The sequence below is a fragment of the Streptomyces sp. DS1-CR2 genome, from assembly GCF_055760475.1.
Map to the genome: position 1 here is coordinate 7731620 of NZ_CM147085.1, position 458105 is coordinate 8189724.

Sequence of the window (458105 nt, forward strand, 5' to 3'; positions counted from 1 at the left end):
GATCCTGCGGAAGGTGTGGACGGCCGAGGGGCCCGTCTCGCACGAGGGAAAGTACTTCAAGTTCGAGGGCTACTACTCCGATGTGAAACCGTTCAACGGGCTCATCCCCGTCTCCGTGGGCGGATCCTCACAGGACGCCTACCGGGTCGGCGGCCAGCAGGGCGACATCTTCGGCCTGTGGGGCGAGCCGCTGAAGGAGACCGCCGAGCAGATCGCCGCCGTCAACGCGGTCGCGGACACCGCCGGACGCCCCCACCCCCGCATCTGGGTGTCGTTCCGCCCGATCATCGCGCCCACCGACGAACTGGCCTGGGAGAAGGCGCACCGGACGCTGGGTGTGCTGAAGGACCAGGCGAAGAACACGGAGCTGCTGCGCCACTACCGGACCACCGGGCGCCCGGCAAACGTCGGATCGCAGCGGTTGCTCGACATCGCGGAGCGCGGCGAGGTCCAGGACCGCTGCCTGTGGACCGCCCCGGCGGTCGCCACCAATGCCGCGGGTGCCTCGACCGCTCTGGTCGGCTCCCCCGAGACGGTCGCCAAGGCGCTGCTCGACTATGTCGACATCGGCTGCGACCTGCTGTCGATCCGCGGCTACGACCCGCTCAACGACGCGATCGACTACGCCCGTTACGTCGTCCCGCTGGTCCGGCAGGAACTCACCCACCGAGCCGCCGCCTCCCAGGCCGCCTGACCCGAGCTCCCTGGATCCCCGTCCACTGCGCCTGTTCACCAAGACCCGTTATGGAGATTCCGTGTTGTTCCGCCGTTCCCTGCGCGCGTCCGCCGCCGCCCTCGCCCTCCTCCTGCCGTTCGCGGCGGCCTGCGGGGGCAACGCGACGGCCACGTCCTCGTCCGGCCCGTCCCCGGTGACCCTGCGTGTCGGCGCCACCGGCTGGAAGGCCGAGGAGGCGATCCTCAAGTTCGCGCACCTCGACGACACCCCGTACAAGGTCAAGTGGAGCCTGTTCCAGGGCGGTGACCAGCAGCTCCAGGCCATCCGCGCCGGAGCCCTCGACGTGGCCTCGTCCAGCGAGATCCCGCCGATCTTCGCGGCTGCCGACGGCAAGCCCAACTTCAAGGTCGTCGCCGTGCAGCGCGGCTCGACCCTGAACCAGGAGGTCGTGGTCCCCAAGGGCTCCGAAGTGACCGACATCGCGGGCCTGAAGGGCAAGAAGGTCGGCTACGTCCAGAACACGACCGCCCACTACTTCCTGTACGAGTTGCTGAAGCAGGCGGGCCTGAAGTGGTCCGACATCGACGCCAGGCCGCTGCTGCCCAACGACGGTCTCGCCGCCCTCAACGGCGGGAGCATCGACGCCTTCGCCTCGTACGGTACGTCGATCATCACCGCCCACCAGCAGGGCGCCACGACGGTCGGCTCGGGCAAGGACATCCTGTCCGGGAACTTCCTCTGGTCGGCGCGGGACAGTGTCCTCAAGAGCGCGGGGCAGCGGGCCGCCACCGCCGATCTGATCGCGCGGATCACCAAGGCGTACGCGTACGTCGGTGACGGCCGGCAGAACGCGTTCGCCAAGGTGATCGCCACCACCACCCATCAGCCCCTGGCCCAGGCGGAGAAGGAGTTCCGCGCCCAGCAGGCGCAGCGGCCGACGCAGGCCCGGACGGTCGGCGACGACACAATCGCCTCGCAGCAGAAGGTCGCCGATGTATTCGCCGAACTCGGCGCGCTGAAGTCGCCCCTGGACGTCAAGTCCTTCTGGAGCCGCGAGCTGAACACCGACCTGAGGAAGGCGCTGTGACCACGGACCTGATAGCCCGCCTTGCGGAACTGGCCCCCGGCTACGACCGGTCCGGCGCCTTTCCCGCCGCGTCCCTGCGAGCCGTGCACGAGGCCGGGCTTCTCACCGCCACGGTCGGCGAGCGGTACGGCGGCCGGGGCGCCGGCGTCGAGGAGACCGCGCGCATCCTGCACGCGCTGGGGCAGGGTGACCCCTCGGTCGCCCTGATCGCCGCGATGACCCTCACCACGCACAGCAGGCAGGCGGCTCAGCCGCACTGGCCGGACGAGCTGTACGCGCGCCTGCTGAAGGAGTCCGAGGAGCGGCCGACGCTCGTCAACCACGCGCGTGTGGAGCCCGAGTTGGGTTCCCCCGCGCGAGGCGGCCTACCGGCCACGCGCGCCCGGCGCACCACCGACGGCTGGTCGGTCAGCGGCACCAAGCGGTTCGTGACGGGCGCGGAGGGGCTCGCCTGGTTCCTGGTGTGGGCCAGCACCGACGAGCCGGAGCCACGGGTGGGCACGTTCCTGGTGCCGGGCGGCTCTCCCGGCATCGAGACCACCGACCGCTGGGACCAGTTGGGGCTGCGGGCCAGCGGCAGTCACGAGGTGACGTTCCGGGACGTGGAAGTCCCGTACGAGCAGGTCATCGGGCTCACCCCGTACGGTCCGGCGGCCGAGCAGGACAATAGGGCGGGCGCTTCCCTCCATCTCCCGCTCGCCGCGCTCTACTTGGGTGTCGCACGAGCCGCGCAGTCCTTCTTCCACACCTTCGCCCACGAGCGGGTGCCCGCCAACCTCGGTCATCCGGTGGCCCGTACGGAACGCTTCCGGCGGACCGCCGGGGAGATCGAGGTGCTGCTCGCCGCCGCCGAACAGCTGGTGTTCGGCGGAGCCGCCCGGGTCGACGCCGACGACACCGCGTACGCGCCCGAACAGGCCCTGGGCGCCCGTGTGCTGGCTGACCGGCACGGGGTACGGGCCGTGGAGCTGGCGGTCCGGCTGCTCGGCAATCCGGGCCTGGCGCGCGGCAACCCCCTGGAGCGGCACTTCCGCGACATCCAGTGCGGACCCGTGCACGCGCCCCAGGAGGACATCTCCCTGCTGGCGATCGGAACGAAGGCACTGAACCTGTGACCGCACGTGCGACGAAGGAACGGAACCTGTGACTGCACCCGCAACAACCGCGCCCGCGCAGCTCCTGGGCCTCCTGGCCCGTGACCTCGCCCCCGACCGGCTGACCACGGACCGGGCAGCGTTCGCCCCGTACGCCACCGACCGCTCCGGCACCCGGCCCGTCGGCAGTCCGCTGGCCGTCGTGCACGCCCGGCGCACCGAGGACGTGACCGTCACGCTCCGGCACGCGCACGCCCTGCGGGTGCCGGTGGTGCCGCGCGGTGCGGGCACCGGTCTGTCAGGCGGAGCCTCGGCGGGCGAGGGCTCGCTCGTCCTGGACCTGTCCGGGATGAACAGGGTGCTCGAACTGTCGGCGGACGACCAGCTCGCCGTCGTCGAGCCCGGCGTGATCACCGCCGAGCTGGACCGCGCCGCCGCCGCCCACGGGCTGCGGTACACGCCCGATCCGGCGAGTGCCGCCCTGTCCACGATCGGCGGGAACATCGCCACGAACGCGGGCGGTCTGCGCTGCGCGAAGTACGGGGTGACCCGGGACAGCGTGCTCGGCCTGGAGGCGGTGCTGGCCGACGGCACCGTGCTACGGACCGGCCGACGGACAGTCAAGGGAGTCACCGGCTACGACCTGACCGCCCTGCTCACCGGCTCGGAGGGCACCCTGGCGGTGATCACGTCGGCCACCCTGCGGCTGCGCCCGATCCCGGTGGCGACGGCCACGCTCGCCGCGTACTTCTCCTCGTTCGAGCGGGCCGCCGAGGCGTCGTACGCCGTCGCCCGCGCCGGTGTCGAGCCCGCTCTCGCGGAACTCGTCGACGGGCCGGTACTCCAGGCGATCGACCCGGCGCTGCGGGAGCGGGGCGCGGCCCTGCTGCTCCTCCAGTGCGACGGCGCGGGCGCGGCGGCCGAGGCGGCGTCCGTCGCACGGCTGCTCAAGCCGCTGGCGGCAACCTTGGAAACGACCACGGATCCCGCCGAGGCCGAGGCGCTCCTCGCCGCCCGCCGACTGGCCCTGCCCGCGCTGGAACGCCTCGGCCGGCCGCTGATCGAGGACATCGTGGTGCCCCGCTCCCGGCTCGCGGAGGCGGCCTCGGAGATCCGGGCCATTTCCGTACGCCATGACGTGCCGGTCTTCACCATCGCGCACGCGGCGGACGGGAACCTCCACCCGATCATCGTCGTGGACCCGGCACTGCCAGGTCTGCCGGACGCGGCCTGGGAAGCGGCGGGCGAGATCTTCGCGCTGGCCCTGCGGCTCGGCGGCACGCTCACCGGTGAACACGGTGTGGGGGTGCTCAAGCGGCAATGGGTGGCGGACGAACTGGGGCCCGCGGCACACGCGTTGCAGCGCAGACTCAGGGAGGCGTTCGACCCGCGGGGCATTCTCAACCCCGGCAAGTCGCTCTGAAACGTCCTACCACGCCTGACGCCTGGCTCCACACCTACAGTCACCACCGCGGACACACCGCGCTCAAGGGCCGGCCACCCGCCGGCCGCGCCGCCGTCAACGGGACGCGGCTGCGCTACCGGACAGCCGGCTGCGGTCCCGCGGTGGAGTCGACGAGGTGGCCGAGGTCGTGCTGCCCTTCCTGGCCCAGCGGTTGTCAGCACGGGGCGAAAGCCCGTGTGCCCGCACCGGACTCATCTGAACGCTGCCACCGCGTACGCACGGCATGGGCCACGGCCACCGGTGAGTCCGGTCCCGGGGCTCCCGGGCGTAGGTGACCGAGCGGAGGGTGCCGTGCAGCGGAGGACACTCGGTGCATCCGGTGCGCCGGTGACGCCGAGGGCCCTCGCGATATCGGAGGTGACTCCGCCGATCCGCCAAGAGCGTTTCCGCTCCTGGCGGGTGGAAACGTGTCGCAGGTGTCGACGGACCGTCAGGTTTCCCTCATCCGGGTGAGGGAACAGGACTTACGGCATGTGACCGATGCCTACTCGGTCCGGACGCGGCGGGGGAGCGGGCGAGGGGATGAGTCGCAGGCGCAGCGAAGCGGTCGAGAGCCGGCCAGTCACGTACGACGCCTTCATCTCCTACAGCCATGCCTGGGACAAGGGTGTTGCCGAAGCCTTCCAGCGCGCGTTGCAGGGGTTCGACCGCCCTTGGTACAGGCCGAGAAGTCTGAAGCTGTTCCGCGACGAGACCAACCTCGCGGCAAGTCCCCATCTGTGGCGGGAGATCGAGCAGGGTCTGACCCGGTCCCGATGGCTGGTGGTGATGGCGTGCCCTTCGGCGGCGGTGTCCGAGTGGGTCAGGCAGGAGATCCGCTGGTGGCTGACGCACCGGTCGGTGGACACCCTGCTCATCGGGTGGACCGACGGCACCCTGGTCTGGGACGCCGAGCGGGCGTCGTTCGACTGGTCGCTGACCGACGCCCTGCCGCAGGAGGACCTGGCCCAGGCCTTCGCCGCGGAACCGCGCTGGGTCGACCTGCGCTGGTTACGCAGCCCGGAGCAGGCCGGATCGGACCCGCGCCTCATCGAGTGCGTGGCGGAGTTCGTCGCGCCTCTGACCGGCAAGTCCAAGGACGAGCTGATCGGCGATCACGTGCGCCAGCAGCGTCGGACCCGGCGCTGGGTGCAGGCCACGGTCTCCGTGCTCACGACACTGCTCCTGCTCGCCGCGGCCGGCGGCGTCATCGCCTACAACCAGCGCAACAGCGCCCGCGCCCAGACCCTGGTCGCGCAGTCACGCCAACTCGTCGCCGAAGCAACCTCATTGAGGGACAGCCAGCCCGATCTGGCGCGCCAGCTCATGGCGCAGGCCTATCGTCTCGCGCCGACGGCCGAGGCGACAGGGGCGCTCGTCGAAAGTTCCTCCATGCCCCGGGCCATTCACGGGCGGGGCAACGACCAGGCCGTGGCGTACAGCAGCCGGGGACTGCTCGCCGTGGCCGACGACGGGGTCCGCCTGTTCGACCCGGACCGAGGTGCGCAGTCGGTCGCCCGATACGCCACGACGCACCGGGTGACGGCTCTCGCCTTCAGCGCGGACGGCAGGCTCCTCGCGCTGGGCGGCGCCGACGGCGAGGTGCGGCTCCTCGACGTGACGGACGGCGACCGCCTGGAGCCGCGAGGCTCAGCCGCACCGGTCGGCCGCAGGCCGGTCGTCTCCGTCTTCTTCCGGCCGGGCGAAGAGCTGCTCGCCCTGAGGGACAGGGGCGGCGCCGTCCTCGACGTACGGGACCCCGCGCATCCGAGACATGCCGGGTCCCTGCCCGCTGACACCGTCGCCGTGAGCCCGAAAGGCGACCTGATCGCCACGCAGGATGGGACGTCACAAGGAGCACGCGGCGCACCGGACGAACGCGGTGAACAGGCGACACGTGTGCGGCTGTGGGCCGGGTCCGACGCGGCGCACCTGCGCCGCGTCGCCACGCTCGACTCACCGCCTTGGTCCATCGACACGACGTCGCAGGGCGTGGCGTTCAGCCCGAACGGCCTGGCCCTCGCTGTCGCGGGCAGCGACAGCCGGGTGTGTCTGTGGGACCTGGCGGATCCCGCGCATCCCGTCGCCAGACCGGATCTGAACGCGCAGATCCGCGGGGGACTCCTCTCGGTCGCGTTCTCGCCGGACGCGACGACTCTGGCCGCCGGGGACGGCGAGGGAACGATCACGCTGTGGGACGTGTCCGACCCCGTGCGCCCTGTTCCAGGCGCCCGGTTGAGCGGCCATGCGCGGGCGGTCGGCAGCTTGTCCTTCAGCCCGGACGGGCACACCCTGGCCTCCGCCGACACCGAAGCGACCCTGAACACCGTCGACGCGGACGACGGCACCGTGCTGCTCTGGGCCATCTCGGGAAGCGAGCGGTCCTCCGCGGCCGCCGTGCTGCCGACCTCGGGAACCTTCCCACCCTCCTTCAGCGCCGACAGCCGCCTGCTGGCCGCGGGAGGAGACCCCACCACGGTGTGGCGGGTGGACGGCACCGGGCCGCCGCGCCGCCTGACCACGGTCGAGACCTTCAGCACCAGCGGGCAGGCCGTGGTCTTCGGCGCTGACGGGCACACCCTGTTCTCCGGCCTGCCCGTACGGGCTTGGGACATGGCCGATCCCGCGCACCCACGCGACCTGGCACCGGGGACGATCCGGACCGACGGCGCCAAGAATTTCGTCATCGACCCCGCCCTCCCGCTGGCGGCCATGAGCGGGAGCCTCAGCGAGACGGTCCAGCTGTGGGACATCGGCGAGAGGACGCGGCCCGCCCCGCTGGGCACACTCGACGACTCGAGCACCCACGGCCAGGACATCGCTTTCAGCCCGGACGGCGCTCTCCTGGCGGCACGGACGCGCAATGGCGGCGTGCGGGTCTGGCGTGTCGCACCGCACGCCCGGCCCACGCCGGCCGGAGACCTCCCGGCGACGGACGGGCAGGCCACTGCCCTGGCCTTCTTACCGCACGATCGCACCCTGATCGTCGCGCACGACAGCGGAACGATCACCACCTGGGACGTCTCGCGCCCCGACCGGCCACGACGCGAGGGTTTCGCGCCCCAACACGCCGGTCCCATCAGGGGACTTGCTGTCCACCCGAGCGGCGAGTTGGCGGCCACCGCCGGCATGGACGGCCGGGTCCGCCTGTGGGACGTCGACGACCCGACCCGCCCCTTGGAGGTGGTCTCGCTGAGCGGCGGCGGCTTCACCCCCTTCGCTTCCGTGGGGTTCAGCCCGGACGGACGGCTCCTCGCGGTCAGTGGTGACCGAGGCCAGCGGTTGTGGACCGTTGACCGGTCCGTCATCCTGCGGCGGCTGTGCGCGGAGTCCCGACGCATCACCCGAGACCAGTGGAAGCAGTACCTCCCGGACAGGTCCTACGATCCACCCTGCGCCTGACACAGAGACGGAGTCGCACCGTGGCAACCGCCATACCGCGCACCACGCCCCTCACCCTGCTCGTCGCGTTCCTGGCGCTGCTGCTGACGACCAGCGCGTGCGGCTCGCCGAGCCCCGCACCCCGCGTCGAGCCGACGCCCCGGGGGAGCGCCACCGCCGACTCCACACCCTCGGGCGGCACCGCCTCCGCGGCGGCGGGCGGCCTTCAGGTGGTCGGTCCGGCGCCGGCCGACCTGCACGACGTGGACTGGCCGCACACTCCGGTGCCCGGCGCGTTCTGCGGTGTGCCGGGGCTCGTACGACTCGACGCCCAGGGCGAGGCGATGGCCACGTCCACTGTGTGGGGAGCGGTTCGCGTCAGGCAGGGCAAGCAGGTGTCTTACGGCGACATGGACGGCGACCACCGCAACGAGGCCGTCGTCAGTGTCGGCTGCGACGACAACGGCCGTACCCAGAACGCCGACATCGCCGCCGGCTATGTGCTGTACGGGCACGCGGGGAACGACCTCGCCGTCATCGGTTCGCTCACGCCGCGGCAGAAGAGCGCGCAATACTCCACAGCACTCGCGGGCGTGGAGTTCGCGCCGGGCAGGATCGTCGTGCACGAGAAGTGGTACCGCGCCGGCGACCCGCACTGCTGCCCTACCGGTGACGCCACCACCGTCTGGACCCGCAACAGAGACCGGTTGAGCCCAGGCCAGCCCCATATCACCTCATGAGGGCCGGACGGGACGGGGCGGCCGCCGGGTACGACGTCTTCATCTCGTACAGCCAGAACCTGGACCGCGACGTCGCGACCGTTTTCCAGCGGCGCATGGAGAACTTCGGGCGCCCTTGGTACCGGCCCGCGCGATTGCGGGTGTTCCGTGACACGACCCACCTCAGCGCGAGCCGCGATCTGCAGGAGGAGATCGAGAACGCGCTGGCGCGGACGAGGTGGCTCGTCGTCATGGCCTCTCCGCTGGCCGCGGCGTCCCCCTGGGTCCGTGCCGAGATCGACTGGTGGGTGACGCAGGGCGGCGGCGCTGCGCAAACGTGCAGGTCAATGCAGCGATCGTGCGGGCGCACCTGCAGCTCGGCGGCCCCGTCGTAGTCGTCTGGGACAATCTGAACGTTCACCGCAATAGGCAATTACAGCAGTACGCGGTCGAGCACGACTGGCTCACCATCGTGCAACTTCCTACCTACGCATCCGATCTCAAGCCCGTCGAGGATATCTGGTCGATACTCCGACGTGCTGCGACGGCCAACGTCGTCTGCACCGACCGCGATCACCTCGTCCAAGCCGTCCGCAGTGGCATGCGCCACATCCAACGACGCACCCACCTCATCGACGGATGCCTCGCCGAAACCGGCCTCTCGTTAGACACGACAACTCAACGGAAAGGTCAGTCGGAGGGCTTCGGAACGGCCAGTTGGCGGCCGGCTTCGACGGCCTGGCCTGCCATGCGGTCGACGTCCGCCGGGAGGCCGGTGAACAGTTCGAAGGCGAGTGCCGCCTGGTGTACGCACATGTGGATGCCGGAGAACGTGCGCAACCCCCGTGCCCTGGACGCCACGAGAAGCTCGGTGTCGACGGGCATGTAGACGACATCGCTGACCCACAGCGGTGGCCGGAGCCGTTCGACGCTCACCGGAGTGCCCGGGAGATGGGCCATACCGACCGGGCTGGCGTTGACCAGGCCGTCGGCCTCGGCGACCGCGGTGTCCACGTCGGTGAGGACGCGCGCACGTCCGGCTCCGTGGGCGTCGCACAGGTCCGCGACCAGAGCCTTGGCACGGGCCCGATCGACGTCGTACACGCCGAGGCACTCCACCCCCGCCCCCAGCTGCGCGTGCGCGACCGCTGCTCCCGCTCCGCCGGCGCCTGTCTGTACGACCGAGCGGAGCGGAACTCCGGCGAGGTGGCGGCGGAAGGCGGCGGCGTAACCGGGGGCATCGGTGTTGTGTCCGACGACTCCCCGGTCGGTGAAGAGCACGGTGTTCACGGCGCCCAACCGCTGAGCCGCCGGGGTCACCTCGTCGAGGAGGCCGAGGACCTCTTGCTTGTGCGGATGGGTGATGTTCGCCCCCGCGTAGTGGCGTTCGCGCAGTTCGTCGAGTCGGCTCTGCAGTGGGCGGTCGTCGTCGTGGGTGTCCATCAGGTCGTAACGCAGCGTCAGGCCCTGGGCGTACGCCTCGGACTCATGCAGGCGGGGAGAGAGCGAGTGGCTGATCCCGTGGCCGAGGAGGGCGACGCGGATCGGGGTGGAACGGTCGCCTGTTCTCATGCGCTCTCAACCACCCTGCGCAGGGCATCAAAACCGTGGACGTATCCGTGTATTCCGGCGCCGATGAAGACGGCCTCCGCGATGTCGGAGAAGTAGGAGTGGTGCCGGAAGGGCTCCCGTCTGTGCACATTGCTGACATGGACCTCGGCGAGTGGGGTCCGCGTTGCGAGGAAGGCGTCGCGCAGTGCGACGGACACATGGGTGAGGCCGCCGGGGTTGATGACGACTCCGTCGTTCCGCCCGCGTTCGTCATGGAGCCGGTCGATCAGGGCGCCCTCGTGGTTGCTCTGGAAGAAGTCGACTTGGTAGCCGACCTCGTCGGCCCGCGCTCGTACCAGTTTCTCCACGTCGGCGAGGGTCTCTGCGCCGTACAGGTCGGGTTCGCGGGTGCCGAGGAGGTTCAAGTTGGGGCCGTTGAGGACCACAATGCGCCGATGAGGGTCTGTCATGTCGATGTCTCCTGTCGCAGGGTCGGTGGTGATGCCTGCCTGTACGAGGCCTAGCCGGGAAGCGGCGCGGCCTGGGGGTCGGGGATCCGTGTGCGCTCGGGGTTGCCGAGCTGTGCCATCGGGGTGTGTGCGGTCTCGTGGCCCGCGAAGGCGGCCACCGCCGAGAGCACGCACAGGCAGGCGATAAGGGCGGCGACCGGCACCCAGCCGGTGGTTCCGGTACCCATCAGGGCTGTGGCGATGGTGGGCGTGAACCCAAGGGCAAGGTTGGCGAACTGGGTCGACACGGCCATACCGGTGTAGCGGACTCGGGCGTCGAACATCTCTGCGTACAGCGACGGGGCGATGCCGTTGGGAGCGGAGTACACGACACCGGACATGAGGACGGTGGCCGCGCCGATGAGCCAGATGTTCTGCGTCACAATGGCGGCGAAGAAGCCGGATACGGAGACGGCACATCCGACGGCGCCCAGGGCGAACACCGGGCGACGGCCGACGCGGTCGGCGAGCCGGGCCCACAGCGGGATGGCCGCCACTGCCACCACGTTGGCGACCGCGATCACGATCAGCATCCGGGACTCCGGTACCGACCAGGTCTCGGTCGCGTAGGAGAGGCCGAAGACAGTGACGGCCGTCGAGACGACGGCGAACAAGTGGCATACGACGATGCGCAGGAACGCGCGCCAGTAGTAGCGCACGAACGGCACCAGGGGGACCTTCACCACTTCCTCGTCGCGCTGCAGCTTCGCGAACTCCGGCGGCTCCGTCAGTCGGCTGCGCACCCAGTAGGCGAAGGCCACCACGACCGCGCTGGCCCAGAACGGCACCCGCCAGCCCCACGTGTACATGGCCTGCTTGTCGAGCGCGGCGACGGGAAGGAAGGTCAGCGTGGCCACGACCAGGCCGGCCTGGGTACCGGAGAGCGTGAAGCTGGTCCAGAAGGCCCGGTGCCCCTCCGGGGAGTGTTCGAGGGACATCGAGCTGGCGCCGCTCTGCTCCCCCGCGGCGGACAGACCCTGGGCGATCCTGCAGACGACGAGGAGTACGGGGGCGGCGACGCCCGCGGTGTCGTAGCTGGGCAGGCAGCCGATGGCGAAGGTGGACACGCCCATCAGTACGAGGCAGAAGACCAGGACGCGTTTGCGGCCGATGCGGTCGCCGAAATGGCCGACGAAGAAGGCGCCGACCGGGCGGGCGACGTAGGCGACGGCAAACGTCGACAGCGACGCGAGGGTGGCAGTGGCAGGGTCGATGTCGGGGAAGAACACGTGGCTGAAGACCAGTGCTGATGCGGAGCCATAGATGAAGAAGTCGTAGTACTCGACCATGCTCCCGAGGAACGCCGCCAGCGCGGCGCGGCGCGGGGTGCGCTCGTCGGGCACGGACCGGTCCGGGGCTCTGGACATGTGGATCTCCTTGTGGCTCGGATCCGAGCGGACTCGGATCGGGTCAGGCACTGCATCGGGCGAGACCCCGGAATCTTGTGACGCCCCTCACGGCCGGACCAAAGGATGTGACCCGGTCACCGGATCAGGGCTGTGGTCCTGCCAGGATCGATCCGGTGAGTGGGTCATCGCCGTTGGCCGACCCCAAAGCGGCGACGAGGATGGGCCGGACAAGACGAGAGGGGGCCGCATGGCCAGGAACAGCCCGGTGTCACCGATGGAGGACGGGGCGGTGACGGTCGCGAGCCATGTGACGCTGACCGGGGCGGGGTTCGGACACCGCCCCCGACATGACTTCGCGGCTCGCTGCGCTGCGGCGGGGGCGGCCGGGTTCGACGGAGTGGGTTTGCATGCGGCCGACCCGGTCTTCGACGACGGCGACGCCGTCGGCCTGAGCCGCGTACAGGAGGCGCTCGAAAGCTCCGGGGTCCGGCTGATGGAGATCGAGTTCCTGACCGGGTGGACGGCCGGGACCGCCGGGACGGACCAGGCGTCGGTGCGCCGTCTGCTCGCGTTGGCCGAGGCGTTCTCACCTCATCATGTGACGGCCGGAACGCTGGATCCGGGCCCTGTCGACGCCGGCCGGGCGTCCCGTTCCCTGGCCGAACTCGGGGACAGGTTCGGCGAGTTCGGCACCCGCGTCGCAGTGGAGGGGTTCGCCTGGTCAGGGCTCGGCGATCCGCGGCGCTGGCGCGAGGTGGTGCACGGCTGCCCTTCGCCGTGGGTGGGCTTCATGGTCGACACCTGGCACTTCCGCAACGGCGACGGCGGTCATGACGAGGCACTCGATCTGCTGGCCGACCGCATCGCCGCGGTGCAGCTCAACGACGGCCGGATCGTGGCCCGCGACCACATGCGCCGTGCACGTGAGGAGCGGCACCTGCCGGGTGAGGGCGCGCTCCGGCCACGAGCCCTGGCCCACGCGATCCGTGGGCGCGGTTACGACGGGCCGTGGGCCGTGGAGAGTTGCGACGCGTGGTTGCAGAACGCCCCGGCCGAGGAGGCGGCCGCGGCGGCGTACGGCGCGCTTCGAGCCTGTCTTTGAACCCCCGTCGTCCGCGCGAAGCGCGGGCGCAGCGACGGTCGGTGCGTGGCCTGGGGGTCCCCGGCCGGAGGCTGGGGGAGTACGGCGTCACAGGTCATGTGGCGGAGCCACCTGTCCTGGGGCGCCGCACTCCGAGGGTGCGTGCCGGGCGTCGGGGCGCAGGCGGGGGTTCAAAGACAGGCCCTTACAGGAGCGGTCGGGTAGTCACCGGGTAGGCCGCCGGTCCCATGTGTCGGCGTCAGCTCCGGCCTCGGCTTCAGCCTCTGCGTCGAGTGGGTGGTGCTCCGGTTCCGCCGGCCGGCTGAGCCGCCGCGTGAGCGCGTCGGCGGTGCTGGCCACGACGGGGCCTATCCGACCCATGCGCTGGGTGATCCTCGCATGCGGCCCCCAGACCGACACCGCCGCGACCGGTCTCTTGTCGGGACCGAACACGACGGCGGCGCAGGACCCGAGCGACTGGCTCAGCTCGCCGTCGTCCACCGCCCAGCCCCGGTGGCGGGTCACCGCGAGCTCGCGTTCGAGCGCCGACACCGTGGTGATCGTGCTCGGCGTGTAAGCGCGCAGCCGCAAGCGCTTGAGGACCTCGGCGGCCTGGGGGCCTGGCAGCCCGGACAGCCACGCCTTTCCGACAGCGGTGCTGTGTAGGGGCCGGACGGTGCCCACCTGGGTGGTGGCAGGACTGGGCATCGGCCCGAGCTCGCGGTGGACGAAGACCATCGTGTCGTGCAGCGGGATGGCCACGCCGCTGGTCTCTCGGGTGAGTTCCATGAGGTGCCGGACCAGTTCGGGTGCCGCCTGGGCCACGTGCGAGCGGCTGAGCACGGCAAGGCCGAGCCGGAGCGCCTCCGGTCCGAGCACCCACCGGCCCGACTCGTCGGCGAGTGCGAGAAACCCCCAGGAGGTGAGCCGCTCGGCCAGGCGGTAGGCGGTGCTGCGACTGGTCCCGGCGGCCTCCGCGATCTCGGCCGCTGTCGCCTCGTGTGCACCGGCCATGTGCTGGAGCACTGCAAGGGCGCGGTCCAGTGGCCCGGTGACGGTGGCAGGTCGAGTGTCGGCATCGCTCATAGAGCTCAGCCTGCCATGTTCCCGGAACGGGACATCGCTGGTGGGCGCGGAGCGGCTCGGTCGTCCGTTCGCCCGAGCCGCGAGGACGTTGCAGTCACCGGGACACCCGAGGCCGGGTCGTCGCAGCGAGCGCGAAGATTCCGCCGTGCCCTGGGACCTGCCGCACGGTGTGGCTAGCGTCATGGCCGGACATCGCGGTCCGCGCTCGACGAATGCGAGGTTCTCCATGTCAGCAGCGGTCTTTCCCGGAGCCGACCGGCGTACGACCGGCTCCGTGGTACCCGACAATGCCGTGGCCCGGGTCTCGGCGGTCCTCGACTGCTTCGCGGGCCGCACCGACCACCTCAGCGTCTCGGAGCTCTCCCGCCGGTCCGGCCTGCCGAAGTCGACCACCTCACGCCTGGTCGCGGACATGGTCGGGCACGGGCTGCTCGAGCGGGACGGTCCGGCGCTGCGCCTCGGCTGCCGGATCTTCGAGCTGGGTCAGCGGGTACCGCCGCGCCGCGCGCTCCGGGACGTCGCCCTTCCGCTGATGTCCGATCTGCGGGCGGCGACCCGCCTGAGTGTCCATCTGGCGGTCCTTGACGGCAGCGACGTCGTCTACGTCGAGATCCTGCGCGGTGACCAGGTGCCGCACATGCCGTCCCGGACCGGAGGCCGCATGCCGGCCCACGCGACGGCAGTCGGCAAGGCGATGCTGGCATTCGCGCCGCGTCGTGCGTTCGACGAGGTCGTGGCGTCGGGCCTGCGCCGCGTCGCTGCGCGGACCCTCACCTCGCCCCGGTCGCTGGCCCGGGAGTTGGAGCGGATACGGCGGGACGGGATCGCCTTCGAGCAGGAGGAGTCCGGACCCGGAATCGCGTGCGTCGCCGGTCCGGTCCTCGACGAGGACCACCGGCCCGTTGCCGCGCTCTCGGTCTCAGGGTGGAGCGGACGGCTCCACCCGCACCGGATGGCATCGGCCGTACGCACTGCCGCGCTCACGGCGAGCCGGACGCTGAGCTCCACCGTTTGACCACGTGTCCCGCTGACCCGAACAGCTTGATGGACCCCAGTAGACGGGGTTCAGGACCGTGGACCCCCGCTTGCGAAGATCTTCCGAAGAAAGGCACCACCATGTGGGACATCGACCGGGTCGCGGACGAACTCACCCGCCGCGCCGCCGAGCGCAGCGCCGGGGGCCGTATCACGGCCGAATGGCCCGGCCTCGACCTCGCGCACGCCTACACCGCGCAGGACCGCCTGGTCCAACGCCGGGTCGAGGAGCGGGCGGAGCTCGTCGTCGGCGTGAAGCTGGGCCTCACCTCCGAGGCGAAGCAACGCCGCATGGGCATCTCGGCTCCCCTCACCGCATGGATCACCAACGGCATGCGCATCGAGCCCGGAGCACCGCTGGACGTCGCTTCCCTCATCCACCCGCGGGTCGAGCCGGAGATCGTCTTCGAGATGGGAGAGGACCTGGCAGGGCCCGGCGTCACGCGCGAGACGGCGATGAGCGCGGTCAAGTCCGTCCGGGCAGGCCTCGAGGTGATCGACTCCCGCTTCAGCGACTTCAGCTTCGCCCTGCCGGACGTCGTCGCCGACAACGCGTCCGCCGCGGCCTACGTGCTGGGCGACGTGGTCGTCCCGCCGGATGCCGTCGACCTCGCTGCCGAGCCGTGCACGCTCACGGTCGACGAGGAGACCGTGGCGAAGGCCACCGGATCCGATGTCCAGGGGCATCCCGGAGAGGCGCTCGCCCTCGCCGCGAACGCGCTGGGCGAGCGCGGCCACCGCATCGAGAAGGGCAGCCTGGTGCTCACCGGCGGGCTGACGGACGCGGTGTTCCTCGCCCAGGGGTCCACGGTGACCGCATCCTTCCGTCATCTCGGCTCGGTGTCCCTGACCGGAATCTGACCGCACTGAGCCGCGCTTCCACGCACCGTACAGAGAACACGCACCGTACAGAAAGAGAGAAAAGGGGACACCACACCATGTCTGACCGGCCGAGCACACCAGAGGAATTCCTCGCGTCCTACGAGGAGCTGGTCGGCTTCGTACCGCCGCGGGTCAAGGCCAGGTTCGCCCGTGCGCAGGCCGAGGGCCCCGTCCGCGAGGACGTTCTGCTGGCCCAGGAGCGGCTGCGCAACCTCGTCATGTACCCCGACTGCCTCGACCAGCGCACGGTCCAGCTCGTCCTGACGGGGATTCTGCACAGCAAGCTCAGCGATGCCGCCGCACTGCACGGCCTGGCGGCCCGCCGCGCCGGCGCCACCGACGAGCAGCTTCAGTCGGTCATCGACCTCGCCTACCTGTTCACGGGCATGTCCGCGGCCAACCGCGGACCCGCTCTCCTGGAGGCCATCGATGAGCTGGAGGCGAAGGCCCGATGAGCGCTGCCCTGCCGGAAGAGCCCGTCTACGACCTTGCCCAACTCGGTCACGCCGAACTGCTCACCCCTGTGTACGAGGACAGCCTGCGCTTCTTCGTGGACGTCTACGGCCTCGACCTGGTGGCCGAGGAAGGCGGCAGCGCATACCTGCGCGGCTGGGGCGACACCGAACTGACCACCCTCAAACTCACCCCCGCCCCCCAGGCCGGCCTCGGGCACGTCGGCTGGCGTGCCGTCAGTCCGCAGGCCCTCGACCGCCGCGTCGCGGCGCTGCGTGCGGCAGGGGTCGAAGGCGAGTGGATCGACGGCGACGTCGGACACGGCAAGGCTTTCCGTTTCCGCGTGCCGAGCGGCCAGTTGATGGAGATCTATTACGAGAGCGAGAAGTACCGGCCGGCGGATGACCGGAAGCCGTACCTTCCCAACCAGCCGCAGGCGGAGATCCACCGGGGCGTCGGCGCTCAGCGCATCGATCACCTCAACATCCTGGCCCCGGACGTGCCGGGCACCCGGGAGGTCATGGCCCGCGCACTCGGGTTCAAGCTGCGCGAGTACCTGGTCCCTCCGGGGCAGGGCGAGGTGGGCGCGTGGATGAGCCTGATGAACAAGGCCCACGACCTCGCGATCACCCGTGAGACCGGAGCGACCTCGGGCCGGCTGCACCACCTGGCGTACGCAGTGGAGAACCGCGAGGACGTGCTGCGGGCCGCTGACACCTTCAGTCAGCTCGGCCAGCCGATCGAGTTCGGCCCGGCCAAGCACTCGCGCACCCAGGGGTTCTTCCTCTACGTCATCGAGCCGGGCGGCAACCGGATCGAGGTGTTCTCGGGCGGCATCCACATCTACGCCCCCGACTGGGAGCCGGTCCACTGGACCACCGAGGCGGGCGGCCGTTCCACGGCATGGGGCCTGGACGTTCCGCCCAGCTTCCACACTCACGCCACGCCCGTGCTCGGCTGAACAGCGGAGCGGGTCCGCGCCCTATGACCAGGGCCGGTGCGCCTGGGCGAGTACGACGAAGGGCCGGGAGTTCCTCCCGGCCCTTCGTCGTACGGGGTGTCAGCTCGCCTGTGCCAGCCCCAGCGCCACGTCGACGATCATGTCCTCTTGGCCGCCGACCAGTCCGCGATTGCCGACCTCGACGAGGATCGTGCGGACGTCGACGCCGTAGCGTTCGGCCGCCGCCTCGGCGTGCCGCAGGAACGAGCCGTAGACCCCGGCGTAGCCGAGGGTGAGGGTCTCGCGGTCCACGCGGACCGGGCGGTCCTGCAGCGGGCGCACCAGGTCCTCGGCCGCATCCTGGAGGGCGAAGAGGTCGCAGCCGTGGTCCCAGCCGTTGAGGTCGGCGACGGCGACGAAGGGTTCGATGGGGCAGTTGCCGGCGCCCGCGCCCTGGCCGGCTAGGGAGGCGTCCACGCGGGTCACGCCCTCCTCCACCGCGACCATGGAGTTGGCGACGGCGAGGGAGAGGTTCTCGTGGGCGTGGATGCCGAGTTCGGTGGCGGGGTCGAGTACGTCCCGGTAGGCGCGCATGCGCTCGCGGACGCCGTCCATCATCAGGCGGCCGCCGGAGTCGGTGACGTAGACGCAGTGGGCGCCGTAGGACTCCATGAGCCCCGCCTGCGCGGCCAGTGTCTTGGCGTCGGCCATGTGGCTCATCATCAGGAAGCCCGACACGTCCATGCCCAACTCTCGGGCGGTGGCGATGTGTTGGGCCGACACGTCGGCCTCGGTGCAGTGCGTGGCGACCCGCACCGAGCGCACCCCGAGCGCGTATGCCCGCTTGAGTTCCTCGATGGTGCCGATGCCCGGCAGCAGGAGGGTGGTGAGGCGGGCGTTGGTGATGTGGGCGGCCGCCGTCTCGATCCACTCCCAGTCGGTGTGGCTGCCGGGGCCGTAGTTGAGGGAGCCGCCGGCGAGTCCGTCGCCGTGGGACACCTCGATCCCGCCGACGCCGGCCGCGTCGAGGGCGGCCACGATCCGGCCGACCTGCTCCGGCTCGATGCGGTGCCGGATGGCGTGCATGCCATCGCGCAGGGTGACGTCCTGGATGAACAGCTTGGTGTCGCTCATGCGTCGGCTCCCTGGAGTTCGGTGGCGCGGGCGGCCATGGCCTCGGCCATCCGCAGGGCCGCGCTGGTCATGATGTCGAGGTTCCCGGCGTACGCCGGAAGGTAGTGGGCGGCCCCCTCGACCTCGAGGAATACGGACACCTGGTGGGTGGCCGGGGCCATGGTGAGGGTGTGCACCGGCTGGTCGGCGGGGATCGGCGCGATCTGCACCTGCTGCTTGAGGCGGTAGCCCGGCACGTACGCCGACACCTCGTCGACGCGCTGGGCGATGGCCGCGCGGATCGCGTCGTGCGTGGCCTCGTCGGGCGCGTTCACCAGCGCGAGTACGGTGTCCCGCATGATGAGCGGCGGCTCCGCCGGGTTCAGGACGATGACGGCCTTGCCGCGCTCCGCGCCTCCCACCGTTTCGATGGCGTGGCTGGTCGTCTCGGTGAACTCGTCGATGTTCGCACGGGTGCCGGGACCGGCGCTCTTCGACGCGATCGAGGCGACGATCTCCGCGTACGGGACCGGCGCCACCGAGGAGATCGCCGCGACGATCGGGATGGTGGCCTGGCCGCCGCACGTCACCATGTTCACGTCGTCCGCGCCGACATGGTCGACGAGATTGACCGCCGGGATCACCATCGGGCCGAGGGCGGCGGGGGTGAGGTCGACGAGCTGCTTGCCGTACGGGGCGAGCACCGCGGCGTTGGCGACGTGCGCCTTCGCTGATGTCGCGTCGAAGACGATGCGGATGTCCTCGAAGCCGTCCATCGCGATCAGCCCCTGGACGCCCTCGGCGGTGACGGGCACCCCGAGCCGCTGCGCGCGGGCGAGCCCGTCGGAGGAGGAGTCGATGCCGACCATCGCGCCCATTTCGAGGGTGTCCGACAGGCGGAGCACCTTGATCATCAGGTCGGTGCCGATATTGCCCGAGCCGATGACGGCGACCTTGGTCTTCATGCGGAGGCTCCTTCATGACTGGGGGCGTGGAAGCGGACGGAGACGGAGCCGAGTCCGGTGATGTCGGCGGTGAACGCGTCGCCGGCCGCGGCGGGCACCATCGGGCCGAGCGCGCCGGACAGCACGACCTGGCCGGCGCGCAGCGGGTCACCGACGTCGCGGGCGGTGCGGGCGAGCCAGGCCAGTGCGGAGAGCGGGTCGCCCAGGCAGGCCGCGCCGTCGCCGCTGGAGACGGTCTCGTCGTGCCGCGTCAGGGTCATGGTGGCCTCGACCGGCTCGAATTCGGTGAGCGGCTTGGCCGGGGTGCCGAGTACGTAGAGTCCGGAGGAGCCGTTGTCGGCGACGGTGTCACCGAAGGTGATGTCCCAGTCGGCGATCCGGCTGTCCACGATCTCCAGCGCGGGGACCGCGTGCGCCACGGCGGCTCGGACCTGCGCGTCGTCGAGCGGCCCCCCGGCGAGGTCCGCGCCCAGGACGAACGCGATCTCCGCCTCGACCTTGGGCTGGAGCAGCTCGCCGACCGGCACGGACGCCCCGTCCGCGACGCTCATGTCCGCGAACAGCACCCCGAAGTCCGGCTGGTCCACGCCCAGTTGCTTCTGTACGGCGGGGGAGGTGAGGCCGATCTTGCGGCCGGTGACGCGGCCGCCCGCTTCGAGGCGGCGCGCGGTGAGCAGTGCCTGGACGGCATAGGCCGCCTTGACGTCGTCGCAGCCGATCAGGTCGCGCACCGGGGGGCAGGGCACGTGGTCGGCGGCGGCGCGCAGCAGTCGCCGCGCCGCCCGCGCCACGGCGTCGTTCCCGGGAGAGGTGTGGCCGGGGGAGATCTCGTTCATGCCCTCAGCTTGGAGAAGGGGGATGGCTCACGCCCAGCATTGAGTTCCGCCAGACGGAACTCGCCCGCAGATCAGTGGTTGCGCAGCTCCGCGCGGCGGCCGAGTGTCGCCGAGATGCCCGCCGCGGCCGCGCGCACGCTGGTGGCGTGCCGGGCGGGCTGGAACCGGTGCACCGGGCCCGTGACACTGACCGCCGCCACGATCTCGTCCGACGGGCCGAAGATCCCGGCCGCGACGCAGATGATGCCGACCGCCGACTCCTCGTACTCGTAGGCCACCCCCTTGGTGACGACGTCGGACAGCTGCCGCCTCAGGACGTCGACGTTGGTGATGGTCCGAGGGGCCTTGCGCTCCAGTGGCCCGCGCAGTGCGGCCTCGCGCACCTCGGCGGGAGCGTGCGCCAGCAGCACCTTGCCGATCGCCGTCGCGTGCAGCGGCATGCGGCCGCCGAGCCGGGACGGTGAGTCGGCCTGCTGGTGGCCGCCCATCTTGGCGACGTAGACGACCTCGGTGCCCTCGCGGGTGCCCAGATGGACGAGTTCGTGGGTGCGCACGAAGAGGTCCTCCAGGAAGGGCGTGGCCACTTCGAGCAGTCCGCGCTCGACGGACGCCCGCATCCCCAGCTCGAAGACGAGCCCCGACAGCCGGTAGCGTCCCTGGACACGGTCGAGGAGTCGGGCGGCCACCAGATCCCCGAGGACCCGGTGCAGCGTGCTCTTGGCGAAATCCGTACGCCGCTGCAGTTCGGCGAAGCCCAGGGTGGTGTCCTCGACGGTGAAGGCCTGCAGCACGGTGAGGGCCTTGGCCAGGACGCCGCTGGGCGCGTCGTCGCTCAAGGCGTGGCTTCTTTCCGAGGAGTCGCAATACCCCGACTGTACGGGACGGTGTGCACACCTCCGGACCTGGGGGTTGTCGACGTTGCGCAGTGATGCTCGGCGGGAAGTTCCTGGCTCCGAGAGGTGGCCGTAACCGAGGCGCACCCCGGCGCGAATCCGGACCGTGGAGGACCGGGCGGAGGGGGCGACGGGGCGGGTTTCATGGTCGCGTACGGTGCGTTCACGTGATGTCCTCACGGGTGAGTCGTGACTGACCGGGCGATGCATGGGGAGACGTGGCGCCGGGGATGGGGACGGTGCTCACGCCGGTGCGAGGCCGGCGGGGTAGGCCGCCGCGGAGAGCATGTGGAGGCGGGCCCGGATGCTTCCTACGCGACGGGTGCGCAGGCGGCTACGTCACTTGTCCCGGTGCCCGCACGACGGGTGGCAGCCGCAGGTCCGGTCATCCGCGTGATCCAGGGGTGGGGCCGGTGCTCTTAGCGTCGCAGTGGATCCCGAGCGAGGATTCGGTGGTCCCGCGTTGCCGGATCGCCGCCAGTGGCCTGCGATGCCGCACCCGCCTGAGGAAAGGTTCTGAAGCGATCATGACTTCCGAGAGTCCGGTGTCTGCGCCCTGCGTCCCGGTCGCCCGCGACACTCACCGGAGCACGTGATGGCCGTCCTGAACTCAAAGGATGCCGAGCCCCGGTCCGCGAGCCGTGCCCGCTCGCCTCGGGATGCCGTGGCGCGTGCGCTGCGCACTGTCACCTACGAGGTGCTGCCGTTCAAGAGCGCCGAGGACAAGGTCCTGGCGCACGTCCCCAACGATGTGGCGCTCACGGTGACCACCACCGAGGCCAAGGGGCTCGGCCCGACGATCGACCTGGCGACCCGCCTCACCAGGCAGGGGTACCGCGTCGCCCCGCACATCGCCGCCCGCCTGGTGCGCGACGAGGCGCATCTCGCCGACGTCGCCGCGCAGTTGCAGGACTCCGGTGTCGACCGGCTGTTCGTCATCGGAGGGGACGCCGCCGAGCCTGCGGGGCCCTATCCCGACGCGCACAGTCTGATGGAGGGCCTGCGACATGTCGGACACCGTTTCACATCCCTCGGGATCGGCGGCTACCCCGAGGGGCACGGAAGGATTCGCGACGAGCTGATCGAGCGTGCCCTCGAGGTCAAGGCTCCGCACGCGACCGAGATCATCACGCAGCTGTGCTTCGACGCCCGCACCACGGTGCGCTGGGCGCGCGCGGCAAAGGTGCGCGACACCGGCCTCCCGATCAGGATCGGCATCCCGGGCGCGGTCAGCCGGCAGAAGCTGGTGCGGGTCTGTGGCGGGCTCGGTCTCGGACAGTCGGCGAGGTTCCTGACGAAGCAGCAGAACATGCTGTGGCGCTTCTTCCTGCCGGGCGGATACAGCCCCGGGACCCTGATCGAGCGACTCGCTCCCGCCTTCGGTGAGGCCGACAACAACCTGTCCGGCTTCCACGTGTTCACCTTCAACGACCTGGAGAGCACCGAAGCGTGGCGGCAGCACCGCCTTGCCCGACTCGCCGGGGAGGCGTCATGAACCCTGGCGGCACGGAGAACCCTGGGCCCACGGAGAACCCCGGGCGCACGGAGAACCCTGGGCGCACGGGCCCGATCGCCGGCGCCGCGCGCGGAGTCCTGCTGCTGTCCTGCCCGGACCGGCCCGGCATCGTGCACGCCGTGACCGCACTGCTCGCGAACGAGAAGTGCACGATCGTGCAGAGCCAGCAGTTCGGCAGCACCACGAGCGGAACCTTCTACATGCGCGTGGAGTTCGCACGCGCCGACGGCTCGCCCGTCGACCTGGGCGCACTGCGTCCGCGGTGTGCCCAGGTCGCCGAAGCCTTCGGCATGGACTGGCAGTTGACGGACGCCGAGCGGCGGCTGCGTGGGGTCATCATGGTGAGCAGGTTCGCGCACTGCCTGAACGACCTGCTGTTCCGCTGCTCCATCGGCGAGCTGAACCTCGACGTCGTCGCCGTGGTGTCCAACCACCCCGATCCCGGCCGTATCGCGGACACTTTCGGCGTGCCGTTCCGGCACATCCCCGTCACCCGTGACACCAAGCCGCAGGCCGAGAACGAACTGCTCCAGCTCGTCCGTGAGGAGCGGGTCGACCTGGTCGTCCTCGCCCGCTACATGCAGATCCTGTCCCACGACCTGTGCAAGGAGCTGGAGGGGCGTGCCATCAACATCCATCACTCCATGCTGCCGAGCTTCAAGGGGGCCAAGCCCTATCACCAGGCGCACTCCCGCGGCGTGAAGTACATCGGCGCGACCGCGCACTACGTGACGCCGGACCTGGACGAGGGCCCCATCATCGAGCAGGAGCTCATCCGCGTCGACCACTCCCTGAGCCCCGGCCAACTCGCCGCGCGCGGCCGCGAGGCCGAGACCCGCGCGCTGGCCCGTGCCGTGCGCTGGCACAGCGAGAACCGCGTCGTCGTCAGCGGCAACCGGACCGTCGTCTTCCAGTGAGTCACGGTTGAGGCCGCTGGTGCGGCCACCGGCCACCGGCCGCCGGCACCGGACATCGGTCCCGACCCGGTACAGGACATTCGACGTAGTTCGGCCCGACCGGCCAACGGTCCGCCTCTGCAGGGGTGACGTGGACGTTTCCGATGTGCATCCTGGTGATCACTGATGTGCCGGGGACCGGGAGGCGGGGCCGTATGCCAGGGCGGAGCCGAGCAGCCGTCGACACTCCGGGGACCACGGCAAGGGCCCGAACCACGCCGAGCGGCCCCGCCCCGGACCGCGTCGACTGGGCCGATGTCGCCCGGCAGGTACCCGACGGGCTCGCCGTGGTCGACGGCCTCGGGCGCTTTGTCCAGCTCAACGACGCCGGGGTGGCCCTGTGCGCCTGCCCGGCCGACGAACTGATCGGCCGTGCGGCGCCGTTCGACCTCGCCCACTTCGCCGCCATCGCCATCGCCGACGCACCGGCCCTGCTCGACGACGACGCCGCGGCGCAGGAGCAGGTGTGCACCTGGGCGCCGAGGCCCGGAATCCACCGGGAGTTCGCCTACCGCACCCAGCCGTTGCCGGGGCGCGGGGGCCGGACCGTGGTGGCGTTCCGCGACGTGAGCGTGGAGCATCACCGCCGGCGGCGCGTAGTCGCCATCGCCCGTACCGCGGCGAAGCTGGCATCCGAAGCGTCGATCACGACGATCCTCGACGCGCTGGCCCGCGAGGTGCTGCGCGCCGACATGCTGGCGGCGGTACAGATCCTCACCCTCGACGAGTCCGGGAGCAGCCTGCAGATCATGGGCTCGGCCGGGTTCAGCCACCGGACGGAGTTCTTCGACAACCTCATGGAGTGCCGCAAACGCGGGGCCACCCTGCGCATGCTCGAGGCCTTCCGACGCAGGGAGCCCGTGGTCGTACCGGACCGTGGCGCGGCCATTCAGGCGGACCCCGCGTGGGCGCCGCTGCACGATCACATGGGGGAGTTGGACTGGGACTGGTTCGCCAGCGTTCCGCTGATGATCCGCGGCCGGGCCACCGGCATCATGAACGCCTACTTCGCTCCCGGGCAGGTGGTCGGCCCGCGCACCGTGGAGTTCCTCGAAGCCATGGCCGACCAGGCGGCCGTCGCGGTGGACTATGTGACGCTGCTGCGCAAGGAGCGCGAGCTGGCGCGGCGCGACGAACGCCAGCGGCTCGCCCGCGACCTGCACGACTCGATCGTGCAGCAGGTGTTCGCCATCGGGATGCAGGCCAAGTCCATGGGTGTGCTCGGCACGCGGACCGGCACCGTCCCCGTCGAGAGCGTGCGGCGGATCGCCGACGAGGTCGGGGGCCTGTCGCGGACGGTGCTGACGGATCTGCGCGCCATGGTGCACGAGCTGCGGCCCGCCTCGTCCGTCGAACTCGGCCTGGAGGAAGCCGTCCGCGCGCTCGCCGACAGCACGGCCCACCGCACGGGCCTGCGCTTCGACCTCGTCACCGGTACGGGGCTTCAGGACATCGGGGCCGAGCTGGCCGAGGACGTCTACCGGATCGTCGCCGAGGCCATCCACAACGTGGTCAAGCACGCCGAGGCCACCCGCGTCACGCTGCGCATGGGCGTTCGGGACCGGACCCTTGCCGTCACGGTCGCCGACGACGGCCGGGGCATGGACGCGCCGTCCGACACGGATCTGCTGCCGCCCGGCGGTTACGGACTGACCAGCATGCGCGAGCGTGCGGAGCGCTGGGGTGGCGCGGTGCGCATCGGCCCCTGCCCCGAGGGCGGTACGTCGGTTCGCGCGGCGGTCCCACTGTCGGATTCGGGGCCAGGGTCCGTGTCCGGCCGCCCCGAAGGTCCGGCACACCACCGGACAGAGCGAGCGGAGGACGGACAGCCGTGAACACCGCAGGAATCGAGGACCACGTGGCCCCGACACCGATCCGCGTGATGATCGTCGACGACCACGCGGTGGTACGCCGCGGCATCCGCGCCTACTTGGAGGCCCTGGACGATCTCCAGGTGGCGGCCGAGGCCGCCAACGGTCAGGAAGCCGTCGACCGCCTGAAGGAGATGTCCGCACACGGCGAACTGCCCGGCGTGGTCCTCCTCGACCTGCTGATGCCCAAGATGGACGGCGTCGCGGCGACCAAGCACATCACCCGGACCCATCCGGGCGTGAAGGTCGTCGTCCTGACCAGCTTCGGCGAGATGGAACGCGTGCATGCCGCGCTCACGGGCGGTGCGTCGGGGTACCTGCTCAAGGACAGCGAGCCGGAGGAGGTCGTCGCCGCGATCCGCGCGGCGGCGCGCGGCAACGTCTTCCTCCACCCCGCGGTGGCCCGCCGGCTGACCCAGGAGATCGTCTCCCCGCCCACGGGCCTGAGCGCCCTGACCCACCGCGAGCGGGACGTCCTCGTCCTCGTCGCCCAGGGCTGCTCCAACCAGGAGATCGCGGACGAGCTCGTGATCAGCGAACGCACTGCCCGCACCCACGTCAGCAACGTCCTGCGCAAGCTCCAGCTGACCTCCCGCACCCAGGCGGCCCTCGTCGCGGTCCGCCAGGGCCTCGTGCCTCAACAGCCGTGATCCGACGGGCTGTTACGCCTGCGTCGCCGCCCTGCGCCAGCCGGGCCGGTAGGTGTCGCGGGCCATCGCGGTGTACGGGGCCGGGCTCACCACGGCCCGGACGGCGAACTGCTCGTGCGGCTGCACGGTGGTCTTGCGCGAACCACCGTCCGGTTCACCCCAGATGACCTTCACCTCGGCGCCCAGCGGGACATCCGGGTTGACCGTCGCAAGCGACAGCGCCTTGCGCTCGTTGGCGCTGTAGCCGGTGAACATGGACAGGCCGACGGTGTGGCCGTCCGCGTCCTGCACGTCGTCGAAGTTGGACGAGCCGTAGTTGGCGTTCGGCAGGTCGAAGAACTGGTAGCCGGGGCCGTCCTTGACCGGGGAGGCGAGCAACTCGGCCACGTCGTCCGCGTTCCACGCGAGGGTGACCTTGCGGCGCTGGGCAGCCGGGTCGATCGCATCCAGAGCGCTGCGGCCGACGAAGTCGTGGTCGAACTTCACGAAGTTGCCATAGCCCAGCTCCCACGGGTTGAGGTAGTAGTCCTCGATGCTCTCCGAGACGAAGCTGCCGGCGAGGGCGTTGGCCGCCTCGTAGCTGTCGGCGCCGAGCCACTCCCGGTACGGGCGCAGCGCCTCGCCGGTGTAGACGGCGGGCAGCGGGGACGGAATCCACCCGGATTCCAGGGTGTTGCAGGAGTAGGCGCGCGCGCCGGCCGGCTCCAGGCCGAACTCGTGGCCGGCCTCCAGGACGGCGTCGCGGATCTTGTCGTAGCTCCCGTACGGGCCCCATATCTCCAGACCCGGCGCGCCCGCCATGCCGTGGCGCAGCGTGCGGACCTGCTCCCCGGCGATGTTCATGTGGCCCATCCGGAAGAACTTCACCTTGTCGACCGGGCCGCCGTTGACCTTCTCGATGACCTCCCAGGCGCGCGGGCCCTGGATCTGGAAGCGCCACACGTCGCGGGTGACGGGCCTGCCGTACGGGCGGGAGGGGGAGCGGTCGTCCTGGCGGATGTCGACGTTGTAGCCCTTGGAGGCGTTGTACGTCAGCCAGTTGGCGACCGGCGCGCGGCCGACGAAGACGAACTCCTCGGCGGCCAGGCGGAAGAGGATGCCGTCACCGATGACCCCGCCGTCCGGCGCCACGGGCACGAACTGCTTGGCGGAGTCCACCGGGAAGTTGGCGGTGCTGTTGATCCCGGTGTCCGTGAACAGTTTCAGGGCGTCCGGGCCCGAGACCCACAGGTTGGTCATGTGGTGGGACTGGTCGAAGAGGACCGCCGTGTTCTGCCAGGCGGTCACCTCGCGGCGGAAGTTGGTGAACTCGCCCGGGACGACCGGGTAGATGTACGCCCCGAGCTGGGAGTTGCGGAGCAGCTCCACCGTGCTGTCCGCCTGGTCCAGTACGTCCTGCAGGTTCTTGGCGCTCATCTGTTCACCCGTCCTCGCTCGCGGCTGTCGGCCTCACGCTAGGGATCACTCCCTCCGCACGGCACAGTGGAATGGCGGGACCGCGGCGGCCGGGTCCGGCCAGGGGCGGCGGGTCAAATGACGTAGCCATGACGCGGCCGGCGGCCGATGGTGGGGCGCCCCGCCCGCTCTACGGTTCGGAGACGATCGCCGTCGTCCGCGCCTTCGCGCACGGGGACATGAGCCAGGGAGCACGCCATGACGGGCAGCAGTAACGGCAACAGCAGCCTGGAACCGCCGGGGACATACGTCTTCGACGGGCCCACCAGCCGCCGCGGACACCGCATGAACAAGCTGTTCATGTCCCTGCGCCGGGAGCAGGCGCGCACGGACTTCCTCGACGACGAGACGGCCTACTGCCGCCGCTTCGAGCTGTCCGACGCGCAGGCCGATGCCGTACTGCGGCGCGACTGGCAGGCGATGCTCGACCTGGGCGGCAACATCTTCTCCATCTACAAGCTCGCCATGATGGACGGACTGTCGATGCAGTACCTCGGTGGTGTCTTCACCGGCATGTCCGAGGCGGAGTTCAAGGCGGCGATGCTGGCGGGAGGACGTGGCGATGGCTGAGGTGATCTGGGGTCTCGGCACCTCGCACGTGCCCTCCATCGGGGCCGCGATGGACCGCGACATGACGACCGATCCGGTCTGGGCGCCGCTGTTCGAGGGCTACGCACCCGCCCGGACCTGGCTCGCCGAGCACACCCCCGACGTGGCGATCCTGATCTACAACGACCACGCCAACGGCGTCGACATGGACGTCGTCCCCACCTTCGCCCTCGGCACCGCCGAGCGCTACCGCGTGGCCGACGAGGGCTTCGGCCGCCGCCCCGTGCCCGACGTCCAAGGTCACCCGGCCCTCTCCTTCCACCTCCTTGAGCACCTGATGGACGAGGGCTTCGACCTCACCGTCTTCCAGGAGCTGGACGTCGACCACGGCTTCACCGTCCCCCTGTCGGTCTGGACCCCCGAGCCGGGCGACGCGTGGCCCTGCCCGGTCATCCCGCTCCTGGTCAACGTGATCCAGTACCCGCAGCCGACGGCCGCCCGCTGCTATGCCCTGGGCCGGGCCCTCGGCCGCGCCATCGCGGGATTCGACGGGGCCGGCACCGTCGGCATCCTCGGGACGGGCGGTATGTCACACCAACTGGCGGGCGCGCGGGCCGGGTTCATCAACTCCGGCTTCGACCACATGTTCCTCGACGCCATCGAGAAGGACCCGCACAAGCTGGCCGCGCTGAGCCGTGAGGACTACATCCGGGCGGCCGGCGCCGAAGGCATCGAGCTGATCATGTGGCTCATCATGCGCGGCGCTCTGAACGAGCAGGTGCGCAGGGTGCACACGGCGTACCACATTCCCGCGTCGAACACGGCCGCGGGCCTCGCGCTCTTCGACAACCGCACCTGAACGAGGGGAGGGGGGCGGCAGCCGCGGTAGGCACGGCTGCCGCTCCCTTTCCGAGCGGGCGCGGCAGCGGTCGTGTCGGAGCACGTACGCACCGGTTCGGCTGCCGTTTGTGCCGCTGCCGGAGCCGTCAGCGGGAGCAGCGACCCGGCGATGAGCGCGGTCGCCGGCGTGAGGGCCCTTCGCCGGGCCGGTCGTGCGGGGCGTTGTCTTACGTACGGTTGATCCGCCTCTCGTCAGTCGTGCCAGTGGATCGCTGCGGGGTGGGGGCAGGTTCGGCCGCGGCGCCCGCCTGGAGCGTGCGTCGACCGGCCGACAGGATCGCTACCAGGCTGACCAGACAGACGGCCGCCAGCAGCGCGGAGACCGCCGCGGACGAGCCGAACTCCGCGTACAGGGCGGTCGCCAGGAGCGGGGTGACGCCGCCGCCGACGACCGAGGCGGCCATGTAGCTGATCGACGCGCCGCTGTAGCGCAGGTGCACCGGGAACATGTCCGTGATCAGCGCCGGCTGGACGCCACCCATGACGGCGTTGCCCACGGTGATGACACCCAGCGACAGCACGATCAGCGGCACCGAGCCCGTGTCGACCAGCCAGAACAGCGGGAAGGCCCAGACCACCCCGAGCGCGGCGCCGAACACGAAGATGGGCTTACGGGCCATGCGGTCGCCCGCGATGCCCCCGGCGAGCACCGCGAGACACCACAAGGCGCTCACACCGACCAGGATCCACAGCATCGTCGTGTTCGGCAGCTTCAGCGTGCCCGTGCCGTAGGTGACCATGTACACGGACACCAGGTAGCCGATGGCCGGGGCGGCGATCGACATGACGCTGCCGACGAGCAGTTGGAGCGGGCTGCGCCGGAACACCTCGAGCACGGGCAGCTTCGCGACCTCACCGGCGGTACGGACCCGCGCGAAGTCCGCGGACTCCTCGATGCGCAGCCGGACGACGAGCCCGACGACGATCAACAGGGCGCTGGTGAGGAACGCGATGCGCCAGCCCCAGGCGGCGAACGCCCCCTGCGGCAGCACGGAGGTGAGCAGCAGGAACACCAGCTGCGACAGCATGATGCCCGAGGGCAGCCCGAGCTGCGGGAAACAGCCGTACAGCGAACGGCGGCCCGGTGGCGCGTGCTCGACCGCCATGAGCACGGCGCCGCCCCACTCGCCGCCGACCCCCACGCCCTGGACCAGCCGCAGGAGGACGAGCAGGACCGGTGCCCAGACGCCGATGGTCGCGTACGTCGGCACGAAGGCGATCGCGGTCGTCGCGACGCCCATCAGGAGCAGCGAGACGACCAGCATGGACTTGCGGCCGACGCGGTCGCCGAAGTGCCCCATGACGATGCCGCCGAGCGGGCGGGCGGCGAAGCCGACGGCGAAGGTGCCCAACGAGGCGAGGGTTCCGCCGAGTTCGGAGAAGGCGGGGAAGAACTGCTCGCGGAAGACGAGGGTCGCCGCGATGCCGTAGATGAAGAAGTCGTACCACTCGATGGTGGTGCCGATGTAGCTGGCGACGGCCACCGTGCGGGCCTTGCGGGCGTCGGTGCGGCGCGCAGGTCGGGAGGTGGACATCGCTTCACCTCTCCTGTGGGTGGGTGGCGAGCGTCTCGACGGTGACGTCCATCCACTTCCACATGGGCAGCGACGTCAGCGCGTCGTGCAGGGCGGCCGGGTCCTCGGCCTCGTACAGCCCGATGGTGGCGTTGCGTCCCGGCACCCGCCACAGGGGTTGGAGGACGCCGGCCTCGCGCAGTTCGAGCGCGCGCTCACGTTCGCCCCGGCGCAGTTCGTCACGGACTTCGTCCGGGGTGTCGTTGGGCAGCAGGTTCTCGGTACGGACCAGGAATTCCACGGTGACCTCTTCGAATGGGGTACTCAGGTGGCGGCGATCTTGAGGAGCAGCGCGGTGAGTTCGCCGGGTGCGGTGACCATCGCCTCGTGTCCGGTGGCGAGTTCGTGGACGGGCCAGCCGCGGTCCGCCGCGCGCCGGGCGTGTGCGGTGAATACGCGCATCCAGTCGACGCATTCGACGAAGACGGCGGGAACCTGGTCGAACTGGCCGGTCAGGCGCAGTGGTTCGGTGTACGTCAGCCACGGGTGCGGGGTGAGACGCGGCGTGAGCCAGTCGACGTCGGCCTTGTCGCTCACGCCCAGCTTCTCCAGCGACCGGACCGGGATCAGCCAGCCGAAGCCGGGCCCCGCGACGGACTCGCGGTAGTGCCCGGCCACCGTCTGCGGCAGCAGGTCGATCGCGGCGTCACCTTCATCGCCCACAAAGGCGTCCAGGTGGACGCGTCGGGCGATACGTGACGGCACGCGGTCGGCGACTCCCGTGACGACCTGGCCCGCGTAGCTGTGCCCGACCAGGATCACGTCCCGCGCGTCGTACGCCTCGAGGAGGGACACGACGTCCTCGATGTGCGTGGACAGGCCGACCTGTCGCGTGAGGAGATGGGCGCGGTCGCTCAGGCCGGTGAGCGTGGGGGTGTGCACCTCGTGCCCGACGGCGCGCAGCGCGGGGGCGACGCGCTGCCAGGCCCAGCCGCCGTGCCAGGCGCCGTGGAGGAGGACGAATGTGCTCATGGGTTGTGGTACGCACCTTTCGGCGAGCGGTGGTTGTCAGTCGTCGGCGTCGACGTAGCGCACGCCGAGGCGTTCCAGGGTGGGCCGCATGTCGTACAGGTCGAGGCCGAGCACGCCCTCGCGGAACTTGCGGCGCTTGTCCTCTTCGTTGGCCTCGCGCCGGGCGCACGCCTCGACGACGTCCTCGCCCTCGTCGAGCGGGACGCACAGGACCCCGTCGTCGTCGGCGACGATGATGTCGCCGGGGTTCACCAGCTGACCGGCCACCACGACGGGCACGTTGACCGAGCCGGGCACGGCCTTCGCGGTGCCCTGCGCGTGCACGGCCCGGGACCAGACGGGGAAGCGCATCGCCGTGAGGTCGGCGACGTCGCGTACCCCGGCGTCGGTGACGAGGCCGAGGACGCCGCGATGTTGCAGCTGCGTGGCGAAGAGTTCGCCGAACATGCCGTCCGTGCAGCGGGACGTGGTGGCGGCGACGAGTACGTCGCCGGCCCGGCACTGCTCGATGCAGGCGTGCAGCATCAGGTTGTCGCCGGGGTGCGAGAGCACGGTGACGGCACGCCCCGCGATCCGGGCACCGGCATAGATGGGCCGCAGCTCGGGTCCGAGCAGACCGCGCTGACCGTGGGCCTCGTGCGCCGTGGCCACCCCGCTCTTGGCGAGCGCGTCGACGGTCTCGGTGGCCGGTCCGCGGTTCGTACGGACGATCACATGCCGGCTCATCGCAGCTCGTCCCCCACGGTCGGGAACACCCGCTGGTACGCCTCGGCCTGCACGATCCCCTTGTCGCCGCCGTTGCGGACGGCCTGCACACCGCGCCGGAGCCCCAAGTCCGTGTAGTAGCCCACCAGATGGGACTGGGCGCCCATGCACTCCATCGCCTTGCGCTTGCGGTCGATGACCGGAGTGATGTCGAGCAGCAGGTTCGGGGTGAAGCCGCACTGCTCGGGCTGGTGCGGCTCGAACTGCAGGACCTGCGGCGCCCCGATCGGACGACTGGACCGGTCGTGCCCCGCCGCCTGCGCGACCTGCCGCGCGAGCAGCGTCGCCTCGTGCGCGGAGTTGTGGTCGCGGTTGTACGGGTCGGACGCCACATGCGTGAGCACGAACTCCGGCTGCGCGGACCGCAGTTCGGCGACGATGCGGTGCAGGCCGGTGTCGTCGACGCGCAGCGGATAGTCGCCGAGGTCGAGGAAGGTGATGCTCGCGCCGAGCGCCTCCGCGGCGGCCGTGGCCTCCGCCCGGCGCCCCTCCTTGGCCCGCTCGAGCGTCATGCCCTCCTGCTTCCACAGGCCTTGCGACTCCCCGCGCTCGCCGTAGCTCAGGCAGACGACGCGGACGTCGTAGCCGCGCTCGGCGTACAGGGCCAGCGCGCCGCCGGCCCGCCACACGAAGTCGCCGGAGTGGGCGCTGATCGCCAGGGCGCAGGGACGCTGCTCGTTGGTATCGGTCACGGGCATGGCCTTTCTCGCTGCTGGTGCCGCGTGTCATGGAGGGGTGGGCACGGGTGATGGAGGGCGCGACGGCACCGACGTTAGGGACCGGCAGGAGGCTGGGTAACGCGCGAATGACCGGACCCGCGCGGAGACTTGTCGCCGACTCGGCTACGTCATCCGTCGCGCCGGCCGCGAGCGCCCGAGCGCCCGGCTTCCCTGTCGACACACGCCGCGCCGTGCGCCTCGTGCTCCTCGACGGTCCGCCTCGCCCAGGCCACCTCCAGCTTTCCCGTCGGGGTTCGGGGCAGCCGGGGGAGGACGACAACGGTGCGCGGCACCTTGTACCCCGCCAAGGTCGCGCGGACCCAGTCCCGTACCTCCTGTTCGCGCAGCGGCCCGGCGTCGTCGGTCGCGACCACGGCGGCGACGCGCTCGCCCCAGGTCTCGTCGGGGATGCCGACGATCGCCGCGTCCGTGATGGCAGGGTGCGCGAGGAGCACCTCCTCCACCTCCTGCGGATGCACCTTCTCGCCACCGGTGTTGACGACCCCCGAGCCGCGGCCGAGGAGACGCAGCGAGCCGTCCGCCTCAACCCGGGCGAGATCACCGGGGATCGCGTGGCGGACGCCGCCGACGGTGCGGAAGACGGCGGCGCTCTGCTCGGGGCGGGCCTTGTGGTAGCCGAGCGGCATCGGCCCGCTGTACGCCAGAAAACCGGTCTCTCCGCTGCCGGGTACGACTTCCCTGCCCTCCTCGTGGAGCACCTTGGCAGCCGGGACGGGGAAGAAGCGGGCGGGAAGGTCGGTGGTGGACGTGGTGCGGGCGAAGGCGACCGGGCCGCCCTCGCTCGCGGCGATCGCGTCGGTGATGGTGACATCGGTGCGCTCGTGCAGGGCGCGCTTCAGGTCGTCGCTCAGGGCCGTACCCGAGCTGAGGATCTGGCGCAGTGCGGTCAAGTCGTGGGGAGAGCGGGCGCGTTCGGCCGCGAGCAGCTCGTCCACCAGGGGGCGGCACACCGCGTTGCCCGCGACGATGAGCAGGCCCACGCGACGGTCGGCCACGGTCCGCCAGATGTGCCCGGCGTCGAGCCGGCCGGGGCGGGCGGTGACGACGCGGCCGCCGACGAGCAGCGCGCCCATCGAGTTGAACAGGCCGGTGGCGTGCATGAGGGGGACGGCCGGCATCGTCGTGGGGGCGACGCCACGGGTGTGCGCGGACCGCGCGATCCGTACGGCCTCGTCCACGTCTTCCGGCGGAGTGTCCGCGCCCACCGGCTGGAAGATCGGCACGGTCAGGCAGTGCAGCAGGTCGGACAGTTGCCAGATGACGCCCTTTGGTCTGCCGGTGGTGCCGCCGGTGTACATGAACAGCCGGTCCGTACCGGGGCGCGGCTCGGCGGGGTGTGGCGCCGTCGCGGCGAGGAGTTCCTCGTAGTCGGGTGCGTCCGGGCCCGTGACGGTGGCCGGACCCGCCCGGACGAGCAGGCGCAGGCTCGGTACGTGTCGCGCGGCGTGCGTGACATGACCGGCCAGGGCCCCGCCGAAAACCAGGGCGGAGGCGTCCGCGTCCACGAGAAGCTCCGTCAACTCACCTTCTTTATAACGATAGTTGACGTTGACGGGAGTCGCGCCGAGCTTGAAGGCGGCGAACACGGTCTCCAGGTAGGCGGCCTCGTTGTAGAGGTAGCAGGCGACCTTGTCGCCCGGGCCGACGCCCGATTGCGCGAGCGCGGCGGCGAGGCGCGCGGCGCGATCCTCGAACTGCGCGTAGGTGAAGTCCCGGTCCGGTTCGCTGAGGGCAATGGCCTGGGGGAGGGTGCGGGCGACGCCCTCCCAGACGGTGCCGAAGGAGACATCCATGGTCGGCACGGTAGGGAGCGGGGGCCGGGCCGCGCACTCTCCCTTTCATGAGGCGAAAGCCCCGTGGCCGCCGCGACGTTGCGGGCCGCACAGTGAGCGGGACGAAGGCCGGGGGTGGAGCGGACCGAATCCCCCACGAGCAGGTGTGCATCGACCAGGCGCAGGACTGAGGAGCATGAGGAGCAGCCCATGAAGACCCCCGACGCCACCCACCTCATCGGCGGCGAGTGGATCTCCGCGGCGGACGGCAGGACCCTCGCCGTCCTCGACCCCGCCACCGGCCAGGAGTTCGCCCGGGTGCCGCGCGGCCGCGCCGCGGACATCGACGCCGCGGTGCGCGCGGCCGAGGCGGCCTTCCCGGCCTGGCGCGACACCAGCCCGACCGAACGAGCCGAACTGCTGCTCCGCTGGGCCCAGTTGATACGCGAGAACGAGACGGAGATCGACCGCCTCGAGTCGCGCGAGGTCGGCCGCCCGCACTGGGGACCGCTGCCGCTGCCCGGCATGCTCACCTTCATCGCGGGACAGGCCGACAAGGTACAGGGCCACACTCTGCCCACCCGCAGCCCCGACGTACTCGGCCTCACCCTGCGCGAACCGTACGGAGTGGTCGGCAGCGTCATCCCGTGGAACGCGCCGGGCCCGATGTTCGTCAACGACGTCGGCCCGGCGATCGCCGCCGGCAACACCATCGTCGTCAAGCCCGCCGAGGACGCGCCCCTCACCCCGCTCGCCCTCGCCCGGCTCGCGCAGCAGGCGGGCATCCCGGCGGGTGTCGTGAACGTCGTGACCGGATACGGCTCCGAGGCGGGCGCGGCGCTGCCCGCGCATCGTGGAGTGCGGCGGATGAGCTTCACCGGCTCGCCGGCCACCGGCTCCGCCGTCATGGCGGCCTGCGCGCAACGCCTCGTCCCGCTCCACCTCGAACTCGGCGGAAAATCCCCGCAGGTGATCCTCCCGGACGCCGACCTGGACGCCGCGATCCCCGCCATCGCGGCCGGGATCACCCTCAACACCGGGCAGATCTGCGCCGCGGGCTCCCGGGTGGTCGTCGACCGGTCCGTCCACGCCGAGGTGGTGGAACGGCTCGCGGTACACATGCGGCAGGTGAAGATCGGCCCCGGACACGAGCAGGTGCAGATGGGGCCGCTCATCAACGCCCGGCAGCACGCCCGCGTCCTCGACTACATCGAGGTGGGCAGCAAGGAGGGCGCCCGGCTCGTCACGGGTGGCGGGGTGCCGCAGGGGGACGGATACGCCGACGGGTACTTCGTCGAGCCCACCCTCTTCGACCGGGTCGAGACCGGGATGCGGATCGCCCGGGAGGAGATCTTCGGCCCGGTCCTTTCGGTGATCCCCGTCGACGGCGAGGACGCGGCCCTGGCCGCCGCCAACGACACCGACTACGGGCTCGTCGCGTCCGTATGGACCCGCGACCTCGCCAGTGCCGTGCGCTTCTCGCGCGGACTGCAGGCCGGCCAGGTCGCGGTGAACGCCGCCCTCGGCGGCGGCGTCATCGGCGCCCCCTTCGGCGGCTACAAGGGCAGCGGCTTCGGCCGCACGATGGGCGCCGACGCCGTGCGCTCGTACACGCAGGAGAAGGCGGTGTCGCTGCGTGGCGCGGTCTGAGCGGGCGGAGTCGGGGCGCGCGCTGCCGGGGACGCAGGACACCGCGTCCGGGCCCGCGCGGGGCGCCGGCCACGCGTCGGGCACCGCTTCGGCGCCGGGCGCCGGAGTTGTGTCAGCCACCGGTCCTGCGTCGGGCGCGGGCCTCGCACCGGGTGGGGGCCCCGCGCGGCTCGCCGGCCACCCGTCGGCCACCGCCCCCGCACCGGCCCTCGGCCTCCGCATGCGCGTTCTCATGGAGCCCCGCCACGGTGCGACGTACGACGACATCCGTGCGTTGGCCCAGGCCGTCGAGGATGCCGGCTTCGACGCCTTCTTCCGGGGCGACCACCTCCTGGGCGTCGACCCCGAGGATCGGCGCTATCAGCCCACCGACGCGTGGACCACGCTCGCGGGCCTCGCCCGCGACACGCGGCGCGTACGGCTCGGTGCCCTCATGGGCGCGGCCACCTTCCGCGCCCCCGGACTACTCGCGGCGATCGCCGCCACCGTCGACCAGATGAGCGGCGGCCGCGTCGAACTCGGCCTCGGCACCGACTGGTACGAGCGCGAGCACGCCGCCTTCGGGCTGCCGTTCCCACCCGTCGGCGAACGCTTCGACCGCCTCGAGGAGCAGCTCGCGATCATCACGGGGCTGTGGTCCACCCCGACCGGCGACGAGTCGGGCTTCTCCTTCGACGGCGCCCACTACCGGATCGACTCCAACCGTACCCCGCCCCGTACCGCTCAGACCCCGCGCCCGCCCCTGCTCATCGGCGGCACCGGATCCAGGCGAACCCCGGCCCTCGCCGCCCGTTACGCCGACGAGTTCAACACCGCGCTCGGCGGCGACCTGCGCCGGCGGTTCGCCGTCTTCGAGCAGGCCTGCGAGGCGATCGGCCGCGACCCCGCCACCGTACGCCGCTCCTCGGTCCTCCCCGTCGCCTGCGGCACCACCCGCGCCGACGTCGAACGCCGGGCCGCCGTCATGGGCTCGGACCTCATCCGGCGTGAGGCCGCCATCGGCTCCCCGGACCGGATCACCGAACGACTCGGCGAATTGGCCGAGTTCGGGGCCGACACCGTCTACCTGCACATCTATGACGTTCACGATCTCGACCACATCGCCCTTCTCGGCGCCGAGGTCCTCCCGCACCTCGCGACGCGACCGGCAGGAGCAGAACGGGCACCCCGATGAGCGTCGTCGTCCACCAGCGCTGAATCCACCAGCACTGAATCCACCAGCACTGAGCCGGTGCCTTCCGAGAACCAGCACTGAGCCGGTGCCTTCCGAGAAAGGGACCTCCGTGGCCCCACCCAGCTTCGTCGTCCCCGCCGACCGGGACGCCGTCACCGCCGCGCTGCGCGCCCAGCTCACCGCGCTGCCCGAACGCTCCCCGTTCTACGCCGACCTGTTCGCCGAGCACGGCATCGCGCCCTCCGCCTTCCAGACCCCGGACGACCTGCGCAAATTCCCCTTCACTCAGAAGCAGATGCTGCGCGATTCGCAGGCTGCCGCACCCCCGCTCGGCCGGCACGCGGGCGTCACGATGCGCGACGTCGTCCGGGTGCACGCCTCCACCGGCACCACCGGCACGCCCAGCTGGGTCGGCGTCACCCGGCGCGACGCCGACGCCTGGACCGACATGGTCGCCCGCGCCTTCACCACCATGGGCGCGACCCGCGAGGACGTCGTCCTGCACGGCTCCGGACTCACCCTCTTCGTCGGTGGGCTGCCCGTCCGCGACGCGCTGGAACACATCGGCGCGACGATGGTTCCGATCGGCACCGGCGCCTCACAGAAGGCGCTGCTCGCCCTGGAGACGCTCGGCGTCACGGCGCTGCACTCGACGCCGTCGTACGCCCGCTACCTCGCCGAGTACCTGCGTCAACAGGGGAGTAACCCACGGGAGTTCGGGCTGAAGAAGATCTTCGTGGGGGGTGAGCCGGGTGGCGGGGAGCCCGCCTTCCGGGCCCGCATGGAGGAGGAGTGGGGCGCGCCCGTCACCGAAGGGCTCGGCAACGCCGACATGGCGCCCGTCCTGTTCGGCGAGGCGCCGGGCAGCGGCGGGATGCGGTTCACCGGCGGCCGGCATGTCCTGGTCGAACTCATCGACCCGGACAGCGGGGAGAGCGTCGTCCCCGAACCGGGCGCGAGCGGCGAGCTCGTCTACACCTCCGTCGATCGCGAGTGCAGCCCCCTGGTGCGCTTCCGCACCCGCGACCGTGTCACCGTCACCGGTCTGGCCGCCGACGGCGCCCCGCTCATCCGCTGCGTGGGACGCACCGACGACATGCTCATCGTCCTCGGCGTGAATGTCTTCCCTTCCGCCGTACGGGACGTGGTGCAAACCCTGCACCCGCGCACCGGGGGCGCCGTCCAGATCGCACTCCCGCATGCGGGGCCGCGCGTCGAGCCGCCGCTGCGGGTGGAGGCCGAGTGGGGGGAGGCCGCCGCCGATCCGGCGGCGCGCGAGGCGCTGCGCGGCGAGATCGAGGACCTGATCCGCTCCCGTCTCTCGGTGCGGGCCGCGGTCACCCTCGTACCGCCCGGGACGCTGGCCCGCTCGGAGATGAAGTCGCAGCTCACCCGCATCGACAACGGACACTGAGAGAGGCACGGACGATGACCGACACCGTACGCGCGGCAGTCCAGGTGGCCCCGCACAAGCTGGAGATACGGGAGTTCCCGCGGCCCAAGACCGGGCCCGACGACGGATTGCTGCGCGTGGAGGCCAACGGCATCTGCGGCAGCGACCTGGAGATGTACAAGGGGCATCTGCCCATGGGGTCCTTCCCGTTGGTGCCGGGGCACGAGCCGCTCGGCATCATCGAGGAGGTCGGCGAGCGGGCGGCCGAACGCTGGGGTGTGCGGCCCGGCGACCGCGTGGCCCTGGAAGTGATCGTGCCCTGCCGGGCCTGCCACGACTGCCTCACCGGCCGCTACCAGGCGTGCCGCAACAAATCCGGCGCACATGGTGTCACCGGACTCGACAATCCGCCGAGCCTGTACGGCGGGCTCGCCGAGTACCTGTACCTGCGGCCTAACGCCGTCCTGCACAAGGTGGACCCGACCATCCCGGCCTCGACCGCCGCCCTCTTCAACCCCCTGGGCGCCGGGGTGCGCTGGGCCGCCCACCTCGGCGGAGTCGGCTTCGGGGACACGGTGCTGATCCTCGGCGCGGGCCAGCGCGGACTCGCCTGCGTGATCGCCGCGCGTGCCGCTGGGGCCGGCACGATCGTCGTCACCGGCCTGGAGGCCGACGCCCACAAGCTGGCCCTGGCCCGCGAGTTCGGCGCCGACCACACCCTCGTCGTCGACGGCGACGCGGCCGAGGACCCGGTCGAGAAGATCCGCGAGATCACGGACGGCGCGATGGCCGATGTCGTACTGGAGCTGACCCCCATGGCCGCGGGCCCGGTCGGCGAGGCGCTGCGCGCCGCACGCCACGGCGGCCGCGTCGTCCTGGCCGGGCTCAAGGGAAACCGCGAAGTCCCCGTCCCCACCGACCTGGTGATCAACCGCGCGCTGACGCTCGTTGGCGCGTACGGCGTCGACGCCCGCGCCTACGCCGAGGCCATCGCCCTCATCGAGTCCGGCCGCTTCCCACTGGAGAAGCTCCACACCCACAGCTTCGGCCTGGACGACACCGACCTCGCCCTGCGCACCCTCGCGGGCGAGGTTCCCGGCGAGGCGGCGGTGCATGTGTCCGTCCATCCGAACGACTGAGCCGAACGACCGAGCCCAATCGCTGAGCCGAGCGACGGAGTCACCATGCTGATCGACGCCCACGCCCACCTGCTGCCCCGCGACTATCCGGCCGATGCCCCCGCCTGCTTCCCGCGCATGGAAGCGATCGACGGGGACACCGCGCGCACCCTCCTCTTCGGCGCGATGCGCTACCGCGCCCGCGACGTCTTCTTCGACGCCGAGCGTCGCATCGCCGCGCAGGACGCCTCCGGTGTGCATGCCGAGGTCCTCAGCCCGATGCCTCCACTGCTGCGGTACGACCTGCCCGCGGCGGACGGCCTCAGTCTCGCCCGACACGTCAACGAGTTCACCGCCACCTTTTGTTCGGCCGCTCCCGACCGCCTGCTCGGCTTCGGGACGGTGCCGATGCAGGACGTCGACGCCGCCACCGCCGAGCTGAAGACCCTGCGCGAACAGGGCCTGTACGGCGTCGAGATCACCTCCAACATCCTGGGGCGCTCGATCGGCGACGCGAGGTTCCTGCCCTTCTTCCAGGAGGCCGAACGCCTCGGCCTGCCGGTCTTCGTCCACGCCATGCCCGCACCCGACGAGCGGCTCCCGAAGTCGGCGATGGGCACGTACACGGTCGGCGTCGAGGGTGCCTACGCCGCCGCCTCGCTCGTCACGGGCGGCACCGCCGCGGCCTGCCCCGACCTGCGGATCTCCTTCAGTCACGCGGCCGGCGGCTTCCCGCTCATGATCCCGCGGCACCAGTACTTCTGGGGCGGCTCCTGGAACGAGGAGGAGCCCGTGCCCGAACGCGCCGTCGCCCCGGACGACGGTCCCTCGCCCCTGGAGTACGCGCGCCGCTTCTACTACGACTCCCTCGTCTTCGACCGGCGCGCCCTGCGCTTCCTCCTCGAACTCCTCGGTCACGAACGGCTGTTGATCGGCTCCGACTTCCCGGCCATGCCACGGGAGGAACCGGCGGGCCGCACCCTGCGCTCCATGGACCTGCCCGACGCCGTCCTGGAGGACCTCACCTGGCACAACGCCTTCCGCTGGCTGGGGATCGAGCCGCTGTGCTAGGGCGTGTCTCCTCGATCTCCGTGGGCCTGCGGCGTCTGGCACCGCACCTCGCGGCGTTGTCGCATCACCCACGGACACCCAGTCCGAGGGCGATGCTCCGCCTTGCGATGCACGGCACCAGACGCCGCAGGCTTATCCACGGAGATCGGGGAGACACGCCCTAGTCGGCAGGGCCCATCGACCGGGTGATCGACCGCGCGGTGCGGGTGAGCAGGGCCGTCAGTTCCCGCGGCCGGGCGGTCGCCGCGTCGACCACCACGCTGATCGCCGCCGCGGCGTGGCCGTCCCGATCGGCCACCGGCACCGCCACCACCAGATCCGGCAGGGTGATCCGGCCGCGGGCCACCGCGACCCCGGACCGCCGGATCTCGGCGAGTTCGCCGCGCAGCGCGACGGGATCGGTCAGGGTCATCGTGGTGAGGCGCTCCAACGGAGAGCTCAGCACCTCGTCCTGGACGGCCTGGGGGGCGTAGGCGAGCAGGACGAGCCCCGTGCCGGTGACATGCAGCGGACGGCGGTCGCCGACCCGGCTGCTGAGCGGATTGCCCACCCGCGCCCGCAACGTCTCGACGTACACGACCTCTTGGCCGTCGCGCACCCCGAGATGAACGTTGCCACGCGTGCGTTCGTGCAGGTCGTCGAGGTAGGGGTACGCGGCCTCGCGCAGTCGGAGGCCGCGCGGCGCGAGAGCGGAGAGTTCGAGCAGGCGCAGGCCCACCGTGAAGCGCCGGTCCGATCCGCGTTCCAGGACACCCTGTGCCACGAGCTCCCGGGTGAGCCGGTGCGCGGTCGGCAGGGACACGTCGGCGCGCCGGGCGATCTCGCTGAGCGTGAGGCTGCGGTGGCGGGGCCCGAAGGCGTTCAGGACGGACAGCATCCGGCCCGCCGCGGTGAGGGGCGGCCCGGCGGACGGCTGTCCTTCGGGAAGTGCAGGTGTCGCGGCTCGTGCGGACATGACGTGTTCGCACCTCCAGAGGCGTCGGCTCGTATGCGGGCACAGTGTCACCAGGCGTTGGGCGCCGCACAAGGCCCCGGGGACGGCCTCCCGCGTTTTTCCCGAACCGCCCATGGGCGTCGCGACATATGACGTAGCGCCGCACGGCCCGACCGGGCCATGGACGAGAGCGCGCCCTGCCGTCTTCCGCCGGCCGCGGCCAACTTCCCTTTCGTACGACGAAAGCCGCCTGTGCCCGGGCGGGTCCGCGGGTCAGCCTGAAAGGGAACCGTGACCGTCGGCACGCCACACCATCGGCGGGTGCGGGAGGCAGGGCCGCCGCGACCATGCGGTCACCGGGGTGGATCGCCTGCCGCGCGTCCGCTGCCGCGCGAGCCGCCGCCCGCCCACGACATGGCGCTGCCCCTGGTCCGCCGGCACTCACGAACCCGCACAACCTGAGGAGCCCCCTTGACGACCTCTCACTTCGACGCCCCCCACGATCCCATCGCCGGAACCGACCAAGCCGCCGAGGGCCAATGGCTGCGCGGCCGCGGCGCCCTGGTCACCGGTGCCGGCCTCAGCGGCCCGGTGGGCGGCGTCGGCTACGCCATCGCCCGGGTCTGCGCGAGCCACGGCGCGGCCGTCGCCGTCGTGGACCGCGATCCGGCGGCCGCCGACCGTACCGTCGAGGCGATCACGAAGGACGGCGGCGCGGCCTTCCGCGTCGACGCGGACGTGACGCGCGACGTGGACTGCGAACGCGCCGTCGCCGAGACCGCCGAACGCTTTGTCGGCATGGGCCGCCGTCTGGACACCCTGGTCAACAACGTCGCTTCCGGAGAACGTTCGGGCGTCTTCGACGTCGGCCCCGACGACTGGGACCGCCTCATGGACATCAACCTCAAGACCGCCTGGCTGATGACCCGCCACGCGGAACAGCGCATGACCGAGGGCGCGTCCGTCATCAACATCTCCTCCGTCGGCGCCCGCGGCACAGGACCCGCCATGGTCTACACCGTCGCCAAGGCGGGCCTGGAGAACCTGACCAAGGGCGCCGCCACCACCCTCGGCCCGCGCGGCATCCGCGTCAACGCCGTCCAGGTCGGCGGCATCTGGTCCTCCTTCGCCGCCGCCAACATGACCGAGGACATGCGCGAAGTACGCCGCCGAGCCATCACCCTCGGCATCGAGGGCACCCCCTGGGACATCGCCTACGCCGCCCTGTACCTGGCCAGCGACAAGGCCCGCTGGGTCTCCGGACACGTCCTCGCTGTCGAGGGCGGCGGGATGGGCCGGCCGCAGCGCTGAGACGGCTTCCGGCTGGTGGAACAGGACTGTTGCGCCGGAGGGCCGTACGGCAGAATCCGGCCGACATGACCTCTGCGCAGCCGGGCCCCGCCCACCTCGCCAATCTTGACCTCAACCTGCTCGTGACGCTCCGCGCACTCCTGCGTGAGCGGAACGTCACGCGGGCGGCCCGGCACCTCGGCGTCACCCAGCCCGCCGTCAGCGCCGCACTGTCCCGGCTGCGCCGGCACTTCGGAGACGAGCTGCTCGTACGCGCCCAGGGCGGATACGTCCTGTCGCCGCTCGCCGGGCAGTTGGCCGGCCAGACCGAGGCGGTGTGCGCGGCGGCGGAACGACTCTTCGCCACCGGCAGCGCCTTCGACCCGGCGGCCACGGAACGGGAGTTCACGCTCTTGATGGCCGACTACCCGGCGGGAGTCCTGGGGCCCGCGCTCTCCCGGCTCTTCGAGCGTGAGGCGCCCCACGCGGCACTCCACCTCCAACTGGTCCGGGAGACTCTGGGCAGCGGCGCCGGCGACACGATCCGACTCGTCGACGGCATGGTCTCCCCGCCGCTCGGCCACTTCCGCACACCGGGCGTCGCCACGGCACCGCTCTTCCGAGACCGATGGATCTTCCTGGTGTCCGCGGACCACCCGCTGTGCACGGCCGAGTCGTTCGACGTCGAGGACCTGACCCGGCTGCCCTGGGTGGTGCCGTACCATCGGGACGACGGCTACCCGTCGGCCGCTCCCGTGACCCGGCAGCTGACCGCGCTGGGGATCCGGCCGCGGATCGCCGTCCGGGTGGAGAGTTACCGGGCCGTGCCCGACTTCCTGGCGGGCACCCGGCGGGTCGCACTCGTACCCGAACGCCTCGCCACCCCCCTCCCGTCCGCGCTGGGTCTGCGCGTCCTCGACAGCCCGGTCCCGCTGGACCCGCTGGAGGAACACCTGTGGTGGGACGCGAGCCACGACGAGGACCCGGCCCACAGCTGGCTCCGCGACGCGGTGCTCCGCGCGGCATCGAGCCTCGGACCGTTAGGGCGCTTCTGACGCCGTGCGCCCCGGACCATAAACGCCATTGATGGTGCCCAGTCGGATGCTCTATCGACCGGGGCGTTCCCACCGGCCACGGGCTTTCCTAGGTTGCGGGAGAGCCGAAAGAGCCAACCCCCTGTACAGGAGACCTCCATGCCCCATGCCCTGACAGAGCTGAAGGTCCGCACCGTCACCAAGCCCGCGGGCACGGTGCACCACGAACTCGCCGCCGATGTCTGCGTGGTGGGGGCGGGCGTGGCCGGTCTCTCGGCCGCGATCGAGAGCGCCCGGCTCGGCCGGGACGTCGTCCTCGTCGACAGCCTGCCCGTGCTCGGCGGCCAGATGGTGAACTCGCTGATCGGCCTCTTCTGCGGGGTGTACGGCAATGGCCCCGACTACCGGCAGCTCACCCACGGCATCTTCGACGGCATCTTCGCCGACCTGGGAGCCTCCGGCGACCTGCACCACAACCGCGGCCACACCGTCACCGTCACCTACGACGAGGTGGCCCTCGGCCGGTGGGTGGAACGGCGGGTCCGGGAGTTGGGCATCCGCGTCGTCCTCGGCGCCTCCCTCACCGCCGTCGAACGCGACGGCCGGCGCCTGGCCGCCGCCACCTTCGCCACCCGCTACGGGACCGTCCGCGTCGCTGCCCCCGGCTTCGTCGACGCCACCGGTGATGCGGCCCTCGCGTGGGAGGCCGGACTGCCCTGCCGGATCCCGGAGCGCGCCATCTACGGCTCCCAGCAGATCGTCCTCGAGCACCTGGACGAGACGCATCAGCCCGGCCGCGAGGAACTCGCCGAACGCGTCCACGGGCAGGCCTCCGAGTGGGGGCTGATCCGCCGCGACGGGCTCGCCTTCTTCTTCCCCGGCCGGAACACCGCTGTGCTCAACATGACCCACGTCCCCGCCCCCCTCGACCCGGTCGAGGCGTCCGCCGCCCAGCTCGACGGCCGCGAACAGGCCGACCGGGTGGTGGAGTTCCTGCGGGCGGAGTTCCCCAAGGCCTTCGGCTCGGCGAAGGTCCGCTCCTACGGCTTCCCGGGCCGACGGCAGACCCGCTGGATCCAGGGCACCCATCAGCTGACGCTCGCCGAGGTGCGGGCCGGAACCCGCTTCGACGACGCGGTCGCCCGTACCGCCTGGCCCGTCGAACTCCACGACCGCGCCGACGGATACGTATGGGAGACCTTCGAGGCCGACCACGTCCACTACGTGCCACTGCGTTCCCTGCTCCCGCCCGACTGCGACAACCTCGTCGCGGCGGGACGCTGCGCCGACGGCGACGCCGCCGCCCTGTCCAGCGTCCGTGTCATGGGCCCCTGCGCGGCGATGGGCGCGGGCGCTGCCCACGCCCTGGACCTGGCAGGACCCGACGGCAGCGTGCACGCGATCGACCTCGCGCAACTGCGCACCCGCCTCGCCGCCAACGTCGATGACTGAGGAGCCGTCCATGACCGCACTCCGCAGCAACTACACGCCGGGCACCTCCCCATGGGCCGTCCGCAGGGCCCAGTGGCGGGCCCTCGGCCTCACCGACGAGGACATGGCCAAACCGAAGATCGCCATCGTCAACTCCTCGTCCCAGCTGGCCACTTGCTACAGCCATCTCGACGACATCGCGAAGGTCGCCAAGGAGGCGATAGCGGCGGCGGGCGGCATCGGTTTCGAGATCCGCACCGTCGCCCCCAGCGACTTCATCCACAGCGCGGGCGGCCGCGGCGGCTACATCCTCTCCGCCCGGGACCTGATCTCCCACGACATCGAGGCGGCCGTCGAGGGCGCCCAGCTCGACGGCATGCTCACCCTCGCCTCCTGCGACAAGACCGCCCCCGGCCAGCTGATGGCGGCGGCCCGGCTCGACCTTCCCACCGTCGTCGTCGGCTGCGGCTACCAGCCCTGCGGCACCTTCTCCGGCCGCCACTGCGACATCGAGGACGTATTCCTCGGCGCCGGTCACCACGCCCAGGGCCGCATCGGCCTGGACGAACTCACCGGCATGAGCGAGAACGCCGTGGCAGGACCCGGTGTGTGCGCCGGCATGGGCACCGCCAACTCGATGCACATGGCCTGCGAAGCGCTCGGCATGGCACTGCCCGGCTCCACCCCGGTCCTCGCCAACAGCCCGAAGATGTGGGCCGACGTGCGGACGGCCGGACACCGGATCGTCGAACTCGTCCGCGGCGACATCAGGCCACGCGCCCTGCTCACCCGCGAGGCGTTCGAGAACGCGGTCACCGTCATGCTCGCCGTCAGCGCCTCCATCAATTCCGTCAAACACCTCCAGGCTGTCGCCGAGGAGGCACGGAGCGGCGTCGACGTGTACGGCCTTTACGAACGCCTCGCCGACCAGGTGCCGCTGCTGACCGCCGTACGGCCGAACGGCCCTGTCTCCATCGAGGAGTTCGAGGCGGCGGGCGGCGCGGCCGGCGTTCTGTGGCAGCTGCGCGAGCTGCTGCACACCGACGCCCCGACCGTCACCGGTCGCACGCTCGGTGACGAGCTGGAGGGACGACGCCCCGCCGATGAAGACGTGATCCGCCCGCTGGACCGTCCACTCGGCCACCGGCCCACGATCGTCCTGGTCCGCGGTTCGCTCGCACCGGCAACCGGCATCGTCAAACTCGCCGTCGACGAGGAGCGCCCGCCGTCCTTCACCGGCCCGGCCAAGGTGTACGACACCCCGCAGGACGCGCTCGACGGACTGAAGGCCGGCGATGTGCACCCCGGACAGGTCCTCGTCCTGCGCGGCCTCGGCCCCACCGGAACCCCCGGCATGGGCATGGCGTCGCGCCCCGTCTTCGCGCTCGACGGCGCCGGCCTGACCGGCAAGGTAGCCGTCGTCACCGACGGACAGCTCTCCGGCCTCGTCAACAAGGGCATCGTGGTCGGCGAGGTCTCCCCGGAGGCCGCGGCCGGCGGCCCACTGGCCCGGGTCCGCGACGGCGACACCATCTCCATCGACCTCACCACCCGTCGCGCCGACCTCCTCGTACCCGAGGACGAGCTGGCCGCCCGTACCCCGTTGACCTCGTACGAGGACGGCGGTCGCGGCTGGCTGTCGGTGTACCGGCGCACGGTCCGCCCCCTGCAGCAGGGCGCGGTCACGCTCGAGGAAGGACCCGCAGACGCATGAAACTCACCGACACCGACAAAGCCATGCTCGACGGCGCCGAAGGCCCCGCCGTCCAGGCCGCCATGGACCTCCTCGTCCGTTACGGCCGCGCCCTGGACGCCGAGGAACTGTGTGACGTGCGCAATGTCGCCGGAACCATGACCCAGCCCTCGCCGGCCAAGGCCCGCCTTGTCGAGGAGGGCGGCTGGAACAAGGCGTACGCCGTCCTCAACCTCGACAGCGACGGCGATTTCGCGATCCCCGACATGAAGGTGCCCACCTGCCAGCTCCAGCAGAGCTTCGGCCCCGACGCCCAAGGTGTCGCCCCCTACCCGCCCGAACTCGTCGAGCTGCAGTCCGACGCCGAGGCCTTCTACAGCCGCAAGGGCGTCAACATCCTCGCCACCTGCACGCCCTACCAGGTCGGCAACATCCCCGTGCGCGGCGAGCACGTGGCCTGGATGGAGTCCTCCGCGGTCGTCTACGCCAACTCCGTCCTGGGCGCCCGCACCAACTGCGAGGGCACCTCCTCCACCGGCGCCGCCTCGCTGACCGGCCGCATCCCCTGCTGGGGCAACCACCGCGCGGAGAACCGGTACGGCACCCACCACATCGACGTCCGCACCCCGGTGGCAGGCCCCCTCGACTGGGGCATGCTCGGCTACTTCGCCGGCGGGCTCGTCCAGGAGGAACGCCCGGTCGTCACCGGCGAGCTGGACCTCCCGGACCTGCTCGACCTGAAGCACTTCGGGGCGGCCGCCGCCTCCTCCGGCGGCGTCGAGATCTATCACATCCCCGGCATCACCCCGGAAGCCCCCGACCTGGCGGCCGCCTTCGCGGGACGCCCCGCCCCGGAGGCCGTGCCGTACGGGAAGCGGGAGCGCCGCGCCGTCTACGAGGACCTCAACTCCCAGGGTGACAGCACGGATGTGGACTTCGTCCTGCTCGGCTGCCCGCACGCCTCACTCGACCAAGTACGGGACACGGCCCGGCTGTTGGAGGGCCGCCGGCTGCACTCCGGCACCCAGCTGTGGCTGATGGTGCCGCGTGCTCTGCGGACCACCGCCGACCGCAACGGCTGGACACGGACCATCGAGCGGGCCGGCGGCCGCGTCCTCACCGACTCCTGCCCCGCGATGTCCCGCTCCGCGCCGCCCGGCACCAAGGTCTTCGCCACCGACTCGGCGAAACAGGCCCACTACCTGCCCGCGATCCTCGGCATCGAGGCCTGGTTCGGCACCCTGGCCGACTGCGTCGACGCCGCCGTCACCGGCACCTGGAAGGGAGAGCTGCGATGAGCACGGCTGCCCTCGTCCTGCACGGCAGGACGGTCGTCCCCGGTGTCGTGGAGGGGGAGGCGCTGGTCTCGCCCGAGACGATCTCCGGGTGGGGCGGCATCGACCCGGCCCGCGGCATCGTCATCGAACGCCGCCACGCCCTGTACGGACAGTCCTTCGCCGGGAAGGTCCTGGTGTTCCCGGGAGCCAAGGGCTCCTCCGGCTGGTCGGGCTTCTTCCAGGCGACCCGCCTTGCCGGGACCGCCCCCCTCGGCATGCTCTTCACGACCGTGACGAGCAAGGCCGCACTCGGCGCCGTCGTCACCCGCATCCCCACCGTGACCGGCCTCGACCGGGACCCGCTGACCGTGATCCGCACCGGCGACCGGGTCCGCATCGACGCCGACCACGGCACCGTCACGATCCACCCCGCCGCACCGTCGCCCGAGGAGGCACCGTGAGCGCCACACCGCCCGTCGTGGAACTGGCTCCGCTCATCGAGCGCCAGCGCGCGAGCCGCCCCTGGCTGCTGATGTACGCCGTCTGCTTCGTGATCACGTTCCTCGACGGCTTCGACTTCCAGATCCTGTCCTTCGCCGCCACCTACATCAAGGGCGACTTCGGCCTCACCGAAACCCAGCTCGGCACCCTGGGCACGGTCGGCCTCTTCGGCACCATGATCGGCGCGCTGGTCATGGGCTACCTGGCGGACCGCGTGGGACGCCGTCCCACCATCACGGTGTCCGTCGCGGGCTTCGGCATCTTCATGATCGCCTTCGCTTACGCGGACACCTACGGGCATCTGTTCCTGCTGCGGTTCCTCTCCGGGCTCTTCCTCGGCGGTGTACTCCCGTTGACCTGGGCCCTGGCCGCCGAGTACGCACCGAAGCGGTTCCGGGTCACCTCCGTCGCCATCATCATGGTCGGCTACACCCTGGGTGGCGCGGCCGGCGGCCCCGTCTCCAACTGGCTGGTGCCGGAGCACGGTTGGCGCTCCGTGTTCGTCGTCGGTGGTGTCTGCTCCCTGCTCACCCTCGCCGCGAGCCTGCCACTGGTGCCCGAGTCCGTGAAGTTCCTGGCGCTGAAGGCCCGGCCCGGCAGCGATGAGCGCATCGCCCGCATCCTGAAGCGCCTCCAGCCGAACATCGACCTCGCCCCCGGCACCCGCTTCACCGCCGACACCCCGGAACATGCCTACTCCGGCAAGAGGTTCACCCCCGCCCAGCTCTTCCGCGGTCATCTCGCGGCCGTCACGCCCCTGCTGTGGCTCGTCTACCTGCTCTCCTCGGCGCTGATCTACTTCATGGTCTTCTGGACCCCGACGATCAACGAGCAGATGGGTTTCAGCGTCAGCGCGGCCGCCACCATCGCGGCCTCGGCGAGCGTGGCGGGAGCCGTCGGCCAGTTGTTCATCAGCCGATTCGTGGACCGCAAGGGCGCGGGCACCATCCTGTGGATGCCCCTGGCCGCCGTCGTCTGCATGCTGGTGCTCGGAAGCGGGACGCTCGCCCCCGCCGTCTACGTCACCTTCGTCATCGGCGCCAAGATGTTCATCAACGGCGGCCACGGCGGCATCACCAGCATCGCGAGTACCTTCTACCCGACCGCGATCCGCGCCAACGGCGGAAGCTGGGCGTCCTCGGTCGCCAAGATCGGTGCCATGCTCGGCCCCTGGCTCGGCGGCGTCATCCTCGACGCCGGACTCGGAGCGCGCGGCGCGTTCATGGCCTTCGCCGTCTGCCCGGCCGTGATGGTGCTCGTCCTGTTCGCCCTCGGCCGGGTCCAGCGCAGGCTGCCGGACGGGGCGGAGGGCGCACTCTCGACACAGTCGCAGCCGGCCGAGGCGCCCGCACCAGTACGGCCGACGGCGCCGCCTTCACAGGCCGGCCCGTCCGTCGGCTGAGGACGCGCCTGCTCAGTGCCCCGCCCCGCGCAGGCGCCGCTCGATCCGTGCCGCGGCCGCGACCACCTTCGGGGCCAGTGGCCTCGCCTCCTGACCCGTGGACAGCCGGGGGCGGGGGACCGCCAGGCCCACCGCGGCGCGGGGCTCGCCCGTGCCGGTGCGGACACAGGCACCGAGCGCCGACACGGAGCGGTCGCTGTCGCCGAACGCGGCCGCCCAGCCGCGCCGACGGATCCGCTCGAGGTCACGCAGGAGCCCAGCCAGGTCGCCGCCGTCCTCCTCGAGAAGGAGCCGGGGGATCCGGCGCCGGAGCTCGTCCTCGTCGTAGCAGGCGAGCATGGCCCGGCCCACCGCCGTGCGGTGGGCCGGCAGGACCCTGCCCACGCGGGAGGCCACCCGGTCGGGGCCGCTGCCCTCCAGACAGGACACGAAGCGGACGCGGGGCCCCTCGAGGATGGCGAGCGCGGCCGTCTCGCCGGCCCCGGCACAGAGGTCTCGCAGTACGGCGTCGGCGGCATCGCGCAGGCCGATCGCCGCCGTGGTGGCGAGAGAGAGCTCGAGGACCGCGGGGCCTGCGAGGTAGGGCGTGCCGGGACGGTCCTGCCGTACGAACCCGGCCTGCTTGCAGGTGCTCAACAACCGGTGCGCGGTGGACGCGCCCACACCGAGCTCCGCGGCCGCCTCGCTCAGGGTGACCGAGCCGCGCCGGGCGACCAGCAGGACCAGACGCAGCGCATGGTCGGCCGACTGCAGTACCACGCCGGACGGCCGTACGGTCGGTGATTTCCGCATACAGGAATGCTAGGCGGGTTCGTTGCGGCCGCAAGAAACCTGCTGTTTATCTTGCTGTGACGGAGGTCACCCAAAGGTGCCGCGAGATCCAGGCCCCACCGAACCGCTGCGCCCCTGAACTCACCGCTCCTGCATGCCCTTTGGAGGTTGCGTATGCCTGCGCCCCGTTTCCCGGACACTCCGACGTTCTCCGGCGCCAACGCCCCGATGCGAGTGGAGGCAGACATCACGGATGTCGAGTGTGTGCAGGGCGAGGTGCCCACGCAGCTCGACGGCACGTACTTCAGGGTCGTCGCGGACCACCAGTGGCCACCGCTGCTCGGCGACGACATCAAGTTCAACGGCGACGGCATGGTCATGTCGATGCGGTTCAGGGGCGGGCACGTCGACTTCAAGAGCCGTTACGTCCGCACACCTCGCTTCGTCGCCCAACAGGAGGCCAGGCGGGCGCTGTTCGGCGCCTACCGCAACGCCTTCACCGACGACGACTCCGTGCGCGGCATGCGTCGGGGCCTGGCCAACACCAACGTCTTCTGGCACGCCGGCAAGCTGTTCGCCGCGAAGGAGGACAGCCCGCCCATCCGTATCGACCCCGACACCCTGGAGACCCTCGGCGAGGACACCTTCCAGGGCGCACTCACCTCCGAAACCTGCACCGCACACCCCAAGTTCGATCCGCACACCGGCGAGATGGTGTTCTTCGGGTACGCGGCGAAGGGCGAGACCACGCTCGACATCGCGTACTACGAGGCCGACGCCAAGGGCCGCATCGTCCACGAGGTCTGGCTGAAAGCCCCGTACGCGAGCATGGTCCACGACTTCGCCGTCACCCAGAACTTCGTGATCTTCCCGATCATCCCGCTGGTCAGCGACATGGACCGGTTGCAGGCCGGCGGGCCGATCTTCGCCTGGGACCCGTCGAAGGACGTGTATCTGGGGGTGCTGCCGCGCAAGGGCCGCGCGCGGGATGTGCGCTGGTACCGGTCCGCCAACCGGTTCTCCAGCCACATCATGGGCGCCTGGGACGACGGCCGGCACATCCACATCGACACGCCTGTTTCCGAGTCCAGTTACTTCCCCTTCTTCCCCGACCTGTCCGGCGCCCCGTACGACCCCGAGCGCACCAAGGGCTTCCTGTCCCGCTGGACCGTCGACACGCAGGCCGCGCCCGAGGACGGCTTCACCGAGCAGCGGCTGACGGGCACGGCCGGCGAATTCCCGCGCATGGACGACCGTTACGAGACCCTCCCGTACCACTGGGGCGTGATGGCCGCGTATGAGGTGCCGGGGGAGGAGCGGCCGGGCGGCGGGTTCCGCTGGGTGGCGGGCGTCGACCACCGCACCGGTGCCACCACCACCCACTACGCGGGCGACCACACCTCCGTCGCCGAACCGCTCTTCGTCCCCGCGCACGACGGTGCCGCCGAGGGCGAGGGCTATGTGCTCGCCGTCGTCGGCCGCCTCGCCGAGAACCGCAGCGACCTGCTCGTCCTCGACGCCCGGGACATGTCCGCCCCGCCCGTCGCCACCCTGCGCTTCCCGCTCCGTATCCCCTACGGCCTGCACGGCAACTGGATCACGGCCGCCGAACTCGCCCACCGCGCACCCACGGAGGAGTCATGACGCCCACCCTCGAAGAACTCGCCCGCCGCCTCGACCGCGTCGAATCCCTGCTCGCCGTCCGCAACCTCCAGCACGCCTACGGCTACTACCTCGACAAGACCCTGTACTCCGAGGTCGTCGAGCTCTTCAGCGAGGACTGCGAGATCGTCTTCATGGGCGGTATCTACCGCGGCCGTGCCGGCGCCGAACGGCTCTACATCCAGCGCTTCCGCACCACGTTCACCGACGGGCGCAACGGCCCGATGCACGGCTTCCTGCTCGATCACCCGCAACTGCAGGATGTCATCACCATCTCCGAGGACGGTGACAGCGCCAAGGTGCGGATGCGCACCCTCATGCAGGCCGGCACCCACTACACCGTCAAGGCCGCGGGCGAGCAGCGCAGCCGCCGCGACCAGTGGTGGGAGGGCGGCATTTACGAAAACGAGTACGTGCGCGAGGGCGGCGTCTGGAAGATCCGGCGCCTGAACTACCAGCCGCTGTGGCACGCCGACTTCGAGACCGGCTGGGCCCGCAGCGAGCAGCACTTCGTGTCGGAGAGCGTCGCCTACCCGGAGAACCCGGTCGGCCCCGACGAACTGGTCGAGAAGCCGCACGAGTTGTGGCCCTCGACGGCCGTGGTCCCCTTCCACTATCCGCACCCGGTCACCGCAGAGGAGTGGAAGCAGTAATGAGCCACCACCCCACACTCGCCACCGGCGGCGACGGCGGCTACCTGCGCATCGCCACCGAGGAGGCCTTCGCCACCCCCGAACTCCTCACCGCCTACCGTGAGTTGCTCGCATCCGGCGAGGCCGACGACCCCGGCTTCACCAGCCTGTGGGGCTTCTACGCGGGCAACAGTCCGCGCGCCCGCCTGCTGCAGGAGCGCCTCGTCGACCTCGGCGAGCGGCGCATCGCCGACATGGACGCCACCGGCATCGACCGCGCGATCCTCTCCCTCACCTCGCCCGGCGTGCAGGTCTTCGACGCCGGCCGCGCCACCGCGCTCGCCGAGCACGCCAACGACGTGCTCGCCGAGGCCTGCCGCCGGCACCCCTACCGCTTCACCGGCCTCACCGCGATCGCCCCGCAGGACCCCGGCAAGGCCGCCGCGGAGATCGTCCGCGGCCACCGCGACCTCGGTTTCCGCGGCGTCATCGTCAACTCCCACACCCAGGGCGCGTACCTGGACGACCCGCGCTTCGACCCGATCCTGGCGACGGCCGAGGACCTCGACACCCCGATCTACCTCCACCCCAACACGCCCTCCAAGGGCCTGATCGGCCCCCTCCTGGAGGCCGGGCTCGACGGGGCGATCTACGGCTTCGCCGTCGAGACCGGAATGCACCTGCTGCGCCTGATCACCTCCGGCGTCTTCGACCGCCACCCGCGGTTGCGCGTGGTCGTCGGTCACCTCGGGGAGGCGCTGCCGTTCTGGCTGCCGCGTATCGATTTCATGCACGCCGCCAGCGTCAAGGCCGGGCGCTACGAGGCGATGCCGCCGCTGGAACTCACGCCCAGCGACTACCTGCGCCGCAATGTGTGGGTCACCACCTCCGGCATGGCCTGGCAGCCCGCCATCCGCTTCGTCCACGAGGTGCTCGGCGCGGACCGCGTGATGTACGCGATGGACTATCCGTACCAGTACGTCGCCGACGAGGTCCGAACCCAGGACGAACTCCCCTTCCCCCGCGACGAGTTGCGCGCCTTCTTCCAGACAAACGCCGAGCGTGTCTTCGTCCTGCCGGTCTGAGACCGGCCCGCTTCGCAAAGGAGCGACCGTGAACGCACCGTACTCGGCACGTCGCATGCACGCCGTCCTCGTGGTGTTCGTGTACGTCACACTCGGCTATGCCGTCAGCACCAACATGCTCGTCCCGCTGCTGCCGCAGGTGCAGCGGGAGTACGGACTCGACGAGGTGCAGGCCGTGTGGGTCACCATCTCCACGCTCCTCACCGGCGCCCTGTTCATCCCCTCGCTGTGCCGGCTCGCCGACGTGCGCGGCTGGCGGAAGCAGATCCTGCTCACCGCCGTGGCCTGCGTCGTCGTCGGCGGCGCGATCGCCGCGCTCAGCGACAGCCTGCCGACGCTGCTGCTCGGCCGCGGCCTGCAGGGCGTCGGCGCCGCGGCCACCCCGATGACCTCGGCCATCGTCAACGAACACTTCACCCCGGCGCTGCGTCGCATCGGGCTGCCGGTGAAGGCGGCGTCACTGTTCGCGGGTGCGGGTGGCGGCGGCATCCTGGCGGCCCTGCTCGTGGACGAGCCGAACGGCTTCAGGACCCTGTTCTGGATCTCGGCGGCCGTCCCCGCCCTTGGCTTCCTGCTGGTCGCCGTCCTGGTACCGGCGACTCCCACCCTTGCGGACAGCCGGATACGGTCCGTCGACCTGCCCGGCGCCATCGGGTTCATCGTGCCGGTCGCCGCGCTGGTCGTCGCCTTCTCGTACGCCTCCCGTTGGGGCTGGAGCTCGGGCAGGTTCCTGGGCCTGTGCGCGGTCGGCGTCCTCGCCTTCCCGGTGTGGGTGGCGGTCGAACGCCGCACCCGCGAACCCCTGGTGGACCTGAAGGTGTTCTTCTCCCGGCCGATCACCATCGCCAACATTTCGTCGGTCTTCGTCGGCTTCGCCATCTTCGGCTCGATGGCGTCCACGGCCACCTTCATCCAGATGCCGCCCGTGCCGGGGCTCGGCGGCCTGGGCCGATCCGGGCTCGCCGCCGCGCTTCTCATCCTCCCCGCCGAGCTGATGATGCTGGGCTTCGGCCCGTTCGTCGGCCGGCTCACCGCCCGCTGGGGCAAAGGCGTCTTCCTGGTCGCGGGCCCGGCCGTGCAGGCCCTCGGCTACCTGCTCCTCATCGCCTCGCACGGCAGCCTCGCCGCCGTCGTCACCGGCATCGTGGTCATCGGCGCGGGCACCGCACTGATCGGACCGGTGTGGGCCCTGATGTACGTCGAGGACATCCCGCCGCAGCACGTCGGCCGCGTCTACGGCATCGCCCCGATCCTGTCCCAGGGCGTCGGCGGCTCCCTCTCGGGCGCCCTGTTCGGCGCGCTGCTCGTTGCCAACCGACTGCCCGGAGGCGAGCTGCCGTCCGAGGCGGGCTTCGTCGCGTACTGGTGGATCGCGGCCGCAGCGGCGGTCTGTGCCGGGATCTGCGGCGCCGTCTACCTGAGGAGTTACGGACGAGGTGGCCCACGCACGGGCGCGGCCGGTCCCGATGCGGCTCCGCGGGAAGCCGCCGCACCGGCCGCGTGACGTCTCGGTTCAGGCGCCCGTGTCAAGCGGCACCACGTCCAGGCCGTCGCCGGCGATCACCCGGCCCGGCCGCCACCGAAGCCGAGGAACCGGCGCCGGGGCATGGGCGGCGGTGTCACGTCGTTCCTCCGGTGATCCGGGCGGCCGCGTGCTCCGCGCACATGACGACGGTCAGATGCGGGTTGGCGCGCGGTGTGTCCGGGAAGATGGACGCGTCCACGACGCGCAGGCCGTTCACTCCGCGTACCTGCAGGTCGGGGTCGACGACCGCGTCCGCCGCGTCCGGGGCGCCCATGCGGCAGGTGCCGGACATGTGCCGGTTGTCGGTGGCGTCCGGCAGGATGCGCTCGGGGCCGGGGATGTCGGCGGGCCCTTCGAGCAGGCTGCGCACGGCCTTGTGGTCGGCGAAGCGGGCGATCAGCTCCAGGCCCTGCTCGATGCGCGCGAAGTCCCGCCGGTCGGTGAACACCCGCTGCTCGATGTGCGGTGGGGTGAGCGGGTCGGCGGTGCGCAGCCGCAACTCGCCGCGGGAGAAGACCTGTTCCTGCTGCGAGACGAGCATCCCCTGGCCCTTCGTGCGGCGCCCGCTGTCGTACATGCCGCTGTTGGGGACCAGGAACATGTCGTTCTCGCCGGCGCCGCCGAGCCCGGACGAGTAGCGCAGGATGGCGTTGGTGACCGGCACGTCGGGGTCGCAGGGCAGGTCGGCGCGGGTCGGGATCGGCACGATGAGCATTCCGTGGTCCTGCAGGTGGCGGCCGACGGGCAGGTCGGCGACGACGTCGATGCCGAGTGCGGACAGGTGCGCGGCGGGTCCGATGCCGGAGCGCATGAGCAGGGCCGGGGAGTGCTCGGCGCCGGCGCACAGCAGTACTTCGCCGCCGGGCGCGAGCCGGATCTCCTCCCCGCCGACGAGGACCACGCCGCGGGCCGTGCGGGTGGCCGGGTCCAGGGTGACGGTGGCGACCTGGGCGTGACCGCGGACGGTGAGGCCCGCGTGGTCCCGGCGCGGTTCCAGGTAGCCGTCGGCGGGGGTGACCCGGCGGCCGTCGCGTATGTTGAGGGCGAACGGGCCGATGCCGGTGGTGCCGGGCGCGTTGTGGTCCTCGCACCACGCGTATCCGAAGTCGGACGCGGCCTCGGCGAAGGCCAGGTCGAGCGGGCTCCACCGGTCCTGCGGGGTGCGGCCGACGGGGATGGGGCCGCCGCTGCCGTGGTAGGGGCGGTCCGGGTGGTCGAGTTCGTCCTCGAGCCGGACGAAGTGCGGCAGCACGTCGTCGTACGACCAGCCTTCGGCGCCGTGCCGGGCCCAGCCGTCGTAGTCGTCGGGCACCCCGCGGATCGCGTACATGGCGTTGACGTTGGAGGTGCCGCCGACTCCGCGCCCGCGGGCGTAACGGCCCTCCTCCTGGGCCGGATTGCGGATGCTGGTGATGTTCTGCCACCAGAAATCGGGGTGGGCCAGAGGGTCGAGGTTCAGGCGTGGGGTGCGGAAGGCCTCGGGTAGCGTGGCGGTGCGCCAGTCGGGTCCGGCCTCGAGGAGCAGCACGCGCGCGTCGGTGGCGGCGACGAGTCGGCCGGCGAGCGTGGCGCCCGCCGCTCCGGCTCCGACGACGATGTAGTCGTAGTCCTGGGGTGTGGATGCGTGGGGCATGGAGCCTCCAAGGATCGGCACGGCGAGGGGGAAACGGGCTCAGGGGGTCCCGGCGACCGGCGGATGTTCCCGGTCGCGATCGGAGGAGGACACGGGGCCGGCCTTGCGCCGGGAGCCGGAGGCGGGGCTGATCGCGCTGAGCGCCCGCCCGGTGGTCGGGATGGCGAGCAGGAAGACGACGAGCGCGGCGAAGGCGTAGCCGGATCCGATGAGCAGCTGGGACGTGGCCGCTCCGGCGCCGGCGACCACCGGCACCAGGACCAACGACTGTACGATGCCGCCCACTTGGCCGATGCCTCCGGCCAGCGAGGCGCCGGTGGTGCGGGCGTGGGTCGGGAAGATCTCGGCGGCGTAGTTGTACCCGGGCACGAAGATGAGGGCCGCGAAGCCGTGCAGCATCACGGCGGCGATCAGGTACGCGGCCACGCTGCCGCCGCCCGCGGTGATGACCACGGTGCTGGCGGTGGCGATCAGCAGGCCGGTCACGATCAGCGTGCGGCGCTCGAGCCGGTCGACGACCAGCGGCGTGAGCACGTAGCCGACGATGCCTGCCACCTGGCCGACACTGGTGACGGCGGCGACCGTGGACAGGTCCATCCCGTACTGGCCGAGGATGGTGGGCTGGAACGTGGTGGTGGCCCGCACCGACCACTGCACCCCGAACCAGAACGCGGCGGCTACGAGGAGCCGTTGCAGGTACGGAGGGCGCAGCAGAGCGCCGACGGGGAAGCGCGCGGGGGCCTGTTCGCTCGCCTCGACCACCGGCTCGGGCAGGGTGTGCCCGGCCCGCCGCAGCCGGGACTCCATGCCGTCGACGATCGTGTTCGCCTGCTCCGTACGGCCCTTGAGCGCGAGCCAGCGCGCGGATTCCGGAAGGATGCTGCGCTGCGCGCCGAGCATCAGCACGAAGACGAGCGCGCCGAAGCCGTACACCCAGCGCCAGCCCTGTGCGCTCATGGGCACCAGCCAGCCGGAGAGCAAGGCGGCGGCCAGGCCGCCGACGCTGGAGGCGAGGACGGTGAGGGATACGTAGCGGCCGCGCCGCTCGGCGGGCGACGACTCCTGCACGTACGACGTGCACACGGCCAGGCCGCCGCCGGTGGCGAAGCCCGTGACGACGCGGAACACGACGAGGGACTCCGCGTTCCAGGCGAGCGCGCAGAGCACGGCCGTGGTGCCGAGGGCGGCCATGCCGAGCAGGTAGGTGCGGCGGCGGCCGAGGAGGTCGCCGAGCGAGCCGAAGAGGAAGGCACCGAGCGCCGTGGTGACGGCGTTGCCGGTGAGCATGACGGTGACTTCGGCGGTGCTCAGGCCGAAGTGCTTGGTCATGGCCGTGAGCGTGTAGCCGATGAGGGTGATGTCGTAGATGTCGATGAAGTAGGCGAGCCCGAGGATCACGAAGGCGGCGCGACTCAGGCCCCAGCGGGGCATGCGGTCGATGCGGGCGTTGACGAGGTCGGCGGCTTCGGAGCCGCCGCCGGAGCGGGCGGAGCTGTGGGGCACGGGGATGGTCCCTTCTCGTGCAGGTCCGGTCGTGCTGCGGAGGGGACGACGTCTCGCTCATGGAAGACGTAGGCTGTGACGTATGTCAATCAGTACGTCTAGTTTTTCTGGCCGACGGCTGTCGCGGGTTCGCGGGGGCCGGCCGGAGCCGGCTGGGAGGCGGATACGTTGAGCACCATGACCGACACAGCCGCAGCCGACGCTCTCGACGCCCCTTCCGCCGAGGCCGCAGGACGGGCCCGTGGGCCGCAGCACCTGCTGATGATGCTGCTCGGCGACTACTGGTTCGGCCGCGCCGAGGCGCTGCCGTCCGCCGTACTCGTCGCCCTGCTCGGTGAGTTCGGGGTGAGCCAGGTGGCCGCGCGCGCCGCACTCAGCCGCCAGTACCGCCGCGGCCTCCTCGATGTCGACAAGCGTGGCCGCCGCACCTACTACCGGCTCAGCGCCCGCTCGGCCGAGCACTTCGCCGACACCGGCCGGCGCATCGCGGCCTTCGGGGCCGGCGATGCGGGGGTGGAGTGGGACGGACGCTGGTCCCTGGTGGCGTTCTCGGTCCCCGAGCAGCACCGCGCCACCCGCCATGCGCTGCGCGAACAGCTCCGCGGGCTCGGCTACGCGCCGCTGTACGACGGGGTATGGGTCTCGCCGCACGGCCGCGAGGAGGAGGTGCGCGACGTCCTCGCCGACCTGGGGGTGGGCACCGCGACCCTCTTCGCGGGTGCCGCCTCTGAGCTCACCCCGGCCGGCGGCGACCCGCTGACGGCCTGGGACCTGGACGCCCAGGCCGCCGCCTTCGAGCGGTTCGCCGAGCGGTGGGGCGTGTGGCGCAGGCGGGCCGAGGGCGGCGACGTCAGCCCGTCCCAGGCGCTGCTCGCACGCACCGAACTCATCACGGACTGGCGGCTTTTGATGGCGCACGACCCGGCGCTGCCGCCGCAACTGCTGCCGCGGCACTGGCCGTTGGCGGCGGCTCGTGACGTCTTCGTCGCCGTGTACGACGGGCTCGGGCCGCTCGCCCGGTTCCGGGTGCGTCAGCTGATCGGGGGGCACGACGCGGAGCTCGCGGCCCTGGCGAACCACCACAACGTCGCGGATCTTGCGCGCCCGACCTCTTGACGGCGCCCGAGTATTGTCTGTGAATAGATGAACGTGCGTCGAGGCAAGCGTCTTTCATTGAGGACGCTCGGCAACGGCGACGGCCCCACCTGACCGCGCCCCGACCAGGGAGGTATCGGTGCCGAGCACCATCCTGGACCCCACCGGAGGCAGTTCCCCCGCCGACTCCGCCACGCACGACGAGCCCGCCCCGCGTCTCGCGGGCGTGCCTTTGCGTGGAGCGCGCGTGGGACTGCTCGAGAACACCAAGCACAACGCGGCCCTACTGCTGCGGGAGTTGGGTGCGCTACTCACCGCCGAGCACGGCGCCGCGTGCCTCGTGCCGTACACCAAGCACGACTTCGCCCGCCCCGTCTCCGGCGAACTCCTGCGTGAACTCGCCGACCGCTGCGACGTGGTGGTCACCGGCGTGGGGGACTGCGGCTCGTGCAGCGGCTCCGCGATCGCCGACGGCATCCTCCTCGAACGCCACGGCATCCCCACGGCGGTCATCTGCTCGGACGCGTTCGCCGTAAGCGCCGACGCGATGGCGGAGCTGAACGGCGACGCCGACTTCCCGTACCTGACGACCTCCCACCCGGTCGCCGTCCTCGACCCGGGACAGGTGGCCGAGCGGGCGCGGGTGTTGCTGCCGAAGGTCGCGGACCGACTGAGCGGAGGTGCCGGCCGATGAGCGTGACGCCCGCGATCGACGTCGCTTTCGACGCCGAAGAGGCCCGGCGGGCGGTCGAGTACGCCTACGAGCACGGGTGGTCCGACGGGTTGCCGCTGGTGCCGCCCACACCGGCGCTCGTCGACCGCTTCCTGGCGACCACCCCCCGCCAACCGTCCGAAATCATCGGCGAGATGGAGCACCTGGGCCGCACCTGCACCGTCGAACTCGCAGCCGTCAACGCCGCGTCGGCCGGCTGCGCACCGGAGCACTTCCCCGTGGTCCTCGCGGCCTGGGAGGCGCTGATGCTCGAGCGGGCCGCGCGCGGCGGCGCCTGGCAGTCCACGTCGGGCCCGTCCCCGCTGATCGTCGTCAACGGGCCCGTACGCACCGAGCTCGGCTTCAACTCCTCGGGCGGCGCCCTGGGCCCGGGCTTCCGCGCCAACGCCACCGTCGCCCGCGCCATCGGGCTGATCATCCGCAACGTCTTCGGCCTCAGGCCGCACGGCCTCGAACAGTCCACCCAGGGGGTGCCCGGACGCTGGAGCCTGTGCGTCGGCGAGAACGAGGAGGACAGCCCCTGGGAACCGCTCGCGGCGAGCACCGGACTCGACGCCCCCGACGCCGTGACCGTGACCCTCCTTCGTACGAGCGCCTATGTCGACAACCGCCACACCGGCGACGCCGAACAGGTCCTCTGGGACCTGGCCGACGCCATGTCCGCCACCGGCTCGATCATCTTCCGTACCACGTCCTGCGCCGTCCTCCTCGGCCCGGACCACGCCCGCCTGTTGGCGGGCGCCGGCTACGGCCGCGCGGACGTGCAGCGTTGGCTGTACGAGCACGCCGGGCGCACCGTGGCCGACCTGCGGCGGGCGGGCAAGGACGGCGTCGGCGAGGACAACGGGGTCCGGTACGCCACCGGCACCGCCCCGGACGCGCCCGGCGGCACGGAGTTCGTCCGCTTCCTGCCCTCCCCGGAGTCGATCCCGGTCCTCGTCACCGGCGCCCACGGCGCCGCGATGTCGATGGTCGCGCGGGTCTTCGGCGCCTGGTCCGGCACGTCCGTCCCCGTCGTACGCAAGACATAGGCAAGGAGTACCGACATGCTCGACACCCACGCGCTGGCGCAGGCCGCTGCGCCCCTGGAGGCCGACGGCTTCCACCTCGAGGCCCGGGAGGACGGCGACCGGTTGCGGATCACAGTGACCGCCGACGCAGGCACCTGCGAGGACTGCCTCGTACCCAAGGACGTACTGCGCCGCATCCTGCACAACGCCCTCGGCATCCCCGCCGAAATGATCGACGTCACCTACCCGGCCGACGCTCTCTGAGCGGCCCTCGACCCACCGTTCACGCCGTGGCGGCCTCCTCGCCGAGCCGGAATCCCGGGTCACCGAGGGGATAGTCGCCCGAAAACCTTCACAGCGGGGGCATGTCACCCGCCAAGGGATTTGGCGTGTTCATTACCGGGGCCTGCTAGCTTGATTGGTTGGCGGTTGTCCGGTGATGTACAGCGTTGAGGACTTGGGCAGTCCGCGGTCGCCGCGGGCGCGTAGGTGGACGAGTACGTACGGGGGACGGGGACGCTCATGGCGTGGGACGAGTGGGAACAGCTGAAAGCCGAGGTGGCGGAGCGGCACCGGAACGCGGCCGGCGCATCCGATCGGCCGTCGGCGCAGATGCGGCTCAATCAGCTGGCCGCCCCTGACAGCGGTGGCGGGGGCCGTCCGGACATCGACATCAAGCACAAGGGCGTGCACGGCGCCGCCGACGACACCGAGACTCTGTCGCGCGATGCCATGAAGCGCCTGAGCCACGCACTCGACACCAGTGACGAGGTGTACACCGCTCACTACGGCAACGGCTGGCTGAGCCCGGTCCAGCTTCAGGTGTGTGCCCTGAACTGGGAGGAACACATGGTGTCCCTCGCCAGGCAAATGGGCGATCTGAGCGCGAAGTTGAGAGATTCGGCCAACGGCTACCGTGGCGCGGACCTCGAGGCCGAGGCCCGGCTGCGTGCCGCCGTCGAGGATCTGCGGAAGGCGTGAGCGTGGTTTCGTACGAAGGCATCAACAACGCCCGCCCGAGCAAGTGGAAGACGGCTTCGGACGAATGGCACTCCCTGGCCGGGTACGCGCTGTCCGCCGCGAAGGACCTGCGCGACTACGGGGTCAAGCCGCTCGCCGAGAACTGGACCGACGAGGTCGGCAAGGCCGCCGCGGGCAAGTTCGAAAATCTGGCCAACCAGTTCGAGGTGGCCTACGACATCCTGCTCGCCGTCAACATGGTCGCCGACGGCATGACCACTGCCATCGAGACCGCCCACAGCACCATGCGCGAGGCGCAGCAACTCGCCGACCAGTACGGCCTGACCATCGGGGCCGACGGCACGATCACCGGCCCACCGGTGCACAACCGGACCGAGGCCGAGGAGTTGGGCCCGTACCGCTCGCAGGTGCAGGACCTCATCGACCAGGCCGTCGAGCAGGTGACCACTGCCGACAAGCTGGCTGCCGCCGAGTTCACCAAGCTCACGAACCAGACGGGTCTGACCGACCCCGACAAGGCGCTCAACGAACTGCAGACCCATGCCTCACACGTGCAGATGGAGATGCTGGCCGCCGACATCCCCGTCGACCAGGATCCGACGACGGTCCGTCAGTGGTGGGGCGGTCTGACTGCCCAGCAGCGCAAGGACATGATGCTGGCCGAGCCGGTCCTCATCGCCAATCTCGACGGCATCCCGGAGGACGTGCGCACAGACCTGCGTGGCAACGGCAAGTACGACCGCGTGAAGCTGGTCCAGTACGCCCTGGACAACTGGGACAAGGGCGACCCCACCGATTTCGGCAACAACTGCACCAACTTCGTCTCCAACGCGCTGCACGCCGCGGGGATGCAGGAGAAGACGTCGTTCTGGGAGGGCACGACCGACGACGACAGCTGGATGATCGGCAACCCGACAGGCATCGACTGGGTCGACAAGAAACTGGCCTACTCGGACAACTGGACTGCTGCCGAGAACAACCAGAACTTCATGCTGCGCCACGGCGGCCAGGAGGTCTCGCGCGCCGATGTGAAGCCGGGTGACATCCTCTACTACGAGCAGGCCGGCCCCAACGACTCCATCGAGAAGGGCACCACGCACCACGCGGCGATCGTCACGGCGGTCATGCCGGACGGTGAGATCAAGTACACCCAGCACACCGACTCGTATCAGAATGTCAGTCTCGAAGGCCGGATCAACGCCACAGAGAAGCACGAAGGTGCGCAGAACATCCGCATTGTCCGACCCAACCCTGACTGGTACTGATGCCAACGATGAACCCCACCACCACCCCGTCCCGCAGCCGCAACGGCCTCCTCGTCGCCGCCGTTGTGCTGGCCGTCATATCGGCCGGGCTGCTCGCCGCTCACATCTCCTTCGACGGGGACACGTTCCAGAACTGCAAGTATCTCGGACCTTCGACGAGGATGTACGTCACCGCGTGGGCAGGGCCCCTGTGCAGCGGCGCCGCGCTGGTGCTCACCTGCCGCCGTACTCGTCGCTTCACCGGCGCCCAGGTGACCCTCGTCTGCACGGTCGCACTGCTGCTGTTCGTCCAGCTTTTCGCGCTGTACTGGGTGTATGCGCCGGACCCGAGCGGTGGCACGGGCTGCTCGGGCCTCAGTCTCCTCATGCCTTGACATGCTCCTCGGGCTGAAGGACCCCGTTGCTGATCTCTCAAATCTCCCGTCGCGCCGGGTGCGTGTGCGGGAGGGTGGAGAGAAGTCTCAGGTTCATTGGCGGTGGTGTCCCGGTGTGGTTGGAGTCGTGGTCGGGCGGGAAGTGCCGGAGTTGACGCGGCGGGTGGCTCGCGCGGCCTTGCCAAAGGGGTCGTTGGCCATCCGGCTGCGCGACAGCCTGGGGCAGGTCTTCGACGACGCTTTGTTCGCGGAGGCGTTCCCGTCCGATGGGCGGCCTGCTGCCTCGCCGGCCGTGCTGGCGATGGTGTCGGTGATGCAGTTCTCCGAGAGGCTGTCCGACCGGCAGGCGGCTGAGGCCGTGCGGGCGCGGATCGACTGGAAGTACTTGCTGGGCCTGAACCTCGACGACAGCGGTTTCGATCACTCGCTGCTGGCCCGGTTCCGGGCCAGGCTGGTCGCGCATGGCTTGGAAGAGCGTGTCCTGGAGGCGGTGTTGGAGGCCGCCGCGGGCCAGGGTCTGCTGCACCGGGGGCGGGCGCCAGCGCACCGACTCTACCCGGGTGGTCGCCGACGTGCGCCTGCTGAACCGGATGGAGTTCGTCGCCGAGACCCTGCGCGCTGCGCTGGAGGCGCTCGCCGCTGCCGCACCGGACTGGCTGGAACAGGCTCTGGCGGAACGGGAGACGGACTGGCTGAGCCGGTACGGGGAACGCGTGGACTCCTGGCACGGACTGCCCGACGACCAGGACCGCGAAAGTTGGCTTCGCCAGGTCAGCGAGGACGGATTCCACCTGCTTTCGGCAGCCTGGCGGCCCGATGCCCCCGACTGGCTGCGCCGCATCCCCGCGTACCGCAGCTGCATACGGGTGATCGTACGAACACCGCTCACCCGTTCACCAGAGAGAACACCCGTACTAGCCATCACCGTACGGGGACCCCCGCCACGTCCAGCTCCGCAGGAACAACACCGCAACGCTCCGCGTCGCTACGACCTGATTGGCTGGCGGATCATGGCGTCTCATGGGCGGATGCCATCACCTCGCCGTCACGCCACGCGTCTCGCCATCGCTGAGCAGCAGCGCCCCGTTTTGGCGGCGTCGGCGTCCGGGTGGCGCCGTACCCACGGCTACTTGTGGGGCGGCTCCTCGGCTGCCGCGTCGAGCAGTTCAAGGTAGCCGTCAACCGCCCCCCACAGCGAGTCCTCCGGAAACCGTGCTGAGCCTCGGTGGGCGCGCCGCCACGGCTCGTCGTCCCAGTAGCGGTCGCGTACCCGGCGCAGGTGGACGAGGGAGGCGACGGTTTCGACACGCCGCTGCTCGGGCTCCTCTGTCGGCTGAAGGGCGGCCAGCCGCAGCGGGCCGGCCTGGCCCGCGGCAAGCGCGTCCAGCGCACGGGTACCGGGGCCGGCGCGGGACCAGATGCGCAGCGGACGACGAATCGCGTGGTTCCACACCGGCCAGGCCGCGGGCCGCCAGCGCCGCACGACCGGCGCCTTGCCAAGGCCGAGGAAGTTCGCCAGCGCGGTGCACTCGGGAGGCTCGACGCCCCAGGCCAGTTCCTCGGCGGGCAGGTCGACAACGAGGGCGATGTGCACCACCGGGATGTCTCCCGTCCCGTCCAGGATGGGGCCGAAGGCATGCGCGGCGAGAAGAGCACCGCCGCCGGGCAGTCGCCGGGCACGGTCGCAGGCGTCGGTGATCGTACGGAGACGGCGAACGGCCGTGGTATGACGCATGACCTCATCCTGCCCGGCCCGCGGGCGAGGGGCCGAGCCGTGTCCGGTCGGCCACCTAGGTGTCGCTGGTGGGCCTGGGCTGCGGCGCGGGCGTGTTCCTCTACGGCCTTGCGGTGGGTCTCCTACTCGCGCCGGGTGCGTTCGGTGCGGCAGTGGTAGGCCGCGTCGAGGAGTTCGGCGGCGCTGCGGCGCGATGTGGGCGGGGCGGTGGTGGCGGGGATGGCAGTGGAGCGGTAGCGGGCCTGTAGCTCTGGTCCCGGCTGAGGGCTGCTGCCCAGGACGGCTTGCAGGAGCAGGTCGTCCTTCTCCTTCGCGGGCAGAGATGCGATGAACGTCGCGAGTTCGCTCCGGTCCGGGCCCGGTGCGGGGCCGGGCTCGCTCGCCTGTGCTGCGGCGGTCAGCAGATCGGGGTCCACTTCCAGGAAGTCGGCCAGGGCGCGCTGCGGGCCGGTGAGTTCGGACAGACCTGTGGGGACCGGCGGTTCCATCTCGCGGGCATACTCCTCCTCGTCGTCCTCGGCCAGTTCCCAGACGGTGAGGGCGGCCAGCCAGGCGAGGTAGAGGGCGCGCAGGTCACCAGCTGCGAGTTCGGCGCGCAGGCCGATCAGGGAGGACAGCTCGTAGGAGGCCTCGAATTCCCATTCCTCGCCGTCCTCACTGTTGCGGGCCGTGAGCGAGTATCAGTACTACGAGTTCCTGGCCGTCGACCGGCCTCTGGATCCTGCACCCCCTGACCGCCTGGCCACAGCCCTCACCGAAAGCCTGCGGGAAATATCCCGCCACCTACTGCCCGCCCGCCGCAGTCGCTTCAACCCCCCCGTCATCAAAGGCAAGATGTCCGGCTTCGGCGTCAAGCGCGATGAACACCGCAACCCTCCGCAACCCGACCGGAACCCCGAGCCGTTCAGGCGGTCGACGCCGCGTGCGGACGCGACGCGTAATGAATTCTTGGGCATATGCATTCAGGGTGATCCGGTGAAGAAGCGGATACCCGATGCGTTTGAAGTCACGCTTTCTTCAAACTCCTCACAGATTGTAATGCGTGCATTAAGGCGACGAGACCCGTTCTCACAGTGAGGCAGTCACGAGAAGTGAGGTAACGAAACAACGGATTAACTGATGCGTAGTCGACGGGAATCCTCGCCCCGGTCCACTCCTGGCACTGGCCTTCACGCCCAGCCGTCAGGAGAGTCCATGTCCTTATTCGCCAGGGCGACCTGGCCCGCAGACCATCGCGACGAGATCGTCGCCGGTGCGCTCGTCGCGGCGGTGATCGTCGTGCTCGGGTACGCCTCGGGCATCGGCGCACCCGCGCCCACGGACCTCGACAGTGCCGCACCTCCATCGGCCGGTGCTCCTTCCGCCGTACGCACTCCCACCTCGGGTTCGTCCGTCGGGCCGGGCGGCACTGCCGGGGACACGGGGGCCGGTTCAGCGGGCGACTCGTGGGGCGGAGGCAGTGGTGCAGGAATTCCCGTCACCGGAGACGCGTCATCCGGGAGCGGGCACGGCAGCCACGGAACTGGGGGCGGAGACAGCGAGCACGGGCCGATGCCCGAGCCCTCTGAATCGGCGCCGGGCATCCCGACGCCGTCACCTTCTCCCACATCGACGGGCAGTTGTGACGAGGGTGAAGTGAGTCTGGTTCAGCCGCTGTTGAACGGCGTACTCACACCGGCGACCGGTCTGCTGGACAACCTGCTCAAGGGCAGTTCCGGCGCCACGGCCTCCCCGATGCCGTCCTCGTCGGCGTCGTCCTCCGATGTCTCGCCCTTGTGCGTGGGCGTGGCGACTTCCCCGTCGGTGATACCGGAGGTGCTGCCGTGAGACGCCGCGCAGTCTCATTGTTCGCCGCCGTCCTGGCCGCCGTCGCGGCCCTGCTCTTCGCCGCGCCCGCCGCGTCGGCCCACACCGAACTGGACTCCTCCGCACCGAAGAACGGCACCCGGCTCACGCACACCCCCGCCACCGTGCGGCTCACCTTCAGCGAAACCGTCGACCTGGCCGACGTCCACATCTCCGCCGGCGGCAAGCGCCTCACCCTGTCACGGCCGGAGCGCGGAGGCGGCAAGGACACCGTCGTCGAGGTCGCCGTCCCCAAGACCACCGGCCGAAGCCGACTCGGCTTGGTTTGGCATGTGCGCGACATGGAGGACGGTCATCCGTCGTCGGGGACGCTCTCCTTCCCCCTCACGGCCAAGGCGGCCGGCGGCTCCGCCTCCGATATCTCTCAGCAGGCGGAGCCCGCCCCGTCCGAGACGGTACGCAAGGTGTGGGCGGCTACCCGCTGGGCCGGGTATCTCGCCCTCGCCCTCTACGTCGGGGGACTCGCGTTCGTCGCGCTGCTGTGGCCGGTGGGCGCCCAGGACGGCCGAACCCGCCGGACACTCGCGCTCTGCTGGCTGTCCGGACTGGCGGCGAGTCTGGTCGCCCCGGGACTGCAAGGTGCGTACGGAGCGATGGGCACTCTCGACGACGTGTTCCGTCCGAGTACCTACCAGGACCTGTTGAGCACCGAGGTCGGCATCGTCGCCGCTTGCCGGGTCCTGATGTGGGTGCTGGCGGCCATCGTCCTGGCCGCCCTGCTCCAGGGCGGCGAGCGGGCCGCACGGTCTCCCGGCTGGCGGACCGGTGCACTCGTCGTTGCTCTCGGTCTGCTGCGCACCACCGGCATGACCGGCCACAACGCCGAGGGGTCACACCCCGGTTGGGGCGCAGTGGCCGACCTGGTCCACCTCATCGGCATCTCGCTCTGGCTGGGCGGTCTGACTCTTCTCCTACTGGGCGTGCTGCCCCGGCGCCGGCCCGAGGAACTGTCGGCCGCCGTGTCCGGCTACTCGACCCTGGCCGGAGTGTCCGTCGCCGCGATCGCACTCGCGGGTGCCGTGCTGACCTGGCAGGTGGTCGGCTCGTTCGGTGCGCTGTTCCACACGGACTACGGACGGCTCCTGCTGCTCAAACTCGCCGTACTTGTCGCCGTGTTGCTCGTCGCCCAGCGCAGCCGCGGCTGGGTGCGCACGCGGCTCGACATCGCCGTACTACTGCGTGGCGACCGCGCCACCGTACGGCCTTTCGTCTACTCGGTCGCGGCCGAGACGGGGCTCGTCCTCGTCGTTCTGGCCGCGACGAGTCTGCTGGTCACATCCGCTCCCGGCCGGTGACCAGCCCTCTGTCCCACTCCTCTCACCTGACTAGGGAGACGCATCACCATGCACACTGACGACACCACCGCATCCCCGCCGCGTCGACGGCACTCACGGGCGGGCAACCGGGTGCTGCTGGCGACCGGTCTGGGCGCCGGTCTCGCGGCCGTCGCTTCTCTCGGCCTGCTCCAGTCGGCGAGCGGGGCCGGGGCCCCGGCGACGGCGGCACCGGCGGCCGACGCCCACTCCGCGGCCATGGCCCATCCGGCCGCCGGCCAGGCCAAGGCGGCCGACCACACCATCGAGATCAAGAACATGGCCTTCGCGCAGCCGAAGCTGACGGTGAAGGTCGGCGAGACCGTGAAGTGGGTCAATGAGGACACCGCTCCGCACACCGTCACCACCACGAGCGGCCCGGCCAAGCTGGACTCGGGCAATCTGCAGAAGGGCGACAGCTGGTCGTACACCTTCACCAAGGCCGGCACGTACAAGTACTACTGCGCTGTGCACCCCGACATGACGGCCTCCATCACCGTGGTCGCGGACGACGGCGGGAGCACGGGGGGCGGAACCGGCGGTTCCACGGGCGGCTCCGCTGGGGGTTCCACGGGCGGATCCAGCGGAGGGTCCACGGGAGGGTCCACGGGTGGGTCCACCGGGGGGTCGAGTTCCGGTGGTTCCACCGGCGGCCACAGTGGCGGCTCCACCGGAGGGAGCAGCTCCGGCGGTACGAGCGGCGGCGGTGACGACGGCGACGGGCAGTGCCACAGCGTGCAGCAGGTCCTGCTGCCGATCCTTCAGCACATCAACTCCGCGCATCTGGAGGAGTCGCCGGGCCAGCAGGTCCAGGACGCGCTCAAGCTCGACAGCTATCTGAAGATGCACACCGTCTGGCTGGAGTCGGTCCTCACCCCGGCCGTGAACGGGGGCGGCAGCATCGCCGACAACACGCTCGGCGTGATCCTCCAGCACGTCAACTCGGCTCACTTGGAGGAGCCCTTGAGCCAGCAGGTCGCGGACATTCTGAACCCCGACCAGTACGTCAAGACGCACACGGTGTGGGCCGAGCACCTGCTCGCCCCCACCACGGACTACCTCACCAACTCCTGCTGAGCTGTTCCAACAGGACGTGGCGGACCGGCCGAGTAGCAGTCGGCCGGCCCGCCACCCCGCCATTGTCCTACCCCGTCGCTCCGTTCGCCCACCGAGGTGCCGAGATGACCGCCGAAACACTGAAGACCGCTACCCTGCCCCCGTCCAGGCCCGGCCTTTCCTGGCTGCCCCGACCCGGCACCTACACCAGCGCACCGGGACGCTGCATCGTCGAACTGAGCGCCCGGATGGGACCGTTGACTACGCTCCGTCGCCGCCTCACCGCGGACGACGCCACCCTTACCGTCGCATCGGAACCAGAAGACTGCGTCCTGAGCCTGAAGCTGACCGGCCCCGCACTCGGCGGCGAGGAACTTTCCTTCGTCAGTACAACGATCAAGTCCGAGGCGGAGGGCTCCCGCCTGCGTACCGCGGGCGAACTCGCCACCGGCGACACAACTGTGCCGTCCGTGCCGGCGACACTGACCTGGCGCATCGTCGAGCGCACCGACGACAGCCTTCTCGCCCTTGGCACGACAGTGGTGCCCTACGGCCCGCTGCGCCGCACAACTGGCTTCACCCTGTCCCGCACCCGCCCCGCAGACCGCCTGCGTCTGCTCGTCGCCGCGGAGTTCACATGCCCCGCCTGAACGCCCTCCGCACCGGGCGTATCCTGCTCGCCGCGCTGCTCACCACGGGAACCGTCACCTTCCTCGGCACTCCCACCGCCCTCGCCGCCGGTCACCAAGTCGTCATGTCCGGCTACGCGTTCGGTCCGCGCTCCGTCACCATCACGGCCGGAGGCACTGTGACCTGGGTCAACCAGGACCAGGCACCCCACGACGTGAAGACCACCTCCGGACCCGAGACCATCCATTCCCCCATGCTGGACAAGGGCGGCACCTGGAGCCACACCTTCACAACGGCGGGCAGCTACGGCTACGTCTGCACCGTGCACCCCGGCATGACCGCCCAGCTCGTCGTCAAACCCGCAGCCGCTCCCGCCCCCACCTCACACCCGGCCACCCACCAGCACCCCAGCTCAGCGCCTGCCGCCGTACCCGGCAGAGGACCCACCCGTTCAGCCAACGCGGCCGCACCGCCCGATCACACCGACCACAGCTCCAAGGCCACCCCGCCTGCGTCGGACAGTCCCTCTCCGTCCGCCACGCCCGCTGCTGCCGCACAGGAGCCCCCCGCGGTCCAGGGCGCCGCCTCAGACTCCCGCCCCCTCGATCCGCTGCTCCTTCTCGCGGGCGTCGTCGCGGGCGTCGCCGTGCTGTGCCTGCTCCTGGTCGGATCCCGCTCGGCGGCTGCCACGAGCGGGAACGGCGGTGCGAGCCAGCGCTGATGTCATGGAGGGGCGGCGTCCCCACCTGACGCCGCACCCGGCGACGACAAGGCCGGCGAACGTGTGGCGAGCTCACAGGCGAGGAAGCGCACAGCCGAGGTGGACGATCGACGTCGGCTGGGCAGACAAGCACGCGGAAGCTCCTGGTGGACAGGCGATCTTGGTCGTGACCTTGTCCACCAACAGCATCTTCACGTCCGGACACCACACACCCCAACTACCCGCCAGATCAGCCTGGTTGGAACTGACGGGCACTGTTCGGACCGAGAATGCCTATTCCCGGACCTGCCTCGGATCGATCGGAATCTCTCGTGCCGTCTTCTCGGCGCGCTCCTCGGCGCTCGACTCCCGCGCCACGGTCCCGCAGCAGCGGTCGTACTGGTTCTGCCAGTCCGCCATGAACGTGTCGTAGTTGGACTGGCCGATCAGCTTCAGGTCCGACTCGTCGTTGTGCCAGACGCCGTTGCTGGTCCAGTTCGAGGAGCCGACGAACACGAGCCTGGAGCCGGTCGCACCCGCGTAACCGCCGCTGACCATCATGTACTTGTCGTGCGTGTAGTGCAGGGCGTTGCCGTTCGCGTCGGTGCCGGTGCTGGTGTCGTGCATGTCGATATTCGTCCGGTTCTTCAGGTAGCTCTGCACGCTGTCATCGACCTGGCCGGCGGTGATGAGAATGTGGATCTTGACGCCGGTTTGTGCCAGGCTTACCAGCTTCTTCGGCAGCTCCAGATAGTTCCGGTCGCCCGGCTGCCCGTGAGAGGTCCACTGGAACATGGCGATGTTGATCGTGGCCGGCGCCTTGATGTTGTTCAGGAAGTCGACCCAGGTGTCGCTTTTGGTGCGCGCCTTGGGCCACTGGTAGGAGGGCGGGGACAGTTGCCTGGCGGCCGTGGCGCTGGTGGAGTTGTAGTAGTCGGGTGCCAGCGGGCCCGGGCCATAGATCGCCCCCTTGGCCATGGCGGTGAAGTAGCGGACGTAGGAGTTGTACAGGTCGACGTTGCCCTTGACGGTGGCGCTGCTGTTCCACGCGGTGCCGGCCTGGGCGGAGGTGGGGTTGGCGCTGCTGACGGTCACCGTTCTGTTCGCATCGAGCCCGCCGCTGAGCATGTAGTACTTCGCGTGCAGGGCGGAGCCGTCGAAGTGGGACAGGCAGCCGCCCGGGCACAGCGCGGCGAAGCTGGAGGCTCGCGGGTCGTTGCCCAACTCGGTGACCATCGACTGCCAGATCGCATTGTCGCTGTGAGCGTCCATCAGCGCTTTGACGATGACGCCGCGCTGGTGCGCGGCGATCAGGGCGTTGGCGAAGTCCGGGCCCGGCTGTGCGTTGCTGATCGAGTACATGGCGACGCGTATGGTCTGCCCACAGCTGGCGCTGTTGATCGATTCGATGATCGGGCCCATGATCTTCATCTGGGCGGCGGGGTCCTCCGGGTCGTTGAAGCGCGGGCCCGGGCTGGAGGTGAACGTCCGAGACTCGCAACTGAGCGGGGGCTTGGCCTTCTTGACCGCGGCGTGCGCCGTTGTCATCGACAGCACGGTGACGACCAGCGCGGTGATCAGCGTGAACGTTCGCTTCATGAGCGGCCTTTCGCTGGGCTGTTGATGATGAAGAGTCGGGTTGCCGCAAGAGGACCGCAGGAGCGATGCCGCCGGCAGCGGAATCTACTACTGTTCCATCGATTGTTCCGATAATCACTAGAAGCCCCCGCACTGCGCATCGCAAGATTCCTTGAGCAGGGGAGCAACCGCGGGGTGTTGCTCTGCAGGCTGACTGCCCAGAGGTGGGACTACAGCAAGCGCCGAAGCATGCCTGGTCGACCGCCGACCGCGAGTGCGGTGAAGGCTCTGGTGCTGCAGCTCGCCAAGGAGAATCCGCGCCGGGGCTGCCGACGGATCCAGGGGAACTCGTCCGGCTCGGGCATCCGGTCGGCTCGACGCGATCTGGGAGATCCTCAGCGCAGCGGGATTTGATCCGGCCTCACGCCGCAGCGGTCCGACGCCGGCCGCGCAACGACCGTGCCACCTCGTCGGGGGCGGTAGCCCAGCGGGTCCGCAGCTTCCTTGATGCGCCGCTGAGTTCGGGCCGACCGGTTCCCCTGAGCCCGCCCGCTGAAGACGAACGACACGGCCGCACGCGAGACCCCGGCACGCTCGGCGACGCCACGGGCGGTGGGGGGCTTCACCGGTGGGGCTCCTTCGGGACGGAATCAGGCGGGCACGCGCGGGGGTGTACGCGCACACCCAGGCCAGGTGGGAGACAACCAGCGTGCCCCCTGCCGCGCTGCGTACCCCGTGTGCGGCGGCCTTCCTGGCCGGCCCGCCTCGCGATGCATGGCTGGTCCTGGATGGTGAACACTTCGTTCCGGGAATGTTAAAGACCTCCGCTCAAACGCTTGACCACCCCGAAACCCCCGCCCTACGCTCCTGCTCAAACGTTTGACCGGGAGGGCAATGTGCAAGGCAGCGTGTTCTTTCAGCCACCTGACGGTTGGGTGGGAGACGTCATCCCCTTCGAGCGGGACGGCGAGTTGAACCTGTTCTACCTGCACGAACATCGTGGGCATCCCAAGCCCGGTACGTCCTGGTCCCTGGCTGGTACCCGCGACCTCGTGCACATCGAGGACCGGGGGACCGCCCTGGCCCACGGCGCCGACGACGAGGCCGACTTCAACGCGTACACCGGAAGCGTGGTCCGCGACTCGGACGGCACGTACCACCTCTTCTACACCGGGCAGAATCCGCGGATCGTCGGCGACGACGGTGAACCGCTCCAGGTCGTCATGCACGCCACCGGCTCCGGCGACCTCACCGCGTGGACCAGGCACCCCGAGCACACCTTCGGCGCCCCCGAGGGTTACGAAACCGCTGACTGGCGCGACCCGTTCGTCTACTTCGACGAGGGGCGGGGCCGGTGGCGGATGCTGGTCGCCGCCCGCCACAAGGAGGGCCCCGAGCGTCGCCGTGGCGTGATCGCCGCCTGTGAGTCCGACGACCTGGTGACGTGGAAGCCGACCGAACCGTTCTGGGACCCGCGCCGCTACATCACGCACGAATGCCCCGAGGTGTTCGCGCTGGGGGACTGGTGGTACCTGGTCTATTCGGAGTTCTCGGAGTCCTTCGTCACCCGGTACCGAATGGCGCGCAGCCCGGACGGGCCGTGGCAGGTGCCGGAGCGGGACACCCTCGACGGGCGGGCGTTCTACGCCGCGAAGTCGGCCGAGGTCGGCGGCCGGCGCATCTTCGCCGGATGGATCGCCAGCCGGGAGGGCGACACCGACGACGGCGCGTGGCAGTGGGCCGGCACCCTCTCGCTCCTCGAAGCGACCCAGAACGCGGACGGCACCCTCGCCTTCGCCCCGCCCGCAGAGATCTTCGCGAGTTTCGGACAGGCAGTCGCCATGGGGCTTGCCCCCACCGCGCTCTCGGCCCCCGACGGATTCGCGTGCGCGGTGTCGGACGTGCCGCTGCCCGAACAGTGCGTCGTGCGGGCGGAGTTCGCCGTCGAACCCGGCACTACCGAGTGCGGTCTGCTGCTGCGCACCGGCCGGGACGGCGACCAGGGCTACGTGGTGCGCCTCGAGCCCCGGCGCGGCCGGATGGTCCTCGACCGCTGGCCCCGGCGACGTACGGGGGACGCCCAATGGCAGATCTCCGGGGACGTCCCGCACGTCATCGAACTGGAACGCCCCGCCGACCTCTCCGGCCGCACCCACACCCTGGAGGTGATCGTCGAACGGGACCTCGCCGTCGTCGTCCTGGACCGGCAGGTCTGCCTGAGCACACGGCTGTACGACACCGCTCACGACCGGCTCGGCGTGTTCGTTGGGGAGGGCGGGGCCGAACTGCTCGATCTGACCGTCCGCGTACGGGGGGCCGCCGAGTGAGCGCTCACAGGAGGAAGCCCATGAGGAGAGCGCTCACCACGGCCGTCGCGGCTCTGGCCCTCTGCCTGACCGTCTCGCTCTCCGGCTGCGCCGCCGACGGTCGGGGCGTGGACGCCTCGGACGTCGACCCGGCCGGCTCCGTCGCGCCGCGCGAGATCTCCTGGCTCCTGTCGCGCCCGGCCGACGGTGCGGTCATCAGGACCATGCGGGAACTCGCCGCCGAATACGCCACGTCGCACCCCGGGTTCAGGCTCCGCTTCATCACCACCCCGGACCGGCCGTCGTACATCCAGAAGTACGAGACGCTGGCCGCGGCGGACAAACTGCCGGAGCTGTTCGACACCGACGCGACCCCGTTCGCGCGCAGACTCGCGCAGCACGGACGGATGATGGACGCCGAAAAGCTCCTGCGCGGTCTGGGCCTTTACGACCGCTACCGCCCGGCGGCCCTGGACTACCAGCGGTTCGACGACGGCTCGCTGTACATGATCCCGTTCGAGTACCAGGCGGAGTACTTCTGGTACAACAAGGCGCTCTTCCGCAAGGCAGGCGTCCGTGTACCGAAGTCGCTCGACGACTTCCCCGCGATGTGCCGGGCCCTGCGAGGCTCCGGCGTCACGCCGATCGCGCTCGACGGACAGGACCAGTGGCCCCTGGAGCGGTACGCCGCCTACCAGCCGTTCCGCACCGCCGGACCCGGCTACGTACTCCAACTGAAGCAGAATCAGGCGAAGTTCAGTGATGCGGCCGGGCGCAGGTCGGCGAACTGGCTGAGCGATCTCGGCAAGGCGGGGTGCTTCCAGAAGGGCTTCTCGTCGGTGGGGTACGCCGACGCGCAGAACCTCTTCACCTCCGGCAGGGCGGCCGTCTACAACATCGGCACGTGGGAACTGCCGAGCCTCGCGACGACCGCGCTCGACCCGGAGGTCCGTGACGACGTCGACTTCTTCCGGCTCCCGGTGACCACGGGCTCGGTCACCTCGGCCGACGAGTTCGTGACGCCCTCCGGCATCGGCATGGCGGTCAACTCCCGTACATACGACCCGTTGGTGCGCGACTTCCTGAAGTTCGCCCTCACCCGGTATCCGGCCCGGTACGCCGCCGCGGGGGAGCTGTCCCCGACGTCCGACGCCAAGACGGTCCTGCCCAAGAACGCGACACCCCTGTATGCGCGCGCGGTCGCCGCGGCCGGCGACGTCGGGAAGGACACAGCCGTCCCCTGGGACACCCAGCTCGATCCCACCTCCAACACCAAGTTCCAGCAGGAGCTCGTCCTCCTCGTCCAGGGCGACATCTCGCCGTCCGACTTCGTGTCGACGATGGACTCCGTCATCGGCCGCAACGCGCCGAGGTATGCCAAGTGACCGCCGCAACCGCCGCGCGCGGATCCCGTCCCCTGGCCTCCAGAAGGGCCGCCATGCTTCCCTCCCGATCCAAGCTCTCGGTCGTGGTGTTCCTCCTGCCGTCACTGCTGCTGTACGGGGCCGCGGTACTCCTGCCGATCGGCCAGTCCCTGGTGCTGAGCTTCTTCACCTGGGACGGCATCAGCGAGCTGCGCTTCGCGGGGCTCTCCAACTACACGTTCATGCTCACCGAAGGCGACTTCTGGACAGCCGTCACCAACCAACTCGGCTACCTGGTCGTGTGCTTGGTGCTGCAGCTGGGCGGAGGGCTGCTCGTCGCCAGCCTGCTCCTGTCGATCACCCGCGGGCGCGAGATCATCAAGGTGCTGTACCTGTTGCCGGCCGTGATCTCGACGGTGGCGATCGCCCTGCTCTTCCAGCGCATCTACTCGATGGACCCGGCCGGACCGCTCAACCAGCTCCTCGGCCTCGTCGGGCTCGACAGTCTCGAACGGCCGTGGCTGTCCGACGTGAACACCGTGCTCGCCGCGGTCTCCGCGCCGGAAGGATGGAGGTTCGTCGGTCTCTACACGGTGATCATCTACGCGGCGCTGCTCACGGTCCCCAGGGAACTCGAAGAGGCGGCACGGCTCGACGGCGCGAATCAGTGGCAGATCTTCGCCCGCATCCGGTTCCCCTACATCCGGCCGGTGTGGATGACCACCTCGATCATGGCGGTCACGTACGCCATGCGGGGCTTCGACGTCCCGTACCTCTTGACGAACGGCGGCCCGGGCCAGTCGTCCGAGCTGGTCACGACCTACATGTACAAGACCGCGTTCCTCAGCACGGACTACGGCTACGCGAGTGCGATGTCGGTCTTCATCGTGGTGGAGAGCCTCGTCGCCGTCGGTCTCCTCTTCCTTGTCCTCCGGCGGAAGGCCGTCTGATGTCCACGCTCCTGCCCACGCGCCCGCTCTCCGGCCCCGCTCGTGACCGGCACGCCGCCCCGAACCCGCCGCGCGTGGGGCGGCGTCGGCCCGAGGTGTACCGCGTCCTGTCGCGGGTGATCATCGCCGTCCTGGTGGTCGTCCAGGTCTACCCCCTGGTGTGGCTGTTCCTCAGCAGTGTCCGTACGGAGAAGGACTTCGCCTCGGCCAACCCCTTCGGCCTGCCGACCTCGTTCACGCTGGACAACTTCGCGCGGGCCTTCGACCACGCCGACCTCGGGCGGTACATCCTCAACAGCCTCGTCGTCACCCTGGGCGCCGACGCGCTGATCGTGGTGTGCGGGCTGATGGGTGCCTACGCGATCCAGGTGCTCGGCTTCCGTCTCAGCAATGTGGTGCGCGGCCTGTTCCTCCTGGGCATCGTCGTGCCGGTGCAGATCGCCCTCGTACCGTTGTTCATCGACTACGCGCAGGTCGGGCTGCTCGACACGTACCCGGCGATGATGATCCCGCTCGCGGGGTTCGGCCTGCCGATGTCGATCTACCTGTTCTCCGCGTTCTTCAGCTACATCCCGCGCGAGATGTACGAGGCGGCGTCCCTGGACGGGGCGGGCCCGTATCGCATCTTCGCCCGCATGACGCTTCCGCTGTCCGTCAACACCATCGTCACGGTGGTCATGGTCAACAGCATCTTCATCTGGAACGACTTCGTCTTCGCCAACACCTTCGTGCTGTCGGAAGGGCTCAAGACGATCCCCGTCGGCCTGCAGAATTACATCGGAGCGATGGGCAAGACCGACTGGACCGCGACCTTCGCCGGTGTGTGTGTCACCGTGACGCCGCTGCTGCTGGTCTTCCTCGTCCTCAACAAGGCGATGATCTACGGGCTGGAGAGCGGCGCCACCAAGGGCTGACAGCCGCCACCCCCACGAAGGAGCACCGATGAAGAGCGAAGGCGGTACGCACAGGGCCGTCACCATGCGGGATGTGGCCCAGGCGGCGGGTGTCTCGGTGTCCACCGTCTCGCACGTCGTGAACAACACCGGCGCGAGGATCGGCGCGGAGGCCCGCGAGCGGGTGCGCCGGGCGATCGAGGACCTGGGATACCGGCCGAACGCCATGGCGAAGAATCTCGTCAAGGGCGGCTCGCGGTTCGTCGGTCTGGTCGCCGACGCCATCGCCTCGACCCCGTTCGCCGGACAGATCATCCACGGCGCCCAGGACGAGGCGTGGCAGCACGGTTACGTACTCCTCGTGGCGAACACCGAGGGCAACGAGGCGGCCGAGGCCAGCGCCATCTCGATGATGCTCGAGCACAAGGTGCGCGGCGTCCTCTACTCGACCTGGTACCACCGCGCGGTGGACCTCCCCGCCGGGCTCACCGAGGCCGACACCGTCCTGGTCAACTGCTTCAGCGCGGACGGGTCCACGCCCGCCGTGGTCCCGGACGAGCGCTCCGGCGGGCGCGAGGCGGCGCGGCTGCTCCTGGAGCAGGGGCACCGGCGCATCGCCTTCCTCAACACGCGCACGCCGTCCCCCGCCCGCGACGGGCGGCTCGAGGGCTACCGGGAGGCGCTGGGCGCCGCCGGCCTTCCCTTCGACCTCGACCTGGTCGCCGATGTGCGACCGGACCAGGAAGGCGGCTACGCGGCCGTGGACAAGGTCCTCGCGATGCGGGCGACCGGCGTCTTCTGCCACAACGACCGTGTCGCCATGGGCCTTTACGACGGGCTGCGTGAGCACGGTCTGCGGGTGCCCGACGATCTCTCGGTCGTCGGGTTCGACAACCAGGAGGTCATCGCGGCGCATCTGCGCCCCACCCTGTCCACGGTCGCGCTGCCGCACTACGAACTCGGCCGGCGCGGTGTGCGGGTCCTGCTCGGACTCGAAGCGCCCGAGGGCGCCGCCCCGCTGGCGGTCAACTGCCCGCCTGTGCCCCGCAGTTCGATCACGCGACCGTCCGAGAGCTGAACCGCCTCGACGCCGTTCGTTCCCTTTCGTGCGCCCTGGCGGATCCCTTTTGACCTGTTCGTCAGGAATCATCCCTCAAGGAGTCGTCACATGACCCGTCTCTCCCGACGCACCGTGCTCCGCTCCATGGGGGTGGCCGCGCTGGCTGCGGCCACCACCCGCATACCGGCCGCCTCCGCCGCGGCATCACTGCGCGCCGTCTACCATCTGACGCCGCCCGCGGGCTGGCTCAGCGACCCGCAGCGTCCGATCCGCGCCGGTGGCGAGACCCACCTGTACTACCTGCACAGCGACCAGAACAACGCGCCCGGCTGGTGGCAGCACGCGACCACGACCGACCACGTCACCTTCACCGACCGCGGCACCGCCATCCCGCTGCAGCCGGACTTCCCCGTGTGGACCGGGTCCGGCGTCGTCGACTCCGCCAACACGGCTGGATTCGGGGCGAACGCCGTGGTCGTGCTCGCCACCCAGCCCACCGGCGGTGACCGTTACGACCAGGAGCAGTACCTCTACTACTCGACCGACAACGGCTACACGTTCACCGCGTACGGCCCTCCGGTGATCGACAACCCCGACCACAACGACTGGTTCCGGGACCCGAAGATCCACTGGGACTCCACGCGCGGTGAGTGGATCGCGGTGATCGGCCGGCAGCAGGCCGCATGGTTCTACACCTCGCCCGACCTCATCCACTGGACGCACACCACGTCGTTCGGCTACTCCAGCCCCAACATCGGCGGCTTCGAATGCACCGACCTCTTCGAGATGACGGCGGACGACGGCACCCGTCACTGGATCCTCGGCGCCAGCATGCAGGGCGACTACAGCGGCCTGCCCGACACCTACGCCTACTGGACCGGCACCTGGGACGGCTCGGCCTGGACCTCCGACAACACCGCCCCCCAGTGGCTCGACTGGGGCTGGGACTGGTACGCCGCCGTCACCTGGCCCAACCCGGCCGCCCCCGACACCAGCCGCTACGCCCTCGCCTGGATGAACAACTGGCAGTACGCCGCGCGCACCGTGCCCACTGATGTCAGCGACGGCTACAACGGCCAGATGTCCGTCGTCCGTGAACTGCGCCTGGCCAAGCAGCCGGAGGGTTGGTACACGCTCCTCTCCCAGCCGGTGACGGCCCTGCACGACCACGTGACCCGCACGGTCCCCCTCGCCGACGTCACCACGGCCGCGGCCGCCGTCCTCCCGTACCAGGGCACCTCCTACGAGCTCGAACTCGACATCTCCTGGAGCCAGTTGAACAACGTCGGCGTCTCGGTCGGCAGGTCGCAGGACGGAGCGCGGCACACGAACATCGGGGTCTACCAAGGCTCCGTCTACGTGGACCGCGGCCCGTCCGACCGCGCCGACTACTCCTTTGGCAGTCACACGCAGAGCAACGCTCCCATCGACGCAGCCGCGCGCACGGTGCACCTGCGGATCCTCGTCGACAGACAGAGCGTCGAAGTGTTCGTGAACGCGGGCCACACCGTCCTGTCGCACCAGGTGTACTTCGATTCCGGCGACACCGGCATCTCGGTCTACGCGGACGGGGGGAGCGCCACGTTCTCGAACATCGTTGTGCGTGAGATCGGCTGAGTTCGACCCTGTAGGGGACCTGGTGGCCGTCGCGGTCAACCGGCGACGGTCGCCAGGACTTCGGCCGACGTATCCCGTGCTGGACAGGGGCGGGACGGCGGATAGTGACCGTCGTGCGTCAAGACCTCGCACAGAGCGCCCGCATGGCCCGTGACGCACACTCAAGGTGCTCGGATTTCGCCGCGCGAGCCGCTGAGGCTGTCGAGGAGACCGTCGTCCAGCACCGTGCCCTGCTCCGCGAACCGGACGACTCCGCAGTGGTCAGCACCGCCGCGACCACGGTGTCGGTCTCTACGCGGGCCCTCACGACCTGCCCGCGGCCCAGGCGGACCAGGCCTGACTGGCGTCGGATGCGCAGGGGCCGTAAGTAACGGGCCTGCTTCTTGACATGCCCCTGATCGAAGAGCACTCTCGCGGAAGCCTCCCCCCGCCCCGCACAAGTCGGCTCGACCGCAGAAGACAGGGGATTCGCCGTGGGCACGAGCACCGGACAGACGGCTGCCACGCGCAGCCACCGCAACCGCGCTGTCGTCGCCAGCACGGTGGGCACCGCCATCGAGTGGTACGACTTCTTTCTCTACGGGACGGCCGCGGCACTCGTCTTCCCGCACTTGTTCTTCCCGGGCCAGTCCGACTACACAGGCGTCCTCGCCTCCTTCGCCACGCAGTTCGTCGGCTTCGCCGCCCGCCCCGTCGGCGCCGCGATCTTCGGACACTTCGGCGACCGGGTCGGCCGCAAGTCCACTCTCGTCATCACCCTCCTGCTGATGGGCGTGAGCACCGTTCTCATCGGCTGCCTGCCCACGTACGACTCGATCGGCCTCGCCGCGCCGATCCTGCTCGTCGTCCTGCGCGTCGTGCAGGGCATCGGCGTCGGCGGTGAGTGGGGCGGCTCGGTGTTGCTCGCCATGGAGTGGGGTCCGAGGAAACGCCGTGGCCTGATGGCCAGTTGGCCCCAGATGGGCGTGCCGCTCGGGCTGCTCGCCTCGACCGGCATGGTCCGCTGGATGACCTCGGCGACCGGCGGCGACTTCGAGAGCTGGGGCTGGCGGATCCCCTTCCTGGCCAGCGCCGTCCTCATCGCGATCGGCCTGTACGTACGGTTGCGGGTCGTGGAGAGCCCCGACTTCAGCGCGGTCAAGAACGCGCGGGCCGTGGTCCGGCTGCCGGGCTGGGAGGTGCTGCGCCACCAGTGGCGTGAGGTCCTCACCGCGGCGTTCGTACGCCTCTCCGAGCAGGCCCCGTTCTACCTCTTCATCACCTTCGTGCTCGCCTACGGGACCGAACACCTCGGCCTCGCCCGCAGCGACCTGCTCGACGACACGCTCGTCGCGGCCGCCGTCGGGCTCGTCTCCATCCCGCTCTTCGGCCATCTCTCCGACCGGATCGGGCGCCGCCTCGTGTACGGGATCGGGATCGCCTGCGTCGCCGCGTTCGCGTTCCCGTACTTCGCGCTGCTGAACACCGGGTCCTCGGGGCTGGTGCTGTTGGCGATCGTGCTGTCTCTCGTCTTCCACGATGTGCAGTACGGTCCTCAGGCCGCGCTCATCGCGGAGGGCTTCGGCACACAGGTCCGCTACAGCGGCGCCGGCCTCGGCTACCAGCTCGCCTCGGTCATCGCGGGCGGACCGGCACCGCTGATCGCCGCGGCGATCCTGGAGGACACCGGGTCGAGCGTCGGCATCAGCGTCTACATGGTGGGCTGCTGCGTGCTCTCCTTCGTGGCGCTGCTGCTCATACCGCGGCGCGCGGACTCCGACCTGACGGTGGGGGAGCCGGTGCGGCAGGAGGTGTGACCCGCGGGCCCGGCGCACCGCGCCGTGGAGCCGGCGGCCAACGCCGAAAGGTAGGGCTCGGAGTCGATGTGCACGAGTCGGGCGAGGCTTGGCACTCGAGATGGCGCCATCCGGGTGTGCTGCGGCTGTGTCGGTCTGCGATCGCCAGAAGGATTGATCATGCTGAGCCCGGACCAGCACCATGCCCGGCGAAGGGGTGTTTAGCATGCCGAACGACTCAGTCGCACGCTTCCTGGCGGCTCTGACGCCTGAGCAGAGAGAGACCGTCGTGGCCAGGTCCGGGGAGGAGCAGGAGCGGCTCGCAGCAGCCTGGGAACGGGAGTTGGAAGGGGACGACGAGCTTGATGTGCTCGACGAGGTGTCCCCGCCGGCAGCCGAGGCTGAGGCGGCTCGCCGCGTCCTTCGACAGGAGTCAGCCTGACCCTGCCCCCGCCGAAATCCTCATCCGCCCTGGTGGGAGGCGGTTCGAGGGGGGTGCTCTCGCGTAGCTGGTGGTTGTCCCGACACGATGGTCGGCCGTGCTGCTGCGACTGGCTTACCTGACGGTGGCCCAAGTGTTTGCCTCGGCATACGGAGACGTGACCGGCTCGACGGCATTCTCCACGCGTACCAACATGCCGCATGACCTGCGCGGATGAGGTTTTCGGCAGGCGCAAGGACGGTGAGGACGGCTGTCTGGCGCTCGCGCGAGTTGCCTGCTCATTCGTCCCATTGGCCAAGGAGGATGTCGGCCAGGTCGGTGCCGGGTTCTGCGGCTCCGTCGGGCAGGGCTTGTTCTGCCCAGATGATCTTGCCGTGGGCGGTGTACCGGGTGCCCCAGCGCCCGGCGAACTGGGCGATCAGGAACAGTCCCCGGCCGCCCTCGTCGGTGGCCGCCGCCCGGCGCAGATGCGGCGAGGTGCTGGAGTCGTCGGCGACCTCGCAGATCAGATTGCTGCTGTCGTACAGCAGGCGCAGCCGTATGGGCTGCGCGCCGTACCGGATGGCGTTCGTGACCAGCTCGCTGACGATCAGTTCGGAGGTGAAGGCCAGCTGGTCCAGGCCCCAGGTCTCCAGCTGACGGGTGACACCGGCGCGGACGCGGGAGACGGCCTCTGGATCGGAGGGTATGTCCCAGTCAGCGACGTGGTCGGGGTTCAGCAGCCGAGTGCGGGCGATGAGCAGGACGACGTCGTCGCGGGGGCGTTCGGGCAGCAGGGCGTCGATGACTGCCTGGCAGGTCTGTTCCGGGGTGCGGTCGTGAGGGGACAGGGCGCCTCGCAGGAGGTCCAGGCTGGTGTCGAGATCACGGTCGCCGTCCTCGAGTAGACCGTCGGTGAACAGGGCCAGTCGGCTGCCCTCGGGCAGCCGCAGTGCGGCGGTTTCGAACGGGAGAGCGCCACCGAGGCCGAGGGGTGGTGAGACGGGAGTGTCGGGGAAGGCGACCGTGCCATCGGGCTGGACCAGCGCGGGACCGAAGTGGCCGGCGCGCGCGATGGTGCACATACCCGAGACCGGGTCGTAGATCGCGTACAGGCAGGTGGCGCCGGTGATCTGCCCCTCCTCCTCGGCGGCCTCGTCGGCGTCGGTTCGGGCGACCAGCTCATCCAGGTGGGCCAGCAGTTCATCAGGGGCCATGTCCAGGGCGGAGAAGTTGTGCACGGCGGTGCGCAGGCGGCCCATGGTGGCCACCGCGTGCACTCCGTGACCGACGACGTCGCCGACGACCAGGGCCACCCGGGCGCCGGGCAGCGGGATGACGTCGAACCAATCCCCGCCCACTCCCGCCTGCGCGGGCAGATAGCGATGGGAGACCTCCAGGGCGCTCAGTTCCGGCAGCCTCCGCGGCAGCAGGCTGCGCTGCAGGGCGACGGCCATGGTGCGCTCGCGGGTGTAGCGGCGGGCGTTGTCGATGGCCACCGCCGCCCGGGCGGCCAGCTCCTCGGCAAAGCACCGATCCTCCTCCCCGAAGGCCTCGAGGGTCTCGGCGCGCCAGAAGTCGGCCAGTCCAAGCACCACGCCGCGGGCCCGCAGCGGCACGCTGATCAGCGAGTGGACGCCATAGTCCAGGATCTGCCGGGCCGGCTCGGGATGCTGGGCCTGCCAACGGTCCGCCGTGCGCAAGTCGACCTCGAGGACCGCCTGGCCGCTCGTCACGTCCGGCGCCGTCGGATCGATGAGCGCGAGTGTGATGAGTTCACCCACCGGGTGGAACGGCGAATTCTGCCGCACGCCACTGACGGCTGCGCGCCGCATGGCGGTGCTCCCCTCGGGGGGCTCGTCGCCCCGCAGAACCGGCTCCAGCAGCTCGACGGTGACGACGTCAGCGAAGCGCGGGACCGCCACCTCGGCGAGCTCCTGGGCGGTGCGCGCCACATCCAGTGTGGTGCCTATCCGCACCCCCGCGTCGTAGAGCAGTTTCAAACGCTCCCGGGCCGCCTCCGCCCTGCCCGCAAGCGCCCGCAGCTCGGTGGTGTCCCGCAGTGTTACCGCGCTCCCGGCAATCCCTCCGTAGGGGCCGGTCGGCCGCACATTCACCGCCAGCAGACGGTCGCCCGCCAGATGGACTTCATCGGTTGCCCCTCGACCGGAGACCAGCAATTCGGCCAGGGGCGGCTCCAGGCCGAGGGCCGTGACATGGCGACGCTCCGCGTCCGCGGGCAGGTCGAGCAGCCGCTGTGCCTCGTCGTTGGCCAGCAGCAGCTGCCCGTCGCCACCGATGATCAGCACGCCCTCCCGCACCGAGTGCAGTACCGCGTCGTTGTGCTCGTACATGCGCGTGATCTCGGCCGGGCCGAGGCCGCGGGTCTGACGCAGCAGCCGTCGACTGAGAAGCGCCGCTCCGCCCGTGGTGACGGCCACCGCGCCGGCCGCAGCGCCCACCACGGCCGGCAACTGCTCTGCGACCCTGTCGCCGACATGCTCGAGCGTGATCCCGGCGCCGACCGCGCCGACCACCGACCCAGACGGTTCCTTGACGGGGATGAAGACCCGAACCTGAGGGCCGAGAGAGCCAACACCTTCCTCCCGTACGGTTCGGCCTGCCAACAAAGGAGCCATGTCGGTAGCGGTGTGGCTGCCGGCGCGACCATTACGGGAGGAAAGGGCGTAGTAGATTCCGTGCCGGTTCAGAATGCCCAGGAAGTCCACGCCGGAGCCCTTCCCGGCCTCGTTGACCCGCGGCTTCAGCACTGCGGTCGGGTCGGGAGACTTCAGGGCCCCCAGGAGCCCCGGAGAGCTGGCAAAGCCCTGCGCGACAGCGAGTGATTGATTGCTGGCCGCGTGGGTGCTCTCGCGCTGGGCGGTCAGTGCGAGCATCACGACGGCTCCGACGGCGAGTAGGAGCACGACCGCCACTTGCAGAACGAACATCTGGCCGACGACGCTACGGACACTCAGCACCGAAGGCGGCCCCTTCCGCCGGCTGCTGGTGCCACTGCCCATGAATCGAGCGTCCGGGGAAGAACTGGGGCGGATGCGGAATCCGCGCATACGTCAATTGTGCGCTTGCCCTTCAATTCCTGGAGTGATCGGATGCGCACGGTCACAGACCGATGCCAGGAAGTGAGATACGGCAGCGGGGCAGTGGAAGGCAGGCAAGGCACACACTGCCGTACCGCCCTGCCCTTGCCGATAACCGCATCCGACCAGGTCACGTAACGTTTCGAAGTAGAACGTTTCGAACTCGTAGAGCCTGTGGAGCAGGTGGTGCTGGTTCCAGATGAGCGTGCAGCAGTCGGCCCGCCGGTCAGGTCTCCATCACGGCATCGCAGTCGGGGCACACCGCGGATGAGTACTCCTCGGGATACCACGGCCCCTCAGGGTGCTCGGAGTGCTTCCAGCGGGGCGTCTCCATGGCGAAGGTGTCCTTGCCGCAAAGGGTTCGCGGTCCCGCCGCGGTGGGCGTCCCCGGGGCGGCAGGCGCCGCGTGCACCCGACGGACGGCACGGTCGGTACCACGCGGTTCGCGCGGGGAGGCGCGCGCGGCCAGTGCCTTGTCGAGCTCGTACACGATGAGGACTTCGCCCATACCTCTACGATAGGCGGCCGCGCCAAGGCCCGACCCGCCCGCAGCCGGCCGGTCGGCCGCACGGCCGTCTCCAGGGGGCGCACCGGAGGCGGATCTGATCGGCCGCGACAACGAGCCGGCCACGATGCTGTCGGCGCTCACCACCGCGGTCGGGGGTACGTCGCAGGTCGTGCTGGTCTCCGGCCCCAGCGGGGTCGGCAAGACCCAGCTCTCCGTGAGGCTGTCCGAACATGCCCGGCTCAACGGTGTACAGGTGTACTGGGGCAAGTGTTCGGAGCAGCAGGGCGCTCCCGCCTACTGGCCGTGGCTGCAGGTCTGACGCGACATGGTCGCGTGTGCACTGTCCGGCCCGCTTCGAAAAGAGTTCGGTTTCTCGCGACGGACGCCGCCTGCCTCCTCGTAGAGCAGATGAAGGCACTACCCGTACCGCTACGCACCACCACCCTTGGTCCGACTCGCGAACCTACGAGGTACCTGTGGCTTTCCTCTCGACACTCCGTCTTCACCGCCACTCGCGGTCGCGGGGGCGTCTCGCCGTCGGGTTGCTGGCACTCATCGCCGGGACCCTGCCGAGTGTGTCGGCCGACGCCGCCACCCCGCCCTCCGGATCGGTCAGCGACACTGCGCCCACGACCACGTGGAGCGCCGGTCCCTTCGCCGTCCCGAACGTCTCCGGCACTGCCGGGACGGTGAGCTGCGGGAATGCGCAACTCTGCGACGACTACACCCTGAAGGTGTCGGTGCCCGTGGGCTACGACGCCGGTCACAGCCTGCGCGTCGATGTCAAGTGGCCCGACTCCGCCGCCGACTTCGACCTGTACGTCCTCGACGCGGACGGCCGCGAGGTTGCCGCCTCCGCCTCTTCCAGCGACCCGGAGACCGTGCTGCTTCCGGCGGTGACGGCCTCGTACACCGTGCGCGTGGTGCCGTACGCCCCGCTCGGCGACAGCTTCACCGGCACCGCGAGCCTGGTCGCCGATCCGGCCGATCCGCCGCCGAGTACGGCGACCCCGCCGATGTACGCGAACTCCTCGGCGCCCGACAGCATCAAGGACGCGCACAACGCCGGCGAACCCTCGATCGGCGTCGACCGCGCAACCGGTGCCGCGATGTTCCAGGCGTACACCTCGACGCTGAAGGTCACCTACGACGGCGCCGGCGCCGCCACCTGGCAGGACAAGAGCGCCAACGCGGCCAACGGCTGTCCGCAGGGCAGCACCACCAGCCTCGACCCGATCCTGTTCACCGACCCGGCGACCCACCGCACCTTCGAGTCGCAGCTCGCCGGCAAGACCGCTCTGACCTGCTACACCGACGACGACGGCGAGACGTGGACGGCCACAGGCGGCTCGGGCATCAACTCCGGTGTGGACCACCAGACCATCGGTGGCGGCCCCTTCACCACGGGCGCGCCGGGCGCCGTCACGGCGTACCCCAACGCCGTCTACTACTGCTCCCAGGACATCGCCGACGCCTCCTGCGCGGTCAGCCGGGACGGCGGTCTGACGTACGGGCCCGCCGTTCCGATGTACTCGCTGCTGGACTGCGGCGGCCTGCACGGGCATGTGAAGGTCGCCCCGGACGGCACGGTGTACGTGCCCAACAAGGGCTGCGGCGGCAACCAGGCCATGGCCGTCTCCGAGGACAACGGGCTTACGTGGACCGTCCGCAAGAACCCGTCCAGTACCCCCGGTGACTCCGACCCGAGCGTCGGAATCGGCGTCGGCGGGACTGTGTACATGGGCTACCAGAACAGCGACGGCACCGCGCGGATCGCCGCCAGCCACGACAAGGGCAGGACGTGGCTGTACGACCAGAACGTGGGCGCGTCCCTCGGCATCAAGAACATCGTCTTCCCCGCCGTGACCGCGGGCGACGACAACCGCGCCGCCTTCACCTTCCTGGGCACCACCACCGGGGGCAACTACCAGGACACAGCCAACTTCAAGGGCGTCTGGCACCTGTACGTTGCCACCACTTACGACGGCGGCCAGTCCTGGGTCACCGTCGACGCCACCCCCACCGACCCGGTACAGAAGGGGTCCATCTGCACGGGCGGCACCACCTGCGGCCAGGACCGCAACCTCCTGGACTTCATCGACGTCACCCTCGACGCCCAGGGCCGCGTGCTCGCCGCCTACGCCGACGGCTGCACCGGCACCTGCGCCACCGGCGGCGCTCAGAACTACGACGCACTGGCTTCCGTCGCCCGCCAGTCCTCCGGCAACACGCTGTACGGCGCGTACGACGCCGTGGTCGCCGGCAAGCACAAGAACTCCAAGGGAGGCCGCTAGGTGAAGCCGTTCGTCCCGGCTGCCGTGCTGGTCGGCGCCGCCCTCGGTCTGGCGGCCGTCACTGGATGCTCGCCCATGCCCCGGAACGCCGGGCCCTTGCCTGCGACGCCATACACGGCCGCGTCCGCGCCCGGCGGCTGCCCCACCGCCGCCTCACTGCCGCTTCCCAAGGACTTCCCGGCGGATCTGCCGGTGCCCGAGGGCGCAGTCGTGACCTCGGTGGAGCACCGCACCGGCGGCCGGCTGATCGTCGCCACGGTCGTACGGAGCGGCTTCGACGCCACCCTGGCCTTTCTGCACAAGCAGCTCCCCAAGGCCGGATTCACCGCGAAGGACGGTGAGGTGGAGAAGGACGACGCCGAGTCGAACTTCTCGTCCGCGACCGTCCGGGGCCGCTGGACGCTGCGGAAGATGCCCGGCTGCGAGGGAGGGGTTTACGTGACGTACCTGACGTCCGCGGTCTCCTGAACTCGGCCCGGCCGAGGCCTCTTCCCGGCCGGTGGAACCGCGAGTGGCCACCTTTCGCGGCGAGTGGCACCGCGTGCGACGCCGGCCGAAGGGTGGCCCCTCGGACTGGGAGACCGCTGGTGAACAGGTGCACCGCGAGCCTGACAGGCCGGCCTGCCAAAGGACGGCGAGACGGTAGCCCTGGACCAACGATCAGATGACCCACGTCATCCGATCTCGCTCCCAGGCCGTAGGGAAGCGGCCCTCTCGGGCTGCGGACAGGCCGGGCTCTGGCATGTATGCCTGGTAGACGATGACTGTGGAGTCGTAGCGGGCGCGGATCTGGTGCTTGAGTGCTGGCACGGTGACAGCGTGCGGACACTGCTCGATGCGCGCCATCGAATTACCTGGGCAGCGCCCGGTCGACGTCGATGCCGAGAGTGGCGCCGTTGTCGATGGCTTCGGTGCGGTAGCCCGAGTGGGCCCATGCCTTGGTCGCGCCGGGGTTGGTGGTGGCGATGTGAGACATCAGGTGCGTGCCGCCGACAATGTCGGAGACGCCCGCCGCAGTGATCCGGACGGCCAGGAGCAGGCCGAGCGTGTCCACCCTGATATGGCGCCTGCGGCCTGGGAGCGCGCCGCCGTCCCGCACGCTGCGCACGGCCGACTCGGCGGCCGTGGAGCGGGACGTCGATGATGCCGGTGGCCTGGCTCGACCGCTGCCGGGCCTGTTTCCACGTCACCGCCAGACCTGGTGGTGGGAGGCGGACCGGAAGTTCCGGGCAAGGCGGCGCCCTGTGCTGGGCAGATCTGTGGTCCGCTGGTGACGCCGCTGTGGCGTACGGCGTCATGGGGGTGCGTACGGTTTCACGGCAGCGTCGCAGAGCCGCCGCCGCGCTACGGCCGCCGGGCGTTGAAGTCCTGGGCCCCGTCGCATCTTCGACACCTGGCCCGACAAGAACGACGTATATGTGTACTTCAACAACGACCTGGGCGTTGTGTACTTCAGCAACGACCTGGGCGGCGCGGCCATCGTGGACGCCGCGAGGTTCGCGCCGGTGGCAGTCGCGTTGGGTCGGAGGGGGAGCACCCGTCGTCCCGTGACATAAGCCACACAAGCTTTTGGCTCTCAGGTCGTCGAATAGTAGATCGGGGCCTGACGGCATAGCGCGTTTTATCCGTCTTGATGCAGGAATCCCCCGAGCCAGATCGAGCGGTGTTCGATCCGCTCAACGCTTTTGCCCGTTCGGGTGGCGAACAACGGTTTCTGACGGACCAACGGACTTCTTCGCCACTCCGGGAGCCGGACCAGCACGCCTGCGCGCCCGTTTCAAGAGCTGTCCGTGGCTACGGGCCGAGGTAGTACTGCCGCCTGTTGCCGCACCCCGACAGCAGTTCTAAGAATGACGGCCGCAAGGCGTCTCCGCGGCCCCCAGGTGCAGGAACTGGGCAGAGCCGGACCCTGGGGGCGCTCCGCGATCACTGAGCGAGGTCACGCATGAGGAAGCACCGCAGGAAGTCGCACCACCGGCCGATAGCCATCGCTGTCATCGCCGTAGCAGCCGTGGGTGTGCCCTCCGCCGCCATGGCCTGCATGGACACTCAGGCTGATGCGGGCGGTCGCCCCTCCGACCACTGGAAGAACGTGAGCTCCCACCATCGGTGGACGGGCTCGTCCTGGGGTCATGGGCCGGCTGCGGGAGCGTCGAAGAGCTCCACTGCGACTCCCAGCGCACCGCAGACCACCGCGTCTCCCAGTGCACCTGCTACGACCGCACCGGCATCCGGGGACACGGCCCGCGTACTGACGCTCGTCAACAACGAGCGCAGCAAGGCGGGATGTTCCCCGCTGACCATGAACGCGAAGCTGACCAAGGCCGCTCAGGACCACAGCAAGGACATGGCATCCCACCGGAACATGTCCCACACGGGCTCCGACGGGTCGTCGCCCGGCGACCGGATCACGCGTGCCGGTTACACCTGGAGCTCCTACGGCGAGAACGTCGCCTACGGCTACTCCACGCCCGACAAGGTCATGGCGGCCTGGATGTCCAGCCCGGGCCACAAGCGCAACATTCTCGACTGCTCGTTCAAGGAGATCGGCATCGGCCTCGCGCAGCCCGGCAGCTACTGGACTCAGGACTTCGGCACGGCCCGATAGGGACGCTGCGGCGTCTCGACATGGAGAGCGCTTCGGCGGAGCGTGCCGACGCAGCCGCAGTGGCCGCCGCCGAACGAACAGCTCGAGAGGCGCGCGGGCAGCGTAAGCGCAATCGGCGCACAGCAGGTCTGAAGGTCGGCAACCAACAGCGCAATTGGGGTTGTTGACGTTAGTGACGTGCTGCGCGGAGTCGGCCGTCTTAAGGCCTCGTCGTGCGCCGCAGCTCACCGCACCGACTCGGCGGGGGGACGCTCGCGCACGGCGCCGTAGCCGATGAAGTACGCCGGCACGCGCTTGAGCCACGGTGAGGTGGTGAGTAGGTCGCTCATCCGCTCCGCCCGCCTGGCATTGCCGAAAGGCGGGCGTCCCGCGAGTACGGGCGCGATGACCCTCGCGTGAGCGAACCGCTGCAGTGCCTGCGTCGCCGCCGTGGTCGGCCACCGGCGCCGCTGGACGCCGCGTACGTCCCGCAGGCCGACCGCACCCCTGCTCAGCGGTTCGACGAGATACCGCGCGGCGGCCACTGCGTCCTCGACGGCGAGGTTGATGCCGATGCCGAAGACCGGTGACATCGCGTGCGCCGCATCGCCGATGCACAGCAGCCCCGGGCGGTGCCAGCGCCGGAGACGGTCGAGCCGTACGTCGAGCATCTTCACCTCGTCCCATGACCGCAGCGCATGCGCCCGGTCCGCGCTCCAGGGCACGGCGGCCGAGAAGTCGGCCATGAACCGCTCGAGACCTGCGGCGCGGCGTTCGGCGTCGGTCCCCTTGGGAATCAGCGCGGCGCACTGCCAGTACTCCCCACGGTCGATCATCGCGGTGAGGAACCGGTCGCCGGCGCCTCCCACAAGCCCGTGCGGGTCGCCTTCCCGCCGTGGCAGCCGGAACCACCAGGCGTCCATGGGGCAGGTGAACTGCCGCAGCCGAAGTTCGGGCCGCGAGCGGGCCAGCGAGCCCCGACCGTCGCAGGCCACCGTGAGGGTGGCCCTCAGTTCGCCGGTCCGGCCGTCGGACGTGCGGTACCGCACTCCGGTGATCCGTCCGTGCTCCAGCACGAACGACGTCGCCTCGGTGTTCATCCGCACGGAGAAGGACGGCTCTTTTCGGGCCTCGTCGGCGAGGAGGTTCAGCAGGTCCCATTGCGGCACCATCGCCACGTAGTTGTACGGGCCCGGTAGCGCGCTGATGTCCGAGACGGTGATCAGCGAACCGTCCGTGCCGAGCGGCAGCTGGACCGTGGTCACCCGGCGTTGCTGCAGACGGGCGAAGCGCTCGGCCAGACCGAGATCGTCCAGGAGCGCCAGGGTCGAGGGATGCACTGTGTCGCCGCGGAAGTCGCGCAGAAAGTCCCCGTGTTTCTCCAGGACCGTGACGTCCACCCCGGCGCGGGCCAGTAGCAGGCCGAGGACCATTCCCGCGGGGCCGCCGCCCACCACGCAGCACGTTGTCCGCTCCATCGCAGCCCTTCCCTTCGGTGACATCCACGGCCTGAGTCAATAGGGCATATACCCTCAAAACTGACAACTTTGCCGTGTGGGTGCGTGACGCCCCCTGGAGGCCTGATGAGCCAGCAGCCGGTCCTTTTGCCTTATGCCGATCCGGCCTTCATGGCGGATCCCTTCCCGCTCTACCGGCAGCTGCGCGAGGACGGCCCGGTACGGCGCGCCGTCCTCGCCGGTGGCCTCGAGGCATGGCTGGTCACACGCTATGAAGACTGTCTCGCAGCCCTCTCCGACCCACGGCTGAGCAGCGACGTCCGCGATGCCTCGGACCCCCGGCTCCTCGAGCGGCTGCCCGCCACGGAGCGCGAGTCGATGCTGCGCACCATGCTCCGCTCCGACCCGCCCGACCACACCCGCCTGCGCCGCCTGGTCTCCAAGGCGTTCACCGCCCGCAGGGTGGCCGAGCTGCGGCCACGCGTCCAGGAGATCACCGACGGGTTGCTCGACACGATCGTGCCCGCAGGCAAGGCCGAACTCGTCGAGGACTTCGCGTTGCCGCTTCCCGCCACCGTGATCAGCGAACTGCTCGGAGTGCCCGTCGCCGACCGGGACGACTTCCACCGGTGGACCGAAGACATGATCCTTCGAGGAGCCGAGCCGCCGGACCCGGCCCGGATGGACCGAGCGTGGCGGCAGATGCGGTCGTACCTGACCGGACTCCTCCAGGACAAGCGAGCCCGGCCCGGTGACGACCTGCTCAGCGCCCTGATCGCCACCCGGGACGAGGAACACCAGCTGGACGAGGACGAGCTGATCGCCATGGCTTTCCTGCTGCTGGTGGCCGGATACATCACCACGGTCAACCTGATCAGCAGCGGTATCACCGCGCTGCTCGCCCACCCCGACCAGCTGCAGATGCTGCGGGACGATCCGGAACTGCTGCCCGGTGCCATCGAGGAGTTCCTGCGCTACGACGGACCGGTGAACCCCGGCATCGCCCGGTTCGCGCGCGAGGACGTCGCCATCGCGGGAGTGGCGGTCCCGCGGGGCGCGACCGTGCTGGTCGCCTCCGCCATCGCCGACCGCGACCCGGCGCAGTTCCCGGACGCCGACCGCCTGGACATCACCCGGCAGGACAACGCGCACCTCGCCTTCGGGCACGGCATCCACTACTGCCTGGGGGCGCCACTGGCCCGGCTAGAGGGCCAGATCGCCATCGGAACCGCCCTGCGCCGCCTGCCTCACCTGAGCCTGGCCGAGCCGCTCAGCGAACTGCGATGGCGCTCGGGCGGTCTGCGCGGCCCCGAACAGCTGCCCGTCACGTTCGCCTCAGACCCCTCCAGCTGACTGCACCACACGGAGGTCTTCGTCTCCCACCGATCACGGCAGATGGCTGCTCGTTACACGTGTGTTCCGCACCCGCCCATTCGCTTATGTGGCCACCGAGACGGGCATCTCGCGGGTCGCCGCGCACATGCGGGTGCGCCGGCGGCGGGCGGGACGCCACCCTGCCGACCGCAGACTGCCATCGCTGCCACACGGCACTCGGCGGCAAGCCCTCCATCAGCCGTGTGAATAACCCTGCGGGACTATGCACCTCACTTAGGGGCCCCTAGGAGTCCGGCGAAGAGCGAAAGAACGAGCGCCGCAGCCGAGGCCGCCGGGGCAGGCGACGCCTTCGGGGCGGGCGGCCGTCCGGGCCGTGCTGCAGTGAGCCGGGCCCGGCAACGCCCAGCCCGAGTCGCTGCGGTCATGTGGTCTTGATGTCGTCCACGCGCTCGCCCTCCGCCTGGGACGGCTCGGTCCTGGGGACGTCCGGGTGCTGGGCTGCACGCTCAGCCAGCTCGTCGCGCTCGCCCTCAGCTTGGGAGGGTGTGTGAGAGTACAGCCAGGTGTCGTAATCCGAGGCTTCGGACTTCATGGCGGGCCTCCCTTGCTCGCTCATCTCCCATGCTCCTCCGTCGACCCCAGCAGGGCGAGACCAGCCGGCACTGCATCTCGCGTCCCAAGCCAGTCCCAAGCCGATGAAGCTGCCGGATGCGCAGCCCAGCCGATCCCCGGTGGTACTGAAATTCGCCGACATCTCTGCAGCCCACCGAATCTCTGCAGCCGACCACCACGCTCAGAGGTTCCCAGGACTCACCGTCGGGCGTCGGCGCTTGTCGCGGCGCCCTCCATGGCTCTGTTCACGGATCCAGGTCGGAGACACCCTCACCGTGAAGATCGTAAAGATCGTGAAGATGGTGGACGTCGGCCCTCCGCGACGTCGGATCACGCGCACCTCCGTGTCTCAGGGTTTGCCCAGGCGTACGGCGAGGGCGGCGATGTCGTCGTCGAGGCGTCCTCTGCTGTGGCGGAGGAGGTCGCGGTGAAGGGCCGTGAGTAGTTCGCGGGGTGGTGTCGGGGGCTGTCGACGTATCCAGGCTGCCAGCGGGAAGAACTCGCCGTCGTGGGCGCGGGCCTCGGCGATCCCGTCCGTGTAGAGGAGGAGCAGGTCGCCGGGGGTGAAGTCGAAGGTGTCGATGGTGTAGTGATCACCGATCAGCTCGGCGAGGTTGAGCAGTGGCGAGGGGGCGGCGGATTCGAGAACGCGGAGATTCCTGCGATTCAGGAGCAGTGGCGGGGGGTGTCCGCAGTTGAGGATGTCGATACGTCTGCCCTCGTGCGGGATCTCGGCGAGAAGGGCGGTGGCGAAGCGCTCCATCGGCCCGTCGGGAGGAAAGGCGGCGCTGTAACGGGTGCAGCTGGCGTCCAGCCTGCGGGCGACGTTGACCATGTCGGTCTCTGTGTAGGCCGCCTCCCGGAAAGAGTTGACGATCGCCGCGGCGGCCCCCACTGCCGGCAGGCCCTTGCCCCGCACGTCTCCGATGAGGAGCCTGACCCCGTGTGGCGTGTCGACCACTTCGTAGAAGTCCCCGCCGATGCGGGCCTCTGCCGCGGCCGCGAGGTACAGCGACTCGATCTCGATGTTCCGGAAGCGGCGTGGCATGGGGCTCAGTACCACTTTTTGTGCCACGTCGGCGACGAGCCGTACCTGGAGGAGGGTGCGCTCCCGCTGGAGCCGGACGTGGCTTCCGTATGCGGCGGCCACGGTGACGGCGATGATCCCTGCGGCCGTCCACCACGTTCCCAGGCCGGGGAAGACGAGGCTGAGGCCGATCATCAGAAAGAGGCAGACCGTCCCGAGCAGGACGGTGGGAAGGACCGGCCACATGGCGGCGGCCAGGGCTGGTGCCGCGGGCAGGAGGCGGCTGAAGGCCATTTCCGGCGGAGTGGCGTAAGCCAGGCTTGCGATCACGACGGTCAGAATCACCGGCGACAGCCGCACAAGCCTCCCCCGGTCGTAGCGCCGACGGAGCCGCGGGCGTCCAGAGTCGATCACACTTCCCAGAATATCCGCAGAATAAGGGCATAGTGCTCCTGTCCCTCCCGCACCACAGCCGATGAGCGCCCGCCCCTATGGCCCGCGTCACTCAAACTCTGCCGGCAACCGCGCCGTCTGCCGGTGCAGGCAGGCTGACGAGATCAGGACCTTCAGGAAGAAGTAGAAGAAGAAGCAGAAACAGTCGCGTCGCGGCGTTGAGCCCGGATTGCGGCGTCCTACCTGATCTCGGCAGCGGCACTCGCGCAGCCGGCCACTGCGGGAGCAACCACGCGCGACAGCCAACGTCGGCTGTGACCCGCTTCTTCGGTCGCGTGCGTGGTGTCCGTCCGTGGCATGTGTGGCATGCGTGTGGTCCGGCCGTGTGGCAGCGTGGAAGGCGACCAGCCATGGACGTACAGGAACGGCCCGCATGGACGGACGGAACGGACGGACCGGCGTGGCGCCGTCCGCTCGGGCTCGCGCGCTCGCGGCTGCGGGTGCGCAGCATCGCGGGGCAGGTGTTCCTGTGGCAGGTCGGTGTCGTGGTGCTCCTGATCGCCGCGGCGCTGTCGGCGCTCGTCCTGCAGGCCCGGTCCTACGGCACGACCGACGCCGAGCACCGCACCCGTACCGCGGCCATTGCGCTGGCGGGGTCTCCAGGCATGGCGAAGGCACTGGCCGACCCCCATCCGACGGCGACGCTGCAGCCCATCGCCGAACGGACCCGCAAGAGCGCGGGCTTCGACTATGTCGTGATCACCGACCCGCAGGGGATCCGTTACACCTCGCCCATCCCGGGCCTCATCGGCAAGCACATCTACGGCCCGTACCAGCAAGCCCGGAACGGCCCGTACACCAGCAGCTTCACCAGCCCTCTGGCGCACATCGTGGACACCACCGCGCCCGTCCGCAGCCCGGGCAGCCAGGTCGCCGGGTACGTTTCGGTGGGCATCACCGTCGCGCGGGTGAACCACGGGGTGATCAGCGAGCTGCCGGTCGTGTTCGGCGGCGCAGCGGCTGCGCTCTGCCTGGGCATTTGCGGAGCAGTACTGGTCCGGCGGCGGCTGCACCGCCAGACGCACGGCCTGGGCCCGGCCGAGATGACGCGCATGTACGAGGAAGCCGACCGGGCGCGGGCCCGCCTGGAGCTCCTGTACGACGCCGGCGGGCGGGTCGGTACCACGCTGGACATGAAGAGGACCGTGCAGGAGCTGGCGGACGTGGCCGTCCCCCGCTTCGCGGATTTCGTCACCGTCGAACTGGCCGACCCCGTACTGAACGGCGATGAGCCGTCGCCGGGCACGGGCACGGCCGGGGGCCCGGCGCTCCGCCGCGCCGCCGTGAGCGGCGTCCGGGACGATGCGCCGCTCTACCCGATGGGATCGGTGGTCAGCTTCCTGCCGACCACACCCGAAGGCGTGGGCCTGGAGACCGGCCATCCCGCCCTCGCCGCCGATCTGCGCCGGGCCCGCGCCTGGCGGGAGCGCGACCCGGCGAATTCCGAAAGCGTCCTCGCCTACGGCATCCACTCGCTGCTCTCCGCGCCCCTGCGTGCGCGGGGCCTGAACCTCGGCATTGTCAACTTCTGGCGCGCTGGATCCTCCGAGCCGTTCGGGGACGACGACCTCTCCTTCGCCGAGGACCTGGTCGCCCGCGCCGGGATCTCCGTGGACAACGCCCGCCGCTACACCCGCGAGCACACGATGGCCGAGGAGCTCCAGCGCAGCCTGTTGCCACGCGGCCTGCCCGAACAGAGCGCCCTGGACGCGGCCTCCCGCTACTGCCCGGTGTGGCAGGGGGTGGGCGGGGACTGGTTCGACGTCATCCCGCTCCCGGGGTTCCGGGTCGCGCTTGTCGTCGGTGACGTCGTCGGCCACGGGCTGCACGCGGCGGCCACCATGGGCCGCCTGAGGACCGCGGTCCACAACTTCTCCACCCTCGACCTGGCACCCGACGAGCTGATCGCCCGCCTCGACGACCTCGTCATCAGCCTCGACCAGCCAGGTGCCGACGACGAGCAGGCCACAGAGGTCACCGGAGCCACCTGCCTCTACGCGATCTACGATCCGGTCTCCGGGCGCTGCACCATGGCGCGGGCAGGCCACCCCGCGCCCGCTCTCGTGCGGCCTGACGGCGGCGTGGACTTCGCCGACCTGCCCGCAGGGCCGCCGCTCGGCGTGAGCGGTCTGCCGTTCGAGGCCGTGGAGCTGCAGCTGGAGGCCGGCACCGGGCTCGTCCTCTACACCGACGGGCTCATCTACAACCGCGAGCGCGACGTTCAGGAGGGGCTCGCCGCCCTGCGCGCCGCACTGCGGGACGCGACCGGCGACTCTCCGGAAGGCATGTGTGACGCGATCTTTCGTGCGCTGGTTCCACCGCGGCCGAGGGACGACGTCGCCCTTCTCATCGGGCGCACGCGCCTGTTCGCGTCCGACCAGGTCGCCGAGTGGGAGGTTCCCAGCGATCCGTCCGCCGTCTCGCGAATCCGGTCCGAGTGCGTCGGGCAGCTCTCGGACTGGGGGCTGGAGAGCCTCGCCTTCACCACCGAGCTGATCCTCAGTGAGCTGATCACCAACGCGATTCGCTACGGCAGGCCGCCGGTCCGCGTCCGCATGTTGCGCGACGGGGGCCTGGTCTGCGAAGTCTCCGATCACAGCAGCTCCTCACCGCACCTGCGGTACGCCACCACTACGGACGAGGGCGGCCGGGGGCTGTTCCTGGTCGCTCAACTGGCCAAGCGGTGGGGGACCAGGTACACGGCCCTGGACAAGGTCATCTGGGCCGAGCAGTCGCTCACCGTCACGCCCGACCAGCTGCGGGAGGCACTGATCTCGTAGCGCGGAACGCTCCGCCGCGATCAAAGTCCGATTGTGTCTGTGACATGCCCGAACCTGTTTACTTTCTGGAAATCCAGTCGTAGCCTCTGATTGAAACCACAGACTCGGGCACGACCGGGCGAGACGTCGGAGGCAGACGGATATGTACGCACCGGAGCGGCAGCAAGAGATCCTCCGTCTCGCGCGTGACGGCGGACGCGTGGACGTGCTGTCGCTCGCCGAGGAGTTCCAGGTCACCGCGGAGACCATCCGCCGCGACCTGAAGACCCTGGACAGGGCCGGTCTCGTACGGCGGGTGCACGGCGGTGCCATACCGGCCGGGCGGCTCGACTTCGAGCCCGACGTCGCCGAGCGCGAGGGCACTGCGGCCGACGAGAAGGACCGCATCGCCCGGCTCGCGCTCGCCGAACTCCCCGAGGACGGCACCGTGATCCTCGACGCCGGCACCACCGTCGCCCGCCTCGCCGCGGCGCTGCCCCTGGAATCGACGCTCACCGTCGTCACTCACGGCCTGCCCGTCGCGGCCCGCCTCGCCGACCACCCCGGCATCCAGCTGCACCTCGTCGGCGGGCGCGTCCGCCACCGCACCCGCGCCGCCGTCGACGCCTGGGCCCTGCGGGCGTACGGGGAGATCCGCGCGGACGTCGTCTTCCTCGCGGCCAACGGGTTCTCCGCCGAACACGGCCTGACCACCCCCGACCTCGCCGAGGCCGCCGTGAAGCGCGCGGCCGTCGGCGCCGCCCGCCGGGTCGTGCTGCTCGCCGACTCCGCCAAGTACGGGCAGGAGCACTTCGCCCGCTTCGGCGACCTGGGCGATGTGGACGTGCTGATCACCGACAGTGGCCTCAGCGACGGGGATGCGATCGCGATCGAGAAGGGCGGCACGGAAGTGGTCCGCGCATGAGCCCCACGACACCGGCCCCGACACCGGCCCCCGCCCCGGAACCGACACCGACCCCGGAACCGGCACCCCCCACGCAAGCCACCACGGAAGACGCAGGCGGCATGATCCTCACCGTTACCCCCAACCCCTCCCTGGACCGCACCTACGAGGTCCCGGCGCTCGACCGGGGCGAGGTCCTGCGCGCCACCGGCGAGCGCATGGACCCGGGCGGCAAGGGTGTCAACGTCTCGCGGGCCGTCGCCGCCGCCGGCGCCCCCACGCTCGCCGTGCTTCCGCTGGGCGGCGCGCCCGGCGCCCTCGTGGCCGAGCTCCTCGACGCCCAGGGGATCAGCGTCGACCCCGTCCCCGTAGCCGGACAGACCCGGTCCAACATCGCGCTCGCCGAGCCGGACGGAACGCTGACGAAAATCAACGCGCCGGGCCCCGAACTCACCCCGGAAGAAGCGGAGTCACTGCTCGCCGTCGTCGGCGAGCGCTCCGTGGGCGCCGACTGGATCGCCTGCTGCGGCAGCCTCCCGCGCGGCCTCGCCCCGTCCTGGTACGCCGAACTGGTCGCCCGCGCCCACGCGGCCGGCGCCCGGATCGCGCTCGACACCTCGGGCCCGGCGCTCCTCGCGGCCCTGCGCGAACGGCCCGACGTCGTCAAGCCGAATGCGGAGGAGCTCGCCGAGGCGGTCGGCCGTCCGCTCGCCACCGTCGGCGACGCGGTCAAGGCGGCCGAGGAGCTGCGGGACCTCGGCGCACGCGCCGTCCTCGCCTCCCTCGGCGCGGACGGGCAGCTGCTCGTGGACGGCTCGGGCGTCTGGTTCGCCACCGCCCCGGTCGATACCGTCCGCAGCAATGTCGGCGCGGGCGACTCGTCCCTGGCCGGCTTCCTCATCGCGGGTGGCACCGGCCCGCGGGCGCTGGCCTCGGCCGTCGCCCACGGCGCCGCTGCGGTCCAGCTTCCGGGCAGCGCGATGCCGACCCCGGCCGACCTGGACCCGGACGCGGTGACCCTCACGGCGGACGTCCCGCTGGACCGCGTCCTGAAGGAGCCCGCGCCATGACGGCCTGCGCCCCGCCCCTGAATACGCCCCATCAGGTAGCCACCGGCCTGATCACTCCCCACGCTCCCTGCCGGAGCCGCCGTCCCCGCGGCGAAACCCCCGTCCCCACCCCCGTCCCCACCCCCGCCGCCAAGGCGATACGAGTGCGTAGGAGCCCGCGATGAGCGAGATGATCACCGCGGACCTGGTCGATCTCGACCTGTCCGCCGACACCAAAGAGGCGGCGGCCCGCGCCCTCGCCGAAAGGATGGTCGCCCAGGGCCGGGTGACCGACCTGGACGGCTTCCTGGCCGACGTCGCAGCCCGCGAGGCGCAGATGCCGACCGGCCTCGACGGAGGCATCGGCATCCCGCACTGCCGCAGCGAGCATGTCGCCGAGCCGACCCTCGCCTTCGGCCGCAGCACCGACGGGATCGACTTCGGGGCGCCGGACGGCCCGGCCGACCTGGTCTTCCTCATCGCCGCGCCCGCCGGAGCGGACGACGCCCACCTCACCATCCTGTCTTCGCTGGCACGGCAGTTGATGGACGAGGACTTCAAGACCGCGCTGCGCACGGCGACCGACGCGGGGGCCACGGCGGCGCTGATCCGCGGGGACGAACCCGAGCCCACGCCCGTGCCGGAGTCCAGGCCCGAGCCGGAGTCCAGGCCCGAGCCCACTACTGAGCCGGAGCCCACGCCCGAGCCCACGCCCGAGCCCGCTCCCGCGGCCCCCGCCGCGAAGTTCAAGATCGTCGCCGTCACCTCCTGCCCCACCGGCATCGCCCACACCTACATGGCGGCCGAGTCCCTGGAGAAGGCGGGCCGGGACGCGGGCGACGTGGAAGTGGTGGTCGAGACACAGGGCTCGGCCGGGTTCACCCGTCTCGCCCCGGAGGTCATCGCGGGAGCGGACGGCGTGATCTTCGCGCACGACGTGCCCGTACGGGAGAAGGACCGCTTCGCCGGGAAGCCCACCGTCGACGTCGGCGTGAAGGCCGGCATCAACCGGCCCGCCGAACTCATCGGCGAGGTCCGCGAGAAGGCCGCCCGCGGCGAGGCGACGTCGGGCGCAGCGTCCGCCACCCCCGTGGACCGGGCCGGTGACGCCGGCGACGGCTACGGCACCAAGCTGCGCAAGTGGCTGATGAGCGGCGTCAGTTACATGGTCCCGTTCGTCGCGGCCGGCGGTCTCCTCATCGCCCTCGGCTTCGCGATCGGCGGCTACACCATCAACAAGGCGCCGTCCGTCGCCGAGCACTTCGTGTGGACCCAGACCGACAGCTGGGCCGCGCTGCTCTTCCAGGTCGGCTCCGTCGCCTTCGCGTTCCTCGTCCCGGTCCTCGCGGGCTTCATCGCGTACGGGATGGCCGACCGGCCGGGGCTCGTGCCCGGGTTCGTCGGCGGTTCGATCGCACTCACCATCAACGCCGGCTTCCTCGGCGGCCTCGTCGCCGGTCTCATCGCGGGCGGCGTCGTGATGGCGATCCAGAAGGTGAACGTGCCCCCCGTGCTGCGCGGGATCATGCCGGTGGTCGTCATCCCGCTGATCTCCTCGGCGGTGGTCGGCTTCCTGATGTTCCTCGTCATCGGCAAGCCCATCGCCTCCCTCCAGCGCGCCCTGACGGACTGGCTGAACTCCCTGTCCGGCGCCAACGCGATCATCCTCGGCGTCATCCTCGGCCTGATGATGTGCTTCGACCTGGGCGGCCCGCTGAACAAGGTCGCGTACGCCTTCGCGGTCGGCGGCCTCGCGAACCCCACCGAGGGCTCGCTCAAGGTCATGGCCGCGGTGATGGCCGCCGGCATGGTCCCGCCGCTGGCCATGGCCCTCGCGACGACCGTGCGCGGCCGGCTCTTCACCAGGACCGAGCGCGAGAACGGCAAGGCAGCCTGGGTGCTCGGCGCCTCGTTCATCACGGAGGGCGCGATCCCGTTCGCCGCGGCGGACCCGCTGCGCGTCATCCCCGCCTCGATGGCGGGCGGCGCGGTCACCGGCGCCCTGTCGATGGCCTTCGGCTGCACCCTGCGCGCCCCGCACGGCGGCATCTTCGTGGTCCCGCTGATCGGCAACCCGTTCCTCTACCTCATCGCGATCGCCGCCGGTGTCTGTGTGTCGACGGCCTTGGTCGTGATCCTGAAGGGGATGCGGAAGTCCGCCGAGGGCGGGGCGGACGGGGCGGGCGACGCGACGGCGCAGAAGGGGGAGGAGCCGAAGATATCGGTGGCCGCCTGACAGTTCGGAACTGTCCGCTCATGCAAGCAAGATAAGTCACGGTCCGGGACCAAAGTCCCGGACCGTGGTGTTGACTGGCGCTCGCGTACGAGGACAAAGCCCCGCGCCTGGCAGTACACGACCAGCCGGTGCTCTGAGGTGACGCGACGAACCCGGACGGCTCCCTCACGGGCGGCGTAGTCGACTGCCCACGACGCAATCCGCATGCCGAGCCGCTGCCCGGCCGAGACCGGCGACCACCGCGCCCGCCGGGATGCGGTGCACGCTCGCTGCCGCCAGCGTGGGGGAGTGGTGCAGCAGAAGGAGGAGGGATTCACCACCGCCCTGATTGCGGAGTTCCCCGCGGACCTCAGCGCCGTACGCATCGTCAACCGCGGCCATCCGCCGTCCCTGCTCCTCGACGCACAGGGCTCGGCCACCGTCATCGAACCGTCTCAGGAAGTGCCTCCGCTGGGGATGGGGGTGCTGGGCAGCTGGTCCGCACCGGTCGACACGTTTCCGTCCCCGCCCAGCGCGACACTCCTGTGCTACACGGACGGCATCACCGAGTCACGGGACGCCGAAGGCGCGTTCTACGACGCTGCGGCGCGCCTGCCCGTTCTGCTCCGGCACCGCGCCCGGTCCGGCGAGCACCCCACACCGGCGCAGGTCCTCGACATGCTGATCCGTGACGTACGGCGCCACACGGGCGGCCGGCCCCAGGACGACCAGGCGCTCCTCGCGCTGCGCCGCTCAGCGCTCTGACCGCATCCCGCATCCCGCACCCGGGAGAGGGCTTTCGGTGCCCTGCGGCCCACCCGCTCAGCGGGTACACGTTGAGGTATGGACACCAAAGCCTGGCTCATCCTCGCCGCAGCCGTCGTGCTGCTCACCATGGGCATCACCGCAGTTCTCCTGGTGCGGGTGATCCGGGCGAGGAGGCTGCTCCTCGCCGCGGGAATCCCGCTCGCCAACAAGGCGCTGGTCTGGGCCGCCGTGATCTACGCGGTGTCACCGATCGACCTGCTGCCGGACCCCGTCTACCTCGACGACATCGGATTCCTGCTGCTGGCCCTTCGCTCTGTGCACGTTGCTGCGCGAAACGGATGCCCGCTGGTGGCAGGTCAAACTGTGATGCGACACCTGGCAGGCCGCCGAGCAGTTGGCCATCAACCACCTGGGGCCGCTGCTGGTCGCGGCCGAGGAGAGCGGGGACGTCGCCGCCTGGTGGTCCATCCGAACGGGCGAATCTTGGCGGCAGCGCGTCCTGCCCGCCGACAGCCGTGACGCGACTGCTGTCCTCGGACGGCTGACCAGCACGCTCACCGAACGGGCCGCGATCCGGCACGCTCAGGGCCAACAAGCGCGAAACGGAAGCGTTCGGCGCCGGACCTCAGCGGCCCATCAACCGAGGCTCACAACTGATTGGTCGACGTCGAACCAGAGTTCGTGCCGACGCGGGGTGCCGTCCTCAGCCTAGGAACGGTGCCCCGCCGGCTTGCATCTGCCATTGAGCACGAACCTTCGCGTACCCGTTCGCTTGAAGACACCACGGAGGGATCTTCGCGACCTTGATGTGTCGATCGGCGGGCGGCCGGTCTGGTTTGGGTACGTCCACTTGTTCGTCACCAGGCGGCGGTGCCACCGCGGAATCGTGTGGGGTGTGACCAGACGGTGTTGCCGCAGCGTCACGGGCGCGTCCGGGTCAGCCGCCCTGGCCGGCGCTTCCCATCGGGCCGACCTTCACGGGGGAACCGGAGCCGTCCGTGACGGGGAGCGTGGCGTTGCCCGGCCAGTCGAGGGTGACCGACTTCGTCTCGTCGGGCGGTGTCACCACCAGGCCCGTGACACGGACACCGGAGCCACCCGAGGTGTTGAGCGGGTAGTTGATGCCGAACGCGACGGACTCGCCGTTCTTGAGGACGACGGTGTCCGCAGGTTCACCAGTGCGCTTGGCGGACACCACACCCGAGCGGGTCTTCAGGTCCACACCGGCATAGCCCGCCAGCGCACAGTCGCGGCCGCCGCCGTTCTTCAGTTCGACGGCGACCGTGCCGTCCGGATCGCCGTCGATGGTGCTGTCGATCGCCGTGATCTCCAGCTCGTCGGTGCGGCACTTACCGGCCTTGCCGCCGGCATGGGAACCGGCCCCGGATGCCGTGCCCTGCCCACCGGAGCTCTTCTGGCCGGACCCCTTCCGGTCAGAGCCCTTCCCGCCCTCCTGCGCCGAACCCGAACCTGAACCCGAACCCGAACCCGATGCCGAATCCCCGCCCGAGGACGACGCGGTGGACGCCGACGACGGGGCACTCTGGCCCGTGCCGTCGTCACCGTTCTGGCAGGCCGTGAGTGACAGACCTGCGGCAACGGCCAGGGCCGCAAGGGTGAGCTTGTGAACGCGCATCGTCATATTCCCCGCATCGGTTGAGGTCCCACCGCTCGGTACTGGTCAGGTACCGGCGATCGTTTCTGATCACCAAGAGCCGCTGAACCCACCGGCCGTTCCGCCCGGCCGCCTCCTAATACACCCCTGTTACACCCACAGCCGGGCCGTGACACACGCCGGCCGGCTCCTGATCGGCACGTTCCGGGCTGCCTCACCTCGAAGCCCTGCCGGCCTGCGCGGCAAATGAGCCGGCCGGGCGGCAGACATCCGGATGCATCGACAGGTCCTGCTCGCCGTCCCAGAACGGGCCCGGACCTCGCTGTACGCTGCGAGCATGCAGTCGTCCGCCCCTTCCTCGCCTCAAAGGGCTGCGCACGCGGGCCCGATCGCAGGCCCCGCGCACCGCGGGCTTCTGACGGAGCGCATCGCTCGTCAGTTGGAGCACGACATCCGGTCCGGCGCGATCGCGGTGGGAGCGAAGCTGCCTTCGGAGCGTGAGCTGGCCGCCCAGTTCGGCTCCAGCAGGAACGTCGTACGAGAGGTGCTGCGGCGGCTCGAGGCCCAGCATCTGATCGAGGTCGCGCCCGGGCGAGGCTCCTTCGTACGTGAGCAGACCTCCGGGCAGGCCAGGGGGTACGACGCGCTGTACCGTGCGGGTCGGCCCACGGCCCGTCAGCTCATCGAGGCCCGACTCCCGTTGGAGGTCGAGATGGTGCGACTGGCGACCCGGCACGCCACCGACGAAGACCTGGCGACGATGCGTGACGCATGCGACGCCCTCGAGTCGGCGACCGATGTGGTGGTCAAGGCGCAGGCCGACATGGACTTCCACGACGCCGTCGCGGTGGCGAGCAAGAACCCGGTGCTGCGGATCATGCTGTCGTCGATCAGTGGAATGATGTTCGAGATGATGCTGCGTTCGAACTCGGACCCGTCGATCGGCGAAGAAGGGGTGCCGCACCACTCGGAGATCTTCGCGGCGATCGAGGCACGCGACGTGGAACTCGCCGGCGCCCGCATGAGGGAGCACTTGACGCTCGGGCTGCGTACCTACGGGCCGGACCTGGACGTGCAGGTGGACACCATGGCGCGCAACCACATCGAGACTCTTCTGGAACGGGCGGCACGGGGACGCTGAGCCTTCGGCCCGGACCGGGTGTCGTCGGCACCCGGTCCAGCCGGCCGCCGCAGCGCCGAACGGCCAAGGGTGGTCGACGCGCTCGCAGTTGAGGTTTGTGGATCTTTCTCTCAGGGGTGTTGCGGACGTGAAGAGCTTGTACGGTCCGGCCCAACTGGTACTACCAGTTGGCCGGGACAAGGCAGATAGTGAGGACCTTCCAGAACGTTCCAGAGCAGACAGAGCAGACAGAGCAGACAGAGCAGACAGAGCAGAAAGACGAGGACAAGGATGTCCACGAGCAGCCGGCTCCTGCGCCGCTCCTTCGGCAGGCTGGCCGCTGGGATCGCCGGAGCCGCGGGGGCCGGTGCGCTCGGCACTGGCCCCGGAATTGGTCACGGCGACGTCCCCGGCACTCTGGTCAGACCTGGAAGAGCAACGTGCCTTGAGGTCCCCGCCGGACCTCGGTGACCCCTCGGACCCGGGAGAACAGAGGGGCCTGGCCCGGAGAAGCGAGAATCCAGCGCACTCGATACCGCGCGAGGATCTTCTGCCGTTGTGCCGATGGCGTATGCGGTGAGAACAACGCGCGCTGCGCCTGCGCTCGGGCCGCAGCCTCTTGGCTGTGGAGTGCCGGGTCGGGCCATGCCGGACTGACCAAGGACATGCCGTAGGCGGGGATCAAGTGATTGAGCGGCTTGGCAGAGGCCGCTACGACGTCACCGCGGTGCATGTACGAAGCAGCCCACCCCAAGTGAGGCCACAACGGTAGAGCCGAGGGCAGCATGCGCTCGGCCGTCGCCTTCCCAGACGCGGGCGCGAGCCAGACGACCGGCGATGACTGAGCCCAGATGCCCACCGCGCAAGCCATAACGGTCACAACTGCGAGCAGACGTTTGACGGTACCCGTCCGCCACCACGTCACCAACTCGATGGCGAGTGCCATCTGGAGGGCGAGCATGGCGAAGATGAACATGCGGCTGAGGGTGTACGACCCGCTGAACCATCCGTACGTCACCACGACCAGTGCCATGCCGGCCAGCAGAACCAGCGGATCGAGGAGGTCCCTGCGTGCGCGCGCGAGGATCGCCACGATCCCCAGGGCACCGAATCCGTATACGCCCAACAGGTCCTCGTAGGCGCGGACGTGCATGGCGTCCAGCTGGTGAGAGCCGGCCAGGGTGAGAACGTTGTAGTAGGGCCACGCCATCACCGCAGCCGTGAACACCCCTGTTGCGACCACCAGTTGGATCCGCTGCGCTGCGGTGAGTCGCAAGATGGGTCGGACCAGGAACGCAGCGCATCCCAATAGAGTCCCCACCCCGACGATCGTGTGACTGATGAGAGTCGCCGCAGTGGCCAGGCTCATCACCAACAGCGGTACAGGACGTGGCCTGCGCGCCCACTGCGCTGCCGCGGCCCACAGGTGCAGGGCCATTCCCAGAGCGAAGTAGCTAGGGAATGCAACGTTGACCGTCACCGCAAGGCCGGAGTGGTAACCGGCCCACAGGAAGCCGTGTGGACCCCACAGAAAGAGCGCGAACAGTACGGCGGTCGGCGGGGCCCACCGGTTGGCGCTGAAAATGCCGGTCACCCGGCACACCCCGCTGAAGAGCAACAGCATGTTGAACAGCGCACAGAGCTTGAGCGTGCCGAATGCCCCCGCGAAGCCGAACATTCGTCCCACGCAAGCGGCCATCACCGTGTACGGGGTGTAGTAGGGACTTGATCCGTTCGGCAGGTCCACGAGCGGATTGCCCGGGTGGGTCAGGGAGTGCTGCAGACGATCGATGACCGCCGCGTGCTGGCCGTAGTCCCAGATCCACGGCTCACGTTGAACAACCATCCAGACAAACGCGATGAGCGGTACGCACGTCGCCACGGACGGCCACCAAGCCCGCCACCACAGGGCCACCGCGGAGCCCGGCCGGACATCCACCCTCTTCGCGTCATGCGGATCGTTCAAGGTGGATGTGACCGCCATACACGCGCTCCTCGACTAGCCCTTGCGACGGACACTGGGCAGGCTATGAGAAGCGGATACGGCATTGAGGAGCCGCGCTCGCGGCATCCCCCGTTCGGGCCTTGCCGACATCCAACGACCCACCTGTGCGCCTGGAGACCGCGCGGGCGCTGGCGGGCGCGGGGGCCGAGGTGACCCTGGCGGGATGATGCGGTGATCGGACAAGTCGATGCCTGAGACCACCTCGGCGGCGAGATGGCTCTCGGGTGTCTTGTCACATCTCTTGGTCTGGTGGCCGGCGCGTTACGGTGCACTCGGCTCGGCGGTGGCCGGACTGGCGGGAGCTACGTCATCCGGATGTGGGGCTTGGGCACTTTCAGACTTCCACCGGCCAGGCGGATCCCGTAGAGAGCTGCCCCCTCGATGGTGATCGTTCGATGATGGGCGTTCCGAGCGGTCGGAGCTGGAGTGGAGAGCCACTGCGGGACGGCAGTCGGGCTGATCGCGACTCGTCCTCGGGGCGCCGCCGTCTTCCCTCCCAGCTTGAGGGATTTGCCGACCAGTCTTTCCGCGTACAACGTCGCAGGCCCCTCCGCGGTGGCGATGGTGCCGGCGCCGGCCTTCAGGTGCCATGTGGCGGATTCCCTTCGGGCCGCCAGGTCGAGGTCGGCTGCTTCCAGTGCGCGGGCGGTGAACTTGAGCAGTCGCTTCTTTCCTGCCGTGGTCTTGACGGTGACCACGCCCGCGAACTCTGCGTCACGGAGCACGAGCCGCCGCGATGCGAGGGTCCAGGTGTTCATGGCCGGAACGACTGGTGTGCGGTCGATCGTGGGCACGGGGGCGGGGGCGGGGGCGGTGTCGTCACCGTGTTGAGGGGAAGCCGAGTGTCCGGGGGAGGCGGAGACCCGCGCGTGCGGTGGTTTTGTGTGGCAGCAACGGGGATGGCAGGAGGGGGTGCCGGCTGCGGGAGCGGTCGTCTCCTGTGCACTCGGTTCCTGCGCCGGCTGTTGATCGGCGCTCGGCGAAGCCTGCGCCTGCGGAGTCGAGGCGTCGGCTCGCTGGCCGGGCAGGAGTGATGCATTCGCCTGGCGCAAGCGGTCCGTGCCGGGTTCCCGACGCCCGGTTGTCGGTACCGGTTGCTCAGCAGACCCGGCTGCGGAACGGCTCCGAGTTGTGCAGGGAACCTGGTCGGTGTCCTCTTGGGCGGCCAGGGTCTGACGCGCGCTCGGCACCGAGCGGTTCACCGTCGGCGGTCCCGTTTTCGACGGTACGGCCGCGACGGCGAGGAGGGCTGCTGGCAGTGAGCTCAGCACCAGCAGGTGCCCTACCGGTCGGGGAACTCTACGAAAGGCGGCGCGGGCTATCGGGACGTGCGGCTCGGCGGCGCATGTCGCGCCCGTCCCACCGTCGGGGGGCGAGGTGCTGGAGTCGTCACTGGGCATGATGTCCACCCTCCGCGGGTGTTGCCGAAAAGGTGCTCAGGCCCTCGTTCTCCGCCGTGGCGGGCGCGTGACCGGTGTCGGCGGTGTCCTCCGGCAGGGAGGTGTCGTCCGTCGCTGTCCAGGCGCAGGCGAGGGATCCGCCGACCAGCCCGGGCAGCGCGCCGAGCAGAAGGCCACCGAAGTTGGCGAGCGGCAGGGCGACCAGGGACAGCAGGATCGTGGCGATTCCGGCGAAGACACGCGCGTTCTGCTGGAGCCACAGGAGGAGACCGAGAACGACGAGAAGGACTCCGATGACCAGCGACGCGGCACCGGCAGTGGTGGACAGTGCCAGGGTGACACTGCCCCATGTCAGGTGCGCGTAGGGAAAGTACATGATCGGCAGCCCGGCCGACAGCGTCATCAGGCCGGCCCAGAAGGGACGTGTGTCGCGCCAGGTCCGGAACCCACGCCTCGTGCGGCAGAGACCGTCTTGCCACTCAGCCGGGATGGTCATGTTTCTCATTAAGGAGGGCTCACTCCTCTTCGGGCGTGCCGGAACAGGCCGATGGGAACGGACAGTTCGGACGCGTGGGCCTGTACCCGTGTCACCGGCACGGGGGAATTTCTGCGGTGCGTGTGTGTCGTGGCCGGTTCAGAAGCATTCGTCGGTGCCCTGTGTAAGCGACAATTTCGCTCCGGGCAGGTCGAGGGAGCCGAGGGAGGCCCCGACGCCGCTGACGTGGACGTTGTCCAGGGTGGCGGACGTACTTTGCATCGCGATGCCGTTCGGATCGAAGAACTTGGAGTGCCGGTCATCGGGGGACACTTCACCCGAGGTGAGCGATCCGGCAGCGACGCCGATGTCCAGACTGTTGAACCTCGCGTCGCTGGCCTTGAGCTGGCTGATGTCGAGGAACATGTGTTGTGCGGTGGCGGGGCGGTCGCTGTTGCCGGTCAGCCGGAGAGTGTAGGAACCCAGGCCGGGGACCGGCAGCATGACCGACAAGCACAGCCCGTCGATCTTCGCGTCTCTCACTCCTGTCACCGTGACCGGCACGAGCCGGCCCTCGCGTGTCACATCGACCATGCCGTAGATGCTCAGGCCCCTGCCTCTCAGGGAGTCCGCGGCGATCTTGAATGTGTCACCGGAGATGAAGAAGGACGCCGCGAGAGCCCCCTGGGCCACGCTCACGACCAGAACAGCGGCGCCGGCAACGCTAGGGGTCAGGATGGCGGCAAAACGCTTCCATCGCGTCCTTCGCATTTACCCACTCCTTCTTCGGTAGAGCCTCGCGCAGGGAACGAATGGCAGTGGACGCATTCGTCTCCGGCCCGCCGGTTCGCGAAAAGACGCCACTCGTATTTGGCGTCAGTGCTCGTCCTCAATTTCCTGCCGAATTACCGACATGCTCCATTGAACTGCGATGGGGCGAGCATCTGACACCCCTGGGCACTCCACAAGCCCGGCACCACCGTTCATGTGTGAAACCGCCCCAATGACCTATCGCACCGCCTCGCCCCCGGCATCGACCGCCTGGCGGACCTCGGAGATTCATCGACGAGGGTGGCTCGCCAGTAATACGAAGATTTCGCTGACGCCTACGCTTCGGCACGTGCTTCCAAAAAAGCAAATATTGATTCAACCGAGAACGCGAACTAATAAAACGTGCCCCCCAAATATGCTGTGAGTGAGGATGAAGCTCCCCCTTTGACCTGGACAGCCTGTTACTGGGACGAAAGGTCCCGCAGAAAGCAGTCACAGGCAGTGAGCGTTTTCCAACCTCAACTTGAGCAGATCAGATGCAGTATGAGGATGGCCTGGACGAGGCAGGTGATGCGGGTGATGCGGGTGGTGGAGCAGCGCAGCTTGCGCAGGAGCCGCCGGGCCTGAGGGTGGCCAGGGCCTGTTCGACGAGTGCGCGGGTCTTCGCGTGCGAGCGGTTGACGGCCTGCTGACCTGCGGGCGGGCTTTGGCTCTCCTCTTCGCCGCCGGCTTGACCGCCAGCCCGCTGATGACTGCGCCGGCCCACGCCGCCTACGGTCCCTGCAACACCACCTCGTGGCGCGACGTGCCCACTCTCGGCGGGGACAACGTATACAAGATCCCAGCCCGCTCGGACAACGGGATCTCCTGCTACTTGGGCTACCAAGTGGGTTCCGGGTCGGCGGTCGAAGCTCTTCAGCAAGCCATCATCATTTGCTACGGCGGCACCTGGGCCGCCCAGAGGATCCAAAACTCCGGTGGCGCCGACGGCCACTACGGCACTGGCACGGTCGAGGCCGTCAGGTGGCTCCAGAGCAACAAGCTCGGACTCTCCGGCAGCGCCGACGGTGTCTACGGTCCCGATACCCGGAGTCGTATGCAGTGGCCTCACTACTACCATGGTGCGCTCCTGTATAGCTGCAGCAACCCATCGACGCTCTGACCCGAATTGGCTGGGTCACATCAGATGACTTGAGCAGCTCAGGGGCAGTGAGGCGCCCCGTGCCTGCCTGACGCATGAGGTCGTCCCCGGGCGCCTCAAGCCCGGGGACGACCTCACTCTGCCCGCCGTTGACGCCGGGAAAGCGGTCGGCCTACAGCGCGATGACAGGCACCCGGTGCTGGTTGACGTCGTCAACGAGTCGATCCCTTGAGGCGTGCTGTCCCGTGGGGCAGGGCGCGCTGGCCGACGAGCCTATGAGCGCCCTTCGGTGCTTGCAAGAGCTTGAAGTGCACGGCCTTCAAGCTGATTCGAGCGGACGCCGCGTGATGTCGTCGCCGGGCCGATGTGCCAACTGGCAGGCAGCGCACGGCTGTTGACGGTGTCGGCGGCCTCAAGTGCAGTTCCGATCAAGCGAATCATCGGTCAGGTCCGGGCCGTCGGGGAGGAAGCGAAGCCTTGGACGCCAGTGCCTGGACCGTGTGGGGCTCGAATACTCGGCGCTGCTGGTCAGGCTGATATCTGTACTCGTTGATGACGCCGCCGTGGATTGAGTGCGCAGCAGTTGACGTGTTCGGGGAACACCAGCGCGTACAGGCGCTTGAGCCCGGCAGAGTCGATATGCAGGCAGTCGCTGGCGGATGACGGTGTCGGCCTGGGGGGTGAGGAAGTCGCGCCAGGTCAGGCCGTGGCGGCGCAGTACCGCGCCTCGTGCCGCCGCAGCACCAGCAGCTCTGCGTCCTTCGAAGTCTCCCGGCGCAGCGGCACCGTTGAGATCGAGAGCAGCCGACGGGTCACGTTGTCGAGGAGCGATGGGACGCGCTCGACGTTGCGCAGGTACCGCGCTGATGGCACTCGTGATGCTGTCCGCAGCAGCATGTGGCTCTGACGGGACTCAGGTAAACAGTGAAGGCGTCTGCCCTCGTGCCTTTACCTATGATGACCGGACTTACGCGAGTGTTGCGAATGTGGAGTTCCGAGTCGGCTCGAAGCTCGGTACCGCAACGCCGCCGCCCTGTAAGGACATCGGTGGCCAGAAGGGCGGAACGCCGTTGGCGGCTGAGAATGCCTATGCCGTGAAGGGCATCTCGCCAAAGGTAGCCCTCGTGGTCGGGGAGACACCCGAAGAAGCCCCTGCTCACGGCAGTGCATTTCCGGCGAGGAGCTTCCCTCTGGTGAAGAATCTGATCAACCACTCATAAAGCGGTAGCGCCGGCGGGGTATGACGCCGCGATGTTTCTGGCGCACCGCCTGCTCGTGCCGGCCACGGCAGCGCGGGTGCGCCGTGAGTTCGCCGAGCTGCTCGGCACAGGCCTGGGACGCTCCGCCTGCAGCGGGGTGGGGCCCTCGGGGTCACGGATATGCCGAGCAGCTGAAGGTGGAGAAGCGGCTGAAGGTCGTGGAACGCGAGAGCCGGCCTGCGGGGATGCGGTGGAGGCAGCAATCCGCCGTCTGCTCGTCACACTCCGCTGGTGGGCACCACGTTGGTGGCATCCACTGCGGGGCGCAGCGCTTTGGCGAGGTGGACGGCGTCGCCCACGGCCCAGAAATGGGTGAAGAACAGGCGGGGGCTCTCCGTCAAGTGGTGGTTGTGCAGCTCGACGAGCTTGATCCTTCCCCGCCGCAAGGCTCCCAGTACGTTCTGGACCTCCTCGGCGAGCATGACGCAGTCGCCGCTGAGCGCTGCCCTGCCGTTTCCCAGCGGCTGGAAAATGAACGCGCTGGTCGCGCCCAGACCGGAGGGCAGCACCAGATGGCCGTCGCTGATCGTCTCGCGGCGGGCGAAGACGGCCTTGTAGACCGTGCCGTCGCTGGAACCCTTGGCGCCCAGCGCAGCGTCGATTCCGGCAGTGTCCAGGTCGACGGGGCTCGGCGGGCCGGACGGTTTTGCCGGCGGGATGCCGGTGCGGTCGAATCCCGCGCGCAGGCCGCGCGCCAGGGCCAGTTCGTCAAGGCCGTGTCCGTGGACATGGACCCACCAAATGTCGGGGCAATGGGCGGGCAGATGCTTGTGGAGCGCGGTCTGCGCGATTCCGTTCGCCTGCCAGGCATCGATCACCCGCTGCAGTTCCCTCTCGGTGACCGCCACATCGCCCATGCACATCGTGCTGCCGTCGGCGTAGCGGACGAAGGCCACGTGCGCACCCAGTGCGAGCTCCGGTGTGATGACGACGTTGCCCTCGACGACGACGCGGAGATCGTCGCGGGGGAAGGGGGTGTGGTACGTCGTCCCTCGCAGCAGGTTGCCGCTGCGGCCCAGCACTTTCGCCACGGCCGCCCAGTCCGACTCGGTGGTGGTCACCGGCTTGACCATCGCCCCGTCGGTCATCGCACGAGCGCTGGCAGGCCCCGCTCCGGCCAGCACCGGTGCCAGTGCGGCAGCGGCCAGTACGCGTCGCCGAGACGTGGCCGCCTGTTTGTCTCCAGTCATCATGTGATCTCCTCCATGGCGAGATGAAAGCATAAGGAATGTGCCTTATTGGCGTTGACTGCGCCTATATGGGCCAGATGTGTCTTTTCGACTGTCATCGAACGGTGTCTTGAGTGGTGCCTTGCGTATCGTCAGTACCCCTGTGACGTGCGGGAGTTGGACGGGGCCTGCACCGGTCGACCGGCGAACAGCACTTCGCCCGGCCGGAACTGGCATGTGCGGATCTACGTGACCTGGCAGCAGCGGTTCATGAACCGGCGCAGCAGGGGGAGACGCCCAAGGGCGTGGAACGGGACCTGGCGCAGTTCTGGCCGGTGTGAGGTCTGGGCCCCCCGGCGACGCCGATCTGGGTCAGCGCATTCGTCCTGCGCACCGTCCCCAACCGGCCCGTGACCGCACAATGGGAAGCCCACGGCCTGACCACCACGACCGACTCCGCACGAACTACCCCCAGCGGCTGGTCACGAGCGCAGCGGAACAACGTTGCGCCGTCGAGCAGGTGCTCCGTGCCGGCGACGACCCACCGGACTGGAGGCAGAACGCCGCTATCACACCCGGCTGTACCAGTCCCGGCCCCCTCCGTACGACTGACGCCCAGGAGCAGGAGCAGCTGACCGTAGGGCTCCACTCCTGCGAAGGATGGGCCCGCCGACTGGCCGGCAGACGCGCGGAGTCGGGCGGTTCGGTCTCTTCGGAGGCCGTATCGCCCGTATCGCCCGTACCCTTCGTGGTGACCACGGCGTCACATAGCGGGCGCCAAACCACTGGAGGCAATACCTCGTGCTGATTGCTCAGCGTCCGTCCCTGACCGAAGAGGTCGTCGACGAGTTCCGCTCCCGGTTCGTCATCGAGCCGCTGGAGCCGGGCTTCGGTTACACCCTCGGCAACTCCCTGCGCCGGACCCTTCTCTCCTCGATCCCGGGTGCGGCGGTCACGTCCATCCGTATCGACGGTGTCCTGCACGAGTTCACCACCGTGCCGGGCGTCAAGGAAGACGTCACCGACCTCATCCTGAACATCAAGCAGCTGGTCGTCTCCTCGGAGCAGGACGAGCCGGTCGTGATGTACCTGCGCAAGCAGGGCCCGGGTCTGGTCACCGCCGCTGACATCGCGCCCCCGGCCGGTGTCGAGGTGCACAACCCCGACCTCGTCCTCGCCACGCTCAACGGCAAGGGCAAGCTGGAGATGGAGCTGACCGTCGAGCGCGGTCGCGGCTACGTCTCCGCCGTTCAGAACAAGCAGGTCGGTCAGGAGATCGGGCGCATCCCGGTCGACTCGATCTACTCGCCGGTCCTGAAGGTCACGTACAAGGTCGAGGCGACCCGTGTCGAGCAGCGCACCGACTTCGACAAGCTGATCGTCGACGTCGAGACGAAGCAGGCCATGCGTCCGCGTGACGCCATGGCGTCGGCCGGTAAGACCCTGGTCGAGCTGTTCGGTCTCGCCCGCGAGCTGAATATCGACGCCGAGGGCATCGACATGGGCCCGTCCCCCACGGACGCCGCCCTGGCCGCCGATCTGGTACTGCCGATCGAGGAGCTCGACCTCACCGTCCGGTCGTACAACTGCCTAAAGCGCGAGGGAGTCCACTCCGTGGGTGAGCTCGTCGCCCGCTCCGAGGCGGACCTGCTGGACATCCGTAACTTCGGTGCGAAGTCGATCGACGAGGTCAAGGCGAAGCTGGCCGGCATGGGTCTGGGCCTCAAGGACAGCCCGCCCGGATTCGACCCGACCGCTGCCGCCGACGCCTATGGGGCGGAGGACGACGGGGACGCCGGGTTCGTGGAGACCGAGCAGTACTGAACGCTGCGCTGGGCGGGTCGCGAGGGAGCCGGGAGGGCTCAGGAGCCGGGTGAGCGGTGCGGCGGTGGCCGCTGGCCCGGCACGTTGTGACATCGCGCGCTGCGCGATCCCTTGGCCACCCGGGCATTTCACTGTGGACCTCGCCGGCTCGCGCCGCTCGACGCGGCCGTGGGTCCGTTGACTCTGTGACAACGGGGACCGGCGGGGCTGTCCACGGCAGCGAGCCGGAGGGGGCTGGAACCTCAGCCCCCTCCGGATGCCGCAGCGGCACGACCCCCGCACTCCGGCCGCTGCGATCGATGGAGACGGCCCACGTGCTTGACCGTGCCCCCTTGCCAACTGCGCTGCGGACGCAGGTGCCCAGCCGGCCGGACTGTCGGGCCGGCCACGGTCAGCGTTTGATGCCTACGCCCGCCAGCAGGCTGATCTGGGCGTCCGTGGGCTCCGTCCCGTCGGCGGGAACGGCGGGCCGCCAGCGGTGGCAGCAGACGATGCCGGGTTCGATCAGATCGAGTCCGTCGAAGAAACGGCGGACGTCGTTGTGCGAACGGAACTGCACCGGAGACCCCGACTTGGTGTAGACTTCCGCGACCTTGTTCCAGGTGTCGGGGTCGAAGTCGGGCGTGCAGTGGTTCATGGCGAGGGCGCTGCCCGCCGGGAGCGGTTCGAGCAGCCGGCGGACGATGGCGTACGGATCGTGCGGGTCGGTGATGAAGTGCATGAGCGCGTTGAGGGAGAGGGCGATGGGCTGGTCGAAGTCCAGGACCTCCGAGGCTTCCACGGCGCTCATCAGCGCATCGGGGTCGGTGGCGTCGGCCTCGATGTAGGCCGTGCGTCCCTGCGTCGTGCTGCGCATGAGGCGTTCGGCGTACTTGAGGACGAGGGGGTCGTTGTCGGCGTACACGACGCGGGCATCGAGCGCGACGGACTGGGCGACCTGGTGCAGGTTGGGCTCGGTCGGGACGCCCGTGCCGATGTCCAGCCACTGGCGGATGCCGTGCTCCTGTGCCAGCACACGGGTGGCCCGGTGCATGAACGCCCGGTTCTCGCGGGCGGTCACGTAGATGCCGGGGTGGGCCTGGGCGGCGACCAGGGCCGCCTCCTTGTCGATCTCGAAGTGGTCCTTGCCGCCGAGGAAGTAGTCATACATCCGGGCCGAGTGCGCCTTGCTCGTGTCGAGATCCCGGCCGGCCTGCCTGGTGGTCATGTTCTCCCCTTCAGGTGTGTGTCTGTCGGCCCGCAGGCCAAGGACGGGACCGGTGTCGTCGTCCCTCCTCCTGCCCGCCGCCGGTTCACCCGGCGGCCAAGTGATCGGCCAGGCCCTCTTTGACCCCGCGGACGAACGCGGCGATCTCCTCCGGCGTGTAGATCAGTGCCGGCCCGGCCGGGTCGGTCGACTGCCGTACGGCCACGCGGCCGTCGGCGAGCTGCTTCGCCTCGACGCACTGACCGCCGTTCGGCCCGCTCCACGGGCGCTCCCAGCCGTGCTCCCCGAGATCGCGGGCCGGCATCCCGTTGTACACGCCCTCGTCGGTGATCGTCATGAGTACTCCTTGCGCATGCGGTTCAAGAGCGCCCTGCTGTCCTCCGACGACGTCAGCAGCGCCATTCGGGAATGCGCCTCGAGATGCGCGACGACGTCCTCACGCTGGTCCAGATAGACGGAGGCGGACAGGAGTTCGCTGTAGACGATGTCCGGCAGTTCGGGTTCCTCGAACCGGAAATAGGTGAAGGGGGCGCACGCCCCGACATGGGCACCAGCGGCGAACGGGACGATGTCGATGCTGATGTGCGCGAGCTCGCACACGTCCAGGAGCCGCTCGATCTGCTCCCGCATCACCTCAGCGCTGCCCACCGCCCGGTGCAGAACGGCTTCCTCCATGACCACCCACAAAGTGGGGGCATCCTCCCCTTCGAGCAGGCTCTGTCGGCGCAGCCGCAGCTCCACGCGGCGCGCGAGCTCCTCCTCGCTGCCGTTCGGCAACCCGCCGCGCAGCACGGCACGGGCGTAGTCGGGAGTCTGCAGAAGGCCGGTGACGTACTGGGGTTCATAGGTGCGCAGGGTCTTGGCGTCGGTCTCCAGGCTGACGTAGGCGGTGAACCAGCTGGGGACGGCGTCACGGTAGGAGTGCCACCAGCCGGGCTCGTTGGCCTGCTCGGCCAGGTCGACGAACTCGTCGATCTCCTGGCGGTCCGCGCCGAAGGTCTCCAGGAGCTTCTCCACGTAGAGAGGCTTCAGCGCGACCTCGGCCTTTTCCAGCCGGCGGATCGTCAGGGTCTTCACGCGCAGTGCCTTTGCCGCGTCCTCCAGCGAGGCACCGGCGCCGAGCCGCATGTCCTGCAGCCGACGGCCGAGGATCATGCGCAGGACTGTCGGTGCGCTGCTGCTGGAACGGGCCTCACTCACGCCCAACCTCCTGATGGTTCATCAACATCACCATTCTGACAGTGACTTGATGGCGACGCCAGGGTGATATCCGCGCTCCTGAAATTATCAGAGAGCCGGTTGCAGCGTGATAGCGATCACGCGCATAGTTGGCATGTGAGCGGTCAAGTCACAGCTCTGACGCAGCATCCGGCCCGAACGGGACACGTGATGCTGATGCCGTCGTGGGCACCCCACCGCAGGGCGCCAGCCTCGGCACACGCCTCTCACCCCTCGAGCTGCAGCCCGCATCCCCACACCGCGCCTGCCCCCCCGGAAGGCACTGGAAGGCGACATCCGTGACTCTGCCCACGCCCTCAGCCCCGGCCTTGACCCCGGCCTTAGTCGAAGCGTGGCCAGGCCCGGCCGGCTGCGCACCAGACCAGTTCCCCCGGCCAACGGCAGAGACCGCGGTCGGCACCGCACGGCCCCGCTACGTCCCCTTCACGCGGCGAGGAACCCGTTCTCCTCGATCCACCTACAGAAGGCGCCCATGATCCCCCACAGCGAAACCGCTCCTCCCGTCGTGCTGTACGTATGCGCCGATCGAGCCCGGGGCGCGCCCGGGTCAGCCACGCAGTGTGCGCAGACAGAAGGCCACGCGTTCGCCCAGGAGCGCGGACTGGCGATCGCCGAGGTCGTCACCGACACGTACGGTGAGCCCGACCCGGCCCGGCGCAGGGGGTGGCGGCGTGTGAGACAGCTGGCACAGACAGGCCACGTCACCGCGGTTCTCGTCCGCTGGCCCAGCGCCATCGCCCCGGAGTCCGCGCACGAACTCCGGCACCGCGAGACCGCCTGGCTCCACGACCAAGGCGTGCGCGTCCAGTACACCTGGGCGCCCCTGTCTTCGAGGAGCGACGAGGCCCGGTGATCCCGCTCGGCGATGTCCTCGTGAAGAAGTGCCGGGACCGCCTGAAGGGCGACGGGGTAGACCTGAGCGCCTACAACACCACCGAGAACGCCGCGGACTTCGCCGACCTGCGTACGGCACTGGGCTCCCGGTGGAACGTCTACGGGTACGAGTTGCTCTGGGAGTGATGGGAGTGAGCGGGCTCCCGGCGATTCGCCTTAACCGCCGGCTCCCACTCGCTCCCACTTTCCGGGTGGCCCCGTATTCGATTTCACGGGCATTGGGCCGGCCACGAATCTCCGTACCAGCCACTGTCCGTCGGTGATCGATGGTCCCGGGCAGCAGCGAAGGGTCGGTGGCCGCGCCGCGCAGCCGGTTCAGGATGGCCGTGGCCGCCTTGTCGTAGCTGGTGAACTCGTCGTGCAGCACGGACTCGGCGTTGGCCATCTCCAGGTACGCGACCAGTTCGAAGGCGAACTGGGGACACCGATGTCCTCCGCGATCTCCTCCGTCTGCTGCGCCTCGACGATCGTTTCTTCCAGATAGACCTTGACGGGGGAACCTCACCTCAGTGCGGTCGGGATTTCCGGAGTCCGGCAGCCGGCCTACCCCAACGGTCAAGAAGGCATCAGCTGTGCGCTAGAAAGGCGTCAGGATGTCGGCAGGAACACGGGGACAATGTATGACCGAGCGCGGGCAGGCCATACCGGAGGAGTACCTGGACGGTTTCGGCGCCATGCTTGCCGACGCCGGTGCGACCGGGCGCCGACTGAATCGCGACGAACTCGCCTCGCGGCGTGATCTGGGGGAGCGGGCAGCGGAGGCCGGCCTGGGGCCGCGTGCCCTGGTCGGCGCGCATCTGGTCTTCGCCCGTACACACGTGGGTGGCGGTGTCACGTTGGACAGCGTGCTCGGCGCGCTGGAACAGGCCGTCGACGCCTTCGCCGAAGGCTACGAGCGCGCCCAGCGCCTGGCCGTGCGCCAGGAGGAGGCGGCTCGGCGGGAGTTCATCGACGACCTGCTGTACGGGCGCAGTGATCTGGGGTTGCTCGCCCAGCGAGCGGAACGCTTCGGGCTGCGGCTCTCGTACGCGCACGCCGTGGCGGTGGCGCAGGGCGAGGTCGCGTACGACGCGGGTGATGCCGTGCCGCGGGATGTGGAGCGGGCGCTGATCTCCCGGTTCGGTGACCGGAGCATCCTTCTGACCACCAAGGACGGCCGGTTGGTCTGCATCGCGCCGGGCGACCAGGACGAGGTGCTGGCGTTCTTCGCGAAGCAGGCGTACGCGGCCACGGACGGCGGTCGTGTCGCCATCGGCCGCGCTCAGCCGGGTCCCCGCGGCGTAGTCCAGTCGTACGAGGAGGCACTGGGCGTCCTGGAGCTGGCCGAGCGGCTGGAGTTCGACGTCCCCGTCCTGCGCTCGGCCGACCTCCTCGTCTATCCGGTCCTCACCCGCGACCGGCAGGCCATGGCAGACCTGGTCACGACGACACTCGGTCCGCTCCGCGAGGCGCGTGGGGGGCGCCGGACCGCTCATCGAGACCCTTGCCGTCTACTTCGACTCGGGCTGTGTCGCTGCCGAGGCGGCCCGCCGCTTGTCGCTCAGCGTGCGCGCCATGACGTACCGCCTCGAACGCATCCACAAACTCACCGGGGCCGACCGCCGACCCCGCCGACCCCGTGCACCGATACACGCTGCAGACCGCGGTCATCGGCGCCCGGCTCCTCGACTGGCCAGCTCAGCCGCTGTGACGTGCTTCGGCGTCATGGTGCGGGCAAGGTGCCTGAGGCGCCGAGGAGTTCGTGCAGCAGGTGGGAGGCGGTGATCACGCCGAGCAGGTGCGTGCCGTCCTTCGCCTTCTCGGCCACGGCGACCAAGGGGCTTCGGACCCGGGCCATGAGGGCGGCGACTTCCAGCGCGGTGTCGTCCGGAGCGGCGACCGGCGGCGGTGTGACGTCGCGCGAGAGACAGTCGGCGACGGTGCGGCCGCGCAGTGCCTGGCAGAGCCGGTCTGCGTGCTTCTCGTCCACGACGGCGGCGAGGGACGGGTCCTCGATGACGTACGGGGGAACCAGCACCTTGATCAATTGAGAGGCGGGCAGGATCGCCCGGGGCGCGCCGTGCTCGTCGAGGACGAGGAGCCCGGGGAGTTTATGCTCGGCCATGAGACGGGCTGCTTCCGTGGCGTCGCTGTCGACGCTCACCGATTCGTAGGCGACCGCGAGGTCTCGTGCGCGCACAACCTGCTCCTCTGTTGCGTGGTGTCTACCAGGGTCGTACCGCGAAGGTGTCGCGGCCAGAGCCTTGATGGGAAACATACGCGGACGGGTGCGCGGGGCGTGCAGGTCAGCGTTCGGGTCGCTGCGGTTCAGTGCCGGGCGGGTGCGGCCCCGGGTGGTTCTTGGGCGGCTCAGAGCCGGATTCAGGTTCAGGTTCGGGGGTTCGGGTTCGGGTTCGGATTCACGCGAGTGCGAAGTAGCGCAGCCACACGTACACCGCCGAGATGGCCACAGTGACGGCGGTGACGATCAGGCCGTACTTGGTGAACTGCCAGAAGGAGATGGGCTGCCGGTTGCGTTCGGCGATGCCGAGGACGACGACGTTGGCGCTGGCGCCGATCGCGGTGGCGTTGCCACCCAGGTCCGCGCCGATGGCCAGGGCCCACCACATGATGTGGTCGCCGGTGCCCCCCATGTCGTGGACGAGGTCGGCGGTGATCGGGGCCATGGTGGCGACGTAGGGGATGTTGTCGACGATGCCGGAGAGGACGGCGGAGGCGCCCAGCAGGACCATGGAGCCGCCGAGTTCGTTGCCGCCGATGACGTCGGCCAGCGCCTTGGAGATCTCTCCGATGACGCCGGTCTCGATCAGTCCGCCGATCATGATGAACAGGCCCGCGAAAAAGGCGAGCGTGGGCCACTCGACCTCGGCGAGCACCTCTCCGGTCTCCACCGTGGAGATGGCGACGAGCAGTCCGGCGCCGAGCAGGGCGACGATGCTGGGTTCGTAGTGCAGCACGGGATGCAGGACGAATCCGGCGACGACCAGCGCGAGGACGATCAGTCCCTGGACGAGAAGGCGCGGGTTCTTGATGGCTTCGCGTTCCTCCAGGTCCATGATTTCCGCGGCGCGTTCCTCGTCGTAGACGAAGGATTTGCGGAACATCACCCGGCACAGCAGGACAAGGACCACCGTCAGTACGGCGGAGAGCGGGGCGAGATGTACCAGGAAGTCGTTGAAGGTCAGGCCGGCGCGGCTGGCGATGATGATGTTCGGCGGGTCACCGACCAGGGTCGCGGTGCCGCCGATGTTGGACGCGAAGACCTCGGCGATCAGGAAGGGGGCGGCGGGCAGCGCCAGCCGCTCGCACACCAGAAGGGTGACCGGGGCGATCAGCAGGACCGTGGTGACGTTGTCGAGCAGGGCCGAGGCCAGCGCGGTGATGACGACCAGCATCACCATGACCCGGAAGGGTTTCGCCCGGGCCTTCTTCACGGCCCAGATGGCCACGTACTCGAACATGCCGGTCTTCTTGAGCACGCCGACGATCATCATCATGCCCATGAGCAGGAAGATGACGTTCCAGTCGATGCCGGATCCGGTTGAGTAGAACGCCGACTTGTCGTCGGTCGCGCCGATCGCCAGCATGAGCGCCGCGCCGCCGAGCGCGGCGGCGACCCGGTGGATCTTCTCGCTGATGATCAGCGCGTATGCGCCGACGAAGACGACGATCGCTGCCCAGCTGTGCCAGTCGTTCACGGTCCTCCGATGCGTCGTTCCATCAGATGGGCGGCCGTGACGGCGCCCACCACAACTGTGCGGTCACTGTCGCTTTCGACGACGGCGACCAGCGGGCTGTGCGTAGGGGACGGCTGCCTTCCCCGGGCCAGCGGCACGGCGGGGCCCAGGGACCGCGATGAGCGCGTAGGCCCGCTCGCCCTGCGGGATCCCGGACTGCGGGGAGGGCCACCGGGAGGGCGAGGCCTTCGTTGACGCCGCTCTCCACGTTCAGTAACTGCCGTAGTTTCGCCGGGACTTCCTTGCGGCCCGCGCGTGATCAGTGCCGTGCCGATACAGGCCGGCGGCGTGCCGAGGCCGGGTGTGCGGGTCGGGTTCTTCCGATTGGCGCGCAGCCTGGAGTATGGGACGTGCATGCCGTCGGTGATCAGTACGGCGAGCAGAGCCAGATCGGCGGTCACGGACATGACCTCGCTGTCCGGCGTGATGTGGACGAGACCGAGGAAGCCGTCGCTGACAAGTGCCCGCCGAGCAGGAACGGGAACGATGTCGACAGGACTGTGCGGGCGGTGAGACCTGACAGCAGGATCGCGACGAGTGGTGCGACTCCGAATACCGCGACCAAAGCCATGGTCGGTGCCCCCGATCAGCGAAGAGACCTGTTGCCTATCGCCGACCAGACTTCCCGGCACACCGGGAGAAACCCTACAGGTTCTTAACGCGGCGCTGACAGCCTCCAGGCGTGCAGTGCGGGGGGGATTGTGGTTGCCGGGCCGGCAGCGGTGGCGCACCTGCGTGACGGAGGTGCGCCCTGGCCGTGGCGCTCGGCCGGGGTGGCGCACGGTCGCGGTCGCTGGGTACGTCGGGCACCGGCATCAAGGAGTCATCAAGACTGCCGGATTACGGCAATGCGCCCGGCGTCAGGGACGCGTCAAGACGGGTGTGGCAGGAACGGTGGCCGTCCCGGCTCCGCGCCGTAGGGTTGCCGGTATGGATCCAGTGGGGCTTTGCCGGGCTGTCGACGAGGAGTTCGCCGTTACTGGAGTGGACACCCCTCCCTGGCCCGATCCGCATCCGGATGGCGAAGCGCGGGACGAGGAGTACTCGCGGTGTCCGGACCCGGCGAAGTACCTCGTTCTCGCTGCCCGGGCCAAGGCCTGGACACGGGCGTTGTCCCGGCTCGGGCTGGCCGAGGTGGAGACGGTTACGGACCCGGCGGCGATCTGGCGGCGGGCTCCGGGCGTGGGGGTGAGCGACGCTGTCCGGCTGCACCCGGTGCGCGCACACGCCGTACCTCTCGTCTTCGGGTTCTCGGCCATCGACAAGGTTCCCGGGACGGTTCTCGTGGTGGGGGCGGGGGAGCCCGCGGTGAGTCTCGACCAACTTCCGGACTGCGGTTGCGACGCCTGTGACAGCGGTTCCGCCGACCTGCTCGAGGCGGTGGACGAAGTAGTGGTCGCCGTGGTCACCGGCACGTTCGTGCACGTCGACGCGGGGCAGGGGCGGGAGATTGTGTGTACGGGGGACAGCTGGTCGGCGAGCAACTGGGATGAATCCGGTCCGCCGGTCGAGGAGGCGCTTGCCGCGGCGCGGGCCGGGCGGTCGCCGTTCCGCGTTGTGCGTGGGACGGCCTGGGAGTGAGCCCGAGTCACCCCTGGGCCTGTCCTTGCACGCGTGCTGCGTCCTGGGTGCGGAGCAAGGACTTGACCACCTTGCCGCCCGCGTTACGGGGAAGTTCGGTGACCAGCACGAGGTCCTTGGGCCGCTTGAAAGAGGCGAGCTTTCCTTCGAGGAACCCCGTCAACTCACGCAGCGACAGGTCGGCTCCCGGGGTGACGGTGACGTAGGCGACCGGCACCTGGCCCCAGCGCTCGTCGGCCCTGCCGATCACTGCGACCTCCCGTACGCAAGGGTGCGTGGCGACGGTGTTCTCCAGTTCGGCGCAGTAGATGTTCTCGCCGCCGCTGATGATCATGTCCTTCTTGCGGTCGACGACCCAGACGAAGCCTTCGTCGTCCTGCTTGACCAGGTCGCCGGAGTGGAACCATCCGCCTTCGAAGGCCTCCGCGGTCTCCTGCGGCTTCTCCCAGTACCCCTTCGTCAGCGTGGGCCCGCGGTAGACGATCTCACCGACCTCGCCCACGGCGACGTCGTTCATGTCCGCGTCGACGACGCGGTACTGGATGCTCGGGATCGGCCGGCCGACCGAGCCGAGCTTGCGCAGGGAGTCCTCCCCACGGAGCACGCAGGTGATGGGCGAGGTCTCGGTCTGGCCGAACACTGCCACGTTGAGCGCGTCGGGGAACTTCTCGCCCATGGCGCGCAGGGTCGCGTCGCTCGCGGGGGCGGCCCCCCAGCTGATGATCCGCAGCTTCAGGTCACGCTTGTCGATGTCGGGCTGGGCGCAGAGCAGGTCCCACTGCTGCGGAACGTTGAACACGACGGTGGCGCCGTCGCGTTCATACGCGTCGAGTACCGCCTGTGGGTCGAAGGCGCCCAGAGGATGGATCACGACCATGCTGCCGACCAGGAAGTTCGCCACCATCGAACCCAGACCCGCGATGTGGAAGAAGGGCGCCGTCAGGAAGCCGACATCGGAGTCGTCGAAGATCTCCATCGCGCGGATGCACGTGATCGCCTGTACCTGCATGTTGCGGTGGGACAGCATCACCCCCTTCGGCCGGCCGGTGGTGCCCGAGGTGTACATGATCAGCGCGGTCGACTCCTCACTGATGTCGGGCAGTTCCATCGGCTCGTACGCCGACAGGAAGTCCTCGTACGCGATGCACGCGATGCCGTCTTCGGCCTCGGCCTCGCTCGATTCGCCGATGACCACGACGGTGCCGATCGACGCGCTGCTCGGTACGGACCGGAGCAGCGGCAGGAGCCGTGCGTCGACGACGATCGCCGACGGAGTGCAGTCGGTCAGGATGTGGTCGAGTTCCAGCGGCGCCAGCCGGAAGTTGAGCGGCACGGCCATGGCCCCCAGGCTGTTCGCCGCGAACACGCTTTCCACGAACCATGGATGGTTCAGCGTGAGCAGGGCCACGCGGTCACCCGCGGTGATGCCTCGGTCGGCGAGCGCGGCGGCCAGTTGCAGCGAGCGTCGCGACAACTGTGCCCAGGTCGTGGTCACCCCGAGATGGCGCAGCGCGGGCTTGTCGGGTCGCGTCATCGCGTGGGTGGCGGCCTGGGACATCCAGTGGTGCCGGAAGGACCAGGCGGGCGCCGTGTCGGCCGACATGAGCGACTCCTCAGGGGCGTAAGGGGGCGTATCGATCGGTGGTCGCTGCGGCATTGTGCCGTTCAATGCCGCGGTTCGAGAAGCGTCGTGACGCACTTTGTTAATAGAGAATCACGTGGGTGGCGTCTGGGACCCGCTGGTCGCGCGGTCCGCACGCGGGTGGCCCGGGGGCCTGCTCGACGTGTGGTTGACTGGGCGGTATGGCCTCGTCTCCGAATGCGTGTGTGCGTTCATGACCGCCGAGCCGACCGCGGCCACTCGCCCCCGCAACCGCAGGCAGCTCATCGTCGAGGCGGCCGGCCGGCTCTTCAGCGAGCGCGGCTACCACGCGGCGTCCATGGAGGAGATCGCCGCCGGTGTGGGCATCACCGCCACGGCCGTGTACCGGCACTTCCCGAACAAGTACGCCCTGTTCGCCGAGTGCGCGCACGTCATGGTGGACCGACTCGTCGGCGCGCTCGACGAGTTGCCGCCCGAGGCGGCCCCGGCAGAAGTACTCACCGCCCTCATCCGGGTCACCGTCGCGCATCGCGCGTCGGGCGGCGTGTACCGATGGGAGGCCAGGTACCTCGACCGTGACGATCGCAGGCTTCTCAGGGCGAAGTTCGGGCGCGTCGTCGGGCGGGTCACCGAGGCGGTGCGGCGCGAGGGTCCGCTGTCCGACGAGCAGCTGCGGGTTGTGGCGGCTCTCGGCGCGATCGGGTCCATCACCATGCATAGGACCTCCATTGCTCAACGTCGGCTCGAGGAACTGCTGTTGGCGTGCGCCCTGCGCGTGATCGCGACCGACCCCGTACCGGCCATGAGGAGCAAGCGCTCCGTCGAGCTGCCGGCCCTGCCGGTGCCCCGCTCACGGCGTGCGGAGATCCTCGCGGCCGCCGTCCCGCTGTTCGCCCGGGACGGGTTCGCCAACGTCACGAACGGCCAGATCGCCGAGGCGGTGGGGCTGGCCCCGTCCGCGCTCTACCGGCACTACCCGGGCAAGGTCGACATCCTGGCCGCGGCATGCCTGCAGGCGGCGGGGCTGCTGGCTCAGGCGGTGGACCGGAGTCTGCAGGAGGTGGCCGATCCGCATGACGCCGTCGTGGCGCTGGCGGCGACGTACGTGGCCTACAGCTTCGAGCACACCGCACTCACGAGCGTTGCCGAAGCCGAGTTCGTAGGCCTGCCGGCCGACCTGCAGCGCCCCTTGGTCCTCGCGCAGCGTGAGCACATCGCCGTCTGGGAGCAGCAGTTGCGACTGGCGCGTCCGGAGCTGGACCCGCGTCAGGCCCGGGTGCTGGTGCACGCCGGGTTCGGCGTGGTGGTCGAGGCCGGGCGGAGACTGCGATGGCAGGACAGCCCTGACCACCGGGCCGCCGTGACGAGCCTGGTCGTGGGCGCCCTGGGGCTCTGAGCAAGGCCTGGGCTTCTGAGCAGAGCCTGGGTCCTGAGCAGAGCCTGAGTCTGAGGGAGAGCGGCAGACGCCCGTCCTGCGGACAGGTGTGCCGTGGGACAGGCCTGCGCGTGGTCGGTCCGGGGTACTCAGGAGGCCGGCCTGTTCCCCGTCGGGATCACGATGGGGGTGGTCGTCCCCGAGGAGCCGTTGTTCAGGAACGCCATGGCCAAGGCGCGCACGAACTGGTCGAACACGTAGAAGGCGCCGGGCGCGACGGGTGACAGCCCCTCACGGAACAGGATGAAGGCCGGCCACCCGGTGCGGATCAGTGCCGCCGAGGCGTAGTCGCGCTTCAGCCCCAGCCAGTCGCCGATCTCGTTGCTGAGGACGTAGCGTACGAACTCGTTGAGGAATCCGCGCGTGACGCCCAGGTCGACCTGGGCGGTCAACCCGAGGAGATCCTCGGCCAGTTCGATGCCCTCGGTCGTCGGGGAGAGGATCGGTGTGAGCACCTGGCCCGACTGCGCTTCCGCGTCGGCCCACGACTTGGGGATGTACTCGTCCCGCACACCGAGCAGATGCAGGGCGACCTGCCAGCTGTGCAGGAAGGCATCCTGGTCCTCGGCCGAGAACGGGACCTTCCACTCGAGCAGCTTCCTGCGCACGAAGGTGCCCAGGCTGTGGAAGGTGACCAGGATGTCGGCGTTGCTGATCGGGATGCGCTCGTCCGTGACCGCCGTCCAATGGGGTGACTGCGGCAGCAGGTGGCGCACCGCGGCGTGCACCACACGTGTCTTGTTGGCGGTGACCACGAACTGGCCCGTCGGCTCGAAGCCCTTCAGCTGGGCCAGGTCGTAGCCGAACGTGAACGTCTTGGCCGCGCGGTCCTTCATGTTGGCGCCGCCGGCGGACCAGTAGACGCTCCTGGCCTCTCGTGGGATCACGGTGCTCATGATTCCGCTGCCGAGCCCGTAGAGCATGAAGAGGTAGGTGTCCTTGCGCCGGTTGAAGTCGGCGGCGCGGGCCAGCTTGCCGGAATCCGCCCAGGAGGGCAGCCTGTTGACCCTCTGCAGGTATGCGGTGAGGTCGGCCGGCAAGCCGCTGGGCAGCGGGTCGTTGTTGTTCACCCACGATGCCATCGCGGTGTTGACCGCCGGAACCTGGCCGTTGTCGAAGAGTGAGGCCACCAGCTGGTCCACCTCGTCGTCCCACACGTATTCCGGGTCGGTGCCCGTGCCGGTTCCGGCGACCGAGCCCGTCGGTGACCACGCCCACGCGTTGGTGGTGCTCGTCGCGCCCACGAGGCCCAGCGCGGCACCGAGGGACAGGACTCTTCTGCGGCTGAGATTGTGCATGGACGTGCTCGCCTTCCTGGTAGGACGTGCGGCTCATCTCGCCTTATGGTGCTCGGAGTTGGCGTTGCCAGCACGTTTCAACGCTTGTTCCAGGATGTGATTTCTGATTAACATAGCGAGGTGCGCTGCCGTCGACAAGGGCATCGACGTGACCGAGGAGCCGTCCGTCGGCTCAGGCCCACGGCCGCCGGATCCGCACGGGCGGGCCGGACGCAGGGCCCGGCCACGACACGGACGCGTCGGCCGCCGTCCTCTCACGGTGAGGCGGATCACTGCGGGCGCGGTGGTGGCCATGCGTCCAGCGTGCGGGCGCCCGCACGCTGAACTCCTCCGCAAGGCGGGGAGCGAGTTCTCCCCTTGTGGCCCTTTTCTGTTGCGCGGGTCTCCGCCGTATGGACGCGTGGTGTCGGCTCGCAGGTCTCTGCGTTAAGGTGGCCGACATGCAGACGCACTTGAACTTCCGTGAGGATGAGCCGCAGCACAGCGGCCCCCGCGGTGAGTGCGCGCCCCGCGGATACGGCTTTCTGCGCCGCCGCGGCCGGGTGGGTTCGCCCCCGGCGTCTTCCTGTCGCTGAATCCGCCGCAGGCCTCCGTATTCGGGCCTGAGCCTTCCCGTACCGGTTCCCGGAAACGTCGCGTCGCGCCGTCCGCCGCCGGCCCCTTCCTGAGCTTCGAAGGAGTTCGCCATGTCGCTCACCCACGACGTCGCCCCCACATCTGCCCTGCGCGACCACCGCATCCCCGCCGACGGCCTGCACGAGGGCACTCGCATCCTGAATCGCCTGCCGGACGGTGTGCGCGAGAGGCCGTACGAGCGGTTCGAACTCGTTCCGCAGGGCCGCGTTATCGGAGCGGAGATCCGCGGCCTCGACCTCTCGCGGCCCGTGTCCGTCGCGGTGCGGGAGGAACTGAACCGCGCGCTCCTCGAATGGAAGGTGCTCTTCTTCCGCGGCCAGCACCTGACCTCCGACGCGCAGCGCCAATTCGCCCGTAACTGGGGAGAGGTGGAGACCAATCCGCTGCTCGCTCCAGGTGACGGCGACGACGTGGTGCGCTTCGACAAGTCGGCCGGTGCCGTTCCCACGTACGAGAACGTCTGGCACACGGACGTCACCTTCCGTGAACGCCCGGCCCTGGGCGCCGTGTTGCAGCTGCGGGAGGTGCCCCCCGTGGGCGGCGACACGATGTGGGCGGACATGGCGGCCGCGTACGACAACCTGCCGGTCGAGGTGCGCGAGCGGATCGACGGCGCGAGTGCCGTCCACGACTTCCTGCCGGGCTTTGCACGCTTCTACTCGCCGGAGCAACTGGCCCCGTTCCAGGAGCAGTTCCCGCCCGTCCAGCATCCCGTGGTGCGTCGCCACCCGGAGACCGGACGCCGGATGCTGTTCGTCAACACCTCCTTCACCACCCGGATCATCGGCCTGGAGCGCCCGGAGAGCGACCGCCTGCTCCGGCTGCTCTTCCAGCAGGCCCACGTCCCGGAGTTCCAGGTGCGATTCCGCTGGCAGGCGGGCGACGTCGCCTTCTGGGACAACCGCGCGACCCAGCACTACGCCGTCAACGACTACGCGCCGCACCCCCGGGTCGCCGAACGCGTGGCGATCGCCGGGGACCGTCCGTTCGCCTGAGCCGGCGCGCGGCAGCGTGACCAGGGGTGTGCACCGGATGACCGTGGGCCCGTCTCCGGCGCCGTAAGCTGCCCGCCTTGCGCGGCTCAGGCCTGCTTGGACGACTGCGAGAACGCCACCACCGTGCCCACAGCGGCAGTTCGGGCCATCAGAAACGGATGTAGATGCCGGCGGCGATGACCTTGCCGCCGATCGAGATCACCTGGATCGTCCAGTACGTCCAGCGGATCACGAAGCCGGCCAGCGGGCCCAGACAGTGGCGCCCGAGGCGGTGCGGGGGCTCCTGCCGGGGCCTGTCACCTGGCGCCTACCGCTGTTTTCCGTTCGGATGTTCGCGGTCCGCGCCACGATGGTGCGCCGGTTCAGTGCCTCGGCTCGACCACCGTCTCGATGAGGTGGAAGGCTGCCGCGTCGGTGCGGGCCGCGTCATCCGTCACCAGGCGGTCCTGGCACAGGCCTCGTAGGCCGGAGACGAGGAGAGTCGCCCGTTCGCGGGCCACCTCTCTCGGGTGGCCGAGGCGGCCGACGGCGTCCGCGATCGGGCCGATCATGACCTCGACGGTCTCGCGGGCCAGGTCTCCGTACTCGTCCGGGTCGGTCGCTGCCAGACTCAGAAGCTGGAGCAGTATCCGGATGGGCCCGGCCTGCTCGCCCACCGTGATCGCCTTCCACAGTGCCCGGGCCGACCGGCGCAGGTCCGCAGCGTCCTCGACGGTGTCGAACATCGCGTGGGCATCGGGTCGGCTTGCCGCCAGGGCCCGGGCCAGCAGATTTCCCCGGCTGCCGAAGTAGTAGAGCAGCATGCGCTTCGTCGTGCCGATCTCCTCGGCGAGCGGGCTCAGCGACAGGTTCGCGAGGCCGTGGCGCTGCACGTACTCCACCACTTGACCAAGGAGTTCGGCACGCTTCTCGGTGTTCATCGGACGGGACACATTTTGAACGTACCGCACGGTACATGTATTGTCCAATCGTTATTTGTGTGCCGATCGGTACATCTATGGATGCGGGAACGGAGCACGACACGGTGGAGAACGGCACACGACCGCGCGGGGCGGTGGCGAAGGCCCTGGCCGAGGCGGCTTGGTTTCCCGCGGTCCTCTTTCTGGGGATGATCTTCTTCTTCGCGCCCGCCCTGCACGCGCCCGGGCCGCATCACGTGAAGGTGGCCGTGGCCACAGGCGCCGAGGCGGACCGGGTCGACGCGAAGCTGCGCGCGCAGACCGCCGGCGGATTCGACGTCACCCCCGTGGCGGGTCGAGAGCGGGCGCGGCAGGCCGTCCTGGACCGGGACGCCTTCGCGGGCTACGCCGTCGACGGGGGGCACCCGGTGCTCTACGTCGCGAAGGCCAACGGAGCGTCGCTGGAACAGACGTTGATCACGTCCTTCAGCAAGGTCGCCGGCACGGCAGACACGCTCACGGTCCGCGACGTCGTTCCGACCACGGCCAAGGACCCGATGGGCTCGACCGTGCTCTACTTCGGCATCGCATGGAACATCCCGGCCTACATCCTCGCCACGACGTTGCTGCGCGCGGTCACCCTCAACCGTCGCCGCAAGCTGCTGGCCCTGGCGCTCGTCGCCGCGGTGTTCAGCACCGTGGGCTACGCGGCGGGGACCGGCCTGGGCTACCTGAACCCCGAACCGTCCGTGATGGCCGTCGCCTTCCTGCTCACCACGGCGGTGGCCGCGACTGCCTCCGGACTCGCGCCCTTCACCGGCCGGTTCCTGCCCGCGGTCGGCATGACGCTCTTCATCGTCATGTCCATCCCCACGAGCGGAGGCGCGGTGCCCGCCCCACTGCTGCCGGAGTTCTATCAGGACGTGCACGCCGTCATGCCCTTGGCGAACGCCATCGACGCGCTGCGCGGCATCCTGTACTTCGGTGGCGCGGGCGTACTCAAGCCGGTCCTTGTGCTGTGCGGCTGGATCGCCGGGGGCGTAGCGCTCCTCGCACTGGACCATGGGCGCCACAAGCGTGCTGCGCTCGAGGAAGAGGTCGCCGAGCCGCCCGCGGACGACCCCGCTCTCGAGACGCCCGTACCCACCGCACTCCCGGTCCACCGGCACCACTTCGGCGAACCGGTGCCCGCGCTGGCCGGCATGGTCCGCGACGTCGACCAAGAACCGGTGCGCGGCGCGGTGGTGGTCGTTCTGGACGGTCGGGGGCGGCAATTGGTCAGCACTGTCACGGACGTGCAGGGACGCTACGCCGTCGCGGGTCTGCCCGAAGGGCACCTCGGCATCGTGGCGTCGGCGCCCGGGCGGCACCCTCTGGCCCTCCGCACGTTGTTGCGGGCGGGCGCGACGGTGGACGCGGACTTCACGCTGCGGGGACGCGGGGAACGTGCGGTCGACGCGGAATCCGGCAGACTCACCGCCTCCCGCTGACTGCGAAGACTCGGAGCCCCGTCCATGCCCACCTGGAAGGGTGGTGGGACGCGAAGGCGCGCACCGCCGGCAGCCGGCGAAGAGGGGATGGTGACTCAGAAGAGGGGATGGTGACTCACCTGACCTTGTTGCGCCCGGCCCGGTCCAGGTCACTGACAACTCCGAAGGGCCGGGCGGACCGATTCAGGTGCCTGCGTTTCTGCCGCCCCGCGCTAGCCCGTCCGATGGTGACACTGACGCGGGAACAGCGCACGGCGCGCCTCGCCCGCGAGGTCGTGCACCAGGGGGGCCAACTCCTTGAAATCCACCGCCTGGTAGTCGCCGCAGAGCGACAGCGCGGCCGTTGCCGGGCCGCCACTGCGCAAAGGGGCCGCGACGCAGCGGAAGCCCGTCAGCGTCTCTTCGTTGTCGATGGCCAGGCCGTCCCGCCTGCGAATCCTGGACAGTTCGTGGTGCAGGTCAGTGGCGGTGCGCAGGGTGCGTGGGGTGCTCATGGGCAGTTGTCCGCGATAGGCCGAGTCGACCAGGCCCGGGTCGAGCGTGGCGAGGATCGCCTTGCCCACAGCCGTTGTGTGTGCGGGCAGTCGTGCGCCGAGCCGGGTGGGCAGCTGGGCGGCGGACCGGCCGCCCGCCTTCTCCAGGAAGACCACCTCGCGTCCGTCGAGAACGGCGAGATGCCCTGCCAGGCCGGTGTGCCGGCACATCTCGTGCAGCAGAGGCGTGACGACGTCCCTGATCTCGTTGTGTCCCGCGGCGCGCCCGCCGAGCTCCAGCGGGCGCATGCCGAGCCGGTAGCCGCCCGTGGAGTGGGTGAGCCAGCGCAGCCGGATCATCTGGTCGAGGATGCGATGCAGGGTGGAGCGTGGCAGGCCGGTGCGTTCGGCGAGGTCGAGCAGGGAGAGGCTGGGCGTGTGGGGGTCGAACGCGTCGAGGATGAGCGTCATACGTTCGATCATGGAGCTCGGGGCGGGGACGTCGCTCGCGTGTCCGCCGACCTTTGCCGGTGCCGTCATGTCCGCCTCCACCGAGAGCGAGAGCGAGAGCGAGAGCGAGAGCCAGCGCGAGAGTGCGAGCCGGGGGCCGTGTCGTGATGGGTCCGGGCCGTGTACTGCGCAGGCGTCCGCGATCGAACCGACCTGGACGCCGACAGTGTGACGGTCCGCTGGCCTTAATGGGTGTCCCTTGCGAGGCCCCTGCCGTGCGCCTACAGAATCCTCACCCTTCGGGTGCGTCGCGGCTGGTGCGGGGAGCCCGCGGTGTCCGTCGGTGAGTCCCACTGAGCGGGAGTGGCAGGTCCGTTCACCGGGATGCGGCCATGCGACCCCTTCCGAGTCTCGGTACGTGCGCAGAGAGTGCGGCGGGTCAGCCAAATGTGACGGTCCGTCAAATCTAGGCGAAGGGCATCGATGTCCGTGCGAGGATCCCTCTCCCTCCCCCTGCGAGCCCGCGCGCTCTGCGGGACGGGCACGGTCGCGCTCCTGGTGTTCCTGCCGGCGGCGGCCCATGCGGCCGGGCCGGAAGACTCCGAGGGCGGCGACTGCCCGGTGGCCGCGACGGCGCAGGGCGTGCAGGTGACCGTGAGTGCGAGCAACGACACGCTGCTGCAGGCGCCCACCGGGGTGGGTGTTCCGGTGGCCCGGGCCTGTGTGAACTACGCGGTCGGCGAGTCATCGGGGTGGGCCGGCAGCCCCTACCCCGGCGAGACGGTCATCTCCGCGCCCGCGCTGATCGGCAGCCAGACCGGGCAGAAGTTCCCCGGCTATCCGGCGTACGCAGCCTCCACCTACCCCTCCGACGAGAGCGCCACCAGCGGCAAGGGTCCGCATGTCATGCGCTCGCACAGCACCAAGACGTCCACCGAGGCGGAGGCCAGTACGGTCCTCGGCCAGGACGCGGCGGCGGCGTCCACCACGGCGATGGCCCGCACGTCGGTGGACCCGGACGCCCTTACGGGCAAGGCCACGGCCACCTCGGACACCAAGCCGTGGGCCGTCAACCGCGTCCTCGAACTCGGCCGGGTGCTCAGCTCCGCGACCGCCACGGTCGACCGGGACGGCAAGGTCGTACGGGACTCCGAACTCAGCATCGGCCGCACCGAGATCGCCGGCCAGGGTGTGGAGATCACCCCGGACGGACTCAAGGTCGTGGGGCAGTCCGCACCGCTGCCCGACGCCGCCGATCCGGCCAAGGCCCTTGCGGCCGCGGGAATCAAGATCCACTACCTGGACGAGAAGCGCACCGAGCAGGGCGTCGTGTCGGCCGGTCTCGAAGTGCAGGCACGGCAACAGGACACCCAGTCCGGGGCGGTCTACACCGTGACGTACGTGTTCGGCCGCGCCTCCGCCGACGCCGGTCGTATCGAGGCGCCGCCCGGCAGCGGAGGCGCGCCGCCCGCCCCCGTGCCGCAGGCGCCGTCCGGGGCGGGCGGCGGCGGGGACGCCGCGGGCTCCCAGGCACCGGCCGACGACAGCCCGGCCGCCCCGAAAACGCCGTCCGACGACAGCTCGTCCACGCCAAAGGGCACCAGGCCGGTCCAACTGGCCACCAGTCCGGCCGACATGGGCGTCACCGGCCTCTACATCGTGCTCGCGTTCGGCGCCGTGGCCACGTTTGCCGCCGGCACCCTGCTGCGCCTGTTGGGAGTGAAGACTCGATGGACATCGTGACCCGGATACGCAGTCAGTGGGACCGGCTGACCGCTGCGGTCACCGCACTGGCGGGCGCCGCGACCCTCGTCGTCGGCTGGCGCGGAGTGAGCGGTACGCCGTATCCCGCCGAGCAGTTGCCGTACGTCGTCAGCGCCGGGCTCGGCAGCCTGTTCCTGCTCGGCATCTCGACCGCGTTGTGGCTCTCGGCGGACCTGCGCGACGAGTGGCGCAAACTCGACCGCATCGAGCAGGCGCTGCGCGCCGCCGGCGGCGTCGGCGGGGCCGCTCCCGCCCTAGCCGGGGACCGGCACGACAACGGTGCCGTCGTGGCATCACCCGCACGCGAGCGGACCGCTTCGGTCTCCCCGGGCTCGGCGGCCTCCCCGGCCGAGCCCGAGCGGTCCGCTCCGACTCCCCTCGGCGAAGGGGACGTTCGATGAGCGGCGTGGACGGTCGCACCGTGCCCTGGCGCGACCGGGACGTGGTGACCGTCTGCGGCACCACCCTGGTCGGACTCGCCTTGATCGTGACCGCCTGGTTCGGCGCAGGGGGCACCGTGTCGACGGCACGGCAGGCGGCCTGGCTGAACCTCGGGGTCGCCGGGTTCGCGGTCTGTGCCGGCGGCCTCTGCCTGTGGCTGCTGCGGGCCCGCCGCACGCTCGGCGAGCGCCGTATCTCGCTGATCGCCCTCGCTCCCGTGGACGACGAGGACGCGTTCCCCGCGACGCGCACCCACCGCAGCGGGCCGACGGACACCACGCTCGCCCTGCCGCTGGTGCGGGCCGAGGGCATGGACCGCGCGCACCACCCCGACTGCCCGCTGGTGGCGGGCAAGCACGTGGCACCCGTCGGAGCCGGCGGGGGAGACCTCTGCGGGGTGTGTGCAGCGTGAACGATCTGCTGCCGTTCCTCGTCGTCGGCATCACCACCGGATCCGTCTACGGCCTCGCCGCCATGGGCCTGGTGCTCACCTACAAGACGTCGGGCATCTTCAACTTCGCGCACGGTGCCATCGCCGCCGTGTCCGCGTTCGTCTACTACGACCTGCGCACCCTGCGCGGACTGCCCTGGCCCCTCGCGCTCGCCGTCGCCGTGATCCTCGTACCGCCGCTCATCGCGCTGCTCATGGAACGCGTCACCCGCTCGCTGGCCGCAGGCACCGCGGCCACGAAGATGGTGGCCACCATCGGGCTGCAGCTGATCATCATGAGCGCGCTGCTCGCGGGCTACGGCGGCGCTGCCCTCGACTTCCCCGGCTTCCTGCCCACCGACACCGTCACCGTGATCGGAGTCAACGTCGGTATCGACCAGTTGACCTCGGCCATCGTGGCGGCGGTCTGCGCACTCGGATTCTTCGCCTTCTTCCGGCTCTCCTCGATGGGCGTGCGGATGCGCGCCGTCGTCGACGACCCGGATCTCCTCGAGCTCTCCGGCACCAGTGCGTTCGCCGTGCGCAGCCGGGCCTGGCTCATCGGCTGCTGGTTCGCCGCCGCCTCCGGGGTGCTGCTCGCCCCTCAACTCGGCCTGGACGTACTCCTCTTGACCCTTCTGGTGGTGCAGGCGTACGGGGCCGCGGCCGTCGGACTCTTCTCCAGCCTCCCGCTGACCTACGCCGGCGGACTGCTCATCGGGGTCCTCGCCGCCCTCGCCACCAAGTGGGTGTCCCACTCCGAGACGTTCGCGGGGCTGCCGCCCGCGATGCCGTTCGTGGTGCTGTTCGTGGCGCTCCTCCTGGTCGGCCGCGGCAGACTCGCCGAGATCGGCGGACACCGCCCGGCGCCGGCGTCCCGGCCACTGGTCAGCCGTGCCACCGCGCGGATCACGGCGGTCGCCGCGGTGGTGCTCGCGGCGGGCATACCGATCGTGGCCGCGTCCAAACTTCCCGTGTATTCGGCTGCGTTGGTGTTCGTGCCGATCTTCGCCTCGCTGCAGCTCCTTGTCCGCACCTCGGGACAGGTCTCGCTCGCGCACGCCGCCCTGGTCGCCGTGGGCGCATCGACGTTCTCGCATCTCGCGGTCGGCGCCGGACTCCCGTGGCTGCTCGCCGTGCTGCTCGCCGGGGCGGTCGCCGTGCCGGTCGGCATGCTGGTGGCGATCCCCGCGATCCGGCTCTCCGGCCTGTATCTCGCCCTGGCCACCTTCGGGTTGGGGCTGCTCCTTGAGCGGGCGATCTACGGCACGTCCTGGATGTTCGGCGCCACCAACACGCTGCCCGCGCCACGCCCCGGCCTCTTCGAGAGCGACGAAGCCTTCTATTACGTCCTGCTCGCCTTCGCGGTCGCCGGATCCGTCCTCATCGCACTCGTCGGCCGCAGCCGGCTCGGGCGGCTGCTGCGCGCCATGGCCGACTCGCCGACGACGCTCTCCACCCTCGGCCTCGGGGTGAACGTCACCCGGGTCACCGTCTTCGCCATCTCGGCGTTCGTCGCAGGAGTCGCGGGAGCGCTGTACGCGGCCCAGGGCCAGTCGGCGACGGGCGCGCCCTTCCTCTCGTACACCTCACTGACCTGGCTGACCGTCCTGGTCCTCTGCTCCGGTCTGCGCTCGGCAGGCCCGCCCCTCGCAGCGGTGCTGGTCGCGGTGGTCCCGGCGTACCTCACCGACGACACCTTCGCTCAGGCTTTGCCCGTGCTCTTCGGCGTCGGGGCGCTCCTGGTCGCGCTGTACGAGGCGGGCGCGGCCCGCCGCCGCGGCACCGGGCAGCCGCCCGAGGAGCCGGCGGGTTCGCGGTCCGACGAGCGCCTCGACGCACCGGGCCCCGCGGCCCAGCGTCTGGCGGCTGTCAGGAAGGCGCGTCGCGCTCAGGCCGGGACCACAAGGATCCGGGTCGGCGCGGGACTGACGAAGGAGGTCACGCGATGAACGAGGGCCATGCCTTCATGAAGCCGACGGAGACCGAGAACGCGGCCACCACGCCGGCCACCAAGGCCGAGAGAGCGGCTGCCGGGCAGGCCACCGGGGCCGAGAGCACGGCCGACGCGCAGCCGACGGGCTTGCAGATCAAGGACCTGACCATCCGTTTCGGCGGCAACACCGCCGTGGACTCGGCCGCCTTCGACGCACCGCTCGGCCGTGTCACCGGACTGATCGGCCCCAACGGCGCGGGCAAGACCACCACCTTCAACGCCTGCTCAGGGCTGCTGCGCCCCACCCAAGGGGAGATCCACCTCTTCGGGAAGGACATCACCGCCCGCCCGCCCGCCGCCCGCGCCCAGCTCGGCCTCGGGCGGACCTTCCAGCGGATGGACCTCTTCGACTCCCTCACGGTCGAGCAGAACATCGCCCTCGGGCGCGAGGCGGGACTGGCCCGCAGCCACCCCCTCAAGCAGCTCCTGTCCACCCCCGCCGAGACGAAGGCCGTGCGTGCCGCCACCGAAGAGGTCCTCGAACTGTGCGGCCTGCGCGCCCTGCGCCACGAGATCGCGGGCTCCCTCTCCACCGGGCAGCGCCGCCTCGTCGACCTCGGCCGGGTCCTGGCCGGCGACTTCTCGATGCTGCTGCTCGACGAGCCGTCGTCCGGCCTCGACACCGCCGAGACCGAGAAGTTCGGCGCCATCGTCACCGAGGTCGTGGCCGAACGCGGCTGCGGCGTCCTGCTCGTCGAGCACGACATGGGCCTCGTCATGTCGGTCTGCGACTACCTGTACGTACTCGACTTCGGCCAGATGATCTTCGAGGGCACCCCGGCCGAGGTGCGCGCCAGCCCCGCCGTGCGCGCCGCCTACCTGGGATCGGAGGCCGCGTAGTGCTGGAACTCGACAACATCAGCGCCGGATACGGCGGCACACGCGTCCTTCGCGACGTCAGTCTGTGGCTCCCTCCGGAGTCCGTGGTGGCGCTACTCGGCACCAACGGCGCCGGAAAGACCACCCTGTTGAGGGTGGCCTCCGGCCTTCTTGCACCGACCGCCGGACGCCTGAGCGTGGACGGCAAGGACCTCACGGGCAAGCGCCCGCACACCCTGGCCCGCAACGGCGTCTGCCATGTCCCCGAAGGGCGCGGGGTGTTCCCGACCCTGACCGTGAAGGAGAACATCCTCATCCAGGCGGCGGGCGGCGACCTCGGCGAGGCCGTCGAGCGTGCCGTCTCTGCCTTCCCTGTCCTGGGCCACAAGCTCGGCCAGCTCGCCGGATCGCTGAGCGGAGGCCAGCAGCAGATGCTGGCGCTCGCCCACGCCTATGTCACCGACGCCGACTACGTGCTGCTCGACGAGGTGTCGATGGGCCTGGCCCCCGTGGTCGTCGACGAGATCTTCGAGTTTCTCGGCAGGCTGGCCGACGACGGCCGCGCCCTGCTCCTGGTTGAGCAGTACGTCGCACGCGCCCTCGAACTGGCCGACTACGTCTACCTGATGAACCGCGGACGCATCGAATTCGCCGGAGAACCGGGCGAGTTGGACAGCGACCGGCTGATCGCGCAGTACCTCGGCGCCCACACCTGAACGTCTCGGCCCCGCCACCCACCCCAGCACCCCACGACTTCGTCCCCGCTCCGTGGAGGAGACCATGATCCCAACCCGTACGCGCGCCACAGCGGCGGCCGTGGCGGCGCTGAGCCTGGCGCTCGCCGCCTGCGGCAGCCGGGTCGACCACGACACCGTCGTACGTTCCGTCGGCGGCGGGGGCCAGGTCGCCACCGGGGCCGCCGGCGCGGACACCACCGTCGGCGCAGACGGATCGGCCGATGCCACCTCGGGCGACGGTGCGTCGGACGACGCGGCGTCCGGGAGCGGGGCGGGCACCAGCGGCGCTGGCAGCGGCAGTGGCGGCTCCGCCTCGGGCAGCGGAGGCAAGACGGCCAAGAGCGGCGGCGGGCCCATCGTCATCGGCAGCGTCGGTACGACCTCCGGTCCCGGCGGCGTCGCGTTCGCGCAGGGCCCGCGCGCCCTGCAGGCCTGGGCGGCGACCGTCAACGCCCAGGGCGGGATCAACGGGCGCAAGGTCCAGGTGATCGTCATGGACGACGGCGCCGACGCGTCCAAGGGACGCAGCCAGATGCAGGAGCTGGTCGAGCAGCGCAAGGTGGTCGCGATCGTCGCCTCGTTCACCACCACGCAGACCATGAACGCCTGGAAGAGCTACGTCGAGAAGATGAAGGTCCCCGTCGTGGGAGGCGACTGCTCGACCACCGCATGGACCGCGAGCCCGATGCTGTTCAGCGAGTGCCCCGGCACCAACTCCGCACTCGACGGCCTCGCCCAGGTCGGCGCCAAATACGGCAAGGGCAAGAAGCTCGGCGCTCTCTTCTGTACCGACTCGGACGCGTGCACGCATGTGCAGGACCGGTTCTTCGGAAGCGGCAAGGCAGCCGAGCGCTACGGCCTCGATCCCGTGTACAACGCGAAGATCTCGGTGACCCAGCCGGACTTCACCGCCGAGTGCATCCAGGCACGTAACGCGGGCGTCGAGCTGATGCTCGTCACCGGTGACCCCAACACCGTGAACAGGGTCGCCTCGTCCTGCAGCCGGCAGAACTTCACCCCGCAATTCCTGCAGCCGGGCGCCACAGTGGACGGCGCCACCGCCTCCAAGCCCGGCCTCAAGAACGTACTGGCCGTGACACCCACGTTCCCCTTCACGGGCTCGACAGCGGCCGGGTTCGGCCAGTTCAACTCCGCCTGGAAGAAGTACGGCGGTGGGAAGTCGCCCGGTCCGGCGGCCGCGCAGGGCTGGGCCTCCGCGAAGGTGTTCGAGAAGGCGGCGCGCGGCGCGGGCGAGATCAGCAGGGCCGGTCTGGTCAAGGAGCTCACCACCTTCCGCGGGCAGCGTTTCGACGGGCTGACCGTCCCGCTGACCTACGTCGCGGGCAAGGGGACGACCGACACCAAGTGCGCCTTCGGGATGCGCGGTTCGGGCGGCAAATGGACGGCGATGTCCGGAGGAAAGGCGTTCTGCTGGTGAGCCGGCCCATGGACGGGGAGCGCGCCACGGATCGCCCGACGGACAGCCGTACGAGTCGGCGTACGGAACGGCATACGGAACGGCGTATGGAACGGCGTATGGAACGGCGTATGGGACGTGACGGCCGGGACACAAGCCGCGCCCGCGGCCGAGGCGGGAAGCGCAGAACACTGCTCTGGCACCAGATCCTCAGCGGGGCGGTCGCCGTCGCCGCGGCCGGCGGCATGGCGACCGTCACTCTCTTGCAGCTGGCCGACCTGTCGCCGGTGGCGGCCGAAAGCCCGTCCGCTGCGCCGCCCCAGGCCAGCGGCGGAAGCCCGCCCCTGTATCCCGATGCGCCGGCGGTGATCCCGGGGACGCGCCCGTTCCCGTTCAAGGACAAGGGCAAGAGCAAGGGCGGCACTGCCAAGGCGCTGCCGGTGCTGCCGGCGGCGTACGGGATTCCGGGCCGGGTCCTCGCGGCATACCGGAGCGCGGCAAAGGAGCTGGCGTCCGAGGCGCCGGGGTGCGGGATCGCGGTGCCGATGCTCGCGGCGATCGGCCGGGTGGAGTCCGGGCATGCCCGCGGTGGCGCCCTGGACGCGCAGGGCCGTACACGAAGTCCCATACTCGGGCCGCGACTTGACGGCAGCCCGGGCGTGGCAGCCATCCACGACACCGACCACGGTGTCTGGGACGGCGACCGCGTCTGGGACCGCGCCGTCGGCCCCGCCCAGTTCATCCCGTCCACCTGGCGGCGCTGGGGCAGCGACGGCAACGGCGACGGCACACGCGACCCGCACCAGATCGACGACGCCTGGCTGGCCGCCGGGCGGTATCTGTGCACGGCGGGCGGCGACCTGTCGAAGGGCGCCGGCATCCGCAAGGCCGTGCTCGCCTACAACCATTCCGATTCCTACCTGGAGTTGGTGCTCAGCTGGATGCGGGTCTATGCACACCAGGCCGTCGCGACCTCGGGACACCCCGGAGCGAGCGAGCCGTCGCACCAGCCGGCAAAGGACGGCCACGACCACGATGCGCAGCAGCCCGCCACCCCCTCGGGGCAGAGCAGCCCCTCGGACGACGACGGGAAAGAAGGGCACGAGTCGAAGCCGAAGCTGCCCGGGCTTCCGACCGAGCGGCCCCCGTCCGACGATCCGAAACCGAACCCGCTGCCCTCCCTGCGGCTGCCGTCACCCGGGTACAGCCCCTCCCCTTTGTTCCCGTCACCCAAGCCGTCGTAGGACGCGGGTCTCACACGGCGCCGACCCGCCGGCCTCCCTCTCGCTCAGCCCGGCGGCGGCACTGCATCGGAAGGCACTGCGTCAGAAGGCTCCGCATCGGAAGGCACTGCATCGGAAGGCAGGGCGGAGGGCAGTGTCTTCGGCACTTCGGATGCCGTGGGAACGGCGGGGAGGCCGAGCTCCGTGGCGGAAGGCTGCTCAGGAAGCGAGGGATAGGAGGGATATGAGGGATGCGAGGGCAGCGAGGGAAGGCGCAGCCCGGACGGAACGCTCACTCGGGGCATCACCGACTCCACCGGCAGCCCCAACAGCCCGGAGCCCAGGGCGGTGTGTCCCGCCGTCGGAGCACGGTTGCCGTGGCCCGGGCGCGCGCCGCGGTCGGGACCGGCGGCGGAATCGGTTACAGAAGGCACCGCCTTGACGACCCTGTCGGGCATGGACGAGACCTGTACGGGGTGCGTCTGCCGAGCGGCGGACGGAGCGGGACGTGGCGGCGCGGGCAGCCGGGAAGACGGAGCCGGCAAGGCGAGACCGAGAACGGCCACGGCCGCCGCGGTGGAGACGACCGCCGCCTGACCGGCCGCGCCGAGGCGCCGCACCGGATACACACACGACCAGACGGCCAGAGTGCCCGCCAGCGCGTGGCGCAGGGTGCGCCGCGCTCGGGCGAGGAGTGACTCCACCGTGCGATAGCTCAGCCCCATCCGCCGGGCCACCTGACCCACGTCGAGATCCTCGGCCCTCAACCGCAGTGCCTCGGCCTGCCGGGCCGGCAGCCCCCCGCTCCTGCGCGCCAGCCACCTCGCCTCCTCCCGGTCGCAGACCACCTCATCGAGCGGGGCCGCGCCCGCAGTCGCGGCCATGGCACGACGGCCCGCCTCCACCTCCCGGCGGACCTGCTGATGCCGGTCGGCACAGAGCCGCACGGTGACCGACCTGAGCCAGTCGCCGAGCCGCTCGCCGTCCAGCTCGGGCCGCTGCACGGCACGCAGCATCGCCTCGTGCACGGCGTCTTCTGCGTCCTCCGCACTCATGGATCCGCGCCGCGCCACCTCCAGGAGCTGGTCACGGTGACTCCAGATGAGCGGCCACCACTCGTGACCGCCGCGTGGCGCCCCTCGCCTCGTACTCCACGGCGCCGTGGCCATCGGATCCCTCGCACTTCACCATCGCGGACCGGCGACTCCCACCCGGGGCGCAGACCATAGCGCCCAGCCGATGCAATCGGGAGACCGAATACGAAGCCTTTCCGGGGAGCGACGGCCCCTGCTGAGCCACGTTCGGCGTCGGTCTTCCTGGGTAGCGACGTGGTGGTGATCGCCGACGCGGGGCGTCCCCGGCCCTGCGCTGTGACCGGCGGCCGATGCCCTCGTCGGGCGGCGATCCTGCGCTAAGGAAGCATCAATAGGCTTGTCGGCGGCCATACTTGAGCATGCGGGGTTTTCCCGTGGCGACACGGGGTTTTCCCGTGGCGACGTCGTGACGTGGGGGAGTCGAAGTGGCCAGCGCCGGCAGAGGGCTTGGGAAGGTCGAGATACGGCTTCGCTGGGATCCGAGCCCGCTGGGGGAGTCGCCTCGCCATCTGGATATCATCGGCGCGGTCTACTCTGCGGACGCCCCTCAGGGGCGACCGGTGTACGTCGTCCACACTGAGAGTCGTTCTCCCGACGGCACCATCAACATGAGCCGCCATAGCGAGAATGGCCAGGGCTTCGGCTTCGTCGAGGTGATGGTCCTGGAGTTCGACCGGATGCCGTCCACCTCCGGGCGGGTGGTGGTGGGGGTGGCCATCCACCAGAGCGGCGGTACGCGAACGTTCGGTGAGATATCAAACGCCGGCGTGCAAGTCGTCGAGGGGTACAGGGAGCTCCTGGCCGACGACTTCGCGCAGGTGGCGGGGGCGACGGCCGCGACCGTCGCGGAGTTCACCCCGGATGACTCCGGGGCCTGGGCACTGCACGAGGTGATCCGCGGGTTCGACAGCGACCCGGTGCGCTTCATGGCAGAGATGGGCGGCGACGGCTCGTAACGCGTGCCGGTCGGCTTGGCCGTACTTGGCCGTACCAGCGGCCCGGGGGAGTGGCCTCTGCCTGGCAGCCGTCGGTAGTAGGTACGCCTCGCGGCTTTGCGGGCTGGGGGAAGGGCGGGCGTCCTCGGTGGCGGCCCAGGCGGACAGCAGGCGCAGCGCGTCGTTATCGCGTGTGCCCGGTTCGGCGCTGTAGACGGTCATGGTCAACCCGGGCTGGGCGGGCAGGGTGATCGCCGAGGCGCGCGCCGGACGGTCGCCGTATCGCGTCGTGTGCGGCCCGGCCTGGGACTGACCAGGGGTTGCCGCAGGACGGGGTGAGTGCAGGGAGGGGCGATGGGGGCAGTCGGGCAGCAAGCCGGGGCGGAGTCGTCGGCGCCGGAGATGGTGGTGCCGCGGGTGTGCCGGTGCTCTCCGGCCGTCCGGCAAGCACTGCTTTGCCCTCCCGATCGGATGAGCGCCTGGACGAGGCCCGTGAGCCTTTCGTGTGCCAGTCGCTCTCCGCCGCCACGCTTCCGGCTGACCGCTGACACTCTGTAGACGTGCTTGGCCGAAGCTGTCAGCCGGACGGCACGCGCCGCCGACGCCGTCCTCGCACATTTGAAATAATGGCCTCATCGCTCTTTCTGTCGTGCGACGCCATGAGGCCATGACCTTGATCACCGAGGGTCCTGCCAGGAGGCCGAAAATGCACTCCTCAATCGTGTGGGCGGACCCGACAACGGTGCGGAGAGGTTGCCGCAGACGGAAGGCGACCGAGATCGGCCGTGCGGTTCCTGGGTGATTGTGATGGCGGGAATCGAGCACGGCATCCACCCGAGGCGGCCGCACACCGCCGACCTGCACGAACGTCTGCGTGCCGAGCTGGTCCGGATCGACGAGCAATTGCAGTCTCTGCTGGACGCCATGGACCGAGTTCAGGGCCTGCTGAATGCCGTGGTGTCCATCAGCCGGGAGGTGGAGCTGCCCGCGGTGCTGAACCGTATCGTCACCACCGCCATGGATCTGGTGGGCGCCCGCTACGGGGCACTGGGCGTACTCGACGAGTCCGGAGACCATTTGGAGCGGTTCATCGCCGTCGGCCTGTCCGAGCAGGAACGCGCTGACCTGGCCCACACCGGATATCCCCGCGGCCAGGGGGTCCTCGGGCACCTGATTCGTCATCCGGAGCCGCTGCGCGTGGAGAGCATCCTGTCTCATCCGTCGTCCACCGGGTTCCCGCCAGGCCACCCCTGTATGCGTAGCCTGCTCGGCGTCGCGATCAGTGTCCGCGGCGAGATCTACGGCGACCTCTACCTCTCCGAGCGGCGCGACGGACAGCCTTTCGACGCTCACGACGAGAACGTCGTCGTCGCCCTGGCCAGCGCCGCCGGGATCGCGATCGAGAACGTCCGCCTGTTCGAGCGGGTACGGGTCGGAGCCGAGCAGTTCCAGCGGCTTCTGCTGCCGACACTTCCTGACCTGCAGCCTTTCGCCGCGGCCGCCACATACAGGCCCGCTGCCGAGCCGAGTCAGCTCGGCGGAGACTGGTACGACGCCATTCTGCTGCCCGGCAAGGTCGTGGCGGTCGTCATCGGTGATGTGGTCGGCCATGATCTGCGGGCCGCGGCCTCCATGGCCTCCACCCGCAACATGCTGCGCGCTCTGTTGTTCGAACATGGCGGTGCGCCCGGTGTCGTCCTCGCCCAGCTCGACCGCACCCTGCAGGCCATGACTAGCAACCCCATCACCACCACGACGCTGGCGCGCATCGAACCGGCCGGACCGGGCTGGCGCCTCCACTGGAGTACCGCGGGCCACGTCCCGCCCCTGCTGATCGTCCCTGGGCGCCGGGCGGAATCCCTGTTCGCCGAGCCGGGGCTGCCGCTCGGGGTCGACCCTGAACAACCCCGCCCCGACCACTCCCGGCACCTGCCCCCTGACTCCACGGTCGTCTTCTTCACGGACGGGCTGATCGAACACCCTGCCCGGTCCATCGACGAGAGCCTCGACGAGCTCGCCGATCTCGCCACCGCGTACGCGGCCCTGCCGCTGCCGGATTTCGTTCTGGCACTGGCCGATCACCACCCCAGCGACGGACACGACGACATGGCCGTCCTCGCCCTGCGCACGCCGCCCGCCTGACCTCGCGTCCGCGCCGGACCCCCGGTTCAAAGGTGCCGTGGAGGATCCCGGGGAAGCGGCGGATGATGGATCACGGAGCGATGTCGAAGCGGAGGCCGTCCCCATGACAGTCGCCCGGCAGGAACGGCTCCGGCGCGGCGCCGCGGCCGCCCTGGAGATCTGTGTCGTGGCCGCGGTCTACTACGGCTCGGCCAAGCTGGGACTGCTCCAGCAGCTGGTGCGCGGACAGGTCACCCCCCTCTGGCCGCCGACCGGGATCGCCCTGGCGAGCCTGCTCCTGCGCGGCCCGCGGGTCTGGCCCGGGATCGCGCTCGGTGCGCTCCTGGTCAACGCCTCCCTCGGCCCGTCGCTGCCGGCCGTGCTCGCCATCGTCGCGGGTAACACGCTCGCGCCCGTCTGCTCGTACGAACTGCTCCGTCGTGCCGGATTCCGTATCGAACTGTCCCGTTTGCGGGATGTGCTCGCGCTGATCTTTCTCGGTGCGTTCACCGGGATGCTGGTCAGCGCGACGATCGGCAGCGGGACTCTGGCCCTCGCCGGAGTGGTGAGCGCCGACGGGTTCTGGCCGACGTGGTCGGTCTGGTGGACCGGCGACGCGATGGGCGTCCTGGTGGTGACGCCGGTCCTGCTCGTCCTCCGCTCGGCCCGCTGGCCGAAGGAGGCTCCACTGTCCCGCTGGGCGGAAGGGTTCCTGCTCCTCGCAGCCACGGCCGGCGTCGGACTACTCGGGACCGCCGGCAGCGCACCTCTCATGTTCCTGGGCTTCCCGCTGCTGATCTGGGCGGCCTTCCGCTTCCAGCTGGCCGGGGCTGCGCCCTGCGCCCTGGCGGTGTCCACCTTCACGATCGTCGCCGCCGCCCAGGGGGCCGGCCCGTTCGCGAGTCACGATCTGCTCACCAACATGATCACCCTGCAGGCTTTCAACGGTTCCTCCGCGCTGACCGCCCTGCTGGTCGCGGCCGCCGTCAGCGAACGCAATCAGTCCCAGAAGGAGATCTCGCGGGCCTGCGGGTATCTCGCCGAGATGGTGGCCAAGATCTCCGCGGGCGGCTACCAGCGGACGCTCCCCGCCAGGGGCGGCGCAATGAACAGGTTCGGCGAAGTGAACAGGTTCGGCGAGGACAAGGTCGGCGAAGAGAACAAGGTCGGTGAAGAGGGCAAGGTCAGTGAAGAGGGCAAGGTCAGTGAGGAGGAAAAACGGGAAGACCAAGGCGGACGAACCGGAAGGAGCGCGTTATCAAGCTGGCTTTCCGCCGGACGGGGGTTTGTGTCAACTTCGCAGCGTGCGCGATGCCGTCGCGCCGGCTGAGCACCTTGGAAGTGGGAAGGGCGGGCCGAGTGGCTCACCGCCGAGCCGAGCTGACCCCTCCGCGGGGAGCGGGGAGCGGGGAGCGGGGAGCGCGGAAGGGGTCGCGTGCCTCCGCCTGACCCGGTGCCGGTGCTCGCTCACCGGCACCGGTCTCCTCTGGGATGATGAGTGATCATGGCCTCCAAGTCCTCGTACGGTTCAGCCGGTACGCCGCCCACCAGTGAGGACGTAGCGCGCGCCGCGGGGGTGGCGCGGGCACTGCGCGCGGGGCGGAGCGGGGTCGTCCTGCTCACCGCCCCGGCTGTGACCGCCGGGCCGTTGTTCGCGGGGTACTTCGCCGAGCTGCAGCTGGCCCTCTCGGAACTCGGTTATACGGCCGTCCTCTACGCCCCGACGGGGCACGCCGCGCCTGCGCGCGCTGCTCGACGGCTGAGCGACTTCGGGGAGCACGGGAGGTTTCGCTCGGGGGGACCGTCTGAACGATCAGAACAGGGGCGGGTTAGCATATGAGCGCCGCCTAGCTCGAAAGATAAACCTGTGACTGTCAAAGACGACTCGTTCACCAACTGGAAGAACCGCGAGGAGATCGCGGAGTCGATGATCCCGATCATCGGGAAGATGCACAGGGAGCGGGACGTCACCGTCCTGCTCCACAGCCGCTCCCTGGTGAACAAGTCGGTGGTGAGCATCCTCAAGACCCACCGGTTCGCCCGCCAGATCGCCGGCGAGGAACTGTCGGTCACCGAGACGATGCCGTTCCTGCAGGCGCTCGCCGCGCTCGACCTCGGCCCGTCGCAGATCGACATCGGCCTGCTCGCCGAGACGCACAGGGCCGACGACCGCGGTCTCTCGGTGGAGGAGTTCACCGCCGAGGCCGTCTCCGGCGCCACGGGTGAGAACAAGATCGAGCGCCGCCAGGCGCGTGACGTCGTCCTTTACGGCTTCGGCCGCATCGGCCGCCTCGTCGCCCGCCTGCTCATCGAGAAGGCCGGCTCCGGCAACGGTCTGCGCCTGCGCGCCATCGTCGTCCGCGGTGGTGGCGATCAGGACCTCGTCAAGCGCGCCTCGCTGCTGCGCCGCGACTCCATCCACGGCCAGTTCAACGGCACGATCACGGTCGACGAGGCGAACAGCACGATCGTCGCCAACGGCAACGAGATCAAGGTCATCTACGCCAACGACCCGTCCGAGGTCGACTACACGGCGTACGGCATCAACGACGCCATCCTGATCGACAACACCGGCAAGTGGCGTGACCGCGAGGGGCTTTCGCAGCACCTCCGCCCCGGCATCGAGAAGGTCGTCCTGACCGCTCCGGGCAAGGGCGACGTCCCGAACATCGTGCACGGCGTCAACCACGACATGATCAAGCCGGACGAGCAGATCCTGTCCTGCGCGTCCTGCACCACCAACGCGATCGTCCCGCCGCTGAAGGCGATGGAGGACGAGTACGGGGTGCTGCGCGGTCACGTGGAGACCGTCCACTCGTTCACCAACGACCAGAACCTGCTGGACAACTACCACAAGGCCGACCGTCGCGGCCGCTCCGCGCCGCTCAACATGGTCATCACCGAGACCGGCGCCGCCTCCGCCGTCGCCAAGGCGCTGCCCGACCTGAAGGCGCCGATCACCGGCAGCTCGATCCGCGTCCCCGTCCCGGACGTCTCGATCGCGATCCTCAGCCTGCGCCTGGGCCGCGAGACCACCCGCGAGGAAGTCCTCGACTACCTCCGTGACGTCTCGCTGAACTCGCCGCTCAAGCGCCAGATCGACTTCACCACCGCCCCCGACGCGGTCTCCATGGACTTCGTCGGCTCGCGCCATGCCTCCATCGTGGACGCCGGGGCCACGAAGGTCGACGGCGACAACGCGATCCTCTACCTGTGGTACGACAACGAGTTCGGCTACTCGTGCCAGGTCATCCGCGTCGTCCAGCACGTCTCCGGGGTCGAGTACCCCACGTACCCGGTCCCGACTGCCTGAGCCTTGACAGCCCGAGGGGGCCCGGCCGTTCCGACGGCCGGTCCCCCTCGGGCTGTTGTCGCAAGGGCGTGACCTCTACCGGTCGCCCGCCAGCGTGCGCATCCACGCCTCGACCTCGCCCGCCGACCGCGGCAGGCCCGCCGACAGGTTGTCCGTGCCGTCGGCCGTCACCAGGATGTCGTCCTCGATCCGCACCCCGATGCCGCGGTACTCCTGCGGCACGGTCAGGTCGTCCGGCTGGAAGTACAGGCCGGGTTCGACCGTCAGCACCATGCCGGGCTCCAGCGGGCCGCCCACATACGACTCCGTGCGCGCGACGGCGCAGTCGTGGACGTCGAGGCCGAGCATGTGGCCCGTGCCCGCCATGGTGAAGCGCCGCTGGAGACCGAGCTCGAAGACCCGCTCCGGGTCGCCCTCGAGCAAGCCCCACTCGACGAGCTTGCCCGCCATGCAGCGCTGGGCCGCGTCATGGAAGTCGCGGTAGGCCGCACCCGGCTTCACGGCCGCGATGCCCGCCTCCTGGGCCTCGTACACCGCGTCGTAGATCTTGCGCTGGAGCGGCGTGAACGTGCCGCTGATCGGGAGCGTGCGCGTCACGTCCGCGGTGTACAGCGTGTGGGTCTCCACGCCCGCGTCGAGGAGCAGGAGTTCGCCGGGGCGCACCGGGCCGTCGTTCTGCTCCCAGTGCATGATCGTGGCGTGCTCGCCGGCCGCGCAGATCGAGCCGTAGCCGACGGCGTTGCCCTCCAGGCGGGCGCGCCGGAAGAAGGTGCCCTCGATCCAGCGCTCCGAGGTAGCGATCGCCGTCGCCAACTCCCGTACAACATCGGTGAATCCGTGCACCGTGGAGTCGACGGCCTTGCGCAGCTCGCCGATCTCCCACGCGTCCTTGACCAGGCGCAGCTCGGACAGCGCCTCCTCCAGCCCGGCGTCGCGCTCGGCATCCGTCGTCACGGCGGCCTCGAGTGCCGGGTCATGGCCGCGGACGATGCGGGTCGGCGCCTCGGGCGCGGCCGAAAGCTCGGCGGCGGCATCGCGGATGTCGCGGCAGGGCAGGCCGAGGACCAGTTCGGACTCGGCGAGGCTGCGGCGGCGGCCCATCCACAGCTCGGACGTCATGCCGGTCCAGAACTCGTCGGTGTCCCGGCTGTCGCGGGGGAGCAGATAGAGGTGCATGTCGTGCCCGCCCTCGGCGCGCGGCTCGAACACGACGGCGCTGTCCCGCGCCTGATCTCCCGTCAGATGCACGTACGCCGAGTACGGACGGAAGGGGTAATGGCTGTCGTTCGAGCGGATCTTGAGCTTGCCGGAGGGGATCACCAGCCGCTCGCCCGGGAACCGCGCGGACAGAGCGGCACGGCGACGGGCGGCGTGCGGCGCCTGCTCGTCCGGCCGCAGGTCGCGCTGCTCGGTGTCGGCCCAGCCCGTCCTCATCAGGGCGGAGAGCTCATCGGAGAGGCCCGGGTAGAGGCCGTTCTTGCGTCCCTTGGGCCGGGGTTGGGCCTCGGGCCGGGTCGTGGGCTGCGACGTCGCCTGAGTCGTGGGCTGTGGCCTGGGCTCGGAGGAGGACACGGTGCACCCTTCTGCTGTGTTCCGGTGTGATCGAGCTGGTTCCGGTGGGATCCGCAGTGGTTTCGGCTGAGCTGCCGGTCAGCCTAGTAGTCCTTGGCGCGCGTGGGAACATGTGACATAGTACTGACGTGACTACGCGACTGACCTGCGATGTTGTAGTGGTCGGCGCCGGAATGGTGGGCGCGGCCTGCGCCCTCTACGCGGCGCGGGCGGGGCATACCGTCGTCCTGGTGGACCGCGGCCCCGTGGCCGGAGGAACCACCGGTGCGGGCGAGGGGAACCTGCTCGTCTCCGACAAGGAACCCGGCCCCGAACTCGAACTCGCCCTGCTCTCCGCCCGGTTGTGGTCCGAACTCGCCGCCGAACCGGGCGTGGCCGGGGCCGTCGAGTTCGAGGCCAAGGGCGGCGTAGTCGTGGCGTCGTCCGCCGAAGGCCTGGCGGCACTGGAGAAGTTCGCCGCGCAACAGCAAGACGCCGGTGTCGACGCGCGCGCCGTCACGGCCGACGAGCTGTACGCACTCGAACCGAAACTCGCTCCGGGGATGCCGGGCGGCGTCCACTATCCGCAGGATGCCCAGGTGATGCCCACGCTGGCAGCCGCGCACCTCGTACGGCTTGCGCGCGCGGCAGGGGCGCGGCTGCTGACCGGCGCGCCCGTCACCGCGGTGCTCCGGGCGGCGGACGGTTCCGTGCGAGGCGTACGTACCGGACGGGGCGAGATCCACGCCCCCGCCGTGGTGAACGCGGCAGGCACGTGGGGCGGCGAACTGGCCGCACTCGCCGGGGTCCGGCTGCCGGTGCTGCCGCGGCGCGGCTTCGTCCTGGTCACCGAGCCGCTGCCGCGTGTCGTCCGGCACAAGGTGTACGCCGCCGACTACGTGGCCGACGTGGCGAGCGACTCCGCCGCGCTGCAGACCTCACCGGTCGTCGAGGGCACCGCGGCCGGTCCCGTGCTGATCGGCGCGAGCCGCGAACGCGTCGGCTTCGACCGCACGTTCTCGCTGCCCGTGGTGCGGTCCCTCGCGGCGGGGGCGGCACGGCTGTTCCCCTTCCTGGAGAACGTCCGCGTGATGCGGTCCTACCTGGGGTTCCGCCCGTACATGCCGGATCATCTGCCGGCGATCGGACCCGACGCGCGCGTGCCCGGGCTCTTCCATGCCTGCGGGCACGAGGGCGCCGGCATCGGACTCGCCACGGGCACAGGGCACTTGATCGCCGGAGCGCTCGGTGGTGGTGGAGGACCGGACCCCGCACTCGCGCCGTTCCGCCCGGACCGGTTCCCCGAGGAGGAATCGTGAGCAGCAAGCGCACACCCCTGGATCTCGTGAGGGCCGAGCCCGGGCCCGCGCACACCGCCACCTTCGACGGCGCGGAGATCGCCGTGCTGCCCGGGCAGACCGTCGCCGCGGCACTGTGGTCGGCGGGCGTCACCGCCTGGCGCACCACGCGCGGCACGGGCGAGCCACGGGGAGTCTTCTGCGGGATCGGCGTCTGCTTCGACTGCCTCGTGACCGTCAACGGCCGCCCCAACCAACGGGCTTGTCTGGTACGGGCGGAACCCGGTGACGACATCCGCACGCAGCACGGCACCGGGCACGGCGCCGCGACGGAGGGGGAGGGGCCATGAGGCGTGGCACGGATGAGAGCTCGGCACGCACGCTCGCCGTGATCGGTGCCGGGCCCGCCGGACTCGCCGCCGCGCTCGCCGCGGCCGTCCGCGGGAGCCGCGTGACACTGATCGACGCGGGCGCGCAGGCGGGAGGCCAGTTCTACCGCCAGCCCGCCGAGGAGCTCGGCGCCCGTCGCCCGCAGGCGCTGCATCATCAGTGGCGGACCTGGGAGCGGCTGCGGGACGGGCTGGCCGAACAGGTCGAGGCGGGCCGTGTCACTCACCTGACAGACCATCATGTGTGGTGTGTGGAACGGCGCGACGAGACATCCGGCTTCCTCGTCCACGCGCTGCACGGCCCGGCCCAGGAAGAGCCGTCCGTGGTGCGTGCGGACGCCGTGATCCTGGCGACCGGCGCCTACGAGAAGGTGCTGCCGTTCCCGGGCTGGACCCTGCCAGGTGTGATCACCGCGGGCGGCGCGCAGGCCATGCTCAAGGGCGGACTCGTGCTCCAGGGGCGTACGGCCGTCGTGGCGGGCACGGGGCCGCTGCTGCTGCCCGTCGCCGCCGGGCTGGCCGCGGCCGGTGCCGACGTCGCCGCACTGGTCGAGTCCGCCGGGGCGAAGGACGCCGCCCGGCACGCGAGGACGCTTTCCGCCCACCCGGACAAGCTCGTCGAAGGGGCCGGGTACGTAGCTGAACTGATGTGCCGCCGCGTGCGGTTGAAGGCCCGGCATGCCGTCGTGGAAGCGCACGGCGACGGCGCGCTCGGAGCCGTCACCGTCGCCGCGCTCGACCGTGACGGGCGAGTGGTGCCGGGCTCCGAGCAGGTTGTCCCCTGCGACACCCTCGCCGTCGGCCACGGCCTGCTGCCACACACCGACCTCGCCGAGACGCTCGGCTGCCGTCTCGAAGGGCCGGCCGTGGCCGTGGACTCAGAGCAGCGCACGAACGTCCACGGAGTGTGGGCCGCGGGCGAGGCCACCGGCGTGGGCGGCGCCGCTCTCTCGCTGGCCGAGGGGCACATCGCGGGGTGCTCCGCTGCGACACGGCTCGCGGGGCGCGAACCCGATCCGAGTATGTGGGCGGCCGCCGCCAAGTCCCGTACAAAGACACGGAAGTTCATCGCCTCCCTCGACGCCGTCTTCGCGCCGCGCGCTCACTGGGCCGAGCAGGTCACCGACGACACCGTCGTCTGCCGCTGCGAGGAGGTGCCGGCCTCCGCGATCCGCGAGGCGGTCGGTGAGCTCGGGGCCACGGACGTGCGCACCGTGAAACTGCTGACCCGGGCCGGGATGGGCTGGTGCCAGGGCCGCGTGTGCGGACCGGCCGTCGCCGGGCTCGCGGGATGCGAACTGCTCCCCTCCAGACGGCCGTTCGCCCGCCCCGTCCCCCTGGGAGTGCTCGCTCGGGCGGGGGAGGATCTGCCCGACGAGTGACCCGGACACCCCACCCCTCCAAAGGCCGTATCCATCAGATCGTTCACATCAGACCGTAGCGATAAGTGCAATGTCATACGCCACAGCCACAGAGGAGACACAGCCATGACCACGTCCGAGCGAAGCCCCTGGCACGGCGTTCTCGTAGCCACACCGCTCCCGCTGAACGACGACCTCTCCGTCAACTACGGGAAATTCGCCGAGCATTGCGTCTGGCTGTTGGAGAACGGCTGCGACGGCGTCGTTCCGAACGGCTCGCTCGGTGAGTATCAAGTGCTCACACCGGAGGAGCGCGCGAAGGTCGTCGAGACCGCCGTCGCCGCGATCGGCGGGGAGCATGTGATGCCCGGAGTCGCCGCCTACGGCTCCGCCGAGGCCCGCCGCTGGGCCGAGCAGGCCAAGGACGCCGGCTGTGCCTCCGTGATGCTGCTCCCGCCCAACGCCTACCGCGCAGACGAGCGTTCCGTCCTCGCCCACTACGAGGCGGTCGCCGCGGTGGGCCTCCCCGTCGTCGCGTACAACAACCCCATCGACACCAAGGTCGACCTCGTGCCGGAGCTCCTCGCGAAGCTGCACCGCGAGGGGTTCGTCCGCGGGGTCAAGGAGTTCTCCGGCGATGTGCGGCGGGCCTACCGCATCGCCGAACTCGCCCCGGAACTCGACCTGTTGGTAGGCGCCGACGACGTGCTGCTCGAACTGGCCATGGCCGGTGCCAAGGGCTGGATCGCCGGCTACCCGAACATGCTGCCCGCCGCGTCCGTCGAGCTGTACCGCACCGCCGTGTCCGGCGACCTCGCCACCGCGACCGCCCTCTACCGGCAGCTCCACCCGCTCCTGCGCTGGGACTCGCGGCCCGAGTTCGTCCAGGCCATCAAGCTGTCCATGGACATCATCGGCCGCCACGGAGGCCCCTGCCGCCCGCCGCGCATGCCCCTTCTGCCGGACCAGGAGAAGGCGGTGCGCGCCGCCACCGAACAGGCGGTCGCCGCCGGCCTCGTCTGACCCCGGACCCCACCCCACCCCCACCGCATCCACGCCAAGGGAGCAGCTTCCGACATGCGCAGCAAACTCGTCCTGCACGCGGTCGACTCGCACACCGAAGGCATGCCGACACGGGTGATCACCGGCGGCATCGGCACCGTCCCCGGCGCCACGATGAACGAGCGCCGTCTGTACTTCCGTGAGCACCGCGACGACATCAAGCAGCTCCTGATGAACGAGCCGCGCGGGCACGCCGCGATGAGCGGCGCGATCCTCCAGCCGCCGACCAGGCCCGACTGCGACTACGGCGTCATCTACATCGAGGTCTCCGGCTACCTCCCGATGTGCGGGCACGGCACGATCGGCGTCGCCACCGTCCTTGTGGAGACGGGCATGGTCGAGGTCGTCGAACCGGTCACCACCATCCGCCTCGACACTCCCGCCGGACTCGTCGTCGCCGAGGTCGCCGTGGAGAACGGCGCGGCGAAGTCCGTCACCCTGCAGAACGTGCCGTCCTTCTCCGTCGGCCTCGACCGCGAGATCACGCTCGCCGACGGACGCACGGTCACATACGACCTGGCCTACGGCGGCAATTTCTACGCGATCCTGCCCCTCGACCAGTTCGGCCTGCCCTTCGAGCGCGAACGCAAGGACGACATCCTCGCGGCGGGCCTCGCGCTGATGGACGCGATCAACACCAAGGACGAGCCCGTACACCCCGAGGACCCGTCCATCCGCGGCTGCCATCACGTCCACCTGTACGCGCCGGGGTCGACCGCCCGGCACTCCCGGCACGCGATGGCGATCCACCCCGGCTGGTTCGACCGCTCGCCCTGCGGCACGGGAACGAGCGCCCGCATGGCCCAGCTGCACGCACGCGGTGAACTGCCACTGCACACGGAGTTCGTGAACGAGTCATTCATCGGCACCCAGTTCACCGGCCGGCTGCTCGGCACCACCGACGTGGCCGGGACCCCGGCCGTGCTGCCCAGCTTCACCGGCCGCGCGTGGGTGACCGGCACGGCCCAGTACCTGCTGGATCCGGACGACCCCTTTCCGGCGGGATTCGTCCTCTAGCGCCAGGTCTGCAGCGCCAGGCCTGGAGCAGCACCAGGCCTTGAACACCCGTCCCGCAGCACTCCACCTGCCACGGGATACTTGTGGAACGTGACATGTCACCTAGGAGGACCACCCCATGGCCGACCGGCGCAGCGCCCCGTCCGCCGCTCCCGCCCTGCCCAGCCTCGGCGGGACGCGCAGCAGCTACCGCGAGCGGGTCGCCGACGCGCTGCGCGCCGCGCTGATCGCCGGTGAGCTGCGGGCGGGCGAGGTGTACTCGGCGCCGACCCTCGCCGTCCGCTTCGGGGTGTCCGCGACGCCGGTGCGCGAGGCCATGCTCGACCTCGCGAAGGAGGGACTCGTCGACGCGGTGCCGAACAAGGGCTTCCGGGTCACGGCCGTCTCCGAGAAGCAGCTCGACGAGTACAAGCACATCCGCGCGCTGATCGAGATCCCGACCACGGCCGAACTCGCCTCCACCGCCGACGTCGCGGCGATGGAGGCGCTGCGCCCGGTCGCGCGGGAGATCGTCGACGCGGCGGTGGCCGGCGACCTCATCGCCTACGTCGAGGCGGACATCCGGTTCCACCTGGGGCTGCTCGCCCTCTCCGGCAACGAGCACCTGGTCGAGGTGGTCGGCGACCTGCGCAAGCGCTCGCGGCTCTACGGGCTGAACGCGCTGGTCGAGGCGGGCCGTCTGGAGGCGTCGGCCGAGGAGCACCTGGAGATCCTCGACGCACTCGTGGCCCGTGACGAGGACGCGGTGCGCGCCGTCATGACCCGCCACCTCGGGCACGTACGCGGACTCTGGGCGAGGTGAGCCACCGCCGCTCCCGTGTCGGCGCGGCGGGCGGTGGCCCGTGGCGTCGTAGCGTGGCCGCACTGCGGACGGCGACGGGCGTCGGCGCGCACGACCCGGAACCGTGGTGATGTGGCATGTGCTGGAGCGCGACGGCCGACCTCGTGGCGGGCACCGCGATCGCCGCCGCGGGAGCCGTCTGCGTCGCCCGGACCGTCCGCGCGCGACGGCCCCGCGACCTGCCGCTTGCCGCGCTGCCGCTGCTGCTCGGCGCCCATCAGATCGTCGAGTCCGTCTTGTGGCGGTCCGGCGGCGGGACGGGTCCCGCCACCGTCGCCTGGGCCGTGATCGCCCTCCCGGTCCTGGCGCTGTGGGTGCCCGCCGCGGTGGTGTGCGCGGCGCCCCGGCGCGCCCGCGGGCGGCTGCTGATCCCGCTCGCGGCCGGAGCCGTGACCGCGGCGGGCCTCGCATACGCGCTTGCGACCCGCACGGTCACGGCCGAGATCCGCGGTCACACCGTGGGGTACGCCCTCGGCCTGCCGCACGCCGGACTCCTGGTCGCCGGGTACCTCCTGGCCACGGCCGGCTCGCTGCTCCTGTCCGCCGACCGCGGCCTCGTGCTGCTCGGTGTGCTGGTCGCGGCTGGCGCGGCGGTGTGTGTCGCGCTGTGGCGGTGGGAGTTCATCTCCACGTGGTGCGCGTTCGCTGCCGTCTCTTCCGTCGCCCTCCTGTGGTGGACGGGCCGCAGCACCGATCAGCCGGTCAGAAGGCGTCCTCCGGAAGGTCGACAGCCGTCCGGTCCAGGGACTCGAGCAGGCTGAACTGCGCCTCGGTCTTGGGCAGTTCGTGCCGGAAGAAGTAGCGGCACGCGCCGCGCTTGCCCTCGTGGACGGCCTCCGTGCCGGGCGCCGCCGCGAGCAGCTGCTCCAGCCACATCCAGGCGACGACGACGTGCCCGACGGCTTCGAGGTAGACGCTCGCGTTGGCCAGGGCGGTCTCCGGGTCGCCGGTCGACCACAGGCGCTGGGTCACGGAGACCGCACGGCGTACGGCGGTGTCGAGCAGGACGCCGTACTCGGCCGCCTCTCCGCCGGCTTCGGCCGCGCGGGCGGTCGTCGCCGTGACGCGCTCCACGAGCAGGCGCAGGCCGGCTCCGCCGTCCATGACGACCTTGCGGCCCAGCAGGTCGAGACCGTGGATGCCGTGCGTGCCCTCGTGGATGGGGTTGAGCCGGTTGTCGCGGTAGAACTGCTCGACGTTGTACTCGCGCGTGTAGCCGTAGCCCCCGTGCACCTGGATCGCGAGACTGTTGGCCTCCAGGCACCACTGCGAAGGCCAGCTCTTGGCGATCGGGGTGAGCACGTCGAGCAGCAGCCGGGCCTCGGCGCGCGCCTCGGGGGTGGCGCCGGTGTGCTGCTCGTCGAGGAGCCGGCCGCAGTACAGAGTGAGCGCCAACGCGCCCTCCACGTACGCCTTCTGGGCCAGGAGCATCCTGCGGACGTCGGCGTGCGCGACGATCGGGACCTGCGGGGCGGCCGGGTCCTTGCCCGCGAGGGGGCGGCCCTGCGGGCGCGTGCGGGCGTAGTCGAGGGCGTGCAGATAGCCGGTGTAGCCGAGGGCGGTGGCGCCGAGGCCGACGCCGATCCGGGCCTCGTTCATCATGTGGAACATGTAGGCGAGCCCGCGGTTCTCCTCGCCGACGAGGTACCCGACCGCGCCCGGCGCGCCGCCCGGCCGGTGGACGCCCTCACCGAAGTTGAGGAGGGTGTTCGTCGTGCCCCGGTAACCCATCTTGTGGTTGAGGCCGGCAAGAACCACGTCGTTGCGCTCGCCCAGTGAACCGTCTTCGCCTACAAGGAACTTGGGGACGATGAACAGCGACAGGCCCTTCACGCCGGGCGGCCCGTCCGGGGTCCTGGCGAGCACGAGGTGCACGATGTTCTCCGACAGTTCGTGCTCGCCGCCGGAGATCCACATCTTGTTCCCGACGAGCCGGTACGTTCCGTCGTCCTGCCGCTCGGCCCGCGTACGGACATCGGCGAGCGACGATCCGGCCTGCGGCTCCGAGAGGCACATCGTGCCCATGAAGCGGCCCTCCACCATGGGGCGTACGAAGGTGTCGATCTGCTCCTTCGAGCCGTGCGCGAGGACGAGGTTGGCGTTGCCCATCGTGAGGAACGAGTACGCGGACGTGCCGACGTTCGCGGCCTGGAACCAGGCGAAGCACGCGTCGGCGACCACCGACGGCAGCTGCCCGCCGCCCACCTCGTAGTCCATGGCGCCCGCGATGAGCCCCGACTCGCCGAGCACCCGGAGCGCCTCCTTCACCTCGGGGATGATGTGCACCCGCTCCCCGTCGAAGGTGGGCTCCTGCGCGTCGTTCTTCTTGTTGTGCGGGGCGAAGTGCCGCGTCGCGATCTGCTCGCTCAGCTCCAGTGCCGCGTCGAAGGTCTCGCGGGAGTGGTCCGCGTACCGCTCCCGGGAGGTGAGCGCGCAGACGTCGAGCCATTCGTACAGCAGGAACTCGAGATCGCGGCGGGACAGCAGCAGGGATGCCATGCGTTTACTCCAGGCGCACTGATGGTGACGGACGGTACCGAACCGCGGGGCCGACGGGCACCGCTCCATCAGCGTACTAAGCAGTTGCTTATTTCGGCCAGTGTCGGCCGGCAAGTGACGGGGGTAACGGCGCCGCGTGCCCCTGGGTAGTGTTCCGCCCGAAGGGGGAATGCCGTGACAGGGGAACCTGCGAGCCAGACCGTTCTGGACGACGGGCAGATCAGGCACCTCGAACTGATCCAGGCCGTCGTCGCGCGCATGGGCAACAACTCGTTCCTGATCAAGGGCTGGGCGCTGACCCTGATGGGTGCGTTGCTCGCCTTCGCCGCCGGGAACGGGAGCTGGACGGTGGCGGCCACCGGCTTCGTCCCCATCGTGGCGTTCTGGCTGCTCGACGGGTACTTCCTCTACAAGGAGCGGCTGTTCAGGCGGCTCTACGACAAGGTGCGGCGGCCGGGCGGCGGCATAGAGCCGTTCAGCCTCGACGCGAGCGCCGGCGCGGAGCGGGCCGGTGCGCTACGGGCCGCGGGTTCCCTGACGGTCGCGCTCTTCTGGTCGGAGGCGAGCAGCCCGAGGGTGAGGCGCGGGAACGCGGTGTGCCGGTAGCTCGGCAGATTCCGGGCCAGCTGCCGGGCGAGCAGGCCGAGTGCGTAGCGCGGCAGCAGCTCCTGGCCCGAGGTGAACTTGATGTATCCGAAGGGGTATTGGGACCCGAACTGCTCCATCAGGACGCACAGCAGCTCGCTGGTTCCACTGCCGCGCGGCCCGAGCAGCATGGTCAGCGGACGCTCCGCGGCGCGGTCGAGCGCGAGTGTCGACTCCACGAGCGAGACGATGCCACCGCGCCCTCGCACGCCGGTGACTGCCGAGTGCTCCGTCACGGCCCCTGCTCCCTCGTATCTCGGTGATCTGCAGGGCATCAGTGCAGCGAGAATGCCACAGGAGGCACTCCGTGGCGTCAAGTGTTCAGGTTTCCCGCGGAGTTGGCTGATCTTTGGCGGGAGCGGCTCGCTGCTGTTGCCGGTGCGGCTCCGATGTCAGGCGCCGCGCGGCGGTTCCACGCTGGCCAGCCACGAGGTGAGCAGGGACTCCAGGTGCTCGGCCTCGTCCCGGCCGAGGGCGGCCAAGAGGCGGCGTTCGTTGGCCATGTGCTCGCTGAACGCATCGTCGATCAGGTCCCGGCCCGCGGCCGTGAGGGCCACCACCCGGCCCCGGCCGTCCCCCGCCGCGCGGCGGCGCGTGACGAGGCCGCCGCGTTCGAGGCGGTCGATCCGCTTCGTCATCGCTCCGGTCGTGACCATGGTGTGCGCGGCCAGCTCGCCGGGGGCCCGCTCGAAGGGCTCGCCGGCGCGGCGCAGCGCGGCCAGGACGTCGAACTCGCCTTCGCTCAGGCCGTATCGCCGGTAGACGAGGCACAGCTGCTCTGTGAGCAGCGCACCCAGGCGGTGCAGGCGGCCGATGACTCCCTGGGGGGTGACGTCGACGTCCGGCCGCTCGCGGGCCCACTCGGCCTGGATGCGGGCGATGTGGTCGAGGGGTCGACCGGGGCGGTGGGGCCCGTGGGACTGTTCCGGGGGCATGACTTCACTATAGCTTCCATGGAAGCTACTCTGCGGTGGGCGATGGTCACGGCGATCGCTCCCGTGGCATGGGGAACGACCTACTTCGTCACCCACGCCTACCTGCCCGCGGGAAACCCGCTCTACGGGGCGGTGCTCAGAGCCCTCCCGGCCGGGCTGCTGCTCCTGGGGGTCCGGCGCGAGCTGCCCCGCGGATCGTGGTGGTGGAAGTCTCTCGTCCTCGGCGCCCTCAACATGGGCGCCTTCTTCGCCCTGGTCTACGTCGCGGCGCAACTCCTGCCGACGAGCACCGCCTCGACGATCATGGCGACGTCCCCGGTGGTCATCATGGCCATCGCCTGGGCGCTGCTCGCCGAAAGGCCCGGCCCGGCGCACCTCGTGGGTGCCGCCGTCGGGATCGTCGGCGTCTGTCTGATGCTGCTGACCGGGGCCGTGTCGGCAGCCCCCCTCGGAGTGCTCGCCTCGGTCGCGGCGATGGGCATGTCGTCCCTCGGCTACATCCTCGCCAAGCGCTGGAGCCACGCGTCCGACGTGCTCGCGTCGACGTCCTGGCAGCTGATCGCCGGAGGCCTCCTGCTGCTGCCGTTCGCCGTGATGGTGGAGGGGGCGCCGCCGTCGCTCGACGCGCCAGCCGTCCTGGGCTTCGGCTACGTCACCGTCGTGGCGACGGCGCTCGCGTTCGCCGCCTGGTTCGCAGGCCTGCGCCACCTGCCCGCCGCGACGGTCGGACTCGTCGGGCTGCTCAACCCGGTGACCGGGGTACTCCTGGGCACGCTCGTCGCGGGGGAGTCGCTCACCGCGCGCCAGGTCTGCGGCCTGCTCCTGGTCCTCGCCGGCATTCTCATCGGCCGGCGGGCACGCCGCGCCCCGAGGATCCGCGGCACCGCGGCAGCGGTGACGGTGCCCGCCCCCGCTCCGGAGGTCGGGCACCGTCATGAGTGAACTGCGGGCCTACACCTCCGCGATGGACCGTCCCGCCCAGTCCGGGGCCGGCTCGGTCAGCTCGGTGAGGCGCTCGCGGACCTCGTCGGGGAACGGCGCCGCGCGCCCCGCCTTCTGGTCGACATGTACGGCGAGCAGCTCCATCGTGGCGACCGGCTGGGCGTCCTCGGCCGGCTCCGCGCCCGGGGCCGTGACGACGTACAACTCGTGGGTGAAGCGGGCCTTCTTGGCCGCAGCGCCCAGGACCCGGGTCCGAACGGCGAGCGCCGCCCCCTCCGGGACGTCGCGCAGATAACGCAGGTGCGACTCGACCGTGTACAGGGAACAGCCGGTGGACTCGCGGTACCCGGAGTGCAGGCCCGTCTCGATCATCAGCGCGTCGGTGGCGTGCCCGAAGACGAGAACGTAGAACGCCTCGCTCATATGGCCGTTGTAGTCGATCCACTCGGCGCGCACGGTGCTGTGCAGCAGCGGCAGCGGCGTCACTGGCCCGCCTCCTTCCGGGCGCGGGGCAGGCGGCCTGTCGCGCGCAGTACGTCGATGACGCTCTGGTCGCGCTCGGCCACGAGGTCGGCGATGGTCCGCCCTGCCGCCGCGTCGTCGCAGCCCGCGACCACGGAGTCGTACAGCGCCTTGTCGAGCTCGGGGGCTTCGAGGCGGGTCCACGGGGACTTCAGCGAGGGGCCGAAGTGGTCCAGCATGTGCGCCATGCCGCCCTCGCCGCCCGCGAGCGCGAACGTCAGCATCGGACCCATGAACGCCCAGCGCAGGCCAGGGCCTTCGGTGATGGAGTCGTCGATCTCCTTCACCGTTGCCTCGCCGTTGGCGACCATGTGCAGGGCCTCGCGCCACAGGGCCTCCTGGAGGCGGTTGGCGATGAAGCCGGGCACCTCGCGGTCCATGGTGATGACGGACTTGCCCGCCGCCTCGTAGAAGCGGGAGGCCCACGCCACCGCCTCGGCCGAGGTCTGCTCGCCGCCGACCACCTCGACCAGGGGAATCAGGTACGGCGGGTTGAACGGGTGTCCCACGACGAGGCGGCCCGCGCCCTCGGCGTCCGTCTGCATGTCCGTCATCGGATAGCCGGACGTGGACGAGGCGATGACGACTCCGGGCGGCGTCGCGGCGTCCAGACGGGCCAGCAGATCGCGCTTGAGGTCCAGTTTCTCCGGGGCGCTCTCCTGGACGAACTCGGCGTCCGCCACGGCCTCTTCGAGGGTGGCCGTCACCGTGAGACGGTCCGTGGACGCCCCGTCCGCGAGGCCCAGCTGGGTGAGCGCGGGCCACGCGGCGTCGACGAGGCGGCGCAGCCGCTGCTCCGCGTCGGGCGCCGGGTCCCAGGCCGTGACGTCGTAGCCACGGGCCAGGAAGTGGGCGACCCAGCCGCCGCCGATCACACCGGCGCCCACACAGGCGACACGGCGTACGTTCTCGGGTTCGGTCGACGTCATGATCAGGCGGTTCCTTCCTGGGCGGCGGACGGGGTGCGGGGCTTGAGGCCGAGCTTGTTCCGGGCCTCGTCCGGGGTGGCGACGCGGGCGCCCATCGCCTCGACGATCGTCACGGCGCGCTCCACGAGCTGCGCGTTGGTGGCCTTGACGCCCTTGCCGAGATAGAGGTTGTCCTCCAGGCCGACGCGGACGTGCCCGCCGAGCACGACGGACTGCGCGACCCACGGCATCTGCATCCGGCCGAGCGCGAAGCTCGCCCACTGGGCGCCCTCCGGCAGCATGTTGACCATCGACTGGAGAACGCCCGGGTCGGCCGGCGCGCCCCACGGGATGCCCATGCAGAGCTGGAAGACGGTCGGGTCGTCGAGCAGGCCCTCGGCGAGCAGCTGCTTGGCGAACCAGAGGTGACCCGTGTCGAAGATCTCCAACTCGGGCCGTACGCCCAGCTCCTGGATGCACCGGGCACCCGCGCGGAGCATGTCCGGCGTGGAGACGTAGAGGTTGCTGCCGTCGCCGAAGTTGAGGGAGCCGCAGTCCAGGGTGCAGATGTCGGGGAGCAGGTCCTCGACGTGCGGGAGCCTTTCGAGACCGCCGACGAGGTCGGTCCCGGGCAGCTGCTTCAGCGGCTCGTCCGGGTCGATCACCAGGTCACCGCCCATCCCGGCGGTGAGGTTGATGACGACGTCGGTACCGGTCTCCCTGATCCGCTCGACGACCTCGCGGTACAGCCGAGGGTCCCGCGAGGGCGCTCCGGTCTCGGGGTCGCGTACGTGGATGTGGACCTCGGCGGCGCCCGCGTCCGCCGCCTCCACCGCGGAGCGGGCTATCTGCTCGGGGGTCACCGGCACGTGGGGGCTCTTGCGGACGGTGTCGCCGGCGCCGGTGAGGGCGCAGGTGATGATGACGTCCTGGTTCATGGGCATGCGGACATCGCTCCTTGGACCCGAAGGCCGTTGGGGGGAAGGGGGATGTGGGGATGTGGGGGTGAGTCAGTTCATGGGGGGGCGGGCGCGGTCAGGGTGCTGTCGACGTACGTGAGCAGTGCCGTGTGCATCGCTTCGGCGTCGGTGCCGGGGGCGCCGGGAGCCGTGGCGAGCACCTGGGTGGCCAGGCCGTCGATCAGGGCGGTGAGCGCGAGCGCCGCCGCCTCCGGGTCGACGGGTCTGAACGAACCCTGCGCGACACCGCGCCGCACCACGTCGGCGACGGTCTCGCGCCACTGCCGGTAGTACTCGGCGTGCAGGTCGCCGACCGCCGTGGAGCGGGCCGCCTCGGCCCACAGGTCCAGCCACACCGCCCACTGTCTGCGCTGCTGCACGGAGCGCGGCGTCTGGAGCGCTATGAGCTGGCGCAGCTCGTCGGCCGGGTCCGCCGCGTCGGCGGTGCGCGCCGCCCGGTGGGCGGTGTCCTCGTCCATGCACCACCGCACGGCCGCCTCGAGGAGTTCCGCGCGGCCGGGGAAGTGGTAGTGGATGGCGGCCGTGCTGGTCGCACAGGCCTCGGCGATGTCGGAGACCCGTACGGCGTGGAAGCCGCGCTCGGCGATCAGGCGGACCGTCTCGCGCACGATCTGCGAGGGGCGGCCGCCCTCGACCGGGACGGCGCCGCCCGCCGGGCGGGCCGGGGGCCGGTGCCGCGCGCCGAGCAGCCGGCCCGCGTCCACCTGCCCCTCGTCGGCGATCCGGGCCAGCTCGGCCGCCGTGAAGCGGCGCGTGCCGCTCAGGGACCGGGACAGCTTGGAGGGGTCCATGACGATCCGCCGGGCGAACTCGCGCTGGCTCACCCCGGCGGCGGTGATCACCTCCCGCACCCGGGCGGCGACCTCGTCTCGGTTCTCGGCTCCGTGTTCCACGGTCGACGACCCTAGCTGTGTGTTGAGCAGATCTCAACACGAGACCCAACATAGACACAGATCAGCCGGTGTATTGAGCTGCTGACCGGCGCATCAGTCAGCAGCTCAATACGCGCTCAACGGGACCAGCGGGCCTCCGCCGCCGCGGGCGCGCTCCGGGACCCGTCCGGCGCGACCGCCACGAGCCGCAGCCGCGTGACGGTCTCCGACGTGGCGGGCGCTGGAAGGCTCAGGCAGTACACGCCGACCAGCTGACCAAGCCCGGCGTGTGGTCCCACCACGAGACCGTGCAGGCCAGCGGCCCGACGGCGATCCCGGTGACGGCACACGGCCGCTATGTGCGGGTGTGGCCGGCGAGCGACAAGCCGGTGGAACTGAACATGGCGGAGGTGGAGGTGTACGGCAGGGCGCGCAGCTGACCTACCACGTGCGCAACTCGATCTCGGTCAGCAGGTCTTCCGGCAGGCGCTCGTAGTCCCGCCGCTTGGTCATGGCCAGCAGCCCCAAGACGCGTTCGGCGTAGCCGCCCGCCAGGGCCTCCATGCCGCGCAGCACCCGGCGGTACGTCAGCTCCAGCTCGGCGTCGGTCAGTTCCGCACCGCCGCTGAGCAGGAGGTGCAGCAGGTCGTGCGCGAGCGAGGTGGCCGGCTCCCCTTCCGTGGCCACGAACGTGGTCACGGAAGGGCCCAGCCACGCGAACACCGGGTCCATGACGTGCCGCACGAGAGAGTCGTTCGTCCCGCCGGACACCTCCATCTTGTGCCAGATCTCGTCCCAGTAGGGCCGGGACCAGCCGGGCCCGCCGTGACCCCGCGGGTAGCGGTAGAGCCAGTTCGCGTCGACCGGGTCCGGCGGCGCGGGCGCGCCGTAGCGCGGCGCGACGTGGAGCGTGCGACGGCCGTCGGCGTCCCAGGACCGGTGCAGGGTCATCGACAGGGCGAAGTCCGTCCACTGCTCCTCGTTGAGCGCCGAACGCCACAACAGGGCGTGCCGGTGCCAGGCACTGACCGGGTTCGCCGAGCCGGGGAACAGCTCGGCGGCCGTGGTGCCGCCCGTAAGCAGCAGGATGACCAGGACGAGATTGGCGCCGTACAGGCCGTGCCGTGACGCGACCCTCAACGTCGCGGGCCGGTAGGCGGGGTGCTGGTCACCGGTGCGGGTCTCGTGCTGGTCGAGTACGCGGATCAGGACCCGGCTGAGCCTGTCCCGCTCGGACGGCTCCATCCGCGCCGCCATCGCGCCGGCGAACCGCAGCATCTGGCGCCCGGACAGGGGCGCGTACGAGAGCAGGGCGTACGCCAGGTCGTCGTCCACGCGCTGGTCGCCGAGGGCGAGGGCGGGCCGGTTCTGCACGAGCGCGCTCAGCACGTGCAGCGCGAGCCGCACCGCCAGATACTCGCCGAACGTGGCGTGCAGGAACTCGTACGTCGCGAGGACGTGGCCGTCGCGCACCGACTGGGCGCGCTGCACGAAGTAGAACCGGCCGAGCGCGACCTCGGCGGCGCCGAGCGGCGTGCGGAACCCGGCGGCCGCGGGGGACGAGCGGCCCAGGAGCGCGGCCAGATCCTCTTCGAGCTCGGCCGCCGAGACCCACTGACGGCGCCGGTTGAGCAGGGCGAACGCGACCAGGGACAGGCGCTGCATCTCCAGCTCGGCGCGCTCGCGCAGGAGGTCGTCGGGCACGGCGTCCCCGCTCGTCTTGCCGACCTCGCGGCGCGCGAAGGAGAACAGGAGCTCCTCGTACAGATCGGCCTCGTCCAGCGGTTCGCCGCCGTCGCGCTGCAGGCCGTTGCCCGCCACGTCGTACAGGGCCAGCATCGTCAGGAGCAGCGGCTGCGCCGCGAGCGCCGCGTGCCGGGACACCACCTGCCACGACAGCGGGCGCAGGCCCCTCGCCGTGAACCCGGCCGCGTTGGCGTCGTTCCACACCGCGAGCCACTGCTGGATCTGCGTGGCGCGGAACGGCTCGAGGCGCAGCGCGACCATGCCGTCCGGGTAGCGCGCGCGGTCGGCGACGGACGTGCGGCTGGTCACCAGGGCCAGCAGGGGACGGCCCTGTTCCGACTCGCGCTCCTGGAAGCGGGCCACCCGCACCAGGAAGTCGTTGTGGTGCACCCCGGTCGTCTGCAGCAGCTCGTCGAACCCGTCGAGCAGGAGCACCGGGACCGCGCCCCCGGCCGAGCGGACCAGATCGGGCCACGTGACGCGCTCGCCGGTCGCGGCCCGCACCGCCTGCTCGATCTGCTCCTGGAGGTCGTCCTCGGCTCGTACGTCGCGCAGCGGCACCCGCACCGGCAGGAATCCGGCCGCGGGGAGCCGCGCCGCGAGCACCCGCGTCAGGACGGACTTGCCCGCGCCGGGCTGCCCGAGCACCAGCAGGGGAGTCCGCTCCTGCCCCGCCGAGGTCAGCGCCCCGGCGAGATACCGGGTCAGGTCCTCGCGCACCGGGGCCCGCTCCCACCACGCCTCGTCCGCAGGCCCGTGCTGCCCGGCCACCGGCCGCACCCGGAAGTCCGGGTCCAGATACATCTCCTCCAGGGCCGGTACGCGGATGCCGTCGGGCGCCGACGCCGCGTCCAGGACCGGACGGGAGAGCGCTGCCTCGTGGGAGCGGGCCAGGGCGGCCGCGACGTCCACGGGAGGCCGCGCGTGCGATGCCGTACCGGCCAGCAGCGCCTCGATCCCCGCGAGGGCCCGCCGGACACCGGCCCGCGTCGCGCGGTGTTCTGTCTGCGTCGCCCAGAACCCGAACTCGGGTGCCTGCTGGGCGAGTTGGGCGTACAGGCTGTCATAGTGGACACACGCCGCACCCGGCAGCGCACCCGTCAGGGCCCGCTCCGCCGCAGCCCGCCCCGCCGGTGTGAGCGTGTCCCACACCGCAAGGCCCGCCACGAACCGCACAAAGCGCCCGGACAGGGCCGTGTACCAGTCGCGGAGCTCCCGCGCCACGTCCTCCGGCGCGAGGTGCGGCGCAGGGAACGGCGCGTCCACCGCGGCGAGGGCCCGCGCGAAACCGGCGTCCGGTTCCCCCGCCCCGACCAGCGACAACTGCTCGCCACGGGTCATGCGCACCGCGTCGAGGGAGAACGGAAGGTCCTGCTCCGCGAGCGCCTCGAACCAGCCGAGGACCACGACGACCGTGTGTGCGGCCCGCAGCACCTCGCCCCGCTCGACCCGCCCGTCCGCCGCCCCGAGCCGCGCCCCGACCCCGCGCACCGCGTCACGGCCGAGCCCCAGGAGCCGGCCCCGCGCGTCCGCGATACGGAGGATTCCGTCGCTCACGCCGCCCGTCGCCACGGCCAGCACCCCGCCGAGCGACCGGTCGAGCGCCGCGAGGCGCGGCGGGTCGGCGCCGAGCAGCACCAACGCGTCCGACAACGACAGCAGCCTGCGCGAACCCACCCGAACCCCCCATGGATCATGTGCGGACGGCCGCCACTCTGCCAGGGCACGAGGCCGGGGTCCATCGAGCACGGTGCGTAAGCTGTGCGACACCGAGTGCGCACCGTTCCCCCAAATGGCTTACCGTGTGGGCCGTGGACAGTCAGGGGAAGCGGGCGGTTCGGCTGCGCCTGACCGGGGCCGCGGCACTCGCCGCCGTATCGGGAGCGGCGGGCTCGTGGGCGTACCTGCGGGCCGGTGGGTCCGCGGGCGACGTGGTGCGAGACCTCTCCGTGGGCTGGGCGTACGCGGCCGCGGGGATCGTGGCCTGGCGGCGCAGGCCCGCCAACCGGACCGGCCCCCTGATGATCGCCGAGGGCGTCACCTGGTTCTTCGGGAACCTCCAAGGCACCTCCGTACCCGCCCTGTTCGCGTTCGGCGCCTGGTGGGAGGCGCTGAACATGGCGATCCTCCTGCACCTCATCCTCTGCTTTCCCGAGGGCCGCCTCACGACGGTCCTGACCCGGCGACTGGTCCAGTTCGCGTACGGGCTCGTCGCGGTCGGCGGCCTGCTGCGCACGCTCCTGTTCGACCCGGCACAGGCCACCGGCGCGACGTATCTCGACTGCGTGGGCTGCGGTCCGAACGCCCTGTTCATTCCCGGCACCCACGACCTCTTCGGCCCCGTCGACACCGTGTACCACGCGCTCGGCTGGGTCATCTCCGCCGGCGCCGCGGTGGCCGTGGTGCAGCGCTGGCGGCACGCCTCGGCCGCCCGCAGGCAGGCGCTGCTCCCGGCCTGGATCGGCATCGCCGTCGCCGTCGTGTTCCTGATGTGGGACATGCTCTTCTACGTCGTGCCGTGGTTCGGCCACGTCGGCGACACCGGTGAGCAGGCCGTCTATCTGCTGTCCGACCTCGCGCAGGTCGCCGTGCCGTTCGCGTTCCTCGCCGGACTGCTGCGCATGCACCTCCAGCGCGCCGAGGTCAGCGGCCTCGTCATCGAGGTCGGCACCGACCCCGACCCGGCCCGGCTGCGCGAGGCGCTGGCCCGCGTCCTGGGCGACCCGACGCTGAGGCTCGGCCTGTGGCGGGAGGAGCGGGGCGCCTACGTCGACGGCTCCGGGCGTGAAGTGACGGTGGACGGCCCCGGCCGCACCCCCGTCGGCGCGGCGGACGGCCGCCCACTCGCGCTCCTGCACCACGACCCCGCGCTCATGGACGACCCGGAACTCCTCGCATCGGTGGCCGCCGCGCTGCGCCTCGCCCTGGAGAACGTGTGGCTGCGCTCCCGCGCCAGGGACGTGAGCACGCGGATCGTGGAGGCGGCCGACTCCGAACGCAAGCGCCTGGAGCGGGATCTGCACGACGGGGCGCAGGCCAGGCTGGTCTTCGCCCTGATGGCGCTGCGACGTGTCGAACGTGGCCTCGCCGACCATCACGACGCCGCCCTGCGCGCGTCCGTGACCGAGGCGGAGTCCAGCCTCAGGCTCGCCATCGAGGAACTGCGCGGCCTCGCCCACGGCCTGCACCCGGCGGTCCTCACCCGCGAGGGCCTCGGCCCCGCGCTGACCGCGCTGGCCAGGGAGGCGACCCTGCCGGTCGTCGTCGCGGCCGAACCCCGGCGCTACGACGCGGTCGTCGAGTCGACCGCCTACTTCACGGTGTGCGAGGCCCTGTCCAACGCGGCCAAGCACGCCGGTGCCCGCGCCGTCAGCGTCTCCGCGACGCACCACGACGGCCGGCTCGTCATCGAGACCGTCGACGACGGAGTCGGGGGAGCGGACAGCGCGCGCGGCAGTGGCCTGCGCGGCCTCGCGGACCGGCTCGCCGCCGTCGACGGAGTGTTGCATGTACACAGTCCCGCCGGTGGCGGGACCAGAATCAGGGCGGAGCTTCCGTGCGGGTGATCGTTGCCGAGGACTCGGCGCTGCTGCGGCAGGGGATCGTACGACTGCTGTCGGACGACGGTTTCGAGGTGTCCGCGGAGTGCTCCGACACGGGGCCCCTCCTCGCGCTCGTCGCCGAGCACCGTCCGGATGCCGTGCTCCTCGACATCCGCATGCCGCCGACGCACACCGACGAGGGTCTGGTCGCGGCGGCCGCGATCCGCGCGGCGCACCCCGGCACGGGCGTGCTGCTGCTGTCCCAGTACGTCGAGACGACCGACACCGTCAGGGCCCTGGCCGAGCAGCCCGAGGGCTTCGGCTATCTCCTCAAGGAGCGCGTCGCCGACATCGACGAACTCGGCGGAGCGCTCAAGCGCGTGGCGTCCGGCGAGACGGTCCTCGACCCGCTCGTGGTGGCCAAGCTCATGAACACCCCCCGCCCCACGAGCCCTCTCGACGACCTCACCGGCAGAGAGCGGGATGTGCTGGCCCTGATGGCCGAGGGCCACTCGAACGAAGCGATTGCCCAGCGTCTCGTCATCGGCGGAAAAACGGTGGAGACGCACGTACGGAACGTCTTCGGCAAGCTGCGCCTGGAACAGGATCTGCTCGAACACCGGCGCGTGCGCGCGGTGCTGACCTACCTGCGCGCCTGACCCCGCCCGTGCACGCGGAGTGAAGAGGTCCCGGCTGGCCGCTCCGAAGGCGACGTCGTCCCCCGATTTGCCCCCGTGGCTCCCCCGTACGTCGACTGCGGAGCGGTGCCGGTGAACTCAACTCTAGGCAGCCCGCGCGCCCGGGACATCAGGGCCAGCCCTGAGATCCGGAGTAATTGCTACCGGAACCGGGCGACGGGGCCGAAGCGCGAGCTCAGCGGGCTGCGCAGCGCCCGACCACCGCACCCGCGCGGTCGATGCAGAGTACATCGACTTGGACGGGCGCGCCCCGCAACACGCGCAGAGCCTCGTCGCGGGCGGTCGCGGCCACCAGGTCGCCGAGCGGCGGCCACAACTGGAGTGCCGCGAGGCCCGTGTTGGCGTCCGCCACCGCCGCCGCGACCTCCGCGCCCGCGCCCGCCTCGGCCGCGAGTCCGGCGAGGAACGACTTGTCGACCTGCGAGCGCGCCGAATGCAGATCCAGATGCCCGGCCGCGAGCTTCGACAGCTTGGCGAATCCGCCGCAGATCGTGAGCCGGTCGACGGGATGCCGGCGCACGTACTTGAGGACGGCGCCCGCGAAGTCACCCATGTCGAGGAGCGCGTCCTCGGGCAGTCCGTACTCGGCGACGACGGTCTTCTCGGACGTCGACCCGGTGCAGCCCGCCACATGCGTGCGCCCGGCGGCCCGCGCCACGTCCACACCCCGCCGGATCGAGTCGATCCACGCGGAGCAGGAGTAGGGCACCACGATGCCCGTCGTCCCCAGTATGGACAGCCCGCCGAGGATCCCGAGCCGCGGATTCCAGGTCGACCGGGCGATCTCCTCACCGTGATCGACGGACACGGTGATCTCGACGTCACCGCTCCCGCCGTGGCGCTCGGCCACGGCCGCGACGTGGTCCCGCATCATCTGCCGCGGCACGGGGTTGATCGCCGGTTCCCCGACGGCGAGGGGCAGCCCGGGGCGGGTGACAGTGCCGACGCCCGGGCCCGCCCGGAACGCGACGCCGGACCCGGCGGGCAGCAGCCGCACCGACGCCCGCACCAGCGCGCCGTGTGTGACGTCCGGGTCGTCGCCCGCGTCTTTCACGATGCCCGCCATGGCGTGCTCACGGGTCAGCTCCTCGGCCGCCAGCGCGAACGCGGGCGTCTGCCCCTTCGGCAGCGTGATCGTCACCGGGTCCGGGAAGTCGCCGGTGAGAATCGCGGTGTACGCGGCCGTTGCCGCACCCGTCGCACAGGCGCCGGTCGTCCAGCCGGGCCGCAGCCCGGTGTGCTTGAGTTGGGCGCCGCGTCCGCCCTTGGCCTCGCCCGGCTCACCCATGAAGGGACCCCGTACCCGTGCACGTACTGATCCTCGGCGGCACGACCGAGGCCCGCCGCCTCGCGGAGGCCCTGACCACCGGCCACCCCGGATGGCGCGTGACGAGCTCGCTGGCCGGCCGGGTCGCCCGGCCTCTGCTGCCCGCGGGCGAGGTGCGCAGCGGCGGTTTCGGGGGAGCCGATGGCCTGGCCCGCGCGCTGCGCGAGCTCCAGGTGGACGCGCTCATCGACGCCACCCATCCTTTCGCCGGGACGATCAGTTTCCACGCGGCACAGGCCGCGGCCACCGCCCATGTTCCCCTGCTGGCACTGCGCCGCCCCGGCTGGGTCCCCGCACCGGACGACGACTGGCACCACGTGAACTCCCTGGAGGAGGCGGCGACGGTACTGCCGTCCCTGGGCGCCCGAGCGTTCCTGACGGTGGGCCGGCTGGGCGTCCCGCCCTTCGCGTCCATCGACGACGTCCATTTCCTGATCCGCTCGGTGGACGCTCCCGAGCCACCGCTGCCCCCTCACTCGGAGGTCCTGCTGGACCGGGGCCCGTTCACGCGGGAAGGCGAACGAGAGCTGCTCCGGACTCGCGACATCGACGTACTGGTGACGAAGGACAGCGGGGGAGAGGCCACGGCCCCGAAGCTCGTCGCAGCGCGAGAGGCGCGCATCCCGGTCCTGGTCGTACGACGACCGGAGACGCCGGAGGGAGTGGCTGAGGTGGGATCGGTGGCGGAGGCGGTGGAGTGGGCGGGGGTTGTCCAGCGCTGAGCCCGGCACCATCCAGCCCGTCCGGCGTTTGAGGGCGAGCCCGAAGGGCGACAGTGGGGGACCGGGGGCGCCGCCCCCCGGGGCGTGCGGCCGAACCCTATTCCACCGCACAAGCAACCGCGTTGACCGCCGCCGCGGCCATCGCACTGCCGCCCCGGCGCCCCCGCACCACCAAATACTCCAGCCCCAGTTCCCCCGCATGCTCCACCAGCGCGTCCTTCGACTCGACCGCCCCCACGAACCCGACCGGAACCCCGATCACCGCGGCGGGCGGCGCCGCCCCCTCCCGCACCAGTTCCAGGAGCCGGAAGAGGGCCGTGGGCGCATTGCCCACAGCAACCACCGCCCCGCCCATCCGCTCCCGCCACAGCTCCAGCGCCGCGGCGGAGCGCGTCGTGCCGAGTCGCTCGGCGAGCGCCGGAACCGACGGGTCGGACAGCGTGCACACCACGTCGTTGTCCGCGGGCAGCCGCTTGCGGGTGATGCCGCTGGCCACCATGGACACGTCGCACAGGACGGGTGCGCCCCCGCGCAGCGCCTCACGGGCACGGACCGCGACGTCCGGCGAGTACGCGAGGTCGCCCGCCAGGTCGACCATCCCGCACGCATGGATCATCCGGACCGCGACCTGGGCCACCTCCGCGGGCAGCCCGCCGAGATCGGCCTCGGCGCGGATCGTGGCGAAGGACCGGCGGTAGATCTCCGCCCCGGACTTCTCGTACTCGAACGCAGTGCTCACGGCGGGGAGCCTATCCAGCGGTGCCCACTTCACAGGTGCGGGGCCCGGGTCTATAGTCCAAAACTAGCAGTGCTAATTAACTTCCCCCAGGAGCCGCACGTGCGTCCCGTCCACTTCGCCGCCGCCCGCCGCACCCCGATCGGAAAGCTGCGCGGGTCCCTGTCCACCGTGCGCCCGGACGACCTCGCGGCCGGTGTCATCCGCGGCCTGCTCGCCGGTGTGCCGGAGCTCGACCCGGCCCGGATCGACGACGTCTACTGGGGCGCCGCGAACCAGGCCGGCGAGGACAACCGCAACATCGCGCGCATGGCCGCCCTGCTCGCGGGCCTGCCCGAGTCCGTACCCGGCGCGACCGTGAACCGGCTGTGCGCCTCCGGACTCGAAGCCGTCACCACCGCCGCCCGGACCGTCGCCTCCGGCGAGGCCGACGTCGTCCTCGCGGGCGGCTCCGAGTCCATGAGCCGCGCCCCCTTCGTGCTCCAGCGCCCCGACGAGGCGTTCCCGCACAAGATGGAGACGTACGACACACGCCTGGGCTGGCGGCTGGTCAACCCGAAGATGAGGGAGCTGCACGGCGTCCTCGCCATGGGGGAGACCGCCGAGGAGGTCGCCGAGCGCTACGACGTCCCACGCGAGCGCCAGGACGCCTTCGCGCTGCGCAGTCACCACAACGCCGCCGAGGCCCGCAAGAACGGCCTTTTCGACGCAGAGATCCTCCCCGTCACGCGCCCGGACGGCGTCGTCGTCGACCAGGACGAGTGCATCCGCCCCGACACGTCCCTGGAGAAGCTGGGCACGCTCAAGCCGGTCTTCCGCAAGGGCGGCACCGTCACCGCGGGCAACGCCTCACCCATGAACGACGGCGCCGCCGGCCTGCTCCTGGTCAGCGAGGAAGCCCTGCACGACCTCGGCCTCGAATCCCTCGGCCGCTACGTGGCAGGAGCCTCCGCCGGAGTGCACCCCGACGTCATGGGCATCGGCCCAGTGCCCGCCACGCAGAAGGCGCTCGCCCGCGTCGGCTGGTCCGTCGCCGACATCCAGGAGGCGGAGTTCAACGAGGCCTTCGCCGCCCAGGCCCTCGCCTGCGTCGACGCCCTCGGCATCGACCCCGAGCTGGTGAACCCCACCGGCGGCGCCATCGCGCTCGGCCACCCGCTGGGCTGCTCCGGAGCCCGCATCCTCACCACCCTGCTCCACCGCATGCGCCGCACCGGCGGCTCGCGCGGCCTCGCCACCATGTGCGTCGGCGTCGGCCAGGGCTCGGCCGTCCTCGTCGAGCGCTCCTGAACTCCCGCACACCGTAAGGAACTCGAAGAAGACGAGCAGCAGGTTCACCGGCCGCGCGGCCGTCGTCGACCTCACGGCCGAGCGCGCCGAGGCCACCGTCCGACTGACCCCGGGAGTACGCGCAGGGGGGCGGCGTCCCAGCATGCGGCGCCCCCTGACGCCCACCAGATAGATGGGTTTAGCATCTGTCCCCGGTATGTACTCCATAACCCTCTGGGAATTCGCCGCGCTGGCCGCCGCGGCCGTGCTCGTCGGATTCTCGAAAACGGCCGTCAGCGGCGCCAACACGGTCAGCCTCGCCATCTTCGCGGCGGTCCTGCCGGCCCGTGAGTCCACCGGCATCCTGCTGCCCGTCCTCATCGCCGGCGACATCCTCGCCGTACTGACCTACCGAAGACACGCCCACTGGCCCACCCTGTGGCGCCTCTTTCCGGCCGTGGCCGGGGGAGTGGTCCTCGGCACGCTGTTCATGGTGTGGGCCGACGACGCCATGGTGCGTACGTCGATCGGGGCGATCCTGCTCCTGATGGCCGCCGTCACGGTGTGGCGCAGACGCCGGGAGGACGCGCCGGCCGTCGAGGAGACCGCGAGCCGCGCGGGCCGCGCGAAGGCCCGCTCCTACGGCGTGCTCGGCGGCTTCACCACCATGGTCGCCAACGCCGGCGGGCCCGTCATGTCGATGTACCTGCTCTCGGCGGGCTTCCGGAAGCTCGGCTTCCTGGGCACCTCCGCGTGGTTCTTCCTCATCGTCAACTCGGCCAAGGTGCCCTTCAGCGTGGGCCTCGGCCTGATCAACGGGCGCTCCCTGCTCCTCGACGCCGCACTCGTCCTGTTCGTCGTACCCGGCGCGTTCATCGGCAAGGCCTGCGTGCACCGCATCAACCAGCGGCTGTTCGAGCGGCTTGTGATCGCGGCGACGGTGGTCGGCGGGGTGCAGCTCCTGCTGCGCTGAGCCGCCGTCACGACTTCGGGTGTGGCCCTCTGCGGGTTGTGGGGGCCTGGGCGAGCAGTTACGGGTGGAGTCGGGGGGCGTTTGTTGCTGCGTCCAGGGTGGGGGGTTGGTTTTCCACCTTCGTGGCCAGCGTTGTCGCCCAGGTTTCCAGGGATGTCAGGTCGATTCCGTGCGGGGTGGGTCGGGCCGTCGCCTCGCGCCAGGTGGTGAGGCCCGTGGCGCCGCGGCGCAGGAGGCGGGCGCCGCCCGCCGTGTTGCCTCGGGCCGCGTGCGTCAGGCCTACCGCCAGCTGCGCCAGGGCGCGCCACAGGCCGCTCTCCTCCTCGGGGCCCGACTTCCACGCGTCCTCGAACACCTCGTGGGCGTGGAACGGCCGGCCCGCGTCGAGCAGCGCCTGCGCCTCCGCGACCGTTTCCTCGGGAGTGCGCACCACGCCTTCCGGCTGCCGCGCCACCCCCTCCGCGCCGTACGGCAGCGGACGGCCGAGGCCATCGCGGGGGCGCGCGTTCCGGGCCCGCCCCTCCTCGTCACGGTCGCGGTTCCGGCCACTGCTCACGTCACTCATGCCTCGATTGTCCCGCGCCGGCGCCCGGCCGTCCCGAGCGGTCCCGCCGTCGCCCGCGGCCCATCCCACCGGCTACGGACCACCACTGAGCTTGGGGTATTGTTCTTTCTGCGCCGCCAAGCGGAAAACCGCGGGCGGCGCGACCGGGACGTGGCGCAGCTTGGTAGCGCACTTGACTGGGGGTCAAGGGGTCGCAGGTTCAAATCCTGTCGTCCCGACGGTTAGCAGTTTGCATTGCAGGTCAACGGCTGGTTCGAGGTTCTCGAACCAGCCGTTGTCTGTTGTGACCGGCTGAGAGCACACGTGGCCCCGGCTCTTTTCCGCCTTGGTGGACAACACCACGGTCGTCCTGACCAACTCCCGTGGCTGGTCTGAGGAAGGGGATGGACCCATCGGGCACGCCATCGCGCCGGCTGCTGCGGGCGCTCGACATGGACGTGGTGGGCGCAGGCCGCGAACCGGCCACGGACGAACCGGACTTCGGACCGGTGCACGGCCGCGACGCTCCACGCCGCAGTCGCCGACGCGGACTACGTGATGCTCGCGGCCCGCTGACCCGGCAGACCCGCGGCATGGTCGACGCCGCGACATCACACCGGGCTGGGGTGACGGTCACCCCAGCCCGCGCCCGCTCATCCTGAGTGAGCCACCGGCGCCTGGGATCACTGTGCGGCCTTCAGCCTGGTGCGCAGCCGGCGCCCGGCGCTGAGGATGTGCTCGCTCAGCATCGCAACCGCCTGATCCGTGTCGCGCGAGCGGAACACGCGGACCAGGTCGGCGTGGGAGGCGACCGACGGGCGCAGGTCGCGGTCCTGGGTGTTGGTGACGTCCAGGAGGGCCGCGAACACCGGCCGGTACTGCTCCCATGCCGCCCACAGGCGCCGGTGCTGGGCGAGTTGGTAGAACGTGGTGTGGAACTCCAGGTCCGCCTCGGCGAACGCGGAGGGGTCCTTGTCGTCCGCCGCCTTCGCCATGACGGCGACCCTCGCATCGAGGTGGTCGGCCGCGGCGGGGACGTCGGCACGCTCGATGGTGCGGGTGAGGGCCAGTCGCTCCATGGACGCGCGGAGCGTGAACAGTTCGTCGATGTCGTCCTCGTCGAGCCCGGTGACGAAAACCCCGCGCCGGCGCGACTCCACCAGACCTTCGGACTCGAGGCGGCGCAGCGCGTCACGGATCGGGCCGCGGCTGACGTCGAAACTGTCGGCCAGGGCGCCCTCCACGAGATGTGTGCCCGGCTCCAGTTCGCCCTTGACGATCCGCATCCGAAGCTGGTGCGCCACGCGTTCGCCCAGCGGCAGCTGCCGTATCTGATCCACTGCCAGCCGGTCCACGCCTGGTCCTCCTCGCCCCTGGGCGGACGCACCGTGCTCGCGCGCGTCCGCCCCACTGTCAACGGTCAACGGAAAGCCACTATGCCACCGTCCCGGGGCCGGACTTGTCCAGCCTCAGCGGCTGCACCTTCGGGAGCAGGAACGCGTACGTCGCCGCGCCGATCAGCGCTACGCAGCCGGCCGTCATGAGGGGCACGGTGAAGGAGCCGTTGCTGCCCATCAGCACGCCGAGCAGCAGCGGGGAGACGATGCCCGCGATGTTACCCGCGGTGTTCTGGATGCCCGCGATCGATCCGACGTGGCCGGGGGTGGGTGCGACGTCGCCGGGAAGCGACCACACACTGGCGGCGGCGAACGTGGAGCAGAAGTACGAGGCGGACAGCGCCGTCAGCGCCATGCCGACGCTCGGCGAGACTACCGCGAGCGCGATGACCGAGGTGCCGAGCAGACCGCCCACGAGACAGATCTTGCGGGCCTTGGTGACCGGCGTTCCGCGGCGCACCAGCCAGTCGGAGACCAGCCCGCCGCACCAGCCGCCGACCATCGAGGCGAGACCCGGCACCATGCCGAGGAAGCCGAACTTGAGCGTGGAGAGGTGGTACGTCTCCACGAGGTACGAGGGGAACCAGGTGATGAAGAAGTAGGCCACGAAGTTGACGCAGAAGAAACCGAGCATCATCGCCCACACCACGCGGAAGCGGAACAGGTCGCGCCACCGGATCGCGGTCTGCTCGGGGGCGTCCCCGGTGTCCTGACCGGCCTTGATGTAGTCGAACTCCGGCTTCTTGAGCTGCTTGTGGCGCTCGGGGTCGCGGTAGTACAGCCACCAGCCGAATGCCCACAGGACGCCGAGTCCGCCGGCCACGAGGAAGGCGGCGCGCCAGCCGAGGCCGGCGACGACCAGGGCGACCAGGGGGATGGACAGCGCGCCCCCGACGGCGTTGCCGTTGTTGAACGTCGCCGAGGCGAAGCTGCGCTCTCCCTTGGGGAACCACTTCGCGACGACCTTGGCGCTGGCCGGGAACGAGGGGGCCTCACCGAGGCCCAGGACCATACGGAGCGCCACGAGCATGCCGGTGCCGCGGGCGACGCTCATCAGCGCGGTCGCCACGCCCCACCACAGGCTGGCGAAGAAGAGGGCGACGCGCGGTCCGACGCGGTCGGCCAGCCAGCCGCCGGGCATCTGCCCGAAGGCGTACGTCCAGAAGAACGCCGACATGATCAGGCCGGACATCGTCGAGGAGATGTGGAAGTCCTCGCTGATGTGGGGCAGCGCCACACTCAGGGTGGCCCGGTCGATGTAGTTGATCGTGATGCCGGCGAAGAGCAGACCGAGAACGGCGAAACGGACCCGGCCGGTGCGGGGGCGGGGGCCGGTGGTGTGCGGGGAGTCGGGGCCGGCGGCGGAGGGCCGGGTTCCAGGCTGGGTAGACGTCACTGTGTACCTTGCGTTCCTGGGGCAGGGACTGGGGCGGGGATAGGGACGGGCGGCAGGTTCAGCCGCGGGCCTGGTCCGGCGAGACGCCGTTGACGACGGCGCGCGGGGACTTGCCGGACAGCACGAGGTCGAGGCTCTCGATCACGGAGGCCCGCAGGTTGTCGTACGCCGTGTAGGTCACGCCCGCGGAGTGCGGGTTGAGCAGGACGTCCGAGCGGCCGCGCAGCGGGGAAGCGGCGGGCAGCGGCTCCTCGGCGAACACGTCGAGGGCGGCACCCGCCAGGCGGCCAGAGTCCAGGGCCCGGGCTACCGCCTCCTCTTCGAGCACACCGCCGCGGCCGGCGTTCAGGACGTACGAGCCGTGCGGCATGCGCTCCAGCAGTTCGGCGCCCGCTGCACCGCGCGTCTGCTCGTTGAGCGGCATGTGGAGGGTGAGTACATTGCTGCGCTCGGCCAGCTCCTCCAGACCGACGTACTCGCGGTCGGGGTCGCTCGGGTACGGGTCGTGGACCAGGATCTTGGCGCCGAAGGCGTCGAGGCGGCGGGCGACGGCGCGGCCGATGTTGCCGAAGCCCGCGATGCCGACGGTGAGTGAGGAGACGTCGGGGCCGCGCAGGCCGTCGGGGCTCCATTCGCCGCGCTCGACCTTCTCGTGGCCGAGGGCGTAGTGGCGCAGCAGGTACAGCAGGGCACCCACCGTCCAGTCGGCGACCGCGTCGGTGTTGAAGCCGGGCAGGTTGGCGACCGGGATGCCGCGCTCGGCGGCGGCGAGGTGGTCGACTCCGTCAAAGCCCACCGCGACCGACTGGATCAGCCGGCAGTGCGGCATCGCGTCCATCAGCTCCGCGGTGATACGCCGCTCCTTCTCCAGCGGAGCGAGGACGACCGTAGCTGTCGACAGCGTCTCAAGGCGGTGGCGCGGGTCCTCGCCGGGGCCGATCTCGGAGATGCGCAGATCCGGGTGGCCGGGGAGCAGTCGGCGCAGTTCCGCGGGGCCGAGGTCGTTCAAGTGATAGAGGCTGACGAGGTGTTCGGGCTGAACGGGCATGGTGCGCTCCGACGTGAAGCGGGGTCGGCGGCGACCCCTGCGGCTCGTGACTTCGGTCATCCTGAGTCATACGATCAAGAGCCGTCAACGGTTAACCGTTGACCAAAATCCCATGACTTGCCGTCGGCTGTGCGCGTCACCCCGAAAGGATCGCCCCTTTATGTCCCCCTCTGCCCCTCCGCAGTCCTCCGTCATCACCCCGCTCGTCACCCCGTTCACGACCACGGGAGAGGTGGACCTGGTGGCCGCACGCGAGCTGTTCCGCTTCACGGCCTCCACCACGGGCCAACTGATGATCGCGGGCACGACCGGCGAGTTTCCCGCCCTGGACCGTGCCGAGCGCCGTCGGCTCCTCGAACTGGCCCTGGAGATCGCCGGTCCCGAGGCCGTGATGGCGCACACCGGCGCCCCGGACGCCCACACTGCTGCCGCCCTGACCCGCGATGCCGTCGCCGTCGGCGCCACCCGCATCGCCGCCCTCACCCCGTACTACTTCGCCGCCACCGAGGGCGAACTGCGCGACTACTTCCGCCGGGTGCGCGAGGCCGCGGGCGAGGCCGAGCTGTATGCGTACCTGTTCCCCGAGCGCAGCGGCATCGCCGTGGGGCCCGAGCTGTTCGGGCGCCTCGCGGCCGACGGTGACTTCGCGGGTGTCAAGCTCAGTGGCTCCCCGTCCACCGAGGTCGCCGCCTACCGTGCCGCCCTCCCAGACGGCTTCGCCGTCTACTCCGGGAGCGACGCCCTGCTGACCGATGTCCTCGACGCCGGCGGCGCGGGCGTCATCTCCGGCTGCTCGGGCGCGCTCCCGGAGCCGTTCCTGGAGCTGGCGGCGGCGCACCGTGCGGGCGCCGACACCGGCGAACTCGCCCGCCTCCAGCAACGCGTGGACCGCGTGGTCGCGCTGCTCGGCCCGAGCACGGGCCGCATCAAGCACGCACTGATCGCACGTGGCCTCCCGGCCGGTACGGCCCGCATGACGGTCGGCCACCCGGACGAGCGTACGGCGGCGGAGATCGAGAAGTTGGTCGCGGACGTGGTCGGCTGAGTCCCCAGTCGCAGTCGCCCCGATCAGCCCGCCCGGAGGACGTTCGGTCCCCGGTCCGCAATGCTGTCGGTGATCTCGGCCGGCAGGCCGGTGTCTGTGACGACCGCGTCCAGTTGGTCGAGGCGCACCACCGTGAACCGCTCGACGCCGCCCCACTTCGAGCTGTCGGCGAGCAGGGCGACCGAGGCGGCCGAGGCCATGACGGCCTGCTTCAGCAGGACCTTCTCCGAGGAGTGGCTGGTCACGCCGTGGGCGAGATCCCACGCGCCCGTGCTGAGGAAGGCCAGGTCGATGTTGAGCGCCTCGATCGTCCTGGCGGCGAGCGGACCGCTGCTCGAACCGCTGTCCGCGTCGGTCTCGCCGCCGGTGTGGATCGCGTGCACGGACGGCAGGGCCATCAAGCCGAGGGCGGCGTGGAAATCGTTGGTGACGACCGTCAGGTTCGTGTGGGCGGCCAGGAGCGGAACGACCTCCTGGCAGGTCGTTCCGGCGTCCAGGTAGAGCGTCATGCCGTCGTCGACGAGTTCGAGGGCGGTCTGCGCAATCGCCTGCTTACGGGGAACCTCCAGCGCGGCGCGGGAGGCACGTTCCCGGGGCGGTGCGCTGCCCGCCCAGTCGGCGAGGCGGACGCCGCCCTGCACCGAGACGACATGGCCGCTGTTCTCGAGGGCGGCGATGTCGCGGCGGACCGTCATGTGGGAGACGCCGAGGCGAGCGGTCAGTTCCCGGATGCTCAGGACGCCGTTGATGCGCAGGAGGCGCAGGAGTTCCTGGTGGCGCTGCTCGGGGATCAGCGGTGCCTTGCCGCTCATGTGACTCCACTCTCATCCGCGTGACACAATGTGAAAGATTGTTTTACGGTGTTGCGCTATGGGAACAAAGTTTAACGCCCTTGACGCTATCACCCGTCCTGGGGCCCTCCTGATCGTCCGCCTCGACAGTGCCGAAGAAGCTCTGGCCGTCTCCGAAGCGGCGATAGAGGGAGGCATCCGTGCGCTGGAGATCACCCTTTCGGTGCCGGGCGCACTGGACGTCATCTCCAGTCTCGCCGACCGTCACGGCGCGGACGGCATCGTCATCGGCGCAGGCACGGTCCTCGACGAGCAGGCCGCGCACCGCTGCATATCGGCCGGGGCCAACCTCCTGGTCAGTCCCAACCTCAATCCGGCGATGCTGGCGGTCGCCAACCGCTACCAGGCGGTCTCCGTGAGCGGCGCCTTCACGCCGTCCGAGATCGTCGACACCATGCAGGCCGGCGCAGACATCGTGAAGCTGTTCCCGGCCGAGTTCGTCGGCCCGGCCTACGTCCGCACGGTCAAGGCTCCCCTCCCGCAGGCGCCCGTCATGCCCGCGGGCGGGGTCACACCGGAGAACGTGAAGGAATGGTTCGACGCCGGGGTGACCGCCGTAGGTGTCGGCTCCTCCGTCACCAAGGCCGCGCGCGCCGACGGCGACTACCGCAAGGTCACCCGGGCCGCGTTCACCATGCTCGGCGCCATCGCCGACGCCCGGGCCTGATCCGCACACCCCGGCCTTACGGCAACTCTCTGTCCCCGCCCCGCCGTTAATGGAGCAAAGGAGCTCTCTTCCATGGCCGAGCAGACCCTCGCCCCCTTGTCCCCGGATTCCCTGGACCAGGATGGGACCGCCCTGCGCAAGTCGATCCGTATCCGCTGGGTCCTCGTCGCCCTGCTGGTGATCGGCGGCGTCGTCAACTACCTCGACCGGGCGACGCTGAGCATCGCGAACACCACCATCGCCGACGAGTTCGGCCTCAGCTCCACGCAGATGGGTCTGCTGCTCGCCGCCTTCTCCTGGCCGTACGCGATCGCCAATCTGCCGGCCGGATACCTCGTCGACCGCTTCGGCCCCAAGAAGATGTACGCCTGGGCGGCCGGGCTCTGGTCGCTGGTGTCCATGATCGGCGCGGCGGCGACCTCCTTCGGCACCCTGTACGCGGCCCGCGTCGCCCTGGGCGTCGCCGAGTCGCCGTTCTTCACCGCGGGGCTCAAGGTCAACGAGCGCTGGTTCCACAAGGACGAGCGCGCTCTGCCCGTCTCGATCGTCAACACCGGCTCGCAGATCGCCAACGCCGTCGCCCCGCCGCTGCTCACGGGCCTGCTGATCACCTTCGGCTGGCGCGGCATGTTCCTCGCCGTCGGCGCTCTCGGCCTGGTGATCGTCCTCGTCTGGCTGCGGATCTACCGTGACCCGACGTTGCGCGAAGAGGCGCTGATCAAGGGTGCGGAGGCCGCCGAGGCGGCGGCCGCCGCCAAGGCGTCGGGCGGGCCGCAGGCCGCCTGGGGACAGATGTTCCGGCAGAAGAACACCTGGTTCATGGTGCTCGGTGCCTTCGGAATCTTCTACACCGTCTGGGTCTACCTCACCTGGCTGCCCAGCTATCTCCAGACCTCTCGCGGCTTCAGCCTCGCCGACACCGGCTGGCTGTCCTCCCTGCCGTATCTCTGCGGCATCGCGGGTGTTCTGGCAGGCGGCTGGCTGTCCGGCCGGCTGATCCGCAAGGGCCACTCCCCGGTCACTTCGCGCAAGGTGCCCATCGTCGGCGGCGCCGCACTGGCCGCCGTCGCGGTCATCCCTGTCGCCTACGTGGACAGCACGGCCCTCGCGATGGTCCTCCTCTCTGTCGGATACTTCGCTGCACAGGCCCCGATGGGCTGCCTGTGGACGCTCGCCGGCGACATCGCGGAGAAGCACCAGGTGGCCTCGCTCGGAGCGATCCAGAACTTCGGCGGGTTCCTCGGCGCCGCTGCCGCCCCTGTCGTCTCCGGTGCGATCCTCGACGCCACCGGAAACAACTACAGCCTGGTCTTCCTGATCGGCGGCGTGCTGTTGATCGTCGGCGGCCTGTCGTACCTGCTCTTCGTCAAGGACCGCCGCCCGGCCGTCGCCGCCTGACCCATCCCGGAGCCCGTACATGAGCACTCCCCGAGTCCACCTCGTGATCGGCCCCGCCGGGTCCGGCAAGTCCAGCGTGGCCAGGCTGATCGCCGAGCGGTCCGCCGCCGTCTACCTCGACAAGGACACCGTCTGCACGAGGCTGACCGAGGCGCTCCTGGACGCGGCCGGCACGGACCCGTCCGAGCGCGACCAGAACCCGTACTACCAGTCCGTCGTCATGGACTTGGAGTACGCGACCCTCCTGGACCTGGCAGGGGACAACCTCCGCCTCGGCAACTCGGTCGTCCTCGACGCCCCCTTCGGCCGCTACCTCTCCGATCCCTGCTACCTGACGTCGCTCGCCGACAGGCATGGCTGGCCCCGGGACATCCAGTACGTGGTGGTCCGGGTCCGCGTGGACAAGGAGACCGCCCACGCACGGGTGCGGGCCCGCGGCCACGCCCGCGACGTGTCCAAGCTGGCCGACTGGGACGCCTTCTGGGATAAGGCGTCTACCGCCGAATGCCGTTGGACGGGAGCCCGGATCCTGGAGTTCGACAATGGCGGTCACGGCATCGACGCGGATGCTGTGGGACGGGGGTTGGACGGGCTGGGGTGACGGCCGACGGCGGGGCTGGGGGTCGCAGGTTCACATCCTGTCGTCCTGACTTTTGAGAGTCGCAGATCAGGGTCGGTTTCGGAGAATTCCGAGGCCGGCCCTGGACCGTTTCCGGGGGCCGGCACCGGCACCGGCACCGCACAGAGGTTCCGCCAGGACCTGCCCGCATGCCCCGCGCGCAATCCACGTTCTCCTAGGCGGGCATCACCAGCACCGCCCGCCCCCGGATCAGCCCCTGGCGAAGCCGGTCGATGGCGTCCGGGGCCGAGGACAGCGGGAGCTGCTCCGTCTCCACGCGCAGGGCGCCGGAACGGGCGAGGGCGATGACCTCGGCCAGTTCCTGGCGGGTGCCCCAGAAAGGGAGCGAGAGGCGGACGCCGGGAGGCAGGAACCCGGGCTTGCGGACCGTGAGTTGACCGCCGCCGCTGCCCACGATCGCCAACTCACCACCGGGGCGCAGGACTTCGGTGGCGAGATCGAGCGTGGGCTGTGCCCCCGCGAAGTCGAGCACGGCGTCCACGCCGACCCCGCCGGTCGCCTTCCGCAGGGCGGCGGCGGTGTCGGCGTCCATCGGGATGCTCTGATGCGCGCCGGAGCGGTCCGCGAGGGCGAGGGCCTCGGGGCGCAGGTCGACGGCGAGTACGCGGCTCGAGGTGGTCGCACGCAGGATCTGGACGGCGAGGTGTCCGAGGCCGCCGATGCCGACGACCACCGCCGTGCTGCCCTCGCCGAGCGCCTGCCGCACACCGGCGACGGCGTGATACGAGGTCAGACCGGCGTCGGAGAGCGGCGCCGCCTGATCGGCCGGGAGGTCGCCGATCGGCACCAGATGGCGAGCGGCGGGGACGAGCACGTACTCGGCCATGCCGCCGTCGCGACCGAGCCCCGCCCCGTGCCAGCCGAGGGTGCCCCGCCGGTCGCAGTGGTTGTCCTGCCCGGCGGCGCAGCGCGCACAACGCCCGCATCCCCACGGGCCGTAGACCACGACACGCTCGCCCGGCGCCGATCCGCCGTCCGCACCGGGGCCGAGGGCGGCGACCCGCCCGGCGATCTCGTGGCCGAGCGTGAACGGCGGCCGGTAGGGGAGTGCGCCCGGGGCCGCGTCGAGGACATGGAGGTCGGAGTGGCACAGCCCGGCGGCCTCCACGCGCACCAGGACTTCTCCCGGCCCTGGCACCGGCCGGTCGAGGTCGGCGAGCTCCGGTTTCTGTCCCCAGTCCTTCAGTCGTAGCGCCTTCATCTTCACGGTTTCACCGTCCGGGGTCTTGTCAGTCGGGCGGCCGTGACGATAACAGATATGAAGTCAGTTCAGTATGGTCGTGATCGACGTGGCGAAGGGCTGGGACATGACTGAGACGCGGCAGGGGCAGCAGGGACGGTTCGCGGAGAAGATCGCCTTGGTGACGGGGGCCGGCTCGGGCATGGGGGCCGCGATCGCGCGGGAGTTGGCGGCCGAGGGGGCGGCGCATGTAGTGCTCACCGATCTGAACGGCGAGGCGGCCAAGGCCGTGGCCGCCGAACTGCCCGCCGGGCGGGCAGTCGCGGTCGCGCTCGACGTGGCCGACGCGGCGGCGGTCGAAGGTGCCGTCGCCGACGTGGTGCGGGAGCACGGCCGGCTCGACATGGTCGTGCACGCCGCCGGCGTCGACGACCCGAAAGCCAAGCAGCTCATCGCGGACGCGCTGGTCGAGGGACGTCCGCCCGAGGTCACCGACCGGCTGGACGACGCCTCCTGGAGGCGCGTCATGCGGGTCAATCTCGACGGCACGTTCTACGTGCTGCGCGCCGCGGTGCGGGTGATGCGCCCGGCCGGAGCCGGTGTCATCGTCGTCATCGGCTCCTCGTCGGCCTTCGACACCCCGGTCGGCTACCCCCATTACTCCGCGTCCAAGGCCGGCGCGCACGCGCTCAGTCAGGCCGTGGCCAAGGAGGTCATCGCCTCCGGGATCCGGGTCAACGTGGTCGCGCCGGGCCCGACGGAGACCGGCATGGCCGCGCGGACACCCGCGGCACTGCGCAGCGGCTTCGCCGATCCGCGGGTACGCCCCTACGCGACGCCCGGGGAGATCGCCGACATCGCCCTGTTCCTGGCGAGCGACGCCGCCGCGAACCTGGTCGGAGCGGTGCTGCTCGCCAACGGGGGCCGCTTCACGGCCTGATTCAGCCTGATCTGCGGCCTGGTTCAGCCTGATCCGCGGCCTGATCCGCGGCCTGATCCGGGGTCTGATCCGGGGTCTGAATCACCACTCGATGCGCGGCCTGATCGGCTTCGCGGCAAATCAACTCGTGCACGGGTATTGCCCGGGCCGGAGCCGAGTGTCTACGGTCCATGAATTGAGTTCAGTTCGCAATTTGATCGGTGATGCCGAGGCGCCGGACCCGGGCGTACGGCACGAGGAGACGGTCGACGTGGATCAGTTCTTTCTCGTCCTGGTGAGTGGTCTCGCCAGTGGCGCGGTGTACGGCCTGATGGGGCTCGGCCTGGTGATCATTTATCGGGCCACGGACGTGGTGAATTTCGCCCTCGCCAGCCTGGCGACGATCGGGCTGTACGCGGCGCTGACCCTGCACGACGAGGGTCTGCCGCTCATCCTGGCCGCAGGGGCCGCGGTCGTCGTCACCGCGGCGGTCGGTCTCGCCGCCCGGGAGACGGTCATCAGGCCCCTCGCCCATGGGGAGTTGCTCTCGGCCCTTGTGATGACCATGGGCGTGTCCCTCATCGTGGAAAGCGTCATCAGCACGATCTGGGACGACCAGCCACGGCTCTTCCCGAGCCTGGTGGACGGGTCGGTCTCGTTCGGCGACGCGGCCATACCGACGCAGAGCCTGCTGACCATCGGTGTGGCGGCCGTCGCGATGGCGCTGGTGGCGTACCTCTTCGGGCGCACCACCATCGGCTCCGCGATGCGCGCCGTCGCCGAGTCCGCCGACACCGCGCAGATCCTCGGCCTCGGCTCGCAGCGCATCGCCCGGGTCGCCTGGGCGCTCGGCCTCGGCCTGGGCGCGCTGGCCGCCATCCTGTACGCACCCCGCGCGGGGCTGGTGCCCACAGTGCTCAGCGCCCCGCTCTTCCGCGCCTTCGCCGGGATGTTCCTCGGCGGGCTGACGAGCATGTACGGCGCCGTCATCGGCGGGCTGACGGTCGGCGTGCTCGACAACCTGGCCGCGAGCTATGTATCGGCCGGATACCGGGACACGTTCGTGTTCACGTTCACCATCGTCGTGCTGCTGATCCGCCCGCAGGGGCTGTTCGGCATGCGCGCGTTCCAGCGGGTCTGAGGGAGCGCTCCATGTCCGTCTTCAGCCGTTCCAACCTTCTGAGGGCCGGGTGCGGACCGCTCGCCGCGGTCCTCCTCATCCTCGTCCTGCACAGCGGCGCCATCCCGCCCTACCAGGCCTACTCCGTCGGGCTCGCCGCCGTCTACACCGTGCTCGTGCTCTCCGTGAACCTGCTCGCCGGGTGGGCCGGCATCTGGTCGATCGCGCATCCCGCCTTCTTCGCCCTGGGCGCCTACTTCGCCTCGTACGGCAGCACGCACGGCTGGTCCCTGGAGGCCGTCGTGCTCGGGGCCGCCGGGTGCGCCGCGGCCTTCGGGGCGTTCCTTGGCGGAGCGGGCGCGCGGTTCTCCATGCTCTATCTGGCCCTGCTGACCCTCGCGTTCACCATGGTGTCCCTGGAGGTGATGGGCCAGTGGACCGACGTCACCGGCGGTGACCAGGGTATTCCGATGGAGGAGCTGCACAGCGCCCTGGGGCTCGGCACGCTCTCCAGCGCCGGTACGCAGGCCCAGTACATCGCCGTGGGCGTGGCCGGAGTCGCCCTCGCCGTGGGCGCGCTGGCCAGGCCGAGCGCCCTGCGCATGCGGCTGGTCGCCGCCAAGTCCCATCCGCTGGCCGCCCGTTCGGTGGGCATCGCGCCCGAGGCCCAGTCGGCCCTCGCCTTCGCCGTCAGCGCCGTGTTCGCCGCGCTTGCCGGCGTGCTCCTCGCCCTGGTCGTCGGATTCGTCAGCCCCGACCCGTTCTCGCTGGCCCTGGCGATCTCGCTGATCGCCGCGTGCGTGCTCGGGGGCGCGGGGACGCTGGTCGGTGCGGTGGTCGGCGGCGCGTACCTGACCTGGGCGCCGACCGCCGCCGAGACCGTCGGCGTCGCGCAGCCGATCCTCCAGGGAGTCGTGCTCATCGCGGCCCTGGTGTTCCTGCCGGGCGGCGTCGTGCCGTTCCTCGTGCGCGCCGTGCGCCGGCTCTTCGGACGCTCCACGGCGAAGCCGCCCACCCTCGTCGAGGCGGCCGAACAGGTGCCGCCGCCCGTGCCCGCACCCGCGCCGACCGCCCCCGAACTGCTGCGCGTCGACGACGTGGGCGTCTCCTTCGGCGGCGTGAAGGCACTCGAAGGCGCGTCGATGACCGTACGGGCCGGTGAGACCGTCGCGATCATCGGCCCCAACGGGGCGGGGAAGACAACGCTGTTGAACGTCCTGTCCGGTCTCGTCGGCGGCGGCCGGGTGACGGGAAGCGCGCAGTACGCGGGCAAGCCCCTGCTCAAGAGCCGGGCCACGACACGGCGCGGGCTCGGCATCGGCCGCACCTTCCAGCACGCCGAGACGTTCCCCGAGCTGACCGTCGCCGAGAACATCCTGTGCACCCACCGCCGCGTCACCGCTCACCACCGGGCCAGGGCCGCCGAACTCCTCGAGAGCGTCGGCCTCGCACCCTTCGCGGACCGCCGCCCCGCCGAGCTGCCCTTCGGCCTGCACAAGCGACTCGACCTGGCCAGGGCGCTCGCCGAGGAACCCCGGCTACTGGTCCTGGACGAGCCGTTCGGCGGGCTCGACGCAGGTGAGCGCACCCTGCTCGCGCGGGAGATCGTGCGCCAGCAGCAGCGCGGCACCGCCGTCGTCATCATCGATCACGTCCTCGACGACCTGTTCGCCGTTGCCCACCGCGTAGTCGCCTTCGACTTCGGCCGGCCCGTCGGCGAGGGCCTGCCCGGCACGATCCTGGACGACCCCCGGGTCCGTACGTCCTATCTCGGCGAGGGCGGCGACCGCGTCGAACTCCCGCCCCGCGACGGCCTCGCGATAACAGCCGTACACCTCACGGGAGTCGACCACTCCTACGGCGGCGTCGCCGCGCTGCGCGGCATCGACCTCGCCGTCCCCGAGGGCAGCGTGCTCGGCGTCGTCGGTGCCAACGGCGCGGGCAAGTCCACCCTGGGCCAGATCCTGCACGGCACCCTCGCTCCCACCCACGGCCGTCGCACGGCCGACGGTGACCTGCGCAGCGCGCTCGTGCCCGAGGGCCGGGCCCTGTTCAAGACGCTCTCCCTGCGGGAGAACCTGGAGGTCGCCGCGTACGCCGCGGGCATCAAGGGCACGGACCTTCGCGCCCGTCTCGCGCAGACCGGCGAATGGCTGCCGCCGCGGCTGCGCGAACGCATGGGGATGCCGGCCGCCGGCCTGTCCGGCGGCGAACAGCAGATCCTCGCCATCGCCCGCGCCCTGATGGCGCGGCCCGATCTGCTGATCGTCGACGAACCGGCCCTCGGCCTCTCCCCGGCGATGGTCACCGAGGTGTACGCCCGCCTCGGCAGGCTCGCGCGGGACGGCATGACGGTCGTCCTCCTCGAACAGTCGCTGACCCGCGCCGCGTCCGCCTGTCACGAGGTCGTCGTCCTGCACGACGGCCGCGTCGCCGCCCAGGGCGAGCCTGCCGATCCCGAGTTCCTCGCCCGCGCCGAACGGGCCTACTTCGACGGCGAGGAAGACGCGCCCGTGGCCGCCGTACAGGGCTGAGACCGAACGAGCTCAACAGATTCTGGTGATGTGGTGAGGAGAACCACCGTGCAACCTCAAGGTGCCGACCTGCGCGTGATCGCAGCGGAAGGTGTCGACCTGCTCGTCATCGGCGCGGGCATGGCCGGGCTGACCGCCGCCGCCCGGGCCGTCAGGGACGGTCTGTCCGTCGCCGTCGTGGAGAGCGCCCCGGACGTGGGAGGCTCCGCGCGCTTCGCGGGCTACGCCTGGACCGCCCCCGACCACGCGACGATGGACGCGCACAACCCGCGCGGCGACCGGGCGCTCAAGCGGGCCCTCGTGGACCGGTTCGCCGACGGCATCGACTGGATCCGGTCCATCGGCGTCGAGGCCAAGGACGCCCAGCCCATCCTCAGCTTCGGCCGCGGCCACCGGTTCGACACGAACCACTACGTCGACACCTGCCGCCGGCTGATTGCCGAGGGCGCGGGCGAGCTGCTCCTGAACACCGGGACGGAGCAACTCCTCCTCGAGGACGGCGTAGTGGCCGGCGCCGAGGTGCGCGGCGCCGACGGCGGACGCCGCCGGATCCGCGCCACGGCCACCCTCCTCGCCACCGGCGGCTTCCAAGGCCACCCCGAACTTCGCACCGCCCATGTGCACCCCCATGCGGACCGGATGCAGCTGCGCTCCAACCCCCACAGCGCCGGCGGCGGCTACCGGCTCGCGACTGCGATCGGCGCGGCCACCGGCAACGAGAACGCGGGGTTCTACGGACACCTCATCCCCAGCGGCATCCCGTTCGCCGACCCGGCCGACTTCGTCGACATGTCGCTCTACTACAGCGAGCACGCTCTTCTGCTCAACTTGCGCGGCGAGCGGTTCGTCGACGAGACGCTCGGGGACCACCTCACCACCATGGCCCTGCTCGACCAGCCCGAGAGCCGCGGACTCATCATCGCCGACGCCCGGGTGTTCCGTGACTGGATCGGCGGCTCGTACGTCGAAGGGGCGGTCGCCGTCGACAAGTTCGCCCTCGCGAGCAAGCGCGGCGGCCGCGTCGGACTCGCCGAGGACCTCGACGAACTCGCCTACCTGCCCGAGGAGTGGGGTTACGACGCCGCGGTCGTCCGGGATGCCGTACGGCGCTTCAACGAACAGGTCACCGCGGAACCGGGTCCGGCACCCGGCCGGGCACTCGATCGTCTCCCGCTGGACCAGGCGCCGTACTACGTCATCGAGACCGTGCCCGCCATCACCTTCCCCTTCCACGGCCTGCGCATCGACGACCAGGCCCGCGTCCTGGGCGAGAACGGACGGCCGCTGCCGGGACTGCTCGCCGCCGGATCGGACACCGGCGGCTTGTGGGACCGCGCGTACGCGGGCGGCATCGCCTCGGCCCTCGTCTTCGGCCTGACGGCGGCGTGGACCGCTGCCGCGGCGGCCCACCACTGAGAACCCCCGGATGCGGAAGGGCACGATGAACACCACCAGCACCCACGGCAGCACCATCGACCACAAGGCCTTCTTCATCAACGGGTCGTGGCAGGCCGCCGACGGCACCGGCCACTTCGACGTGATCTCCCCGAGGTCCGAGCAGCGCATCGGACGGGTCCCGGCAGCCTCCAGGAACGACATCGACGCGGCGGTGGCCGCGGCCCGGCAGGCGTTCGACGAAGGGGAGTGGCCACGGCTGAGCCCGGTCGAGCGCGCCGGCCATCTGACCCGGCTCGCCGACGGCATCGAGCGACGCGGTGCCGAACTCGCCGACCTGATCACCGAAGAGCTCGGCTGCACCCTGGTCCTGTCGCAGGTCTACCAGACGGTGTCGCCCGTCATGAGCCTCAACTACAGCGCCGAGATCGGCCGTGGCCTGCGCACGGCAGAAGTGCGCGTCAGCGATCTGTCCCCGCTCGCGGGCCGCTCGGCGGGCGGCGGCATCATCCCCATGGCCGGGGCCAGCCTCGTCGTCAAGGAACCCGTAGGCGTCGTCGCGAGCTTCCCGGCGTACAACTTCGCGCTGCCCGCGATCGGCCAGAAGGTCGGCCCCGCCCTGGTCGCGGGCTGCACGGTCGTCGTCAAGGTGACCGAGCCCAACCCCCTCGCCATCTTCGTCATCGGGGAGATCTGCGAGGAGATCGGACTGCCGCCCGGCGTCCTGAACATCGTCGCCGCGCGCGCCCCCGAGTCCGACTACCTGGTCCGCCACCCGGGCGTCGACATGGTCAGCTTCACCGGCTCCGTCGAGGTGGGGTCCCGGATCGGGGCGGCCTGCGGCGAGCTGATCCGGCCGTGCGTGCTCGAACTAGGCGGGAAGTCCGCGGCCATCGTCCTGGAGGACGCCCGCATGGAGGACGTACTCCCCGTCCTCATCGGCGCGAGCGTCGGCACCAACTCCGGCCAGAGCTGCGTCGCCCAGACTCGGCTGCTCGTCCCCGAGTCCCAGTACCGCGCCTACGCGGAGGCACTGGCCGACGGTTTCGCCTCGCTCAAGGTCGGCGACCCCAGGGACGCCGACACGGCGGTCGGCCCGCTGATCACCGCGCGCCAGCGCGACCGCGTCGAGCACTACGTGGACACGGCCCGCAAGGAAGGCGCGACCATCGCGTACGGCGGCCGCAGGCCCGCAGGACTGACGCGCGGCTGGTACTTCGAGCCGACCCTCGTCACCGACGCGCACAACGGCATGACGGTGGCCCGGGAAGAGATCTTCGGGCCCGTCGCCGCGCTCATCCCGCACCGGGGCGAGGACGACGCCGTGCGCATCGCCAACGACAGCGAACTCGGCCTCGCCGGTTCCGTGTTCACGGCCGACCCGGTCCACGGTTTCGACATCGCCCGGCGCGTGCGCACCGGCACGTTCTCGGTCGATACCTTCGCCGCCGACCTGGGCTCGCCCTTCGGCGGCTTCAAGAAGTCGGGCCTCGGCAGGGAACACGGGCCCGGCGCCGTCGAGGAGTTCCTGGTCACGAAGACGATCTCGACCGACCCGGCCGCGGGCCTGCCCGCCGAGGTGACCGAGGGCGTCCCGCACGGCACCGGCCCCGGCACCACCCACTGAGCCCCCGCCCGAATTTGACAGCAAGTTGGAGAACCCATGCACGACCGGCACCCCGACATCGACCCCCGGCTGCTCTCCGAGACCGATGAACAACGTGAACTCCGCTCCGTCCTGAGGGACTTCTTCGCCGAATTCAGCGGACCCGACGCCGTCCGCGCGCACATGGCGGGCCCGCGCGGACACGATGAGCGGCTGTGGGCGCGGCTCGCCGACGAGATCGGCGTCCAGGGCCTCGCGATCCCCGAGGAGTACGGCGGATCCGGCTACACCTTCGCCGAACTCGCCGTCGCCCTGGAGGAGTCGGGCCGCGCCCTGTGCAGCGCCCCGCTGCTGCCCACCGTGGGCCTCGCCGCCCCTGCGCTGCTCGGCAGCGGCGACCGGCAGGCGTGCGAGCGGTATCTGCCGCGGATCGCGAGCGGCACGCTGACCGCGACCGTGGCGGGCCTTCAGGACGGTGAGCCCGGCATCAGCGCCGAGAGCGCGGGCGGGGGGATCGTGCTGCGCGGCGCGGCGGACTTCGTGCTCGACGGAGCGGGCGCCGACCTCATCCTCGTACGGGCCCATACCCCGGACGGACCACGGCTGTTCGCCGTCGAACCGGACCCGGACACCTGCCTTCGGACTCCGCACCGCGTCCTGGACGAGACCCGGCGTCAGGCGCGGCTGGAGTTCCGGGGCGCGCCCGCCACGCCCGTGGGGGAGTCGGACAGGATGGCCGACATCCTCGATAAGGCGCGGGCCGCGCTCGCCGCCGAGCAGGTCGGCGGCAGCGGCCACGCCCTGGACGCCACCGTCGAATTCGTCACGCAGCGCGAGCAGTTCGGGCGTCCCATCGGCTCGTTCCAAGCCGTCAAGCACCGTCTTGCCGACGTGCTGGTCGCGCTGGAGGCGGCCCGATCGGCATCCGCGTACGCGACCGCCTGCGTCGCCCTCGGCTCGCCCCAGCTGCCGGTGGCGGCCGCTGCCGCCGCCACGGTCTGCTCCGAGACCTTCCGCCTGGCCACAGCCGAGTACGTCCAGCTGCACGGCGGGATCGGCTTCACCTGGGAGCACCCCGCGCACCTGTACGTGCGCCGCGCGCGCAGCGGAGCGGTGCTCTTCGGCACGCCGGTGGGCCATCGAGCCCGGCTCGCCGAGCTCATCGGTCTCGCGGCGAACACCGCCACCGCCATCGTCACTGCCGCTTGAGCCGAGGGGAGACATACATGAACGCACCGAGCACCCCTGCCCTCGCCGCACCCTTCACGCTCGGCGGGCACACCCTCCGCAACCGTCTCGTCGCCACCGCGCACGCCACCGCGGCCGTCGCCGACGGCGCCCCCACCGAAGCCGACCACGCCTACTGGCGCCGCCTGGCGCAGGGCGGCGCCGGCATGGTCATCACCGGCGGTACCGCCGTCGCCCCGGAGTCGACCCTGCCGCAGCGCTATCTGACCGAGGCGTGGCGCCCCGAGATCAAGGACGCCGTGCGCCGCCGCGCCGAGGCCATCACCCAAGGCGGCGCCGCAGCGATCGCGCAACTCGTGCACCTCGGCCGCGAGACCCTCGGCGCGGGTACGTACTACCCGCCGGTCTCCGCGGCCGCCGTCCGTTCGCCCCGCGAGGCGACCGCGCCCCACCCGCTGAGCGCGGAGGAGGTATGCCGCGTCGTCGACGCCTTCCGCATCTCGGCGGCCAACAGTGTGCAGGCCGGCTTCGACGGCGTCGAACTGCACGCCGGGCACGGCTACTTGCTCGCCCAGTTCCTCTCCCGCGCCACCAACACCCGCGACGACGAGTACGGCGACCGGATCGCCCTGCTCGCCCAGGTCATCGACGCCATCCGTACCGAGATCGGCCAACACTCCATCGGAGTACGGGTGTCGGTGGAACCCGGCGAGAACTCCGGGCTCGGCCTCGACGACCTTGTCGAACTCGTGCCGCGACTGCACGCCGCCGCCCCGTTCACGTACGTCAATGTCACCACCGGCGTCCGCAACACCTACGTCCCCGGCATGGCCACCACCCGCCCGCCGCTCCTCGCGTCCGTGGCCCGGCTGCGCGCCGCGACCGGGCTGCCGCTGCTGGTCAGCCAGGGCTTCCGGTCCGCCGCCGACATCGAGCGGGCCCTGGGGGCGGGCGCCGATCTGGTCGGCATGGCGCGGCCGTTCATCGCCGACCCCGACTTCGCGCGCAAGGTCGTCGCCGGGGACGAACGCTCCATCCGCCCCTGCACGGGCTGCAACGAGGGCTGCCGCACCTTCGAACCCACCGGCTCGTGCTCGGTCAACCCTGAGCTCGGACCGCCCGGCGCGGCCGCCCGTCCGGCCGTGCCGCTGCTGCTCGGCCGCCCCGGGACCGGTGGCAAGGACGGCCCGGTCGCCGTCGTCGGTGCAGGTCCCGCCGGGATGGAGTGCGCGGCGGCACTGGCCCGCACCGGCCACGAGGTCGTCGTCTTCGACAGCGCCCCGCACGTCGGCGGGCAGACCCGGCTCGCCGGCCGCGCCGCGCGCCGCTCCGGGTGGCTGAAGCTCATCGACTACCAGCGCAATCAACTCGCCGACCTGGGCGTCGAGGTGCGCCTCGGGACCGTACCGGCGTCGGCCGAACTGTCGGAGTACGCCCAGGTCGTGCTCGCCACCGGCGCGCAGGAGGCGGCGGTGCCCGTGCCGGGCTCGCTGCCCACCTTCCGGAGCACGGACTTCCTCGACCGCTGCGCCGACTTGGTGCCGAGCGCGCCCCGGGTGGTCGTCCTCGACGACGGGTTCGGCTGGTGGCAGGGCATCAGCGCCGTGGAGAGCGCCTTTGCGGCCGGTGCCCGCGAGGTCACCCTCGTCACCCCGGGCAACGGCTTCGCGACCGGCATCTCCGCGGAGAACCGCACCCAGCTGACGAACCGACTGGGAGGCGCGCCGCTCCGCGTCGTCGCGCTGACCGCCGTGACCGCCACAACGGAAGGCGGATTGCGGCTGCGGGGCGTTCTCGACGGGCGGGAGAGCGACCTCGCAGCCGACGTCCTGGTGACTGTCGGCGAACGGCGCCCGCGCCGCCCGGACTTCACACGCGTGGACGGCCGGACCGTCCGCGCGATCGGCGACTGCGTCGTACCCCGCCTGGTGGCCCACGCCGTCGCCGAGGGGCGCGCGGCCGCCGAGTCGGTCGAGGTCCGCGCGCCGTGACCGGCGTACCGGCTCCTCTGTTCCCCCCACTGCACCGCAAACCCATTCCCAAGGAGTGAGGCAGCAATGACACGTCGCATCATCGTCTGTGGTGGCGGCTCCGCCGGTGGCGTCCTGGCCGCCCGGCTGAGTGAGGACCCGACGAACACCGTCACTCTGATCGAGGCGGGCCCCGACTACCCGACGCCGGAGGAGACCGCGAAGCACGCCCCGGAGCTGCTCGACGCCAACCGGATCGGAGTGCCCACCCACGACTGGGGCTACGCGTCGAGCGACGAGGTCGCCGAGGCCGACGCCAGCCCGACGTTCGGGGTCGTGGACCCGGGCGTCGTGCCCGTCCTGCGCGGCAAGGTCATGGGCGGCTCCTCATCCGTGAACGGTGCCAACGCCCTGCGCCCCCACCCCGAGGACTTCGCCCGCTGGACCGGCCTGGGCAACGACCGCTGGTCCTGGGACCAGGTCCTGCCGTACCTGAAGAAGCTGGAGGACGACCCGGTCGGGGGCGAACTGCACGGCACCGGCGGGCCCGTGCACATCCAGCGGTTCACGGAAGGCAACGGCCTGCGCCCGGTCATGTCCGCGTTCCTCGACGCCTGCGCCGGGGCCGGCCACCCGATCCACGAGGACATGAACGGCGCCGAGCGCCTGGGCGCGGGACCGCTGCCGCTGAACCGCCTGGACGGCGTCCGTCAGAGCACGGCCATCGCCTACGTCGGCCCGGCCCGCGACCGCGCGAACCTCACTGTCCTCGGCGAACGCACCGTGGATCGCGTCGAGTTCGCGGAGGACGGCACCACGGCCCGCGCCGTGATCCTGACCGACGGCACCCGCATGGAGGCCGACCTCATCGTGCTCGCCGCCGGATCCATCGGCAGCCCGTCGATCCTCATGCGCTCCGGGATCGGCCCCCGCCGCATACTCGACGAACTGTCCATCCCGGTCGTCAAGGAACTCGAAGGCGTCGGCCGGAACCTGCGCGACCACCCGATGGTGTACCTCACCTACGCCGTCGACGAGGCCGCCGTCGGCGAACTCACCCCGCCGTTGCAGGCCGTCCTCACCCTCGGCGCGGGCGGACCCGACGGCGCCGGCGAGGTCGACCTGCACGCGGTGCTCCTCACGATGGAGCCCGGCGAACTGCTCGTGCCGTTCGTGCTGTACCGCCCGTACTCGCTCGGCAGCCTGGAGATCGTCTCCCGCGACCCGGACGTCGCTCCGCGCATCCGGCTCGGTCTGTTCGACCACCCCGACGACCGGCGGCGCATGGTGTCCGGCATCCGCCACATGCGGGAGATCATGGAGTCGGCGCCGCTGGCCAAGTACATCAAGGCCGAGACCTGGCCGGGCCCTGAGCTGACTTCCGAGGCCGATCTGCTCCGCGCCATGGACGAGGGCAAGAACACGTGCTGCCACGCCGTCGGCACCTGCGCGATGGGCGCGGAGGACACGCCCACCGCCGTCGTCGACCAGTACGGGAAGGTGCATGGCGTGGACGGCCTGTACGTCATCGACGCCTCGATCATGCCGGACATCCCGGCCCTGCCGACCAACACGACGACGATGATGCTGGCGGAGCGCTGCGCCGACGACCTGCGCGGGACGCAGCTGTCGTAGCCGGCGCGCACGGTTGTGGCGGTCGGCGCACTCTGCACAGGCGTCGGCAGCCAGTCCCCGTGGGTGACGGCGTCGCCGGGGAGCAGATGCGCAGGGCCAGGTAGAAGCCGCCGTCCGGACACGGCCGCCAGTTGGGAACACCCCGGGGCCGGCCGCTGGACTCCAGCGGCGTGCCCTCACCCGTGGCCTCAGCCCTCGTACACGTAGAACCCGCGCCCGCTCTTGCGCCCCAGGTGCCCCGCCGCCACCATCCGCTGCAGCAGCGGGGGAGCGGCGTACAGCGGCTCCTTGAACTCCTCGTACAGCGACTCGGCGACGGCCTGCGCCGTGTCCAGACCGATCAGGTCGAGCAGCCGCAGCGGGCCCATCGGGTGCGCGCAGCCCAGTTCCATGCCCCGGTCGATGTCGTCGGCGCGGGCCGTGCCCGACTCCATCATGCGGATCGCGGCGAGCAGATAGGGCACCAGGAGCGCGTTGACCACGAAGCCCGAACGGTCGGGCGCCTGGATGGTCTCCTTGTCGAGCCCTTCGACGGCGAACTCGCGGGCGCGCGCCAGGGTTTCGGCGTCGGTGGTGAGCGCGGGCACGACCTCGACGAGCCTCTGTACGGGCACGGGGTTGAAGAAGTGCAGACCCACGACGTGGGAGGCGCGGCCGGTCGTCACGGCGAGGTCGACGACGGGGATCGAGGAGGTGTTGGTGGCGAGCACGGCGTCCGGGTCGACGAGCACCTTGTCGAGCTGCCGGAACACCTCGGTCTTCACCTCCCTGTTCTCGGCGACGGCCTCGATGACGAACTGCCGGTCGGCCAGTTCGCCCAGGTCGTGGGTGAACGACAGCCGGGCCAGGGCCTGTTCGCGCTCGGCCTCCGTGAGCTTGCCGCGTCGCAGCCCGCGGTCCAGGGACGCGACGACACGGGCGCGGCCCGCGGTGGCGAGTTCGGGGCTCGACTCGGCGACGGTGACGTCGAGGCCGCGCAGTGCGGCGACCTCGGCGATGCCGGAGCCCATGAGGCCGCAGCCGACGACGCCGAGACGGGTGATGACAGACATGAGGGTCCTTTCCAAAGGGAGCGGGGAGAGGCGGGCGTCACCGCTCGTGGACGGCGCGAACGGCCATGCCCGCGACCGCCCCGGAGGCTCCGGCGCGGTCCCGCAGCCACTCCCGCAGGGCGAATTTCTTGACCTTGCCGCTGGTCGTGTGCGGCAGGGCGTCGACGAGGAAGAGGCTCTCGGGGATCTTCTGCGCGGCCACTTCGCGGCCGGTCAGATGCTCGCCGATCTCCTTGAGGGTGAGCTCCTGTCCCGGGCCGGTCACGACGAACGCGCACGCCCGCTCGCCCGTGCGTGTGTCGGGCCCGGCGACGACGGCGACCTCGGCGACGGCGGGATGTTCACCGAGGAGGTTCTCCACCTCACGGACGCTGATCTTCTCGCCGGCGCGGTTCACGACATCCTTGATGCGCCCCTCGATGTGCAGGGCGCCGTGCTCGTCGACCCGCGCCAGGTCGCCGCTGCGGAACCAGCCGTCCGGGGCGAAGGCGTCTTCGTTGAGCGCCGCGTCCAGGTAGCCGAGACAGGTGTCGGGGCCGCGCCACAGCACCTCCCCGAACGTGTCCTGCCCCGAGACCATGACCTCGGTCGGGGCGAGCGGCAGGCCGTCAGTGCGGGTGCGGATCCCGGCCGGGTCCCAGCGGTTGGCCGCCGTCACCGACGGTCCCTCGGTCGCCCCGTACATACGGGTCACCACGCCGAGCCGGTCCGCGGCCCGGCGGGCGAGCTCGTCGGGGATGTCCGCGCCGCCGCACACGAGGTAACGGATTGTCGGCGCAGTGACATCCGCGGCTTCGGCGGCGGCGAGCAGATCGGTGAGGAACGGCGTCGAGAAGATCGCGAAGCTCGCCCCCTCGTCGATGACCCGGCGCAGGGCGAGCGTCGGCTCCCAGAGGTCCTGGAGGACCACGGGTGCGCCCAGCAGGAATGGCAGGACGAGGGCGCAGTTGACGCCGGTGACATGGGTGACCGGCGACGGATTGAAGATCACGTCGCGCTCGTTCAGCGCGAACCGGTCGACCAGCGAGGAGTTCTCGTACATCAGGGTGTTGTGGCTGTGCAGAACTCCCTTGGGGGCGGCGGTTGTTCCGGAGGTGTAGAGCAGCAGGCAGACCTGGTCGGGATCCGGCTCGGGCAGTGCGTGCACTGTCGCGGCGGGATCGGGACCGGCCGAGGCCAGGAACGTGTCCCAGGCGACGGTGCCCGGCTCCTCGCTGACGTGCCCGTCGACGACCACCACATCCCGCAGCTCGGGGAGGTCGTCGCGCAGCCCCCTGTAGAGCGCTGGATAGTCGAAGCCCCGGTAGCGGCCCGGCACGAACACGATCTTCGTCCGGGCCTGGCCGAGGATGAAGCGGAGCTCGCTGCCCCGGTAGATCGGTACGATCGGATTGGCGACGGCGCCCACCTTCATGACGGCCTGGAAGACCACCAAGGCCTCGGCCCGGTTGGGCAGCTGGAACGAGACGACATCATCCTGGCCGATGCCGCGCGCGTGCAGAGCGGCAGCCAGGGCCGTCGACCGCCGGTCGACCTCGGCGAACGTCATGCGGCGCGCCCCGTCGACCACGGCGAGCGCGTCCGGCCACAAGGCGGCGGCCCGGCTCAGATACCGGCCGACTGGGCGGTCCTGCCAGGCGCCGATGGCTCGGTAGTGGGCGGCGCGTTCGGGCGTGGGGGGATGGGTGGGCCACATCGAGATGTCTCCTCGGCTTCAGCTGTCTCAGTTCGCTCGGCGTCGGCACACGTGCGTCAGACGTTGCGCCGATAGGCGCCGCCGACCTCGAAGAACGCCTCGGTGATCTGCTGCAATGAGCAGACCCGTGCCGCGTCCATCAGTACGGCGAAGACGTTCCCGCCGCTCGTGGCCGCGTGCCGGAGCGAGGCCAGCGCCACGCCGGCGGCGTCCTCGTGGCGGGCCCGGAAGCTGTGGACCCGGTCGAGCTGGGACTGCTTCTCCTGCTCGGTGGCGCGGGCGAGTTCGACGACCGGCGCGGGCTGCCTCTCCTGGTCGGCGTGCGGCGAACGGAAGGTGTTGACGCCGATGAGCGGCAGCGAACCGTCGTGCTTGCGCTCCTCGTACAGCATCGACTCGTCCTGGATACGGCCGCGTTGATAACCCGTCTCCATCGCGCCGAGCACCCCGCCGCGCTCACTGATCCGCTCGAACTCGATCAGCACTGCCTCCTCCAGGAGGTCGGTCAGCTCGTCGATGATGTACGAGCCCTGCAGCGGGTTCTCGTTCATCGCGAGACCCCACTCACGGTTGATGATCAGCTGGATGGCGAGGGCGCGGCGCACCGACTCCTCCGTGGGCGTGGTCACCGCCTCGTCGTAAGCGTTGGTGTGCAGACTGTTGCAGTTGTCGTAGAGCGCGATGAGTGCCTGCAGTGTGGTGCGGATGTCGTTGAAGTCCATCTCCTGGGCGTGCAGCGAACGGCCCGACGTCTGCACGTGGTACTTCAGCTTCTGGCTGCGCTCGTTCGCCCCGTACCGGTCGCGCATCGCCACCGCCCAGACGCGGCGGGCCACCCGTCCGAGCACGGAGTACTCGGGGTCCATGCCGTTGGAGAAGAAGAACGACAGGTTCGGCGCGAAGTCGTCGACCTTCATACCGCGTGCCAGGTACGACTCCACGTAGGTGAAGCCGTTGGCCAGCGTGAACGCGAGCTGGCTGATGGGGTTCGCGCCCGCCTCGGCGATGTGGTAGCCGGATATGGAGACCGAGTAGAAGTTCCGTACGTCCTGCTCGATGAACCACTCCTGGATGTCGCCCATCATGCGCAGGCTGAACTCCGTGGAGAACAGGCATGTGTTCTGCCCCTGGTCCTCCTTGAGGATGTCGGCCTGCACGGTGCCGCGCACACTGCGCAGCACCTCGGCCCGGATCTCCCGCGCCTGCCCGTCGTCGGGCGCGTGGCCGTGCTCGGCGGTGTACGCGTCGAGCTGCTGGTCGATCGCGGTGTTGAGGAAGAACGCGAGGATCGTCGGCGCGGGACCGTTGATCGTCATCGATACGGAGGTGGTGGGCGCGGTCAGGTCGAAGCCGTCGTACAGCGCCTTCATGTCCTCCAGGGTCGCCACCGAGACGCCGGAGGTGCCGACCTTGCCGTAGATGTCGGGGCGCAGGTCGGGATCGCGGCCGTACAGCGTGACCGAGTCGAAGGCAGTGGAGAGCCGGGTCGCCGCGCCGCCCTGGGACAGCAGCTTGAAGCGGCGGTTGGTACGGAACGGGTCGCCCTCACCCGCGAACATCCGCGCCGGGTCCTCGCCGTCCCGCTTGAAGGGGAACACGCCGGCCGTGAACGGGAAGGAGCCCGGCAGATTCTCCGCACGCAGAAAGCGGATCAGGTCCCCGTGATCCGTCGTCCGCGGCAGCGCCACGCGGGGAATGCGGCTGCCCGACAGGGACTCGCGGACCAGCGGGGTGCGGATCTCGCGACCGCGCACGGTGAACGCCAACTCGTCACCGGAATAAGCCTCTACGGTTTTCGGCCACTGCTCCAACGCCTGCCGCGCGTCGTCGTCGAGTGTCCCGCGCGCCTCGTCCAGCAGCCGCTCCACCGCGGCGGTGGGTTCAGCAGCGCCCCTCAACTCGTCACGTACTGCGTTCAGTTGCTGCACCTGGCGGGCAGTCCGGGCCTGGGCGTCGGTGCGCGCATGGTACATACGCACCGTCTCGGCGATGTCGGCCAGATAGCGTGCTCGCGAAGTCGGAACGATCTGCGCGGCCCCACTGGAATGACGTACCGAAACCTCGGGCAGTGCTCCAGGCCGCAGCGCGAGACCGCGCTCGCCGAGCAGCCCGCGCAGATGCTGGTAGAGCGCGGTGACACCGTCGTCGTGGAACGTCGCGGCGCTGGTGCCGAACACCGGCATCTCCTCGTGCCGCGTGCCGAACGCCTGGCGGTTGCGCACGAGTTGGCGCCCGACGTCGCGCAGGGCGTCCGCCGCGCCCCGCCGCTCGAACTTGTTGACGGCGACGGCGTCCGCGAAGTCGAGCATGTCGATCTTCTCCAGTTGCGACGCCGCCCCGAACTCGGGCGTCATGACGTACAGCGACACATCCGCGAACGGCACGATCGCGGCGTCGCCCTGCCCGATGCCGGGCGTCTCGACGACGACCAGGTCGTAGCCGGCCGCCTGGCAGGCGGTGATGGACTCGCCGAGACCCTCGGGCAGCTCGCTGGTGCCTCGGGTGGCGAGTGAGCGGAAGAAGATCCGGTCGCCGTCGAGCGAGTTCATGCGGATGCGGTCGCCGAGCAGGGCGCCGCCGCCGCGCCGCCGCGTCGGGTCCACGGCCAGCACGGCCACCCGCAGCGAGTCCTCCTGGTCGGTGCGGATCCGGCGGACCAGCTCGTCGGTCAGCGAGGACTTGCCCGAGCCGCCGGTGCCGGTGATGCCGAGCACCGGCACCTGGCGAGCCCCCGCCGCCTTCTCCAGACGGCGCAGCTCCGCGGCCGGTACCGTCCCGGCCGCGGCGGCCGACAGCAGCCGGGCCAGTGCCGGGCGCTCACCCGCAAGGACCTGCTCGATGTCGGCGGGCTCGTCCGCCCACGGCGCGCAGTCGCACTCCTCGATCATCGTGGCGATCATTCCGGCCAGGCCAAGGCGCTGCCCGTCCTGCGGCGAGAAGATCCGCACCCCGGCCGCCGAGAGCCGCTCGATCTCCTGCGGCACGATCACGCCCCCGCCGCCGCCGAACACCCGTACATGCCCGGCGCCCCGCTCCCGCAACAGCTCCGCCAGGTATTCGAAGTACTCGATGTGGCCGCCCTGGTAGGAGCTGACCGCGACACCCTGGACGTCTTCCTCCAAGGCGGCATCGACCACCTCGCTCACGGAGCGGTTGTGCCCGAGGTGGATCACCTCCGCGCCCTGGGCCTGAAGGATGCGCCGCATGATGTTGATCGAGGCGTCATGCCCGTCGAAGAGGCCGGAAGCGGTGACAAAACGGACGGGATGCTGAGCGCGCGGCATGTGCTGCACTCCTGACTGCCCCCGGGCCGCGACGGCGTGGGGGCGGATGCTCACAGAGACCTCTCCATACTGAACCGAAGTAGGTGCAGGTCTCAAGAGAATCATTGAAGTCAGTTCAGTTCGGTGACAGTCTCGGGTGGTCGCAACGATGCGATTCCAGCGCGATCCCCGGGAGGAACGATGCTCGCCGCCAGGCTGTACGGAACCAAGGATCTGCGGATCGAGGAGATGCCCGAACCCGAGCCGGGACCCGGCGAGGTGAAGATCCGCGTGGCGCACGCGGGCATCTGCGGCACCGATGTGCACGAGTACTTCGAGGTGCCGCGCGCCACGCACGAACCCAACCCGCTGACCGGCGCCACCCTGCCCCAGACACTGGGGCACGAGTTCGCCGGGACCGTGGTCGCGTGCGGTCCGGGAGTGGAGCGCGTCGCGGCCGGCGACCGGGTCTGCGTCCGGCCGATCCGCACCTGCGGAGTGTGCGCCCGCTGCACGTCAGGCCTCTCCCATCTGTGCGCGTCCCTCGCCGCGATCGGCGTCACCTCGCCCGGCGGCGGACTCGCCGAGTATGTGGTCGTACGGGCCGAGGCCGCGCACCGGCTGCCCGACGAGGTGCCCATGGAACAAGGCGCGTTGGTGGAACCCATGGCGGTCGGCCTGAACGCGGTCGAGCGGGCCGGAGTGGGCGCGGGCGACACCGCCTTGGTCATGGGGGCCGGCGCTGTCGGCATGGGTGTGCTCTTCGCGCTCAAGGCGCAGGGCGCGCGCGAGGTGATCGTCGTCGAGCCCTCGCCTGCCCGCCGCGCGGCCGCGGCACGGCACGGCGCCCAGGTCATCGATCCGGCTGCGGGCGACGTGGTCGCCGATGTCCTGCGGCGCAGCGGGGGCCGGGGCGTGGACGCGGCGATCGAGTGTGCGGGCCGGCCCGAGGTGCTTGACGCCGCCATTCGCTCCGTCGCAGCCCGCGCGCCCGTGGTCCTCGTCGCCCTGTACTCGGGGCCCGTCACCGTGGACGCCTCCGTCGTGCGCCTGGCCGAACTCGCGCTGCTGGGCTGCGAGGCGTACCCCGACGGGGTCTTCGAGCGGGTCATCGCGCACATGGCGGCCGGGCGCTACCCGACCGACGGCTGGCTCGATCACATCCCGCTCGCCGAGACCGTCGCCGGGCTGCACGACGTGCGCGACGCGCGGCGGCTCAAGGTCCTGGTCGACCTGCCGGACCGCGACGCCTGATCCGTCCCGAACCAATCTCGGAGTTGGCCTTGACAGTGGATCACCAGCTCCCCAAACTCGTAATGAATTCAGTTCAGTTTGAAGCGGAGGAACCTGAGATGGCAGTGGAAGACGAGATCCAGTTCGAGCGTGACGGCCACGTTGCCCGCGTCTGGCTCAACCGGCCCTGGAAGAAGAACTGCGTCACGGTGCCGATCCTCGACCGGCTCGACGAGATCATCACCGAGGTCGACGAGGACCCCGAACTGCGCGTCCTGGTCTTCCGGGGGCGCGGCGGCACCTTCTGCTCGGGCTTCGACCTCGACAGCCTCAAGGCCGACTTCGTCGGCAAGTCGAACGCCATCGACGTCGCGGTCAAGTCCGCGAAGGTCTGCGACCGTCTCTACTCGATGAAGACCCCGTCGGTGGCCGTCCTGGAGGGCCACGTCACCGCGGGCGGCTTCGAGATCATGATCTCCTGCGACTTCGCGATCGCCGCCGACGACGCCAAGATCGGCGATTTCCACATCCGCCGCGCGCTGTTCGGCGGAGCGGGCCCGATCTACCGCGTGCCGCGCATGATCGGCATCCGCAAGACCAAGGAGCTCATGCTCACCGGAAAGCTCCTCTCCGGTATCGAGGCCACCGAGTTCGGCCTGATCAACGACCACGCGCCGACCGAGAAGCTCGACGAGACGGTCGAGGAATTCATCTCCCACCTCACCGACAAGAGCCCCTTCACCATGTGGCTCACCAAGATGACGATCGACCGCAGTCTCGACGCCGACACCCAGTCGCTGATGGTCATGGAGCACCTCGCCGTCGGCGTCGCCCTCAACTCCGAGGACGCCAACGAAGGGGTATCGGCGTTCCTGGAGAAGCGCGAGCCCAAGTGGCAGGGGCGCTGAGCCGGATGACCACGCATCCGCGGAGTCCGGCCGCCGGGCTCCAAGGCGCACGCTGCCGCGGCTGCTCGGTCGCGGTCTACCCCGCGGACGCGGCGTGCCCGCGCTGCGGGGGACCGGCCGAGCCGGCCGTTCTCAACAGTGCGGGCACGCTGTGGACCTGGACCGTTCAGCGGTACGCGCCCAAGTCCCCGCCCTATCAGCCCCCGCCCGGCGGCTTCGAGCCGTTCGCGGTCGGCTACGTCGAGCTGGACGACGGCGTCCGCGTCGCCGCCGTGATCGAGGCCGACGACCTCGACACGATCAGGATCGGCATGCCGCTCACGGTCGGCGCCGGTGACGGCGTGCCACGGGCCCGGCCCACCACGACAGCGGAGGAGAGCTCATGACCGCGGACGTGCTGATCTGCGGCGCCGCACGGACCGCGTTCGGCCGCCCGGAGGCGAGCGGCAGGCAGCTCGCCGTCGACGCGGTGAACGCCGCGCTGAAGGACGCCGGGGTCGACTGGCCGCGGGTGGGCGCCGCGTTCGGCGGCAGCGACAGCGCCGGGCTCGCCGACACTCTCGTGGCCCAACTCGGCCTGACCGGCGTGCCGTTCGTGAACGTCAAGAACGGCTGCGCCACCGGCGGCAGCGCACTGATCTCCGCCGTGAACGCGATCCGCTCGGGCATGGCCGACGTGGTCCTCGCCGTCGGCTTCGACAAGCACCCGCGCGGCGCCTTCGACCCAAAGCCCGAGGACTGGGGACTGGGCGAGGAGTACGGCAGCGACGGACTGATGGTCACCACCCAGTTCTTCGGCATGAAGATCCGGCGCTATATGCACGACCACGGGATCACCCCGCAGACGCTGGCCCGTGTCGCCGAAAAGGCCTACAGAAATGGCGAGTTGACGCCGGACGCGTGGCGCCGCAAGCGCGTGTCCGCCGCCGAGATCCTGGACTCCGGCATGGTCAGCGACCCGCTGACCCGGTTCATGTTCTGCTCCCCCGGGGCCGGCGCCGCGGCCCTCGTGCTGTGCTCGCCCGGGGTGGCGCGGACCCTGGAAGGCCCCTCCGTCACACTGCGGTCGGCGGCTCTGCGCACGCGGCAGTTCGGCTCGTTCGAAGTGTTCAGCCCGTGGGTCGCCGGTGGTGAGCTGACCAGCGTCAGCCGCGCCGCCTCCGCCGCCGCGTTCGAGGAGGCGGGGATCGGCCCCGGCGACATCGACGTCTGCCAGCTGCAGGACACCGAGAGCGGTGCCGAGGTCATGCACATGGCCGAGTGCGGGCTGTGCGAGGACGGCGAGCAGGAGCAGCTGATCGCCGCCGGGGCCACCGAGATCGGCGGGGCGCTGCCGGTCAACACCGACGGCGGCTGCATCGCCAACGGCGAACCCATCGGCGCCTCCGGGCTTCGCCAGGTCTACGAGATCGTCCAGCAGCTGCGCGGCCGTGCCGGCGACCGCCAGGTTCCCGGCGCGCCCCGGACCGGCTTCACCCATGTGTACGGAGCGCCGGGCGTCAGCGCCTGCACGGTCCTGACCCGCTGAACGGAGGTGCACGACCCGATGAACGCCATCCCGGAAGACATCCCCGGACGTACTCCGGATCCAGAGGAATTCCGCGCCGAGGCCCGGCGCTGGCTCGCCGGCGTCGCCAAGCCGCGCGCCGCCGCCGGGGGGTGGGGCAGCGGCTCCGACTCCGTCGCCGTGTTCGAGAACTGGACCGAGGAGCAGGAGCGGGCCCACACTCGCCGCACCCAGGAATGGGAACGCACCCGCCACGACCAGGGCTGGGGCGCCCTCAACTGGCCGGCCCAGTACGGCGGACGGAACCTGCCCGCGTACTACGAACAGCTCTACCGCGCCGAGGAAGCCGCCTTCGACGTACCGCACCGTACCGAAATCTTCCCCGTCACCCGCCAGCTCGTCGCCCCCGCGATCGGCATCTGGGGTACCGAGGAGCAGAAGGCGCGCTGGCTGCCGCCCATGCTGCGCACCGACGAACTCGCCTGCCAGCTGTTCTCCGAGACCGAGGCGGGATCCGACCTCGCCGGAGTGCGCACGAAGGCGGTGCGTGACGGCGACAACTGGCTGCTGACCGGGCACAAGGTGTGGACCTCGGGCGCCACCGTCGCCACATGGGGCGTCGCCGTGTGCCGCACCGACCCCGACGTGCCCAAACACGCGGGCATCACCGTCTTCCTGGTCCGCATGGACGCGCCCGGTGTCACTGTGCGGCCCATCCGGCAGATGACCGGTGGCGCCAGCTTCAACGAGGTATACCTCGACGGCGTCAGCGTCCCCGACACCGACCGGCTCGGACCGGTCGGCGAGGGCTGGCGCGTCACCCTCAGCGTGCTCGCCGCCGAACGTCTCGACTCCGGCAACCTCGGTCTCGACAACGCCGACCGCGCGGTGGACCTGGCCGTGCATCTGCTTCGCCCGCTCACCGGCGCCGAACAGGACCGGGCTGCCGACCTCTACGTACGGGGCCTCGTGCAGCGCCTCATCGGACTGCGCGTCACCGGCGCCCTCGTCGCCGGACGCGAACCCGGCGCGGAGGCCTCCGTCGGCAAGCTGTACGCCACCGAGACCATGCGCCGCACCGGCGACCTCGTCTCCGAACTCCTCGGCCCGGCGCTCGTCGCCGACACCGGCGAGTGGGGTACGTACGCCTGGACCGAGCACCTCTTGGGCGCGCCCGGCTACAGCATCGCGGGCGGCACCGACGAGATCCAGCACAACATCCTCGCCGAGCGCATGCTCGGCCTGCCCAAGGAGCCCGTCCGATGAGTACGGCCATCCAGGAGAAGGAACTTGCCCTGCGGGTGTCCGCCCATCTCGGCCAGGACTCCGGGGAGTTGAAGGTCCTGCCCGGCGGTCACTCGGGGCTGACCTACTCCGTCACGGCGGGGGAGGAGAGGTACGTCGTCAAGGCGGTGCCCCCGGGGCAGAAGCCCGTCGGGCGCAATGAAGTGCTGCGCCAGGCCCGGGTTCTCGCCGCGCTCGCCGGATCCCCGGTGCCCGTGCCGGGTGTCGCCGCCATGGACGAGGCTCAACCCGCCTGGTTTGCCATGGAGTTCGCCGCTGGGGAGGCGCTGGAGCCCGTACTCGACGAACCCGAGGTGCCCGCGGCCACCGCGCGGGCCCGCATGCTGGAGATCGCTCACGTACTGCGGCGGCTGCACGCCACCGACATCCACGCCCCCGGCCTGGACGCCCCGCAGCCGCTCGGGGCGGCCGGGGAGCTCGACCGGTGGAGCCGCACCATGCACGCCGTGCCCGCAGAGATCCGGCCGGGTGCAGAGGCGTTGTTGAACCGCCTCGCCGAGGATGTACCGGCCGATCTGCCGCCCGTGCTGCTGCACGGCGACTTCCGGCTAGGCAACGTGCTCTGCGTCGACGAGCGGGCGGTCGCCGTCGTCGACTGGGAGATCTGGAGCGTCGGCGATCCCCGGATTGATCTGGGCTGGTTCCTGCTCTTCGCCGACCACCGCAACTTCCCCGGCATCGGCCGCGCCGTGCCCGGACTGCCCACCGAGGGCGAGGTGCTCGCCGCCTATCGCGACGGCGCCCCCGCGCTCCCCGCCATGGACTGGTTCCGGGCGCTCGGCCGCATGAAGATGGCCGCGATCATGGGCCACAACCTGCGCCGGCACCGCGAGGGCAAGCACCACGACCCGGACCAGGAGCGGTTGCCGCCCACCATCGCCGCGATGATCAGCACCGCGCGCGCCCTTCTCGGCTGACAGGAGCCCTCGTGGATTTCGGATTCTCGCCCCGCGCGAGTGAACTCCAGGACCGCATGCGGTCGTTCATGAACGAACACGTCCTCCCGGCCGAAGCCGTCCACGACCGGCAGCTCGCCGAAGCCGGCGACCCGCACGCGCTGCCGCCGGTGATGACCGAGCTGAAGGAGAAGGCCCGCGCCGAAGGCCTGTGGAACCTCTTCATGGCGCACGGCCACTGGGGCGCCGGACTCACCAACCTCGAATACGCCCCCCTCATGGAGCTGGCCGGCCGCTCCATCATGGGCCCCGAGGTGTTCAACTGCTCGGCGCCCGACACCGGCAACATGGAACTCCTCGCGCTCTACGGCACGCCCGAGCAGCAGGAGCGCTGGCTCAAGCCGTTGCTGGAGGCGGAGATCCGCTCCTGCTTCGCCATGACCGAGCCCGAGGTGGCCAGCTCCGACGCGCGCAACATCCGAACGCGCATCACCCGTGACGGCGACCACTACGTCGTCAACGGCCGCAAGTGGTACACCTCCGGGATCCTCGACCCCGACTGCGAGCTCATCATCCTGATGGGCAAGACCGACCCCGACGCGCCCACTTACCGGCAGCAGAGCATGGTGCTCATCCCGCGTCACACCCCGGGCGTCACCGTCGTACGCGACCTGCCGATGTTCGGGTACACGGACCGGTGCGGACACGGCGAGGTGCTCTTCGAGGACGTCCGTGTACCGGTGGACCACATCCTCGGCGGGGAGGGGGAAGGGTTCGCGCTCGCGCAGGGGCGGCTCGGGCCGGGTCGTATGCACTACGCGATGCGGGCGGTCGGTTTCGCCGAGCGGGCGCTCCAGCTGATGTGTGAGCGGACCAGCGAACGCGTCGCCTTCGGCGGGCCGCTCGCCGAGCGGGGTGTCGTGCGGGAGTGGATCGCCCGCAGCCGTATCGAGATCGAGCAACTGCGGCTCCTCGTCCTCAAGTCTGCCTGGCTGATGGACACCGTCGGCAACGCCGCAGCCCGCATGGAAGTCGCCGCGATCAAGGTGGCGGCCCTTGAGGTCGCCCACAAGGTCGTCGACCGCGCCGTCCAGGCGCACGGCGCCGCCGGCGTCAGCGACGACACCGTGCTCGCCCGGCTGTACGCCATCACCCGGGCGCTGCGCATCGCCGACGGCCCCGACGAAGTACATCTGCGGACCGTCGCACGGCAGGAACTCGCCAAGTACCAGAAGCCCGGCAAGAACACCGACACGAAGGCAGGAGCGGCGTGAGCACCGACATCCTCGACGGTAAGGTCGCCGTCATCACCGGCGGATCGCGCGGCATCGGCCTCGGCATCGCCACCGCCTACCGCACGGCCGGCGCGCACGTCGTGATCGCCGCCCGCAAGGCCGCCGGACTCGCCGAGGCCCGCGAGGAGCTGCTGCGCGTCAAGGGCGACGGTGACGTCCACACCGTCGTCGCCAACGCGGGCGAGCCCGACCAGGCCGAGGCCTGCGTCGACGAGACCATGACCCGCTTCGGCCGGCTCGACATCCTCGTCAACAACGCCGCGACCAACCCGTACAACGGAGACCTGCTCGACCTGGACCTGCCGCGCGCGGAGAAGACCGTACGCGTCAACCAGTACGGCATGATCGCCTGGACCCGGGCCGCGTGGCGCGCCTGGATCGCCGAGCACGGGGGAGCGGTGATCAACATCGCCTCCGTCGGCGGGCTCGTCGTCGACCCTCACATCGGCTACTACAACGCCACCAAGGCCGCCATGCTCCACATGACGCGGCAGCTCGCCTACGAACTCGGGCCGCGGGCACGGGTGAACGCCATCGCCCCCGGGTTGATCAAGACCGAACTGGCGCGGGCCGTGTGGGAGGTGCGCGAGCCCGTCCTCACCGCCAGGCTGCCCATGCGCCGCCTCGGCACGGTCGAGGACGTGGCGAACGCGGCGCTGTTCCTCGCCTCCGACGCGTCGTCCTGGATGACCGGGCAGACTCTTGTTCTGGACGGTGGCGCAACCGCTCTTCCGATCGGGGTGGACGAGTGAGCGTCCCGTCGTCCGCCGTGGAACTCTTCTCGCTCGCAGGCCGGACGGCGATCGTCACCGGCGCCTCCGCCGGGCTCGGCGCACGCTTCGCCACCGTCCTCGCGCAGGCCGGCGCCACGGTGTTCGCCGCCGCCCGCCGGATCGACCGGCTCAAGGAACTCGCGGACAGCGACGCACGTATCCATCCCGTCGCCTGCGACGTGTCCATGGAGGCCGACCGTACGCGGCTGGCCGAGACGGCGCTGAACGCCACCGGGCATCTCGACATCCTGGTCAACAACGCGGCCACGTCGGGGGAGACGCGCGCCGAGGACGAGTCGGCGGACGCCTTCGCGGATGTTCTGGGGGTGAACCTCACGGCGCCCTTCCATCTGGCCCGGCTCACAGCCGAGGCACCCGGTGCCGCGGGCAAGAGCATCATCAACGTCTCGTCCGTCCTCGGACTCGTCTCCGGCGCCCCGCTCGGCGGCGCGAGCTACTCCGCGTCCAAGGCCGGACTGATCGGCCTGACCCGCGAGCTGGCCGGCCAGTGGGGGCGGTCCGGGACGCGTGTCAACGCCCTTGCGCCCGGCTGGTTCCGTACCGAGATGACCGCCGAGCTCTTCGGCGACGAGCGCTCGCGGCGGTGGGTCGAGCGGGGGACGATGCTGCGGCGCGGCGGGGAGGCGCAGGAACTCGACGGGGCGCTGCTCTTCCTCGCCTCGGACGCCTCCACGTACTGCACCGGGCAGGTCCTGACCGTCGACGGCGGATGGACGGCACGATGAGCAGCGTCGGCATCGACATCCGGGACGACGGGCTGGCCCGCGTCACTCTCCGGCGCGGCGACGCGGGCAACGCCATCGGCCTGGCGACGGCCCGGGGACTGCTCGACGCGGCCACGGCTTGTGAACGGGCCGACGTACGGGCCGTGTTGCTCACGGGGGAGGGCAGGTCCTTCTGCGTCGGCGGCGATCTCCGGGAGTTCGCGCGGCTCGACGGCGCGGCGCTGGAGGAGCACCTCATCGCGGTGACGGACGCGCTGCACGAGGCGCTGCGGATCTTCGCCCGGCTCGACGCGCCCATGGTGGCCGCCGTACAGGGCGCCGTCGCGGGCGCGGGCATCGGGCTTGCCGCCGCCGCGGATGTGACGCTCGCCGCGGACAACGCATCGTTCACCGCCGCGTACACAGGCATCGGGTACTCGCCGGACGCCGGGGTCAGCTGGTTCCTGCCGCGCCTCGTCGGGCCCAAGCAGGCGCTCGACCTGCTGCTGACGAACCGCCGGATACCGGCAGGCGAAGCCGAGGAGATCGGGCTCGTCAGCCGCACCGTGGCCGCCGATCTGCTGGCCGAGGAGGCGGCGCGCACCGCCGAGGCCCTGCGCCGCGGACCCACCGCCGCGTTCGGTGCCACTCGCCGGCTCGTCGCCGCCGGGCTGACCTCGGACCTCGGCCCTCATCTGGACCGCGAGGCCGGTGCGCTCGCCGCCGCGGCCGCCTCGGACGAGGGCCGTGAGGGAGTCGCCGCCTTCCTCGGCAAGCGGGCGCCGGACTTCGCCCGCGCCCCGTCCCTGACCTCCGGAACCTGATCCCGTCCCCCCAATCCATGGAGCCCACCATGTCGCAAGCCTTCATCGTCGGAGCTGTCCGTACCCCCGTCGGCCGCCGCAAGGGCGCGCTCAGCGGCGTCCACCCCGCCGACCTCGGCGCCCATGTGCTGCGCGCCCTCCTGGAGAGGACCGGCGTCGACCCGGGCGCGGTCGACGACGTGTACTTCGGCTGCGTCGGCCAGATCGGCGCCCAGACCGGAAACGTCGCACGAACCGCTTGGCTGTCGGCGGGGCTGCCGCAGCACGTCCCCGGCACCACCATCGACCGCCAGTGCGGTTCCTCCCAGCAGGCTGTGCACTTCGCCGCCCAGGCGGTCGGCTCCGGCGCCGCCGACCTGGTGGTCGCGGGCGGGGTGGAAGTCATGAGCCTCGTGCCCATCGCCAGTCCGATGTTCGTCGGTGAACAGGCCGGGATGGGCAGCCCGTACGCGGGCAACGGCTGGCGCGAGCACTTCGGCGAGCAGGAGGTGTCGCAGTTCCGTGGGGCCGAGCTCATAGCCGAGAAGTGGGGGATCTCCCGCGACGACATGGAGCAGTTCGCGCTCCACAGCCATCAGCGGGCACTGGCCTCGCAGGCGGCCGGGGACTTCGACGACGAGATCACCCCGGCCTTCGGGCTCACCGCGGACGAGGGCCCGCGCGCCGACACCACGCTGGAAAAGATGGCGGGCCTGAAGACCCTGACCGAGGACGGCCGGCTCACCGCGGCCGTCTCCAGCCAGATCTCCGACGGTGCCGCCGCCCTGCTGATCGCCTCCGAGGAGGCCGTACGGCGCCACGGCCTGACGCCGCTCGCACGGGTACACAGCATGGCCGTGGTCGGATCCGACCCGATCCACATGCTGACCGGCCCGATCCCCGCCACCGAGAAGGTCCTGGACAAGGCGGGCCTTGCGATGGACCGGATCGACCTGGTCGAGATCAACGAGGCCTTCGCCTCCGTGGTCCTCGCCTGGCAGAAGGAACTCGGCGCGGCCCACGAGCGGATCAACGCCTTCGGCGGGGCGATCGCCCTCGGCCATCCGCTCGGGGCCACCGGCGCCCGGCTCATGACCACACTCGTCCATCAGCTGCGCAGGACTGGCGGCCGCTATGGTCTGCAGACGATGTGCGAGGGCGGCGGCATGGCCAACGCGACCGTCATCGAACGCATCTAGGCATTCGGTTGGCAACTGAGTTCAACTTGGGTTTACTCTCGGTACGGACACGCTGAGTGACGGCCAGGAGAGAGAGTCATGACCAGGATCCTTGAACCGGAGGCGGGACCGCGGTCCAAGCGCGCGGCCATCCTCGCGGCGGCCGTGGACTGTTTCGGCGAGACGGGCTTCGAGGCCACGAAGTGGTCGACCGTGGCGGAGCGGGTCGGCATCGGCCAGACCGCGCTCTACCACTACTTCGAGTCGAAGACTCACTGCCTGCTCACCATCATGCGGCTCGAGCTGCAGCGCTCCCACGACCGGTTCGTCGAGGCGACCGAGAGCGCGGACGACCCCGTGGAGGCGCTGCGCGCCGGCGTCCGTGCCGCGTACGACGTCTCGGAGCACGAGATTCTGCAGATGCGCATCCTGCAGAACCACATGGATCTGCTGTCCGGGGCCCGCAAGTCCAAGCGGGAGGAGGCCGAGCGGATCGCAGCCCGCCAGCTCGTCCAGGTCGTCGAGCGGGACTGGACCAGCCTGCTGGTGCGGGGGATGTCCCAGGGTGCCTTCCCGCTGCGGGACGCCCAGTTGCTCGGGGCGAGCGTGCTCGGCCTGATCGTCAGCGTGTGGCGGTGGTACCGGCCGTCCGGGCCGACGCCGCTGTCGGAGATCGGCGAGTTGATCGAGGGTGCCTGCGTGCGGATGATCGCCTCCTGACGGATCGATCCGCCGCGCACACATCCAGTGACCGATCCCCTGACGGGTCTCCCGTCAGGGGATCTTTTCGTGCCCGGCCCCGTGACAGCGGTGACAGACCATTGCCAGGGGTGTTTCCCCAGCATTAAAATCAATTTGAACTGAACTCAGGTTGAGTTTTTTTGAGGAGGGGTCATGCGACGACGCGCGACACGCACGTTCATCGCCGCACTCGCCGCCATGCTCGCCCTTGCGGCGAACGCCTGCGGCACCAAGAGCCCCTCGGCAGGGGACGACAAGGTCATCAAAATAGGCGCCTGGTACCCGCTCACGGGCGCCCTGGCCTCGTTCGGAATCCCCGAACGGGCGGGCGCCGACGCATACTTCAAGTCGGTCAACGCACGCGGCGGGATCAACGGGCGCACCATCGACTGGGTCGTCAAGGACAACGCCAACGATCCGCAGCAGACCGTCCAGATCGCCCGCCGGCTCGTGGACCAGGACGGGGTCGTGGCGATCGTCGCGACCAACGGCACCTCCCAGACCCAGGCCACCTTCCCCTTCGTGCTCGAGCAGAAGAAGGTGCCGGTCCTCAACACACTGGGCGGCGATGCCTCCTGGTACGAGCCGGCCCGTGACGGGCTGTTCGGTCTGCAGACGCTGTACGAGGACCAGGCGGCCGCGCTCGGGGACTGGGTGACGCGGGACGGGGCGAAAAAGGTACTCGTCGTGCACAGTGACCCGGCGGCGTTCGTGAACGTGGCCAAGGTGATAGGCCCTGCCGCCCGTAAGACCGATCCGTCGGTCCGGGTGAAGCGGCTCTCGGTGAAGTACCAGACCACCGACTACAGCCCGGTGATCAGCAAGGTCAAGGCCGCGAAGCCCGACGCCGTCGTGCTGATCCTGACCGCCGCGGAGACCGCCTCCTACCTCAAGGAGGCGAGGCTGCAGGGGGTCACCGCCCCCGTGTACGGCTACGCACCCGTCGCGGCACAGGCCACGCTGACGCTGGGGGGCAGGGCGACCGAAGGCCTCAAGGCGCTCCAGCTGGTCAAGTCGCCGAACGACGACGACCCGGCCATCAAGGAGTTCCGTACGGCGATGCAGAAGTATGAGCGGGGGCAGCCCGCCGACTTCATCACCCTGTGGGGCTGGGAAGCGGCCAAGGCCTTCGTCGAGATCGCCAAGACCATCGACGGGCCCGTGACGAGCGAGTCACTGACACGGGCCTACCGCACCGCACGCCACGTCGACACGGGCGTGGGCCCGGTCCTCAACTACGGCGCCGATCGGCACCTCGGCACACGCGACCTGCAGAAGGTCGTCGTCAGGAACGGCCGCTGGGAGTCGCAGGGCGACTTCTTCACCCCGCCCACCCGGGACTGACCGCCGCCCGCGCGGAGCGAGTTGCCCACACCTCTCATCCCTGTGAAAGGACACCATGACCAGCGTCTTGCCCACCTACATGGCACGTATGGACAGTGACGACCCCGCGCGGGCGCTCGAACTCCTCGTACCGGAATTCCGCTTTCTCATCGCCTTGCCGGGCCGCGAGGAGACGGGACGGTCCAAGGACGACTTCGCCGCCTACATCGCGGGCCGCAACGCCGTCGAACGGGTGCACAAGATTCTCCGGCACAGCTGTGACGGCGATCTGGAGACCGTGTACGGGATGGTGATCGAGTCCGGGAAGGCAGTGGGTTCCTTCCTGTCGGCTGCCGTGGTCACGCCCGACGGGCACATGGCCCGCTACCAGTCGTACTTCACCACCACGTACGACCTCATCGACCTGCCGGAATAGACAGCAAGGCAAAGGGAAGCGCACATGACCGAGACCTTCACGGCCGCCGGGACCACCGCGGCCCCCGCCCCCTTCCTCACCGCCTGGTTCGAGATCCTCGACAGCGACGAGCCCAACCGGATTCTCGATCTGATCAGCGACGACTTCTCCCTGTCCATCCTGTTCTCCACCGGCGACGGCAACGCCACGGACTTCGCGGGCGACCGCGCCGCCCTGGTCGGCTATCTGCAGCAGCGGGAGCGGGGTACGCGCACCCACCACCGGCTCTCCGCGACCACCCTCGGCCAGGACGAGCTGTTCCTCGGAGAGGTGCGGCGCGGGGAGGTTCCCGAGGCGAGCTTCGTCGCCGCCGGTCGGGTGAACGCGGACGGCCGGCTGGAGCGGCTGCTGATCGGCCGGTCCTCGCAGATCCGTTTCGCGTAGGCACAACCCGTTTCCGATTTCACCGGCCTTGTACGAAGGAGCGTCATGTACAACCTCGTCCTGCTGGCAGCGAAGCCCCCGGAGTGGACGCACGAGCAGTTCATCGATTGGTGGCGCGGCGACCACGCGGAGCTGACGTACAAGTTGCCCGGTCTGCGCTCCTGGCGGCACACCGACATCGACCAGGCGCTGGAGAAGCGCTCCGAGGGCTGGGACGGGATGTCCGTCCTCGGATTCGACTCCCCGGAGGACGTGAAGAAGGCCCTCGCCAGCCCCGAGTGGGCGGACGCCGTCGCGCAGGTCGGGGACATGAAGGGCCGGCGCATCGCGGTGATGGGTTTCGAGAAGGAGTTGTTCACCGGCTGAGGCCCCACCGGCCTTGCGCACAGCAACGTTCGACACCGGGTTCGGCACAGCGTAGCGAGGAAGCGGGATGCGACAGGTAGTGCGGGAGTTCCGACAGAGGGCCGAGCAGGCCGACTTCTTGGCCGTCGTCGATGACGAAGGCAGCCACACGGCACGTGAGTTGCTCGCCGAGGCGGACCGGCTCAGCGACGCGATGTCCGCCGACGGGGCGGGAGGCACGGTCATGCTCCAGGCCGACAACTCTTGGCGCACCGTGGCCGGCGCTCTCGCGGTGGGCCTGAGCGGCGGCGTCCTCGCGCTGGTCAACCGGCACACGACGCCGGCCGAGTTCGCGGCGGCCTTCGAGGACATCCGGCCGGACGCCGTCGTCGCCGAGCCCTCGGCGAGGGCCGACTGGGCGGTGGCCGAACTGATGCCGGGCGCCGGCGACACGGTGCTCGACGGCTGGAGAGTGCAGCGCTCCGGTGGACGGCCCGACGCGTCACGCTGGTCGGGCGGTGTCCTGATCGGGCTCACCTCCGGTTCGACCGGGCGGCCCAAGGGCGTCGTGCAGTCCGAGGAGGCACTGACCTACGCGGCCGAGAGCACCGTCAGGATCAACGGGCTGCGGCCTGGCGACGCGGTGGCCGCGATCGTGCCGCTGTCGTCGACGGCCGCGTACTGCTTCGGTGTTCATCTCTCCCTGGTCCTGGGCGGCCCGCTCGTTCTCACCGCCAAGTGGGACCGGGCTCTCGCGCTGCGGCGGATGGCCGAGAACGACGTCCGCTGGACCATGTGCGTACCGACGATGGCGCTGCAGATGGGAGCCGAGGCCGCGGGCTCCGGCATCCTCTCCGGAGTGCGCGCCATCACCGTCGGCGGCGGGCCGATGGACCGCGGCGCGCTGGCACGGGCCGAGCAGTCCCTCGGCACGAAGATCCTGAGGGTCTTCGGGATGTCCGAGTGCCTCGGGCACACCTCGCCCCGGCCCGACGAGCCCGGGGAGATCCGGCTCGGCCGGGACGGCCGCCCCTTCCCCGGCACGGACCTGCGCGCCCTCACCCCCGACGGGGCCGTGGCCGGGCCGGAGGTGACCGGCCGGGCGCAGGTGCGCGGCCCGTCCCTCTTCCTCGGGTACGCCCGTGCGGGCAGGGTCGAACCGCCGGCGCTGACCGAGGACGGCTACTTCCCCACCGGCGACCTCCTGATGCCCCACGAGGACGGCACCGTCACCATCATGGGCCGCGAGAAGGACATCATCATCCGCGGCGGCCGCAACATCGACATCACCGAGATCGAACGGGCCGTCGCCGGATATCCGCGTGTGTCCAGGGCCTGTGTGGCGGCGGTGCCCGACGAGGTGCTCGGCGAACGCGTCGCGCTGCTCGTCGTCACCGAGGACGGCGCCGGCATGGACCTCGGGGAGGTCACCGGACACCTGGAGAGCCTCGGACTCGCCAAGACCAAGTGGCCCGAATTCATCTACGCCGTCGAGGAGTTGCCCCAGACCAAGGTCGGCAAGCTCGACCGGTCGGCGGCCGGGCGGCTTGCGCAGCGCCTTCGCGGCGCCGACGCCTGAACAGTGGCGGGCGCTCGTCCCCATGCCCGCCTGATCCACAGCGGTACACCAGCCAGAGCGAGGGAGAGCACCATGACAGCGCGGTTCGACCAGGGTCCATGGGCCGCGGCCGGAGTCCAGACGGTACGGCCCGGCGTGCACCGCGTTCCCCTGCCGCTGCCCAACGACGGACTCCACGCCGTCAACGTCTATCTGCTGGAGAACCTGGCCGAGGACGACGGCATCGTCATGATCGACGGCGGCTGGGCGATCCCCGAGGCCCGCAAGGCACTTGAGGAGGCCACGGCCGCCATCGGCCGCGATCTCTCCGACATCAGCCACATCCTCGTCACCCACATCCACCGCGACCACTACACGAACGCCGTGGAACTGCGCCGCCTCCTCGGCTCGCGCGTCTATCTGGGGGCGGGGGAGCGGCCCGGCCTTGAGATGCTCGACCGGCTGCGCAGCGACTCGCCCGCCGGTTCGCTGCGGACATTGCGCGAAGCGGGGGCCGCCGAACTCGCTGACCGGATCGAGCAGTTGGACCACGGCGGCTACGACCCCGCCGTCTGGGAAGCCCCCGACCGGTGGCTGGGCGCCGAGACCATCAGCTTCGGCGCGGGGGAGCTGCGGGTCGTGCCGACCCCCGGACACACCCAGGGACACGTGGTCTTCCTGGACGAACATCGCGGCCTCCTGTTCTCCGGCGACCATGTTCTGCCCCACATCACGCCGTCCATCGGCTTCGAACTCACCGAGCCGGGCGGCAAACCCCTCGCCGACTACCTGGACTCGCTGCACCTGATGACCCGGTACGCCGACACGCAGCTGCTGCCCGCGCACGGACCCGTTGCCGACAGCGCGCACACCCGCGTCGCCGAACTGCTCACCCACCACGACAACCGCCTCGCGCAGAGCCTGAAGGCGCTCGGCGACGCGACGCTAGACGCGCACGAGGTCGCCCACAAGCTCGGCTGGACGCGCAGGGAGGTGCCGTTCGGCGAACTCAATGACTTCAACCAGATGCTCGCGATCAACGAGACCGCGGCCCATCTGGACGTCCTGGTGCTGCGGGGACGGATCTCCGTGGCGCGCGTCGGCGATGTCAATCAGTACACGCGCGTGAACTGACACAGCAGTTCTTCCAACCTCTGGGGGGCGCGGCAACTGCCTCGCCCCCCAGAGGTGTTGGTGCTAGCGGGCCGTCCAGCCGCCGTCCACGTACAGCTCGGAACCGGTGACGAAACTCGCGTCGTCCGAGGCCAGGAACGCCACCGCCCCGCAGACCTCCTCGGGACTGCCGAGCCGGCCCATCGGCGTACCCTCCACCATCGCCGTGTGCCTGGGCGTGCCCCGCCACAGCTCGCGGGAGCGCGGCGTCTCGATGAACCCGGGGTGGATCGAGTTCACGCGCACCCCGCGCGTCGCCCAGTGCAGCGCGGCGTTCTTCGTCATCAACCGGACCGCACCCTTCGCCGCGTGGTACGAGAACTGGCTGCCGAAGCCGCCGACCGTCCCGAAGATCGACGCGATGTTCACGACTGAGCCGCCGCCGGTCCGCTCGATGGCGGGCCCGCCGTGCTTCATGCCGAGCCAGACACCGGTCTGGGTGACCGCGATGACCTGCTCCCAGGACTCCTGGGTCTCCGTCTCCACGGTTCGCATCTCGGCGATCCCTGCGTTGTTGACGAGCACGGACAGGCCGCCCAGCTCGTCGGTCACCCGCTCGACGGCGCCGCGCCACGCCTCTTCGTCAGTGACGTCGAGGGCGAGACCGAGCGCCCGCGCTCCGCCCGCCGTCAACTCCTTGGCCAGCTCCTCGCAGCGGCCCGCGTCCACGTCCGTCACCGCCACCGCGGCGCCCTCGACGGCGAGGCGGTGCGCCACTGCGGTACCGATGCCACCCGTGGCGCCGGTGATCAGACAGACCTCTCCGGACAGGCGGTTCGACACTCGTGCTCCCTTGGTGTGCTGGACATCTGCGCGCTGGTCAGTGGTGTGCTGGACATCGCTGTGCTGGTCAGTGGTGCGCTGGACCGCGGTCAAGGCAGCAGTTCCCTTCCTGAGCGCAGCAGCGCGGGCACCGCCGCGCCGACGTGCTCGAAACCCGTGCCGACGGTCTGTCCCGCGAGATAGCGGGCGTGGATGCCCTCCGCGATCACGGCGAGCTTGAAGCAGCCGAGCGCCTGGTACCAGGCGACGGAGGTGATGTCCCGGCCGGACGACTCGGCGTACCGTTCGGCCAGTTCGCGGCCGGTGGGGAAGCCGGGGTTGGCGGTGGGAACGTGGTGTGCGCCGAGGACCGGTTCGCAGTCCGGGTCCCAGTACATGAGGAGCATCCCGAGGTCGGCGAGCGGGTCGCCGAGTGTGGCCATCTCCCAGTCGACGATCGCCGCGATCCGTCCGGGGTCGCCGGGCGTGAGGATCGTGTTGTCCAGGCGGTAGTCGCCGTGTACGACCGTGGGGGCGCCGCTCGCCGGGAGTGAGCGCGCGAGTCGGTCGTGCAGGGCGTCGAGGTCGGGCAGTTCCCGCGTGGCGACCTTGTCCCACTGGCCGTGCCACCGGCGCACCTGGCGTTCCAGATAGCCCTCGGGCCGGCCGAAGTCGCCGAGCCCGGCCGCGGTGGCGTCCACCGCGTGCAGCTCCACCAGAGCGTCGACGAGCGCGTCCGCCGCGCGGCGGGCCTCGGCGGGCGGCAGGGCGACGGCCTCGGTGCCGTCGCGCAGCACCGTGCCGTCGACGAAGTCCACGACGCAGAAGGGCGCGCCGATGACCTCAGGGTCCGTGCACGACAGCACCGCGCGGGCTACCGGCACCGCGGTTCCGCCCAGTGCGGCGACGACCCGGTACTCGCGGTCCATGTCGTGCGCTGTCGGCGTCAGGACTCCCAAGGGCGGACGGCGTAGCACCCATCGGTGCGTCCTGTCGGTCACCTCGTACGTGAGATTGGAGCGCCCTCCGTGCAGCAGCTTCAGGCTCAACTCGCCTGTGCACTCCGGGACATGGCGTTCGAAGTAGGGCTGCAGGGCGGCCACGTCCACGCCGACGACCGCGGCCTGTGCCGGGCTCATCGGGCGTCCCTCCGCTCCGTCGCCGCCCGTACCGCCCGCTTGGCGATCGCCCAGCGGTGGGTCTCGGACGGGCCGTCGTAGATGCGGAACGGACGCACTTCCCGGTACAGGCGCGACAGCGGGGCGTCGCCCGAGATGCCGAGCGCTCCGCACACCTGGACGGCGCGGTCGACGACGCGGTTGACCGCCTCGGAGGCGTAGGTCTTGGCGATCGACGTGTGCTGGGCGGCCGTGCGGCCCTGGTCCAGCTCCCAGCAGGTCCGCCACAGGACCGCCCGGCTCGTCTCGATGTCGATCTCGGAGTCGGCCAGCATCTGCTGCACCATGCCCAGTTCGGCAAGGCGCCCGCCGAAGGCCGAGCGCTCCGCCGCCCGCTCCAGGGCGATGTCCTGAGCCCGGCGCGCCACCCCGAGCCAGCGCATGCAGTGCGTCATGCGGGCGGGACCGAGGCGCACCTGCGCGTACCGGAAGCCCTCGTCCACCGCGCCGAGCACGGCGCTGTCCGGCACCTCGACGCCGTCGAAGACGACCTCGCTGTGCCCGCCGAAGAGGCCGTGGTCCAGCGTGTCGATGTTCCGGACGACTTTCAGACCCGGGGTGTCGGCGTCGACGAGGAACATCGTCGCGCCGCCCGCGTCGCCCGGAGCGCCGCTGGTACGGGCCATGCAGATGGCGAACGCGGCGCCGTCGGCACCGCTGATGAACCACTTGCGGCCGTCGATCCGCCAGCCGCCGTCCGTCCGTGCAGCGGTGGTGGCCAGCGCGCGCGGATCGGACCCGGCCCCGGGCGCCGGCTCGGTCATCGCGAAGCAGGACCGCACCTCCCCGGAGGCGAGGGGCCGCAGATACCGGTCCTTCTGCTCCTCGGTGGCCACCACTTCGAGGAGATGCATGTTGCCCTCGTCGGGGGCGGCGCAGTTCAGCGCGAGCGGACCGAGCAGCGACTGCCCGGCCGCCTCGAACACGACGGCCTGCCCGCGCAGATCGAGCCCGAGCCCGCCGAACTCCTCGCTGACGTGCGGGGCGAACACCCCCGCCGCCCGCGCCGCCTCCTGCAGCCGCCGCCGCAGTGGCTCGGGACCCGCGTGCACATCACCGCCGCCGCACGCCTGCTCCTCGGGTATCACCACGTCGCGGACGAAGTCCGTGGTGCGCCGCGCGATGCCGGCGACCCGCTCGTCGATCTCGAAGCTGATGGACACTTCTCACCCCTGATCTTGGCTACTGACCATTAGCCATGAGATGACTGAACTGAATTCAATGTCAAGGGGTCGGGCTATAGTTGCCTCCGATGGGCGCCGAGTGGGCGCCGCTCTCAGCTAATCTCCGATAGCTTTACCGTCGACTGCAAGGGAGTTCAGGTGAGTGGATCGCCACGCGAGGCCTACGAGCGTCCACACCGGCCACAGCACCCGGAAGGCGCCCTCGCGGCCGACCGCCGGGCGGGAATCCGCGAGGCCGCGCTGACGCTATTCGCCGCGCAGGGCTACCGGTCCACGACCATGACCGACATCGGCGCCGCCATCGGCATCCGCGGGCCGAGCCTCTACAAACACGTCGTGTCCAAGCAGGAACTGCTCGCCGAGATCATGACCGGCACGATGGAGCAGCTCATCGCCGACAACGCGGCGGCCGTCGCGGGCGCCGACGACGTACGGGAACAACTGCGCCGCTCCGTCGAGGCGCACATCCGCTACCACGCGCGCCACCGCCTGGAGGCCTTCGTCGGCAACCGCGAGATCGGCAGCCTCGAACAGCCCGACCAGGACCGCGTCCTTGCCGGCCGCAGCGACTACGAACGCCGCTTCCGCGAACTGATCGAGCGAGGTGTGGCCGAGGGCGCCTTCCGCGTGCAGTCGGCCAGGATCGCCTCGTACTCGATCCTCGACATGGGCATCGGCGTCGCGAGCTGGTTCCGCGAAGGAGGCGAGTTCACTGTCGACCAACTCGCGTACCAGTATGGAGACATCGCGCTGCGCATCGTGGGTGTGGGCGGGCCGAGGGCGCCGGACGGCGGCAACTAGCGCGCACGCCCGGAACCTCGGCGCGCGACAGGGACCCGTCCCGCGCCCCCAGGGGTCACCGGAGTCCGGTGACCCCTGGCGCGTGTTCAGGAGCCGGTGGCGGGGGCATCCTCGTGGTGGTGTGCTGTCGACGGGGTGCCGTACGAGCCGCGTGCCGCGTACCACCACACCGTCGCCAGGATCAGCACGACGGCCAGGGCCGCCGACGCGTAGTTCATCGAGTCGACCGTCACCGGTGACGCCTGCGGCAGGCAGAACAGGATCGTCACGAAGGCCACCCACGTCACCGCGGTCCAGCCGACCGGTCTGCTCCAGCGGCCCAGGTTCCAGGGTCCTGGGGCGAAACGGTCGCCCGCTCGCAGGCGCAGCAGGATCGGGATCGCGTACGCGGGCGTGATTCCGATGACGTTGATGGCCGTGACCGCTCCGTACGCCGTCGAGGAGTACAGGGACGGCAGCGCGATCACGGCGGCCAGGCCCGCCGACAGCCATACCGCGGGAACGGGCGTGCGGGTGCGGGAGCTCACCTTGCGCCACAGCGCCGAGCCCGGCAGCGCGTTGTCCCGGCTGAACGCGAACACCATGCGGCTGGTCGCCGCCACCTCGGCGTTGCCGCAGAACAGCTGGGCCACGATCACGATCAGGAGCAGCGCCGTGGCGCCGGACGTGCCGAGGGCGTCGATCATGATCTGCGCCGGCGGCACCCCGGTGGCGCTGTCCTGCGCGCCTGAAGGGTGCGGGCCCGGCGCCGGGCGGACCCGCGATCGAGGTCGCGGCGCCCCTGCGCTGGGTGGCGCCCAACCGGGTGGCTCCGCAGGTGCCGGTGGACCGCTTCGTCCTGCGGACGGCGGAGGTGCTGGTGCGGCCCGTCCTCGTGGTCACGCAGGACGGCCGCAGACTTCACCGTCAGTACGTGCCGCGCGGCGCGCTCCCCAATCGAACCCTGCATGTGGCGGGCTACTGGGCGGCCAAGGTCGACGCCATGGGCGAGCCGGTCCGGATCGCGGTGGGCGGCGGGCCCGGGACCGGAGTCTTCGGAGCGTCCACGGAGTGATGCGCGCCCTTTGCTGACGCGCGCCCTCTCCGCCGTACACCGGCCCGCCCCGTCTGCCCAGTGGTGTGCCGTCGAAAAATGGCGCGGACACGCCCATTGTCAGGGTTGCGGCGAGGGAGTTACATGGTGCCCGCACGTGACGAAAGCGCTTTCTGCCGGTCGGGGGAATTCCGGTCGGCAGCCCCTTCGTTGCCGTTCGGAGGCCGTATGAGACTGCCCCGCACCAGACGTACCGCGATCGCCCGGACCGCCGTCCGCGACGGGCTCGAACCACGCGCCCGGCGCACCCGGTCCGCCAGAGGCACACGACGCACCGCACTCGCCGCGGTGGCCCTCGCCTCGGTCGCCGTCCTCGCCGCCGCAGCGCTTCCCGCGCAGGCGAGCGGCCCCGCCACCGGGGTCCCCGCGCAGGCCAACGGCCCTGCGGGGCATGGCTCGTTGCGCTCCCGCGCAGTGGCCGCCTACGACTTCGGGCACCCCGATCCCGCCGATCCCGCGAAGGAGCGGGACATCGGACGCTCCCGCACCCCGCTCACGCTCATCAACGGCGGCTCCGCGATGCGCGTCGCCGACGAGGCCTACCCGGGCAGCTCGCCCGCCCTCCAGGTGCGCCAGCAGAACCCGGCCACTGCCGGCAACGACGACTGGAAAGCGGGTACTTGGGACGAGAGCGGGGTCGGCTCCCTCGGCGCCTTCAACAGCGCCAAGGCCGCCACCGTCATGGGCTGGTTCAAGATGACGGGCGACAACCCCACCCTCAACTCCAACACCGCCAACCCCACCGACCGCTACGGAGCGATCGGACTCGCCGGGGTGCTCTCCGGCACCAGCGACGGGCACGCCGTACGCGCGCTGCTCGAACTCATCCAGGTCAACGGCGAGTTGAAGCTCGTCGCGCTCGGCCGCCGCCTCGACAGCGGCGCCTCCCAGACCTTCGCCGCCTCCGCCGACTGGCAGCAGCTCCTGCCCCGCGGCGAGTGGGTCCATCTGGCCGCCACCTTCGACTTCCGCGACGGCACGATGGCCCTGTACCGCGACGGCAAGCCCCTCGACGGCTTCTACGTCACGCCGGGCGACCCCTGGGAGCTCACCACCACACCGGCGCCGCACCGCGCCTCACCGACCGACCCGCGCGGCATCAAGATCGGCGGCAGCTTCCCGCAGAACACCCGCGAGAACAACGCCTGCGACTGCCGCATGGACGATCTCCTTTTCCTGGACCGTGAAGTGACGGCAGGTCAGGTAGGCGCCGAGTACCGCCGCATGACGCGGGGCCACTGACACCGGTATTCGCCCACTTCCACCCAGCCGTACTCGCCATCCGAAGGGACCCGCATGGCAGCACGACGCAAGAACCCAAGACTCTGGGCGGCCTTCGCCGTCACCGCCACCCTGGCGCTCGGCGGGCTCGCCGCGCCCTCGCACGCCGACGAGCCCGCTCCCACCGCCGCGACCGCGGGCCTCAGCGACCCGATCCCGGAGAAGCCCGCCCAGTCCAGGACCGGCCTGGTCCTCACCGAGTACGCCCAGTTCCCGAAGTCGGAGCCGGTCCCGGCCCCCACGGACCCGCGTCTGATGCGCCACGCCAGGATCAACACCATCAATGAACTCCCGGACGGTTCGGGCCGGATGGCGACCCCGGACCTCAACGGGACGCTCTACCTCACCGACCCCGGAACCGCCGGCAAGGACACGGGCGGCACCCCGCACCCGTATCTCGACGTCAAGGGCGCCTTCCCGAACTTCTTCTCGGGCCGCGGCCTCGGCCAGGGCTTCGGATACGCCGCGTTCCACCCGCAGTTCGCGAAGAACGGCCGCTTCTACACCATCCACACCGAGCTCGCCTCGCAGGTCACGCAGGCCCCCGACTTCAAGCAGGCGGGCACCACCACCTACCACGGTGTCATCACCGAGTGGACTGCCGACGACCCGAAGGCCGCCGTCTTCCAAGGCACCCACCGCGAGGTCCTGCGCATCGGCTTCACCGGCCAGGTGCACGGCATCCAGCAGATCGACTTCAACCCGACCGCCAAGCCCCACGACCAGGACTACGGGCTGCTCTACCTCGCCGTCGGCGACGGCGGCCAGGGCGTCGGCAACAGCGAACCGCAGAACATGGGGCTCCCGCACGGCAAGCTCCTGCGCATCGACCCGGCGGGCCGCAACAGCGCCAACGGCAAGTACGGCATCCCGGCCGGCAATCCGTTCGTCTCGACGCCCGGCGCCCTCGGCGAGATCTACGCCGTCGGCATGCGCGACCCGCACCGCTTCAGCTGGGACACCGGCGGCAGCCACCGCATGTACCTCGGCCACATCGGCGAGCACGCCATCGAGTCGGTCTACGAGGTGAAGGCCGGAGACAACTTCGGCTGGAGCGAACGCGAGGGCCCGTTCCTCTTCGACAAGCAGACCACCGACCCGTGCACCCGCATCCAGCCCTTGCCCGTCGACGACGCCAAGTACGGCTACACGTACCCCGTCGCCGCGTACGACCACGACCCCGGAGCCGACTGGAACTGCCGCTCCGACGTGGGCCGCGCGATCGCCGGAGGCTTCGTGTACCGCGGCAAGGACGCGCCCGAGCTGCGCGGCACGTACATCTTCGGGGACCTCGTCGACGGACGGATCCTGGCCGCCGACACGCACGACATGCGCCGCGGCGCCGGTCTCGCGCCCCTCAAGTCGCTGATGCTGTTCGACCAGGCCACCGGCAAGAAGGTCACCATGCGCGACCTCGCCGGGGACCAGCGCGTCGACCTGCGCTTCGGCACCGACCTCGCAGGTGACCTGTACATCGTCTCCAAGGCGAACGGCAAGGTCTGGAAGGTCACCGGCACCCGCACCTTCGCCGACTGCGAGGTGGGCAACACCCCGACCACGCACACCACCGGCGCGGACAACTGGGCCCCGGTCACCCCCGCCAAGTGGGAGTTCACCCAGCGTGAGACGGTCCTCACCGAGCCGGGCGTCTCCCGCCCCGGCCCGCGCCGCCCCTTCGAGTACGCCGTCCTCACCGCGGGCCCGCGCTACTCGAACGTGACGATCGAGGCCGAGGTACGCATCGACACCCCGGTCGACATCACCAACCGGGACGTCATCGTCGTCTGGGACCACAACTCCGACACCCAGTTCCAGTACGCGCACCTGTCCAGCGACAACAGCATCTACCCGCACAACGGCCTGTTCACCGTCAACAACGCGGACCGGCTCCGCATCGACGACCAGTGGAACGGTACCTACGGCGCGCCCCCGGCCATCAAGGACGCCGCCTGGCACAAGGTCCGCCTCACGCACTGCGCGGACACCGGCGAGACGGCCGTCTACATGGACGGCAGCCGCACGCCGCTGATCACGGGCACGGACCCGGTGTTCTCCTCGGGCCGTGTGGGCTTCGGCTCGTTCGACAACAACGGCCGGATCCGGAACCTGAAGGTCACGGGGACGGTCGCGCGCGACTGACCCCGGGAGGCCGGAAGCACGTGTGGGGGAGCCGGTCCGCTGTCCGGACGGACCGACTCCCCCTGGCTGTTCCGTCGTTACGGAATCGGCGGTGCGGCCTCGCGCTGGTACGGGATGGCCACCGCGCCCTGCTGGAGTGCCACCGTCCGCGTGGGCGCCGGTATCCGGATGCCCTCGTCTCGGTACCGGGCGTGCAGGCGCTTGATGAACTCGTGCTTGATCCGGTACTGATCGCTGAACTCGCCGACGCCCAGGATGACCGTGAAACTGATCCTGGAGTCGCCGAACGTGTGGAAGCGGATGGCCGGTTCATGGTCGGGGACGGCGCCGGTGATGTCGACCATGACGCTCTCGACGACCTCGGCCGTGACCCGCTCGACATGCTCCAGGTCGCTGTCGTAGCCGACGCCGACCTGGACGAGCAGGGTCATCTGCTGTTCCGGGCGGCTGTAGTTGGTCATGTTGGTGGAGGCGAGCTTGGCGTTCGGGATGATGACCAGGTTGTTGGACAGCTGGCGCACCACGGTGTTCCGCCAGTTGATGTCGACCACGTATCCCTCCTCGCCGCTGCTCAGCCGGATGTAGTCGCCGGGCTGCACGGTCTTGGAGGCCAGGATGTGCACGCCCGCGAAGAGGTTCGCGAGGGTGTCCTGAAGCGCGAGCGCCACCGCGAGACCGCCGACGCCGAGGGCGGTCAGGAGCGGGGCGATGGAGATGCCCAGGGTCTGCAGGACCACGAGGAAGCCCACCGCGAGCACCACGACCCGCGTGATGTTCACGAAGATGGTGGCCGACCCGGCGACCGCCGACCGCGACTGCGCCACCGACCGTACGAGCCCGGAGATCACCCGGCCCGCTGTGAACGTGGCGACGAGGATCAGCAGCGCCGTCAGCGTCACGGTGACGTTGTGCCGGGTCCGGGTAGTGAGCGGCAGCGCGGAGGCGGCCACAGCGACACCGGCGGCGACCGCCGCCCACGGCACGAGGGAGCGCAGCGCGTCCACGATGACGTCGTCGCCGCCCCAGCGCGTCCGGTCGGCCCGCACGCCCAGCCAGCGCAGCATCATGCGCAGGAGCAGCCCGGCCGTGAGCCCCGCGGCGACCGCGATCCCGGCCACGATCAGATCGTCGGGCGTCATCGCGCGGTTCACCGGCGGCCTCCGGCGCCGTGACCGAGGTCGTCGTACGCCGCCGGGAGCGGCCGTATGTGATGAGTCGTCACCTTGCTACCTGCTTGTCCGTAAGTGGTGCTGCCGCGCCTGCACCGACGCGCCGGGACATCCTGCCGCACGCGTCGAGGTGCACGCGCGCGGGGGATGACGCTCACCTGCGTCAACGGGGCAGACGCCCGGCGAAAGACCCTAGGGGGCCACGCGCCGCCACCCGTCAGCGCGCCGTCCCCGGCCCGTTCTCGCGGCCCAGCGCGACGTACCGCGCGTGCGCCTCAAGGGAGTCCGACACGAACGGGTACTGACGCATCGCGTTCGTCAGGCCGGCCTCGGTGAGCCAGTCGTGCCAGACGATCTCGGAGGGGAGCGGCGCGACCGGCCCGTCGACGGTGACCTCGTGCACCCCGAGCCAGTACGGGCTGATCTCCCCGCGGCACAGGTACTTGAAGACGAAGCGGACCGGCGCCGTGACCCCGAGTTCCTCCGACAGCTCGCGGGCCGCCGCGGCCTCGTACGACTCGCCCGCGTCGACACCCCCGCCGATCAGCCAGTTGTACCGCCCAGGGAACCGCGAGACGTGCGGCGCCCGGCGATGCACGAGGATCCGCCCCGCCGGGTCGCGGCACACGACCGTCGCCACGCGGTGCAGCCACCCCTCGCGGATGGCCGCGCCCCGGTCCACCGTGCCGAGTACGCGGTCCTGTTCGTCCACGCGGTCCACCAGTTCGCTCATACGACCACGATGGCAGACGCGGCCGGACGTCACCGCACCAGCACTGCCCTCCCCTCGGCCGCGGACCGGTACGCCGCGGTGACGATCCGCAGGCAACGCAGCCCGGATTCGCCGTCCGTCACGCTCGTCCCGCCGTCGCTCCCGTACAGGAACGAGTGCAGCATCAGGGCGTCCAGGTCGACGCCGTAGGGCAGTTCGAAGGGCGCACGGGACGACTCGCCACCCGGGTGACCCGTGGCACCCATGGGGCGGATCGGCACAGATGGCCCATTGACGTCCTTTCGGCTCAGCGTCGAGGGTGGAGGCATGACGCGACTGTCCGAGCATCTGCGCCAGGCCACCCCCGTCGTCGCCGAACGTGGGGAAGGCGTCCATCTCTACGGCACCGACGGCCGCCGCTATCTGGACTTCACCGCCGGGATCGGCGTCACCAGTACCGGCCACTGCCACCCGCGCGTGGTCGCCGCCGCCCAGGAGCAGGTGGCCACTCTCATCCACGGCCAGTACACGACCGTCCTGCACCGGCCCCTTCAGCGCCTCGTCGAGAAGCTGGGATCCGTGCTGCCCGAAGGACTCGACAGCCTCTTCTTCGCCAACTCCGGCAGCGAGGCCGTCGAAGCGGCCATGCGGCTCGCCCGGCAGGCCACCGGCCGGCCCAACATCGTCGTCGCGCACGGCGGCTTCCACGGCCGCACCGTCGCCGCCGCCTCCCTCACCACGTCCGGAACGAAGATCCGTACCGGCTTCGGACCCCTGATGGCGGGCGTCGCCATCACGCCCTTCCCGAACACCTACCACTACGGCTGGGACGAGGAGACCGCGACGCGGTTCGCGCTGCGCGAGTTCGACCACCTCCTCCAGACCGTCTCGGACCCGGACGACACCGCGGCGATCCTGGTCGAACCCGTCCTCGGCGAAGGCGGCTACGTCCCCGCCAACTCCGCCTTCCTGCAAGGGCTCAGGGAGCGCGCCGACCGCCACGGCATCCTGCTCGTCCTCGACGAGGTACAGACCGGCGTCGGCCGCACCGGACGCTTCTGGGGCCACGACCACTTCGGCGTACGCCCCGACATCCTCATCACCGCCAAGGGCCTCGCGAGCGGCTTCCCGCTCTCCGGGATCGCCGCCCCCGAGGCGCTGATGCACAAGGCGCGGCCCGGCTCGCAGGGCGGCACCTACGGCGGCAACGCCGTCGCCTGCGCCGCCGCGGTCGCCACCCTCGAGGTCGTCGAGGAGGAAGGCCTCGTCGCCAACGCGGCCGCCATGGGCGCCCGCCTGCGCTCCGGCCTGGAGGACATCGCCGCGAAGACCGAGGCGATCGGCGACGTACGGGGCCTCGGCCTGATGCTCGCCAGCGAGTTCACCACCCCCGACGGCGAACCCGACGCGGCCACGGCCGTACGCGCCCAGCAGGCCGCCGTCGACGAAGGGCTGCTGCTCCTGCTCTGCGGCCCCTGGGGCAACGTCGTGCGGATGATCCCCGCGCTCATCGTCGACGAGGGGCAGATCGACGACGGCCTGCGGGCCTGGGCCGCGGCCGTGGAGACCGCGACGGCAACCCGCTGACCAGCGACGGAGGAGCAGGCATGACCACGACCCACCCCACGCCCCAAGTCGTCGAGGACGTCCCCGAGCAGCTCCTCCTCGGCGGCCGTCTCCAGGACGCGGCCGGGGGCCGCACCTTCGGGGCAGTGACGGACCGGCGGGTCCTCAGAGGCGTTCCAGCGCGCGGAACGCCGTCAGCTCCGCCAGCAACCGCTTTGCTGCGGGCGTGAGTTCACGGAGAGTCAGCGCATCTCCGGAGTTGAGGACCCGCAGTACGGCGGACAGGTCGGCGGCCGGCAGCTCCGTGGCCGCCACATGGCCGCACGCGGAGAACAGGCGCCGGCCGGCGGCCTCGGTCCACAGCACGCGCTCCGTGGCGCGCACGACGTCGTCGTCGCCGAACCTGCCGCGCGGCGCCGGCGACGGCACGGGCCGGAAACCCCCGGCCGTCCAGTGCCGCAGGGACTGCCGGGCGACGCGCTCCTCCAGCGGCCCGCGCGCGCCCGCCGAACGGAAGTGCGCGAGGGCACGCTCCAGGGGTGCGGGCAGCTCCGACCCCGCCTCGGCGTCAGGCACGAGCAGGCCCTCCTCGCCGGGCGGCGCGGCGCCCGCGGGATCCGGGTCCGGCGTGAGCAGCGTCTCGGGCGTCACGTCATGCAGCAGGTCGTACAGCTCGGACGCCGCATCCCGCCCCTCCCGAACGACGCTCACGCGCACGCCGGTCGACGCCCACCCGGCGTAGGGCTCTGCGACGGGGGAGAGGTGCGACGGCCAGTACAGCAGGTCGCCCGGATCGGCCTCGACGGTGAACGACCCGCTCCGGTCCGCCGCACCGAACCGCATCCGCTCCCGCCCGCCCAGCACGTACAGGAACGTCGCGACGCGCTGCCCGGGAAGCGCCTCGGCGAGCGGCTGCTCGTACGTGCCGTGGACCAGCGTCGTGAACGCGCTCGGCACGGGCTGCCCCACCCGCGCCCACAGACCGGCGAAGAAGGCGCGCTCGCGTGCCCACAGCGGATGGTGGAACGCGTGAAACGCCTGAAGGGACAGGGAGTACAGCTCGCCGGAGAGCTGCCGGACGAGCCGCTGGTGGTAACCCGCGAACGAGCCGTCCCTGGGCTGCGGCAGGAAATCGCCGGGGTCGGTCTGGGGCTCGCCGCCGACCGCGAACCCCGCGTAGGGCGGCACGCCGAACGGCCCGCCTCGGTGCGCTGCGGCAACGGCGGTCTCGAACACCTCGTGGGCGTCGAAGGGGGCGGGGACGACCGACTTGAACAGCACGGGTTGCCGGTCCCAGTACCGCTCGCCGAAGACCTGCCAGTCGAGCCGGGCGAGTCGGTCGAGCTGCCCCTGCTGCCCCTGCTCGACAGGGGCGGCAGCGCGGCTTGCTGGCCCGGCAGCGCGGGGATCCTCCCTCATTCCGCCCCGTCTCCGTCCACCAGCTCGATGGCGCGAATGCGATGCAGGTCGGACAGGAGCGGGATCAGTGCCTTCGCGCGCATCCGCGAGCCGCGCCCCAACTCCCCTATGGTGAGAGCTCTTTCGGACCACAACCGTTGCCTGACCCGTTCGGCTCCGGCCCCCTCGACCGCCAGGGTGTGCCCGTTCGCGGCCCACACGGCGCGTCCGGGTCCGTCCGGTATGCGGAAGAGCTCGGCCGAGGCCCGTACGCGCAGACCGGGATCCAGGGGTACGGCCGGTCGTGGCGGAGGCACCGGTTCGAGCCCCGCCGCCGATCTGCGGGCCGCCCACGCCACGCGCAACTCCCTGGCCGGTCCCGGGCCGGCGGCCAGCCCGGCGAACAGCCGCGCGGCGGCGGCGACCGGCTCCGCCGCGCCGATCTCCCCGTCGGGGTCCGCCGGGGGAGGGAACGGCAGGACGCCGGGGGCGCCTGCGTAGACGCGGTCCTCCTGCATCCGGTCCGCGAGGAGACCCCGTACGTGGGTGAGGACGGCGGCGCGGCGCGCGGGGACGACGATCCGTAACGTTGTGCAGCGGTCGAGGTAGTGATCGAGGTGACGGCAGCCGACGGGCCAGTACACCAAGTCCCCTGCTCCAGCAGCGAGTTGGTACTCGGTGCCGGTGTGCTCGGGCCAGAGCCTGACCGTCATGGTCCCGGCGAGTACCCAAGTGAGCGCGAACGATCCGGGGCGCGGGGCGGGGGCGTCGGGGCCGGTGCAGTGCTCTCCGAGGGCGAGTTCGGCCGTCACCGGCAGAGTGGGCCAGCCCACCGCCCGCCACAGCCCGGAGACGAGTTCGCGGACACGTGCCCAGAGCCCGAAATCGCGCCACAGCGGCTGGCGCACGCTCAACAACCAGCCAAATTCGGTGAGTTGACGGGCTATTCGATTCCGGTACGCGTCCGGGTCAGGGTCGTCCGGGCCGGGCAGCAGGGCGCCCGCGTCGCGCAATCGGCCCTGCGTCGCGGTGGCGAAGCGGACGCCGGCCGCGTCCTCGGCGGGCGGTGCGCAGGAGGCGGCGACGGCCCCGTACACCTGCTCCGGCCCGAGGCCCGTGGCGAACGGCACCGCGGCGGGCTCCCTGCCCCAGTGTGCTTCGGCGAACCGTTTCCACCTGGCGGAGAGGTCGGGCTCTGTCGCATTCATGGCGTCGAGAATCTGTCAGAGCGCGATCGAGCGAGTCAACGGTTGACCCGTAATCGGCAGACATATGGCGCGGAAGTGGCGCTGCGTCCCAGTGGTTCGACCTTGTCCGTCCTGGCCCTCCCTGGCCCGTCCTGACCCGTCAGGCAACGGAATCAGAAGGGACGGGGGCGTGGTCGAGGGGTGGGTGAAAGGTGAGGGAGGTGTGGAATCTGACGCGCTCCGGCGGCGGAATGTCGGGTTCCCATGCATTCACCACGCGGTTGCCGCCGGTAACCCTTAGCGCCCTTGATCAGCGGAGATCGCAGACATGGGATCGTATGTGCGAGCCCGCTGCGGAGGTTCTGCGGCCGAGTCGGAAAGGTGATCTGCATGCCCCTCGCGCTGTTCAGGAGGAGCCGGTCCGGACGGGACCCGCGCGGGGCAGGACTGGTGCACCCCGTGCCGCACGGCGCCGGCGCCTTCCACTGCGAGGTGGCCGACCCCATGGGGCAGCCGATGTCGGGGGCGGACATCACCGTGACGCGAGTCGCCAACGGCCGCGTCGTGGCCAAGGCGACCAGCGACCCGTACGGCCTCGTCTTCCTCACGCTGCCGCCCGGCCGGTACGGCGTCATGATCGCGGCCGACGGCCTCCAGCCCCACCAGCAGACCGTCGACGTCGTCGCCGGTGAGACGCTCCCGCTGACCTCGGTGCAGCTGCACATGGGGCGCCCGCCGGAGCTGCCGCAGCCCGGCACCTGGCTCTTCGACCCGCCGCACACCGCGATCCGGTTCATCGCCAAGCACGTCGGTATGGCCCACGTCCACGGCCGGTTCACCCGCTTCGACGGCGGCATCCAGGTCGCGAACGACATGGCTGACTCGCGGGTCGAGGTGCAGATCGACGCGGCGAGCATCACGACGGGCAACAAGACCCGGGACAACCACCTGCGTTCGGCCGACTTCCTCGATGTCGAGCGTTACCCGTACATCCACTTCTCGTCCGACCGCTTCCTGTACCGCGGCGGCACCAAGTGGACGATCCAGGGCGCCCTCACCATGCACGGCGTCAGCCGCACGGTGGAGCTGGACACCGGCTATCTCGGCATGGTCAACGGCGGTTACGCGGAGGAGCTGCGCTGCGCGGCCCTCGCCACGGCCGAACTCCACCGGGAGGACTACACGCTCGACTGGCGGAGCATGCTGGCCCGGGGCATCGCGGTGGTCGGACCCACGGTGAAACTGGAGCTCGACATCCAGGCGATGTACCACAGCCACGACACGCCGACGCCGCCGGAGTAGTCGCCTGATCTGTGCTTAAGGCTCAGCTGGGAGGCCGGAGTTGGGGCGGCAGTGATCACTGCGCCTCTGCTCCTGGGGGGGGGTGCCCGACGGAGGAGGTGTGCGAAGCCGAGGTTCACGAGACGACCAAGCTCCCCCGGAACTGGTCGGCGACGAGGACTCTGCTGCGCAATTCACGAGTCAGGCCCGGGTGTGAGTGAGGCCAGCGCGGTGGGCTGCACCGCACCGGCGGCGGTCGAGCCGAGTAGGAGTTCGGCCAGGTCATGGGGCTGCGCTTGCTCACCGGTTGGGGCGGCTGCTGCGATCCGGTCCAGCCGGAAGCCACGGCCGGCCCGCCGTGTGCGGCACCAGGCGATGAGGTACCAGCGGCCGCCGGCGGTGAGCAGTCCGGCCGGTTCCACTACGCGGTCGCTTTCGTTTCCTGCTCCGTCGATGTAGGACAGCCGCAGCACCATGGTGTGAGTGAGGGCCTGTTCCACTGTGGTGCGGACCGCGGAGTCGGTCCGCGACGGCAGCGCGACGATCCGTACGGCCAGTTCCCGGGCCGCCGCCGAGGCGGGACCGGTCATCGATGCCGCGATCTTCTGGTACGCCGTGCGGGCCGCCCCGGCGTAGGGGACGGAGGCGTCGGCCGCGGCCAGCGCGGCGGCCAACGCCGAGGCTTCATCGGCGGTGAAGTGGATCGGGGGCAGCGTCATCGCCGGGTCGATCGTCCAGCCCCCGCCGCGTCCCGGTGTGGTGCGCACCGGGACACCGGACTCCATCAGCGCCTGGAGGTCGCGCTGCACCGTGCGCGTGCTGACCTCGAACCGTGCGGCGAGCGCCGCGACTGTCAGCGGCCGCGGCGCTGCCGCGCGCAACTCTTCCACCAGCGCATAGAGCCGGGCAGTGCGGTTCATCAGGCCGACGTTACCGTCCCGCCGTGGCCAGGAACTCCCGCTCACGCGACTGTTCCCGCTCGGTGATGGTCAGCGGGAACAGAGTGAAGCCGTGCATCGCGCCGGCGACGACGCCGAGCTGCACGGGCGTATCCGCCGCCGGCCATCGCTGGGCCAGAAACAGTGAGTCGTCCAGCAGCGGGTCCTCGGTGCCGACGACGATCCGGGCGGGCGGCAGGCCGGTCAGGTCGGCGAAGAGCGGCGAGACCTCCGGGGCGCGGCGCTGCTCCGCCCCCATCCCGGGTGTGAACAGCTCATAGCTGCCGCGCACTGAGTCGGTATTGCTCAGCAGCCGCCTGGCGCCGAACGACCGTTGGCTCGGTGTCATCGACAGGTCGTAGGGACCGAAGAGCAGGTTGGCCGCCCGGAAAGCGCCGGTGATGCCGTGCCGGTCGCGAAGGCGCAGCAGTGTCAGGACACTCAGGTGGGCGCCGGCCGATTCGCCACCGATCAGCAGCCGCCCAGTGCCGAACTCGGCTGCAGCGTTCTTCACCAGCCACCGGGCGGCCGCTTCGCAGTCGTCGGGTCCGGCGGGGAACGGGTGCTCCGGCGCCAGGCGGTACTCCACGCTCACTACGGCCAGCCGTGCCTGCACGGCAAGCTGCCACAACTTCGCGTCCTGCCCGTCCGCAGAGCCAAACGCCCAGCCACCCCCGTGTATGTGCAGGTATACGCCGTCGACGTGGTCGGGCACGAACGCCCGGACCTTCACCCCGCCTGCTACGACGCGGTCTTGGCCGTGCGACAGTCTCACCGGTGGCGTGTGACTACCGAGCCGGTTACGCCGCAGGAGCGCCAGCACGGTTGCGTCCGGCGCTTCCCCGCGAGCGGGACGGCTCGCGGCAGCAGCCTCGAATTGCTCGTTGAATGCCAGTGTCTCGGTGAGGCAGTCCTCATCGGTGATCGTCATGCCGTCGACAGTCGCAGCTGTCCGCGACAACACCCTGTCACCGTTTCTCCGTGAGCTGCGTCACAGTCTGTCGTACTACCCGCTCCGAGTGGACCCGCAGCCATGCCTCCTGCGCATGCGCCCGCGCCTCGCCGACCGAGCGCGCCGCCTCCGCCTCGCCGCCGGCCAGTCGCACCGCCCGCGCGGCCTCCGCCTCGGCGCGTACCGCGTCCGCCGCCGCGTTCTCCTCGGCCTCTCGCCGGGCGGCGGCGAGCGCGGGGTCGCTGATCCGGTACGTCACCGAGGCCTGCACGGCGACGTCCTGGAAGTCGGCGGTCCTGGCGTGGAACCTGACCGCCAACTCCCGGTCGTCCACGGTTACTTCGGAGAGTGCCGCGCTCAGTGCCCGGAACCAGAGGCTCAGGCCCGTGCCGTCGTGGGCGAGTGTACAGCGGCACCGGCGAACCGTTCCTGAACTCGTCCACCCCGAGCTCCGCATGCCAGTCCGGCAGCCACACGGTCCCGGGTTCCAGCAGGTCGAGCCCGTCGAGGAAGCGGCGGCGTGATCTCCCCCATGCCGCAACTCTCTTGTGGAGAGGCTCAGTTCGGTCAGGTGTCCGATCGTCGTGCCTCAGTGGTCGCGGTGGAGGGAGGTGATCGGGAAGGATGGGCCCGGCATGGATCAAGGCGGCGGGCCAGGGGTGCGCCGCGCAGGAACGGAGAGGCGACGATGACGCGACCGGAACCCCACACCTCTGGCAACCACCGGACCGCCGGCACCGCCGAGGTGCCCGAGCGGCTCGACATCACCCGGGCCACGCTCGACGACTGGGCCGTCATCAGCGGCTGGGCGGCGGAAGAGGGCTGGAACCCGGGCCTCGCCGACGCCCGCAGCTTCTTCGCCCAGGACCCCGACGGTTTCTTCATCGGCCGGGTCGACGGCGAGCCCGTCTCCGCGATCTCCGTTGTCAACTACGGCGACGACTACGCGTTCCTCGGCTTCTACCTCGTACGGCCCGACCTGCGCGGCCGCGGCTACGGCATCGCCACCTGGAAGGCGGGCCTCGCCCACGCGGGCAGCAGGACGGTCGGCCTCGACGGCGTCCCCGCCCAGCAGGACAACTACCGCAAGTCCGGCTTCGAGTTGGCGCACACGACCGTCCGTTACGCGGGTGTACCGCAGGCCCCGCGCCCGGCCGAAGGCGACCTTGCACCCGGCACCGTCATCCCCGTCGCCGAGGCGGGCGGCCTCAAGTCCATCGCCCTGTACGACAGCGCCTGCTGCCCCGCGGACCGGCCCCGCTTCCTCGCCTCCTGGCTCGCCGGCGACGGGCACCGCGCGCTCGCCCGCGTCGTCGACGGCCGCGTCACCGGCTACGGCGTCATCCGCCCGGGCCGCGAGACCTTTCGCGTCGGCCCGCTGTTCGCGGACACCCCGCAGGACGCCCGCGCGCTGTTCGACGCCCTGCTCGCCACGGTCGGCCGGGCCCCGGTCGCCGTGGACGTGCCCGAATCCAACCCCGCCGCCGTGGCACTCGCCGAGGCGTACGGCCTGACTCCCGGGTTCGCCACGGCCCGCATGTACACCGGCCCCGTCCGGCCGTTCGCCCAGGAAAGGGTCTTCGGTATCACCACCCTCGAACTCGGCTGAAGGGGCACGAAGGCAGGCACATCGGCCGCGGGGTTATCTCGAATGAGGTAACTGGGCTAGACCAGCCTCAGGGGCTCGGTCAGCTGCGGTATGTCGTCAGGCCATCGCGACCGGTAACGCTCGAGGCGACCGACCACCTGCTCACAGGGGCAGTCGCACACTCACTCGGCGGCGCCTTCAGCCAGGGCCTCCAGGTCGAGGCGAGCCCCCGCTCGGTCGTCATCAAGGCGCGTGACTTCACCACCGGCACCTGGCTGAAGCAGCCGACGGTGCCGTTGCACGCCTCCGCCTGATCAGCCGCCGGGGGTGGGTGCGGCTCCGCCGGGTCACCTGTCGGTGAACGACCCGTGCCGCCCCGCCCCCGACGCGAACCGCGCGGCCCCCTTCAGGCTCTCCTCCAGCACGGCCGTCCCGTACCGCAGTTCACCCGCCATGGCCTCCTCCTCGCCCTGTCCCGCCTGGTCCAGTACGGAGGCGCGGTCGCCGCGCATGCAGGCCTGCGGGAAGCCGGCGATCTGCTCCGCGAGCTCCTCCGCCTCGGCGCGCGCCCGGCCGGGCGGCACGATCCGGTTGGCGAGCCCCATCGCGTACGCCTCGGGGGCGGGCACGGGGCGGCCCGTGAGGATCAGGTCCATCGCGCGGCTCTCGCCGATGAGCCGGGGCAGGCGCACCGTGCCGCCGTCGATGAGGGGCACGCCCCAGCGCCGGCAGAACACCCCGAAGACGGCGTCCTCCTCGGCGACCCGCAGATCGCACCAGAGCGCCAGTTCGAGGCCGCCGGCCACCGCGTGCCCGCTCACGGCGGCGATCACCGGCTTGGAGAGCCGCAGCCGGGTCGGACCCATCGGCCCGTCGCCCTCCTCGGCGACCCGGTTGCCGCGCTCCGTACCGATGGCCTTGAGATCGGCGCCCGCGCAGAACGTGCCCCCCTCACCCCAGAGCACCGCTACGCGGGCGGATTCGTCGGCGTCGAACTCCTTGAAGGCGGCGGCCAGTTCGGCGGCCGTGGGCCCGTCGACCGCGTTGCGGACCTCGGGGCGGGACAGCACGACCGTGGTGACATGTCCTCGGCGCTCGACGCGGACCGGCATCCGAACCCTCCTGAGTGATCGTCGCTGAGTGGATGTTCAGCGTGGCACGTCGGCCGTGCCCCTCCCAGAGGCCCATCCACCTCGAATTGAGGCATCCCGTTGACCTCAAGCTTGCTTTAGGTCTTACCGTCTACTTCATGAGCATGGAGACCACGGCGTGGACGCAGCTGCACAGCGTCATGAACGCCCAGCAGGACACCCGACCCTTCGCCCCCGCCACCCTGCGCCGCATCGCCGCCTTCGCGCGTCCGCACCGGCGCCGGATCGCCCAGTTCGTCGTCCTGAGCGTGGTCACCGCGCTGACCGCCGTGGCGACCCCCGTCCTCGCGGGGCACGTCGTCAACACCATCGTCGCCGGCAAGGACGAGGGCACCGTCATCCGCCTCGCCCTCCTCATCGCCGTGATCGCCCTCGCGGAGGCGGGGTTCGGCATCCTCGCCCGCTGGCTCTCGTCCAACCTCGGCGAGGGCCTGATCCTCGACCTGCGCACTGCCGTCTTCGACCACGTGCAGCGCATGCCGGTCGCCTTCTTCACGCGTACGCGCACCGGCGCCCTCGTCAGCCGACTCAACAATGATGTGATCGGCGCGCAGAGAGCGTTCAGCAACACGCTCTCCGGCGTGGTCGGCAACGTCGTGACCCTGCTCCTCACCCTCGCCGTCATGCTCACGCTGTCCTGGCAGATCACGCTCCTCGCGCTCGTCCTCCTGCCGGTGTTCGTGGTGCCCGCGCGGCGCATGGGTGCGCGGATGGCACGGCTCCAGCGCGAGGCGGCCGCGCACAACGCGGCCATGGGAACTCGGATGACCGAGCGGTTCTCGGCGCCCGGCGCCACGCTGATCAAGCTGTTCGGCCGGCCCGGCGACGAGTCCGCCGAGTTCGCCGCCCGCGCGGCCCGCGTACGGGACATCGGCGTCCGCACGGCCATGGCACAGTCCGCGTTCATCACCGCGCTCACCCTCGTCTCGGCCCTCGCCCTCGCGCTCGTCTACGGTCTGGGCGGCTACTTCGCCATCGAGCGCACCCTCGACGCGGGCGCGGTCGTCTCCCTCGCCCTGCTCCTCACCCGTCTCTACGCGCCGCTGACCTCCCTGGCCGGCGCCCGCGTCGAGGTCATGAGCGCCCTCGTCAGCTTCGAGCGCGTCTTCGAGGTGCTCGACCTCAAGCCGCTGATCGACGAGAAGCCGGACGCCCGAGAGGTGCCCGAGGGGCCGGTCGCCGTGGAGTTCGAGGACGTCCGCTTCGGCTACCCGTCCGCCGACAAGGTCTCCCTCGCCTCCCTCGAAGAGGTCGCCTCGCTCGACACCCGCGGGGGCGCCGAGGTCCTGCACGGCATCTCGTTCCGCGCCGAACCCGGCCAGACCGTCGCCCTCGTCGGAACCTCCGGCGCGGGCAAGTCGACCGTCGCCCAGCTCATGCCCCGCCTCTACGACACAGACGAGGGCGTCGTACGCATCGGAGGGGTCGACGTCCGCGATCTGACCGCCGTATCCCTGCGCGAGACCCTCGGCATGGTCACCCAGGACGGCCACCTCTTCCACGACTCCGTCCGCGCCAACCTCCTGCTGGCCAGGCCCGAAGCGAGCGAGGACGACCTCTGGGACGTGCTGCGCCGTTCCCGCCTGGAGAACCTGGTCCACTCCCTGCCCGACGGCCTCGACACCGTCGTCGGCGAGCGCGGCTACCGCCTCTCCGGCGGCGAACGCCAGCGCATGACGATCGCCCGGCTCCTCCTCGCCCGGCAGCGCGTCGTCATCCTCGACGAGGCGACCGCCCACCTGGACAACACGTCCGAGGCGGCCGTCCAGGAAGCGCTCGCGGAGGCACTCGAAGGCCGTACCGCCGTCGTGATCGCCCACCGCCTGTCCACGATCAGGTCCGCCGACCAGATCCTGGTGGTCGAGGACGGCCACATCGTGGAGCGCGGCACCCACGAGACGCTCCTCGCCGAGGACGGCCGGTACGCGGAGCTGTACCGCACACAGTTCGCGAACCCGACGGACGTGGTGGAAGCCGCGTAGCTGTGAAAACGAGCGAGGAGGAGGGGGTGGCCGCAGCGGCCACCCCCTCCTCCTCGTCGACGTCCTGCCCGTCGGGGCTAGTCGGTGCCGGACTCCATCGCGGCGCGGTCGAGGAGCTCGTCCTCCTCGGAGACCTCACCGCGGGAGGCGATGACCTCGGCGCCGCCCTCCGGCATCGCGCCGATCAGGCCGGTCGCCGCCGCCTGCGCGGCGCCGATCAGCTCGGGGTGCGTCGTGCCGACGATGCCGAGGCCCGCGTACTGCTCGAGCCGGGCGCGCGAGTCGGCGATGTCGAGGTTGCGCATGGTGAGCTGGCCGATCCGGTCCACCGGGCCGAACGCCGAGTCCTCGGTACGCTCCATCGACAGCTTGTCCGGGTGGTAGCTGAACGCCGGGCCCGTGGTGTTGAGGATCGAGTAGTCCTCACCGCGCCGCAGCCGCAGCGTCACCTCGCCGGTGACCGCCGAGCCGACCCAGCGCTGCAGCGACTCGCGGACCATCAGCGCCTGCGGGTCCAGCCAGCGGCCCTCGTACATCAGCCGCCCGAGACGCCGGCCCTCGTTGTGGTACTGGGCGAGGGTGTCCTCGTTGTGGATCGCGTTCACGAGACGCTCGTACGCGGCGTGCAGCAGCGCCATGCCCGGGGCCTCGTAGATGCCGCGGCTCTTCGCCTCGATGATCCGGTTCTCGATCTGGTCCGACATGCCCATGCCGTGGCGGCCGCCGACCGCGTTCGCCTCCATCACCAGGTCGACCGCGGAGGCGAACGCCTTGCCGTTGATCGTCACCGGGCGGCCCTGCTCGAAGCCGATCGTCACGTCCTCGGCGGCGATCTCCACGGACGGGTCCCAGAACCGCACGCCCATGATCGGCTGGACGGTCTCCACACCGGTGTCGAGGTGCTCCAGCGTCTTCGCCTCGTGGGTGGCGCCCCAGATGTTGGCGTCGGTCGAGTAGGCCTTCTCGGTGCTGTCGCGGTACGGCAGGTCATGGGCGACCAGCCACTCCGACATCTCCTTGCGGCCGCCCAGCTCCGTCACGAAGTCGGCGTCGAGCCAGGGCTTGTAGATGCGCAGGTGCGGGTTGGCCAGCAGGCCGTAACGGTAGAACCGCTCGATGTCGTTGCCCTTGAACGTCGAGCCGTCGCCCCAGATCTGGACGTTGTCCTCGAGCATCGCCCGCACCAGCAGCGTGCCGGTGACGGCGCGGCCCAGCGGCGTCGTGTTGAAGTAGGCGCGGCCGCCCGAGCGGATGTGGAACGCGCCGCACGCGAGCGCGGCCAGGCCCTCCTCCACCAGCGCCGCACGGCAGTCGACCAGGCGCGCGATCTCGGCACCGTAGGCCTTGGCGCGGCCGGGCACCGACGCGATGTCGGGCTCGTCGTACTGGCCGATGTCGGCGGTGTAGGTGCACGGGACGGCACCCTTGTCGCGCATCCACGCGACCGCGACGGAGGTGTCGAGGCCGCCGGAGAAGGCGATGCCGACGCGCTCGCCGGCGGGAAGGGAGGTGAGAACCTTAGACATAGGAAGAGTATGCATCCCAAAGAATGATTATGCAAAGGGGGTGCCCCTTTGTGACGCCACCTTCTGTGACGGCTCCTTCATCGTGACCGCGGAGGAGGTGCGGCGCACCGCGGGCGACCCGGGTTCAGACCACGTATCCCTAGGCGTCCCGGACGATCCCGTAGGTGAGCGCCGCGAGGCCGTCGCCGACGGTGTGAGTGTCGAGGAGGCGCAGGGACAGTTCGTCGCCGGTCTCGCCGAAGAGGCGCTCGCCGGCCCCGAGCACGACCGGGTGGACGATCAGCCGCAGCTCGTCGGCCAGGCCGTGCGCCAGCAGCGTGCGCACGAGCCGGCGGCTGGCATAGACGACGATGTCCCCGTCCAGCTCCTGCTTCAGCTTCGAGACCTCGGCCACCACCTCGCCGTCGAGAACCGTCGAGTTGTTCCACTCGGGGTCGACGAGGGTTGAGGACACGACGTACTTGGGCAGGGTGTTCAGCCGCTCCGCCCACGCGCCGGTGCGGGACGTCCACCGGGCCGCGAACCACTCGTAGCTGCGCCGGCCGAGGAGCAGGGCCTCGGTGCCGAGTGCTTCATCGAACTCGACCTTGGTCCACTCCAGCCGGTCCTTGTCCGCCATCCGGTCGAACCAGCCTCCACGCCGAAAGCCCTCATCGCCGGTCGGGTCCTGGACGACCCCGTCGAGCGAGACGTTCTCGCTGATCACGATTTTTCCCATGTCGGTCTCCTTCGGTACGGGCTAGTGTCGGGGCGGCGAGCAACCCAAGAGGAGTGAGGAATGCCCGGTCGTACGCGCACGCTTTGACGCTGCAGGCCGTGATCGGCCCGTCATCGCGTGCTGCCCTTGTCGCGTGGCACAGCGAGCTCTCTCCCGCCTGAACCGCCGGTGCGCCTTCTGCGCGCCCGGTGGCGGGCCTCGTCGTCTGCACCGCAAGGGAACCCTGTGCCCTCCGCGTCCTCTGCTTCGTCTGATTCCGCGGATCCCTCCGAAACCTCTGCTTCCTCTGCTTCCTCTGCTTCCTCCGCCGGATCCGCTTCCGGCCGGCCTGCTTCCCCAAGCCTGTGGCGCGACCGCGACTTCCGCCGACTCTGGGTGGGCCAGACGGTCTCCCAACTCGGCGAACACACAACTCTGGTCGTTCTGCCGCTCTGCGCCGTCCTGACGCTCGGCGCCGATGCCGGTGAGCTGGGCGTCCTGCGCGCGGTGGGGCAGGCACCGGTCCTGTTGCTCTCGCTTCTGGCCGGCGCGTGGGTGGACAGGTGGCGGACGCGCACGGTGATGGTGCTGGCGGACGCGGGCCGGGCGCTGGCCCTGGGGGCGACCGCCGTGGCAGGGCTCTTCGGCGCGCTGGGCCTGCCCGCGCTGCTCGTGGCCGCCTTCGCCGTCGGCGCCCTCTCCGTGTTCTTCGACGTGGCCTACCAGACGTCTCTCGTACGGCTGGTGCAACGCGATCAGCTGGTGCCGGGCAACAGTGCACTGGAGGGCAGCCGCTCCGCCGCCCAGATCGCCGGCCCCGCACTCGGCGGGGCGCTGGTCTCAGTCCTGGCAGCACCGATCGCTGCCGCCTCCGGCGCGCTGTTCTTCGCACTGTCGTTCCTGTCGATCCGGCGGATCCGCCGCAGCGAGTCGTTCCCGGAGCCGACGCAACAGCCCACGCAACAGCCCACGCAGCAGCCCTCGCAGCGTCCTCCACGGGTCTGGCGGCGGATCCTGGAGGGCCTCCGCTTCGTAGTCGGCGACACCTCGCTGCGGGCCGTGTGCCTCGCCTCGGCCGCCTTCCAGTTCTCGCTGGCGGCCACGATGACCGGCTACCTGCTCTTTCTGCCACGGGAACTGCATCTGTCCGGCGCCGAGACCGGCCTTGCGCTCGCGGCCACGGGGCCGGGCGCGCTCCTCGGCTCGCTGCTGGCCGCGCGCCTGCCGGGCCGGTTCGGGCACGGCGTGGTGCTCGTGTCCGCGGCGGCCCTCGGCGACGGCGCGTTCCTGTTCGTGCCCGCGCTGCACGGCTCCTCCGCGGGAACGGTTCTCGCCCTCGTCGCGGTCAGCCTCGTGTTCGGGACCTTCGGCCAACTGGTGAACGTCACGGTGATGGGCGTCCGGCAGGCCCTCACCCCGGACGGAATGCAGGGCCGCGTGGCAGCGACCATCACGTTCGTCGGCATGGGCCTGACCCCGCTCGGCTCCCTGCTCGGCGGCTTCCTCGCGGACGAGTGGGGGCTGCGCCTCAGCCTCGCGGTGACGGCGGCAGGGATGATGGTGTCCCCGTTGCTGATGGCGCTGTCCCCGCTGGCCCGCCTGGGACGGACGCTTCCGGCCCGCCGGGTTCTGAGGGACTGATGCTGCCGCCAGGTTTCCATGGGCGGGGCGCCGGCCCGATTCCTGGTTGCGGGCGGGGCGCCACCCCGATTCCTGGATGCGGGCAGGGTTCAGGCCGTCCGTATCGTCCGGTTTTCCTTGAGCCTGCTGTAGATGCGCTCCGGCGTCAGGGGCAGTGCGCGACAGCGGACGCCGGTGGCGTCGTGGAGCGCGTTCGCCAGCGCGGGGGCCACCGGGTTGATGCAGCATTCCGCCATCCCCTTCGACCCCATGGGCCCGAAGGAGTCCGCCGACTTCACCAGAAGCAGTTCGGTGCGGGGGACATCGGCGTAGGTGGGGATGCGGTAGTTGCGCAGGTTCGGGTTGGCCATGGCTCCGCCCGCGTCGACCTGGTAGTTCTCGGTCAGTGTGAAGCCGATCCCCTGGGCGACCCCGCCTTCCACCTGACCCCGGACCTGCGCGGGGTTGATGACGACGGCCGCGTCCGTGGCGTGAACGCTGTAGAGGATGCGGATCTCGCCCGTCACCTGGTGCACCGCGATCTTGAATCCGTGCGTGTTGGACACGACGCTTCGCGGCGAGCCGTAGGCCTTGCGTGCGGCGGTGAACCGGATTCCGCGTGCCCGGGCCAGCGCGACGAGGTCGGCCAGCGGCACGTGCTGGTCCCCGCAGACGACTTCCCCGTCGCCCAGCGAACACATGACCACGTGGACCCCCGTGTGCGCGGCGGCGAATTCGAGGATGCGGTCGCGCACGGCATTCGCCGCCCGGAGTACGGCGTTGCCCGCCACGAAGAGGCCCGCGCTCGCGAAGGCGCCGGTGTCGAATCCCGTACGGTCCGTGTCCGACTGCACCAGGCGAATGCGTGAGGGCGTCGTACCCAGCTGGTTGGCCGCGATCTGGACGTGCGCGGTCGACGTGCCCTCGCCGAACTCGACGGTACCGACGGCCAGTTCGTACACGAGGTCGTCGCCGAGCGTGACCCAGGCCTCGGAGAGATGCTCGGTCGGGGGCGCGGTCTCGTGCAGGGAACTCGCTACCCCGGACCCCACGAGCCAACCGGGCCCGGGCGGCGGCTCGTTGACCGCACGGGCCATGGCGTGACCCACGAGATCGATGCACTTGCCGAGCCCGTTCTCGTTGAACATCACGTCGTCGGGGCCGTCGTGCAGGGCGACGAGCGGATCGCCCGGCCGCACGATGTTGCGGCGTCGCAGTTCGAGCGGGTCGAGGTGCAGGGCGCGGGACAGTTCGTCCATCGCGGATTCCACGGCGTACGCCGGCTGTGTCATCCCGTAGCCGCGCAGCGCCCCGCTCGGCACGGTGTTCGTGTAGACGGAGAACCCGTCGTACTTCTTGTTGCGGCAGCGGTAGATCATGACGGCCGCGCCGCCCGCGTACAGGGTCTCGCCGCCGTGATTGCCATAGGCGCCAGTGTTCGACACATTGCGGACCTGAAGTGCCGTCAGCGTGCCGTCCGCTTTCGCGCCGAGCCTGACCGTCAGCGTCATCGGGTGCCGCGGCGAGGCCGTCGTGAACTCCTCCTCGCGGGTGTACTCGAAGCAGACGGGCCGCCCGGTGTCCAGGGCCGCGAGCGCGGCCAGATCCTCCGAGATGACCTCCTGCTTGCCGCCGAAGCCGCCACCGACCCGCTTGCAGAACACGCGGAGCTGGTCCGGGCGCAGCGCGAAGAGATGCGCGAGCTTGACCTTCGCGACCGACGGCGACTGCGAACTGGTCCGCACGTTCAGCCGGCCGTTCTCGACCCACGCGATGGATCCGTGGGTCTCGAGATGCGCGTGCTGCACCCGGGGGGACGAGTACGTTCCTTCATGGATCACATCCGCCTCGGCGAACCCCGCGTCGACATCGCCTATGTGCGCATGGATCTCCAGCAGGATGTTGTGGACGGCATCGCGGGCGAACAGGTCGTCCGTACGGTGCAGTTGGGGAGCCCCTTCGGCCATCGCGGCCTCAGGATCGAACACCGCCGGCAGCTCCTCGTACTCCACCTCGACCCTTCGGCAGCCCTCCTCCGCCGCGCCGACCGTGTCGGCCACGACCGCGGCGACGCGCTGGCCGACGAAGCGGACCGTGTCGTCGAGGATGTACGTGTCGTCCGGATCGACGAGGTGATCGGTGTGGATCGCCGTGGAGAACCGCCTGCGCGGCACGTCCTCCCAGGTGTAGACGCGATGCACGCCCGGCACCGCGAGCGCGGCGGTCTTGTCGACCGACACGATCCGGGCGTGCGCGTGCGGGGAGTGGAGCACCTTGAGGTGGAGCAGGCCTTCGACGTCGGTGTCCATCGTGAACTCGGCGCGCCCGGTCACCACTTCGTCGCCCGCCGGGGCGCCGACGCTCGTCCCGACGGCTTTTCCCGGCGCGGCGGTCTCGACGCCGACGACGCCCTTCACGGCGTCCTCGATCGCCCGATAGCCGGTGCAGCGGCAGAGGTTGCCCTTCAGGGCGCGCGGCAGGTCCGCCTTCTGGGCCTCGGTGAAGGTCGCCGATGTCATGATCATCCCTGCGGTGCAGAAGCCGCACTGGAAGCCCGGCGCATCACGGAACTGCCTCTGCATCGAGTGCAGTTGACCGGGAGATCCGAGCCCTTCGATCGTGGTCACCTCACGGCCCTCCGCGCGGAACGCGGGGGTGATGCAGCTGTGCACCGGATCGCCGTCGAGCCACACCGTGCACGCTCCACAGTCGCCCGCGTCGCACCCCTTCTTGACGCCGTGGTGCCCGAGCGACCGCAGGAAAGTCCGCAGGCACTGGCCGGGCCCCGGCTCCTCGTCGACATTCGTGCCGTTCACGATGTACGTCATGGCAGGTCACCGGCCGATAGTTCGCGACGAATCTCTTCGGCGAAGTAGTTCGTCAGATGGCGGCGGTGATCGGGGGTCCCATTGGGATCCGCGAACCAGAGGCCGGCGGGGATGGCGTCGATGCTCTGCCGCAGAGTCGAGGCATCGGGCATGGCGTCAAAAGCAATGCGTACAGGGCGTGTGGTCCCGGCGGTGACGGTGAGCAACAGGTCGCTCGTGCCCGGTGTTTGAGTGCCGACGAGGAAGACCGTGGAACGGCCGAGACGGGTCAGCGAGAAGCGACGGTGCGCGGTGCGTTTCCTCAGAGCGTGGGCCGGAATGCGGATGCGCCGCAGGATTTCCCCGGGTCCGAGAATGTTCTGGTGATTTCCGGTGACGAAGTCGAGGGCGTCGACGGTGCGGGTGGACCCGTCGGGAGCCCACAGCTCGTACCGGGCCTCCAGGGCGACCGTCAAAGTGATCATGGGTCCAGCGGGCAGGGACAGACAGATATTGCCGCCGACGGTCGCCGAATTCCATACCTTGAACGAGGACAGGAAGGCGTCGCAGCTTTGCGCGAAAAGAGCGCCCGCGATCCAGTCGCCCGGAAAAGTAAGAGTACCCGGAGGGGAAAAGGACTCCGGAAGAGCAGTGGAATGCAGATCGCGAATGGTGCACGTAGCGCCGATTTCGAGCCCCGCGCTGCCCGGGACGAGAGGATCCCAGTGCAGCGCCGTCAGGTCGACCAGGCGGCGCAGGCTCGGCTGCTCCTCGGAGAACAGCCACGTACCGCCCGCGAGCCACGCGTCACCCTCGCGCCAGTCGGCGCCGGGGCGATCGAGCGGGCGCCGGACGACTTCCGTGATGGTGTTGAGGTCCATGGAGACTGATCTCTCGCGCGATCATCGTGCGCTGGATACCCCCCGAGCATCGTGTATTCCCCGAGCATCGTGAAAATTCAAATGTCGTCGGAATTCCCTGTGAACTAGACTACGCCGTATGAGTATCCGTGCAAGCGGCAGTGCGACCGTGGTGACCTCCCAGAAGGTGCGGGAAGGACTCGACGAGGAGTACGACCGCTGGCAGGGGAAGGTGAACCGGGCCGTCCGGGACTTCGACGGATTCGAGGCCACGGAGACCTACCCCCCCGGATCCGGCGAGGATCACGAATGGGTTGTCGTGTTCCGTTTCGCCGGGACGGACCAGCTCACGGCGTGGCTGGACTCCGCCACCCGCCGCGAGTTGCTCGCCGAAGGCAGCGCCTTGCTGGACGGCACCCCGACCCAGGAAGTCCTCGCCGGTGGCCATATCGAGGAGCCCGACCGGGAGGAGGGGGTCACGGCCGTCATCTCGCACGACGTACGGGCGGGCAGGGAGCAGGAATTCGAGCGCTGGCAGGAAAAGGTTCTGAGGGAGCAGGAGAAATATCCGGGCTTCATGGGAACGGAATTCTTCAAGCCCGTCGAGGGAATCCAGGACCACTGGGTGGTCGCTTTCCGTTATGACACGCGTGAACATCTCGATGCCTGGCTGGACTCCAGCAGCAGGGAGCACCTCCTCGAGGAAGGGCAGGAGTACTTCGCGTCCTACGAGGTCCGCAAGGTGGGGACCGCGTTCGGCGGCTGGTTCAGGTTCGGCTCGGGCGAGGAGGAGCAGGTCCCGCCCAACTGGAAACAGGCCATGACCGTCGTGCTGGCGCTCTATCCCACCGTCATGGTCCTGAATCTGACCGTGGGTCATGAATTCGACGTCCTGGGCGTCCCCGGATACCTCGGCCTGTTCTTCGGCAACGTGCTGAGCGTCAGCATTCTGAGCTGGCTGCTCATGCCCCTGGTGAACCGCGTCCTGGCCTTCTGGCTCCGCCCCGGCCGGACCCGCACCATACGGGTCGACGTGGCCGGCGCTGCGCTCGTGGCCCTGTGCTGGGCGTTGACCATCCTCATCTTCGCCCTGACGACGGGGTGACCCGGTAAAGACGGCCGACCGCTGACCGTGGGCGTCGCGCAGCGCATGGACGTCGCGCAGCGCAAGGACGTCGTGCAGCGCAAGGACTACGTCTGACGCCACTGCCGTTGCCCTCTTCGGACCCGGGTCGGGACGGACGTCCGGACGGCCGCCACTGCACGGTTCTCGCGTTGCGAGGCCCTCCCGCCGAGCTGATCCTGGAGACGTGGCCTACCAGCCATTCGACTGAACCGAACCCACAGGGGCTGCCGCTTCGACGAGGCGCGACGTGAGCAGGTGAAACTGGCTGCGGCCATTTGTTTCGACGTCGCCGACGACATCCATGCCGCCGGCGACGTCGCCCGCAGCCCTCATCCATCGTCCGGGTACCAGTTCCTGTCGCTGACCGTCACCCTGACCGGCCATTCGCCGATCGAGCAGCGTGTCCAGTCCGTCGCGGCGCGCGCCTGACCATCGCCCCCGACCGTCGGCCCCTCAGGAGGCGCCATGACTCTGGGCACCATGTTCGCGCAGATCACCGACTATGCGAATCGCGCCGATCCGTACCCGCTCTACGCCGCACTGCGCGAGTCGCCGGTCACCCGTCAGGACGACGGATCGTACCTGGTCAGCACCTATTACGAGGTGCGGAGCCTGGCCAACGATCCGCGGCTCAGCAACGACCCGCGCAACCGCACTCCCGGCACCGGCGGCCCCGACATGTCCGAGGAGGACCCCAATCTGCCGCCCAGCTTCCTGATGCAGGACCCGCCCGGACACGACCGGCTGCGCAGTGCGGCGATGCGGCCGTTCGGACCGCCGCACAGTCCCAGGTTCCTCCACGACATGCGCGGAGAGCTGGCCGGGGTCGTCGCCGACCTGGTCGACGGGCTCGAAGGCAAGGACGAGATCGACGTCGTCGACGACTTCGCCTACCCCCTTCCCGTCACGGCCATCTGCAAGGTTCTGGGCGTGCCGCGCGAGGACGAAACGCGCTTCCACGGCTGGGCCGACACCGTGGCGTCGGGGCTCGATCCCAGCGGTGGGGAAAGCGGCCTGGAAAAGGCACACAAGGCACGCAGCGAGCTGGGCGCCTACTTGTCCGACCTGATCGACACCAAGCGCCACCACCAGGGCAGCGGGATCCTCGGCCCCCTCGCCCGTGAAACGGGCCCCGGCGGCAGCATGTCGACCACGGAGCTGGTGGCCACCTCGATACTGCTCCTGATCGCAGGCCATGAGACAACCGTCAACCTGATCAGCAACGCGACGCTCACGCTGCTGCGCCACCCCGACGTCCTCGAACGGTTCCGGACGGAACCAGACCTGATCGTTCCGCTCATTGAGGAGGTGCTGCGATACGAGCCGCCGGTCCAGCTCATACCGTTCACCACCGCCCTGGCCGACATCGAAATCGCCGGCACCACCATCCCCAAGGGTTCGCCGGTCCGGCTGCTGCTGGCGTCGGCCAACCGCGACCCGAAGCGCTTCGAGGACCCCGACCGGTTCGATCCAGACCGCGTGGACAACCAGCACCTCGGGTTCTACACCGGCATTCACTACTGCTTCGGCGCCCCGCTGGCCCGGATGGAGGCGCAGCTCGCCCTGCCCGAGCTCTTCCGCCGGATCAGAAACCCACGGCTACTGGCGGACCCGCCGCCCTACCGCGTCAACCCCGTCCTGCGCGGCCCCCGCCACCTTCCCGTGGCGGTCGACGGCCTCACCACCTGACGCCACTGCGGCAACGCCTCGGCGCCGTAGCGGGCGGTCACCCCGTCCCTCGTACGCGCCGAACACTACGGCGAGTTGTGACCGATCGCCTGGGCCGGAATGAGCGTCCAGACAATCTTCGAGTCCGACGCGTGCCGGTGTAAAGTGCAGCAGGCCCTTGACCTGCAAAGAGCAGGCAGGGAGCGAATTTCGGGAGTGCTGAATGCTGCGCACCATGTTCAAGTCCAAGATCCACCGCGCCACCGTCACCCAGGCCGACCTGCATTACGTCGGGTCCGTCACCATCGACCGTGATCTCCTCGACGCCGCCGATCTGCTGCCCGGCGAGCTGGTCCACATCGTCGACATCGACAACGGCGCCCGCCTGGAGACGTACGTCATCGAGGGGGAGCGGGGGAGCGGCGTCATCGGGATCAACGGGGCCGCGGCCCACCTCGTGCATCCCGGGGACCTCGTGATCATCATCAGTTACGCTCAGGTCGACGACGCCGAGGCGCGTGCCCTGCGGCCCCAGGTCGTGCACGTGGACCGGGAGAACCGGATCGTGGCCCTGGGCGCCGACCCGTCCGAGCCGGTTCCCGGCGGGGACACGGAACGCAGCCCTCAGGCGGTGGCGGCCACCAGCGGCTGACCGTCCCGCCGCAGACGCGAGGAGACCCCCCCATGAGCGACATCGAGATCCGCGACGAACGGGACAAGGGCCTCCTAGTGGCCAGTGCGGCGGGAGAGCCCGAAGGTGCTGTCTTCGGGTACATCCAGTACTTCGTCCTCGACGCGCCCGAGAGGGCTCTCGTGCCCGTGCACACCATTGTGGAGCACCAGTACGAGGGCCGGGGCATCGGAGGATCGATGGCCCGCGAGCTGTACGCCATCGCCGCCCGCGAGAGCATCGCCGTCGCGCCTCTGTGCCCGTTCGTCGTGCAGTGGGCCGCGCGACACCCGGGAGAGGCCCCCGTCGCCCCGCCCGAGCTGATGGACGCCGCGCAGCGCGCTCTCGCCGACGACCCGACCAAGTGGTGACCGCGTGAACCTCGCACTCCTGCACACCTCCCCGGTCCACGTCCCCGTCTTCGACGCCCTGCGCGACACCGACCACCCCGGTCTCGCCCTGCGTCACCTCGTGGACGAGAGCCTGCTCGAACGGGCCAGGGCCGCCGGGCCCGACGCCGTCGCCGACGATGTGCGCGCGCTGCTCGACACCGCCGTGGCCGACGGGGCAAGCGCCGTGCTCTGCACCTGCTCGACCATCGGCGGCGTCGCCGAGGCCCAGTCCGCAGCCGTCGGCGTCCCCGTCCTGCGCGTGGACCGGCCGATGGCCGCCGCCGCGGTCGAAGCCGGGCGGGCCGTCGCCGTGGTCGCCGCCCTGGAGAGCACCCTCGACCCGACCGTCGCCCTCGTCGAGGAGGAGGCCGCCCGCACAGGCCGCCCCGTCGACGTACGCACCGTGCTGGTGGCAGGGGCCTGGGAGCGCTTCGAGGCCGGTGACCGGGACGGGTACCGGGACCTCGTGGCCGCCGCCGTGGACGCCCTCACCGATGTCGACGTCGTCGTGCTCGCCCAGGCCTCCATGGCGCCCGCGGCCGACCGGACCAACACGACGGTCCCCGTCCTCTCCAGCCCCCGCCCCGGCCTGCGCGCGGCGGCGGGCAACGCGGCCTACGCTGAGCCGAGTTGAACGCGTTGAACCGAATGCGACCGGCTTGAGCTGAACGAGGAGAGTCAGATGGCCCAGGACGAGACCGGTACCGACGTCGTGATCAGCCCCACGGGCTGGGTCGCCGAGCAGGCTCGCCTCTACGAGGAGTCCGGCGGCACCGAGGGCACGACGATCCCCGGCCCGATGAGCGCGCCCTGTCTGCTGCTCGACTACCAGGGGCGTCACTCCGGTAAGTGGCGCCGCACGGTGCTGATCTACGACCGCGACGGCGACGACTACCTGATCGTCGCCTCGAAGGGCGGCGCCGACCAGCACCCCGAGTGGTACCTGAACCTGGAGGCCAACCCGGACGTGCGGCTGCGCGTCGAGACCGAGCGGTTCGCCGCCCGCGCCGAGACCCTCTCCCCGGAGGAAAAGGCCAGGGTGTGGCCCCATCTCGTGGAGATCTTCGCCCCGTACGCGGACTACCAGAAGAAGACCGAGCGGGACATTCCCGTCGTACGCCTCACCCGTATCAAGGGCTGAGTGCCGACGGGGGTGGTGTGTGGGCCCGGCGGGCGTGGGCACGCGTGTCGGGAGACAGTGGCAGGGACCGGCCCGCGCCCCGCCGGAGCGCGGCCGGCCTCCGACCCTTCCTGGAGGAATCGATGACGCATCCCATCCCCGATCCCGTCACCCCGCCGACACCGGGGCCCGACGTTCCCGATCCGGGGCCGTTCCCCTCCCCGATCCCTGCGCCTCCGTCGCCCCGCCCGGGACCCACGCCGCAGCCCCCGCCGCCACCGCCGTCCCCGGGCCCGCCGAACCCCGACCCGGAGCCGGCGCCGCCCGAGCCGGAGCCGTCACCCATGTAGTGGCAAGGCCCTACGCCGACACCTCGGTCCGGTCGCCGCCCCACAGCGTGTGGAACGCGCCCTCGCGGTCCGTGCGGCGGTATGTGTGGGCGCCGAAGAAGTCCCGCTGGCCCTGCGTGAGCGCGGCCGGGAGGCGGTCGGCGCGCAGCGCGTCGTAGTACGCGAGCGCGGCCGCGAAGCCGGGCGCCGGGACACCCTCGACCGTCGCGGCGACCAGGACGGCACGCCAGTCGTCCTGCGCCGCGCCGATCTCCTGCGCGAACGTCTTGTCCGCGAGGAGGCTCGGCAGGTCGGGCCGGGCGTCGTACGCGGCGGTGATCCGGTCGAGGAAGGCGGCCCGGATGATGCAGCCGCCGCGCCAGATCGAGGCGACGGCGCCCAGGTCGATGTCCCAGTCGTACGCCTCGCTGCCCGCCGTGATCTCGTGGAAGCCCTGCGTGTACGACACGATCTTCGACGCGTACAGGGCCTGCTCGACCCGGTCGGCGAACGCCGCGGCCTCCGGCTCGCTCAGCGCGGTCGGCGTCGGGCCCGCCAGGTCCTTCGAGGCCGCGCGCAGGTCCGCGTGGCCGGACAGCGAGCGCGCGAAGACGGCCTCGGCGATGCCCGACACCGGGACGCCCAGGTCGAGCGCGATCTGCACGGTCCAGCGCCCCGTGCCCTTCTGCTCCGCCTCGTCGACGACGACGTCCACGAAGGGCTTGCCCGTCGCCGCGTCCACGTGCGACAGGACCTCGGCCGTGATCTCGATCAGATACGAGTCGAGCCGGCCGGTGTTCCACTTGCGGAAGATGTCGGCGATCTGCGCGGGGGAGTAGCCCGCCACGTCGCGCAGGAGCTGGTAGGCCTCGCCGATGAGCTGCATGTCGGCGTACTCGATGCCGTTGTGGACCATCTTCACGAAGTGGCCGGCGCCGTCCGGGCCGACGTGCGTCACGCACGGGGAGCCGTCCTTGGCCTTCGCGGAAATCTTCTCCAGCATCGGGCCGAGCGCCGCGTACGACTCCTGGCTCCCGCCCGGCATGATGCTCGGCCCGTTCAGGGCGCCCTCCTCGCCGCCGGAGACGCCCGTGCCGACGAAGTGGATGCCGCGCTCGCGCAGTTCACGCTCGCGGCGGCGGGTGTCCGCGAAGTGCGCGTTGCCGCCGTCGACGATCATGTCGCCGGGCTCCAGGAGGGGCGCGAACTCCTGGATCACCGCGTCCGTGGGGTCACCGGCCTTGACCATGATCACCAGGCGGCGCGGCCTCTCCAGCGCGGCCACGAACTCCTCCGCGGTCTCGGTGGGGACGAACTCGCCCTCGCCGCCGAACTCCGCCACGAGGTCGTGCGTGCGGGACGCGGTGCGGTTGTGCAGGGCGACCGTGTAGCCGTTCCTGGCGAAGTTCCGCGCGAGGTTGCGTCCCATGACAGCGAGCCCCGTGACACCGATCTGGGCTGACTTGCTCATGCCTGTCGCTCCTGAAGTAGGGAGGTGATCGTTCTTGTTCATTTGTAGCGCGGTGAGGCGTACCGTGACGCTGCGACGCTCTCGACGAGCCCTCAGGACTCGCTGCGGAGGGCTCTACGGAACTCTCTACGCATACGGAATCCTCTACGAATAAGGAGCCGCCCGTGCCTCACTTCGATCTGCCGCTCGACGAACTTCGGGCCTACCGGCCGACGTTGACCCGGCCCGAGGACTTCGACGCGTTCTGGGAAAAGACCCTGGCCGAGGCGCGCGAGCACGACCTCGACGCACGCTTCGTCCCGGTCGACGTGCCGCTGTCCGCGGTCGACGTATTCGATGTTACGTACGCCGGGTTCGGCGGGCATCCGGTCAAGGGCTGGCTCGTCCTGCCGGCGGGGACGACCGGGCCGCTGCCCGCCGTCGTCGAGTACATCGGCTACGGAGGTGGGCGCGGCCTGCCCCACACGAACCTGATGTGGGCCGCGGCCGGCTTCGCGCACTTCGTCATGGACACGCGCGGCCAGGGCTCCGGCGGCAGGGTGGGCGACACCCCCGACCCGGTCGGCAGCGGACCCGCGCACTCCGGCTTCATGACGCGCGGCATCGAGGACCCGCACGAGTACTTCTACCGGCGCGTCTTCACCGACGCCGTGCGCGCGGTCGAGGCGGCACGTTCGCACCCCCTCGTCGACGCGTCGCGCGTCGCCGCGCTCGGGGGCAGCCAGGGCGGCGGCATCACGATCGCGGTCGGCGGCCTGGTGCCCGACCTCGTCGCCATCGCGCCCGACGTGCCGTTCCTGTGCCAGTTCCCCCGCGCGGCCACCCTCACCGAACGCCACCCGTACCGCGAGATAGCCCTGTATCTGAAGGCGCACATCGGCGCCGACGAGCAGGTCTTCCGCACGCTGTCGTACTTCGACGGCGTGCACTTCGCGGCTCGCGGCACCGCGCCCGCCCTCTTCTCGGTGGCGCTCGAGGACCAGACCTGCCCGCCCTCCACGGTCTTCGCGGCGTTCAACTCCTATGCCGGGCAGGACAAGACGATCGAGGTGTACACCTTCAACGACCACGAGGGCGGCGGGCCCTTCCACCAGGCCGCCCAACTCGACTGGCTGCCTGCGCGGTTGCGGGGCTGATGCGCGAACTACGCCTGGGAGAAGCCCTCTTGGTCCCTCTTGACTGCTCGTGTCACCCCTGTGCGGGTCTTGTCACGAGTGTGCCGGAGCGGCTAACTTGCCGCTTCTGACGTGTGTCTGAGGGGGCTTCCATGGCCGTACGCGGTCGGCATCGCCGGTATCAGCCGAACCGGATCAACCGGGCGTCGCTCACCGTCACCGCGGGCAGCGCGGGTATGGCGATCCCTCTCATCGGCGCGGGCGTGGCGCACGCTGCCGACGCGAACACCTGGAACAAGGTCGCGGCCTGCGAGTCGAGCGGCAACTGGAGCATCAACTCCGGCAACGGCTACTTCGGCGGGCTCCAGTTCACGCAGTCCACCTGGGATGCCTACGGCGGCACCGCCTACGCCGCGCGTGCCGACCGCGCCACCAAGGGCCAGCAGATCGCCGTCGCCGAGAAGGTCCTCGACGGGCAGGGCCCCGGCGCCTGGCCGGTCTGCTCGGCCCGCGCGGGCCTCACCCGCGGCGGCGATGCTCCGGGACCGCACACCGAAACCGTCCGGCAGAAGCCCCAGCGCACCGTCAAGGACGTCAAGCCCGAGGTCACGCCCCAGTCGACGGCGGGCACGGCCCAGATGTACACGGTGGTCGGCGGCGATACCCTCTCCGGCATCGCCGACGCCCGCGAAGTGCCGGGCGGATGGCGGAAGTTGTACGAGGCGAACCGCCGCACCATAGGCTCGGACCCCGACCTCATCCTGCCGGGACAGCGGCTCGCCCTGCACCACCCGTCGGCAAAGCCGCGCGACCCGGCCGCCCCACAGAAGCGCGAACGGCAGGCCCAGAGGCACGACAAGAGCGACCAGAAACGGGAGACGGCGGCCCCCGCCAAGAAGACCGGCACAGCCACCGCCACCCGGCCCCGGACCGAGAAGCCCGCCCCGTCGCACGACGTCACCGCTCCCGTCTCAGCGAGCCTCAGCACCCCGTACCGCGCGGCGGGTTCCTCCTGGTCGAAGGGCTACCACACGGGCGTCGACTTCGCCGTGTCCACCGGTACGACCGTCAAGGCCATCGCCTCCGGCCATGTCGTCTCCGCGGGCTGGGGCGGCTCGTACGGCTACGAGGTCGTGATCCGGCACGCCGACGGCAAGTACAGCCAGTACGGCCATCTCTCGGCGCTCAGCGTGAAGGCGGGACAGCGGGTCGTGGCCGGTCAGCGCATCGCGCGCTCCGGTTCCACAGGCAACAGCACGGGCCCGCATCTGCACTTCGAGGTGCGGACGGGGCCCGGCTTCGGTTCGGACGTCGACCCGCTGGCGTATCTGCGGGCGCACGGCGTCAGGATTTGATGCGCTCGTCGCGGGGGCTGTACCACGCGTCGTAGCGGCGGCCCTTGCCCTTGGTGCGGCCATGCGCATCGGCATCCCGCGCGGGCGGCCCGACGCGCCGCACCAGCGGCTCGCCGTCGGTGAGCGCGCGCGGCGACTTGGTCGTGGACGACTGGGCGGGCATCGCTGCGGCGACCGACTCTGCGGCCGCCTTGCGCGACCCGGTGATCCGCTCTGTCGTCAGCAGGATCAGGCCGCCCGCGGCGACGACACCGCACGCGAGGGCGAGGGCGGTGCCCGTCGTGCCGTATCGGAACGTTTCGCCGAACAGGGTGAGACCGACCGCCGCCGCGACCACCGGGTTCACGACGGTCACGGTGGCGAGCGGAGCCGCGAGGCCCGCGCCGCGGTACGACGCCTGGGACAGGAGCAGGCCGGACGTGGCGAGCGCCGCTATCACCAGGAAGCTCGAGAACTGGACGAACGTCCCGTCCTCCGTCCACTCCACCGCCACGGACTTCGTGAACACGGACGCGATGCCGAACGCGACGCCGGCCGCGCCCGCGAGCAGGACGCTGCGCACCGCGGGGTGGCGGTGCACTGCGTGCGCGAGGGTCATCAGGGCGAGGATCGTACCGGCCGTCACGAGGGCGACCATCAGCCGCTCCGTGCCTTCGAGGGACTGCTCGGACGCCGACCCCGTGAGGGAGAGCAGACCGGCGAGACCCACCGCGGCCATGATCGCGCCACGCCAGGCGGTGGCCCCGGCCTTGCGGTGCACGAAGAGCGCCGACATCGGCAGCGCGAACACGATCGTCAGCGCGCCGAGGGGCTGCACGAGGCTGAGCGGCCCGTACGCCAGGGCCGCCACGTGCAGGAGTGCTCCCAGACCGTTGAGCGCGACCGCGCACCACCACACCGGGCGGCGCAGCGGCGCGTAGGTGTGCTGGGGCGTGGAGACCGCGACCCGCTCTTGGAGGATCGCGCCGCCCGCGTACGCCACCGCGGAGACGAGGGAGAGCAGCACTGCCAGCGTGAGTGCACTCATCGGCCGCTCCTCACTGTGCGGCGGCGCATCCCGTGGTGCGGCGAACGGTCGGTTTCCATATCTCTACGATCTCTCTTTCGGGCGCTCGCGTCGTCGTACCTGAGCACGCATTGGGTCCTACTGCCGATGGAGTACGACCCGCCCCCGGGCCTCCACCCGGTGGGGGACACGGAGTGCACCCCACCCGTGACCTGCGGACGCCTACTTGCTGTACTGAGGCCGTGACAGCCCACATCGACCTGCGCGAACTCGGTTCCCTCGGCGGATTCTTCGCTCTGCGTGACGCGAAGGGGAGGGAGAGTGATCTATCGGCGCTGGAGGGTGTGTATCAGGGCGACGCACCCGGTCGCTTCCCCCTCGCGTACCGCGTCGAGAAAGTCGCGCGGGCACTCTCCGTGTCCGAACCGCGCGTCGCCGTGTCCGTCGCCCAACTCGGACTCGCTGCGCGCCTTTGGTCGGTGGCGCTCGGCAGCGCGGCCCTCTTCGGGCGCGTCCCCGACCTCGACCCCGTGCTGCTGCACTGGGACCCCGACGCCAGTGCGCCCGACGACCTGTTCCTCGCCGGTACGGGGCAGCTCCCCGCCGACAGCGCGCACATCGCGGAGCTCGTGCTGGACCGCCACCTGGAACCGCTGTCGGCCGCCCTGCGCGCCCGCTACCGCGTCTCGGCCCCGCTGCTGCGCGGCAACGCCGGGTCCGCGCTCGCCGGCGCCGCCCGCGAGATCAGCCGCTGGGCGCGCCGCGCCGGGCGCCCCGACGTCGCCGCCCGCGCCCGCCTCCTGACCACGGAACTCTTCGCGGACCCCCGCCTCGCCGCGACCGGCACCCGCACCGGCACGGCCTTCCGCCGCACGAGCTGCTGCCTCATCTACCGTGCCCCCGGCGGCGGCCTCTGCGGCGACTGCTGCTTCGAGCGGCCGCCGCAGCACTCTTCCCCACCGGCCGCTTCTGGGTGACCTTGACGCTCCCCTCCCTGAAGGGAGGGGTTCTTACGGCTCGCGCCGTGAGGTTTCCTGTTTCATCGCCGACTGCCCGCCCGGAGAACTCCGTTGAGGTCTTACACCAGCTCCGCAGGCTGCAACCGCCCGTCCGGCGGCCAGAAGGTTCTTCGCTGCGTTCACGTCCCGGTCGTGGGTCGTGCCGCACTCACACGTCCACGTGCGGACGCTGAGCGGCATCTTGTCAGCCAAGGTGCCGCAGGAGGAGCACAGTTTCGAGGAGGGGAACCACCGGTCGACCGCGATCACCTCACGCCCGTACCAGGCGGCTTTGTACTCCAGCATGCTCCGGAACTGAGACCACGCGGCATCGCTGATGGCGCGGGCCAGTTTCCGATTCCTGACCATGGAGCGCACGGTCAGGTCCTCGATCACGAGCGTTTGGTTTTCACGCACGAGCCGAGTGGTGATCTTGTGCAGGGCATCGCGGCGACGGTCTGCGATCCGGGCGTGGATCTTGGCGACTTTGCGCCGCGCCTTGGCCCGGTTCGCCGAGTCTTTGGCCTTGTTCGCCAGCCTGCGCTGAGCTTTCGCAAGTGCGACCCGGTCGCGTTGCTCGTGCCTCGGGTTGGCGATCTTTTCGCCCGTCGAGAAGGTCAGGAGATGGTCGAGACCGGCATCGATACCGACCGCGGCATCAGAGGTGGGCAAGTGCGTGATGCTGGGGTCGTCGCACAACAGGGAGACGAACCAGCGTCCGGCCGCGTCCTGCGACACGGTCACTGTGGAGGGGCTCATGCCTTCCGGCAGCGGTCTCGACCACACGATGCGCAGGGACTCGCTCATCTTCGCGAGTCTCAGCTCACCGTTACTAAAACGGAACGCCGAGGTGGTGTACTCGGCGGACTTCCGCGACTTCTTCCGGTTCTTGAAGCGCGGATATTGGGCCCGCTTGCCGAAGAAGTGGGCAAACGCTCCTTGCAGGTGCCGCAGCGCCTGCTGGAGCGGGACCGACGAGACCTCGTTCAGGTACGCCAGTTCCTCGGTCTTCTTCCACGCCGTCAGCATCACGGAACTCTGGTTGTAGTTGATCCGCTCCTGCCGCGCCCACGCCTCGGTCCGAGCGGCAAGCGCCATGTTGTAGACCTTCCGCACGCATCCGAACGTGCGCGACAGCTCCGCTGCCTGCGCATCCGTCGGATAGAAGCGGTACTTGAACGCCCGCTTCACCTGGCTCGTGGTCACACTCGCAAACTACCGTCGCCACACGTGACGCCCAAACCCGCGGGTCAAAGCACTGCGATCCACCCTGGCGGCGAAGCCCAGCCCGTTGCCCGTTGCCCTGCCCCGCAGAAATCCGATTCCTCTCCGCCCTGAAGGGCAGAGTATCCACGGAGGTATCCGATGAGAGTGGGACTGCTGACCCGGGAGTACCCGCCGGACGTCTACGGCGGCGCGGGCGTCCATGTCGAGTTCCTCGCAAGGGAGCTACGCCCCCTTGTCGACCTCGACGTCCACACGTGGGGCGAGGGCGGTGCCGAGGGGCTGCGGCGCCACCGCGCGTGGCAGGCGCTCGACGGGGCGAACGACGCACTGCGCACCTTCTCCGTGGACCTGTCCATCGCCGCCGCGCTCGAAGGCCGCGAACTCGTCCACTCCCACACCTGGTACGCCAATCTGGCGGGCCATATAGGCAAGTTGCTCCACGGCATCCCGCACATCGTGACCGCGCACTCGCTCGAACCCCTGCGCCCCTGGAAGGCCGAGCAACTCGGCGGCGGATACGCCCTGTCGGGCTGGGCCGAGCGCACCGCCGTCGAGGCGGCCGACGCGGTCGTCGCGGTTTCGGGAGCCATGCGCGACGACATCCTGGCCTGCTATCCGGCGATCGACCCGGCGAAGGTCCGCGTCGTCCACAACGGCATCGACTCCGCCCTCTACCGCCCCGACCCCGCCACGGACGTCCTCGCCCGCATCGGCATCGACCAGGACCGCCCGTACGTCGTCTTCGTCGGACGCATCACGCGGCAGAAGGGTGTGCCCCATCTCCTCAGGGCGGCGAAGGAGTTGGACCCGTCGACGCAGCTGATCCTGTGCGCCGGAGCGCCCGACACCCCGGCCGTCGGGCGTGAATTCCGCACCCTCGTGGACGAGTTGCGCGCGCTGCGGGACGGCGTCCACTGGATTCCGCAGATGCTGCCCCGTACCGAAGTGGTCCAACTCCTCACCCACGCACGGGCGTTCGTCTGTCCGTCGGTGTACGAACCCCTCGGCATCGTGAACCTGGAGGCGATGGCGTGCGGCACCGCCGTCGTGGCCTCCGCCGTCGGAGGCATCCCGGAGGTCGTCGCCGACGGGAGGACCGGCCTCCTCGTGCCCTACGAGGAGCGCGACCCGCAGGCGTTCGAGAGCGGGCTCGCACAGGCCCTGAACCGGCTGGTGGGCGACCCCGGCGCGGCGGCACGCATGGGCGCCGCCGGGCGGGAGCGCGCAGAGCGCGAGTTCGGCTGGGACACCGTGGCCCGGCGCACGGCCGACGTGTACGACGAGATCCTCAACACGACGCAGCCGGTCAAGAAGGCGTAACAGACGGGCAGGTCGGAGCAGTTCCTCGAAGCGATATGGATCCTCAAGGTGAAGCTGGGGGCTGGGATGCGCGGTGGACCTTCGGTGCTCGGGATCGTACTGGCGGGCGGGGAGGGCAAGCGCCTGCTGCCACTCACCGCCGACCGGGCGAAACCGGCGGTCACCTTCGGCGGCACGTACCGCCTCGTCGACTTCGTCCTCTCCAACCTGGTCAACGCGGACATCCTGCGTATCTGCGTCCTGACCCAGTACAAGTCGCACTCGCTCGACCGGCACGTCACGACGACCTGGCGCATGTCGAGCCTGCTCGGCAACTACGTCACGCCCGTCCCGGCCCAGCAGCGCCTCGGTCCGCGCTGGTACCTCGGCAGCGCGGACGCCATCCTCCAGTCCCTGAACCTGGTCCACGACGAACAGCCCGACTACATAGCGGTGTTCGGCGCCGACCACGTCTACCGCATGGACCCGCGCCAGATGCTCCAGCAGCACATCGAGGGCGGCGCGGGCGTCACGGTCGCGGGCATCCGCGTACCGCGCGCGGACGCCTCGGCGTTCGGGATCATCACGCCGGCCGGCGACGGCACGCGCGTGGACCGCTTCCTCGAGAAGCCGGCCGACCCGCCCGGCATCCCCGGCTCCCCGCACCAGGTCTTCGCCTCCATGGGCAACTACGTCTTCACCACGAAGACCCTCATCGACGCGTTGCAGCAGGACTCCGAGATGCCCGACTCCGTTCATGACATGGGCGGTTCGATCCTGCCGATGCTCACCGAACGCGGCGTCGCCCAGCTCTACGACTTCGACGGCAACCACGTCCCCGGCGAGACGCCCCACGAGCACGGCTACTGGCGCGACGTCGGCACCCTCGACGCGTACTACGAGGCCCACCTCGACCTGCTCTCGGACAAGCCCGCCTTCAACCTCGACAACCGGCGCTGGCCCATCTACACGCACCCCGGGCAGCTGCCGCCCGCCAAGTTCTGCGCGGGTGGCATCGCGGGCCAGTCGATCGTCAGTCCGGGCTGCGTCATCCGCGGCCAGGTCACCCGCTCCGTCCTTTCCCCGGGCGTCACCGTCGAGGAGGGCGCCGTCGTCCAGGGCTCGGTCCTGCACGACAACGTACGGATCGGCAAGGGCGCCGTGGTGCGCGGAGCCGTACTCGACAAGAACGTGGACGTCCCGCCGGGGGCGGCCATCGGCGTCAACCCGGAGCGGGACGCCGAGCTGTACACGGTGTCGAAGGGCGGGGTGATCGCACTGGGGAAGGGCCGACAGGTCCTGGCCTGACCGTTCCTGACCCCTCGTCGGCGGGTGCCCTGTGCCGTGACTCGTTCGCAGGCTCCCGCTGTCGTGTCCCTTGACGAGTACACGCACGCGCCAGAAGAATGACCGCGCTGCGTTCTGACAACGTTGTCTAGTGCTTGAGGAGGCGGTCTCGCCATGAGATGGACCCAACGGCTGCGCGGAGCGGGGACGGCGGTGGCGGCGGCCGCGCTCCTGGGCGGTGCGCTCGCCGTACCGTCGGCCCAGGCGGCCGTGTCCGACGAGGGCCGGCTCACCGATCTGGTCAACCCGTTCATCGGCACCGAGAACGAGGGCAACACCTACCCGGGCGCCGCCGTGCCCTTCGGCATGGTGCAGTTCTCGCCCGACACGGGCCACAACACGGGTTACGACTACTCGGAGAACCGCATCCGCGGCTTCTCCACCGTGCATCTGTCCGGCGTCGGCTGCGGCCTCGGCGGCGATCTGCCCGTGCTGCCCACGACCGGCGACATCACGTCGACCGACTACGCCAAGTACGCGGCCGAGTTCAGTCACGACAACGAGAAGGCGAGCCCCGGCTCGTACAAGGTCGGTCTGAAGACGGGCATCGAGGCCGAGCTGACCGCGACCGAGCGGACCGGTGTGCAGCGCTACACCTTCCCCGCCACCGACAAGGCGAACGTCCTCATCAACGCGGGCCAGTCGCTGCACAAGACCCTGAACACCAGGGTCGAGATCCTCGACAGCCGCACCGTCCGCACGGCCATCACCGGCAGTGGCTTCTGCCAGGACACGAAGCCGTACACGGTGTACACGATCACCCGCTTCGACCGGCCGTTCACCACGTCGGGCACATGGAAGGGCGACGCGGTCACCGAGGGCTCCAAGGAGTCGACGGCCGGAGGCGAACGCAGCGGCGCGTTCGTGCGCTTCGACACCTCCAAGGACCGCAGCGTCGAGGCGACCACGGCCATCTCGTATGTCGACGCGAAGGGCGCGGCGCTCAACCTCCGTTCCGAGGGCGGCCGTTCGTACGACCGTGTGGAGCACGCGGCGCAGGCCGCGTGGGAGGACCGGCTCGACGACGTCACGGCGCAGGGCGGTGGCGACACGCTCCGCCGCACCTTCTACTCGTCCCTGTACCGCTCGTTTCTCGCGCCGAACATCGGCAGCGACGTCGACGGCCGCTACACCGGCTGGGACCAGAAGATCCACCGCGCCAAGGGCTACACGTACTACCAGAACTGGTCCCTCTGGGACACCTACCGCACGCAGGCGCAGCTCCTGTCGCTGCTCGCGCCAGGCGAGTCCCGCGACATGGCGATCTCCGTCATCAAGATCGACGAGGAGAGCGGCTGGCTGCCCAAGTGGGGCTACGGCACGGTCGAGACGAACATCATGACGGGTGACCCGGTCACTCCCTTCCTCACGAACGCCTATCAGCAGGGTCTGCTCAAGGGGTACGAAGAGCAGGCGTACCGCGCGCTGAAGAAGAACGCAGACGGAGTCCCGCCCGCCGACTCCGCGCCGGTGGGCCGTGAGGCCAACAAGGAATACATCGCCGACGGCTTCGCGCCGTACATCAAGGACCGCGCGCATGTGAAGCCGGGCGACTCCGACTACGACCACGGCGCCTCCGCGACCCTGGAGTACGCGCTGTCCGACGCGATGCTCGGGCAGATGGCGAAGGACCTGGGCCACAAGGACGACGCGGCGCGGTACACGCAGCGGGCGCAGAACTACCGGAAGATCTTCGACAGTTCGACCGGCTTCTTCCGGGCGCGGGACGCGGCGGGCACCTTCACGGGTCCGGCCGACCCCGCCAAGAGCGAGGGCTTCCACGAGGGCACGTCCTGGCAGTATCAGTGGCTCGTCCCGCAGGACCTGCCCGGGATGGTCGGACTGATCGGCGGCACCAAGCCGGCCAACGACCGCCTCGACTCGTTCTTCGCGTACGACCGGCTGGTGCAGGACCCCGCGAAGACCGCCCGCGAGGTGTGGGTGAACGGTCCGTACGACTACTACAACGCGGACAAGTACAACCCGCAGAACGAGCCCGACCTGATCGCGCCCTACACGTACCTCTCGACCGGTCAGCCCTGGAAGACGACCGACGTCGTGCACGCGGCGCTCACGCTCTTCACGGACGCCCCGACCGGCATGACCGGAAATGACGACCTCGGGACGATGTCCGCCTGGAACGTCCTGTCGTCGATCGGTATCTTCCCGGTCCAGCCCGGCACGGACACCTGGGGCCTGTCGACCCCAGTCTTCGAGCGGGTGGACGTGACCCTCGACCGGCGCTACTACCCGAAGGGCCGCCTCACGGTGAAGGCTCCGGGGACCTCGGACTCGGCGCGGTACATCCAGTCGGCGCAGTCCGACGGGACCGCTTTGGGGAAGACGTATCTGACGACGGACGACATCCGCGGGCTGCGGGAGTTGTCCTTCACGGTCGGCGACAAGCCCTCCACCTGGGGCACCTCCGCCGACGCGGCGCCGCCGGCGCTGAAGTAGCGGCACCACACGCCCCACCAGCACCACGAGACCCGCCCCTTCATCGGAGGGGCGGGTCTTAATCTGTTGTTTACTGTGTGTAGCTTGATCGTACTTGACCGTAATCACTGGAGAGCGGTTGACTGCTTTCCCCCGACGTCGACGCGAGAGCGGCCCTCAGTGAACTCTCACCAGTCCCAGCACTCTCGGCCCGCGCCGAGCCCGGACCTCCTCGCACCACTCGACCTGGCCTTCTGGAACATCGAGTCCGCGGAACACCCGATGCACCTGGGCGCGTTGGGGGTGTTCGCCGCGGACTCGCCGGGCGACGTCCAGCACGCGGTGGAGCTGCTCGCCGCCCGCGCCCCCGCGGTCCCCGGCCTGCGCATGCGCATCCAGGGCGTACGGTTCCCCGTCGGCGGCGCGGCACGCGTGCCCGTACCCGACTTCGACCCGCTCGACCACGTACGGCTGGGCGAGCCCACCGCGGACTTCCACGCTGCGGCCGGCGCCCTGATGGAGCGGCCGCTCGACCGGGCGAGGCCCCCATGGGAGGCGCACGTCCTGCCGGGCGCGGACGGCACCTCGTTCGCCGTCCTGTTCAAGTTCCACCACGCGCTGGCCGACGGACTGCGGGCGCTGACGCTCGCCGCCGGGGTGATGGACCCGATGGACCTGCCCGTCTCGCGGACGGCGCCCGCCGTCGAGGCGCCCCGCGGGTTCCGGCTGCCGTTCCCCGGCATGCGCGACCTGCGGCTCGGCGACCTCGACCCGCGCAAGCTGCCCGGCCTCCTGCGGGAGGGCGCCTCCAGTGCCGTCACGGCGCTCGACATCGGCACCTCCGTCGTCCGCGCCACCTGGGACGTGCACACCTCGCCCGCCTTCTCCTCGAACGCCACGGGCACCCGCAGCACCGAGGGCGTCGTCCTCGAACTCGACGATGTGCACCGGGTCCGCAAGACGGTCGGCGGCACTGTCAACGACGTCCTCATCGCCGTCGTCGCCGGGGCCCTGCGGCGCTGGCTCGACGAGCGCGGCAACGGCAGCGAAGGCGTGCGCCCGCGGGCCCTGATCCCCGTCTCGCGGCGCCGTCCCCGCACGGCCCACCCCCAGGGCAACCGGCTCTCCGGCTACCTGGTGAAGCTGCCGGTCGACGAGCGGGACCCGCTCGCCCGGCTGCGCGCGGTCCGAACGGCCATGGACCACAACAAGGACGCGGGCCCGCAGCGCGGCGCCGGCGCCGTGGCCCTGCTCGCCGACCATGTGCCGCCGCTCGGTCACATGATCGGCGGACCCGTCGTCGCCCAGGCTGCCCGGCTCCTGTTCGACATCCTCGTCACGAGCGTGCCGCTGCCGAGCCTCGGCCTGCGGCTCGGCGGCTGCCCGCTCACCGAGGTCTACCCCCTCGCGCCACTGGCCCAGGGACAGTCCCTCGCGGTCGCGGTGTCCACGTACCGGGGGCGTGTCCACTACGGCCTGGTCGCCGACGCGGCCGCGGTCCCCGACCTGGACGTACTCGCGACCGGCATCCGCGAGGAGCTCGCGGCGCTGGTGCGCGTGTGCGAGACGGTGCGGGGGACGCCCTGACGGTGGGCGGTCCGTTCTGACGGGGGAGGGGCGGGCCGCGTACTACGGCCGTACCGGATCAAGGTCAAGGACCGGCGTTCCCGGGAGGGCCCGGGAGCGGGATAAACTGCCCACTTGGCGGAATGTCGACAGCAGGTTGTAAGGTTCCGCCTTTTGGGAGTATCCGCGGTCACTCACAGCACGCCGCGGTCCGAGTGACGCGAGGAACGCAGCGGCGATGACGATGACACAGGACAGCCCGACGGGCGCCACCGACGCCATGGTGGTGCCGCAGGAGTCGTTCGGCCCCGGGATCGACCCCGAGCGGCTCGCCGTCTGCCTGAGCGTGCTCGACGAGCTCGACAAGCTGGACGTCGACCACCCCGACGCGATCAAGGTCCGCAGGGCCACCGCCGGCATCTACCGGACCGTGAAGCAGCGCCGCCGGCAGGACCGCCGCGCCGCGAAGACCGCCCACGACAAGGCCGTCACCGAGGCGACCGCGACCGGCTCCGCCGAGCGCATCGACGACGAGACCGAGGGCCTTCTGCCGTCCTCGCGGGTCGAGGAGGGCAAGCTCGCGGGGATACTCCAGCGTCCCCGCTCCTGCTACACCTGCAAGGCCCGGTACGTGGAAGTCGACTACTTCTACCACCAGCTCTGTCCCGAGTGCGCCGCGGTGAACCGGGCCAAGCGCGACATCCGCGCCGACCTCTCCGGCAAGCGCGCCCTGCTCACCGGCGGCCGCGCCAAGATCGGCATGTACATCGCGCTGCGCCTGCTGCGTGACGGCGCGCACACGACGATCACGACGCGCTTCCCCAAGGACGCCATCCGCCGTTTCAAGGCGATGGACGACTCGGCGGACTGGATGGACCGCCTGGAGGTCGTCGGCATCGACCTGCGGGACCCGGCCCAGGCCGTGGCGCTTGCCGAGCAGGTCGCCGAGCAGGGCCCGCTGGACATCCTCATCAACAACGCGACGCAGACCGTACGCCGGCTGCCCTCCGCGTACGCCGCCCTCGTCGAGGGCGAGAGCGCCCCGCTGCCGGCCGGTGAGCTCCCCGCCCACCATGTCATCGGCGCGTTCAACTCCGGCGCGGTCGACGGCCTGACCGCGCTGCCCGCCGGTATCTCCGGCCTCGACGCCCAGAAAGTCGCCGATCTCGCCCTGGTCGCCGGCAACGCCAGCGTCGCCCGGCACCGCGACGGCAGCGCCATCGACGCGGGCGGCCTCGTCCCCGACGTCGTCGACAGCAACACCTGGGTGCAGACGATCGAGCAGATCTCCCCGGTGGAGCTCCTCGAGACCCAGCTGTGCAACTACACGGCGCCGTTCATCCTGATCAGCGCGCTGCGCCCGGTGATGGCCGACGCCGCGAAGAAGGCGTCCAGCGGACGCGCGTACGTCGTGAACGTCTCGGCGATGGAGGGCGTCTTCGGCCGCGGCTACAAGGGCGCGGGGCACCCGAACACGAACGCCGCGAAGGCCGCCATGAACATGGTGACGCGGACCAGCGCCCAGGAGATGTTCCAGACCGACGGCATCCTCATGACCTCGGTCGACACGGGCTGGATCACCGACGAGCGCCCGCACTACGACAAGCTGCGCCTCGCCGACGAGGGCTTCCACGCCCCCCTCGACCTGATCGACGGCGCGGCCCGCGTCTACGACCCGGTCGTCCGGGGCGAGGCCGGCGAGGACCTGTACGGCGTCTTCATGAAGGACTACGCGCCCGGCAAGTGGTAGTGAGCCAGGGGGGTGTCCGGCCCTGATCCGCCGGACGCCCCTAGCGAGTGTCCGGCAGCCGGTGGCGGAGCTGCTGGTGCACGGAATCGGTCAGGTCCGGCGACGCGGCCCTGACCCGGGTTCCGCCGTCCACCAGGAGGTCGGCGCCCGTCACCCAGGCCGCCTCGTCCGACACCAGCCAGCGCACCGCCCGGGCCACGTCCTGCGGCTCCCCGATCCGGCCCAGCGGCAGCCCCGCCGCCACGGACTCCTCGGCGTGCTCCCACACGAAGCGCGCCATCTGCGTGCGCACGAGCCCGGGCGATACGGAGTTGACCCGCACCGACGGAGCCAGTTCGCCCGCGAGTTGCTGCGTCAGGTGCAGCAGCGCCGCCTTGCTCGTCCCGTAGGCGCCGACGCGCGGGCCGACGTGTCCGGCGCCCTCGGTGCAGATGTTCACCACGGCCCCGCCGTGCTCCGACATCCAGGCCCGCCAGGCGCACTGCACAAGCCGCAGCGGCGCCTCCACGTTGACGGTGAACGCCTCGCGCCAGACCTCCGGATCCGCCTCCATCAGCGGTCCGTACGGTTCATTGGTCGCGGCGTTGTTCACCAGGATGTCGAGCCGGCCGAACGCGTCGAGGGCCCGTTCCGTCAGCTCCCACAGATGCGCGGGGTCGGCGACGGACCCCGCCAGTCCCGTGGCTTCGGCGCCGCTCTTCGTCAGCGCGGCGACGGTCTCGCGGACCCCGTCCGGATCGCGCGCCGTCACACACACCCGCGCCCCGGCCGCCGCGAGCGCCACGGCGACGGCCCGGCCGATGCCGCGCGACCCCCCTGTCACGACGGCCACCCTGCCTTCCAGCGAGAGCTCCGAAGTCATGGGGCGTACGGTCTCATGACGAGGCGTCAGTCCGACCTGTCACCTACGTAGGGATGATGTGAAGTTGGTGGAACGGAGCCCCTGCGCAACCAGCTCCACCACGGGCCGCCAGTCCTCCATGACCCCCGCGTCGAGGCCAACGACCTTGCCCGCGTCGTCCGCCTGACGCAGCGTCACCGCGTCGTCGGCCAGCGGGTCATGGGCGAACGCCGCCGCCTCCTCGGGCGTCATCGGCCCGCCCTGCGTCTGAAGCGTCAGCGCGCTCTGCGGGGAAAGGCCGCGCGCCGGATCCGATGTCGCCAGGTAGCGCTTCGCCGGGACGTGCAGCCGCACAAGACGGGCGACCCGCTCCCCGAGCAGCCCCCGCACGGCGGACGCCGCCGTGTCCGCGTGGCCCGCGTCGTCGCCCGGGCGCAGCAGGTGGCCTATGTCGTGGACGAGCCCCGCGAGCTGGAGCTCCTTGTCGCTGGGGTGGCCGCGGCGCAGCAGCGCGGCGGTCTGCAGCGCGTGGTCGTGCAGATCGACGGGGTCGCCGCTGCGGTCGGGGGTGTCCCACGCGCCGCGGCAGGCGTGCAGAAGATCCATCAGCTCGTCGACGCTGCGCAGCTCGACCTGTGTCATGTGTGACTCCTCCCTGGGACCCGTAAGCCGGTGTTCCGGCAGGACACCATGGCCAGCTTTCGCCGGGGACAACGGGACATTAACGGCGCGTCCGGACCGGCGATAGGCTGACCGCAGGCAGTGATCTTCAGTGGTGGCGCGGCGCCGGGGCCGAGAAGGAGACGGGCACGGATGACAGGTGGGCAGTCCCCGGCGGTGGACGAACCCCGTGATCCGGACGTCGATCTGCGCGTGCCGGCCCAGAGGCGCGCGGGGCTGCGGGCACAGGGCCCGATCGTGGCGGTCGTCTCGCTCGGCGGCGCCGTAGGTGCCTGCGCCCGCTACGGCGCCGCGCTCCTGTGGCCCACGTCGCCCGGGGCGTTTCCCTGGACGACGATGTGGGTGAACGCGCTCGGCTGTTTCGTGATCGGCGTGTTCATGGTGATCATCACCGATGTGTGGGCGGCGCACCGCCTGGTGCGGCCGTTCTTCGGCACCGGTGTCCTGGGCGGCTTCACCACGTTCTCGACGTACGCGGTGGACATCCAGCACCTGGTGGACGGCGGCCGGGTCCGTACGGGCCTGGTCTATCTCGCGGCGACGCTCCTGGCGGCGCTCGCCGCCGTCGGGCTCGCAGTGGCGCTGACGCGCCGCGTACTGGCGTGGAGGAAGCGATGACGCGACTGACCGGGCGTGCCCTGCGACTGACCGTCTTCGTCGGTGAGAACCACACGTGGCACCGCAAGCCCCTGTACTGCGAGATCGTGCACCGGGCGCACAAGGCGGGCCTCGCGGGGGCGAGCGTCTTCCGCGGCATCGAGGGGTTCGGGGCGTCGTCCCTGATCCACACCTCGCGGCTGCTGTCGCTCAGCGAGGACCTGCCCGTGGCCATCGTGATCGTCGACACCGAGGAACGGGTCAGGGCGTTCCTGCCGGAGCTGGACGAGCTGGTGTCACAGGGCCTGGTCGTCCTCGACGACTGCGAGGTCATCCGGTACGTGGGTCGGGAGAACGGCGGAACGCGGGCGTGAACTGGGTGCTCGTGATCGCAGGCGCGATGGTCGGCGCACCCCTGCGCTATCTCACCGACCGGGCCGTGCAGACCCGCCACGACAGCGTGTTCCCGTGGGGCACGTTCACGGTGAACGTGTGCGGCAGCCTCGTGCTCGGCCTGCTGACCGGCGCCGTCGCCGCGGGCGCCGCCTCGTCGCAGGTGCAGCTGCTCATCGGCACGGGCCTGTGCGGCGCCTTGTCGACGTACTCGACGTTCTCGTACGAGACGCTCCGGCTCGGGGAGGACGGGGCGCGGCTCTTCGCCGTGGCCAACGTGGCCGCTAGTGTCGCCGTCGGTCTCGGCGCCGCCTTCGCGGGGGTCGCGCTCGCCGACGCCCTCTGGGGATAGGTCAAAAAAAGGGGGCGCGAAACCCTGAACGCCACGCCTGTCACGTCCGTACCCTCCCGTACCAACAAGTAGCTCGCCCCCGCGGCGAGTTGACGCCGGTATCGGGAGGACTGCTTGCGACGCATCAACGGGACCGCGCTCATCTTCGCCGCCCTGGTCGCCACCCTGGGCGCGCTCGCCTTTCCGATCTGGTCGTACGCCGACCGCTCGGGCACCGGGGCGGCCAATCTGAACGCGGGCAGCGTGGCCACCCAGTGGGGTCCCCTGTCGGCCACCGACCGGGACTTCCTGGTCAAGGTGCGGCTCGCCGGGCTCTGGGAGATACCGGCCGGCCAGCAGGCCATGGAGCGGGCGCCGACGCGGGCGATCAGGATGGCGGGCGACCACCTCGTCGTCGGCCACACCGACCTCGACAAGCGCGTCCGCTCGGTCGCGGGCCGGCTCGGCGTCGAGCTGCCGAACCAGCCCAACCCGCAGCAGCAGGGCTGGCTCAGCCAGCTGACCGCCGCGAGCGGCAAGGACTACGAGAACAAGTTCGCCAACCTGCTGCGCGACTCCCACGGCAAGGTCTTCGCGCTGATCGCCCAGGTCCGCCACACCACCCGCAACACCCTTGTCCGCGAGCTCGCCACCGACGCCAACCAGACCGTCCTCGACCACATCACCATGCTGGAGAACACGGGCGACGTGGACTTCGACGCCATCGCGAACGAGGCCGCGGGCACCGCCACCGCCAGCCCCACCGGACCGCCGCCCCCGGGAGGCGTGCTGCCGCCCGCTCCGCCCCCCGCCGAGCCCTCCGGCTCGCCGTATGTGACGTCCCAGCCGTCGGCCGAGCCGACCGACGATCCGGGGCGATCGATCAACACGGACCGGCCCGACCCCACGTAGTCGCCGCCCGGTCGGGTGTCATGTCGCCGGTGGCCGAATGAATCCCCCGCGACCCTCAGCCGTCTCTCTGGTTTCGGCCCCATCGAGCGGGACCCTGCTCATATGGGTATTCTGTCTGTAGCCGACGGACAGCACTACGTGGTCCAACCAGCACCCGTGGTCCGTCGCGGGACGGCCCCATCCAGGGCCGCCCCTGCAGAAAACCGGCGCCACCGCGCCCGAACCGGTATCGAAACCAGCCCGACCGGGCGCCGTACGCCCGACGGGAACGCCGGGCGGGACGCGCCGGACAGGGTTAACCGACACACAAGGAGTGCGCGGTGACACCAGAGAAGACGAATCGCGAGCAGCGCCCCCGAGAACGCACGGAGCGCCCGCGGCGGCGGCCCGAGAAGCTGGGCAGTCTCGACGTGTGGGCCCGCTCGGCCCCGATCAGACTCGCGGGCTACGAGGACGACCTCGCGGAGCCCCACATCCTGCCGAGCGTGGACTGACCGGCCCCGGCCCCGTAACCGCCTCTGACGGCCGCGTGCCAGACTCACGTACATGCTGATCAGGGACGCGGAGGACAAGGACTGGGCGCAGGTCTGGCCGTTCTGGCGGCAGATCGTCGGATCCCGCGAGACGTACGCCTGGGACCCGGACACCCCCGAGGCGCAGGCCCGGACCCTGTGGATGGGTCCGGGCAAGCGCGTGTACGTGGCCGAGGCGGACGGCGTTGTCGTCGGCTCGGCCTACGTAGCGCCGAACTACGGCGGTCCCGCCGCGGGCATCGCGAACGCGGGCTTCATGGTCGACCCCGCCCAGGGTGGCCGCGGCATCGGCCGCGCCCTCGCCGAGCACGTACTGGAGCGCGCGAAGGCCGACGGCTTCCGCGGCATGGTGTTCAACGCGGTCGTCGAGACCAACCCCGCCGTCGGCCTCTGGACCTCCCTAGGTTTCACGATCCTGGGCACGGTCCCGGACGCGTACGAGCACGCCCGGCACGGCCGGGTGGGGCTGCACATCATGTACCGCGCGCTGTGACGCGCCGGCTCCCGAGGGTGCCAGCTTCCCGGAGACCGGTTTTGCGCCTTCTTCGCACCCGCTGACAGACGGCCGTTTTCGGACATTCGTTGCTGATGCCCGCTGACGGCCCGGCGCCGATGAGCGGTCATCGGATCACTATCTCAACTTCCGCCTCTGCGCGGCCCATTGACGCGCCAACGGACCCCCACCATCATCAGACCTCCGATGAATGCCCAGCCTTGAGCCGCATCAGGGAGTGCTGAGTATGAGTTCGTACCCAAGACGCCAGGTCCTCGGGACGGCCGCGGCCGTAGCAGCCGCGACCGCGGTACCGCTCGCCGCCGCCGGACCGGCCGCCGCGTCCGACGCGATGGCCACCGCCCGGACCGCGTCCGCGGACGCCGTCTGGGGGCCCGTCCCCGATCCGGTGCCCGTTCCGCTCGACGCCCTCTTCGACAACGACGGCGTCGACACCGCGGACGCCCGCGGAGGCGACTTCGACGGCAGCGGCTACACCTTCCCCGGCGAGGAACTCCCCGCGGGGCCTGTCCAAGTCGACGGGATCGCCTACGTGTTCCCGTCGTCGGCGGCGGGCGCGAAGAACAACGTCGTGGCCATGGGCCAGCGCGTCGAGCTGCCCAAGGGCCGCTATCTGTCCGCCCTGTTCCTCACCGCGGGCAGCTACGGCAACGCGTCCGGCAGCGCGACCGTCCACTACGCCGACGGCTCCACCGCGAGCGCCGGACTCGGCGGCGCGGACTGGTACTCGGGCAGCGGCCCGCTCTCCGCCGCCTACCGCTACAAGCCCGACGGCACCAAGGACACCAACCGTGTCGGTATCGGCACCAGCGAGATACCCCTCGACCCGCAGCGCGAGGCCGTCGCGATCACCCTCCCGAAGCTCAACCCGGCCGAGGCGAACAAGACCGCCCTGCACGTCTTCGCGCTCTCGCTCCAGCCGGCCGCGCAGGGCCGGGCACTGGCGCTGCGCGACGCGCACTCCACGTTCTCGCTCCTCGAGTCCACCGGCGCGCAGAGCGTCGAGGCGACCGTCGTGAACGCCGGAACCGTCGGCATCGTCACCGCCGACGCCCTCACCGTCAGCGTCGACGTGCCCGGCGCGCGCACCGTCGAGCCCGCCCTCGTCACGCGCCTCGCCCCCGGTGAGCAGGCCCGCGTCCGCGTCGGCATCCGCAACCGCGCGGGCACAGCGCCCGGCACGGTCCAGGACGGCAAGGTCGTCGCCAGCGGGCGCGGACACCAGGCCGCCGCCAGCACCGGGAAACTCACGCTCGGCGTCCCCGACTACCAGCCGACCGACGCGTCGCTCTCCGGACACCAGGCCCCGTACTGGTTCCACTCCGCGAAGTTCGGCATCTTCATCCACTGGGGCGTCTACTCCGTGCCCGCGTGGGCGCCGGTCGGCAAGCAGTACGCCGAGTGGTACTGGGACCAGATGCAGGACCCGAACAACCCGACGTACGCCCATCACAAGGCCACGTACGGCGAGGACTTCGCGTACGACGACTTCATCCCGATGTTCACCGCGAAGAAGTGGGACCCGCGCGCGTGGGTCGAGCTGTTCCGGGACGCAGGCGCCCAGTACCACGTCCTCACGTCCAAGCACCACGAGGGCTTCGCCCTCTGGGACACCAAGCTGTCGGACCGCAACTCCGTGAAGATGGGCCCCAAGCGGGACATCATCAAGGAGCTCTTCGACGCGTCCCGCCGCTACACCCCAGAGCTGCACCGCGGCCTGTACTTCTCGATGCCCGAGTGGTTCAACCCGGACAACCCGTGGATGGGGCACGCCCCGCGCAACCCGTACACCCTGGAGCCCGTCCCCTACACCGGCTACACGTCCGGCAAGGACTACGTGAAGGGCTTCCAGGCCCCGCAGATGCTGGAACTGATCCACGACTACGACCCGCAGCTCCTGTGGTGCGACATCGGCGGCGTCAACGACTCGCGCAACGTCCTCGCCGAGTTCTTCAACCACGGCAAGAACCGCCCGAGGCCGTACGAGGTCGCCGTCAACAACCGCTCCGGGATCGACTTCCACGACTTCACGACGCCCGAGTACACGACGTACGACAACACCGTCGTCGCCAAGTGGGAGTCGAACCGCGGCCTCGACCCGTTCAGCTACGGCTACAACGCCGAGACGCCCGACGACCGCTACATGACGACCGAGGAGGTCGTGCACAGCCTCGTCGACATCGTGTCGAAGAACGGCAACTTCCTCCTCGACGTCGGGCCGCGCGCCGACGGCACCATCCCGGAGATCATGCAGACCCGGCTGCGCGAGACGGGCCACTGGCTCAAGACCAACGGCGAGGCCGTCTACGACACCACGTACTGGTCGCGGATGGCGCAGCTCGGCGAGGACCTGCGGTTCACGGTCAGGCCGAACGAGGCGTTCTACATCCACTCGCTCGCCGAGCCGGGAGCGAAGCTCACGGTCGAGGCCGCGGTCCCGGTCAGGGCCGGGGACAAGGTCACGATGCTCGGCTACGACCGTCCGCTGAACTGGCGCACCACCGGCGGGTCGTTCGTCGTGGACGTGCCGGCGGCGGCGCGCGCGACGGGCGAGCACGTGTGGGTGTTCAAGGTGGAGTGGAAGGACTGAGGCGTGCCGGGGTGAACCCGTGAGTGAGCGGCGGCGGGCGGCGGCGTGATGCGGGGCGGCTCGTACATGTGCCACGACTCGTACTGCAACCGCTACCGTGTGGCCGCGCGTACCGCCAACACACCGGACTCCAGCAGCGGGAACTGCGGATTCCGGTGTGCGGCGGACGTGTAGGAACCGGTCACTCGGCGGCGTACACCCGCTCGCCGCCCACGAACGTCTCCAGGACGCGCGTCGCGCCGATCTCTTCCGTGGGCGCCGCGAACGGGTCGCGGTCGAGGACCACCAGGTCGGCGAGGCGCCCCGGCGTGATCGAGCCGGTCACATCGTCCAGGTGGTTCACGTACGCGCTGCCCGCCGTGTACGCCGTGAGCGCCGCGTCCAGGCCGATCCGCTGCTCCGGCAGGAACACCGGGGTGCCGGGCGCCGCGTCGGGCAGGACGCGATTGACCGCGACATGGATGGCCTCGATCGGGTCCGGGCTGCTCACCGGCCAGTCGCTGCCCGCCGCGAGCGTCACCCCCGCACGCTGAAGATCACCGAACGGGTACTGCCACGCGCTGCGCTCGGGACCGAGGAACGGGATCGTCAGCTCGTCCATCTGCGGCTCGTGCGCCGCCCACAGCGCCTGCATGTTCGCCGTCGCGCCCAGCTCCCTGAACCGGGCGATGTCGTCGGGGTGCACCACCTGGAGATGGGCGAGGTGCGGGCGGGTGTCGGTGCGGCCGTTGGCGCGCCGCGCCGCCTCGACGGCGTCGAGCGCCTCGCGCACGGCCCGGTCGCCGAGGGCGTGGAAGTGCACCTGGAAGCCCCGCGCGTCCAGCTCGGTCACGTACTTCTGCAGGTCGAGCGGCGGGACGAAGCTGATGCCGCTGTTGTCGGAGGCGCAGCCGCAGCCGTCCAGATAGGGACCGAGGAGAGCCGCCGTGCCGTTCTCGGCCACGCCGTCCTGCATGATCTTCACCGTCGTGCAGCGCAGCCTCCCGCGCGTGCCCGCCGCGCGCCGCGCCACCAGCTCGTCGATCTGCTCGGTGCCGCGTGCGCGGTCCCACCACAGCGAGCCGACGACCCGCGCGGTCAGGCGCCCGTCCCCGGCGGTCGCGAGATACGCGTCCGTGGGGTCGGTGAGGTTGGCATGCTCGCCGAGGAGGGCGTCCTGCCACGCGGTGACGCCGAGGGAGTGCATCAGCTCCTGGGCGCGCAGCAGGCCGGTGACCTTCTGCTCCAGGGTGACGGGTGGCAGCAGCCGGCCGATCAGGTTCGCCGCGCCCTCCTGGAGCATGCCGGTCGGCGCCCCGTCGGCGTCGCGCTCGATGCGGCCGTCGGACGGGTCGGGCATGCGGGCGTCGATCCCGGCGGCTTGCAGGGCACGGGAGTTGACCCAGGCGCCGTGGTGGTCGCGGTTGACGAGGTAGGCCGGGCGGTCGGGCACGAGGGCGTCGAGCTCGGCGGCCGTGGGCAGGCCGCCGGGGAACGCCTCCATCGACCAGCCGCCGCCGGTGATCCACTCGGTGCCGGGGTGCGCCTGCGCGTACGCGGCGATGCGGCGCCGGTACTCGTCGAGGGTTGTCGCCCCGCTCAGGTCGCACTGGCCGAGCTCCATGCCGCCGCCGACCGGATGCGCGTGCGCGTCCTGGAACCCGGGGATGAGCAACTTGCCCTTCAGGTCCACGACTTCGGTGGCCGGGCCGATGAGTTCGCGTACCTCGTCGTGGCCCACGGCGACGATCCGCTCGCCGCGGACGGCCACCGAGGTCGCGCGCGACCGGGCGGGGGAGAGGGTGTGGACCGGGCCGCCGGTGAAGACCAGATCGGCGGGGGCGGTATCGGGCATGGGACGTGACTCCTTGGGGATCGCGGACGGGCCGGGTGGTGCGGGTCAGGAATGTTCGGGAGCCAGGGGGGCCGTCTCGGGCGCGGTGCCGCTGCCCGTGACGAAGTACGGGGAGCGGCGCACGTACTTGGCGTACGCGGCCATCACCAGGCCGGACGCGACGATCGCGACCGGTACCGACAGCATGAACCACCCGTTGTCCGGGCTGAGTTCGAAGCGGTCGCTCATCGTCAGGTACGAGCGGGCGAGGTAGACGCCGATCCCGAGGAGAGCGAGACCGCTGACCCCGGGCGCCAGGACCGCGCGCAGCGCCCCGGAGAGCGGACCGCGCAGGGCAGTGCGGAAACGGACCGCGCAGGCGAGGGCCGTCAGGCCGTAGTACAGGGCGACGACCAGGCCGATGGAGTTGACGGCCGCGAGGATCATCTCGTTGAGCTTGGGGATGGCCAGCGCGAGCAGGGAGACCCCGGCGGAGATCGACATGATGAGGACCGTGCCCAGGGCCGGGGACCCGTAGCGGGGCGAGATGCGGGTCCACACCGGGCCCATCGTGCCGTCGCGGCCCATGGCGAGGAGGCCGCGGGCCGTCGGGATGACGCTCGACTGGAGCGAGGCCACCGCGGAGAACATCAGCGCGAGCAGCGGCAGCGTCGCCCACGGCTCGTCGGCGAGCTTCGCGCCCAGATACGTAAGGCCCTGCGGGCCCTGGGCGACCAGCTCGGGCAGGCTCATCTCGCGCTGGAAGGCCACGGCACCGTAGAGGAACATCGCGAGCATCGTGAAGAGCGCGATGAAGCCGCCCCGGCCGGCGTCGCGCACGTTCTTCGTCTCCTCCGTGACGCTGAACGCCGCGTCCCATCCCCAGAAGAAGAACACCGCGAGGACGAGGCCCTGCGCGAAGGCCGTCCCGTCGTGGATGGCGAGGGGGTTCAGCCAGGACCACTGGAAGGCGTGACCGCCCGAGATCAGGGCCCAGCCGCAGAACGCCAGCAGGACCGCGTACTCGAAGACGAGCAGCCAGGTCTGGAGCTGGGTGGCCTTGCGGACGCCGGTGATCGCCGTGTACGTCACGACGGCCAGGACCACCAGGCCGACCACCGTACTCAGGGCTGTCGAGTTCGGGTCCAGCGTGAGTCCGAGGGCGTGGTGCCAGCCTGCTTTAGTCGCGAACTGGAGGAAGACCGACCCGGTCACGGCGCTGGTGTACGCCATGAAGATGACCGTGCCGATCAGGGTGACCCAGCCCGTGATGAAGCCGGGCCACGGGCCGAGCGACTTGCCGACCCACACATAGCCGCTGCCCATGTTCGGCTCGGAGCGGTTGAGGCGGGCGTACGCGGAGGCGATGCCGAGGATCGGCAGGAACGCCACGAGCAGGATCGCCGGGGCCTGGAGGCCCACCGTCGCGGCGAGCGCACCCATGCCGATCCCGATGCTGGTGGTGGCTGCTGTGCTGGACGCGGCGATGGCGACGCCGTCGACGACACCGAGGGAACGGCGCAGGCCAGGGGGTTCGCTGCTCATTCGGACACTCCTGAAACCGGAGGAGGGGAGGGAGGGTGCGATCAAACAGGCCTTGTCAATGTTGCGTCAATGGTGTTGACATAAGGGGACGGGCAGCGCGGACGGAAGGGGATTCGGGATGACCGAGGGGCGGATTCCGGTGGAGCGGCGGCGCCGCAAGCCGACCAAGTCGGGGGTGCTGCTCTCCGGCGACCTGATCGTCGACTGCGCGATGCGTCTGGTCGGGCAGCACGGGCCCGACGCGCTGAGCGTGCGCAGGCTGGGTGCCGCGCTCGGCTGCGACCCGAGTGCGGTCTACCGCTACTTCCACAACACGGACGATCTGCTCCTCGCCGTCGCCGACCGGATCATCGGCGAGAGCATGGCCGGCTTCACGCCTGGCGACGACTGGGTCGCGGACCTGCGGAGCATGGGGCGGCGGATCCACCGCGGCTACAGCGAGCACCCGCGGATCGCCGCCATGGCCGCGTACCGGGTGACGCGTCGGATCCACGAGGTCAGGGCCGTGGAGACCGGTATCGGGCTGCTGCGGAGCGCGGGCTTCGACGCGGCCACGGCCGTGCGGTACTACGCGGCCTTCGTCGACACGGCGCTCGGGCATGCGGCCCTCGACGCCGCCCACCTGGCGCTGCCGCCCGAGCGGCGGGCGCAGGACCACAGCGCCTGGACGGACACGTACCAGTCACTCCCGGCGGACACGCACCCCCAACTGGCCGCCGTACGTGGGCACTTGCCCCTGATGGCGGAGAGCTCCTTCGAGACGGCCCTCGGGCTCCTGCTCTCGGCGCTCGCGGCACAGGCGCCGCGCTGACCCTCCTTCTTGCCGGGGACGGTCAGGCCGGTTCGGCGTCGAGCTGGCTGCGCATCCAGGCTTCGACCTCGCCCACGTGGGCCGCCGCCGCGGCGCGCGCCGCCTCCGGGTCGCGGTCGACCAGCGCGCGATGGATCCGCGCGTGCTCGCGGCCCGTACGCTCGAACGCGCCTTCCTCCTGGTAGCCGCGCCAGACGCGCGCCCGGAACGTCCGTGAGGACAGTCCGTCCAGGATCGCGGCCATCGTGTCGTTGCCCGCGGCCGTGGCGATCGCCCGGTGGAACGCCAGGTCGTGGGAGAGAATCTCCTCGGGGTCGTCCGTCGCCGCCATCGCCGCCAAGTGCAGCTCCACCTCGGCGAGTTGCTCCGCAGTGATACGCGCCGCGGCCAGCGACGTGGCCGTCGACTCGAGCACCCGGCGCACCTCCATCAGCTCCACAAGTCGGGCCCCGCGCGAGAGATCGGCGACGACGCCGAACGTCTCCAGGAGATCCCCGGCGTTCAACTGCGTGACGTAGATGCCGGATCCGTGCCGTGCCTCCAGGACGCCGAGGACGGTGAGCGCCCTGATCGCCTCGCGCATGGAGCTGCGCGAGATGCCGAGTTGGGTGGCCAGATCGCGCTCCGTGGGCAGCCGCTGACCCGGCTCGAGGAGACCCTCGCCGATCATCGCCTTGATCTGCTCGATGGCCCGCTGCGTCACGGTGCCCTTCTGCGGGGCGGTCTGTTCCACGGACGCTCCTCAATTTGCCGGGTGCGCCGCAGTCTAGCCAGAGATGTGGTCCGACCACTACGGCTCGAAACGCGGAAAAGTTGGCGACGAGGGGTGTTGTGGCCACCAAGTGGTCTGATAAATATTTCCGCCATCAGGTACCAGAAGTCGCTCGATCTCGCTCGATGAGGAGCTGTCAGATGGCCGGCAGAACAGTGCGCAGGCGGAACAGGTCGCGGATCGTCGGCGCGGCGGCGGTCGCCGCTTGCGCCGCCCTGGTGCTCTCCGCGTGCGGCAGCACGAAGGACGACGTCGCCTCCGGCGGCAAGGGCGGCGGCGACGGAAAGGGCAAGGTCGGGGTCATCCTGCCCCTGCTCACCTCGCCGTTCTGGCAGGCGTACAACGACTACGTGCCGAAGATGGCGAAGTCCGAGAGCGTGGACGCGCTCAAGACCGTCAACTCCAACAGCGACCCCTCGCAGCAGATCACGGACATCAACAACCAGCTCAACCAGGGCGTCAAGGGCCTCGTCGTCGCGCCCCTCGACAGCGCCGCGATCTCCGCCGGCCTCGACCAGGCCGAGCGCAAGGGCGTCCCCGTCGTCGCCGTGGACGTCGCGCCCGAGAAGGGCAAGGTCGCCATGGTCGTACGCGCCGACAACGTCGCGTACGGCGAGAAGGCCTGCGAATACCTCGGTCAGCAGGTCAAGACCGGCAAGGTCGTCCAGATCATGGGTGACCTCGCCTCCGTGAACGGCCGCGAGCGATCGCAGGCCTTCCGCGACTGCGTCAAGAAGAAGTACCCGGACCTCAAGGTCCTTGAGATCCCCGCCAAGTGGGAGTCCGACACCGCCGCGTCCAAGCTGGACACCCTCCTCAACGCCAACCCCGACATCAAGGGCATCTACATGCAGGCGGGCGGCGTCTACCTCGCCCCCACCCTGCAGACCCTCAAGTCCAAGGGCCTGCTGAAGAAGACCGGCGAGAAGGGCCACATCACCATCGTCTCGAACGACGGCATCCCGCAGGAGTTCGCCGCGATCCGCAAGGGCCAGATCGACGCGACCGTCTCTCAGCCCGCCGACGCCTACGCCAAGTACGGCATGTACTACATCAAGGCCGCGATGCAGGGGAAGACGTTCAAGCCCGGCCCCACCGACCACGACTCGGAGATCGTCAAGCTGCCCAGCGGCATCCTCGAGGACCAGCTGCCCGCGCCGCTCGTCACCAAGGACAACGTCGACGACCCGAAGCTCTGGGGAAACACCGTCAAATGAGCACCTCGACGACAACCACGCCGGCGCTCAGGCCGCTGGTCGAGGCGTCGGGCATCGCCAAGCGCTACGGCCCCACGATCGCCCTGCAGGACGGCTCCCTGACCGTCCTGCCCGGCGAGTCCCACGCCCTCGTGGGCCGCAACGGCGCCGGCAAGTCCACCCTGGTCACGGTCCTCACCGGCCTCCAGGCACCGGACGCCGGCACCCTCCTGTTCGACGGCGAGCCCGCGCCCCCGCTCAGCGACCGCGACGCCTGGCGCGCCAAGGTCGCCTGCGTCTACCAGAAACCGACCGTCGTGCCCGAACTGACGGTCGCCGAGAACCTCTTCATCAACCGCCAGCCCGGCAGCCGCCGCGGCTTCTTCTCCTGGCGCAGGCTCCAGGAGGAGGCCGCGCAGGTCCTCGACACCTGGGACATCCACGTCGACCCCGACGCCCGCACCGCCGACCTCAAGGTCGAGGACCGCCAAATGGTGGAGATCGCACGGGCGCTGAGCGGCGGAGCCCGCTTCATCGTCCTCGACGAGCCCACCGCGCAGCTCGACAACCGCGAGATCGAGCGCCTCTTCACCCGCATGCGGGCCCTCCAGGAATCCGGTGTCACGTTCCTGTTCATCTCGCACCACCTCCAGGAGGTGTACGAGGTCTGCCAGACGGTCACCGTGCTGCGCGACGCCCGCTGGATCACCACGGCGCCCGTCGCGGAACTGCCGCGCGCGGCGCTGGTGGAGGCGATGGCCGGCGAGGTCATCGCCGAGGAACGCGCGGCCGCCCGCGCCGCCGTGGAGCACGAGCCCGACGCCACCGTCCTGCTCGACGCGCGCGGCCTCACCTCGGAGGCGTACGACGACGTCGACATGACCATCCGCAGCGGGGAGGTGGTCGGACTCGCCGGATCCAGCGGCAGCGGCAAGATCCAGCTCGCCGAGGCGTTCGCCGGGCTGCACAAGCCGACTGCCGGTACGGCCCGACTCGACGGCAGGAAACTGCCGTTCGGCGATGTGAGCGCGGCGCTCGCCGCGGGCGTCGGCTGTGTGCCGCGCGACCGGCACGACCAGGGCCTCGTCACCGGCATGACCATCGGCGACAACACCACCATGAGCGTCCTCGGGCGTCTGGGCCGCTACGGCTTCGTCGGCACCGACCGCAAGCGCCGCTTCGCCGCCGACCTGATCGAGCGCCTCGACATCCAGGCGGAGGGCCCCGGCCAGCCCGTGTCCGACCTCTCCGGCGGCAATGCCCAGAAGGTCGTCATGGCCCGCGCCCTCGCCTCCGACCCCCGCCTTCTCGTCCTCATCAACCCCACCGCGGGCGTCGACGTGAAGTCCAAGGAATCCCTGCTGTCCCGCATGGACAGCGCCCGCGAGGACGGCACCGCGGTCCTCGTCGTCTCCGACGAGCTCGACGACCTGCGCCGCTGTGACCGGGTCCTCGTCCTCTTCCACGGGAAGGTCGTCGCCGAGCACGCGGCCGGCTGGAACGACCACGAGCTGATCGCCTCCATCGAAGGAGTGGACCATGGCTGACATCAAGGCCCCGTCGGCCTCACCAGCCACCCCTGTACGGCTGCCCGGCAAGGCCTCCGCGAAGAACGTTCTGCTGCGCCGGGCGCGCGAACTCGCCCTCGTGCCTGCCCTGTTGCTGCTGATGGTGCTCGGAGCGGTCGTCAACGACTCGTTCCTCACCGAACGCAACCTGATCTCCATCCTCGGCGCGTCCGCAGCCCTCGCGATGGTCGTCCTCGCCGAGTCGCTCGTCCTGATCACGGGCAAGTTCGACCTGTCCCTGGAGTCGGTGGTCGGCATCGCGCCCGCCGTCGGCGCCCTGCTCGTCCTGCCGGTCTCCCAGTCCGGATTCGGCACCGAGTTCCCGACCGTGCTCGCGCTGCTCGCGACCCTCGTCGTGGGCGGGGCGATCGGGGCCTTCAACGGCATCCTCGTCGTGAAGTTCAAGCTCAACGCCTTCATCGTGACGCTGGCGATGCTGATCGTCCTGCGCGGACTGCTCGTCGGCGCGACCAAGGGCAAGACGCTGTTCGGGATGCCGGACGCGTTCTTCTCCCTCGCCACCACGACGTTCCTGCGCATCCCGATGTCGGTGTGGCTGGCCGCGATCGCCTTCGGCGTGGTGGGCCTCATCCTGAAGTACCACCGGATCGGCCGCGCCCTGTACGCGATCGGCGGCAACGCCGACGCGGCCCGCGCGGCGGGAATCCGCGTCGAGCGCGTGATGCTCGGCGTGTTCGTCATCGCGGGCGTCCTCGCCTCGGTCGGCGGGATCATGCAGACCGGCTACGTCGGCGCGATCAGCGCCAACCAGGGCAACAACATGATCTTCACCGTGTTCGCGGCGGCGGTCATCGGCGGCATCAGCCTCGACGGCGGCAAGGGCACCATGTTCGGCGCCCTCACCGGCGTCCTGCTGCTCGGTGTCGTCCAGAACCTGCTGACCCTCGCCCAGGTTCCGTCGTTCTGGATCCAGGCCATCTACGGCGGAATCATCCTCCTCGCCCTGATGATCGCCCGTGTGACGACCGGCCGCGCCCAGGACTGACCCACGCCTCAGCAAGAAAGGCTGCCCGTGTCTCCAACTGCCGCCCGAATCACTGCGGTTGACACTTTCGACATCCGGTTCCCGACGTCCAGGGAGCTGGACGGATCCGACGCCATGAACCCGGACCCCGACTACTCCGCCGCCTACGTGGTGCTCCGCACCGACGCCGCCGACGGAGTCGAGGGGCACGGATTCACGTTCACCATCGGTCGTGGCAACGAGGTCCAGGTCGCCGCGATCGACGCCCTGCGGAACCATGTCGTCGGCCGGGGGGTCGACGAACTGTGCGCCGACCCGGGGACGTTGAACCGCGACCTGATCGGCGACAGCCAGCTCCGCTGGCTCGGCCCCGAGAAAGGCGTGATGCACATGGCGATCGGTGCCGTCGTCAACGCCGTGTGGGACCTGGCGGCCAAGCGCGCCCGCAAGCCGCTGTGGCAGTTCCTGGCCGACGCGACGCCCGAGTGGCTCGTCTCGCAGATCGACTTCCGCTACATCGCCGACGCGCTCACCCCCGACGACGCCCTCGCACTCCTCAGATCGGGCCGCGAGGGCGCGGCGGAACGCGCGAGCGCCCTGCGCGAGCGCGGCTTCCCCGGCTACACCACCTCACCCGGCTGGCTCGGCTACTCCGACGAGAAGCTCGGCCGGCTCGCCCGGCAGGCCGTCGCCGACGGCTTCCGGCAGATCAAGCTGAAGGTCGGCGCCGACCTCGCCGACGACATCCGGCGCTGCCGCACCGCCCGCGCGGTGATCGGCCCGGACATCCGGATGGCGATCGACGCCAACCAGCGGTGGAACGTCGGCGAGGCCATCGAGTGGACCAGAGCGCTCGCCGAGTTCGACCCGTACTGGGTGGAGGAGCCGACCAGCCCCGACGACGTCCTCGGCCACGCGGCGATCCGCAGGGCCGTGGCGCCCGTGAAGGTCGCCACCGGCGAGCACGTCCAGAACCGCATCATCTTCAAGCAGCTCCTCCAGGCCGGCGCCATCGACATCCTCCAGATCGACGCGGCACGCGTCGGCGGCGTCAACGAGAACCTCGCCATCCTGCTGCTCGCCGCCAAGTTCGGCGTCCCCGTGTGCCCGCACGCGGGCGGCGTCGGCCTGTGCGAACTCGTCCAGCATCTCTCGATGTTCGACTACGTCGCCGTCGCGGGCACCACGCAGGACCGCGTCATCGAGTACGTCGACCATCTGCACGGCCACTTCATCGACCCCGTCGTGATGCGCGACGGCCACTACACGGCCCCCACGGCGCCCGGTTTCTCCGCCGCGATGCGGCCCGATTCCATCGCGGAGTACACCTACCCCGACGGCGCGTTCTGGGCCGCCGACCTCGCCCGGCAGGGCGTCACCGACCAGAAGGGTGCAGCGGCATGACCGACGACTTCGCGGGGCTCAAGGCCCTCGTCACCGGCGGAGCGTCCGGGATCGGCCGGGCCACCGCCGAACTCCTCGCCGCCCGCGGTGCGGGCGTCGCCGTGCTCGACCTCGACCCGGGCGGCGTCGACAAGCCACTGCGCGGCTACACCGCCGACGTCAGCGACGACGCCTCTCTCCGCGCGGCCGTGGCCGCCGCCGTGGCGGACCTCGGCGGGCTCGATGTGCTCGTCAACAACGCGGGCATCGGCGCCCAGGGCACCGTCGCGGACAACGACGACGACCAGTGGCACCGCGTCCTCGACGTCAACGTCCTCGGTGTCGTCCGCACGACCCGCGCCGCCCTGCCCCACCTTCGGAAGTCGTCGCACGCGGCGATCGTCAACACCTGCTCCATCGCCGCGACGGCCGGCCTCCCGCAGCGCGCCCTGTACTCGGCGTCGAAGGGCGCCGTGTACTCCCTGACGCTCGCCATGGCCGCCGACCACGTCCGCGAAGGGATACGCGTCAACTGCGTCAACCCGGGGACTGTCGACACCCCGTGGGTCGGCCGGCTGCTCGACGCCGCCCCCGACCCGGCCGCCGAGCGCGCGGCCCTCGCATCCCGTCAGCCCACAGGGCGTCTCGTCTCCGCCGCCGAAGTCGCGGGCGCCATCGCGTACTTGGCGAGCCCGCTGTCCGGCGCCACCACCGGCACCGCCCTGGCCGTCGACGGCGGCATGCAGGGCCTGCGCCTGCGCCCGGCGGGCCAGTGACCGCCATGCGCACCCGCACCCTTGGCCGCAGCGGCGTCGACGTCACCGAGCTGTCCTTCGGCGCCGCCGGCATCGGCAATCTGTACACGCCCGTCACCGACGAGGAGGCCAGGGCCGCGGTCGACGCGGCGTGGGACGCGGGCATCCGCTACTTCGACACGGCCCCGCACTACGGCATCGGCCTGTCCGAGCGGCGCCTCGGCGAGGCACTCGCGGCCCGGGACCGGTCCGCGTACACCGTCTCCACCAAGGCGGGAAGGCTCCTCGTACCGGCCGAAGAGAGCGGGGGCGACGACCTGGAGCACGGGTTCGCCGTGCCCGCCACACACCGCCGCGTCTGGGACTTCAGTGCGGACGGGGTGCGCCGCTCCCTGGAGGACAGCCTGACGCGGCTCGGCCTCGACCGGGTCGACATCGTGTATCTGCACGACCCGGACGACCGTGGTGAGCAGGCGCTCCGCGAGGCCTACCCGGCCCTGGAGCGCCTGCGCACCGAGGGTGTCGTCGGGGCGATCGGCGCCGGCATGAACCAGGCCGCCATGCTCACCCGGTTCGTCCGCGACACCGATGTGGACGCCGTACTGTGCGCGGGCCGCTACACCCTCCTCGACCAGGGGGCGCTGGCGGAGCTGCTGCCCGAGGCGCAGGCGCGCGGCACGTCGGTCGTCGTCGGGGGAGTATTCAACTCCGGCCTCCTCGCCGACCCGCGCCCCGGCGCGACGTACGACTACGCGACGGCGCCCCGCGAAGTCCTCGACCGCGCCTACCAGTTGAAGAGCCTGGCACAGCGGCACGGCATCACCCTCCGGGCGGCCGCACTCGCCTTCCCGTTCGGCCATCCGGCGGTGGCGAGCGTCCTGGTCGGCACGCGCTCGCCGCACGAAGCCCTGGACGCCGCCGAGCAGTTCGCCGTGGACGTACCGTCCGCGTTCTGGAAGGACGCCCGCGCCGCCGGGCTGCTGGCCGATGGTGTCCCCGTACCCGGAGAGGAGCCCGCGTGAGAATCGCCCTGCACACCAAGGTCCGCGCCGACCGCATCGACGCGTACGAGGCCGCGCACCGCGAGGTCCCGGCCGAACTCCGGAAGGCCATCCGCGCGGCCGGTGCCACGTCCTGGACCATCTGGCGCAGCGGGACCGACCTGTTCCACGTCCTGGAGTGCGAGGACTACGCCCGCATGCTCGCCGAGCTGGACAAGCTCCCGGTGAACATCGCCTGGCAGGCCCGCATGGCCGAGCTCCTCGATGTCGTCCACGACTACTCGGCCGACGGCGCGGACGCGGGCCTGCCCGTCGTCTGGGAGCTGTGATGCCCGCCGTCGTCGACGCGCACCACCACGTCTGGGACCTCTCCGTGCGCGACCAGGACTGGATCACCGGCAGGCAACTCGCCCCGATCCGAAGGAACTTCACGCTGGACGACCTCGCACCCCTCGCGCACAAGTCCAAAGTCACGACCACCGTCCTCGTGCAGACCGTCACCGTCGAGGAGGAGACCCCGGAGTTCCTCGCCCTGGCCCACGACAGCGAACTCGTGGCCGCGGTGGTCGGCTGGGCCGACCTCACACGCCCCGACATCGCCGACACCCTGGCCCGTCTCGCCGAACTCCCCGGCGGGCGTTACCTGAAGGGCATCCGCCACCAGGTCCAGGGGGAGCCCGACCCCGAGTGGCTGCTGCGGCCCGACGTGCGCCGCGGTCTCGCGGCCGTCGCCGACGCCGGTCTGGTCTACGACCTCGTGGTCCTGCCCCACCAGCTCCCCGCCTGCGCCGAGGCCGCCGCCGGTCTGCCCGGCCTCACCTTCGTACTCGACCACTGTGGCAAGCCGCTCGTCGCGTCGGGTGTCACCGAGCCGTGGACGGGCGACGTGCGGGCGCTCGCAGCCCTGCCCAACACGGTCTGCAAGCTCTCCGGCCTGGTCACCGAGGCCGACTGGGCGACCTGGACGCCTGGGGCGCTGCGGCCGTACTCCGACACGGTCCTGGAGGCGTTCGGGCCCGACCGACTGATGTTCGGCTCGGACTGGCCGGTGTGCACCCTCGCGGCGACGTACGAGCAAGTCATGGAATCAGCACAGGAGTGGACCGGATCGCTGACCGCTCCTGAACGCGACGCGGTCTTCGGCGGCACGGCGACCCGCGTCTACGGGCTCTGACTCCGGGAGGTTTCTACCGGCTGCGGCTCCGGGAGGTGGCGAGTCGCGTCGGACGCAGGAACTCGCCCACGTACGTCCGCTCCCAGCAGGCGCCCGTGGCCCGCAGTTCGCGCCACGTGGTGTAGCGGTAGCGGTAGAGGCGGGCCCGGACGTACCTGGGCGGGTCGTCCGCGGGGAACGGGGAGTGGCGCAGCAGTCGCAGTGTGTCGCGGTCACCGGTCAGAAGCCGCTCCACCAGACCTCCGAACCAGGACTCCGCGTACAGGGGAGAGAGCGCCGCGAACCACATCAACCAGTCGAGCCGCAGATGGTAGGGCGCGAACTGGCGTGGCCAGCGCCCAGGATCGCCCGGCTTGCCCCTGAACTCGTAGACCAGCCAAGGGGATTCCTCGCGCGGCACCTGGTCGGCCGTGCCCTCGATGACGATCTCGTGCCGGATGCGCCCGACGCTGCCGAAGGCGCCGTAGGCGTTGACGAGGTGCAGGGAGTCGTAGGAGCGGTTCATGGACTGGCGACGGGACAGCAGGTTGCGCGCCGGGCGGTAGCTCAGCGCGACGACGAGCGCGGTGAGGGCGATGACTACGCACTCGTACCAGAGCGGGGCGGCGGCCGGGCGCGGGGGCTCGCGCAGGAGGGAGAAGTCCATCGCCGTGACGGCGAGCAGGATCGTCAGCCAGTTCAGCCAGGAGAAGTTGCCCGACAGGACCAGCCACAGCTGGGTGAGGATCATCAGGCAGGCCGCGGCCGTCGCGATCGGCTGCGGGGTGAACAGGAGGACCGGAACGACGAGTTGGGTCACGTGGTTGGCACCGGCCTCGACGCGGTGCAGGGGGCGCGGGAGCCGGTGGAAGAACCAGCTCAGCGGGCCCGGCATCGGCTGTGTCTCATGGTGGTAGTAGAGGCACGTCAGCTTCCGCCAGCACTCGTCCCCGCGCAGCTTGATCAGCCCCGCGCCGAACTCGAGGCGGAAGAGCACCCACCGCAGGAGCAGCAGTAGGAGCAGTGGCGGCGCCACCCGTTCGTTGCCGAGGAAGACGGCGAGGAAGCCCACCTCCAGCAGGAGTGACTCCCAGCCGAACGCGTACCAGGTCTGCCCGACGTTCACGATCGACAGATAGAGCCCCCACGGCAGGACCCACAGCGCCATCGCTCCCCACAGCGGGACCAGGTCGGCCAGCCCTGCGGCGAGCGCGGCCGACACCGCGGCCCCGCCCCAGGCGACACCCGCGAAGAACCGGTCCGAGTAGTGCGCCCTGAACAGCGTCGGCGCCTGCTGCCACGGCACCCGCTCCAGGTAGCGCGGAACCGGCAGCATCCCGCGCTCGCCGATCAGCGCCCGGAACTGCAGCGCCGCCCCCACGAAGGCCACGAGATACAGCGCCGCCAGACCGCGCTGGAAGATCAGGCGGCCGAGCCAGTACCCGGGCGAGCTGAACCACTCCACCTCTCCAGTGTGACGGAGAGTGAGGGTAATGCGCGTGCGGGATCGCACTGCGCTTGCGAGATGCCCGATTCCACCGCAAACAATGGGGCAAAGTGCCCATATGTAGGCGGGAGAACACGGTGCGCTCACCCACCAGGACCCTTGTCACTGCCTTGGCGATATCCGCCGCACTCCTGGTCGCCGGATGTTCCGGGGACAGCGGCAACAACGCGTCGGCCGGTAAGGGGGAGCTGTTCCTCCAGCCCGTGGCTCAGGTGGGCCCCGACCCGTTCACCGACTCCACCGCCACCACCACCGAGTCCCCCGCCCCCGTCACCCGAACGCCGCAGCCGCCGTCACCGAGCGGCACCGCAACCGCGACCACGCAGGGCATGCGTCCCGTCGACGGCGCGACCCCCGGCCTCTACGGCGGCACGCAGTCCGTCGGAAGCTGCGACATCGAGAAGCAGGTCGCCTTCCTCACCTCGGACCAGACCAAGGAACGCGCCTTCGCCGACGCCGCGGGCATCTCCGCGGCCTCCGTCCCCAGCTTCCTGCGCGGCCTCACCCCCGTCGTACTGCGCGCCGACACCCGCGTCACCAACCACGGCTACCGCTCCGGAGAGGCGACGAGCTACCAGTCCGTGCTCCAGGCCGGCACCGCCGTACTCGTCGACGAACGCGGGATGCCCCGGGTGCGGTGCGCGTGCGGCAATCCGCTGACGCCGCCCGTAGCGTTCAAGCGGACGCCGAACACCCAGGGACAGGAGTGGTCCGGCTACCGGCCGACCCAGGTCGTGGTCGTCACCCCGGCACCGAAGGTCATCACGGACATCGTCATCGTGAACATCACCGACAACACGTGGATCGAGCGGAAGGTCGGTGACGAGGGACAGCACGACAAGAGCGTGCCGCCGCCCCCGATGCCGAAGCCCCACCCCTCCGACAGCTCCAAGTCGTCCCCGCCGTCGTCCACGTCGCCGAGCTCGAGCAGCAGCTCCAGCAGCAGCCCGTCGGAGTCCTCCAGCAGCGCCAGCCCACCGTCGTCGCAGCCGCCCTCCTCGGACGAGTCGGCACCGGCCTCCGGGGACGAGTCGGCACCGCCCTCCTCGGACGAGTCGGCGCCGCCCTCCGGGGACGAGTCGGCACCGGCCTCGGAGCCCGCCGGCCCGCCGACCAGCGCGCCCGGCGACACGGACACCGCGCCGGACTCGCCCCCCAGCGACGGCTCGAGCGACCTCGGCCCGGACACCGTCCCCGACAGCCCCGACCTGCCCGACGGCAGCGGCCTCATCCCCGACAAGCCGTCCGCCGAGAGCGTCTTCTACAGCTGACGCGACCCTGCCCGGCGCGGCTCGGGGTGCGCGCAGGGCCATGCGGAGCACACCGTGCCCCGCATGCGAGTGATTCGCCGTGCGCCTAGCGTGGCCCCATGGAAGCCGGTACGGGGGGCGGGGAGCCAAACGTCTGCACCCACTGCGGCAGGGCGGCAGACGGTGCGGCCTGCTGTTTCCTCGCCGAGTTCGGGGACCACCTGGGCATCGGCAGCTTCGACTGGGACCTCGACAGCGGCCTGATGCACATGGACGCCAAGGCCCACGAGATCTTCGACCTACGCCCAGACGAATACGACGGGCGCCCCGAGACCCTCGGCATCCGCGTCCCCCCGACCGAGTCCACCCGGCTCGACGGCATCGTCGCCACGGCCCTCAAGGACGGCAGCGAGAACTACGGCGCCTACTTCCGCGTCAAACGCCGCGACGGCAGGATGCGCTGGACCCACACCCAGGGCTACGTCAGGCGCGACGACACCGGCCGCCCGCGCCGCATCATCGGCCTCGTCCGCGACGCCACCCAGGAGCTCAGCGACAGTACGGCCCGGCGTGAACAGGACGCCCTGCGCCGCCGCCAGACCAGCGTCGTCCAGGGCACCACCGCCGCACTCGCCCACGCCCGCACCGTCCAGGACGTCATCGACGTGCTCAAGGACAGCCACGGCCTCCAGCACCTCGGCGCGACCAGCCTCGTCATGGGCCTCGTCCGGGCCGGCCGCATCCACCTCGTCGCCGACGGCCCCGAGGGCAGCTTCGTGGCCGGCACCAAGGTCACGCGGATCGACGAGCCGTACCCCATGAGCGATGTCGTGCGCACCCTCGCGCCCCGCTTCATCGTGTCCCCCGACGACTTCGCCCGGTCCTACCCGCTGCTGTGGCCGCACATCACCCAGCTGGAGATCACGGCCGCCGCCTACCTGCCGCTCATCGCCCAGGCCCGCCCCATCGGCGCGCTCGGCCTGCTCTACAACGACAAACGCGGCTTCACCGAGGAGGAGCGCAACGTCCTCGTCGCCCTCGGCAGCAGCATCGCCCAGAGCCTCCAGCGCGCGATGTTCTACGAGCAGGAGAAGGACCTCGCCCAGGGCCTCCAGCAGGCCATGCTGCCCCGCACCATCCCCGCCGTGTCCGGCGCCGACATCGCCGTCCGGTACCGCTCGGCCTCCCTCGGCCGCGACATCGGAGGCGACTGGTACGACGTGATCCCGCTGCCCGGCGGACGCGTCGGCGCCGTCATCGGCGACGTCCAGGGACACGACACCCACGCCGCCGCCGTCATGGGACAGCTGCGCATCGTGCTGCGCGCGTACGCCGCCGAGGGGCACACGCCCGCCACCGTCATGGCCCGCGCCTCCGTCTTCCTCCACGAACTCGACACCGAGCGGTTCGCGACCTGCCTGTACGCGGAGGCCGACCTGTCGACCGGGGTCGTCCAGCTCGTGCGTGCCGGGCATCTGGACCCGCTGCTGCGCCTCACCGACGGGACCTGCCGCAGGCTGCCCGTCGACGGCGGCCTGCCGCTCGGCCTCTCCGCCGAGTTCGGGCAGCTCGAATACCCGGTCGGGACCGTCGAACTCGACCCCGGCCAGACCCTGATCCTGTGCACCGACGGCCTCGTCGAGCAGCCCGGCACCGACCTCGACGACGGACTCCAGGCCCTCACGGCCCTCGTCGGCACCGGTCCCCACGACGTCGGCGACCTCGGCGACCTGTTGTGCGAGAGCGTCGACGAACGCGGCGGTGACGACGATGTCGCCCTGCTCCTGCTGTGCCGCCGCGGCATCGGCGCCCCCCAGTCGGGCGGCCGGCTCCAGCAGCATGTCGCGCCGAACGACCCCGAGGCCCTGAGAGAGGCCCGGCACATGATCAGAGCCGCCGTCCGGGCCTGGGGCTCGGGCGGGCGCGCGGACGAGATCGAGCTCGTCGCCGACGAGATGATCACCAATGCGCTGATGCACACCGACGGCGCCGCGGTCGTCACCCTCCGCGTGATCACCGCGTCCGACCGCAGGCTGCGCGTGGAGGTCGAGGACACCTCCAGCGCGCTGCCGCGCCGGCGCGAGGCGGGCGAGGACGGCGTCTCGGGGCGCGGCCTGCTCCTCGTGGACCGGCTCGCGGACGTGTGGGGCGTGGAGGCGCGGGGGAGCGGCAAGTGCGTGTGGTGCGAGTTCGTGGTGCCGGCCCGCAACTGACCGGGGCCGTGGCGACGGCTCACATGCCGGTGTCAGTGCCCGGTGGCACTCTGGACCTATGCCGGAACTTCCCGAGGTCGAAGCGCTGACGGACTTCCTCACCGAGCATCTGGTGGGGCACGAGATCGTCCGCGTCCTGCCCGTCGCCGTGAGCGTCCTCAAGACGTACGACCCACCGCCCGCCGCCCTGGAGGGCCGCACGGTCACGGGCGTGACGCGGCACGGCAAGTTCCTCGACCTCGACACGGACGGACTTCACCTCGTCACGCACCTCGCCCGCGCGGGCTGGCTCCACTGGAAGGACCGGCTCCCCGACGGCCCGCCCCGCCCCGGCAAAGGACCGCTCGCCCTGCGCGTCGCACTGGAGGACGGCGGGGGCTTCGACCTCACCGAGGCGGGCACCCAGAAGAGCCTCGCCGTGTACGTCGTCCACGACCCGGCCGATGTCCCCGGCATCGCGAGACTCGGCCCCGACCCTCCCCCAAGCTCTCGGCTTCGCTCGAGCAGGGGGGACCCCCATGCCGACGAATTGGACGAGGCGCGCTTCGCGGCTCTCCTGGCCGGCGAGCGGCGACAACTCAAGGGCGTGCTGTGCGACCAGAGCCTCATCGCGGGGATCGGGAACGCGTACAGCGACGAGATCCTGCACGCAGCGAAGATGTCCCCCTTCAAACTCGCCGCGAGCCTGACGCCCGACGACGTGTCCGTGCTCTACAAGGCGCTCCGCGACACCCTGACGGAGGCCGTCGAGCGTTCGCGCGGCGTCGCGGCCGGGCGGCTCAAGGCCGAGAAGAAGAGCGGGCTGCGGGTGCACGGCAGGGCGGGGGAGAAGTGCCCCGTGTGCGGCGACACCATCCGTGAGGTGTCCTTCCACGACTCGTCGCTCCAGTACTGCCCGACCTGCCAGACGGGCGGCAAGCCGCTCGCGGACCGCAGGATGTCGAAGCTCCTGAAGTGACGGCCGTGCCGGCGTGCGCTGCCCGAAGCCGCTTGCCAGGAACGGGGGTTCACCGCATCGGGATGGTCACCAGGCGTGCCCCGTCCGTAGTGCGCACCTCGAAGCGGGCGATCTCCTGAGGGTGGAGCGCCACCGCGCTCTGCGTCGTGGTCGCCCCGGCGTCGTGGGCCCGCACGGCCCAGCTCGTGACCGTCCGCCGCGAACCGTCCTTGCCGACGACCACCAGCTCGCACACCCGTGGGCCGCGCGCGTCGCGGACCTCGAGCCCCACCCCGGTGCCCCACTCGTGGCCGGACGCCGTCACCGAGGCCGACACCCCGGTCCCCGCGTCCCGCGCGTCCACGCGCACGGCGCCGTCACCGGATCCGCCCAGGACCAAAACACCCGGCCCCGCCACGGCGAGCACGACCGTCGCCGCCATCGCGCACAGCCACCGCCTCCGGCCCGCGCGGCGCACCCGCTCCATCCGCGAGACCAGCCCGTCCAGGAGCACGGGGCCCGCCTCGGCCACCGTCTCCACGGCCGGCGGAGTTGCCCGCGCGTACAGGGCCAGGGCCGCCGTCGTGGACCCGAACTCCCCGACCCGCGCCACGCACCCGGGGCACTGCCCGAGATGGTCCTCGAAGCGGAACCGGTCCGCCTCGTCGAGAACGCCCAGCGCGTAGGCGCCGGCGTCGCGATGCCGATCCAGGGACCTCATGCCGTTCCTCGCGTCGTACGTGTCTGACCTCTGACCGGACCGTGTGTGCCGCTCGCCCTTCCGTACGCAACCGGCCGCCGAATCACTCAAGTCCCACCAGGATTGGCCACCACGGGGCAACCACCTACACTCCAGCCGCATGCTGCGCGTACTGGCCGTCGACGACGAGGAACCCGCACTCGCCGAGCTGCTCTACCTGTTGCGGGCCGACCCGCGGGTGCGCGCTGCCGAGGGCGCCACCGACGCGAACGAGGCGCTGCGCCGCATCGGCCGCGCCCTGGACGCGGCAGGCGACGACGCCGGCGCCATCGACGTGCTGTTCCTCGACATCCAGATGGCCGGGCTCACGGGCCTCGACGTGGCCCGGCTCCTCGCCGGGTTCGCCAAGCCTCCGATGATCGTCTTCGTCACCGCCCACGAGGACTTCGCCGTGCAGGCCTTCGACCTGAAGGCCGTCGACTACGTCCTCAAGCCCGTCCGCAGGGAACGCCTCGCGGAGGCCGTGCGGCGCGTCGCCGAGCAGGCCGCCGTCGCCCGGCCCGCCGTGGACCTCTCCGCCGACCGGATCCCCGTCGAACTCGGCGGGGTCACCCGACTCGTGGCCGTCGCCGACATCACGTACGCCGAGGCCCAGGGCGACTACGCCCGCCTGCACACCGCCGACGCCAGCCACCTCGTGCGCATACCGCTGACCACCCTGGAGGAGCGCTGGCAGTCGTACGGGTTCGTCCGGATCCACCGCAGCCATCTCGTCGCCCTGCACCGCATCGACGAACTCCGCCTCGACGGCGGAGGCATGAGCGTGCGGATAGGCGACGCCGAACTCGCCGTGAGCCGTCGCCACGCGAGCCGCGTGCGCGAACTCCTGATGCGGCGCGCGGGCGGCTGACCGGAAACCGCGTGACCTGGGCCGATACCCGTCGGCCTCTTCCGCTCGGCCCGCACCGCCGCCTACACTCCGGCCGTGTCCGCCAGCGCTGAACCCGCACCCCGCCGCGAGGTCGTGACCGGCGGGCCGCGCGCGGTGCGCCGGCTGCCCGGCCACCCCACCCAGTGGGAGATCGACGAACAGACGACGCTGGGCGCGGCCTACGTCCGCTCCCTGATGCGCAGCCAACTCCGCACCGCACTCACCGCGTTCGCGGTCCTCGCGCTGCCCGTGGTGACCCTGCCCCTCTTCTTCGGCGCGCTGCGCAACACCACCGTCGTCTGGATCGTCCTCGGCTTCGGCTGCTACCCGGTCCTCGTCCTCATCGCATGGTGGTACGTGCGCCGGGCCGAGCGCAACGAACGCGACTTCGCCCGCCTCGTGCACGGCCGGGCCGTCCGCGAACGTCACGGGGCGCCGTGAACGAGGCGTACGCGATACCCGCCGTGGCCGTGGTCGTCCTGGCCACGGTCCTCATCGGCGGCTTCGGCCTGCGCATCTCCCGCACCACCTCCGACTTCTACGTCGCCTCGCGCACGGTGGGGCCCGGCCTCAACGCCGCGGCGATCAGCGGCGAGTACCTCTCCGCCGCCTCCTTCCTCGGCGTCGCCGGACTGCTGCTCGTGCACGGCCCCGACATGCTCTGGTACCCCGTCGGCTACACCGCCGGATACCTCGTCCTGCTCGTGTTCGTCGCGGCCCCGCTGCGCCGCTCCGGCGCGTACACGCTGCCCGACTTCGCCGAGGGCCGCCTGGAGTCCCGCAGCGTCCGCAGGGTCGTCAGCATGCTCGTGGTCGGCGCGGGCTGGCTCTACCTCGTGCCCCAACTCCAGGGCGCCGGGCTCACCTTGCAGATCCTCACGGGCGCGCCGCGCTGGTTCGGCGGGGCGCTCGTCGCCGCTGTCGTCGTCCTCGCGGTCGCCGCGGGCGGCATGCGCTCCATCACCTTCGTGCAGGCCTTCCAGTACTGGCTGAAGCTGACCGCGCTGCTCGTGCCCGCGTTCTTCCTGGTCCTCGCCTGGCACGGCGACGGCGGCACCCCGCCCTCCGCCGACGGCGTGCCCTGGTCCGGTGCGGGCTCCGGGCAGCCGCTCGCCACCAGCCGCGCCGACCACCCGCTGTACGCGACGTACGGCCTCATCGTCGCCACGCTCCTCGGCACGATGGGCCTGCCGCACGTCGTCGTCCGCTTCTACACCAGCCCGAACGGCCGCGCGGCCCGCCGCACCACGGTCGCCGTGCTCGCCCTCATCGGGCTCTTCTACGTCCTGCCGCCGATCTACGGCTGGCTCGGCCGTCTGTACGCGCCCGAACTGAGCGCCACCCAGGACGCCGACGCGGCCGTCCTGCTCCTGCCGGGGCGGGCCATAGGCGGGCTCGGCGGTGACCTGCTCGGGGCGCTCGTGGCCGGGGGCGCCTTCGCCGCGTTCCTGTCGACCGCCTCGGGCCTGACGATGGCCGTCGCCGGTGTGCTCAGCCAGGACGTCCTGCCGGCCCGCGGCGTCCGGCACTTCCGCCTGGCGACACTCCTCGCGATGACCGTGCCGCTGGGCGGGGCGCTCCTGGTCAGCGGGGTGCCGGTGGCGGACGCCGTCGGGATGGCGTTCGCGGTGTCGGCGTCCTCGTTCTGCCCGCTGCTCGTGCTCGGCATCTGGTGGCGGCGGCTCACCCCGCCCGGCGCGCGGGCGGGGCTGCTGCTCGGCGGCGGCTCCGCGCTCGTCGCGGTCACCCTGACCGTCGCCGGCGTCGCGCAGGGCGGCTGGCTGCACACACTGCTCGCCTGGCCCGCCGTGTGGTCGGTCCCGGTCGGCTTCCTCGCCATGATCCTCGTATCGCTGGCCACCCAGGACTCCGTACCGCCGCACACCAGCGCCACGATGACGCGGCTGCACCTGCCCGAGTCGCTCAGCACGGGCGGGACGATCACCGCGGGCGAGCAGGGAGCCCGCCCGTGACCGCCACCGCCGTACTTCTCGCCCTGTGCCCGCTCCTCCTCGCGGGCGGCTTCGTCCTCGGCCGGCGCACGGCGCACCCGGGGGGCCGCAGCGACGTCGGTACGCCCGTGGAGCGGGCCACCTTCGACACGCTGCACACCGCCTCGCTCGCCGCGCCGCCGCTGCGGGCCGGGCTCACCGAGGAGTCGGCTCGCAGGTCTGCCCGCAGGCTGCGCACGCTGCTCGGCACCGACGCGCTCTGTCTCACCAACCGCACCGCCGTCCTCGCCTGGGACGGCGCGGGGGACCAGCACGGCAAACAGGTCATGCAGCATCTCGAAGGGCTGCTCGACACCGGGCGCAGCGCCGCGTTCGGCTGCGGATGCGACGCCGTCGACTGCCCGCTGCGCTGGGCCGTGGCCGCCCCGATCGTCACCGACGGACGCGTGCTCGGCGCCCTCGTCGCCTACGCGCCCCGCGAGTCGGCCGTCCTCGCCCGCGCTGCCGACGAGGTGGCCCGCTGGATCTCCGTACAGCTGGAGCTGGCCGAACTCGACCGTTCCCGCACCCGCCTCATCGAGGCCGAGATCAAGGCGCTGCGCGCGCAGATCTCGCCGCACTTCATTTTCAACTCACTGGCCGCCATCGCCTCGTTCGTGCGCACCGACCCCGAGCGGGCCCGCGAACTACTCCTGGAATTCGCCGACTTCACCCGTTACTCGTTCCGCCGCCACGGCGACTTCACCACGCTCGCCGACGAACTGCACTCCATCGACCAGTATCTGGCCCTGGTCCGGGCCCGGTTCGGCGACCGGCTCTCGGTCACGCTCCAGATCGCGCCCGAGGTGCTGCCGGTGGCGCTGCCCTTCCTGTGCCTTCAGCCCCTCGTCGAGAACGCCGTGAAGCACGGCCTGGAGGGCGCCGTCACCGGCAGCCGCATCACCATCGGCGCCCGAGACGCGGGCGCGGAGGCGGAGGTCGTCATCGAGGACGACGGGGTCGGCATGGACCCGGGAGAGCTGCGCGCGATCCTGCGCGGCGAGGGCGGCCCCTCGACCGGGATCGGCCTCTCGAACGTCGACGAGCGGCTCAGGCAGGTGTTCGGCGACGACTACGGCCTCGTCATCGAGACCGGCACGGGCGCGGGCATGAAGATCACCGTGCGGATCCCCAAGTACCGTGCGGGCGTGCACTCTTCGGGCGTCTAGATCGAATAGCGGGACGGCAGGGGCCCTGCGAAGAGGCCGACGGGCCTCAGAACAGATGGATCGCCAGATGGCCGAGCGGCAGCCCCAGTTGCCACGCCGGTGTCCATACCTTCGGCCCGTCGTCCTCCTCGCCCGGCAGCGACCCGCGGCCCGGCACGGAGTCCAGGTCCGGGGCGAGCAGCTCCGTCTCCTCCAGCCATCGCCAGGCCGCCTCGGCCAGTTCGAGGTCCGGCGAAGGTCTGTTCTCATCAAGCGCCTGCGCGGCAAGGCGCCCCATGTGCTCCCGCACCCAGTACTGCCACGGCTGGTCGTACGCCGTCAGCGACAGCCAGGTCTCCAGCTGGGACACGACCCGGATGCCGGACAGCTCGCCGTCCGTGTCCGACAGGAAGATCGTCAGTGCGAGTGCGTCGCGCCCGGCCCGGAACTCGAAGGACGTGGGCGGCATCAGATCACCGGTGCGCAGCAGCTCATCGGCGATGTATTCGGCGTACAACCACGCCATCGGCACCGTCAGTTCGCCGCCGTCGGCGCCCGATGTGCCTTCCTTGCTCCCGTGCAGCATCCCTTCCTGCCTTCCTCCGGTCCGTGCGCTGTGCCGGCCCCCGGGCCCTCGCGCCCGACCGGGCGGGGGAGGACAGCCGATTACTCAATCGAGGACCGGGGCACCGGGCAAGGCGCTTTACGGAGGCTTGACCTGCCGTCCGGTTTCAATGTGGGCCGGCCGTGTTCGCCTCATAGCCCGGGAGCACCCTGCGCAGTGCGCGCAGCGCGTAGTACGCGCGGGACTTCACGGTACCGGGCGGGATGCCGAGCGCCGCGGCGGCCTCGGCCACGGAGGCGCCACGGAAGTACACCTGGAGGAGCACCGCCCGGTGCTCGGGACTGAGCGTCGCCACGGCCTCCCGCACATCGAGCGCGGCCGCCGAGCGCTCCGCGTGGTCGGCGCAGACCCGCGCGCTCTCCAGGACCGTGCCGCCGATCTCCGGGGGGCGGGCGAGCCGCGCGCGCCGGGCGTCTATGGCGAGCCTGCGGCCGACGGTGAACAGCCAGGGCCGCACGGACTCGTAGTCGGCGCGCAGCGCCTCCGGATGCTGCCAGGCGCGGACGAACGTCTCCTGGACCAGGTCTTCCGCCCGCTGCCGGTCGCCGTCGCACAGCCGCAGGAGGAAGGAGAGAAGCGGCCTGCCGTGCTCGCGCTGAAGCTCGGCCAGCACATGTGCTGCCGTGCGGTCGGGTCCTTCGGTCTTCGTAGCGATCGTCATGGCCGTATGGCAGCGCAGCGCGCCGCTCACGCCCAGAGCACGGGCAGCGGTCTGCGACGGGCGGTCGATGCCGTCGGCAAGCGGTGCGGCGAACGGGGCCGACTGCGCCGGAACGTGACGCCGTTCCGGGGACTGCGGCGGTATGGAGCCTTGACTCGGCCCGATGCCCGTACGTCTATGCGTATGTCGAAAATCACCTTATTCACCGAATCATGGAGCTTGGCCGATGACGCAACGCACACGGGTCACAAGCCGCACGGGACGCACCAGACACACGCCCCACGCACGGCGCACACGGCAGGGCGCTGCGGTCCTCGCGGCCGCACTGATCGCGGCGGGCGCAGGCTGCTCCGCGCCCGCGGACCGCACACATCGTCCGGCGCCCCAGGGCAGCGACACCCCGGCGCCCCGCGGCAGCGACACCCCGGCGCCGTCGGCAGCCGGCGGCGCCACCGGCGGGCACCGCGGCTTCACGCTTGTCGCCTCCGGTGACGTACTGCCGCACGCCTCGATCATCAAGAAGGCGAAAACCGACGCGGGCGGCGACGGGTACGACTTCGCGCCGATGCTGTCCGGCGTGCAGCCGGCCGTCTCCAAGGCGGACCTGGCGATCTGTCACATGGAGACGGTCTACGGCACCGAGGGCCACTACACCGGCGACCCGAAATTCAAGTCCCCGCCCGAGGTCGCCAAAGGGCTGCACGACACGGGCTACGACGCCTGCTCCACAGCCTCGGACCACGCCCTCGACGACGGCGCCGCCGGCATCGACCGCACTCTCAATGCCATGGACCGCGCGGGCATCCGCCACACGGGGTCGGCCCGAACCGCCGCCGAGGCCGGCAGCCCCACGTGGCTGCGCGCCGGTGACGCCAAGGTCGCCCACCTCGCGTACACGTACGACACGAACGGCGCCCCGATGCCCAAGGGGCGGCCGTGGGCCGTGAATACGATCGACCGTCAGAGGATCGTCGACGACGCGCGGGCGGCCCGGAAGGCGGGCGCGGACGTGGTGGTCCTCTCGCTGCACTGGGGCACCGAGTGGCAGGACGAGCCGGACGAGACCCAGCTGCGACTCGGCGACGAGCTCACCGCGTCCCGCACGGACGGCCGCCCCGACATCGACCTCATCCTCGGCACGCACGCGCACGTCCCGCAGGCGTACGAGAAGGTCAACGGCACCTGGGTGGTCTACGGCATGGGCGACCAGATCGCCGGCGAGATGTACAACTACGACGGCGCCCAGGACCCGCGCGGCAACGAGGGCACCATCGGCCGCTTCACCTTCGCGCCGCCGGAGCGGGCCGGCGGGCGCTGGGAGGTGCGTAAGGCCGAGTTCCTCCCCCAGTGGTTCAACGTCGGCTCGGGCCGCGTCATCAACGTCAACCAGGCCATCCACGACGGCCTCGGCCTGAACGACGTCCGCGACCGGATCAGTCAGGCCGTCCTCAGCCGCGGCGCGGCCGAGGACGGCCTGACCATGGGCAGGTAGCGGTCAGGACTTCGCCAACGGGTCCGTCTTCGCCAGCTCCGACCTCTTGTACGAGTAACTGAAGTAGATGACGAGCCCGATGGCGAACCACACCGCGAACCGCACCCACGTCTGCCACTGCAGGAACGTGATCAGCCAGATCGAGAAGACGACGCCGAGCGCGGGCACCGCCGGCATACCGGGCGTGCGGAACGTGCGGGGCAGGTCGGGCCGCTTGTAGCGCAGCACGATCACCGCGATGCACACCACGACGAACGCCAGCAGGATGCCGATGTTGGTCAGCTCGGCCGCCTCCCCGATCGGCAGGAACCCGGCGATGACGGCCGACGCGCACCCGACGATCCACGTCACGCGCGTCGGCACGTGCCGGGTCGGATGGGTCTTCGCGAACCACTTGGGCAGCAGCCCGTCACGGCTCATCGAGAACCACACACGGGTGACGCCCAGCATGAAGGTGAACATCACCGTGAGGATGCCGATGATCGCGCCCACCGCGATGACATCCGCGAGACCGCTCAGGCCCACCGACTTGAACGCCGTCGAGAAGCCGCTCTCCGGGTCGATGTCCTTGTAGTTCTGCATCCCGGTCAGGACCAGGCAGGCCAGCACGTACAGGACCATCGAGATCGCGAGCGAGTAGAGGATCGCCTTCGGCATGTGGCGCTGCGCGTCCTTGGACTCCTCGGCAGCCGTCGACATGGCGTCGTACCCGAACACCGCGAAGAAGACGGTGGCCGCGCCCGTGAACGCGCCGCTGACGCCGAACGGGAAGAACGGCGTGTAGTTGCCCGTGTTGATGTGGAAGAAGCCCACGGCGATGACGACCAGCACCACGAGGACCTTCAGGACCACCACGACGGTCTCGAAGCGGGCCGCGTTCTTGATGCCCAGCGTCAGCAGATACGCGATGAGCAGGCACAGCAGCGCGGCGAACAGGTCGACCTTGTGGCCGTCGCCCGTGCCCGGCGCGCCCAGCATCCACTTCGGCAGATCGAGGCCGACCTCGCCGAGCAGGAAGCCGAAGTAGCCGGAGATGCCGATGGCCACGACCGCGACGATCGCCGTGTACTCCAGGAGCAGGTCCCAGCCGATGAACCAGCCGACCAGCTCGCCGAGGACGGCGTACCCGTACGTGTAGGCGGAGCCGGCCTTCGGGATCAGGCCGGCGAACTCCGCGTAGGACAGTGCGGCGCAGGCGCTCGCGACGCCCGCGATGAGGAACGAGATCAGGACCGCGGGCCCCGCCGTTCCGTTGGCGACCGTGCCCGCGAGGGTGAAGATGCCGGCGCCGATGATGCCGCCGACACCGATCGCGGTGAGCTGCCACAGGCCGAGCGAGCGGGTCAGCTGCTGCGTCGCCCCGCCCTCCGCCTCCTCGATGTGCTCGATGGGCTTGCGGCGCAGCACGCCCTGCCCTATCCGAAGTCCTCTGAGACCGGCCATGGGCTCCACCTCTTCGCGGACTGCAGTCGGCTGAGGCCGATCATGATGGCCCAGCCGCGGCGGCTACGGAAGAAGGCACGCCCCACGGGGTGTGAGGGTTCGGGGGTGGTTACGGAACCACGGTGACGGGCCAGCGCCCCGCCTTCACCAGCCGGATCGCCACCGACCCGACGAAGCGGTGTCCCGCCTGTTCGGACGCGCCGACGACCACGGCGTCCGCCTTCAGTTCGTCGGCGGCGGTGACCAGGCCGTTGTACGGGTCGCCGCGGAAGGTGTGGAACTCCCAGCGCACCTCGAATATGTCCTTCACCCGCTCCGCCGCTTCCCTGATCTCGGTGATCAGACCCTCGGCGATCTCGTCCGTGGTGTCGGCCACGGGGACGCCGAGCGCGGCGCCGGCGGCCATGACGGGCTGGACGTAGACGACAGCGAGGAGGGCGCGCTGGCGCCGCGCGAGGCCTCCGGCGTAGGACGCGGCGCGCAGCGACGAGTCGGAGCCGTCCACCCCGACCACGATCACCTTGGGGCCGTCCGTACCGCGTTCGAACTGGTGTGGCTGCTCTGCGTTCACAGCGGTGAGGCTAGCGGAAACCGCAGGTCTCACAGGTGCTGGGGGCGGCTCTTCCGGGCCGGGGCGGCCCCCGGCGTCGTCGTCCTCAGCCATGACGCGGGCGGCAACCGCTCCCGGAGTGTTGCCGCCCTGCGCACCTGTCTGTCTCCCGGAACTCCTCGATCCGGGCCACCGCATCACGGCGCCAAGACGCCGGGGAGTGCGAGCCCGGCTTTCGCCCACCGGGTCAGCGCACCTCGACCAGGCGGGCGAAGACGACGACATTCCCGTCGTAGCCGTTCTGCTCGGAGAAATCGCCACCGCACGTGATCACCCTCAGTTCGGGCGCTCCCTTACTGCCGTAGACGCGGTTACCCGGGAAATTCGCCTTCTCGAAGACCTCGATGCCGTAGATCTCGAACACGGCGGTCTTCCGGTCCTTGCGCACGACCTGGACGCGATTTCCCTTTTTGAGCGAGCCGAGGCCGTAGAAGACCGCGGGCCCCTGCTGGTTGTCGACATGGCCGACGATCACAGCGGTGCCCTTCTCGCCCGGAGTCACGCCCCCGGTGAACCAGCCCGCGAGATTCGGGTCCTCGGGCGGCGGGGCGTCCACCCAGCCGTCCGGATCGACCCCTACGGGCATGACCGGGGCGTCCACCTGGATCGCCGGGATCTGCACCCGGTCCGCCGCGGAGAACGGCAGCGGCTTCGGTGCCGCACCGGACGGGAAGCGGGGATCCGCTGCCGCCGCCGACGCGGGCTGCGGGGGACCGATGTCGAATTCCCCCGATCCATTACGGATCAGCGCGAGTCCGGTGAGCAGAATCAGCGCCATCACGCCCCACGGCGCGCGCTTCTTCTGCTGACCCTCCTCGTCGGCCGGCTGGGACGAAGACATTCGTTCACCCCTCTCGACGTGGCGGCGAGACCGCGTCACTTGCGCTTACTCAAAAACTAAGCGCGGCGCACGCGGCGGGCGACAGCCCAGGAGCGAATGGGTGGCGGCCAGGACTGCGGCGTGCCCTACGAGTCGGCATCGCCGACACGGGGCGACGCTGTCCGCCGGTCAGGCGACAGGGTGGTGCGGGGACGGCTCGTCGGGGCCCGTCGTGTGCCATACGTGCGCGCCCGCGCCGCGCCACTCGACCAGATGGGGATCGTCGAGCGTCGTGTCGGACTCCCCGAGCCCGGCCGAACGCAGCAGCCGGATGAGGTCCTGATCGCTGTGCGCGAGCCCGACGGCCCGCCCCCGCACGGTGACATGTCGCCCGCCCTCGGGCGCGGGAGGGTGTACGACGATGGGGGTGTGCCAGGCAGTCATGGCACCAGAGTGCGTCGCCGGGGCGCAGGGTGCAGGGCGGGCCGCGCCGACCCGGAGACGAGCGCGGCCCGTCGGTCTCACCCCCCGGTGTGCGGGAACAGCATGAGGAAGGGTTCCACGGTGGCCGCGACCCCGCGGCTGTAGGGCGCGTCGAGGTCCCAGACCAGGAAGAGCAGGAACGCGATCAGCGCCGAGAAGAGCCCGGCGAGGACCAGCTCGCGTGCCGTTCTGCGGATCTGGAGTGCGAAGACCATCCCGATCGTGACGAGGCCTCCCGCGATGAGGCCGAACCAGACCACGCCCGGCATCGTGGCGCCGGTGGAGTCCGCGCGCGCGTTGCGGGCGTCGTCCGCGGCGGTGATCTGGTCGAGCAGCGGCTGGTAGGCCTGTGCCTCGAAGTCCGTCTTCGGCTGGTAGTCGGTGACGTCGTGGCGCACCTTGTCGAGGAGCCGGGTGCCCTCGGCGGTGAGATGGCCCTTGTTCTTCATCGTGCGCCACTCGGTGGTGACGACATGGCTGACATAGGTGTCGACATCCGAGCGGATACGGGTTCTGACCTCCGTCGGATAGACGCGGACGCGTTCGTGGATCTCGTGCAGTGCCTGCGCCTCGTTGCGTACATGGTCCTGGGCGGCGCTGCGGCCCTCCCAGACACCTGCGATGGCGAGGCCCAGGACGATCGCGTACACCACGCCGATCATCATCGTCATGTACTCGATGACGTCAGGGGTCTCGCTCGGGTCGTCGTCGTCGCCGATCCTGCGCTGCTGAAGAACGGTCACGACGAGCACGACCGCGCACGCGGCCACCATCGCGAGAGTGAGAACAAGCCATTCCGACATCGGGACCTCCGGGCGGTCAGCGCGGGCGCAGCGCGGCTACGGCGAGCACCGCGGGTGCGGTGATGAGCAGGGTGAGCGAGACCAGGGAAGGCCCGCCGCTCGGCGGCGCCTTGCGGGGCGCGGGTCGGTATGCGGGGTAACTCACCGGAGTCGGCGAGGGCTTGGGGCGCACGGTCGGCTTCGGGGCGGGCGGCGGCGGTGCCTTCATGGGCGGAGGCGGTGGCGGAGGTGGCGGTGGCGGTGGGGGAGGAGGCGGCGGTGGTGGAGGCGGTGGTTCTGGGACCGGGGGAGGCGCGGGCTTCCGCGGCGGTGGCTTGACGGGTCCCGCCCGGCAGACGACGCCGTCCCCGGCGCGGGCTATCGCGTCGCCGCCCTTGCCGATCGAGGCAGACGCGCAGTTGTCGCCCGGGGTCAGTGCGGCCGCCGTGGTGCCGGCCGCGGGCGAGCCCAGCAGCCAGGCCAGCGCGAGCACCGCCACCACCCGTGTGACCAGGGTCGACCTGGCCCCTCTGGATCCGTACACGACGGAGATCATGGGCGGCGGGCGGCGCCGCCACGCCCCGGCCCCCGAGGATTGGTCCGAAGGTGGGGAGATGGGGGGCGTCAGGTTTGCCCGCGGCCACCGGAGCGCACGCGTGGCCCCGCCCCGGATGCGTCCCGCGCCCCCTCACCCAAAAGAAATTTCCGGCCCCGTTGAACACATCCGCCGTCGCCGCGCGTACCTAGGGCCATGTGCGGCCCCTTCCGGGATCGCACAACACCCAAGCAACCAGCGGGAGTTGGCAATGAACACCTGGCGGAGCGCCTCACTCGTAGCGACAGCTGCGGCCCTGCTGGCGCTGACGACGGCGTGCGGTCAGGACCAGGGCGACCAGTCGCCCAACGGCCAGTCCGTGGGCAACGCCGCCCCGGCGCAGGGCGGTTACGGCAACGGGGACGCGTACGGCAGTGGCGACGGCTACGGAGACGCGAAGGACGCGGGGGCGGCCAAGGCGAAGCCGGCCGGACAGCTCGCCACCTGGGACAGCAAGAAGCTCGGCCAGGTCCTCACGGACAGCGAGGGCTTCACGATGTACCGCTTCGACAAGGACACCGCGCAGCCGCCCAAGTCGAACTGTGACGACGCCTGCCTCAAGGCGTGGCCCGTGGTGCCCGCGGACGGCGCCGAGGCGGCGCCCGGCGTCGACCAGTCGCTGCTCGGCGAGGTCACCGCGGCCGACGGCACCAAGCAGCTGACGATCGACGGCTGGCCCATGTACCGGTACGCGATGGACACCAAGCCGGGCGACGCGAAGGGGCAGGGCGTGGGAGGCGTCTGGTACGCCGCCGGGCCCGACGGCAAGAAGGCGAGCCCCGCCGCCGCGCTCCCCGCCGACCTCGCCGGTCTGTCCACGCGCAAGGACCCGAAGCTCGGCGAGATCGTCGTCGACAAGAACGGGATGACCGTCTACCGGTTCCTCAAGGACTCGGCCTGGCCCATCAAGTCGAACTGCGTCGACGCCTGCGCGGAGAACTGGCCGGCCGTGGCACCCGTCGCGAAGAACGACACCAAGGGCATCCTCAAGAAGGGCTTCATGACGTACGACCGCCCCGACGGCGGCAAGCAGCAGACGATCAACTGCTGGCCGATCTACACCTTCTCCGGTGACAAGAAGCCCGGTGACACCAATGGGCAGGGTGTGAAGGGAACTTGGTACGCCGCTGCGCCCGACGGAAAGCCCGTGGGAGCGCCGAAGTAGGGGCACCGCGTAGAGTCTGCTGCGGATTTGGCGAATCGCCGGTCTGTTCCCCCCGTGATCATGCGGGGGGAGCAGGCCGGTTCTTTTCCGTTGCAACAGAGAGGGTTTCGGGGTGATTTCGGATCATTGCCATTCGGCACTTGCCGGAGGCAGTGACCGAGAACGGACGGTCAATTTCCGTTTTGACTCGCTCCATTGGCGGGCGATCAGTAGCCTCAGCTCGAACACCGGCTCGCCTACGCCTTGGAGACATTGATGGAGCGTCCCGCCTGGGCCCCTCAGGGCATCGACATCTCGGTGCCCAGCGTGTCCCGGATCTACGACTACTACCTGGGCGGTTCGCACAACTTCGAGGTGGACCGGGAGGCGGCCCGCAAGGCGATGGAGTTCATGCCGGGGCTCCCGAAGATCATGCAGGCGAATCGTGCCTTCATGCGCCGGGCGGTGCGTTACGCGGTCCAGCAGGGCGTCACCCAGTTCCTGGACATCGGATCCGGAATCCCCACCTTCGGCAACGTTCACGAGGTGGCCCAGGCGGCCGACTCCGAAGCGCGCGTCGTGTACGTCGACCACGACCCGGTCGCCGTCGCGCACAGCCGGGCCGTCCTCGAAGGCAACGACCGCGCGGCCGTCGTGACCGCCGACCTGCGCAAGCCCCGGGAGATCCTCGCGGCCCTCGAGGTCCGTGAACTCCTCGACCTGGACAAGCCGGTCGCCCTGCTCCTCGTCGCCGTCCTGCACTTCGTCGAGGACGCCGACGACCCGCAGAGCGCCGTCGCCGAGCTGCGCGACGCCCTCGCGCCGGGCAGCCTCCTGATCGTCACGCACGCCGCGTACGAGGGCATCCCTGTACCCGCCGAGCGCGCCGCCGGCACGGTCGACGTGTACAAGAACATCCGCAACCCGCTGATCATGCGCTCGCGCGAGGAGATCGCGCGATTCTTCGAGGGATACGAGATGGTGGAACCCGGACTCGTACAGATGCCCGAATGGCGGCCGGAGAACGCGCCCGCGGACGAGGATCCCTATGCCTTCTCGGGCTGCGCCGGCGTGGGGCGCAAGGCGTGAGCGGCGAACAGGACGGGCCCGAGGGCAGACTGCGCAGGTTCGCCACCATCTGGAGCCGGGCGATCTTCCCGGTGACGGCGACCTCCCTGACCCGGGTCGAGTTCGAGAAGGAACTCATGCCGCTCGCACGGCGGTTGCGGGACGCGCTCGGCGAGCGGACCCTGGACGCGCCCGCGGCCCAGGCCGTCGGCGCGGCACTGATCGGCGTGCACTGCACCGACCCCGAGGCGCTCACCCGCACCCTCGACGTCGTCGACGCCTACCTCGTCCTGTACTGCCGTACCGACGACGACCGGCGCGAGGAAGAGCTGCGGGCGCGCTGCGCCCGGCTCCAGCACTCCGTCGCGGCCGGCTTCGCCCAGGCCCTGCGCGAGCGGACACTCGCCGAGCAGGAGGCCATCTCACGGGCCGCCCTGAGCGCGCGCAGCGCGGTCGCCGAGGCCCTTCACGCGAGCGAGGCCCGGTTCCGCGCGGTGTTCCACGGCGCGGCCATCGGCATCGGCATAGTGGACCTCGAGGGCACGGTCCTGGAGGCCAACGACGCGCTGGTGCGCATGTTCGGCGGCGCCGAGAACCTGGTACGCGGCCGCAACGTCGTCGAGTGGACCCACCCCGACGACGCCCCGCACGTGTGGCGCCTGTACCGGGAGCTGGTGCGCGGCGAGCGTGAGCACTACCGCGTCGAGAAGGCGTTCTACCGTCCCGACGGCACCGCCCTGTGGACGAACCTGACCGTCTCCCTGCTGCGGGACGCCGACGGAGTGCCGCAGTACCAGCTGGCGCTGATGGAGGACACCACCGAGCGCCGCCTCCTGAACCTGCGGCTGCGCTACGAGGCCACCCATGACGCGCTCACCGGGCTCCCCAACAGGACCCTGTTCTTCGAGCGCCTGGAGAAGGCGCTCGCGGCCGGCGACGGCATGCGCTTCGGCCTGTGCTACCTCGACCTCGACGGCTTCAAGACCATCAACGACAGCCTCGGCCACGCGGCGGGAGACCGGCTCCTCGTCGAGGTCGCCGACCGTCTCCAGGCCTGCGCCACCGCGCCCGGCGAGATGGTGGCGAGGCTCGGCGGCGACGAGTTCGTCGCGCTGACCACCGGCCGTGACACCGCGGCCGAGGTCGACGACCTCGCCGGGCGCATCATGCACGCGCTGGCCGCCCCCATCCGCATCGACGGCCGCGAGCTGACCGTGCGCGGCTCCATCGGCATCGTGGAGGGCCCCGCGGCGGGGGAGCGCAGCCCGGCGGAGGTGCTGCGCAGCGCCGACATCACCATGTACCGGGCCAAGTCGGCGGGCGGCAACCGCTACGAGCTCGCCGACCCCGAGGCCGACGCGCGCGTCATCACCCGGCACGGCCTCACGACCGCGCTGCCCGCGGCCCTGGAGCGCGGCGAGTTCTTCATCGAGTACCAGCCGCTCGTGCATCTCGGCGACGGCAGTGTGCGGGGCGCCGAGGCGCTGGTGCGGTGGCTGCATCCGCAGCACGGTGTGCTCGGGCCCGATCAGTTCATCCCGCTCGCCGAGGACACCGGCCTCATCGTGCCGCTCGGGCGCTGGGTCCTGGAGGAGTCGGTGCGCCAGGCCCGGGTCTGGCAGGAGCGTTACGAGGACGCGGGACCCCTGCGCATCAACGTGAACCTGTCCCCGATGCAGCTGACCCACCCGGGCCTGGTCTCCGACACCGTCGACATCCTGGAGCGCTTCGGACTCGAACCCGGCGCCCTGTGCCTGGAGGTCACCGAGTCGGCCCTGATCGGCGCGGATGACGATCTCCTGAAGCCCCTGCGCCGGCTCGCCGAGATGGGCGTGGACATCGCGCTGGACGACTTCGGTACGGGCTACTCGAACCTCGCGAACCTGCGCCGGCTCCCTGTGGGCGTCCTCAAGCTGGACCGCTCCTTCACGCAGGGCATGCAGCGGTACCCCGCCGACCCCGTCGACCTGAAGATCGTCGAGGGCATCGTCGCGCTCGCGCACAGCCTCGACCTCTCGGTCACCGTGGAGGGCGTGGAGACGGGCGCACAGGCCGAGCAGCTGCGCGACCTGGGCTGCGACACCGCGCAGGGCTGGTACTACGCCCGCCCGGGCCCGCCGGACCGCCTGCACGAGCTCGCCCTGTGCGACGCGACCGGGTGAGGCCCTGGTGATCCGCTGGGTGTACGCCTTCATCGACCGGCCTCAGGCGCACTTCGGGGCGGCCTGCGACTTCTGGACGCGGGTCACAGGGACGCACCTGTCGGCGCCGCGCGGCGACCACGACGAGTTCACGACGCTGCTGCCGGACGGCTCCGCCGATCCGTACCTGAAGGCGCAGGCGGTCGACGGCCCCGGCGGCGCACACGTGGACTTCGCGGTGGACGACCTCGCTCGGACAGCCGGCCTGGCGCGCCGCCTGGGGGCGACGCCCGTCCACACGGAGGACGGCCTCGAGGTCCTTCGCTCACCCGGCGGCCAGCTGTTCTGCCTGGTCCCCTGGTCCGGCGAACACCGCCGCCCCGACCCCGTCACGGCCCCCGACGGGACGACGAGCCGCCTGGACCAGGTCTGCATCGACCTGGCCCCTGCGGTGTACGAGGCGGAGATCGACTTCTGGACCGAGTTCACCGCCTGGACCTCGTCGCCGGGCACGCTCCCGGAGTTCCACGTGCTGCGTCCGCCGGCGAACCTTCCGATCCGCATCCTGCTCCAACGCCTGGACGACGCCCGCCCCACGGGCGCACACCTGGACCTGGCCTGCGAAAACATCGAGGCGATCAGAGCCTGGCACGAAACCCTGGGCGCGACCCCGCAGTCCCAGGGCCCCCACTGGCAGGTCCTGCGAGACCCCGCAGGCAACACCTACTGCCTAACGGCAAGATCCCCAAAGACGGGCACGCTCCCGGCCCCGTAAGGGGCGCGGGGAACTGCGCGACAGGCCACGACGAAGCCGCAGCCGAAGAGCAGCCCTTTCAGGGGCGCGAACTGCGCAACAAGCCACAACGAACCCGCACCCACACGCCCCCCTCAACCCCGCTCCAAAAGCATCCGCTGCAACTCACGTGCGGCCCGAGGCGGAGCCACATCGCTGCGATGCGCCAGCGCAATCGTCCGGTGCAGCCCGGGACGGGCCAGCGGAGTCACCCGCAGATCGGCCCCCGCCCGCGTCGCGACCATATGCGGCACGACGGCCACCCCGAGTCCCGCCCGCACAAATCCCAGCACCGCGTCCATCTCACCGCCCTCCACCGCGAAGTCCGGCTCGAACCCCTCCGCCCGGCACGCGGTGACGGTCAGTTCTCGCAGGTCATAGCCGTGCCGGAACATCACAAGCCGTTCGCCCTCAAGATCGGCGATGCGCACGGACCGCCCCCGCCCGGGCCGCGGCGCATCCGGCGACGACACGACCACCAGATCCTCCCGCAGCAGCTCCACGGTCGTCAGTGCCGGCGCCGGTGCGGGCAGTGGCAGGACCACGAGGGCCAGGTCCAGCGCGCCGCGCGCGAGTTCGCGTACGAGGTCGTGGGAGCCGCCCTCCTCGATCATCAGGCGGATCCCGGGATACCGGTCGTGGAAGCCGCGCAGCACATCGGGCAGCAGGCCCGTGCACAGCGAGGGCGTGGCGCCGAGCCGCACCCGGCCGCTCTTGAGCTGCGCCAGCTCCTGCACCTCCTGCCGCGCCGTGTCCGCGTCGGCGAGGATGCGGCGGGCCAGCGGCAGGAGCGCCTCGCCCGCGTCGGTGAGCGTGATGTTCCCGCGGGCGCGCAGGAAGAGATCCGCGCCCAGTTCCCGCTCCAGGGACCGGATCTGCTGGGACAGGGACGGCTGGGCGACATGGACCACCTCGGCGGCCCGGGTGAAGTGCCGGGTCTCGGCAACCGCGACAAAGTACTGGAGCTGCTGGAACTGCATGACCCCCACAGTAATCGCTCGATAGCCTGCGCCTATGGAAATGAGCCGGACCATGTCTTGGACCGATCAGGCCCTTCGGCTCTAGCGTGCGTGGCATGGCTCTGGCAACACGGACGGACCGACGGCCGTCCACGACGCGTACGCTCTGGGACTCGTCCGTCGGCAAGAAGACAGTGATGGCCGTGAGCGGCCTGATCATGCTGCTCTACTTGGTCGTCCACATGATCGGCAACCTGAAGATCTTCTTCGGGTCGGGCGAGTTCAATCACTACGCCCACTGGCTGCGCACGGTCGGTGAGCCGTTCATGCACTACGAGTGGACGCTGTGGCTCGTCCGCGTCGTGCTCGTGGTCGCCGTCGTCGCGCACGCCACGTCCGCCTACCAGCTGAGCCGGCGCGACATCAAGGCTCGCCCGGCCAAGTACGTGCACAAGAAGGCGCGTTCGAGCTACGCCACGCGCACGATGCGCTGGGGCGGCATCATCCTCGCGCTGTTCATCGTGTGGCACCTCCTCGACCTGACGACCGGCACCGCGCACCCGGGCGGCTTCCAGTCGGGCCACCCGTACCAGAACGTGATCGACACCTTCTCCACCTGGTACGGCAACGTCGTCTACATCGCCGCGATGCTCGCGCTCGGCCTGCACGTCCAGCACGGCTTCTGGAGCGCGGCGCAGACCCTCGGCGTGGGCAGCGCGACCCGCGACCGCGTCCTGAAGACCATCGCCAATGTTCTCGCGCTGCTGCTCACGGCCGGCTTCATCGCCGTACCCGTGGGCGTCATGACCGGAGTGGTGAGCTGACCCATGAATTCCTACGCGGAGTACGCGACCGGTGAGCCGGTCGTCGACACCAAGGCCCCCCAGGGCCCCGTCAACGAGCGCTGGGACACCCGCCGCTTCGAGGCGAAGCTGGTCAACCCGGCCAACCGCCGCAAGCACACCGTGATCGTGGTCGGCACCGGCCTGGCCGGCGGCTCCGCGGGCGCCACCCTCGCCGAACAGGGCTACCACGTCGTCCAGTTCTGCTACCAGGACTCCCCGCGCCGCGCCCACTCGATCGCCGCGCAGGGCGGCATCAACGCCGCGAAGAACTACCGCAACGACGGCGACTCCGTCCACCGCCTCTTTTACGACACGGTCAAGGGCGGCGACTTCCGGGCCCGCGAGTCGAACGTCCACCGCCTCGCGCAGATCTCCGTCGAGATCATCGACCAGTGCGTCGCGCAGGGCGTCCCGTTCGCCCGCGAGTACGGCGGCCTGCTCGACACCCGCTCGTTCGGCGGCGTCCAGGTCTCCCGTACGTTCTACGCCCGCGGCCAGACGGGCCAGCAGCTTCTCCTCGGTGCCTACCAGGCGCTGTCACGGCAGATCGCCGCCGGGAACATCGAGATGCACGCGCGCACCGAGATGCTCGACGTGATCGTCGTCGACGGCAAGGCGCGCGGCATCGTCGCCCGCGACCTGATCACCGGGAAGATCGACACGTACTTCGCCGACGCCGTCGTCCTCGCGTCCGGCGGCTACGGCAACGTCTTCTACCTGTCGACGAACGCCATGAACTCCAACGCGACCGCCGTCTGGCGGGCGCACCGGCGCGGCGCCTACTTCGCCAACCCGTGCTTCACCCAGATCCACCCCACGTGCATCCCGCGCACCGGCGACCACCAGTCGAAGCTGACGCTGATGAGCGAGTCGCTGCGCAACGACGGACGCATCTGGGTACCGAAGGCGAAGGGCGACACGCGCCCGGCGAACGAGATCCCCGAGGACGAGCGCGACTACTACCTGGAGCGCATCTACCCGGCCTTCGGCAACCTCGTGCCCCGCGACATCGCCTCGCGCGCCGCGAAGAACGTGTGCGACGAGGGCAGGGGCGTGGGCCCCGGCGGCCAGGGCGTGTACCTGGACTTCGCCGACGCGATCAGCCGTATGGGCAAGAAGGCCGTCGAGGAGAAGTACGGCAACCTCTTCGACATGTACGCGCGGATCACCGCGGAGAACCCGTACGAGGTGCCCATGCGCATCTACCCCGCCGTGCACTACACGATGGGCGGACTGTGGGTCGACTACGACCTGCAGACCACGATCCCGGGCCTGTTCGCGGTCGGTGAGGCCAACTTCTCCGACCACGGCGCCAACCGCCTGGGCGCGAGCGCCCTCATGCAGGGTCTCGCCGACGGCTACTTCGTGCTTCCGTCGACCATCAACGACTATCTCGCGCGCAACCCGCACCACGAAGAGGTGAGCGCCGAACACCCCGTCGTCCAGGAGGTGCTGGCCGAGACCGAGGACCGGATCAGCCTCCTCCTCGCCGTCGACGGCGACCGCACCCCCGACTCCTTCCACCGCGAACTCGGCGAACTCATGTGGGAGTTCTGCGGCATGGCCCGTACGGAGGAAGGCCTGCGCAAGGCCCTCGACCGGATCCCGCAGATCCGCGAGGAGTTCTGGCGCCGCATCAAGGTGCCGGGCACCGGCGAGGAGTTGAATCAGTCGCTGGAGAAGGCCAACCGCATCGTCGACTACCTGGAGCTCGCCGAGCTCATGTGTCTCGACGCCCTGCACCGCGCCGAGTCCTGCGGCGGCCACTTCCGCGAGGAGTCCCAGACCCCGGACGGCGAGGCCGCCCGCCGCGACGAGGAGTTCTCCTATGCGGCCGCATGGGAGTTCACCGGCGCCGGCGACGCCCCCGTCCTGCACAAGGAAGACCTCGTCTTCGAGTACGTCCACCCCACTCAGCGGAGCTACGCATGAAGCTCACCCTGCGCGTCTGGCGCCAGAAGAACGCCGACGCCGAAGGCGCCATGTCCACGTACGACGTGGACGGAATCTCGCGGGACATGTCGTTCCTGGAGATGCTCGACACGCTCAACGAGGAGCTCATCCTCAAGGGCGACGACCCCGTTGCCTTCGACCACGACTGCCGTGAGGGCATCTGCGGAGCCTGCTCGCTCGTCATCAACGGCGACGCGCACGGCCCCGAGCGGACCACCGCCTGCCAGCTCCACATGCGGTCCTTCAAGGACGGCGACACGATCGACATCGAGCCGTGGCGCGCCTCCGCCTTCCCTGTGGTGAAGGACCTCGTCGTCGACCGCACCGCGTTCGACCGGATCATCCAGGCGGGCGGTTACATCAGCGCGCCGACCGGCGCCGCGCCCGAGGCGCACGCCACACCCGTGCCCAAGCCCGACGCGGACTTCGCGTTCGAGCACGCCGAGTGCATCGGCTGCGGCGCGTGCGTGGCGGCCTGCCCGAACGGCTCGGCGATGCTGTTCACCTCGGCGAAGGTCAACCACCTCAACGTCCTGCCGCAGGGCGCGCCCGAGCGCGAGACCCGCGTCCTCGACATGGTGGGGCAGATGGACGCCGAGGGCTTCGGCGGCTGCACCCTCACCGGTGAGTGCGCCACCGCCTGCCCGAAGGGCATCCCGCTGGTCTCCATCACCGGGATGAACAGAGAATGGCTGCGCGCGACCCGTAAGGCGGGCAAGCGTTAGCCGTACGTCGTTCGCCGTCAACGTGCGAACGGGCGGGGCCGGGAGTGGTGCTCATCCCCGGCCCCGTCTCGCTTCAGCCGGCGCTTCTGGCATTCAACATCCCCACATCCGCTCTCCTGGCACAGGTCACGTACACGACAACCGGTATCGGAAGAACAGGAGCGGCAGGCCGTACGACAGTCCGGCCCGCCCATCGCTCCGCCGACAACCGGCCCGTGACCAGGAGAGAGCCATGACCGGCGTCACCACGCTCGACCGTCCCCCACAGCCCGAGGCACCCACCCGCTACACCGTCACCCTGGCCCGCGACGAGGACGACGTCCGTGCCGCGCAGCGGCTGCGGCACGACGTCTTCGCGGGCGAGATGGGCGCCCTGCTGGCCACCACGCAACCGGGCCTCGACGTCGACGCCTTCGACGCGTACTGCGACCACCTGCTCGTCCGCGACACGGTGACCGGCCAGGTGGTCGGCACCTACCGGCTGCTGCCGCCGGAGCGGGCCTCCGTCGCCGGACGACTGTACTCGGAAGGCGAGTTCGACCTGGCCGCCCTCGACGAGATCCGGCCAGGCCTCGTCGAGGTCGGCCGATCCTGCGTGCACCCCGACCACCGGGACGGCGCCGTCATCGGGCTCATCTGGGCCGGTATAGCCCGCTACATGGTCGACCGCGGCCACGAATGGCTGGCCGGCTGCTGCTCCATCCCGCTGGCCGACGGCGGCGTCCTCGCGGCGGGCACCTGGGACCGCGTGCGCACCAAGTACCTGGCTCCCGAGGAGTACCGCGTACGACCGCTGCTGCCCTGGAACGCGGAGCGTGTGGAGTTTTCCGCCCGCACCGAGCTTCCGCCGCTGCTGCGCGGCTACCTCCGCCTCGGTGCCTGGGTGTGCGCGGAGCCGGCCCACGACCCGGACTTCGGGGTCGCCGACCTGTACGTGCTGCTGTCGATGCGCCGGGTCAACCCGCGCTATCTGCGGCACTTCCTCTCTCTCGCCCCGGCCTGATGAGCGTCTGGCTGCCCAGCGCGCCCTGCACCCCGAAGGCATGCGTGGAGCCGACGGGGTCCGCGACGGCCGTGCCCCGGGCCGTGCTGCGGATGACGGCGGTCGTGGTCCTGGTCCTGACCGGGATCGCGCTGTCACCGTTCGGCGGGCGGATACCCGCCGAACTGGTCAGGCGGTGGTGCCGGGCCATCGCGCGGGCCATCGGGGTCCAGGTCCGCGTCACCGGCACCGCCGCCGCACCCACCGGCGGTCTGCTCCTGGTCGCCAACCACATCTCCTGGCTGGACATCCCACTGCTCGGCGCCGTGCGCCCGGCCCGGATGCTCGCCAAGGCGGAGATCGGGCGGTGGCCCCTGGCCGGGCCGGTGGTCGCGCGCAGCGGCGTCCTGTTCATCGAGCGGGACCGGCTGCGTGCCCTCCCGGACACGGTCGCCCGTATCGCCGGGGCGCTGCGGGCCGGCTCCGCGGTCGTCGCGTTCCCCGAGGGCAGCACCTGGTGCGGCCGCGCGCAGGGGCACTTCCGGCGGGCCGTCTTCCAGGCCGCGCTGGACGCGGGGGTCCCGGTCCAGCCGGTCCGCGTCCGGTACCGGCTCGCCGACGGGGCGGCCGGCACCGCAGCCGCGTTCGTCGGCGACGACACGCTGCTCGCCTCGCTGTGGCGGGTGGCGTCGACACGGGGGCTGGTGGCCGAGGTCGAGATACGGGACGTGATCCCGCCGGGCTCTCACCTCGACCGCCGTTCACTGGCCCGGGCCGCCGAGCCCGCGACGACGGGCCGGCCCCGTAGGACCCACACCGCGCTGGTGGCCCGAGGATTCGCCGAAGAGGATCTGGCGAACTCCGGTGCCTCAGGGGCGCGGGGCTGAGCCGATAGGCGGCTCCGCCGCGATGGGGGTCCCCCCTGTTCGAGCGGAGCCGAGAACTCGGGGGAGCGACCAGCCACGTACGGCCCGCAGGTTCATGACCGCGCTTCCGGCAGAGCGCCCGGCGCAAAGGCACGGGCGAGATAGGGAGCCGTAGCGCTCCCGCTCGCCCGCGCCACCTCCGTCGGCGGCCCCGCGGCGACGATCCGACCGCCCGCGTCGCCGCCGCCCGGCCCCAGGTCGATCACCCAGTCCGCGCCCGCTACCACCGCCATGTCGTGCTCCACGACCACCACGGTGTGCCCTGCGTCGACGAGCCCGTGCAACTGCCGCATCAGAACCTCGACATCGGCCGGATGGAGACCGGCCGTCGGCTCGTCGAGCAGATACACCGTGGGACCGCGCCGCCCGCGCTGCAACTCGCTCGCCAGCTTGATGCGTTGGGCCTCCCCGCCGGACAGCTCGGTGGCGGGCTGCCCGAGCCGCAGATAGCCGAGCCCCACGTCGAGCAGCGTGCCGAGGCTGCGCGCCACGGCCGGCGTGTCCGCGAAGAACTCCGCCGCGCTCTCCACCGTCAGATCGAGGACCTCGGCGATGGTCCGCCCCCGGTAGGTGACTTGCAGCGTCTGGGCGTTGTAGCGCGCGCCGCCGCAGTCCGGGCAGGGGGCGTACGTGCTCGGCAGGAAGAGGAGCTCGACGCTGACGAAGCCCTCGCCCTGGCAGGTCTCGCACCGGCCGCCGGCCACGTTGAACGAGAAGCGCCCCACGCCGTACGTGCGGGCCTTCGCCTCGTCGGTGGCGGCGAACACCTTCCGTACGACGTCGAACAGGCCCGTGTACGTGGCCAGGTTGGAGCGCGGGGTGCGCCCGATCGGCTTCTGGTCGACGACCACGAGGCGGCCCACGCCCTCCAGTTCCTCGGTGATCGAGCCGATGAGCGTGGACTTCCCGGACCCGGAGACGCCGGTGACGGCCGTGAACGTGGACAGCGGTACGTCCACCGACACGTCGCGCAGATTGTGCCGGGTCACGGGGCCGACCTTCAGCCGGCCGCGCGGCTCCCGCACCGTGCGCACGGGCACACGCTCGCGGCCGAAGAGGAAGCGGGCCGTCGCCGACTCCGCGACGGACGCCAGGTCCGCGACGGGACCGCTGTGCAGGACGCGGCCGCCGTGCTCGCCCGCGAGCGGGCCGACGTCGACGAGCCAGTCGGCCTTGCGGACGACATCCATGTGGTGCTCGACGACGAACACCGAGTTGCCGGCCGCCTTGAGCCGGTCGAGGACGGTGAGGAGCGACTCCGTGTCGGCCGGGTGCAGGCCCGCCGACGGCTCGTCGAGCACGTAGACCACGCCGAAGAGCCCGGAGCGCAACTGTGTGGCCAGGCGCAGGCGTTGGAGCTCACCGGCGGACAGCGTCGGCGTGGCGCGGTCCAGGCTGAGATAGCCGAGGCCGAGCTCGGTGACGGTGGCGATCCGGGCCAGGAGGTCGCCGGTGAGGACCCGCGCCGTCTCCGAGGCGTCGCCGGGGGCGTCGAGGATCTTCGCCAGGTCCGCGAGCGGCAGATGCGCCAGATCCGCGATCGTCCGTCCGCCGAACGTCACCGCGAGCGACTCGGACCGCAGCCGCGCCCCGCCGCACACCGGACACGGCGCGCTGTCGAGGAACCGCTCGGCCTTCGTCCGCAGCGTCTGGCTCTTGGAGTCCGCGAACGTCTTGAGCACGTAGCGGTTCGCGCTCATGTACGTGCCCTGGTACGGGCGTTGGATCCGGCCCGCGTCCCGCACGGGGTGCACGGTGACGACGGGCTGGTCGTCCGTGAACAGGATCCAGTCGCGTTCTTCCTGCGGCAGTTCACGCCAGGGCCGGTCGACGTCGTACCCGAGCGCGTCCAGGACGTCGCGCAGGTTCTTGCCCTGCCAGGCACCCGGCCACGCGGCGATCGCGCCCTCACGGAGGGACAGGGACGGGTCGGGCACGAGGAGTGCCTCCGTCGTGCGGTGCACCGCGCCGAGCCCGTGACACTCGGGGCACGCCCCGGCCGCCGTGTTCGGCGAGAAGGCGTCGGAGTCGAGCCGCTCCGCGCCGGGCGGGTAGTCGCCCGCGCGCGAGAACAGCATGCGCAGCGAGTTCGAGAGCGTCGTCACCGTGCCGACGGAGGACCGGGACGTGGGGGAGGAGCGGCGCTGCTGGAGCGAGACGGCCGGCGGAAGCCCGCTGATCTCGCCGACCTTGGGCGCACCGACCTGGTGGATGAGGCGGCGCGCGTACGGGGCCACGGACTCGAAGTAGCGGCGCTGCGCCTCGGCGTAGATCGTGCCGAAGGCGAGCGAGGACTTCCCGGAGCCGGAGACCCCCGTGAAGACGGCGAGCACGTCGCGCGGGATGTCCACGTCGACGCCCCGCAGATTGTGCTCACGGGCACCCCGCACACGGACGAACGGATCGTGGTCGGGCTCGTGCATGGGGCGGGCTCCGTAGGGCGGCTGGACGCGCTGTCACGCGGGGGGCAAACCCCACGATTCTAGGCCTGGCGCAGCCCCGCGAGCCGGGCGAGCCCGCAGTAGGACTCCAGGAGGCCCTCGCGGTCGTACGAGCTGGTCGTGACCAGGACCTCCTGCGCGCCGCTCTCCTTGATCAGGGTCTCCAGCTCGTCCGCGACCTGGTCCTGCGTGCCCGCGATGTGGCCGCGCAGCCCGGACTCGTAGAAGTCCCGCTCCTTCGCCGTCATCGTCAGCGCCTCCACGCGCTCGGCGGGCGGCAGCGGCGGGAACGTGCCGTGGGTGCGGGAGTACGCCATCGACCAGGCCTCCGGGATCAGCAGGCGGTGGGCCGCGTCCGGACTCCCGGCGACCGCGATCGTGCCCGAGACGACGACGTAGGGCTCGCTCGCCCACGCGGACGGCCGGAACGTGGTGCGGTACCGGTCGATTCCGCGCAGCATCTTCTCGCGGTTCCTGAGGTCGCCGATCACCATCGGCAGTCCCGCTTCGGCGGCGATCGTCGCGCCCTCGCCCATGGCGAGCACGAACGGCGGGACGCTCAGCCCGTCCGAGGGGCGTGCGCGTACCCCGGTCGCGGAGGTCCCCCGGAAGAAGTCGAGCAGTTCGGCGAGCTGCGCCGCGAAGTCGTCGGCATCGTCCTTGTCCCGCCCGAGCGCCTTGCGCACCCCGCCCGTGAAACCCACCGAACGGCCGAGACCCATGTCGATCCGCCCGGGGAACAGCGACTCCAGGACCCCGAACTGCTCGGCCACCACCAGGGGTTGATGGTTGGGCAGCATCACGCCGCCGGTGCCGACCCGGATCGTGCGGGTGGCGGCCGCGACCGCCGCGGCGAGCACGGTCGGCGCGGATCCCGCGACGCCCGGCACCCCGTGGTGCTCCGACACCCAGACACGGTGATAGCCGAGCGCGTCCAGCTCGCGCGCGAAGCGCACGGTGTCGCGCAGCGCCGAGGGCCCGTCGTGCCCCTCACGGGTGCGCGAACGGTCGAGGACGGAGAACCGGGTCGATGCGATCACTGAGCTCACACACCGTTCAACGTCTGTGCCGCTGCAGGATTCCCTACGCTTGGCGTGTGATCGACAACAGCAGACCTCTCGCCAGACCCCTGGCCGTGTTCGACCTCGACAACACCCTCGCCGACACGGCCCACCGGCAGCGCTTCCTGGAGCGCACCCCGCGTGACTGGCCGGCCTTCTTCGGGGCCGCGCCCGAGGATCCGCCGCTCGCGCGCGGCGTCGAGCTGGCGCTGGAGAGCGCCCGCGAGTGCGAGGTCGTCTACCTCACGGGCAGGCCGGAGCGGTGCCGCGCCGACACCGTGGCCTGGCTCGCCGAGCAGGGCCTGCCCGAGGGGCGCGTCTGGATGCGCCGCAACGACGACCGCAGGCCCGCGCGCCGCACCAAACTGGAGACGCTGCGCACGCTCTCCCGCGGCCGCGAGGTGCGCATGCTGGTCGACGACGACGAGCTCGTGTGCGACGAGGCCGAACGGGCGGGCTTCACCGTCGTACGCGCCCGCTGGGCGAGCGCTTCCGAGGCGCTGAAGGACGCCCAGGAGCGCGAGGGGCGGACCTGAGCGGACCGGGCGAGCGGGTTCGGAGCCGGTCCTGAGTGGCCCCGGCGCGCGGGCTCAGGCCTCGTCCTCCAGCCGGAAGCCGACCTTCAGGGTGACCTGGTAGTGCGCGATCTGACCGTCCTCGATGTGGCCGCGCACCTGGCCGACCTCGAACCAGTCCAGGCCGCGCAGCGTCTGCGAGGCGCGGGTGATGCCGTTGCGGATGGCCTGGTCGACTCCCTCCGGGGAGGTGCCGACGATCTCTGTGACCCGGTACGTGTGAGCGGACATGAAGGCCTCCTCGGCCCGTGCGGTGGACGTCCCTCCACGGTGCCTCAGGTCACCGTGGACCGCGAGCGAGAGCGCAGATGCTCGACTTACCGGCAGTCACCCCCTTGACCGTTCGATTGGTCCATACCAAAATCCAGCCACACCCGTGCGAGCGTCACGCTCATCCCCCACGTCGGGCCTCCCCTCCCTGTCCGCAGGCAGAAAGTGACCCACGTGACGTACCGCCGCACCGCCGCGTCCCTCCTCCCCCTCGCCCTCGTGTCCGCCTGCCTGCTCACGGGCTGCGGCTATCTGCCGGGAGCGGGCGACGAGCAGCGCACGGTGACCGTCTGGCTGATGAAGGACAGCGCGTCGGACGCGTTCCTCAAGCGGTTCACGAAGAGCTTCGAGGACAAGAACCCCGGCCTGCGCCTGGACATCCGTATCCAGGAGTGGACCGGCATCGGCGAGAAGGTGAGCGCGGCCCTCACCCAGGACCACGGCGCCACGGCCAGTGGCGACGCGGCGGACGGACCGGCGCCCGACGTCATCGAGGTCGGCAACACGCAGGTGCCCCAGTACGTCGACGAGGGCGGACTGCTCGACCTCAGCCTGGAGTCCGCGCGCGACTTCGGCATGGAGGAGTGGCTGCCCGGACTCGCCGATCCCGGCATGTTCCACTCGCGCCAGTACGGCATCCCCTGGTACGCGGCCAACCGAGTGGTGATCTACAACAAGGACCTGTTCGCCAAGGCGGGCATCAAGCAGCCGCCCCGCACCCGCGCCGAGTGGCTCGACGACACACGGCGTCTCAACACCCATGGTGACCAGGGCATCTACCTGGCCGGCCAGGACTGGTACACGCTCGCCGGATTCATCTGGGACGAGGGCGGCGACCTCGCGACGGAGGACGGCGGCATCTGGGAGGGCAGCCTGTATACTCCGGCGGCGCTGCGCGGCATGGAGTTCTACCGGCAGCTCCAGGCGCTCGGCCACGGGCCCAAGGACGCCGACGAGGAACACCCGCCGCAGTCCGGCGAGTTCGCGAAGGGCGACGTCGGCCAGATCGTCGCCGTGCCCGGCGTCGCCCAGGCTGTCGAGCAGCAGAACCCCGAACTCAAGGGAAAGCTGGGGTACTTCCCGATCCCCGGCAAGACGGCGGCCAAGCCGGGATCCGTCTTCACCGGCGGCTCCGACCTGGTCGTGCCCGAGAACACCGACGACCGCGACGGAGCCGTCGCGGTCGTCAAGGCCCTGGCCGGCGAGAAGTGGCAGAAGGACCTGGCCAGGACCATGAACTACGTGCCCAACAAGACGACGCTCAGCGACGCCGTCGCCGCTGAGCCGGGCGTGGCCGCGATGGCGGCGGGCGCCGCACGCGGCCGGGCCACGCCCGTGTCCCCGCTGTGGGCGAGGGTCGAGGCCGACAACCCGATCAAGACGTACATGTCGAAGGTGCTCGCCGGGGCCGACCCGGCCGAGGAGGCCGGGTCGGCTTCCCGGCGGATCACCAAGGAGCTGGACGCCAGCGGACCGTGACCCGCCGCCTGCTACGGGGTTCGGGGCCGTCAGTCCACGAGGCTGAGCGAGAGCGCGAAGCGGCTTTGCGCGTCCGTCCACCAGTGCGTCATGCGCAGCCCCGCGCCCGCCAGTTCGGCCCGCACGCCCTCCTCGCGGAACTTCGCCGAGATCTCCGTGCGGATCTCCTCCCCGTCCTCGAAGTCGACCGCGAGGCCGAGCGCCGGGATCTTGACGGTCTGTGCGGCCGTGGAGCGCAGCCGCATCTCGATCCACTCGTTGTCCGCGTCCCACAGCGCGACGTGCTCGAAGGCGCCCGGGTCGAAGTCGGCGCCCAGGTCGCGATTGATGACACTGAGCACGTTCTTGTTGAACGCGGCCGTCACGCCCGCCGCGTCGTCGTACGCCGCGACGAGGACCGACTCGTCCTTCACCAGGTCCGTGCCGAGCAGCAGCATGTCGCCGGGCCGCAGCAGGGCGCGTACGGAGGTCAGGAACGCGGCGCGCTCGGCCGGCAGAAGGTTGCCGATCGTGCCGCCTAGGAACGCGGCCAGGCGCGGCCCCGGAGTGTCCGGCAGGGTGAGTCCGAGCGTGAAGTCGGCGATCAGCCCGTGGATGTTCAGCCCGGGCCGCTCGGCGCCGAGCGCCTCGGCGGCGCTCCGCAGCGCGCTCTCGCTGACGTCCACGGGGACGTACGTCTCCAGGACCGGCAGGTCGTCGAGCAGATGGCGGGTCTTGTCCGACGAGCCGGAGCCCAGTTCGACGAGGGTGCGGGCGCCGGTGGCGTCGGCGATCTCCTGGGAGCGGGCCAGCAGGATCTCCCGCTCGGCGCGCGTCGGGTAGTACTCGGGCAGGGTCGTGATCTCGTCGAACAGCTCGCTGCCGCGCGCGTCGTAGAACCACTTGGGCGGCAGCGTTTTCGGCGTGCCGGTCAGGCCGCTGAGGACATCGGCGCGCAGGGCGGCGCCGGTGGCGTCCTCGGGCAGGGTGCGGGTCAGCTGGTACGGGCTCACGCGGAGGGCTCCTTGAGCGGGGTCAGCAGGACGTCGGTGCGGCTCGCGGCGAGCAAGGTGCGGTCCGGCACCTCGCGCCAGTGCGGATCGTCGTCGTACGGCTCGGAGGCGACGACGGTGCTGCGGCCGGGTTCGGTGAGATACCAGAGGCTGTCGCCCCAGGCGGTCGCGGTGATCGTCTCTCCATCGGTGAGGAGGAGGTTGAGCCGTGATCCGGGGGCGGCCTCGGCGACTTCGAGGACGGTGTCGGCGAGGGCCTGCCCCTGCTCGTCGCCCGAGCGCAGCCGGTGCAGCAGCAGCGCCCAGACGAACGCCGAGTCGCAGCGGGCCTCCAGGGACAGCAGGTCGACGGGCGGCACCGCTGTGGTGAGCGGGGCGAGCGAGCGCGGCCAGCCCCTCACCGCGCCGTTGTGGGAGAACAGCCACGGGCCGGACGCGAACGGCGCCGCCGCAGCCTCGCCGTCCGCGCCGCCGAGCGTGGCGTCGCGGACCGCGGCGAGCACGGCCCCCGAGCGCACGACCCGCGCGAGGTCGGCGAACGACTGGTCGCCCCAGATCGGCCCGGCCCTGCGGTAGCGCGCGGGCACCGGGTCCCCGTCCGCGTACCAGCCCACGCCGAAGCCGTCGGCGTTCACGGTCCCGTGCCGCTGACGGCGCGGTTCCCAGGACTGGCGCAGCAGGCTGTGCGGCGGCGCCACGAGCACGTCACCGAGCGGCACTACAGGGCCCAGATACGCCAGCTGCCGGCACATCAGGCACCCTCCCCGTCGCGCGCCGTGCGGAAGCCCGCGAAGATCTGCCGGCGCACCGGATAGTCCCAGTTGCGGAACGTGCCGCGGCACGCCACCGCGTCCACGGCGAACGAGCCGCCGCGCAGCACCTTGTGGTCCGGGCCGAAGAACACCTCCGAGTACTCCCTGTACGGGAAGGCCGCGAACCCCGGGTACGGCAGGAAGTCGCTCGACGTCCACTCCCACACGTCGCCGATCAACTGCCGTACGCCCAACGGGGATTCACCGGCCGGATAACTGCCCGCCGGGGCCGGGCGCAGGTGGCGCTGGCCGAGGTTGGCGCGCTCCGGCGTCGGGTCCGCGTCGCCCCACGGGTAGCGCATCGACCGCCCGGACGCGGGATCGAAGCGGGCCGCCTTCTCCCACTCGGCCTCGCTGGGCAGGCGCCGGCCCGCCCAGCGCGCGTACGCGTCGGCCTCGTACCAGCTGACGTGCACGACCGGCTCGTCCGGCGGGACCACCTCGGTCACCCCGAAGCGGCGCCGCAGCCACTGCCCTGCCTCACGCCGCCAGAACAGCGGCGACCGCAGGCCGTTGTCCCGCACCAGCGCCCAGCCCTCGGGCGTCCACCAGCGGGAGCTGTCGTAGCCGCCGTCCTCCATGAAGGCCAGATACGCGCCGTTCGTGACCGGCGCGGTGTCGATGTGGAACGGCGGGACGAGGCGCGCGTGCGCGGGCCGCTCGTTGTCCAGCGACCACGGCTCGGCGCTCGTCCCCATCGTGAACGGGCCGCCGGGCACCAGGACTTCGGACGGTCCATGGAACGCCGGGGAGACCGGGTCGGGATCCGGGGCCGTCAGCGCCGGCGCGCCCGACCGGAGCTGATGGGTGATCAGCATCGTCTCGTCATGCTGCTGTTCGTGCTGGGCGATCATCCCGAAGGCGAACCCCGCCTCGGTGAGCCGGGCGCCGGTGCCGTGGAACGGCGTGCTCTCCAGGACGTCGAGCGCGCGGCCCCGCACCTCGGCCGCGTAACCACGCGCCTCCTTGGGCTTGAGCAGCGGCAGCTTGGGCCGCTCCGAGCGCGGGTGCTCGAAGGCGTCGTACAACGGGTCGATCTCCGGATGCATCGCCTCGCGGCCAGCGACCGCGCGCAGGAGCCACAGCTCCTCCTGGTTGCCGATGTGCGCCAGGTCCCACACCAGCGGTGACATCAACGGTGAGTGCTGCGTGGTCAGTTCGGGCCCCTCGACACAGCTCGTGAGCAGCGTCGTACGGTCCCGCGCGGTGAGCAGCGCGGTCCGCGCGCGCTCCCGCAGTGCCTCGGGGTCCGGGGCGGTGTCTTGGCTCTGTGCGGTCATGAGGTGACGGTCCTCCCGGGGGCGGGGGCATCGATGCGGTCGAGCACGTCGTCGGCGGGGCACCGGCCACGCACGACATAGCGGTCCATGAAGGCGGAGACGGCGGCGAGCACCCTGGGTGACGCACCGAGCCTCGGCAGCGCGTCGAGCGCCGCCGCGAAGCACGCGACGGCCGCCTCGGCGAGCTCGGGGTCCGAGGGCCCGTGCCGCGCCGCGTCGCGCCACAGCTGATTGTGCGGCGCGGGCAGCGGGCCCGCCCGTTCGGACAGCGGCTTCACGGTGCGGTACGCGGTCTCGGCGGCCTCCGGGTCGTCGAACAGCGCGGTCGTCACGGCGAGCGGCACGATCCAGCCGTCGTCGCCCGGCTGCGCGTCGATCATGCGCAGTTCGAGGTGGCCGCGCGGGCGCACCGGAGGGAACAGGGTGGACAGGTGGTATTCGACGTCACCGCGCGTGGCGGGCCGCGGCCCACCGGTACGCAGCCACGTCCGCAGGGACATGCCGTCGGGCACGTCCCAGGGGCCGCTGTCCTTGCGGACGCACATCACCGGCGCGTCCAGGACGTGCCGGACCCAGGCCTCGCGCGGCTCCACGTCGAGGGGCGGTGCCCCGGACCTTCCGGGGTCGATCTCCTCCCACACCGCCTGGCGGGTGGAGCGCCAGCCGGTCGGACGCCCGTACAGCATCGGTGAGTTGGCGAACGCGGAGACCAGGACGGCGCCGAGCAGATGCGCGAGTCGCCAGCGTCTGCCGTGGCCGAGCGGCCCCGGCTCCTCGTACCCGGAGTCGAGGCAGACCTGTACCGACGCCGACGAGCACATCATGGCGCGGCCCGCGGGTCCGGTCCGGTCGAACCAGGACTCCATGGCGTCGTAGCGCGGCTCGTGGAGCAGCCGCCGCGGCGGGCGCCAGGGATCGGTGCCGAGGCCGGTCAGCGCGAGGCCACGGGCGGCGAGCGCGGTGCGGACCGCCGTCAGATCGGCCGAGACGGCCGAGACGCAGTCCATGAGCGATGAGGCGGGCAGGGAGCTGAGCTCCAGCTGGCCGCCGGGTTCTACGGTGAGCGCCGAGCTCAGCGGCAGGGCGCCCAGTGCGGCGTACGCCGCGTCGAGCCGTTCGGGTGGCAGGGGGAGCCGCGGCCTGCGCGGCTCGTGGACGAGCCATTCCACCTCGACACCCACGGTACGAGGCGGTCCGGTCTTGAAGCAGATCCCGCGGACCAGCGCCTCGACCTCGGCCTCGGTGACCAGGGCCGCCGCGCCGAGCTCCGTACAGTCTCCTTCGGGCATGTTCAGGATCCTCCTGATCAGTTCGCCTTCATCGTCCCCGGTAGGGGCCGTGCCGTCGACTCGACGGGGATGGACCGGGCCGGGGCAGTGCTCGTACCACCCAAAACCCTCACGGCGAATCGCACAAGAGTGCCCCTCGGACGATGAAAATCTGTTGCCCGCCCAGTCGCCCGGTGCACATCATGCGTTCATGAGGACGACCACGGGGGAGCGGGCGTGAGCGCCCGGCTGCGGGGGATCGCGCAGCAGACGGAGCAGATCGTCGCGGCGGGGCGGTACACGGCGCCGGGCGGCTCGGTCGTGCCGATCGCGGACGCGGTGGCGGCAGCGCGGGACGCGACCCGCACGTACGGCCCGGCCCCGGTCCATGTGCCCGAGCCGGGCCGGCTCGGGGATACGGCCGTCGAGGTCACCGGCGAGTCCAGCCTGGAGGCCGCGCGCCGCCTGGTAACGGCCGTTCAGGACCCGGTCGGCGTCCTGAACTTCGCCTCGGCCCGCAACCCCGGCGGCGGCTATCTCAACGGCGCACAGGCCCAGGAGGAAGCCGTGTGCCGGGCCTCGGCCCTGTACACGTGCCTGCTGCGGGCCCGCGACTTCTACGATCACCACCGCGAGAACCGCGACCCGTTCTACACGGACCGCGTCATGCACTCGCCCGGCGTCCCCGTCTTCCGCGACGACCGCGGACGGCTGCTCGACGAGCCGTACGCCGCCGGCTTCCTCACCTCACCCGCACCGAACGCGGGCGTCATACGCCGCCGCACCCCGGAGCGGGCAGGCGAGATCGCGGGTGCCCTCGCGTCACGGGCCGAGCGGGTCCTGGAGACGGCCGTCGCCCACGGCTACCGGCGCCTCGTGCTCGGCGCCTGGGGCTGCGGTGTGTTCCAGAACGACCCGGCGCAGGTCGCCGACGCGTTCCGGGCGCTCCTCGACGGGGGCGGCCGGTTCGCGGGCCGCTTCGACCACATCGTGTTCGGCGTCCTGGACCGCACGCCGGACGCACGGACCAGGACGGCCTTCGAGCGGGCCTTCGCGGCGCCGCCGGCGGTCAGCGCCAGCCGTACCGCTCCCTGAGCCGCAGCACCACGAGGTTGAACCGCATGCGGTCCAGGGCACACGCCTCCCGCCGCATGCCCCGCTCGTGGACCCTGAGGACGCGGTCGATCGCCACCCACGAGTCGCGGCCCGCGGTGTCCCACGGCCCGCTGCCGATCGGCACCCACTCCCTGTCGTGGTCGTGCCGCTTGCTCGACAGCTGTACGGCGAGGAGCGTGCCGGCGGCCTCCCTGGCGACGACGAGCACGGGACGGTCCTTGCCGCGGCCGTCGTTCTCCTCGAACGGCACCCACGTCCAGACGATCTCGCCGGGATCGGGGTCGCCGTCGTGGGCGGGCGCGTACTCGGTGCGCACCCGGCCCACCTCGCGCGGCGCGGCCTCGACCGTGGCGGTGGCGCCGGCACGACCGGGCTGCTCGTGGGCATGCGGGTCATCGATGAAGGCAGTCACGCGGGTCACGTTAGGGCCTGACCGGCCCAACCCGCAGAGCGGGCCCGGCTGGTGGGACACAGGCTCGACGCATGAAGACCCCCATCCCTTCTTTTGCGTGGGGTGTTCCCGGCTTCGGCCGGGGCGGAAAAACGCATCTCGGGGCTGCTCTGACCGGTCATGTGTACACGGATGCTGTGTCTACGTACGGAACTTCGGAACTTCGGAACTTCGGACGCTTGAGTGCACGCACGCTAGCGGTCGCGGGCCCCGGCCGGTATGCCCGGCCGGGAAGGCGGCCGCACCCGTCTGGAAAGATGCGGTGCGTCATGGTTCAGATACCGAAGCCGCAGTCCGCCCGCACATCACGGGAGTCCGCCGCGCCGAGTCCGGCGCCGACGAGCGCCGACGTCGCCCGGCTCGCCGGGGTCTCGCGCGCCACCGTCAGCTACGTCCTGAACAACACCAGCGCCGTCAGAATCAGTGAACCCACCCGCCGCCGCGTCCACGAGGCCGCGAAGGAGCTCGGCTACGTGCCGCACGCGGCGGCCCGCAGCCTGCGCGCCGGGCACACCCGCATCGTCCTGATGCCCTCCCCGAGCGTCCCCGCCGGACCGCTCTACAACACGTTCTTCAACGACCTCCAGTGGGCGCTGAGCCGCCTCGACTACACGGTCGTGCAGTACGGCAGCGTCAGCCTGCGCGGCGACGACGCGGCGCGCGCCTGGGCGGAGCTGCGCCCGGTCGCGGTGCTCACACCGCCCGACCTGGGCACCGAGGGCGTCGAGGTGCTCCGCCGCTCCGGGGCCAGGGCCGTCATCACGGTCGGCCCGGAGCGCGCCGAGGGCGCGCACGCGCTGCTCATGGACCACCGTGAGGTCGGCCGCAGCGCGGGCGCCCACCTCGTCGAACGCGGCCGGCGCCGCATTGGCGTCGTACTGCCGACGGAGCCCGGCCTCGACCACTTCGCGTGGCCGCGCCTGGAAGGCATCCGGAGCGAGGTCCTCGGTGCCGGCGCCGGGGTCTTCGAGCTGCCCCTCACCTACGACGAGGATGCGGCGGCCCAACTGGTGCCGAGGATCAGGGAGTTGGGGCTCGACGCCGTGTTCGCGTACAACGACGAGTACGCGATGCTCCTGATGCGGGCGCTCCAGGACGCGGGCGTCGGCATTCCGGAGGAGACTGCTGTCATCGGGGCCGACGACCTCATGCTCGGGCGGCTGCTGCGGCCCCGGCTGAGCACGGTCCGTATCGAGCTGCCGTCCGGGCAGGAGCTCGCCGCGCTCGTCGACCGCCTGGTACGCGACCCGTGCGCCGTCACCGAGTCGTACGACATGCTCCGGGCCCGCGTCGTGGCGAGACAGTCGACCTGACGGCCGAGGTCCCGTATGGCCCAGGCGACTAGGATGTTGCGTGCTCAACAAGATGGGCCGGCGCACCGTCCCGCGCGCGGCCCCGGAGATCAGTGACCGATCGGAGATCCGGCATGCCCCTGCTCGACCCGAAGACCTGGCAGGCCCGTCCGCTGTCGGGCGATGAGCACGAGGTCACGGAGCCCGCCACGGGCGAGCGCCTCGCCACCGTCACGCTCGCCTCCCCGGACGACGTCCGCACCGCGGCGAAGGCCGCCGCAGCGGCCCAGGGCGACTGGGCCCGGCAGCCCCACTTCGCGCGCGCGGCCGTCCTGCGCCGCGCGGGCGATCTGTTCACCGAGCACGCCGACGAGCTGCGCACCTGGCTCGTGCGCGAGTCGGGATCGATCCCGGGCAAGGCCGACTTCGAGCTGCACGTCGCCGCCCAGGAGTGCTACGAGGCCGCGGCCCTCGCGTCCCGGCCCACCGGCCAGGTCCTGCCCAGCGAGGCGCCCCGCCTTTCGTACACACGCCGCGTCCCGGCCGGTGTCGTCGGCGTCATCGCCCCGTTCAACGCCCCGCTCATCCTCTCCATCCGCTCCGTCGCCCCGGCCCTCGCGCTCGGCAACGCCGTCGTCCTCAAGCCGGACCCGCGCACGGCGGTCTGCGGCGGTCTCGCCCTGGCGGCCGTCCTCGCTGCCGCGGGTCTTCCGGAGGACGTCCTGCACGTGCTGCCCGGTGGGGCGGACGCGGGCCAGGCGCTCGTCGCCGACCAGGACATCCCCGTGATCTCCTTCACCGGCTCCACCGGCGCGGGCCGGGCCGTCGGCGAGGCCGCGGGGCGTCACCTCAAGCGCGCGCACCTGGAACTCGGCGGCAACTCCGCCCTGATCGTCCTGGCGGACGCCGACCTCGACGCCGTCATCTCCACCGCGGCCTGGGGCTCCTTCTTCCACCAGGGCCAGATCTGCATGACGACCGGCCGCCACCTCGTCCACGCCTCGCTCTACGAGGAGTACGTCGAACGCCTCGCCGCGAAGGCCGACTCCCTCGCCGTCGGCGACCCGCACCGCGAACAGGTCCACCTCGGCCCCGTCATCGACGCGGCCCAACTGGCCAAGATCCACGGCCTGGTGGAGGCCAGCACCGCCACGGGCGCGAAGCTCGCCGCTGGCGGCACGCACCGCGACCTCTTCTACCGGCCGACAGTCCTCGCGGGCGTCGACGACAGCACCCCCGCGTACGCAGAGGAGGTCTTCGGCCCTGTCGCACCCGTCCGGTCCTTCACCGACACCGACGAGGCGGCCGCGCTGGCCGCCGCGAGCCCGTACGGCCTCTCCCTCGGCATCGTCACCCGCGACCCGGCGCGCGGACTCGACCTCGCCGAGCGCATCCCCACCGGCATCGTCCACATCAACGACCAGACGGTGAACGACGAGGCGGTCGCCCCGTTCGGCGGGGTCGCGGCGTCCGGCACGGGCGCCCGCTTCGGCGGCGAGGCGAACATCGAGGCGTTCACCGAGACCCGGTGGACGACGGTGCGCGGCGACGTGGCGGGCTACCCGTTCTGACCCCACGCACGCGAACGTGAAACGGCCGCCGGACCCGTACGGAAGTACGGGCCCGGCGGCCGTCGGTATGAGGGGTGGCGTCAGGCCGGCTCGCCGCCCGCGCCGTCCTCGCCCGCCTTGGCCTGCTGCTCGGCGATCGACTTGCGCACCTCGTCCATGTCCAGCTTCCTGGCCTGGCCGATCACGTCGTCCAGGGCCTCCTGCGGAAGCGCGCCGGGCTGGGCGAACACGGCGACCTGGTCACGGACGATCATCAGCGTCGGGATCGACTGGATACCGAACGCCGACGCGAGCTCCGGCTGGGCCTCCGTGTCGATCTTGCCGAAGACCAGGTCCGGGTTGGCTTCAGCGGCCTTCTCGTAGACGGGCGCGAACTGCTTGCACGGCCCGCACCACGACGCCCAGAAATCGATCAGCACGAACCCGTTGTCCGTGACCGTCTGGTCGAAGTTCTCCTTGGTGAGCTCAACGGTGGTGCTGCTCATGATGTGTCCTCTTCCTGCTTCCTGGTTGCGGTGCTGAAGCCGCTGTTCACAACGGTCCCGTTCATGGACGTATTCCGCGCGCGTACCCGTGTGGCCCCGGCGCACACCTGCGACCACACTGGGGGCCATGACGGATGACAACACATACGACGTGGTGGTTCTGGGCGCCGGGCCGGTCGGCGAGAACGTCGCGGACCGGGCACGGGCCGCGGGCCTCAGTACCGCGGTGGTGGAGAGCGAGCTGGTCGGCGGCGAGTGCTCCTACTGGGCGTGCATGCCCAGCAAGGCCCTGCTGCGCCCGGTCATCGCCCGCGCCGACGCCAGGCGTCTGCCGGGCCTGCAGCGGTCCGTGGAGGGTCCGCTGGATGTGCCGGCGGTCCTCGCCCGCCGTGACGAGTACACCTCACACTGGAAGGACGACGGCCAGGTGAGCTGGCTGGAGGCCATCGGCGCCGACCTCTACCGGGGCAAGGGCCGCCTCGCGGGCCCCCGCCGGGTCGCGGTCACCGGGCCCGACGGGACCGAGCACGTCCTCACGGCGCGGCACGCGGTCGCGGTCTGCACGGGCACGCGCGCCGCGCTCCCCGACCTCCCCGGCCTGTCCGACGTCGAGCCGTGGACGAGCCGCGAGGCCACCAGCGCGCAGAAGGTGCCCGGCCGTCTCACCGTGGTGGGCGGCGGAGTCGTCGCCGCGGAGATGGCCACGGCCTGGCAGGCCCTCGGCTCGCAGGTCACGATGCTCGTACGAGGGTCGGGGCTGCTGCCCCGGATGGAGCCCTTCGCCGGCGAACTGGTCACCCAGGCCCTCGTCGAGGCCGGCGCGGAGGTGCGGACCGGCGTCTCCGTGAAGGGGGTCACCCGCGAGGGCGCCACCGTCGTCGCCACCCTGGACGACGGCTCGACCCTGGAGTCCGACGAGATCCTCTTCGCCACGGGCCGGGCGCCCCGCACCGAAGACATCGGCCTGGAGACCGTCGGCCTCGAACCCGGCTCGTGGCTCCCCGTCGACGACAGCCTCCGCGTGGACGGCAGCACCTGGCTGTACGCGGTCGGGGACGTGAACCATCGCGCGCTGCTGACCCACCAGGGCAAGTACCAGGCCCGTATCGCGGGCGCGGCCATCGCGGCCCGCGCCCAGGGCGTCCCGCTCCTGGAGACGGACCGCTGGGGCGCCCACGCGGCGACCGCCGACCACTCCGCCGTCCCGCAGGTCGTCTTCACCGACCCTGAGGCGGGCTCGGCGGGCCTCACCCTCGCGGAGGCCGAGGCGGCGGGCCACCGCGTCCGCGCCGTCGACTACGACATCGCCTCGGTCGCGGGCGCCGGCCTGTACGGCGACGGCTACCGCGGGCGGGCCCGCATGATCGTCGACCTCGACCGCGAGATCCTCCTGGGCGTGACGTTCGTCGGCCCGGGCGTCGGCGAACTCGTCCAGTCGGCGACGGTCGCCGTCGCGGGCGAGGTCCCGATCGACCGCCTGTGGCACGCGGTCCCGTCGTATCCGACGGTGAGCGAGGTGTGGCTGAGGCTGCTGGAGACGTACCGCGGCTGAGGGTTGTCCCAGCGTGCGTGGCTGTCCGGGCGGGTCATGATGCCCTCCGCCCGGACAGTCTCACCCTAGGTGTCAGGACGCGGAGAGTTCCCCGCGGACCGAACGGGCCGCCGCGACCAGGTTCTCCAGGGAGGCGCGGGTCGCGGGCCGGCCGCGGGTCTTCAGCCCGCAGCCGGGGTTGACCCACAGCCGCTCGGCGGGGATCGCCTCAAGTCCCTTGCGCAGCAGGGCCGCAGCCTCGTCGGCGCCGGGCACGCGCGGCGAGTGGATGTCCGCCCTCGCCCGCACTGATCTCACCGACCGCGCGCACCGGCACTGGCACGCCCTGTCCGGCGGCGAGCGCCGGCGCGTCCAGATCGCCCGGGCCCTCTCCCAGCGGCCACGCGAAACCCTTCTGGACGAGCCGACCAACCACCTTGATATCCAGCACCAGTTGGACCTCCTCGACCTGCTCGCCGAACTCCGGCTCACCAGCGTGATCGCCCTGCACGACCTCAATCCGGCCGCGATGTACTGCGACCAGCTCGTCGTACTCCGGCAGGGCCGCGTGTTCGCGGCAGGCGCCCCGAAGACGTACTCACCGAAGAACTCATCGCGAGGGTCTACGGAGTGCGCGCGACGGTCTCCGAGGCCAACGAGCCGGGCGAGCGCCCGTACATTCGCTTCCTGAGAACCTCCGCTTCCTGAGGAGGCCTTGCCCTACCGCAGGTCAGGAGGCCCTGGTGCCGGCCATGGCCAAGGTCACGCCGGGCGGCCCGGTCTTGGCCGTGCGCTCCGCACGCGGTACGGTCTCACCGATATCGACGACGGCACAGCGGAAGCCGGTGGGAATCCGGCACGGTCGCGCCACTGTGAGACGAGCTACTCGCCCGGACGGGCCAGGACCTCGCGAGTCAGACCCGCAGCTGTCGTACTTGTGCACCACCGAGATGGGACGCGAACTCCCAGAGGAGGTCCTGCCATGGCGCAGACCGTCGCTCAGCCGACAGCCACCACCCCCGTTCTTCCCGCAGCGCTGCCCCTGAAGGCGATTGCCCCCTGGGCGGTCTTCTTCGGCATCCTGATGCTGGTCCTTCTCTACTTCGTCGGCGCCGAGCAGGGCGCCACGGCCGTCGTCTCCGGCGAGGGCGTTCATGAATGGGTGCACGACGCCCGCCACCTGCTCGGCTTCCCCTGCCACTGACGAGGGACGCCGCAAAGCTCATGAACTCCGCAACAGTGAGAAACCTTCTCGTACGCGGCATGCTCGCCGGTCTCGGCGCCGGTCTGCTCGCCCTGATCGTCGCCTACCTTCTCGGCGAACCCGGCGTCGACAGCGCCATCAGCTACGAGGAGGCCCACGCACCCGCGCACCACCACGAGGTCGAACTCGTCAGCCGCAGTATGCAGTCCACCGGCGGCCTCGCCACCGGCATGCTGCTCTACGGCATCGCCTTCGGCGGCATTGCCGCCCTCGCGTACTGCTTCGCGCTCGGCCGCGTCGGCCGCTTCACCCCACGGGCCACGGCGCTCCTGCTCGCCGGCACGGCCCTGCTCGCCGTGTACGTCGTGCCGTTCCTGAAGTACCCCGCCAACCCGCCGTCCGTCGGGGACCCCGGCACCATCAGCAAGCGCACGACGCTGTACTTCCTGATGATGCTGCTCAGCGTGCTCCTCGCCGTCGCAGCGGTGATCGTCGGGAAACGGCTCGCTCCCCGCCTGGGCACCTGGTACGCCACCGTGGCAGCGGTCGCGTTCTTCGTCCTCACGATCGGGCTCGCGTACGCGTTCCTGCCGGTCATCAACGAGGTGCCGAAGGACTTCCCCGCCACGCTGCTGTGGCGGTTCCGCACTTCGGCCCTCGCCATCCAGCTCACTCTGTGGACCGGATTCGGCCTGATCTTCGGTGAGTTGGCGCAGCGTCAGCTCGCCCCGCGCACCGGGGCCGTCGCGTCCGGCAAGGCAACTCCCGTACCCCACTGAGAGAACCGCGCCACAGCCAGGACCCAGACAGGCGATCAAGCGCAGAGGGCCGCCGGAACCATCCGGTCGGCCCTCTCGCTTTCTTCCGAGGGCGGAGACCCGCGTGGCCAGACACCCCCAACCGCGCCACATCACACTCGGCGGCCATGAGGCGGTCGCGATCACCCTTGAGGAGTACGAGCAACTGATCGCCACCAGACGGCAGATCGGCGGTCAGAGCGCGCGTGTACGAGTCCTGGCACAGCGGGCGAAGGAGAGCGACGAATTGCTGAGGGAGATCGAGTCGCTCGTCGGCTGCCCGACACATCGCTGCCACGGTGCGCGGGAGCGACGGGGGCAGGCAGGCCAGGACGGCGCGGCGGGCCAAACCGAGGGAGCGACGGACGACATGGGCTGCCTCCGGTGTGCGCTCGCGGCACTGCTCCTGCGCCATCGCGCCTCAACAGGGAGTACGCCGGGGCCAGTTGACGGAGGATGTTGCCCACCGCCGATCGGGTAGCGGTCCGCTACAGATCAGTCCCCGGCGCCCTCTCCCGACGGGCCCAGCGTCCGTCCGAGCCGAAGGTTCCAGCGTCCGGAGCGCCCGCTGACGTCGGTTGCCGTCAGGGGTGGTACGTCGATCCGCCAGAACGCCGATTCGGGCGCGCCGAGGATCGTGCCGGCCGCCGCGCGCACGATCTCCGGCTCGACCACGGCGATCGTGCGCCCGTCGAACTCCGCCGACGCGTCCAGCCAGCGGGCGACCCGTTCGCACAGGGCGCGCACGGACTCCCCTCCGTGCGGGGAGGCCGCCAGGTCGGAAAGCCAGAGGGCAACGCCGTCCGGCTCCTCGGCGCTCACCTCGGCGAGCGTCAGCCCTCGCCAGCGGCCCACGTCGAGCCCGGCCAGCTCCGGTGCCTCGACGGCATCGAGGCCGAGGGCCTTCGCCGTCTCCCGGCAGCGCACGGTGGGGGACACCAGCAGCCGGTCTGCCTTGGGAAGGGTGCCGGCCGCCGCGCGGGCGCGAGCCGCGGCGCTCGCGTCGAGCGAACACCCGTCATCGAACCGCGCCTCCCGCAGAGCCCGGCTCGTAGCGGCTGCGATCAAGGTGACGCGGCTGGTCACGAGTTGAGTCCTGTCCTCGGGGTGTTCGGCACTGCGCCATTGTTGCTCACGTGGGCGCCGGAATTTTGCGAACAACTCTTCGCGAACAACTCTTCGCAATCTAGGGTGAGCGTATGGCCGACTACCCCGAGCCCCCGAGCTCGACCCCGCCTCCGCCCCTCTCTCCGTCTCCGTCTCCGTCGCGCGACGACGTCACGCTCGACACCGCCGCCCTCCGCGTCCTCGCGCACCCCATGCGCCTCGCGCTCCTGAACCGGCTGCGGCGCGAGGGCCCGGCCACCGTGCGCGGACTCGCGGCACACTTCGAACTCGACTCGGGCGCGGCCAGTTACCACCTGCGCAGGCTCGCCGCCGGAGGACTCATCGAGGAGGCCGCCGAGCTCGGCAACAAGCGGGACCGGTGGTGGCGGGCCGTGCACCGGATGTCCCTGCACGACCCGGCCGTACAGGGCGGCGCCGAGGGCAGGGCGTATGTACAGGCCGTGGCGGTCGCGGCCGCCGACACGCTGCGCCGCGCCGCCTCGGAGACGGTCCCCTCGATGCCTGAGGAATGGTTCGAGGCCACCGCCTTCAGCGACTACGAGTTGAACCTGGCCCCTGCCGAACTAGCCGCCCTTAAAGACGAGTTGACCGCCGTCGTCCATCGCTACCGGGACCGCCGCCCCGCCGCGGGCGCCGCCCCCGTCAGTGTCCAGTTCCAGGCGTTCCCACGCGACACCACCGGGTTGTAGCCCCCGTGCGGCCCGCCTTCCGCGACCCCAATATTCTCCGCTGGCTCGGCGCGTACACCTCCTCCGTCACCGGCGACGTCATGTACTACACGGCACTCACCTGGGCCGTCACGAGAAGCGCGGGACCAACGGCGGCGGGAGTCGTGCTCGCGGCCGGCGCGATACCCCGGGCCGTCCTGATGCTCGCCGGAGGCGTACTCGCCGACCGTTTCGGGCCGCGGCGCGTGCTGATCGGCAGCGACGTCGTACGCTGCGCCGCCGTACTCGCCGTCGCGGCGGCAACGTACGCGAGCGGACCGCACCTCGGGTTCCTGCTGCTGCTCGCTGTCTGCTTCGGTGCCGTGGACGCGGTGTTCATGCCCGCGGTCGGCGCGCTCCCGCCTCGCCTCACCGAACCGGGTCAGCTCGCCCGGGTCCAGGGGATGCGTTCCCTCGCGGTGCGCCTCGGCAACGCCGCGGGGCCACTGGCGGCCGCCGTGCTGTTGGCGGCGGGCGGCGCGTCCGGGGCGTTCACCGCGGTGGGCCTCCTCTTCGCGGCCTCCCTCGCGCTCCTGGCAGCCGTACGGGTCCCGGAACCGGTGGGCTCGGCACAGGACGCGGGCGGCCACGCAGAGGGCACCGGCACAGAGGAGCGGCCGTCGCCATGGGCCGAACTCCGCGACGGGCTCGGCTACTTGAGAAGACACCGCAGGCTCAGGCGGCTCGTCGCCGTCATCGGGCTCGGAGAGATGTGCTTCAGCGGTCCGGTCGGGGCCGGCCTCGTTCTCCTCGTGGAAGAACGGGGCTGGGGAGCCGCTCAACTCGCCCTGCCGCTCGCCGCGTTCAGCATCGGAGGCGCGGCCTCCGGACTCGTCCTCACGCTCGCGCGGGCCGTGCCACGGGCCGGGACAGCCGTCGCGGGATCGCTCCTCGCGACGGCGGCCCTCGTCACGGCGCTCGCCGCCCCCGGCACGACCCCCGGGGGAGTGGCCCTCCTGTGTGCAGGGCTCGGCGCGGCGAGCGGGATACCGATGGTCATGGGCCAGGCGCTGCTCCAGAAGGAGACCGAAGCCCGCTACGTCGGCCGCGTCACCTCGGTGACGACCCTGTGCACGCTGGGCCTCAGCCCGCTCGTCTACCCGCTCGTCGGGTTCGCCGCGGCGGCCTGGGGGACCGGAGTGTTCTTCGCCGCCTGCGGCTCCGTCTGTCTCCTCGCGGCAGGCGTCGCAGCGACCCCCGAGGTGCGCTCGGCGCGGCTATGAGCCGGTCTCGTACTCCTTCTTGACGGCGCGCAGGACCACGAACTTCGGGTCGCTGGCGATGAGTTCGCTGTTGCCGAACAGGCGGCGCAGCTTCACGTGGTAGCCGAGGTGGCGGTTGCCGATGACCCACAGCTCGCCGCCCGGGCGCAGCGCGTCGCGCGCGTCGGAGAACATGCGCATGGCCGTGGCGGCGGTCGTCGCCTGGTGCGAGTGGAACGGCGGATTGTTCAGGACCAGGTCCGCACTGCCCGCGGGCAGCTCCGCGAGACCGTCGCCCACGAGGAACTCCGCCCTCGCCTCGGGGTGTTCCGAGGGGTCGATGTTCGCGCGGTACGTCGCCTCGGCCGAGGCCACCGCCTGGAAGGACTCGTCCGTGAACACGATCTCGGCGCGCGGGTTCTCCAGCGCCATCGCCGTACCGACGACGCCGTTGCCGCAGCCCAGGTCCACGACGCGCTCGGCGCCCTCACTGCGGGGCAGATGCTGGAGCAGGAACCGGGTGCCGATGTCGAGGCGCTCCGCGCAGAACACCCCGGCGTGATTGATGACGGTCCGGCCCGACACGGGGCCGACGCCGTCGGGCAGGGCGTACGTGTGCGGCCACGGGTTCCGCGGCCGGGCGAGCGCCGGGAACGGCGTGGTGAAGATGAGCCGCGCCTTCTTCTCGGCGAGGGATGTGTGGGTCGGGCCGATGATCCGCTCGAACAGCTTCAGCGTCGAGGTGTGGATCTCCTTGACCATGCCCGTCCCGATCACCACGGTGCCGTCGTGGACGGCGGGCGCGATGCGGTGCAGCTGGTCCTCGAGGAGCGCCAGGCTCTTGGGGACGCGTACGAGCAGGACGTCCACGCGCTCCGGCGGGGTGTCCTGGGTGGTCAGCATGCGCACGGCGTTCTCGTCGAAACCGGCCCGGTCGAGGTTGGCGCGGGTCGCGCGCTGCCCGAGGTAGGAGTCGGAGATCGCGGTCGGCCGGTCGCAGTGCCCGGCCAGGGATGTGGCGAGGGCGCCCCACCGGTCGCCGATCACGACCACCGACCCCGAAAGATCGGTGGCGCTGTCGGCGAGATGCCGCAGCAGGTACTCGTCCGCGGCATCCCACGCGCGCAGCGGGTCGTGGGAATCCTCGGGGAAGCGGGCGAGGTCGAACTCGCCCCATGACGTCTCGAAACGGTTGCTCATCGTCCCGCCAGGCTAGCGGAGCCGCAGATCAGCGGGGCCGGGGGCGGGGCCGTAGCGTCGCCGAATCGGGGCCGACCGGCCCAGGGCCGGCCCCGGCCGTACGACCGGGGCCGGCCGTACGGCTCAGTCGTCCCCACCGTGCGGCTCAGGCGACCCCACGGTACGGCTCAGGCGCCCCGGCCGTACAGCTCAGGCGCCCCCGGCCGTACAGCTCAGACGTCCCCGGCCGTACAGCTCAGACGTCCCCGAAGTCGCCCGCGAACGCGGCCGCCATCCGCAGATGCGGTCCCGCCTCCTCATGACGCCCCTGGCGCTCCAGGGTGCGGCCCAGCATCAGACGGGCGTAGTGCTCGACCGGGTCACGCTCCACGACCGTGCGCAGCTCGGCCTCGGCGCGGCCCAGCTGGGCGGAGTGGTAGTACGCGCGGGCCAGCAGCAGCCGCGCCGCCACCTGCTCGGGGATCTCGGCGACGAGGTCGTCGAGAATCTGCGCCGCGAGCGTGTACTCCTTGGCGTCGAAGAACTTCCGCGCGCGCTCCCAGCGCTCCGCGGGGGTGCCCTGCGTGTAGTAGTTGACCGTGTTCACCACTGGTGCCTCCTCGACCGCTGTCAACGGCACGGACCCGGCGCATATTCCGTCCTGGTGAGCGCGCGGGTCCACCCGTACGCGTGCCTGACGGGACGGCCGGGACGGGTCTAGGTTGTGAGCCATGAGCAATCTTGATCGCGAGGCGGTGCCGACCATGTGCGGCGGCCGGGGCTTCGTCGTGGCGGAGCCCGTACGTGAACTCCTCTCCCCCCGGCGCGTGAAGCTCGGTGAGTCCACCGAGGTCCGCAGGCTGCTTCCGAACCTCGGCCGCCGCATGGTCGGCGCCTGGGCCTTCGTTGTCAATCAAGGTAAATGACAACCGTGCTGGCCTGCGAGGGATCCGCAGGGCAGCACGGTTGGAACACCTGGATTAGTTCCAGAACTCGCGGACGGCCAGTATGGCGGCCAGTACGAAGCTCAAGATTCCGAAGACAGCGCCCAAGGCTGTACCTGTGTTCGGGCTGGCCACTAGGCGTGCCCACCATCCGACCGGTGTACTCAGCTTCACCTTGCTTCTGAGTGCAAAGTGCGCCGCTGAGTGAGGCACGAACAGGAGAGCAAGACCTGCCCCTAAGTAGGCGATCTTGTCAGTCATGCCGCGAAACGACCCTTGCTGAATCAGTAGGGATACGAGCGTCCACAAGCACAGCGACTGCCATCCTGAACCGTTCCGGGTTCGATAGGGACTCGATCATTTGAGAGGATCGAGTCATGGCACGTCCTTCCCAGTACCCGCTTGAGCTGCGCCGTCGTGCGGTGCGGATGGTCGCCGAGGTGCGGCCCGAGTATGAAACCGAGTGGGCCGCGATGAAAGCGGTCGCCCAGAAACTGGGCATCGGCACGACCGAGACGCTGCGCAAGTGGGTGCGGCAGGACCAGATCGATGCAGGTGCCCGTCCGGGCACTACGACGGAGGAGTCCGCGCAGGTCAAGGCGATGAAGAAGGAGATCGCCGAACTCAAGCGGGCGAACGAGATCTTGAAGGCTGCGGCGTCTTTCTTCGCGGCCGAGCTCGACCGGCCACACACACGCTCGTAGCGTTCATCGACGAGTACAAGGGCCGCTTCGGCGGCGTCGAGCCGATCTGCCGGGTCCTCACCGACCACGACTGCAAGATCGCCCCGTCCACCTACTACGCCCACCACAAACGCCAGGCCAAGCCTGCGGCCCGCACCCTCCGCGACGCCGAGCTGAAGGACCTGATCACCCAGACGTACGAGGCCAACTACCGTGTCTACGGTGCCCGGAAGATCTGGCGGCACCTGAACCGCCAGGATGTCGCGGTGGCCCGCTGCACCGTCGAACGCCTCATGCGTGACCTCGGGATCACCGGCGCGGTCCGCGGCAAGCGGGTGATCACCACGATTCCCGACGTGAGCGCGGAGCGGGCCCCGGACCTCGTGGACCGTGACTTCGTCGCCCCGGCCCCGAACCGTTGCTGGGTCGCCGACTTCACCCACGTCGCCACGTTCGCCGGCGTCGTCTACGTCGCCTTCGTCGTGGACACCTTCTCCCGCCGCATCGTCGGCTGGTCAGCGGCCATCTCGAAGGAGACACGGCTCGTCCTGGACGCTCTCGAGATGGCCCTGTGGCAACGTGATCGCGACCAACACCCCTATCGGAAGGGCGAGTTGATACATCACTCCGATGCCGGGTCGCAGTACACATCGTTCGCACTTGCCGAGCACCTCGAGAAGGCCGGCATCGCCGCGTCGATCGGATCGGTCGGCGACGCGTACGACAACTCCCTGATGGAGTCCACGATCGGACTCTTCAAGACCGAGCTGATCAAGCCCCGCCGACCTTGGAAGACGCTGTCCGAGGTCGAGTTGGCCACTGCTGAGTGGGTCGACTGGTACTGCCACCGCCGACTCCACGGTGAGATCGGGCACATCCCACCCGTCGAATACGAGAACAACTACTACCGAGCAACCACGAAACCCCAGGTCACAGTCACAGCCTAGAGTCTCGATCGAACCCGGAACGGTTCATCCCCACTGCGCCAAGAGCATCAGGGATGTGTACGAGCGAAGAATCTGCGCCCTCTGTAGTTCCTTCTTCAACTCCTTGCCGAGGTCTTCACCCGCGGACCGGCTTTGATGCCTGATGTGTACGTGGGAGTACCAACTTGTCTCCCATGTCGCATAGGCGACGGCGAAAAAGTGCTTGGTCCGCGAGTACCGGTCGCCGAGCTTGACCATTACTTGTGTTTCAGTGGTCGGCTCGGTTACCTGAAGGGTGAGTTCGAGGATCTCGTCGGCATGTTGGGATGCGGCAATGCTGGTCAGGGACGACTCATCGAACTCGAAATCTTTGCCGCGAGCCTGCCAAGACACCTGGGGGTTGTTCAGGGTTTGGGTGGCTATGCCTTCAAGGCGCTGCAGCGCTGTTAGGTTTAAGCGGCACCCGATGTACTTTTCCCGTAGATCCCAGGTCAGCATGCCTGGCAATGTACCGACGCGCGGTGCAGCCTGATGCGCGAAGCAAGATTTTCTCTCCTGCCCACTGCGCTGTTGCTGTCGGTGGGCGTGGGCCTTGCTGCGGTTGATGGCGCTATCGTGTCCGGCCGCGAGGCTTGAGCGGTGTCGCGGGTAGCGTCGGAGCCGCGAGCGGACCACCGGCGTACCCCTTCACCTCGCCGAAGCGGCTGCCCGTCATCCACTCTTCGCGGGCTTGCTCGATCTCTTCCTGCGTGCGGCCGATGAAGTTCCACCACATGATCAATTCCTCGGCGAACGGCTCGCCGCCAAGCAGTACGAGCCCGGCGTCTGACTCAGCGCGCAGAGGCAACTCGGTTCGGCCGCAGCCGAGGTACAGCATCGAGCCGGGCAGCACGGGCACGCCGTCGACGTTCACCTCGCCGGACATGGACAGCACGCCGTACTCGAAGTCGGGTACGAGGGGCAGACGTACGTCGGTGCCGGCCGCGAGCGTGATGTCGGCGCCGACGAGCGGCGTGTAAGTCGTGCCGGGCGACTCGGCGCCGTCGAGCTCGCCGAGGATCACTGTCGCTTCGAGGCCGGGGGCCGTGACGGTGGGCAGTTCGGCGTGATGCTCGAACTTAGGGTCGGTGTGGCGGTGGCTGTCCGGGAGGGCGACCCACAGTTGCGCGCCGTGCAGGAATCGGGCGTGCGACTTCGGGCTCTCTTCCGAGTGGCTGATCGCCCGTCCGGACGTCATGAGTCCCAGCTCGCGGGGCCTGATCGTCTGGAGACTGCCGGTCGAGTCGCGGTGGAGCACTTCGCCGTCGTGCAGCCAACTGACCGTCTGGAGACCCATATGGGGGTGGGGCGGCACCTGCATACCGGGTTCATCAGCGATGTCGTCAGGCCCGTAGTGGTCAACAAATGCCCACGCCGCGATCATGCGGCGTCCGAGGTTGGGCAGCAGTCTGCGTACCTCGGTTGACTCGCCGAGACGTACTCGGCGGGGGCTCAGTAGTTCGCGGACCGGCTCGGCGACGACGAACCCGCGGCCGCCGCACGCGCTCGGTACCGGTTGACGGTCAAGGTTGCTCATGCGGGCCAACTTAGCGGGGATGTGGGCAGTTGGCCGATAGGCCGGAGCCCCGACCCTTGGTCTTGCGGAGACGAGGGGCCGGGGCTCTGCGGTCACCTCTCCATTGTGGGGCAACGGATCGGCGACGTCGGGCTGCCCTTCCCCTGGCGTGGGGGTATGGGCGTTGCTGGTGTTACGCGCGGTTACGCGTGCCAAGGGAAGCATGCGCCCCGGGCATATTTCAAGCCTAAAAGGTCGCGCGCCGCCCCGACCTATCGTGGAGGTCGGGGCGACGACAGCGCAACTATTGGCCTAATGTCCAATATCTCACGAGTCGCTCACCTCGCTCGACGGCAGGCTCCAACTCGGCCCGGAAGGCGTACCGAGCCACACCCGTTGACTGCCCGCTGTGACGCTCACACCGAACTCGGACGGCCCCGGCGCCCCGGCCGCATGCCAGAGCGTGAGAGACCGCTCGACCTCGTCCCACAGCAGCACCGGGCCGCCCTGACGGACCGTCCACCCATCGCCGTCCGGTGACAGCACCGCGAACGAATCGTTCGTCGAGTCGAGCACGTACGTGTTCACGGTGCCGTCGTCGGCCAGCATGGTGAAGAACCGGGCGTTCGGCATGGCGAGCTGCGCCACGAACCCGCTGTCGTAGATGCGCAGCAGCTCGGGCCCATGCGGCGTCGCGCGGGTCTTCCCGTCTTCGAGACCGGGCAGCATGCCGAGGCTCTCAGGCGCGTCCTGCTGCCGAGCGATCATGAAATGCGGCTCGCCCGCGATGAACCGGCCCGTCGCCGTCTGCTCGTCGTCGACGACGAGCCGCACGAGCCCGAGCGAGCGCATCCAACCGCGCAGCGTCGCCAGGATGATCCCGGTCGGCTGCGTCTGCCGTACCCACGTCTCGGGGATGCTCCGCACGCCCATGGTCGCGATCGTGCGATCGGCCGCCTTGTCGAGGCCGGCGCCGTCGAGCCCGTTGCCGGTGACGAGCTGCGGCCGGTAGCCGCAGCGGTCGAGGGCGGCCGCGGCTCGGGCGGCGACACCGGGGTCGGTCTCGACCGAGGTGACCCGGTCGGCACCGAGGCGGCGGCACATGAGCGCGGTCGAGTAGCCGGTGCCCGTGCCGTACTCGGTCACCGTCATCCCGTCATCGACTTCGAGCGCTTCGAGCATGCGCACGACGAGCGAGGGCAGCGTCGAGGACGACGTCGGGTTCGCGTTGCTGATCGGCTGCGGATCCGCCCAGTCGATGTCCCGGCCGTCGAACTGCGTCAGCAGCGTCTCGTCGGCGTACGCCTGCCGCAGCCACGCCTCGTCGCCGACGAGGTCGGGCGTGATCGGTACGTACGTCGTCGCGCCGGGGGTCTCGCTCGGGACGTAAAACCGCGGCACGAACTCGTGCCGGGGGACGTCCTCGACGGCCGCGCGCCACTCGGGCGAGCGCAGCCACCCCTCGTCGACGAGGTGCTCGGCGAGCTCGTGCCGCAGCTCGTACGCCACCTTGGCGAGATCAGGTTCGGTCATGGGTGCCTCGTTCCAAGAGATCGGCAAGCGCCGCGGTCATGGGCAGCCCGGTCGGTAGTTCCATCCATGCCCACTGTCCCGACGGGTTGCACTCGATGAACGCCCACTCGCCGCCGGCGGACAGGGTGAAGTCGAACGCGCCGAAGACGAGCCCGAAGTGCCGCAGGTACGCGAAGAGCGCGCGCTCGACGTCCGGCGGCGCCTCGACCGGCGTATACGTGTGCGTGCGGTAGTCGGTACGCCAGTCGAGCAGACCCGAGTCGATCCGCACCGCGAACACGCGCTCGCCGATCACGGTCACCCGCACGTCGGCGACCTTGTCGACGCGGGCCTGAAACAGGTGCATCGTCCCGGCGACGCTGTCGTCGATCTCGCCGGCGTCGATTTGGTCGACGAGCACGGTCTGCGCCTCGCCGTCGACGAGGTACAGCGGCACCGACAGCGGTTTGAAGATCACCGGTCCGTGTTCCTTGGCGAACGCCCGTGCGTCGTCGGGCCGGTTGGTGATCAGCGTCGGCGGCAGCGTGAACCCGCACGCGGCCGCGGCGGCGAGCCCGGCCGGCTTGTACTCGGCGTCGCCGATGCGGTGCGGGTGGTTGACGTACAGGCAATCGGGCAGCGAGACGAGGACGCCTCCGAGCCCGTACCGGGCCTGCGCGGTAGCGAATCGGGCGTCTTGCTCATCGAGGTGGGGGAACGTGAACCCGGACGGGCGTCGGTAGTACAGCGCCCGTATGCCGTCGAGGTCGGCAACGCGGGTCGGGGTCGCGATGCTTCCCTGCCACCGTGCCGTGCCGCCGCCGATGCGGGCGGAGCACGACAGGGTCGCGGGGAAGTGACCGGAGTCGAACCGCACGACCGGAACACCCCGGCCGTGCAGCTCGGCAACCACGAAATCGGCGGTCGGGTCGTCATCGTTCGTGACGACCGCGACCGGGCGGGCATCGTGTGTCACTGGTCGGTGTCGTTCCCGGTGTCCGTGTCGCCGCCGCCCTGACCGTCGGGCGACGTGCCGGTCGAGGGGTTGGTGCCGCTGCTCGTGCCGTGACCCGGCGACATCACCGGGACGCCGGCCGCGTTGAAGTAGCGGCCCGTCTGCGTGACCGGGTCGATCTCGACGCGGGTGTGCAGCGGAGCCTCGCCGGTCGGGTACGCGGCCAGTCGGCGCAGCCCCCACGGGGCGGGCGTGAGATGCCCCTGCGGGAGCGGGGTGCCGGTCGGGATTCGGTCTGCGTGGTTGAACATCGCGTGCCTTTCCTGTCGTTGGATCGGTCGGGTCGTGCGATGGAGCACCGCCCCCGCCGACTGCTGGTTCTTTCAGCCGATGGGGGCGGGGTTCAGGGGCGGCCGCCGGGGTCCGGCCGGGGAAGTTCGCCGCAGTCGTCGCGGCGCTGCTCGTCGCGCACCATGTAGTCGAGCTCCGCAATGCAGACGGCGCAGGCGTACATCGGCCGCTCGCCGTTGGGGGTGCATGCGGGGCCGATCCACGTCACGCGGATGCCTTGGCGGCGGCAGTACAGCCAGCACCGGCCGGTGATCCATGGGTTTCCGTCGCCGGTCTGTGCGGTCGGATACCACGATTGGGTCACTAACTCGGATGCGGCGAGCACCAGCAAAAGCCTTTCAGTGGGGGGAGTTGCAACGGGCCGCCCGGCGGGAGCACGGGGGAGGACTCGACCGCTGGGCGACCCTGTCTAAGGGGTCGCCTGCACGTGTCGCGGCGACTCGGCGACCTCGGCGATCGCGAAGTACAGGCGGCCGGACTTGCCCGAGCACTCGATGTACTCGTCGACGTCGGCGCCGCACGCGCCCGGCGACAGCGGGTCCAGGCCGACGGCGAGCAGCACTTGCCCGAGCTCGACGATCACCTGCGCCCATCGGCCGGCGCGCATCGTGAGCATGTGCTCGCTGCCGTCGAGGCGGACGAGGACGACGCCGTTGTGCACCGCGACCCGTGCGCCCACGTTGGGCAGCGTGGCGTGTGGCGGCTTGGCGCCGAGCGCTCGCGCGACGCTGAGCATCCGTTGCCCGATCGCGGCCGCGGTGTCGGCGTCGCGGCGCGGCGTCGGGTGCGTGATCAGCATGGGGGCGAACCCTTGGTCGCCGATGCGGTCGACCCACGGCCGGACGGACAGGGACGCGATCACGCCGGGGGTCGGCGGGGCGAGTTGCTCGGTCCTCGTCACTTCGCGATCACCTCGGCCCACACGGTCTTTCCGAACGCGGTGTCGTCAACGCCCCAGTGGCACAGCTCGTCGAGGATGAGCAGCCCGCGGCCGCGGTCACGCTTGTGCGACTCGGGCCGCGGCTGCGGGTGCCGGCGGACCGGGTCGCGTACCTCGACCCGCGTGCGGCCGCCGCGGCTGTGGAGCGTGAGTGCGAGGGCGTCGCCGGGCTCGGTGCCGTAGCGAATGCTGTTGGTGACGAGCTCGCACGTGACCAACACGATCGCGTCGACGTAGTCCTCGGCGGCATCCGGCTCGCTGTGCAGCACGTGCTCGCGGGCGAACTTCCGTGCCGCGCGGGCCGATTGCGGCTCGCCCGCCAACACCAGTCGTCCCGACTGGCCAGGTCGAGGGGGGAGCGTCGGCGTGCCCGAGTCTTTTCTCATGAGGTCACCGGCTCTCGGCACTCGGCGCACCGGAACACGGTCCACACCCGGCCGGTTCCCGCGACGGACACCGTTTCGCACGGTTCCAGTCGGCGGGTGACGGCGCCGCAGTCCCAGCACGCGAAACCGTGCAGGCGGGCGATGCTCACCTTGTCCACGGAGACGGTGACCGTCTCCGCCATCGTGTCGCTCATCTCTCGACCCCTGCTCTGTGACGTGATGCACAGAGCATGCGGGGGCGACGGGGCCGCAAGGGATACAGCGTGTATCCCCATGACGGGTTGCGTCAGACAGCCCCAGACCAACTCGCGAAGTGGTGCAGCGACTCCTCGTCGGCGCGTCGAAGACGGACCAGGGTTCCGGTCGTCTCCCGCGTCCACGGGTGCTCGCGGGTGTGCTGCGGTGCGATGCTCCGGGCCACCTTCAACGACTCGAACGCATCACTGAACCGGCCGCCCCACATCTGCGCCCGCGCAAGTTCGATCCAGAACCCCGAGCGACGCTCTGCGGGCAGCGACTTGGACGGGGCCCACTCCCGAGCCACGCTGAACGCGTCGTCAATGTGCTCCTGCCCCAGGCTCACGGCGACCGACAGCTCATGGATACGCACGGACTCGGGGCCGAACGCCGTACCCAAGTAGGTGCCCTCCCGCGTCTGTTCACTCAGGCGGAGCGCGTGGGTGATATGGCTGCTCGCAGTGTCGGCGTCGCCGTCGCGCCCGGCGATGACCGCGGCCCGCATGTGGAGGGCTCCGCGCGCTGCTGCTGTGTCCTCGTCGCGGGCCGCCGGGGCGGCGTCCACCGCGGCTTCCAGTGCGCGGGTGCCGGCTGTGTGGGCGCGGGCGGTGAAGAACACTTCCGTACGGACGTAGGCGACCGACGCCGATAGCAACGGATCTTCGGCGTAGGGCACGGCCCACCGCATCAACTCGACGAGCCGGGCCGAGAGATCACGGGCACCGTACTTGTAGGCGACCGCGTCCACGGACCGTGCCGTCGCGACGACGAGCCGGGCCGCGGCCCTCTGGTCCTGCGCCACGTGAAAGGCGGCGAGGACGTCGTGGAGCAGTGCCGGGCCATGCTGCGCGATGCGCCCGTACTGGGCGGCGAGGCGCCAGCTCACGGCCTCGTTGACGGTGGCACGCAGTTCGTCAAGGGTGCGGCGCGGCGGTGCGAGGGGCACGTCGTATGCGGCGAGGCTGGCAGAGATCGCGGGCAGGGCGGCGTGCACGCGGGTCTCTGTGCCGGTGTGTGTGTCGAGTAGCCGGGTGGGGTCGACGCCGAGGGCGGCCGCGATCGCTTCGAGGGTGGTGTCGCTCGGGTACCGCTTGCCTTGCTCGATGGCCTTGATCATGGGGAGCGACACGAATGATTCGCGCGCGAGGTCTTCCTGCCTGTACTTCTTCGCTTTGCGGGTGGCTGCGATGCGCTTGCCCAGCGCGGCAGCGTCAAGTGCGGGCATACTGGCTCCAGTTCGAGGCGTCCACTTCGAACCGTACCCACGCGATTACCGCGAGGGGCGAAAACGGCCCCGCCTGTTACCCGCAGGTGGGGCCGTTTGTCGGCGAATCACTGCTCGGCGAGCGGCACGAGCTGCATGAGCGAGTCGATCCGGTGATCCGCGGCGTCGACGACCGCGGGATCGTCGGCCCAGAGGTAGCCCCACGGGCCGCGACGCAGGTGTGCCGTCCGCAGCCCGGCCGCCCGCGCGGGGAACGTGTCGTTCTGCGGGTGGTCGCCCACGTAGAGAATCTCGTCGGCCGGTACTCCGGCCTCAGCGACGAGCCGCTCGAAGAACGCGGCCGACGGTTTGGCGACGCTCCACTCGCCGGACGTGGCGATGAGGTCTGCGGGCAGGTCGAGCGCCCGGAGCAATGCGGCGGCCTTCACCGTCTGGTTCCCCGCGATGATGACGCGCGCCCCGGCGTCACGGAGCGCGGACAGCGCCGGTCTGACGTCCTCGTATACGTCCGTCTCGTCGAGGTATTCTCCGCGGCCGGCTTCCTCGCGAGCCTGGTAGGCAGCATGGACATCGATGCCGGGTTGCAGCAGCCGAAGCGCCTCGGCATTGTCCTGGCCACGGGCAACGACGGCGCCGACGAGCGCGGACACAGTGTGACGCGGGGTGTGCAGCCAGTCGGCCCATGCTGCCCAGTAGCGGTCATCCCGTACGAGGGTCTCGCCCACGTCGAATGCGAAGGTACTGATCATCCGGCGACCCTACCGACGCGGCGGCGGCAGATGCTCTCAGAGACAACGAAAGCGCCCCTGCCTGGCCGTGAGGCCAGACAGGGGCGCAAGTCATCATGAGCGGCGGCGCTCCGCGGGCAGTCCGAGGGCGCTCGGGCTCGGGGCCGGGTTGGGATCCGGTGTGGGTTGGGGTGAGGTGCACTCGTAGCGCGGATCGTCGGGGTCGAACCCGCCCGCCGCGGGGCGGCAGGTGTACGTCGTGCCGCCGTACTGGAACGTCCAACTCGACGGCGGCTTACCGTCGTTGCCGTCCGTTCCGTCGGTGCCATCCTTGCCCGGCGTACCCGTGGCATCTTGGCCAGCAGGACCGGGCGGCCCGGCGACTGTCGAGTCGGCGCCGGGCGGGCCCGGCACCGTCGAGTCTTTCCCATTCTTGCCGTCCTTCCCGTCGGTGGCCTTGCCCGGCGGGCCCGACGGTCCGGCCAGCCCCGCGGGGCCCCGTTCGCCGGGCACCGCCTCGACACGGTCCGGCAGATCCTCGACCGCCCTCGACGGATCCGGCGCGGCCGGGGTCGCGCCTACGGCCTTGACTTGCTCGCGCAGCACCCGCACGTCGTCGGCGAGCGTCGTTACGGCAGTGCCGCGCCGGGTCGCCTCGGCGCCGAGCCGGTCGGCCCTACCCGCCTCGGACTCGATACGCAGCCACACCGCGGCGACCGAGCCCGCGAGCACGAGCAGCACCCCCGCGAGTAGGAACTGCTTCCACCCCTTATGCAGCACGGATTGCGTGCGTCTCACGGCGAGGTTCCTCCTAGCTCGACGATGTGCTGCCGCAGCTCGGCCCGTTCCTCGACGAGCCGAGCGATCCGTACCCGTAGCTCGCCGTTCTCGCCGTGCGCTGCGGTGAGCCGCTCGTACGCCTCGCGCAGCTCGCGCTCGGTCTCCGATAGCCGCTGCTGCGCCTTGTCCCGTTCCTCTTGCAGGTTCTCGACGAGAGAGGCGAGCCCGACGGCCGCCGGGTCGGCCGGCGGGGTTGTCGTCTCGCTCCTGGCGGCGTCCGCCCCGCGCTTGCCGACCACGCCCGCCGCGATGGGTGCCAGCCCGAGGACGATCCCGCCGAGGGCTGTCACCATCTCGGGGGACAAACGGGCCACCCTTCCTAAGTGCTGTCCCGTAACTGGCGGCATGACCACATGTGTTGTCAGCCGGTCTACGCTGGCCGAGTGATTGAGGACGGCTCCACTGACCGCGGCAGTGTCGCGACAGTGCGACGGATCGGCGCGACGATCCGTAGGCCGACAGGCGCGTGGACACCTGCCGTACACGCCCTGCTGAGACACCTGGAGGCGGTGGGATTCAGCAGGGCTCCGCGCGCGTTGGGCACTGACGGCGCCGACGAAGTGCTGTCGTTGCTCTATGGCGAGCCCGCATTCACGCCCTGGCCAGAAGCTCTGCGCTCCTCACACGGAGTCAGCGAGCTGGGCCGCTGGCTGCGGGGCTACCACGATGCCGTCCGGACCTTCCGGCCGCCGGCCGATGCCCACTGGCTGGGCCAGGAAGAAGAGTGGCGGCCAGGCATGGTGATCCGACACGGAGACCTCGGGCCGTGGAACTCGATCTGGGACGGCAGCCAGCTTGCTGGCTTCATCGATTGGGACTTCGCGGCACCCGGCCATGCCATCGACGACTTGGCCCAACTCGCCTGGTACGTCGCCCCTTTGCGGCCTCTGGAGCAGCAGCGACGGGCGTCGGTCACTGGCTCCAGCACCCTGCGGGCTCGCCTTCATGCGCTCTGTGCCGCCTACGGGGAGCAGCCCGTAGCTGTGATCGAGGCGCTGGATGCCCTTCAGTCCCGCGAGGCCGCGCGCATCGAACGCCTCGGCAGGCAGGGCACCGAGCCATGGGCGACTTTCCTCGCCCGCGGTGACGCGGCCGAGATGTTGGCCGAGCAGTGCTGGATCCGCTCGGAACGCGACGCACTCTTGGACGCTGGGCGCCAGTGACAACCATCTCCAGCCCGTAGACCACGGGTGAGATGATCTTGGTGTGGCTGGTGTGATCACGGCGTCGGAACCGTCTTGGATAGCCCCGTTCACCGGGATGAGCCCGCGATGTTTCGGAAGATTGGTGACCGCGCTGCGCCGCGAAGGCGCCGACGAGGTGCGCCGGGGGCGGCCGTGGGGCCTGCCAGCCGCGCGAGCGCGGACCAGTCGGCCACCGGCTCGCCCGCGATCGACACGGCACGCGGCACCGCGCCGGTCTTCAGCGCCCTCAGCGGCGTGGACGCGCCCGCCGCCGTCGGCTCCCACACGGTATGCCTGCCGCTGCCGCGCCCGTGCAACTCCCGGAATTCATAAGGCTGTTGGTCCAGAACGTGCGAGCCGTCGACAGCGGTGTGCCGGCCCCGGTGGCGTCGCGGGACGGGCGCTCGGCATCGAGGACGTGAACCACGGCTACGCGGCCTGCGGCGAGCTCCTCAGAAGGGCCCGGGCCCTCGGCCTGTCGCCCGACCCCGCAGGCAATGGCCCGAGTTCCCTTCCGGCGCATCCGCTGGGTTTCCCGCGCGGAAGGCTTGAATCCGGCACGCCGTTAACGTTAACGTCCCGTCAGCACTCCAGAAACCAAGGGAGCGATCTGCAAGTGATGTCCTTTGACGCCGTCCACTGACCGGGCCGGGCGCCCGGCGGTCCTCCGCGATGTGGCGCAGCTGGCGCAGGTCTCGGTGATGACCGTTTCGCGGGTGCTCAACGAGAGCCCCGGAGTCAAGGCCAGCACCAGGGCCCGGGTCCTCGCGGCGGTGACGGAGTTGGGCTACCGGCCCAACAGTGCGGCGCGGACGCTGGTGACCGGCAGGTCACGCGTGCTCGGTGTGGTCGCCTTCGACACCAGGCTCTACGGGCCCGCGACCACGCTGTTCGGCATCGAACAGGCGGCTCGCGACGCCGGCTACACCGTGCGGGTCACCACACTGGAGTCCACCGGCCAGAACTCGGGCGAGGAGGTGATGCGCGGCCTGATGTCGGAGTCGCTCGCCGGCGTCATCCTGTCCGCACCGCACGACTGGGCGGCGGAGGCGCTGCGGCACCTGACCAGGGGCACGCCCGTGGTCGTGGTGGATGTCGACATCGAGCAGGAGTCCGCGCCGGTGGTCGGCATCGCCCAGCACGCGGGTGCCCGTCAGGCCACGGAGCATCTGCTGTCCCTGGGTCACCAGACCGTCTGGCACCTCGCGGGACCGGTGAACTGGCCCTCGGCGCAGGCGCGCGAAGCCGCCTGGCGTACGACGCTCACGGAGCACGGGCGGAAGGCACCGCCGCCCCTGCGCGGGGACTGGACGGCGCGATCGGGCTACGAGCAGGGCAAGCGGCTCGTCCGGCGCAAGAACGTCACCGCCGTGTTCGCCGCCAACGACCAGATGGCCCTCGGTATGCTCCTCGCCCTGCGCGAGGCCGGCCTCGACGTGCCGGGCGACGTGAGCCTGGTCGGCTTCGACGACATCCCCGAGGCCGCCTACTTCTGGCCGCCGCTCACCACGGTGCGCCAGGACTTCGGCGAAGCGGGCCGGCTCGCCCTCGATCTGCTCGTGGACCAGATCGACGGCATGGGAGGGCGGGACGGGCTGACCGTGGTCCAGCCCGAACTGGTCGTACGCAGCAGCACGGGTCCAGCGGCCCGGAACTGAAACAAAGGAACCGATCTCATGAGCGCGAACGCGGCGCAGTCTCAGGCCAAGATTGTTAACGTTACCAATAGCTCGATGTCTGTCGACTCAGCCGCAGGACGGTTCCTGTTCGGCGCGGCCTACTACGCCGAGTACCAGCCCTACGAGCGACTGACCACCGACCTCGACCTGATGGCGCAGGCCGGATTCTCAGTGATCCGCGTCGGCGAGTCCGTCTGGTCGACGTGGGAACCCGAGGACGGGCGCTTCGCGCTCGACTGGCTCCAGCCGGTCCTGGACGAGGCTCACACCAGGGACATCTCGGTCATCATCGGCACGCCGACGTATGCCGTCCCGCCGTGGCTGCGCCACAAGTACCCGGAGACGGCTGCGCATGCGAGGTCGGGACAGGCCGTCCCGTACGGCGGCCGGCAGGACGCGGACTTCACCCACCCGGCCTTCCGGTATCTCGCAGAACGGGTCATCCGCAAGATCGTCCGGCGCTACACCGACCATCCGGCGGTCATCGGCTGGCAGGTCGACAACGAACCCGGCATCGAGCTGCTGCACAACCCCGCCGTGTTCCAGGGCTTCCTCGACCACCTACGTACGACGTACGGCGACGTTGAGGCCCTCAACGAGCGCTGGGGGCTGACCTATTGGTCCCACCGGATCAGCGACTGGTCGCAGCTGTGGACACCGGACGGCAACACCACGCCGTCCTACGACCTGGCGTGGCGCCGCTATCAGGCCCGGCTCACCACCGAGTTCATCGGCTGGCAGGCCGGGATCGTACGCGAACTCGCGTCCCCCGGGCAGTTCGTCACGACCTGCATAGACCTGGGCCGCAAGGCCCTCGACGAAGTGGCGCTCGGGCAGCGGTTGGACGTCACCGCCACCAACATCTACTTCCCGATGCAGGAGGGGCTGCGGCACCCGGCACCCGCAGAGTCGTCGGCGGCGGGCCGACCGTGGTGGCTGCCCTGGTCCGGCGCCTGGGCGCTGTACCTCAAGGCCGACCTGTCGTACGGGATACGCCGCGAGCCCTTCCTCGTCACCGAGACGCACGCCCAGTCGATCGGCGAGTCGCACGTCAACTACCCGGCCTTCGACGGCCAGTGGCGTCAGGCCGTGTGGGCGATGGTGGCCCGGGGCGCCGCCGCGATCGAGTACTGGCACTGGCACACTCTGCACTTCGGCCTGGAGACGCACTGGGGCGGAGTCCTTGGGCACAGCCTGGAACCGGGCCGCTGTTACGACGAGTTGAGCCGGACGGGCGTCGAGCTGCGACGTGCCGGGGACGTACTCGCCGGCCTGGAACCGGAGGCCGACGTCGCGATCCTGTATTCGCTGGAGAGCAAGTGGGCGCTGGAGTTCCAGCCGCCCATCGCGACGGGGACCGGAGGGGCCCCGGACCGCCGGGCGTACGACCGCGTCGTCGCAACCCTCCACCAGGGTCTGTTCGACGCCGGCCTCCAGGCCGCCGTACTGAGCCCGGAGCAGCTGGGGGCGGATGCCGAGGCGCTCGCGGCCCGCTGGCCGGTGCTGGTGGTGCCCGCCCTGTATGTGGCGAGCGACGAACTCCTGCAGCTGCTTGAACAGTACGCCTACCACGGCGGCCACCTGATGCTCACCTTCCGCTCCGGCTACGCGGACGAAGAGGCCAGGCCACGCCCTCAGGTCATGCCCGGAATCATGCGGGAGGCCGTTGGGGCGCACTACCTGGAGTACAGCAACCTCGCCGAGCCGGTGCCCGTGCGGGGGCTGGACGGCCATGCGACGGCCTGGGCGGACGCCCTCGTACCGGACACCGCTTCGCCGCTGGCCTGGTACAAGCACCCGCACCTGGGCCGCTGGCCCGCCGTCGTGACGAACGAGCACGGTGCCGGCCGCGTCACCTATCTCGGCACGCTGCCCGATGCCGCCATGGCGCGGGACCTGGCCCGCTGGGTGGCGGAGAAGACTCTGCCCGACGATCCGTGGAGCGCCATGCCCGCCTCGGTCACCGTGACCGGGGCCCGCGCGGCCGACGGACGCCGCCTGCGGTTCGTCAGCAACTGGTCGTGGGAGCCAGCGCCCGCGCGCCTGCCTATGCCCGTCATGGATCTGCTGTCCGGGCAAGCGCTCGATGCCGGATCGGAGCTCTCGCTCGGACCGTGGGATGTCCGGGTGCTCATCGAGCGGCCCACCGAGCAGGCAGAGAGCACCGGGAAATCCGAGTCCCTGCAGAACGCAGAGAACAGCGACAGACAGGAGGAGAGACGATGAGTTCTCCGACAAAGGGCAGGCGCTCGCGCCTGCTGAGTACGGCCGCCTGCGGGCTCGCCCTGCTCGTGCTCACGGCCTGCTCCGGCGGCTCGCCGAACGGGGCGGGTGGTGGCACCACCAAGGCCGTCGATATGGCCGCCGAGCTGAAGAAGCCGGCCACGATCGAGTTCTGGAGCTGGTTGAACGGCATCGAGGACGAGGTCAAGCTCTTCGAGAAGAAGTACCCCAACATCAAGGTCAAGGTGGTCAACGCCGGCGCGCCCGCTGCCGAGTACCCCAAACTCCGTACCGCCCTCAAGGCGGGCAGCGGGGCCCCCGACGTCGTCCAGCTGGAGGCCCACGAGGTCCCCTCCTTCACCATCACCAAGAGCCTCCTCGACCTGGCCCCGTACGGAGCCAACAAGATCAAGAGCAAGTTCGAGGGATGGGCGTGGGACCAGGTCTCGCAGGGCTCCTCGGTCTACGCCATCCCGCAGGACACCGGGCCCATGGGGATGCTCTACCGCAAAGATGTCTTCGAGAAGTACGACATCAAAGTGCCCACGACCTGGGCGGAGTTCGCGATCGCGGCCGAGAAGCTACACAAGGCCGACCCGAAGGCGTACCTGACCAACATGTCCCCGAGCAACGGCGCGGCCTACACCGGACTGCTGTGGCAGGCGGGATCGCGGCCGTTCAAGAGCACCGGCTCCACGAACCTCCAAGTCAACATCGATGACACGGCTGCCCGGAAGGTGAGCGACTACTGGAGCGGGCTGGTCAAGTCGGAGAACGTCTCGACCGACCCCGACTTCACCGATCAGTGGTACCGCGGCCTGGCGAGCGGCAAGTACGCCACATGGCTCACCGCCGCCTGGGGCCCGATGTTCCTCCAGGGAACCGCGAAGAAGACGGCGGGCAAGTGGCGCGTCGCGCCACTTCCTCAGTGGAACGCGGGAGAGTCGGTATCGGGGAACACGGGCGGCTCCACGAGCGCGGTCGTCCGCACCAGCAAGTACCCCGCCGCCGCAGCGGCCTTCGCCCAGTTCCTGAACAGCGACCCCGCGTCGACGAAGATGCTGGCCTCCAAACAGTCCCTCTTCCCCGCCACGACGACGCTGCTTAACAACCAGGAGTTCCTGGACGAGCCGCTGCCCTTCTTCAGCGGACAGAAGGTGAACCGGGCCTTCTCCGCCATCTCCAGGACAGTCAAGACGGACTTCGCCTGGAGCCCCTTCCAGGACTACGTCTTCAACGACTTCAACGACACCGTCGGCAAGGCGATGACCCGCAAGCAGGACCTCACCGCCGCGCTCACCCAGTGGCAGGACTCGGTCACCGGATACGCAAAGAAGCAGGGCTTCACCGTCGGCGGCAGCTGACCGGAACACACCCAACCCCCGTGGACACCACCACCGGTGTCCACGGGGCTGGAGGGAAGACACGACATGAGCCGAACCGTCCCACCGGCGGCACCCGCACGCCCCACCCTGCCGCCGGCCATCCACGCCACCCGCCGCCCATGGCGGCGCTCCACCCGCGAGGCGCTGACCGCGTACGCGTTCGCCGCCCCCTTCGCGATCCTCTTCGTCGCCCTGCTCGTGATCCCCCTCGGCTACTCCGGCTATCTGAGCCTGTTCCGAGAGCAGCTGGTCGGCGGTAACGTCTTCGCCGGCCTGGCCAACTACCGGCAGGCACTGGACGATCCGCTCTTCCGAGACGGCGTGCTGCGGATGGCGCGGTTCCTCGTCATCCAGGTGCCGGCCATGCTGGGCGCCGCTCTGTTCTTCGCCCTCGCCCTGGACAGCGGCCGACTGCGCTTCCCCCGTCTCATCCGGCTGGGCATCTTCGTGCCGTACGCGATCCCCAGCGTCATCGCCGCGCTGATGTGGGGCTATCTGTACGGTCCCGACTTCGGCCCGTTCGCCCAACTGGCCCGGGGCGTGGGCCTGGCCACTCCCGGGTTCCTCACCCCGCACTGGATACTCGCCTCCCTCGCCAACATCGTGACCTGGGAGTTCGTCGGCTACAACATGATCATTATGTTCGCCGCGCTCCAGTCGGTCCCGCCCACGCTGTACGAGGCCGCGGCCATGGACGGCGCCGGCGCCTGGCGCATCGCCTGGCACATCAAGATCCCCGCCATCCGACAGGCGCTCATGCTGAGCGTGATCTTCTCGGTGATCGGCACCTTCCAGCTGTTCAACGAGCCCAAGCTGCTGTCCGGGATCGCGCCGGACGCCATCAGTGCCTCGTACACCCCGAACATGTACGCCTCCACGCTCGTCTTCACCAATCAGGAAGTGAACTACTCCTCGGCCGTCTCCTTCCTGCTCGGCGCCGTGATCGTGGTCGTCTCCTACGCCGTGCAACTCGCGTCCCATCGGAGGGCCCGCCGGTCATGACCAGCCACACCACTTCCACCCCGGATTCCACTCAGGCTCCGCGTCCGTCCGGCCGACGCAGCAATGTGCTCACCCTCCTGATGCTGGCCTGTCTCGTCTATTTCCTGCTGCCCCTGTTCTGGCTCGTCGTCTCGGCCACCAAGGACAACGGCTCGCTGTTCTCCACGTTCGGCCTGTGGTTCGGCGGTGGCTTCGACTTCTTCGGGAATCTGCATGACGTGTTCACCTACGACGGCGGCATCTACGGCCGGTGGCTGCTCAACACCGCGCTCTACGCCGTGGTCAGCTCGGTCGGGGCGGCCTTTCTGGCGGCGCTGGGCGGGTACGCCTTCGCCAAGTTCCGCTTCCCGGGACGCAATCTGCTCTTCTCCATCGTGCTGGGCTCGATCATGGTGCCCAGCACCGTGCTGACGATTCCGACGTACCTGCTGTTCAGCAAGATCGGGCTGGTGAACACGCCGCTCGCGGTGATCGTGCCGATGCTGGTGAGCCCCTTCGGGTTCTACCTGATGCGGGTGTATGCCGAGGATGCCGTACCCGACAGCCTCATCGACGCTGCACGGATGGACGGAGCCGGCGCGGTCCGTATCTTCTGGCAGGTGGGCTTCCGTCTCCTCCTGCCTGGATTCGTCACCGTACTGCTCTTCCAGCTCGTGGCCAGCTGGAACAACTACTTCCTTCCGCTGATCATGCTCAACAACCCGAAGCTGTACCCCGTGACCATCGGCCTTGCCCAGTGGCAGGCCCAAGCGGGCGGACTGGGCGGCGCCCACGCCCTGTTCTCGATCGTCATCACCGGATCACTCGTCTCGATCCTCCCGCTCATCGCAGCCTTTCTCCTGCTCCAGCGCTACTGGCAGGGCGGCCTCGCCACGGGCTCCGTCAAGGACTGACACTCGTCTGCCGCCCCAGGTCCCCCCCGTCCGGTCTCGCGGTCGCTCCGGCGACATGCATGCAGCGCGTGTCGCGCTCGAGGAACACCGGCCCATACACCTGGCGCAGGGTTACCGAAGCGCTGGCTTGATCTTTGGTCTGTGGGCAACAGAGACCGAGGCGCCGGGGTGCGGGATCGCGATGCCGATGCTCGCGGCGATCGGCCGGGTGGAGTCAGGGCATGCCCGCGGTGGCGCCTTGGATGCGCGGGGCCGAACACGAAGTCCGATACTCGGCCCGCGACTTGACGGCAGTCCGGGCGTGGCAGCCATCCACGACACCGACCACGGTGCCTGGGACGGGGACCGTGTCTGGGACCGCGCCGTAGGCGCCGCCCAGTTCATCCCGTCCACCTGGCAGCGCTGGGGCAGCGACGGCAACGGTGACGGCGTGCGCGACCCGCGCCAGATCGACGACGCCTGGCTGGCCGCCGGGCGGTATCTGTGCGCGGCGGGCGGCGACCTGTCGCAGGACGCCGGCATCCGCAAGGCCGTGCTCGCCTACAACCATTCCGATTCTTACCTGGAGTTGGTGCTGAGCTGGATGCGGGTCTACTCGCACCAGGCCGTCGCGACCGCGGGACCCCGGGCGCGAGCGAACCGTCGTCGCCGCAGCCGGACAAGGACGACCACGAGTCGAAGCAGCCCGCCACGCCCTCGGGGCAGAGCAGCCCGACAGACGACGGGAAGGAAGGGGACACGTCAAAGCCGAGGCCGCCCGGACGCCCGACCAAGCGGCCCCCGTCCGACGATCCGAAACCGATCCCACTGCCCTCCCTGCGGCTGCCGTCACCCGGGTACAGCCCTTCCCCGCTGTTCCCCTCACCCAAGGCGTCGTAGGAAACGGGGCTCACACGACGCCGACCCGCCGGCCTCGGAACGCGCGCGGGGTGGCGGACGCCATCGTGACCGCGGGACCGACCACCTCACCCCGGGCTACCGCCGTCCATTCAAGGGGACGCGCCCTGGCGGAGAGTCCAGGTCGCGCGCGGCCGGACCAGGAGCGTTACCCATCACACCGCCCACGGCCGCCGGCACGCCCAGGGGCGCGAACGCGGAGACGGCGACGGCCGGACCGGTCATCAGGCACAGGCCGGGGCCGGCTCTCCAGGCGACTCTCAGGATCGCGGCGTACCCGCCGTCCGCGATACGCGTCAGGTCTGCACCGCTGTGGTGGAAGATACGCCTGCCCATTTCGGATTGTCCGTGTGGTGGGTCGCGTCAGCGCACCAGGCGCACTTCGCGCAGCCGGATGGTGGGCGCCGGGCCGACCGTTTCGAACCGAACCTCGACGGGCCCGGCAGGACGGTCCGCGTCGAGCGGGAACACCTGGGAGACTTCCTCGTCCTCGGGGTCCGGCGACGGTGTGAGCGTGCACAGCAGGTGTCCGTCGACCAGTACCCGGGTCGATCCGGCACTTCCGCCTGAGAGGTGAGTCATCTGAAGGCCGGTAGCGGTGCCCTCCGGGTCCGTCAGGCGGTAGGACCACCATCCCGCGGCGGCCCGCCACGTCAGCCCGTCGGTGAGGCCCGACCATGTGTCCTGACCCTCGAGCCCGTGGTCGCTTTCGGGCTGTTGCTGGCCGGCGGCCACGGCGTCAACGGTGCGGTCGTGCAGCGCGAGTGCCGCCTCATCGGCCGCGCGCAGCTCCGCCCGCCGCTCTGGGAGCCGCTCCGGTTCAGCCACGGGAAAGTAGAGGACGTAGCGGGAGTCGTGGATGCCTGCGAACGGGACGAGGGTGACGGACTCGCCCGGTCGCGCGTCCACGTGCTCCAGGGCGAACGCCAGCCGGTCCGGGGCGAGCCGAAGTACGCCGGCCGCCGGATCGGCGCCGCTCGGGGTGAGCACGACGGGCAGGTGCTCCAGGGGGCGCAACGGGCCGTCGGCGACATGTCCCATCCTGGAGTCGTCGGCGAAGAGCCCGACCAGGTCGTCGCGGTCGCCCTCGGCCGCGAGGACAGTGGGTCCGAAGCGGAACGACACCCAGGGCGAGCCATTGGGGAGCAGCTCGGCGCTGATGCGCGGGCGAAGGTTCATGGTGACCGTGTCCCTTGCGCGCCACTGCCGCTCGAGACGCACGTAGGTCAGGGGCTGTTCGCCTGTCCCGCGACGCGTTGTGAGCGGGGCGGGCCCACCCTCGGGCGGTGCGCCGTTGATACGGACCTGCGGCGTCCCTTCGTGCCAGCCGGGGACGCGTATGTGGATCGCCACAGGGGTGGCGGGAGCCTCGCGTACCGCGAGTCTGACCTCGTCGTCGTAGGGGGCCGTCCCGGTCTGCTCGAGCAACAGTTTCTGTTCGGGCAGGCTCAGTCGGGAGGCGATGAAGAGATTGACGAACACGTCGCCACCCTCGGCGGTGTACACCAACTCGCCGTACTTCGAGTGGTTCTCAAGGCCGGTGCCGACGCAGCACCAGAAGCAGTCCTGGGGCGTCGACACCACGCGGTAGTGGCCCGGTCGCACCGGTGTGAAATACACCAGCCCGCCCTTGGGATGCAGGGACGAGAGGATGTGGTTGACCGTCGCACGCTCGTAGTGGTCGAGCACCTCGGCGTCCGGCTCTTCGAGGAACAGCGCGCGGCTCAGCTTGAGCATGTTGTAGGTGTTGCAGGTCTCGGGGCCCTCGGGCGACTCCAGGGCGGAGCTGAAGTCGTTGCGGGGGTGCAGGTGCTCGCTTACGGAGTTGCCGCCGAAGGAGAACGTCCGGTGCCGGGTCGTGGTCTGCCAGAAGAACCGGGCGGCGTCCCGCAGACCGTGGTCGCCGCCGACCTCGCCGAGCCGCTGGTATCCGACGACCTTGGCGATCTGGGTGTTGGCGTGCATCCCGTCGAGGACGTCGCGGTGCTCGCGCAACGGGCCGAGCAGCGAGCGGTCGAGGAAGCGCCCTGCCAGCGCGGCGTAGCGGCCCGTGCCGGTGACGTCGGCGAGGTCCGCCAGAGCCTCGCACATCCCGCCGAACTCCGTGCGGAGCATGGCTTCATGGGTGTCGTCGTCCATCCCCGCCGCCATCTGGTCCCACCAGTCGGCCAGCCGCCGCAGGGCGGTCAGGGCCAGGTCCGAACCAGCGTGCCGGTGGGCGTCCAGCAGGCCGGCGAAGAGCTTGTGCAGGTTGTACCACGGCACCCAGGCGCCACCGAGCACGAACGAGTCAGGGTCCACCTGTCCCGCTGCCACCCGCTCCCACAGCCGCACGCCGTCGGGTATGCCCCCGACGTAGCCGGTGCCCAGGGCGTCCTGGCACTCGACGACGCCCTGAACCAGACGTTCGACCATGGCTTTCGGCCGGGGATCATCCGTCACCGCGCTCATGAGGGCGGCACCCGACAGCGCGTGCCCGACGGTGTGGCCGTCGAGCCCTGAGTTCTCCCAGTTGCCGTACGACTCGGTGACCGGCGGCAGGCCGGCCTCGCGCCGCAAAGGTGCGAGGAGCCGGTCGGTGTCGAGGGACAGCAGGTAGTCGAGAGCGGTGGCCTGCGCGTCCAGGAACGGGCCGGGGAGGAGACGTACCGCGCTGCGGGGGAATGACTGCACTGGTGCTCGTTTCCTTCGTTCGAACCTTGCGGGCCTGCGGTGGAGAGAATCGCGACTGATCGTGCGGGCGCGAGTGAATGAGCAAGCGATCAGGAATCGCTCGCCTGACCGCCGTAAGCATTCAGCAGCCGGTCATATTCCGCCAGGGTCAGGGGGAGCACCGAGCCGTGCTTGGCCTCAGGGGGCAGTCGGTAGCTCGTCGACGGGATCCACTTCCCGGAGTCGAGATCGGTCGTCTCGAACGGGACGTAGTTACGTCCCCCGAACTCGTCGATGAACATGTACCACTTCTCCTCCGTGTTCGCCTTGAACACGGCCGGTCCCTCGCCACGGCTGACGGCCCCCTCGCCGATGCGGTCGACCACGAACTCATAGGTGGTGGAGGTCAGTTCGCGGGACTTCTCGGCGATGATGAGTTTCGCTCCGGGCACGGAGGGTGTCTGGTCCCGCTCGTCCTTCGTGTAGCGGTAGTACACCCCGTTGTGCTTGATCACGGCCGAGTCGATCACGGCGTGCCCCGGATCGTGCCAGAGGGTGGGCTCGCTGAAGGTGCGGAAGTCCGTGGTGGTGGCGTAGAGCATCCTGTTGTACGTCGTGCCCGTGTGACCGGGGTCGTCCTCCGCGTAGAGCTTCGAGGCCCAGAAGACGACGTATGTGCCGAGTTCGTCCGCGTAGCAGGCCTTCGGCGCCCAGGTGTTGCCGGCGGTGTCGGGGGACACCTCGACGAGGCGCTGACCGGTCCAGTTCACCAGGTCGCAGGAGTCCCACACCACGATCGACCTGCTGCCTGCGCGCTCGGCTCTGTCCCAGGTGAGCTGCACCTGGTCCTCGGCGTCGCCGGATGTTCGCAGATCCGTGGCGATCAGATGGAACCTGTCGCCGTCGGGGGAGCGGATCACGAAGGGGTCGCGTACGCCTCCGGTGCCTAGGCCGGAGGTCAGGACCGGTTCTCCGTCGTTCAGTTCCCGGTAGTGCAATGGGTCGTTGCCGTGGCTGAGTGCCATCCGGATCCGTTCGTCGTCGACTGACGGGTTGCCGACGAAATACACGAGCAGGTAGCCGACGTAGACCGGTTTCGGCTGATGCACAAACACTCCTGAGTGTGGGGAGGGGGTCAGGCCGGCAGGGAGATAGTGATCCGGGTGCGTTGCCCGGCGGTGAGGGAGATGTTCCGGGCATGCGGGCCCAGCGTGGAGGGACGGACCTGTGCGGAGGTGGTGACGGCCGTGATGCCGCGTCGGCTGATCAGAGTGACGTCCTGGGTCCGGTCCGAGGTGACGCTCGCCGTCGTCGTGCCGTCGGACAGATCCCAGTCCAGTCCGTGCACACGGATTCCGCCACGGCCCCGGATGCCGGTGATCGTGCCCTTGTCCCACTGCTCGGGGAGTGCGGGAAGGATCTCCAGCACGCCCGGCCTCGTGTAGAGCAGCGCCTCGGCCAGGACGGCGGGCAGGGCGTTCGCCGCGTCGGCGTTGTATATGTCCCGGCCGGGGTTGTGGGAGGTCATCAGCGACCGGAAGAGCATGTCATTGCCGGTGATCTTCCGGAGGTTGTCGTACACCTGGGCGCCGTCCTTGAGCCGGGCGGCCGCCAGGGCGCGGTGGAGGCTGCCGTGTGCGGAGAGGTTCTGGTCTCCGCGCAGCTCCAGTGCTTTGAGCGCCGGGGGCACGAGGTCGGGTCGCTCCTCCGGGTTGATCTCGTGCAGGGGCCAGACGGCGTACAGGTGCTGGATGTGGCGGTGTTCGTAGTGGTCGGTCAGGCCGGGCCAGGACCACTCGGCGAGCGCGCCGTGCTCGTTGATCCGGTGGTCGGGGATGCTGTCGAGCAGCGCGGTCCAGCGTTCGACGCCCTCGCCGCAGCCCTGTTCGACGCCAAGGGCGCCCGCAGCGTCGATGGCGGCCTGGAGGGCGTGTCGGCCGGCCGTGATGTCGCCGGTGGCGTTGACGGACAGGTGCTTGCCCGTGCTGCCCGGGGCGTTCTCCATGGAGAAGGACGGCACGAAGACCGCTTTGCCGTTCGTATCCCTGCGGGTGAGGAAGTCCTCGTAGAACAGGGCCAGTTCCATCAGCGCGGGGCCGAGCCTGTCACGCAGGAACGCCTGGTCGCCGGTGACCTCGTAGTACTCCAGGAGCGGGTGGAGCAGCCAGTCGGCGCCGCCTGTCCAGCAGTGGCCGGGGAAGTCGCCGCCGTTGAAGTGCAGCATGTGGCCGTACTCGCCGTCGGTACGGGAGGGGGCGAGGAAGCCGCGAGCGCCGTACAGGTTCTTGGCGTTGGTGCGCCAGTGGTCCAGTTGACCGAGGATCAGGGCGAAGTAGCCCTCCATAGCCTCGGTGAGGTCGAGGATGTTGCCGCCCGCGACCTGGAGGTTGACGTTGGCGTCGGTGGTGAAGTCAGCGGCCCAGGCGGCGGTCCACGCGCCCGTCCAGATGCCGGTCAGGCGGGGTGGCAGGATGCCGCTGGAGCTGAGGAAGAGGTAGCGGCCGGAGTCGTAGAGGCGCTCAAGGAGTGCAGGGTCGATGACGTCGCGGTCGGCGTTCTGACGGGCGATCAGTTCGGTGGTCGACAGACGGCGGTCGGCCTCGGGGACGTACAGGTCGAGGCGGGAGCGGTCGTACAGTTCCGAGTGGATCTCCGTGTGCCGGGCGAGCAGTACCTCGTAGTCGGATTCCAGGGTGGCAAGGCCTGCGTGCAGGGGCCTGGTGTCCCAGGCGGTGGGCGTCTCGTATCTGTCCAGTCGGGTCAGGAGTGTGAGCCTGGCCGCCCCTGTGACGACGACGGTCGAGCCGCTCACGGCGACCGTCCCGCCGGTGGGCACGACGCGGGTGACGCCCTCGTAGCCGTAGGCGCCCAGTCCCTCGGGGTAGGTGGCGCGCAGGTTCAGCCACCCGGAGCCCTCACCGACGTCGGCCAGGGTGGTGAACGTCATGCGGGTGTGCAGGGTGTCGCCCTCGCCGTGGTCGGTCGCGGTGTCGTCGAGCGCGGTGTGCAGGCCCAGGGTGACGTCGACGGTTCGGCCCGGGGCCCGCACCAGTTCGTGGACGACGACCCGGTCGGCGCGGGAGACGAAGACCCGCCGGGACCAGGCGCCGTGTGCGTCCGTCCAGGCGGAGGTGACCTCGCCCGTGCGGAAATCGGTGACCCGGACGTACTCGTCGGCGACGGGGTCCTCCGCGGTGGCGATCCGCAGCTCGTACGCGGGGTGGTAGGTCTGGGTCCAGCGCAGCTCCCACCCGGCGGCGAAGTCCCGGCACGCTCCGGCGTAGTCCCCGGCCAGCGCCTTGTCCCGCACCGCTTCCAGCCGGTCGGCGAGTACCGGCGGGGTGACGTCGCGGGTGCCGTTCGGCAGGACGGGGCGGTGGTGGTCGAAGACGATCTTCTCCAGCGCCGGGTCCCCGTACACCACGGCCCCGTATTCGCCGTTGCCGGTGAGGAAGCCGTCGGTCCACGCTTCGGCGGGAGCGGTGTCGTGGATTCCGCGGTCGGGGAGCGCGACTTGGGCGGGCGTGGGCCAGGTCGTGTCGCCTCCGGAACGGCATACGGAGTGCATGGCTTTCCTGCCTTTCGCTTGGAGGAGCGTCGCGGTTCGGCGAGGGCGCAAGGTGACGGTGGCCTCCACGGTGCCGAGAAGTCCGAGGAGGCCACCAGGGTCCGGTCGGTCAGCTCAACTGCGCCGCGACAGCTGCCCCTTCGCGTACGAACACGGGGATGCGCTCCAACGGGGCGTCCGCGTCGAGCGTCCTACCGCCCTCCACCACGCTGCCGGTGACCGGGTCGAACCAGCGCGCTCCGGACGGCAGGTACACCCGGCGGGTCCGTGCACCTGCCTCGTACACGGGCGCCACCAGCACATCGGGACCGAGCAGGAACTGGTCGTCCACGTCCCAGGCGCGCTCGTCGTCAGGGAAGCCGAAGAACAGTGGGCGCATCGGTGGGGCGCCGGTGCGGTGGGCCTCCTCGGACAGCTGCCTCAGGTACGGGCGCAGCCGCTCGCGCAGTTGCAGGTGCTCCTGGAGGATGCCGTACGCCTCTTCGCCGTAGGACCAGACCTCGTTCGGCCCGCCGGTCATGTCCGCGGAGAACGTGGGGTGGTTGGGCTCACGGTCGCCGTGCAGGCGCATGACGGGGCTGAAGGTGCCGTACTGGAACCACCGGATCAGCACCTCGCGATAGACGAGGTCGTCCGGGTCACCGCCGCCGAAGCCGCCGATGTCCGTGTTCCACCAGGGGATGCCGCTCATCGCGACGTTCAGCCCGGCCCTGATCTGGCGCGACAGGGAGTCGAAGGTGGTGGGGATGTCGCCGGACCACAGCGCGGCCCCGTACTTCTGGCTGCCGGCCCACGCGGACCGGACCAGCGACAGCGGCCGGTCGTCGCCCGCCTCGGCCAGGCCCTCGGCGACCGTGCGGGTGTGCAGCACAGGGTAGAGGTGCGCAGCCTCGGCGGCAGGACCGGCCGCGTACACGGCGCGCTCGGCGACCTCCCGGCTCAGGTCGGGCTCGCAGGCGTCCAGCCAGAAGCAACTCACGCCCAGCGCATGGTAGTTGTCGCGCAGCCGCTGCCACAGCGCGGCGCGTGCTCCGGGGTGGGTGGCGTCGTAGTACGCCATCGGGCGCATCGGCTCCTCGGCACTGCGCGACGGCCACGGGAAGGTGAGGAGGCCGCCGTCCGCGTCCTGTACGAGGTACCCGGACACGCGCAGTTCGTCGAACGTGTCACTGCCGGGCTCGACGGTCGGCCACACCGAGACCGCGAGCCGCACCCCGAGTCCGGTCAACTCCTTGACCATGGCGGCGGGGTCGGGCCACTCGCTCTCCTCGAAACGCCAGTCGCCCATGTTCGGCCAGTGGAAGAAGTCGCAGACGATGACGGACAGCGGCAGCCCGCGCTCCTTGTACTGCCGTGCCACCGAGAGGAGTTCGTCCTGGGTGCGGTAGCGCAGCTTCGACTGCCAGAAACCGGACGCCCACTCGGGGAGGAGGGGTGGGCGTCCGGTGGCCAGGGTGTACGCGTCGATGATCTGGGCCGGGGTGTCGCCCGCGGTGACCCAGTAGTCGACGCGCCCGCCGCCGTCGGCGACCCACCGGGTCGTGTCGGTGCCCAGTTCGACACGGCCGGTGGCGGGGTTGTTCCACAGCAGGCCGTAGCCGCGCGAGGAGTGCAGGAAGGGGATGCTCGCCACGGTGTTGCCCTGGACGAGGTCGATCACGCAGCCCTTCTGGTCCAGGAGCCCGTGCAGATGCTGCCCGAGGCCGTGCAGCCGCTCACCGTCATACCCCTCGAAGTGCTGTTCCGTACGGCCGCCCGCCGCGTGGATACGGGGACCGTCGTGGTGATGGTACGGGGTCTTGTCGGCGAGCAGTTCACGGCCCGAGGCTGCGTCGAGGAACCTCAACCTGCCGTCCGCCGCGGCCTCGATGGCGAGGCGGCCGTTGACCAGGCGGGCGGAGCCGTCGTCCGTAACGGACAACTCGGCGTCGGGGGAGGGCGGTGCCGAGTTCTCCAGGGCACCGGGGGCAGCGGGATCGATGGCCCCCGAGGAGGCCTGCACCCGGACCCCGTGTGGCCCCCAGGGCTCGATGCGGAGGATCTCTTCGGCGGTGTGACGTTCCAGGCCGCGTGCACGGATGTTGTACGGCAAGGGAATTCCTCTGTTCGCTCGAGGGCGACTGTCATTTCAGTCCCGAGGTGGCGATTCCGGAGACGAAGCCGCGCTGCATGATCAGGAACAGCACCAGCACGGGCACGACGTACATCACGGCGCCCGAGGCCACGAGGTTGGGCATCGGTTCGCCGTGCCCGTTGACGTAGCCCGTGGCGAGCTTCACCGCGAGTGTGGTGTGCGCGTCGTCCAGGAACAGCGCGGGGCCGATGTAGTCGCCCCATGTCCAGCTGAAGGAAAGGATCACGCTGGTGGCGATGACCGGCCACGACTGCGGCAGGAAGATCCGCAGGAAGATCCGGAAGGTGCCGCAGCCGTCGACGATCGCCGCCTCCTCAAGTTCCTTGGGCATGTTGCTGAAGAACTGCCGGAACAGGAAGATCAGATACGGTGCGCCGCACAGTCCCCACAGCACCCACGGCATGTAGGTGTTGACCAGATGGAGTTTGGAGAACATCAGGTAGGTCGGGATCAGGGTCATGATCGACGGCAGCATCATCGTCGACATCAGGACGCCGAAGATGGCTCGCTTGCCCGGGGCGTTGAGCCGGGCGAAGCCGAATCCGGCCCACGCCGAGGCGAGGGTGACCAGCACGGCGTAGATCGTGGCGACGGTCAAGGAGTTGCGGGCGTAGCCGAGGTAGTCGAACGTGGTCAGCGCCCCGGCGAAGTTGGCCACGCTCGGGTCGTGGGGCCACCAGTGGATGGGGAGAACCCGCAGCTCGGAGGCGTCCTTGAGTGCGGTGACCGCCAGCCAGCCGAAGGGACTGAGGAAGAGCGCGAGCAGCGCCACCAGGAGCATGTAGATCGCACTGCGGCGGGCGAAGACCATCACGCGTCTCCTATCGTGCGGGGCTTGTTCTTCGCCGATTCCGGCTCCACGGAGTAGAAGACAGCGCCCTTGCTGAGTTTGAAGAGCAGGAAGGTGACGAAGACGATGACCGGGAAGAGGACCCACAGCATCGCCGAGGCGTAGCCGTAGCGTCCGTTGGCGAAGAACTGGGCGAAAACGTCGATCATGTAGAAGTAGTTGCTCTGCGGGACGGAAGTCACCCCTGCCGGGGTGGGGTTGAGGGCGATCAGCAGCGGAGCGAAGCTCTGCAGCGATGCGATGATTCCGGTGACGACCTGGAAGAAGATCACCGGGCTGAGCAGCGGCAGGGTGATTTTGGTGAAGGACTGGAAGGAGTTGGCGCCGTCGACCCGCGCCGCGTCGAGGAGTTCTTTGGGGATGTCCTGAAGGCCGGCCAGCGAGACGATCATGACGTTGCCGACGCCCCACATCGTCAGCACGATCAGTACCCAGCGGGCGTAGGGATCGGTCAGCCAGGTGATCCCGTTGATGCCGAGGAGGTCCAGCAGGCCGTTGGCCGCGCCCGAGTCGCGGTCGAAGATGAGCTTGAAGGTGAGTGCCGCGCCGACCGGCGGGACGACTGCGGGCAGGTAGAGCAGGGTGCGGAACAGGCCGCGCGCGCGGATGGGCTGGTTGACCAGCACCGCCAGGATCAGTCCCGCAAGGATCGACAGCGGCACGGTGATTCCGGTGAACAGCGCGGTACGGCCCAGGGAGGCCAGCGTGTCCGGGTCGGAAAAGACCTCCTTGTAGTTGGCCAGGCCGACGAAGCGGCTGCGGTTGGACAGGCCGTCGGAGTTGGTGAAGCTCAGCCACAGCGCGTAGCCGAGCGGGTAGGCCGTCAGTCCCATGAAGCCCAGCACCCAGGGGCCGGTGAAGGCGTAGAACGCGCCCATCCTGCGCTGCCTGAGGGAGAGCCGCTTGCGGCGCGGGCGGGCGGCCGCCCCCGAAGACGGGGACGGCACGACCCGGGCGGAGTCCTTCAGGAGCTGTCCGCTGCTCACCCCACCAGCTCCTTGCCCTGGGCGATCGCGGCGTTCATCTGCTTGTTCAGCGCGTCCGCGACCTTCCCGGCCGAGGTGCCGGACCTGACCGCACCCGGCAGCAACTTGTTGATCACCGCGTCCAGGGCGGTCGACTGCACGTACGGGGTCATCGACATCACCTGCAGGTACGGCAGCTCCTGCTGCTGCACCTCATGAGCCTGCTTCTGGTAGGGCGTGGCCTGCGGCATCATCGAGCGCATCGACTTCAGCGCCGGGATACCCCAGCCGCCGCCGGCCCGGTCCTTGGCCGGCTTGCCGCCCATGTACCACTCGAAGAGCTTCCAGGCGACGTCCTTGTTCTTGGCCTCCTTGGGGATCCAGTAGCCGGTCGCGCCGAAGCAGGGGCTGATGCGGTGGCTGCCGAGCTGCGGCGCGGGCGCGAAACGGGAGACCTTGGCGAGCTTGGCGTCGCCGCCGATGGACCCGCCGAACCAGTAGCCGTCGCTGGCCATCGCCATCCGGTTGGCCTGGAAGGTGGGCCAGTCCCAGCCGTCCGGGTTCGGGTTGACCGGGCTCGGGCCGATGTTGGCCTTGGCGTACTCCAGATACCAGCTCAGCGCCTTCAGCGCCTCGGGCGAGGAGAAGTCGACGGAAGCCAGGTCATCGGCGAACAGGTTGCCGCCCGCCGAGGCCGTCATCGCCTGGAACATCTGGATGTTGCCGCCCCCGGCATTCATGCCGTAGACCTTCACCTTGCCCAGCCGCCGCTTGACCAGCCGCTTGCCCAGATCCAGCCACTCGTCGTACGACAGCGGCTTGCTGTCGCTGGGATAGTCCAGCTTCGCCGCGTCGAACATGTCGGTGCGGTACCAGAACATCGCGTCCTGGGACCAGTCCTTCGTGAAGCCGTAGCGCGGACCCGACCCCTGCTTCTTGCCGTCGAAACGCCACAGATCATTGACCGGGTCCAGGTCGGAGACCTTGAGCACCGAGCTCTTGGCGAAGTAGGGGTCCAGATCGGTCATCAGCCCGCGAGCGGCGAAGTACGGCGTGTCCAGTGCACCGTAGCCACGGACCAGGGCCGGCGGGTTCTTGCTGGCCAGCATGGCGTTCAGCTTCGTCGCGTCATAGGCGATGAGGCTGATCTTCACACCGAGCGTCTGCTCCGCGTACGCGATGACCTCCTTACTGCCCAGCTCACTGTCGTTGCTCATGACGGTGAGCGTCGTCTTGCCGCCGCCCCCGCCGGAACCACTCCCGTTGTCGACGGGAGCAGCACAGGCGGACAACGCGGACGCGCCGAGCGCGGCACCGGCGGAGACGGTCAGGAAGCGGCGCCGGTCGAGGGAGCTGCTGGAGGAAACGGGCATGAGGAGGAAGCCTTTCGCGCGGGTTGTGGACAGGGGTGTGCGAGGACGGTGCTGCCGCGCGGGGAGGAAGCGCGGGAAAGGGCAGCAGGGCAGGCAGAAGGAGGCGCTGCCGTACGCACGGGTGGTGAGTGCCAAGTGGTGAGGGGCCGATGCTTCGTCTGTACGGCGTCACGCTCCGGGACGCCTGTCAAAAGAAACCGGTTGGGGAAAGCTTCGGCGAACGCTAGGTGCGGTCTCCGAGTGGCGTCAAGAGCTGAGAACCTCCCAAAAGCATGGATCCGCCCGGGTACTGCCGTGGCCAACAGGAACCTGCTGCACGCCTCTTGACTCTTCTGTCGGCGCAGTGGCAGCGTCCTTTACCGCTACAAGAAACCGGTTGTTGTTCGTTTCGGTATCTCGAACGAGGCAGGTGTGACCGGGAGATGGCGCCGCCCCTGCTCGCGGCCCGCGGCAGCGCCCCGTCCGGGTCCAGCTCTGGTGGCAACAGCGTCAACTGGCCCCCGCACCCTCGCACTTCACCTGACAAGGAGCCGTACGTGACCACGAACCTGACCCGTCGCAGAGCCCTGCAGGCCGCCGGAGCCGGCGCCCTCGCCGCTGGACTGACGAGCCTGACGGCTGCGGCGGCCCGCGCGGACGACGCCGCCCCCGAGCCCCAGATGAACTACCAGGGCGCCATCACCCTCAACCCCGGCGACTCCAACCTCATCAAGAACGTCCGCGTCGAGGACGTCCGGATCGAGGACGTCTACGTCAAGAACCTCACCTACACCGGCACCCGCGCCAACCCGTCACTGTTCCTCGGCTACGACGCCGACCACGCCATCAAGAACGTCACCTTCGAGAACCTTGTGGTCAACGGCGTGGTCATCGCCGAACTTCCAGAGCGGCGCGGGCAACGGCGCCGTCGGCCATGCCGTGCCGTTCCTCCACACCGACGACGACGGCTACGCGCTCGGCCAGTGGCAGGAGTCAGGCCGCGACCAGGGCCACAGCGTCATGGGGATGGGCCAGATGGGCGCCCTCTGCGAGATGGCCTTCAACCAGGGCGTCGACCTGTACGGCTACGACGACAACCGGTTCTTCAAGGCGGCGCAGTACGTCGCCAAGTACAACATCGGCCTGGACGTGCCGTACACCACCTACAGCTGGGGCAGCGGCACCAACTGTGCGCACAACGAGCAGACCGTGATCTCAGACGGCGCCCGCGGGGGCATCCGGCCGGTGTGGGCGATGCTCCACCATCACTACAACGGGATCAAGGGCCTCGACGACAAGTACATCGCCGCCATGTGTGACCTTGTCGGCACCGAGGGCGGCGGAGGCAACTACGGTTCCGCCAGCGGCGGTTACGACCAGCTCGGCTTCGGCACGCTGATGTATCGAAGTAGCCGTCGCCGATGTGCAAGGACCAAGGAAAGTTGATGAGCGTGAGTGCATCCGGCCGCCCCGTCGAGGCTGTCGTGGAGGTGGACGCCCGGGTCCCACGTAGTGCCGGCTCGCGCCCCGGGACCGCGGGCCAGGGGCGACCGTGGTGACGGTCCGGGATGTCGCCAAGGCCGCCCGGGTTTCGGCGATGACGGTCTCGAACGTCATCAACGACCATCCGAACGTGCGTCCTGCGACGCGGGACAAGGTCATCGAGGCGATGGCCCGCCTCGACTACCGGGTCAACGTCGCCGCCCGCAATCTCAGCAAGGGCCGCACCGGCACGATCGGTCTGGCCGTTCCCCAGGTGAACAGCCCCTACTACGGCCGGCTCGCCGCCACCATCATCACCGCGGCCGAGCGCCACAACCTGAGGGTGAGCATCGAGCAGACCGGCGCATCGCGGGAGAACGAACTCGCCGCGCTGTCGCTGTCACGTAACCGTCTCTACGACGGGCTCATCCTCAGCGCCGCAGGACTGGGGCCGGCCGATGTCGAGCGCCTCAAGGTGGATCACCCGGTGGTCCTCCTGGGCGAGCGGGTCTTCGGCGGTCCCGTGGACCATGTCGTCATGCCCAATGTCGACGCCGCCGAGGCGGCCACCCGCCACCTGGTCGAGCGGGGTTGCCGACGCATCGCGATCCTGTCTGGAGGCGTGGACGAGGTCGACTCCAACATTCTCCGCCTCACGGGCTACCGTCAGGCGCTGGAGAAAGCCGGCCTCCCGGTGGATCCGGCCCTGATACAGACGGTGGACCGGACGGACATGTCCGAAGGTGCCGAACGGGCCCGGAAGATGGTCGAGAGCGGGCTCGACTTCGACGGCCTGTTCTGCGTGAACGACTCCGTGGCCATGGGCGCGCTGCGGGGCCTGGCAAGTGCCGGGGTACGGGTGCCGGACCAGGTCAAGGTCATCGGGTTCGACAACGTCAAGGAAAGCGAGTTCCTCGTCCCCGCGCTCTCCACCGTCGATCCGGATCACGACGCGATGGCCGAACGGGCGGTCCACCTGCTGACCAGGCGCATCGAGGAGACCGAGCCCGCGGTGGACCACGAGGAGTTCGTCAGCACCTTCTCCGTGGTGATCCGGGAGTCGACAGGCGGCTGAACCCGGGCCGCAAACCTGACGCCGCTCTGCGAAACCCCTCCACAGACAGAGGAATTCACCGGTGAACGCCGTAGCGCAGGCCCCCTTGTTCCGAGACCCGATACATGACGGGGCCGCCGACCCCGTCGCCGTGTACCACCGGCAGAGCGGCGAATGGTGGCTCGTCTACACCAACCGCCGTGCCACGGCCCCAGGCCCTGGCTTCGCCTGGGCGCACGGGACGGACCTGGGCGTGGCCGCGTCCGCGGACGGCGGACGCAGCTGGACCTACCGAGGCACTCTCACCGGCCTGGAGACCGAGTGGGGGAGAAACACCTTCTGGGCGCCGGAGATCATCTGGCACGACGGGCTGCACCACATGTACGTCAGCTACATCCGCGGCGTACCGGACTCGTGGACCGGAGCCGCCCACATCCGCCACTACACCAGCCCCGACATGCTGGAGTGGACGTATCACGGGGAACTCGACCTCGGCTCCGACCAGGTCATCGACGCATGTGTCCACCCACTGCCCGGTGGTGGCTGGCGCATGTGGTTCAAGGACGGCGCCCGGGGTTCGATCACCTGCGCCGCCGACAGTACCGACCTCTACCGTTGGCGGCCCACCGGCGTGGTGCTCGACCACCGGGGGCACGAGGGCCCCAACGTCTTCGAGTTGGGCGGCCACTACTGGATGCTCGTCGACGAGTGGCGCGGACAGGGCGTGCTGCGCTCGGACGACCTGACCACCTGGGAGCACCAGGGGCTGATCCTGGACTCGCCGGGCAGCCGGCCCGACGACGGCAACATCGGTCTCCATGCCGATGTGGTCGTCCAGGCAGAGACGGCGTACATCTTCTACTTCACCCATCCCGGCCGCCCGGCGGGCACGAACGACGACGACGGCACCCCGGCCACCCGCCGCTCCTCGCTCCAGGTGGCGGCCGCCCAGGTGGTCGACGGCAGGCTGCGGTGCGACCGCGACGAGCCCCTCAGGCTCGCTCTGGCCCCGATGCCCGGATGACATCAATTCACGTACTCGCATGGGCTGTTGGCCGATGACCATTGAGCCCCGCTACGGAGGACGTTCCATGAACCTGCACACCCCGACGAGCCGACGGCTTGCCTCCTTCAGCCCCGGCGAGGGGCGTCTGGCGCCGAGAGCGAACGCCCACAGTGACGCCCGGAGGATCGATCTGGACGGACGGTGGCGGTTCCGGCTCAGCCCGTCCGTGAGTGAGATGACCGAAGGGTTCCAGGAGCCCGAGTTCGACGCCTCGGCATGGGACCATCTGCGCGTTCCCGGAATGTGGCAGATGGAAGGCCTGCGTGACGAGAACGGAAACCTCCTCGATGCGGGCGAGGCCCGCTTCGGACTGCCCGCCTACACCAACGTGGTCTACCCGTTCCCGGTGGATCCGCCGCACCCGCCGCAGGACAACCCCACGGGGGAGTACCGCCGGGAGTTCACTCTCGACTCCGTCGCTCCCGGTGCCCGCTGGGTACTGCGGTTCGAGGGAGTGGACTCGCACTTCACGGTCTGGCTGAACGGCACGGAACTCGGCTGGGCGACCGGCAGCCGGCTGCCCGCCGAGTTCGACGCCACCCCGGCACTTCGGGAGGGCGCCAACGTACTGGCCGTTCGGGTTCACCAGTGGTCGGCCGGGAGCTACCTCGAGGACCAGGACATGTGGTGGCTGTCCGGCATCTTCCGCTCCGTCCACCTGACGGAGCGGCGTCCGGGGGCGATCGGCGACCACTTCGTGCACGCGGACTTCGACCACGGCACCGGCGAGGGACTGCTTCTCGTCGAGTGCGATGTGCCCGCCGTGGTGGACATCCCCGAACTCGGCATCACCGGCGTGCCCGCCGGCGAGCAGCACCGCATCGCCGGCGTCGAACCCTGGACGGCCGAGACGCCCCGGCTGTACGCGGGCACGCTCCGCTCCGAGGGGGAGACGATCACCCTCTCCCTCGGCTTCCGCACCGTGGAGATCGTCGACGGCAGCATCACCGTCAACGGCTCGCCCATCCACTTCCGGGGCGTCAACCGGCACGAATGGCACCCGGAGACCGGCCGCACCCTCGACCTGGAAACGATGCGTGCCGACGTGCTGCTGATGAAGCGGCACAACATCAACGCGGTCCGCACCAGCCACTACCCGCCCGACTCCCGGTTCCTCGACCTGTGCGACGAGTACGGCCTGTGGGTGATCGACGAATGCGACCTGGAGACGCACGGGTTCGGCATGCTCGGCTGGAAGGACAACCCGTCGGCCGACGTCCGCTGGCGCGACGCCTACCTGGACCGGGTTCAGCGGATGGTCGAACGCGACAAGAACCACCCCAGCGTCGTCATGTGGTCGATGGGCAACGAGGCCGGGGCGGGCGACAACATCCGCGCCATGGCCGAGTGGACCCGCCACCGTGACCCGGACCGCCTCCTGCACTACGAGGGCGACTACGACAGCCCGTACCAAGACGTGTACAGCCTCATGTACGCGCCCCTCGACGAAATCGGCCTGATCGGGATAGGTGCCGAGCAGAGCACGAACGACCCCGCGGTCGACGCGCACCGTCGCCAACTGCCGTTCATCCTCTGCGAATACGCGCACGCGATGGGCAACGGCCCCGGCGGCCTCGCCGATTACCAGGAGCTGTTCGACCGCTACCCCCGGCTGCACGGCGGCTTCGTGTGGGAGTGGATCGACCACGGCATCCTGCAGAAGACCACCGAGGGCCCGAACGCAAGCCGGCCCTTCTACGCCTACGGGGGCGACTTCGGTGAGGTGGTCCACGACGGCAACTTCATCGCGGACGGCCTGGTTTTCCCCGATCGCACGCCCTCGCCCGGCCTCGTCGAGTACAAGGCGGTCATCGCCCCCGTCCGGCTGCGGCTGCAGCGGACGGCGAACGGGCTGACGCTCCACATCCGCAACGACTTCGACTTCCTTGACACCTCTCACCTCGCCTTCGAGTGGCACATGGAGGCCGACGGGAAACGGGTGGGGGAAGGCGGCGCCCTGGAGCTGCCGCCGATTCCGTCGCGCACCATCCACGAGGTGGTCCTCGACGACGTCGTCACCCTGCCGGAATGGGCCGACGGCGAGGTGGTCCTGACCGTGCGCGCCGTCCTGGCGAAGGACTACGGCGCCGCCCCGGCCGGACACGAGATCGCCTTCACCCAGCTGATCCTCCCGACGTGCGGGGAGCCGGTCCAAGAACCGTCCCCCGTCCGCGCACAACGACACACCGACGGAGGCTGGATCCTCGGCGAGGCGGCCTTCAGCACCCGCGGCGAACTCGTCCGGCTCGGCGACCTGGAACTGAGGGCCAGCCCTCGGATCGACCTGTGGCGCGCCCCCACGGACAACGACCGCGACATCCACGGACAGGCCCCGGTGTGGCGGGAGTTGGGCCTTGACCGGCTCGTGCACCGCACCGTCGAGTGCGCCGTCCAAGGCGACCGGCTGATCGTCGACACCGTCAGCCGCGCCGCCGGCCAGAACGGAGGCATACAGGCGCGCTGGACCTGGACCGCCTACGACTCCGAGACCCTCGAACTCAAGCTGGGCCTCACCCCGGTCGGCCCCCTCGGGGATTCGGCCCACGCGGGCGGGCCGCAGCGCCCGGTCACTCTCCCCAAGCTCGGCATTCGGTTCGGTCTGCCCGGAGGCCCGGCGAGCCTGGACTGGTACGGGTACGGGCCGGGCGAGTCCTACCCCGACAGCAGGCGAGCCGCCCGTCTCGGCGGGTTCCGCGCCACGGTGGAGCAGTTGCAGACGCCCTACGTGCGGCCGCAGGAGAACGGCAACCGCAGCGGCGTGCGCACGGCGGCGATCCGCTGGGCCGACGGCCAGGTCCTGGACCTCTCCGCACCCACCGCCATCGACCTGTCCCTGCGCCCGTGGACGGCCGAGGCGCTCGACGCGGCACGGCACACCCCCGACCTCGTCCCGGACGGCACCCTCTGGCTCACCCTCGACGTGGCCCACCACGGCCTCGGCAGTGCCTCTTGCGGCCCGGACACCCTTCCGCAGCACCGTCTTCACCCTCACTCGGCGACCCTCACCGTCCGCTTCCACGCCGGTGAAGCGGAAGGGACAAGGGCGTCAGCCGCAAGGAACTGATCCACGGAAAAGCGGCAGCCCATCCACGGTGCCCCCGACGGCACGACGCCGCAGGCATGCGACGACAGCGACAGCGACCGGTACGACGGGGGCTGCCCCACTAGTTCGCCATCCCCCACTCCGGCAAGACCAGCTTCCGCGTCGGCCCCGGTGCGTACCGCCGAGGCCGCTTCATCCACCCGTTTCATAGGAGCCGACATGATGAACTCGTCCCTGTCCCGGCGCAGCGCCCTGATGGCTGCCAGTGCCGTCGCCGCTTCCGCCACCGGCCTCGTTGGCGTTGCCCGCGCCGCCACACCGGCGGCGGAGTCGGACACCACCGCCGACAGCGTCGTGATCCACCCGACCCTCCCGAACGTCCCCCTCAACACCGCCTTCACCGTCAAGGTCCGCCCGGCCGGCGGCACCTGGCAGACGCTGGACGTTTACCGGGTCAGGCTCGCGCTCATCAACCCGGTCACCGCCCGCAACGAGGCCCCGCTTTCATCGATGGCGGCCTTCGACTTCTCCGGCACCGTCGAGGTCGAGGTCACCTACACCAAGGGGGCCTTCGAAAAGGTCCGCATCCGCCCGGACTCCTACCACATCACGCCCGAGGCGCTGGGCAGCACCCTGCGCTTCACCCTCGACCGGCCCCGCAACCTCGTCGTTCAGCTCGACGACAAGATCTTCGACTGCCTGCACCTGCTCGCCAACCCCATCGAGCAGGACCCGCCCCAGCAGGGAGACAAGAAGGTCATCTACCTCGGGCCCGGTTACCACACCCGCCCCGACGGCAAGCTGACCGTGCCCGACGGCACCACCGTCTATCTGGCCGCCGGCGCAGTCCTCACCGCGAACGTGATCTTCGAGGGGGTGGAGAGTGGCCGCCTGATCGGCCGCGGCGTCATCTACACCCGCACCGGCGGCGCGATCTCCGTCCACGACTCCCAGAACGTCCACATCGACGGCATCACGGTCCTCAACCCCCGGTACAACTCGGCCAACGTCGCCGAGTCCAACAACGTGACCATCACCAACCTGCGCTCCTTCAGTGCCGACGGCTGGGGCGACGGCATCGACATCTACTGCTCCGAGAACGTCACGATCGACGGCTGCTTCATGCGGAACTCCGACGACTGCATAGCCCTCTACACGCACCGCAACGACTGGTACGGCGACACCCGCAACATCACCGTCAAGAACTGCACCCTGTGGGCCGACGTCGCCCACCCGATCAACGTCGGCATCCACGGCAACCCCGACCCCAAAGCCCCCGAGGTGCTGGAGAACCTGCGCTTCGAGAACATCGACATCCTCGACCACCGCGAGCCGCAGGTGAGCGCCCAGGGCTGCATCGCCCTCAACCCCGGCGACGGCAACCTCATCCGCGACGTCAGGTGCGACAACATCCGCGTCGAGGACATCCGCTGGGGCCAGCTCGTCCAGATGCGGGTCACCTACATGCCGAAGTGGAACACCGCACCCGGCCGCGGCATCGAGAACGTCTACATCAAGGACCTCACGTACACCGGCACTCACGCCGGTACGTCGCTGCTCCTGGGCCTCGACGGGGACCACCTCATCAAGGACGTCACGTTCGAGAACCTCGTCGTCAACGGGCGGGTCATCCGCGACAGCGGGGGCAAGCCGGCCTGGTACCTGGCCTCGGACGGCGTGCCCATGTTCGCCAACGAGCACGTTCACAACCTCCGCTTCCTCACCACCGAGGAGGCCGCGGCCCTGTAACCGCCGGCGCCCGGCCCCGGCGTCTTCCTCAGGGGACGCCGGGGCCGACCACACACCTTTGACACCGGCACCGAGCGGGTCGGCCGCGTCCCCCAGTTCCTCGACAGGTGTCTCGAAGGCTCCGTACGGGGAGGTGCGGAGCCGCCCTTCACCGCAGTGCCACCGGCTTCGACACCGACGACTACTACCACACGATGGCCTCGGCACAGCAGATCGACCGTATCCTCACCGGTCACTCCACCGTCATGGACATCTACGACCCGGGCCGCAGGGTCGGCCTGGTCCTGGACGAGTGGGGCACCTGGTGGGACGTGGAGGCGGGCACCAATCCGGGCTTCCTGTTCCAGCAGAACACGCTGCGCGACGCGCTCGTGGCGAGCACCCACTTCGACATCTTCCACAGGCACGCGGCACGTCTGTACATGGCGAATATCGCGCAGACCGTCAACGTCCTGCAGGCCATGCTCCTCACCGACGGCGACGCGCTGGTCCTCACCCCGACCTACCACGTCTTCGAGATGAACAAGGGCCACCAGGACGCCACCTCACTCGCCGTGCACCTGCGCACCGAGGATGCCCGGCGCCGGGTGGGGGACGTCGAGCTCGACACGCTGTCCGCCTCGGCCAGCATCAAGGACGGCGCGGTGCTGATCTCAGTGTCCAATCTGGACGCCGAGGAACCGGTCGAGGTGACACTCGACCTGCGCGGGGGAGCGGTTGGCGAGCCGACCGCTCGTCTGCTGACCGCGGCCAGACTCCAGGTCCACAATTCCCCGGAATCGCCCGAGGCGGTGGTTCCGCGCCCGTTCGACGGCGTGAAGGCAACCGGTCAGGGGCTCGTTCTGACGCTGCCTCCCCACTCGTTCGTCACCGTCCAGGCCCCCGTGGCCCGCGCGCACTGAGGAGCGTCATGACAAGCAGGAGATCCGACGCGGTCGTGACCGACGTCGACACCGTGGTGCCCGGCACCGCCATCTCGCCCGATCTCTTCGGGGTGTTCTTCGAGGACCTCAGTCATGCGGCGGACGGTGGCGTGTACGCCGAGCTGCTGCAGAACCGCTCCTTCGCGTACGGTCCCGCCGACCGCGTGGGAGGTGCTGGAGCGGGACGGCGCCGCCGGGTCGGTCGACGTGTCGGCCGAGGCACCGCTGCATCCTGCCAACCCGCAGCACGTAGTCCTGCACACCAGGGCCACCGGCACGGCCGGCCTCGGTGCCGGGCTGCGCAACGAGGGCTTCGACGACATCCCCGTCCAGGCCGGCGCACACTACGACGTCAGCCGCTAGGCCCGGCTCGCCGACGGCACAGCGGATCGGCTGGTGGCGAGGATCGAGAGCCGTGACGAGGAACGGGTCCACGCTCAGGTGGTGCTGGGGCCGGTCAACGGGTCCTGGAAGCGCCTTGCGAGCGTGCTGACCTGTGCCGTCACCGACCCAGACGCCCGGTTCACCGTCACCGCGAACGACGTTGGCACCGTCCAACTGGACCTGGTCTCGCTCTTCCCGCAGTCGACGTTCCGGGGCCGGCCGGGCGGACTGCGCGCCGACCTGGCCGAGGCGATCGCCGGTCTGAAGCCGAAGTTCGTTCGCTTTCCCGGCGGTTGTGTGGCGCACGGGCTCGGCCTGGCGAACATGTACCGGTGGTCGGACACCATCGGGTCCGCTGCCCGGCCGCCGGCAGCAGCCCAACCTGTGGGGTTACCACCAGTCCATGGGGCTTGGTTACTTCGAGTACTTCCAGTTCTGCGAGGACGTCGGCGCCAAGCCGCTGCGCGTCGTCCCCGCGGGCGTCTGCTGCCAGAACACGGAACTGACGGGGCAGGTCGGCATCCCCGAGGAGGAGGTGGGTCGGCAATGAGTACGCCATCACCGACACCTTCCGCTACCGATTCGCCCGGATCCACGACGCCCTGAGGGAGCGTCACCCGGAGATCACTGTGGCGGGTACCGTCGGCTCCTCTCCCAGCGGCGAGGAATGGGAGGAGGGATGGACGTTCGCCCGCGAGCGCCGGGTCACGGTGGTCGACGAGCACTCCTACAAAAGCCCCCGCTGGTTCCTGGAGAACACTCGTCGGTTCGACGGCATGGACTGTAAGGGTCCCCACCTCTACATCGGGGAGTACGGCAGCTGGGGGAACGACGGACGCAGTGCCGTCGCCGAGTACCACGTCCAGCGCATGCACTTGATCAACTCCGGCGACACGGCACTGCCCGTCACGGTGACCGGAGCCCCCGAGGCGCCGTCGCCCGCGGCCGCTGTCAGGCACGGAGTCCACATCGGCACCACGGTCGGCACGTGTGCGGAGTTCACGGACGTCCGCCTGGGTTCCTTCGGTACGGAGGCGGCCCTCGGATTCGCCGCCTGGCGCCCCGAGTCGGGCGTCTGGGAGCCCGACGGCGAGGGCCTGATCCGGCAGCTGGAGAGCGGTACGGGCGGCAGGCTGTGCTCGCGGACGCGGTGGAGGGGCCGTCGTACGTCTTCGCCGTCCGGGCCCGGAAGGCGACGGTGAGCTGCTCCACGACATCGAGGACGTGCGGCAGGCGCCGGAGGTGCTCGCCGTGTCGGCAGTCCGCGACAGCGCGCCCGGCGACGTGATCATCAAGATCTCGAACGCCACCTCCAGCACCGTCACCGCACGGCTGCACCTGGCCGGCACGGACGGTGACACGCAGTTCAGGAGGACCACGCTCGCGACCCACCCGCACGCCACGAGCCGCTTCGCACCCGCCCCGGCCGCCTCGGTCGTGGACCGCGTGACCGGCCCGCTCTGCGACCTCCCGCCCTGTTCCTTCACCGTTCTGCGCACCCGCACGGAAAGCGCCGTGCGCACCCGCGCCGAAAGTGATCAGGGATGACCCGCCGAACCGGTGTCGGCGATCTCGTCGGCGGCTCAGAGCGGGAGACCGGCGGCCCTCCTGCAGGATCGCGAAGAAGAATGCGGGGGAGGAGCGGCCGGCGGCCTCAGGGTTGTCACACGGGCGTGCACGTAAGTCGGAACCCCGTGAAGTCGGCGGTGAAGGCAGCGTCGACCAGGTCCTGGGCGTGGATGCCGGCGAACGCCCCGGTGAACCTGAGCCGCCCGCCGTAGTCGTCGGACAGGCGGCTGAACTCCAGCGCGGGGCCGACCGCCGTGTGCTCCCCGCCGGTTCCCTCCGGCAGGCACCAGAACCGTGCCCACGCACCGTCGACGTCCACGCCCAGGGTGAGCGACGTGTCCGTGCCGACGGGGACGAGGGCGACCTGGCGGGCCCCGGTGTCGGTGCGCTCCACGAGGCTCAGTACGCGGCGCCCTGCGCCCTGCCACTGCTGGCCGCGCTGCGACTCACCCTCGGGCTCGGCCCAGGTCACGTCGAGGGCGAGGTACGACACCGTGTCGTACCAGAGGACGAGCCCGGCCGACTGGGTGAACGTGCGCGGCGCGGCGTCGACGGTCACCTCGGCCCGCGCCCGGTGCTCGGTGATCCGCTGGGCCAGCAGACTGCGCGCCCACCGTGACTCGGGGCCGTGGCGCCCGCGCAGCCTGATCCAGCCGGGACGGCTCGTGGTGTCGGCCCACGAAGGGTCGGCGGGCTCGCGCAAGGTGCTCCACGGCCACCCCAACGGACCTTCATCGACAAGCTGTTGAGGAAGGGAAGGGACATCCGGCACCTCGACCGCGATGGCGGGATGATGCCCTCCGTGTCTGAGTCGGGGCCACCCCTCGGCGTCCCAGACGACGGCCTGGACCGCGGTCTCCCGGCCGAGGGTGCAGCGCGGTCCGTCGGGCGTCGGCACGGGGCGGGAGGCCAGATGGCTGAGGAACCACGCACCGCCCGGCGCCTCCACCAGTTCCGCGTGCCCGGCCTTCTGCAGTGGCAGGGACGGGTCGTCGCGCGCTGTCAACAAGGGGCGGCTGTCCAGCTCGTACGGTCCCGTGATGTCGCGGCTGCGCGCCACGAGGACCCCGTGCTCGAACCCCGTGCCGCCCTGCGCGAGCACGAGGACGAACCAGCCGTCCCGCCACAGCAGCTTCGGTCCCTCGACGAGGTCCTCGTGCTGGAGCAGCAGGTGCGTCCGGCCGAGCGGGGCGAGGCTGTCCCGGTCGAGCTCGGTGAGCACGATCCCCGAGAACCGGCGCCCCCCGGGCCGGTGGTCGGTCTGCAGGTTGAGCAGCCACAGCCGGCCCTCGTGATGGAAGAGCGCCGGGTCGAAGCCATGGCCGGCGACACGGCGCGGCGCATCCCACATGCCGTCCACTTCGGTCGCCGTCGTGACGTACGTGTCGAGGTCGAAGTAGGGCGTGCCGACCGAGCGGACCACCGAGTAGACCATCCAGAACCGCTCGCCGTCCCAGCTCAGCGACGGCGCCCAGACGCCACCCGAGTCGGGGACGCCGGCCAGTGTCCCGCCCGGCACCGCGCCCCGCACATGGCCCGCGTACTCCCAGTGCGCCAGATCACGGGAACGGTGGATCGGGATCGTGGGGAACCACTCGAACGAACTGGTGGCCAGGTAGTACCAGTCGCCCGCCCGCACCAGCGACGGGTCCGGGGCGAAGCCACGGACAACCGGGTTGTGCGCCCAGGTCACTTGAGGGCCCCCAGGGTGACGCCGGACCGCCAGTAGCGACGCATTGAGGTCATCATCACGGCCATCGGCACGATGGACAGGAGCGCCCCCGTCAGCACGAGGCTGGTCAGGTCGATCCCGGACTCCAGACGCTTGCCTGTCCAGTTGTACAGGCCCAGGTTCAGCGTCCAGTTCTCCTCGCCACGCAGCACCGTCAGCGGCAGGAAGAACGCGTTCCAGGTGTTCACGAAGGCCAGCAGGAAGACGGTGGCGCCGCCCGTCGTCATCATCCGCAGCACGATGCTGATGAAGATCCGCAGCTCCCCGGCCCCGTCGATCCGGGCCGCCTCCAGGAGCTCGTACGGGATCGTCGCCTCGGTGTAGACCTTCGCGAGATACACGCTGAACGGGTTGATCAGGCAGGGGACCAGCATCGCCCAGGGCGTGTCCACCATCCCGATCTCCGAGAACAGCAGATACAGCGGCAGCGTCAGCAGGGCGATCGGGATCAGAAACGAGCCCACGACGCACGCGAACACCGCCTGTCGGCCGGGGAAGTCGAATCGGGCCAGGCCGTAGCCGGTGGCCAGCGCTATCAGCGTGCCGCCGAGCGATCCGGCCCCCGCGTACAGGAAGGAGTTCGCCGTCCACCGCAGGAAGATGCCGTCCTCGTACGTGAACAGCTGGTGCAGGTTGTCCCACAGGTGCATTCCTGAGAACCACAGGCCGTTGCTCTGGTAGAGGCCCACCCGGTCCTTCGTCGCGGCGACGATCAGCCACCACACGGGGAACAGGCTGTAGGCGCAGGCGAGGATCAGGCCGAGCAGCACGAAGCGCTGGGCGCCGCGGCCGCGAGCCCCCGGGTCGGGGCGGGAGAGCCGGCGGACCGGACGCTGTGCCGCCTTGGGCTTGCGTTGAGTCATCACCATCAGTCGGCCTCCTTGGACGTGAACCGGTAGAAGAGGAAGGAGGCGATGCCGAGGATGAGGGCAAGCAGCACCGAGAGGGCTGCCGCGTAGTGGTAGTTGTTCGCGTTGAACGCCTGGTTGTAGATGATCATGATCGGAGTGAAGGCGTCGTCGACCGTCTGCGGGGTGACGTTGCGGAACAGGGCCGGTTCGTTGAAGAGCTGCAGCATCTGGATGATCGAGAGCAGCCCGGTCAGGACCAGTGCGCCGCGCACGTAAGGGACCTTGATGCTGCGGGCGATCCGCACCTCGGAAGCGCCGTCGAGGCGTGCGGCCTCGAAGAGTTCGCGGGGCACCGCCTGGAGCGCGGAGTAGAGGATCACCATGTTGTAGCCGATGCCGTGCCAGGTCAGCAGGTTGCCGATGGACGGCCAGACCATGGACGGCGCGAAGAAGTCCCAGGCCAGGCCGAAGACGTCACCGACCGAGGTGAGCGGGCCGACCTGCGGGCTGTAGAGATTGATCCAGACGATGGCCGCGACCACGCCCGGGATCATGTACGGGACCAGGAGCAGGATGCGGAACCGGTTCGCGGCGCGGGCCGTGGCCGCGTCCAGGAGCAGCGCGAGGACCAGGCTGATGCAGAGCATGACGGGGATCTGCACGCATGCGAACAGGAACACCCGCAGTACGGAGCCCATGAACGCGCCGTCGGTCAGGCCGTGTTGATAGTTCTCAAGGCCGACGAACTCCTTCGTCGCGCCGCCGAGACCGAGGCCGGACTGCTGCTCGTGGAAGAGGGACTGGTAGACGGCGTAGGCGATCGGCACCACGAACAGGAAGAGGAAACCGAGCTGGAAGGGCACCGTGAACGCGGCGCCCTTCCAACGCTGGGAGCGGATCATCGCGGCAGCCTCAGCCCTTCACGTTGATGCCGCGGGACTTGAGGTCCTTGACCGTCCACTCCTGCATGTGGGCGAGCAGGTCGGTGACCTTCTGCTCCTTGTTCATGACCTTCGCCCAACCGGTTGCCAGCTCGGTGTACATGGCCGTCCAGTTCGGGCCGAAGGTCCAGTCCGTCGTGACCGTGCCGAGGCTGTCCGTCACGACCTTCTTGGCGGGCTCGTAGTTCTTGCCGAGCAGCTTCTCGGAGATCGACTTGCCGACGTAGGCGTCGCTGTCGGCCAGGGCGGGCATCAGGCCACTGCCCGTCTCCGGGCTCGCCATCGTCTCGACCGCGCCGGTGTTCGTGGACATCCACAGGGCCGCCTCGGCCGCCTGCTCCTGGTGCGCGCACTCCTTCGTCACCAGCGTGACGCCACCGCTCTGATTCGTCCCGGCCGGCGTCTTCGCCGCATCGCCGGCGAACGTCGGCCACGGAGAAGTGGCCCACTTCCCGTTGGACTTGGTGAAGTTCTGCACCATGCCCGCCATCTGCCAGGTGGAGATCTGGCGGGTGGCCGTGCCGCCCTTGTCGTAGTTCTGCTGCACGGCCGCGTAGTCGGCGAAGGACAGCTTCGAGGCGAGCCCCTTGTCGATGATCTCCTGGATGACCTTGGCGGCCTTGAGGCTGCCCGTGTCCTGGAAGTCGACCTTCCAGGAGTCGCCGTCGATGGCGTACCAGTGGGCGCCCGCCTGCATGGCGAGCACTTCGAGGGTGCTCGGATCCTCACCGGCGTAGTTGGTGACGTAGATGCCGTGCTCCTTCAGCTTCTCCCCGGCGGCTATGAAGTCGTCCCAGGTGGCGGGGGCCTTCAGGCCGTACTTGGCGAAGATGTCGGTGCGGTACACGGTGAAGTTCGGGGCCGAGCTGGTGGGCACCCCGTACGTCTTGCCCTGCACCTGGCCGCTCGCCCAGGCTCCCGCGTTGAACTTGTCCTTCGCGGAGCCGACGTACTGGCTGATGTCGGCGAGCGCGTCCTGCGAGACCAGCGAGGTCACGTACTCGGCGGTGTTCTGCACCAGGCAGGGCGCGCTCTTCGCCTTGAGGGCGTTGGAGAGCTGCTTCTGCATCGTCAACTGGTCGGTGACCTTGGTGTACTTGAGCTTGATGTCCTTGTGGGAGGCGTTGAACGCCTTCACCACGGCCGCGTGACCGTTGGCCCAGCCCCAGAAGGGCAGAGTGACCGGCCCCGAGGACCCGGACGCCTTGGTGTCCGAGGAGCCGGAGCCGCCGCAGGCGGTGAGCAGACCCGTCAGGGCGAGGGCCGCGGCCGCGGCGCGGGCGGTCCTTCTCCGGGAGCTTGTGGAGTTCATCTGACCGTGATCCTTCGGGGAGTCGGAAGGGGAGCCGGAGTCGGCGGTCGTCGGCGGAGCATTGCGGCCGGCCGGCGTGCCGCTCGTACGGGGGGCTCATGAGCCTGTGCGTGTCGTGAGTCGCACTGGACGTAGAAAGCGGTTGTCGTGGACGGTAGGCTCACGAGCCGGTCGGTATCAAGAGGTGTGCGGAAACTTATTGCGGTCGGGTTTCGGAACAAGGACCGAGGGCGGGTTCAGGGCCTGAGGGCAGTAGCGCCGGCCAGGCGTAACTTCCCGCAGGCCAGAGGCGTTTCGTGGTGTCTGTGAGTGGGCGAAACGCAGGGAAAGGGCGCGAGAAAGGCGACGTAACGGCGGTCCTCGGCATGCTCGCCTCAGGCGGGCCTTGCGGGCGGCTGGACCGACTGCCGTACGACGACGTGTGTGCCGAGCACCTGACGGCCGCCGTCGCCGCCCGAACGCCGTGCGTCCGCGCCCCTGCGCCAGTCGGCGGCGGCCCGCAGGGCGACGTGGCCCATCTCCTCGTACGGGACATGAACCGTGGTCAGCTGCGGGGTGAGCTGGGAGGCGAGCGGGATGTCGTCGTAGCCGGCCACCGACACGTCCTCAGGCACGCGCAGACCCGCCTCGCGCAGCGCCTGCATGGCCCCGGCGGCGACCACGTCGGTGCCCGCGAGCACCGCGGTGAAGTCCGTTCCCCGGCGCAGGGCGTCCTGGACGGCCCGGGAACCGTGCTCGTAGTCGTACGGGCCGTGGCGCACCATGGTCGCCTCGAAGGGTGCCCCGTATGTCGCGAAGGCCCGCCGCGCCCCGTTCAACCGGCCCTGGGCGGTGGTGAGTTCGGCCGGTCCCGGCAGGACCAGGATGCGGCGGTGGCCGGCCGACAGGAGGTGGTTCGCCATGGCGTAGGCGCCGCCCTCGTTGTCGTAGTCGACCGTCGTGACCGGGGCGTCCCCGGTCAACGGTGGCCGGCCGACGAGGACGAGGTGGGAGCCCACCGCGTCCAGGGTGCGGGCGAAGCGCGCCATGCGCTCCTGGTACGCGTCGACGTCGTAGGCCCCGCCGAGCAGCACCACCGCCGCGACGCCCTGCTGCCGCACGAGCTCTACCAGCGCCAGCTCCCGCTCCGGGTCGCCGCCGGTGGTGCCCACCAGGGAGAGCCAGCCGCGCAGCGCCGCCGCTCCCTCGACACCCTTGGCGACGTGCGCGAACGCCGCGCCGGTGATGGCGTCGAGCAGGACCGCGACCGTGGGGGTCCGGCCGCCGGCGGGGGGCCGGGCGTGGCTGTGGGGGACGTAGTCCAGATCGCGGGCCACCTTCAGCACGCGACGGCGCAGGTCGTCCGAGACCGGGTGGTTGCCGGACAGGACCCGGGACACGCTCGCGACCGAGACCCCCGCGCGGTCGGCCACGTCCCGGATGGTGGCGCGTGAGGTGTCTCCTGGGGTCTTGCGCTGACTCACCGTTGCGACTCCTTGGACCGGTCCCGGGTGGGATGTCGCCACCAGGGCTCGATCACCGGATCGGAAAACGTTTCTGAGACAGTTTCTGAAAGCGTTCTCTACCGTAGGGAGCGGGGATCGGGCGGTCAACCGGTAGTCACGAAGCGGTAGTTGGGGAGTGGCGGTCGGGGGTGGCTCGGCAGACGCGGAGCGGGCAGGGGGCGCCGGCCACTAGAGGTACGCCTTTGACCAGCGGGAACACCGAGTCGTCGGCTCGCGGTCGCACTGCGGCGCGAGAAGCGGCCCGTCAGCTCCACCAAAGCTCGCCTCCCGTGAAAGTGCGTCAAGGGTCTTGACGTGCCGGGAAGTCCGGAACATGCTCTCCCGCATCCCTCAACAACCGGTTTCCGATGCGGCGTCGCAGGAACGGCATGTCGATCGTTGACCGAAATACCGAACGACTCCGCGACGTCGGTATCACCCCGTGTGACGCCGTCTCCTCGTCACCTCACCCCATTCGGGAGCCGCCGCATGACCACGAACCTCACCCGCCGCAGAACCCTCCAGGCCGCGGGCGCCGCCGCCCTCGCCGCCGGACTCACCCACCTGTCCGCGGGCGCGGCCCGGGCGGACGACGCGGACGACGTGGCGGCGGCCGGGGAGCCGGCCCTGGTCACGTACCCGGTGCCGTCCGGCGCTCCGGTCAATACCGGCAGCTTCCAGGTCAAGGTCCGGCTCCCCGGCGGCAGTTGGGAGACGCTCGGCGTGTACCGGCCGACCCTGGCCGAGATCAACCCGACCACCGGCAGCTCGAAGACGTACGGCTCCTCCCTCGTGTACTTCGACTTCACCGGCCAGGTCGAAGTCGAGGTGACGTACATCAAGGGCGGCGTCTCGAAGGTGCGGATACGTCCCGACTCCTACGGCATCAAGCCCGAGGTCCTCGCCGACACGCTCCGCTTCACTCTGGACCGGCCGCGCAATGTCGTCGTCCAGATCAACGACGACCGCTTCGACTGCCTGCACCTGTTCGCCCGCGCCGTGGAGTCCGAGCGCCCCAAGGCGGACGACCCCGACGTCCTCTACTACGGGCCGGGCATCCACACCACCGCCGACGGCTACCTCAACGTCCCCTCCGGCAAGACCGTCTACCTGGAGGGCGGCGCCTACCTCAAGGCGTCGGTCGTCTTCAAGGACGTGGACCACGCCGGGATCCTCGGCCGCGGCATCCTCGCCGGACCGAAGGCGGGCGGCATCACCGTCGACGGCTGCACCGACATCTCCATCGGCGCGGTCACCACGCTCAACCCCGCCGGCTACGCCGTCAACATCGGCGAGTCGCACGGCGTCACCATCAGGGGCCTGGGGTCTTTCAGCTCCAAGGGCTGGGGTGACGGCATCGACGTGTTCTCCTCCACCCACGTCACCGTCGACGGCGTCTTCATGCGCAACTCCGACGACTGCATCGCCCTGTACGCACACCGCTGGGACTGGTACGGCGACACCAGTCACATCACCGTGCGCAACTCCACTCTGTGGGCCGACGTCGCGCACCCGATCAACATCGGCACCCACGGCAACACCGACAACCCAGAAGTGCTCAAGGACCTCGTCTTCGAGAACCTGGACATCTGCGACCACCGCGAACCGCAGATGGGCTACCAGGGCTGCATTGCGATCAACGTGGGCGACTCCAACCTCGTCAAGAACGTGCGGATCGACGGGGTTCGCGTCGAGGACTTCCGCTGGGGCCAGCTCATCCACATGCGGGTCATGTACAACACGAAGTACAACACCTCGGTCGGCCGCGGCATCGAGAACGTCTACATCAAGGACCTCTCGTACACCGGCAAGCCGCTCGCCACGTGTCTGCTGCTCGGTTACGACGCCAAGCACCCCATCACGGACGTCACCTTCGAGAACCTCCAGGTCAACGGTCAGGTCATCGCCGACTCCATGAAGAAGCCGACCTGGTACCTCACCACGGACACCATCCCGATGCACACCAACGAGCACGTGACGAACCTGAAGTTCCTCACCACCGCCGAGGCCGAGGCGGCGGCCGCCTCATGAGCCCGCTGGAGCCGAGCCGCCGGGGCGTCCTCGGCGGCACCGCGGCCCTGCTGCTCGCGTCCGGCGCGGGCGCCCTGCTCGGGTCCGGCCGGGCGCACGCCGCGGACACCACCGAAGCGGCCTTCCGCCACCCCGGCCTCCTGCACACCTCCGACGACCTCGCCCGCATGAAGACGGCGGTCGAAGCACGCCAATCGCCGGTGTACGACGGCTACTTGGCGTTCGCCGCGCACGCCAGATCCTCGTCCTCGTACGCCGTCCAGAACACCGGCCAGATCACGTCGTGGGGCCGCGGTCCCAGCAACTACATGAACCAGGCCGTCGCCGACTCGGCCGCCGCCTACCAGAACGCGTTGATGTGGTGCGTCACGGGCGTACGCGCCCATGCCGACAAGGCCCGCGACATCCTGAATGCCTGGTCGGCCTCGCTCACCGCGATCACCGGCGCGGACGGACCGCTCGGCGCGGGCCTGCAGGCCTTCAAGTTCGTCAACGCGGCCGAACTGCTGCGGCGCAGCGGCTACGGCGGCTGGAGCGACGCCGAGATCGCGCGCTGCGAGCGCTCGTTCCTGGACGTCTGGTACCCGGCCCTCTCCGGCTACATGCTCTACGCCAATGGCAACTGGGACCTCACGTCCGTCCAGAGCATCCTCGCCATCGGCGTCTTCTGCGAACAGCGGACCCTGTTCGAGGACGCGCTCAGGTTCGCCGCCGCGGGCGCGGGCAACGGCAGTGTCCGCCACCGCATCGTCACGGTCGGCGGGCAGGGACAGGAGAGCGGCCGCGACCAGGGCCACGAACAGCTCGCCGCCGGACTGCTCGCGGACGCCGCCCAGGTCGCCTGGAACCAGGGCATCGACCTGTGGGGCTTCGAGGACAGCAGGATCCTCGCCAACGTCGAGTACGCCGCCCGCTACAACCTCGGAGGCGACGTCCCCTTCACCTCCGACCTCGACCGCACCGGCAAGTACCTGAAGAAGGCCGTCTCGGCGACCGCGCGCGGCAATCTGCCGCCGATCTACGAGATGGCGTACGCACACTACGCGGGCGTACGCGGCCTCGACGCCCCGCACACCAAGGCTGTCCTCTTCCGCGGAGCAGACGGCGCGCGGGTCGTCGAGGGCAGCAACGACGACCTGCCGAGTTTTGGCACCTTCGCCTACGCGGGCGCCACTGCACCCGAGGGGCCGGGCGCCCCGACACCACCGGCCGGGGTCACCGCCGTCGGCGGCGACGAGCGGGTGACCGTCGCCTGGATACCGTCCGCGTGGGCGACGTCGTACACGGTGCTGCGCGCCCGCGTGGCCGACGGCCCGTACGAGGAGATCGCCTCCGGCGTCACCGAGGCGACGTACACGGACACGGACCCGCGCAGCGGGCACACGAACTACTACAGAGTGCGCGCCGACAACGCCCGTGGTACCAGCGGGACTTCGGGGTGGGCGGCGGCCACCGCCGGGCTTCCCGCGCCCTGGGCCGGCCGCGACATCGGGGATGTGGGCCGCAGCGGATCCGCCGCCTTCGACGGCGAGCGCTTCGTCCTCGAAGCGGGCGGAACCACCGACTCGTATCGCATCGCCCATCTGCCGCTGCACGGCGACGGCACGGTGACCGCGCGGGTCGTGTGGCCGCTCAGCTCCCAGTACTCCATGATCGGCGTCACCGTACGGGACTCCCTCGACGCGGACGCGCCGCATGCCGCGATGCTGATCCAGGGCCTTCCGCTGCACACGTGGAGCGGCGTGTGGAGCGTGCGTACGCGGGCCGGGGGAGCGGTCACCGGCAGCGGCAGCACGCCCGTGCCGCCCACGCAGGCGGAGGCCATCACCACGAACGCGGGCTTCCCGATCTCGAATCTCGGCCCCCTGCCCGAGTCCGCGACCCCACTGGAGGCGCCCTACGTCGAGGGCGCCGGCGACGGCTACCGGCTGCGCGCCCCGTACTGGGTGCGGATCAACCGCAAGGGCCGCCGCTGCACCGGGTCGATCTCACCGGACGGCGTGCGGTGGACCGAAGTCGGCGCGAGTGACGTCGAGTTGGGCAAGGCGGTCCAGGTGGGACTCGTGCTCACCTCGTGCCTCGGCGTGGCCGAGGAGTACGCCGAGACCGGCACCGGTGCCTTCGACAACGTCTCCGTCCAGGGCGCGTTCGGCGAGGTGTGGTCCGTGCCGCGCCCCTCCCGCACGGCCACCGGTCTCACGGCGACGCAGGGCGCCGACGCGGTGGAGCTGGCATGGACCGACCCGGATCTCTCGGCTCGGTACACCGTGCTGCGCGCCACCGCCGCCGACGGCCCGTACCAGACCCTCGCGAACGGGATCGGGCCGGTGGGCTTCGGCGCCCGCGCCCGGTACACGGACGCCACGGGCGCGCCCGGCGCCACCTACCACTACGCCGTCGCCAAGACGAACTGCGGTGGCCGCGGCCCGCTCTCGCCACGGGTCACGGTGGGGATGCCGCTCCCGGAACAGCCTCAACTCACCTCCTCCCAAGAGGATTTCGGCACGCAGGGTGCACCCTTCTGGCATCTCCTGCGCGCGACGCACGCCCCCGTCCGCTTCACCGCCGACGGCCTCCCGCCGGGCCTGCGCGTCGACCGGCGCACCGGCCTGATCCACGGAACACCGGAGCGCACGGGCCGGTTCACGGTCACGACCGGCGCGGGCAACGCGGCGGGCGACGCCACCGGAACACTCACCCTCACCGTGGGGACGGCCCCGCCGGACCCATGGACGTACGGCGACCTCGGTGACGTGGTCCGCGACGAGCGCGACTTCGGCACACTCGGTGTCGTCGCCGTGCGGACGCCGGGCAGCACCTCGTACGCGGACGGCACCTTCACGGTGCGCGGCGCGGGCGTCGACCTGACCGTCAACAACCAGGCAATGACAGGGCAGTTCGTACGCCGGACCGTCACGGGTGACAGCACGATCACCGCGCGCCTGGTGTCCAGGGTGGGCGCCTCCGGCGACCGCATGGGGCTGCTGATGGCCAAGTCCCTCTCCCCGTTCGACCTGGCCGCCGGGGCGATCGTGACCGGCGGCACCACCGCCCAGCTCATGCTGCGAACCAAGATCGCGGCCGCCTCCGCCTTCACCGGCAACGGCCCACTCACCACGCCCTGCCTGCTCCGGCTGCGGCGCGCCGGCGCCACCTTCACCGCCTCCGCCTCCACCGACGGCGGCGCCACCTGGACCGTCCTTGCGCAGGGCGACGTACCGGGCTTCGGCGACGCCCCCTATCACGTGGGCCTCGTGGTCTGCTCCCGCAGCCCGCTGGTCCGCTGCACCACCGAGTTCGACGAGGTGACCGTCACACCCAACTAGCCACTTTCCCCCCACCAATTGGAGACGCACCGATGAGTCGCACATCCCCCCAAGGACACCACCGCGACACCGGGCCCAGCCGTCGGCGCCTGCTCAAGACCGTCGGCGGCCTGGCCGCGGGTCTGGGCGCAGGCGGCTTCGCCACCGCGCTGACCAGCGGCACGGCAGGCGCCGCGCCCGCGACCTTCACCCACCCCGGCATGCTGCACAACGCGGGCGACATCAACCGGGCCAAGGTCCGGGTCGCCGCCGGGACCGACCCCTGGCTGTCCGGCTGGAACAAGCTGATCGCCAACGGCCACTCCCAGTCGACCTGGACACCGCGCCCGACGGACACGGTCATCCGCGGCGGCGACGGCCAGAACTACGGCCAGCTGTTCACCGACATCGCCGCCGCCTACCAGAACGCGCTGCGCTGGCGCGTCGGCGGCACCGAGGCCAACGCCGCGTGCGCCGCGAAGATCCTCAACGCCTGGTCGTCGACCCTGACGACGGTCACTGGGAACGCCGACCGCTTCCTGGCCGCGGGAATCTACGGCTGGCAGTTCGCGAACGCCGCCGAACTCATGCGGGACTACGACGGATTCGACCTGGCCCGCTTCCAGGAGATGATGGTCAACGTCTTCTACCCGCTCAACAACCAGTTCCTGAACGACCACAACGGCGCCTGCATCACCAACTACTGGGCCAACTGGGACCTGTGCAACATGGCCTCGATCCTGGCCATCGGCATCCTCAACGACGACGCCGCGAAGTACGACCAGGCCGTCACCTACTTCAAGTCCGGCGCGGGCAACGGCTCGATCGCCCACGCGGTCCCGTTCCTGCACACCGACTCCGACGGCTACGCGCTCGGCCAGTGGCAGGAATCGGGCCGCGACCAGGGCCACACCGTCATGGGCATGGGGCAGATGGGCGCGATCTGCGAGATGGCCTGGAACCAGGGAGACGACCTCTACTCGTACGACAGCCGCCGCTTCATGAAGGCCGCCCAGTACGTCGCCAAGTACAACCTCGGCCAGGACGTCCCGTACACCACCTACACGTGGGGCACCGGCACCGACTGCGCATACAGAGAGCAGACCGTCATCTCCGCCGCCTCGCGCGGCCAGATCCGCCCGGTGTGGGCGCAGCTCCACTTCCACTACAACCGGCGCCTGTACCTCGACGACAAGTACATCTCGCAGATGTACTACTCGCTGGTCGCGCCGGAGGGCGGCGGCGGTGACTACGGCACCACGAGCGGCGGATACGACCAGCTGGGCTTCGGCACCCTGATGTACGCGAAGTAGCGCTGAGTCGCGCTCAGTCGGCCACCGGCGCGGTCGAGTTCCGCACGACCACGTGAGTGCCGAGCAGCAGATGTTCGTCCGGCCCGTCCGGGGAGCGGGTCAGCGCCGTGCGCACGGCGAGCCTGCCCAGCTCCTCGTACGGAACGTGCACCGTCGTCAGCGTGGGGAACAGGTCGCGGGCGAAGGGAATGTCGTCGTACCCGGCAAGGGACACGTCACCGGGTACCGACAGGCCCGCCTCGTGCAGCGCGGTCAGTGCGCCCGCCGCCACCATGTCCGTGGCCGCGAACACCGCGCTGAACTCCAGGCCGCGGTCCAGGGCCCGGCGCATGAGGCGGTGGCCCGAGTCGCGCGTGAAGTCGCCGGGCAGGCGAAGCGCGGGGTCCGGCTCCAGGCCGAGCGCGCGGTGCGCCGCCGCGTACCCGCGCTCCCGCCCCTGGAGTGTGGTGTTGTCCGGGGCGCCGCCGAGGAACAGGATGCGGCGGTGTCCCTGGCCCAGCAGATGGGCGCACAGGGCGTGGGCGCCGCCCTGGTTGTCGTACTCGATGACCGAGACGGGTGCCCCCGGGGACAGCGGCGACCGGCCGCACAGGACGAGCCGGGACCCGGCCGAGTGCAGGGCCTGTGCCATACGGGCGGTGCGCTCGGCGTACTCCGGAGTACTGTGCGCGCCCCCCACCAGGATGACCGCGGCGGCCCGCTGGGCCCGCATCATCTCCACGAACGCCAGCTCCTGCCCGGTGTCCCCGTCCGTGCTGTGTACCAGGCACAGATGCCCGAGCCGGGCCGCCTCGCGCTCCACGCCCTGCGCCATGTGCGCGAACGAGGGCCCGGTGATGTCGTCCAGGACGAACGCCAAGGTCGGTGTGCCCGCGCCCGCGACCGCCTTCGCGCGCGCGTCCGGCACATAGTCGAGCGCGGCGACCGCCCGCATCACACGGGTGCGGGTCGAGGCGCTCACCGGGTACTCGCCGCCGAGCACCCGCGACACCGTCGACGCGGACACCCCCGCCTTGGCCGCCACGTCACGAATCGTGTGCCGGCCGCCCTGAGCGTCCACGTTCTTCCTGGTCATGGCTGGTTCTTCCCTCCGCGGTGCGGCGGTTGCCACAACGGCGAGCAACCGGTTCCCGGAGGCTAGCAGCGCAGGGGTCCGGGCGGGAGGGGGAGGCCTGCCGGACTCTATGCCGGGGCCGGAGCTGGGAAACCGGTCGCCGAGGGGTCGGATTCCATCGCGGTGCCGGAATGTTCCATAACCTCCCCTCCTTCCCTGGGCGTTGGCGGCACTTCGCACCGCTCACCGACTGCTGATCCATTGACCTGGACCCTTGCACCGACCTAGCTTAGGAACCGGTTTCTATGCGGCGCGACTCTACTGCACCCCACTGAACGTCTGTTGCGTCCCCGTTGTGCGTCTGTCGCACGTCGATCCGGAAGGTCTCCTCCCTTGTCCGAACCTCTCGCCGGTGCCCGGCCCAGGGCACTGTTCGCCATGAGCGCCGACACGCTCCCGCATGCCTTCCCGTCCGACGTCATGGCCCGGCTGCGGGCCGTAGCCGACATCCGTCCGGACCTGATCGCCGAGGACTTCGGCGATCCGCGGGTGCGCGACGCGCTGGCCGGGGCCGAGGTCCTGATCACGGGGTGGGGATGCCCGCCGATCGACGCCTCCGTGCTCGCCGCGGCGCCCCGGCTGCGTGCCGTGCTGCATGCGGCGGGCACGGTGAAGTCACTGATAACGGAAGCGTGTTGGCGCCGCGGTCTGCTCGTCTCGTCGGCGGCCGAGGCGAACGCGCTGCCCGTCGCCGAGTACACCCTCGCCATGATCCTGCTGGCCGGGAAGGATCTCTTCGCTCAGCGCGACGCCTATCGTGCGGCGCGCACGTTCGAGATCGGCGGCATCGTGGAGGGCGTCGGCAACCACGGCCGACGCGTCGGCGTCATCGGCGCCTCCCGCATCGGGCGCCGCGTCATCGAACTGCTCCGCCCCTTCGACCTCGAGGTGTCCCTCGCCGACCCGTACGTGGACGAGGCGACGGCCGCCGCGCTCGGTGTACGGCTGCGCGGGCTGCACGGACCCGACGGCCTGTTCGCCACCAGCGACATCGTGACCGTGCATGCCCCCGAGACCTCCGAGACCCATCACCTCGTCGGCCGCCGTGAGCTGGCGCTGATGCCCGACGGCGCCGTACTGATCAACACCGCGCGCGGCAGCCTCGTGGAGACCGGCGCGCTCGAGGAGGAGGCGCGCACCGGCCGGATCGGCGCGATCCTCGACGTCACCTACCCGGAGCCGCTGCCCGCCGGCTCCGGGCTCTACGATCTGCCGAACGTCTACCTCACCCCGCACGTCGCGGGCTCACAGGGCAACGAGATCGCCCGTCTCGGCCTGGTCGTCGTCCAGGAGCTGGAGCGGCTGCGCGAGGGCCGCCCACTGGCCCACGCTGTCGACCACGCCGACCTGGAGCGGGCCGCCTGAACGCGCGCCGCGTATATGGCAACCATGAGCCACGCAGACGGCGACTGCCGGGAGTGAACTCCACGGGCGCCACACCGAAGGGACTCAATTGCGCGGCGACCGACCGGGGCCGCCGGGTGAGCGGGTACAGCCAGTGCCTGTACGGGGGTACCGCCGCGCCGCCTGTACCCGCGATGCGGTGCATCGGCCGCTCAGTGCGACGTGTCGTACACCTCCTGGTACAGCTGGCGGGTGACTCCGCGCTCGCCCAAGCCGCCGCGCTGCTGCATGTCAGCACCACCGAACGATGGCTGCGCGAACACTTCGACCTGGATGGCCGACGCCCGGACCGCGCACACGTCTTCGTGCCGAAGGAAGCTTGATGAGGCGCGTGCGAACGGCGCCCGAGTGCCGTGCGCGATACGTTGTCCTGGACGCGGAGGGTGCTCGACGTGTGCGCGGTTCCGTACGATCCACCCACACCCCCGCGGCGCATTCTTCCGAGGTGCCATGACTGAAATCCTGCCCGTGCAAACGGGTCTTGTCCGGCTCGACGACCCACCCGACCCCGTGGCCATCGGCATCGGCGTCCATGGCCCGGCCGGGCACGTGGACGACTTCCAGCTGCCGGACCTGTGGCAGTTCCATCTCTACGACTACGAAGCTGACTTGACCGTGGGCGGCGTCGAGCACGTGCTCCGCCCCGGCACCGTCAGCCTGGTGCCGCCCGGAACGCCGGTGCGCTACCGCTACCGAGGCCGCTCCGAACACCTCTACGTACACCTGCGCCTCGGCGCGTCGGGCGACTCCCGCGAGGTGGTGACGGTTCAGCACGCGGGATCACTGGTCGCCGCGCTCGACAGGAAGCTGCGACAGGCACTGTCCGCCTGGCCGCAGACCCGAGGGCGTGCGGTGGCCGAGGTGTGGGCAGCCCTGTGGTGCGTGGCCGAGCTGGCCCCGCCCCGGGACAGGAGCGCGCAGGCCCTCCACCCCGCGGTGTCCGCGGCGGTGGCCCTGATCGAGGCGCGACTGGCGGAGCCGCTGACCGTACCCGAGATCGCGAAGGCCGCCGGCGTCTCCCACAACCACCTGAGCCGCCTCTTCCGCACCGCCACGGGAGAGACCGTGGTCGGCTACATCCGTGCCCGCAGGATGGAGCGGGCCGGGCACCTGCTGCGGGCCAGCACGCTCTCCATCCCCGCGGTCGCCGCTGTCGTCGGAATCCCCGACCTGCAGGCGTTCAACAAGGCCTGCCGCAGGCAGCTCGGGGCCTCTCCGCGGTCCATCAGGGCTGCGGAGACCGGTCTGCCCGCCGCACCCCAACGGATCACCCCATGGTGAGAATCGACCAGTAGACGGTGAACGCGGCCCACGCGCTCCCCTCGCGGCCGCTCCTAGCGTGTGCGTCATGGAGGAAACCGAGGAACTCAAGGAAACCGACGAGACGATCGAGCCGAGCAGCGAGCTGCTCAGTTCGGTGCAGATGGCGCGCTTCGTGGCGCGAGGGTCGTTGCGGCTCGACGCGGTGGTACCACCAGAGATGAACGCCGAGGCCTTGCACGTGCTGGCGGACGGAGTGCCGCCGGTTCCGTACGGTGCGCCGGTGTCCCAGGCCTACGCGCAGGGGTCGTTCGTCAGCAGACTGCTCCAACTGCCGCAGGTGGCAGGAGCCTTGCACAGCCTGGTGGGCCCGGAGCCCGCCGTGGACCACCACGCCGTGCACATCCGCGAGCCGCACGGGGGAGAGGCCCAGCCGCTGCACGCGGACGCCATCATCGACGTCCGGCCGGACGCGTTCGACGTCCAACTGATGTACTACCCGCAGCAGGTGACCTTGGAGATGGGCGGCACGCTCAGCGTGCCCGGCAGTCATCTGCGGCGGACCAACGAGTCCGACACCGGCCGTTACCAGAACCTGCGGGGCCAGGACCGGCTGGTCTGCCCGGCCGGAACCGTGGTGTTCCTGCACCACGGGCTCTGGCACGGGGGCCGCCGCAACGACAGCGACATCCTGCGCTACATGTTCAAGGTCCGTTTCAATCCGATGGTGCGCCAGCGCCTCCTGTGGGACCTGGCGGACCTGCACGACCCGCAGGTGCGCGTCGAACTGGACGCGCATTTCCCCTGGTACGAGGGGGCCGCGGGCCGCCTGGAGCGGTACAACCGCGTCCTGCTGTGGCGCGAGCTGACCGCAGACGACGGATTCGACATCGACCACTGGGTGACCCGGGTCACCAACCGCCCCGAGGTGGAGGCCGCATGACCATCGACACGAAGAGCCCCGCCGCGCAGGCGGGCAGCGCCCCTGTGCTGCGGCAGCGGGTGCTGGTGCTGTACCTGTCCACCTCGGCCCTGGACTCCCCGATCGTCGGCTGGGCACGCTACGACGGGACCGGCCGCACCTCCCCGACCACGGGAGACAGCGACGAGCCGCCGTACGAGTCGGGCGTGGAGGCCCTTCGCGACGGTTGGCGGCTGATCCAGGCCGCCCAACTGATCCCTCCCGGTCCGGGTCACGAGTACGACGTCTCCTTCCTCAAGCACGAGTTCTTCTTCGAGCAGATCGTCGACGCGCGAGCGGAACGGTGACCGGCAATCGCCGTGTGCGGTGGGAGCAGTCGGCGGACGGAGTGCGGCTGACCTGCCGCGGACTGTCCATGCGGGCGGTCTGGGAGGGGCCCGGCATCCTGCGGGTCGCAGCCCGCCCCGCGTCCGACGGCGCCCCCGTCCTGGCCGATGGCCCGATGCTCGATCCGCTGCGCGAGCGACGACGACCCGGAACCTTCACGCTCATCGAGAAGGACGATGAACTGACCATGTCCGACGGCTCGTTGACCCTCGTCGTCGACCTCGCCACCGGACGGCCCCCTTGCGCATCGCTCGATGCGGCTGCGCAAGGGGTTGAGGGCGACAGCTGATGGGAGCCGTTTTCACACGGTCTCCCCGGAGAGGCCCGGCACCGATGCCCTGCGGTGCCGGGCCCCTTCTTCATATCGGCCTTCTCCGGACCCTCAACCGGAGAAGCCGACGTGCGCGAGCCGCAGTGGGCCGCGCAGCCTGAGGTGTACGTCGTGCACGCCTTCGGCGACGATGCCGGCGCCGAGCGTGGTGTAGACGTACGGATCGTCCGAGGCGCCCGTGTCCTGCGCCGGCGTTGCGAGCACCGCGGCGCCCCCGTCGAGGGACAGCTCCACGACGCCCTCGCCGGCCACCGTCACCGTCACCTCCGTGACGCCCTCCCCGAAGTCGCAGTCGCGGTAGATCAGTTCGGCGTGCTCGCCCGCCGCAGGCGCCACCGCGTCGCCTGACACCTTCGTAAGGTCGACGATCACGACGCCGCTCTGTTCGTCGAAGTCGGCCGCGTTCAAACCGTGTTGGATGACAGAGCGCGGAGTGGCCGGCTCGCCGTCCAGGATCACCGTCGTGCGAAGACGGATGTCCTCGCTGGAGGCGCCGGCCAGGATGTCGTACGGCCCCGGCTCCAGGCGCCACCGGCCCTGGGACACGTCCCAGAACTCGAAGGAGGACAAGGGGACTTCGAAGGACAGCTCCTCGCTCGCGCCGGGAGCGAGGGTGATCCGGCGGTGGGTGAGCAGTTCGCGGCGCGGGCGAGGCACCGTCGGCTCCACTGCGCGCGTGTAGAGCTGGGCGACCTCGTCGGCGGTGACATCACCGGTGTTCGTGACCGTGAACGATACGTGCGCTGCTGCGTCGTCGACCCGCACCGACAGGTCGCCGTACGTGAACGACGCGTACGACAGGCCGTGCCCGAAGGGGAACAGTGGCGTCCCCTCGAAGTACAGGTACGTCTGGCGCCCGCCGATCACGTCGTAGTCGAAGAGGCCGGGCAGGTCGGCGTCGTCCTCGTACCAGGTCTGCGGCAGGCGGCCGGCGGGGGAGACGTCGCCGGACAGGACACCGGCCAGGGCGGTGCCCGCGGCCTGGCCGCCGTGCGCGGTCCACAGGACCGCCGGGAGGGCGGCAGTGCCGACGGCGTACGGATAGGCGGAAACCAGCGCAAGCACCGTGTTCGGGTTCGCGGCGCGGGCGGCGCGCAGGATGCGTTCCTGGTGGTCCGGCAGGCGCAGGGTCGTGCGGTCCTCGGTCTCGCGGCCGTTGATGTGCGGGTCGTTGCCCGCGACCACCAGCACCACGTCGGCCCCCGCAGCGGCCTGTGTCACTGCGTCCTCGCCGCGTTCGGTCACTATGAGCTGGAAGACTTCCGGATTTCCGTCGGCCACCCTTACTCCGCCGTCGGTGACGGAGACGTGGCGGCCCGTACCGGCATGCCTGAGGAGGTGGCCGTCCTCATGGGGTTCCAGGCGGAACGTCTCCTGGACGACCCAGCCACCGGGCTGGTCCGCGGAGGCGCGTACGTAGCCGTCGTCGGCCACCGAGAGGTAGCGGCCGTCGGGTGCGCGCAGGGTCAGGAGGCCCTCACCCCAGTCGATCAGGGCGAGCTCGGTACCGGTGGCTGCGGTGGTGAGCGGCGGGAGGTCCGTGCGGCCCGCGAGCAGGGCCGGGTCGAGAGCGCCCTCGGCGCCGCGCACCTCGTCGGGGACGTCCTGGGTGGCAGGCACCTGGAGGAACGTGCCCTCGCGGGTCTTGAGGAGCACCCGGTCCACGCCTTCCGCGAACTCCACGCGCTCGGTGCCGAACCGCTCGTAAAGGCCCTGCAACGGGGTGGAGCGGTGGATGAGGGTGCCGCTGTACCAGTCGAGTTTGCACTCATCGGCCAGCAGACCGACCACGGCGATGCGGGTGTCGGGGGCGAGGGGCAGCAGACCGTCGTTCTTCAGCAGTACGACCGCCTGTTCGGCTGCCTCCTGGGCGAGCGCGCGGTGGGCCGGGGTGTCGAAGTCCTTGGTGTCGGCGTGCGGGTCGTCGTGCGGGTCGAACTCGCCGAGCCGGAAGCGGACGGAGAGCTGACGGCGGACGGCCGCGTCGATGTCGGACTCGGTCAACAGGCCTTGTCCATAAGCCGTCTTGACGCGTTCGACGATCTGCGAACTGTCGGTGCCATGGTCGGTGAAGCTGTCGACGCCGGCGATCAGCGCGGCCGCTGTCGCCTCCTCGTGGGTGTCGTAGTAGTGCTCGTGGTCGACCAGGTTGGAGGGCGCGCCCGCGTCCGAGCAGACCATCAGGTCCTCACCGGTCCAGGCGCGCAGGTGCTCGCGCAGATAGGGGGACACGTGGTTGGGGCGGCCGTTGACCAGGTTGTAGGCCGGCATGACGCCGGCGACCGAGCCCGCCTCGACCGTCTCGCGGAAGGCGCGCAGGTCGTACTCGTGCAGGACGCGCGGCCGGACCGAGCTGGACGAAGTGGCGCGGTCCGTCTCGTTGTTGTGGGCGAGCCAGTGCTTGAGGACGGGCGCCGTGCGCCAGTACGTCGGGTGGTCGCCGCGCAGTCCGCGCGTGTACGCGGTGGCGATGGCTGACGTGAGCTTCGGGTCCTCGGAGTAGCCCTCCTCGTTGCGGCCCCACAGGGGGTGGCGCAGCAGGTTCACCGTCGGCGCCCACACGTTGAGACCGACCCGGTCGTCGTCGGCCCGTATCGCGCGGGTCTCCTTGGACACCGCCTCGCCGACACGGCGTACGAGCTCCGTGTTCCAGGTGGCACCGAGGCCGACGGCCTGCGGGAAGACGGTGGCGGGGCCCATCCAGGCCACACCGTGCAACGCCTCCTGCCCGGTGCGGAACGCGTCGACGCCGAGGCGCTCCACCGCAGGCGCGAACTGGTGCAGGAAGGAGATCTTCTCGTCGAGCGTCAGTCGCTCCAACAGGTCGTCGATGCGCTTCGCGAACGGCAGTTGTGAATCGCGGAACGGCGGGGTGGGCGGCGTCTGTTCGGTCACGTGAGGATCCCCTTGCGATGGAGCGACGTCTCGAATTCGAAGCGCTTCGATGCTGGGTCTGCGGACCGTCGGGTGTCAAGACATCCCGAGGCAACAAGTGCGACTCCTGACCGGCATTTCAAGCGGCATATAAGTGCGGTCGGATCCTGTCCACCCCCTGAGGAATCTTGGAATCGACCCTTGTGCACCCTGTGCCCTTCACTTAACCTCGCAGCAACATCGAAGCGCTTCGACTGCCTTCGACACGGAAGGGCTGCTGCCGGAAGGTGATCAGTCCTCCGGTGATCGAGAACTGACGCCGCTTCAGCTCAGCCAGTTCCACTCGAGACACCGCAGCCGACGGCCTCCGCCGGGTGTCCTGGTGTGCCATGAAGGGTTGACGCAATGACGCCTAACGCCACTTCCGCCTCCGGGTCCAGCCGGAGAAGCTTTCTCGCCTCCGCCGCTGTCGCCGCCGCGGCGGTCGCCGGTGGTGCCTCGTTCCTGACCGCCTGCGGAAGTGCCGACAGCGGTAAGCGGGAGGGGGCCACCTCGGACAAGGCGGCCAAGAAGCTGCTGCCGGCCTTCGTCGCCAGTTCGGTCGCTGAGCCGGACATCCCGGCGAAGAACGGCTCGGCCGCCGGGTTCACCAGCAAGGTCGATCTCGACGCGTTCGCCACCTCGGTCCCGGACAAGCTGGGCACCGGCGCCCCGCTCAAGATCATGTCTCCCTTGTGGGGCGCGGCGCCCAAGGGGAACTGCGCGTACTACACGCAGCTCGACAAGATCGCGGGCACGGACATCACCTGGCAGAACCAGGACGGCAACACCTACGGCGAGAAGCTCGGCGCGGTCCTCGCCTCCAGCTCCATACCGGACATGGTGGTCGTGCCGGGCTGGGAGCTGGAGGGCAAGATCGCGAACGCGATCACCCGGAAGTTCATGGACCTGAGCCCTTATCTCGCCGGCGACAAGGTGAAGAAGTACCCCAACCTCGCGGCGATCCCCACCGAGGCCTGGAAGATGGGCATCTTCGGCGGCGCGCTGCGCGGCATCCCGACGCCGAGCCCCGCCGCCAGCTTCATCTGCCCCTTCTACCGCAAGGACATCTTCGAGGACCGGGGATACGAAGTCCCCACGTCAACGGATGAGTTCATGGCCTGGGCCAAGGACGCCACCAGCGCCAAGGCCAAGGTGTACGCCTGCGGGGACATGTCCTGGAGCGCCGCCAACATCTTCGGAGTCGGCGGCTCCGGATCGCTCGGCTGGAACATGGAGGACGGCAAGCTCAAGTACCGCATCGAGCGGCCCAATTACCTCGAGGCCCTCGAGTGGTCCCGCAAGCTCTTCGCCGCGGGCGTCGTGCACCCCGACGACAAGGCGCGCTCCGGCGACCCGAGCGTCCGCTTCGCGGCCGGCGAGGTCCTCCTCTACAACGGCGGCATCAGCGACTGGTACGTGCGGACCGCGGAACAGGCCGCCGCCAACAAGGACTTCGAGGTCGGGGCCATGGATCTGTTCGGTCCCGACGGCGGCGACCCGACGCTGTGCCCGGGCAATGCGTCCGGCATTTGGTCCATGATCCGCGAGGGCTCCTCGAAGACCACGGTCGAGAACGCGCTCGCCGCCGCCAACTTCGCGGCCGCCCCCTACGGCACGAAGGAGCGGATGCTCGTCGACTACGGCGTCCAAGGAACCCACTACGACGTCAAGGGCGGCGTGCCGACCAAGACCGACCGCGGCAACGCCGAGGTCGTCAACGCCTGGATGATGCTGGCCGCCCCGGCCCCCTACTTCGCCCACCCCGACTTCCCGCAGGTCGCCAAGGCGCAGGTCGAGTGGCAGCAGCGGAGGGTGCCTTTGCCAAGAAGCCCTCCACGTACGGCATGAACATCGTCGAGCCCAGCCGGTACGCGGAACTCACCTCCCAGTTCGAGCAGTTGGAGATCGACTTCGTGCGCGGCAACAAGAAGCTCGCCGACGTGCAGCAGGCCATCTCGCGGTGGAAGTCGTCCGGCGGCGACGAGCTGCGCGACTGGTACAAGAAGATCCTCGACGAGAACGGCAGCGCGAACTGATGGCGCTCGAAGCCGGCAGCCGGCCCGGGGGAGGGGGGACGCCGCAGGCCGCGGAGGACCGCACCTCACTGCCCCAGGCGCCGGCCGACGGGAAACAGGCCGCCGCACCCTCTGCACGACGGCGCCCGCGGTCGGTCAAGGTCAACTGGCGCATCAGACTGCGCCGCGACCGCGTCCTCATCCTGATGACACTGCCCGCCATAGCGCTGTTGCTGGTCTTCAACTACGTACCGCTGCTCGGCAACGTGATCGCCTTCCAGGACTACGACCCGTACATCTCGACCAACGGGATCGTCGCGATCTTCCAGAGCCCCTGGGTCGGCGTCGAGCAGTTCTCCAAGATGTTCACCGACCCGTTGTTCTGGGCCGCGACCGAGAACACCCTGGTGCTGTTCTTCATCCAGCTGGTGCTGTTCTTCCCGGTCCCGATCGTGCTCGCGCTGATCATCAACAGCGTGGTCCGGCCCCGGGTCCGGGCCGTCGCCCAGGCGATCATGTATCTGCCGCACTTCTTCTCCTGGGTCCTGGTCATCACCGTCTTCCAGCAGATCTTCGGCGGGGCGGGCCTCATCGCCCAGATCCTCCAGGACCACGGGGTGCATGGCTTCGACCTGATGACCAACTCGGGGATCTTCAAGTACCTCGTCACCGCCGAGTCGGTCTGGAAGGACGCCGGTTGGGGCGTCATCATCTTCCTCGCCGCGCTCTCCGCGGTCAGCACCGACCTGTACGAGGCGGCCGCGATGGACGGCGCGAACCGGTGGCGCCGGATGTGGCACGTGACGCTGCCCGCCATGCGCCCGGTGATCGCGCTGCTGCTCGTCCTGCGGGTGGGAGATGCGCTCAGCGTCGGCTTCGAGCAGTTCCTGCTGCAGCGTGACGCGGTGGGGGCGGGAGTGAGCGAAGTCCTCGACACATATGTGTGGAACGTAGGTATCCATAACGGCGACTTCAGTTACGCGGCCGCGGTCGGCCTCGTCAAGGGCGTCATCGGCATCTGTCTCGTCCTGGGCGCGAACAAGTTCTCGCACCTCCTCGGCGAGCAGGGGGTGTACAAGAAATGACACTCAACACGCAACTGGTCCGCAGCCTGAAGGCACCGCAGCGACCGGTGTGGGAGGAAGCCCCGAACAAGGCCGGGATCACGCTGAAGAGCGGCTTCCTCGCCCTGTGCTGTCTCGGTGTCCTCGGCCCGCTGTGGATCGTGATCGTCACCAGCCTCTCGCCGAAGGCGGTGATCGACCAGGCCGGCGGTCTGGTGTTGGTCCCCAAGGGCATCACCTTCGTCAACTACACCGAACTGCTCGGCGGTGGCCAGGTCAGCCGGGCGATCATGGTGTCGGTCGGGGTCACCCTCGTCGGCACGCTCTTCTCGATGACGGTGTCGGTGCTCGCCGCCTACGGGCTCTCGCGGCGGGGCAGCCTCGGCCACAGCGCGCTCCTGATGACGCTGATGGCAACCATGTTCTTCGGGGCCGGCCTCATCCCCACCTATCTGCTCGTACAGACCCTCGGCCTGACCGACAGCTATCTGTCACTGATCCTGCCGACCGCCGTGAGTGTCTTCAACATCCTGGTACTGCGGGCCTTCTTCATGGGCATCTCGCCCGAGCTGACCGACGCCGCGCGCATCGACGGTGCCGGTGACCTGCGCATCCTCCTCACCATCGTGATGCCCCTCTCGCGGGCGGTGCTCGCGGTCATCTCGCTTTTCTACGCGGTCGGTTACTGGAGCGCCTGGTTCAACGCCTCCATCTACCTGTCCGACCAAGACATGATGCCGCTGCAGAATGTCCTCATCCAGCTGGTGCAGAAGCACACCCAGGCACCCACCGGCCTGCAGCAGGCGGTGCGTACCGGTGAACTCTCGGCGCTGGGGCTGCAGATGGCCGTGATGGTGATGGCGCTGCTGCCCGTCGCGGTGCTGTCCCCGTTCGTCCAGAAGCACTTCCGCAAGGGCATGCTCACGGGGGCGATCAAGGGCTGATACTCAGATGGCCCTCGACGACGGTTCCCGTGGGGTGCCGGCGGCACAGTGCCGCGGGCACCCACGGATTTCGAGGGAACTCATCAGGGGCGGGCCCTGCGGACGTACTGCCACACCGGCGCTCGCAGCGGCGCCGTCCAGGGCCGAGCACCCCCACCCCACCGATCCCGAACAGTTCAACTCCCGCTGTCCGCAGACGACATGATCGGCGGCGTACGTGTGACGGAGTTGCCCGTCGGCGGCTGCACGGTCCCGCGTGCGCCCCGAATGCGTCATGGCCGCCAGGTCTGCCGAGTCCTCCGAGTCCTGCGAGTCCGCCGAATCCACCAAGCCCACCCAGGAGTCCCGCCCATGACCGTCCGCCCGATCGTGCCCGGCTTTCACCCGGACCCGTCCGTCTGCCGCGTCGGTGACGACTACTACCTGGCGTGTTCCAGCTTCGAGTACTTCCCCGCCGTACCGGTCTTCCACAGCCGCGACCTGATCCACTGGACCCAGATCGGCAACGTCCTGGACCGGCCCTCCCAGCTGAAGACCACCGCGCCCGTCATCTCTTCCGGCGGCATCTACGCGCCGACCCTCCGCCACCACGACGGCCTCTTCCACCTCGTCGTCACCGACTGCGCACCGGCGGCGGCAACATCCTGGTCACCGCCACCGACCCGGCGGGCCCCTGGTCCGAGCCGATCCGGCTGCCCGGTGTCCCCGGCATCGACCCCGACCTCGCCTGGGACGAGGACGGCACCTGCTGGGTCACCGTCGCCGGCATCAGCCAGGTCCGCCTCGACACCACCACCGGCGCCACTGACGGCCCCGCCCGACGCACCTGGTCCGGCACCCCCGGCGGCAAGGCCCCCGAAGCCCCGCATCTCTACCGCGTCGGCGACTGGTGGTACCTGCTCATCGCCGAAGGCGGCACCGAGCGCGGCCACGGCGTCTCCGTCGCCCGCTCCCGCCGACCCGACGGGCCCTTCGAGGCGTGCCCCGCCAACCCGATCCTCAGCCACCGCTCCACCGACCACCCGGTGCAGAACACCGGCCACGGCGACCTCGTCCAGGCGGCGGACGGCACCTGGTGGATGGTCTTCCTCGGGGTCCGCCCCGGCGGCGGCACCCCCGGCTGGCACGGCCTCGGCCGCGAAACCTTCCTGGCCACCGTGGAGTGGGTGGACGGCTGGCCGGTGATCGGCGAGATCGTGAACGGACCCGAACCGGTGGACGGCCACGTCGAGCGCGACGACTTCGACGCGGCCACGCTCCACCCCCACTGGATCAGCCTCCGGGCCACGCCCGCCAAGCACATCACCACCCGCGAACGCGCCGGCCACCTCACCCTGCACGCCCTCGGCCGGAGCCTCGACGCCCCCGATGTCACCTTCCTCGGCCGCCGCCAGGCGCACCTCTCCTGCCGGACCAGGGCCGAACTCGACGTCTCCGGCGGAAGCGGCGGCCTCGCCGTCCGCCTCGACGAACACCACAACTACGCCATCGAGGCGGATGCCGACGAAGTACGCGTCATCGCCCGTATCGGCCCGCTGCGCAGCGTCGTCGCCCGGTCCGACAAGGCGCCGGGCCCCGTCGTCCTCGGCCTCGACATCACCGCCCGCACCGCCCTCGACGACGGCCGCACCGGACCCGACGTCGTACGCTTCGGGACCTGCCAGGAGGACGGCACCTTCACCGAACTCGCCGCCCTGGACGGCCGCTACCTCACCACCGAGGTCGCCGGCGGATTCACCGGCCGCGTCATCGGCCCCTACGCCACCGACGGTCGCGTCGATGTGGACCGGTTCACCTACGAGCCGCTCACCCCCTGACCCCGCTCGCCCCTTCGGCTCTCGGCCGCCCACACGTGAGGAAGCTGATCTCGAATGTCCCGGCTCCAACACCCCCGCAGCCGCCGGAAAGACACGACGGCCCAGCAGGAGCAGTTCACCAACCCGGTGATCTGGCAGGACTTCGCCGACCTCGAGGTCATCCGCGTCGGCGACACGTACTACTACTCCGGCTCGACCATGCACTACTCGCCGGGCGCGCCCGTCCTGCGCTCCTACGACCTGGTCGACTGGGAGTTCATCGGCCACTCGGTGCCGGTCCTCGACTTCGGCGACGCGTACGACCTCAACGGCGGACGGGCGTACGTCGAGGGCATCTACGCGTCCTCGATGCGCCACCGCCCCAGCGACGAGACCTTTTACTGGGTGGGCCAGATCGGCAACCAGCGGACGTACGTATACAGCGCCACCGACGCGGCGGGCCCCTGGACCCGGCACGCCGAGATCGGCAGCGTCTACTACGATGCGGGGCTGCTCTTCGACGACGACGGCACCCCGTACGTGGCGCACGGCGCCAACGACATCCACGTCGTGCAGCTCGCCCCGGACCTGCGCACCGAGGTCAGGTCCGAGCGCGTGCTCACCAAGCCCGACGAGATGCACCTGATGGAGGGCTCCCGCTTCTACAAGATCAACGGGAACTACTACATCTTCGTCACCCGCCCGGCCAACGGCCAGTACATCTGGAAGTCCACCTCAGGACCCTTCGGCCCGTACGAGATGCGGGAGGTGCTGTTGGACCTGCCCGGCCCGATCCCCGGCGGCGGTGTGCCGCACCAGGGTTCGCTGGTCGACACCCCGAACGGCGACTGGTACTACATGGGCTTCATCGACGCCTATCCCGGCGGCCGCGTCCCCGCCCTGGCCCCGGTCACCTGGAACGCCGAGGGGTGGCCCGAGCTCCAGACCGTCGACGGCGCGTGGGGCGAGAAATACGCCTACCCGGTCACCCCGCACCCGCTCCCGCCGATGACCGGCGCCGACACCTTCGAGGGGACGGCGCTGGCGCCGTACTGGGAGTGGAACCACAACCCCGACACCGCCGCGTTCACCGTGGACAACGGGCTCACCCTCAGGACCGCCACCGTCACCGACGACCTCTACAACGCCCGTAACACCCTCACCCGCCGCATCCAGGGCCCCGCCTCCACCGCCACCGTCGTGCTCGACTGCTCCGGGATGGCGGACGGCGACCGGGCCGGTCTTGCGATGCTGCGGGACTCCTCCGCCTGGATCGGCGTCACGCGGCAGGACGGCGTCAGCAGGCTGGTGATGTTCGACGGCCTGACCCTGGACACCGACTGGAACACCACCGGTACCGGCACCGAGCGGGCAGGCGCCGACCTCCCCGGCAGCCGCGTCTGGCTGCGCGCCGCCGCCGACATCAGCCCGGGGCCGGGCCGCCAGGCGACGTTCTCCTACAGCACCGACGGCACCACCTTCACCCCGCTCGGCCCGGCCTTCACCATGAACGAGAGGCCTCACTTCTTCATGGGCTACCGCTTCGCCGTCTTCAACCACGCCACCCAGGCCCTCGGCGGCGAAGTGCTGGTGGAACGCTCCGAGTTGAGCACGCCCTGACCATCCGACGCAGTCCGGCCCTCGGCCGAACAGCGCGGTGCGCACGATGCGTTGCACGGGCATCGCGTCGTGCCGGAACTGAGGCACCCCCTGTGACCACCTGGACAGCCCGACCAGATACGGGTGTTGCACCCCGGCTCGCGGGGTGCCTACGGCGCCCGCGGGTCCATGCCGCGCTGCGTCGGGCCGCGCGGGTGGTGAACGCCAGGAAGGTCGAACGCCTGATGCGCGAGCATCGCATCGTCGGGTCACCCTGCGCCGACGGCGCGGGCTGACCCGGCGGGCGAAGAAGGCGGTGTTCGCCGCCGACCTGATCCGGCGGGACTTCACTGCGCCGTGGCTGGGCATGAGGCTGGTTGGCGACATGACCGAGCTGGTGACCGCCGAGGGCAAGGTCTACCTGGATGAGGCAGCTGTCGGTCCGCTCGATGATCAGGAATCGGTGGACGAGGTTGAGTTTGTTCTGGAGGTCGTAGAGCGGGTCCTGGTCGGGGGCGTCCCATTGGTCGCCGTTCCAGGCGGTCGCACGGATCTTGCTCATGAGGTGTGTTCGGCGCCTACGACATTGTCTTGGGCGAGGGCGAGCAGGTCCTGGGTGGTGGTGGGGTGTTCGCCGGTGGTGTCGTGCAGGGCGAGGGTGGTCGAGGTGTCGGCTGTGGCCTTCTGGAACGTCGCCGCCGTCAGGTGGCCGTCGGCGCGTACCGCCTGCGACAGCACAGCGCCCCCGTCGTCACACTCGCCGCGATGGGCGCCATGGTCCCGGACGCCCTGGCCGGCGCCGACTGGCTCGCGAACCTCGGGTACGGCGCCGACGTCGTCTGCATCACCAGCCCCGACCTGCTCTTCCGGGCCTGTCAGGCACGCCGCGGCCAGGGCCGGCCGGAAGACCCGCAGTGGATCCTGGACCAGGCCTTCCCCGCCGATCGCGCCATTCCGCCTCCATCTGGATCCGCTGGAAGTCCTCGCGGATCCGGTGCGCGAACGCCATCTGCTCCAGTTTGGGCGGCTCTCCGTCGCCGTTCGTCAGGTCGGCGACGGTGGCGGCTCCTCTCCCGGGGGTGGGGTCTCCCTGCCGACTCCCGTGATCACGTCACGGGCCCGGCGCGACAACGCGACGCCGTCGGCGAGCGTCCAGCACGGGCAACGCCCGGTTCCGTACAGTCGCTCTCCCACCGGCCGCAACCTGACGCAGCCCCCTACGCGTGCGCCCCCTCGAAGAACAGATAGACCAGCGGCTCCCCCTCCGGTGCCTCGACGAGGTCGAGCGGACCGGTGCGCACGCCGGAGGTCACCGTCTTGCCCGTGCGCGGGTCGACGACCCGGTACGGCAGGGGCACCGTGTCACCCGCGTCGGGGCTGAACTGCAGCGGCCCGCCGTGCTCGCTGTAGGCGAGGAAGAGGCGGCCGGGGGAGAGGAGCCCGCGGGTGGCGAGGCAGGTCTGCCAGTCGGGGGCCATGTCGGTGGTCGGGACGCCGTCGAGGATGCGGCGCAGCAGGCCGACGTACGAGGACCCCTCGAAGTCCAGGGCCTCGCGCCAACTCGCCCCCGGCGCCATGAAGAACGGGGCCTGGCCGGGCTCGTCCACGCGCTGCACCCACTGCCACAGGCTGCCCGCCCCGTACACGACGCCCATCGTGCCGCCCGCGCACAGATTGCTCCACGCCTCGTGCCCCTGCCACCAGCCGGCCGCCCTGCCACGCCCACCGGTGTGCTCGTAGCTGGGCTCGCCGTTGGCGACCGCCTTGACCGGGAGGTTGCGCCACATGTCGGCGACGCGCTCGGGCAGGTGCTCGCCGCGGTGACCGGTCTGGCACCACTGGAAGTCCAGCCAACTGGCGCCCTGTGAGGCGTTGTTGGGGCCGTGCGGGCGGTAGTGGATGCCGGTCGGCTGGTGGTAGTCGTCCCAGGCCTCGATCTCGCGGCCACCGGCGGCGATCTGCGGTTCGTCGCCGCGCCCGTCCGCACCGACCAGCCAGACGGCGGGTGATGCACCGTAACGCGCGACGAGATAGCGGCAGTAACGGGCGTACGAGGCAGGCGCCACGACAGGACCGGCCACGCGCAGGCCCTTCCAGCCGAAGCCGTGGAAGACGGGCTGGAGGACGGGCGCGATGCCGTGCGCGTCGAGGATGCCGAGGAGTTCGTCGAGGCGTTGGAAGTACGCCGGGACCAGCCGGTCCAGGCCCCCGTCCTGCAGGTCCTCGAAGGCGATGTCGAAGCCGCCGTCGGCGGTGCGGTCGCGCGGGCCGCGGGCGTCCATGTCGGGCATGACGCTCATCAGGAGCGCCGCGTTGAAGCCCTTGGCGGCGCGGTCGGTGGCGTACGTGCGGGCCTGCTCGGGAGTGGCGCGCCAGGGCAGGCCCCAGGCCGTGTCGGCGGCTATGAGGGCGGGTGTGCCGTCGGCGTGCACGAGGCTGCGGCCGCCCGGTGACATCCGCCAGAAGCCGTGGCGGCGGAAGGGGGAGGCGGCGGCGGGGTCCGTCTCGCCGATGGTCAGGGTTCCCGTACGGCCGTGAAGTCCCGGATCCGCCACGCTGCTGACGGTCCGCCAGGTCCACTCACCGGCCAGTCCGGGTGAGGCGAAGCGGACGGCCCAGCGGCGGCCGCCGTCCCAGAAGGCCGGCCTGCGGACGACCGTTCCGCTGGCGGGGTGCGTGAACGTGGCCTCCAACTCGACGTCGGTGTAGGGGAAGTGGTGGTCTTCGGTGGCCTCGAAGGGGATGTCCACCGGGGACCAGGGGGTGTGCGGCCCGGTCACGGGAGCGGATCCGTTCTCTCGTCGAACGTCGAATCTCTTGATCGACGCCGCCCCCAAGGGCGAGAAGGGCGCCGTGCTGCGGAACGAGTGGGACAGGAAAGCAGTGGTGAAGCGCTTCGACGCTGTCATCGCCCCTGATCGGGTGTCAATGCCCGAAATGAAGAAAGTTTCTTTTAGTCCAACCCCTTGTTTCGCTGGAAAGACCTCATTAGCTTGCGTCGCGAAGTGAAGCGCTTCGACACTTCGACACTCTCGCGCTCTCCCTCGGGGGAAGGGCCGCCCCGGCCGACAGGAAGGAAGCCGAGACACCACCATGGTGACCATCGCCGACGTGGCCCGGCGCGCGGGCGTCTCGACCAGCACCGTCAGTTACGTGCTCAACGGCAGGACCTCAGTGTCCGACGCGACCCGGCGCCGTGTGCAGCGCTCCGTGGCCGAGCTCGGCTACCACCCCAACGCCGGCGCCAAGGCGCTGGCCGGCCGCCGCTCGCACATCATCGCGCTGGTCATGCCGCTGCGCACCGACATGTACCTCCCGGTCATGATGGAGATCGCCGTCTGCGTCACCACGACCGCCCGCCGTCACGCCTACGACGTCCTGCTGATCACGAGCGACGAAGGTCCTGAGGGCGTGCGGCGCGTCGCGGCGAGCGGTCTCGCGGACGGCGTGATCCTCATGGACGTCGAGCTCGACGACCCGCGCATCCCGGTACTGCGGGAGCAGGGCACGCAGGCCGCGCTCATCGGTCTGCCCGACGATTCGCGCCAACTATCCTGCGTGGACCATGACTTCGCCGCGGCGGGCGCGCTGTGCGCGGACCACCTCGGCAACCTCGGCCACCGGGACATCGCCTTCATCGGCTACGGCTCCCGGATCTACGAACGGCACGCCGGGTACGCCGAACGCACCCTCGCAGGGTTCGCCGAGCGGGCCGGACAGCGCGGCCTGCGCTTCCTGCACCGCCCCTGCGAGGGCACGTACGAGAGCACCGCCCAGGCACTCGACCGCATCTTCGCCGAGCGGCCGGGAACCACCGGGTTCGTCGTGCAGAACGAGGGGGCGATCGGCCCGCTGCTCACTCTGCTGCGCACCCGCGGGCGGGCGGTCCCCGAGGGCGCCTCGGTGATCGCTCTCTGCGCGGAGCAGCTCGCTGAGCAGCACACGCCCGCCCTCACCGCCGTGTCGGGACCGTCCAAGGAACTGGGCCGGGTGGCAGTGGAGCAGGTGCTGCGCCGCCTGAACGCGGCATCACAGCACACCGCTCCGGGAGACGAACGGGTTTTGCTGGAACCGATCTTGACGGTACGTCAGAGCACAGGCCCGGCCGAGTTGTCGTAAGCCCCCGTGAACCGTCCGAACCCCCAGCACGATCCACCGCTGCACCAACGAAAGGACCCATCGTGTCCGACCAGCGCCCGGCGGGCGCGAGCTTCGCCAACCCCGTCCTCCCCGGCCTCCACCCCGATCCCAGTGTCTGCCGCGTCGGCGACGACTACTACCTCGCATGCTCCAGCTTCGAGTACTTCCCCGGCATCCCCCTCTTCCACAGCCGCGACCTGGTGCACTGGACCCAGATCGGCAACGCCCTCGACCGGCCGGAGCAACTGCGCCTGCCCGCCTCCATGCCGTCGTCCGCCGGCATCTACGCGCCCACGCTGCGCCACCACGACGGCCGCTTCTGGCTGATCGTCACCAACTGCAGCGAGGGCGGCGGCAATCTGATCGTCACGGCCACCGACCCCGCCGGACCATGGTCGGACCCCGTCTGGGCGCCAGGTGTCCCCGGCATCGATCCCGACCTGGTCTGGGACGAGGACGGCACCTGCTGGTGCACGGTCGCCGGGGTCTCGCAGGTCCGTATCGACCCGTCCACCGGGCAGACGTACGGAACACCGCACAGGCTCTGGTCCGGCGGGCCCGGCGCCAAGGCCCCGGAGGCGCCCCATCTGTACCGGATCGGCGACTACTGGTACCTGCTCATCGCCGAGGGCGGCACGGAGCGAGGGCACGGGATCTCCATCGCCCGCGGCAGCACTCCCAACGGCCCCTTCGAGCCGTGCCCGGCCAACCCGATCCTCACCCACCGCGGCACCGACCACCCCGTCCAGAACACCGGTCACGGCGACCTGGTGCAGGCCCCGGACGGCTCGTGGTGGATGGTGTTCCTCGGCGTGCGGCCGCGCGGCGGCACCCCCGGATGGCACGTCCTCGGCCGCGAGACCTTCCTCGCCCCGGTCACCTGGGAGAACGGCTGGCCGGTCGTCGGCGAACTCCTTGCACCCGGCGACGACGCGTTCGGCGGGCCTTACCGCGACGACTTCGACCTCAGCGAACTGCATCCGTCCTGGATCTCCGTACGCGACCGGTCCACCGATCACTGCACCACCAAGGAGCGCCCAGGGTCGCTCACGCTGCGCGCACGCGGCGCCTCCCTGGACCAGCCCGACGCCGTCTTCATCGGCCGGCGCCAGCAGCATCTGGCGTGCCGGGCACGCACGTCGATCGATCCGGCGCAGGGCTGCGGCGGGCTCGCCGTCCGGCTCGACGAACAACACCACTACGGGATCGAGACGGACGGCACCCAGGTGCGGGTGGTCTCGCGCGTCGGCTCGGTGCGAGCCGTCGTGGCCACCCAGTCGGTGCCGGCGGGCCCGGTCGTCCTCGGCGTGCGGATCTCCGAGCCGCCCACACCGCACGACGCGCGCACCGGACCCGACGCCGTCTCCCTCGGCATCGAGCTGCCCGACGGCACCTTCACCTCGCTCGCGACGCTCGACGGCCGCTATCTGTCGACCGAGGTGGCCGGCGGTTTCACCGGCCGTGTCATCGGCCTGTACGCCGCCCGGGGCGTCGCCCACTTCGACTGGTTCGACTACGAGCCGCTGAAGGCGTGAGGCATCACCTCCTGCTCGACTCCTCCACCATTCAGAAGGGTGAAAGGGACATGAGAGAGCCGCACCAAGCCGCGCGCCGCCCTGGCAGCGCACCGAGACACCTGACGAGCCTGCTGCTCGCACTGGTCGCCGCCATCGGGCTGACCCTCGGCACCACACTCACCGCTCCCGCCGCCGAGGCCGCCCCGAACAAGGTGCGCGTCCCGGCCACGGCGACGGACGCTGTCGCCGCGATGCAGCCCAGCTGGAACCTCGGCAACACGCTGGACGCCATCCCGGACGAGACGTCCTGGGGCAACCCGCTGACAACGAAGAAGCTCTTCGACACGATCCGCGCGCAGGGTTTCCGCAGCGTCCGCATCCCGGTGACGTGGACGGACCACCAGTCCTCCACCGCGCCCTACACCGTCGACGCCACGTACATGAGCCGCGTGAAGCAGGTCGTCGACTGGGCGCTGGCCGACGGCTTGTACGTGGTGATCAACGTCCACCACGACTCGTGGCAGTGGATCAGCAAGATGCCCACCGACCACGACAACGTGCTGGCCCGCTTCAACTCGACCTGGACGCAGATCTCCTCGGCCTTCAAGGACGAGCCGCGCACCCTGCTCTTCGAAAGCGTCAACGAACCGCAGTTCGACAACGCCACGGCCGAGCAGAAGACCAAGCTCCTCGACGAGCTGAACACCTCGTTCCACAAGATCGTCCGCGCTTCCGGCGGGCAGAACGCGAAGCGTCTGCTGGTGCTGCCGACGCAGTACTGCACTCCGGACCAGGCCGTCATGGACGACCTGTCCACCACCATCAAGCGGCTCAATGACTCCAACCTTGTGGCCACCGTGCACTACTACAGCTGGTACCCCTTCAGCGTGAACATCGCGGGCGGCAGCCACTACGACGAGGCCGCCCAGAAGGATCTGACCGGCGCCTTCACCCGCATGCACGACACGTTCGTCGCCAAGGGCATCCCCGTCTATCTCGGCGAGTACGGCCTCCTCAGCTATCCCGACCAGAACCACCCGGACCGTGTCGAGCGGGGCGAGGCCCTGAAGTACTACGAGCAGGTGGGCTACGCGGCACGCGAGGCCGGCGTCACCACGGCCCTGTGGGACCCCTTCTCCTACCTGAACCGCGCCACCGGGCAGTGGCGGGACCAGGAGCTCTTCGACTGGATCAAGTCGAGCTGGACCACCCGCTCGGGCACGTCGTCCTTCGACCGCGTCTTCGTCCCCAAGTCCGGGACGATCACGGACCAGTCGCTCACGCTCAACCTCAATGGCCTGTCGTTCCAAGGGCTTTGGCAGGGGGAACGCAAGCTCGCCGAGGGATCGGACTACACGGTCGCCGGCGACAGGCTCACCCTGACGGCAGCGGCACTGACCCGGCTGGTCGGCGACCGCTCGTACGGCGACAACGCCACGATCGAGGCGCGGTTCTCCCAGGGCCTGCCCTGGAAGATCCATGTCACGACGTACGACACTCCGCAGCAGGCCGACGTCAACGGAACCACCGGCTCCCTGCCCATCCCCACCCAGTTCCGCGGTGACCAGCTCGCCACCATGGAGGCCACCTACGCCGACGGCAGCAACGCAGGCCCCACGAACTGGACGTCGTTCCAGGAGTTCAACGTCTCCTTCACCCCCGACTACGCGGGCAACACCATCACCCTCACCAACGCGTTCCTCACCTCCCTGCGCGACGACGCACCGGTGAAGCTCACCTTCTACTTCTACAGCGGTGCCAAGCTCACCTACCACGTGACCAAGTCCGGTACGTCGGTGACCGGTTCGACCACCTGACCGCCCACCACCCCCTGTCGCCCCGGCTGCCGGGCTCACGTCCCGTGCTCGGCAGCCGGGGCCCTTCTGTGTCCCTCGCCTCATGAAGGAATTCCCCATGGCCGATCTGCCTGCGCGCGTCCTGTTCGGCGCCGCGTACTACCACGAGTACCAGCCCCACGAGCGTCTGAAGACCGACCTGGATCTGATGGCGGAGGCGAAGTTCACCGTCATCCGCGTCGGCGAGTCGGTCTGGTCCACCTGGGAGCCGGAGAACGGGCACCTCGAGCTCGACTGGCTGCAGCCGGTCCTCGACGGCGCCCACGAGCGCGGCATCTCCGTCGTCCTCGGAACTCCCACCTACGCGGTGCCGCCGTGGCTGGCCCGGCAGTACCCGGAGATCGCCGCCGAGGACGCCGCCGGAAAGCCCGCCGGGTGGGGCGCCCGCCACGAGGTCGACATCACGCACCCGGCCTTCCGGTTCCACGCCGAGCGGGTGATCCGCGCGATCGTGGCCCGCTACGCCTCCCACCCCGCGGCCATCGGCTTCCAGGTCGACAACGAGCCGGGCCCGCGACTGCCGCACAATCACGGAGTCTTCCAGCGGTTCGTGGACGATCTGCGGCAGCGCTACGGCGATGTGGAGACCCTCAACCGCGAGTGGGGGCTGGTGTACTGGTCGCACCGGCTCTCCACCTGGGCCGACCTGTGGAAGCCGGAGGGCAACGCGCAGCCGCAGTACGACCTGGCCTGGCAGGCGTTCCAGGCGCGCCAGACCACGGAGTTCATCGCCTGGCAGGCCGGCATCGTGCGCGAGTACGCGAGGCCGGAGCAGTTCGTCACCACGTGCCTCGCCTACGGCTCCCCGGGGCTCGAGGACGACGAGATGACCGACGCCCTGGACGTCACCGCGGGCAACCCGTACTACGACATGCAGGACAGCCTCACGATGCCCGAACCGCCGCGCAAGAAGCTGCCGCAGCAGTGGATGGCGTACGGGGCGTGGGCGCTGCACCTTAGCGCCGACCGGCTCTACTCCTCGCGCCAGGAGCCGTTCCTGATCACGGAGACCAACGCCCAGGCCATCGGTGGCCCCTCCGACAACCGGCCCGCCTTCGACGGCCAGTGGCGGCAGGCCGCGTGGGCGCTGGTCGCACGCGGCGCCCGCATGATCGAGTACTGGCACTGGCACACGCTGCACTTCGGCGCCGAGACGTACTGGGGCGGAGTCCTTCCGCACAGCGGCAAGCCGGGGCGCGCCTACCGTGAACTGGCCCGGCTGGGAAAGGAGTTCGAGCGTGCGGGTGACCTCGTCGCCGGGATCACGCCGGACGCCGACATCGCGATGGTGTACTCGGCGCCGAGCAAGTGGCTGATGCGCAAGCACCCGCCGCTGGCCGGTTCCGACGGCGGGCCGGACGCGTATGCGTACGAGGGGATCTTCGAACCGTTCTACCGGGGCGCGTTCGAGGCGGGACGGCAGGTACGGATCCTGCACGCCCGCCAGTTGCACGACCCGAGCGGTGAACGCCCCGGCATAACACCGGAGTTGGCTGCTCAGCAGCACTCTGTGCTCATCGCCCCCGGGCTGTACGTGGCGGACGACGGGATGCTCGATTGGCTCGCCGCGTACGCCGAGGCGGGCGGCCACCTCGTACTCGGACCGCGTACCGGCTACGGCGACCACGAGGCACGAGCGCGCCACGAGGTGACACCGGCGCGCCTGGTGCAGGCCGCGGGCGTCCGTTACGACGAGTTCAGCAACCTGCACGTCGACCTGCCGCTGCGCGGCACCCCCGACAGCCCCCTCGCGCTGTCCGCCGACGCCGTGGCGACTCGGTGGGTGGAGGGGTTGGCCGTCGACGACGCCGACGTCCTGGCCGAGTACGACCACCCGCACTTCGGGAGCTGGCCCGCCGTCACCACCCGCCGTCACGGCGCCGGGCGTGTCACCTGCGTCGGCACCGTGCCCGGCCGCGATCTGGCCCGCGCGCTCGCCGATTGGCTCGCACCCGCGCCGCGCAGCGGCTGGCAGGACCTGCCCGACTCGGTCACGGCCGCCACCGGCACCGCCGCGGACGGCCGACGCGTCCATGTCGTCCACAACTGGAGCTGGCAGCCGGCGACCGCCCAGGCTCCCGTGGACGTGGATCTGACCGACGTCCTGGACGGCACCGCGGTCCCGGCCGGTACGCCCGTACACCTCGATGCATGGGACGTCCGGGTCTTCGCGACAGCACCGACGAAGGACCGGTAACCGCTCACCGTCCGAGGCCGTCGGCGGCCACGCCCCCGTGGCCGCCGACGGCCGTGCCGGTTGCGGCACTCCGAGAACCGTCACCGCAGAGAAAGAAGGTCGTCGGGCGTCGAAGCGCTTCGATACTTCTCTGGACACCCACGCCGCCGAGAGCTAGTGTCGAACCACGCTCATGCCTGCCCTTGTACACCCTGCGCACTATCGAAGCGCTTCACCCCGCTGGAGAGTTGGATGGTCACCCTCGCCGAGGTCGCCCAGCACGCCGGAGTCTCGGCGAGCACGGTGAGCTATGTCCTCAGCGGCAAGCGGTCCATCTCCCCGACCACCCGGCTGCGGGTCGAGCAAAGCATCCACACGCTCGGCTACCACCCGAACGCCGGCGCGCGGGCCCTGGCCAGCAGCAAGTCGAACATCATCGCGCTGATGGTCCCGCTGCGCACCGACATGTACGTGCCGGTGATGATGGAGATCGCCATCGCGGTCGCCACGACGGCCCGGACGCACGGGTACGACGTGCTGCTGCTGACAGGCGAGGAGGGCCCCGACGCCGTGCGCCGCGTCACCGGCAGCGGGCTCGCCGACGCGATGATCCTGATGGACGTCGAACTGGACGACGAGCGGCTGCCCTTGCTGCGCGGCACGGACCAGCCGTCCGTGCTGATCGGAATGCCCGCCGACACCTCCGGACTGACCTGCGTCGACCTCGACTTCAAGGCGACGGGCGCGCTGTGCGCCGAGCATCTGGCGGTGCTCGGCCACCGCGACATCGCTGTCATAGGCGAAGCCCCCGCGGTCTACGAGCGGCACACCGGCTTCGCCGAACGCACCCTCGACGGACTCCGTTCCCGGGCACGGGAGAGGGGCATCAGGGTGCTGCACCGGCCGTGCGAGGGCGGCTACGACGCGATGGCCGTCACCCTCGCCCGCATCCTCGACGAGCGCCCGGGCACCACCGGGTTCGTCGTGCAGAACGAGTCGGCGGTCGAGCCGCTGCTCGGCCTGTTGCGCCAGCAGGGACGTGCCGTGCCCGAGGACGTGTCGGTGGTCGCGGTCTGCCCGGACCAGGTGGCCGTCCAGGCCTCGGTGCGGCTCACGTCCGTCGCCATCCCCGCGCAAGAGATGGGCCGGCACGCCGTGGAGCGCCTGGTCGCCAAGCTCGACGGCCGCGGCAAGGACGAAGTCGTCCTGATCACACCGGAGTTGACGGTACGGGCGAGCACCGGACCTGCCCCCTCCAGCACCTCCTGACCTCGGGATTACCACGCTTCCAGGTGGAGGACGTGGTCTTCTCCGGCGACGAGGTGGAGCGGTTCGGCGCCGGAGGACGTCCGGAGTTCGACGTCGTGGGTGCGCGTGGGGCGGACCACCGCGGTCGCCCGGTGGGGGCTCCAGGTGAGGTCGACCTCGGCTCCGAACCGGGTGCGGATGCCACGAAGCTGCCCCTGGGGGTACGCCGCGGGCAGCGCCGGGAGGAGGACCAGCCGTTCCGGGGTCGACTGCGCGAGCATCTCGATCAGCACAGCGGGCAGAGTGTGTGCGGCGTCGGCGTTGTAGACGTGGCGGTGCGGGTAGTGCGCACTCATCAGGGAGGCGTGGAAGAAGTCGCCGCCCAGCACATGATCGAGCGCGCGGGCGACGCGCTCGCCGTCCCGGAGCCGGGCCGCGATCAGCGCGTGGTGGAGGTGGCCGTGCGCGGAGTCGTTCTCGGCTCCCCTCAGTTCGAGGGCGCGGTGGGCGGCCGCCGCGAGGCCGGGGGTGTCGTACGGGGTGATCTCGTCGAGCGGCCAGACGCCGTAGAGGTGGCTGAGGTGGTGGTGGTCGTAGGTGTCCTCCAGACCGGGCCAGGCCCATTCGGCGAGCGCCCCGTCGGCGTTGATCCGGTGGGCCGGCAGCCGGTCGGCCAGGGCACGCCAGCGGTCGGCGTCCGGGGTGTCCGGGTGGTAGTCGGCCGCGGCGCGCAAGGCATACCGGGCCGCCGAGAGGTCCATCGCGGCGTTGACCGTGACCCAGCTCGCGTTCGCGGGACGATTCTCCGGCGAGTAGGAGGGAACGACGACCAGCCGCCCGTCGCTGTCCGTCCGGGTCAGGAAGTCCTCATAGAACAGGGCGACTTCGGCGAGGACGACGGCGGTACGCGGCTCACGCTCGCCGCGCGTCTCGTCATGCTCGACGAGCGGCTTGAGCAGCCAGTCGGCGCCGGCGGTCCACAGGTGCAGCGGGTATTCGCGGCTGAAGTGGTAGACGTGCCCGGACTCACCGTCGGTATGGGCGGGCGCGACGACGCCGCGCGCGCCGAAGATCACGCGGGCGTTGTCGCGCCAGTCGGTCACCTGGCCGTGGATCAGAGCGGCATGCGCCTCGGTCACCTCCGGGAGCGCGGCCGCGGCGGCCGAGGCGATCTGGAGATTGACGTTGGCGTCGGTGGTGAACGCGCCGGACCAGGCGGTGTTCCAGTCGCCGGTCCACAGGCCGGTGAGGCGCGGCGGCAGCATTCCTGCGGAGGACAGCAGGTGGTAGCGCCCTGCCGCGAAGAGGCGCTCCACCAGTGCCAAGCTCTTCGGGCGACGCACCAACTCCGCACCAGTCAGGGCGCGTTCGGCTTCGTCGGCGCCGAGGTCGAGGCCTGCGCGGAGGTAGGCCGGGCGGTGCAGGTCGGCGTGGCGGGCGAGAAGGCGGTCGTACGGCTCCTCGTCCGCGCCGTCGGACAGCAGGGCGCGCAGCGCCTGCGCCTCGGCGAGGGCGTCCAACTCGCCGGTGTGGCGCCGCACCCGGGTGAGGAGGAGTATGGAGCGGGCGTTCTCGACGCGAATGCCGGGCACGGACGTCTGCGTATGTCCCCCGGAGACGATGGCGAGCGTGACACCCGTGTACGCCCGGTCGCTGCCGGGGTAGCGGGCGCGCAGGGTGAGGATGGCGCCCTCCGGGGTGAGGACGGCACTGTGGCCGACCTTCAAGTCCCCTGGCGAGCCCGGCAGTTGGTGGTCCAGGGTGATGTATGCGCTGAGGCCGGGCTCGGTGACGTGCTGGACCACGACATCGTCGGCCCGGGAGACGAATACCTCGCTGCGCCAGTCGCCGCTTTCAGCGGTGACGACGCCGGTGGTGAAGTCGACCTCACGACGGTAGACGCCCTCAGGCTCCGGGCCGGCCGGGCGGCGCAGCCGCACCTGGAAGGCCGGGTGGAAGGGCTGCACCCAGAGCATGTCCCGGCCGTCGGTGAAGCTTTCGGCCGCCGTGACGTCTCCGGCCAGCAACCGGTCCTGGATTCCCCGCAGTTCGGCGGCGAGGGCGGGTGGCCGGGCGTGCTCGCTGCCGTTGGGACGGACCAAGGTGTGATGGTTGACGATGACGCGATCACTGTTCGGATCACCGAACACCATGACGCCATGCCGGCCATTGCCGCTCAGGAAGGCGTCCTCCCAGCGGGCGGCGGGGGCGGGTTCCCAGGTGCCGTGGCGGGGACCGGTCATGACGTCGGCTCCAGGACAGCGACGCCGTACCGGCCCAGCTCCACGCCCTCGGTGACATCCACGCCGGTCAGCAGATCGCGATGACCATCCGGAACCGACACGGTGACGCCGTCACGCCCGTGGTTGAGCAGGAACAGCAGTCCGCCCCGGCGTACAGCCTCCACGTCGGCCGGGAGACCGTCGAGGGCCGGCCGTACGCCCGCGTCAGCGGCGATGTCGGCGAGCAGCACGCGCAGGGCGTGCGGCTCGGGAAGTGTGGAGAGGTACCAGGCGCGGCCCTTGCGCAGCACGGCGGGGAGCCCGTCCAGTTCGCCGCCCTTGTACGGCGTGACGGCGTCCACGTCGTCCGCCGCCTCGATCTCCTCGGACCACAGGGTGCCGTGGAAGCCCTCGACGTCGGCCTTCTCGCCGGAGTCCAGCGGCCACCACTCGTGCAGCACCCGGATGCCGAACAGCTCGCGCAGCCGGGGGTCCATGCCACCCGGCCGCACCCGGTCGTCCTGATCGGCGACGCCAGTCTGGAATCCGGCGACGACGGTGCCGCCGTTCGCGACGTAGTCGACGAGGTTGTCGATCGCCGCGTCCGTCATCAGGTACAGCTGCGGGACGACGACCAGCTTGTACGCGGACAGGTCGTGCTCGGGGTGGGCGAAGTCGACAGTGGTGTGCGCCTCCCACAGGGCGCGGTGCCAGGAGCGGACGACCTGCGGGAAGCCGACCTCCGAGGACAGCCGCCCGTCCTGCTGGCTCGCCCACCAGGCGTTCCAGTCGAGGAGAACGGCGACCTCGGCGGCCTCGACACGGCTGTCGGCCACCTTCTCGCCGATCAGGGCAAGTTCGGCGCCGATCCGCTTGACCTCCTGGAAGGTACGTCCGTGCTCCCCCGCGTGGCTGACCATCCCCGAGTGGAACTTCTCGGAGCCCTGCCGGGACTGCCGCCACTGGAAGTAGCAGACGGCGTCGGCGCCGCGGGCCACGGCCTGGAGAGACCAGAGACGGTTGAGGCCGGCCGGCTTGGGGTGGTTCACGCCCCGCCAGTTGACGGGACCGGCGGCCTGCTCCATGACCATCCAGGGACCGCCGCGGGCCTGCGAACGCGTCATGTCGTGAATCAGCGCCCCGTGCTGCCCGCCGAACGGATCCCGCGGATCCGGATAGATGTCGATGGAGACGACGTCCTCCCGCTCGGCCCAGAGCCAGGCGTCCTGCCCCTGCCAGAACGGCATGAAGTTGGTGGTCACCGGGATGTCCGGGCTGTGCCGGGCCACGATGTCACGCTCGGCGAGGTAGCACTCCAACAGCGCGTCGGACGTGAACCGCTTGAAGTCCAAGGCCTGCGTCGGGTTCTTCATGTAGTGCGCGCGGCGCGGCGGCAGCACCTCGTACCAGTCGCCGTATCCCTGGCTCCAGAAGGCGGTCCCCCACGCCTCGTTGAGGGCGTCGAGACTGCCGTACTTCTCCTGCAGCCAGCGCCGGAAGGCGGCCTCGGCCTCGGGGCCCCAGTCGTAGGTGCAGTACTCGTTGTTGATGTGCCACATGCGCAGGGCCGGGTGACTGCCGTAACGGGCGGCGAGGTCCTCGGAGATGGCCGCGGCGTAGCGGCGGTAGGTGGCGCTGGAGTGCGAGAAGTGCTGGCGGCCGCCCCACCACTCGGGGCGCCCGTCCTCGTCACGGGGCAGCGTCTCGGGGTGCAGACGGCCCATCCACGGCGGGGGCGAGGAGGTGGGGGTGGCGAGGACGACACCGATGCCGTTCTCGTGCATCAGGTCCATCAGCCGGTCCAGCCAGCCGAACTCCCTTGCCCCTGGCCGCGGTTCGAGCTTCGCCCAGGAGAAGACACCGAGGGTGACGGAGTTGACCCCGGCGTCCTTCATCAGACGGATGTCCTCATGCAGGGTCTCTTCGGGCCACTGCTCGGGGTTGTAGTCGCCGCCGAAGAGAATCCGGCCGCGCGTGGCGTCGGCGAGCGTGGGTTTCTTGGTGGCGGGCAAGGAGATACCTCGTTCTGCAAGTGGGGAGGAGTGGAGACGGCCAGGGGAACGGCGCTGTTTCGAGATCGCCGGCCAGGGCGTCAGCCCTTGATCGCCCCCGTGAGCATGCCCTTGCGGAAGTGCTTCTGGACGAACGGGGACAGCACCGCGACGGGCAGCAGCGCCATCACCATCACGGCCATCTGCAGCCCCAGCGCCGAGAGTTCACCGGTACGCACCGCCTGCTGCAGGCCGGTGGGTGCCTGGGTGTGCTTCTGCACCAGCTGGATGAGGACGTTCTGCAGCGGCATCATGTCTTGGTCGGACAGGTAGATGGAGGCGTTGAACCAGGCGCTCCAGTAACCGACCGCGTAGAAAAGCGAGATGACCGCGAGCACCGCCCGCGAGAGGGGCATCACGATGGTGAGGAGGATGCGCAGGTCACCGGCACCGTCGATGCGCGCGGCGTCGGTCAGCTCGGGCGAGATGCCCATGAAGAAGGCCCGCAGTACCAGGATGTTGAAGACACTCACGGCGGTCGGCAGGATCAGTGACAGATAGCTGTCGGTCAGGCCGAGGGTCTGTACGAGCAGATAGGTGGGGATGAGGCCGGCCCCGAAGAACATGGTTGCCATCAGCGTCATCAGGAGCGCGCTGTGGCCGAGGCTGCCCCGCCGCGAGAGCCCGTAGGCGGCGAGCACCGACACCGTCATCGAGAAGAGCGTGCCGACGAGGGTGACCCCGACCGACACCATGATCGCCCGGCTGACCTGGCCACCGCCGAGCAGTTCGGTGTAGTTGACGAAGGTGATGCCCTTGGGGACCAACACCAGACCGCCGGCCTGGTCGATCACCGCCTTCGGCGAGAGGCTGGTGACGATCACGATCCACAGCGGGCCGAGGACACCGAGACAGCACAGGGCGAGGAAGCCGCTCTTCAGCGTGATCCCGGCCTTGTTCGGGGCTTCCTCCCACACCGGTCGCTGCGGTGCCTGCAGGCTGCGGACCAGTTGCGTGTTGAGTGTCATTTCTTGTACACCCCCTGCTCGCCGAGGAGGTGCGAGAACTTGTTCGCGCCCAGGACGAGACAGATGCCGATGACGCCCTTGACGAGGCCGACCGCGGCCGCGTAACTGAAGTCGCCGTTATGGATACCTACGTTCCACACATATGTGTCGAGGACTTCGCTCACTCCCGCCCCCACCGCGTCACGCTGCAGCAGGAACTGCTCGAAGCCGACGCTGAGCGCATCTCCCACCCGCAGGACGAGCAGCAGCGCGATCACCGGGCGCATGGCGGGCAGCGTCACGTGCCACATCCGGCGCCACCGGTTCGCGCCGTCCATCGCGGCCGCCTCGTACAGGTCGGTGCTGACCGCGGAGAGCGCGGCGAGGAAGATGATGATGCCCCAACCGGCGTCCTTCCAGACCGACTCGGCGGTGACGAGGTACTTGAAGATCCCCGAGTTGGTCATCAGGTCGAAGCCATGCACCCCGTGGTCCTGGAGGATCTGGGCGATGAGGCCCGCCCCGCCGAAGATCTGCTGGAAGACGGTGATGACCAGGACCCAGGAGAAGAAGTGCGGCAGATACATGATCGCCTGGGCGACGGCCCGGACCCGGGGCCGGACTACGCTGTTGATGATCAGCGCGAGCACGATCGGGACCGGGAAGAACAGCACCAGCTGGATGAAGAACAGCACCAGGGTGTTCTCGGTCGCGGCCCAGAACAACGGGTCGGTGAACATCTTGGAGAACTGCTCGACGCCGACCCAGGGGCTCTGGAAGATCGCGACGATCCCGTTGGTCGAGATGTACGGGTCGTAGTCCTGGAACGCGATCACGTTGCCGAGCAGCGGTACGTAGTTGAAGACCAGCAACAGCGCTATGGCGGGCAGTGTCATCAGGATGAGGACGCGGTCGCGGCGCAGTCTGATGCGCCAGTTGACCTTGACCGACCGCGGGCGCCGTCGTGCAGAGGGTGCGGCGGCCTGCTTCCCGTCGGCCGGCGCCTGGGGCAGTGAGGTGCGGTCCTCCGCGGCCTGCGGCGTCCCCCCTCCCCCGGGCCGGCTGCCGGCTTCGAGCGCCATCAGTTCGCGCTGCCGTTCTCGTCGAGGATCTTCTTGTACCAGTCGCGCAGCTCGTCGCCGCCGGACGACTTCCACCGCGAGATGGCCTGCTGCACGTCGGCGAGCTTCTTGTTGCCGCGCACGAAGTCGATCTCCAACTGCTCGAACTGGGAGGTGAGTTCCGCGTACCGGCTGGGCTCGACGATGTTCATGCCGTACGTGGAGGGCTTCTTGGAAAAGGCACCCATCCGCTGCTGCCACTCGACCTGCGCCTTGGCGACCTGCGGGAAGTCGGGGTGGGCGAAGTAGGGGGCAGGGGCGGCCAGCATCATCCAGGCGTTGACGACCTCGGCGTCGCCGCGGTCGGTCTTGGTCGGCACGCCGCCCTTGACGTCGTAGTGGGTTCCTTGGACGCCGTAGTCGACGAGCATCCGCTCCTTCGTGCCGTAGGGGGCGGCCGCGAAGTTGGCGGCGGCGAGCGCGTTCTCGATTGTGGTCTTCGAGGAGCCCTCGCGGATCATGGACCAGATGCCGGACGCATTGCCCGGGCACAGGGCCGGGTCGCCGCCGTCGGGACCGAACAGGTCCATGGCCCCGATCTCGAAGTCCTTGTTGGCGGCGGCCTGTTCCGCGGTCCGCACGTACCAGTCGCTGATACCGCCGTTGTAGAGGAGGACCTCGCCGGCCGCGAAGCGGACGCTCGGGTCGCCGGAGCGCGCCTTGTCGTCGGGGTGCACGACGCCCGCGGCGAAGAGCTTGCGGGACCACTCGAGGGCCTCGAGGTAATTGGGCCGCTCGATGCGGTACTTGAGCTTGCCGTCCTCCATGTTCCAGCCGAGCGATCCGGAGCCGCCGACTCCGAAGATGTTGGCGGCGCTCCAGGACATGTCCCCGCAGGCGTACACCTTGGCCTTGGCGCTGGTGGCGTCCTTGGCCCAGGCCATGAACTCATCCGTTGACGTGGGGACTTCGTATCCCCGGTCCTCGAAGATGTCCTTGCGGTAGAAGGGGCAGATGAAGCTGGCGGCGGGGCTCGGCGTCGGGATGCCGCGCAGCGCGCCGCCGAAGATGCCCATCTTCCAGGCCTCGGTGGGGATCGCCGCGAGGTTGGGGTACTTCTTCACCTTGTCGCCGGCGAGATAAGGGCTCAGGTCCATGAACTTCCGGGTGATCGCGTTCGCGATCTTGCCCTCCAGCTCCCAGCCCGGCACGACCACCATGTCCGGTATGGAGCTGGAGGCGAGGACCGCGCCGAGCTTCTCGCCGTAGGTGTTGCCGTCCTGGTTCTGCCAGGTGATGTCCGTGCCCGCGATCTTGTCGAGCTGCGTGTAGTACGCGCAGTTCCCCTTGGGCGCCGCGCCCCACAAGGGAGACATGATCTTGAGCGGGGCGCCGGTGCCCAGCTTGTCCGGGACCGAGGTGGCGAACGCGTCGAGATCGACCTTGCTGGTGAACCCGGCGGCCGAGCCGTTCTTCGCCGGGATGTCCGGCTCAGCGACCGAACTGGCGACGAAGGCCGGCAGCAGCTTCTTGGCCGCCTTGTCCGAGGTGGCCCCCTCCCGCTTACCGCTGTCGGCACTTCCGCAGGCGGTCAGGAACGAGGCACCACCGGCGACCGCCGCGGCGGCGACAGCGGCGGAGGCGAGAAAGCTTCTCCGGCTGGGGGCCCGGGGACCGGGAACCGGCGACGAGTTCGGCGTCATTGTTCAACCCTTCGTGGCGCGACACTGCGGAACGAACAGCGCGGGCAGGAGTACCAAGTCTTCGAAGCGCTTCGATATTGCAGCGAGGTTAAGGGACCACCTGTGGGGCCACAAGACTCGCGTCAACTTTCCCTGAGCCCATTGGAGAGTGGGAGGTTGACGGGGTCTTCTGCGAGTCTGCGTGAGCTTGGGGGAACACCTTGACGTCTGCGTCGGGGCGACGGAACATCGAAGCGCTTCGAACCTCGACTCATCTGCTCCCGCACCACCTCCAGCTCGGCCTCCAGGTCTTCTTCCTGCTTGGCATCCTGCTTCTCCTCCTCAAGGGATCTGAGTACGTGACCGAAAGCTCGCCGCCCCTCTTCCGCGACCCCACCGCCGCCCTGGACCAGCGCGTCGACGACCTCCTCTCCCGCCTCACACTCGACGAACGCATCGCATTCCTGCACCAGTTCACCCCCGCGGTGGAACGACGGCCTCGTCCGCCGGGTCGGCGACGCGGTCGCCCAGGAGACGCGGGCGATGCGCGCACGCGACGACCGGGTGGGGCTCAACGTGTGGGCGCCGACGGTCAGTCTGCTGCGGCACCCGCTGTGGGGCAGGAACGAGGAGGGCTACGCCGAGGACCCGCACCTGACGGCGGCGATCGCCACGGCGTACACCCGCGGCCTACGCGGCGACGACCCGGCGTACTGGATGACGGCCCCCGTCCTCAAGCACTGGCCGGCCCACAACAACGAGACGGACAGGTCGACTTCGTCCTCCTCGGTACGGCCGAGGGTCCTCCACGAGTACGACATGCGCGCCTTCCGCCGCCCCGTCGAGGCCGGCGCCGTGGCCGGGGTGATGCCCGCGTACAACCTCGTCAACGGGCGGCCGAACCATGTCTCGCCGTACCTGCGGGAACACCTTCGGACCTGGACGGACCAGGAATCTGCAGCCTCTGGGCAGACGTGGCCCCCCGATCAACATAGGCATCCACGGCAACCTCATCCGCGACGTCGGGTGCGACAACATCCGCGTCGAGGACATCCGCTGGGGCCAGCTCGTCCAGATGCGGGTCACCTACATGCCGAAGTGGAACACCGCACCCGGCCGCGGCATCGAGAACGTCTACATCAAGGACCTCACCTACACCGGCACTCACGCCGGTACGTCGCTGCTCGTGGGCCTCGACGGGGACCACCTCATCAAGGACGTCACGTTCGAGAACCTCGTCGTCAACGGGCGGGTCATCCGCGACAGCGGGGACAAGCCAGGAGGTGCGCAGCCGCCCTTCACCCCGGTCTCTTGACGGCCTCCCCTCCAGGTACCCCCCCAACTCTCTTACCGATACAGAATTCTCCCGAGCCCCTTGGAGCCCCCGTGTCCACCGTTACCGCCATCGTCGACCTCGACATCGAGGGCCCGACGATCAGCCGACATCTCTATGGTCACTTTGCCGAGCACCTCGGCCGCTGCATCTACGGCGGCTTCTGGGTCGGGGAGGACTCGACGATCCCGAACGAGGGCGGCATCCGCCTTGACGTCGTCCAGGCGCTGCGTGCCCTGAACATCCCCAACCTCCGCTGGCCGGGTGGTTGTTTCGCCGATGAGTACCACTGGAAGGACGGCATCGGCCCCCGTGACCAGCGGCCACGGATGGTCAACACGCACTGGGGCGACGTCGAGGAGAACAACCACTTCGGTACCCACGAGTTCATGGCGCTGTGTGAACTCCTGGGCGCCGAGCCCTACATCAGCGGCAACGTCGGCTCCGGCACCGTGCAGGAGATGAGCGAGTGGGTCGAGTATCTGACCCGCGACGGCGACAGCCCCATGGCCAGGCTGCGCAGGGCCAACGGCCGTGACGAGCCCTGGCGGGTGAAGTTCTGGGGCATCGGCAATGAGACGTGGGGCTGTGGCGGCAACATGCGCGCCGAGTACTCCGCAGATCTGGCCCGGCAGTACGCCACGTACTGCCGGGACCACGGCGACAACAAGCTGTACCGCATCGCCTCGGGCGCGGCCGGCGACGACTACAAGTGGACCCGCACCCTGATGGAGCAGATCAACTGCTTCGGCTGCGTGGCCACCCCGCGCACTTTCTTCCAGGCCATATCCGTGCACCACTACACGATGACCGGCACTTGGGAGGCGAAGGGCAGCGCCACCGGCTTCGACACCGAGGGCTACTACCGCACCATGGCCTCGGCCCAGCGGATCGACCGTATCCTCAGCGGCCACTCCACCGTCATGGACATCTACGACCCGGGCCGGAAGGTCGGCCTGGTCCTGGACGAGTGGGGCACCTGGTGGGACGTGGAGGCGGGTACCAACCCGGGCTTCCTGTTCCAGCAGAACACGCTGCGCGACGCGCTGGTGGCCAGCACCCACTTCGACATCTTCCACAAGCACGCGGCACGTCTGTACATGGCGAACATCGCGCAGACCGTCAACGTTCTGCAGGCCATGATCCTCACCGACGGCGACGCGCTGGTCCTCACCCCGACCTACCACGTCTTCGAGATGAACAAGGGCCACCAGGACGCCACCTCACTCGCCGTGCACCTGCGCACCGAGGATGCCCGGCGCCGGGTGGGGGACGCCGAGCTCGACACGCTGTCCGCCTCGGCCAGCATCAAGGACGGCGCGGTGCTGATCTCACTGTCCAACCTCGACGCTGAGGAACAGGTCGAGGTGACACTCGACCTGCGCGGGGGAGCGGTTGGCGAGCCGACCGCTCGTCTGCTGACCGCGGACCGGCTCCAGGTCCACAATTCCCCGGACTCGCCCGAGGCGGTGGTTCCGCGCCCGTTCGACGGCGTGAAGCCAACAGGTCAGGGGCTCGTTCTGACGCTGCCTCCCCACTCGTTCGTCACCGTCCAGGCCCCCGTGGCCCGCACGCACTGAGGAGCCGTCATGACGAGCCGGACGCCCGACATCGCCGTGGGGACGGTGATCCACGGCGACACCGTGGCGTCCGGCACCGCCAACTCGCCCGATCCTTCGGGGCGTTCTTCGAGGACCTCAGCCATGCGGCGGGCGGCGGCCTGTACGCCGAGCTGATCCAGAACCGTTCCTTCGCGTACAGCCGCACCGACCGGCTTGATTGGCATGCCCTGGCCGCGTGGGAGGTACTGGAGCGGGAGGGCACAGCGGCCGTTGCCGCGCGCCACCGAGGGGCGGCAGGCGCGGGTTGATGCGCGGGGTGACGTCACCCGCTCGTGGTGCGGCGGTGCTGCGCCACGGCTGACACCGTCCGCTCCTCTCCGACCACCCTCAGAGCCGCTGGGACCGCTGCTTCTGCACAAGACCAGTACAGACCCACGCCAGAAAGGCAGGACCTCCATGTCCCCTACGCCGCACCTCTCCAGACGAGGACTGCTGGCCGCCGGCGCGGCCTCGGCCGCACTCCCCCTGCTCGCCCCCTCCGTCGCATCCGCCCGCCCGGCCGGCGAGGTCCGACGCGCCCCCTACACGTTCCGCAACGCCGAGATAGTCGGCGGCGGCTTCGTCACCGGCATCGTCTTCAACCAGCGCGAACCCGGACTGGCGTACGCCCGCACCGACATCGGCGGCGCCTACCGCCTCGACACGGCGTCCCGGCGGTGGCTCCCCCTCACCGACTGGATCGGCTGGGACGAGTACGGACACACCGGCATCATCAGCATCGCCACCGACGAGGTCGACCCCGACCGCGTCTACCTGGCGGCGGGCACCTACACCCTTCCCGACTGGGACCCGACCATGGGGGCGATCCTGCGGTCGACCGACCGCGGCCGCACCTGGCAGACCACGCCCCTGCCGTTCCGGCTGGGCGGCAACATGCCCGGCCGGGGCATCGGCGAGCGGCTGGTGATCGACCCCCATCGCAACGGGATCCTGTACCTGGGAGTGCGCGGGGGCCACGGGCTGTGGCGGAGCACCGACTACGGCAAGACCTTCGCGAAGGTGACCAGCTTCCCCAACGCGGGCAACTTCGTCCCCGACCCCAACGACACCGGCGGCTACTCCGGCGACAACCAAGGTGTGCTGCAAGTCCTCTTCGACAAGCGCACCGGCAGAGCGGGCAGGGCCACCCGGACCCTCTACGTCACCGTCGCCGACACCGACAACATCCTGTACCGGTCCACCGACGCGGGGGTGACCTGGGAACGCGTGCCCGGGCAGCCCACCGGCTTCATCCCGCACCACGCGGTCTTCGACCACGTCGGCGGCTACCTGTACCTGGCGACCAGCAACACCGCCGGCCCCGGCGACGGGTCCAAGGGCGACGTATGGAAGCTGGACACCGCCACCGACACCTGGACCCGCATCAGCCCGGTTCCCTCCACCAGCGACGACAACCAGTACGGTTACAGCGGCCTGACCATCGACCGGCAGAACCCGGACACCCTGATGGTGTCCACCCAGATCAAGTGGTGGCCCGACTGCATCCTCTTCCGCTCCACCGACGGCGGTGCGAGCTGGACCCGCGCGTGGGACATGGACACGAATTCCGAGCGCACCCTGCGCTACGACATCGACATCTCCGCCGCCCCCTGGCTGACCTGGAACGGCTCGCCGTCGCTTCCCGAGATCGCACCGAAGCTGGGCTGGATGATGGAGTCCGTCCAGATCGACCCCTTCGACTCTGGTCACTTCATGTACGGAACCGGCGCGACGATCTACGGCGCGGACAACCTGACCGACTGGGACAGCGGCGGCACGGTGCGCATCTCCGTGCGAGCGCAGGGCCTGGAGGAGACCTCGATCGGCTGCGTGATCAGCCCACCCGTCGGTCCGGCGCACCTCTTCTCGGGCGTGGGCGACGTCGGCGGCTTCCGGCACACGGATCTGAACAAGGCCACGAAGATGTACGACAATCCGACCTTCGTGACCACGCCTGCCCTGGACTACGCAGAGCTGGCGCCCCACACCATCGTGCGGGTCGGCAAGCCCAACGGCGGCTGGACCCAGCACTTCGGCATCTCCACCGACAGCGGCGACACCTGGACGCCCTCGCGCAGTGAGCCGTCCGGCGTCACCGGACCCGGAGTCGACGACCAGGCCGTCGCCATCAGCGCCGACGGCAGGCGGATCGCCTGGTCACCGGCGGGAGCTCCGGCCAGCTGGTCCGACGACCACGGAGCCACCTGGACGGCGTCGGAGGGGCTGCCGGCCGGGGTTTCGGTGCGTTCCGACCGGGTGAACCCCGCGAAGTTCTACGCCTACGGCTCCGGCGTCTTCTACCTCAGCACGGACGGCGGCAAGAGCTTCAAAGCCACGGCAGCGACCGGACTGCCCACCGCGGGAAACGTCCGGTTCAAGGCGGTACCGGGCCAGGAGGGCGACATCTGGCTGGCCGGCGGCACCAACAAGCCCACCGCCCCCACGCCGTACGGGATGTGGCGGTCGACCGACTCCGGATCGTCCTTCACCAGGTTCGAGGCGGTGGACGAGGGCGATGTCGTCGGTTTCGGCAAGGCCGCACCCGGCGCCACGTATCCCGCCGTCTACACCAGCTCCAAGATCCGCGGCGTGCGCGGCATCTTCCGGTCCGACGACGCGGGCCGGACGTGGATCCGTATCAACGACGACGGCCACCAGTACGCCTGGACGGGCAACACCATCACCGGAGACCCCCGGATCTACGGCCGCGTCTACTTCGGGACCAACGGCCGGGGAGTCATGTACGGCGACCCGAAGTGACGTCTGACTCCGGTCACCGCGACCCGCACCTGCCGTGACCGGATGTTCCGCCGGCGGCGGCCCGGACGCTGAGCCTGGGCGCCTCCTGGACACTGCTCGGCGGGCTGACCCCCGCGCAGTTCAACTCCTACCGGTCGGCCCTCGGCGAGGGCTCCGGATTCCAGTCCGCGATGTACCGGCGGATGGAGTTCCTGCTCGGCGAGAAGTCCGCGTCCATGCTGGTCCCGCACCGGGGCGCGCCGCGCGTGCACGCCGAACTGGAGAAGGCGCTGCAGCAGCCGAGCCTGTACGACGAGGCGCTGCGGCTGCCGGCGCGCCGCGGGCACGCGATCCCGGCGGAGGTCCTGGAGCGGGACCTCGCGCTGCGCTACGAGCCGTCGGCCGGGGTCGAGGAGGTGTGGACCGAGCTGTACCGCGGTGAGCAGGGCGCGGAGCTCGTACGGCTCGGCGAGGCCCTCACGGACGTCGCCGAGCTGGTGTGGCGCTGGCGCAACGACCATCTCGTCGCCACCCGCAGGGCCATGCGCGAGCGGTTCCTGCTCGACGACGTTGTCTATCTGGACGGCAACTCGCTGGGTGCGCTGCCGAGCGCGGTCGGGGCGCTGTGGCATGAGGGTGTTCCTCGGTCTCGGTGGTGGGGCGGCTACAGGACTACGAGCAGGGCGCCGGCACCCGCACCGAGCTGCGCTGGGACGAGGCGAACGGCACTTTGCCCGTCGGCCGCCCGGTGGACGACTACCCCGGGCGCCCGGTCCGTCGCGTTGTACGCGCCCGGCTGGTCGATCCGGGCCGGGGCTGGGCCGAAGCATCGGCGTTGTGGCTCACCGCCGAGCAGCAGCAGCGCCGGGAGCTGCGGATTCCCTTGCGACCGTCGCGGTCGTCGTCGCGGCGGTCCTGACCGGGGGCGCTGTCCCGCGTCCCCCTGTCCGTACCGAGAATGAATGGCTCCGCACCTCCCCGGTGCGGAGCCGTCGCTATTTGTTCTGTCGGTTCACTCCGGGCGGGTGGAGAGACGGAGCAGCACCGCCGAGGGGGCCGACGGGAGGGAGACGTCGAGCGTCGCGGCCTCCGGGTCCCACGTGGCTTGCGCCTTGGTGGTGGAGGGGTACAGCACGTCGACGCCGACCCGGGCGCCGCGAAGGGTCGGGAACGGGAGAACGGCCGACTCGTCGGAGTCGTCACCGGGACGGCGCCACACGGTGACGTACGTGGTGTCGGGTGTGTGCAGAGCCAGGGCGATCCACGGGTCGTACCAACCGGGGAGGCCCAGCGGCCAGGCGGGGACAGCGGTGGCCAGGTCACCGCGGATCGTCTTGTGGACGGCGACCGCCTCGTGCGCCAACGCGAGGGCATCGGGGGCGAGTTCGGGGAGGAGGCCGGAGAGGTGGATGCGGCCGAGGAGGGCGCTGGCCATGGTGAAAGCGACCTCGTCGAGGGAGTCGTCGGGCAGCGGGTAGGCCCACACCGCCCCTTGTTCCGGCGTGACCGCGGTGGGTGCGGCCGCCGCGATCGGGGCGTACAACTCCAGGTTCTGCTGGTCGCTGGTGGAGTGAAGCTGGACGCGCGAGAGAAGGGCGTAATCGGCGCGCTTGCCGCCGGAGGCGCAGCTCTCCAGGACGAGGCCCGGGTGGCGGTCCAACACGCCGTCCAGCCAGTCGAGGAAGGCGCGGTTGTGGCCCAGCAGGCCGTCCGCCGGGGCCTCACCGGGGTGACTGCTGGTGCCGGAACCCGCGTCCACGTTGTAGTCGAGCTTGAAGTAGCCGATGCCGAAGTCGGCGACGAGCCGGTCCACCACCTCGTCCAGGTGGGCGCGGGCGGCGGGGTGGCGCAGGTCGAGGTGGAAGCGCCCGTTCGCGTTGACGCGAGCGCCGCCTCGGCGGAAGAACGCCTCGTCGGGCAGGACGTCGGCGACCGCGCTGTGCACGCCCACCACTTCCGGCTCCAGCCACAGTCCCGGCACCATGCCGCGCTCCCGTATCCGGTCCATGACCTCCCCCAAGCCGCCCTCGCCGGGAAAGCGGGAGGGGGCGGGCTCCCACGCGCCGACGGTGGTCCACCAGCCGCCGTCCCCGTCGTCGTACCAGCCGGCGTCGATGACGAAATACTCGGCGCCCGCCTCGGCGGCGGCGTCGATGTGCGGCAGCAGGCGGGCCGTGGTCGGGTCGCCCATCAGGCAGTTCATGTAGTCGTTGAAGATGACGGGAAGGTGCTGATGGTCGCGGTGCGGGCGGCGGATCGCCCGCCGGTAGCGGGTGAGCGCGGCGAACGCCCCGTCGATGCCGCCGGTCTCGGCGAGGGCGAGGGCCACGGGGACGGTCGTGAAGCTCGCCCCCGGCTCAAGACGGTGCGCCCAGCCGTGCCGGAGGTTGGTGGGACCGGACAGGGAAAGGAATCCCGTGTCCATGTTCTCCCCGCAATCCCATTGCCAGCCGCCGCCGTTGGTCTCCAGCTGCCACAGCCAGGTCCGCCCCGTCCCCCGGTCGCTCATCGCGCCCATCGGCAGGTGACCGCCGGTGGAACAGGAACCCTTCCCGGCGATGGTGAAGGTCCCCATGCGGTAGGGCTGGTGGACACGGCCGTTGATGTGCGGGACGGCCTGGCGCAACGTGCGCCGCTGCCAGCGGTGCTCGTCCATCCAATCGTGCTCCGCCCACAGCAGGTCCGCGGTCTCCAACTGCGCGGGGTCCGTGGTGAGGACGCCGAGGACGAGGGAGGTGACCGACTCCAGGTCGAGCGGGTTGCTGCCCCCGTTGCGCAGCTCCACGTGTACACGCAGGACCGGGATGCCGTCGGGTGAGCGGTAGACCACGTCAGCGGCGAGGCCGGTCTCGGGGTCGTGCAGGCGGACGGTCAACTGGTGCCAGTCCCCGTCGCGTTGCACCTCGTGGCCGACGTGGCGCAGGCGTGCGCCGACACCGTCGACCAGGCGCCGACTCGACGAGTCCGGGCCCTGGGCGCCCACGACGGCCTCGACCAGCGGCTGCGACTCCCTCGAACCGGCCGGCCTGGGCGCGGTGTCGGGGGCGCCGAGGTGACGGAGTCGCGGACGGCCGTCCTGGTCGGCGTCGATGATCAGGCGCAGGGCGTCGTGGCCCCAGTCGAGGAGAACGCGGGTGTCGATCATGATGAGTGTTCCTTCGCTTCTTCGGTGTCAACGGCCGGTGTGCGCGGCGAACGCCCGGCCCGCGTGCGCCGGTACGGCAGCCGGCCGCACGGGGGTGCTGGTGATGTGGACCGGCTGTCCGGCTTCGGCCGCGACGAGCAGCGCCTCCATGACCTCCAGGACGTGATAGGCGAGGGAGCCGTCCGCGCGGTGCGGGGTGTCGGAGGCGTGGGCGGCTGCCAGGTCAGCGATGCCGTAGCCGCGCTCGGCGCCCGGATAGCCGCCCCGCACGGGGACGTCCTCCCAGTCCTTGGTCTCCGCGCCGGCCCGGAAGAGGCGCACCGGGCCGTCGAAGTGGTTGGGGTCGGGGACGGACAGCGAGCCTTCCGTTCCGTAGATCTCGATGTGCGGCAGGCCCGCTGCCCAGACGTCGAACGACATCACCAGCGTCGACAGCGCCCCGCTCGCGTGCTCCAGAACGCCGGTGACGTGCGTGGCCACCTCCACCGGGAATGTGGTGCCCGCGCGCGGACCGTGGCCGACGGTGCGCTCGGACCGCGAGGCGGAGGTCATGCCGACCACCTTGCGCACCGGACCGAGCAGGGTGACGAGCGCGGTGAGGTAGTACGGCCCCATGTCGAACAGCGGGCCGCCGCCCGGCCGGTAGTAGAACTCCGGTGCCGGGTGCCAGAGTTCAGGGCCGGGGACCGTCATGAAGGCGGTCGCGGCGACGGGTGTGCCGAGTTCCCCGGCGTCCAGCACCGCGCGGGCGGTCTGCACGCCCGCGCCCAGGACGGTGTCCGGCGCGCAGCCCACCCGTACCCCCGCCGCTTCGGCCGCGTCGAGGACCGATCGGGCCTCAGCCGTGGTCGCGGCCAGGGGCTTCTCGCCGTAGACGTGCTTGCCCGCGGCGATCGCGGCATGGGCGACCTCGGCGTGGGCTGCGGGGACGGTCAGGTTGAGGACGAGGTCGACGTCGTCGGCCGCGCACAGCTCTTCGACGGTCGTGGCGCGGGCGCCGGGGACGGTGGCCGCGACGGCGCGAGCGCGGGCCGCGTCCAGGTCGGCGACGGCCGTGACGCTCAGATTCGCCAGCGTGGGGAGGGTGCGCAGATAGGCGCCGCTGATCTGTCCGGCGCCGACCAGCCCGATCCGCAGGGCTGCGGGGCGTTCCGTCAACGGGTCGCCCATGCCATGCCCTTCCGGATCATCGTGTCGACCTCGGGAACCTCCAGGTCGGCGAAGTTGTGTCCAAGGGTGGTGACGAACACCCGGCCCGCGCCCCAGCGCTTGGCCCAGGTGACCGGCACCGGCGTGCCGACGAGTTCGGGATGGTCGGGATCGGGGCCGTACCCGGCGACGGCGAGTACCTCGATCGCAGGATCCACGTGCAGGTAGTACTGCTCGGTGGTGACGGTGAAGGGTGCGATTCCGGCCAGCACCGGATGATCGTCCTTTCCCGGCACCGGACGCACCTCGAAGGTCGTGAACTCCCGTGCGTGGTGCACGAACTGGCCGCCCGTCATTATCTGGTAGCGGGTCTCGGCGCGGAACGCGTCGACGATGCCTCCGTGCCAGCCGGCCAGACCGGTCCCCGCCCGGACGGCCCGGCTCAGGCCCTCCGCCTGCGGGCCGGTGATCTCGCCCATCGTCCAGCACTGCACCACCAGGTCCGTGGCGGCCAGCAGCTCCTCGTCGAGGTAGCTGTCGAGCGTGCCGGAGACGGTCACTGCGTAGCCGTCCGCCTTGAGTGCCGTGACGTAGCGGTCGGTGGCGGCCACGGGGACGTGCCCGTCCCAGCCCCCGCGGACGACCAAGGCCTGCTTGACAGACGTCACAGGCCGCTCCCGGGGGCATCGGTCAGGTCCACGTCCACGGGAGCCTGGGTAACGGCAGGCGCGAGCCATATAGCGAACGCGTGGGCCAGATCGCGGCCGGGCACGGTGCTGAGGGGGGCTGTCACGCTTCTTCGTCCCGACAGCTCAAATCGCCTTTGTTGCAAGGTACTTGGTGGATGTGAGCGTGACGTTCCGTGGGTGACCATGGTGTCTCCTCGAGTGCGGATGCCGTGGGGGCGCCAGGAAGTCTGGGAGAGCTCCCAGGAGTTGGCGGTGTGGAAGTCGGTGCGTCAGGGGGTGGGGGAGCGCAAAAAGGAACGCTCCGCTCTGTTCGATATTACGAACTACGGTCGAAACGTCGAGCATCAAAACGATAGGAGCCCCGTGGATAACATCAACCCCTTGAGCGATGCCGTCGGGGGAGTTGGCTGGTGGGTGCTGAAACCACGGGTGGTGTCCCGGCCCAGTTTCCTGGACGGTCCCGCACGGAGGTCGCCCCCTCGTTCTGCACGACGAACCCGGTGGTTCCCGGCCGCTCGGCGCGACGCGCCGCACGCCCTCAGGACCTTCGTCGCTCGTGATCAGCAGGACGCCGTAGGCGTGACGGCGGGCGGTCGTGGTGACGCAGACGGCGATCTCCATCATGACCGGGAGGTACATGTCGGTGCGCAGCGGCATGACCAGCGCGATGATGTGTGAGCGGCGGCCGGCCAGTGCCTTGGCGCCGGCGTTGGGGTGGTAGCCGAGCTCGGCCACGGAGCGCTGCACACGGCGCCGGGTCGCGTCGGACACTGAGGTCCTGCCGTTGAGCACGTAACTGACGGTGCTGGTCGAGACGCCCGCGCGCCGGGCCACGTCGGCGATGGTCACCATGGTGGTGTCTCGGCTTCCTTCCTGTCGGCCGGGGCGGCCCTTCCCCCGAGGGAGAGCGCGAGAGTGTCGAAGTGTCGAAGCGCTTCACTTCGCGAGGCAAGTTAATGAGGTCTTTCCAGCGAAACAAGGGGTTGGACTAAAAGAAACTTTCTTCATTTCGGGCATTGACACCCGATCAGGGGCGATGACAGCGTCGAAGCGCTTCACCACTGCTTTCCTGTCCCACTCGTTGAGGGGTTTCTCTCGTGGGTTCTGCCTTCCTGCCCGACGCCGGCCGGCTGCCGTTCCGCGATCCCGCGCTCCCGCAGGTGAAGCGCGTCGACGACCTGCTGCAACGGCTCACGCTCGACGAGAGGATCGCCCTGCTGCACCATGACGCGCCGCCTGTCGAGCGCCTGGGCGTCGCCTCCTTCCGGACCGGGACGGAGGCGCTGCACGGCGTGGCCTGGCTCGGCGAGGCCACGGTCTTTCCGCAGGCGGTGGGGCTCGGCGCCACCTGGGACAAGGACCTCGTGCGCGATGTCGCCACGGCCGTGTCGGTGGAGATGCGCGCCTTCCACCGGCACCGCCCGACGGCGACCGGCTCCGGCACCAACAGCCTTCAGGCATGGGCGCCCGTGGTGAACCTGCTGCGCGATCCGCGCTGGGGCCGCAACGAGGAGGGCTACTCGGAGGACCCGCTGCACACCGGGCGGCTCGCGACGGCCTACTGCCGGGGCCTGGCCGGGGACCACCCGGACTATCTGCGCGCGGCCCCGGTGCTCAAGCACTTCCTCGCCTACAACAACGAGGACGACCGTTGCGTCACCTCCTCCGGCGTCCGGCCCCGCGTGCTGCAGGAGTACGACCTGGCCGCGTTCCGCCCGGCCGTCGCCGACGGCGCGGCGACCGGCGCGATGGCGGCCTACAACCTGGTCAACGGCCGTCCCTGCCACGTCAGTCCGCTCATCGAGACCGAACTGCGGCGCTGGGCGGAGCCCACCGGCCGCGAGCTGTTCGTGGTCAGCGACGAGGAGGCACCCTCCAACCTCGTCGACCTGGAGCACTACTTCGACGACCACGCCGCAGGCTACGCCGCCGCCCTGAAGGCCGGGATCGACAGCTTCACCGACCAGAAGCAGGACAGCACGACCGTCATCAGCCGGCTGCGCGAGGCGCTGGACCGCGGCCTGATCGACGTGAGTGACATCGACCGGGCCGCCCGGCGCCACCTGTCGCTGCGCTTCCGGCTCGGCGAGTTCGACCCCGACCTCGACCCGTACGCGAGCATCGGTCCCGAGGTGATCGACAGCCCCGAGCACCGCGCCCTCGCGCTGCGCGCTGCGACCGAATCGGTGGTGCTGCTCAAGAACGAGGGGCTCCTGCCCCTGTCCCCGCGGAACGCACCCCGCGTCGCGGTCATCGGTCCCCTGGCCGACACGCTCTGCGAGGACTGGTACAGCGGCACCCTCCCCTACGGCGTCACGGTCGCGGCCGGACTGCGCGCGGCCCTGGCGGAGCACGGCGGCGAAGTGGTGTGCGCCGAGGGCGCCGACCGGATCGGCCTACGCTCGCGCACCAACGGCCGCCTGCTGTGCGGGACGTCCTTCGATGTGGCCGACTGGGGCGGCGAGGCGCTCACCCTCCGGGACGCGGACACCGGCCGTTACCTCAGCCTCAAGGACGACGGCTCACTCGCGGCGGACCAAGAACAGATCAAGTCCTGGTTCGTGCACGAGACGTTCTTCCTGGAGCCCGTCCCCGGCGACGATCCGGACACCGTCCTGCTGCGCAGCCGCCTCACGGGCCGCTATGCCGCAATCGATCCCGACGGCGGCGGGGTGACGGTGACTGCCGAAAGCCCCGAAACAGCCGAGCACTGGCGGCGTGAGCTGGTGCGCGACGGCTTGGCGGAGGCCCGTGCCGCCGCCGAAACGGCCGACACCGCGGTCGTCGTCCTCGGCAACCATCCGCTGATCAACGGACGGGAGACCGAGGACCGCGCGGACACCGCCCTGCCCACTGCGCAGCAGGAGCTGCTTCGCACGGTCGCCGCGGTCGGCCCGCAGACCGCGCTGGTGGTGATGAGCAGCTACCCGTACGCCGTCGACTGGGCCGATGAACACCTGCCCGCCGTGGTGTGGACCTCCCACGGCGGGCAGGAGACAGGCCACGCGCTGGCAGCTGTGCTGCTCGGCGAGGCCGAGCCCGCCGGCCGTCTTCCGCAGACCTGGTACCGGGGCGACGACCCGCTGCCCGAGCCGCTGGACTACGACATCATCACGGCCGGCTGGACCTACCAGTACCACGGGCCCGCACCGCTCTTCCCCTTCGGCCACGGCCTTTCCTACACCGACTTCGCCTACCGCGACCTGCGGTTGTCCGACGCGTCGATCGCCCAGGACGGCGAGGTCGAGATCACGGTGACGCTGGCCAACACCGGCGCACGGACCGGCAGCGAGGTGGTCCAGGTCTACGCCCGCGCTCTGGACACCCGGTACGAGGCACCCCGGGAGCGCCTTGCCGACTTCCGCAAACTCCGCCTGGAGCCGGGCGAGAGCCGGGAGCTGACCTTCCGGCTGCCGGCCGAACGGCTCGCCCACTGGGACGTCACCACCGGCGCCTTCACCGTCGACCCCGGCGACTACGAGATCAACGTCTCCCGCTCCGCCGGGCACCCGGTCCTCACCGCGGCGCTCACCGTGATCGGGACGGCCCCCGCGCCCCGCACGGTCCTCGACCGGCGCACCCTGGCCGTCGACTTCGACGATCACACGGACATCGACCTCGTCGACGCCACCCGCACCAGCGGTGACGCCGTCACCACGGCCGACCCGGCCCGGCCCGCGACGCTGCTCTTCCGTGGCGTCGACCTCACCGGCGCCGTCCGGGTGGAGGCCGAGACCGCCCTCGAGGACGCGGAGGCCGGCGAGGCACGGCTGGAACTGCGGGCCGGTGACCGGCTGCTGGCCGGGATCGGAGTGCCCGGCACCGGCGACCGCCACACCTGGACGACCATCGCGGCCGAGCTCGCCGCCCCGCTCGACGGCGTCCACGACCTCAGTCTGACGCTGCACGGCGGCTTCCGGCTGGCCGCCTTCCGCTTCGTCACGTCCGGCTGAGTCCCGCCCCGCGCGACCGGCCACCCGACCGGCGCGGCACCGCACCACCACCCTGACATCGCCTCACCCGGAGGAACACATGCCGCTCACAGACTTCGGCCCCGACGAACTCCACAGCTACCGGCCCGAGTCGCCCGCCCCGAAAGACTTCGACGCCTTCTGGCAGCGGACCCTCGCCGAAGCCCGGTCGTACGACGGGACGGTCAAGACCGAACGGGTCACCTCCGCGCACCTCCTGCGCACCGTCGACGTCGACGACGTGCACCTCCCCGGCTGGCGGGGCGAGCCGGTGGCCGCCTGGCTGATACGCCCGCGCGACGTGGCCGGACCGCTGCCGGTCGTCGTCACCTACATCGGCTACTCCGGCGGACGCGGGCTGCCCACCGACCACCTGTTCTGGTCCTCGGCCGGCTACGCCCAGCTCGTGGTCGACAGCCGCGGGATGGGCCACGACACCCCGGACCGGGGCGAGGGCGACGGCACCCAGTGGTCCGAGGGCTTCATGACCCGCGGCATCGATTCACCCGACAACTACTACTACCGGCGGCTGATGACCGACTGCGTGCGGGCCGTGGACGCGGTCGCGCAGTTGCCCGGACTCGACACCAACCGGATCGTGCTGGCCGGCGGCAGCCAGGGCGGCGGCCTGGCACTCGCCGTCGCCGGCCTCACCGGGGACCGCGTCGCGGCGGTGATGCCGGACGTGCCGTTCCTGTGTCACTTCCGCCGCGCCGTGCAGATCAGCGGCGAGGGCCCGTACCCGGAGATCGTCAAATACCTGCGGTGGCACAGCCGCCACCGGGTGGAGCCGACCTTCGCCACCCTCGACTACTTCGACGGCGTCCACTTCGCCCAACGGGCAACGGCTCCGGCACTGTTCAGCGTCGGCCTGATGGACCCGGTCTGCCCGCCCTCCACGGTCTACGCCGCCTTCAACCACTACGCGGGCCAGGACCGCACCATGACAGTGTGGCCGTTCGCCGACCACAGTGGCGGCTGCGGATCCAACCCGCCCACCCAACTGGCCTGGCTGCACCAGCGCGGCCTGGCGCCGGAGCTCTGATCGCGGTGTCCGTGGCATCCGGGCCCACCGTGCGCCCGTTCCCCGAACTGCCCGCCGGGTTCCGCTTCGGAGCCGCGACCGCCGCCTACCAGATCGAGGGCGCCCACGACCAGGACGGCCGTGGCCCGTCCATCTGGGACACCTTCAGCCACACCCCCGGCCGCACCCTCGGAGGCGCAACCGGCGACACCGCCTGCGACCACTACCGCCGCTACCGCGAGGACACCGGCCTGCTGCGCGGCCTCGGCGTCGACAGCTACCGGTTTTCGATCGCCTGGTCCCGCCTGCTGCCCCAGGGCACCGGGCCGGTCAACGCCAAGGGCCTGGACTTCTACGACCGGCTGATCGACGAACTGCTGGCCGCCGGTGTCGCACCCGCCGTCACGCTCTACCACTGGGACCTGCCCCAGGCACTGGAAGACCGTGGTGGCTGGCGCGTCCGGGAGACCGCCGAGGCGTTCGCGGAGTACACGGCCCTCGCGGCCGAGCGCTACGGGGACCGGGTGGAGCGCTGGATCACCCTCAACGAGCCGTACTGCTCCGCCTTCGTCGGCCACGCCGAGGGGCGGCACGCACCCGGCGCCGAAGAGGGCCGCGGCGCGCTGGCCGCCGCCCACCACCTGCTGGTCGCCCACGGCCTCGCAGTACGGGCACTGCGCGCCGCGGGCGCCCGGGAGATCGGCATCACCCTCAACCTCGACCGCATCCACGCCGCCTCCGCCCTCCCCGAGGACCGGGCCGCCCTGCGCCGGGCCGAGGTCCTCCACAACGAGGTCTGGACCGAGCCGCTGCTCGCCGGACGCTACCCCGCGCACGAGGACCAGACCTGGGCCGGCCTCGCCGCCGGTCCCTGGCGGTTGCCCGGCGACCTGGAACTGATCGGCGCCCCGCTGGACTTCCTCGGCGTCAACTTCTACCGCCCCGTCACGGTCGCCAACGCCCCTCACCGCGAGGCCGACCCCGAAGCACGCACCGCCGTGGACATCGGCGTCACCGAGCTGGACCCGTACAACACCCGACACACCACCATGGGCTGGCCCGTCGTCCCGGAGGCGTTCACCGAGCTGCTCTGCGGACTGAACGCCGGCTACCCGAGGCTTCCACCGGTCTGGATCACCGAGAACGGCTCCGCCGAGGCCGACACCGTCGCCCCCGACGGCCGGGTCCACGACACCGCGCGGATCGACTACCTCGCGGACCATCTCGCCGCCGTCGCCGACGCGGTCGCCGCCGGGGTCGACGTGCGTGGCTACTACGTCTGGTCGCTGCTGGACAACTTCGAGTGGGCGCGCGGCTACGGCCAGCGCTTCGGCCTCGTCCACGTCGACTACGACACCCTGACCCGAACGCCCAAGGACAGCTACCACTGGTACCAGGGCCTGATCGCCGCGCACCGTGCGCGGACGGAGGAATCCACCGAATGAAGTTCACCGACGGCTACTGGCTGATGCGTCCTGGCGTCACCGCGCGCTACGCCACCGAGGTCGCGGACGTCCGGGCCGACGAGCACCGGATGACCCTCTACGCACCGGTGAAGCACGTGGTCAGCCGCGGCGCCACGCTCAACAGCCCGCTGCTGACCGTCGAATGCTGGTCGCCGGCCGAGGGTGTGATCGGGGTGCGCGCCACCCACCACGCCGGTTCGGTGCGGCGGGGACCGGAGTTCGCGCTGCCCGGTGCGCAACCGGACGCCGGAAAGGTGCACCGGGACGGCGACGTGGTCGAGCTCAGCGCCGGTGAGTTGTCGCTGCGCGTGGACACCTCCAAGCCGTGGCACCTGGAGTTCACCGCCGGCGGGCGGGTGCTGACCTCCGTGGGCGAGCGCGGCACCGGCTTCGTCGCCGACGCCGACGGCCGGCACTTCATGCTCGGGCAACTCTCCCTGGGCGTAGGGGAGTCGGTGTACGGCCTTGGGGAGCGGTTCACCCCGTTCGTCAAGAACGGGCAGGTGGTGGACATCTGGCAGGCCGATGGCGGCACCAGCAGCGAGCAGGCGTACAAGAACATCCCCTTCCACCTGACCAACCAGGGCTACGGCGTCTTCGTCAACCACTCGGGCAAGGTCAGTTACGAGGTCGGCTCCTCGGCGGTCGGCCAGGTCCAGTTCAGCGTCGAGGACCAGTCGCTGGAGTTCTTCGTCGTCCACGGCCCGACCCCGAAGCAGATCCTGGAGCGATACACCGCGCTCACCGGCCGGGCCGCCCTGCCCCCGGCCTGGGCGCTCGGCCTGTGGCTGACCACCTCCTTCACCACCGACTACGACGAGGCCACCGTCAACCGCTTCGTCGACGGCATGGCCGAGCGCGGCATCCCGCTGAGCGTCTTCCACTTCGACTGCTTCTGGATGCGCGGCTACCAATGGTGCGACTTCGCATGGGACTCCGACACCTTCCCCGACCCGGTCGGCATGCTGAGCAGGCTCAAGCGGCAGGGGCTGCGCATCTCCGCCTGGATCAACCCCTACATCGCGCAGAAGTCGGCCCTGTTCGAGGAGGGCATGCGCGAGGGATACCTGGTGCGGCGCGCGGACGGCAGTGTGTGGCAGTGGGACCTGTGGCAGCCGGGCATGGCGCTGGTGGACTTCACCAACCCGGCCGCGCGCGACTGGTACACCGGCAAGCTGAAGACGCTGCTCGACCAGGGCGTGGACTGCTTCAAGACCGACTTCGGCGAGCGCATCCCCACCGACGTCGTCTGGCACGACGGCTCCGACCCCGAGCGGATGCACAACTACTACACCCACCTCTACAACGAGGCCGTCTTCGAGCTGCTGCGCGCCGAGCGCGGCGAGGGCGAGGCGCTGCTGTTCGCCCGCTCCGCCACCGCCGGCGGCCAGCAGTTTCCGGTTCACTGGGGCGGCGACTGCGAGTCCCACTTCAACGCCATGGCCGAGTCGCTGCGCGGCGGGCTCTCCCTCGGCCTGTCCGGCTTCGGCTTCTGGAGCCACGACATCGGCGGCTTCGAGGGCACCCCGACCCCGGCCGTGTTCAAACGCTGGGTGCAGTTCGGACTGCTCTCCTCGCACAGCCGCCTGCACGGCAGCAAGTCGTACCGCGTGCCGTGGGACTACGGCGAGGAGGCCGTCGACGTCACCCGCGAGTTCACCCTTCTCAAGAACCGCCTCGCCCCGTACCTCCAGCGCGCCGCGCAGCAGGCGCACACCACCGGTACCCCGGTGATGCGCGCCATGGTGCTGGAGTTCCCCGACGACCCGGCCGCCGCCACCCTCGACCGGCAGTACATGCTCGGCGACAACCTGCTCGTCGCCCCGGTCTTCACCGACGACGGCACAGTCGAGTACTACGTGCCGGAAGGCACCTGGACGAATGTGCTGACGGGCACTCAGGTCACTGGTCCGCGCTGGGTCCGTGAGCAGCACGGCTTCCACACCCTGCCGCT

At 70.5% G+C, this 458105-nt stretch carries 390 protein-coding genes, 1 tRNA gene and 25 pseudogenes (2 of these 416 running past the window's edge); 262 read left to right on the forward strand and 154 right to left on the reverse strand.

What is annotated here, in order from left to right; all coding sequences use genetic code 11:
* The 8 genes and pseudogenes from ACY0PA_RS36120 to ACY0PA_RS36155 form a co-directional block, all read left to right on the forward strand.
* Nucleotides 1-694: the 3' portion of an LLM class flavin-dependent oxidoreductase gene (locus ACY0PA_RS36120; protein ID WP_473081605.1), read on the forward strand. 407 nt of this gene lie to the left of the window's left edge; 694 of the gene's 1101 nt are visible here — the last part of the coding sequence; its start codon lies off the left edge, out of view; its stop codon occupies nucleotides 692-694.
* A 61-nt stretch (nucleotides 695-755) separates the two neighbouring features.
* On the forward strand, nucleotides 756-1763 hold the full coding sequence (locus ACY0PA_RS36125) for an ABC transporter substrate-binding protein (RefSeq protein WP_473081606.1): 1008 nt from the start codon (nucleotides 756-758) through the stop codon (nucleotides 1761-1763).
* Nucleotides 1760-2878, forward strand: coding sequence for an acyl-CoA dehydrogenase family protein (locus ACY0PA_RS36130; protein WP_473081607.1), 1119 nt, complete (start codon nucleotides 1760-1762; stop codon nucleotides 2876-2878). Before ACY0PA_RS36125 ends, ACY0PA_RS36130 begins: the two co-directional genes overlap by 4 nt.
* 28 nt (nucleotides 2879-2906) lie before the next feature.
* Entirely contained in the window at nucleotides 2907-4280 is a 1374-nt protein-coding gene (locus tag ACY0PA_RS36135; protein WP_473081608.1) for an FAD-binding oxidoreductase, read from the forward strand.
* A 564-nt stretch (nucleotides 4281-4844) separates the two neighbouring features.
* Entirely contained in the window at nucleotides 4845-7703 is a 2859-nt protein-coding gene (locus ACY0PA_RS36140; protein ID WP_473081609.1) for a toll/interleukin-1 receptor domain-containing protein, read from the forward strand.
* 20 nt (nucleotides 7704-7723) lie between these two features.
* A complete protein-coding gene (locus tag ACY0PA_RS36145) occupies nucleotides 7724-8422 on the forward strand; it encodes a hypothetical protein (RefSeq protein ID WP_473081610.1) in 699 nt (232 codons plus the stop codon).
* Nucleotides 8419-8796 (forward strand): toll/interleukin-1 receptor domain-containing protein, encoded by a 378-nt coding sequence (locus ACY0PA_RS36150; RefSeq protein ID WP_473081611.1) that lies wholly within the window; start codon nucleotides 8419-8421, stop codon nucleotides 8794-8796. Before ACY0PA_RS36145 ends, ACY0PA_RS36150 begins: the two co-directional genes overlap by 4 nt.
* A pseudogene (locus ACY0PA_RS36155) lies at nucleotides 8760-8915 on the forward strand (transposase); the annotation flags it as partial. The gene ACY0PA_RS36150 and the pseudogene ACY0PA_RS36155, both read left to right, overlap by 37 nt.
* Nucleotides 8916-9091: 176 nt before the next feature.
* On the opposite strand, the gene ACY0PA_RS36160 reads toward ACY0PA_RS36155, so the two are convergent.
* Genes ACY0PA_RS36160 through ACY0PA_RS36170 form a run of 3 tightly spaced genes read right to left on the reverse strand, consistent with a single transcriptional unit; the run spans nucleotide 9092 to nucleotide 11828 of the window.
* The gene (locus ACY0PA_RS36160) at nucleotides 9092-9973 is read right to left on the reverse strand and encodes a shikimate dehydrogenase (protein ID WP_473081612.1); all 882 of its coding nucleotides are present in this window, start codon (nucleotides 9971-9973) and stop codon (nucleotides 9092-9094) included.
* Entirely contained in the window at nucleotides 9970-10422 is a 453-nt protein-coding gene (aroQ, locus tag ACY0PA_RS36165) for a type II 3-dehydroquinate dehydratase (RefSeq protein ID WP_473081613.1), read from the reverse strand. The genes ACY0PA_RS36160 and aroQ overlap by 4 nt, the downstream gene beginning before the upstream one ends.
* Before the next feature lie 50 nt (nucleotides 10423-10472).
* Nucleotides 10473-11828, reverse strand: coding sequence for an MFS transporter (locus tag ACY0PA_RS36170; protein WP_473081614.1), 1356 nt, complete (start codon nucleotides 11826-11828; stop codon nucleotides 10473-10475).
* A gap of 229 nt (nucleotides 11829-12057) precedes the next feature.
* On the opposite strand from ACY0PA_RS36170, the gene ACY0PA_RS36175 reads away from it, so the two are divergent.
* Complete coding sequence (locus ACY0PA_RS36175; RefSeq protein WP_473081615.1) at nucleotides 12058-12912, forward strand: sugar phosphate isomerase/epimerase family protein; 855 nt, start codon at nucleotides 12058-12060, stop codon at nucleotides 12910-12912.
* Between the two features lie 204 nt (nucleotides 12913-13116).
* Here the strand turns inward: ACY0PA_RS36175 and ACY0PA_RS36180 are convergent, their stop codons facing one another.
* Nucleotides 13117-13977: an IclR family transcriptional regulator gene (locus tag ACY0PA_RS36180; protein ID WP_473081616.1), complete on the reverse strand. Its 861-nt coding sequence runs from the start codon at nucleotides 13975-13977 to the stop codon at nucleotides 13117-13119.
* A 226-nt stretch (nucleotides 13978-14203) separates the two neighbouring features.
* Here ACY0PA_RS36180 and ACY0PA_RS36185 point away from each other — a divergent pair, with 226 nt between their 5' ends.
* The 4 genes from ACY0PA_RS36185 (at nucleotide 14204) to ACY0PA_RS36200 (ending at nucleotide 17308) form a co-directional block, all read left to right on the forward strand.
* Nucleotides 14204-14992: an IclR family transcriptional regulator gene (locus ACY0PA_RS36185; protein WP_473081617.1), complete on the forward strand. Its 789-nt coding sequence runs from the start codon at nucleotides 14204-14206 to the stop codon at nucleotides 14990-14992.
* A 101-nt stretch (nucleotides 14993-15093) separates the two neighbouring features.
* A complete protein-coding gene (locus ACY0PA_RS36190; RefSeq protein WP_473081618.1) occupies nucleotides 15094-15873 on the forward strand; it encodes a 2-keto-4-pentenoate hydratase in 780 nt (259 codons plus the stop codon).
* A gap of 77 nt (nucleotides 15874-15950) precedes the next feature.
* Entirely contained in the window at nucleotides 15951-16349 is a 399-nt protein-coding gene (locus ACY0PA_RS36195; RefSeq protein WP_473081619.1) for a carboxymuconolactone decarboxylase family protein, read from the forward strand.
* Nucleotides 16346-17308, forward strand: coding sequence for a VOC family protein (locus ACY0PA_RS36200; protein WP_473081620.1), 963 nt, complete (start codon nucleotides 16346-16348; stop codon nucleotides 17306-17308). The genes ACY0PA_RS36195 and ACY0PA_RS36200 overlap by 4 nt, the downstream gene beginning before the upstream one ends.
* Nucleotides 17309-17407: 99 nt before the next feature.
* Here the strand turns inward: ACY0PA_RS36200 and dmpG are convergent, their stop codons facing one another.
* The 4 genes from dmpG to ACY0PA_RS36220 all read right to left on the reverse strand — a co-directional run bounded on the left by dmpG (nucleotide 17408) and on the right by ACY0PA_RS36220 (nucleotide 21037).
* Nucleotides 17408-18421, reverse strand: a complete 1014-nt coding sequence (gene dmpG / locus ACY0PA_RS36205; protein ID WP_473081621.1) for a 4-hydroxy-2-oxovalerate aldolase — start codon at nucleotides 18419-18421, stop codon at nucleotides 17408-17410.
* Nucleotides 18418-19365 (reverse strand): acetaldehyde dehydrogenase (acetylating), encoded by a 948-nt coding sequence (locus ACY0PA_RS36210; protein WP_473081622.1) that lies wholly within the window; start codon nucleotides 19363-19365, stop codon nucleotides 18418-18420. The genes dmpG and ACY0PA_RS36210 overlap by 4 nt, the downstream gene beginning before the upstream one ends.
* Nucleotides 19362-20201: a 2-keto-4-pentenoate hydratase gene (locus ACY0PA_RS36215; RefSeq protein ID WP_473081623.1), complete on the reverse strand. Its 840-nt coding sequence runs from the start codon at nucleotides 20199-20201 to the stop codon at nucleotides 19362-19364. Before ACY0PA_RS36215 ends, ACY0PA_RS36210 begins: the two co-directional genes overlap by 4 nt.
* A 71-nt stretch (nucleotides 20202-20272) precedes the next feature.
* A complete protein-coding gene (locus tag ACY0PA_RS36220; protein WP_473081624.1) occupies nucleotides 20273-21037 on the reverse strand; it encodes an IclR family transcriptional regulator in 765 nt (254 codons plus the stop codon).
* A gap of 721 nt (nucleotides 21038-21758) precedes the next feature.
* Between ACY0PA_RS36220 and ACY0PA_RS36225 the strand changes: the two genes are divergently transcribed.
* From ACY0PA_RS36225 to ACY0PA_RS36240, 4 genes are all read left to right on the forward strand, one after another.
* The gene (locus tag ACY0PA_RS36225) at nucleotides 21759-22589 is read left to right on the forward strand and encodes a methylenetetrahydrofolate reductase (RefSeq protein ID WP_473081625.1); all 831 of its coding nucleotides are present in this window, start codon (nucleotides 21759-21761) and stop codon (nucleotides 22587-22589) included.
* Nucleotides 22586-23527: a formyltetrahydrofolate deformylase gene (gene purU / locus ACY0PA_RS36230; protein ID WP_473081626.1), complete on the forward strand. Its 942-nt coding sequence runs from the start codon at nucleotides 22586-22588 to the stop codon at nucleotides 23525-23527. The genes ACY0PA_RS36225 and purU overlap by 4 nt, the downstream gene beginning before the upstream one ends.
* A gap of 194 nt (nucleotides 23528-23721) precedes the next feature.
* Nucleotides 23722-25401: a GAF domain-containing sensor histidine kinase gene (locus ACY0PA_RS36235; protein ID WP_473081627.1), complete on the forward strand. Its 1680-nt coding sequence runs from the start codon at nucleotides 23722-23724 to the stop codon at nucleotides 25399-25401.
* A gap of 44 nt (nucleotides 25402-25445) precedes the next feature.
* A complete protein-coding gene (locus ACY0PA_RS36240; protein ID WP_473086540.1) occupies nucleotides 25446-26087 on the forward strand; it encodes a response regulator in 642 nt (213 codons plus the stop codon).
* 12 nt (nucleotides 26088-26099) lie between these two features.
* On the opposite strand, the gene ligM is transcribed toward ACY0PA_RS36240, so the two are convergent.
* On the reverse strand, nucleotides 26100-27503 hold the full coding sequence (gene ligM / locus ACY0PA_RS36245) for a vanillate/3-O-methylgallate O-demethylase (protein WP_473081628.1): 1404 nt from the start codon (nucleotides 27501-27503) through the stop codon (nucleotides 26100-26102).
* Between the two features lie 128 nt (nucleotides 27504-27631).
* On the opposite strand from ligM, the gene ACY0PA_RS36250 reads away from it, so the two are divergent.
* The 3 genes from ACY0PA_RS36250 to ACY0PA_RS36260 are packed head-to-tail and all read left to right on the forward strand — an operon-like array spanning nucleotide 27632 to nucleotide 28950.
* Nucleotides 27632-27757: a hypothetical protein gene (locus ACY0PA_RS36250; protein WP_473081629.1), complete on the forward strand. Its 126-nt coding sequence runs from the start codon at nucleotides 27632-27634 to the stop codon at nucleotides 27755-27757.
* Nucleotides 27741-28112: a protocatechuate 3,4-dioxygenase gene (locus tag ACY0PA_RS36255; protein ID WP_473081630.1), complete on the forward strand. Its 372-nt coding sequence runs from the start codon at nucleotides 27741-27743 to the stop codon at nucleotides 28110-28112. The genes ACY0PA_RS36250 and ACY0PA_RS36255 overlap by 17 nt, the downstream gene beginning before the upstream one ends.
* Nucleotides 28105-28950, forward strand: a complete 846-nt coding sequence (locus ACY0PA_RS36260) for a class III extradiol dioxygenase subunit beta (RefSeq protein ID WP_473081631.1) — start codon at nucleotides 28105-28107, stop codon at nucleotides 28948-28950. Before ACY0PA_RS36255 ends, ACY0PA_RS36260 begins: the two co-directional genes overlap by 8 nt.
* A 208-nt stretch (nucleotides 28951-29158) precedes the next feature.
* On the opposite strand, the gene ACY0PA_RS36265 is transcribed toward ACY0PA_RS36260, so the two are convergent.
* The 6 genes from ACY0PA_RS36265 to ACY0PA_RS36290 all read right to left on the reverse strand — a co-directional run bounded on the left by ACY0PA_RS36265 (nucleotide 29159) and on the right by ACY0PA_RS36290 (nucleotide 34835).
* The gene (locus tag ACY0PA_RS36265; RefSeq protein ID WP_473081632.1) at nucleotides 29159-30526 is read right to left on the reverse strand and encodes an MFS transporter; all 1368 of its coding nucleotides are present in this window, start codon (nucleotides 30524-30526) and stop codon (nucleotides 29159-29161) included.
* A 4-nt stretch (nucleotides 30527-30530) separates the two neighbouring features.
* Entirely contained in the window at nucleotides 30531-30806 is a 276-nt protein-coding gene (locus tag ACY0PA_RS36270) for a muconolactone Delta-isomerase family protein (RefSeq protein ID WP_473081633.1), read from the reverse strand.
* Between the two features lie 23 nt (nucleotides 30807-30829).
* The gene (locus ACY0PA_RS36275) at nucleotides 30830-31537 is read right to left on the reverse strand and encodes an alpha/beta fold hydrolase (RefSeq protein WP_473081634.1); all 708 of its coding nucleotides are present in this window, start codon (nucleotides 31535-31537) and stop codon (nucleotides 30830-30832) included.
* 36 nt (nucleotides 31538-31573) lie between these two features.
* Nucleotides 31574-32263 (reverse strand): 4-carboxy-4-hydroxy-2-oxoadipate aldolase/oxaloacetate decarboxylase, encoded by a 690-nt coding sequence (locus ACY0PA_RS36280; RefSeq protein ID WP_473081635.1) that lies wholly within the window; start codon nucleotides 32261-32263, stop codon nucleotides 31574-31576.
* A complete protein-coding gene (locus ACY0PA_RS36285) occupies nucleotides 32260-33000 on the reverse strand; it encodes a PIG-L deacetylase family protein (protein ID WP_473081636.1) in 741 nt (246 codons plus the stop codon). The genes ACY0PA_RS36280 and ACY0PA_RS36285 overlap by 4 nt, the downstream gene beginning before the upstream one ends.
* Before the next feature lie 149 nt (nucleotides 33001-33149).
* Nucleotides 33150-34835 carry an AMP-binding protein gene (locus ACY0PA_RS36290; RefSeq protein WP_473081637.1) on the reverse strand — a complete coding sequence of 562 codons (1686 nt, stop codon included), beginning with the start codon at nucleotides 34833-34835 and terminating at the stop codon, nucleotides 33150-33152.
* A gap of 189 nt (nucleotides 34836-35024) precedes the next feature.
* On the opposite strand from ACY0PA_RS36290, the gene ACY0PA_RS36295 reads away from it, so the two are divergent.
* The 5 genes from ACY0PA_RS36295 to ACY0PA_RS36315 all read left to right on the forward strand — a co-directional run bounded on the left by ACY0PA_RS36295 (nucleotide 35025) and on the right by ACY0PA_RS36315 (nucleotide 41220).
* Nucleotides 35025-36464 carry an aldehyde dehydrogenase family protein gene (locus ACY0PA_RS36295; protein ID WP_473081638.1) on the forward strand — a complete coding sequence of 480 codons (1440 nt, stop codon included), beginning with the start codon at nucleotides 35025-35027 and terminating at the stop codon, nucleotides 36462-36464.
* A gap of 220 nt (nucleotides 36465-36684) precedes the next feature.
* The gene (locus ACY0PA_RS36300) at nucleotides 36685-37638 is read left to right on the forward strand and encodes a TIGR03560 family F420-dependent LLM class oxidoreductase (protein ID WP_473086541.1); all 954 of its coding nucleotides are present in this window, start codon (nucleotides 36685-36687) and stop codon (nucleotides 37636-37638) included.
* A 109-nt stretch (nucleotides 37639-37747) separates the two neighbouring features.
* On the forward strand, nucleotides 37748-39052 hold the full coding sequence (locus ACY0PA_RS36305; RefSeq protein WP_473081639.1) for a phenylacetate--CoA ligase family protein: 1305 nt from the start codon (nucleotides 37748-37750) through the stop codon (nucleotides 39050-39052).
* A 14-nt stretch (nucleotides 39053-39066) separates the two neighbouring features.
* On the forward strand, nucleotides 39067-40170 hold the full coding sequence (locus ACY0PA_RS36310) for a zinc-dependent alcohol dehydrogenase (protein WP_473081640.1): 1104 nt from the start codon (nucleotides 39067-39069) through the stop codon (nucleotides 40168-40170).
* A gap of 45 nt (nucleotides 40171-40215) precedes the next feature.
* Nucleotides 40216-41220: an amidohydrolase family protein gene (locus ACY0PA_RS36315; RefSeq protein ID WP_473081641.1), complete on the forward strand. Its 1005-nt coding sequence runs from the start codon at nucleotides 40216-40218 to the stop codon at nucleotides 41218-41220.
* A gap of 160 nt (nucleotides 41221-41380) precedes the next feature.
* On the opposite strand, the gene ACY0PA_RS36320 is transcribed toward ACY0PA_RS36315, so the two are convergent.
* Nucleotides 41381-42175, reverse strand: coding sequence for an IclR family transcriptional regulator (locus ACY0PA_RS36320; protein ID WP_473081642.1), 795 nt, complete (start codon nucleotides 42173-42175; stop codon nucleotides 41381-41383).
* 450 nt (nucleotides 42176-42625) lie between these two features.
* Here ACY0PA_RS36320 and ACY0PA_RS36325 point away from each other — a divergent pair, with 450 nt between their 5' ends.
* From ACY0PA_RS36325 to ACY0PA_RS36355, 7 genes are all read left to right on the forward strand, one after another.
* Nucleotides 42626-43465 (forward strand): SDR family NAD(P)-dependent oxidoreductase, encoded by an 840-nt coding sequence (locus ACY0PA_RS36325; RefSeq protein WP_473081643.1) that lies wholly within the window; start codon nucleotides 42626-42628, stop codon nucleotides 43463-43465.
* Between the two features lie 65 nt (nucleotides 43466-43530).
* Nucleotides 43531-44499 carry a LysR family transcriptional regulator gene (locus ACY0PA_RS36330; protein WP_473081644.1) on the forward strand — a complete coding sequence of 323 codons (969 nt, stop codon included), beginning with the start codon at nucleotides 43531-43533 and terminating at the stop codon, nucleotides 44497-44499.
* Nucleotides 44500-44637: 138 nt separating this feature from the next.
* A complete protein-coding gene (locus ACY0PA_RS36335) occupies nucleotides 44638-45930 on the forward strand; it encodes an FAD-dependent oxidoreductase (RefSeq protein ID WP_473081645.1) in 1293 nt (430 codons plus the stop codon).
* Between the two features lie 10 nt (nucleotides 45931-45940).
* Nucleotides 45941-47623: a dihydroxy-acid dehydratase gene (ilvD, locus tag ACY0PA_RS36340; RefSeq protein WP_473081646.1), complete on the forward strand. Its 1683-nt coding sequence runs from the start codon at nucleotides 45941-45943 to the stop codon at nucleotides 47621-47623.
* Nucleotides 47620-48900, forward strand: coding sequence for an aconitase X (locus tag ACY0PA_RS36345; protein WP_473081647.1), 1281 nt, complete (start codon nucleotides 47620-47622; stop codon nucleotides 48898-48900). Before ilvD ends, ACY0PA_RS36345 begins: the two co-directional genes overlap by 4 nt.
* A complete protein-coding gene (locus tag ACY0PA_RS36350; protein WP_473081648.1) occupies nucleotides 48897-49340 on the forward strand; it encodes an aconitase X swivel domain-containing protein in 444 nt (147 codons plus the stop codon). The genes ACY0PA_RS36345 and ACY0PA_RS36350 overlap by 4 nt, the downstream gene beginning before the upstream one ends.
* On the forward strand, nucleotides 49337-50782 hold the full coding sequence (locus ACY0PA_RS36355; protein ID WP_473081649.1) for an MFS transporter: 1446 nt from the start codon (nucleotides 49337-49339) through the stop codon (nucleotides 50780-50782). Before ACY0PA_RS36350 ends, ACY0PA_RS36355 begins: the two co-directional genes overlap by 4 nt.
* A 12-nt stretch (nucleotides 50783-50794) precedes the next feature.
* Here the strand turns inward: ACY0PA_RS36355 and ACY0PA_RS36360 are convergent, their stop codons facing one another.
* Nucleotides 50795-51574: an IclR family transcriptional regulator gene (locus tag ACY0PA_RS36360; protein ID WP_473081650.1), complete on the reverse strand. Its 780-nt coding sequence runs from the start codon at nucleotides 51572-51574 to the stop codon at nucleotides 50795-50797.
* Between the two features lie 153 nt (nucleotides 51575-51727).
* Here ACY0PA_RS36360 and ACY0PA_RS36365 point away from each other — a divergent pair, with 153 nt between their 5' ends.
* From ACY0PA_RS36365 to ACY0PA_RS36380, 4 genes are read left to right on the forward strand one after another with little or no spacing between them, the layout of a single operon-like run.
* A complete protein-coding gene (locus ACY0PA_RS36365) occupies nucleotides 51728-53197 on the forward strand; it encodes a carotenoid oxygenase family protein (protein ID WP_473081651.1) in 1470 nt (489 codons plus the stop codon).
* On the forward strand, nucleotides 53194-53868 hold the full coding sequence (locus ACY0PA_RS36370) for a nuclear transport factor 2 family protein (RefSeq protein WP_473081652.1): 675 nt from the start codon (nucleotides 53194-53196) through the stop codon (nucleotides 53866-53868). Before ACY0PA_RS36365 ends, ACY0PA_RS36370 begins: the two co-directional genes overlap by 4 nt.
* Entirely contained in the window at nucleotides 53868-54932 is a 1065-nt protein-coding gene (locus ACY0PA_RS36375) for an amidohydrolase family protein (protein WP_473081653.1), read from the forward strand. The genes ACY0PA_RS36370 and ACY0PA_RS36375 overlap by 1 nt, the downstream gene beginning before the upstream one ends.
* A 28-nt stretch (nucleotides 54933-54960) precedes the next feature.
* Complete coding sequence (locus tag ACY0PA_RS36380; RefSeq protein WP_473081654.1) at nucleotides 54961-56436, forward strand: MFS transporter; 1476 nt, start codon at nucleotides 54961-54963, stop codon at nucleotides 56434-56436.
* Nucleotides 56437-56551: 115 nt separating this feature from the next.
* Here the strand turns inward: ACY0PA_RS36380 and ACY0PA_RS36385 are convergent, their stop codons facing one another.
* Together ACY0PA_RS36385 and ACY0PA_RS36390 are read right to left on the reverse strand one after the other, a co-directional pair.
* Nucleotides 56552-58090 carry a GMC family oxidoreductase gene (locus tag ACY0PA_RS36385; protein ID WP_473081655.1) on the reverse strand — a complete coding sequence of 513 codons (1539 nt, stop codon included), beginning with the start codon at nucleotides 58088-58090 and terminating at the stop codon, nucleotides 56552-56554.
* 39 nt (nucleotides 58091-58129) lie between these two features.
* Complete coding sequence (locus ACY0PA_RS36390) at nucleotides 58130-59593, reverse strand: MFS transporter (protein WP_473081656.1); 1464 nt, start codon at nucleotides 59591-59593, stop codon at nucleotides 58130-58132.
* A 177-nt stretch (nucleotides 59594-59770) separates the two neighbouring features.
* Here ACY0PA_RS36390 and ACY0PA_RS36395 point away from each other — a divergent pair, with 177 nt between their 5' ends.
* The 9 genes and pseudogenes from ACY0PA_RS36395 (at nucleotide 59771) to ACY0PA_RS36435 (ending at nucleotide 66226) form a co-directional block, all read left to right on the forward strand.
* The gene (locus tag ACY0PA_RS36395) at nucleotides 59771-60709 is read left to right on the forward strand and encodes a PaaX family transcriptional regulator (protein ID WP_473081657.1); all 939 of its coding nucleotides are present in this window, start codon (nucleotides 59771-59773) and stop codon (nucleotides 60707-60709) included.
* Nucleotides 60710-60827: 118 nt separating this feature from the next.
* Nucleotides 60828-61382, forward strand: a complete 555-nt coding sequence (locus ACY0PA_RS36400) for a UGSC family (seleno)protein (protein WP_473081658.1) — start codon at nucleotides 60828-60830, stop codon at nucleotides 61380-61382.
* Nucleotides 61379-62452, forward strand: a complete 1074-nt coding sequence (locus ACY0PA_RS36405) for a hypothetical protein (protein ID WP_473081659.1) — start codon at nucleotides 61379-61381, stop codon at nucleotides 62450-62452. The genes ACY0PA_RS36400 and ACY0PA_RS36405 overlap by 4 nt, the downstream gene beginning before the upstream one ends.
* 15 nt (nucleotides 62453-62467) lie before the next feature.
* Entirely contained in the window at nucleotides 62468-62695 is a 228-nt protein-coding gene (locus ACY0PA_RS36410) for a hypothetical protein (protein WP_473081660.1), read from the forward strand.
* 258 nt (nucleotides 62696-62953) lie between these two features.
* Nucleotides 62954-63412, forward strand: coding sequence for a hypothetical protein (locus ACY0PA_RS36415; protein WP_473081661.1), 459 nt, complete (start codon nucleotides 62954-62956; stop codon nucleotides 63410-63412).
* The gene (locus ACY0PA_RS36420) at nucleotides 63409-64677 is read left to right on the forward strand and encodes an amidase domain-containing protein (protein ID WP_473081662.1); all 1269 of its coding nucleotides are present in this window, start codon (nucleotides 63409-63411) and stop codon (nucleotides 64675-64677) included. The genes ACY0PA_RS36415 and ACY0PA_RS36420 overlap by 4 nt, the downstream gene beginning before the upstream one ends.
* An 8-nt stretch (nucleotides 64678-64685) precedes the next feature.
* Nucleotides 64686-65051, forward strand: a complete 366-nt coding sequence (locus ACY0PA_RS36425) for a hypothetical protein (protein WP_473081663.1) — start codon at nucleotides 64686-64688, stop codon at nucleotides 65049-65051.
* A 1-nt stretch (nucleotide 65052) separates the two neighbouring features.
* Nucleotides 65053-65442, forward strand: a pseudogene (locus ACY0PA_RS36430) (transposase); the annotation flags it as partial.
* Between the two features lie 169 nt (nucleotides 65443-65611).
* The gene (locus ACY0PA_RS36435; RefSeq protein WP_473086628.1) at nucleotides 65612-66226 is read left to right on the forward strand and encodes a hypothetical protein; all 615 of its coding nucleotides are present in this window, start codon (nucleotides 65612-65614) and stop codon (nucleotides 66224-66226) included.
* On the opposite strand, the gene ACY0PA_RS36440 is transcribed toward ACY0PA_RS36435, so the two are convergent.
* Nucleotides 66178-66786, reverse strand: coding sequence for a DUF7711 family protein (locus ACY0PA_RS36440; RefSeq protein WP_473081664.1), 609 nt, complete (start codon nucleotides 66784-66786; stop codon nucleotides 66178-66180). The genes ACY0PA_RS36435 and ACY0PA_RS36440 overlap by 49 nt on opposite strands.
* A gap of 122 nt (nucleotides 66787-66908) precedes the next feature.
* Nucleotides 66909-67274 carry a hypothetical protein gene (locus tag ACY0PA_RS36445; RefSeq protein WP_473081665.1) on the reverse strand — a complete coding sequence of 122 codons (366 nt, stop codon included), beginning with the start codon at nucleotides 67272-67274 and terminating at the stop codon, nucleotides 66909-66911.
* A gap of 181 nt (nucleotides 67275-67455) precedes the next feature.
* Between ACY0PA_RS36445 and ACY0PA_RS36450 the strand changes: the two genes are divergently transcribed.
* The 6 genes from ACY0PA_RS36450 to ACY0PA_RS36475 all read left to right on the forward strand — a co-directional run bounded on the left by ACY0PA_RS36450 (nucleotide 67456) and on the right by ACY0PA_RS36475 (nucleotide 72372).
* Nucleotides 67456-67863: a hypothetical protein gene (locus ACY0PA_RS36450; RefSeq protein ID WP_473081666.1), complete on the forward strand. Its 408-nt coding sequence runs from the start codon at nucleotides 67456-67458 to the stop codon at nucleotides 67861-67863.
* Nucleotides 67864-67980: 117 nt separating this feature from the next.
* Nucleotides 67981-68613: a hypothetical protein gene (locus tag ACY0PA_RS36455; protein ID WP_473081667.1), complete on the forward strand. Its 633-nt coding sequence runs from the start codon at nucleotides 67981-67983 to the stop codon at nucleotides 68611-68613.
* The gene (locus ACY0PA_RS36460) at nucleotides 68610-69947 is read left to right on the forward strand and encodes a copper resistance CopC/CopD family protein (protein WP_473081668.1); all 1338 of its coding nucleotides are present in this window, start codon (nucleotides 68610-68612) and stop codon (nucleotides 69945-69947) included. Before ACY0PA_RS36455 ends, ACY0PA_RS36460 begins: the two co-directional genes overlap by 4 nt.
* 48 nt (nucleotides 69948-69995) lie before the next feature.
* Nucleotides 69996-71042, forward strand: coding sequence for a cupredoxin domain-containing protein (locus ACY0PA_RS36465; RefSeq protein WP_473081669.1), 1047 nt, complete (start codon nucleotides 69996-69998; stop codon nucleotides 71040-71042).
* Nucleotides 71043-71146: 104 nt separating this feature from the next.
* Complete coding sequence (locus ACY0PA_RS36470) at nucleotides 71147-71671, forward strand: hypothetical protein (RefSeq protein ID WP_473081670.1); 525 nt, start codon at nucleotides 71147-71149, stop codon at nucleotides 71669-71671.
* Nucleotides 71659-72372 carry a cupredoxin domain-containing protein gene (locus tag ACY0PA_RS36475; protein WP_473081671.1) on the forward strand — a complete coding sequence of 238 codons (714 nt, stop codon included), beginning with the start codon at nucleotides 71659-71661 and terminating at the stop codon, nucleotides 72370-72372. Before ACY0PA_RS36470 ends, ACY0PA_RS36475 begins: the two co-directional genes overlap by 13 nt.
* Before the next feature lie 273 nt (nucleotides 72373-72645).
* Here the strand turns inward: ACY0PA_RS36475 and ACY0PA_RS36480 are convergent, their stop codons facing one another.
* Complete coding sequence (locus ACY0PA_RS36480; protein ID WP_473081672.1) at nucleotides 72646-73950, reverse strand: phospholipase D-like domain-containing protein; 1305 nt, start codon at nucleotides 73948-73950, stop codon at nucleotides 72646-72648.
* A 186-nt stretch (nucleotides 73951-74136) separates the two neighbouring features.
* Between ACY0PA_RS36480 and ACY0PA_RS36485 the strand changes: the two are divergent.
* Nucleotides 74137-74371: pseudogene (locus ACY0PA_RS36485) on the forward strand (integrase core domain-containing protein); the annotation flags it as partial.
* Here ACY0PA_RS36485 and ACY0PA_RS36490 read toward each other — a convergent pair.
* A pseudogene (locus tag ACY0PA_RS36490) lies at nucleotides 74360-74555 on the reverse strand (LacI family DNA-binding transcriptional regulator); the annotation flags it as partial. The pseudogenes ACY0PA_RS36485 and ACY0PA_RS36490 overlap by 12 nt on opposite strands.
* A gap of 282 nt (nucleotides 74556-74837) precedes the next feature.
* On the opposite strand from ACY0PA_RS36490, the gene ACY0PA_RS36495 reads away from it, so the two are divergent.
* From ACY0PA_RS36495 to ACY0PA_RS36530, 8 genes are all read left to right on the forward strand, one after another.
* Nucleotides 74838-76256, forward strand: coding sequence for a family 43 glycosylhydrolase (locus ACY0PA_RS36495; RefSeq protein ID WP_473081673.1), 1419 nt, complete (start codon nucleotides 74838-74840; stop codon nucleotides 76254-76256).
* Nucleotides 76257-76276: 20 nt separating this feature from the next.
* Complete coding sequence (locus tag ACY0PA_RS36500) at nucleotides 76277-77620, forward strand: ABC transporter substrate-binding protein (protein WP_473081674.1); 1344 nt, start codon at nucleotides 76277-76279, stop codon at nucleotides 77618-77620.
* A gap of 53 nt (nucleotides 77621-77673) precedes the next feature.
* A complete protein-coding gene (locus tag ACY0PA_RS36505; protein WP_473081675.1) occupies nucleotides 77674-78549 on the forward strand; it encodes a carbohydrate ABC transporter permease in 876 nt (291 codons plus the stop codon).
* The gene (locus ACY0PA_RS36510; protein WP_473081676.1) at nucleotides 78549-79463 is read left to right on the forward strand and encodes a carbohydrate ABC transporter permease; all 915 of its coding nucleotides are present in this window, start codon (nucleotides 78549-78551) and stop codon (nucleotides 79461-79463) included. The genes ACY0PA_RS36505 and ACY0PA_RS36510 overlap by 1 nt, the downstream gene beginning before the upstream one ends.
* 28 nt (nucleotides 79464-79491) lie before the next feature.
* Nucleotides 79492-80520 carry a LacI family DNA-binding transcriptional regulator gene (locus tag ACY0PA_RS36515; RefSeq protein WP_473081677.1) on the forward strand — a complete coding sequence of 343 codons (1029 nt, stop codon included), beginning with the start codon at nucleotides 79492-79494 and terminating at the stop codon, nucleotides 80518-80520.
* Between the two features lie 90 nt (nucleotides 80521-80610).
* Complete coding sequence (locus ACY0PA_RS36520; protein WP_473081678.1) at nucleotides 80611-82119, forward strand: glycoside hydrolase family 32 protein; 1509 nt, start codon at nucleotides 80611-80613, stop codon at nucleotides 82117-82119.
* Nucleotides 82120-82592: 473 nt separating this feature from the next.
* Entirely contained in the window at nucleotides 82593-83915 is a 1323-nt protein-coding gene (locus ACY0PA_RS36525; protein ID WP_473081679.1) for an MFS transporter, read from the forward strand.
* A gap of 205 nt (nucleotides 83916-84120) precedes the next feature.
* Entirely contained in the window at nucleotides 84121-84336 is a 216-nt protein-coding gene (locus tag ACY0PA_RS36530) for a hypothetical protein (RefSeq protein WP_473081680.1), read from the forward strand.
* A 278-nt stretch (nucleotides 84337-84614) separates the two neighbouring features.
* On the opposite strand, the gene ACY0PA_RS36535 is transcribed toward ACY0PA_RS36530, so the two are convergent.
* Together ACY0PA_RS36535 and ACY0PA_RS36540 are read right to left on the reverse strand one after the other, a co-directional pair.
* Nucleotides 84615-87338 (reverse strand): SpoIIE family protein phosphatase, encoded by a 2724-nt coding sequence (locus ACY0PA_RS36535; RefSeq protein ID WP_473081681.1) that lies wholly within the window; start codon nucleotides 87336-87338, stop codon nucleotides 84615-84617.
* 304 nt (nucleotides 87339-87642) lie between these two features.
* Nucleotides 87643-87924 (reverse strand): hypothetical protein, encoded by a 282-nt coding sequence (locus ACY0PA_RS36540; protein WP_473081682.1) that lies wholly within the window; start codon nucleotides 87922-87924, stop codon nucleotides 87643-87645.
* A 97-nt stretch (nucleotides 87925-88021) separates the two neighbouring features.
* Here ACY0PA_RS36540 and ACY0PA_RS36545 point away from each other — a divergent pair, with 97 nt between their 5' ends.
* The 3 genes from ACY0PA_RS36545 (at nucleotide 88022) to ACY0PA_RS36555 (ending at nucleotide 90686) form a co-directional block, all read left to right on the forward strand.
* Nucleotides 88022-88243, forward strand: a complete 222-nt coding sequence (locus ACY0PA_RS36545; RefSeq protein ID WP_473086542.1) for an AAA family ATPase — start codon at nucleotides 88022-88024, stop codon at nucleotides 88241-88243.
* 256 nt (nucleotides 88244-88499) lie between these two features.
* Complete coding sequence (locus ACY0PA_RS36550; protein ID WP_473081683.1) at nucleotides 88500-90218, forward strand: sialidase family protein; 1719 nt, start codon at nucleotides 88500-88502, stop codon at nucleotides 90216-90218.
* On the forward strand, nucleotides 90219-90686 hold the full coding sequence (locus ACY0PA_RS36555) for a hypothetical protein (protein ID WP_473081684.1): 468 nt from the start codon (nucleotides 90219-90221) through the stop codon (nucleotides 90684-90686).
* Nucleotides 90687-90878: 192 nt separating this feature from the next.
* On the opposite strand, the gene ACY0PA_RS36560 is transcribed toward ACY0PA_RS36555, so the two are convergent.
* Together ACY0PA_RS36560 and ACY0PA_RS36565 are read right to left on the reverse strand one after the other, a co-directional pair.
* A complete protein-coding gene (locus ACY0PA_RS36560; RefSeq protein ID WP_473081685.1) occupies nucleotides 90879-91028 on the reverse strand; it encodes a DUF4291 family protein in 150 nt (49 codons plus the stop codon).
* 177 nt (nucleotides 91029-91205) lie between these two features.
* A pseudogene (locus tag ACY0PA_RS36565) lies at nucleotides 91206-91311 on the reverse strand (IS5 family transposase); the annotation flags it as partial.
* 852 nt (nucleotides 91312-92163) lie between these two features.
* Between ACY0PA_RS36565 and ACY0PA_RS36570 the strand changes: the two are divergent.
* The gene (locus ACY0PA_RS36570; RefSeq protein WP_473081686.1) at nucleotides 92164-92826 is read left to right on the forward strand and encodes a CAP domain-containing protein; all 663 of its coding nucleotides are present in this window, start codon (nucleotides 92164-92166) and stop codon (nucleotides 92824-92826) included.
* 224 nt (nucleotides 92827-93050) lie between these two features.
* On the opposite strand, the gene ACY0PA_RS36575 is transcribed toward ACY0PA_RS36570, so the two are convergent.
* Nucleotides 93051-94283 carry an FAD-dependent oxidoreductase gene (locus tag ACY0PA_RS36575; protein WP_473081687.1) on the reverse strand — a complete coding sequence of 411 codons (1233 nt, stop codon included), beginning with the start codon at nucleotides 94281-94283 and terminating at the stop codon, nucleotides 93051-93053.
* Nucleotides 94284-94388: 105 nt separating this feature from the next.
* Between ACY0PA_RS36575 and ACY0PA_RS36580 the strand changes: the two genes are divergently transcribed.
* Entirely contained in the window at nucleotides 94389-95615 is a 1227-nt protein-coding gene (locus tag ACY0PA_RS36580) for a cytochrome P450 family protein (protein ID WP_473081688.1), read from the forward strand.
* A 403-nt stretch (nucleotides 95616-96018) separates the two neighbouring features.
* Here ACY0PA_RS36580 and ACY0PA_RS36585 read toward each other — a convergent pair whose 3' ends face one another.
* Together ACY0PA_RS36585 and ACY0PA_RS36590 are read right to left on the reverse strand one after the other, a co-directional pair.
* On the reverse strand, nucleotides 96019-96213 hold the full coding sequence (locus tag ACY0PA_RS36585; RefSeq protein ID WP_473086629.1) for a hypothetical protein: 195 nt from the start codon (nucleotides 96211-96213) through the stop codon (nucleotides 96019-96021).
* A gap of 345 nt (nucleotides 96214-96558) precedes the next feature.
* Nucleotides 96559-97650 carry a PP2C family protein-serine/threonine phosphatase gene (locus ACY0PA_RS36590; RefSeq protein WP_473081689.1) on the reverse strand — a complete coding sequence of 364 codons (1092 nt, stop codon included), beginning with the start codon at nucleotides 97648-97650 and terminating at the stop codon, nucleotides 96559-96561.
* 389 nt (nucleotides 97651-98039) lie between these two features.
* Between ACY0PA_RS36590 and ACY0PA_RS36595 the strand changes: the two genes are divergently transcribed.
* From ACY0PA_RS36595 to ACY0PA_RS36620, 6 genes and pseudogenes are all read left to right on the forward strand, one after another.
* Nucleotides 98040-100469 (forward strand): SpoIIE family protein phosphatase, encoded by a 2430-nt coding sequence (locus ACY0PA_RS36595; RefSeq protein WP_473081690.1) that lies wholly within the window; start codon nucleotides 98040-98042, stop codon nucleotides 100467-100469.
* Between the two features lie 142 nt (nucleotides 100470-100611).
* Nucleotides 100612-101373, forward strand: a complete 762-nt coding sequence (locus ACY0PA_RS36600) for a DeoR/GlpR family DNA-binding transcription regulator (RefSeq protein WP_473081691.1) — start codon at nucleotides 100612-100614, stop codon at nucleotides 101371-101373.
* Between the two features lie 101 nt (nucleotides 101374-101474).
* On the forward strand, nucleotides 101475-102422 hold the full coding sequence (gene pfkB / locus ACY0PA_RS36605; protein WP_473081692.1) for a 1-phosphofructokinase: 948 nt from the start codon (nucleotides 101475-101477) through the stop codon (nucleotides 102420-102422).
* Nucleotides 102423-102582: 160 nt separating this feature from the next.
* Nucleotides 102583-104637, forward strand: a complete 2055-nt coding sequence (locus ACY0PA_RS36610) for a PTS fructose transporter subunit IIABC (RefSeq protein WP_473081693.1) — start codon at nucleotides 102583-102585, stop codon at nucleotides 104635-104637.
* 276 nt (nucleotides 104638-104913) lie between these two features.
* Nucleotides 104914-105381: pseudogene (locus ACY0PA_RS36615) on the forward strand (PP2C family protein-serine/threonine phosphatase); the annotation flags it as partial.
* A gap of 78 nt (nucleotides 105382-105459) precedes the next feature.
* A complete protein-coding gene (locus tag ACY0PA_RS36620; RefSeq protein ID WP_473081694.1) occupies nucleotides 105460-105903 on the forward strand; it encodes a YkvA family protein in 444 nt (147 codons plus the stop codon).
* Between the two features lie 418 nt (nucleotides 105904-106321).
* Here ACY0PA_RS36620 and ACY0PA_RS36625 read toward each other — a convergent pair whose 3' ends face one another.
* A complete protein-coding gene (locus tag ACY0PA_RS36625) occupies nucleotides 106322-107020 on the reverse strand; it encodes a DUF4232 domain-containing protein (RefSeq protein WP_473081695.1) in 699 nt (232 codons plus the stop codon).
* Between the two features lie 316 nt (nucleotides 107021-107336).
* On the opposite strand from ACY0PA_RS36625, the gene ACY0PA_RS36630 reads away from it, so the two are divergent.
* Complete coding sequence (locus ACY0PA_RS36630; RefSeq protein ID WP_473081696.1) at nucleotides 107337-108140, forward strand: FadR/GntR family transcriptional regulator; 804 nt, start codon at nucleotides 107337-107339, stop codon at nucleotides 108138-108140.
* Between the two features lie 400 nt (nucleotides 108141-108540).
* Here ACY0PA_RS36630 and ACY0PA_RS36635 read toward each other — a convergent pair whose 3' ends face one another.
* From ACY0PA_RS36635 to ACY0PA_RS36650, 4 genes are all read right to left on the reverse strand, one after another.
* Nucleotides 108541-110103 carry a hypothetical protein gene (locus ACY0PA_RS36635; protein WP_473081697.1) on the reverse strand — a complete coding sequence of 521 codons (1563 nt, stop codon included), beginning with the start codon at nucleotides 110101-110103 and terminating at the stop codon, nucleotides 108541-108543.
* 323 nt (nucleotides 110104-110426) lie between these two features.
* Nucleotides 110427-110822 carry a hypothetical protein gene (locus tag ACY0PA_RS36640; protein ID WP_473081698.1) on the reverse strand — a complete coding sequence of 132 codons (396 nt, stop codon included), beginning with the start codon at nucleotides 110820-110822 and terminating at the stop codon, nucleotides 110427-110429.
* Between the two features lie 691 nt (nucleotides 110823-111513).
* Nucleotides 111514-112020 carry a DUF6114 domain-containing protein gene (locus tag ACY0PA_RS36645; protein ID WP_473081699.1) on the reverse strand — a complete coding sequence of 169 codons (507 nt, stop codon included), beginning with the start codon at nucleotides 112018-112020 and terminating at the stop codon, nucleotides 111514-111516.
* Nucleotides 112021-112158: 138 nt separating this feature from the next.
* Nucleotides 112159-112770 (reverse strand): DUF6230 family protein, encoded by a 612-nt coding sequence (locus ACY0PA_RS36650; RefSeq protein WP_473081700.1) that lies wholly within the window; start codon nucleotides 112768-112770, stop codon nucleotides 112159-112161.
* Nucleotides 112771-113500: 730 nt separating this feature from the next.
* Between ACY0PA_RS36650 and ACY0PA_RS36655 the strand changes: the two genes are divergently transcribed.
* A complete protein-coding gene (locus ACY0PA_RS36655) occupies nucleotides 113501-113932 on the forward strand; it encodes a peptidoglycan-binding domain-containing protein (RefSeq protein ID WP_473081701.1) in 432 nt (143 codons plus the stop codon).
* A 678-nt stretch (nucleotides 113933-114610) separates the two neighbouring features.
* On the opposite strand, the gene ACY0PA_RS36660 is transcribed toward ACY0PA_RS36655, so the two are convergent.
* The gene (locus ACY0PA_RS36660; RefSeq protein ID WP_473081702.1) at nucleotides 114611-114784 is read right to left on the reverse strand and encodes a hypothetical protein; all 174 of its coding nucleotides are present in this window, start codon (nucleotides 114782-114784) and stop codon (nucleotides 114611-114613) included.
* Between the two features lie 5 nt (nucleotides 114785-114789).
* Between ACY0PA_RS36660 and ACY0PA_RS36665 the strand changes: the two genes are divergently transcribed.
* The gene (locus tag ACY0PA_RS36665) at nucleotides 114790-115131 is read left to right on the forward strand and encodes a DUF6281 family protein (RefSeq protein ID WP_473086543.1); all 342 of its coding nucleotides are present in this window, start codon (nucleotides 114790-114792) and stop codon (nucleotides 115129-115131) included.
* Nucleotides 115132-115388: 257 nt separating this feature from the next.
* On the opposite strand, the gene ACY0PA_RS36670 is transcribed toward ACY0PA_RS36665, so the two are convergent.
* The gene (locus ACY0PA_RS36670; protein ID WP_473081703.1) at nucleotides 115389-116363 is read right to left on the reverse strand and encodes a DUF1259 domain-containing protein; all 975 of its coding nucleotides are present in this window, start codon (nucleotides 116361-116363) and stop codon (nucleotides 115389-115391) included.
* 777 nt (nucleotides 116364-117140) lie between these two features.
* Between ACY0PA_RS36670 and ACY0PA_RS36675 the strand changes: the two genes are divergently transcribed.
* Nucleotides 117141-118163 carry a DNA-directed RNA polymerase subunit alpha gene (locus tag ACY0PA_RS36675; RefSeq protein WP_266556766.1) on the forward strand — a complete coding sequence of 341 codons (1023 nt, stop codon included), beginning with the start codon at nucleotides 117141-117143 and terminating at the stop codon, nucleotides 118161-118163.
* A 391-nt stretch (nucleotides 118164-118554) separates the two neighbouring features.
* On the opposite strand, the gene ACY0PA_RS36680 is transcribed toward ACY0PA_RS36675, so the two are convergent.
* From ACY0PA_RS36680 to ACY0PA_RS36690, 3 genes are all read right to left on the reverse strand, one after another.
* Nucleotides 118555-119370 carry an SAM-dependent methyltransferase gene (locus ACY0PA_RS36680; RefSeq protein ID WP_473081704.1) on the reverse strand — a complete coding sequence of 272 codons (816 nt, stop codon included), beginning with the start codon at nucleotides 119368-119370 and terminating at the stop codon, nucleotides 118555-118557.
* Nucleotides 119371-119455: 85 nt separating this feature from the next.
* Nucleotides 119456-119707, reverse strand: coding sequence for a DUF397 domain-containing protein (locus tag ACY0PA_RS36685; protein WP_383095727.1), 252 nt, complete (start codon nucleotides 119705-119707; stop codon nucleotides 119456-119458).
* Nucleotides 119704-120570: a helix-turn-helix domain-containing protein gene (locus tag ACY0PA_RS36690; protein WP_473081705.1), complete on the reverse strand. Its 867-nt coding sequence runs from the start codon at nucleotides 120568-120570 to the stop codon at nucleotides 119704-119706. The genes ACY0PA_RS36685 and ACY0PA_RS36690 overlap by 4 nt, the downstream gene beginning before the upstream one ends.
* Nucleotides 120571-121081: 511 nt before the next feature.
* Here ACY0PA_RS36690 and ACY0PA_RS36695 point away from each other — a divergent pair.
* From ACY0PA_RS36695 to ACY0PA_RS36705, 3 genes and pseudogenes are all read left to right on the forward strand, one after another.
* Nucleotides 121082-121462: a hypothetical protein gene (locus ACY0PA_RS36695; protein ID WP_473081706.1), complete on the forward strand. Its 381-nt coding sequence runs from the start codon at nucleotides 121082-121084 to the stop codon at nucleotides 121460-121462.
* A 20-nt stretch (nucleotides 121463-121482) separates the two neighbouring features.
* A pseudogene (locus tag ACY0PA_RS36700) lies at nucleotides 121483-121611 on the forward strand (alpha/beta hydrolase); the annotation flags it as partial.
* A gap of 512 nt (nucleotides 121612-122123) precedes the next feature.
* Nucleotides 122124-123193: pseudogene (locus ACY0PA_RS36705) on the forward strand (PucR family transcriptional regulator).
* A 12-nt stretch (nucleotides 123194-123205) separates the two neighbouring features.
* Here ACY0PA_RS36705 and ACY0PA_RS36710 read toward each other — a convergent pair.
* Entirely contained in the window at nucleotides 123206-123682 is a 477-nt protein-coding gene (locus ACY0PA_RS36710) for a CBS domain-containing protein (RefSeq protein WP_473081707.1), read from the reverse strand.
* A gap of 220 nt (nucleotides 123683-123902) precedes the next feature.
* A complete protein-coding gene (locus tag ACY0PA_RS36715) occupies nucleotides 123903-125201 on the reverse strand; it encodes an ArsB/NhaD family transporter (RefSeq protein ID WP_473081708.1) in 1299 nt (432 codons plus the stop codon).
* 969 nt (nucleotides 125202-126170) lie between these two features.
* On the opposite strand from ACY0PA_RS36715, the gene ACY0PA_RS36720 reads away from it, so the two are divergent.
* The gene (locus ACY0PA_RS36720; RefSeq protein WP_473081709.1) at nucleotides 126171-126821 is read left to right on the forward strand and encodes a DUF6226 family protein; all 651 of its coding nucleotides are present in this window, start codon (nucleotides 126171-126173) and stop codon (nucleotides 126819-126821) included.
* Between the two features lie 7 nt (nucleotides 126822-126828).
* Here the strand turns inward: ACY0PA_RS36720 and ACY0PA_RS36725 are convergent, their stop codons facing one another.
* On the reverse strand, nucleotides 126829-128424 hold the full coding sequence (locus ACY0PA_RS36725) for a long-chain-fatty-acid--CoA ligase (protein ID WP_473081710.1): 1596 nt from the start codon (nucleotides 128422-128424) through the stop codon (nucleotides 126829-126831).
* A gap of 232 nt (nucleotides 128425-128656) precedes the next feature.
* Here ACY0PA_RS36725 and ACY0PA_RS36730 point away from each other — a divergent pair, with 232 nt between their 5' ends.
* Complete coding sequence (locus ACY0PA_RS36730) at nucleotides 128657-129820, forward strand: TetR/AcrR family transcriptional regulator (RefSeq protein ID WP_473081711.1); 1164 nt, start codon at nucleotides 128657-128659, stop codon at nucleotides 129818-129820.
* 128 nt (nucleotides 129821-129948) lie between these two features.
* Here the strand turns inward: ACY0PA_RS36730 and ACY0PA_RS36735 are convergent, their stop codons facing one another.
* On the reverse strand, nucleotides 129949-131157 hold the full coding sequence (locus ACY0PA_RS36735) for an oxygenase MpaB family protein (protein WP_473081712.1): 1209 nt from the start codon (nucleotides 131155-131157) through the stop codon (nucleotides 129949-129951).
* A 686-nt stretch (nucleotides 131158-131843) separates the two neighbouring features.
* On the opposite strand from ACY0PA_RS36735, the gene ACY0PA_RS36740 reads away from it, so the two are divergent.
* Nucleotides 131844-132788: a TauD/TfdA dioxygenase family protein gene (locus ACY0PA_RS36740; protein ID WP_473081713.1), complete on the forward strand. Its 945-nt coding sequence runs from the start codon at nucleotides 131844-131846 to the stop codon at nucleotides 132786-132788.
* A gap of 362 nt (nucleotides 132789-133150) precedes the next feature.
* Here ACY0PA_RS36740 and ACY0PA_RS36745 read toward each other — a convergent pair whose 3' ends face one another.
* Complete coding sequence (locus ACY0PA_RS36745) at nucleotides 133151-133708, reverse strand: TetR/AcrR family transcriptional regulator (protein WP_473081714.1); 558 nt, start codon at nucleotides 133706-133708, stop codon at nucleotides 133151-133153.
* Between the two features lie 77 nt (nucleotides 133709-133785).
* On the opposite strand from ACY0PA_RS36745, the gene ACY0PA_RS36750 reads away from it, so the two are divergent.
* Complete coding sequence (locus ACY0PA_RS36750) at nucleotides 133786-135177, forward strand: carboxypeptidase regulatory-like domain-containing protein (RefSeq protein WP_473081715.1); 1392 nt, start codon at nucleotides 133786-133788, stop codon at nucleotides 135175-135177.
* 212 nt (nucleotides 135178-135389) lie between these two features.
* Here ACY0PA_RS36750 and ACY0PA_RS36755 read toward each other — a convergent pair whose 3' ends face one another.
* A complete protein-coding gene (locus tag ACY0PA_RS36755; RefSeq protein ID WP_473081716.1) occupies nucleotides 135390-136190 on the reverse strand; it encodes an IclR family transcriptional regulator in 801 nt (266 codons plus the stop codon).
* A 393-nt stretch (nucleotides 136191-136583) separates the two neighbouring features.
* On the opposite strand from ACY0PA_RS36755, the gene ACY0PA_RS36760 reads away from it, so the two are divergent.
* The 8 genes from ACY0PA_RS36760 (at nucleotide 136584) to ACY0PA_RS36795 (ending at nucleotide 144948) form a co-directional block, all read left to right on the forward strand.
* On the forward strand, nucleotides 136584-137843 hold the full coding sequence (locus tag ACY0PA_RS36760) for a hypothetical protein (protein ID WP_473081717.1): 1260 nt from the start codon (nucleotides 136584-136586) through the stop codon (nucleotides 137841-137843).
* Entirely contained in the window at nucleotides 137831-138265 is a 435-nt protein-coding gene (locus ACY0PA_RS36765; protein WP_473081718.1) for a hypothetical protein, read from the forward strand. The genes ACY0PA_RS36760 and ACY0PA_RS36765 overlap by 13 nt, the downstream gene beginning before the upstream one ends.
* Nucleotides 138262-138717 carry a hypothetical protein gene (locus tag ACY0PA_RS36770; protein WP_473081719.1) on the forward strand — a complete coding sequence of 152 codons (456 nt, stop codon included), beginning with the start codon at nucleotides 138262-138264 and terminating at the stop codon, nucleotides 138715-138717. Before ACY0PA_RS36765 ends, ACY0PA_RS36770 begins: the two co-directional genes overlap by 4 nt.
* Nucleotides 138714-140687, forward strand: coding sequence for a branched-chain amino acid ABC transporter permease (locus tag ACY0PA_RS36775; RefSeq protein WP_473081720.1), 1974 nt, complete (start codon nucleotides 138714-138716; stop codon nucleotides 140685-140687). Before ACY0PA_RS36770 ends, ACY0PA_RS36775 begins: the two co-directional genes overlap by 4 nt.
* On the forward strand, nucleotides 140684-141571 hold the full coding sequence (locus tag ACY0PA_RS36780) for an ABC transporter ATP-binding protein (protein WP_473081721.1): 888 nt from the start codon (nucleotides 140684-140686) through the stop codon (nucleotides 141569-141571). The genes ACY0PA_RS36775 and ACY0PA_RS36780 overlap by 4 nt, the downstream gene beginning before the upstream one ends.
* Nucleotides 141571-142266 carry an ABC transporter ATP-binding protein gene (locus ACY0PA_RS36785; RefSeq protein ID WP_473081722.1) on the forward strand — a complete coding sequence of 232 codons (696 nt, stop codon included), beginning with the start codon at nucleotides 141571-141573 and terminating at the stop codon, nucleotides 142264-142266. Before ACY0PA_RS36780 ends, ACY0PA_RS36785 begins: the two co-directional genes overlap by 1 nt.
* Before the next feature lie 64 nt (nucleotides 142267-142330).
* The gene (locus ACY0PA_RS36790; protein ID WP_473081723.1) at nucleotides 142331-143725 is read left to right on the forward strand and encodes an ABC transporter substrate-binding protein; all 1395 of its coding nucleotides are present in this window, start codon (nucleotides 142331-142333) and stop codon (nucleotides 143723-143725) included.
* 110 nt (nucleotides 143726-143835) lie between these two features.
* Complete coding sequence (locus ACY0PA_RS36795; RefSeq protein ID WP_473081724.1) at nucleotides 143836-144948, forward strand: lytic transglycosylase domain-containing protein; 1113 nt, start codon at nucleotides 143836-143838, stop codon at nucleotides 144946-144948.
* Nucleotides 144949-144992: 44 nt separating this feature from the next.
* On the opposite strand, the gene ACY0PA_RS36800 is transcribed toward ACY0PA_RS36795, so the two are convergent.
* Nucleotides 144993-146096, reverse strand: a complete 1104-nt coding sequence (locus ACY0PA_RS36800; RefSeq protein WP_473081725.1) for an RNA polymerase sigma factor — start codon at nucleotides 146094-146096, stop codon at nucleotides 144993-144995.
* Between the two features lie 350 nt (nucleotides 146097-146446).
* Between ACY0PA_RS36800 and ACY0PA_RS36805 the strand changes: the two genes are divergently transcribed.
* The 4 genes and pseudogenes from ACY0PA_RS36805 (at nucleotide 146447) to ACY0PA_RS36820 (ending at nucleotide 152390) form a co-directional block, all read left to right on the forward strand.
* Nucleotides 146447-146977, forward strand: coding sequence for a TerD family protein (locus tag ACY0PA_RS36805; protein ID WP_473081726.1), 531 nt, complete (start codon nucleotides 146447-146449; stop codon nucleotides 146975-146977).
* Nucleotides 146978-147763: 786 nt separating this feature from the next.
* On the forward strand, nucleotides 147764-149098 hold the full coding sequence (locus ACY0PA_RS36810) for a PP2C family protein-serine/threonine phosphatase (protein WP_473081727.1): 1335 nt from the start codon (nucleotides 147764-147766) through the stop codon (nucleotides 149096-149098).
* A gap of 103 nt (nucleotides 149099-149201) precedes the next feature.
* Nucleotides 149202-150149: pseudogene (locus ACY0PA_RS36815) on the forward strand (MASE1 domain-containing protein); the annotation flags it as partial.
* A 795-nt stretch (nucleotides 150150-150944) separates the two neighbouring features.
* The gene (locus ACY0PA_RS36820; protein WP_473081728.1) at nucleotides 150945-152390 is read left to right on the forward strand and encodes a glyceraldehyde-3-phosphate dehydrogenase; all 1446 of its coding nucleotides are present in this window, start codon (nucleotides 150945-150947) and stop codon (nucleotides 152388-152390) included.
* Nucleotides 152391-152465: 75 nt separating this feature from the next.
* Here ACY0PA_RS36820 and ACY0PA_RS36825 read toward each other — a convergent pair whose 3' ends face one another.
* Nucleotides 152466-153824: an aminopeptidase P family protein gene (locus tag ACY0PA_RS36825; protein ID WP_473086544.1), complete on the reverse strand. Its 1359-nt coding sequence runs from the start codon at nucleotides 153822-153824 to the stop codon at nucleotides 152466-152468.
* Nucleotides 153825-154090: 266 nt separating this feature from the next.
* Between ACY0PA_RS36825 and ACY0PA_RS36830 the strand changes: the two genes are divergently transcribed.
* The 7 genes from ACY0PA_RS36830 (at nucleotide 154091) to ACY0PA_RS36860 (ending at nucleotide 160670) form a co-directional block, all read left to right on the forward strand.
* The gene (locus ACY0PA_RS36830; RefSeq protein WP_473081729.1) at nucleotides 154091-155260 is read left to right on the forward strand and encodes an NAD(P)/FAD-dependent oxidoreductase; all 1170 of its coding nucleotides are present in this window, start codon (nucleotides 154091-154093) and stop codon (nucleotides 155258-155260) included.
* The gene (locus ACY0PA_RS36835; RefSeq protein WP_473081730.1) at nucleotides 155257-155589 is read left to right on the forward strand and encodes a (2Fe-2S)-binding protein; all 333 of its coding nucleotides are present in this window, start codon (nucleotides 155257-155259) and stop codon (nucleotides 155587-155589) included. The genes ACY0PA_RS36830 and ACY0PA_RS36835 overlap by 4 nt, the downstream gene beginning before the upstream one ends.
* Nucleotides 155586-157010 carry an FAD-dependent oxidoreductase gene (locus ACY0PA_RS36840; RefSeq protein ID WP_473081731.1) on the forward strand — a complete coding sequence of 475 codons (1425 nt, stop codon included), beginning with the start codon at nucleotides 155586-155588 and terminating at the stop codon, nucleotides 157008-157010. Before ACY0PA_RS36835 ends, ACY0PA_RS36840 begins: the two co-directional genes overlap by 4 nt.
* Nucleotides 157011-157115: 105 nt before the next feature.
* Nucleotides 157116-158012 carry a dihydrodipicolinate synthase family protein gene (locus ACY0PA_RS36845; RefSeq protein ID WP_473081732.1) on the forward strand — a complete coding sequence of 299 codons (897 nt, stop codon included), beginning with the start codon at nucleotides 157116-157118 and terminating at the stop codon, nucleotides 158010-158012.
* A gap of 54 nt (nucleotides 158013-158066) precedes the next feature.
* A complete protein-coding gene (locus ACY0PA_RS36850; RefSeq protein WP_473081733.1) occupies nucleotides 158067-159068 on the forward strand; it encodes a proline racemase family protein in 1002 nt (333 codons plus the stop codon).
* Nucleotides 159069-159186: 118 nt separating this feature from the next.
* Entirely contained in the window at nucleotides 159187-159870 is a 684-nt protein-coding gene (locus ACY0PA_RS36855) for a GntR family transcriptional regulator (RefSeq protein ID WP_473081734.1), read from the forward strand.
* A 116-nt stretch (nucleotides 159871-159986) separates the two neighbouring features.
* The gene (locus ACY0PA_RS36860) at nucleotides 159987-160670 is read left to right on the forward strand and encodes a DUF6629 family protein (protein ID WP_473081735.1); all 684 of its coding nucleotides are present in this window, start codon (nucleotides 159987-159989) and stop codon (nucleotides 160668-160670) included.
* Here ACY0PA_RS36860 and ACY0PA_RS36865 read toward each other — a convergent pair.
* Nucleotides 160612-162408, reverse strand: a complete 1797-nt coding sequence (locus tag ACY0PA_RS36865) for an acyl-CoA dehydrogenase (protein WP_473081736.1) — start codon at nucleotides 162406-162408, stop codon at nucleotides 160612-160614. The genes ACY0PA_RS36860 and ACY0PA_RS36865 overlap by 59 nt on opposite strands.
* A 174-nt stretch (nucleotides 162409-162582) precedes the next feature.
* On the opposite strand from ACY0PA_RS36865, the gene ACY0PA_RS36870 reads away from it, so the two are divergent.
* The gene (locus tag ACY0PA_RS36870; protein ID WP_473081737.1) at nucleotides 162583-163014 is read left to right on the forward strand and encodes a hypothetical protein; all 432 of its coding nucleotides are present in this window, start codon (nucleotides 162583-162585) and stop codon (nucleotides 163012-163014) included.
* 431 nt (nucleotides 163015-163445) lie between these two features.
* On the opposite strand, the gene ACY0PA_RS36875 is transcribed toward ACY0PA_RS36870, so the two are convergent.
* A complete protein-coding gene (locus ACY0PA_RS36875; RefSeq protein WP_473081738.1) occupies nucleotides 163446-163988 on the reverse strand; it encodes a MarR family winged helix-turn-helix transcriptional regulator in 543 nt (180 codons plus the stop codon).
* Between the two features lie 18 nt (nucleotides 163989-164006).
* Here ACY0PA_RS36875 and ACY0PA_RS36880 point away from each other — a divergent pair, with 18 nt between their 5' ends.
* On the forward strand, nucleotides 164007-164930 hold the full coding sequence (locus tag ACY0PA_RS36880) for an EamA family transporter (RefSeq protein ID WP_473081739.1): 924 nt from the start codon (nucleotides 164007-164009) through the stop codon (nucleotides 164928-164930).
* Between the two features lie 9 nt (nucleotides 164931-164939).
* On the opposite strand, the gene ACY0PA_RS36885 is transcribed toward ACY0PA_RS36880, so the two are convergent.
* From ACY0PA_RS36885 to ACY0PA_RS36900, 4 genes are all read right to left on the reverse strand, one after another.
* A complete protein-coding gene (locus ACY0PA_RS36885; RefSeq protein ID WP_473081740.1) occupies nucleotides 164940-165416 on the reverse strand; it encodes a thioesterase family protein in 477 nt (158 codons plus the stop codon).
* Nucleotides 165413-166381, reverse strand: coding sequence for a 3-hydroxyacyl-CoA dehydrogenase NAD-binding domain-containing protein (locus tag ACY0PA_RS36890; protein WP_473081741.1), 969 nt, complete (start codon nucleotides 166379-166381; stop codon nucleotides 165413-165415). The genes ACY0PA_RS36885 and ACY0PA_RS36890 overlap by 4 nt, the downstream gene beginning before the upstream one ends.
* Before the next feature lie 2 nt (nucleotides 166382-166383).
* Complete coding sequence (locus tag ACY0PA_RS36895; protein ID WP_473081742.1) at nucleotides 166384-167304, reverse strand: beta-keto acid cleavage family enzyme; 921 nt, start codon at nucleotides 167302-167304, stop codon at nucleotides 166384-166386.
* A 71-nt stretch (nucleotides 167305-167375) separates the two neighbouring features.
* Nucleotides 167376-168233 carry a TetR/AcrR family transcriptional regulator gene (locus ACY0PA_RS36900; RefSeq protein WP_473081743.1) on the reverse strand — a complete coding sequence of 286 codons (858 nt, stop codon included), beginning with the start codon at nucleotides 168231-168233 and terminating at the stop codon, nucleotides 167376-167378.
* Between the two features lie 266 nt (nucleotides 168234-168499).
* On the opposite strand from ACY0PA_RS36900, the gene ACY0PA_RS36905 reads away from it, so the two are divergent.
* Nucleotides 168500-168652, forward strand: coding sequence for a hypothetical protein (locus ACY0PA_RS36905; protein WP_473081744.1), 153 nt, complete (start codon nucleotides 168500-168502; stop codon nucleotides 168650-168652).
* A gap of 1 nt (nucleotide 168653) precedes the next feature.
* Here the strand turns inward: ACY0PA_RS36905 and ACY0PA_RS36910 are convergent, their stop codons facing one another.
* Nucleotides 168654-171635: an NACHT domain-containing protein gene (locus ACY0PA_RS36910; RefSeq protein ID WP_473081745.1), complete on the reverse strand. Its 2982-nt coding sequence runs from the start codon at nucleotides 171633-171635 to the stop codon at nucleotides 168654-168656.
* Nucleotides 171636-171769: 134 nt separating this feature from the next.
* Here ACY0PA_RS36910 and ACY0PA_RS36915 point away from each other — a divergent pair, with 134 nt between their 5' ends.
* Together ACY0PA_RS36915 and ACY0PA_RS36920 are read left to right on the forward strand one after the other, a co-directional pair.
* Nucleotides 171770-173524 (forward strand): sensor histidine kinase, encoded by a 1755-nt coding sequence (locus ACY0PA_RS36915; RefSeq protein ID WP_473081746.1) that lies wholly within the window; start codon nucleotides 171770-171772, stop codon nucleotides 173522-173524.
* Nucleotides 173521-174159 (forward strand): response regulator, encoded by a 639-nt coding sequence (locus tag ACY0PA_RS36920; RefSeq protein ID WP_473086545.1) that lies wholly within the window; start codon nucleotides 173521-173523, stop codon nucleotides 174157-174159. The genes ACY0PA_RS36915 and ACY0PA_RS36920 overlap by 4 nt, the downstream gene beginning before the upstream one ends.
* A gap of 214 nt (nucleotides 174160-174373) precedes the next feature.
* Here ACY0PA_RS36920 and ACY0PA_RS36925 read toward each other — a convergent pair whose 3' ends face one another.
* Nucleotides 174374-175486, reverse strand: a complete 1113-nt coding sequence (locus ACY0PA_RS36925; protein ID WP_473081747.1) for a cobalt-precorrin-5B (C(1))-methyltransferase — start codon at nucleotides 175484-175486, stop codon at nucleotides 174374-174376.
* Between the two features lie 17 nt (nucleotides 175487-175503).
* Here ACY0PA_RS36925 and ACY0PA_RS36930 point away from each other — a divergent pair, with 17 nt between their 5' ends.
* Nucleotides 175504-176247, forward strand: a complete 744-nt coding sequence (locus tag ACY0PA_RS36930) for a cobalt-precorrin-6A reductase (RefSeq protein WP_473081748.1) — start codon at nucleotides 175504-175506, stop codon at nucleotides 176245-176247.
* 97 nt (nucleotides 176248-176344) lie between these two features.
* Here the strand turns inward: ACY0PA_RS36930 and ACY0PA_RS36935 are convergent, their stop codons facing one another.
* Nucleotides 176345-176986: a precorrin-8X methylmutase gene (locus ACY0PA_RS36935; protein ID WP_100592895.1), complete on the reverse strand. Its 642-nt coding sequence runs from the start codon at nucleotides 176984-176986 to the stop codon at nucleotides 176345-176347.
* 99 nt (nucleotides 176987-177085) lie between these two features.
* On the opposite strand from ACY0PA_RS36935, the gene ACY0PA_RS36940 reads away from it, so the two are divergent.
* Together ACY0PA_RS36940 and ACY0PA_RS36945 are read left to right on the forward strand one after the other, a co-directional pair.
* The gene (locus ACY0PA_RS36940; protein ID WP_473081749.1) at nucleotides 177086-178273 is read left to right on the forward strand and encodes a thiolase family protein; all 1188 of its coding nucleotides are present in this window, start codon (nucleotides 177086-177088) and stop codon (nucleotides 178271-178273) included.
* A gap of 196 nt (nucleotides 178274-178469) precedes the next feature.
* Nucleotides 178470-179225, forward strand: coding sequence for a sulfite exporter TauE/SafE family protein (locus ACY0PA_RS36945; RefSeq protein ID WP_469987763.1), 756 nt, complete (start codon nucleotides 178470-178472; stop codon nucleotides 179223-179225).
* A 58-nt stretch (nucleotides 179226-179283) separates the two neighbouring features.
* On the opposite strand, the gene ACY0PA_RS36950 is transcribed toward ACY0PA_RS36945, so the two are convergent.
* On the reverse strand, nucleotides 179284-179790 hold the full coding sequence (locus ACY0PA_RS36950; protein ID WP_473081750.1) for a DUF309 domain-containing protein: 507 nt from the start codon (nucleotides 179788-179790) through the stop codon (nucleotides 179284-179286).
* Nucleotides 179791-179934: 144 nt separating this feature from the next.
* Here ACY0PA_RS36950 and ACY0PA_RS36955 point away from each other — a divergent pair.
* Nucleotides 179935-180008: transfer RNA gene (locus tag ACY0PA_RS36955), tRNA-Pro, on the forward strand.
* 444 nt (nucleotides 180009-180452) lie between these two features.
* Here ACY0PA_RS36955 and ACY0PA_RS36960 read toward each other — a convergent pair.
* The 3 genes from ACY0PA_RS36960 to ACY0PA_RS36970 form a co-directional block, all read right to left on the reverse strand.
* Nucleotides 180453-181124: a GntR family transcriptional regulator gene (locus ACY0PA_RS36960; RefSeq protein ID WP_473081751.1), complete on the reverse strand. Its 672-nt coding sequence runs from the start codon at nucleotides 181122-181124 to the stop codon at nucleotides 180453-180455.
* 79 nt (nucleotides 181125-181203) lie between these two features.
* Nucleotides 181204-182562 carry an MFS transporter gene (locus tag ACY0PA_RS36965; protein ID WP_473081752.1) on the reverse strand — a complete coding sequence of 453 codons (1359 nt, stop codon included), beginning with the start codon at nucleotides 182560-182562 and terminating at the stop codon, nucleotides 181204-181206.
* 58 nt (nucleotides 182563-182620) lie between these two features.
* On the reverse strand, nucleotides 182621-183610 hold the full coding sequence (locus ACY0PA_RS36970) for a 2-hydroxyacid dehydrogenase (RefSeq protein ID WP_473081753.1): 990 nt from the start codon (nucleotides 183608-183610) through the stop codon (nucleotides 182621-182623).
* A gap of 160 nt (nucleotides 183611-183770) precedes the next feature.
* On the opposite strand from ACY0PA_RS36970, the gene ACY0PA_RS36975 reads away from it, so the two are divergent.
* Nucleotides 183771-184655, forward strand: a complete 885-nt coding sequence (locus ACY0PA_RS36975) for a dihydrodipicolinate synthase family protein (RefSeq protein ID WP_473081754.1) — start codon at nucleotides 183771-183773, stop codon at nucleotides 184653-184655.
* 23 nt (nucleotides 184656-184678) lie between these two features.
* Here the strand turns inward: ACY0PA_RS36975 and ACY0PA_RS36980 are convergent, their stop codons facing one another.
* Nucleotides 184679-185467, reverse strand: a complete 789-nt coding sequence (locus ACY0PA_RS36980; protein WP_473081755.1) for a DeoR/GlpR family DNA-binding transcription regulator — start codon at nucleotides 185465-185467, stop codon at nucleotides 184679-184681.
* Nucleotides 185468-185525: 58 nt separating this feature from the next.
* On the opposite strand from ACY0PA_RS36980, the gene ACY0PA_RS36985 reads away from it, so the two are divergent.
* The 3 genes from ACY0PA_RS36985 (at nucleotide 185526) to ACY0PA_RS36995 (ending at nucleotide 188172) form a co-directional block, all read left to right on the forward strand.
* Nucleotides 185526-186173: a bifunctional 4-hydroxy-2-oxoglutarate aldolase/2-dehydro-3-deoxy-phosphogluconate aldolase gene (locus ACY0PA_RS36985; protein WP_473081756.1), complete on the forward strand. Its 648-nt coding sequence runs from the start codon at nucleotides 185526-185528 to the stop codon at nucleotides 186171-186173.
* A 72-nt stretch (nucleotides 186174-186245) separates the two neighbouring features.
* On the forward strand, nucleotides 186246-187571 hold the full coding sequence (locus tag ACY0PA_RS36990; RefSeq protein WP_473081757.1) for an MFS transporter: 1326 nt from the start codon (nucleotides 186246-186248) through the stop codon (nucleotides 187569-187571).
* Between the two features lie 19 nt (nucleotides 187572-187590).
* On the forward strand, nucleotides 187591-188172 hold the full coding sequence (locus ACY0PA_RS36995) for a P-loop nucleotide/nucleoside kinase family protein (RefSeq protein WP_473081758.1): 582 nt from the start codon (nucleotides 187591-187593) through the stop codon (nucleotides 188170-188172).
* A 193-nt stretch (nucleotides 188173-188365) separates the two neighbouring features.
* Here the strand turns inward: ACY0PA_RS36995 and ACY0PA_RS37000 are convergent, their stop codons facing one another.
* Entirely contained in the window at nucleotides 188366-189412 is a 1047-nt protein-coding gene (locus ACY0PA_RS37000) for an NAD(P)-dependent alcohol dehydrogenase (protein ID WP_473086546.1), read from the reverse strand.
* A gap of 79 nt (nucleotides 189413-189491) precedes the next feature.
* Between ACY0PA_RS37000 and ACY0PA_RS37005 the strand changes: the two genes are divergently transcribed.
* The 8 genes from ACY0PA_RS37005 to ACY0PA_RS37040 all read left to right on the forward strand — a co-directional run bounded on the left by ACY0PA_RS37005 (nucleotide 189492) and on the right by ACY0PA_RS37040 (nucleotide 201758).
* Complete coding sequence (locus ACY0PA_RS37005) at nucleotides 189492-190331, forward strand: SDR family NAD(P)-dependent oxidoreductase (protein ID WP_473081759.1); 840 nt, start codon at nucleotides 189492-189494, stop codon at nucleotides 190329-190331.
* Nucleotides 190332-190506: 175 nt separating this feature from the next.
* Nucleotides 190507-191451 (forward strand): branched-chain amino acid ABC transporter permease, encoded by a 945-nt coding sequence (locus ACY0PA_RS37010; RefSeq protein ID WP_473081760.1) that lies wholly within the window; start codon nucleotides 190507-190509, stop codon nucleotides 191449-191451.
* An 11-nt stretch (nucleotides 191452-191462) separates the two neighbouring features.
* Complete coding sequence (locus ACY0PA_RS37015) at nucleotides 191463-193964, forward strand: ATP-binding cassette domain-containing protein (protein WP_473081761.1); 2502 nt, start codon at nucleotides 191463-191465, stop codon at nucleotides 193962-193964.
* Nucleotides 193965-194039: 75 nt separating this feature from the next.
* Entirely contained in the window at nucleotides 194040-195380 is a 1341-nt protein-coding gene (locus ACY0PA_RS37020; protein WP_473081762.1) for an FAD-dependent oxidoreductase, read from the forward strand.
* Nucleotides 195381-195405: 25 nt separating this feature from the next.
* Nucleotides 195406-196986 carry an aldehyde dehydrogenase gene (locus ACY0PA_RS37025; RefSeq protein ID WP_473081763.1) on the forward strand — a complete coding sequence of 527 codons (1581 nt, stop codon included), beginning with the start codon at nucleotides 195406-195408 and terminating at the stop codon, nucleotides 196984-196986.
* A gap of 36 nt (nucleotides 196987-197022) precedes the next feature.
* Nucleotides 197023-198174, forward strand: coding sequence for an acyl-CoA dehydrogenase family protein (locus ACY0PA_RS37030; protein WP_473081764.1), 1152 nt, complete (start codon nucleotides 197023-197025; stop codon nucleotides 198172-198174).
* A gap of 17 nt (nucleotides 198175-198191) precedes the next feature.
* The gene (locus ACY0PA_RS37035; RefSeq protein WP_473081765.1) at nucleotides 198192-200144 is read left to right on the forward strand and encodes an FAD-dependent oxidoreductase; all 1953 of its coding nucleotides are present in this window, start codon (nucleotides 198192-198194) and stop codon (nucleotides 200142-200144) included.
* Between the two features lie 66 nt (nucleotides 200145-200210).
* The gene (locus ACY0PA_RS37040) at nucleotides 200211-201758 is read left to right on the forward strand and encodes a GMC family oxidoreductase (protein WP_473081766.1); all 1548 of its coding nucleotides are present in this window, start codon (nucleotides 200211-200213) and stop codon (nucleotides 201756-201758) included.
* Nucleotides 201759-201946: 188 nt separating this feature from the next.
* Here the strand turns inward: ACY0PA_RS37040 and ACY0PA_RS37045 are convergent, their stop codons facing one another.
* The 3 genes from ACY0PA_RS37045 to icmF are packed head-to-tail and all read right to left on the reverse strand — an operon-like array spanning nucleotide 201947 to nucleotide 207790.
* Entirely contained in the window at nucleotides 201947-202810 is an 864-nt protein-coding gene (locus ACY0PA_RS37045) for a 3-hydroxybutyryl-CoA dehydrogenase (RefSeq protein ID WP_473081767.1), read from the reverse strand.
* A 37-nt stretch (nucleotides 202811-202847) separates the two neighbouring features.
* Complete coding sequence (locus ACY0PA_RS37050; protein ID WP_473081768.1) at nucleotides 202848-204506, reverse strand: AMP-binding protein; 1659 nt, start codon at nucleotides 204504-204506, stop codon at nucleotides 202848-202850.
* A 56-nt stretch (nucleotides 204507-204562) separates the two neighbouring features.
* The gene (gene icmF / locus ACY0PA_RS37055; RefSeq protein ID WP_473081769.1) at nucleotides 204563-207790 is read right to left on the reverse strand and encodes a fused isobutyryl-CoA mutase/GTPase IcmF; all 3228 of its coding nucleotides are present in this window, start codon (nucleotides 207788-207790) and stop codon (nucleotides 204563-204565) included.
* Nucleotides 207791-207970: 180 nt separating this feature from the next.
* Here icmF and ACY0PA_RS37060 point away from each other — a divergent pair, with 180 nt between their 5' ends.
* The 18 genes from ACY0PA_RS37060 (at nucleotide 207971) to ACY0PA_RS37145 (ending at nucleotide 224352) form a co-directional block, all read left to right on the forward strand.
* Entirely contained in the window at nucleotides 207971-209023 is a 1053-nt protein-coding gene (locus tag ACY0PA_RS37060; RefSeq protein WP_473081770.1) for an alcohol dehydrogenase catalytic domain-containing protein, read from the forward strand.
* 98 nt (nucleotides 209024-209121) lie between these two features.
* Entirely contained in the window at nucleotides 209122-209910 is a 789-nt protein-coding gene (locus tag ACY0PA_RS37065; protein WP_329566893.1) for an enoyl-CoA hydratase/isomerase family protein, read from the forward strand.
* A gap of 5 nt (nucleotides 209911-209915) precedes the next feature.
* The gene (locus ACY0PA_RS37070; RefSeq protein ID WP_473081771.1) at nucleotides 209916-210296 is read left to right on the forward strand and encodes a Zn-ribbon domain-containing OB-fold protein; all 381 of its coding nucleotides are present in this window, start codon (nucleotides 209916-209918) and stop codon (nucleotides 210294-210296) included.
* Nucleotides 210293-211438 (forward strand): thiolase family protein, encoded by a 1146-nt coding sequence (locus tag ACY0PA_RS37075; protein ID WP_473081772.1) that lies wholly within the window; start codon nucleotides 210293-210295, stop codon nucleotides 211436-211438. Before ACY0PA_RS37070 ends, ACY0PA_RS37075 begins: the two co-directional genes overlap by 4 nt.
* Before the next feature lie 18 nt (nucleotides 211439-211456).
* Nucleotides 211457-212683, forward strand: coding sequence for an acyl-CoA dehydrogenase family protein (locus ACY0PA_RS37080; RefSeq protein ID WP_473081773.1), 1227 nt, complete (start codon nucleotides 211457-211459; stop codon nucleotides 212681-212683).
* Nucleotides 212680-213639 carry a phosphotransferase family protein gene (locus ACY0PA_RS37085; protein ID WP_473081774.1) on the forward strand — a complete coding sequence of 320 codons (960 nt, stop codon included), beginning with the start codon at nucleotides 212680-212682 and terminating at the stop codon, nucleotides 213637-213639. Before ACY0PA_RS37080 ends, ACY0PA_RS37085 begins: the two co-directional genes overlap by 4 nt.
* Before the next feature lie 11 nt (nucleotides 213640-213650).
* Nucleotides 213651-214892 (forward strand): acyl-CoA dehydrogenase family protein, encoded by a 1242-nt coding sequence (locus tag ACY0PA_RS37090; RefSeq protein WP_473081775.1) that lies wholly within the window; start codon nucleotides 213651-213653, stop codon nucleotides 214890-214892.
* Nucleotides 214889-215665 carry an SDR family oxidoreductase gene (locus tag ACY0PA_RS37095; protein WP_473081776.1) on the forward strand — a complete coding sequence of 259 codons (777 nt, stop codon included), beginning with the start codon at nucleotides 214889-214891 and terminating at the stop codon, nucleotides 215663-215665. Before ACY0PA_RS37090 ends, ACY0PA_RS37095 begins: the two co-directional genes overlap by 4 nt.
* Nucleotides 215662-216432: an SDR family NAD(P)-dependent oxidoreductase gene (locus ACY0PA_RS37100; protein WP_473081777.1), complete on the forward strand. Its 771-nt coding sequence runs from the start codon at nucleotides 215662-215664 to the stop codon at nucleotides 216430-216432. Before ACY0PA_RS37095 ends, ACY0PA_RS37100 begins: the two co-directional genes overlap by 4 nt.
* Nucleotides 216429-217235, forward strand: coding sequence for an enoyl-CoA hydratase-related protein (locus ACY0PA_RS37105; RefSeq protein WP_473081778.1), 807 nt, complete (start codon nucleotides 216429-216431; stop codon nucleotides 217233-217235). The genes ACY0PA_RS37100 and ACY0PA_RS37105 overlap by 4 nt, the downstream gene beginning before the upstream one ends.
* 29 nt (nucleotides 217236-217264) lie before the next feature.
* Nucleotides 217265-218413 carry an acetyl-CoA C-acetyltransferase gene (locus ACY0PA_RS37110; protein WP_473081779.1) on the forward strand — a complete coding sequence of 383 codons (1149 nt, stop codon included), beginning with the start codon at nucleotides 217265-217267 and terminating at the stop codon, nucleotides 218411-218413.
* 78 nt (nucleotides 218414-218491) lie between these two features.
* Nucleotides 218492-219112 (forward strand): TetR/AcrR family transcriptional regulator, encoded by a 621-nt coding sequence (locus ACY0PA_RS37115; protein WP_473081780.1) that lies wholly within the window; start codon nucleotides 218492-218494, stop codon nucleotides 219110-219112.
* Nucleotides 219113-219286: 174 nt separating this feature from the next.
* Nucleotides 219287-220477, forward strand: a complete 1191-nt coding sequence (locus tag ACY0PA_RS37120) for an ABC transporter substrate-binding protein (protein ID WP_473081781.1) — start codon at nucleotides 219287-219289, stop codon at nucleotides 220475-220477.
* Nucleotides 220478-220532: 55 nt separating this feature from the next.
* Nucleotides 220533-220892 (forward strand): nuclear transport factor 2 family protein, encoded by a 360-nt coding sequence (locus tag ACY0PA_RS37125; protein ID WP_473081782.1) that lies wholly within the window; start codon nucleotides 220533-220535, stop codon nucleotides 220890-220892.
* A 24-nt stretch (nucleotides 220893-220916) separates the two neighbouring features.
* Complete coding sequence (locus tag ACY0PA_RS37130) at nucleotides 220917-221315, forward strand: hypothetical protein (protein ID WP_473081783.1); 399 nt, start codon at nucleotides 220917-220919, stop codon at nucleotides 221313-221315.
* Nucleotides 221316-221360: 45 nt separating this feature from the next.
* Nucleotides 221361-221681 carry an EthD family reductase gene (locus tag ACY0PA_RS37135; RefSeq protein WP_454404743.1) on the forward strand — a complete coding sequence of 107 codons (321 nt, stop codon included), beginning with the start codon at nucleotides 221361-221363 and terminating at the stop codon, nucleotides 221679-221681.
* Nucleotides 221682-221748: 67 nt separating this feature from the next.
* Entirely contained in the window at nucleotides 221749-223239 is a 1491-nt protein-coding gene (locus ACY0PA_RS37140; protein WP_473081784.1) for a class I adenylate-forming enzyme family protein, read from the forward strand.
* A 72-nt stretch (nucleotides 223240-223311) separates the two neighbouring features.
* Complete coding sequence (locus ACY0PA_RS37145) at nucleotides 223312-224352, forward strand: MBL fold metallo-hydrolase (RefSeq protein WP_473081785.1); 1041 nt, start codon at nucleotides 223312-223314, stop codon at nucleotides 224350-224352.
* Nucleotides 224353-224415: 63 nt separating this feature from the next.
* On the opposite strand, the gene ACY0PA_RS37150 is transcribed toward ACY0PA_RS37145, so the two are convergent.
* The 3 genes from ACY0PA_RS37150 to ACY0PA_RS37160 all read right to left on the reverse strand — a co-directional run bounded on the left by ACY0PA_RS37150 (nucleotide 224416) and on the right by ACY0PA_RS37160 (nucleotide 227494).
* On the reverse strand, nucleotides 224416-225174 hold the full coding sequence (locus ACY0PA_RS37150) for an SDR family NAD(P)-dependent oxidoreductase (RefSeq protein WP_473086547.1): 759 nt from the start codon (nucleotides 225172-225174) through the stop codon (nucleotides 224416-224418).
* 89 nt (nucleotides 225175-225263) lie between these two features.
* On the reverse strand, nucleotides 225264-226292 hold the full coding sequence (locus tag ACY0PA_RS37155) for a phosphotransferase family protein (RefSeq protein ID WP_473081786.1): 1029 nt from the start codon (nucleotides 226290-226292) through the stop codon (nucleotides 225264-225266).
* Nucleotides 226289-227494 carry an acyl-CoA dehydrogenase family protein gene (locus tag ACY0PA_RS37160; protein WP_473081787.1) on the reverse strand — a complete coding sequence of 402 codons (1206 nt, stop codon included), beginning with the start codon at nucleotides 227492-227494 and terminating at the stop codon, nucleotides 226289-226291. The genes ACY0PA_RS37155 and ACY0PA_RS37160 overlap by 4 nt, the downstream gene beginning before the upstream one ends.
* A 159-nt stretch (nucleotides 227495-227653) precedes the next feature.
* Here ACY0PA_RS37160 and ACY0PA_RS37165 point away from each other — a divergent pair, with 159 nt between their 5' ends.
* Nucleotides 227654-228316: a TetR/AcrR family transcriptional regulator gene (locus ACY0PA_RS37165; protein WP_473081788.1), complete on the forward strand. Its 663-nt coding sequence runs from the start codon at nucleotides 227654-227656 to the stop codon at nucleotides 228314-228316.
* 86 nt (nucleotides 228317-228402) lie between these two features.
* Here the strand turns inward: ACY0PA_RS37165 and ACY0PA_RS37170 are convergent.
* Nucleotides 228403-229044: pseudogene (locus tag ACY0PA_RS37170) on the reverse strand (amino acid permease); the annotation flags it as partial.
* Between the two features lie 62 nt (nucleotides 229045-229106).
* Here ACY0PA_RS37170 and ACY0PA_RS37175 point away from each other — a divergent pair.
* From ACY0PA_RS37175 to ACY0PA_RS37185, 3 genes are all read left to right on the forward strand, one after another.
* Nucleotides 229107-229370, forward strand: coding sequence for a hypothetical protein (locus ACY0PA_RS37175; protein ID WP_473081789.1), 264 nt, complete (start codon nucleotides 229107-229109; stop codon nucleotides 229368-229370).
* A 207-nt stretch (nucleotides 229371-229577) separates the two neighbouring features.
* The gene (locus ACY0PA_RS37180; RefSeq protein WP_473081790.1) at nucleotides 229578-230651 is read left to right on the forward strand and encodes a LamG-like jellyroll fold domain-containing protein; all 1074 of its coding nucleotides are present in this window, start codon (nucleotides 229578-229580) and stop codon (nucleotides 230649-230651) included.
* Between the two features lie 54 nt (nucleotides 230652-230705).
* On the forward strand, nucleotides 230706-232829 hold the full coding sequence (locus ACY0PA_RS37185) for a PQQ-dependent sugar dehydrogenase (RefSeq protein ID WP_473081791.1): 2124 nt from the start codon (nucleotides 230706-230708) through the stop codon (nucleotides 232827-232829).
* Between the two features lie 77 nt (nucleotides 232830-232906).
* On the opposite strand, the gene ACY0PA_RS37190 is transcribed toward ACY0PA_RS37185, so the two are convergent.
* The 3 genes from ACY0PA_RS37190 to ACY0PA_RS37200 form a co-directional block, all read right to left on the reverse strand.
* Complete coding sequence (locus ACY0PA_RS37190) at nucleotides 232907-233980, reverse strand: mechanosensitive ion channel family protein (RefSeq protein ID WP_473081792.1); 1074 nt, start codon at nucleotides 233978-233980, stop codon at nucleotides 232907-232909.
* Nucleotides 233981-234215: 235 nt separating this feature from the next.
* Nucleotides 234216-234731: an NUDIX hydrolase gene (locus ACY0PA_RS37195; RefSeq protein ID WP_399974621.1), complete on the reverse strand. Its 516-nt coding sequence runs from the start codon at nucleotides 234729-234731 to the stop codon at nucleotides 234216-234218.
* 29 nt (nucleotides 234732-234760) lie between these two features.
* Nucleotides 234761-234976 carry a hypothetical protein gene (locus ACY0PA_RS37200; protein WP_473081793.1) on the reverse strand — a complete coding sequence of 72 codons (216 nt, stop codon included), beginning with the start codon at nucleotides 234974-234976 and terminating at the stop codon, nucleotides 234761-234763.
* A gap of 61 nt (nucleotides 234977-235037) precedes the next feature.
* On the opposite strand from ACY0PA_RS37200, the gene ACY0PA_RS37205 reads away from it, so the two are divergent.
* Nucleotides 235038-236297, forward strand: coding sequence for an aspartate aminotransferase family protein (locus tag ACY0PA_RS37205; RefSeq protein WP_473081794.1), 1260 nt, complete (start codon nucleotides 235038-235040; stop codon nucleotides 236295-236297).
* Nucleotides 236298-236441: 144 nt separating this feature from the next.
* On the opposite strand, the gene ACY0PA_RS37210 is transcribed toward ACY0PA_RS37205, so the two are convergent.
* Together ACY0PA_RS37210 and ACY0PA_RS37215 are read right to left on the reverse strand one after the other, a co-directional pair.
* The gene (locus ACY0PA_RS37210) at nucleotides 236442-237695 is read right to left on the reverse strand and encodes a hypothetical protein (RefSeq protein ID WP_473081795.1); all 1254 of its coding nucleotides are present in this window, start codon (nucleotides 237693-237695) and stop codon (nucleotides 236442-236444) included.
* The gene (locus ACY0PA_RS37215; RefSeq protein WP_473081796.1) at nucleotides 237692-238882 is read right to left on the reverse strand and encodes a hypothetical protein; all 1191 of its coding nucleotides are present in this window, start codon (nucleotides 238880-238882) and stop codon (nucleotides 237692-237694) included. Before ACY0PA_RS37215 ends, ACY0PA_RS37210 begins: the two co-directional genes overlap by 4 nt.
* 369 nt (nucleotides 238883-239251) lie before the next feature.
* Between ACY0PA_RS37215 and ACY0PA_RS37220 the strand changes: the two genes are divergently transcribed.
* The gene (locus ACY0PA_RS37220; RefSeq protein ID WP_473081797.1) at nucleotides 239252-240163 is read left to right on the forward strand and encodes a YceI family protein; all 912 of its coding nucleotides are present in this window, start codon (nucleotides 239252-239254) and stop codon (nucleotides 240161-240163) included.
* A gap of 173 nt (nucleotides 240164-240336) precedes the next feature.
* Here ACY0PA_RS37220 and ACY0PA_RS37225 read toward each other — a convergent pair whose 3' ends face one another.
* The 3 genes and pseudogenes from ACY0PA_RS37225 to ACY0PA_RS37235 form a co-directional block, all read right to left on the reverse strand.
* Nucleotides 240337-241062 carry a helix-turn-helix transcriptional regulator gene (locus ACY0PA_RS37225; protein ID WP_473081798.1) on the reverse strand — a complete coding sequence of 242 codons (726 nt, stop codon included), beginning with the start codon at nucleotides 241060-241062 and terminating at the stop codon, nucleotides 240337-240339.
* Nucleotides 241063-241072: 10 nt separating this feature from the next.
* Nucleotides 241073-242011 (reverse strand): alpha/beta hydrolase, encoded by a 939-nt coding sequence (locus tag ACY0PA_RS37230; protein WP_473081799.1) that lies wholly within the window; start codon nucleotides 242009-242011, stop codon nucleotides 241073-241075.
* A gap of 82 nt (nucleotides 242012-242093) precedes the next feature.
* Nucleotides 242094-242489, reverse strand: a pseudogene (locus tag ACY0PA_RS37235) (hypothetical protein); the annotation flags it as partial.
* Nucleotides 242490-242720: 231 nt separating this feature from the next.
* Between ACY0PA_RS37235 and ACY0PA_RS37240 the strand changes: the two are divergent.
* Entirely contained in the window at nucleotides 242721-243641 is a 921-nt protein-coding gene (locus ACY0PA_RS37240) for a GNAT family N-acetyltransferase (protein ID WP_473081800.1), read from the forward strand.
* 326 nt (nucleotides 243642-243967) lie between these two features.
* Here ACY0PA_RS37240 and ACY0PA_RS37245 read toward each other — a convergent pair whose 3' ends face one another.
* Entirely contained in the window at nucleotides 243968-244732 is a 765-nt protein-coding gene (locus ACY0PA_RS37245; RefSeq protein ID WP_473081801.1) for a crotonase/enoyl-CoA hydratase family protein, read from the reverse strand.
* Nucleotides 244733-244875: 143 nt separating this feature from the next.
* Between ACY0PA_RS37245 and ACY0PA_RS37250 the strand changes: the two genes are divergently transcribed.
* Nucleotides 244876-246753 carry an ABC transporter ATP-binding protein gene (locus ACY0PA_RS37250; protein WP_473086548.1) on the forward strand — a complete coding sequence of 626 codons (1878 nt, stop codon included), beginning with the start codon at nucleotides 244876-244878 and terminating at the stop codon, nucleotides 246751-246753.
* Between the two features lie 77 nt (nucleotides 246754-246830).
* Here ACY0PA_RS37250 and argG read toward each other — a convergent pair whose 3' ends face one another.
* Together argG and ACY0PA_RS37260 are read right to left on the reverse strand one after the other, a co-directional pair.
* Nucleotides 246831-248279, reverse strand: a complete 1449-nt coding sequence (gene argG / locus ACY0PA_RS37255; RefSeq protein WP_473081802.1) for an argininosuccinate synthase — start codon at nucleotides 248277-248279, stop codon at nucleotides 246831-246833.
* A gap of 139 nt (nucleotides 248280-248418) precedes the next feature.
* Nucleotides 248419-248997: a dihydrofolate reductase family protein gene (locus tag ACY0PA_RS37260; RefSeq protein ID WP_473081803.1), complete on the reverse strand. Its 579-nt coding sequence runs from the start codon at nucleotides 248995-248997 to the stop codon at nucleotides 248419-248421.
* Between the two features lie 342 nt (nucleotides 248998-249339).
* Between ACY0PA_RS37260 and ACY0PA_RS37265 the strand changes: the two genes are divergently transcribed.
* Nucleotides 249340-250617 (forward strand): MFS transporter, encoded by a 1278-nt coding sequence (locus tag ACY0PA_RS37265; RefSeq protein WP_473086549.1) that lies wholly within the window; start codon nucleotides 249340-249342, stop codon nucleotides 250615-250617.
* A gap of 89 nt (nucleotides 250618-250706) precedes the next feature.
* Here ACY0PA_RS37265 and ACY0PA_RS37270 read toward each other — a convergent pair whose 3' ends face one another.
* Both ACY0PA_RS37270 and ACY0PA_RS37275 read right to left on the reverse strand, forming a co-directional pair.
* Nucleotides 250707-253424, reverse strand: coding sequence for a molybdopterin-dependent oxidoreductase (locus ACY0PA_RS37270; RefSeq protein ID WP_473081804.1), 2718 nt, complete (start codon nucleotides 253422-253424; stop codon nucleotides 250707-250709).
* Complete coding sequence (locus ACY0PA_RS37275) at nucleotides 253421-254284, reverse strand: FAD binding domain-containing protein (protein WP_473081805.1); 864 nt, start codon at nucleotides 254282-254284, stop codon at nucleotides 253421-253423. Before ACY0PA_RS37275 ends, ACY0PA_RS37270 begins: the two co-directional genes overlap by 4 nt.
* A gap of 118 nt (nucleotides 254285-254402) precedes the next feature.
* Between ACY0PA_RS37275 and ACY0PA_RS37280 the strand changes: the two genes are divergently transcribed.
* The 7 genes from ACY0PA_RS37280 (at nucleotide 254403) to ACY0PA_RS37310 (ending at nucleotide 259260) form a co-directional block, all read left to right on the forward strand.
* Nucleotides 254403-255368, forward strand: a complete 966-nt coding sequence (locus tag ACY0PA_RS37280) for an antibiotic biosynthesis monooxygenase (protein WP_473081806.1) — start codon at nucleotides 254403-254405, stop codon at nucleotides 255366-255368.
* 276 nt (nucleotides 255369-255644) lie between these two features.
* Nucleotides 255645-255818, forward strand: coding sequence for a hypothetical protein (locus ACY0PA_RS37285; protein WP_473081807.1), 174 nt, complete (start codon nucleotides 255645-255647; stop codon nucleotides 255816-255818).
* Between the two features lie 36 nt (nucleotides 255819-255854).
* A complete protein-coding gene (locus tag ACY0PA_RS37290) occupies nucleotides 255855-257078 on the forward strand; it encodes a cytochrome P450 (protein ID WP_473081808.1) in 1224 nt (407 codons plus the stop codon).
* A gap of 202 nt (nucleotides 257079-257280) precedes the next feature.
* Nucleotides 257281-257709 carry an aspartate 1-decarboxylase gene (panD, locus tag ACY0PA_RS37295; protein ID WP_116506146.1) on the forward strand — a complete coding sequence of 143 codons (429 nt, stop codon included), beginning with the start codon at nucleotides 257281-257283 and terminating at the stop codon, nucleotides 257707-257709.
* A gap of 32 nt (nucleotides 257710-257741) precedes the next feature.
* A complete protein-coding gene (locus ACY0PA_RS37300; protein WP_473081809.1) occupies nucleotides 257742-258098 on the forward strand; it encodes a GNAT family N-acetyltransferase in 357 nt (118 codons plus the stop codon).
* Between the two features lie 4 nt (nucleotides 258099-258102).
* Nucleotides 258103-258753 (forward strand): aspartate/glutamate racemase family protein, encoded by a 651-nt coding sequence (locus ACY0PA_RS37305; RefSeq protein WP_473081810.1) that lies wholly within the window; start codon nucleotides 258103-258105, stop codon nucleotides 258751-258753.
* A gap of 48 nt (nucleotides 258754-258801) precedes the next feature.
* Nucleotides 258802-259260, forward strand: coding sequence for a nitroreductase family deazaflavin-dependent oxidoreductase (locus tag ACY0PA_RS37310; RefSeq protein WP_473081811.1), 459 nt, complete (start codon nucleotides 258802-258804; stop codon nucleotides 259258-259260).
* A 339-nt stretch (nucleotides 259261-259599) separates the two neighbouring features.
* Here ACY0PA_RS37310 and gndA read toward each other — a convergent pair whose 3' ends face one another.
* The gene (gene gndA / locus ACY0PA_RS37315; protein WP_473081812.1) at nucleotides 259600-261039 is read right to left on the reverse strand and encodes an NADP-dependent phosphogluconate dehydrogenase; all 1440 of its coding nucleotides are present in this window, start codon (nucleotides 261037-261039) and stop codon (nucleotides 259600-259602) included.
* Between the two features lie 164 nt (nucleotides 261040-261203).
* Here gndA and ACY0PA_RS37320 point away from each other — a divergent pair, with 164 nt between their 5' ends.
* Complete coding sequence (locus ACY0PA_RS37320; RefSeq protein WP_473081813.1) at nucleotides 261204-262175, forward strand: acetylxylan esterase; 972 nt, start codon at nucleotides 261204-261206, stop codon at nucleotides 262173-262175.
* Nucleotides 262176-262306: 131 nt separating this feature from the next.
* Entirely contained in the window at nucleotides 262307-263509 is a 1203-nt protein-coding gene (locus ACY0PA_RS37325; RefSeq protein WP_473081814.1) for a transglycosylase family protein, read from the forward strand.
* Here the strand turns inward: ACY0PA_RS37325 and ACY0PA_RS37330 are convergent.
* Nucleotides 263499-264536 (reverse strand): DMT family transporter, encoded by a 1038-nt coding sequence (locus ACY0PA_RS37330; protein ID WP_473081815.1) that lies wholly within the window; start codon nucleotides 264534-264536, stop codon nucleotides 263499-263501. The two genes, ACY0PA_RS37325 and ACY0PA_RS37330, sit on opposite strands and share 11 nt — an antisense overlap.
* Nucleotides 264537-264757: 221 nt before the next feature.
* On the opposite strand from ACY0PA_RS37330, the gene ACY0PA_RS37335 reads away from it, so the two are divergent.
* Nucleotides 264758-265492 carry a (2Fe-2S)-binding protein gene (locus tag ACY0PA_RS37335; protein WP_473081816.1) on the forward strand — a complete coding sequence of 245 codons (735 nt, stop codon included), beginning with the start codon at nucleotides 264758-264760 and terminating at the stop codon, nucleotides 265490-265492.
* A 33-nt stretch (nucleotides 265493-265525) separates the two neighbouring features.
* Here the strand turns inward: ACY0PA_RS37335 and ACY0PA_RS37340 are convergent, their stop codons facing one another.
* Nucleotides 265526-266719 (reverse strand): RNA-guided endonuclease InsQ/TnpB family protein, encoded by a 1194-nt coding sequence (locus ACY0PA_RS37340; protein ID WP_473081817.1) that lies wholly within the window; start codon nucleotides 266717-266719, stop codon nucleotides 265526-265528.
* A 159-nt stretch (nucleotides 266720-266878) separates the two neighbouring features.
* On the opposite strand from ACY0PA_RS37340, the gene glgA reads away from it, so the two are divergent.
* From glgA to ACY0PA_RS37365, 5 genes are all read left to right on the forward strand, one after another.
* Nucleotides 266879-268060: a glycogen synthase gene (gene glgA, locus ACY0PA_RS37345; RefSeq protein ID WP_473081818.1), complete on the forward strand. Its 1182-nt coding sequence runs from the start codon at nucleotides 266879-266881 to the stop codon at nucleotides 268058-268060.
* Nucleotides 268061-268126: 66 nt separating this feature from the next.
* Nucleotides 268127-269347 (forward strand): glucose-1-phosphate adenylyltransferase, encoded by a 1221-nt coding sequence (glgC, locus tag ACY0PA_RS37350; RefSeq protein WP_473081819.1) that lies wholly within the window; start codon nucleotides 268127-268129, stop codon nucleotides 269345-269347.
* Between the two features lie 153 nt (nucleotides 269348-269500).
* Nucleotides 269501-271843, forward strand: a complete 2343-nt coding sequence (locus ACY0PA_RS37355; RefSeq protein WP_473081820.1) for a GH92 family glycosyl hydrolase — start codon at nucleotides 269501-269503, stop codon at nucleotides 271841-271843.
* A 159-nt stretch (nucleotides 271844-272002) separates the two neighbouring features.
* A complete protein-coding gene (locus ACY0PA_RS37360) occupies nucleotides 272003-273409 on the forward strand; it encodes a wax ester/triacylglycerol synthase family O-acyltransferase (RefSeq protein WP_473081821.1) in 1407 nt (468 codons plus the stop codon).
* A 217-nt stretch (nucleotides 273410-273626) separates the two neighbouring features.
* Nucleotides 273627-275138, forward strand: coding sequence for an SDR family NAD(P)-dependent oxidoreductase (locus ACY0PA_RS37365; RefSeq protein WP_473081822.1), 1512 nt, complete (start codon nucleotides 273627-273629; stop codon nucleotides 275136-275138).
* Between the two features lie 40 nt (nucleotides 275139-275178).
* Here ACY0PA_RS37365 and ACY0PA_RS37370 read toward each other — a convergent pair whose 3' ends face one another.
* Together ACY0PA_RS37370 and ACY0PA_RS37375 are read right to left on the reverse strand one after the other, a co-directional pair.
* A complete protein-coding gene (locus tag ACY0PA_RS37370) occupies nucleotides 275179-276000 on the reverse strand; it encodes an SDR family oxidoreductase (RefSeq protein WP_473081823.1) in 822 nt (273 codons plus the stop codon).
* A gap of 39 nt (nucleotides 276001-276039) precedes the next feature.
* Nucleotides 276040-276621 carry an HD domain-containing protein gene (locus ACY0PA_RS37375; protein WP_473081824.1) on the reverse strand — a complete coding sequence of 194 codons (582 nt, stop codon included), beginning with the start codon at nucleotides 276619-276621 and terminating at the stop codon, nucleotides 276040-276042.
* A 171-nt stretch (nucleotides 276622-276792) separates the two neighbouring features.
* On the opposite strand from ACY0PA_RS37375, the gene crcB (ACY0PA_RS37380) reads away from it, so the two are divergent.
* The 8 genes and pseudogenes from crcB (ACY0PA_RS37380) to ACY0PA_RS37415 all read left to right on the forward strand — a co-directional run.
* Nucleotides 276793-277278, forward strand: a complete 486-nt coding sequence (crcB, locus tag ACY0PA_RS37380) for a fluoride efflux transporter CrcB (protein WP_473081825.1) — start codon at nucleotides 276793-276795, stop codon at nucleotides 277276-277278.
* Nucleotides 277275-277631: a DUF190 domain-containing protein gene (locus ACY0PA_RS37385; RefSeq protein WP_473081826.1), complete on the forward strand. Its 357-nt coding sequence runs from the start codon at nucleotides 277275-277277 to the stop codon at nucleotides 277629-277631. The genes crcB (ACY0PA_RS37380) and ACY0PA_RS37385 overlap by 4 nt, the downstream gene beginning before the upstream one ends.
* On the forward strand, nucleotides 277628-278002 hold the full coding sequence (gene crcB, locus ACY0PA_RS37390) for a fluoride efflux transporter CrcB (RefSeq protein WP_473081827.1): 375 nt from the start codon (nucleotides 277628-277630) through the stop codon (nucleotides 278000-278002). Before ACY0PA_RS37385 ends, crcB (ACY0PA_RS37390) begins: the two co-directional genes overlap by 4 nt.
* A 114-nt stretch (nucleotides 278003-278116) precedes the next feature.
* Nucleotides 278117-278893 carry a DUF4142 domain-containing protein gene (locus ACY0PA_RS37395; RefSeq protein WP_473081828.1) on the forward strand — a complete coding sequence of 259 codons (777 nt, stop codon included), beginning with the start codon at nucleotides 278117-278119 and terminating at the stop codon, nucleotides 278891-278893.
* A 320-nt stretch (nucleotides 278894-279213) separates the two neighbouring features.
* Nucleotides 279214-279387: a hypothetical protein gene (locus ACY0PA_RS37400; RefSeq protein WP_473081829.1), complete on the forward strand. Its 174-nt coding sequence runs from the start codon at nucleotides 279214-279216 to the stop codon at nucleotides 279385-279387.
* 52 nt (nucleotides 279388-279439) lie between these two features.
* Entirely contained in the window at nucleotides 279440-279919 is a 480-nt protein-coding gene (locus tag ACY0PA_RS37405; RefSeq protein ID WP_473081830.1) for a GNAT family N-acetyltransferase, read from the forward strand.
* Between the two features lie 247 nt (nucleotides 279920-280166).
* Nucleotides 280167-282530 carry an alpha-L-fucosidase gene (locus ACY0PA_RS37410; RefSeq protein WP_473081831.1) on the forward strand — a complete coding sequence of 788 codons (2364 nt, stop codon included), beginning with the start codon at nucleotides 280167-280169 and terminating at the stop codon, nucleotides 282528-282530.
* A 45-nt stretch (nucleotides 282531-282575) separates the two neighbouring features.
* Nucleotides 282576-282704 (forward strand): annotated as a pseudogene (locus ACY0PA_RS37415) (SUMF1/EgtB/PvdO family nonheme iron enzyme); the annotation flags it as partial.
* A 7-nt stretch (nucleotides 282705-282711) separates the two neighbouring features.
* Here ACY0PA_RS37415 and ACY0PA_RS37420 read toward each other — a convergent pair.
* Both ACY0PA_RS37420 and ACY0PA_RS37425 read right to left on the reverse strand, forming a co-directional pair.
* The gene (locus ACY0PA_RS37420) at nucleotides 282712-284364 is read right to left on the reverse strand and encodes an amidohydrolase (protein WP_473081832.1); all 1653 of its coding nucleotides are present in this window, start codon (nucleotides 284362-284364) and stop codon (nucleotides 282712-282714) included.
* Nucleotides 284365-284409: 45 nt separating this feature from the next.
* A complete protein-coding gene (locus tag ACY0PA_RS37425; RefSeq protein ID WP_473081833.1) occupies nucleotides 284410-285888 on the reverse strand; it encodes an APC family permease in 1479 nt (492 codons plus the stop codon).
* A 118-nt stretch (nucleotides 285889-286006) separates the two neighbouring features.
* Here ACY0PA_RS37425 and ACY0PA_RS37430 point away from each other — a divergent pair, with 118 nt between their 5' ends.
* The gene (locus tag ACY0PA_RS37430; protein ID WP_473081834.1) at nucleotides 286007-286699 is read left to right on the forward strand and encodes a TetR/AcrR family transcriptional regulator; all 693 of its coding nucleotides are present in this window, start codon (nucleotides 286007-286009) and stop codon (nucleotides 286697-286699) included.
* A gap of 22 nt (nucleotides 286700-286721) precedes the next feature.
* On the opposite strand, the gene ACY0PA_RS37435 is transcribed toward ACY0PA_RS37430, so the two are convergent.
* Complete coding sequence (locus ACY0PA_RS37435) at nucleotides 286722-287432, reverse strand: FadR/GntR family transcriptional regulator (RefSeq protein ID WP_473081835.1); 711 nt, start codon at nucleotides 287430-287432, stop codon at nucleotides 286722-286724.
* A 179-nt stretch (nucleotides 287433-287611) separates the two neighbouring features.
* On the opposite strand from ACY0PA_RS37435, the gene ACY0PA_RS37440 reads away from it, so the two are divergent.
* The 8 genes from ACY0PA_RS37440 to ACY0PA_RS37475 are packed head-to-tail and all read left to right on the forward strand — an operon-like array spanning nucleotide 287612 to nucleotide 295533.
* Nucleotides 287612-288688: a sugar ABC transporter substrate-binding protein gene (locus ACY0PA_RS37440; RefSeq protein ID WP_473081836.1), complete on the forward strand. Its 1077-nt coding sequence runs from the start codon at nucleotides 287612-287614 to the stop codon at nucleotides 288686-288688.
* Nucleotides 288685-290214, forward strand: coding sequence for a sugar ABC transporter ATP-binding protein (locus tag ACY0PA_RS37445; protein WP_473081837.1), 1530 nt, complete (start codon nucleotides 288685-288687; stop codon nucleotides 290212-290214). The genes ACY0PA_RS37440 and ACY0PA_RS37445 overlap by 4 nt, the downstream gene beginning before the upstream one ends.
* On the forward strand, nucleotides 290207-291241 hold the full coding sequence (locus ACY0PA_RS37450; protein ID WP_473081838.1) for an ABC transporter permease: 1035 nt from the start codon (nucleotides 290207-290209) through the stop codon (nucleotides 291239-291241). Before ACY0PA_RS37445 ends, ACY0PA_RS37450 begins: the two co-directional genes overlap by 8 nt.
* Before the next feature lie 27 nt (nucleotides 291242-291268).
* Nucleotides 291269-292624, forward strand: coding sequence for an L-fuconate dehydratase (locus tag ACY0PA_RS37455; RefSeq protein ID WP_473081839.1), 1356 nt, complete (start codon nucleotides 291269-291271; stop codon nucleotides 292622-292624).
* Nucleotides 292621-293379 carry an SDR family NAD(P)-dependent oxidoreductase gene (locus ACY0PA_RS37460; protein WP_473081840.1) on the forward strand — a complete coding sequence of 253 codons (759 nt, stop codon included), beginning with the start codon at nucleotides 292621-292623 and terminating at the stop codon, nucleotides 293377-293379. The genes ACY0PA_RS37455 and ACY0PA_RS37460 overlap by 4 nt, the downstream gene beginning before the upstream one ends.
* Before the next feature lie 5 nt (nucleotides 293380-293384).
* Nucleotides 293385-294380, forward strand: coding sequence for an aldo/keto reductase (locus ACY0PA_RS37465; RefSeq protein WP_473081841.1), 996 nt, complete (start codon nucleotides 293385-293387; stop codon nucleotides 294378-294380).
* A complete protein-coding gene (locus ACY0PA_RS37470; RefSeq protein ID WP_473081842.1) occupies nucleotides 294377-294688 on the forward strand; it encodes an L-rhamnose mutarotase in 312 nt (103 codons plus the stop codon). Before ACY0PA_RS37465 ends, ACY0PA_RS37470 begins: the two co-directional genes overlap by 4 nt.
* Nucleotides 294688-295533 carry an amidohydrolase family protein gene (locus ACY0PA_RS37475; protein WP_473081843.1) on the forward strand — a complete coding sequence of 282 codons (846 nt, stop codon included), beginning with the start codon at nucleotides 294688-294690 and terminating at the stop codon, nucleotides 295531-295533. Before ACY0PA_RS37470 ends, ACY0PA_RS37475 begins: the two co-directional genes overlap by 1 nt.
* A 13-nt stretch (nucleotides 295534-295546) precedes the next feature.
* Here ACY0PA_RS37475 and ACY0PA_RS37480 read toward each other — a convergent pair whose 3' ends face one another.
* Nucleotides 295547-296977, reverse strand: a complete 1431-nt coding sequence (locus ACY0PA_RS37480; protein ID WP_473081844.1) for a lipase maturation factor family protein — start codon at nucleotides 296975-296977, stop codon at nucleotides 295547-295549.
* 119 nt (nucleotides 296978-297096) lie between these two features.
* On the opposite strand from ACY0PA_RS37480, the gene ACY0PA_RS37485 reads away from it, so the two are divergent.
* The 3 genes from ACY0PA_RS37485 to ACY0PA_RS37495 all read left to right on the forward strand — a co-directional run bounded on the left by ACY0PA_RS37485 (nucleotide 297097) and on the right by ACY0PA_RS37495 (nucleotide 301440).
* Nucleotides 297097-298290 (forward strand): DUF6777 domain-containing protein, encoded by a 1194-nt coding sequence (locus ACY0PA_RS37485; RefSeq protein WP_473081845.1) that lies wholly within the window; start codon nucleotides 297097-297099, stop codon nucleotides 298288-298290.
* A 98-nt stretch (nucleotides 298291-298388) separates the two neighbouring features.
* The gene (locus tag ACY0PA_RS37490; RefSeq protein ID WP_473081846.1) at nucleotides 298389-300482 is read left to right on the forward strand and encodes a SpoIIE family protein phosphatase; all 2094 of its coding nucleotides are present in this window, start codon (nucleotides 298389-298391) and stop codon (nucleotides 300480-300482) included.
* Nucleotides 300483-300540: 58 nt separating this feature from the next.
* Entirely contained in the window at nucleotides 300541-301440 is a 900-nt protein-coding gene (locus ACY0PA_RS37495; protein WP_473081847.1) for an Fpg/Nei family DNA glycosylase, read from the forward strand.
* Between the two features lie 49 nt (nucleotides 301441-301489).
* Here the strand turns inward: ACY0PA_RS37495 and ACY0PA_RS37500 are convergent, their stop codons facing one another.
* On the reverse strand, nucleotides 301490-302140 hold the full coding sequence (locus ACY0PA_RS37500; RefSeq protein ID WP_473081848.1) for a zf-HC2 domain-containing protein: 651 nt from the start codon (nucleotides 302138-302140) through the stop codon (nucleotides 301490-301492).
* 139 nt (nucleotides 302141-302279) lie between these two features.
* On the opposite strand from ACY0PA_RS37500, the gene ACY0PA_RS37505 reads away from it, so the two are divergent.
* The 4 genes from ACY0PA_RS37505 to ACY0PA_RS37520 all read left to right on the forward strand — a co-directional run bounded on the left by ACY0PA_RS37505 (nucleotide 302280) and on the right by ACY0PA_RS37520 (nucleotide 306210).
* A complete protein-coding gene (locus ACY0PA_RS37505; RefSeq protein ID WP_473081849.1) occupies nucleotides 302280-303029 on the forward strand; it encodes a LytR/AlgR family response regulator transcription factor in 750 nt (249 codons plus the stop codon).
* 114 nt (nucleotides 303030-303143) lie between these two features.
* Nucleotides 303144-303491, forward strand: coding sequence for a DUF485 domain-containing protein (locus ACY0PA_RS37510; protein WP_473086550.1), 348 nt, complete (start codon nucleotides 303144-303146; stop codon nucleotides 303489-303491).
* A complete protein-coding gene (locus tag ACY0PA_RS37515) occupies nucleotides 303488-305023 on the forward strand; it encodes a sodium/solute symporter (RefSeq protein ID WP_473081850.1) in 1536 nt (511 codons plus the stop codon). The genes ACY0PA_RS37510 and ACY0PA_RS37515 overlap by 4 nt, the downstream gene beginning before the upstream one ends.
* Complete coding sequence (locus tag ACY0PA_RS37520) at nucleotides 305020-306210, forward strand: sensor histidine kinase (protein WP_473081851.1); 1191 nt, start codon at nucleotides 305020-305022, stop codon at nucleotides 306208-306210. The genes ACY0PA_RS37515 and ACY0PA_RS37520 overlap by 4 nt, the downstream gene beginning before the upstream one ends.
* Before the next feature lie 46 nt (nucleotides 306211-306256).
* On the opposite strand, the gene ACY0PA_RS37525 is transcribed toward ACY0PA_RS37520, so the two are convergent.
* A complete protein-coding gene (locus tag ACY0PA_RS37525; protein WP_473081852.1) occupies nucleotides 306257-306775 on the reverse strand; it encodes a hypothetical protein in 519 nt (172 codons plus the stop codon).
* A gap of 145 nt (nucleotides 306776-306920) precedes the next feature.
* Nucleotides 306921-307475 (reverse strand): sigma-70 family RNA polymerase sigma factor, encoded by a 555-nt coding sequence (locus ACY0PA_RS37530; protein WP_473081853.1) that lies wholly within the window; start codon nucleotides 307473-307475, stop codon nucleotides 306921-306923.
* 226 nt (nucleotides 307476-307701) lie between these two features.
* On the opposite strand from ACY0PA_RS37530, the gene ACY0PA_RS37535 reads away from it, so the two are divergent.
* On the forward strand, nucleotides 307702-308967 hold the full coding sequence (locus ACY0PA_RS37535; protein ID WP_473081854.1) for a CapA family protein: 1266 nt from the start codon (nucleotides 307702-307704) through the stop codon (nucleotides 308965-308967).
* 3 nt (nucleotides 308968-308970) lie between these two features.
* Here ACY0PA_RS37535 and ACY0PA_RS37540 read toward each other — a convergent pair whose 3' ends face one another.
* Together ACY0PA_RS37540 and ACY0PA_RS37545 are read right to left on the reverse strand one after the other, a co-directional pair.
* Nucleotides 308971-310410 (reverse strand): amino acid permease, encoded by a 1440-nt coding sequence (locus ACY0PA_RS37540; RefSeq protein WP_473081855.1) that lies wholly within the window; start codon nucleotides 310408-310410, stop codon nucleotides 308971-308973.
* A 109-nt stretch (nucleotides 310411-310519) separates the two neighbouring features.
* Nucleotides 310520-311074, reverse strand: a complete 555-nt coding sequence (locus tag ACY0PA_RS37545; protein WP_473086551.1) for a universal stress protein — start codon at nucleotides 311072-311074, stop codon at nucleotides 310520-310522.
* Between ACY0PA_RS37545 and ACY0PA_RS37550 the strand changes: the two are divergent.
* A pseudogene (locus ACY0PA_RS37550) lies at nucleotides 311042-311174 on the forward strand (polysaccharide deacetylase family protein); the annotation flags it as partial. The gene ACY0PA_RS37545 and the pseudogene ACY0PA_RS37550 overlap by 33 nt on opposite strands.
* A 33-nt stretch (nucleotides 311175-311207) precedes the next feature.
* Here the strand turns inward: ACY0PA_RS37550 and ACY0PA_RS37555 are convergent.
* The 4 genes from ACY0PA_RS37555 to ACY0PA_RS37570 all read right to left on the reverse strand — a co-directional run bounded on the left by ACY0PA_RS37555 (nucleotide 311208) and on the right by ACY0PA_RS37570 (nucleotide 313649).
* Entirely contained in the window at nucleotides 311208-311861 is a 654-nt protein-coding gene (locus ACY0PA_RS37555) for a class F sortase (protein ID WP_473081856.1), read from the reverse strand.
* Nucleotides 311862-312029: 168 nt separating this feature from the next.
* Complete coding sequence (locus ACY0PA_RS37560; RefSeq protein ID WP_473081857.1) at nucleotides 312030-312284, reverse strand: hypothetical protein; 255 nt, start codon at nucleotides 312282-312284, stop codon at nucleotides 312030-312032.
* Between the two features lie 77 nt (nucleotides 312285-312361).
* Nucleotides 312362-313126 carry a bestrophin-like domain gene (locus ACY0PA_RS37565; RefSeq protein WP_473081858.1) on the reverse strand — a complete coding sequence of 255 codons (765 nt, stop codon included), beginning with the start codon at nucleotides 313124-313126 and terminating at the stop codon, nucleotides 312362-312364.
* Between the two features lie 16 nt (nucleotides 313127-313142).
* Nucleotides 313143-313649: a hypothetical protein gene (locus tag ACY0PA_RS37570; RefSeq protein WP_473081859.1), complete on the reverse strand. Its 507-nt coding sequence runs from the start codon at nucleotides 313647-313649 to the stop codon at nucleotides 313143-313145.
* Nucleotides 313650-313911: 262 nt separating this feature from the next.
* Between ACY0PA_RS37570 and ACY0PA_RS37575 the strand changes: the two genes are divergently transcribed.
* The 4 genes from ACY0PA_RS37575 to ACY0PA_RS37590 all read left to right on the forward strand — a co-directional run bounded on the left by ACY0PA_RS37575 (nucleotide 313912) and on the right by ACY0PA_RS37590 (nucleotide 318828).
* Nucleotides 313912-314865: an SCO0930 family lipoprotein gene (locus ACY0PA_RS37575; RefSeq protein WP_473081860.1), complete on the forward strand. Its 954-nt coding sequence runs from the start codon at nucleotides 313912-313914 to the stop codon at nucleotides 314863-314865.
* A 255-nt stretch (nucleotides 314866-315120) separates the two neighbouring features.
* Nucleotides 315121-315933 (forward strand): SAM-dependent methyltransferase, encoded by an 813-nt coding sequence (locus ACY0PA_RS37580; RefSeq protein WP_473081861.1) that lies wholly within the window; start codon nucleotides 315121-315123, stop codon nucleotides 315931-315933.
* A complete protein-coding gene (locus ACY0PA_RS37585) occupies nucleotides 315930-318074 on the forward strand; it encodes a putative bifunctional diguanylate cyclase/phosphodiesterase (protein ID WP_473081862.1) in 2145 nt (714 codons plus the stop codon). Before ACY0PA_RS37580 ends, ACY0PA_RS37585 begins: the two co-directional genes overlap by 4 nt.
* A 4-nt stretch (nucleotides 318075-318078) precedes the next feature.
* Nucleotides 318079-318828, forward strand: a complete 750-nt coding sequence (locus tag ACY0PA_RS37590; RefSeq protein WP_473086552.1) for a VOC family protein — start codon at nucleotides 318079-318081, stop codon at nucleotides 318826-318828.
* 113 nt (nucleotides 318829-318941) lie between these two features.
* On the opposite strand, the gene ACY0PA_RS37595 is transcribed toward ACY0PA_RS37590, so the two are convergent.
* Nucleotides 318942-319826 (reverse strand): LysR family transcriptional regulator, encoded by an 885-nt coding sequence (locus tag ACY0PA_RS37595; RefSeq protein WP_356290885.1) that lies wholly within the window; start codon nucleotides 319824-319826, stop codon nucleotides 318942-318944.
* Nucleotides 319827-319921: 95 nt separating this feature from the next.
* Between ACY0PA_RS37595 and ACY0PA_RS37600 the strand changes: the two genes are divergently transcribed.
* The 5 genes from ACY0PA_RS37600 (at nucleotide 319922) to ACY0PA_RS37620 (ending at nucleotide 325197) form a co-directional block, all read left to right on the forward strand.
* Nucleotides 319922-320629 (forward strand): succinate dehydrogenase, encoded by a 708-nt coding sequence (locus tag ACY0PA_RS37600; RefSeq protein ID WP_473081863.1) that lies wholly within the window; start codon nucleotides 319922-319924, stop codon nucleotides 320627-320629.
* Between the two features lie 3 nt (nucleotides 320630-320632).
* On the forward strand, nucleotides 320633-322582 hold the full coding sequence (locus ACY0PA_RS37605) for a fumarate reductase/succinate dehydrogenase flavoprotein subunit (RefSeq protein ID WP_473081864.1): 1950 nt from the start codon (nucleotides 320633-320635) through the stop codon (nucleotides 322580-322582).
* Complete coding sequence (locus ACY0PA_RS37610) at nucleotides 322579-323328, forward strand: succinate dehydrogenase/fumarate reductase iron-sulfur subunit (RefSeq protein ID WP_453780062.1); 750 nt, start codon at nucleotides 322579-322581, stop codon at nucleotides 323326-323328. The genes ACY0PA_RS37605 and ACY0PA_RS37610 overlap by 4 nt, the downstream gene beginning before the upstream one ends.
* 232 nt (nucleotides 323329-323560) lie before the next feature.
* Nucleotides 323561-324331: a GNAT family N-acetyltransferase gene (locus ACY0PA_RS37615; RefSeq protein WP_473081865.1), complete on the forward strand. Its 771-nt coding sequence runs from the start codon at nucleotides 323561-323563 to the stop codon at nucleotides 324329-324331.
* Complete coding sequence (locus ACY0PA_RS37620; RefSeq protein ID WP_473081866.1) at nucleotides 324331-325197, forward strand: lysophospholipid acyltransferase family protein; 867 nt, start codon at nucleotides 324331-324333, stop codon at nucleotides 325195-325197. Before ACY0PA_RS37615 ends, ACY0PA_RS37620 begins: the two co-directional genes overlap by 1 nt.
* Before the next feature lie 92 nt (nucleotides 325198-325289).
* Here ACY0PA_RS37620 and ACY0PA_RS37625 read toward each other — a convergent pair whose 3' ends face one another.
* Nucleotides 325290-327659, reverse strand: a complete 2370-nt coding sequence (locus tag ACY0PA_RS37625) for an ATP-binding cassette domain-containing protein (protein WP_473081867.1) — start codon at nucleotides 327657-327659, stop codon at nucleotides 325290-325292.
* A gap of 59 nt (nucleotides 327660-327718) precedes the next feature.
* A complete protein-coding gene (locus ACY0PA_RS37630; protein WP_473081868.1) occupies nucleotides 327719-328726 on the reverse strand; it encodes an MsnO8 family LLM class oxidoreductase in 1008 nt (335 codons plus the stop codon).
* Nucleotides 328727-328773: 47 nt separating this feature from the next.
* On the opposite strand from ACY0PA_RS37630, the gene ACY0PA_RS37635 reads away from it, so the two are divergent.
* Nucleotides 328774-329274, forward strand: coding sequence for a phosphatase domain-containing protein (locus ACY0PA_RS37635; protein WP_473081869.1), 501 nt, complete (start codon nucleotides 328774-328776; stop codon nucleotides 329272-329274).
* Nucleotides 329275-329328: 54 nt separating this feature from the next.
* Here ACY0PA_RS37635 and ACY0PA_RS37640 read toward each other — a convergent pair whose 3' ends face one another.
* Nucleotides 329329-329544: a dodecin gene (locus ACY0PA_RS37640; RefSeq protein ID WP_473081870.1), complete on the reverse strand. Its 216-nt coding sequence runs from the start codon at nucleotides 329542-329544 to the stop codon at nucleotides 329329-329331.
* A gap of 213 nt (nucleotides 329545-329757) precedes the next feature.
* Between ACY0PA_RS37640 and ACY0PA_RS37645 the strand changes: the two genes are divergently transcribed.
* Nucleotides 329758-331062, forward strand: coding sequence for an extracellular solute-binding protein (locus ACY0PA_RS37645; RefSeq protein ID WP_473081871.1), 1305 nt, complete (start codon nucleotides 329758-329760; stop codon nucleotides 331060-331062).
* 29 nt (nucleotides 331063-331091) lie between these two features.
* Here ACY0PA_RS37645 and egtD read toward each other — a convergent pair whose 3' ends face one another.
* From egtD to egtA, 4 genes are read right to left on the reverse strand one after another with little or no spacing between them, the layout of a single operon-like run.
* A complete protein-coding gene (egtD, locus tag ACY0PA_RS37650; protein ID WP_473081872.1) occupies nucleotides 331092-332054 on the reverse strand; it encodes an L-histidine N(alpha)-methyltransferase in 963 nt (320 codons plus the stop codon).
* Nucleotides 332051-332806: an ergothioneine biosynthesis protein EgtC gene (gene egtC / locus ACY0PA_RS37655; RefSeq protein WP_473081873.1), complete on the reverse strand. Its 756-nt coding sequence runs from the start codon at nucleotides 332804-332806 to the stop codon at nucleotides 332051-332053. Before egtC ends, egtD begins: the two co-directional genes overlap by 4 nt.
* A complete protein-coding gene (egtB, locus tag ACY0PA_RS37660; protein WP_473081874.1) occupies nucleotides 332806-334146 on the reverse strand; it encodes an ergothioneine biosynthesis protein EgtB in 1341 nt (446 codons plus the stop codon). Before egtB ends, egtC begins: the two co-directional genes overlap by 1 nt.
* Complete coding sequence (gene egtA / locus ACY0PA_RS37665; protein WP_473081875.1) at nucleotides 334143-335435, reverse strand: ergothioneine biosynthesis glutamate--cysteine ligase EgtA; 1293 nt, start codon at nucleotides 335433-335435, stop codon at nucleotides 334143-334145. The genes egtB and egtA overlap by 4 nt, the downstream gene beginning before the upstream one ends.
* Before the next feature lie 216 nt (nucleotides 335436-335651).
* Here egtA and ACY0PA_RS37670 point away from each other — a divergent pair, with 216 nt between their 5' ends.
* Nucleotides 335652-336509: a TIGR02452 family protein gene (locus ACY0PA_RS37670; protein WP_473081876.1), complete on the forward strand. Its 858-nt coding sequence runs from the start codon at nucleotides 335652-335654 to the stop codon at nucleotides 336507-336509.
* Here ACY0PA_RS37670 and ACY0PA_RS37675 read toward each other — a convergent pair.
* Nucleotides 336484-336942, reverse strand: a complete 459-nt coding sequence (locus ACY0PA_RS37675) for a type II toxin-antitoxin system PemK/MazF family toxin (protein ID WP_473081877.1) — start codon at nucleotides 336940-336942, stop codon at nucleotides 336484-336486. The genes ACY0PA_RS37670 and ACY0PA_RS37675 overlap by 26 nt on opposite strands.
* A gap of 308 nt (nucleotides 336943-337250) precedes the next feature.
* Here ACY0PA_RS37675 and ACY0PA_RS37680 point away from each other — a divergent pair, with 308 nt between their 5' ends.
* Together ACY0PA_RS37680 and ACY0PA_RS37685 are read left to right on the forward strand one after the other, a co-directional pair.
* A complete protein-coding gene (locus ACY0PA_RS37680) occupies nucleotides 337251-338294 on the forward strand; it encodes a LacI family DNA-binding transcriptional regulator (protein WP_473081878.1) in 1044 nt (347 codons plus the stop codon).
* 113 nt (nucleotides 338295-338407) lie between these two features.
* The gene (locus ACY0PA_RS37685; RefSeq protein WP_473081879.1) at nucleotides 338408-339844 is read left to right on the forward strand and encodes a benzaldehyde dehydrogenase; all 1437 of its coding nucleotides are present in this window, start codon (nucleotides 338408-338410) and stop codon (nucleotides 339842-339844) included.
* 80 nt (nucleotides 339845-339924) lie between these two features.
* Here ACY0PA_RS37685 and trxA read toward each other — a convergent pair whose 3' ends face one another.
* The gene (trxA, locus tag ACY0PA_RS37690) at nucleotides 339925-340329 is read right to left on the reverse strand and encodes a thioredoxin (protein ID WP_473081880.1); all 405 of its coding nucleotides are present in this window, start codon (nucleotides 340327-340329) and stop codon (nucleotides 339925-339927) included.
* Nucleotides 340330-340456: 127 nt separating this feature from the next.
* On the opposite strand from trxA, the gene ACY0PA_RS37695 reads away from it, so the two are divergent.
* A complete protein-coding gene (locus ACY0PA_RS37695; RefSeq protein ID WP_473081881.1) occupies nucleotides 340457-341881 on the forward strand; it encodes a dihydrolipoyl dehydrogenase family protein in 1425 nt (474 codons plus the stop codon).
* 72 nt (nucleotides 341882-341953) lie between these two features.
* Here ACY0PA_RS37695 and ACY0PA_RS37700 read toward each other — a convergent pair.
* Nucleotides 341954-342154, reverse strand: a pseudogene (locus tag ACY0PA_RS37700) (hypothetical protein); the annotation flags it as partial.
* Here ACY0PA_RS37700 and ACY0PA_RS37705 point away from each other — a divergent pair.
* The 3 genes and pseudogenes from ACY0PA_RS37705 to ACY0PA_RS37715 form a co-directional block, all read left to right on the forward strand.
* Nucleotides 342153-342568: pseudogene (locus ACY0PA_RS37705) on the forward strand (ABC transporter ATP-binding protein); the annotation flags it as partial. The pseudogenes ACY0PA_RS37700 and ACY0PA_RS37705 overlap by 2 nt on opposite strands.
* 274 nt (nucleotides 342569-342842) lie before the next feature.
* On the forward strand, nucleotides 342843-343064 hold the full coding sequence (locus ACY0PA_RS37710; RefSeq protein WP_100593014.1) for a CbtB domain-containing protein: 222 nt from the start codon (nucleotides 342843-342845) through the stop codon (nucleotides 343062-343064).
* Between the two features lie 20 nt (nucleotides 343065-343084).
* A complete protein-coding gene (locus ACY0PA_RS37715) occupies nucleotides 343085-343843 on the forward strand; it encodes a CbtA family protein (RefSeq protein ID WP_473081882.1) in 759 nt (252 codons plus the stop codon).
* A 513-nt stretch (nucleotides 343844-344356) separates the two neighbouring features.
* Here the strand turns inward: ACY0PA_RS37715 and ACY0PA_RS37720 are convergent.
* On the reverse strand, nucleotides 344357-344947 hold the full coding sequence (locus tag ACY0PA_RS37720) for a histidine phosphatase family protein (RefSeq protein ID WP_473081883.1): 591 nt from the start codon (nucleotides 344945-344947) through the stop codon (nucleotides 344357-344359).
* Nucleotides 344948-345060: 113 nt separating this feature from the next.
* On the opposite strand from ACY0PA_RS37720, the gene ACY0PA_RS37725 reads away from it, so the two are divergent.
* Both ACY0PA_RS37725 and ACY0PA_RS37730 read left to right on the forward strand, forming a co-directional pair.
* A complete protein-coding gene (locus tag ACY0PA_RS37725) occupies nucleotides 345061-345678 on the forward strand; it encodes a winged helix-turn-helix domain-containing protein (protein ID WP_473081884.1) in 618 nt (205 codons plus the stop codon).
* A 5-nt stretch (nucleotides 345679-345683) separates the two neighbouring features.
* On the forward strand, nucleotides 345684-346919 hold the full coding sequence (locus ACY0PA_RS37730) for an MFS transporter (RefSeq protein ID WP_473081885.1): 1236 nt from the start codon (nucleotides 345684-345686) through the stop codon (nucleotides 346917-346919).
* On the opposite strand, the gene ACY0PA_RS37735 is transcribed toward ACY0PA_RS37730, so the two are convergent.
* On the reverse strand, nucleotides 346914-348098 hold the full coding sequence (locus ACY0PA_RS37735) for a methyltransferase (protein ID WP_473081886.1): 1185 nt from the start codon (nucleotides 348096-348098) through the stop codon (nucleotides 346914-346916). The genes ACY0PA_RS37730 and ACY0PA_RS37735 overlap by 6 nt on opposite strands.
* 235 nt (nucleotides 348099-348333) lie before the next feature.
* A complete protein-coding gene (locus ACY0PA_RS37740; RefSeq protein ID WP_473081887.1) occupies nucleotides 348334-348717 on the reverse strand; it encodes a tetratricopeptide repeat protein in 384 nt (127 codons plus the stop codon).
* A 91-nt stretch (nucleotides 348718-348808) separates the two neighbouring features.
* Here ACY0PA_RS37740 and ACY0PA_RS37745 point away from each other — a divergent pair.
* Nucleotides 348809-348997: pseudogene (locus ACY0PA_RS37745) on the forward strand (pirin family protein); the annotation flags it as partial.
* A gap of 60 nt (nucleotides 348998-349057) precedes the next feature.
* Here ACY0PA_RS37745 and ACY0PA_RS37750 read toward each other — a convergent pair.
* Nucleotides 349058-349282: a hypothetical protein gene (locus ACY0PA_RS37750; protein ID WP_473081888.1), complete on the reverse strand. Its 225-nt coding sequence runs from the start codon at nucleotides 349280-349282 to the stop codon at nucleotides 349058-349060.
* 116 nt (nucleotides 349283-349398) lie between these two features.
* On the opposite strand from ACY0PA_RS37750, the gene ACY0PA_RS37755 reads away from it, so the two are divergent.
* A protein-coding gene (locus ACY0PA_RS37755) for an IS3 family transposase (protein WP_473081889.1) occupies nucleotides 349399-350651 on the forward strand; the annotation gives its coding sequence in 2 pieces (ribosomal slippage) (nucleotides 349399-349681 and nucleotides 349681-350651; 1254 coding nt in all).
* A 24-nt stretch (nucleotides 350652-350675) separates the two neighbouring features.
* Here the strand turns inward: ACY0PA_RS37755 and ACY0PA_RS37760 are convergent.
* The 13 genes from ACY0PA_RS37760 to ACY0PA_RS37820 all read right to left on the reverse strand — a co-directional run bounded on the left by ACY0PA_RS37760 (nucleotide 350676) and on the right by ACY0PA_RS37820 (nucleotide 359664).
* Nucleotides 350676-351128, reverse strand: a complete 453-nt coding sequence (locus tag ACY0PA_RS37760; protein WP_473081890.1) for a hypothetical protein — start codon at nucleotides 351126-351128, stop codon at nucleotides 350676-350678.
* Between the two features lie 112 nt (nucleotides 351129-351240).
* Nucleotides 351241-352206, reverse strand: a complete 966-nt coding sequence (locus ACY0PA_RS37765; protein WP_406337400.1) for a pirin family protein — start codon at nucleotides 352204-352206, stop codon at nucleotides 351241-351243.
* Nucleotides 352207-352512: 306 nt separating this feature from the next.
* Nucleotides 352513-353718, reverse strand: a complete 1206-nt coding sequence (gene tgmC, locus ACY0PA_RS37770) for an ATP-grasp peptide maturase system methyltransferase (RefSeq protein WP_473081891.1) — start codon at nucleotides 353716-353718, stop codon at nucleotides 352513-352515.
* Nucleotides 353705-354673 (reverse strand): ATP-grasp ribosomal peptide maturase, encoded by a 969-nt coding sequence (gene tgmB, locus ACY0PA_RS37775; protein ID WP_473081892.1) that lies wholly within the window; start codon nucleotides 354671-354673, stop codon nucleotides 353705-353707. Before tgmB ends, tgmC begins: the two co-directional genes overlap by 14 nt.
* A complete protein-coding gene (gene tgmA, locus ACY0PA_RS37780) occupies nucleotides 354670-354963 on the reverse strand; it encodes a putative ATP-grasp-modified RiPP (protein WP_389534951.1) in 294 nt (97 codons plus the stop codon). Before tgmA ends, tgmB begins: the two co-directional genes overlap by 4 nt.
* Before the next feature lie 92 nt (nucleotides 354964-355055).
* On the reverse strand, nucleotides 355056-355211 hold the full coding sequence (locus ACY0PA_RS37785; protein ID WP_473081893.1) for a hypothetical protein: 156 nt from the start codon (nucleotides 355209-355211) through the stop codon (nucleotides 355056-355058).
* 201 nt (nucleotides 355212-355412) lie between these two features.
* The gene (locus ACY0PA_RS37790) at nucleotides 355413-355904 is read right to left on the reverse strand and encodes a hypothetical protein (RefSeq protein WP_473081894.1); all 492 of its coding nucleotides are present in this window, start codon (nucleotides 355902-355904) and stop codon (nucleotides 355413-355415) included.
* Complete coding sequence (locus ACY0PA_RS37795; protein WP_473081895.1) at nucleotides 355901-356329, reverse strand: ATP-binding protein; 429 nt, start codon at nucleotides 356327-356329, stop codon at nucleotides 355901-355903. The genes ACY0PA_RS37790 and ACY0PA_RS37795 overlap by 4 nt, the downstream gene beginning before the upstream one ends.
* Nucleotides 356326-356523: a hypothetical protein gene (locus tag ACY0PA_RS37800; RefSeq protein WP_406337393.1), complete on the reverse strand. Its 198-nt coding sequence runs from the start codon at nucleotides 356521-356523 to the stop codon at nucleotides 356326-356328. The genes ACY0PA_RS37795 and ACY0PA_RS37800 overlap by 4 nt, the downstream gene beginning before the upstream one ends.
* Before the next feature lie 92 nt (nucleotides 356524-356615).
* Nucleotides 356616-357791: a helix-turn-helix domain-containing protein gene (locus ACY0PA_RS37805; protein ID WP_473081896.1), complete on the reverse strand. Its 1176-nt coding sequence runs from the start codon at nucleotides 357789-357791 to the stop codon at nucleotides 356616-356618.
* A gap of 107 nt (nucleotides 357792-357898) precedes the next feature.
* Nucleotides 357899-358540, reverse strand: coding sequence for an HAD family hydrolase (locus ACY0PA_RS37810; protein WP_473081897.1), 642 nt, complete (start codon nucleotides 358538-358540; stop codon nucleotides 357899-357901).
* 93 nt (nucleotides 358541-358633) lie between these two features.
* Nucleotides 358634-359317: a collagen-like domain-containing protein gene (locus tag ACY0PA_RS37815; RefSeq protein WP_473081898.1), complete on the reverse strand. Its 684-nt coding sequence runs from the start codon at nucleotides 359315-359317 to the stop codon at nucleotides 358634-358636.
* Nucleotides 359314-359664, reverse strand: coding sequence for a hypothetical protein (locus ACY0PA_RS37820; protein ID WP_473081899.1), 351 nt, complete (start codon nucleotides 359662-359664; stop codon nucleotides 359314-359316). Before ACY0PA_RS37820 ends, ACY0PA_RS37815 begins: the two co-directional genes overlap by 4 nt.
* A gap of 78 nt (nucleotides 359665-359742) precedes the next feature.
* Between ACY0PA_RS37820 and ACY0PA_RS37825 the strand changes: the two genes are divergently transcribed.
* From ACY0PA_RS37825 to ACY0PA_RS37865, 9 genes and pseudogenes are all read left to right on the forward strand, one after another.
* The gene (locus tag ACY0PA_RS37825; RefSeq protein ID WP_473081900.1) at nucleotides 359743-360522 is read left to right on the forward strand and encodes a phosphotransferase; all 780 of its coding nucleotides are present in this window, start codon (nucleotides 359743-359745) and stop codon (nucleotides 360520-360522) included.
* Nucleotides 360523-360565: 43 nt separating this feature from the next.
* Nucleotides 360566-360709: pseudogene (locus ACY0PA_RS37830) on the forward strand (IS5/IS1182 family transposase); the annotation flags it as partial.
* Entirely contained in the window at nucleotides 360697-360876 is a 180-nt protein-coding gene (locus tag ACY0PA_RS37835) for a hypothetical protein (RefSeq protein WP_473086630.1), read from the forward strand. The pseudogene ACY0PA_RS37830 and the gene ACY0PA_RS37835, both read left to right, overlap by 13 nt.
* Nucleotides 360877-361169: 293 nt before the next feature.
* The gene (locus ACY0PA_RS37840) at nucleotides 361170-362201 is read left to right on the forward strand and encodes a LacI family DNA-binding transcriptional regulator (protein WP_473081901.1); all 1032 of its coding nucleotides are present in this window, start codon (nucleotides 361170-361172) and stop codon (nucleotides 362199-362201) included.
* 75 nt (nucleotides 362202-362276) lie between these two features.
* A complete protein-coding gene (locus tag ACY0PA_RS37845; RefSeq protein ID WP_473081902.1) occupies nucleotides 362277-364448 on the forward strand; it encodes a beta-galactosidase in 2172 nt (723 codons plus the stop codon).
* Nucleotides 364445-365809 carry an ABC transporter substrate-binding protein gene (locus tag ACY0PA_RS37850; RefSeq protein ID WP_473081903.1) on the forward strand — a complete coding sequence of 455 codons (1365 nt, stop codon included), beginning with the start codon at nucleotides 364445-364447 and terminating at the stop codon, nucleotides 365807-365809. Before ACY0PA_RS37845 ends, ACY0PA_RS37850 begins: the two co-directional genes overlap by 4 nt.
* Before the next feature lie 66 nt (nucleotides 365810-365875).
* A complete protein-coding gene (locus ACY0PA_RS37855; RefSeq protein ID WP_473081904.1) occupies nucleotides 365876-366832 on the forward strand; it encodes a carbohydrate ABC transporter permease in 957 nt (318 codons plus the stop codon).
* A complete protein-coding gene (locus ACY0PA_RS37860) occupies nucleotides 366829-367725 on the forward strand; it encodes a carbohydrate ABC transporter permease (RefSeq protein ID WP_473081905.1) in 897 nt (298 codons plus the stop codon). The genes ACY0PA_RS37855 and ACY0PA_RS37860 overlap by 4 nt, the downstream gene beginning before the upstream one ends.
* Nucleotides 367726-367912: 187 nt before the next feature.
* Nucleotides 367913-368209: pseudogene (locus ACY0PA_RS37865) on the forward strand (lytic murein transglycosylase); the annotation flags it as partial.
* Between the two features lie 776 nt (nucleotides 368210-368985).
* Here the strand turns inward: ACY0PA_RS37865 and ACY0PA_RS37870 are convergent.
* From ACY0PA_RS37870 to ACY0PA_RS37900, 7 genes are all read right to left on the reverse strand, one after another.
* Entirely contained in the window at nucleotides 368986-371295 is a 2310-nt protein-coding gene (locus tag ACY0PA_RS37870) for a beta-L-arabinofuranosidase domain-containing protein (protein ID WP_473081906.1), read from the reverse strand.
* Nucleotides 371296-371384: 89 nt separating this feature from the next.
* Nucleotides 371385-372383: a glycoside hydrolase family 43 protein gene (locus ACY0PA_RS37875; protein ID WP_473081907.1), complete on the reverse strand. Its 999-nt coding sequence runs from the start codon at nucleotides 372381-372383 to the stop codon at nucleotides 371385-371387.
* Between the two features lie 26 nt (nucleotides 372384-372409).
* Entirely contained in the window at nucleotides 372410-374842 is a 2433-nt protein-coding gene (locus ACY0PA_RS37880) for a glycosyl hydrolase family 95 catalytic domain-containing protein (RefSeq protein WP_473081908.1), read from the reverse strand.
* 109 nt (nucleotides 374843-374951) lie between these two features.
* A complete protein-coding gene (locus ACY0PA_RS37885; protein WP_473081909.1) occupies nucleotides 374952-376934 on the reverse strand; it encodes a glycoside hydrolase family 31 protein in 1983 nt (660 codons plus the stop codon).
* Between the two features lie 31 nt (nucleotides 376935-376965).
* On the reverse strand, nucleotides 376966-377787 hold the full coding sequence (locus tag ACY0PA_RS37890; RefSeq protein WP_473081910.1) for a carbohydrate ABC transporter permease: 822 nt from the start codon (nucleotides 377785-377787) through the stop codon (nucleotides 376966-376968).
* Nucleotides 377787-378812 carry a carbohydrate ABC transporter permease gene (locus ACY0PA_RS37895; RefSeq protein ID WP_473081911.1) on the reverse strand — a complete coding sequence of 342 codons (1026 nt, stop codon included), beginning with the start codon at nucleotides 378810-378812 and terminating at the stop codon, nucleotides 377787-377789. Before ACY0PA_RS37895 ends, ACY0PA_RS37890 begins: the two co-directional genes overlap by 1 nt.
* A complete protein-coding gene (locus ACY0PA_RS37900; RefSeq protein WP_473081912.1) occupies nucleotides 378809-380164 on the reverse strand; it encodes an extracellular solute-binding protein in 1356 nt (451 codons plus the stop codon). Before ACY0PA_RS37900 ends, ACY0PA_RS37895 begins: the two co-directional genes overlap by 4 nt.
* A gap of 650 nt (nucleotides 380165-380814) precedes the next feature.
* Between ACY0PA_RS37900 and ACY0PA_RS37905 the strand changes: the two are divergent.
* The 11 genes and pseudogenes from ACY0PA_RS37905 to ACY0PA_RS37955 form a co-directional block, all read left to right on the forward strand.
* A pseudogene (locus ACY0PA_RS37905) lies at nucleotides 380815-381042 on the forward strand (endo-polygalacturonase); the annotation flags it as partial.
* Between the two features lies 1 nt (nucleotide 381043).
* Nucleotides 381044-381589 (forward strand): annotated as a pseudogene (locus tag ACY0PA_RS37910) (alginate lyase family protein); the annotation flags it as partial.
* Between the two features lie 109 nt (nucleotides 381590-381698).
* Nucleotides 381699-382700, forward strand: coding sequence for a LacI family DNA-binding transcriptional regulator (locus ACY0PA_RS37915; RefSeq protein WP_473081913.1), 1002 nt, complete (start codon nucleotides 381699-381701; stop codon nucleotides 382698-382700).
* Nucleotides 382701-382761: 61 nt separating this feature from the next.
* Nucleotides 382762-383703 (forward strand): glycosyl hydrolase, encoded by a 942-nt coding sequence (locus ACY0PA_RS37920; RefSeq protein ID WP_473081914.1) that lies wholly within the window; start codon nucleotides 382762-382764, stop codon nucleotides 383701-383703.
* A 67-nt stretch (nucleotides 383704-383770) separates the two neighbouring features.
* Nucleotides 383771-386809, forward strand: a complete 3039-nt coding sequence (locus ACY0PA_RS37925) for a glycoside hydrolase family 2 TIM barrel-domain containing protein (RefSeq protein ID WP_473081915.1) — start codon at nucleotides 383771-383773, stop codon at nucleotides 386807-386809.
* A 201-nt stretch (nucleotides 386810-387010) separates the two neighbouring features.
* Nucleotides 387011-388537: a glycosyl hydrolase family 28 protein gene (locus tag ACY0PA_RS37930; RefSeq protein ID WP_473086553.1), complete on the forward strand. Its 1527-nt coding sequence runs from the start codon at nucleotides 387011-387013 to the stop codon at nucleotides 388535-388537.
* A 107-nt stretch (nucleotides 388538-388644) separates the two neighbouring features.
* Nucleotides 388645-389439 carry an alpha-L-arabinofuranosidase C-terminal domain-containing protein gene (locus ACY0PA_RS37935; RefSeq protein WP_473081916.1) on the forward strand — a complete coding sequence of 265 codons (795 nt, stop codon included), beginning with the start codon at nucleotides 388645-388647 and terminating at the stop codon, nucleotides 389437-389439.
* Between the two features lie 192 nt (nucleotides 389440-389631).
* The gene (locus tag ACY0PA_RS37940; protein WP_473081917.1) at nucleotides 389632-389823 is read left to right on the forward strand and encodes a hypothetical protein; all 192 of its coding nucleotides are present in this window, start codon (nucleotides 389632-389634) and stop codon (nucleotides 389821-389823) included.
* 424 nt (nucleotides 389824-390247) lie between these two features.
* The gene (locus tag ACY0PA_RS37945; RefSeq protein WP_473081918.1) at nucleotides 390248-390394 is read left to right on the forward strand and encodes a hypothetical protein; all 147 of its coding nucleotides are present in this window, start codon (nucleotides 390248-390250) and stop codon (nucleotides 390392-390394) included.
* A 40-nt stretch (nucleotides 390395-390434) separates the two neighbouring features.
* Nucleotides 390435-391046 (forward strand): hypothetical protein, encoded by a 612-nt coding sequence (locus tag ACY0PA_RS37950; protein ID WP_473086554.1) that lies wholly within the window; start codon nucleotides 390435-390437, stop codon nucleotides 391044-391046.
* A gap of 49 nt (nucleotides 391047-391095) precedes the next feature.
* On the forward strand, nucleotides 391096-391392 hold the full coding sequence (locus ACY0PA_RS37955; protein WP_473081919.1) for a hypothetical protein: 297 nt from the start codon (nucleotides 391096-391098) through the stop codon (nucleotides 391390-391392).
* Nucleotides 391393-391507: 115 nt separating this feature from the next.
* Here the strand turns inward: ACY0PA_RS37955 and ACY0PA_RS37960 are convergent, their stop codons facing one another.
* The 5 genes from ACY0PA_RS37960 to ACY0PA_RS37980 all read right to left on the reverse strand — a co-directional run bounded on the left by ACY0PA_RS37960 (nucleotide 391508) and on the right by ACY0PA_RS37980 (nucleotide 397712).
* Entirely contained in the window at nucleotides 391508-393106 is a 1599-nt protein-coding gene (locus tag ACY0PA_RS37960) for a glycoside hydrolase family 43 protein (RefSeq protein WP_473081920.1), read from the reverse strand.
* A complete protein-coding gene (locus ACY0PA_RS37965) occupies nucleotides 393103-394008 on the reverse strand; it encodes a carbohydrate ABC transporter permease (protein ID WP_473086555.1) in 906 nt (301 codons plus the stop codon). Before ACY0PA_RS37965 ends, ACY0PA_RS37960 begins: the two co-directional genes overlap by 4 nt.
* 5 nt (nucleotides 394009-394013) lie before the next feature.
* Nucleotides 394014-394898: a carbohydrate ABC transporter permease gene (locus ACY0PA_RS37970; RefSeq protein ID WP_473081921.1), complete on the reverse strand. Its 885-nt coding sequence runs from the start codon at nucleotides 394896-394898 to the stop codon at nucleotides 394014-394016.
* 10 nt (nucleotides 394899-394908) lie between these two features.
* Nucleotides 394909-396249 carry an ABC transporter substrate-binding protein gene (locus tag ACY0PA_RS37975; protein WP_473081922.1) on the reverse strand — a complete coding sequence of 447 codons (1341 nt, stop codon included), beginning with the start codon at nucleotides 396247-396249 and terminating at the stop codon, nucleotides 394909-394911.
* Nucleotides 396250-396623: 374 nt separating this feature from the next.
* Nucleotides 396624-397712: a LacI family DNA-binding transcriptional regulator gene (locus tag ACY0PA_RS37980; protein WP_473081923.1), complete on the reverse strand. Its 1089-nt coding sequence runs from the start codon at nucleotides 397710-397712 to the stop codon at nucleotides 396624-396626.
* Nucleotides 397713-398222: 510 nt separating this feature from the next.
* On the opposite strand from ACY0PA_RS37980, the gene ACY0PA_RS37985 reads away from it, so the two are divergent.
* The 3 genes from ACY0PA_RS37985 to ACY0PA_RS37995 are packed head-to-tail and all read left to right on the forward strand — an operon-like array spanning nucleotide 398223 to nucleotide 404382.
* Complete coding sequence (locus ACY0PA_RS37985; RefSeq protein WP_473081924.1) at nucleotides 398223-399764, forward strand: glycosyl hydrolase family 28 protein; 1542 nt, start codon at nucleotides 398223-398225, stop codon at nucleotides 399762-399764.
* Nucleotides 399761-403090, forward strand: a complete 3330-nt coding sequence (locus ACY0PA_RS37990) for an alginate lyase family protein (RefSeq protein ID WP_473081925.1) — start codon at nucleotides 399761-399763, stop codon at nucleotides 403088-403090. The genes ACY0PA_RS37985 and ACY0PA_RS37990 overlap by 4 nt, the downstream gene beginning before the upstream one ends.
* 32 nt (nucleotides 403091-403122) lie before the next feature.
* Nucleotides 403123-404382: an alginate lyase family protein gene (locus ACY0PA_RS37995; protein ID WP_473081926.1), complete on the forward strand. Its 1260-nt coding sequence runs from the start codon at nucleotides 403123-403125 to the stop codon at nucleotides 404380-404382.
* Between the two features lie 13 nt (nucleotides 404383-404395).
* Here ACY0PA_RS37995 and ACY0PA_RS38000 read toward each other — a convergent pair whose 3' ends face one another.
* Complete coding sequence (locus ACY0PA_RS38000; RefSeq protein ID WP_473081927.1) at nucleotides 404396-405457, reverse strand: LacI family DNA-binding transcriptional regulator; 1062 nt, start codon at nucleotides 405455-405457, stop codon at nucleotides 404396-404398.
* Nucleotides 405458-405874: 417 nt separating this feature from the next.
* Between ACY0PA_RS38000 and ACY0PA_RS38005 the strand changes: the two genes are divergently transcribed.
* The 6 genes from ACY0PA_RS38005 (at nucleotide 405875) to ACY0PA_RS38030 (ending at nucleotide 409758) form a co-directional block, all read left to right on the forward strand.
* Nucleotides 405875-406861, forward strand: coding sequence for a hydroxyacid dehydrogenase (locus ACY0PA_RS38005; RefSeq protein WP_473086556.1), 987 nt, complete (start codon nucleotides 405875-405877; stop codon nucleotides 406859-406861).
* A gap of 194 nt (nucleotides 406862-407055) precedes the next feature.
* A complete protein-coding gene (locus ACY0PA_RS38010) occupies nucleotides 407056-407223 on the forward strand; it encodes a hypothetical protein (RefSeq protein WP_473081928.1) in 168 nt (55 codons plus the stop codon).
* Between the two features lie 127 nt (nucleotides 407224-407350).
* The gene (locus ACY0PA_RS38015) at nucleotides 407351-408181 is read left to right on the forward strand and encodes a helix-turn-helix domain-containing protein (protein WP_473081929.1); all 831 of its coding nucleotides are present in this window, start codon (nucleotides 407351-407353) and stop codon (nucleotides 408179-408181) included.
* Between the two features lie 142 nt (nucleotides 408182-408323).
* Nucleotides 408324-409103 carry a phytanoyl-CoA dioxygenase family protein gene (locus tag ACY0PA_RS38020; protein ID WP_473086557.1) on the forward strand — a complete coding sequence of 260 codons (780 nt, stop codon included), beginning with the start codon at nucleotides 408324-408326 and terminating at the stop codon, nucleotides 409101-409103.
* Nucleotides 409100-409429: a hypothetical protein gene (locus ACY0PA_RS38025; RefSeq protein ID WP_473081930.1), complete on the forward strand. Its 330-nt coding sequence runs from the start codon at nucleotides 409100-409102 to the stop codon at nucleotides 409427-409429. Before ACY0PA_RS38020 ends, ACY0PA_RS38025 begins: the two co-directional genes overlap by 4 nt.
* A complete protein-coding gene (locus ACY0PA_RS38030; protein WP_473081931.1) occupies nucleotides 409426-409758 on the forward strand; it encodes a hypothetical protein in 333 nt (110 codons plus the stop codon). Before ACY0PA_RS38025 ends, ACY0PA_RS38030 begins: the two co-directional genes overlap by 4 nt.
* Before the next feature lie 93 nt (nucleotides 409759-409851).
* Here the strand turns inward: ACY0PA_RS38030 and ACY0PA_RS38035 are convergent, their stop codons facing one another.
* The gene (locus ACY0PA_RS38035) at nucleotides 409852-412695 is read right to left on the reverse strand and encodes a glycoside hydrolase family 3 C-terminal domain-containing protein (protein WP_473081932.1); all 2844 of its coding nucleotides are present in this window, start codon (nucleotides 412693-412695) and stop codon (nucleotides 409852-409854) included.
* A 384-nt stretch (nucleotides 412696-413079) separates the two neighbouring features.
* Here ACY0PA_RS38035 and ACY0PA_RS38040 point away from each other — a divergent pair.
* The 5 genes and pseudogenes from ACY0PA_RS38040 (at nucleotide 413080) to ACY0PA_RS38060 (ending at nucleotide 420155) form a co-directional block, all read left to right on the forward strand.
* A pseudogene (locus ACY0PA_RS38040) lies at nucleotides 413080-414752 on the forward strand (extracellular solute-binding protein).
* The gene (locus tag ACY0PA_RS38045) at nucleotides 414752-415816 is read left to right on the forward strand and encodes an ABC transporter permease (protein ID WP_473081933.1); all 1065 of its coding nucleotides are present in this window, start codon (nucleotides 414752-414754) and stop codon (nucleotides 415814-415816) included. The pseudogene ACY0PA_RS38040 and the gene ACY0PA_RS38045 overlap by 1 nt, the downstream one beginning before the upstream one ends.
* Nucleotides 415813-416739, forward strand: a complete 927-nt coding sequence (locus ACY0PA_RS38050) for a carbohydrate ABC transporter permease (RefSeq protein ID WP_473081934.1) — start codon at nucleotides 415813-415815, stop codon at nucleotides 416737-416739. Before ACY0PA_RS38045 ends, ACY0PA_RS38050 begins: the two co-directional genes overlap by 4 nt.
* 351 nt (nucleotides 416740-417090) lie before the next feature.
* Nucleotides 417091-418556 (forward strand): annotated as a pseudogene (locus tag ACY0PA_RS38055) (glycoside hydrolase family 43 protein).
* A gap of 54 nt (nucleotides 418557-418610) precedes the next feature.
* A complete protein-coding gene (locus ACY0PA_RS38060) occupies nucleotides 418611-420155 on the forward strand; it encodes a glycoside hydrolase family 43 protein (protein WP_473081935.1) in 1545 nt (514 codons plus the stop codon).
* Nucleotides 420156-420692: 537 nt separating this feature from the next.
* Here ACY0PA_RS38060 and ACY0PA_RS38065 read toward each other — a convergent pair.
* Nucleotides 420693-420872, reverse strand: a complete 180-nt coding sequence (locus ACY0PA_RS38065; protein WP_473081936.1) for a hypothetical protein — start codon at nucleotides 420870-420872, stop codon at nucleotides 420693-420695.
* A 479-nt stretch (nucleotides 420873-421351) separates the two neighbouring features.
* Nucleotides 421352-422914 (reverse strand): glycoside hydrolase family 140 protein, encoded by a 1563-nt coding sequence (locus ACY0PA_RS38070; protein ID WP_473081937.1) that lies wholly within the window; start codon nucleotides 422912-422914, stop codon nucleotides 421352-421354.
* Nucleotides 422915-422951: 37 nt separating this feature from the next.
* Here ACY0PA_RS38070 and ACY0PA_RS38075 point away from each other — a divergent pair, with 37 nt between their 5' ends.
* From ACY0PA_RS38075 to ACY0PA_RS38100, 6 genes are all read left to right on the forward strand, one after another.
* Complete coding sequence (locus ACY0PA_RS38075; protein WP_473081938.1) at nucleotides 422952-423143, forward strand: hypothetical protein; 192 nt, start codon at nucleotides 422952-422954, stop codon at nucleotides 423141-423143.
* 84 nt (nucleotides 423144-423227) lie between these two features.
* Nucleotides 423228-424253, forward strand: coding sequence for a LacI family DNA-binding transcriptional regulator (locus ACY0PA_RS38080; protein ID WP_473081939.1), 1026 nt, complete (start codon nucleotides 423228-423230; stop codon nucleotides 424251-424253).
* A gap of 62 nt (nucleotides 424254-424315) precedes the next feature.
* Nucleotides 424316-425809 (forward strand): glycoside hydrolase family 43 protein, encoded by a 1494-nt coding sequence (locus ACY0PA_RS38085; RefSeq protein WP_473081940.1) that lies wholly within the window; start codon nucleotides 424316-424318, stop codon nucleotides 425807-425809.
* A gap of 50 nt (nucleotides 425810-425859) precedes the next feature.
* Complete coding sequence (locus tag ACY0PA_RS38090; protein ID WP_473081941.1) at nucleotides 425860-427608, forward strand: cellulase family glycosylhydrolase; 1749 nt, start codon at nucleotides 425860-425862, stop codon at nucleotides 427606-427608.
* A 97-nt stretch (nucleotides 427609-427705) separates the two neighbouring features.
* Nucleotides 427706-429844, forward strand: coding sequence for a beta-galactosidase (locus ACY0PA_RS38095; protein WP_473081942.1), 2139 nt, complete (start codon nucleotides 427706-427708; stop codon nucleotides 429842-429844).
* Between the two features lie 231 nt (nucleotides 429845-430075).
* Nucleotides 430076-431092 (forward strand): LacI family DNA-binding transcriptional regulator, encoded by a 1017-nt coding sequence (locus ACY0PA_RS38100; protein WP_473081943.1) that lies wholly within the window; start codon nucleotides 430076-430078, stop codon nucleotides 431090-431092.
* Between the two features lie 8 nt (nucleotides 431093-431100).
* On the opposite strand, the gene ACY0PA_RS38105 is transcribed toward ACY0PA_RS38100, so the two are convergent.
* The 5 genes from ACY0PA_RS38105 to ACY0PA_RS38125 all read right to left on the reverse strand — a co-directional run bounded on the left by ACY0PA_RS38105 (nucleotide 431101) and on the right by ACY0PA_RS38125 (nucleotide 439055).
* Complete coding sequence (locus tag ACY0PA_RS38105) at nucleotides 431101-433314, reverse strand: glycosyl hydrolase family 95 catalytic domain-containing protein (RefSeq protein WP_473081944.1); 2214 nt, start codon at nucleotides 433312-433314, stop codon at nucleotides 431101-431103.
* The gene (locus ACY0PA_RS38110) at nucleotides 433311-435305 is read right to left on the reverse strand and encodes a beta-galactosidase (RefSeq protein WP_473081945.1); all 1995 of its coding nucleotides are present in this window, start codon (nucleotides 435303-435305) and stop codon (nucleotides 433311-433313) included. Before ACY0PA_RS38110 ends, ACY0PA_RS38105 begins: the two co-directional genes overlap by 4 nt.
* A gap of 80 nt (nucleotides 435306-435385) precedes the next feature.
* The gene (locus ACY0PA_RS38115) at nucleotides 435386-436312 is read right to left on the reverse strand and encodes a carbohydrate ABC transporter permease (protein WP_473081946.1); all 927 of its coding nucleotides are present in this window, start codon (nucleotides 436310-436312) and stop codon (nucleotides 435386-435388) included.
* A complete protein-coding gene (locus ACY0PA_RS38120; RefSeq protein WP_473081947.1) occupies nucleotides 436309-437373 on the reverse strand; it encodes an ABC transporter permease in 1065 nt (354 codons plus the stop codon). The genes ACY0PA_RS38115 and ACY0PA_RS38120 overlap by 4 nt, the downstream gene beginning before the upstream one ends.
* The gene (locus ACY0PA_RS38125) at nucleotides 437373-439055 is read right to left on the reverse strand and encodes an extracellular solute-binding protein (RefSeq protein ID WP_473081948.1); all 1683 of its coding nucleotides are present in this window, start codon (nucleotides 439053-439055) and stop codon (nucleotides 437373-437375) included. The genes ACY0PA_RS38120 and ACY0PA_RS38125 overlap by 1 nt, the downstream gene beginning before the upstream one ends.
* Nucleotides 439056-439393: 338 nt before the next feature.
* On the opposite strand from ACY0PA_RS38125, the pseudogene ACY0PA_RS38130 reads away from it, so the two are divergent.
* From ACY0PA_RS38130 to ACY0PA_RS38155, 6 genes and pseudogenes are all read left to right on the forward strand, one after another.
* Nucleotides 439394-439988 (forward strand): annotated as a pseudogene (locus ACY0PA_RS38130) (glycoside hydrolase family 3 N-terminal domain-containing protein); the annotation flags it as partial.
* Nucleotides 439939-440349 (forward strand): hypothetical protein, encoded by a 411-nt coding sequence (locus tag ACY0PA_RS38135; RefSeq protein WP_473086631.1) that lies wholly within the window; start codon nucleotides 439939-439941, stop codon nucleotides 440347-440349. The pseudogene ACY0PA_RS38130 and the gene ACY0PA_RS38135, both read left to right, overlap by 50 nt.
* 71 nt (nucleotides 440350-440420) lie before the next feature.
* Nucleotides 440421-441947 carry an alpha-N-arabinofuranosidase gene (locus ACY0PA_RS38140; protein ID WP_473086558.1) on the forward strand — a complete coding sequence of 509 codons (1527 nt, stop codon included), beginning with the start codon at nucleotides 440421-440423 and terminating at the stop codon, nucleotides 441945-441947.
* Nucleotides 441948-441956: 9 nt separating this feature from the next.
* Entirely contained in the window at nucleotides 441957-442103 is a 147-nt protein-coding gene (locus tag ACY0PA_RS38145; RefSeq protein WP_473081949.1) for a hypothetical protein, read from the forward strand.
* Nucleotides 442104-442385: 282 nt separating this feature from the next.
* Nucleotides 442386-444728: a WD40/YVTN/BNR-like repeat-containing protein gene (locus ACY0PA_RS38150; RefSeq protein ID WP_473081950.1), complete on the forward strand. Its 2343-nt coding sequence runs from the start codon at nucleotides 442386-442388 to the stop codon at nucleotides 444726-444728.
* Nucleotides 444729-444769: 41 nt separating this feature from the next.
* Nucleotides 444770-445252, forward strand: a pseudogene (locus tag ACY0PA_RS38155) (tryptophan 2,3-dioxygenase family protein); the annotation flags it as partial.
* Nucleotides 445253-445719: 467 nt separating this feature from the next.
* Here ACY0PA_RS38155 and ACY0PA_RS38160 read toward each other — a convergent pair.
* From ACY0PA_RS38160 to ACY0PA_RS38175, 4 genes and pseudogenes are all read right to left on the reverse strand, one after another.
* Nucleotides 445720-447852, reverse strand: a complete 2133-nt coding sequence (locus ACY0PA_RS38160; RefSeq protein ID WP_473081951.1) for a glycoside hydrolase family 36 protein — start codon at nucleotides 447850-447852, stop codon at nucleotides 445720-445722.
* A 27-nt stretch (nucleotides 447853-447879) separates the two neighbouring features.
* Nucleotides 447880-449022, reverse strand: coding sequence for a Gfo/Idh/MocA family protein (locus ACY0PA_RS38165; protein ID WP_473081952.1), 1143 nt, complete (start codon nucleotides 449020-449022; stop codon nucleotides 447880-447882).
* Nucleotides 449007-449669, reverse strand: a complete 663-nt coding sequence (locus ACY0PA_RS38170; protein ID WP_326662701.1) for a ThuA domain-containing protein — start codon at nucleotides 449667-449669, stop codon at nucleotides 449007-449009. The genes ACY0PA_RS38165 and ACY0PA_RS38170 overlap by 16 nt, the downstream gene beginning before the upstream one ends.
* Before the next feature lie 531 nt (nucleotides 449670-450200).
* A pseudogene (locus ACY0PA_RS38175) lies at nucleotides 450201-450542 on the reverse strand (LacI family DNA-binding transcriptional regulator); the annotation flags it as partial.
* A 245-nt stretch (nucleotides 450543-450787) separates the two neighbouring features.
* On the opposite strand from ACY0PA_RS38175, the gene ACY0PA_RS38180 reads away from it, so the two are divergent.
* From ACY0PA_RS38180 to yicI, 4 genes are all read left to right on the forward strand, one after another.
* On the forward strand, nucleotides 450788-453643 hold the full coding sequence (locus tag ACY0PA_RS38180; protein ID WP_473081953.1) for a glycoside hydrolase family 3 C-terminal domain-containing protein: 2856 nt from the start codon (nucleotides 450788-450790) through the stop codon (nucleotides 453641-453643).
* A gap of 79 nt (nucleotides 453644-453722) precedes the next feature.
* Complete coding sequence (locus ACY0PA_RS38185; RefSeq protein ID WP_473081954.1) at nucleotides 453723-454706, forward strand: acetylxylan esterase; 984 nt, start codon at nucleotides 453723-453725, stop codon at nucleotides 454704-454706.
* 5 nt (nucleotides 454707-454711) lie between these two features.
* Nucleotides 454712-456130, forward strand: a complete 1419-nt coding sequence (locus ACY0PA_RS38190; RefSeq protein WP_473081955.1) for a GH1 family beta-glucosidase — start codon at nucleotides 454712-454714, stop codon at nucleotides 456128-456130.
* On the forward strand, nucleotides 456127-458105 hold the 5' portion of the coding sequence (gene yicI / locus ACY0PA_RS38195; RefSeq protein ID WP_473081956.1) for an alpha-xylosidase. The gene runs 304 nt beyond the window's last position; the window shows 1979 of its 2283 coding nt (coding positions 1-1979); its start codon is at nucleotides 456127-456129; its stop codon lies off the right edge, out of view. Before ACY0PA_RS38190 ends, yicI begins: the two co-directional genes overlap by 4 nt.

Excerpts from the sequence above, each read along its gene's own strand:
- ACY0PA_RS36140 (WP_473081609.1), top strand. The coding sequence starts at position 4,845 with ATGAGTCGCAGGCGCAGCGAAGCGGTCGAGAGCCGGCCAGTCACGTAC.
- ACY0PA_RS36150 (WP_473081611.1), top strand. The coding sequence starts at position 8,419 with ATGAGGGCCGGACGGGACGGGGCGGCCGCCGGGTACGACGTCTTCATC.
- ACY0PA_RS36160 (WP_473081612.1), bottom strand. The coding sequence starts at position 9,973 with ATGAGAACAGGCGACCGTTCCACCCCGATCCGCGTCGCCCTCCTCGGC.
- aroQ (WP_473081613.1), bottom strand. The coding sequence starts at position 10,422 with ATGACAGACCCTCATCGGCGCATTGTGGTCCTCAACGGCCCCAACTTG.
- ACY0PA_RS36170 (WP_473081614.1), bottom strand. The coding sequence starts at position 11,828 with ATGTCCAGAGCCCCGGACCGGTCCGTGCCCGACGAGCGCACCCCGCGC.
- ACY0PA_RS36175 (WP_473081615.1), top strand. The coding sequence starts at position 12,058 with ATGGCCAGGAACAGCCCGGTGTCACCGATGGAGGACGGGGCGGTGACG.
- ACY0PA_RS36180 (WP_473081616.1), bottom strand. The coding sequence starts at position 13,977 with ATGAGCGATGCCGACACTCGACCTGCCACCGTCACCGGGCCACTGGAC.
- ACY0PA_RS36185 (WP_473081617.1), top strand. The coding sequence starts at position 14,204 with ATGTCAGCAGCGGTCTTTCCCGGAGCCGACCGGCGTACGACCGGCTCC.
- ACY0PA_RS36190 (WP_473081618.1), top strand. The coding sequence starts at position 15,094 with ATGTGGGACATCGACCGGGTCGCGGACGAACTCACCCGCCGCGCCGCC.
- ACY0PA_RS36195 (WP_473081619.1), top strand. The coding sequence starts at position 15,951 with ATGTCTGACCGGCCGAGCACACCAGAGGAATTCCTCGCGTCCTACGAG.
- ACY0PA_RS36200 (WP_473081620.1), top strand. The coding sequence starts at position 16,346 with ATGAGCGCTGCCCTGCCGGAAGAGCCCGTCTACGACCTTGCCCAACTC.
- dmpG (WP_473081621.1), bottom strand. The coding sequence starts at position 18,421 with ATGAGCGACACCAAGCTGTTCATCCAGGACGTCACCCTGCGCGATGGC.
- ACY0PA_RS36210 (WP_473081622.1), bottom strand. The coding sequence starts at position 19,365 with ATGAAGACCAAGGTCGCCGTCATCGGCTCGGGCAATATCGGCACCGAC.
- ACY0PA_RS36215 (WP_473081623.1), bottom strand. The coding sequence starts at position 20,201 with ATGAACGAGATCTCCCCCGGCCACACCTCTCCCGGGAACGACGCCGTG.
- purU (WP_473081626.1), top strand. The coding sequence starts at position 22,586 with ATGAACCCTGGCGGCACGGAGAACCCTGGGCCCACGGAGAACCCCGGG.
- ACY0PA_RS36235 (WP_473081627.1), top strand. The coding sequence starts at position 23,722 with ATGCCAGGGCGGAGCCGAGCAGCCGTCGACACTCCGGGGACCACGGCA.
- ligM (WP_473081628.1), bottom strand. The coding sequence starts at position 27,503 with ATGAGCGCCAAGAACCTGCAGGACGTACTGGACCAGGCGGACAGCACG.
- ACY0PA_RS36250 (WP_473081629.1), top strand. The coding sequence starts at position 27,632 with ATGACGCGGCCGGCGGCCGATGGTGGGGCGCCCCGCCCGCTCTACGGT.
- ACY0PA_RS36255 (WP_473081630.1), top strand. The coding sequence starts at position 27,741 with ATGACGGGCAGCAGTAACGGCAACAGCAGCCTGGAACCGCCGGGGACA.
- ACY0PA_RS36260 (WP_473081631.1), top strand. The coding sequence starts at position 28,105 with ATGGCTGAGGTGATCTGGGGTCTCGGCACCTCGCACGTGCCCTCCATC.
- ACY0PA_RS36265 (WP_473081632.1), bottom strand. The coding sequence starts at position 30,526 with ATGTCCACCTCCCGACCTGCGCGCCGCACCGACGCCCGCAAGGCCCGC.
- ACY0PA_RS36275 (WP_473081634.1), bottom strand. The coding sequence starts at position 31,537 with ATGAGCACATTCGTCCTCCTCCACGGCGCCTGGCACGGCGGCTGGGCC.
- ACY0PA_RS36280 (WP_473081635.1), bottom strand. The coding sequence starts at position 32,263 with ATGAGCCGGCATGTGATCGTCCGTACGAACCGCGGACCGGCCACCGAG.
- ACY0PA_RS36285 (WP_473081636.1), bottom strand. The coding sequence starts at position 33,000 with ATGCCCGTGACCGATACCAACGAGCAGCGTCCCTGCGCCCTGGCGATC.
- ACY0PA_RS36290 (WP_473081637.1), bottom strand. The coding sequence starts at position 34,835 with ATGGATGTCTCCTTCGGCACCGTCTGGGAGGGCGTCGCCCGCACCCTC.
- ACY0PA_RS36295 (WP_473081638.1), top strand. The coding sequence starts at position 35,025 with ATGAAGACCCCCGACGCCACCCACCTCATCGGCGGCGAGTGGATCTCC.
- ACY0PA_RS36300 (WP_473086541.1), top strand. The coding sequence starts at position 36,685 with ATGCGCGTTCTCATGGAGCCCCGCCACGGTGCGACGTACGACGACATC.
- ACY0PA_RS36310 (WP_473081640.1), top strand. The coding sequence starts at position 39,067 with ATGACCGACACCGTACGCGCGGCAGTCCAGGTGGCCCCGCACAAGCTG.
- ACY0PA_RS36315 (WP_473081641.1), top strand. The coding sequence starts at position 40,216 with ATGCTGATCGACGCCCACGCCCACCTGCTGCCCCGCGACTATCCGGCC.
- ACY0PA_RS36320 (WP_473081642.1), bottom strand. The coding sequence starts at position 42,175 with ATGTCCGCACGAGCCGCGACACCTGCACTTCCCGAAGGACAGCCGTCC.
- ACY0PA_RS36330 (WP_473081644.1), top strand. The coding sequence starts at position 43,531 with ATGACCTCTGCGCAGCCGGGCCCCGCCCACCTCGCCAATCTTGACCTC.
- ACY0PA_RS36335 (WP_473081645.1), top strand. The coding sequence starts at position 44,638 with ATGCCCCATGCCCTGACAGAGCTGAAGGTCCGCACCGTCACCAAGCCC.
- ilvD (WP_473081646.1), top strand. The coding sequence starts at position 45,941 with ATGACCGCACTCCGCAGCAACTACACGCCGGGCACCTCCCCATGGGCC.
- ACY0PA_RS36345 (WP_473081647.1), top strand. The coding sequence starts at position 47,620 with ATGAAACTCACCGACACCGACAAAGCCATGCTCGACGGCGCCGAAGGC.
- ACY0PA_RS36350 (WP_473081648.1), top strand. The coding sequence starts at position 48,897 with ATGAGCACGGCTGCCCTCGTCCTGCACGGCAGGACGGTCGTCCCCGGT.
- ACY0PA_RS36360 (WP_473081650.1), bottom strand. The coding sequence starts at position 51,574 with ATGCGGAAATCACCGACCGTACGGCCGTCCGGCGTGGTACTGCAGTCG.
- ACY0PA_RS36365 (WP_473081651.1), top strand. The coding sequence starts at position 51,728 with ATGCCTGCGCCCCGTTTCCCGGACACTCCGACGTTCTCCGGCGCCAAC.
- ACY0PA_RS36370 (WP_473081652.1), top strand. The coding sequence starts at position 53,194 with ATGACGCCCACCCTCGAAGAACTCGCCCGCCGCCTCGACCGCGTCGAA.
- ACY0PA_RS36375 (WP_473081653.1), top strand. The coding sequence starts at position 53,868 with ATGAGCCACCACCCCACACTCGCCACCGGCGGCGACGGCGGCTACCTG.
- ACY0PA_RS36385 (WP_473081655.1), bottom strand. The coding sequence starts at position 58,090 with ATGCCCCACGCATCCACACCCCAGGACTACGACTACATCGTCGTCGGA.
- ACY0PA_RS36395 (WP_473081657.1), top strand. The coding sequence starts at position 59,771 with ATGACCGACACAGCCGCAGCCGACGCTCTCGACGCCCCTTCCGCCGAG.
- ACY0PA_RS36405 (WP_473081659.1), top strand. The coding sequence starts at position 61,379 with ATGAGCGTGACGCCCGCGATCGACGTCGCTTTCGACGCCGAAGAGGCC.
- ACY0PA_RS36410 (WP_473081660.1), top strand. The coding sequence starts at position 62,468 with ATGCTCGACACCCACGCGCTGGCGCAGGCCGCTGCGCCCCTGGAGGCC.
- ACY0PA_RS36415 (WP_473081661.1), top strand. The coding sequence starts at position 62,954 with ATGGCGTGGGACGAGTGGGAACAGCTGAAAGCCGAGGTGGCGGAGCGG.
- ACY0PA_RS36425 (WP_473081663.1), top strand. The coding sequence starts at position 64,686 with ATGAACCCCACCACCACCCCGTCCCGCAGCCGCAACGGCCTCCTCGTC.
- ACY0PA_RS36440 (WP_473081664.1), bottom strand. The coding sequence starts at position 66,786 with ATGCGTCATACCACGGCCGTTCGCCGTCTCCGTACGATCACCGACGCC.
- ACY0PA_RS36445 (WP_473081665.1), bottom strand. The coding sequence starts at position 67,274 with ATGGAACCGCCGGTCCCCACAGGTCTGTCCGAACTCACCGGCCCGCAG.
- ACY0PA_RS36455 (WP_473081667.1), top strand. The coding sequence starts at position 67,981 with ATGTCCTTATTCGCCAGGGCGACCTGGCCCGCAGACCATCGCGACGAG.
- ACY0PA_RS36465 (WP_473081669.1), top strand. The coding sequence starts at position 69,996 with ATGCACACTGACGACACCACCGCATCCCCGCCGCGTCGACGGCACTCA.
- ACY0PA_RS36470 (WP_473081670.1), top strand. The coding sequence starts at position 71,147 with ATGACCGCCGAAACACTGAAGACCGCTACCCTGCCCCCGTCCAGGCCC.
- ACY0PA_RS36475 (WP_473081671.1), top strand. The coding sequence starts at position 71,659 with ATGCCCCGCCTGAACGCCCTCCGCACCGGGCGTATCCTGCTCGCCGCG.
- ACY0PA_RS36480 (WP_473081672.1), bottom strand. The coding sequence starts at position 73,950 with ATGAAGCGAACGTTCACGCTGATCACCGCGCTGGTCGTCACCGTGCTG.
- ACY0PA_RS36500 (WP_473081674.1), top strand. The coding sequence starts at position 76,277 with ATGAGGAGAGCGCTCACCACGGCCGTCGCGGCTCTGGCCCTCTGCCTG.
- ACY0PA_RS36505 (WP_473081675.1), top strand. The coding sequence starts at position 77,674 with ATGCTTCCCTCCCGATCCAAGCTCTCGGTCGTGGTGTTCCTCCTGCCG.
- ACY0PA_RS36510 (WP_473081676.1), top strand. The coding sequence starts at position 78,549 with ATGTCCACGCTCCTGCCCACGCGCCCGCTCTCCGGCCCCGCTCGTGAC.
- ACY0PA_RS36515 (WP_473081677.1), top strand. The coding sequence starts at position 79,492 with ATGAAGAGCGAAGGCGGTACGCACAGGGCCGTCACCATGCGGGATGTG.
- ACY0PA_RS36520 (WP_473081678.1), top strand. The coding sequence starts at position 80,611 with ATGACCCGTCTCTCCCGACGCACCGTGCTCCGCTCCATGGGGGTGGCC.
- ACY0PA_RS36530 (WP_473081680.1), top strand. The coding sequence starts at position 84,121 with ATGCCGAACGACTCAGTCGCACGCTTCCTGGCGGCTCTGACGCCTGAG.
- ACY0PA_RS36535 (WP_473081681.1), bottom strand. The coding sequence starts at position 87,338 with ATGGGCAGTGGCACCAGCAGCCGGCGGAAGGGGCCGCCTTCGGTGCTG.
- ACY0PA_RS36540 (WP_473081682.1), bottom strand. The coding sequence starts at position 87,924 with ATGGGCGAAGTCCTCATCGTGTACGAGCTCGACAAGGCACTGGCCGCG.
- ACY0PA_RS36570 (WP_473081686.1), top strand. The coding sequence starts at position 92,164 with ATGAGGAAGCACCGCAGGAAGTCGCACCACCGGCCGATAGCCATCGCT.
- ACY0PA_RS36575 (WP_473081687.1), bottom strand. The coding sequence starts at position 94,283 with ATGGAGCGGACAACGTGCTGCGTGGTGGGCGGCGGCCCCGCGGGAATG.
- ACY0PA_RS36580 (WP_473081688.1), top strand. The coding sequence starts at position 94,389 with ATGAGCCAGCAGCCGGTCCTTTTGCCTTATGCCGATCCGGCCTTCATG.
- ACY0PA_RS36585 (WP_473086629.1), bottom strand. The coding sequence starts at position 96,213 with ATGAGCGAGCAAGGGAGGCCCGCCATGAAGTCCGAAGCCTCGGATTAC.
- ACY0PA_RS36595 (WP_473081690.1), top strand. The coding sequence starts at position 98,040 with ATGGACGTACAGGAACGGCCCGCATGGACGGACGGAACGGACGGACCG.
- ACY0PA_RS36600 (WP_473081691.1), top strand. The coding sequence starts at position 100,612 with ATGTACGCACCGGAGCGGCAGCAAGAGATCCTCCGTCTCGCGCGTGAC.
- pfkB (WP_473081692.1), top strand. The coding sequence starts at position 101,475 with ATGATCCTCACCGTTACCCCCAACCCCTCCCTGGACCGCACCTACGAG.
- ACY0PA_RS36610 (WP_473081693.1), top strand. The coding sequence starts at position 102,583 with ATGAGCGAGATGATCACCGCGGACCTGGTCGATCTCGACCTGTCCGCC.
- ACY0PA_RS36620 (WP_473081694.1), top strand. The coding sequence starts at position 105,460 with ATGGACACCAAAGCCTGGCTCATCCTCGCCGCAGCCGTCGTGCTGCTC.
- ACY0PA_RS36625 (WP_473081695.1), bottom strand. The coding sequence starts at position 107,020 with ATGCGCGTTCACAAGCTCACCCTTGCGGCCCTGGCCGTTGCCGCAGGT.
- ACY0PA_RS36630 (WP_473081696.1), top strand. The coding sequence starts at position 107,337 with ATGCAGTCGTCCGCCCCTTCCTCGCCTCAAAGGGCTGCGCACGCGGGC.
- ACY0PA_RS36635 (WP_473081697.1), bottom strand. The coding sequence starts at position 110,103 with ATGGCGGTCACATCCACCTTGAACGATCCGCATGACGCGAAGAGGGTG.
- ACY0PA_RS36645 (WP_473081699.1), bottom strand. The coding sequence starts at position 112,020 with ATGACCATCCCGGCTGAGTGGCAAGACGGTCTCTGCCGCACGAGGCGT.
- ACY0PA_RS36650 (WP_473081700.1), bottom strand. The coding sequence starts at position 112,770 with ATGCGAAGGACGCGATGGAAGCGTTTTGCCGCCATCCTGACCCCTAGC.
- ACY0PA_RS36665 (WP_473086543.1), top strand. The coding sequence starts at position 114,790 with ATGCTGTCCGCAGCAGCATGTGGCTCTGACGGGACTCAGGTAAACAGT.
- ACY0PA_RS36670 (WP_473081703.1), bottom strand. The coding sequence starts at position 116,363 with ATGATGACTGGAGACAAACAGGCGGCCACGTCTCGGCGACGCGTACTG.
- ACY0PA_RS36680 (WP_473081704.1), bottom strand. The coding sequence starts at position 119,370 with ATGACCACCAGGCAGGCCGGCCGGGATCTCGACACGAGCAAGGCGCAC.
- ACY0PA_RS36685 (WP_383095727.1), bottom strand. The coding sequence starts at position 119,707 with ATGACGATCACCGACGAGGGCGTGTACAACGGGATGCCGGCCCGCGAT.
- ACY0PA_RS36695 (WP_473081706.1), top strand. The coding sequence starts at position 121,082 with ATGATCCCCCACAGCGAAACCGCTCCTCCCGTCGTGCTGTACGTATGC.
- ACY0PA_RS36720 (WP_473081709.1), top strand. The coding sequence starts at position 126,171 with ATGGATCCAGTGGGGCTTTGCCGGGCTGTCGACGAGGAGTTCGCCGTT.
- ACY0PA_RS36725 (WP_473081710.1), bottom strand. The coding sequence starts at position 128,424 with ATGTCGGCCGACACGGCGCCCGCCTGGTCCTTCCGGCACCACTGGATG.
- ACY0PA_RS36730 (WP_473081711.1), top strand. The coding sequence starts at position 128,657 with ATGACCGCCGAGCCGACCGCGGCCACTCGCCCCCGCAACCGCAGGCAG.
- ACY0PA_RS36735 (WP_473081712.1), bottom strand. The coding sequence starts at position 131,157 with ATGCACAATCTCAGCCGCAGAAGAGTCCTGTCCCTCGGTGCCGCGCTG.
- ACY0PA_RS36740 (WP_473081713.1), top strand. The coding sequence starts at position 131,844 with ATGTCGCTCACCCACGACGTCGCCCCCACATCTGCCCTGCGCGACCAC.
- ACY0PA_RS36745 (WP_473081714.1), bottom strand. The coding sequence starts at position 133,708 with ATGAACACCGAGAAGCGTGCCGAACTCCTTGGTCAAGTGGTGGAGTAC.
- ACY0PA_RS36750 (WP_473081715.1), top strand. The coding sequence starts at position 133,786 with ATGGATGCGGGAACGGAGCACGACACGGTGGAGAACGGCACACGACCG.
- ACY0PA_RS36755 (WP_473081716.1), bottom strand. The coding sequence starts at position 136,190 with ATGACGGCACCGGCAAAGGTCGGCGGACACGCGAGCGACGTCCCCGCC.
- ACY0PA_RS36760 (WP_473081717.1), top strand. The coding sequence starts at position 136,584 with ATGTCCGTGCGAGGATCCCTCTCCCTCCCCCTGCGAGCCCGCGCGCTC.
- ACY0PA_RS36765 (WP_473081718.1), top strand. The coding sequence starts at position 137,831 with ATGGACATCGTGACCCGGATACGCAGTCAGTGGGACCGGCTGACCGCT.
- ACY0PA_RS36770 (WP_473081719.1), top strand. The coding sequence starts at position 138,262 with ATGAGCGGCGTGGACGGTCGCACCGTGCCCTGGCGCGACCGGGACGTG.
- ACY0PA_RS36780 (WP_473081721.1), top strand. The coding sequence starts at position 140,684 with ATGAACGAGGGCCATGCCTTCATGAAGCCGACGGAGACCGAGAACGCG.
- ACY0PA_RS36790 (WP_473081723.1), top strand. The coding sequence starts at position 142,331 with ATGATCCCAACCCGTACGCGCGCCACAGCGGCGGCCGTGGCGGCGCTG.
- ACY0PA_RS36795 (WP_473081724.1), top strand. The coding sequence starts at position 143,836 with ATGGGACGTGACGGCCGGGACACAAGCCGCGCCCGCGGCCGAGGCGGG.
- ACY0PA_RS36800 (WP_473081725.1), bottom strand. The coding sequence starts at position 146,096 with ATGGCCACGGCGCCGTGGAGTACGAGGCGAGGGGCGCCACGCGGCGGT.
- ACY0PA_RS36810 (WP_473081727.1), top strand. The coding sequence starts at position 147,764 with ATGGCGGGAATCGAGCACGGCATCCACCCGAGGCGGCCGCACACCGCC.
- ACY0PA_RS36825 (WP_473086544.1), bottom strand. The coding sequence starts at position 153,824 with ATGAGGACGGGCTGGGCCGACACCGAGCAGCGCGACCTGCGGCCGGAC.
- ACY0PA_RS36840 (WP_473081731.1), top strand. The coding sequence starts at position 155,586 with ATGAGGCGTGGCACGGATGAGAGCTCGGCACGCACGCTCGCCGTGATC.
- ACY0PA_RS36845 (WP_473081732.1), top strand. The coding sequence starts at position 157,116 with ATGACCACGTCCGAGCGAAGCCCCTGGCACGGCGTTCTCGTAGCCACA.
- ACY0PA_RS36850 (WP_473081733.1), top strand. The coding sequence starts at position 158,067 with ATGCGCAGCAAACTCGTCCTGCACGCGGTCGACTCGCACACCGAAGGC.
- ACY0PA_RS36855 (WP_473081734.1), top strand. The coding sequence starts at position 159,187 with ATGGCCGACCGGCGCAGCGCCCCGTCCGCCGCTCCCGCCCTGCCCAGC.
- ACY0PA_RS36860 (WP_473081735.1), top strand. The coding sequence starts at position 159,987 with ATGTGCTGGAGCGCGACGGCCGACCTCGTGGCGGGCACCGCGATCGCC.
- ACY0PA_RS36865 (WP_473081736.1), bottom strand. The coding sequence starts at position 162,408 with ATGGCATCCCTGCTGCTGTCCCGCCGCGATCTCGAGTTCCTGCTGTAC.
- ACY0PA_RS36875 (WP_473081738.1), bottom strand. The coding sequence starts at position 163,988 with ATGCCCCCGGAACAGTCCCACGGGCCCCACCGCCCCGGTCGACCCCTC.
- ACY0PA_RS36880 (WP_473081739.1), top strand. The coding sequence starts at position 164,007 with ATGGAAGCTACTCTGCGGTGGGCGATGGTCACGGCGATCGCTCCCGTG.
- ACY0PA_RS36890 (WP_473081741.1), bottom strand. The coding sequence starts at position 166,381 with ATGACGTCGACCGAACCCGAGAACGTACGCCGTGTCGCCTGTGTGGGC.
- ACY0PA_RS36895 (WP_473081742.1), bottom strand. The coding sequence starts at position 167,304 with ATGCCCATGAACCAGGACGTCATCATCACCTGCGCCCTCACCGGCGCC.
- ACY0PA_RS36925 (WP_473081747.1), bottom strand. The coding sequence starts at position 175,486 with ATGGGTGAGCCGGGCGAGGCCAAGGGCGGACGCGGCGCCCAACTCAAG.
- ACY0PA_RS36945 (WP_469987763.1), top strand. The coding sequence starts at position 178,470 with ATGTACTCCATAACCCTCTGGGAATTCGCCGCGCTGGCCGCCGCGGCC.
- ACY0PA_RS36950 (WP_473081750.1), bottom strand. The coding sequence starts at position 179,790 with ATGAGTGACGTGAGCAGTGGCCGGAACCGCGACCGTGACGAGGAGGGG.
- ACY0PA_RS36970 (WP_473081753.1), bottom strand. The coding sequence starts at position 183,610 with ATGCCCGTTCAGCCCGAACACCTCGTCAGCCTCTATCACTTGAACGAC.
- ACY0PA_RS36975 (WP_473081754.1), top strand. The coding sequence starts at position 183,771 with ATGTCCCCCTCTGCCCCTCCGCAGTCCTCCGTCATCACCCCGCTCGTC.
- ACY0PA_RS36980 (WP_473081755.1), bottom strand. The coding sequence starts at position 185,467 with ATGAGCGGCAAGGCACCGCTGATCCCCGAGCAGCGCCACCAGGAACTC.
- ACY0PA_RS36985 (WP_473081756.1), top strand. The coding sequence starts at position 185,526 with ATGGGAACAAAGTTTAACGCCCTTGACGCTATCACCCGTCCTGGGGCC.
- ACY0PA_RS36990 (WP_473081757.1), top strand. The coding sequence starts at position 186,246 with ATGGCCGAGCAGACCCTCGCCCCCTTGTCCCCGGATTCCCTGGACCAG.
- ACY0PA_RS36995 (WP_473081758.1), top strand. The coding sequence starts at position 187,591 with ATGAGCACTCCCCGAGTCCACCTCGTGATCGGCCCCGCCGGGTCCGGC.
- ACY0PA_RS37000 (WP_473086546.1), bottom strand. The coding sequence starts at position 189,412 with ATGAAGGCGCTACGACTGAAGGACTGGGGACAGAAACCGGAGCTCGCC.
- ACY0PA_RS37015 (WP_473081761.1), top strand. The coding sequence starts at position 191,463 with ATGTCCGTCTTCAGCCGTTCCAACCTTCTGAGGGCCGGGTGCGGACCG.
- ACY0PA_RS37025 (WP_473081763.1), top strand. The coding sequence starts at position 195,406 with ATGAACACCACCAGCACCCACGGCAGCACCATCGACCACAAGGCCTTC.
- ACY0PA_RS37030 (WP_473081764.1), top strand. The coding sequence starts at position 197,023 with ATGCACGACCGGCACCCCGACATCGACCCCCGGCTGCTCTCCGAGACC.
- ACY0PA_RS37035 (WP_473081765.1), top strand. The coding sequence starts at position 198,192 with ATGAACGCACCGAGCACCCCTGCCCTCGCCGCACCCTTCACGCTCGGC.
- ACY0PA_RS37040 (WP_473081766.1), top strand. The coding sequence starts at position 200,211 with ATGACACGTCGCATCATCGTCTGTGGTGGCGGCTCCGCCGGTGGCGTC.
- ACY0PA_RS37045 (WP_473081767.1), bottom strand. The coding sequence starts at position 202,810 with ATGTCTGTCATCACCCGTCTCGGCGTCGTCGGCTGCGGCCTCATGGGC.
- ACY0PA_RS37050 (WP_473081768.1), bottom strand. The coding sequence starts at position 204,506 with ATGTGGCCCACCCATCCCCCCACGCCCGAACGCGCCGCCCACTACCGA.
- icmF (WP_473081769.1), bottom strand. The coding sequence starts at position 207,790 with ATGCCGCGCGCTCAGCATCCCGTCCGTTTTGTCACCGCTTCCGGCCTC.
- ACY0PA_RS37060 (WP_473081770.1), top strand. The coding sequence starts at position 207,971 with ATGCTCGCCGCCAGGCTGTACGGAACCAAGGATCTGCGGATCGAGGAG.
- ACY0PA_RS37065 (WP_329566893.1), top strand. The coding sequence starts at position 209,122 with ATGGCAGTGGAAGACGAGATCCAGTTCGAGCGTGACGGCCACGTTGCC.
- ACY0PA_RS37070 (WP_473081771.1), top strand. The coding sequence starts at position 209,916 with ATGACCACGCATCCGCGGAGTCCGGCCGCCGGGCTCCAAGGCGCACGC.
- ACY0PA_RS37075 (WP_473081772.1), top strand. The coding sequence starts at position 210,293 with ATGACCGCGGACGTGCTGATCTGCGGCGCCGCACGGACCGCGTTCGGC.
- ACY0PA_RS37080 (WP_473081773.1), top strand. The coding sequence starts at position 211,457 with ATGAACGCCATCCCGGAAGACATCCCCGGACGTACTCCGGATCCAGAG.
- ACY0PA_RS37085 (WP_473081774.1), top strand. The coding sequence starts at position 212,680 with ATGAGTACGGCCATCCAGGAGAAGGAACTTGCCCTGCGGGTGTCCGCC.
- ACY0PA_RS37105 (WP_473081778.1), top strand. The coding sequence starts at position 216,429 with ATGAGCAGCGTCGGCATCGACATCCGGGACGACGGGCTGGCCCGCGTC.
- ACY0PA_RS37110 (WP_473081779.1), top strand. The coding sequence starts at position 217,265 with ATGTCGCAAGCCTTCATCGTCGGAGCTGTCCGTACCCCCGTCGGCCGC.
- ACY0PA_RS37115 (WP_473081780.1), top strand. The coding sequence starts at position 218,492 with ATGACCAGGATCCTTGAACCGGAGGCGGGACCGCGGTCCAAGCGCGCG.
- ACY0PA_RS37120 (WP_473081781.1), top strand. The coding sequence starts at position 219,287 with ATGCGACGACGCGCGACACGCACGTTCATCGCCGCACTCGCCGCCATG.
- ACY0PA_RS37125 (WP_473081782.1), top strand. The coding sequence starts at position 220,533 with ATGACCAGCGTCTTGCCCACCTACATGGCACGTATGGACAGTGACGAC.
- ACY0PA_RS37130 (WP_473081783.1), top strand. The coding sequence starts at position 220,917 with ATGACCGAGACCTTCACGGCCGCCGGGACCACCGCGGCCCCCGCCCCC.
- ACY0PA_RS37135 (WP_454404743.1), top strand. The coding sequence starts at position 221,361 with ATGTACAACCTCGTCCTGCTGGCAGCGAAGCCCCCGGAGTGGACGCAC.
- ACY0PA_RS37140 (WP_473081784.1), top strand. The coding sequence starts at position 221,749 with ATGCGACAGGTAGTGCGGGAGTTCCGACAGAGGGCCGAGCAGGCCGAC.
- ACY0PA_RS37145 (WP_473081785.1), top strand. The coding sequence starts at position 223,312 with ATGACAGCGCGGTTCGACCAGGGTCCATGGGCCGCGGCCGGAGTCCAG.
- ACY0PA_RS37155 (WP_473081786.1), bottom strand. The coding sequence starts at position 226,292 with ATGAGCCCGGCACAGGCCGCGGTCGTCGGCGTGGACGTGGCCGCCCTG.
- ACY0PA_RS37180 (WP_473081790.1), top strand. The coding sequence starts at position 229,578 with ATGAGACTGCCCCGCACCAGACGTACCGCGATCGCCCGGACCGCCGTC.
- ACY0PA_RS37185 (WP_473081791.1), top strand. The coding sequence starts at position 230,706 with ATGGCAGCACGACGCAAGAACCCAAGACTCTGGGCGGCCTTCGCCGTC.
- ACY0PA_RS37195 (WP_399974621.1), bottom strand. The coding sequence starts at position 234,731 with ATGAGCGAACTGGTGGACCGCGTGGACGAACAGGACCGCGTACTCGGC.
- ACY0PA_RS37200 (WP_473081793.1), bottom strand. The coding sequence starts at position 234,976 with ATGGGTGCCACGGGTCACCCGGGTGGCGAGTCGTCCCGTGCGCCCTTC.
- ACY0PA_RS37205 (WP_473081794.1), top strand. The coding sequence starts at position 235,038 with ATGACGCGACTGTCCGAGCATCTGCGCCAGGCCACCCCCGTCGTCGCC.
- ACY0PA_RS37210 (WP_473081795.1), bottom strand. The coding sequence starts at position 237,695 with ATGAGGGAGGATCCCCGCGCTGCCGGGCCAGCAAGCCGCGCTGCCGCC.
- ACY0PA_RS37215 (WP_473081796.1), bottom strand. The coding sequence starts at position 238,882 with ATGAATGCGACAGAGCCCGACCTCTCCGCCAGGTGGAAACGGTTCGCC.
- ACY0PA_RS37220 (WP_473081797.1), top strand. The coding sequence starts at position 239,252 with ATGCCCCTCGCGCTGTTCAGGAGGAGCCGGTCCGGACGGGACCCGCGC.
- ACY0PA_RS37225 (WP_473081798.1), bottom strand. The coding sequence starts at position 241,062 with ATGAACCGCACTGCCCGGCTCTATGCGCTGGTGGAAGAGTTGCGCGCG.
- ACY0PA_RS37230 (WP_473081799.1), bottom strand. The coding sequence starts at position 242,011 with ATGACGATCACCGATGAGGACTGCCTCACCGAGACACTGGCATTCAAC.
- ACY0PA_RS37240 (WP_473081800.1), top strand. The coding sequence starts at position 242,721 with ATGACGCGACCGGAACCCCACACCTCTGGCAACCACCGGACCGCCGGC.
- ACY0PA_RS37245 (WP_473081801.1), bottom strand. The coding sequence starts at position 244,732 with ATGCCGGTCCGCGTCGAGCGCCGAGGACATGTCACCACGGTCGTGCTG.
- ACY0PA_RS37250 (WP_473086548.1), top strand. The coding sequence starts at position 244,876 with ATGGAGACCACGGCGTGGACGCAGCTGCACAGCGTCATGAACGCCCAG.
- argG (WP_473081802.1), bottom strand. The coding sequence starts at position 248,279 with ATGTCTAAGGTTCTCACCTCCCTTCCCGCCGGCGAGCGCGTCGGCATC.
- ACY0PA_RS37260 (WP_473081803.1), bottom strand. The coding sequence starts at position 248,997 with ATGGGAAAAATCGTGATCAGCGAGAACGTCTCGCTCGACGGGGTCGTC.
- ACY0PA_RS37270 (WP_473081804.1), bottom strand. The coding sequence starts at position 253,424 with ATGACGTACATCGTGAACGGCACGAATGTCGACGAGGAGCCGGGGCCC.
- ACY0PA_RS37275 (WP_473081805.1), bottom strand. The coding sequence starts at position 254,284 with ATGGACCTCAACACCATCACGGAAGTCGTCCGGCGCCCGCTCGATCGC.
- ACY0PA_RS37280 (WP_473081806.1), top strand. The coding sequence starts at position 254,403 with ATGAGTATCCGTGCAAGCGGCAGTGCGACCGTGGTGACCTCCCAGAAG.
- ACY0PA_RS37290 (WP_473081808.1), top strand. The coding sequence starts at position 255,855 with ATGACTCTGGGCACCATGTTCGCGCAGATCACCGACTATGCGAATCGC.
- panD (WP_116506146.1), top strand. The coding sequence starts at position 257,281 with ATGCTGCGCACCATGTTCAAGTCCAAGATCCACCGCGCCACCGTCACC.
- ACY0PA_RS37300 (WP_473081809.1), top strand. The coding sequence starts at position 257,742 with ATGAGCGACATCGAGATCCGCGACGAACGGGACAAGGGCCTCCTAGTG.
- ACY0PA_RS37310 (WP_473081811.1), top strand. The coding sequence starts at position 258,802 with ATGGCCCAGGACGAGACCGGTACCGACGTCGTGATCAGCCCCACGGGC.
- gndA (WP_473081812.1), bottom strand. The coding sequence starts at position 261,039 with ATGAGCAAGTCAGCCCAGATCGGTGTCACGGGGCTCGCTGTCATGGGA.
- ACY0PA_RS37325 (WP_473081814.1), top strand. The coding sequence starts at position 262,307 with ATGGCCGTACGCGGTCGGCATCGCCGGTATCAGCCGAACCGGATCAAC.
- ACY0PA_RS37330 (WP_473081815.1), bottom strand. The coding sequence starts at position 264,536 with ATGAGTGCACTCACGCTGGCAGTGCTGCTCTCCCTCGTCTCCGCGGTG.
- glgA (WP_473081818.1), top strand. The coding sequence starts at position 266,879 with ATGAGAGTGGGACTGCTGACCCGGGAGTACCCGCCGGACGTCTACGGC.
- glgC (WP_473081819.1), top strand. The coding sequence starts at position 268,127 with ATGCGCGGTGGACCTTCGGTGCTCGGGATCGTACTGGCGGGCGGGGAG.
- ACY0PA_RS37355 (WP_473081820.1), top strand. The coding sequence starts at position 269,501 with ATGAGATGGACCCAACGGCTGCGCGGAGCGGGGACGGCGGTGGCGGCG.
- ACY0PA_RS37365 (WP_473081822.1), top strand. The coding sequence starts at position 273,627 with ATGACGATGACACAGGACAGCCCGACGGGCGCCACCGACGCCATGGTG.
- ACY0PA_RS37370 (WP_473081823.1), bottom strand. The coding sequence starts at position 276,000 with ATGACTTCGGAGCTCTCGCTGGAAGGCAGGGTGGCCGTCGTGACAGGG.
- ACY0PA_RS37375 (WP_473081824.1), bottom strand. The coding sequence starts at position 276,621 with ATGACACAGGTCGAGCTGCGCAGCGTCGACGAGCTGATGGATCTTCTG.
- crcB (WP_473081825.1), top strand. The coding sequence starts at position 276,793 with ATGACAGGTGGGCAGTCCCCGGCGGTGGACGAACCCCGTGATCCGGAC.
- ACY0PA_RS37385 (WP_473081826.1), top strand. The coding sequence starts at position 277,275 with ATGACGCGACTGACCGGGCGTGCCCTGCGACTGACCGTCTTCGTCGGT.
- ACY0PA_RS37405 (WP_473081830.1), top strand. The coding sequence starts at position 279,440 with ATGCTGATCAGGGACGCGGAGGACAAGGACTGGGCGCAGGTCTGGCCG.
- ACY0PA_RS37410 (WP_473081831.1), top strand. The coding sequence starts at position 280,167 with ATGAGTTCGTACCCAAGACGCCAGGTCCTCGGGACGGCCGCGGCCGTA.
- ACY0PA_RS37420 (WP_473081832.1), bottom strand. The coding sequence starts at position 284,364 with ATGCCCGATACCGCCCCCGCCGATCTGGTCTTCACCGGCGGCCCGGTC.
- ACY0PA_RS37425 (WP_473081833.1), bottom strand. The coding sequence starts at position 285,888 with ATGAGCAGCGAACCCCCTGGCCTGCGCCGTTCCCTCGGTGTCGTCGAC.
- ACY0PA_RS37430 (WP_473081834.1), top strand. The coding sequence starts at position 286,007 with ATGACCGAGGGGCGGATTCCGGTGGAGCGGCGGCGCCGCAAGCCGACC.
- ACY0PA_RS37440 (WP_473081836.1), top strand. The coding sequence starts at position 287,612 with ATGGCCGGCAGAACAGTGCGCAGGCGGAACAGGTCGCGGATCGTCGGC.
- ACY0PA_RS37445 (WP_473081837.1), top strand. The coding sequence starts at position 288,685 with ATGAGCACCTCGACGACAACCACGCCGGCGCTCAGGCCGCTGGTCGAG.
- ACY0PA_RS37450 (WP_473081838.1), top strand. The coding sequence starts at position 290,207 with ATGGCTGACATCAAGGCCCCGTCGGCCTCACCAGCCACCCCTGTACGG.
- ACY0PA_RS37460 (WP_473081840.1), top strand. The coding sequence starts at position 292,621 with ATGACCGACGACTTCGCGGGGCTCAAGGCCCTCGTCACCGGCGGAGCG.
- ACY0PA_RS37465 (WP_473081841.1), top strand. The coding sequence starts at position 293,385 with ATGCGCACCCGCACCCTTGGCCGCAGCGGCGTCGACGTCACCGAGCTG.
- ACY0PA_RS37475 (WP_473081843.1), top strand. The coding sequence starts at position 294,688 with ATGCCCGCCGTCGTCGACGCGCACCACCACGTCTGGGACCTCTCCGTG.
- ACY0PA_RS37490 (WP_473081846.1), top strand. The coding sequence starts at position 298,389 with ATGGAAGCCGGTACGGGGGGCGGGGAGCCAAACGTCTGCACCCACTGC.
- ACY0PA_RS37495 (WP_473081847.1), top strand. The coding sequence starts at position 300,541 with ATGCCGGAACTTCCCGAGGTCGAAGCGCTGACGGACTTCCTCACCGAG.
- ACY0PA_RS37500 (WP_473081848.1), bottom strand. The coding sequence starts at position 302,140 with ATGAGGTCCCTGGATCGGCATCGCGACGCCGGCGCCTACGCGCTGGGC.
- ACY0PA_RS37505 (WP_473081849.1), top strand. The coding sequence starts at position 302,280 with ATGCTGCGCGTACTGGCCGTCGACGACGAGGAACCCGCACTCGCCGAG.
- ACY0PA_RS37525 (WP_473081852.1), bottom strand. The coding sequence starts at position 306,775 with ATGCTGCACGGGAGCAAGGAAGGCACATCGGGCGCCGACGGCGGCGAA.
- ACY0PA_RS37530 (WP_473081853.1), bottom strand. The coding sequence starts at position 307,475 with ATGACGATCGCTACGAAGACCGAAGGACCCGACCGCACGGCAGCACAT.
- ACY0PA_RS37535 (WP_473081854.1), top strand. The coding sequence starts at position 307,702 with ATGACGCAACGCACACGGGTCACAAGCCGCACGGGACGCACCAGACAC.
- ACY0PA_RS37540 (WP_473081855.1), bottom strand. The coding sequence starts at position 310,410 with ATGGCCGGTCTCAGAGGACTTCGGATAGGGCAGGGCGTGCTGCGCCGC.
- ACY0PA_RS37545 (WP_473086551.1), bottom strand. The coding sequence starts at position 311,074 with ATGGCTGAGGACGACGACGCCGGGGGCCGCCCCGGCCCGGAAGAGCCG.
- ACY0PA_RS37555 (WP_473081856.1), bottom strand. The coding sequence starts at position 311,861 with ATGTCTTCGTCCCAGCCGGCCGACGAGGAGGGTCAGCAGAAGAAGCGC.
- ACY0PA_RS37560 (WP_473081857.1), bottom strand. The coding sequence starts at position 312,284 with ATGACTGCCTGGCACACCCCCATCGTCGTACACCCTCCCGCGCCCGAG.
- ACY0PA_RS37565 (WP_473081858.1), bottom strand. The coding sequence starts at position 313,126 with ATGTCGGAATGGCTTGTTCTCACTCTCGCGATGGTGGCCGCGTGCGCG.
- ACY0PA_RS37575 (WP_473081860.1), top strand. The coding sequence starts at position 313,912 with ATGAACACCTGGCGGAGCGCCTCACTCGTAGCGACAGCTGCGGCCCTG.
- ACY0PA_RS37580 (WP_473081861.1), top strand. The coding sequence starts at position 315,121 with ATGGAGCGTCCCGCCTGGGCCCCTCAGGGCATCGACATCTCGGTGCCC.
- ACY0PA_RS37595 (WP_356290885.1), bottom strand. The coding sequence starts at position 319,826 with ATGCAGTTCCAGCAGCTCCAGTACTTTGTCGCGGTTGCCGAGACCCGG.
- ACY0PA_RS37600 (WP_473081863.1), top strand. The coding sequence starts at position 319,922 with ATGGCTCTGGCAACACGGACGGACCGACGGCCGTCCACGACGCGTACG.
- ACY0PA_RS37605 (WP_473081864.1), top strand. The coding sequence starts at position 320,633 with ATGAATTCCTACGCGGAGTACGCGACCGGTGAGCCGGTCGTCGACACC.
- ACY0PA_RS37610 (WP_453780062.1), top strand. The coding sequence starts at position 322,579 with ATGAAGCTCACCCTGCGCGTCTGGCGCCAGAAGAACGCCGACGCCGAA.
- ACY0PA_RS37615 (WP_473081865.1), top strand. The coding sequence starts at position 323,561 with ATGACCGGCGTCACCACGCTCGACCGTCCCCCACAGCCCGAGGCACCC.
- ACY0PA_RS37620 (WP_473081866.1), top strand. The coding sequence starts at position 324,331 with ATGAGCGTCTGGCTGCCCAGCGCGCCCTGCACCCCGAAGGCATGCGTG.
- ACY0PA_RS37625 (WP_473081867.1), bottom strand. The coding sequence starts at position 327,659 with ATGCACGAGCCCGACCACGATCCGTTCGTCCGTGTGCGGGGTGCCCGT.
- ACY0PA_RS37640 (WP_473081870.1), bottom strand. The coding sequence starts at position 329,544 with ATGTCCGCTCACACGTACCGGGTCACAGAGATCGTCGGCACCTCCCCG.
- egtC (WP_473081873.1), bottom strand. The coding sequence starts at position 332,806 with ATGTGCCGGCAGCTGGCGTATCTGGGCCCTGTAGTGCCGCTCGGTGAC.
- egtB (WP_473081874.1), bottom strand. The coding sequence starts at position 334,146 with ATGACCGCACAGAGCCAAGACACCGCCCCGGACCCCGAGGCACTGCGG.
- egtA (WP_473081875.1), bottom strand. The coding sequence starts at position 335,435 with ATGCCCGAAGGAGACTGTACGGAGCTCGGCGCGGCGGCCCTGGTCACC.
- ACY0PA_RS37680 (WP_473081878.1), top strand. The coding sequence starts at position 337,251 with ATGGTTCAGATACCGAAGCCGCAGTCCGCCCGCACATCACGGGAGTCC.
- ACY0PA_RS37685 (WP_473081879.1), top strand. The coding sequence starts at position 338,408 with ATGCCCCTGCTCGACCCGAAGACCTGGCAGGCCCGTCCGCTGTCGGGC.
- trxA (WP_473081880.1), bottom strand. The coding sequence starts at position 340,329 with ATGAGCAGCACCACCGTTGAGCTCACCAAGGAGAACTTCGACCAGACG.
- ACY0PA_RS37695 (WP_473081881.1), top strand. The coding sequence starts at position 340,457 with ATGACGGATGACAACACATACGACGTGGTGGTTCTGGGCGCCGGGCCG.
- ACY0PA_RS37710 (WP_100593014.1), top strand. The coding sequence starts at position 342,843 with ATGGCGCAGACCGTCGCTCAGCCGACAGCCACCACCCCCGTTCTTCCC.
- ACY0PA_RS37715 (WP_473081882.1), top strand. The coding sequence starts at position 343,085 with ATGAACTCCGCAACAGTGAGAAACCTTCTCGTACGCGGCATGCTCGCC.
- ACY0PA_RS37725 (WP_473081884.1), top strand. The coding sequence starts at position 345,061 with ATGGCCGACTACCCCGAGCCCCCGAGCTCGACCCCGCCTCCGCCCCTC.
- ACY0PA_RS37735 (WP_473081886.1), bottom strand. The coding sequence starts at position 348,098 with ATGAGCAACCGTTTCGAGACGTCATGGGGCGAGTTCGACCTCGCCCGC.
- ACY0PA_RS37750 (WP_473081888.1), bottom strand. The coding sequence starts at position 349,282 with ATGACTGACAAGATCGCCTACTTAGGGGCAGGTCTTGCTCTCCTGTTC.
- ACY0PA_RS37760 (WP_473081890.1), bottom strand. The coding sequence starts at position 351,128 with ATGCTGACCTGGGATCTACGGGAAAAGTACATCGGGTGCCGCTTAAAC.
- ACY0PA_RS37765 (WP_406337400.1), bottom strand. The coding sequence starts at position 352,206 with ATGAGCAACCTTGACCGTCAACCGGTACCGAGCGCGTGCGGCGGCCGC.
- tgmC (WP_473081891.1), bottom strand. The coding sequence starts at position 353,718 with ATGACCGAACCTGATCTCGCCAAGGTGGCGTACGAGCTGCGGCACGAG.
- tgmA (WP_389534951.1), bottom strand. The coding sequence starts at position 354,963 with ATGTTCAACCACGCAGACCGAATCCCGACCGGCACCCCGCTCCCGCAG.
- ACY0PA_RS37795 (WP_473081895.1), bottom strand. The coding sequence starts at position 356,329 with ATGAGAAAAGACTCGGGCACGCCGACGCTCCCCCCTCGACCTGGCCAG.
- ACY0PA_RS37800 (WP_406337393.1), bottom strand. The coding sequence starts at position 356,523 with ATGAGCGACACGATGGCGGAGACGGTCACCGTCTCCGTGGACAAGGTG.
- ACY0PA_RS37805 (WP_473081896.1), bottom strand. The coding sequence starts at position 357,791 with ATGCCCGCACTTGACGCTGCCGCGCTGGGCAAGCGCATCGCAGCCACC.
- ACY0PA_RS37810 (WP_473081897.1), bottom strand. The coding sequence starts at position 358,540 with ATGATCAGTACCTTCGCATTCGACGTGGGCGAGACCCTCGTACGGGAT.
- ACY0PA_RS37845 (WP_473081902.1), top strand. The coding sequence starts at position 362,277 with ATGTCTGTCGACTCAGCCGCAGGACGGTTCCTGTTCGGCGCGGCCTAC.
- ACY0PA_RS37850 (WP_473081903.1), top strand. The coding sequence starts at position 364,445 with ATGAGTTCTCCGACAAAGGGCAGGCGCTCGCGCCTGCTGAGTACGGCC.
- ACY0PA_RS37855 (WP_473081904.1), top strand. The coding sequence starts at position 365,876 with ATGAGCCGAACCGTCCCACCGGCGGCACCCGCACGCCCCACCCTGCCG.
- ACY0PA_RS37860 (WP_473081905.1), top strand. The coding sequence starts at position 366,829 with ATGACCAGCCACACCACTTCCACCCCGGATTCCACTCAGGCTCCGCGT.
- ACY0PA_RS37880 (WP_473081908.1), bottom strand. The coding sequence starts at position 374,842 with ATGCACTCCGTATGCCGTTCCGGAGGCGACACGACCTGGCCCACGCCC.
- ACY0PA_RS37890 (WP_473081910.1), bottom strand. The coding sequence starts at position 377,787 with ATGGTCTTCGCCCGCCGCAGTGCGATCTACATGCTCCTGGTGGCGCTG.
- ACY0PA_RS37900 (WP_473081912.1), bottom strand. The coding sequence starts at position 380,164 with ATGCCCGTTTCCTCCAGCAGCTCCCTCGACCGGCGCCGCTTCCTGACC.
- ACY0PA_RS37925 (WP_473081915.1), top strand. The coding sequence starts at position 383,771 with ATGAACCTGCACACCCCGACGAGCCGACGGCTTGCCTCCTTCAGCCCC.
- ACY0PA_RS37930 (WP_473086553.1), top strand. The coding sequence starts at position 387,011 with ATGAACTCGTCCCTGTCCCGGCGCAGCGCCCTGATGGCTGCCAGTGCC.
- ACY0PA_RS37945 (WP_473081918.1), top strand. The coding sequence starts at position 390,248 with ATGGGGCTTGGTTACTTCGAGTACTTCCAGTTCTGCGAGGACGTCGGC.
- ACY0PA_RS37965 (WP_473086555.1), bottom strand. The coding sequence starts at position 394,008 with ATGACTCAACGCAAGCCCAAGGCGGCACAGCGTCCGGTCCGCCGGCTC.
- ACY0PA_RS37970 (WP_473081921.1), bottom strand. The coding sequence starts at position 394,898 with ATGATCCGCTCCCAGCGTTGGAAGGGCGCCGCGTTCACGGTGCCCTTC.
- ACY0PA_RS37975 (WP_473081922.1), bottom strand. The coding sequence starts at position 396,249 with ATGAACTCCACAAGCTCCCGGAGAAGGACCGCCCGCGCCGCGGCCGCG.
- ACY0PA_RS37985 (WP_473081924.1), top strand. The coding sequence starts at position 398,223 with ATGACCACGAACCTCACCCGCCGCAGAACCCTCCAGGCCGCGGGCGCC.
- ACY0PA_RS37990 (WP_473081925.1), top strand. The coding sequence starts at position 399,761 with ATGAGCCCGCTGGAGCCGAGCCGCCGGGGCGTCCTCGGCGGCACCGCG.
- ACY0PA_RS37995 (WP_473081926.1), top strand. The coding sequence starts at position 403,123 with ATGAGTCGCACATCCCCCCAAGGACACCACCGCGACACCGGGCCCAGC.
- ACY0PA_RS38000 (WP_473081927.1), bottom strand. The coding sequence starts at position 405,457 with ATGACCAGGAAGAACGTGGACGCTCAGGGCGGCCGGCACACGATTCGT.
- ACY0PA_RS38005 (WP_473086556.1), top strand. The coding sequence starts at position 405,875 with ATGAGCGCCGACACGCTCCCGCATGCCTTCCCGTCCGACGTCATGGCC.
- ACY0PA_RS38015 (WP_473081929.1), top strand. The coding sequence starts at position 407,351 with ATGACTGAAATCCTGCCCGTGCAAACGGGTCTTGTCCGGCTCGACGAC.
- ACY0PA_RS38020 (WP_473086557.1), top strand. The coding sequence starts at position 408,324 with ATGGCGCGCTTCGTGGCGCGAGGGTCGTTGCGGCTCGACGCGGTGGTA.
- ACY0PA_RS38025 (WP_473081930.1), top strand. The coding sequence starts at position 409,100 with ATGACCATCGACACGAAGAGCCCCGCCGCGCAGGCGGGCAGCGCCCCT.
- ACY0PA_RS38045 (WP_473081933.1), top strand. The coding sequence starts at position 414,752 with ATGGCGCTCGAAGCCGGCAGCCGGCCCGGGGGAGGGGGGACGCCGCAG.
- ACY0PA_RS38050 (WP_473081934.1), top strand. The coding sequence starts at position 415,813 with ATGACACTCAACACGCAACTGGTCCGCAGCCTGAAGGCACCGCAGCGA.
- ACY0PA_RS38060 (WP_473081935.1), top strand. The coding sequence starts at position 418,611 with ATGTCCCGGCTCCAACACCCCCGCAGCCGCCGGAAAGACACGACGGCC.
- ACY0PA_RS38080 (WP_473081939.1), top strand. The coding sequence starts at position 423,228 with ATGGTGACCATCGCCGACGTGGCCCGGCGCGCGGGCGTCTCGACCAGC.
- ACY0PA_RS38090 (WP_473081941.1), top strand. The coding sequence starts at position 425,860 with ATGAGAGAGCCGCACCAAGCCGCGCGCCGCCCTGGCAGCGCACCGAGA.
- ACY0PA_RS38095 (WP_473081942.1), top strand. The coding sequence starts at position 427,706 with ATGGCCGATCTGCCTGCGCGCGTCCTGTTCGGCGCCGCGTACTACCAC.
- ACY0PA_RS38100 (WP_473081943.1), top strand. The coding sequence starts at position 430,076 with ATGGTCACCCTCGCCGAGGTCGCCCAGCACGCCGGAGTCTCGGCGAGC.
- ACY0PA_RS38105 (WP_473081944.1), bottom strand. The coding sequence starts at position 433,314 with ATGACCGGTCCCCGCCACGGCACCTGGGAACCCGCCCCCGCCGCCCGC.
- ACY0PA_RS38115 (WP_473081946.1), bottom strand. The coding sequence starts at position 436,312 with ATGACACTCAACACGCAACTGGTCCGCAGCCTGCAGGCACCGCAGCGA.
- ACY0PA_RS38120 (WP_473081947.1), bottom strand. The coding sequence starts at position 437,373 with ATGGCGCTCGAAGCCGGCAGCCGGCCCGGGGGAGGGGGGACGCCGCAG.
- ACY0PA_RS38125 (WP_473081948.1), bottom strand. The coding sequence starts at position 439,055 with ATGACGCCGAACTCGTCGCCGGTTCCCGGTCCCCGGGCCCCCAGCCGG.
- ACY0PA_RS38135 (WP_473086631.1), top strand. The coding sequence starts at position 439,939 with ATGTCTCGCCGTACCTGCGGGAACACCTTCGGACCTGGACGGACCAGG.
- ACY0PA_RS38145 (WP_473081949.1), top strand. The coding sequence starts at position 441,957 with ATGACGAGCCGGACGCCCGACATCGCCGTGGGGACGGTGATCCACGGC.
- ACY0PA_RS38150 (WP_473081950.1), top strand. The coding sequence starts at position 442,386 with ATGTCCCCTACGCCGCACCTCTCCAGACGAGGACTGCTGGCCGCCGGC.
- ACY0PA_RS38160 (WP_473081951.1), bottom strand. The coding sequence starts at position 447,852 with ATGATCGACACCCGCGTTCTCCTCGACTGGGGCCACGACGCCCTGCGC.
- ACY0PA_RS38165 (WP_473081952.1), bottom strand. The coding sequence starts at position 449,022 with ATGGGCGACCCGTTGACGGAACGCCCCGCAGCCCTGCGGATCGGGCTG.
- ACY0PA_RS38185 (WP_473081954.1), top strand. The coding sequence starts at position 453,723 with ATGCCGCTCACAGACTTCGGCCCCGACGAACTCCACAGCTACCGGCCC.